The 461,373-nt window shown below is 53.2% G+C and carries 380 protein-coding genes, 17 tRNA genes, 12 rRNA genes, 11 pseudogenes and 2 riboswitches (1 of these 422 cut by a window edge); of the genes and pseudogenes, 166 read left to right on the top strand and 254 right to left on the bottom strand.

The genetic code is table 11. From position 1 onward, the window contains the following. Window positions 1–119: 119 nt before the first annotated feature. Window positions 120–1,466 carry a class-II fumarase/aspartase family protein gene (locus tag AC6I4B_RS21200; protein ID WP_497767965.1) on the top strand — a complete coding sequence of 449 codons (1,347 nt, stop codon included), beginning with the start codon at window positions 120–122 and terminating at the stop codon, window positions 1,464–1,466. 48 nt (window positions 1,467–1,514) lie between these two features. On the opposite strand, the gene AC6I4B_RS21205 is transcribed toward AC6I4B_RS21200, so the two are convergent. Next, window positions 1,515–2,429 (bottom strand): LysR family transcriptional regulator, encoded by a 915-nt coding sequence (locus AC6I4B_RS21205; RefSeq protein WP_497767966.1) that lies wholly within the window; start codon window positions 2,427–2,429, stop codon window positions 1,515–1,517. A gap of 495 nt (window positions 2,430–2,924) precedes the next feature. Here AC6I4B_RS21205 and AC6I4B_RS21210 point away from each other — a divergent pair, with 495 nt between their 5' ends. Continuing rightward, window positions 2,925–4,316 carry a sensor domain-containing diguanylate cyclase gene (locus AC6I4B_RS21210; RefSeq protein ID WP_497767968.1) on the top strand — a complete coding sequence of 464 codons (1,392 nt, stop codon included), beginning with the start codon at window positions 2,925–2,927 and terminating at the stop codon, window positions 4,314–4,316. Between the two features lie 70 nt (window positions 4,317–4,386). On the opposite strand, the gene AC6I4B_RS21215 is transcribed toward AC6I4B_RS21210, so the two are convergent. The 6 genes from AC6I4B_RS21215 to AC6I4B_RS21240 form a co-directional block, all read right to left on the bottom strand. Beyond that, window positions 4,387–5,766: an amidohydrolase family protein gene (locus tag AC6I4B_RS21215; RefSeq protein ID WP_497767969.1), complete on the bottom strand. Its 1,380-nt coding sequence runs from the start codon at window positions 5,764–5,766 to the stop codon at window positions 4,387–4,389. Continuing rightward, window positions 5,766–6,728: a carbamate kinase family protein gene (locus tag AC6I4B_RS21220; protein ID WP_497767971.1), complete on the bottom strand. Its 963-nt coding sequence runs from the start codon at window positions 6,726–6,728 to the stop codon at window positions 5,766–5,768. The genes AC6I4B_RS21215 and AC6I4B_RS21220 overlap by 1 nt, the downstream gene beginning before the upstream one ends. 126 nt (window positions 6,729–6,854) lie before the next feature. Beyond that, window positions 6,855–8,273 carry a YlbE family protein gene (locus AC6I4B_RS21225; protein ID WP_497767972.1) on the bottom strand — a complete coding sequence of 473 codons (1,419 nt, stop codon included), beginning with the start codon at window positions 8,271–8,273 and terminating at the stop codon, window positions 6,855–6,857. Beyond that, window positions 8,273–9,820 carry an acyl-CoA synthetase FdrA gene (gene fdrA, locus AC6I4B_RS21230; RefSeq protein WP_497767974.1) on the bottom strand — a complete coding sequence of 516 codons (1,548 nt, stop codon included), beginning with the start codon at window positions 9,818–9,820 and terminating at the stop codon, window positions 8,273–8,275. Before fdrA ends, AC6I4B_RS21225 begins: the two co-directional genes overlap by 1 nt. After that, entirely contained in the window at window positions 9,798–10,673 is an 876-nt protein-coding gene (locus tag AC6I4B_RS21235) for an oxamate carbamoyltransferase subunit AllH family protein (RefSeq protein WP_497767976.1), read from the bottom strand. Before AC6I4B_RS21235 ends, fdrA begins: the two co-directional genes overlap by 23 nt. Window positions 10,674–10,712: 39 nt before the next feature. Then, a complete protein-coding gene (locus AC6I4B_RS21240) occupies window positions 10,713–11,318 on the bottom strand; it encodes an ankyrin repeat domain-containing protein (RefSeq protein ID WP_497772277.1) in 606 nt (201 codons plus the stop codon). 258 nt (window positions 11,319–11,576) lie between these two features. Here AC6I4B_RS21240 and AC6I4B_RS21245 point away from each other — a divergent pair, with 258 nt between their 5' ends. Beyond that, entirely contained in the window at window positions 11,577–12,071 is a 495-nt protein-coding gene (locus tag AC6I4B_RS21245) for a DUF1097 domain-containing protein (RefSeq protein WP_497767978.1), read from the top strand. Window positions 12,072–12,185: 114 nt separating this feature from the next. Further along, window positions 12,186–13,118 carry a LysR substrate-binding domain-containing protein gene (locus tag AC6I4B_RS21250; RefSeq protein ID WP_497767979.1) on the top strand — a complete coding sequence of 311 codons (933 nt, stop codon included), beginning with the start codon at window positions 12,186–12,188 and terminating at the stop codon, window positions 13,116–13,118. On the opposite strand, the gene AC6I4B_RS21255 is transcribed toward AC6I4B_RS21250, so the two are convergent. After that, window positions 13,115–16,429, bottom strand: a complete 3,315-nt coding sequence (locus AC6I4B_RS21255) for a CapA family protein (RefSeq protein ID WP_497767981.1) — start codon at window positions 16,427–16,429, stop codon at window positions 13,115–13,117. The two genes, AC6I4B_RS21250 and AC6I4B_RS21255, sit on opposite strands and share 4 nt — an antisense overlap. 14 nt (window positions 16,430–16,443) lie before the next feature. After that, window positions 16,444–17,262, bottom strand: a complete 819-nt coding sequence (locus AC6I4B_RS21260) for an alpha/beta hydrolase family protein (RefSeq protein ID WP_497767983.1) — start codon at window positions 17,260–17,262, stop codon at window positions 16,444–16,446. Between the two features lie 200 nt (window positions 17,263–17,462). Here AC6I4B_RS21260 and AC6I4B_RS21265 point away from each other — a divergent pair. The 8 genes and pseudogenes from AC6I4B_RS21265 to AC6I4B_RS21300 form a co-directional block, all read left to right on the top strand. After that, window positions 17,463–19,097, top strand: a pseudogene (locus tag AC6I4B_RS21265) (Mur ligase); the annotation flags it as partial. A gap of 54 nt (window positions 19,098–19,151) precedes the next feature. Beyond that, window positions 19,152–19,838 (top strand): cysteine protease LapG, encoded by a 687-nt coding sequence (lapG, locus tag AC6I4B_RS21270; RefSeq protein WP_497767984.1) that lies wholly within the window; start codon window positions 19,152–19,154, stop codon window positions 19,836–19,838. Window positions 19,839–19,847: 9 nt separating this feature from the next. Beyond that, window positions 19,848–21,794 (top strand): bifunctional diguanylate cyclase/phosphodiesterase, encoded by a 1,947-nt coding sequence (locus AC6I4B_RS21275; RefSeq protein ID WP_497767986.1) that lies wholly within the window; start codon window positions 19,848–19,850, stop codon window positions 21,792–21,794. A gap of 84 nt (window positions 21,795–21,878) precedes the next feature. After that, entirely contained in the window at window positions 21,879–22,220 is a 342-nt protein-coding gene (locus AC6I4B_RS21280) for a tryptophan synthase subunit beta (RefSeq protein ID WP_497767987.1), read from the top strand. A 332-nt stretch (window positions 22,221–22,552) separates the two neighbouring features. Next, window positions 22,553–26,527, top strand: a complete 3,975-nt coding sequence (locus AC6I4B_RS21285) for a retention module-containing protein (RefSeq protein ID WP_497767989.1) — start codon at window positions 22,553–22,555, stop codon at window positions 26,525–26,527. Window positions 26,528–26,642: 115 nt separating this feature from the next. Next, the gene (locus AC6I4B_RS21290; protein ID WP_497767990.1) at window positions 26,643–27,995 is read left to right on the top strand and encodes a TolC family outer membrane protein; all 1,353 of its coding nucleotides are present in this window, start codon (window positions 26,643–26,645) and stop codon (window positions 27,993–27,995) included. Window positions 27,996–28,160: 165 nt separating this feature from the next. Next, window positions 28,161–30,347: a type I secretion system permease/ATPase gene (locus AC6I4B_RS21295; RefSeq protein WP_497767992.1), complete on the top strand. Its 2,187-nt coding sequence runs from the start codon at window positions 28,161–28,163 to the stop codon at window positions 30,345–30,347. After that, a complete protein-coding gene (locus AC6I4B_RS21300) occupies window positions 30,334–31,698 on the top strand; it encodes an HlyD family type I secretion periplasmic adaptor subunit (RefSeq protein WP_497767993.1) in 1,365 nt (454 codons plus the stop codon). Before AC6I4B_RS21295 ends, AC6I4B_RS21300 begins: the two co-directional genes overlap by 14 nt. Window positions 31,699–32,404: 706 nt before the next feature. Here AC6I4B_RS21300 and proP read toward each other — a convergent pair. Next, window positions 32,405–33,907, bottom strand: a complete 1,503-nt coding sequence (gene proP, locus AC6I4B_RS21305) for a glycine betaine/L-proline transporter ProP (RefSeq protein ID WP_497767995.1) — start codon at window positions 33,905–33,907, stop codon at window positions 32,405–32,407. Window positions 33,908–34,617: 710 nt separating this feature from the next. Between proP and kdgT the strand changes: the two genes are divergently transcribed. From kdgT to phnP, 17 genes are all read left to right on the top strand, one after another. Beyond that, entirely contained in the window at window positions 34,618–35,616 is a 999-nt protein-coding gene (gene kdgT / locus AC6I4B_RS21310) for a 2-keto-3-deoxygluconate transporter (RefSeq protein WP_497767996.1), read from the top strand. A 176-nt stretch (window positions 35,617–35,792) separates the two neighbouring features. After that, window positions 35,793–36,128, top strand: a complete 336-nt coding sequence (locus AC6I4B_RS21315; protein ID WP_497767998.1) for a zinc ribbon domain-containing protein YjdM — start codon at window positions 35,793–35,795, stop codon at window positions 36,126–36,128. A 152-nt stretch (window positions 36,129–36,280) separates the two neighbouring features. Further along, the gene (yjdN, locus tag AC6I4B_RS21320; protein ID WP_497768000.1) at window positions 36,281–36,727 is read left to right on the top strand and encodes a VOC family metalloprotein YjdN; all 447 of its coding nucleotides are present in this window, start codon (window positions 36,281–36,283) and stop codon (window positions 36,725–36,727) included. A gap of 132 nt (window positions 36,728–36,859) precedes the next feature. Then, complete coding sequence (gene phnC / locus AC6I4B_RS21325; protein WP_497768001.1) at window positions 36,860–37,648, top strand: phosphonate ABC transporter ATP-binding protein; 789 nt, start codon at window positions 36,860–36,862, stop codon at window positions 37,646–37,648. Window positions 37,649–37,671: 23 nt separating this feature from the next. Beyond that, the gene (gene phnD, locus AC6I4B_RS21330; protein ID WP_497768003.1) at window positions 37,672–38,688 is read left to right on the top strand and encodes a phosphonate ABC transporter substrate-binding protein; all 1,017 of its coding nucleotides are present in this window, start codon (window positions 37,672–37,674) and stop codon (window positions 38,686–38,688) included. 78 nt (window positions 38,689–38,766) lie between these two features. Beyond that, a complete protein-coding gene (gene phnE, locus AC6I4B_RS21335; RefSeq protein ID WP_497768005.1) occupies window positions 38,767–39,546 on the top strand; it encodes a phosphonate ABC transporter, permease protein PhnE in 780 nt (259 codons plus the stop codon). 20 nt (window positions 39,547–39,566) lie between these two features. Continuing rightward, the gene (phnF, locus tag AC6I4B_RS21340; protein WP_497768006.1) at window positions 39,567–40,292 is read left to right on the top strand and encodes a phosphonate metabolism transcriptional regulator PhnF; all 726 of its coding nucleotides are present in this window, start codon (window positions 39,567–39,569) and stop codon (window positions 40,290–40,292) included. Further along, a complete protein-coding gene (gene phnG, locus AC6I4B_RS21345; protein ID WP_497768008.1) occupies window positions 40,293–40,745 on the top strand; it encodes a phosphonate C-P lyase system protein PhnG in 453 nt (150 codons plus the stop codon). Then, complete coding sequence (phnH, locus tag AC6I4B_RS21350) at window positions 40,742–41,326, top strand: phosphonate C-P lyase system protein PhnH (RefSeq protein ID WP_497768009.1); 585 nt, start codon at window positions 40,742–40,744, stop codon at window positions 41,324–41,326. Before phnG ends, phnH begins: the two co-directional genes overlap by 4 nt. Next, window positions 41,326–42,390: a carbon-phosphorus lyase complex subunit gene (locus AC6I4B_RS21355; protein ID WP_497768011.1), complete on the top strand. Its 1,065-nt coding sequence runs from the start codon at window positions 41,326–41,328 to the stop codon at window positions 42,388–42,390. The genes phnH and AC6I4B_RS21355 overlap by 1 nt, the downstream gene beginning before the upstream one ends. Then, window positions 42,383–43,228, top strand: coding sequence for an alpha-D-ribose 1-methylphosphonate 5-phosphate C-P-lyase PhnJ (gene phnJ / locus AC6I4B_RS21360; RefSeq protein WP_497768012.1), 846 nt, complete (start codon window positions 42,383–42,385; stop codon window positions 43,226–43,228). Before AC6I4B_RS21355 ends, phnJ begins: the two co-directional genes overlap by 8 nt. After that, a complete protein-coding gene (gene phnK / locus AC6I4B_RS21365) occupies window positions 43,225–43,983 on the top strand; it encodes a phosphonate C-P lyase system protein PhnK (RefSeq protein WP_497768014.1) in 759 nt (252 codons plus the stop codon). Before phnJ ends, phnK begins: the two co-directional genes overlap by 4 nt. 103 nt (window positions 43,984–44,086) lie before the next feature. Beyond that, window positions 44,087–44,767 carry a phosphonate C-P lyase system protein PhnL gene (gene phnL / locus AC6I4B_RS21370; protein ID WP_497768015.1) on the top strand — a complete coding sequence of 227 codons (681 nt, stop codon included), beginning with the start codon at window positions 44,087–44,089 and terminating at the stop codon, window positions 44,765–44,767. After that, window positions 44,764–45,900 carry an alpha-D-ribose 1-methylphosphonate 5-triphosphate diphosphatase gene (gene phnM, locus AC6I4B_RS21375; protein ID WP_497768017.1) on the top strand — a complete coding sequence of 379 codons (1,137 nt, stop codon included), beginning with the start codon at window positions 44,764–44,766 and terminating at the stop codon, window positions 45,898–45,900. Before phnL ends, phnM begins: the two co-directional genes overlap by 4 nt. After that, window positions 45,900–46,457, top strand: a complete 558-nt coding sequence (phnN, locus tag AC6I4B_RS21380) for a ribose 1,5-bisphosphokinase (protein WP_497768018.1) — start codon at window positions 45,900–45,902, stop codon at window positions 46,455–46,457. The genes phnM and phnN overlap by 1 nt, the downstream gene beginning before the upstream one ends. Then, entirely contained in the window at window positions 46,444–46,878 is a 435-nt protein-coding gene (gene phnO / locus AC6I4B_RS21385; protein WP_497768020.1) for an aminoalkylphosphonate N-acetyltransferase, read from the top strand. The genes phnN and phnO overlap by 14 nt, the downstream gene beginning before the upstream one ends. A 9-nt stretch (window positions 46,879–46,887) precedes the next feature. After that, window positions 46,888–47,646: a phosphonate metabolism protein PhnP gene (gene phnP / locus AC6I4B_RS21390; RefSeq protein ID WP_497768021.1), complete on the top strand. Its 759-nt coding sequence runs from the start codon at window positions 46,888–46,890 to the stop codon at window positions 47,644–47,646. Here the strand turns inward: phnP and yjdP are convergent. Next, window positions 47,643–47,981, bottom strand: a complete 339-nt coding sequence (yjdP, locus tag AC6I4B_RS21395; protein WP_497768023.1) for a DDRRRQL repeat protein YjdP — start codon at window positions 47,979–47,981, stop codon at window positions 47,643–47,645. The genes phnP and yjdP overlap by 4 nt on opposite strands. 267 nt (window positions 47,982–48,248) lie before the next feature. Between yjdP and fdhF the strand changes: the two genes are divergently transcribed. Together fdhF and AC6I4B_RS21405 are read left to right on the top strand one after the other, a co-directional pair. Further along, the gene (gene fdhF / locus AC6I4B_RS21400; RefSeq protein ID WP_497768024.1) at window positions 48,249–50,396 is read left to right on the top strand and encodes a formate dehydrogenase subunit alpha; all 2,148 of its coding nucleotides are present in this window, start codon (window positions 48,249–48,251) and stop codon (window positions 50,394–50,396) included. A gap of 92 nt (window positions 50,397–50,488) precedes the next feature. After that, window positions 50,489–51,172: a tetratricopeptide repeat protein gene (locus tag AC6I4B_RS21405; RefSeq protein ID WP_497768026.1), complete on the top strand. Its 684-nt coding sequence runs from the start codon at window positions 50,489–50,491 to the stop codon at window positions 51,170–51,172. 127 nt (window positions 51,173–51,299) lie between these two features. Here the strand turns inward: AC6I4B_RS21405 and gltP are convergent, their stop codons facing one another. Continuing rightward, complete coding sequence (gltP, locus tag AC6I4B_RS21410) at window positions 51,300–52,613, bottom strand: glutamate/aspartate:proton symporter GltP (RefSeq protein ID WP_497768027.1); 1,314 nt, start codon at window positions 52,611–52,613, stop codon at window positions 51,300–51,302. Window positions 52,614–53,026: 413 nt separating this feature from the next. Here gltP and acs point away from each other — a divergent pair, with 413 nt between their 5' ends. The 5 genes from acs to AC6I4B_RS21435 all read left to right on the top strand — a co-directional run bounded on the left by acs (window position 53,027) and on the right by AC6I4B_RS21435 (window position 60,136). Continuing rightward, window positions 53,027–54,985 (top strand): acetate--CoA ligase, encoded by a 1,959-nt coding sequence (gene acs, locus AC6I4B_RS21415; RefSeq protein ID WP_497768029.1) that lies wholly within the window; start codon window positions 53,027–53,029, stop codon window positions 54,983–54,985. 192 nt (window positions 54,986–55,177) lie between these two features. Beyond that, the gene (locus AC6I4B_RS21420) at window positions 55,178–55,492 is read left to right on the top strand and encodes a DUF485 domain-containing protein (protein WP_497768031.1); all 315 of its coding nucleotides are present in this window, start codon (window positions 55,178–55,180) and stop codon (window positions 55,490–55,492) included. After that, window positions 55,489–57,138: a cation/acetate symporter ActP gene (actP, locus tag AC6I4B_RS21425; protein ID WP_497768033.1), complete on the top strand. Its 1,650-nt coding sequence runs from the start codon at window positions 55,489–55,491 to the stop codon at window positions 57,136–57,138. Before AC6I4B_RS21420 ends, actP begins: the two co-directional genes overlap by 4 nt. Window positions 57,139–57,425: 287 nt before the next feature. After that, window positions 57,426–58,724, top strand: coding sequence for an ABC transporter substrate-binding protein (locus tag AC6I4B_RS21430; protein WP_497768034.1), 1,299 nt, complete (start codon window positions 57,426–57,428; stop codon window positions 58,722–58,724). Between the two features lie 122 nt (window positions 58,725–58,846). Next, entirely contained in the window at window positions 58,847–60,136 is a 1,290-nt protein-coding gene (locus tag AC6I4B_RS21435; RefSeq protein ID WP_497768035.1) for an ABC transporter substrate-binding protein, read from the top strand. 188 nt (window positions 60,137–60,324) lie between these two features. Here AC6I4B_RS21435 and AC6I4B_RS21440 read toward each other — a convergent pair whose 3' ends face one another. Then, a complete protein-coding gene (locus tag AC6I4B_RS21440) occupies window positions 60,325–61,902 on the bottom strand; it encodes a hypothetical protein (protein ID WP_497768037.1) in 1,578 nt (525 codons plus the stop codon). A gap of 47 nt (window positions 61,903–61,949) precedes the next feature. Here AC6I4B_RS21440 and AC6I4B_RS21445 point away from each other — a divergent pair, with 47 nt between their 5' ends. From AC6I4B_RS21445 to AC6I4B_RS21455, 3 genes are all read left to right on the top strand, one after another. After that, complete coding sequence (locus tag AC6I4B_RS21445; RefSeq protein ID WP_497768038.1) at window positions 61,950–63,245, top strand: Gfo/Idh/MocA family protein; 1,296 nt, start codon at window positions 61,950–61,952, stop codon at window positions 63,243–63,245. Between the two features lie 85 nt (window positions 63,246–63,330). Further along, a complete protein-coding gene (locus AC6I4B_RS21450) occupies window positions 63,331–64,617 on the top strand; it encodes an ABC transporter substrate-binding protein (RefSeq protein WP_497768040.1) in 1,287 nt (428 codons plus the stop codon). A gap of 25 nt (window positions 64,618–64,642) precedes the next feature. Continuing rightward, window positions 64,643–65,929 carry an ABC transporter substrate-binding protein gene (locus AC6I4B_RS21455; RefSeq protein WP_497768041.1) on the top strand — a complete coding sequence of 429 codons (1,287 nt, stop codon included), beginning with the start codon at window positions 64,643–64,645 and terminating at the stop codon, window positions 65,927–65,929. Between the two features lie 47 nt (window positions 65,930–65,976). On the opposite strand, the gene AC6I4B_RS21460 is transcribed toward AC6I4B_RS21455, so the two are convergent. Then, a complete protein-coding gene (locus tag AC6I4B_RS21460) occupies window positions 65,977–66,666 on the bottom strand; it encodes an LrgB family protein (protein WP_497768043.1) in 690 nt (229 codons plus the stop codon). After that, window positions 66,659–67,069: a CidA/LrgA family protein gene (locus AC6I4B_RS21465; protein WP_497768044.1), complete on the bottom strand. Its 411-nt coding sequence runs from the start codon at window positions 67,067–67,069 to the stop codon at window positions 66,659–66,661. The genes AC6I4B_RS21460 and AC6I4B_RS21465 overlap by 8 nt, the downstream gene beginning before the upstream one ends. A gap of 102 nt (window positions 67,070–67,171) precedes the next feature. On the opposite strand from AC6I4B_RS21465, the gene AC6I4B_RS21470 reads away from it, so the two are divergent. Further along, entirely contained in the window at window positions 67,172–68,056 is an 885-nt protein-coding gene (locus AC6I4B_RS21470; RefSeq protein ID WP_497768046.1) for a LysR family transcriptional regulator, read from the top strand. 92 nt (window positions 68,057–68,148) lie between these two features. Continuing rightward, a pseudogene (locus tag AC6I4B_RS21475) lies at window positions 68,149–68,265 on the top strand (hypothetical protein); the annotation flags it as partial. Between the two features lie 11 nt (window positions 68,266–68,276). Here the strand turns inward: AC6I4B_RS21475 and AC6I4B_RS21480 are convergent. The 3 genes from AC6I4B_RS21480 to soxR form a co-directional block, all read right to left on the bottom strand. Next, window positions 68,277–69,923, bottom strand: a complete 1,647-nt coding sequence (locus AC6I4B_RS21480; protein WP_497768047.1) for a Na+/H+ antiporter — start codon at window positions 69,921–69,923, stop codon at window positions 68,277–68,279. Window positions 69,924–70,140: 217 nt separating this feature from the next. Next, a complete protein-coding gene (locus tag AC6I4B_RS21485; protein ID WP_497768048.1) occupies window positions 70,141–71,490 on the bottom strand; it encodes an NCS2 family permease in 1,350 nt (449 codons plus the stop codon). A gap of 395 nt (window positions 71,491–71,885) precedes the next feature. Beyond that, window positions 71,886–72,344 (bottom strand): redox-sensitive transcriptional activator SoxR, encoded by a 459-nt coding sequence (soxR, locus tag AC6I4B_RS21490; RefSeq protein WP_497768050.1) that lies wholly within the window; start codon window positions 72,342–72,344, stop codon window positions 71,886–71,888. A gap of 87 nt (window positions 72,345–72,431) precedes the next feature. Here soxR and soxS point away from each other — a divergent pair, with 87 nt between their 5' ends. Both soxS and AC6I4B_RS21500 read left to right on the top strand, forming a co-directional pair. Then, a complete protein-coding gene (gene soxS, locus AC6I4B_RS21495; protein ID WP_497768051.1) occupies window positions 72,432–72,761 on the top strand; it encodes a superoxide response transcriptional regulator SoxS in 330 nt (109 codons plus the stop codon). 256 nt (window positions 72,762–73,017) lie between these two features. Beyond that, complete coding sequence (locus AC6I4B_RS21500; RefSeq protein ID WP_497768053.1) at window positions 73,018–73,299, top strand: YjcB family protein; 282 nt, start codon at window positions 73,018–73,020, stop codon at window positions 73,297–73,299. A gap of 64 nt (window positions 73,300–73,363) precedes the next feature. On the opposite strand, the gene AC6I4B_RS21505 is transcribed toward AC6I4B_RS21500, so the two are convergent. Beyond that, window positions 73,364–74,110 carry an IclR family transcriptional regulator gene (locus AC6I4B_RS21505; RefSeq protein ID WP_497768055.1) on the bottom strand — a complete coding sequence of 249 codons (747 nt, stop codon included), beginning with the start codon at window positions 74,108–74,110 and terminating at the stop codon, window positions 73,364–73,366. Window positions 74,111–74,254: 144 nt separating this feature from the next. Beyond that, the gene (ssb1, locus tag AC6I4B_RS21510) at window positions 74,255–74,797 is read right to left on the bottom strand and encodes a single-stranded DNA-binding protein SSB1 (RefSeq protein ID WP_497768056.1); all 543 of its coding nucleotides are present in this window, start codon (window positions 74,795–74,797) and stop codon (window positions 74,255–74,257) included. Window positions 74,798–75,050: 253 nt separating this feature from the next. Here ssb1 and uvrA point away from each other — a divergent pair, with 253 nt between their 5' ends. Beyond that, complete coding sequence (uvrA, locus tag AC6I4B_RS21515; RefSeq protein WP_497768058.1) at window positions 75,051–77,876, top strand: excinuclease ABC subunit UvrA; 2,826 nt, start codon at window positions 75,051–75,053, stop codon at window positions 77,874–77,876. Here the strand turns inward: uvrA and AC6I4B_RS21520 are convergent, their stop codons facing one another. The 5 genes from AC6I4B_RS21520 to dnaB form a co-directional block, all read right to left on the bottom strand. Beyond that, on the bottom strand, window positions 77,877–78,230 hold the full coding sequence (locus tag AC6I4B_RS21520; RefSeq protein WP_497772279.1) for an MmcQ/YjbR family DNA-binding protein: 354 nt from the start codon (window positions 78,228–78,230) through the stop codon (window positions 77,877–77,879). A 130-nt stretch (window positions 78,231–78,360) separates the two neighbouring features. Beyond that, window positions 78,361–79,074: an acid phosphatase AphA gene (gene aphA, locus AC6I4B_RS21525; protein WP_497768059.1), complete on the bottom strand. Its 714-nt coding sequence runs from the start codon at window positions 79,072–79,074 to the stop codon at window positions 78,361–78,363. Window positions 79,075–79,273: 199 nt separating this feature from the next. Next, window positions 79,274–80,467: an aromatic amino acid transaminase gene (gene tyrB, locus AC6I4B_RS21530; RefSeq protein ID WP_497768061.1), complete on the bottom strand. Its 1,194-nt coding sequence runs from the start codon at window positions 80,465–80,467 to the stop codon at window positions 79,274–79,276. Between the two features lie 248 nt (window positions 80,468–80,715). Then, window positions 80,716–81,795: an alanine racemase gene (gene alr / locus AC6I4B_RS21535; protein ID WP_497768062.1), complete on the bottom strand. Its 1,080-nt coding sequence runs from the start codon at window positions 81,793–81,795 to the stop codon at window positions 80,716–80,718. Between the two features lie 47 nt (window positions 81,796–81,842). Beyond that, window positions 81,843–83,258, bottom strand: a complete 1,416-nt coding sequence (gene dnaB, locus AC6I4B_RS21540) for a replicative DNA helicase (protein ID WP_497768064.1) — start codon at window positions 83,256–83,258, stop codon at window positions 81,843–81,845. Between the two features lie 63 nt (window positions 83,259–83,321). Here dnaB and AC6I4B_RS21545 point away from each other — a divergent pair, with 63 nt between their 5' ends. Next, window positions 83,322–84,305 (top strand): quinone oxidoreductase, encoded by a 984-nt coding sequence (locus AC6I4B_RS21545; protein ID WP_497768066.1) that lies wholly within the window; start codon window positions 83,322–83,324, stop codon window positions 84,303–84,305. A 173-nt stretch (window positions 84,306–84,478) separates the two neighbouring features. Here AC6I4B_RS21545 and pspG read toward each other — a convergent pair whose 3' ends face one another. From pspG to AC6I4B_RS21565, 4 genes are all read right to left on the bottom strand, one after another. Continuing rightward, window positions 84,479–84,718 carry an envelope stress response protein PspG gene (gene pspG, locus AC6I4B_RS21550; RefSeq protein ID WP_497768068.1) on the bottom strand — a complete coding sequence of 80 codons (240 nt, stop codon included), beginning with the start codon at window positions 84,716–84,718 and terminating at the stop codon, window positions 84,479–84,481. A 139-nt stretch (window positions 84,719–84,857) separates the two neighbouring features. Then, complete coding sequence (dusA, locus tag AC6I4B_RS21555; protein WP_497768069.1) at window positions 84,858–85,856, bottom strand: tRNA dihydrouridine(20/20a) synthase DusA; 999 nt, start codon at window positions 85,854–85,856, stop codon at window positions 84,858–84,860. Between the two features lie 119 nt (window positions 85,857–85,975). After that, a complete protein-coding gene (locus AC6I4B_RS21560) occupies window positions 85,976–87,223 on the bottom strand; it encodes a conjugal transfer protein TraF (RefSeq protein WP_497768071.1) in 1,248 nt (415 codons plus the stop codon). Between the two features lie 170 nt (window positions 87,224–87,393). Further along, window positions 87,394–87,882, bottom strand: a complete 489-nt coding sequence (locus tag AC6I4B_RS21565; RefSeq protein ID WP_497768072.1) for a cupin domain-containing protein — start codon at window positions 87,880–87,882, stop codon at window positions 87,394–87,396. A gap of 116 nt (window positions 87,883–87,998) precedes the next feature. On the opposite strand from AC6I4B_RS21565, the gene zur reads away from it, so the two are divergent. Beyond that, entirely contained in the window at window positions 87,999–88,514 is a 516-nt protein-coding gene (zur, locus tag AC6I4B_RS21570; RefSeq protein WP_497768074.1) for a zinc uptake transcriptional repressor Zur, read from the top strand. Window positions 88,515–88,578: 64 nt separating this feature from the next. On the opposite strand, the gene AC6I4B_RS21575 is transcribed toward zur, so the two are convergent. The 4 genes from AC6I4B_RS21575 to AC6I4B_RS21590 all read right to left on the bottom strand — a co-directional run bounded on the left by AC6I4B_RS21575 (window position 88,579) and on the right by AC6I4B_RS21590 (window position 91,385). Further along, entirely contained in the window at window positions 88,579–88,788 is a 210-nt protein-coding gene (locus tag AC6I4B_RS21575; protein ID WP_497772280.1) for a CsbD family protein, read from the bottom strand. 135 nt (window positions 88,789–88,923) lie between these two features. Continuing rightward, a complete protein-coding gene (gene dinF, locus AC6I4B_RS21580) occupies window positions 88,924–90,243 on the bottom strand; it encodes an MATE family efflux transporter DinF (RefSeq protein ID WP_497768075.1) in 1,320 nt (439 codons plus the stop codon). A gap of 65 nt (window positions 90,244–90,308) precedes the next feature. Beyond that, window positions 90,309–90,917 carry a transcriptional repressor LexA gene (lexA, locus tag AC6I4B_RS21585; protein WP_497768077.1) on the bottom strand — a complete coding sequence of 203 codons (609 nt, stop codon included), beginning with the start codon at window positions 90,915–90,917 and terminating at the stop codon, window positions 90,309–90,311. A gap of 99 nt (window positions 90,918–91,016) precedes the next feature. After that, on the bottom strand, window positions 91,017–91,385 hold the full coding sequence (locus tag AC6I4B_RS21590; RefSeq protein ID WP_497768078.1) for a diacylglycerol kinase: 369 nt from the start codon (window positions 91,383–91,385) through the stop codon (window positions 91,017–91,019). 186 nt (window positions 91,386–91,571) lie between these two features. On the opposite strand from AC6I4B_RS21590, the gene plsB reads away from it, so the two are divergent. Further along, entirely contained in the window at window positions 91,572–93,992 is a 2,421-nt protein-coding gene (plsB, locus tag AC6I4B_RS21595) for a glycerol-3-phosphate 1-O-acyltransferase PlsB (RefSeq protein ID WP_497768080.1), read from the top strand. Between the two features lie 76 nt (window positions 93,993–94,068). Here plsB and AC6I4B_RS21600 read toward each other — a convergent pair whose 3' ends face one another. The 9 genes from AC6I4B_RS21600 to malK all read right to left on the bottom strand — a co-directional run bounded on the left by AC6I4B_RS21600 (window position 94,069) and on the right by malK (window position 104,803). Beyond that, window positions 94,069–95,100, bottom strand: a complete 1,032-nt coding sequence (locus AC6I4B_RS21600; RefSeq protein ID WP_497772282.1) for a pilus assembly protein — start codon at window positions 95,098–95,100, stop codon at window positions 94,069–94,071. Next, complete coding sequence (locus AC6I4B_RS21605) at window positions 95,100–95,837, bottom strand: fimbrial biogenesis chaperone (RefSeq protein WP_497772283.1); 738 nt, start codon at window positions 95,835–95,837, stop codon at window positions 95,100–95,102. Before AC6I4B_RS21605 ends, AC6I4B_RS21600 begins: the two co-directional genes overlap by 1 nt. A gap of 15 nt (window positions 95,838–95,852) precedes the next feature. Beyond that, a complete protein-coding gene (locus AC6I4B_RS21610) occupies window positions 95,853–98,384 on the bottom strand; it encodes a fimbria/pilus outer membrane usher protein (RefSeq protein ID WP_497768081.1) in 2,532 nt (843 codons plus the stop codon). A gap of 84 nt (window positions 98,385–98,468) precedes the next feature. Next, the gene (locus AC6I4B_RS21615) at window positions 98,469–99,038 is read right to left on the bottom strand and encodes a fimbrial-like protein (protein WP_497768083.1); all 570 of its coding nucleotides are present in this window, start codon (window positions 99,036–99,038) and stop codon (window positions 98,469–98,471) included. 562 nt (window positions 99,039–99,600) lie between these two features. Then, window positions 99,601–100,473, bottom strand: coding sequence for a 4-hydroxybenzoate octaprenyltransferase (ubiA, locus tag AC6I4B_RS21620; protein ID WP_497768084.1), 873 nt, complete (start codon window positions 100,471–100,473; stop codon window positions 99,601–99,603). Between the two features lie 14 nt (window positions 100,474–100,487). After that, complete coding sequence (ubiC, locus tag AC6I4B_RS21625; protein WP_497768085.1) at window positions 100,488–100,985, bottom strand: chorismate lyase; 498 nt, start codon at window positions 100,983–100,985, stop codon at window positions 100,488–100,490. 217 nt (window positions 100,986–101,202) lie between these two features. Next, on the bottom strand, window positions 101,203–102,150 hold the full coding sequence (gene malM, locus AC6I4B_RS21630; protein ID WP_497768087.1) for a maltose operon protein MalM: 948 nt from the start codon (window positions 102,148–102,150) through the stop codon (window positions 101,203–101,205). A 115-nt stretch (window positions 102,151–102,265) separates the two neighbouring features. Next, window positions 102,266–103,591, bottom strand: a complete 1,326-nt coding sequence (locus tag AC6I4B_RS21635) for a maltoporin (protein WP_497768088.1) — start codon at window positions 103,589–103,591, stop codon at window positions 102,266–102,268. 102 nt (window positions 103,592–103,693) lie between these two features. Then, a complete protein-coding gene (malK, locus tag AC6I4B_RS21640; protein ID WP_497768090.1) occupies window positions 103,694–104,803 on the bottom strand; it encodes a maltose/maltodextrin ABC transporter ATP-binding protein MalK in 1,110 nt (369 codons plus the stop codon). A 371-nt stretch (window positions 104,804–105,174) separates the two neighbouring features. On the opposite strand from malK, the gene malE reads away from it, so the two are divergent. The 3 genes from malE (at window position 105,175) to malG (ending at window position 108,964) form a co-directional block, all read left to right on the top strand. After that, window positions 105,175–106,365 carry a maltose/maltodextrin ABC transporter substrate-binding protein MalE gene (gene malE / locus AC6I4B_RS21645; RefSeq protein WP_497768091.1) on the top strand — a complete coding sequence of 397 codons (1,191 nt, stop codon included), beginning with the start codon at window positions 105,175–105,177 and terminating at the stop codon, window positions 106,363–106,365. 131 nt (window positions 106,366–106,496) lie between these two features. After that, window positions 106,497–108,041: a maltose ABC transporter permease MalF gene (gene malF / locus AC6I4B_RS21650; RefSeq protein ID WP_497768093.1), complete on the top strand. Its 1,545-nt coding sequence runs from the start codon at window positions 106,497–106,499 to the stop codon at window positions 108,039–108,041. 32 nt (window positions 108,042–108,073) lie between these two features. Further along, window positions 108,074–108,964: a maltose ABC transporter permease MalG gene (gene malG / locus AC6I4B_RS21655; RefSeq protein WP_497768094.1), complete on the top strand. Its 891-nt coding sequence runs from the start codon at window positions 108,074–108,076 to the stop codon at window positions 108,962–108,964. Window positions 108,965–109,582: 618 nt separating this feature from the next. Here malG and psiE read toward each other — a convergent pair. From psiE to yjbE, 5 genes are all read right to left on the bottom strand, one after another. Continuing rightward, window positions 109,583–109,993 (bottom strand): phosphate-starvation-inducible protein PsiE, encoded by a 411-nt coding sequence (gene psiE / locus AC6I4B_RS21660; RefSeq protein ID WP_497768096.1) that lies wholly within the window; start codon window positions 109,991–109,993, stop codon window positions 109,583–109,585. Window positions 109,994–110,672: 679 nt separating this feature from the next. Continuing rightward, window positions 110,673–112,769, bottom strand: coding sequence for a YjbH domain-containing protein (locus AC6I4B_RS21665; protein ID WP_497768097.1), 2,097 nt, complete (start codon window positions 112,767–112,769; stop codon window positions 110,673–110,675). A 1-nt stretch (window position 112,770) separates the two neighbouring features. After that, entirely contained in the window at window positions 112,771–113,508 is a 738-nt protein-coding gene (locus AC6I4B_RS21670) for a capsule biosynthesis GfcC family protein (RefSeq protein WP_497768099.1), read from the bottom strand. Further along, window positions 113,505–114,143 carry a YjbF family lipoprotein gene (locus AC6I4B_RS21675; RefSeq protein ID WP_497768100.1) on the bottom strand — a complete coding sequence of 213 codons (639 nt, stop codon included), beginning with the start codon at window positions 114,141–114,143 and terminating at the stop codon, window positions 113,505–113,507. The genes AC6I4B_RS21670 and AC6I4B_RS21675 overlap by 4 nt, the downstream gene beginning before the upstream one ends. Before the next feature lie 61 nt (window positions 114,144–114,204). Next, complete coding sequence (gene yjbE / locus AC6I4B_RS21680) at window positions 114,205–114,456, bottom strand: exopolysaccharide production protein YjbE (RefSeq protein WP_497768102.1); 252 nt, start codon at window positions 114,454–114,456, stop codon at window positions 114,205–114,207. 505 nt (window positions 114,457–114,961) lie between these two features. Here yjbE and AC6I4B_RS21685 point away from each other — a divergent pair. Both AC6I4B_RS21685 and AC6I4B_RS21690 read left to right on the top strand, forming a co-directional pair. Continuing rightward, entirely contained in the window at window positions 114,962–116,386 is a 1,425-nt protein-coding gene (locus AC6I4B_RS21685) for an arabinose isomerase (RefSeq protein WP_497768103.1), read from the top strand. A 9-nt stretch (window positions 116,387–116,395) separates the two neighbouring features. Further along, window positions 116,396–117,415, top strand: a complete 1,020-nt coding sequence (locus AC6I4B_RS21690; protein ID WP_497768105.1) for an L-rhamnose/proton symporter RhaT — start codon at window positions 116,396–116,398, stop codon at window positions 117,413–117,415. A 36-nt stretch (window positions 117,416–117,451) separates the two neighbouring features. Here AC6I4B_RS21690 and pgi read toward each other — a convergent pair whose 3' ends face one another. Then, complete coding sequence (gene pgi, locus AC6I4B_RS21695; protein ID WP_497768107.1) at window positions 117,452–119,101, bottom strand: glucose-6-phosphate isomerase; 1,650 nt, start codon at window positions 119,099–119,101, stop codon at window positions 117,452–117,454. A gap of 303 nt (window positions 119,102–119,404) precedes the next feature. On the opposite strand from pgi, the gene lysC reads away from it, so the two are divergent. Continuing rightward, complete coding sequence (gene lysC / locus AC6I4B_RS21700; RefSeq protein ID WP_497768108.1) at window positions 119,405–120,754, top strand: lysine-sensitive aspartokinase 3; 1,350 nt, start codon at window positions 119,405–119,407, stop codon at window positions 120,752–120,754. Window positions 120,755–120,891: 137 nt separating this feature from the next. Then, window positions 120,892–121,164 carry a YjbD family protein gene (locus AC6I4B_RS21705; RefSeq protein WP_497768110.1) on the top strand — a complete coding sequence of 91 codons (273 nt, stop codon included), beginning with the start codon at window positions 120,892–120,894 and terminating at the stop codon, window positions 121,162–121,164. Here AC6I4B_RS21705 and rluF read toward each other — a convergent pair. Then, window positions 121,161–122,033, bottom strand: coding sequence for a 23S rRNA pseudouridine(2604) synthase RluF (rluF, locus tag AC6I4B_RS21710; RefSeq protein ID WP_497768111.1), 873 nt, complete (start codon window positions 122,031–122,033; stop codon window positions 121,161–121,163). The two genes, AC6I4B_RS21705 and rluF, sit on opposite strands and share 4 nt — an antisense overlap. 187 nt (window positions 122,034–122,220) lie before the next feature. Here rluF and pepE point away from each other — a divergent pair, with 187 nt between their 5' ends. Continuing rightward, window positions 122,221–122,910, top strand: coding sequence for a dipeptidase PepE (gene pepE, locus AC6I4B_RS21715; protein WP_497772285.1), 690 nt, complete (start codon window positions 122,221–122,223; stop codon window positions 122,908–122,910). Between the two features lie 104 nt (window positions 122,911–123,014). Here the strand turns inward: pepE and AC6I4B_RS21720 are convergent, their stop codons facing one another. Together AC6I4B_RS21720 and metH are read right to left on the bottom strand one after the other, a co-directional pair. Next, window positions 123,015–124,646 carry a Na/Pi cotransporter family protein gene (locus AC6I4B_RS21720; RefSeq protein ID WP_497768113.1) on the bottom strand — a complete coding sequence of 544 codons (1,632 nt, stop codon included), beginning with the start codon at window positions 124,644–124,646 and terminating at the stop codon, window positions 123,015–123,017. 191 nt (window positions 124,647–124,837) lie between these two features. Next, entirely contained in the window at window positions 124,838–128,521 is a 3,684-nt protein-coding gene (gene metH, locus AC6I4B_RS21725; RefSeq protein WP_497768114.1) for a methionine synthase, read from the bottom strand. Window positions 128,522–128,716: 195 nt separating this feature from the next. On the opposite strand from metH, the gene iclR reads away from it, so the two are divergent. Then, window positions 128,717–129,538 (top strand): glyoxylate bypass operon transcriptional repressor IclR, encoded by an 822-nt coding sequence (gene iclR / locus AC6I4B_RS21730; protein WP_497768116.1) that lies wholly within the window; start codon window positions 128,717–128,719, stop codon window positions 129,536–129,538. 55 nt (window positions 129,539–129,593) lie between these two features. On the opposite strand, the gene aceK is transcribed toward iclR, so the two are convergent. The 4 genes from aceK to metA form a co-directional block, all read right to left on the bottom strand. Further along, entirely contained in the window at window positions 129,594–131,366 is a 1,773-nt protein-coding gene (gene aceK / locus AC6I4B_RS21735; protein ID WP_497768117.1) for a bifunctional isocitrate dehydrogenase kinase/phosphatase, read from the bottom strand. Window positions 131,367–131,468: 102 nt separating this feature from the next. Then, window positions 131,469–132,773 carry an isocitrate lyase gene (gene aceA, locus AC6I4B_RS21740; protein WP_497768119.1) on the bottom strand — a complete coding sequence of 435 codons (1,305 nt, stop codon included), beginning with the start codon at window positions 132,771–132,773 and terminating at the stop codon, window positions 131,469–131,471. A gap of 70 nt (window positions 132,774–132,843) precedes the next feature. Continuing rightward, the gene (gene aceB, locus AC6I4B_RS21745; protein WP_497768120.1) at window positions 132,844–134,445 is read right to left on the bottom strand and encodes a malate synthase A; all 1,602 of its coding nucleotides are present in this window, start codon (window positions 134,443–134,445) and stop codon (window positions 132,844–132,846) included. A gap of 269 nt (window positions 134,446–134,714) precedes the next feature. Next, the gene (gene metA / locus AC6I4B_RS21750; RefSeq protein ID WP_497768122.1) at window positions 134,715–135,644 is read right to left on the bottom strand and encodes a homoserine O-succinyltransferase MetA; all 930 of its coding nucleotides are present in this window, start codon (window positions 135,642–135,644) and stop codon (window positions 134,715–134,717) included. Between the two features lie 158 nt (window positions 135,645–135,802). On the opposite strand from metA, the gene AC6I4B_RS21755 reads away from it, so the two are divergent. Continuing rightward, a complete protein-coding gene (locus AC6I4B_RS21755; protein WP_497772286.1) occupies window positions 135,803–136,240 on the top strand; it encodes an acetyltransferase in 438 nt (145 codons plus the stop codon). Between the two features lie 155 nt (window positions 136,241–136,395). Here AC6I4B_RS21755 and rrf (AC6I4B_RS21760) read toward each other — a convergent pair. From rrf (AC6I4B_RS21760) to AC6I4B_RS21780, 5 genes are all read right to left on the bottom strand, one after another. Next, window positions 136,396–136,511: ribosomal RNA gene (rrf, locus tag AC6I4B_RS21760) — 5S ribosomal RNA — on the bottom strand. Between the two features lie 94 nt (window positions 136,512–136,605). Continuing rightward, window positions 136,606–139,511 (bottom strand): 23S ribosomal RNA (locus AC6I4B_RS21765). A gap of 210 nt (window positions 139,512–139,721) precedes the next feature. Then, window positions 139,722–139,797, bottom strand: a tRNA-Ala gene (locus AC6I4B_RS21770). Window positions 139,798–139,907: 110 nt separating this feature from the next. Further along, window positions 139,908–139,984: transfer RNA gene (locus AC6I4B_RS21775), tRNA-Ile, on the bottom strand. Window positions 139,985–140,053: 69 nt separating this feature from the next. After that, window positions 140,054–141,593 (bottom strand): 16S ribosomal RNA (locus AC6I4B_RS21780). Together the 16S, 23S and 5S rRNA genes with 2 tRNA genes alongside form the textbook arrangement of a ribosomal RNA operon. 624 nt (window positions 141,594–142,217) lie before the next feature. Here AC6I4B_RS21780 and purH point away from each other — a divergent pair. Together purH and purD are read left to right on the top strand one after the other, a co-directional pair. Then, a complete protein-coding gene (gene purH, locus AC6I4B_RS21785; protein WP_497768123.1) occupies window positions 142,218–143,807 on the top strand; it encodes a bifunctional phosphoribosylaminoimidazolecarboxamide formyltransferase/IMP cyclohydrolase in 1,590 nt (529 codons plus the stop codon). A 15-nt stretch (window positions 143,808–143,822) separates the two neighbouring features. After that, the gene (gene purD, locus AC6I4B_RS21790; RefSeq protein ID WP_497768125.1) at window positions 143,823–145,112 is read left to right on the top strand and encodes a phosphoribosylamine--glycine ligase; all 1,290 of its coding nucleotides are present in this window, start codon (window positions 143,823–143,825) and stop codon (window positions 145,110–145,112) included. Here purD and zraR read toward each other — a convergent pair. Beyond that, window positions 145,109–146,440 carry a sigma-54-dependent response regulator transcription factor ZraR gene (gene zraR / locus AC6I4B_RS21795; RefSeq protein ID WP_497768126.1) on the bottom strand — a complete coding sequence of 444 codons (1,332 nt, stop codon included), beginning with the start codon at window positions 146,438–146,440 and terminating at the stop codon, window positions 145,109–145,111. The two genes, purD and zraR, sit on opposite strands and share 4 nt — an antisense overlap. Then, window positions 146,437–147,828: a two-component system sensor histidine kinase ZraS gene (zraS, locus tag AC6I4B_RS21800; protein ID WP_497768128.1), complete on the bottom strand. Its 1,392-nt coding sequence runs from the start codon at window positions 147,826–147,828 to the stop codon at window positions 146,437–146,439. Before zraS ends, zraR begins: the two co-directional genes overlap by 4 nt. 250 nt (window positions 147,829–148,078) lie before the next feature. Here zraS and zraP point away from each other — a divergent pair, with 250 nt between their 5' ends. Beyond that, a complete protein-coding gene (zraP, locus tag AC6I4B_RS21805) occupies window positions 148,079–148,519 on the top strand; it encodes a zinc resistance sensor/chaperone ZraP (RefSeq protein ID WP_497768129.1) in 441 nt (146 codons plus the stop codon). A 7-nt stretch (window positions 148,520–148,526) separates the two neighbouring features. On the opposite strand, the gene AC6I4B_RS21810 is transcribed toward zraP, so the two are convergent. From AC6I4B_RS21810 to nudC, 6 genes are all read right to left on the bottom strand, one after another. Then, on the bottom strand, window positions 148,527–149,219 hold the full coding sequence (locus AC6I4B_RS21810; RefSeq protein ID WP_497768130.1) for a DUF1481 domain-containing protein: 693 nt from the start codon (window positions 149,217–149,219) through the stop codon (window positions 148,527–148,529). A 12-nt stretch (window positions 149,220–149,231) separates the two neighbouring features. Then, window positions 149,232–149,504, bottom strand: coding sequence for a nucleoid-associated protein HU-alpha (gene hupA, locus AC6I4B_RS21815; RefSeq protein WP_001044509.1), 273 nt, complete (start codon window positions 149,502–149,504; stop codon window positions 149,232–149,234). 186 nt (window positions 149,505–149,690) lie between these two features. Continuing rightward, on the bottom strand, window positions 149,691–150,281 hold the full coding sequence (locus AC6I4B_RS21820; protein ID WP_497768146.1) for a YjaG family protein: 591 nt from the start codon (window positions 150,279–150,281) through the stop codon (window positions 149,691–149,693). A gap of 48 nt (window positions 150,282–150,329) precedes the next feature. Next, window positions 150,330–150,995, bottom strand: coding sequence for a deoxyribonuclease V (gene nfi / locus AC6I4B_RS21825; protein WP_497768148.1), 666 nt, complete (start codon window positions 150,993–150,995; stop codon window positions 150,330–150,332). A 10-nt stretch (window positions 150,996–151,005) separates the two neighbouring features. Then, window positions 151,006–152,070 carry a uroporphyrinogen decarboxylase gene (gene hemE / locus AC6I4B_RS21830; protein ID WP_497768149.1) on the bottom strand — a complete coding sequence of 355 codons (1,065 nt, stop codon included), beginning with the start codon at window positions 152,068–152,070 and terminating at the stop codon, window positions 151,006–151,008. Window positions 152,071–152,113: 43 nt separating this feature from the next. Beyond that, window positions 152,114–152,887, bottom strand: a complete 774-nt coding sequence (nudC, locus tag AC6I4B_RS21835) for an NAD(+) diphosphatase (protein WP_497768151.1) — start codon at window positions 152,885–152,887, stop codon at window positions 152,114–152,116. Window positions 152,888–152,985: 98 nt separating this feature from the next. Between nudC and rsd the strand changes: the two genes are divergently transcribed. The 10 genes from rsd to AC6I4B_RS21885 all read left to right on the top strand — a co-directional run bounded on the left by rsd (window position 152,986) and on the right by AC6I4B_RS21885 (window position 161,803). Next, window positions 152,986–153,471 (top strand): sigma D regulator, encoded by a 486-nt coding sequence (rsd, locus tag AC6I4B_RS21840; protein ID WP_497768153.1) that lies wholly within the window; start codon window positions 152,986–152,988, stop codon window positions 153,469–153,471. 53 nt (window positions 153,472–153,524) lie between these two features. Continuing rightward, window positions 153,525–153,634, top strand: a riboswitch (TPP riboswitch). Between the two features lie 87 nt (window positions 153,635–153,721). Continuing rightward, window positions 153,722–155,620, top strand: a complete 1,899-nt coding sequence (thiC, locus tag AC6I4B_RS21845) for a phosphomethylpyrimidine synthase ThiC (RefSeq protein WP_497768154.1) — start codon at window positions 153,722–153,724, stop codon at window positions 155,618–155,620. Next, entirely contained in the window at window positions 155,620–156,255 is a 636-nt protein-coding gene (gene thiE, locus AC6I4B_RS21850; RefSeq protein ID WP_497768156.1) for a thiamine phosphate synthase, read from the top strand. The genes thiC and thiE overlap by 1 nt, the downstream gene beginning before the upstream one ends. Further along, window positions 156,248–157,006 (top strand): HesA/MoeB/ThiF family protein, encoded by a 759-nt coding sequence (locus AC6I4B_RS21855; RefSeq protein WP_497768157.1) that lies wholly within the window; start codon window positions 156,248–156,250, stop codon window positions 157,004–157,006. The genes thiE and AC6I4B_RS21855 overlap by 8 nt, the downstream gene beginning before the upstream one ends. After that, window positions 156,987–157,187: a sulfur carrier protein ThiS gene (thiS, locus tag AC6I4B_RS21860; protein WP_497768159.1), complete on the top strand. Its 201-nt coding sequence runs from the start codon at window positions 156,987–156,989 to the stop codon at window positions 157,185–157,187. The genes AC6I4B_RS21855 and thiS overlap by 20 nt, the downstream gene beginning before the upstream one ends. A 1-nt stretch (window position 157,188) precedes the next feature. After that, window positions 157,189–157,959 carry a thiazole synthase gene (thiG, locus tag AC6I4B_RS21865; RefSeq protein ID WP_497768161.1) on the top strand — a complete coding sequence of 257 codons (771 nt, stop codon included), beginning with the start codon at window positions 157,189–157,191 and terminating at the stop codon, window positions 157,957–157,959. Then, window positions 157,956–159,086 carry a 2-iminoacetate synthase ThiH gene (gene thiH / locus AC6I4B_RS21870; RefSeq protein WP_497768162.1) on the top strand — a complete coding sequence of 377 codons (1,131 nt, stop codon included), beginning with the start codon at window positions 157,956–157,958 and terminating at the stop codon, window positions 159,084–159,086. Before thiG ends, thiH begins: the two co-directional genes overlap by 4 nt. A gap of 327 nt (window positions 159,087–159,413) precedes the next feature. Continuing rightward, entirely contained in the window at window positions 159,414–160,955 is a 1,542-nt protein-coding gene (locus AC6I4B_RS21875) for a sensor domain-containing diguanylate cyclase (RefSeq protein ID WP_497772288.1), read from the top strand. Window positions 160,956–161,172: 217 nt separating this feature from the next. Next, window positions 161,173–161,478 (top strand): PTS sugar transporter subunit IIB, encoded by a 306-nt coding sequence (locus AC6I4B_RS21880; protein ID WP_497768164.1) that lies wholly within the window; start codon window positions 161,173–161,175, stop codon window positions 161,476–161,478. Between the two features lie 7 nt (window positions 161,479–161,485). Further along, window positions 161,486–161,803, top strand: a complete 318-nt coding sequence (locus AC6I4B_RS21885) for a PTS lactose/cellobiose transporter subunit IIA (protein WP_497768165.1) — start codon at window positions 161,486–161,488, stop codon at window positions 161,801–161,803. A 51-nt stretch (window positions 161,804–161,854) separates the two neighbouring features. Here the strand turns inward: AC6I4B_RS21885 and AC6I4B_RS21890 are convergent, their stop codons facing one another. The 17 genes and pseudogenes from AC6I4B_RS21890 to AC6I4B_RS21970 form a co-directional block, all read right to left on the bottom strand. Then, window positions 161,855–162,829: an ABC transporter permease gene (locus AC6I4B_RS21890; protein ID WP_497768167.1), complete on the bottom strand. Its 975-nt coding sequence runs from the start codon at window positions 162,827–162,829 to the stop codon at window positions 161,855–161,857. Next, window positions 162,822–164,351: a sugar ABC transporter ATP-binding protein gene (locus tag AC6I4B_RS21895; RefSeq protein WP_497768168.1), complete on the bottom strand. Its 1,530-nt coding sequence runs from the start codon at window positions 164,349–164,351 to the stop codon at window positions 162,822–162,824. Before AC6I4B_RS21895 ends, AC6I4B_RS21890 begins: the two co-directional genes overlap by 8 nt. Window positions 164,352–164,429: 78 nt before the next feature. Next, window positions 164,430–165,392 carry a sugar ABC transporter substrate-binding protein gene (locus tag AC6I4B_RS21900; protein WP_497768170.1) on the bottom strand — a complete coding sequence of 321 codons (963 nt, stop codon included), beginning with the start codon at window positions 165,390–165,392 and terminating at the stop codon, window positions 164,430–164,432. Window positions 165,393–165,585: 193 nt separating this feature from the next. Then, window positions 165,586–169,809, bottom strand: coding sequence for a DNA-directed RNA polymerase subunit beta' (gene rpoC, locus AC6I4B_RS21905; RefSeq protein WP_497768171.1), 4,224 nt, complete (start codon window positions 169,807–169,809; stop codon window positions 165,586–165,588). A gap of 76 nt (window positions 169,810–169,885) precedes the next feature. Continuing rightward, window positions 169,886–173,914, bottom strand: a complete 4,029-nt coding sequence (gene rpoB / locus AC6I4B_RS21910) for a DNA-directed RNA polymerase subunit beta (protein ID WP_497768172.1) — start codon at window positions 173,912–173,914, stop codon at window positions 169,886–169,888. A gap of 318 nt (window positions 173,915–174,232) precedes the next feature. After that, window positions 174,233–174,598: a 50S ribosomal protein L7/L12 gene (rplL, locus tag AC6I4B_RS21915; protein ID WP_000028882.1), complete on the bottom strand. Its 366-nt coding sequence runs from the start codon at window positions 174,596–174,598 to the stop codon at window positions 174,233–174,235. Window positions 174,599–174,664: 66 nt separating this feature from the next. Then, window positions 174,665–175,162: a 50S ribosomal protein L10 gene (gene rplJ, locus AC6I4B_RS21920; protein WP_001207203.1), complete on the bottom strand. Its 498-nt coding sequence runs from the start codon at window positions 175,160–175,162 to the stop codon at window positions 174,665–174,667. Window positions 175,163–175,456: 294 nt separating this feature from the next. Further along, window positions 175,457–176,161: a 50S ribosomal protein L1 gene (gene rplA, locus AC6I4B_RS21925; protein WP_497768178.1), complete on the bottom strand. Its 705-nt coding sequence runs from the start codon at window positions 176,159–176,161 to the stop codon at window positions 175,457–175,459. A gap of 3 nt (window positions 176,162–176,164) precedes the next feature. Then, window positions 176,165–176,593 (bottom strand): 50S ribosomal protein L11, encoded by a 429-nt coding sequence (gene rplK / locus AC6I4B_RS21930; RefSeq protein WP_015966392.1) that lies wholly within the window; start codon window positions 176,591–176,593, stop codon window positions 176,165–176,167. Between the two features lie 155 nt (window positions 176,594–176,748). After that, window positions 176,749–177,294: a transcription termination/antitermination protein NusG gene (gene nusG, locus AC6I4B_RS21935; protein ID WP_497768180.1), complete on the bottom strand. Its 546-nt coding sequence runs from the start codon at window positions 177,292–177,294 to the stop codon at window positions 176,749–176,751. A gap of 1 nt (window position 177,295) precedes the next feature. After that, entirely contained in the window at window positions 177,296–177,679 is a 384-nt protein-coding gene (secE, locus tag AC6I4B_RS21940) for a preprotein translocase subunit SecE (RefSeq protein ID WP_166517301.1), read from the bottom strand. A gap of 229 nt (window positions 177,680–177,908) precedes the next feature. Next, window positions 177,909–179,087: pseudogene (tuf, locus tag AC6I4B_RS21945) on the bottom strand (elongation factor Tu). 114 nt (window positions 179,088–179,201) lie between these two features. Beyond that, window positions 179,202–179,276 (bottom strand) — tRNA-Thr (locus AC6I4B_RS21950). 5 nt (window positions 179,277–179,281) lie between these two features. Then, window positions 179,282–179,356: transfer RNA gene (locus tag AC6I4B_RS21955), tRNA-Gly, on the bottom strand. Between the two features lie 119 nt (window positions 179,357–179,475). Next, a tRNA-Tyr gene (locus tag AC6I4B_RS21960) sits at window positions 179,476–179,559 on the bottom strand. A 3-nt stretch (window positions 179,560–179,562) separates the two neighbouring features. Beyond that, window positions 179,563–179,638 (bottom strand) — tRNA-Thr (locus tag AC6I4B_RS21965). Window positions 179,639–179,830: 192 nt separating this feature from the next. Further along, window positions 179,831–180,040 (bottom strand): hypothetical protein, encoded by a 210-nt coding sequence (locus tag AC6I4B_RS21970; protein ID WP_497768181.1) that lies wholly within the window; start codon window positions 180,038–180,040, stop codon window positions 179,831–179,833. 34 nt (window positions 180,041–180,074) lie between these two features. Between AC6I4B_RS21970 and coaA the strand changes: the two are divergent. Continuing rightward, window positions 180,075–180,992 (top strand): annotated as a pseudogene (gene coaA, locus AC6I4B_RS21975) (type I pantothenate kinase). A 31-nt stretch (window positions 180,993–181,023) separates the two neighbouring features. Here the strand turns inward: coaA and AC6I4B_RS21980 are convergent. From AC6I4B_RS21980 to pepQ, 12 genes and pseudogenes are all read right to left on the bottom strand, one after another. Next, window positions 181,024–181,161 carry a hypothetical protein gene (locus AC6I4B_RS21980; RefSeq protein ID WP_497772289.1) on the bottom strand — a complete coding sequence of 46 codons (138 nt, stop codon included), beginning with the start codon at window positions 181,159–181,161 and terminating at the stop codon, window positions 181,024–181,026. Continuing rightward, window positions 181,152–181,283, bottom strand: a complete 132-nt coding sequence (locus AC6I4B_RS21985) for a hypothetical protein (RefSeq protein ID WP_497768183.1) — start codon at window positions 181,281–181,283, stop codon at window positions 181,152–181,154. The genes AC6I4B_RS21980 and AC6I4B_RS21985 overlap by 10 nt, the downstream gene beginning before the upstream one ends. 69 nt (window positions 181,284–181,352) lie before the next feature. Next, complete coding sequence (locus tag AC6I4B_RS21990) at window positions 181,353–181,964, bottom strand: biotin operon repressor (RefSeq protein ID WP_497768184.1); 612 nt, start codon at window positions 181,962–181,964, stop codon at window positions 181,353–181,355. Window positions 181,965–181,974: 10 nt separating this feature from the next. After that, window positions 181,975–183,001: pseudogene (murB, locus tag AC6I4B_RS21995) on the bottom strand (UDP-N-acetylmuramate dehydrogenase). Window positions 183,002–183,235: 234 nt separating this feature from the next. Continuing rightward, window positions 183,236–183,351, bottom strand: a 5S ribosomal RNA gene (gene rrf, locus AC6I4B_RS22000). A gap of 96 nt (window positions 183,352–183,447) precedes the next feature. After that, a 23S ribosomal RNA gene (locus AC6I4B_RS22005) occupies window positions 183,448–186,328 on the bottom strand. 213 nt (window positions 186,329–186,541) lie between these two features. After that, a tRNA-Glu gene (locus tag AC6I4B_RS22010) sits at window positions 186,542–186,616 on the bottom strand. 85 nt (window positions 186,617–186,701) lie between these two features. Beyond that, a 16S ribosomal RNA gene (locus tag AC6I4B_RS22015) occupies window positions 186,702–188,222 on the bottom strand. A 389-nt stretch (window positions 188,223–188,611) separates the two neighbouring features. Next, complete coding sequence (gene hemG / locus AC6I4B_RS22020; protein WP_497768186.1) at window positions 188,612–189,145, bottom strand: menaquinone-dependent protoporphyrinogen IX dehydrogenase; 534 nt, start codon at window positions 189,143–189,145, stop codon at window positions 188,612–188,614. 12 nt (window positions 189,146–189,157) lie between these two features. Continuing rightward, the gene (gene trkH / locus AC6I4B_RS22025; protein ID WP_497768187.1) at window positions 189,158–190,609 is read right to left on the bottom strand and encodes a Trk system potassium transporter TrkH; all 1,452 of its coding nucleotides are present in this window, start codon (window positions 190,607–190,609) and stop codon (window positions 189,158–189,160) included. 42 nt (window positions 190,610–190,651) lie between these two features. Further along, window positions 190,652–191,266 carry an IMPACT family protein gene (locus AC6I4B_RS22030; protein WP_497768189.1) on the bottom strand — a complete coding sequence of 205 codons (615 nt, stop codon included), beginning with the start codon at window positions 191,264–191,266 and terminating at the stop codon, window positions 190,652–190,654. Continuing rightward, entirely contained in the window at window positions 191,266–192,597 is a 1,332-nt protein-coding gene (pepQ, locus tag AC6I4B_RS22035) for a Xaa-Pro dipeptidase (protein WP_497772290.1), read from the bottom strand. Before pepQ ends, AC6I4B_RS22030 begins: the two co-directional genes overlap by 1 nt. Before the next feature lie 191 nt (window positions 192,598–192,788). Here pepQ and fadB point away from each other — a divergent pair, with 191 nt between their 5' ends. Both fadB and fadA read left to right on the top strand, forming a co-directional pair. Beyond that, window positions 192,789–194,978, top strand: a complete 2,190-nt coding sequence (gene fadB, locus AC6I4B_RS22040) for a fatty acid oxidation complex subunit alpha FadB (RefSeq protein WP_497768190.1) — start codon at window positions 192,789–192,791, stop codon at window positions 194,976–194,978. Window positions 194,979–194,987: 9 nt separating this feature from the next. Further along, window positions 194,988–196,151, top strand: a complete 1,164-nt coding sequence (gene fadA, locus AC6I4B_RS22045) for an acetyl-CoA C-acyltransferase FadA (protein ID WP_497768191.1) — start codon at window positions 194,988–194,990, stop codon at window positions 196,149–196,151. Window positions 196,152–196,299: 148 nt separating this feature from the next. Here the strand turns inward: fadA and fre are convergent, their stop codons facing one another. Both fre and ubiD read right to left on the bottom strand, forming a co-directional pair. Next, window positions 196,300–197,001 (bottom strand): NAD(P)H-flavin reductase, encoded by a 702-nt coding sequence (gene fre / locus AC6I4B_RS22050; RefSeq protein ID WP_497768193.1) that lies wholly within the window; start codon window positions 196,999–197,001, stop codon window positions 196,300–196,302. Between the two features lie 94 nt (window positions 197,002–197,095). After that, window positions 197,096–198,574 carry a 4-hydroxy-3-polyprenylbenzoate decarboxylase gene (gene ubiD, locus AC6I4B_RS22055; protein WP_497768194.1) on the bottom strand — a complete coding sequence of 493 codons (1,479 nt, stop codon included), beginning with the start codon at window positions 198,572–198,574 and terminating at the stop codon, window positions 197,096–197,098. 163 nt (window positions 198,575–198,737) lie between these two features. Between ubiD and rfaH the strand changes: the two genes are divergently transcribed. Continuing rightward, window positions 198,738–199,226 (top strand): transcription/translation regulatory transformer protein RfaH, encoded by a 489-nt coding sequence (gene rfaH / locus AC6I4B_RS22060; RefSeq protein WP_497768196.1) that lies wholly within the window; start codon window positions 198,738–198,740, stop codon window positions 199,224–199,226. Window position 199,227: 1 nt separating this feature from the next. Here rfaH and tatD read toward each other — a convergent pair whose 3' ends face one another. The 9 genes from tatD to udp all read right to left on the bottom strand — a co-directional run bounded on the left by tatD (window position 199,228) and on the right by udp (window position 207,093). Continuing rightward, window positions 199,228–200,010: a 3'-5' ssDNA/RNA exonuclease TatD gene (tatD, locus tag AC6I4B_RS22065; protein WP_497768197.1), complete on the bottom strand. Its 783-nt coding sequence runs from the start codon at window positions 200,008–200,010 to the stop codon at window positions 199,228–199,230. Window positions 200,011–200,050: 40 nt separating this feature from the next. After that, window positions 200,051–200,815 carry a Sec-independent protein translocase subunit TatC gene (gene tatC, locus AC6I4B_RS22070; RefSeq protein WP_497768199.1) on the bottom strand — a complete coding sequence of 255 codons (765 nt, stop codon included), beginning with the start codon at window positions 200,813–200,815 and terminating at the stop codon, window positions 200,051–200,053. A 2-nt stretch (window positions 200,816–200,817) separates the two neighbouring features. Further along, window positions 200,818–201,348: a Sec-independent protein translocase protein TatB gene (gene tatB, locus AC6I4B_RS22075; protein WP_497768200.1), complete on the bottom strand. Its 531-nt coding sequence runs from the start codon at window positions 201,346–201,348 to the stop codon at window positions 200,818–200,820. Window positions 201,349–201,351: 3 nt separating this feature from the next. Continuing rightward, the gene (gene tatA, locus AC6I4B_RS22080) at window positions 201,352–201,606 is read right to left on the bottom strand and encodes a Sec-independent protein translocase subunit TatA (RefSeq protein ID WP_497768201.1); all 255 of its coding nucleotides are present in this window, start codon (window positions 201,604–201,606) and stop codon (window positions 201,352–201,354) included. Window positions 201,607–201,682: 76 nt separating this feature from the next. Then, on the bottom strand, window positions 201,683–203,323 hold the full coding sequence (gene ubiB / locus AC6I4B_RS22085; RefSeq protein ID WP_497768203.1) for a ubiquinone biosynthesis regulatory protein kinase UbiB: 1,641 nt from the start codon (window positions 203,321–203,323) through the stop codon (window positions 201,683–201,685). Beyond that, entirely contained in the window at window positions 203,320–203,925 is a 606-nt protein-coding gene (gene ubiJ, locus AC6I4B_RS22090) for a ubiquinone biosynthesis protein UbiJ (protein WP_497768205.1), read from the bottom strand. The genes ubiB and ubiJ overlap by 4 nt, the downstream gene beginning before the upstream one ends. A 14-nt stretch (window positions 203,926–203,939) precedes the next feature. Beyond that, window positions 203,940–204,695, bottom strand: coding sequence for a bifunctional demethylmenaquinone methyltransferase/2-methoxy-6-polyprenyl-1,4-benzoquinol methylase UbiE (gene ubiE / locus AC6I4B_RS22095; protein ID WP_497768207.1), 756 nt, complete (start codon window positions 204,693–204,695; stop codon window positions 203,940–203,942). An 86-nt stretch (window positions 204,696–204,781) separates the two neighbouring features. Next, the gene (gene rmuC, locus AC6I4B_RS22100) at window positions 204,782–206,191 is read right to left on the bottom strand and encodes a DNA recombination protein RmuC (protein ID WP_497768208.1); all 1,410 of its coding nucleotides are present in this window, start codon (window positions 206,189–206,191) and stop codon (window positions 204,782–204,784) included. Between the two features lie 140 nt (window positions 206,192–206,331). Continuing rightward, window positions 206,332–207,093 (bottom strand): uridine phosphorylase, encoded by a 762-nt coding sequence (gene udp, locus AC6I4B_RS22105; protein ID WP_497768210.1) that lies wholly within the window; start codon window positions 207,091–207,093, stop codon window positions 206,332–206,334. A gap of 237 nt (window positions 207,094–207,330) precedes the next feature. On the opposite strand from udp, the gene AC6I4B_RS22110 reads away from it, so the two are divergent. After that, window positions 207,331–208,143: a dienelactone hydrolase family protein gene (locus AC6I4B_RS22110; RefSeq protein WP_497768211.1), complete on the top strand. Its 813-nt coding sequence runs from the start codon at window positions 207,331–207,333 to the stop codon at window positions 208,141–208,143. A 38-nt stretch (window positions 208,144–208,181) separates the two neighbouring features. On the opposite strand, the gene AC6I4B_RS22115 is transcribed toward AC6I4B_RS22110, so the two are convergent. The 10 genes and pseudogenes from AC6I4B_RS22115 to metE all read right to left on the bottom strand — a co-directional run bounded on the left by AC6I4B_RS22115 (window position 208,182) and on the right by metE (window position 221,543). Continuing rightward, entirely contained in the window at window positions 208,182–209,477 is a 1,296-nt protein-coding gene (locus AC6I4B_RS22115; RefSeq protein WP_497768212.1) for an anaerobic sulfatase maturase, read from the bottom strand. Between the two features lie 36 nt (window positions 209,478–209,513). After that, a complete protein-coding gene (locus tag AC6I4B_RS22120; RefSeq protein ID WP_497768214.1) occupies window positions 209,514–210,239 on the bottom strand; it encodes a GntR family transcriptional regulator in 726 nt (241 codons plus the stop codon). A 43-nt stretch (window positions 210,240–210,282) separates the two neighbouring features. After that, window positions 210,283–212,028 (bottom strand): sulfatase, encoded by a 1,746-nt coding sequence (locus tag AC6I4B_RS22125; protein ID WP_497768215.1) that lies wholly within the window; start codon window positions 212,026–212,028, stop codon window positions 210,283–210,285. A 20-nt stretch (window positions 212,029–212,048) separates the two neighbouring features. Then, window positions 212,049–213,464, bottom strand: a complete 1,416-nt coding sequence (locus AC6I4B_RS22130; protein ID WP_497768217.1) for a PTS transporter subunit EIIC — start codon at window positions 213,462–213,464, stop codon at window positions 212,049–212,051. 389 nt (window positions 213,465–213,853) lie between these two features. Continuing rightward, window positions 213,854–214,042 carry a hypothetical protein gene (locus tag AC6I4B_RS22135; protein WP_497768218.1) on the bottom strand — a complete coding sequence of 63 codons (189 nt, stop codon included), beginning with the start codon at window positions 214,040–214,042 and terminating at the stop codon, window positions 213,854–213,856. Beyond that, the gene (locus AC6I4B_RS22140) at window positions 214,030–214,659 is read right to left on the bottom strand and encodes a hypothetical protein (RefSeq protein WP_497768219.1); all 630 of its coding nucleotides are present in this window, start codon (window positions 214,657–214,659) and stop codon (window positions 214,030–214,032) included. The genes AC6I4B_RS22135 and AC6I4B_RS22140 overlap by 13 nt, the downstream gene beginning before the upstream one ends. A 67-nt stretch (window positions 214,660–214,726) precedes the next feature. Then, window positions 214,727–215,605, bottom strand: coding sequence for a hypothetical protein (locus AC6I4B_RS22145; RefSeq protein ID WP_497768221.1), 879 nt, complete (start codon window positions 215,603–215,605; stop codon window positions 214,727–214,729). A gap of 40 nt (window positions 215,606–215,645) precedes the next feature. After that, on the bottom strand, window positions 215,646–216,368 hold the full coding sequence (locus AC6I4B_RS22150) for a M35 family metalloendopeptidase (protein ID WP_497768222.1): 723 nt from the start codon (window positions 216,366–216,368) through the stop codon (window positions 215,646–215,648). Then, window positions 216,361–218,672 (bottom strand): annotated as a pseudogene (tssI, locus tag AC6I4B_RS22155) (type VI secretion system tip protein TssI/VgrG). The gene AC6I4B_RS22150 and the pseudogene tssI overlap by 8 nt, the downstream one beginning before the upstream one ends. Window positions 218,673–219,281: 609 nt before the next feature. Further along, window positions 219,282–221,543, bottom strand: coding sequence for a 5-methyltetrahydropteroyltriglutamate--homocysteine S-methyltransferase (gene metE / locus AC6I4B_RS22160; protein WP_497768224.1), 2,262 nt, complete (start codon window positions 221,541–221,543; stop codon window positions 219,282–219,284). 235 nt (window positions 221,544–221,778) lie between these two features. Here metE and metR point away from each other — a divergent pair, with 235 nt between their 5' ends. Further along, window positions 221,779–222,732: an HTH-type transcriptional regulator MetR gene (gene metR, locus AC6I4B_RS22165; protein WP_497768225.1), complete on the top strand. Its 954-nt coding sequence runs from the start codon at window positions 221,779–221,781 to the stop codon at window positions 222,730–222,732. On the opposite strand, the gene AC6I4B_RS22170 is transcribed toward metR, so the two are convergent. The 3 genes from AC6I4B_RS22170 to pldB form a co-directional block, all read right to left on the bottom strand. Next, complete coding sequence (locus AC6I4B_RS22170) at window positions 222,620–223,519, bottom strand: carboxylate/amino acid/amine transporter (RefSeq protein WP_497768226.1); 900 nt, start codon at window positions 223,517–223,519, stop codon at window positions 222,620–222,622. The genes metR and AC6I4B_RS22170 overlap by 113 nt on opposite strands. A gap of 85 nt (window positions 223,520–223,604) precedes the next feature. Next, complete coding sequence (gene yigL, locus AC6I4B_RS22175) at window positions 223,605–224,405, bottom strand: sugar/pyridoxal phosphate phosphatase YigL (RefSeq protein ID WP_497768228.1); 801 nt, start codon at window positions 224,403–224,405, stop codon at window positions 223,605–223,607. A 41-nt stretch (window positions 224,406–224,446) separates the two neighbouring features. Continuing rightward, window positions 224,447–225,439: a lysophospholipase L2 gene (pldB, locus tag AC6I4B_RS22180; protein ID WP_497768229.1), complete on the bottom strand. Its 993-nt coding sequence runs from the start codon at window positions 225,437–225,439 to the stop codon at window positions 224,447–224,449. 109 nt (window positions 225,440–225,548) lie between these two features. Here pldB and rhtB point away from each other — a divergent pair, with 109 nt between their 5' ends. Together rhtB and AC6I4B_RS22190 are read left to right on the top strand one after the other, a co-directional pair. Continuing rightward, window positions 225,549–226,169 (top strand): homoserine/homoserine lactone efflux protein, encoded by a 621-nt coding sequence (gene rhtB, locus AC6I4B_RS22185; RefSeq protein ID WP_497768231.1) that lies wholly within the window; start codon window positions 225,549–225,551, stop codon window positions 226,167–226,169. Between the two features lie 158 nt (window positions 226,170–226,327). Further along, window positions 226,328–227,201, top strand: a pseudogene (locus tag AC6I4B_RS22190) (Rpn family recombination-promoting nuclease/putative transposase). A gap of 42 nt (window positions 227,202–227,243) precedes the next feature. On the opposite strand, the gene rhtC reads toward AC6I4B_RS22190, so the two are convergent. From rhtC to pldA, 3 genes are all read right to left on the bottom strand, one after another. Next, window positions 227,244–227,867 carry a threonine export protein RhtC gene (gene rhtC, locus AC6I4B_RS22195; protein ID WP_497768233.1) on the bottom strand — a complete coding sequence of 208 codons (624 nt, stop codon included), beginning with the start codon at window positions 227,865–227,867 and terminating at the stop codon, window positions 227,244–227,246. Between the two features lie 60 nt (window positions 227,868–227,927). After that, window positions 227,928–229,754, bottom strand: coding sequence for an ATP-dependent DNA helicase RecQ (gene recQ / locus AC6I4B_RS22200; protein ID WP_497768235.1), 1,827 nt, complete (start codon window positions 229,752–229,754; stop codon window positions 227,928–227,930). A 117-nt stretch (window positions 229,755–229,871) separates the two neighbouring features. Beyond that, window positions 229,872–230,738 (bottom strand): phospholipase A, encoded by an 867-nt coding sequence (gene pldA / locus AC6I4B_RS22205; RefSeq protein WP_497768236.1) that lies wholly within the window; start codon window positions 230,736–230,738, stop codon window positions 229,872–229,874. Window positions 230,739–230,896: 158 nt separating this feature from the next. On the opposite strand from pldA, the gene yigI reads away from it, so the two are divergent. Further along, window positions 230,897–231,364, top strand: a complete 468-nt coding sequence (yigI, locus tag AC6I4B_RS22210; protein ID WP_497768238.1) for an acyl-CoA thioesterase YigI — start codon at window positions 230,897–230,899, stop codon at window positions 231,362–231,364. A gap of 50 nt (window positions 231,365–231,414) precedes the next feature. Beyond that, on the top strand, window positions 231,415–232,308 hold the full coding sequence (gene rarD, locus AC6I4B_RS22215; RefSeq protein ID WP_497768239.1) for an EamA family transporter RarD: 894 nt from the start codon (window positions 231,415–231,417) through the stop codon (window positions 232,306–232,308). An 81-nt stretch (window positions 232,309–232,389) separates the two neighbouring features. On the opposite strand, the gene corA is transcribed toward rarD, so the two are convergent. The 8 genes from corA to lptM form a co-directional block, all read right to left on the bottom strand. Then, complete coding sequence (gene corA, locus AC6I4B_RS22220; protein WP_497768241.1) at window positions 232,390–233,340, bottom strand: magnesium/cobalt transporter CorA; 951 nt, start codon at window positions 233,338–233,340, stop codon at window positions 232,390–232,392. A gap of 150 nt (window positions 233,341–233,490) precedes the next feature. Next, window positions 233,491–233,547, bottom strand: coding sequence for a YsgD/CorL family protein (ysgD, locus tag AC6I4B_RS22225; protein WP_218007475.1), 57 nt, complete (start codon window positions 233,545–233,547; stop codon window positions 233,491–233,493). A gap of 147 nt (window positions 233,548–233,694) precedes the next feature. Further along, window positions 233,695–235,857: a DNA helicase II gene (gene uvrD, locus AC6I4B_RS22230; RefSeq protein ID WP_497768242.1), complete on the bottom strand. Its 2,163-nt coding sequence runs from the start codon at window positions 235,855–235,857 to the stop codon at window positions 233,695–233,697. Between the two features lie 123 nt (window positions 235,858–235,980). Continuing rightward, complete coding sequence (gene yigB / locus AC6I4B_RS22235) at window positions 235,981–236,697, bottom strand: 5-amino-6-(5-phospho-D-ribitylamino)uracil phosphatase YigB (protein ID WP_497768244.1); 717 nt, start codon at window positions 236,695–236,697, stop codon at window positions 235,981–235,983. Further along, window positions 236,697–237,599, bottom strand: a complete 903-nt coding sequence (xerC, locus tag AC6I4B_RS22240; RefSeq protein ID WP_497768245.1) for a tyrosine recombinase XerC — start codon at window positions 237,597–237,599, stop codon at window positions 236,697–236,699. The genes yigB and xerC overlap by 1 nt, the downstream gene beginning before the upstream one ends. Further along, a complete protein-coding gene (locus tag AC6I4B_RS22245; RefSeq protein WP_497768247.1) occupies window positions 237,596–238,303 on the bottom strand; it encodes a DUF484 domain-containing protein in 708 nt (235 codons plus the stop codon). Before AC6I4B_RS22245 ends, xerC begins: the two co-directional genes overlap by 4 nt. Further along, window positions 238,300–239,124, bottom strand: a complete 825-nt coding sequence (gene dapF, locus AC6I4B_RS22250; RefSeq protein WP_497768248.1) for a diaminopimelate epimerase — start codon at window positions 239,122–239,124, stop codon at window positions 238,300–238,302. The genes AC6I4B_RS22245 and dapF overlap by 4 nt, the downstream gene beginning before the upstream one ends. A 33-nt stretch (window positions 239,125–239,157) precedes the next feature. After that, window positions 239,158–239,361 carry an LPS translocon maturation chaperone LptM gene (gene lptM / locus AC6I4B_RS22255; RefSeq protein WP_497768250.1) on the bottom strand — a complete coding sequence of 68 codons (204 nt, stop codon included), beginning with the start codon at window positions 239,359–239,361 and terminating at the stop codon, window positions 239,158–239,160. Window positions 239,362–239,501: 140 nt separating this feature from the next. On the opposite strand from lptM, the gene cyaY reads away from it, so the two are divergent. Then, the gene (gene cyaY / locus AC6I4B_RS22260; protein WP_497768251.1) at window positions 239,502–239,822 is read left to right on the top strand and encodes an iron donor protein CyaY; all 321 of its coding nucleotides are present in this window, start codon (window positions 239,502–239,504) and stop codon (window positions 239,820–239,822) included. Window positions 239,823–239,899: 77 nt separating this feature from the next. Here the strand turns inward: cyaY and cyaA are convergent, their stop codons facing one another. Beyond that, the gene (gene cyaA / locus AC6I4B_RS22265) at window positions 239,900–242,446 is read right to left on the bottom strand and encodes a class I adenylate cyclase (protein ID WP_497768253.1); all 2,547 of its coding nucleotides are present in this window, start codon (window positions 242,444–242,446) and stop codon (window positions 239,900–239,902) included. Window positions 242,447–242,807: 361 nt separating this feature from the next. Here cyaA and hemC point away from each other — a divergent pair, with 361 nt between their 5' ends. Genes hemC through hemY form a run of 4 tightly spaced genes read left to right on the top strand, consistent with a single transcriptional unit; the run spans window position 242,808 to window position 246,886 of the window. Next, window positions 242,808–243,749: a hydroxymethylbilane synthase gene (gene hemC / locus AC6I4B_RS22270; protein WP_497768255.1), complete on the top strand. Its 942-nt coding sequence runs from the start codon at window positions 242,808–242,810 to the stop codon at window positions 243,747–243,749. Further along, entirely contained in the window at window positions 243,746–244,486 is a 741-nt protein-coding gene (hemD, locus tag AC6I4B_RS22275) for a uroporphyrinogen-III synthase (protein ID WP_497768256.1), read from the top strand. Before hemC ends, hemD begins: the two co-directional genes overlap by 4 nt. A gap of 21 nt (window positions 244,487–244,507) precedes the next feature. Beyond that, window positions 244,508–245,686: a uroporphyrinogen-III C-methyltransferase gene (hemX, locus tag AC6I4B_RS22280; protein ID WP_497768258.1), complete on the top strand. Its 1,179-nt coding sequence runs from the start codon at window positions 244,508–244,510 to the stop codon at window positions 245,684–245,686. A 3-nt stretch (window positions 245,687–245,689) separates the two neighbouring features. Further along, on the top strand, window positions 245,690–246,886 hold the full coding sequence (hemY, locus tag AC6I4B_RS22285) for a protoheme IX biogenesis protein HemY (protein ID WP_497768260.1): 1,197 nt from the start codon (window positions 245,690–245,692) through the stop codon (window positions 246,884–246,886). Between the two features lie 412 nt (window positions 246,887–247,298). Here hemY and AC6I4B_RS22290 read toward each other — a convergent pair. The 21 genes from AC6I4B_RS22290 to trxA form a co-directional block, all read right to left on the bottom strand. Beyond that, window positions 247,299–247,375, bottom strand: a tRNA-Pro gene (locus tag AC6I4B_RS22290). 92 nt (window positions 247,376–247,467) lie between these two features. Next, window positions 247,468–247,544: transfer RNA gene (locus AC6I4B_RS22295), tRNA-Pro, on the bottom strand. A gap of 42 nt (window positions 247,545–247,586) precedes the next feature. Further along, window positions 247,587–247,673 (bottom strand) — tRNA-Leu (locus AC6I4B_RS22300). 23 nt (window positions 247,674–247,696) lie between these two features. Then, window positions 247,697–247,772, bottom strand: a tRNA-His gene (locus AC6I4B_RS22305). Window positions 247,773–247,829: 57 nt separating this feature from the next. Continuing rightward, a tRNA-Arg gene (locus AC6I4B_RS22310) sits at window positions 247,830–247,906 on the bottom strand. Window positions 247,907–248,008: 102 nt separating this feature from the next. After that, the gene (thrP, locus tag AC6I4B_RS22315; protein ID WP_497768261.1) at window positions 248,009–249,394 is read right to left on the bottom strand and encodes a bifunctional threonine/serine APC transporter ThrP; all 1,386 of its coding nucleotides are present in this window, start codon (window positions 249,392–249,394) and stop codon (window positions 248,009–248,011) included. 228 nt (window positions 249,395–249,622) lie between these two features. Further along, entirely contained in the window at window positions 249,623–250,363 is a 741-nt protein-coding gene (gene wecG, locus AC6I4B_RS22320; RefSeq protein WP_497768263.1) for a lipopolysaccharide N-acetylmannosaminouronosyltransferase, read from the bottom strand. A 1-nt stretch (window position 250,364) separates the two neighbouring features. After that, the gene (wzyE, locus tag AC6I4B_RS22325) at window positions 250,365–251,714 is read right to left on the bottom strand and encodes an ECA oligosaccharide polymerase (RefSeq protein WP_497768264.1); all 1,350 of its coding nucleotides are present in this window, start codon (window positions 251,712–251,714) and stop codon (window positions 250,365–250,367) included. Further along, window positions 251,711–252,790, bottom strand: coding sequence for a TDP-N-acetylfucosamine:lipid II N-acetylfucosaminyltransferase (locus AC6I4B_RS22330; RefSeq protein ID WP_497768266.1), 1,080 nt, complete (start codon window positions 252,788–252,790; stop codon window positions 251,711–251,713). Before AC6I4B_RS22330 ends, wzyE begins: the two co-directional genes overlap by 4 nt. Then, entirely contained in the window at window positions 252,787–254,037 is a 1,251-nt protein-coding gene (wzxE, locus tag AC6I4B_RS22335) for a lipid III flippase WzxE (protein WP_497768267.1), read from the bottom strand. The genes AC6I4B_RS22330 and wzxE overlap by 4 nt, the downstream gene beginning before the upstream one ends. Window position 254,038: 1 nt before the next feature. Next, window positions 254,039–255,169: a dTDP-4-amino-4,6-dideoxygalactose transaminase gene (rffA, locus tag AC6I4B_RS22340; RefSeq protein WP_497768269.1), complete on the bottom strand. Its 1,131-nt coding sequence runs from the start codon at window positions 255,167–255,169 to the stop codon at window positions 254,039–254,041. A 4-nt stretch (window positions 255,170–255,173) separates the two neighbouring features. Next, window positions 255,174–255,848 carry a dTDP-4-amino-4,6-dideoxy-D-galactose acyltransferase gene (gene rffC, locus AC6I4B_RS22345; RefSeq protein WP_497768270.1) on the bottom strand — a complete coding sequence of 225 codons (675 nt, stop codon included), beginning with the start codon at window positions 255,846–255,848 and terminating at the stop codon, window positions 255,174–255,176. Continuing rightward, entirely contained in the window at window positions 255,826–256,707 is an 882-nt protein-coding gene (gene rfbA / locus AC6I4B_RS22350; RefSeq protein ID WP_497768272.1) for a glucose-1-phosphate thymidylyltransferase RfbA, read from the bottom strand. The genes rffC and rfbA overlap by 23 nt, the downstream gene beginning before the upstream one ends. A 21-nt stretch (window positions 256,708–256,728) precedes the next feature. Continuing rightward, window positions 256,729–257,796 (bottom strand): dTDP-glucose 4,6-dehydratase, encoded by a 1,068-nt coding sequence (gene rffG / locus AC6I4B_RS22355; protein WP_497768273.1) that lies wholly within the window; start codon window positions 257,794–257,796, stop codon window positions 256,729–256,731. Continuing rightward, window positions 257,793–259,055 (bottom strand): UDP-N-acetyl-D-mannosamine dehydrogenase, encoded by a 1,263-nt coding sequence (gene wecC / locus AC6I4B_RS22360; protein WP_497768275.1) that lies wholly within the window; start codon window positions 259,053–259,055, stop codon window positions 257,793–257,795. Before wecC ends, rffG begins: the two co-directional genes overlap by 4 nt. After that, window positions 259,052–260,182 carry a non-hydrolyzing UDP-N-acetylglucosamine 2-epimerase gene (gene wecB, locus AC6I4B_RS22365; RefSeq protein WP_497768276.1) on the bottom strand — a complete coding sequence of 377 codons (1,131 nt, stop codon included), beginning with the start codon at window positions 260,180–260,182 and terminating at the stop codon, window positions 259,052–259,054. The genes wecC and wecB overlap by 4 nt, the downstream gene beginning before the upstream one ends. A 57-nt stretch (window positions 260,183–260,239) precedes the next feature. Further along, window positions 260,240–261,286, bottom strand: a complete 1,047-nt coding sequence (gene wzzE / locus AC6I4B_RS22370) for an ECA polysaccharide chain length modulation protein (RefSeq protein WP_497768278.1) — start codon at window positions 261,284–261,286, stop codon at window positions 260,240–260,242. Between the two features lie 13 nt (window positions 261,287–261,299). After that, window positions 261,300–262,403 (bottom strand): UDP-N-acetylglucosamine--undecaprenyl-phosphate N-acetylglucosaminephosphotransferase, encoded by a 1,104-nt coding sequence (gene wecA, locus AC6I4B_RS22375; protein ID WP_497768279.1) that lies wholly within the window; start codon window positions 262,401–262,403, stop codon window positions 261,300–261,302. 239 nt (window positions 262,404–262,642) lie between these two features. After that, window positions 262,643–263,902 carry a transcription termination factor Rho gene (gene rho, locus AC6I4B_RS22380; protein ID WP_035895778.1) on the bottom strand — a complete coding sequence of 420 codons (1,260 nt, stop codon included), beginning with the start codon at window positions 263,900–263,902 and terminating at the stop codon, window positions 262,643–262,645. An 86-nt stretch (window positions 263,903–263,988) separates the two neighbouring features. Beyond that, complete coding sequence (locus AC6I4B_RS22385; RefSeq protein WP_497768281.1) at window positions 263,989–264,093, bottom strand: rho operon leader peptide; 105 nt, start codon at window positions 264,091–264,093, stop codon at window positions 263,989–263,991. A 197-nt stretch (window positions 264,094–264,290) separates the two neighbouring features. Continuing rightward, window positions 264,291–264,620, bottom strand: coding sequence for a thioredoxin TrxA (gene trxA, locus AC6I4B_RS22390; RefSeq protein ID WP_002883224.1), 330 nt, complete (start codon window positions 264,618–264,620; stop codon window positions 264,291–264,293). A gap of 143 nt (window positions 264,621–264,763) precedes the next feature. On the opposite strand from trxA, the gene rhlB reads away from it, so the two are divergent. Together rhlB and gppA are read left to right on the top strand one after the other, a co-directional pair. Continuing rightward, the gene (gene rhlB / locus AC6I4B_RS22395) at window positions 264,764–266,029 is read left to right on the top strand and encodes an ATP-dependent RNA helicase RhlB (protein ID WP_497768283.1); all 1,266 of its coding nucleotides are present in this window, start codon (window positions 264,764–264,766) and stop codon (window positions 266,027–266,029) included. Between the two features lie 5 nt (window positions 266,030–266,034). Continuing rightward, entirely contained in the window at window positions 266,035–267,519 is a 1,485-nt protein-coding gene (gene gppA, locus AC6I4B_RS22400) for a guanosine-5'-triphosphate,3'-diphosphate diphosphatase (protein WP_497768284.1), read from the top strand. A gap of 63 nt (window positions 267,520–267,582) precedes the next feature. Here gppA and rep read toward each other — a convergent pair whose 3' ends face one another. Further along, entirely contained in the window at window positions 267,583–269,604 is a 2,022-nt protein-coding gene (rep, locus tag AC6I4B_RS22405; protein WP_497768286.1) for a DNA helicase Rep, read from the bottom strand. Window positions 269,605–269,751: 147 nt separating this feature from the next. Between rep and ppiC the strand changes: the two genes are divergently transcribed. Beyond that, the gene (gene ppiC / locus AC6I4B_RS22410) at window positions 269,752–270,033 is read left to right on the top strand and encodes a peptidylprolyl isomerase PpiC (RefSeq protein WP_003017999.1); all 282 of its coding nucleotides are present in this window, start codon (window positions 269,752–269,754) and stop codon (window positions 270,031–270,033) included. 115 nt (window positions 270,034–270,148) lie between these two features. Here ppiC and ilvC read toward each other — a convergent pair whose 3' ends face one another. After that, window positions 270,149–271,624 carry a ketol-acid reductoisomerase gene (ilvC, locus tag AC6I4B_RS22415; RefSeq protein WP_497768288.1) on the bottom strand — a complete coding sequence of 492 codons (1,476 nt, stop codon included), beginning with the start codon at window positions 271,622–271,624 and terminating at the stop codon, window positions 270,149–270,151. A 152-nt stretch (window positions 271,625–271,776) separates the two neighbouring features. Between ilvC and ilvY the strand changes: the two genes are divergently transcribed. From ilvY to fabV, 4 genes are all read left to right on the top strand, one after another. Continuing rightward, window positions 271,777–272,679 (top strand): HTH-type transcriptional activator IlvY, encoded by a 903-nt coding sequence (gene ilvY / locus AC6I4B_RS22420; RefSeq protein ID WP_497768290.1) that lies wholly within the window; start codon window positions 271,777–271,779, stop codon window positions 272,677–272,679. A 131-nt stretch (window positions 272,680–272,810) separates the two neighbouring features. Beyond that, complete coding sequence (locus tag AC6I4B_RS22425; protein ID WP_497768291.1) at window positions 272,811–273,815, top strand: dihydroxyacetone kinase subunit DhaK; 1,005 nt, start codon at window positions 272,811–272,813, stop codon at window positions 273,813–273,815. A 1-nt stretch (window position 273,816) separates the two neighbouring features. Continuing rightward, window positions 273,817–274,446 (top strand): dihydroxyacetone kinase subunit DhaL, encoded by a 630-nt coding sequence (dhaL, locus tag AC6I4B_RS22430; protein ID WP_497768293.1) that lies wholly within the window; start codon window positions 273,817–273,819, stop codon window positions 274,444–274,446. Window positions 274,447–274,680: 234 nt separating this feature from the next. Next, complete coding sequence (gene fabV, locus AC6I4B_RS22435; protein ID WP_497768294.1) at window positions 274,681–275,874, top strand: enoyl-ACP reductase FabV; 1,194 nt, start codon at window positions 274,681–274,683, stop codon at window positions 275,872–275,874. Window positions 275,875–276,019: 145 nt separating this feature from the next. Here the strand turns inward: fabV and AC6I4B_RS22440 are convergent, their stop codons facing one another. From AC6I4B_RS22440 to ilvL, 14 genes are all read right to left on the bottom strand, one after another. Further along, the gene (locus AC6I4B_RS22440; RefSeq protein ID WP_035896560.1) at window positions 276,020–276,286 is read right to left on the bottom strand and encodes an HPr family phosphocarrier protein; all 267 of its coding nucleotides are present in this window, start codon (window positions 276,284–276,286) and stop codon (window positions 276,020–276,022) included. A 16-nt stretch (window positions 276,287–276,302) separates the two neighbouring features. Beyond that, window positions 276,303–276,944, bottom strand: coding sequence for a DAK2 domain-containing protein (locus tag AC6I4B_RS22445; protein WP_497768296.1), 642 nt, complete (start codon window positions 276,942–276,944; stop codon window positions 276,303–276,305). Next, complete coding sequence (locus tag AC6I4B_RS22450; RefSeq protein ID WP_497768297.1) at window positions 276,941–277,963, bottom strand: dihydroxyacetone kinase subunit DhaK; 1,023 nt, start codon at window positions 277,961–277,963, stop codon at window positions 276,941–276,943. Before AC6I4B_RS22450 ends, AC6I4B_RS22445 begins: the two co-directional genes overlap by 4 nt. Window positions 277,964–278,008: 45 nt before the next feature. Continuing rightward, window positions 278,009–278,671, bottom strand: coding sequence for a class II aldolase/adducin family protein (locus AC6I4B_RS22455; RefSeq protein WP_497768299.1), 663 nt, complete (start codon window positions 278,669–278,671; stop codon window positions 278,009–278,011). Between the two features lie 103 nt (window positions 278,672–278,774). Then, window positions 278,775–280,838 (bottom strand): BglG family transcription antiterminator, encoded by a 2,064-nt coding sequence (locus AC6I4B_RS22460; protein ID WP_497768300.1) that lies wholly within the window; start codon window positions 280,836–280,838, stop codon window positions 278,775–278,777. 68 nt (window positions 280,839–280,906) lie between these two features. Next, on the bottom strand, window positions 280,907–282,298 hold the full coding sequence (locus AC6I4B_RS22465; RefSeq protein ID WP_497768302.1) for a PTS galactitol transporter subunit IIC: 1,392 nt from the start codon (window positions 282,296–282,298) through the stop codon (window positions 280,907–280,909). A 45-nt stretch (window positions 282,299–282,343) separates the two neighbouring features. After that, window positions 282,344–282,622, bottom strand: a complete 279-nt coding sequence (locus AC6I4B_RS22470; RefSeq protein ID WP_035896401.1) for a PTS sugar transporter subunit IIB — start codon at window positions 282,620–282,622, stop codon at window positions 282,344–282,346. Between the two features lies 1 nt (window position 282,623). Then, window positions 282,624–283,133 carry a PTS sugar transporter subunit IIA gene (locus tag AC6I4B_RS22475; RefSeq protein WP_497768304.1) on the bottom strand — a complete coding sequence of 170 codons (510 nt, stop codon included), beginning with the start codon at window positions 283,131–283,133 and terminating at the stop codon, window positions 282,624–282,626. A 253-nt stretch (window positions 283,134–283,386) separates the two neighbouring features. Beyond that, a complete protein-coding gene (gene ilvA / locus AC6I4B_RS22480; RefSeq protein WP_497768305.1) occupies window positions 283,387–284,931 on the bottom strand; it encodes a threonine ammonia-lyase, biosynthetic in 1,545 nt (514 codons plus the stop codon). Between the two features lie 5 nt (window positions 284,932–284,936). Beyond that, a complete protein-coding gene (gene ilvD / locus AC6I4B_RS22485; RefSeq protein ID WP_497768307.1) occupies window positions 284,937–286,787 on the bottom strand; it encodes a dihydroxy-acid dehydratase in 1,851 nt (616 codons plus the stop codon). 61 nt (window positions 286,788–286,848) lie between these two features. Then, window positions 286,849–287,778: a branched-chain-amino-acid transaminase gene (gene ilvE / locus AC6I4B_RS22490; protein ID WP_497768308.1), complete on the bottom strand. Its 930-nt coding sequence runs from the start codon at window positions 287,776–287,778 to the stop codon at window positions 286,849–286,851. Between the two features lie 16 nt (window positions 287,779–287,794). After that, window positions 287,795–288,061 (bottom strand): acetolactate synthase 2 small subunit, encoded by a 267-nt coding sequence (gene ilvM / locus AC6I4B_RS22495; protein WP_497768310.1) that lies wholly within the window; start codon window positions 288,059–288,061, stop codon window positions 287,795–287,797. After that, window positions 288,058–289,704 (bottom strand): acetolactate synthase 2 catalytic subunit, encoded by a 1,647-nt coding sequence (gene ilvG, locus AC6I4B_RS22500; protein WP_497768311.1) that lies wholly within the window; start codon window positions 289,702–289,704, stop codon window positions 288,058–288,060. The genes ilvM and ilvG overlap by 4 nt, the downstream gene beginning before the upstream one ends. A 139-nt stretch (window positions 289,705–289,843) precedes the next feature. Further along, window positions 289,844–289,942: an ilv operon leader peptide gene (gene ilvL, locus AC6I4B_RS22505; RefSeq protein WP_001311244.1), complete on the bottom strand. Its 99-nt coding sequence runs from the start codon at window positions 289,940–289,942 to the stop codon at window positions 289,844–289,846. A gap of 353 nt (window positions 289,943–290,295) precedes the next feature. On the opposite strand from ilvL, the pseudogene AC6I4B_RS22510 reads away from it, so the two are divergent. Further along, window positions 290,296–291,815, top strand: a pseudogene (locus tag AC6I4B_RS22510) (YifB family Mg chelatase-like AAA ATPase). Between the two features lie 25 nt (window positions 291,816–291,840). Here the strand turns inward: AC6I4B_RS22510 and AC6I4B_RS22515 are convergent. Then, window positions 291,841–292,179, bottom strand: a complete 339-nt coding sequence (locus tag AC6I4B_RS22515) for a MaoP family protein (protein ID WP_497768312.1) — start codon at window positions 292,177–292,179, stop codon at window positions 291,841–291,843. 118 nt (window positions 292,180–292,297) lie between these two features. On the opposite strand from AC6I4B_RS22515, the gene hdfR reads away from it, so the two are divergent. Beyond that, window positions 292,298–293,116 carry an HTH-type transcriptional regulator HdfR gene (hdfR, locus tag AC6I4B_RS22520; RefSeq protein ID WP_497768313.1) on the top strand — a complete coding sequence of 273 codons (819 nt, stop codon included), beginning with the start codon at window positions 292,298–292,300 and terminating at the stop codon, window positions 293,114–293,116. 100 nt (window positions 293,117–293,216) lie between these two features. On the opposite strand, the gene AC6I4B_RS22525 is transcribed toward hdfR, so the two are convergent. The 9 genes from AC6I4B_RS22525 to btuB form a co-directional block, all read right to left on the bottom strand. Further along, window positions 293,217–293,292: transfer RNA gene (locus tag AC6I4B_RS22525), tRNA-Trp, on the bottom strand. 53 nt (window positions 293,293–293,345) lie between these two features. After that, window positions 293,346–293,422: transfer RNA gene (locus AC6I4B_RS22530), tRNA-Asp, on the bottom strand. Window positions 293,423–293,476: 54 nt separating this feature from the next. Further along, window positions 293,477–293,592 (bottom strand): 5S ribosomal RNA (gene rrf / locus AC6I4B_RS22535). 94 nt (window positions 293,593–293,686) lie between these two features. Next, window positions 293,687–296,581, bottom strand: a 23S ribosomal RNA gene (locus tag AC6I4B_RS22540). Between the two features lie 208 nt (window positions 296,582–296,789). After that, window positions 296,790–296,865: transfer RNA gene (locus AC6I4B_RS22545), tRNA-Ala, on the bottom strand. A gap of 40 nt (window positions 296,866–296,905) precedes the next feature. Further along, window positions 296,906–296,982, bottom strand: a tRNA-Ile gene (locus AC6I4B_RS22550). 69 nt (window positions 296,983–297,051) lie between these two features. Continuing rightward, window positions 297,052–298,581 (bottom strand): 16S ribosomal RNA (locus AC6I4B_RS22555). A 370-nt stretch (window positions 298,582–298,951) separates the two neighbouring features. Then, complete coding sequence (gene murI, locus AC6I4B_RS22560; RefSeq protein WP_497768315.1) at window positions 298,952–299,809, bottom strand: glutamate racemase; 858 nt, start codon at window positions 299,807–299,809, stop codon at window positions 298,952–298,954. Next, complete coding sequence (gene btuB / locus AC6I4B_RS22565; protein WP_497768316.1) at window positions 299,754–301,622, bottom strand: TonB-dependent vitamin B12 receptor BtuB; 1,869 nt, start codon at window positions 301,620–301,622, stop codon at window positions 299,754–299,756. The genes murI and btuB overlap by 56 nt, the downstream gene beginning before the upstream one ends. 67 nt (window positions 301,623–301,689) lie before the next feature. After that, a riboswitch (cobalamin riboswitch) is annotated at window positions 301,690–301,876 on the bottom strand. 114 nt (window positions 301,877–301,990) lie between these two features. Here btuB and trmA point away from each other — a divergent pair. Continuing rightward, the gene (gene trmA, locus AC6I4B_RS22570; RefSeq protein ID WP_497768318.1) at window positions 301,991–303,091 is read left to right on the top strand and encodes a tRNA (uridine(54)-C5)-methyltransferase TrmA; all 1,101 of its coding nucleotides are present in this window, start codon (window positions 301,991–301,993) and stop codon (window positions 303,089–303,091) included. 30 nt (window positions 303,092–303,121) lie between these two features. On the opposite strand, the pseudogene AC6I4B_RS22575 reads toward trmA, so the two are convergent. The 3 genes and pseudogenes from AC6I4B_RS22575 to fabR all read right to left on the bottom strand — a co-directional run. Next, window positions 303,122–303,253: pseudogene (locus AC6I4B_RS22575) on the bottom strand (hypothetical protein); the annotation flags it as partial. Window positions 303,254–303,281: 28 nt separating this feature from the next. Then, complete coding sequence (locus tag AC6I4B_RS22580; RefSeq protein ID WP_497768319.1) at window positions 303,282–303,641, bottom strand: YijD family membrane protein; 360 nt, start codon at window positions 303,639–303,641, stop codon at window positions 303,282–303,284. A 15-nt stretch (window positions 303,642–303,656) separates the two neighbouring features. Continuing rightward, window positions 303,657–304,291: pseudogene (fabR, locus tag AC6I4B_RS22585) on the bottom strand (HTH-type transcriptional repressor FabR). Window positions 304,292–304,488: 197 nt separating this feature from the next. On the opposite strand from fabR, the gene sthA reads away from it, so the two are divergent. After that, a complete protein-coding gene (gene sthA, locus AC6I4B_RS22590; protein WP_497768321.1) occupies window positions 304,489–305,889 on the top strand; it encodes a Si-specific NAD(P)(+) transhydrogenase in 1,401 nt (466 codons plus the stop codon). On the opposite strand, the gene oxyR is transcribed toward sthA, so the two are convergent. The 4 genes from oxyR to argC all read right to left on the bottom strand — a co-directional run bounded on the left by oxyR (window position 305,872) and on the right by argC (window position 310,254). Further along, on the bottom strand, window positions 305,872–306,789 hold the full coding sequence (oxyR, locus tag AC6I4B_RS22595; protein ID WP_497768322.1) for a DNA-binding transcriptional regulator OxyR: 918 nt from the start codon (window positions 306,787–306,789) through the stop codon (window positions 305,872–305,874). The genes sthA and oxyR overlap by 18 nt on opposite strands. Before the next feature lie 233 nt (window positions 306,790–307,022). Next, entirely contained in the window at window positions 307,023–308,396 is a 1,374-nt protein-coding gene (gene argH, locus AC6I4B_RS22600) for an argininosuccinate lyase (protein ID WP_497768324.1), read from the bottom strand. 67 nt (window positions 308,397–308,463) lie between these two features. After that, complete coding sequence (gene argB, locus AC6I4B_RS22605) at window positions 308,464–309,237, bottom strand: acetylglutamate kinase (protein WP_497768325.1); 774 nt, start codon at window positions 309,235–309,237, stop codon at window positions 308,464–308,466. Between the two features lie 12 nt (window positions 309,238–309,249). After that, window positions 309,250–310,254 carry an N-acetyl-gamma-glutamyl-phosphate reductase gene (gene argC, locus AC6I4B_RS22610; protein ID WP_497768326.1) on the bottom strand — a complete coding sequence of 335 codons (1,005 nt, stop codon included), beginning with the start codon at window positions 310,252–310,254 and terminating at the stop codon, window positions 309,250–309,252. Between the two features lie 153 nt (window positions 310,255–310,407). Between argC and argE the strand changes: the two genes are divergently transcribed. The 3 genes from argE to AC6I4B_RS22625 all read left to right on the top strand — a co-directional run bounded on the left by argE (window position 310,408) and on the right by AC6I4B_RS22625 (window position 315,475). Continuing rightward, a complete protein-coding gene (gene argE, locus AC6I4B_RS22615; protein WP_497768328.1) occupies window positions 310,408–311,559 on the top strand; it encodes an acetylornithine deacetylase in 1,152 nt (383 codons plus the stop codon). 297 nt (window positions 311,560–311,856) lie between these two features. After that, window positions 311,857–314,508 carry a phosphoenolpyruvate carboxylase gene (gene ppc, locus AC6I4B_RS22620; protein ID WP_497768329.1) on the top strand — a complete coding sequence of 884 codons (2,652 nt, stop codon included), beginning with the start codon at window positions 311,857–311,859 and terminating at the stop codon, window positions 314,506–314,508. A gap of 118 nt (window positions 314,509–314,626) precedes the next feature. Further along, a complete protein-coding gene (locus AC6I4B_RS22625; RefSeq protein ID WP_497768331.1) occupies window positions 314,627–315,475 on the top strand; it encodes a helix-turn-helix transcriptional regulator in 849 nt (282 codons plus the stop codon). Here the strand turns inward: AC6I4B_RS22625 and AC6I4B_RS22630 are convergent. From AC6I4B_RS22630 to AC6I4B_RS22640, 3 genes are all read right to left on the bottom strand, one after another. After that, window positions 315,462–315,818 (bottom strand): PTS fructose-like transporter subunit IIB, encoded by a 357-nt coding sequence (locus AC6I4B_RS22630; protein WP_497768332.1) that lies wholly within the window; start codon window positions 315,816–315,818, stop codon window positions 315,462–315,464. The two genes, AC6I4B_RS22625 and AC6I4B_RS22630, sit on opposite strands and share 14 nt — an antisense overlap. Window positions 315,819–315,910: 92 nt before the next feature. After that, the gene (locus AC6I4B_RS22635) at window positions 315,911–316,231 is read right to left on the bottom strand and encodes a PTS fructose-like transporter subunit IIB (RefSeq protein WP_497768334.1); all 321 of its coding nucleotides are present in this window, start codon (window positions 316,229–316,231) and stop codon (window positions 315,911–315,913) included. Window positions 316,232–316,248: 17 nt separating this feature from the next. Next, window positions 316,249–317,328, bottom strand: a complete 1,080-nt coding sequence (locus AC6I4B_RS22640; protein ID WP_497768335.1) for a PTS fructose transporter subunit EIIC — start codon at window positions 317,326–317,328, stop codon at window positions 316,249–316,251. Between the two features lie 310 nt (window positions 317,329–317,638). Here AC6I4B_RS22640 and ptsP (AC6I4B_RS22645) point away from each other — a divergent pair, with 310 nt between their 5' ends. Genes ptsP (AC6I4B_RS22645) through gldA form a run of 3 tightly spaced genes read left to right on the top strand, consistent with a single transcriptional unit; the run spans window position 317,639 to window position 321,929 of the window. Then, complete coding sequence (gene ptsP, locus AC6I4B_RS22645; protein ID WP_497768337.1) at window positions 317,639–320,140, top strand: phosphoenolpyruvate--protein phosphotransferase; 2,502 nt, start codon at window positions 317,639–317,641, stop codon at window positions 320,138–320,140. Window positions 320,141–320,151: 11 nt separating this feature from the next. Further along, window positions 320,152–320,814 carry a fructose-6-phosphate aldolase gene (gene fsa / locus AC6I4B_RS22650; protein WP_497768338.1) on the top strand — a complete coding sequence of 221 codons (663 nt, stop codon included), beginning with the start codon at window positions 320,152–320,154 and terminating at the stop codon, window positions 320,812–320,814. Window positions 320,815–320,825: 11 nt separating this feature from the next. Further along, a complete protein-coding gene (gene gldA / locus AC6I4B_RS22655; RefSeq protein WP_497768340.1) occupies window positions 320,826–321,929 on the top strand; it encodes a bifunctional L-1,2-propanediol dehydrogenase/glycerol dehydrogenase in 1,104 nt (367 codons plus the stop codon). Window positions 321,930–322,372: 443 nt separating this feature from the next. Here gldA and katG read toward each other — a convergent pair whose 3' ends face one another. The 3 genes from katG to metF form a co-directional block, all read right to left on the bottom strand. Next, on the bottom strand, window positions 322,373–324,547 hold the full coding sequence (gene katG, locus AC6I4B_RS22660) for a catalase/peroxidase HPI (RefSeq protein WP_497768341.1): 2,175 nt from the start codon (window positions 324,545–324,547) through the stop codon (window positions 322,373–322,375). A 226-nt stretch (window positions 324,548–324,773) separates the two neighbouring features. Further along, window positions 324,774–325,679 (bottom strand): DMT family transporter, encoded by a 906-nt coding sequence (locus tag AC6I4B_RS22665; RefSeq protein WP_497768343.1) that lies wholly within the window; start codon window positions 325,677–325,679, stop codon window positions 324,774–324,776. Between the two features lie 112 nt (window positions 325,680–325,791). Then, window positions 325,792–326,679 carry a methylenetetrahydrofolate reductase gene (metF, locus tag AC6I4B_RS22670; protein ID WP_497768344.1) on the bottom strand — a complete coding sequence of 296 codons (888 nt, stop codon included), beginning with the start codon at window positions 326,677–326,679 and terminating at the stop codon, window positions 325,792–325,794. 240 nt (window positions 326,680–326,919) lie between these two features. Here metF and AC6I4B_RS22675 point away from each other — a divergent pair, with 240 nt between their 5' ends. Continuing rightward, the gene (locus AC6I4B_RS22675) at window positions 326,920–327,102 is read left to right on the top strand and encodes a hypothetical protein (RefSeq protein WP_497768346.1); all 183 of its coding nucleotides are present in this window, start codon (window positions 326,920–326,922) and stop codon (window positions 327,100–327,102) included. Here AC6I4B_RS22675 and AC6I4B_RS22680 read toward each other — a convergent pair. After that, on the bottom strand, window positions 327,099–327,983 hold the full coding sequence (locus tag AC6I4B_RS22680; RefSeq protein WP_497768347.1) for a LysR family transcriptional regulator: 885 nt from the start codon (window positions 327,981–327,983) through the stop codon (window positions 327,099–327,101). The two genes, AC6I4B_RS22675 and AC6I4B_RS22680, sit on opposite strands and share 4 nt — an antisense overlap. A gap of 89 nt (window positions 327,984–328,072) precedes the next feature. On the opposite strand from AC6I4B_RS22680, the gene AC6I4B_RS22685 reads away from it, so the two are divergent. Next, entirely contained in the window at window positions 328,073–328,444 is a 372-nt protein-coding gene (locus AC6I4B_RS22685; RefSeq protein WP_497768349.1) for a carboxymuconolactone decarboxylase family protein, read from the top strand. Between the two features lie 92 nt (window positions 328,445–328,536). Here AC6I4B_RS22685 and metL read toward each other — a convergent pair whose 3' ends face one another. Further along, window positions 328,537–330,969 carry a bifunctional aspartate kinase/homoserine dehydrogenase II gene (metL, locus tag AC6I4B_RS22690; RefSeq protein WP_497768350.1) on the bottom strand — a complete coding sequence of 811 codons (2,433 nt, stop codon included), beginning with the start codon at window positions 330,967–330,969 and terminating at the stop codon, window positions 328,537–328,539. Window positions 330,970–330,971: 2 nt separating this feature from the next. Beyond that, the gene (gene metB, locus AC6I4B_RS22695) at window positions 330,972–332,132 is read right to left on the bottom strand and encodes a cystathionine gamma-synthase (protein WP_497768352.1); all 1,161 of its coding nucleotides are present in this window, start codon (window positions 332,130–332,132) and stop codon (window positions 330,972–330,974) included. Window positions 332,133–332,391: 259 nt separating this feature from the next. Here metB and metJ point away from each other — a divergent pair, with 259 nt between their 5' ends. Next, window positions 332,392–332,709 carry a met regulon transcriptional regulator MetJ gene (gene metJ / locus AC6I4B_RS22700; protein WP_012907792.1) on the top strand — a complete coding sequence of 106 codons (318 nt, stop codon included), beginning with the start codon at window positions 332,392–332,394 and terminating at the stop codon, window positions 332,707–332,709. Window positions 332,710–333,182: 473 nt separating this feature from the next. Here the strand turns inward: metJ and AC6I4B_RS22705 are convergent, their stop codons facing one another. The 3 genes and pseudogenes from AC6I4B_RS22705 to rpmE form a co-directional block, all read right to left on the bottom strand. Continuing rightward, complete coding sequence (locus AC6I4B_RS22705; RefSeq protein ID WP_497768353.1) at window positions 333,183–334,607, bottom strand: MFS transporter; 1,425 nt, start codon at window positions 334,605–334,607, stop codon at window positions 333,183–333,185. A 78-nt stretch (window positions 334,608–334,685) separates the two neighbouring features. Beyond that, a pseudogene (locus AC6I4B_RS22710) lies at window positions 334,686–335,366 on the bottom strand (oligogalacturonate-specific porin KdgM family protein). 430 nt (window positions 335,367–335,796) lie between these two features. Further along, the gene (rpmE, locus tag AC6I4B_RS22715; RefSeq protein WP_497768355.1) at window positions 335,797–336,009 is read right to left on the bottom strand and encodes a 50S ribosomal protein L31; all 213 of its coding nucleotides are present in this window, start codon (window positions 336,007–336,009) and stop codon (window positions 335,797–335,799) included. Between the two features lie 200 nt (window positions 336,010–336,209). On the opposite strand from rpmE, the gene priA reads away from it, so the two are divergent. The 7 genes from priA to rraA all read left to right on the top strand — a co-directional run bounded on the left by priA (window position 336,210) and on the right by rraA (window position 344,167). Then, on the top strand, window positions 336,210–338,405 hold the full coding sequence (gene priA / locus AC6I4B_RS22720; protein WP_497768356.1) for a primosomal protein N': 2,196 nt from the start codon (window positions 336,210–336,212) through the stop codon (window positions 338,403–338,405). Between the two features lie 149 nt (window positions 338,406–338,554). Further along, window positions 338,555–339,577: a DNA-binding transcriptional regulator CytR gene (gene cytR, locus AC6I4B_RS22725; RefSeq protein ID WP_497768358.1), complete on the top strand. Its 1,023-nt coding sequence runs from the start codon at window positions 338,555–338,557 to the stop codon at window positions 339,575–339,577. A gap of 98 nt (window positions 339,578–339,675) precedes the next feature. Further along, a complete protein-coding gene (gene ftsN, locus AC6I4B_RS22730) occupies window positions 339,676–340,629 on the top strand; it encodes a cell division protein FtsN (RefSeq protein WP_497768359.1) in 954 nt (317 codons plus the stop codon). A gap of 92 nt (window positions 340,630–340,721) precedes the next feature. Further along, the gene (gene hslV / locus AC6I4B_RS22735; protein WP_035892358.1) at window positions 340,722–341,252 is read left to right on the top strand and encodes an ATP-dependent protease subunit HslV; all 531 of its coding nucleotides are present in this window, start codon (window positions 340,722–340,724) and stop codon (window positions 341,250–341,252) included. 9 nt (window positions 341,253–341,261) lie between these two features. Further along, complete coding sequence (hslU, locus tag AC6I4B_RS22740) at window positions 341,262–342,593, top strand: ATP-dependent protease ATPase subunit HslU (RefSeq protein WP_497768361.1); 1,332 nt, start codon at window positions 341,262–341,264, stop codon at window positions 342,591–342,593. A gap of 69 nt (window positions 342,594–342,662) precedes the next feature. Beyond that, on the top strand, window positions 342,663–343,589 hold the full coding sequence (gene menA, locus AC6I4B_RS22745; RefSeq protein WP_497768362.1) for a 1,4-dihydroxy-2-naphthoate polyprenyltransferase: 927 nt from the start codon (window positions 342,663–342,665) through the stop codon (window positions 343,587–343,589). Between the two features lie 92 nt (window positions 343,590–343,681). Then, entirely contained in the window at window positions 343,682–344,167 is a 486-nt protein-coding gene (gene rraA / locus AC6I4B_RS22750) for a ribonuclease E activity regulator RraA (protein WP_497768364.1), read from the top strand. A gap of 52 nt (window positions 344,168–344,219) precedes the next feature. Here rraA and AC6I4B_RS22755 read toward each other — a convergent pair whose 3' ends face one another. The 6 genes from AC6I4B_RS22755 to cpxP form a co-directional block, all read right to left on the bottom strand. After that, window positions 344,220–345,206, bottom strand: a complete 987-nt coding sequence (locus AC6I4B_RS22755) for an alpha/beta hydrolase fold domain-containing protein (RefSeq protein WP_497768365.1) — start codon at window positions 345,204–345,206, stop codon at window positions 344,220–344,222. Continuing rightward, on the bottom strand, window positions 345,199–346,374 hold the full coding sequence (locus AC6I4B_RS22760; RefSeq protein ID WP_497768367.1) for an MFS transporter: 1,176 nt from the start codon (window positions 346,372–346,374) through the stop codon (window positions 345,199–345,201). The genes AC6I4B_RS22755 and AC6I4B_RS22760 overlap by 8 nt, the downstream gene beginning before the upstream one ends. 124 nt (window positions 346,375–346,498) lie before the next feature. Beyond that, window positions 346,499–347,356, bottom strand: coding sequence for a helix-turn-helix domain-containing protein (locus tag AC6I4B_RS22765; protein WP_497768369.1), 858 nt, complete (start codon window positions 347,354–347,356; stop codon window positions 346,499–346,501). Window positions 347,357–347,421: 65 nt separating this feature from the next. Beyond that, window positions 347,422–348,384, bottom strand: coding sequence for a 6-phosphofructokinase (gene pfkA / locus AC6I4B_RS22770; protein WP_497768370.1), 963 nt, complete (start codon window positions 348,382–348,384; stop codon window positions 347,422–347,424). 200 nt (window positions 348,385–348,584) lie between these two features. After that, window positions 348,585–349,478, bottom strand: a complete 894-nt coding sequence (fieF, locus tag AC6I4B_RS22775; RefSeq protein WP_497768372.1) for a CDF family cation-efflux transporter FieF — start codon at window positions 349,476–349,478, stop codon at window positions 348,585–348,587. Window positions 349,479–349,619: 141 nt separating this feature from the next. After that, window positions 349,620–350,120 (bottom strand): cell-envelope stress modulator CpxP, encoded by a 501-nt coding sequence (gene cpxP / locus AC6I4B_RS22780; protein WP_497768373.1) that lies wholly within the window; start codon window positions 350,118–350,120, stop codon window positions 349,620–349,622. Window positions 350,121–350,269: 149 nt separating this feature from the next. On the opposite strand from cpxP, the gene cpxR reads away from it, so the two are divergent. Further along, the gene (gene cpxR / locus AC6I4B_RS22785; protein ID WP_497768375.1) at window positions 350,270–350,968 is read left to right on the top strand and encodes an envelope stress response regulator transcription factor CpxR; all 699 of its coding nucleotides are present in this window, start codon (window positions 350,270–350,272) and stop codon (window positions 350,966–350,968) included. Continuing rightward, window positions 350,965–352,338, top strand: coding sequence for an envelope stress sensor histidine kinase CpxA (gene cpxA, locus AC6I4B_RS22790; protein ID WP_497768376.1), 1,374 nt, complete (start codon window positions 350,965–350,967; stop codon window positions 352,336–352,338). Before cpxR ends, cpxA begins: the two co-directional genes overlap by 4 nt. A 37-nt stretch (window positions 352,339–352,375) precedes the next feature. Here cpxA and yiiM read toward each other — a convergent pair whose 3' ends face one another. Both yiiM and sodA read right to left on the bottom strand, forming a co-directional pair. Continuing rightward, window positions 352,376–353,125, bottom strand: coding sequence for a 6-hydroxyaminopurine reductase (yiiM, locus tag AC6I4B_RS22795; protein ID WP_497768378.1), 750 nt, complete (start codon window positions 353,123–353,125; stop codon window positions 352,376–352,378). Between the two features lie 7 nt (window positions 353,126–353,132). Continuing rightward, entirely contained in the window at window positions 353,133–353,753 is a 621-nt protein-coding gene (sodA, locus tag AC6I4B_RS22800; protein ID WP_052284210.1) for a superoxide dismutase [Mn], read from the bottom strand. A gap of 369 nt (window positions 353,754–354,122) precedes the next feature. On the opposite strand from sodA, the gene rhaT reads away from it, so the two are divergent. Continuing rightward, window positions 354,123–355,157 carry an L-rhamnose/proton symporter RhaT gene (rhaT, locus tag AC6I4B_RS22805; protein WP_497768379.1) on the top strand — a complete coding sequence of 345 codons (1,035 nt, stop codon included), beginning with the start codon at window positions 354,123–354,125 and terminating at the stop codon, window positions 355,155–355,157. Window positions 355,158–355,249: 92 nt separating this feature from the next. Here rhaT and AC6I4B_RS22810 read toward each other — a convergent pair whose 3' ends face one another. From AC6I4B_RS22810 to AC6I4B_RS22830, 5 genes are all read right to left on the bottom strand, one after another. Next, window positions 355,250–356,413 (bottom strand): MFS transporter, encoded by a 1,164-nt coding sequence (locus AC6I4B_RS22810; RefSeq protein ID WP_497768381.1) that lies wholly within the window; start codon window positions 356,411–356,413, stop codon window positions 355,250–355,252. Between the two features lie 3 nt (window positions 356,414–356,416). Beyond that, the gene (gene ptsP / locus AC6I4B_RS22815; RefSeq protein ID WP_497768382.1) at window positions 356,417–358,906 is read right to left on the bottom strand and encodes a phosphoenolpyruvate--protein phosphotransferase; all 2,490 of its coding nucleotides are present in this window, start codon (window positions 358,904–358,906) and stop codon (window positions 356,417–356,419) included. Window positions 358,907–358,910: 4 nt separating this feature from the next. After that, complete coding sequence (locus AC6I4B_RS22820) at window positions 358,911–361,502, bottom strand: glycoside hydrolase family 38 N-terminal domain-containing protein (protein WP_497768384.1); 2,592 nt, start codon at window positions 361,500–361,502, stop codon at window positions 358,911–358,913. A gap of 84 nt (window positions 361,503–361,586) precedes the next feature. After that, window positions 361,587–362,702 (bottom strand): PTS fructose transporter subunit IIC, encoded by a 1,116-nt coding sequence (locus tag AC6I4B_RS22825; RefSeq protein WP_497768385.1) that lies wholly within the window; start codon window positions 362,700–362,702, stop codon window positions 361,587–361,589. Further along, window positions 362,695–363,009 carry a PTS fructose transporter subunit IIB gene (locus AC6I4B_RS22830; protein ID WP_497768387.1) on the bottom strand — a complete coding sequence of 105 codons (315 nt, stop codon included), beginning with the start codon at window positions 363,007–363,009 and terminating at the stop codon, window positions 362,695–362,697. The genes AC6I4B_RS22825 and AC6I4B_RS22830 overlap by 8 nt, the downstream gene beginning before the upstream one ends. Before the next feature lie 136 nt (window positions 363,010–363,145). On the opposite strand from AC6I4B_RS22830, the gene AC6I4B_RS22835 reads away from it, so the two are divergent. Continuing rightward, complete coding sequence (locus AC6I4B_RS22835; RefSeq protein WP_497768388.1) at window positions 363,146–363,427, top strand: hypothetical protein; 282 nt, start codon at window positions 363,146–363,148, stop codon at window positions 363,425–363,427. A 195-nt stretch (window positions 363,428–363,622) separates the two neighbouring features. Here the strand turns inward: AC6I4B_RS22835 and rhaR are convergent, their stop codons facing one another. Then, window positions 363,623–364,471, bottom strand: a complete 849-nt coding sequence (gene rhaR / locus AC6I4B_RS22840) for an HTH-type transcriptional activator RhaR (RefSeq protein ID WP_497768390.1) — start codon at window positions 364,469–364,471, stop codon at window positions 363,623–363,625. Between the two features lie 72 nt (window positions 364,472–364,543). Beyond that, the gene (rhaS, locus tag AC6I4B_RS22845; RefSeq protein ID WP_497768391.1) at window positions 364,544–365,380 is read right to left on the bottom strand and encodes an HTH-type transcriptional activator RhaS; all 837 of its coding nucleotides are present in this window, start codon (window positions 365,378–365,380) and stop codon (window positions 364,544–364,546) included. A gap of 302 nt (window positions 365,381–365,682) precedes the next feature. On the opposite strand from rhaS, the gene rhaB reads away from it, so the two are divergent. The 8 genes from rhaB (at window position 365,683) to AC6I4B_RS22885 (ending at window position 374,566) form a co-directional block, all read left to right on the top strand. Beyond that, entirely contained in the window at window positions 365,683–367,152 is a 1,470-nt protein-coding gene (gene rhaB, locus AC6I4B_RS22850) for a rhamnulokinase (RefSeq protein WP_497768393.1), read from the top strand. Continuing rightward, the gene (gene rhaA, locus AC6I4B_RS22855; protein ID WP_497768394.1) at window positions 367,149–368,408 is read left to right on the top strand and encodes an L-rhamnose isomerase; all 1,260 of its coding nucleotides are present in this window, start codon (window positions 367,149–367,151) and stop codon (window positions 368,406–368,408) included. The genes rhaB and rhaA overlap by 4 nt, the downstream gene beginning before the upstream one ends. Window positions 368,409–368,551: 143 nt before the next feature. Continuing rightward, window positions 368,552–369,376, top strand: a complete 825-nt coding sequence (rhaD, locus tag AC6I4B_RS22860; RefSeq protein ID WP_497768396.1) for a rhamnulose-1-phosphate aldolase — start codon at window positions 368,552–368,554, stop codon at window positions 369,374–369,376. Between the two features lie 69 nt (window positions 369,377–369,445). Further along, complete coding sequence (gene fucO / locus AC6I4B_RS22865) at window positions 369,446–370,594, top strand: lactaldehyde reductase (RefSeq protein WP_497768397.1); 1,149 nt, start codon at window positions 369,446–369,448, stop codon at window positions 370,592–370,594. Then, a complete protein-coding gene (gene rhaM / locus AC6I4B_RS22870) occupies window positions 370,591–370,905 on the top strand; it encodes an L-rhamnose mutarotase (RefSeq protein WP_497768399.1) in 315 nt (104 codons plus the stop codon). The genes fucO and rhaM overlap by 4 nt, the downstream gene beginning before the upstream one ends. A 224-nt stretch (window positions 370,906–371,129) precedes the next feature. Beyond that, window positions 371,130–372,437: a 6-phospho-beta-glucosidase gene (locus AC6I4B_RS22875; protein ID WP_497768401.1), complete on the top strand. Its 1,308-nt coding sequence runs from the start codon at window positions 371,130–371,132 to the stop codon at window positions 372,435–372,437. Between the two features lie 33 nt (window positions 372,438–372,470). Beyond that, a complete protein-coding gene (locus AC6I4B_RS22880) occupies window positions 372,471–373,721 on the top strand; it encodes a PTS sugar transporter subunit IIC (RefSeq protein ID WP_497768402.1) in 1,251 nt (416 codons plus the stop codon). Between the two features lie 116 nt (window positions 373,722–373,837). Continuing rightward, entirely contained in the window at window positions 373,838–374,566 is a 729-nt protein-coding gene (locus tag AC6I4B_RS22885; protein WP_497768404.1) for a GntR family transcriptional regulator, read from the top strand. A 37-nt stretch (window positions 374,567–374,603) separates the two neighbouring features. Here the strand turns inward: AC6I4B_RS22885 and AC6I4B_RS22890 are convergent, their stop codons facing one another. Together AC6I4B_RS22890 and AC6I4B_RS22895 are read right to left on the bottom strand one after the other, a co-directional pair. After that, entirely contained in the window at window positions 374,604–376,001 is a 1,398-nt protein-coding gene (locus AC6I4B_RS22890) for a carbohydrate porin (protein ID WP_497768406.1), read from the bottom strand. A 344-nt stretch (window positions 376,002–376,345) separates the two neighbouring features. Further along, a complete protein-coding gene (locus AC6I4B_RS22895; protein ID WP_497768408.1) occupies window positions 376,346–376,894 on the bottom strand; it encodes a helix-turn-helix domain-containing protein in 549 nt (182 codons plus the stop codon). Between the two features lie 114 nt (window positions 376,895–377,008). Between AC6I4B_RS22895 and AC6I4B_RS22900 the strand changes: the two genes are divergently transcribed. Beyond that, window positions 377,009–377,659, top strand: coding sequence for an AzlC family ABC transporter permease (locus AC6I4B_RS22900; RefSeq protein WP_497772292.1), 651 nt, complete (start codon window positions 377,009–377,011; stop codon window positions 377,657–377,659). Next, window positions 377,659–377,982, top strand: a complete 324-nt coding sequence (locus tag AC6I4B_RS22905; protein ID WP_497768409.1) for an AzlD domain-containing protein — start codon at window positions 377,659–377,661, stop codon at window positions 377,980–377,982. Before AC6I4B_RS22900 ends, AC6I4B_RS22905 begins: the two co-directional genes overlap by 1 nt. Window positions 377,983–378,023: 41 nt before the next feature. Here AC6I4B_RS22905 and AC6I4B_RS22910 read toward each other — a convergent pair whose 3' ends face one another. Further along, window positions 378,024–378,236 (bottom strand): YdgH/BhsA/McbA family protein, encoded by a 213-nt coding sequence (locus AC6I4B_RS22910; protein ID WP_497768411.1) that lies wholly within the window; start codon window positions 378,234–378,236, stop codon window positions 378,024–378,026. Between the two features lie 297 nt (window positions 378,237–378,533). Here AC6I4B_RS22910 and AC6I4B_RS22915 point away from each other — a divergent pair, with 297 nt between their 5' ends. The 4 genes from AC6I4B_RS22915 to AC6I4B_RS22930 are packed head-to-tail and all read left to right on the top strand — an operon-like array spanning window position 378,534 to window position 383,241. Next, window positions 378,534–378,980 (top strand): PTS fructose transporter subunit IIA, encoded by a 447-nt coding sequence (locus tag AC6I4B_RS22915; RefSeq protein ID WP_497768413.1) that lies wholly within the window; start codon window positions 378,534–378,536, stop codon window positions 378,978–378,980. A gap of 10 nt (window positions 378,981–378,990) precedes the next feature. Beyond that, entirely contained in the window at window positions 378,991–380,436 is a 1,446-nt protein-coding gene (locus AC6I4B_RS22920; RefSeq protein WP_497768415.1) for a PTS fructose-like transporter subunit IIBC, read from the top strand. After that, entirely contained in the window at window positions 380,426–381,496 is a 1,071-nt protein-coding gene (locus AC6I4B_RS22925; protein ID WP_497768416.1) for an aminopeptidase, read from the top strand. The genes AC6I4B_RS22920 and AC6I4B_RS22925 overlap by 11 nt, the downstream gene beginning before the upstream one ends. Continuing rightward, window positions 381,496–383,241: a putative frv operon regulatory protein gene (locus AC6I4B_RS22930; protein WP_497768418.1), complete on the top strand. Its 1,746-nt coding sequence runs from the start codon at window positions 381,496–381,498 to the stop codon at window positions 383,239–383,241. Before AC6I4B_RS22925 ends, AC6I4B_RS22930 begins: the two co-directional genes overlap by 1 nt. 19 nt (window positions 383,242–383,260) lie before the next feature. Here the strand turns inward: AC6I4B_RS22930 and AC6I4B_RS22935 are convergent, their stop codons facing one another. From AC6I4B_RS22935 to fdhD, 8 genes are all read right to left on the bottom strand, one after another. Further along, window positions 383,261–383,815 carry a P-loop nucleotide/nucleoside kinase family protein gene (locus AC6I4B_RS22935; protein ID WP_497768419.1) on the bottom strand — a complete coding sequence of 185 codons (555 nt, stop codon included), beginning with the start codon at window positions 383,813–383,815 and terminating at the stop codon, window positions 383,261–383,263. After that, the gene (locus AC6I4B_RS22940) at window positions 383,812–384,249 is read right to left on the bottom strand and encodes a PTS sugar transporter subunit IIA (RefSeq protein ID WP_497768421.1); all 438 of its coding nucleotides are present in this window, start codon (window positions 384,247–384,249) and stop codon (window positions 383,812–383,814) included. The genes AC6I4B_RS22935 and AC6I4B_RS22940 overlap by 4 nt, the downstream gene beginning before the upstream one ends. A gap of 9 nt (window positions 384,250–384,258) precedes the next feature. Further along, entirely contained in the window at window positions 384,259–384,528 is a 270-nt protein-coding gene (locus AC6I4B_RS22945; protein ID WP_497768422.1) for a hypothetical protein, read from the bottom strand. Window positions 384,529–384,583: 55 nt separating this feature from the next. Next, window positions 384,584–385,426, bottom strand: coding sequence for a class II fructose-bisphosphate aldolase (locus tag AC6I4B_RS22950; RefSeq protein ID WP_497768424.1), 843 nt, complete (start codon window positions 385,424–385,426; stop codon window positions 384,584–384,586). After that, window positions 385,413–386,780 (bottom strand): PTS sugar transporter subunit IIC, encoded by a 1,368-nt coding sequence (locus AC6I4B_RS22955; protein ID WP_497768425.1) that lies wholly within the window; start codon window positions 386,778–386,780, stop codon window positions 385,413–385,415. Before AC6I4B_RS22955 ends, AC6I4B_RS22950 begins: the two co-directional genes overlap by 14 nt. Then, window positions 386,773–387,087, bottom strand: coding sequence for a PTS sugar transporter subunit IIB (locus AC6I4B_RS22960; protein ID WP_497768427.1), 315 nt, complete (start codon window positions 387,085–387,087; stop codon window positions 386,773–386,775). Before AC6I4B_RS22960 ends, AC6I4B_RS22955 begins: the two co-directional genes overlap by 8 nt. An 11-nt stretch (window positions 387,088–387,098) precedes the next feature. Beyond that, window positions 387,099–388,079 (bottom strand): 6-phosphofructokinase, encoded by a 981-nt coding sequence (locus AC6I4B_RS22965; RefSeq protein WP_497768428.1) that lies wholly within the window; start codon window positions 388,077–388,079, stop codon window positions 387,099–387,101. Between the two features lie 447 nt (window positions 388,080–388,526). Then, window positions 388,527–389,339 carry a formate dehydrogenase accessory sulfurtransferase FdhD gene (gene fdhD, locus AC6I4B_RS22970; RefSeq protein WP_497772293.1) on the bottom strand — a complete coding sequence of 271 codons (813 nt, stop codon included), beginning with the start codon at window positions 389,337–389,339 and terminating at the stop codon, window positions 388,527–388,529. 461 nt (window positions 389,340–389,800) lie between these two features. On the opposite strand from fdhD, the gene fdnG reads away from it, so the two are divergent. The 5 genes from fdnG to AC6I4B_RS22995 all read left to right on the top strand — a co-directional run bounded on the left by fdnG (window position 389,801) and on the right by AC6I4B_RS22995 (window position 396,453). After that, window positions 389,801–392,851, top strand: a complete 3,051-nt coding sequence (gene fdnG / locus AC6I4B_RS22975) for a formate dehydrogenase-N subunit alpha (RefSeq protein WP_497768430.1) — start codon at window positions 389,801–389,803, stop codon at window positions 392,849–392,851. 12 nt (window positions 392,852–392,863) lie between these two features. Then, window positions 392,864–393,766, top strand: coding sequence for a formate dehydrogenase subunit beta (fdxH, locus tag AC6I4B_RS22980; protein WP_497768431.1), 903 nt, complete (start codon window positions 392,864–392,866; stop codon window positions 393,764–393,766). Then, entirely contained in the window at window positions 393,763–394,398 is a 636-nt protein-coding gene (gene fdoI, locus AC6I4B_RS22985; protein WP_497768432.1) for a formate dehydrogenase cytochrome b556 subunit, read from the top strand. Before fdxH ends, fdoI begins: the two co-directional genes overlap by 4 nt. Next, on the top strand, window positions 394,395–395,324 hold the full coding sequence (gene fdhE / locus AC6I4B_RS22990) for a formate dehydrogenase accessory protein FdhE (protein WP_497768434.1): 930 nt from the start codon (window positions 394,395–394,397) through the stop codon (window positions 395,322–395,324). Before fdoI ends, fdhE begins: the two co-directional genes overlap by 4 nt. 208 nt (window positions 395,325–395,532) lie before the next feature. Then, the gene (locus tag AC6I4B_RS22995; RefSeq protein WP_497768435.1) at window positions 395,533–396,453 is read left to right on the top strand and encodes an alpha/beta hydrolase; all 921 of its coding nucleotides are present in this window, start codon (window positions 395,533–395,535) and stop codon (window positions 396,451–396,453) included. An 11-nt stretch (window positions 396,454–396,464) separates the two neighbouring features. Here the strand turns inward: AC6I4B_RS22995 and fabY are convergent, their stop codons facing one another. The 6 genes from fabY to AC6I4B_RS23025 all read right to left on the bottom strand — a co-directional run bounded on the left by fabY (window position 396,465) and on the right by AC6I4B_RS23025 (window position 401,178). Further along, on the bottom strand, window positions 396,465–397,406 hold the full coding sequence (gene fabY, locus AC6I4B_RS23000; RefSeq protein WP_497772295.1) for a fatty acid biosynthesis protein FabY: 942 nt from the start codon (window positions 397,404–397,406) through the stop codon (window positions 396,465–396,467). 44 nt (window positions 397,407–397,450) lie between these two features. Continuing rightward, a complete protein-coding gene (dtd, locus tag AC6I4B_RS23005; protein ID WP_497768437.1) occupies window positions 397,451–397,888 on the bottom strand; it encodes a D-aminoacyl-tRNA deacylase in 438 nt (145 codons plus the stop codon). After that, on the bottom strand, window positions 397,885–398,751 hold the full coding sequence (locus AC6I4B_RS23010; RefSeq protein ID WP_497768438.1) for a virulence factor BrkB family protein: 867 nt from the start codon (window positions 398,749–398,751) through the stop codon (window positions 397,885–397,887). Before AC6I4B_RS23010 ends, dtd begins: the two co-directional genes overlap by 4 nt. Further along, the gene (gene yihX, locus AC6I4B_RS23015; protein WP_497768440.1) at window positions 398,745–399,344 is read right to left on the bottom strand and encodes a glucose-1-phosphatase; all 600 of its coding nucleotides are present in this window, start codon (window positions 399,342–399,344) and stop codon (window positions 398,745–398,747) included. Before yihX ends, AC6I4B_RS23010 begins: the two co-directional genes overlap by 7 nt. Before the next feature lie 118 nt (window positions 399,345–399,462). Then, a complete protein-coding gene (locus AC6I4B_RS23020; RefSeq protein ID WP_497768441.1) occupies window positions 399,463–400,248 on the bottom strand; it encodes a DeoR/GlpR family DNA-binding transcription regulator in 786 nt (261 codons plus the stop codon). Between the two features lie 33 nt (window positions 400,249–400,281). Beyond that, window positions 400,282–401,178, bottom strand: a complete 897-nt coding sequence (locus AC6I4B_RS23025; protein WP_497768443.1) for a sugar kinase — start codon at window positions 401,176–401,178, stop codon at window positions 400,282–400,284. Between the two features lie 166 nt (window positions 401,179–401,344). Between AC6I4B_RS23025 and yihU the strand changes: the two genes are divergently transcribed. From yihU to AC6I4B_RS23065, 8 genes are read left to right on the top strand one after another with little or no spacing between them, the layout of a single operon-like run. Beyond that, window positions 401,345–402,241, top strand: a complete 897-nt coding sequence (gene yihU, locus AC6I4B_RS23030) for a sulfolactaldehyde 3-reductase (RefSeq protein ID WP_497768445.1) — start codon at window positions 401,345–401,347, stop codon at window positions 402,239–402,241. Between the two features lie 22 nt (window positions 402,242–402,263). Beyond that, window positions 402,264–403,142: a sulfofructosephosphate aldolase gene (gene yihT, locus AC6I4B_RS23035; RefSeq protein WP_497768446.1), complete on the top strand. Its 879-nt coding sequence runs from the start codon at window positions 402,264–402,266 to the stop codon at window positions 403,140–403,142. A 16-nt stretch (window positions 403,143–403,158) separates the two neighbouring features. After that, the gene (yihS, locus tag AC6I4B_RS23040) at window positions 403,159–404,400 is read left to right on the top strand and encodes a sulfoquinovose isomerase (protein ID WP_497768448.1); all 1,242 of its coding nucleotides are present in this window, start codon (window positions 403,159–403,161) and stop codon (window positions 404,398–404,400) included. Between the two features lie 18 nt (window positions 404,401–404,418). Then, window positions 404,419–405,294: an aldose-1-epimerase gene (locus tag AC6I4B_RS23045; protein ID WP_497768449.1), complete on the top strand. Its 876-nt coding sequence runs from the start codon at window positions 404,419–404,421 to the stop codon at window positions 405,292–405,294. Window positions 405,295–405,346: 52 nt separating this feature from the next. Then, complete coding sequence (locus AC6I4B_RS23050; RefSeq protein WP_497768451.1) at window positions 405,347–407,383, top strand: alpha-glucosidase; 2,037 nt, start codon at window positions 405,347–405,349, stop codon at window positions 407,381–407,383. 14 nt (window positions 407,384–407,397) lie between these two features. Beyond that, window positions 407,398–408,270: a sulfite exporter TauE/SafE family protein gene (locus AC6I4B_RS23055; protein WP_497768452.1), complete on the top strand. Its 873-nt coding sequence runs from the start codon at window positions 407,398–407,400 to the stop codon at window positions 408,268–408,270. A 13-nt stretch (window positions 408,271–408,283) separates the two neighbouring features. Further along, window positions 408,284–409,675 (top strand): MFS transporter, encoded by a 1,392-nt coding sequence (locus AC6I4B_RS23060; protein ID WP_497768454.1) that lies wholly within the window; start codon window positions 408,284–408,286, stop codon window positions 409,673–409,675. A gap of 46 nt (window positions 409,676–409,721) precedes the next feature. Further along, window positions 409,722–411,143 (top strand): MFS transporter, encoded by a 1,422-nt coding sequence (locus AC6I4B_RS23065; RefSeq protein ID WP_497768455.1) that lies wholly within the window; start codon window positions 409,722–409,724, stop codon window positions 411,141–411,143. 93 nt (window positions 411,144–411,236) lie between these two features. Here AC6I4B_RS23065 and AC6I4B_RS23070 read toward each other — a convergent pair whose 3' ends face one another. The 4 genes from AC6I4B_RS23070 to typA all read right to left on the bottom strand — a co-directional run bounded on the left by AC6I4B_RS23070 (window position 411,237) and on the right by typA (window position 416,367). Further along, window positions 411,237–412,502 carry an MFS transporter gene (locus tag AC6I4B_RS23070; RefSeq protein ID WP_497768457.1) on the bottom strand — a complete coding sequence of 422 codons (1,266 nt, stop codon included), beginning with the start codon at window positions 412,500–412,502 and terminating at the stop codon, window positions 411,237–411,239. Window positions 412,503–412,606: 104 nt separating this feature from the next. Next, window positions 412,607–413,587, bottom strand: a complete 981-nt coding sequence (locus AC6I4B_RS23075) for a sugar phosphate isomerase/epimerase family protein (protein ID WP_497768458.1) — start codon at window positions 413,585–413,587, stop codon at window positions 412,607–412,609. A gap of 7 nt (window positions 413,588–413,594) precedes the next feature. Beyond that, window positions 413,595–414,305: a GntR family transcriptional regulator gene (locus tag AC6I4B_RS23080; protein WP_497768460.1), complete on the bottom strand. Its 711-nt coding sequence runs from the start codon at window positions 414,303–414,305 to the stop codon at window positions 413,595–413,597. A 238-nt stretch (window positions 414,306–414,543) separates the two neighbouring features. Next, complete coding sequence (gene typA / locus AC6I4B_RS23085) at window positions 414,544–416,367, bottom strand: ribosome-dependent GTPase TypA (RefSeq protein WP_497768462.1); 1,824 nt, start codon at window positions 416,365–416,367, stop codon at window positions 414,544–414,546. 380 nt (window positions 416,368–416,747) lie between these two features. Between typA and glnA the strand changes: the two genes are divergently transcribed. The 4 genes from glnA (at window position 416,748) to AC6I4B_RS23105 (ending at window position 421,037) form a co-directional block, all read left to right on the top strand. After that, entirely contained in the window at window positions 416,748–418,157 is a 1,410-nt protein-coding gene (gene glnA / locus AC6I4B_RS23090; protein ID WP_497768463.1) for a glutamate--ammonia ligase, read from the top strand. 190 nt (window positions 418,158–418,347) lie between these two features. Beyond that, window positions 418,348–419,397, top strand: coding sequence for a nitrogen regulation protein NR(II) (glnL, locus tag AC6I4B_RS23095; protein WP_497768465.1), 1,050 nt, complete (start codon window positions 418,348–418,350; stop codon window positions 419,395–419,397). A 9-nt stretch (window positions 419,398–419,406) separates the two neighbouring features. Next, complete coding sequence (glnG, locus tag AC6I4B_RS23100) at window positions 419,407–420,819, top strand: nitrogen regulation protein NR(I) (RefSeq protein ID WP_497768466.1); 1,413 nt, start codon at window positions 419,407–419,409, stop codon at window positions 420,817–420,819. A 110-nt stretch (window positions 420,820–420,929) separates the two neighbouring features. Next, window positions 420,930–421,037: a YshB family small membrane protein gene (locus tag AC6I4B_RS23105; protein ID WP_497768468.1), complete on the top strand. Its 108-nt coding sequence runs from the start codon at window positions 420,930–420,932 to the stop codon at window positions 421,035–421,037. A gap of 87 nt (window positions 421,038–421,124) precedes the next feature. Here the strand turns inward: AC6I4B_RS23105 and hemN are convergent, their stop codons facing one another. Further along, entirely contained in the window at window positions 421,125–422,498 is a 1,374-nt protein-coding gene (hemN, locus tag AC6I4B_RS23110; protein WP_497768469.1) for an oxygen-independent coproporphyrinogen III oxidase, read from the bottom strand. Between the two features lie 188 nt (window positions 422,499–422,686). Further along, the gene (yihI, locus tag AC6I4B_RS23115) at window positions 422,687–423,202 is read right to left on the bottom strand and encodes a Der GTPase-activating protein YihI (RefSeq protein ID WP_497768471.1); all 516 of its coding nucleotides are present in this window, start codon (window positions 423,200–423,202) and stop codon (window positions 422,687–422,689) included. A gap of 592 nt (window positions 423,203–423,794) precedes the next feature. On the opposite strand from yihI, the gene yihA reads away from it, so the two are divergent. Continuing rightward, window positions 423,795–424,430: a ribosome biogenesis GTP-binding protein YihA/YsxC gene (gene yihA, locus AC6I4B_RS23120; protein WP_497768473.1), complete on the top strand. Its 636-nt coding sequence runs from the start codon at window positions 423,795–423,797 to the stop codon at window positions 424,428–424,430. Window positions 424,431–424,598: 168 nt separating this feature from the next. On the opposite strand, the gene spfP is transcribed toward yihA, so the two are convergent. Both spfP and polA read right to left on the bottom strand, forming a co-directional pair. After that, window positions 424,599–424,646 carry a small protein SpfP gene (gene spfP, locus AC6I4B_RS23125; RefSeq protein WP_071892919.1) on the bottom strand — a complete coding sequence of 16 codons (48 nt, stop codon included), beginning with the start codon at window positions 424,644–424,646 and terminating at the stop codon, window positions 424,599–424,601. Between the two features lie 165 nt (window positions 424,647–424,811). Next, window positions 424,812–427,598: a DNA polymerase I gene (gene polA / locus AC6I4B_RS23130; RefSeq protein ID WP_497768474.1), complete on the bottom strand. Its 2,787-nt coding sequence runs from the start codon at window positions 427,596–427,598 to the stop codon at window positions 424,812–424,814. Between the two features lie 396 nt (window positions 427,599–427,994). On the opposite strand from polA, the gene yihG reads away from it, so the two are divergent. Next, window positions 427,995–428,903, top strand: coding sequence for a 1-acylglycerol-3-phosphate O-acyltransferase, YihG family (yihG, locus tag AC6I4B_RS23135; protein ID WP_497768475.1), 909 nt, complete (start codon window positions 427,995–427,997; stop codon window positions 428,901–428,903). Between the two features lie 16 nt (window positions 428,904–428,919). On the opposite strand, the gene dsbA is transcribed toward yihG, so the two are convergent. From dsbA to AC6I4B_RS23150, 3 genes are all read right to left on the bottom strand, one after another. Continuing rightward, the gene (gene dsbA, locus AC6I4B_RS23140) at window positions 428,920–429,543 is read right to left on the bottom strand and encodes a thiol:disulfide interchange protein DsbA (RefSeq protein ID WP_497768477.1); all 624 of its coding nucleotides are present in this window, start codon (window positions 429,541–429,543) and stop codon (window positions 428,920–428,922) included. 27 nt (window positions 429,544–429,570) lie between these two features. Next, the gene (locus AC6I4B_RS23145) at window positions 429,571–430,557 is read right to left on the bottom strand and encodes a serine/threonine protein kinase (RefSeq protein WP_497768478.1); all 987 of its coding nucleotides are present in this window, start codon (window positions 430,555–430,557) and stop codon (window positions 429,571–429,573) included. 75 nt (window positions 430,558–430,632) lie between these two features. Beyond that, the gene (locus AC6I4B_RS23150) at window positions 430,633–430,902 is read right to left on the bottom strand and encodes a YihD family protein (protein ID WP_035892297.1); all 270 of its coding nucleotides are present in this window, start codon (window positions 430,900–430,902) and stop codon (window positions 430,633–430,635) included. Between the two features lie 69 nt (window positions 430,903–430,971). On the opposite strand from AC6I4B_RS23150, the gene mobA reads away from it, so the two are divergent. Together mobA and mobB are read left to right on the top strand one after the other, a co-directional pair. Next, entirely contained in the window at window positions 430,972–431,556 is a 585-nt protein-coding gene (gene mobA / locus AC6I4B_RS23155) for a molybdenum cofactor guanylyltransferase MobA (RefSeq protein ID WP_497768479.1), read from the top strand. Further along, window positions 431,553–432,056, top strand: coding sequence for a molybdopterin-guanine dinucleotide biosynthesis protein MobB (gene mobB / locus AC6I4B_RS23160; RefSeq protein ID WP_497768481.1), 504 nt, complete (start codon window positions 431,553–431,555; stop codon window positions 432,054–432,056). The genes mobA and mobB overlap by 4 nt, the downstream gene beginning before the upstream one ends. 175 nt (window positions 432,057–432,231) lie before the next feature. On the opposite strand, the gene rrf (AC6I4B_RS23165) is transcribed toward mobB, so the two are convergent. The 4 genes from rrf (AC6I4B_RS23165) to AC6I4B_RS23180 all read right to left on the bottom strand — a co-directional run bounded on the left by rrf (AC6I4B_RS23165) (window position 432,232) and on the right by AC6I4B_RS23180 (window position 437,267). After that, window positions 432,232–432,347 (bottom strand): 5S ribosomal RNA (gene rrf, locus AC6I4B_RS23165). Window positions 432,348–432,441: 94 nt separating this feature from the next. Then, a 23S ribosomal RNA gene (locus AC6I4B_RS23170) occupies window positions 432,442–435,347 on the bottom strand. 219 nt (window positions 435,348–435,566) lie between these two features. Further along, a tRNA-Glu gene (locus tag AC6I4B_RS23175) sits at window positions 435,567–435,642 on the bottom strand. An 85-nt stretch (window positions 435,643–435,727) separates the two neighbouring features. Continuing rightward, window positions 435,728–437,267, bottom strand: a 16S ribosomal RNA gene (locus AC6I4B_RS23180). A gap of 475 nt (window positions 437,268–437,742) precedes the next feature. On the opposite strand from AC6I4B_RS23180, the gene AC6I4B_RS23185 reads away from it, so the two are divergent. Continuing rightward, window positions 437,743–438,447, top strand: a complete 705-nt coding sequence (locus AC6I4B_RS23185) for a FadR/GntR family transcriptional regulator (RefSeq protein WP_497768482.1) — start codon at window positions 437,743–437,745, stop codon at window positions 438,445–438,447. 10 nt (window positions 438,448–438,457) lie between these two features. Continuing rightward, window positions 438,458–439,849 (top strand): multidrug transporter subunit MdtD, encoded by a 1,392-nt coding sequence (gene mdtD / locus AC6I4B_RS23190; RefSeq protein WP_497768483.1) that lies wholly within the window; start codon window positions 438,458–438,460, stop codon window positions 439,847–439,849. 2 nt (window positions 439,850–439,851) lie between these two features. On the opposite strand, the gene rbsR is transcribed toward mdtD, so the two are convergent. The 7 genes from rbsR to kup all read right to left on the bottom strand — a co-directional run bounded on the left by rbsR (window position 439,852) and on the right by kup (window position 447,752). Next, on the bottom strand, window positions 439,852–440,844 hold the full coding sequence (rbsR, locus tag AC6I4B_RS23195; protein WP_497768485.1) for a ribose operon transcriptional repressor RbsR: 993 nt from the start codon (window positions 440,842–440,844) through the stop codon (window positions 439,852–439,854). 3 nt (window positions 440,845–440,847) lie between these two features. Next, window positions 440,848–441,777: a ribokinase gene (rbsK, locus tag AC6I4B_RS23200; protein WP_497768486.1), complete on the bottom strand. Its 930-nt coding sequence runs from the start codon at window positions 441,775–441,777 to the stop codon at window positions 440,848–440,850. A 110-nt stretch (window positions 441,778–441,887) separates the two neighbouring features. Continuing rightward, on the bottom strand, window positions 441,888–442,778 hold the full coding sequence (gene rbsB, locus AC6I4B_RS23205; RefSeq protein WP_497768487.1) for a ribose ABC transporter substrate-binding protein RbsB: 891 nt from the start codon (window positions 442,776–442,778) through the stop codon (window positions 441,888–441,890). Between the two features lie 27 nt (window positions 442,779–442,805). After that, window positions 442,806–443,771 (bottom strand): ribose ABC transporter permease, encoded by a 966-nt coding sequence (gene rbsC, locus AC6I4B_RS23210; RefSeq protein WP_065357329.1) that lies wholly within the window; start codon window positions 443,769–443,771, stop codon window positions 442,806–442,808. Window positions 443,772–443,776: 5 nt separating this feature from the next. After that, window positions 443,777–445,282, bottom strand: a complete 1,506-nt coding sequence (gene rbsA / locus AC6I4B_RS23215) for a ribose ABC transporter ATP-binding protein RbsA (RefSeq protein WP_497768489.1) — start codon at window positions 445,280–445,282, stop codon at window positions 443,777–443,779. 7 nt (window positions 445,283–445,289) lie between these two features. After that, a complete protein-coding gene (gene rbsD / locus AC6I4B_RS23220; protein ID WP_497772296.1) occupies window positions 445,290–445,709 on the bottom strand; it encodes a D-ribose pyranase in 420 nt (139 codons plus the stop codon). 174 nt (window positions 445,710–445,883) lie between these two features. Next, the gene (kup, locus tag AC6I4B_RS23225; RefSeq protein WP_497768491.1) at window positions 445,884–447,752 is read right to left on the bottom strand and encodes a low affinity potassium transporter Kup; all 1,869 of its coding nucleotides are present in this window, start codon (window positions 447,750–447,752) and stop codon (window positions 445,884–445,886) included. A 218-nt stretch (window positions 447,753–447,970) separates the two neighbouring features. Here kup and ravA point away from each other — a divergent pair, with 218 nt between their 5' ends. Further along, window positions 447,971–449,470, top strand: a complete 1,500-nt coding sequence (gene ravA, locus AC6I4B_RS23230) for an ATPase RavA (RefSeq protein WP_497768492.1) — start codon at window positions 447,971–447,973, stop codon at window positions 449,468–449,470. Continuing rightward, window positions 449,464–450,915 carry an ATPase RavA stimulator ViaA gene (gene viaA / locus AC6I4B_RS23235; protein ID WP_497768494.1) on the top strand — a complete coding sequence of 484 codons (1,452 nt, stop codon included), beginning with the start codon at window positions 449,464–449,466 and terminating at the stop codon, window positions 450,913–450,915. The genes ravA and viaA overlap by 7 nt, the downstream gene beginning before the upstream one ends. A gap of 2 nt (window positions 450,916–450,917) precedes the next feature. Here viaA and asnA read toward each other — a convergent pair whose 3' ends face one another. Continuing rightward, window positions 450,918–451,910 carry an aspartate--ammonia ligase gene (gene asnA / locus AC6I4B_RS23240; protein ID WP_497768495.1) on the bottom strand — a complete coding sequence of 331 codons (993 nt, stop codon included), beginning with the start codon at window positions 451,908–451,910 and terminating at the stop codon, window positions 450,918–450,920. 151 nt (window positions 451,911–452,061) lie between these two features. On the opposite strand from asnA, the gene asnC reads away from it, so the two are divergent. The 11 genes from asnC to atpG all read left to right on the top strand — a co-directional run. Beyond that, complete coding sequence (asnC, locus tag AC6I4B_RS23245) at window positions 452,062–452,520, top strand: transcriptional regulator AsnC (protein ID WP_497768497.1); 459 nt, start codon at window positions 452,062–452,064, stop codon at window positions 452,518–452,520. Window positions 452,521–452,607: 87 nt separating this feature from the next. Further along, window positions 452,608–453,057 (top strand): FMN-binding protein MioC, encoded by a 450-nt coding sequence (gene mioC / locus AC6I4B_RS23250; RefSeq protein ID WP_497768498.1) that lies wholly within the window; start codon window positions 452,608–452,610, stop codon window positions 453,055–453,057. 373 nt (window positions 453,058–453,430) lie between these two features. Beyond that, window positions 453,431–455,320 carry a tRNA uridine-5-carboxymethylaminomethyl(34) synthesis enzyme MnmG gene (gene mnmG, locus AC6I4B_RS23255; RefSeq protein ID WP_497768500.1) on the top strand — a complete coding sequence of 630 codons (1,890 nt, stop codon included), beginning with the start codon at window positions 453,431–453,433 and terminating at the stop codon, window positions 455,318–455,320. 109 nt (window positions 455,321–455,429) lie between these two features. Then, the gene (gene rsmG / locus AC6I4B_RS23260; RefSeq protein WP_497768502.1) at window positions 455,430–456,053 is read left to right on the top strand and encodes a 16S rRNA (guanine(527)-N(7))-methyltransferase RsmG; all 624 of its coding nucleotides are present in this window, start codon (window positions 455,430–455,432) and stop codon (window positions 456,051–456,053) included. 614 nt (window positions 456,054–456,667) lie between these two features. After that, complete coding sequence (atpI, locus tag AC6I4B_RS23265) at window positions 456,668–457,048, top strand: F0F1 ATP synthase subunit I (protein ID WP_497768504.1); 381 nt, start codon at window positions 456,668–456,670, stop codon at window positions 457,046–457,048. Between the two features lie 7 nt (window positions 457,049–457,055). Next, window positions 457,056–457,871 (top strand): F0F1 ATP synthase subunit A, encoded by an 816-nt coding sequence (gene atpB / locus AC6I4B_RS23270; protein ID WP_497768505.1) that lies wholly within the window; start codon window positions 457,056–457,058, stop codon window positions 457,869–457,871. 46 nt (window positions 457,872–457,917) lie between these two features. Beyond that, window positions 457,918–458,157, top strand: coding sequence for a F0F1 ATP synthase subunit C (atpE, locus tag AC6I4B_RS23275; protein WP_497768507.1), 240 nt, complete (start codon window positions 457,918–457,920; stop codon window positions 458,155–458,157). Window positions 458,158–458,222: 65 nt separating this feature from the next. Beyond that, a complete protein-coding gene (atpF, locus tag AC6I4B_RS23280) occupies window positions 458,223–458,693 on the top strand; it encodes a F0F1 ATP synthase subunit B (RefSeq protein ID WP_064540589.1) in 471 nt (156 codons plus the stop codon). Window positions 458,694–458,707: 14 nt separating this feature from the next. Continuing rightward, window positions 458,708–459,241, top strand: coding sequence for a F0F1 ATP synthase subunit delta (gene atpH, locus AC6I4B_RS23285; RefSeq protein WP_497768509.1), 534 nt, complete (start codon window positions 458,708–458,710; stop codon window positions 459,239–459,241). Between the two features lie 12 nt (window positions 459,242–459,253). After that, window positions 459,254–460,795 carry a F0F1 ATP synthase subunit alpha gene (gene atpA, locus AC6I4B_RS23290; protein ID WP_497768511.1) on the top strand — a complete coding sequence of 514 codons (1,542 nt, stop codon included), beginning with the start codon at window positions 459,254–459,256 and terminating at the stop codon, window positions 460,793–460,795. Between the two features lie 49 nt (window positions 460,796–460,844). Continuing rightward, window positions 460,845–461,373 carry the 5' portion of a F0F1 ATP synthase subunit gamma gene (atpG, locus tag AC6I4B_RS23295; protein ID WP_497768513.1) on the top strand. It continues 335 nt past the right edge of the window, so the window shows 529 of its 864 coding nt (coding positions 1–529); it begins with the start codon at window positions 460,845–460,847; its stop codon lies beyond the right edge, outside the window.

Consider the following 461,373-nt stretch of genomic DNA (forward strand, 5'->3'; position numbering starts at 1 on the left):
ACATGTGAAGCTAATCAAAAAATAAAAAAAGAGTAATAAATAGCCAAAAACCACATTTTCACTTTCTATTTTGTGTATATCATTAAAGAAATGAAGCTATAACCAATGAGGAACTATCAATGAGTACAGGTATGTTTGAATCGTGCATCACCGGACACTGGTTTAATGCCGATGCTAAAGCGCTGTGGTCAGATACTGCAACGATACAGTCATGGCTTGACGTTGAAGCCGCACTGGCTCAGGCGCAGGCAAAACTGGATATGATCCCGCAGGATAGCGCGGACTGTATTTCACGGTCAGCGAACGTAGAATCCCTCGATATTGAAGCTATCAAGAATGGGATACGGCAGACTTGCCATCCCTTCGTTCCCGTCCTTAAAGAGTTTGAGCGTATCTGCGGTAAAGAGGCCGCGAAATATATTCATTGGGGAGCCACGACGCAGAATATTTTCGATACGGGTGCAGTATTACAGCTTCGTGCTAGCCATCGCATGATTTCTGACTTTCTTAATAAGACATTGGCGTCACTTAAGGCGCTGGCATCGGACTCAAAAGAGTATGTCCAGGCCGGACGAACTCATGGCCAGCACGCACTCCCCATTACATTTGGCTTTAAAGTTGCAGGCTGGTATGCCGAACTACATCGTATTGAAAACAGACTTTCCGATGCGGCAAAAGAGGCGTTTATGGTCAGCATGGGCGGCGCAGTCGGCACATTTTCGGCAATGGAAGGGAAAGGCCGAGAAGTGCAGGAAGGGATGGCTAATTTACTCGGACTGGCCTCTAATCCCGTACCGGTAAGAACATCTTATGACACCATTGCGCATTATGTTTCTGTTCTTGGTCAGTTAGCGGCCTTCGCAGAAAAAGTGGCGGAAGAGTTTATTTTCCTGCAACGCACTGAAATTGCAGAACTGGAGGAAAGCTTCCACCACGGTAAAGTGGGTAGCTCAACAATGGCCCAAAAGAGGAACCCACAGAATGCTCAAAACCTGGTTGGGCTTGCTCAGCTAATGCGTATACGCGTTCCCGCTGCTCTGCTTTCGATGATTAGAATGAATGAAGGGGATGCAGCTGAAAGTAACGTGATGGATGTCACCCTCCCGGAGGCTGCAATTATCTCGGTATCCATTAGCGAGAATTTGCTGAACCTGATTTCAGGTGTAAATATTTACCCAGAGAAAATGCTGGAAAATATTCGCCTGACCAAAGGGCTTATTCTTTCTGAATCAATTATGATGGCGCTAGCTCAGACTACCGGTCGTTCAGAGGCCCACCATATACTTTATGAAGCGGCAATGTCGTCTGTTGAAAATAAATTACCATTCTCCGACTGCATTCGCCATCAGCTGAATAAAGACAATCTTAATATATCTGTCGATATCGACAAACTCCTCGATGAAACCAGCTATATTGGAGAGGCAGTCAGATGCGTAGATTATGTGCTGGAAAAGTATAAACATTAATCGCTATAAAGCTCGATAATATTATCGAGCTTTATTATTCCCGGTAAGTCAGGCTCTAAACTCTTTAGCCTGCGCCGTAATAAATTCGATATAATCCATGCAGTAAGGATTAACACCATTCATCAATGAGAAAAACATCATTTCATCATAAATGTCGATATCTATATCTTTAACGATAACATGCTCTGGAATGTATTTCTTTAGAGGAAAATCTGGCGTCAGGCACAGCCCAAGGTTTTCACTCACAAAACTCATCGCAATAAGAGAATCAGAAACTTCAGCAACCACTTGTGTCTCTATCCCTGCTGCTGAAAATGCCTTCTTAATCTTCGAGGAAAGAATATTTCTCGGCGTATACATAATCACATTTCTGTAATTGAAATCTTCCAGCTTAAGACTTTCTTTTTTGGCCAGCTCATTATTTTTATGCATCAGACAAACAATTTTCGCCTTTATGATAGGATGCACTGACAGCTCTGAAACTCGGTTATTTATATCGGCATTACCCAGAGCAATGTCTGCTCGCCCTTCTCTAATTTCATTAAGCATATCCACCGAGTTTACGACAGAAAAACTTACCTTCACGCCATTTTTTTCTTTGAGATAACGCGCAGTTAGTGGCGCAAGAAAAGAATATGCAATGGTCGGCGTGGTGATCACTCTAATGGTTTGAGCTGCATGATGTGTCCAGTTATTCTCATCAATTCTTTGCAATGAGGAGAAAATATTTAATATCTCTTCATAGAAAAAGAGCGCTTCCTTGGTCGGCGTAATGCGCCCTTTCTCCCTGATGAACAGGACTTTCCCAGATTTCTCTTCAACACTGGCAATCGCTTTACTGACAGCCGGTTGACTGATCCCCAGATGCTCTGCCGCCTGGGTAGCAGACCCCTTCTCTATCAATGCCTTAATAATTTCAAAGTCCCTGAACGATGCCCAGCGAACCGATAAATTTTTTTTCATGCATTATTCCTACAGCGCAGAGCATTTGTCGAATCCCGGCCACGGTTCATAAGCCTGGCTGGATAAAGTCGTAATACTCATCATCTCTATTTACGTCATACCTGACTTCACCATTATGTGAGAGTCTACCAGAGATGCATAAGCGCGTTGAGATTTTCAGCAATGCGTCCATCCCGCCACTGGGTGCTTTCACTCTTCAGGCTCTGATAAATCCCGCTGTTAACCCTTCTAACACCTAACCAGAGGCGGCTGTACATTTTTGACATAGATCAACCAATCTATACCTATCATACCCACACCGCTTAATTTTTGCTTTTTTTGGTCGCTTTTGTTCTTTCCAATATTTCTATGGAAAGAAATTGAATAATGAAACGCTACAACACCAACAGAATAACCATTATTGCCTTTTCAGCAATACTTCTCCCATTCTTATTAATATGTGTATTTACATATGCATACACCAATAAGTATATTGAAAATTCGTTTGTTAAAACAATGGTTCGCTTCACCGAGAATGAATCGACTAACAGCATTGAATATTCCAGAGATAATATTGCGATGTTGTTCCTGCCGATCTTAAAAAACGTTAATAAGGAAAATCTCAACGCCTATCTCAACGGCGAGAACCAAGAGCTGGAAAGAATCGCCAACACCATTGTCAATTCCACTCCGGCGTTCCGCAATATCACTATCTCAGACGCATCTGGTAAATCAGTTACCTATCCGTTTAGAGTCAGACCAGAAGGCTACAACGTCTTAACTCGCCCGTGGTATCCGAAGGAAACAGAGAAAAATAATGTCATTTTCTCTACACCTTACGTCACTAACGAGAAAAATAAAAAGGATAAAAAAGCCGTTACCGTCAGCATGGGCATCCTGAGCGAAGAGCTGGAGATTATCGGCAATATCGCCTTTGACCTTGATTTAAACGCGATGTCTTCGATGCTGGAAAACATCAATGCACCGTATGCCGGGCGGTTTCGCATCGTATCGCATGATGGCCTCGTGCTCTTAAGCAACAATAAAAGTGAAATTTTAACCCGCCAAATCCCTGACTCATGGCTGAAAGAAATCGAGAATAACAACGAAAACTTCTACGATGAAGCCACCGAAACCTATGTGTTCTACAAAAAATTCAATAACCCAGACTGGGTTGCTATCTCTTATGTGAAAAAAAGCGACGTTGAGAGTGAAATAAATAGTTTCCTTCAAAGCTTTATTATCGTTCTCTTTATTTGTCTAAGCCTGTACCTCACCTTTGTTGTTCTGTTCAGACTGTATCTTGGTCAAATGCTTTCCGTATTTTTGATGGAAGTCAAAGGTATTAATGTCGATGAAACCAAACCTAATTTTGAAGTGCTGTATAAAAACATCAAAGACAATAATACTGAACTCCAGACAGTCAAGCATGATTCAGAAACCGACGCCTTAACGCAGGTCTATAACCGTAAAAAACTGAATGAAGATCTTGCCGCGCTGATAGAAATGAACGATCCGTTCTCATTTACCATTATTGATATTGATAACTTCAAAGTCATCAACGATACCTTTGGTCATGATGCTGGAGATGGCGTGCTGAAATTTGTCAGTAAAGCCGGTAGCCAGGTGATGGGCGATGACTATCACCTCTACCGTTTTGGCGGTGAAGAGTTGGTGGTTCTGTTCCCCGGCAATGATTATGAGGAACATTTCCAGTTAGTGGAGACATGGCGCAAAATCGTCAGCCACAGAACCTGGCGCGAAAGCCCGATGCGGGTGACATTCAGCGCCGGTATCACTATCTGGCAGCCTGGCGACACCGCCGAACATATCCTGAAAACCGCCGATATGCTGCTGTATAAAGCCAAACACGCGGGCAAGAATCAGGTGATGGGAAGCTCGAACTAACCCACACGCTGGCCCATAACAGAAAGGCTCCTCATGCAAACGCCGAGGAGCCTTTATTATTTTTCGGGGCTTAGATAGCCACGCTTCCCCACACCAGCTTGCCTTTATGGAACGTGGCGCTGCGCGGCGAAATACGTGCGACCGCTTGTGCAGAGCACGAGGCGTCCACCAGCACAAAACTGGCGTCATCCTGCGCTTTCGGCCAAACCCGCTCACCTTTGCCGTTCAGCGGTAGGACATTGCCCGTCGCGAGGAATAACGAGCGCGAGAGATTTTGCTCGTTAGGGCGGATATAAAGCTGTGCATACAGATTGGCTTTCTCCAGCATGTCGCCGAGGCCGTACGGCGACCAGTGGTCGATAACGCTGTCAGTCCCCGTCATCACCACCACGCCCTTATCATGTAGCTGTTTTAGTGGCATATGCAGCGTGCCAATCGGTACCGTCGAGGCAATAGAAATTTGCTGCGCCACCATCCTTGTTGCTATCTCATCCACCTGCTGTTCATTGAGCGTCGCCAGCGCAAAAGCATGGCTGATGGTCAGTTTGCCCTTCAGCGCGGGCGTTTTCTCCACCGTCTCAACCATATAATTCACCGCAGCCACGCCCGCTGGGCTGGTTTCATGCAGGTGAATATCCACGCCTTTGTTGTAGTCCAGCGCTATCTGGAACATGGTATCGAGCGATTTTTCCATCGCCCCATCAACGTTGGTAGGGTCAAGCCCGCCAACATAGTGCGCTCCGGCCTGCATCGCTTCACGCATCAGCGGTTCAGATTTCGATAACAGCAGACCATGCTGTGGGAAGGCGACGATTTCACAGTCGAAACCTGGCTTGCGGCGCGCCAGCACCGCCTGCAAGTTTTCGAGGTTTTTCAGTCCAGAAACCGGCTCAATATTGCAGTGGCTACGCGCCGTGGTCGTCCCTTTCGACTGCAACAGGTCAATCAGTTTTTCGGCGCGTTCCTGGGTATACGGTTGCAGTTCCGGCAACATCTTCTGCTCTAGCCGAATCATATCCTGGATGGTGGTTCCCGCAGGGCGATTGAGCGAGCGCCACGGGCCACCGTAAAAAGTTTTATCCAGGTGGATATGCATATCGCGCGTGGCTGGCAGCATCAGTTTACCGCCCGCATCGTAGTGCGGCAGAGTCGCATCCGGGTGGCTCTTATTATCACGCAGGGCGACAATTTTGCCATTGGCTATCTCTACGGTTTGCAGCGCCGTACGGGTATGCACGACCACCGCACCGTCGTAGTCAAAGCCCGCTTCAAGCAGCACGTTATCGAGGTAATAATGGGTGTCGTTAATGGTCATAGCCCCTTTCGCTTCGCAGGTTTGCGTCCCGGAAGCAGCATACGCGACCGGCGCGGCTGCGCCAAACAGCGCGGCAGCGGTCGCGATTTTGCCGCTCTGGCTGAGAAACTCACGGCGGCTTTTGTTTTCCTTCATCACGCTTTCCTTTCTGAATGGATGATATGAGTGCCTGTTTCCCCCCGCAGCGCGGCGGATAAGCATTCCGGGGTAGTGATAATCACCCGTTTGCCGCCGTGTTGCAGAAACGCCAGGCTGGCGACAATTTTTGGCAGCATACTGCCCGGCGGGAAGTGCCCTTCCTGCATGTAACGCGTCATCGTCGGGATATCAACGCAGTCCAGCGCCTGCTGTTGTGGTTTGCCAAAGTGGATACAAACTTTTTCAACGCCAGTGGTGATAACCAAAATGTCGGCGTGAATCTCACGCGCCAGCAGCGCGGTGGAGAGGTCTTTATCGATAACCGCATCCACACTCTGATAATCGCCCTGCTCGCTGCGCACCACCGGAATGCCGCCACCGCCTGCGCCAATCACCACAAAGCCTTGCTGCGTCAACGCTTTAATCGCCTCCGCTTCCACAATACGCTGCGGTTCCGGCGAGGCTACCACGCGGCGATAACCGCGCCCGGAGTCTTCAACAAAGCGCCAGCCAGGGTTTAGCCGTTGCAGTTCATCACGCTCGGCGGCGCTGAAAAAAGCGCCGATAGGTTTACTGGGATGGGCAAAACCGGGGTCGTTTTTATCCACTTCCACCTGCGTCACCACGGTGACTGCTTTTTTCTGGCCATACTTCGCCAGCCGGTTATTTAATGCCTGTTGGATCAGATAACCGATGCCACCCTGAGTGTCAGCCACGCAGTTTGCCAGCGGCGTTAGCGGCAGCCCTTCGCGTTCATGGGCAATCTCCGCCCGCCGTAAATCCAGCCCGACCTGCGGCCCATTGCCGTGAGTCAGCACAATATCGTAGTCCGATGCCAGCATTTCCAGCACCGTTTCCGCCACGGCTTTTACCGCCTCCGTCTGATGTTCAATCGACTGGCTGGCGTTGTCTTTAATAATGCTATTGCCACCAATGGCAACGACCACAAGTTCTTTCATCGCGTTGGTATCCGGTACAGGAGGTGATGAGGTTATTGTTGTTTTTTAACGTGATTGCCTGCTGGCGGCGAACGCCTTATCCGGCGAGATAAGGCGTTGCCATCTTGCGGCATTAGGGGATTGAAATTACACCCCGTAGCGCTCGCACCAGCTCAAAATGGCTTTTTCAAAACAGATGAACGGCGGATGAACAATCCCCGCGCCAATCATGCCGACGCCCGCATCTTTATGCGCAATCGCGGTGTTGATAACCGGCACAATGCCGCTGCTGCCTACGCGCGTGATGTCGATAGCCGTTGGGATCCCCATAAAACCAAGCAGTGGGATGGTAACGTTCGGGTTTTCCCCCAGCGTGATTTCACGCATCTGGCGGGAGAAATCGATAGCTTCTTCGACCGTGCCGCCCACCAGCGCCACAATGGCTGGCGCCGTCGCCATCGCAAAACCGCCAATACCGTAGGTTTCGGTGATCGCGCTATCGCCGATATCCAGCCCAGAGTCCTCAGGCTTGTAACCGGCAAACATCGGGCCAATCACCTGCTGAGCGGGGCCGGTAAACCATTGCCCCGGCAGGCCGCTCACCCGCAGGCCAAACTCGACGCCGTTACGCGCCATCGTGGTCACCACAGTGCTGTATTCAATACCGTGCGCGGCGTCCATCGCGGCTTTACACATTGCCATCCACGTTGGGCCGGAGAAGTAATCACTGCTGGCGACAAACTCAAACACTTCACGCTGTTGTTCTACGGAGTAACCGGCCTGAATAATGCCCGGCGTCAGCGCCTGAATCAGCAGCGTCGTCCCGGCGTTATTACGGTTATGGCACTCATCGCCCATGTGCAGCGCCTGTGCCAGCATTAAACGCAGGTCGATTTCGCCAATAATCTTCATGGCGTCACGCAGCATCGGCCCCTGCACATCGCGCATCCATATCAGGCGGTCGATAACGCTCTGATCGTTAGCCCCCATGCGCAGAATTTTCGCCATCTGCTCACTCATGTTGGTGTATGCGATATTGCCGTAGGTTTTGTTCTCAACAATGTGCATAAACATCGATGCGGAAGTCACCCCCGCCATCGAGCCAACGCAGTCATGTTCGTGGCATGGCGAGAAGGTGATTTCACCTGAGGCTGCCAGTTCGGCGGCTTCATCGATATCTTTTGCCAGCCCTTCAAACACCAGCGCACCGGTCACAGCGCCTTTCATCGCGCCGCACATGTTTTTCCATTCCACCGGTGGCCCAGCGTGAAGGATGGTTTTGGCGGTCATGCCCGGCACAACGTTAATTGCCTGGTCAAAGCCCACCAACACCGGATGCGACTGAATAATACGCTCCAGCGCCTGCTGGTTAGCGGCGGCGATTTTCTCCGCCAGAGGGGAATCAGCAATGCTGTCCAGCGCATTCACCACCTGCATATTGCCTTGTCCTGGCGGCGTCCAGTCCAGTTGCGTCACCTCGACGTGCTGCTTTTTCAGGTCATCGCTGAACATGGCAATCCCCACGTTCACAACATTTAACGGTTGGGTAAACAGTGACTGGCTCATCAGGCTTCCTCCCCTTTGCAAATAAATTCACGCGCCAGCAAACCGGTATTGGTGCTGCTGCTTGCCAGAATGACTCCAGCATCGCTCAGCATCTGGCGCTGTTTTTCCAGCGACGGCGCATCCAGGTCTGTGCCCAGCACATAGCCAAGGATCACCAGTTCGCGCCCTTCGGCGGCGGCAATGGCCTTCGCTTCTTTGATGGCATCAAGGGTGGAACCCACCGGATCTTCGTGTGATCCAAAGCCGAGCACGAAATCCATCACGATCACGCCCACTTCAGGATCGCGCGCTTCCTGCAACAGGCGGCTGATCCGGTTAGTGGGATCGATCATCGGGTGCGGCTTGCCGTTGGTGAAATCGTCATCGCCAAAATCCAGGAAAGTGTGTTTCATACTGCGGTTGATATCCGCCAGGCGGAAAGCGGGATCAGGCTGAATATTGCTGTACACGTCGCCGTGTTTTTCCATCACCGCGAACATCGTTTCATCGCACAGCGTACCGCCGCAGAACAGGCCGCGAATGTACTTCTGCTGTGGCGTCAGGCGGGCGCGCACTTCGTTAATCAGTGCCTGATTCAGCGGGTGAAGGTCAAGATTTTCTCTCTTCGCACCGGTTAACAGCACCGCTTTCAGCGCCGCTTCTTTTGTACCGCGCGCAAATTGCAGGCCGTTTTCATCGCCAGGCGTCACGCCACGGCCGAGGAAGCAAACCACCACCGGCTTACGGCAAGCGCGAGCGCGTTCCAGCACTTTGTTCGCCACCGTCGGGGCCGGCGGTTTTGAAATCAGGGCAATGATTTCGGTTCCTGGATCGTTTTCCAGCATCTGGAGAGCATCCAGCATCATCAGGCCGCCGATCTTCTCGTTAAGATCCCGCCCGCCCGTACCGATAAGCTGTGAAATACCGCCGCCAAATTCATGAATCCGCACGCTCAGTTCCTGGCTCCCCGTACCAGACGCCCCGATAATGCCGATGTTGCCGCGACGCACCGCGTTACCAAAGCACAGCGCCGCGCCGTTAATGATCGCCGTACCGCAGTCCGGCCCCATCATCAACAACCCTTTTTCATGCGCCAACTGTTTCAGCGCCAGCTCATCTTCAATAGAAACGTTGTCAGAAAACAGCATCACGTTAAGGTCATTTTGCAGTGCCTGACGCGCCTCGCGAGCGGCAAACAACCCATTAACCGAGATAACCGCCAGGTTGCTTTCCGGCAGATGTTTTTTCGCACTGGCAAGCGTCGCATAGCGCGCTTCATGCTGGCCGCTTTGCGCCTTATGGCTGAACAACTCCTCAATGGCCGCCAGCGTTTGATCGTTATCCGCGCCCGCAGTGCCGTTAATCACAATCATCAGGTCGCCGTTTTTAGCCTCCTCAAGCTCTGGCGTCAGCAGCCCCAGGTTCTTCAGCACACCTTTGTTCATCTCGGTGGCCATCGCGACAAACGCCTGCTCTACACCGTCGAGCTTATTCGCGCGGGTAGAAATCGACATAAGCGATACAGAATCAAAATACGTATTCTTTTTAATGACTATTTTGACTGACATAATTCCCTCCATACGTTTGGCTCAGCGCGCAGCCATCGGCCATGCCATACAGCATGTCACAGCCGGAACTTGAGCCAATATTTTTAATATTGGCAATAGCCTGGATAGAACAGTGATGTGGTTCATTAATAATGCCGTTAATAAACCGATAAATACTTTCACGGTAACGCTGATTTAATGCTGCCTCGAATGTCACCGCACTTAATAGGGTGGTATTTTCTCTGGCACAGCGTAACGTCGATAAAAATTCCTCTTTGTATTTTTCTGCGGGATGTCCGGCAATAAATAAAATAATGCTCAGCCCCACTAAATAATCATCTGACGAAGGCGTTAAACCAATACCCAAACCCATCATCTGGGCGACCGTGGCGCTAATATTTTTATGTTGCGTTAACGCATTAATCACGTTGTGACGCCGTTGCTGTAATTGTCGGGCCATTTCCTGATAAAACGGATTATCGCCGCGATAAAGAAATAAAGTGTCGTGCTCCCCAAGCTGCTGCAAAATTGTCTTGCGCCAGCGCTGCCAGGGTATTTGCCGGAACTGTCCGGGTGCAAATGTGAGTAATGGCGGTGACCAATCCAGGCTGTACGTCGTGTCTATCCACTTATCCGTACCGATATTTAGCCCACCTGCGTAAAACTGAACCGGCTCACCGGGCCGGAACAGGCCATCAAAGTGAGTGAGTGCTAACCGGCAGCTATTGGGGGCGTTATCGTAGTCTTGACACAGCAGCGTCAATAGCCGCTGTTGCGCCGGGAGATAAAGGTTTACCGCCCGCGAAAAGACCTGCTCAACCCGCCCATTACCGCGTTGTAAGAGAAAATCTCTATCCGCAGTTAGCGCTTGCACACACCGCCGTAATGGGGTGTCGATAGCGGTTCTCCTTGCTTAGGCTCCGGCGCTAATCAGCCGTTGGGCAATCTCGTTGAATCCCTTTTCACGCGCCAGCTCAAGCGGCGTTTTGCCGTATTTATCGGTCATGTGCGGGCTGGCGCCATGTTCCAGCAGTAGCGCGACGATAGTCTGCTGCGTTGGGCCGCCGTCGTTCAACACGATGGCTTCCAGCAGCGGTGTCCAGCCGACAAAATTGGTATGGTTGACGTTAATATCTGTCTCAGCCAATAATATTTTTACAATATCCAGATGGCCTTTTTCACAGGCTGGCGTCAGACCCACACCGCCAAAACGCGTTAATCGATTCAAGTCTGGGTTAGCCGGTAAAATTAAACGCAACAGCGTCACGTCATTATTCAGGCAACTCAGTAAAAAAGGGTTGGCACAAATTTGGTTTTGTTTATTGATATCTGCTCCGGCGGCAATTAATCGCGCCACGCAGTTATATTGTTGATGCTGGCTTGCCAGCGTAATGGCGGTTGTGCCCTGGCGATTGCAGGCATTAATATCGACACCCTGGCTCAGGCATTCATTTAATTTTTCTAAATTGCCCTGTTCCGCAGCCAATAAATATTCAGTGATTAAAGGATTTATCGTCATCATCATTCCCCTGATGTTTGTGGCGGATTTATGATGACTTGAGAATAGCAACGAAATTTGCAGAAAAGAACCCGCTTAAAATTTATTCGCCATAACGCGGTTCATTATTGAATATTATTTAATAATCGATACAGACTGTGCGGTAGTGCAATGTTTGTTTCTTTGTGGCTATTCCCCTTAACTCAATCGGGTTTTATTTCTCTATAGTTGCCGAACGAAACCATCGTATCCGCTTATTTCTTATCAGAGGAGAGAGACATGAACGGACTCACCGCAACAGGCATCACTGTCGGAATTTGTGCTGGCATCTGGCAAATGGTGTCCTCGAAGGTTGGGCTTGATTCCGGCTGGGAATTGCTGGGAACCATAGGGTTTGTCGCCTTTTGCAGTTTTTATGCCGCAGGCGGCGGGAAAGAAGGGTTTGTGAAGAGTCTTTTCGTGAACTATTCCGGCGCAGTCTGGGCATTTCTTGCCGCACTGGCGTCGGGCTGGCTGGCCTCTGTCAGCGGTTTATCTGACTTTTGGGCCACCGTTTGCACCACCGTGCCCTTCTCTGCCGTTATTGTCTGGCAGGGGCGTTTTTGGCTGACCTCGTTTATTCCTGGCGGATTCCTGGGCATGACGCTGTTTTTTGCCAGCGGACTGAACTGGTCAGTTACGCTGCTGGGTTTTCTCGCGGGCAACTGCGTGGGCATTATTTCGGAATACACCGGGCGCAAATTAAGCGAGGCGACCAGCCGAGGCGATGCCTAGCCCCACGCTGGGTATTAAAAGTTATTCAAAAATGATTGCTCACGGATAACGACAACCAATACATTCAACTCTGGGTTAACGCAGATGCGCGGCTGACAATAAACAGGGGGGTGAATGAACTCCATTTTTACCGAAGAGAATTTACTGGCATTCACCACAGCCGCGCGTTTTGGCAACTTCAGCAAAGCGGCGGAGGAGTTAGGCTTAACCACCTCCGCCATCAGCTACACCATCAAACGTATGGAAACCGGGCTAGACGTGGTGCTGTTTACCCGCAATACCCGCAGCATTGAGCTTACCGAATCTGGCCGCTATTTTTTCCGCAAAGCCACTGATTTGCTCAATGACTTCCACGCCATCAAGCGCAGTATCGACACCATTTCTCAGGGGATTGAAGCGCGAGTGCGCATCTGTATTAACCAACTGCTTTACACCCCGAAGCATACCGCGCGCCTGTTGCAGGTGCTGAAAAAGCGCTTTCCCACCTGCCAGATAACCGTCACCACCGAGGTCTACAACGGCGTTTGGGATTCAATCATTAATAACCAGGTCAGTATTGCGATTGGCGCGCCGGATACGCTACTGGACGGCGGCGGCATCGATTACACCGAAATTGGCGCGATCCGCTGGGCGTTTGCCATCGCCCCGAATCATCCGCTGGCGTTTATGCCAGAGCCGATTGCCGAAAGCCAGCTCCGGCTGTATCCCAATATCATGGTCGAAGACACCGCGCAGACGATTAATAAAAAAGTGGGCTGGCTGCTGCACGGGCAGGAATCGATTCTGGTGCCGGATTTCAACACCAAATGCCAGTGCCAGATTCTTGGCGAAGGCATCGGCTTCCTGCCGGATTACATGGTGCGTAAAGCCGAAGCGCGCTCGCAGTTGGTCACACGCAAAATTAGCAACCCGCGCCAGGACTCACGCATGTTGCTGGCAACGCAGCACTCTGCCAATGGGCAGGTGACGCAGTGGATCAAACGTGAATTTGCCCCAGCCGGGATACTCACCGGCATTTATCAGGATCTTCTGCACCGTGACGGCTAAGCGCCAAACGGCGCCGGTAACGGCAGAACAATCGCGCGACGCCCGTCTTGCAGCGTGGAAACCTGTGCGCCATCCGCCGCAAAGGCCACGCCCTGCGCGGTCAATGCGGTGATAACCTGCTCAAATTCAGCGTCGGTTACCGGTCTGGGCTGCCAGAAAGTCTGTTGGTTTTGGGTATAAATGGGCAACAGTTGCAGTTGAGGTTGCGCGCCACCCAGCAGCAAACGGGCGATAAATCCGAACGGCGGCACGCCACGGCGCTGATATTCCCCATTGCTGTTAAACACACCATTGCCGAGGCTATAAACCACCCAGCTATCGCCAAACGGCTCGATTTCGCCCAGCATATGCGGCCCACAGCCAATAATCAGGTCAGCTCCGGCCTGGGTTAAGCGCTTCGCTAACCGTTTTTGCAGCGGCTGCGTCCAACGGTAATCCTGCCCCCAGTGCGCCATCACAATGCTCGTCACCGGTGAGTGGCCCGATTTATCCTGCTTTAACTGCTCTATTAACCCGCCGCTCAAACAGGCCGCCCCCGCCCGACGTGGCTGGGCGTAGAAGGCGCAATCCTGCTCCATATAACGGCGATACCAGTACGCGCTGTAGAACTTAAATGTTCGCCCGCCGATCGATAAAACCAGCGGCGTTTCGGCCTGTTGGGCATTTAACCCTGCGCCAAAGTGGGCAATACCGCCCTGTTGCAGCGCTTTTAGCGTACTTTGAACACCGCTTATCCCGGCGTCCATCACATGATTATTCCCCAGCGCCACCGCATGAATACCGGCCTTTTTCAGCGCCGCCACCGAGCGCAACGGGTCGCCCGTAAGGCAAAACGGTTTGCGCCCCTGAAGGCCGTGCTCGTTCTCTGCCGACAATGCCGCCTCGAAGTTGGCAATGGTGTAATCGCTGCCCTCCAGCAGTGGCGCAATCCCCTGGAACGAGTAATCGTAGCCGTAGCGTTGCAGGGCATCATCAATGCCGCGCGTGGCGCGCTGCGCGCTGTACCACTCGCCAAAATAGGTGTCCCCCACCAGCGTCACCGTCGCCGGGGCGGGTATCGCGATAGCGGCGGTTTCCGGTACTACGGAGTGTGCCGCTTCAGGGTTTAGCAGCCCATCTAACAGATAATCCAGATGGAAGGCATCTTTCGCCCCTGCCGCACAGGCGAGCCATAAGTCGTCGCCCTGGCGCTGGATCGCAAATCCCCAGCACGGCGAGCCGCCGGACGAATAGCTGTAGCTGGCGCGCCCGTCGGCCTGAATATTGTGCATTTTGCTGTACACCACGCCGCCGATATCGGCCTCAACCTCAGAGAACCAGTGCATAAAATGCGGGAACTGACGATAAAACCACGTCACTAACGCGGCAACATCATCAAGATTAGTGCGCTGCCCCTGCCGCGTTCTGCCGCTCACATTATTAAGCGCGGTTTTCTCCATCCCCGCCTGTGCCATCAAAGGCGGTAAGGACGCCAGCAGGTTCGCCGCACTGCCGGAAAGGTATTGTGCGAGGTTGATTGCCGCGTCACGCGCGTTGGCAATCAGCATCCCCTGAAGCAGTGACTTCACGCTGGCTGACTGGCCGTTTTTCAGCCCCAGCGCGGGGCCTTGTTGCAGCACCTGATCCGAAATGGCTTTCGTCGATACCCTATCGCTAAGGCGGTGTTTTTTAGCCACCACATCCGCCGCCAGCGCCGCCGTCATCAGCAAGTGGCTGAGGTGGCGCGGGTTAAACGAGCAGTGGCTGTTGCGGGTATACCGCGTTTCACCCTGCGTTAAATTCACCCGCAGCGTGGCGATGTCGTTGCCTAAAGGGAAGTCGGACGACGCCGCCCGTTGCTTCATTTTGTTGATAACCTGGTGGAAGTCAGAATCACGCGTGCTGCCTTTGACCAGCACCACGTCGCCATCGTGCAGGCCATCCAGAACACTGGCCGCCAGCGCATCGACATCGGTAAAATAGCCGCCCAGCACCTGCTCAGGAAGCCGGTCTTTCAGCGCCAGCATCTCCTCGCCGTGCAAATACACTTTGTCGAACCCCGCCTGCAATATCGGCTCGGCCAGCGCGGCGTGGCTTTCCAGCGCCAGCTCGCCCAGTGAGACAATCCGCCCCAGAATCACCACCCGCTGCTGATTTCCCGCCAGCGGATAGAGCGCCGCCGCCTCCAGCCCATTTTTTACCGACAACAATTCAGCGTTGTAGCTGTCATCAATTAACGTAGCTTTCCCACCGCCTGGCAGGCGCAGCGTTTGGCTTTGCAGTTTGCGTGAGGCATTGTGGAAATAGGCCAGCCGTCTCGCGGCTTGTTCCACATCGCCCCCCAAAAGAGACAACGCCGCCAGCGCGGCCACGGAGTTGCTCGCCATACCACGGCTGGGCGCATTCAGCCGATACGTGATGCGCTGCGAGTTGATCGCAATAGTGATATCCGATCCCTGCGGATCGGCCTGATAATCGGTAATTGGGATCGTGGCATCGGGATGAAAACCGTAGCTGATAATCTTCGCACCGTAGTCGATCGCGGCCTGATGCACATAGTCGTAATCGTCCATATCGCGGTTCAACAGCGCATAGCCGCCGGGCTTAATGCCACGACACAGGCGGGATTTATAGCGCGCAACATCGCGAAGATGGCTGATCTGTGACGTCACCTGAGTCAGGCCAATAGCGGTGATAATCGCCACGTCAGGCTGAATGCGCGTGCCTACGCCGCCAGATTTCATCCACAGCGCCGAAATCGCCACCTCCAGCACGGCGTAATCCGGGTCAACGGCGCAACGTGCTAACGTCACCGACGTACCGGTGCGGGTGTTGTGGTTGCCACGCGTCGCAATCACCGAGCCTTCTTCGCTCAGCAGCATTTCCAGTAAATCTTTGGTGGATGATTTACCGACCGTGCCAGTCACCGCCACCACTTTGCCGCGCATACGCCGACGCGCCTCATCGGCCAACGTGTTCAGCACTGCGTAGGAGTTATCCACCACCAGCTGCGGGAAATCGGCTGGCAGTTCCGGCATAAACCGCTGCACTATCGCGCCGCAAAACTGCGCGTGATGGCGCTTGAGCGTGTCATGGGTATCGTGCCATCCGGCGTAAATCCCCTGATTACCGGAACCTTGATGCCAAGTATCGGCATCTATCGCCACCAGCAGATAGCGCCGGTTTGCTTGCTGCCGATCCTGCGTTCGTAGCGCAATATCATCGGCAAACCAGCCGTCTGGCGGCGTGGTGCTCCAGCGCCCATTTAGCAGGCGGGCAAGCGTAGGGGCATCCCACCCCAGCGCGTGTTCTCGTTGCATCTCAACGCCCATTCAGCGCTCCCTGCTTATTCGCATTGATGTAAATTCTGGATCAACGGATTACCCCGCAGACGATGAAACTGTGGCGCAACGGCGGGCCATTCAATTAATGAAACCCGATGCCCTCTGGCGCGTAATGCGCTGGCATATTTCACCTGTAAATCAAACGGCGTCACGCGGTCTTGCAAATTACCGATGACGATAATATGGCGCGAAGGATCATCCGCCATTGCCGGGAGATGCTCAAGTGGATCGTAAGGATGAGCTAAACCGGTAATATCTTTTTGGCTGTCGCTGGCCTCACCGCGAATAACACGCAGCCGTTCCGCTCTTTCTAATAGGCCATATGCCCCAGAGGTCAAAATAGCGCAGCGAATATCCTGGCGGCCAAATGTCATTACCGCTGCGGCAGCGGTTGCGCCGCCGCTATGGCCCGACAAAATAAATTGTTGAATAGCATAGCGTTCACGCAAGCGAGTTAACGCCGCGTCAATCGCCAAAAATTCGGCACGCTGGCGGCGCTGAGCATGGTTGCCGCTAGAGCCATAAGTACCGGGTCTGGCGAGGATAATCACCGGCAGACGGGTCTTTTCAGACAGTTTTTGCGCGCGTAAATCCTGCGCGTCTTCGGTGTTATTCGGTATTTTCGCTGGGTCGCGCCGCATCACGGAATCACGATCGCCAGACAGAACAATCAGAACAGTTTTCGCCGAGGCAATATTTTTCGAGGCAAAATAGCGTATACAGGCTTCACCACCGGCATAATTTACCCATACCGCCTGCTGCTGAGTTGGGCATTTTCCCTGTTCCGCCGGTTGGTTCCAAAGCAGAGATCGCGACGCCAATGCAGATAAGGAAATACTGAGAGATAATATAAATATCGTTATCCATCTGCACACGTTCCGCTTCCTAATTAAGGCCGAATAAACATGCCCTACAGAATACACAAATCGCCAAACATAATGTTATTCTCTCTAAGGAATATTAAGAGCCGCTCCCATTAGGTTCTAAGCACAGGGATTTACTGGCGCAGCAAGGAGTATAAATGCCACTGAGTCATTTAATGGCACGTGTCCGGCCTCAGATTGAAGGGCTGGACATCGCAGCACAACCCGCGCCTTTTCCGGGATATATCCTTTTTTTAAGCGCCAGTAACGGGCAACAACGCGCCTACACCACCTATGCCTGCGGGCAAACGCTGGATCAAGCCTGGCAAACCGCCGCCGAGGCGCTACAGCGCTGGGAACGCCAACAAACGCAGCCGATCATCTGGCTACGAGCCGACCTGGTTAATAAAATTCAAACCCTGCGCTGGGACGCCCTTCAGGAAAAGTTAGGCAAAACTAAACGTAACTATTTTCGCTTTGGCCTGAGCTTCAGCCCTGATTTTAAACACGCCATTCTGGAACAAGAGATCAACGCCAACGCCCTGCTGTATCACGGCACGGAAGGTGTGGCGACGCCTAACGCCCCCAACCTGGCGCACTACTCACGCTGGCGGTTTAACCACGTGCTACGCTGGCCGGAAAACCCAGCGCAGTTAATCTGGCGCTTCAATACCCGCAGCGTGTTCTGCGACGGTGAGCAGGTTTATCCCATTGAATACAATGGCCGAAACGCGGGCTATCGCCAGTTACCAGACTGGCAAGAGAACGCGCTCGACCCGATGATTTTCTCTGCCACCGACTATCTTGCCCGCCAGGTGCAGGCTTCAGGCCGCTACGACTACGGCTGGTTTCCGTGCTTCGACCGCGCGATCCCCACCTACAACGCTCTGCGCCATGCCAGCTCAACCTACGCCTTGCTGGAAGGCTGGGAAGTCACACAAGGGAAATCCCAGTTTGACGCGATTGAACGCGCGCTGGCCGATCTCTCAAATCAGCTTATCGAAACCCGCCAACTGCCCGACGGCAGCGAGGCCGATTTCCTGATTGATACCGGCGGCGAAATTAAGCTCGGCGGCAATGCGGTGTGTATTCTGGCGATGACCAAATACAGCGAGCTGACCGGCGATATGCGTTACCTGTCGCAAATGCAGCGCCTCGCTAACGGCATCGGCTTTATGCAAAAACCGGAAACCGGCGGCTTTAATCACGTGCTGCACGCCGCCGATTTATCGCTCAAAGCGGAACACCGCATTATCTATTATGACGGCGAAGCCGCATTTGCCTTAATGCGCCTGTACGGCTTAACCCAGGAAGCACGCTGGTTGTCGATGGTTGAGCGCGCCATGGACTACTTTATCGCGCAAAAGCACTGGCAGGCGCACGATCACTGGCTAAGCTACTGTGTTAACGAGCTTACGTTGTATCGCCCGCTGGAGCGCTACTACCAGTTTGGGCTGGATAACGTTCGCGACCACCTGGATTTTGTCCTCAATCGGGTGACTACCTACCCTACACTGCTGGAGCTGATGATGGCGGCATCGCGCATGTTGGCACGCATGGCGGATTCTGAACATCGCCACCTGCTGGATGATTTCGACCTTGAGAAGTTTAATCTGGCACTCGAAACGCGCGCGCGTTACCTCGCTAACGGCTTTTTCTGGCCTGAACTGGCTATGTTTTTCAAAAACCCACCGCGCATCACGGGCAGCTTTTTTATTCGTCACCACAGCTTTCGGGTACGAATAGATGATGTCGAACATTACCTCTCAGGCTATGTTGCTTACCGAAAACACTGGCGTCGTTTGCATGGCTATTCGGCTTAATTCTTTGCTAGCGAGCGCCGCATAATGAACCGGCGTCAGGGGCTTTTTCACCGGAACCGATGGCTGCCATTGGTTCTGGCGCTACTGTTTGTACCGCCAGATTTGGGTGCGGGATGGGACTTTAACACCATCAATACCCGCACTCAGAAACTGTATGGCCCGGCAACCCCCACCGCACAACGCAATATCGACGCCTGGGAGACATTGCTTAAACAACCGCCACAAGGCAATATCCAGACCACCTTAAACCGCGTTAACCAATTTTTTAATTCACGAATACGCTTTGTGGACGATATGACGGTATGGGGACAAGAAGATTACTGGGCGACTCCCGTTGAGGCGCTTCGCAAAGGTGCGGGGGATTGTGAAGACTACGCGCTGGCGAAATATTTTACCCTGCGCGAACTCGGCGTTCCCGCCAGCCAGTTAAGAATTACCTATGTTAAGGCATTACAGTTAAACCAGGCACATATGGTCGTCACTTGGTATTCCACACCAGATGCCATTCCGCTGGTGCTGGATAATCTAAAAACCGCCATATTACCCGCCACCGCGCGCAGCGATCTGCTCCCCGTTTATTCTTTTAACGGTGAAGGTTTATGGATACCACAGGCCAGTGGTAGCAAACGCGTTGGCGACAGTAAAAAACTCTCACGTTGGCAAGATCTTCTCACCAGGATGCGTGCGGAAGGGTTTGTAATTAATGAATAGGAAGCAGTCATGTCTCTTTATAAACAGCTACTGATTGGCATCTGTCTGTTTACGTTCACTATCTTCTGCGGCAACTTTTTTGCCACGCTGGAAAGCTCGCGCGAGCAATATCATAACCAGCTCAGCGCACACGCACAGGATACCGCCACCGCGCTGGGGCTATCGCTGACCTCGTATATTGACGATCCGGTGATGACTGAGCTGATGGTGAACTCGATTTTCGATAGCGGCTATTTCTATCGCATCCAGGTCATTGATATCAAAACCGGCAAACCGATTATCGCACGGCAAAACGTGCCGCCTGGCGCCAACGTACCGGACTGGTTTGCCAACATCGTGCACCTGAACCCAGGCCAGGGTGAAGCGATGGTGATGCGCGGCTGGACGCAGGCCGCGCGCGTTGAAGTGGTGAGCCATCCAATGTTTGCACTGGCGCGCCTGTGGGAGAGCCTGGTCGCCAGCTTCATGTGGCTGACCGGCTGTAGCGTGCTGTGTATCCTGGGCACGACATTCTTGCTGCGTAACCGCCTGCGCCCGCTGAACTATATCGTTGAGCAAGCGATGGCTATCAGCCGCCGCGAATTTCTCAGCCTGCCCGCACTGCCTAAAACACCGGAACTGCGCCGGGTAGTCGAAGCCACCAACATGATGGTGACTCAGCTTAAAGCGCTGTTTAGCGAACAGGCGATGCGCACCGAAGCGCTGCGCCAGGAAGCCTACAACGACAGCCTGACAGGCCTGAACAACCGCCGGGCATTCGACATTAAATTCCAGACCCGCCTGAGCGATGAAGAACACGCCGACGGCAACCTGATTTTACTGCGCGTACAGGACTTGATCGGCCTCAACCAGCGTCTTGGCGGCGCGAACACCGACAAACTGCTGCAAGCCATTGCTGACATACTCGGTGTTCTCCAGCAGCGTTTCTTCCACAGTGAAAGTTTTATCGCTCGCGTGCGCGGCGGTGAATTTGCCATCATCACCTCTCCGGTACTGCCTCAGGAGATGGAAAGTTTTGCCAACTCCCTCAGCACAAAACTGAACGCGCTGAACGAAACCGGCCTGAGCGACGTGAAGCCTGTCGCCTACTTTGCTAATGTCGCGTTCCATTATGGTGACACCCCGCAAAACCTGCTACGCCAGGCCGACCAGATACTGGTCGCAGCGGAAGCCGAGATGCGCAGCTTTGCCGACCCAGGCGCAGCGGCACAGCAAGAGCCGGATGAAGACCATCACCATTGGCATCAGCGCCTGACCGCGATACTGGATAAAGAAGCGTTCGAGCTTTTCTCCCAGCCGGTGTATCAGTGCAACACGCAACATATTGTTTTGCACCGCAAAATTCTGGCTCGCATTCAAACCGAAGACGGTGAAATCATCCCCGCCGGGCGCTTTATCCCGTGGGTACGCCGACTGTCGCTGGGCCGCCGTATGGACGTGGTGATGCTAAAACAGACGCTCCGCGCGATGGAAGACACCGCCGAGGCGTTCGCCCTTAGCATCAGCGGTGAAAGCGTGGCCGATGACGAGAGCCTGAACGCCCTGCTACAGCCGTTAAAAACCGCGCGCCACCTCGCGCCACGGCTTACGCTGGAGCTAGACGAGAACGAACTGCCTGACCCAGAACGCGTTAGTGTGCTGGTGAAAAAGTTACAGGAACTCGGCTGCGGCCTGGGTATTCAGCACTTTGGTGGTCGCTTCCACCTGATAGGCAACCTGCCGCAGTGGGGGCTGGCGTGGATAAAAGTGGATGGCAGCTACATTCACCACATCAACGAAGAAGAAGATAAAAAACTGTTTATCGAAGCCATTTACTGGGCTACACGGCAGATAAACCTGCCACTCATCGCCGAGCGTGTCGAAACAGAAGGTGAGCTGGCGGTGCTGGAGAAAATAGGCCTGTATGGCGCAATGGGGCGTTATTTTAGCGACGCCAGCACACTGTCCGCGAAATAATTCAAGTTGCAGCGGGGCCGAGGCAAGCCCCGCCCAGGCAACGAGAAGTATGGCGGGAATACAATCAATCTCAGGAGAGCAGCCATGCATTTTATCGAACGCGATGAAGAAGGCCGGATTGTGCGGGTGGAAACCGCCGCATTTAGCGGCATGACCGACCAAAGCGCAGAGCTAACGGCTGAAATCAGTGAATGGCTTAAGGTTAATCACCTTCGTGAAGCCACCATCCAACAGCTCCAGCAAAGCGACCTTAATATGGTGCGTGTGCTGGAAGACCTTATCGAAGTGCTGATGAGCAAAGGCGTTATCAGTATTACCGACCTGCCGCCAGCGGCGCAGCATAAGCTGCTCAACCGTGCGCAAGCACGTCAAACGCTGAGCGGCCTGGAAGGCCTAATCGGCGATGACGATGATAGACTCATCTAATTCATTATTTTTAATTATTTCAGGCACGTTACTATGTGCCTGAATGACTATTAGCCGCAAAATCATCAACAAGTTAATCCTTACTACACCGTATTTTTCACAAGACATTCAGATTAAAAACACATTAAAATCAATGAATATTTTTCCCCTCCGCAATAACCTCGGAAGAGACTTAAACATATTGCACTGCACAGGTGTATTACCACGAGATAAACATAAGAGAATTTACTTATCTCACTGAAATACATTTGTTCTATAAGCAATAATTCCTATGTTTAATACCTGTTCCTGCGGCAAAGGAAAAGCCCGTAAAAAATGAAGGGGAGCGCTAAATGGATAGTATAGCCGGAACAATAAAGACCATAATCGGGCAGGTTTTCGCTATTTCAGCCGATGGCAGCCGACGTCTCCTGGTCGAAGGTGACAAGATCCTGGCCGGAGAGCAAATTGAAACAGGTGCCAACGGTGCCGTTACGCTCACTCTTCCAGATGGAAAATCGCTCGATCTCGGACGAGACAGTCACTGGGACGGAAGCCACGGTCTTTCGACCGCCACAGCGAGCGCTGAACAGACCGATATCGCCGCCATCCAGCAAGCCATTGCAGACGGGCAAGACCCGACCCAAATTCTGGAAGCCACTGCCGCAGGCCCGCAAGCGCCAGCCATCAGCGGCCAGCCTGGCGCCGGTGGTGCACACACCCACGTTATTCTCGACCTGACGGGCGAACAAATCGACCCTACCGCCGGTTATCCCACCGAAGGCATCGACTTCCCCAATACCCCCATAGAAGAAGAACTCACGGTACTGGATCGCAGCGAAGAAGAAGCCGCGCGAGATGATGCTGACTCAGATGCCGATGCCGATTCGGACGCAGATGCCGATGCGGACGCCGATGCAGACGCAGATGCGGACGCCGATTCGGACGCAGACGCCGATGCGGACGCCGATGCTGACTCAGATGCGGACGCCGATTCTGACTCTGACGCCGATGCCGATGCGGATGCGGATTCTGACTCAGATGCAGATGCCGACGCCGACTCCGATTCGGACGCAGACGCCGATGCGGATGCCGATGCGGATGCCGATGCCGATGCCGATGCCGATTCTGACTCGGATGCTGATGCCGACGCCGACGCCGACTCCGATGCGGACGCTGACTCAGATGCTGACTCTGATGCCGATGCCGATTCTGACTCGGATGCTGATGCTGATGCTGATGCTGATGCCGATGCTGACTCAGACGCTGATGCGGACGCCGATTCTGATGCTGACGCCGATGCCGATGCGGATGCGGATTCTGACTCAGATGCAGATGCCGACTCAGACGCCGATGCTGATGCTGATGCTGATGCAGATGCCGATGCGGATGCCGATGCGGATGCCGATGCCGATGCGGATTCTGACTCAGATGCAGATGCCGACGCCGACTCCGATGCGGACGCTGACTCAGATGCTGACTCTGATGCCGATGCCGATGCCGATGCGGATTCTGACTCAGATGCAGATGCCGACTCAGACGCCGATGCTGATGCAGATGCCGATGCGGACGCCGATGCTGACTCAGACGCGGATGCCGATTCGGACGCAGACGCCGACGCGGACGCTGACTCAGATGCTGACTCTGATGCCGACTCAGACGCGGATGCTGATTCGGACGCAGACGCTGATGCAGACGCGGATGCTGATGCCGACTCAGACGCAGACGCCGACTCCGATGCGGACGCTGACTCAGATGCTGATGCCGACTCTGATGCAGACGCCGACGCGGATGCTGACGCTGATGCTGATGCGGACGCTGATGCTGACTCAGACGCGGATGCCGACGCCGATTCTGATGCTGACGCCGATGCTGACTCAGACGCGGATGCCGACGCAGATGCCGACTCTGATGCTGATGCGGATGCGGATGCGGACACCGATGCCGACTCAGATGCAGACTCAGACGCAGATGCGGATGCAGACTCAGACGCTGATGCCGACGCTGACGCTGACGCCGATGCTGATGCGGACGCCGATGCAGACTCAGACGCCGATGCGGATTCTGACTCAGATGCAGATGCCGACGCTGACGCCGATGCAGACGCGGATGCTGACTCTGATGCCGATTCTGACTCGGATGCCGATGCGGACGCTGACTCAGACGCCGATGCTGATGCGGACGCGGATGCCGACGCCGATGCCGATTCTGACTCGGATGCCGATGCGGATGCTGATGCGGACGCCGATTCGGACGCAGACGCCGATGCGGATGCTGATGCCGACGCCGATTCTGACGCAGACGCGGACGCCGATGCGGATGCCGATTCTGACTCGGATGCTGATGCTGATGCTGATGCTGATGCCGATGCCGATGCTGACTCAGATGCTGATGCTGATGCCGATGCCGATGCCGATGCCGATGCCGATGCAGACTCAGACGCGGATGCCGATTCGGACGCAGACGCTGATTCAGATGCAGACTCAGACGCAGATGCGGACTCTGATGCCGATGCGGACTCAGATGCAGACGCAGATGCCGATGCTGACGCCGACGCCGACGCAGATGCCGATGCCGATGCCGATAAATCGCTAACCGTTGATTTTACCGCTTCAGGCTCGTCGAAAACGACGGAGGTTAACGGTGGGAGTGATGATCCTAGCGGCAACGGTTTTGACGTTGACGAAAACGGGATGATCACAAGCGTAGGTAAAAACGTGGTGCTGTGGGTGTCTGCGGATGATATCGGCAAGTACGTTTCCAGCGATATTCCGTCGTCGCAAATTCATGTTTACGATCAGGGCAACGCCAACGGTAACAGCGGTAAGACGGATGTCTTTGTGCTGCACGATGGCAGTTCTTACACTCAGGGCGACGGGACTCAGCACCCGATGAATGCGGTTAACGGTAACCGTGATCCGGGTGATAGCAGCGCACACGATTACATCTTTGTGCCGGGTTCATCAAACTGGAATTCGTCCGCCGGTTCCGCCAACGTTAACGGCAACATCAACTACTACGAGAGTGTGAATGTCACGGTTAACGGCACCACTTTCGGCGGCAATAACCGTATTACAGACGTTATCTCCGGCGATGGTAAGGAAGGGTTGGATCCAACACATCCAGATTCACACACCTCCTGGCAGTACGATCTGAATATCGATGCCACTTTGGATGGCAGCGGTAGCGACCATATTACGTCGATTAAACTGACCGGGCTGCCGCCGGGATCGACGCTGAGCTATCAGGGCGTGGACTACACCGTTGATGCGCACGGGAATGTTGAAATCCAGTTCAATGGTGACAGCAATCTGGACGCACACCTGACGCTAAACTCGTCGTCAGAAGTGGATTTAGGGTCGGTCAAAGTGGAGGTCACGGCGGATGTCGATGGTTCGTCGCACTCATCTGGTGAAGTGGGCGCGAATACCGGCGATCACACAACGACGATTCCAGGTAGCGATGAGCACCATACGGCAGATGCGACAGACTCGCTGGCGTCCAGCGATGAAGCGCACCATACATCAGACGATCACGCGGCGGAGAATAACGCCAACGATCACGCAGACGAGAATACATCGGCTAACCACGATGCTGATGCCGGTTCCACTGACCAGAGCGAAGGCCCTGCTGATAACAGCCAGACGGGGTCTACTGACCATCACGACGGTTCTGTTGATAACGGCCAGGCCGGTTCCACTGACCAGAGCGAAGACGCTGCTGAAAACAGCCAGACAGGTTCCGCTGCTGACGCTAACAACGCGGCAAACGAGAACGCGAGCGATGCCAACTCGGCTGAACACGCAGGCGACAACACCGGCAACAATGCGCTTAACGAGAGCGATACCACGGCATCTGCTGGCGATAATGCGCAAGAGAATCAGGACGGCAATAACCTGTTGGTTGACCATGACACGCTGGATTTGAGCCGTGTCGGGGATGACAACTCGGCAGCGCACACCGCCGAAGCGAGTCAGGGCGAGTCGTTAAATCTGTTGCTGGACGATATCGATAGCCAGCTTCATGCCGCCGATACCGCGCAGTCTGAGGCATCGCTGGAGAATCAGCCATCATCAACCGATACCGCAGCAAGCCACGAGCAGAGTCAGCCGACGACCCTCGACCTGAGCGATATCATTCATGATGATGATGGGAAAGATCTCAGCGCGCTGATTCAGGTGGCCGACTCAACGGAAAATAGCGAAAACGTAGGCCACGTTCAGGACGTTCCGGCAGAAAGCACGGGCGATACCGGAAGCGATGCCTGGAGCGCGCACGATGCCGCCCAGCTAGATTCCCTGATTGCTCAACCGGATACTGATGCCTAAAACAGATAGGTCGGCGCAAGCCGGCCCTTTTTATTTTTGTCCAAAGATATAACCTCTGGTGGCGCGGTTCTTACCCCACTAGTCAGGGAAATAAACGTAAGGAAAGGACGACGTAATGAACAAACATATTCGGGTATTAACAGGTATCGCGCTGCCATTATTATTCGCCAACTCTGCCAGCGCGGCGACGCTCGAACAAGCGGTCAAAGACAGTTTGCTGTGGCATCCGCAGGTCAGTGCTTCAGTCAACAGCCGCTACTCTGCCGACCAGGACTTACGTGCCGCTAAAGGGGGATATTTACCCACTTTAGACCTCTCCGCCGGAACCGGCTGGGAACAAACGGATAACGCCACCACGCGTGCCGCAGACGATCACTACCGTAATCTGCATCGGAGCGAATCCAGCATTAACCTGCGCCAAAACGTCTTTAACGGTTTTGCCACTACCAGCGAAGTGGCGCGTCAAAAAGCCACCGTCAACTCGCGCGCCTATACGGTGATGAACACCAGCGAAGTGACGGCATTAAGCGCCATTCAGAGCTATCTGGACGTGCTGATGCGCCAGAAAATGGTCAAACTGGCGGAAGATAACCTGAAAAACCACGAGCGCATTTTTGACCAAATCCGTCTGCGCACCGAACAGGGCGTTGGCCGTTCCGCTGACTTTGAACAGGCGCAAGCGCGTCTGGCACAGGCGAAAAATAACCTGCTGACCGAGCAAACCAACCTGGAAGATTCACGCGCCAACTATTACAGCGTGGTGGGTAAAGAGGCGGACAGCCTGGCCATGCCGCTGGCCACCAAAGTGCCTGCATCACAGGCTCAAGCCCGCCAGCTCATGCTCGATAACAGCCCGTTGCTGAAACAAGCGGATGCCGACGTAGAAGCCACTCGCCAGCAATATGAAGCGGCGAAATCGCGCTTTTACCCAAGCGTTGACCTTGATGTTGGCCGTCGCATGGATAACAACACCGACGGCACGCGCGGTCACGATCAGGAATGGCAGGCGATGGTTCGCATGAACTATAACCTGTTCAACGGCGGCAGCGATCAAGCACAACTGTCATCTTATGCCTACAAAATGCAGGAAGCGCAGGATGTAAAACGCAACGCCCTTCGCCAACTGGATGAAGAACTGCGTCTGTCGTGGAACGCCTGGCAGAACACCAAACAGCAAGTGCCGATTGCCAAAGACTATGCCGATCGCAGTGCCGTGGTGCGTACCGCGTATCAGGAGCAGTTCAGCATTGGCGAGCGTAGCCTGCTGGATATGCTGGACAGCGAAAACGAAGTGTTCAACGCCCAGCGCCGCTACGTTGAGTTGCAGTTCGTGGAGATGTTCACCTCGTATCGCATCAACGCGCGCATTGGCGACCTGTTAAAACAGCTTAATATTCAAGCGCCGTCAGCCGCACAGCCGGCAGAGGAGCAGCAAACTGCCCATGCCAATCTGCCTGATTTGAAGTAAGCGTTTTAGGCCTGGGGGCTGCCTCATCCCGCGATGAGGCAGCCCCTCCTTCTACTCGCCATCCTTCACGTCACCAGTGCGTTGGCCGCGCTCATTCACCCATGTTATTTAGAGTATATATTCATTAGCCTGTGCGATTTTTTCGCTGGTATATAAGGTCTGACTATGGCGTCTAATACTGATTCACTTGAGCAAGCCTCTGCGCAAACTGATGACTCCATCAGGCTCGATCCGCGTCAAAACCATGACGATCCCCTGCTCGATTCATTGATGATTATCTGCAAGCTGCACAATATCATCACCAGCCGCAATGTCCTGACCGCCGGATTGCCCCTTCAGGCGAATCAACTGACATTGAGCGCCTTCCCGCGCGCCGCGCAGCGTGCCGGGCTGAAAGCGCGTGTACTCCAGCGCCCGCTGGAAAAGATTTCCGCGCTGTCGCTGCCCGCCGTGGTGCTGCTCAAAAACGACCAGGCCGCAGTACTGATAGGCTGGGATGAGCAGCAGCGCGCGCGTTTGCTGCCAACCGAAACCGAAGGCGGCGAGATAGTGCTGGAGCGAGAGGTTCTGGCCGAAAACTACAGCGGTAAAACCATTTTCATTCAGCCAGGACACGAGTTTGATAGCCAGCCTACGGCGACTATCCCACGCACCAAATCCTGGTTTAAAGACACCTTAAAACTGTCGAAATTTCTCTATCTGGATGCCGTTGTCGCCAGCTTTATCATCAACGTTATCGCCATTGCCACGCCGCTGTTCGTGATGAACGTCTACGACCGCGTAGTGCCAAACCAGGCGACGGCCACCCTGTGGGTGTTGGCTATCGGTATCACCATTGCGTTTATCTTTGACCTGATTTTGAAAGTATTACGCGGGATTTGCCTCGATTTAGCGGGGAAAAAGACCGATCTTATCGTGTCGGCGGCGCTGTTCGAGCGGCTGCTGGGTATGAAAATGAAGGCGCGCCCGAATCGGGTCGGCGGCTTCACTCAGCATTTTCAGGAATACCAGTCGGTACGTGATTTTCTCTCATCCCTGACCCTAACCGCGCTGATTGATTTCCCCTTCACCTTGTTGATTCTGTTAGTGATTGCGATTATCGGCGGCCCACTCACCTTTATTCCATTGCTCTGTTACCCGATTGCCTTAGCCGCCAACTGGATGATGCAGAAACCGCTACTGGCACAGGTAGAAAAAACATATCGCTTATCGAGCGAGCGCCAGGCGATGCTGGTTGAAACCCTGACGGGGCTGGATGCCATTAAGGTCAATAACGCGCAAAGCGAGCGTCAGTATCAGTGGGAGCAGATTATCGGCCAGCTCAGCAGGCTTGAGCTAAAGGTGAAATCGCTGTCTTACATCGCGGTGAATTTTACCGCCTGGATCCAGCAAATTAGCGGCGTTTTGCTGATTGTCGCCGGGGTTTACAGCATTATCGCCGGAAACCTCAGTATGGGCGGCCTGATTGCCTGCTACCTGCTAAACCGCCGCGCGATGATGCCTATCGGCCAGCTCTGTAGCCTGATTACCCGCTACCAGCGCGCCAAAATGACCAAAGCCTCCATTGACCGGATGATGGATCTGGAGCAAGAAGTGCAGGAAGGCGAAGTGCCACTGAAACGCGAGACGCTCTCCGGGGCTATCGAGTTCCGCGATGTGTCATTCCACTATCCGCAAAATCAGTACATGTCGCTAAACGGTATCTCGTTGAAAATTGAACCGGGCGAAAAAGTCGGGATTATTGGCCGAAGCGGCTCCGGCAAAAGCTCGCTGGCGAAGCTGCTGGTCGGTTTTTATCAGCCGGATAACGGTACGATTTTGGTGGACGGTATCGACGCTCGTCAGCTCGACGTCAACGATATTCGCCACAACATCGGCTATGCGCCACAGGATATTCACCTGTTCAGCGGTACGCTGCGCGACAACCTGCTGAGCGGTGCGGGCTACATTGATGATGAAACCATGATCCGCGCCGCGACGCTGGCAGGGGTGCATGAGTTCGCCCGCCGCCATCCTTCCGGCTATAACATGCAGGTTGGCGAGCGTGGGATGAACCTTTCCGGCGGCCAGCGTCAGGCGGTCGCCCTTGCCCGCTCGCTGCTGCTCGACCCGCCGATTCTGCTGATGGACGAGCCGACCAGTTCGATGGATAACACTAGCGAAGATTTAATCAAGAAAGCGCTGACGCCAATGGTAAGCAATAAAACGCTGCTGCTGGTCACTCATCGGGCCTCGCTGCTCACGCTGGTTGACCGTTTGATAATCCTCGATAACGGCAAAATTATTGCCGATGGTCCGAAAGAAAGCGTGATGAACGCACTGAAGAAAGGACAAATTCATGCGCAACGCTAATCGACTTAACCGCCTGATGACGTGGCTTTTCGGTGATAAAAACGCCGTCACGATAACCTCTAACGAGGTCAATAAAGCGCTGCTTGATGACTCGCCACGCGTGGTTCGCATCACCCTGTGGGCGATTCTGGGCTTCTTTATCATCATGATAGCCTGGGCTTCACTGGCGGATATTGACGAAGTGACGCGCGGCGACGGCAAGGCGATCCCATCCTCACGGCTGCAAAAAATCCAGAACCTTGAGGGCGGTATCGTTGCGGAAGTGTTTGTCCACGAAGGCGAAGTGGTGAAAGCTGGCGCGCCGCTGCTGCGCCTGGACGACACCCGTTTTCGTTCTAATGCCGGAGAGTCTGAGGCTGACCGCCTGGCGCTCGAAGCGCGTATTCAGCGTCTGACCGCGCAACTGGACAATAAAGACACCTTGACCCTGTCGCCGGAAATCAGCCAGAAATCGCCGGATATCGCCAATGGCGAACTGGAACTGTTTGCCAGCGTGAACAAGCGCATTGAGAGCGAGCTATCGGGGCTTGACGAGCAACTGGTGCAGAAGAAACAGGAACTGTTGGACTACCAAGCAAAAAGCGCGCAGTACCGCCGTAGCCTGGGGCTGTTGCAGCAGGAAATCAGCATGTCCGAGCCGCTGGTCGCCAAAGGCGCTATCTCGAAGGTCGAAGTGCTGCGTCTGCGCCGTTCTGAGGTGGAGACGCGTGGACAGCTCGAATCGGTAAATCTGGCGGTTCCCAGAGCGCAGGCGGCGATTAAAGAGATTGAGAGCAAGATAAGCGAAACGCGGGGCCGCTATCGCAGCGACGCGCTTTCACAGCTCAACGAAGCGCGTACCGATCTCAGTAAAATCGAGGCCTCAGGCAAAGCCATTGAAGACCGAGTGAACCGTACGCTGGTCACATCGCCGGTGCGCGGTATCGTGCAGCAGTTAATGGTGAACACCATCGGTGGCGTCATTCAGCCAGGTAATGATCTGGTGGAGATTGTACCGCTGGACGACACCCTGCTGGTTGAGGCGCGTATCCGCCCGCAGGACATCGCATTCCTGCGTCCAGGCCAGGAAGCAATTGTGAAGTTCACCGCCTACGATTACACCATCTACGGCGGCCTGAAGGCCAAACTGGAACAGATAAGCCCGGATACGGTGACCGATAAAGACGGCAAGAGCTTCTACGTTATCCGTTTGCGTACCGATAAAAATCACCTCGGCAGCGATGAAAAACCGCTGATTATTATTCCGGGGATGGTAGCGTCGGTGGATATCATTACCGGTAAGAAAACGATTCTGGCGTATCTGCTCAAACCGATTCTGCGCGCCAAAGCAGAAGCATTCCGCGAGCGCTAAAAACAAAAAAACCGGCAACGCCGGAATACTTGTCAGTTAAGCGCCACATTCCGTTCACCTGATGTTTTGTAGAACATGAAGCCGCTGTACCTGTGAACGGGTCTAGGGGGACTGCCGAGTCCCCCTTAACAATCCCCGCGGCCCCGCAGGGAAATCGGTGCTTCGCACTGCGCTCGCCTGCGAAATCCAGCCTGCGGCACGGCGAAACTCGACTTCCTGTCTCGGTTCGCCTCAGCCCGCCATCCCTGGCGGTCTGACCTTGTCTTCCTTTCTCCGGCTCGCCGATTTCCATCGGGGACTCATCGGTTTCAGTAACTCTGGTTCTGGATGTTCATTCAAAGACCGCACTGACGTGGGTGGCGTCTAAATCGCCGAAGCGTTCTCTGGAGGCCGGGGCAGCCCACAGGGATGTGGGCTGAGGGCGCGGCTTTACAGGGATGTTGCCTCGCGCCCGACCCGAAAGCCGGAAGAGATAAGCAGAGGGAATCGCGAAGCGACGATTTTGCCGCCGGAGACTGGGGGTGCAGGGGGCGGCGGCGACTGGCCGCCCCTTGCGCGCTCTTTGCGCCCGAGCATGTTTAGGGCATGGCGTAAAAAAGAGCGCAACTGGCGGCGATACTAAACTTAACTGACCAGCATTACAGCATTCAGCAAGGATAACGGAGGCCGGATAGCATGACGCTTATCTGGCCTACCGCATTATCCCTTAGTCGTTAATCTTCGGATGCTGCATCACCAGCCGCGAACGTTTTTCCTGAAGCTCGGCAATCTCTGCATCAAGATCTTCAATTTTATGTTCGATATGGTCATGGTGTTCCTGAAGGATCTCTCGCGCTTCTTCGATGTCCGATGCCGCTGGCGTCGCACCTTTCAGTGGACGGTTAGCCGTCTCTTTCATCGTGATCCCCGTCAACAGACCGATAACCGCAATCACCATCAAGTAATACGCTGGCATCATCAGGTTTTGCGACGTTTCCACCAACCAGGCCGCCAGGGTCGGCGTCAGGCCAGCAATCAGCACCGAGATGTTAAAGGCGCTTGCCAGTGCACTGTAACGGATATGCGTTGGGAACATCGCCGGTAACGACGACGCCATCACCCCGATAAAGCAGTTGAGGATCACCGCCAGCAACAGCAGGCCGGAGAAAATCAGGCCAATCGAATTGCTGTTAATCAGCATAAAGGCCGGAATCGAACACACCAGCAGCGCCAGACTACCAATCAGGATAAACGGACGGCGACCAAAGCGGTCACTCAGCAGACCCATAATCGGCTGTACGAACAGCATACCAATCATAATCGCGATAATAATCAGCACCCCGTGGTCTTCGGAGTAGTGCAGGTTATGCGACAGATAGCTCGGCATGTAGGTCAGCAGCATGTAGTAAGTGACGTTGGTAGAAATCACCAGGCCAATACAGGTCAGCAGGCTACGCCAGTGCTGGGTAGCAATCTCTCTGAACGAGACTTTCGGCCCGTCCTGAAGACCCTGACGGTCGCCGTGTTCGAGTTTCTCGACGTGTTGCTGGAACGCTGGCGTTTCTTCCAACGCATGACGCAGGTACAGACCGATAATCCCTAATGGCAGTGCGACGAAGAACGGAATACGCCAGCCCCACTCAAGGAAGTTCTCTTCACCGACCATCGAGGAGAGCAGAACCACCAGCCCCGCACCCAGTACGAACCCGGCAATAGAACCGAAGTCCAACCAGCTACCCATAAACCCACGCTTACGGTCAGGCGAGTATTCGGCGACAAATATCGACGCCCCGGTATATTCACCACCCACCGAGAAGCCCTGCGCCATTTTACACAGCAGCAGCAAGATAGGAGCCCAAATACCAATGGTGTCGTACGATGGAATAAGACCAATACAGAATGTACTGATCGACATTATCACAATGGTTATTGCCAGTATTTTCTGGCGACCGTATTTATCCCCCAGCATCCCGAAAAACAGACCGCCCAAAGGACGAATCAGGAAGGGAACGGAGAATGTCCCCAGCGCAGCAATCATCTGCACGCTAGGATCGGCATCCGGGAAAAAGACTTTACCCAGCGCATAGGCCACGAACCCGTAGACCCCGAAATCGAACCACTCCATTGCGTTGCCCAACGAGGCAGCGGTAATCGCCTTACGCAATTTAGCGTCGTCGATAATAGTGACGTCACGAAGCGTGATCGGTTTTACTTTTTTCCTTCTAAGCATGGTTTTCCTCGTTCAAATTCGCCTTGAACGCACACCCAGTGGCTGCAAACGGCAGGGCGTTTGCGAGGGCGCGTAAAAAAGAACCGTGGAGATTCTGGTTCCGTTTATCCAAGCGTAGCAGGTTTGCTTGTCTCCGTTAGATGATGTGTGTTTTCACCGGGAGCCTGTACAACCAAACCTGTTGAGCCTGATGGCGAGTCAGTTAAAAAGATGACCCTCTAAAAAGCGTAACACGGAGAGCCAAGCCTATTTACCCTAACAGCGATTATTATCGTGATCAACTTAACAAAAAAAATCACCTCCGCTGCCACGCCGAAATATATCGCTCACATCCCTTTTTTTTTCGCCCATTTTTGCGCCTGAAGAATTGTACAAATATTCATCAAAAATCTCTATTTTATCTACCAATTAAGATAAAAAAGATTTCTAAACATTTCACAATGTCGTCACAGCAATTTTATCTTCCACCCAATTCGTTATTCCTAATTTGAAATATGTGATCCACATAACTAAAACGATGTTTTATTTTCATTGAATCAATATTCCATCAACTGCATTATAGCGTCATAAACAGCGTTAAACATGCCAGAAAACGCCGCTGTCATCGGGTGAAATTTGGATACAACACCAGAAAACATCAAGCTAACAAGCTGAAATTATTATACTTAACCTCTTCTACCTTCCTGGAAGGTAAGAAGCGAGGATGCCACATGAAAATTAAAGCAACTATGGAACGAATCCCTGGCGGGATGATGCTTATCCCGTTACTGTTAGGCGCCGTATTAAATACGTTTGCGCCTAATACCGGTGAATATTTCGGGTCTTTCACCAAAGGAATGATCGGCGGAACAGTGCCTATTTTGGCGGTCTGGTTCTTCTGTATTGGGGCATCCATTGATTTACGCGCTACCGGCACGGTTTTACGCAAGTCCGGCACACTGGTATTGACCAAAATCGCCGTGGCCTGGGTGGTCGCAATGATTGCCGCAATGTTTATTCCTGATAGCGGAATTCAGACCGGTTTCTTCGCCGGTTTATCGGTACTGGCTATCGTTTCTGCTATGGATATGACCAACGGCGGCCTGTATGCCAGCCTGATGAATCAGTACGGTTCTAAAGAAGAATCGGGGGCATTTGTCCTGATGTCGCTCGAATCTGGCCCGCTGATGACGATGGTTATCCTTGGTTCCGCTGGCCTGGCGACCTTTGAACCTCACCACTTTATCGGTGCGGTACTGCCGTTCCTGATTGGCTTTGCGCTCGGTAATCTCGACCACGACCTGCGCGCGTTCTTCAGCAAAGCGACGCCGGTGTTGATTCCGTTCTTCGGCTTCGCGCTGGGTAACACCATTAACCTGAGCGTTATCCTCGACACCGGCCTGCTGGGTATCGTACTGGGCGTGGCGGTTATCATCATCACCGGTATTCCGCTGATTATCGCTGACCGCGTGCTCGGCGGCGGTAACGGTACGGCTGGTGTGGCAGCATCTTCTGCGGCAGGGGCAGCGGTAGCAAACCCGGTCATTATTGCCCAGATTAACCCGTCATTCGCACCGGTTGCCGCTTCTGCCACGGCGTTGGTGGCGGCCAGTGTGATTGTTACCGCGATTCTGGTACCGATTATTACCGCGCTGTACGCCAAACGTTATGGCAAACCACAGCCAGTTGAAAACAAAGCAAAAACGATACCAGAAGCCGCTCACCACTAATCTCCCGCCCCCCTCATTCGAGGGGGGTTTTACCCTTTCAGCCCCGTCTTTCTACCCTCGTCTTCTGGGATAACACCGACAAATGCAGGGTTTTGTTGTATCATTAAGCCTATTTTCGGCGTGTTGCCGTTTCACAGGCCTTTGCCTTTCGCACTGCACTTTTGAGGATATCCCCCATGTCATTACCCCACTGCCCACAATGTAATTCCGAATATACCTACGAAGACAACGGCATGTTTATCTGCCCGGAATGCGCCCACGAGTGGAACGATGCCGAACCGGCACAAGACAGCGATGAGCTGATTGTTAAAGACGCAAACGGCAACCTGCTGGCCAACGGCGACAGCGTAACCGTGGTGAAAGATCTGAAGGTCAAAGGTAGTTCTTCTATGCTGAAAATCGGCACCAAAGTGAAGAACATCCGTCTGGTCGAAGGCGACCACAATATCGATTGCAAAATCGATGGTTTCGGCCCAATGAAGCTGAAATCTGAGTTCGTTAAAAAGAACTGATCCTGCCCGGCATCGCCAAAATAGCGATGCTGATGCTGGACTTATCCGGCCTACCTCGTAGGCCAGATAAGTTGCCCCCTCCCGCCACGCTTCGCTCCCTGAATCGACACGCACTACACTTAATAGGCTCTTCTTTACCTGAGGTAACGATTATGCCCTTAAGCCCCTATCTCGCATTTTCCGGCAACTGCGCCGATGCTATCGCCTACTACCAGCAGGCGCTGGGTGCGGAACTGCGCTACAAAATCAGCTTTGGCGAAATGCCCCCTTCCGCGATGGATGACGAAGGCGGCTGCCCCTCCGGGCTTCACTTCCCCGACAGTGCCATTGCCCATGCCAACGTTCATATCGCGGGCAGCGATATCATGATGAGCGACGCCGTTCCTGCTGAGAGTCTCCACTATTCGGGCTTTACGCTAGTGCTCGACACCGAGGATGTACGCGAAGGTAAACGCTGGTTCGATAATCTGGCAGCCAACGGCAAAGTCGAAATGCCGTGGCAAGAAACCTTTTGGGCTCATGGCTTTGGTCGCGTGATCGACCGTTACGGCGTACCGTGGATGATTAACGTCATTAAACAGCAGCAGCCCACGCTCTGAAACGGCGGGAGGCGCACCCTCCCGCTCTGTCATGAAATCCCCGCCAATTGTTCATCATCAAGTAACCATCCGTTAACCCATCTGTCACATTAGTTCGCCACGATGGAGCCACTTTTATACGGGGGCTTCAGTATGCAAACGATTATTCGCGTTGAGAAACTCAACAAAACGTTTCATCAGCACCAGGTTCTGCACGCCATTGACTTAACCCTCCACACCGGTGAGATGGTGGCTCTGCTGGGGCCGTCCGGTTCCGGCAAATCCACCCTTTTACGTCATTTAAGCGGCCTGATTGTCGGCGACAAAACGCCGGGAGGCCGCGTTGAATTGCTGGGCAAAACCGTGCAACAGAGCGGGCGTCTGGCGCGCGATATCCGCAAAATCCGCGCGCACACCGGCTACATCTTCCAGCAGTTCAACCTTGTAAACCGCCTGAGCGTGCTGGAAAACGTGCTGATTGGCGCGCTCGGCAGCACCCCATTCTGGCGTACCTGCCTGCGCTGGTTCAGCCGTGAGCAAAAGCAGCGCGCCCTGCAAGCGTTGACCCGCGTCGGAATGGCACATTTTGCCCATCAGCGCGTTTCAACGCTCTCCGGCGGCCAGCAGCAGCGCGTCGCCATCGCCAGAGCGCTTATGCAGCAGGCAAAAGTAATTCTGGCCGACGAGCCTATCGCCTCGCTGGATCCAGAATCCGCACGCATCGTAATGGATACCCTACGCGACATTAACCAGACCGATGGCATCACCGTAGTGGTGACGCTGCATCAGGTCGATTACGCCCTGCGCTACTGCGAACGCATTGTTGCGCTACGTCAGGGGCATGTGTTCTACGACGGTAGCAGCCAACTGTTTGATAACGAACGTTTTGACCATCTCTACCGCAGCATGAATCGCGTCGAACAGAACGCGCAGGCTGCCTGACATCCCCTCAATAAGGAATGGAAATGAGCGCTAAAATTATTGCCTCGCTGGCCTTCACCAGCCTGTTCAGCCTCAGCACCCTGTTCACCCCGGCTCACGCCGAAGAGCAGGAAAAAGCGCTGAATTTCGGCATTATTTCAACGGAATCACAGCAAAACCTGAAGCCGCAGTGGACACCCTTTCTGCAAGATATGGAGAAAAAACTGGGGGTGAAAGTGAACGCATTCTTCGCCCCAGACTACGCCGGGATTATCCAGGGAATGCGCTTTAACAAAGTGGATATCGCCTGGTACGGCAACCTCTCGGCGATGGAAGCGGTGGATCGCGCCAACGGCCAGGTATTCGCTCAAACCGTGGCGGCAGACGGATCGCCAGGCTACTGGAGCGTGCTGATCGTTAACAAAGACAGCCCGATCAACAACCTCAACGATCTGCTGGCAAAGCGTAAAGATCTCACCTTTGGCAACGGCGATCCTAACTCAACGTCCGGCTTCCTCGTCCCTGGCTATTACGTCTTCGCCAAAAACAATATCTCCGCCAACGACTTTAAGCGCACGGTCAACGCCGGACATGAAACCAACGCCCTCGCCGTCGCCAACAAGCAGGTGGATGTCGCCACCAACAATACCGAAAACCTCGACAAGCTGAAGGTTTCCGCGCCGGACAAGCTAAAAGAGCTGAAGGTTATCTGGAAATCTCCGCTGATCCCGGGCGATCCGATCGTGTGGCGTAAAAACCTGTCTGAAACCACCAAAGACAAGATCTACGACTTCTTTATGAATTACGGCAAGACGGCGGAAGAAAAAGCGGTGTTAGCGCGTTTGGGCTGGGCGCCGTTCCGCGCCTCCAGCGACCTGCAACTGGTTCCCATTCGCCAACTGGCGCTGTTTAAAGAGATGCAGGGCGTGAAGGACAACAAAGGATTAAGCGACCAGGACAAAGCCGAGAAAACCACGGCGATCAAAGCCAGGCTGGACGATCTCGACCGCCTGACCGCCGCGCTGAGCGCGATGAGTTCGGTAAACAAAGCAGTGCAATGATGACCCCCTCTCCCCAAACACAGCTGTAGGCCGGATAGGGCGAAACCGCCCTCCGGCAAAAAACATCACGGAGCCTCTATGCAAACCATCACCGTTCCCCCGCCGAAGCGCAGTTGGTTCTCGCTGATGAGTTGGGCCGTTGTGCTCGCGGTACTGGCCGTGTCGTGGAAAGGCGCGGAAATGGCCCCGCTCACGCTGATTAAAGACGCGGGCAACATGGCGACCTTCGCCGCAGACTTCTTCCCGCCGGATTTCAGCCAATGGCAAGACTACCTCAGCGAAATGGCCATCACCCTGCAAATTGCCGTATGGGGTACGGCGCTGGCGGTGGTTTTGTCCATTCCGTTTGGCCTGATGAGCGCTGAAAACCTTGTGCCCTGGTGGGTTTACCAGCCGGTGCGAAGGGCGATGGACGCCTGCCGCGCCATCAATGAAATGGTCTTTGCCATGCTGTTTGTCGTCGCCGTTGGCCTTGGCCCCTTTGCTGGCGTGATGGCGCTGTTTATCCACACCACCGGCGTGCTCTCCAAACTGCTTTCCGAAGCGGTCGAAGCGATTGAACCCGGCCCGGTGGAAGGCATCCGCGCCACTGGCGCTAACAAACTCGAAGAGATCCTCTACGGCGTGCTGCCGCAGGTAATGCCGCTGCTCATTTCCTATTCGCTGTATCGCTTTGAGTCTAACGTCCGTTCCGCCACCGTCGTCGGTATGGTCGGCGCAGGCGGAATTGGCGTCACGCTGTGGGAGGCGATTCGCGGCTTCCAGTTCCAGCAAACCTGCGCATTGATGGTGCTCATCATCGTCACGGTCAGCCTGCTGGATTTCCTCTCTCAACGCTTGCGTAAGCACTTTATCTGATTAGCGAGGCATTGATTACTATGCACTTGTCTACACATCCGACCAGTTATCCGACGCGTTATCAAGAGATAGCCGCACGGCTTGAACAGGAACTTCGCCAGCATTATCGCTGCGGCGACTACTTGCCTGCCGAGCACCAACTGGCGGCGCGTTTCGACGTCAACCGCCACACGCTGCGCCGCGCTATTGACCAGCTCGTGGAAAAAGGCTGGGTACAGCGCCGCCAGGGCATTGGCGTGCTGGTGCTGATGCGCCCGTTCGACTATCCGCTCAACGCCCAGGCGCGCTTTAGCCAAAACTTGCTAGATCAAGGCAGCCACCCCACCAGCGAAAAATTGCTGTCGGTGCTGCGACCAGCTTCCGGCCACGTGGCGGATGCGCTGGGCATTGGCGAAGGCGATAACGTCATTCACCTGCGCACCCTGCGTCGGGTCAACGGCGTGGCGCTGTGCCTGATTGACCACTACTTTGCCGACCTTTCCCTGTGGCCAACGCTGCAACGCTTCGACAGCGGCTCGCTGCACGACTTTCTGCGCGAGCAAACGGGGATGGCGCTCACACGCAGCCAGACGCGCATCAGCGCCCGTCGCGCACAGGCCAAAGAGAGCCAACGCCTTGAAATTCCTAACCTGTCGCCGCTGATGTGCGTACGCACGCTTAACCATCATGAAGACGCCAAAAGCCCGGTGGAATACTCCGTCAGCCTGACACGCGCCGACATGATTGAATTTATTATGGAGCACTGAATGCACACCGATACCGCTACCCGCCAGCACTGGATGTCCGTGCTGGCGCACAGCCAACCGGCAGAACTGGCAGCCCGCATCAACGCGCTGAATATTACCGCCGACTACGACATCATCCGCGCCGCCGAAACGGGGCTGGTACAAATCCAGGCGCGAATGGGCGGCACGGGCGCGCGTTTTTTTGCCGGTGACGCCACCCTCACTCGCGCCGCCGTGCGTTTGAGCAACGGCACACTCGGCTATAGCTGGGTGTTGGGGCGCGATAAACAGCACGCTGAGCGCTGCGCCATGCTTGATGCACTGCTTCAGCAACCCGTTCATTTTCAAACATTAATCGAAACCTTAATCACCCCACTGGACGCTAACCGGATGGCGCGCATCGCGGCACGTCAGGCAGAAGTGAACGCCAGTCGGGTTGATTTCTTTACGTTGGTTCGCGGAGATAACGCATGACCCTGGAAACCGCTTTTATGCTTCCCGTGCAGGATGCCCAGCACAGTTTTCGTCGCCTGTTGAAGGCCATGAGCGAGCCGGGCGTTATCGTTGCCCTGCATCAGCTCAAATACGGCTGGCAGCCGTTAAATATTGCCACCACCAGCGTGCTGTTAACGCTGGCGGATAACGACACGCCGGTGTGGCTTTCCGCTCCGCTCAGTCACGATATCGTCAATCAGAGCCTGCGTTTTCACACCAATGCGCCGCTGGTTGACGCGCCGCAGGAGGCGACATTTGCCGTCTCTAATGGCGCAATCAGCAGCGAACAGCTCAATGCGCTGTCCAGCGGCAGCGCGGTGACGCCAGAGTCCGGCGCGACGCTGATTGTGCAAGTCGCCAGCCTCAGCGGCGGACGTATGCTACGCCTGACCGGCGCGGGTATCGCCGAAGAACGCATGATTGCCCCGCAGTTGCCCGAATGCATTATTCACGAACTCACCGAACGCCCACACCCGTTCCCGCTTGGTATCGACTTAATTCTGACCTGTGGCGAACGTCTGCTGGCTATTCCGCGAACCACACATGTTGAGGTGTGCTGATGTACGTAGCCGTTAAAGGGGGCGAAAAGGCGATTGACGCCGCCCATGCGCTTCAGGAAAACCGCCGCCGGGGCGACACTCGCCTGCCCGAACTCAGCGTCACGCAAATAGAACAGCAGCTTAATCTCGCCGTTGACCGAGTGATGACTGAAGGCGGCATTGCCGATCGCGAACTGGCAGCGTTGGCGCTAAAACAGGCCAGCGGCGATAACGTCGAGGCTATTTTTCTGCTGCGCGCGTACCGCACTACGCTTGCCAGGCTGGCGGTCAGCGAGCCGATAGACAGCGCCAAAATGCGCCTGGAGCGACGGATTTCCGCCGTTTACAAAGACATTCCTGGCGGGCAACTGCTCGGCCCAACCTACGATTACACCCATCGCCTGCTGGATTTTACCCTGCTGGCGAATGGCGAAACGCCAGCCCTCAGCGCCTGCGAAAGCGGGCAACAGCCAGCAGCGCACGTTTTCAACCTGTTAACGCAGCAGGGGCTGGCCAGAGCGGAAGCCGACAACGGCGAGCCGCCTGATGACATTACCCGCACACCGCCGGTTTATCCGTGTTCGCGCGCCTCGCGTTTGCAGCAACTGATGCGCGGCGACGAAGGCTATTTATTGGCGCTAGCCTACTCTACGCAGCGCGGCTACGGGCGTAATCACCCGTTCGCGGGCGAAATTCGCAGTGGTTACATTGACGTTGAAATCATGGCGGAAGAGGTAGGTTTTACGGTGAACGTCGGCGAACTGCTGATAACCGAGTGCGAAATGGTGAATGGTTTTATCGACCCGCCGGACGACGCGCCGCACTTCACCCGTGGCTATGGCCTGGCATTCGGCATGAGCGAGCGCAAAGCCATGGCGATGGCACTGGTCGATCGCGCTCTGCAAGCGCCGGAATACGGCGAGCACGCGGTCGGCCCGGCGCAAGATGAAGAATTTGTGCTGGCGCACGCCGATAACGTCGAAGCCGCAGGCTTTGTCTCGCACCTCAAACTGCCGCACTACGTCGATTTCCAGGCCGAACTGGAGCTACTGAAACGCCTGCAACGGGAGCGCGAAAATGGCTAATTTGAGTGGGTATAACTTTGCTTATCTCGATGAGCAAACCAAACGCATGATTCGCCGCGCCATTCTGAAAGCGGTGGCGATCCCTGGTTATCAAGTGCCGTTCGGCGGGCGCGAAATGCCGATGCCCTACGGCTGGGGAACCGGCGGCATTCAGCTTACCGCCAGCATAATTGGCGAAGCCGACGTGCTGAAAGTGATTGATCAGGGCGCGGATGACACCACCAACGCCGTGTCGATTCGTCATTTCTTTAAGCGCGTAACCGGGGTTAACACCACCGAGCGCACGGAAGATGCGACGCTGATTCAGACCCGTCACCGCATTCCAGAAACGCCGCTGACGGAGGATCAGATCCTGATTTTCCAGGTGCCGATTCCTGAGCCGCTGCGCTTTATCGAGCCGCGCGAAACCGAAACCCGCACCATGCACGCGCTGGAGGAGTACGGCGTGATGCAGGTGAAACTGTATGAAGACATCGCCCGTTTCGGCCATATCGCCACCACCTACGCCTATCCGGTGAAGGTCAACCACCGCTATGTGATGGATCCGTCGCCGATTCCTAAATTCGATAATCCGAAAATGGACAGAATGCCCGCGCTGCAACTGTTCGGCGCGGGGCGTGAGAAGCGGATTTACGCCGTGCCGCCGTTTACCCGCGTTGAAAGTCTCGATTTCGACGATCACCCGTTCACCGTCCAGCAGTGGGATGCGCCCTGCGCCATTTGTGGCTCAACGCAGAGCTACCTCGACGAAGTGGTGTTGGATGACGCCGGAAACCGCATGTTTGTCTGCTCCGATACCGATTATTGCCGCCAACAGAGCGAGGCGAAAAGCCAATGAATCAACCGTTACTTTCGGTCAATAACCTGACCCATCTCTACGCGCCGGGAAAAGGCTTTAGCGAGGTTTCTTTTGATCTGTGGCCAGGCGAAGTGCTGGGGATTGTCGGGGAATCTGGCTCCGGGAAAACCACGCTGTTGAAGTCGATTTCCGCCCGTTTGACGCCGCAGCAAGGCGAGATTCGTTACCAAAATCATTCCCTTTACGCCATGAGCGAAGCCGAAAGGCGTCGGCTGCTGCGCACCGAATGGGGCGTGGTGCATCAACATCCGTTGGACGGCCTGCGCCGCCAGGTGTCGGCGGGCGGCAATATCGGTGAACGCCTGATGGCGACCGGTGCACGCCACTACGGGGAGATTCGCGCCACCGCGCAAAAGTGGCTGGAGGAGGTGGAGATTCCGGCGAACCGCATCGACGACTTGCCGACGACCTTTTCCGGCGGGATGCAACAGCGTTTGCAAATTGCCCGCAACCTGGTCACTCATCCCAGATTGGTGTTTATGGATGAGCCAACCGGCGGGCTGGATGTCTCGGTACAGGCGCGTTTGCTTGACCTGCTACGCGGTCTGGTGGTGGAGCTGAACCTGGCAGTGGTGATTGTCACCCATGATCTCGGCGTTGCACGTCTGCTGGCTGACCGTTTGCTGGTGATGAAGCAGAGTCAGGTGGTGGAAAGTGGGTTGACCGACCGCGTGCTCGACGACCCGCACCATCCGTATACCCAGTTGTTGGTGTCGTCAGTATTGCAGAATTGATTTTTGCCGGATGGCGGCTAACGCCTTATCCGGCCTACAAACACAAACCCGCGTAGGCCTGATAAGCGTAGCGCCATCAGGCAACCAGGATTAAGAGGCCCAGATGATCCGCGTAGAAAATGTCAGTAAAACTTTTGTTCTGCACCAGCAAAACGGCGTGCAACTGCCGGTGCTGCGCCATGCTTCGCTCACCGTCAACGCCGGTGAATGCGTGGTGCTGCACGGCCATTCCGGCAGCGGTAAATCCACGCTGCTGCGCTCTCTTTACGCCAACTATCTGCCAGACGAAGGACAAATTCAGATTAAACACGGCGACGAATGGGTGAATCTGGTCACGGCTCCGGCGCGTAAAGTGGTGGAAATTCGTAAAACCACTATCGGCTGGGTAAGCCAATTTCTGCGGGTGATCCCGCGTATTTCCACCCTCGATGTGGTCATGCAGCCACTGTTGAATCTCGGCGTGCCGCGCGAGGAGTGCGCCACCAAAGCCGCCCGCTTACTCACCCGCCTGAACGTGCCAGAACGCCTGTGGCATTTGGCGCCCTCCACCTTTTCCGGCGGCGAACAGCAGCGCGTCAACATCGCCCGTGGGTTTATCGTCGATTACCCCATTTTACTGCTTGATGAACCCACCGCATCGCTCGACGCCAAAAACAGCGCCGCCGTGGTGGCACTGATTACCGAGGCCAAAGCGCGCGGCGCAGCTATTGTGGGGATTTTCCACGATGACACCGTGCGCCAACAGGTTGCCGACCGACTCCACCCAATGGGAGCCACTGCATGATTATCAACAACGTCAAACTGGTGCTGGAAAATGAAGTCGTCAACGGCTCACTGGAGGTGCTGGATGGCGAAATTCGCGCCTTTGCCGAAAGCCAAAGCCGCCTGCCGGAAGCGATGGACGGCGACGGCGGCTGGCTACTGCCAGGGATGATTGAGCTGCATACCGATAACCTGGACAAATTCTTCATGCCGCGCCCGAAGGTGGATTGGCCCGCCCACTCGGCCATGAGCAGCCATGACGCTTTAATGGTCGCCAGCGGCATTACCACCGTGCTGGACGCGGTGGCGATTGGCGATGTACGCGACGGCGGCGACCGGCTGGAGAATCTGGAAAAGATGATCAACGCCATCGAAGAAACACAAAAACGCGGAGTGAACCGCGCCGAGCATCGCTTGCATCTGCGCTGTGAGCTGCCGCATCACACCACGCTGCCGTTGTTTGAAAAACTGGTCGGGCGCGAGCCGGTCACACTGGTGTCGCTAATGGATCATTCGCCAGGGCAGCGTCAGTTCGCCAATCGCGAAAAATACCGTGAATACTACCAGGGGAAATACTCGCTTACCGACGCGCAAATGCAGCAGTACGAAGAAGACCAACTGGCGCTGGCAGCGCGTTGGTCGCAGCCAAACCGCATGGCCATCGCGGATTTGTGCCGCCAGCGTAGCATTGCGCTCGCCAGCCACGACGATGCCACCCACGAGCACGTGGTGGAATCTCATCAGTTGGGCAGCGTGATTGCGGAATTTCCCACCACTTTTGAAGCGGCGGAATCTTCTCGCCGCCACGGCATGAACGTGCTGATGGGCGCACCCAATATTGTGCGCGGCGGCTCGCACTCCGGCAACGTTGCGGCAAGCGAGCTGGCGCAGCGTGGCTTGCTGGATATTCTCTCCTCTGACTACTATCCGGCAAGCCTGCTGGACGCCGCGTTTCGCGTGGCGGACGACGCGAACAATCCCTTTAGCCTACCGCAGGCTATCGCGCTGGTGACTAAAAACCCAGCGCGGGCGTTAAACCTACATGACCGTGGCGTGATTGGCGAAGGCAAACGCGCCGACCTGCTCTTAGCGCATCGCAAAGGCGATCATATTCATATCGACCACGTCTGGCGTCAGGGAAAAAGGGTGTTCTGATGATGGGAAAACTCATTTGGTTAATGGGGCCATCCGGCTCAGGTAAAGACAGCCTGCTGGCGGTGATGCGCCAGCAAGAACATGCACAGCTACTGGTGGCGCACCGCTATATCACCCGCCCTGCCAACGCGGGCTGTGAGAACCACATCGCCCTCAGCGAAGCGGAGTTTTTTACCCGCGCCGGGCATAACCTGCTGGCGCTAAGCTGGCACGCCAACGGCCTGTACTACGGCGTGGGCGTCGAAATTGACCTCTGGCTACACGCCGGATTTGACGTGGTGGTTAACGGCTCACGCGCCCATCTGCCGCAGGCCAAAACGCGCTACGCCGCCGCGCTGTTGCCGGTTTGCCTACAGGTGTCACCGGAGATCCTGCGCCAGCGCTTACAGGCGCGCGGGCGTGAGAACGGCGTTGAAATTGCCGCCCGACTGGAACGCGCCGCCCGCTATGCGCCCGCCGATTGCCATATGCTCAACAACGACGGAAGTCTGCTACAGTCAGTGGAAAAACTACTGACCCTGATGGGGCGCAAGGAGAAAAGCGATGCCTGTCTGTGAGCTTCGCCAGGCTACGGAAGAGGACTGCGACGCGGTATATGCGCTGATGTGTGAGCTAAAACAGGCCAAGTTCGACCGCGATGCCTTTTACACCGGCTACACCGCCAATCTTCAGGATAATAATTTGCACTACCAGCTTGCGCTGCTGAACGGCAAAGCGGTGGGGATCGTGAGTCTGCATCTGCAATTTCACCTGCACCACGCCAACTGGATTGGTGAAATTCAGGAGCTGGTGGTGATGCCTGAGGTGCGTGGCTTAAAAATCGGCCACCGGCTTTTGGCATGGGCAGAGGAGAAAGCCCGTGAAGCGGGCGCGGAGATGACCGAGCTTTCAACCAGCACGCTGCGCCATCATGCGCACCGTTTTTATCAGCGCGAAGGTTACACCCAGAGCCATTTCCGTTTTACCAAAGCGTTATGAGGAGCCGGTATGAGTTTAACCCTCACCCTCTGTGGGACGGGCGGTGCGCAGGGCGTTCCCGCCTGGGGCTGTGAGTGCCGCGCCTGCCAACGCGCGAGGCTTACGCCGTCATCGCGGCGCAAACCGTGCAGCGGTGCGGCAAAGTTTAACGACGCGATAACGTTGATCGACGCCGGTCTGCCCGATCTCGGCGATCGCTGGCCGATGGGATCTTTTCAGCAGTTTTTACTCACCCATTATCATATGGATCACGTCCAGGGGCTGTTCCCTCTGCGTTGGGGCGTGGGCGCCAGCGTGCCGGTATACGGCCCGCCGGATGATCTGGGTTGCGACGATCTGTTTAAACATCCCGGAATTCTTGATTTTAGCCACACCGTGGAACCCTTCGTGGTATTTGAGCTTCAGGGGCTACAGGTCACGCCGCTGCCGCTGGCTCATTCAAAGCTGACTTTCGGTTATTTACTGGAAACGCCCCACAGCCGCATCGCCTGGCTTTCCGATACCGCTGGTCTGCCGGACAAAACACTCACCTTTTTAAGCAATAATCAGCCGCAGGTGATGGTGATTGATTGCAGCCATCCGCCGCGCGAGGAGCCTGCGCGCAACCACGGCGATTTAAACACCGTGCTGGCGCTGAATGCTGATATCGGCTGCCCGCGCGTCATCCTGACGCATATCAGCCATCAGTTTGATGAATGGCTAATGAGCAACCCGCTGCCGGAAGGCGTCGAAGCGGGCTATGACGGCATGGAAATAGCGCTGGATTAGCGCTCAAACTCATCGTCAAGGCGACGTTCGTCGTCGGACAACTGGCGGCGTTCCTGGTCAAGCTGGCGCTGCCTGTCATCAAGCTGGCGGCGGCGATCGTCGAGTTGACGCCGCCGATCATTATACTGCTGGCTGCTTTGCGAATGGCTGCGACGATCGTCCCACGAACGATCGTCATCATCACTTTCGCGGCTGGCACGATCGCTGCTCGGGTTATAGGCATCATTGATGGCACTCTGAATGTTGCCAATGGCATCATCAATAATATCAGCGCGCGCTAGTTGGCTGGTCAGCGACAGTGCACAACAGAAAATGGCGGTCAGGTAGCGGTTCATAGAGCCAATCTCGTGATGGAAACTGGCTGTAGGTTATGTACGCCGCCACATCCGGTGTAGTAGAGGAATCTCAATCTACAATCTGAGAAATGTCACCCAGCGTTTTCTTTCGACACGTCAAATATGACGACAGCCTGTTTTTCGTCAGCGTTTCGCCCCGTATTCGCCCGTAACATCAAGGAATAGCCACAACAAAAAAGTGGCATAAAAGATGCATACTGAAGGCGACAGCGCGTATGCGCGATTTGATTAACTGGAGCGAGACCGATGAAAAAAGTCGTCACGGTTTGCCCGTATTGTGCATCAGGTTGCAAAATCAACCTGGTGGTCGATAACGGCAAAATCGTCCGGGCGGAGGCGGCTCAGGGGAAAACCAACCAGGGTACCCTGTGTCTGAAAGGCTATTACGGCTGGGATTTTATTAACGATACCCAGATCCTGACGCCACGTCTGAAAACCCCAATGATCCGTCGCCAGCGTGGCGGCAAGCTGGAGTCCGTCTCCTGGGACGAGGCTCTGAATTACGTTGCCGATCGCCTGAGTGCTATCAAAGCGAAATACGGCCCTGACGCTATTCAGACTACCGGTTCCTCACGCGGGACGGGTAACGAAACCAACTATGTAATGCAAAAATTTGCGCGCGCGGCGATTGGTACTAACAACGTCGATTGCTGCGCTCGCGTCTGACACGGCCCTTCGGTTGCAGGTCTGCACCAATCGGTCGGTAACGGCGCTATGAGTAACGCCATCAATGAAATTGATGACACTGATTTAGTCTTTATCTTCGGCTACAACCCAGCGGATTCCCACCCTATCGTGGCGAATCACGTGATTAATGCCAAACGTAAAGGCGCGAAAATCATCGTTTGCGATCCGCGTAAAATTGAAACCGCGCGTATTGCCGATATGCATATTGCGTTGAGAAACGGCTCGAATATCGCGCTGCTCAATGCGATGGGGCATGTCATTATCGAAGAAAATCTGTACGACCAGGCGTTTGTCGCTTCTCGCACGGAAGGCTTTGAAGAGTATCGTAAAATTGTCGAAGGCTATACGCCGGAGTCCGTTGAAGAAATTACCGGCGTTAGCGCGCAGGAAATTCGTCAGGCGGCGCGGATGTATGCCGCAGCGAAAAGTGCGGCGATTCTGTGGGGCATGGGCGTAACCCAGTTCTATCAGGGCGTGGAAACCGTACGTTCACTGACGAGCCTCGCCATGCTGACCGGTAACCTCGGTAAGCCACACGCAGGCGTGAACCCAGTTCGCGGTCAGAACAACGTTCAGGGCGCATGTGACATGGGCGCACTGCCGGATACTTATCCTGGCTATCAGTACATTAACAACCCAGCTAACCGCGAGAAATTCGCCAAAGCGTGGGGCGTAGAAAGCCTGCCTGCGCATACCGGCTATCGCATCAGCGAGCTGCCGCACCGTGCGGCGCATGGCGAAGTGCGCGCTGCGTACATCATGGGTGAAGATCCATTACAGACCGATGCCGAGCTGTCTGCGGTACGTAAAGGCTTCGAAGATCTGGAATTGGTTATCGTCCAGGATATCTTCATGACCAAAACGGCGGCGGCGGCAGACGTCATTCTGCCGTCTACATCGTGGGGCGAACATGAAGGTGTGTTCTCGGCGGCTGACCGTGGCTTCCAGCGCTTCTTTAAAGCGGTGGAACCGAAGTGGGATCTGAAAACGGACTGGCAGATTATCAGTGAAATCTCCACCCGTATGGGCTACCCGATGCACTACAACAACACCCAGGAAATCTGGGATGAGTTGCGTCATCTGTGCCCAGATTTCTACGGCGCAACCTACGAGAAAATGGGCGAACTGGGCTTTATTCAGTGGCCTTGCCGCGATACCTCAGATGCCGACCAGGGGACTTCTTACCTCTTTAAAGAGAAGTTCGACACCCCGAACGGCATGGCGCAGTTCTTTACCTGCGACTGGGTAGCGCCTATCGACAAACTGACCGAACAGTACCCAATGGTGCTCTCAACGGTGCGTGAAGTCGGCCACTACTCTTGCCGTTCAATGACCGGTAACTGTGCGGCGCTGGCCGCGCTGGCGGATGAACCGGGCTATGCCCAGATCAACACCGCCGATGCCGCGCGTTTGGGGATTGAAGATGAAGCGCTGGTGTGGGTTAACTCCCGCAAAGGCCGCGTTATCACCCGTGCGGCGGTTAGCGATCGTCCGAACAAAGGGGCCATTTACATGACCTACCAGTGGTGGATTGGGGCATGTAATGAGCTGGTAACCGAGAACTTAAGCCCGATTACCAAAACGCCTGAGTACAAGTACTGCGCAGTAAACGTTGAACGCATTGCCGATCAACAGGCCGCTGAGCAGTATGTTATTGATGAGTACAATAAGCTGAAGGCCAGTCTGCGCGAAAGCGCGATGGGCTAAGCGGACTCGTTTCAACGCCCCCAGCCGGGGGCGTTTTTTTATCCTCGCATTCTCTTTATACTGCTCCCATCCTCGACTACCCACACAATAAAATGAAACTACTTTTTGCATTGCTATGGATGGTAGCACTGTCCGTATACGCTGAAGATCCGGGCAGCCAGTATCAAAAAGCCGCCGAGGCCGGAGACGCGCGCGCGCAGTATTATCTTGCCGATACCTGGTTTAGCTCCGGCGATTTAAGTAAAGCCGAGTTCTGGGCACAAAAGTCTGCCGACAGCGGTGATGCAGATGCCAGTGCGTTGTTGGCACAGATTAAAATTACCAATCCCGTCAGCCTTGATTACCCTGGGGCAAAAAAGCTGGCAGAGAAAGCCGCCAGCGCGGGCAGTAAGGCCGGTGAGGTTATCCTGGCGCGAATTTTGACCAATAGCCAATCTGGGCAGACCGATTATCCGCGCGCCATTACCCTGCTCCAGCAAGCATCGATAAATGCCGAAAGTGATTTCGCCGTCGATGCACAAATGCTGTTGGGGATGATTTACGCCAACGGCGTCGGGGTGGCGGAAGATGATGAAAAGGCAGCGAGTTATTTTAAAAATAGCTCTGCGTTATCGCGCACCGGCTATGCCGAATATTGGGCCGGAATGATGTTCCTCGGCGGGGAAAAGGGGTTTATCACCGGTAACAAACAGAAGGCGTTGCAGTGGTTGAACCTGAGCTGTACCGAAGGGTTTGATACCGGCTGCGAAGAGTTTGAAAAGCTGAGTAACAAATAACCGCCATCGCCTGATGGCGCTGCGCTTATCAGGCCTACGCGGGTTATGTTCATGCCATCAAACAAACCGCACAATACCGTAGGCCGGATAAGGCGTTTACGCCGCCATCCGGCAATCAACGTCTAGCTTATTGGTCGGCGGTTTTATCAAACTTGCCCAACACTTCGCGCTCATACGCCAGCGCTTTTTTGCGGTCAAATTTGTGTTCCCACTTGGCGATCACCAGCACCGCCAGCGCATTCCCCACGACGTTCAACGCGGTACGCGCCATATCAAGAATACGGTCAACACCGGCAATAAACGCCAGACCTTCCAGCGGAATACCCACGCTACCCAACGTCGCCAGCAGCACCACAAAGGAGACACCCGGAACCCCGGCAATCCCTTTCGATGTCACCATTAGCGTCAGCACCAGCACGATTTCCTGCCAGATAGACAGGTCAATTCCGTACAACTGGGCGATAAAGATAGCGGCAATACTCTGGTACAGCGTCGAGCCATCAAGATTAAAGGAGTAACCGGTCGGCACGACAAAACTCGTAATCGATGCCGGAGCGCCATAGGCCTCCATCTTCTCAATAATACGCGGCAGCACGCTTTCAGAGCTGGCGGTGGAATAAGCCAGAATCAGCTCATCTTTGAGGATGCGGATCAAAATCCAGATGCTTAGCCCGCAGATGCGCGCCACAATCCCCAGCACCACCAGCGCGAAGAACAGAATCGCGAAGTGCACCAGGATAACCAGTTTCGCCAGCGGCCACAAAGAAGCAAAACCAAAGTTCGCCACGGTAACAGCAATCAGCGCAAACACCCCGACTGGCGCGTAACGCATCACCATATGGGTGACTTTAAACATGGTTTCGGAAATAGAACGGAACACCGTGACCAGCGGTTCGCGGTGCGCGGCGGGCAGTGATGAAAGGCCCAGACCAAACAGAACCGAGAAGAAGATAATCGGCAGCATGTCGCCTTTCGCCATTGAGGCCACAATATTGGTCGGCACAAGGGAAAGTATCGTCCCCATCAAACCATGAGCGTGGCTCTGCACTTCAGCGGTGGTGCTTTGGTATTTCGATATGTCAGCCGTCGCCAGTTGTGACATGTCGATTCCCGCCCCTGGCTGGAAAACATTCGCCATAGTGATACCCACAATAATCGCTATCGTGGTGATCACTTCGAAATAAATGATGGTTTTTGCGCCAATTCGCCCTAACTGTTTGGCATCGCCAACACCGGCAATTCCCACGACAAGCGTAGAAATAACAATCGGCACGACGATCATTTTAATCAGATGGATGAAAATATCGCCAGCGGGCGACAGAAGATTCATAACCAGCCATTCGCGGCTATCGCTATGATAATGCAGATAACTACCCAGAATAATACCCAGCACGAGGGCAATCAGAATTTGCCATGCCAGGCTGATTCGTGTTTTTTTCATAACAGCAGACTTCCTCAATGAAAAACACCATGCCAAACAGGAATGGTATCCATTTGAAAGGGGGTGATTTGTGTTGCGTTTACTTTTAGAGGTTTTTAACGCGCAATATCAGTATCACTTGCACGCCATCTCGCGCAACCATTTCATAACAGAGCTATTCACTACTTAAATCTATATTACTACTTATTTCTACCAGAAATTATTTATAAGTTTTTGTTATAAAAACAAAAAAATTCACCATTTTCTATCCATTCTCTTCCGCAATTATTTTCGTTCAAAGAATCAAATGAACGTTATTTGAACAATTCCAATAATGCGTGATCTGCCGCGCAAATAATAAACAAAGCGTCCCCTTCCTCTTTTATTAACTTTTATGAGACATATTATTAACATCTTACAAGGAGAAAAAAAGCATGAGCCAAATTCACAAACACCCTATTCCTGCAAATATTGCAGACCGCTGCCTGATAAACCCAGAACAATACCTGACCAAATATCACCAATCAGTAACCAACCCAGATGCCTTCTGGGGCGAAGAGGGGAAAATCCTTGACTGGATGCGGCCCTATACCAAAGTTAAAAACACCTCCTTTGCCCCTGGCAATGTCTCGATCAAATGGTACGAAGACGGCACGCTGAACCTGGCGGCTAACTGCCTTGACCGCCATCTGCAACAACGCGGCGACCAAACCGCCATCATCTGGGAAGGCGACGACGCCAGCCAGAGCAAACACATTAGTTATCGCGAACTGCATCGCGATGTCTGCCGTTTCGCCAACACCCTGCTGTCGCTCGGCGTTAAAAAAGGCGATGTGGTGGCTATCTATATGCCAATGGTGCCAGAAGCCGCCGTCGCGATGCTGGCCTGTGCCCGTATCGGCGCTATCCACTCGGTTATCTTTGGCGGCTTCTCGCCAGAGGCCGTTGCAGGGCGAATCATCGACTCCAGTTCCCGCCTGGTTATCACCTCTGATGAAGGCGTTCGCGCCGGGCGTAATATTCCTCTGAAGAAAAACGTCGATGACGCACTGAAAAACCCGAACGTCAAAACCATCGAAAACGTGGTAGTGCTGCAACGTACCGGTGGGAAAATTGACTGGCAGGAAGGCCGCGACCTGTGGTGGCATGATTTGATGAGCCAGGCCAGCGACCAACACCAGCCGGAAGAGATGAACGCAGAAGATCCGCTGTTTATCCTTTATACCTCCGGTTCTACCGGCAAGCCAAAAGGCGTGCTGCACACTACCGGCGGCTATCTGGTGTATGCCGCAACCACCTTTAAATATGTTTTCGACTATCATCCTGGCGACATTTATTGGTGCACCGCCGATGTGGGTTGGGTGACTGGCCACAGCTATTTGCTGTATGGCCCGCTGGCCTGCGGAGCCACCACGCTGATGTTTGAAGGCGTGCCTAACTGGCCGACCCCGGCGCGTATGTGCCAGGTTGTTGATAAGCATAAAGTGAATATTCTCTACACCGCCCCAACCGCTATCCGCGCGTTGATGGCAGAAGGCGACAAAGCCACTGCCGGAACCGACCGCTCATCGCTGCGCATTTTGGGTTCCGTTGGTGAGCCTATCAACCCCGAGGCCTGGGAGTGGTACTGGCGTCATATCGGCAACGAGAAATGTCCGGTGATGGATACCTGGTGGCAGACTGAAACCGGCGGTTTCATGATTACCCCACTGCCGGGGGCTATCGAGCTGAAAGCCGGTTCCGCCAGCCGTCCGTTCTTTGGCGTGCAACCTGCGCTGGTCGATAACGAAGGCCATCCGCAGGAAGGCGCGACCGAGGGCAACCTGGTGATCACCGACTCCTGGCCTGGGCAAGCGCGTACGCTGTTTGGCGACCACGATCGCTTCGAGCAAACCTACTTCTCCACTTTCAAAAATATGTACTTCAGCGGCGACGGCGCGCGCCGTGATGAAGATGGCTATTACTGGATCACTGGCCGCGTCGACGACGTGCTGAACGTTTCCGGCCACCGCCTGGGTACGGCGGAAATCGAGTCGGCGCTGGTGTCGCACCCGAAAATTGCCGAAGCCGCAGTGGTGGGCATTCCGCACAATATTAAAGGCCAGGCTATCTACGCTTACGTCACCCTGAACCACGGCGAAGAACCGACCCCGGCGCTGTATACCGAAGTACGTAACTGGGTACGTAAAGAGATTGGCCCGCTGGCAACGCCGGATGTGCTGCACTGGACGGATTCACTGCCGAAAACGCGCTCCGGTAAAATTATGCGCCGCATTCTGCGCAAAATTGCCGCTGGCGATACCAGTAACCTCGGCGATACCTCAACGCTCGCCGATCCGGGTGTGGTGGAAAAACTGCTCGAAGAGAAGCAGTCCATCGCGATGCCTTCATAACTCTACTTTTGCCCGGTAACGCTACGGTTGCCGGGCAACTGACCCCTCGATACCCATCATATTTCAGGTTGCTTGAGGGTTGGCTGCCTTCACTCGCCCCGCTGGGGTTTCGCTCAGTTGCCGCCGACAAGCAGCTCAAATTATTTTGGGTATATAACAAAAAACCCTACCTTTACCTCTGGAGACTCTGTGATGAATGAGAATATTTGTCAGCAGATAGAAGACAGTGCGCATTTCAGGGAGTTGGTCGAAAAACGGCAACGGTTTGCCACCATTTTGTCACTGATTATGTTAGTGGTTTACGTCGGTTTCATTCTTCTCATCGCTTTTGCGCCGGGCTGGCTTGGCACACCGCTGCATCCGGGCACTAGCGTCACGCGCGGCATTCCTATTGGGATAGGCATTATCGTTATCTCTTTCCTCCTGACTGGCGTGTACGTCTGGCGGGCTAACAACGAATTCGATCGCCTGAACAAGGCAGTCCTGCGCGAGGTGAAAGCATCATGAAGAAGGTCCTGACGGCGCTCGCCGCCACACTTCCTTTTGCCGCCAACGCGGCAGACGCCATCAGCGGGCACGTGGAACGCCAGCCGACCAACTGGCAGGCGATTATCATGTTCCTGATTTTCGTCGCCCTGACGCTCTACATTACCTATTGGGCCTCTAAACGGGTGCGCTCACGCAGCGACTATTACACCGCAGGCGGCAACATTACTGGGTTCCAGAATGGTCTGGCGATTGCCGGTGACTTTATGTCGGCGGCCTCGTTCCTCGGTATTTCGGCGCTGGTTTACACCTCCGGTTACGATGGGCTTATCTACTCGCTGGGCTTCCTCGTAGGTTGGCCGATAATTCTGTTCCTGATTGCCGAACGCCTGCGCAATCTGGGCCGCTACACCTTTGCCGATGTCGCATCCTATCGCTTAAAGCAAGGGCCGATTCGGATGCTCTCCGCCTGCGGTTCTCTGGTGGTCGTGGCGCTGTATCTGATTGCTCAGATGGTCGGCGCGGGTAAACTTATCGAGCTGCTGTTTGGCCTTAACTATCACGTCGCCGTGGTGCTGGTGGGCGTGTTGATGGTGCTGTACGTCCTGTTTGGCGGGATGCTCGCCACCACATGGGTACAGATTATCAAAGCGGTACTGCTGCTGTTCGGCGCCAGTTTTATGGCCTTTATGGTGATGAAGCACGTCGGTTTCAGCTTCAATAACCTGTTCACCGAAGCGATGGCGGTACACCCGAAAGGGGCGGCAATCATGAGCCCTGGCGGGTTGGTTAAAGACCCAATATCTGCGCTGTCGTTAGGCCTCGGCCTGATGTTTGGTACGGCGGGCTTGCCGCACATTCTGATGCGTTTCTTCACCGTCAGCGATGCCAGCGAAGCGCGTAAAAGCGTGTTCTACGCCACCGGCTTTATGGGCTATTTCTACATCCTGACCTTTATCATCGGCTTCGGCGCTATCATGCTGGTTGGCGCGAATCCGCAGTTTAAAGACGCGGCGGGCGCACTCATCGGCGGCAATAACATGGCGGCGGTACACCTGGCGGATGCGGTGGGCGGCAACCTGTTCCTCGGCTTTATCTCTGCGGTGGCCTTCGCCACTATTCTGGCGGTGGTCGCGGGTCTGACGCTGGCGGGGGCTTCGGCGGTATCGCATGACCTGTACGCCAACGTGTTTAAGAAAGGCGCAACCGAGCGTGAGGAGCTGAAGGTATCGAAAATTACGGTGCTGATTCTGGGTGTGGTGGCGATTCTGCTGGGCATTTTGTTCGAGAATCAAAACATCGCCTTTATGGTGGGCCTGGCGTTCTCCATCGCTGCAAGCTGTAACTTCCCGATTATTCTGCTGTCGATGTACTGGTCAAAACTGACCACGCGCGGCGCGATGATCGGCGGCTGGCTAGGGCTGCTGACGGCGGTGATCCTGATGATCCTCGGGCCAACCATTTGGGTGCAGATCCTCGGTCACGAAAAAGCCATCTTCCCGTACGAATATCCGGCGCTGTTCTCGATTGCTGTCGCCTTTATCGGGATCTGGTTCTTCTCTGCTACCGATAATTCCGCAGAAGGCAGCCGTGAACGCGAACAGTTCCGCGCGCAGTTTATTCGCTCGCAAACCGGTCTGGGTATCGATCAGGGCCGCGCACATTAATCCCCCCTTCCCCGGCTGCAAAGCCGGGGATCACATCTTATTTCCCCGCAGGTGAAGACCGTCACATTCGCTACGCGAAAATAGTGACTCGCCGTCACACTAATTATTTTCAAGTTGTGAAGAACCTTCCATCTCTCATTTTTAATGGCTGTTCTGAGTAAACCCGCATTTATTGGATGCGGCGGCTTTTAAAAATACTCCTATGCTCCACTGGCAAATATTATTCATGCATCACAACAACTGCTTTTTATTAATATATTTTGCCTATTTTACAGGAGCAATCATTCATGAAACGTTTATTATGCGCCAGCATAATTTGTACCTGTGGCCTGATGGCGGCAGCCTCCAGTTTTGCCCAGCAGGATGTGACGCTCAGAATGTCATGGTGGGGCGGAAAATCACGGCACGAAGTGATGCTGAATGTGCTGAACGTTTTTGAAGCCCGCAACCCGGGCATTAAGGTAAATGCGGAATACATGGGCTGGGACGGTTATCTCGAGCGCATGACGACGCAAATTTCCGGTGGCAAAGCGCCTGATATTATGCAGATAAACTGGCCGTGGTTTCCTATATTTTCCCGCAATGGCGATGGTTTTTACGATATTAATCAATTAAAAGAGACGTTCGATTTAAGCCAATACCCCGCGAAAGATTTGCAGTCCACCACCATTAACGGCAAGCTCAATGCGATTCCTATTTCCCTTAATGTCCCTGGTTTTTATTACAACACGGAAACCTGGAAAAAAGCCGGATTAGCCTTCCCTAAAAACTGGGATGAGTTATTTGCCGCCGGTAAAGTTTTTAAAGAAAAACTCGGCAACGATTATTATCCGCTGATCTTTAACGATCAGGACACGTTCCTGATGATGAACTGCTATATGTCGCAAAAATACAATACGCCGATGTTTACCGCCGACGGTAAACAATTTGCCTGGAGCAAAGCGCAGTGGTACGAAGCCTTTGGCTTTATTCAGCGGTTGGTCGACGACCACGTCATGCCCAGCCCGAAATTCCTCGCCTCATTCGGGAAATTCGACTTTACCGACAGCAAATATTGGCAACAGGGTAAATGGGCGGGAACCTATACGTGGAACGTGGTTATTCAGTACTACGCGCAAAAAGTATTACCACCAGCAAAACTGGTGCTGGGCGATTACATCATGGAACCTGGCGCAACTAACGCCAGCGCTTATTTTAAAGTCTCGCTAACCTACGCGATGAGTAAAAATACCCAGCACCCGAAAGAAGCGGCGAAGCTGCTCAATTTCTTGCTGAATGACCCCGAAGCTATCGCCATCCTCAGGCTAGAAAACGGCATTCCGTTAAGCCAAATCGCGGTGAAAACCTTAACCGACAGCGGTGTACTCACCGATGAAAATCCTTCCGTTGCCGGATTTAAAAGCGCCCTAAAACTGGTGTCAAACTCCACCGCAACGCCGTGGATGGAAGACCAGAAAATACAGTCGTGGTTCCAGGAAGCGCGGCAGAATATCGACTACGGCAGAATGACCGTCGAAGAGGCTGCCGACAATTTTATCGCCAACGCCGAACGGGTAATGAAACGCTCCGCCACTCGTCGCCAGTAATCAGATTTCCGGCCTAATGGGGCGGAAATTCCCCCTTCACTTTGACTCAGCAACCGTTTTTATATCCACCAAATAAATATAAAAGCCTCATTTGATTAATTTCACATTCGGAGATAACGAGAATGAAAAAGTGGTTATTGTGCGCGTGTTTCGTATTTTTGGGGCTGAGCTTCACCGCCGCCGCTTACGCCCAGGACAATGTAGTGTTGCGTATGTCATGGTGGGGCGGCAAAGCGCGCCAGCAGCAAACTAATGCGGCGATTAAGACGTTTGAACAGCGCTACCCGTGGATTACGGTAAAAGCGGAAAACACCGGCTGGGATGGGCATTTGGCCAGGATGTCGGCACAAATGTCCGGCGGCACAGAACCCGATGTGATGCAAACCAACTGGCCGTGGTTGTCGCTGTTTTCCCGCGATGGCGGCGGCTACTACGACCTGAATACCCTGAAAGAGGTTATCGATCTCAGCCAGTTTTCCGCCCAGGATTTGATGTCAACCACCGTCAACGGCAAATTAAACGGCCTGCCTATCTCGTTGAATGCCCCAGTTTTTTACTACAACACCGAAACCTGGCGCAAAGCCGGGCTGAGCTATCCCACCACCTGGGACGAACTCTTTGCCGCCGGTAAGCTGTTTCAACAACGTCTTGGTGACCAATACTACCCGCTGGTGTTGGTCGATCAGGATGTGATGTTGATGATCAACAGCTACATGACGCAAAAATACAACACCCCGATGTTTACCGCTGACGGATACCATTTTGCGTGGAGCCAGGCGCAGTGGCGTGAAGCCTTTCAGTTTGTTCAGAAGCTGGTCGATGAGCATGTCATCCCCGGGCCTAAATATGTCGCCTCTTTTGGCAAAGGCACATTCCACGAAATGAAGCCGTGGATCACCGGAGAATGGGGCGGAGCCTATACCTGGAACATTGTGATTCGCGCCTACGTCAGCAACCTGACGCCACCCGCGACGCTGGAGCTTGGCCCACACCTGATGTTGCCTGGCGCCACCAACGCGGGCATCTACTTTAAGGTGTCGCAGATGTTCACGATCAGCCGCCATACCCAGCATCCGAAAGAAGCCGCCATGCTGCTCAACTATCTGCTGAATGACCCGCAGGCAATCAACACTCTGGCGCTGGAGCGTGGTATTCCGCTGAGCAAAATCGCGGTCAAAACGCTCACCGACAACAACACGATTAACCCGCAAGACCCGATTGTCGCGGGGCTAAACCAGGCGCTGGCGTTAGGCAGTACACAGATAGCCACGCCAATGATGGAGGATTTCCAAATTCTCGCCCTGTTTATCGCCGCGCGCGAAAACATGGATTACGGCCACCAGACGCCGGAACAGGCGGCGGATGAGTTTGCCCAGCGTGCGGCGCGTATTCTGAAGAAAGCGAACCGCTGATTGAGTTCACATAATTTCGCGGCGCTGGTGATATCAGTCACGATTTATAAATGGAAAAAGGGGATGCTGATCACCTTAAATTTTTACCTATCGTGATCGACCGCTCATTTTCAACGGGAGTACGTTCGAACGGCGTGAGTGTGCTCCTGCATCGCGCGACTTTTTAGGCCTCACTTTTTATGCTTATCTCAATCCGGCTCCGTCAGGCTACGCGCAAAATTAGCCAGACGCTGAGGGTTTAATAACAGCGGCAAAAACAACGGGCTACCCGCAGGCGGCGATGCCAGCCAGCGATCCAGCGTATCGACATAGTGCAGCAGTTGGTTTTGATGCTGAAGCAGCGCATCCGCCGGTAACGCGTGATCGCCGTAGTGGTCGCGCCACAGCAGATCAACGGTGGCGGCGGTCACTCGCGAGAACATCTGGCCGTAAATTTCGGCGTTGCGCCAGGCGGCAGAGAGCATCTCCAGCGAATCGTTGGGGCAGGTAATTCGCGGCAGCAGTTCACGCAACGTTTGCACCGCATTGGCAGCAAGGAAACCGGCGGCCTCTTTTTCCAGGCGGATAAGCTGGCGTTGCTCCTGGCCTAGCGCCAGGTCATCGGCGGGGATTAACGGCTGCCACGCCTGAAGCCAGTTGGCGCTACGGGTATCCATGTGCAGCACCTGTTGCGCTTGCGACACGCTTTCCGGCACCTGGCTTTGGTAGTGCAGGCGGCGGCCTAGCAAGTTAGGCGTTTTGCACAGCCAGTCATAGCTTGAGTGGTACAACGCAGCCAGCCGCTGGCGGTCTTGTAGCGAGCGAAAACGCAGTTGCTGTTGTTCAGCCCAGCGGTCGAAAACCGACAGCGCCTCGCCGTCTGAGGTCTGATTCGCCGCCATCAGGCCAATCAGGTTGATGCTGTTCGCTGAGTCCATCACCCGGCTGTCCGGCATCCACTGCCAGCTCACGCGGGAGGTGATGGCTTCAATTTCGTTGCCGGTGGCGCTAATCGCCCAGCTCAGGCGGCCACTGATTTCATCGGCCAGATAACAGGGAAGCGCTGTCCAGCCGTAGCCCGTGCCGACCAGGTCGTATTCGATCCACTTTTTGTGGCCGGGCAACGCGACGATATGCGGGTGGTTGGCAAAGCCTGGATGGTAGTCAATTTCAGTGGCTTTAATCGCGGCGCGCACGTCGTCCGGCAGCGCCGAGAGCACCACTGAAAGCTGCTGGCGCGGCCAACTGTCATCGATGAAATCGCGCAGCACCAGTTTTTTACCGTGGCTGCGCAACTGGCTCCAGACGCTGTAAAGCCCCTGCTGCCAACCGGCGGTTTGAAAGGCAGGTGTCGCCAGGCCGAGCACCACACCGCTTAAATGCGGCAGTGCCGAAAGCAGCGGTGAAAATATCGCAGCATAAAAATGCTGCCAAAAATCTGGCGAGCTTTTTTCGTCAAAGGTTAATTCGGGAAATTTACGCTTAATGATGTCGTCAGTAGGCGCGGCTTCACCTTGTAGCCAAAACGATAAATTATTTTCAGCGAGGTAGCGATCGACACGTTTTAAATACTGCAACGCGTAATTTTGCTGGTGAATTAAATTCTCGACATTCAGTTTCTGACTTAATGGCGAGGGTGTCGCAAGAATAGAAAGCAGTTCCTGTTGGTGCAGGATGATGCCGGTGAAACCATGCTGTTTCGCACTTTTAACGCCCTGAATAAACCAGGGCCAATGCCAAATAAAAGTGCTATTCAGTTCCATCAATTGATGTGGAATACGTTTCATAACATCACCCTGCTGATATTTATGTTCTTATCTTAATCGAGGATGTCATGAAAAAATATGCGCTGGTCGGTACTGGTGGTCGTGCAGGGCTATATATTTCCGCCATTGGTGGAAAATGGCGTGAAAATGCCAAAATGGTTGCCTTCTGCGACACGAACCAGACGCGAATGGACTACGCCAATCGGCTGCTGCAAAACGAAGGGGCGGAGCCGGTTTCTACCTGGAAAGCGGCGCAGTTTGAAGAGATGATCCGCGAAACGCGGCCAGATATCGTGATTGTCACGACGATGGATCGCACCCACGATGATTATATCGTCCGCGCCCTGCACGCGGGTTGCGACGTGATAACCGAGAAACCGATGACCATCGATGAAAAACGCGCGCTGCGCATTCTCGATGCCATCGAAGAAACCGGACACACCGTGCGCGTGGCCTTTAACTATCGCTATGCGCCGCACCACAGCAAAGTGCGCGAGCTACTGATGCAGGGGGTGATTGGCAACGTCACGTCGGTGCACTTTGAATGGCTGCTTAACACCGAGCACGGCGCAGACTATTTCCGTCGCTGGCACCGTGAAAAACGCAACAGCGGCGGCCTGCTGGTACACAAATCCACGCACCACTTCGACCTGATGAACTTCTGGCTGGCAAGCTACCCAGAACGCGTTTACGCCGAAGGCAGCCTACAGTTTTACGGCAAAGAGAATGCCGAAAAACGCGGCGTGACGCAGTTTTACCCGCGCGCCCACGGGTTTGCCGAAGCGAAAGATGACCCGTTTGCCCTGCACATGGAAGATAACGCTCAGCTTAAAGCGCTGTATCTCAACGCTGAACATGAAGATAACTACTTCCGCGACCAGAGCGTATTCAGCGATGGCATTACCATTGAGGACACCATGTCGGTGCTGGTGAAATACCAGAATCAGGTACAGCTCACTTACTCGCTCAACGCCTATCTGCCGTGGGAAGGACTGAACGTGGTGTTTAACGGTACTGAAGGCCGTCTGGAGATGAAAATCGTCGAGAAATCCTACGTTAACGCCGGTGGCAAGCGCGAAAACGAAGGCAGCCTGGAGCAGTGCGATATCACGGTATTCCCGATGTTTGCCGAGCCGTGGAAAGCCGAGTTCAACTTGGGTGAAGGCGGCCACGGCGGCGGTGATAACGCGATGCTGGCGGACCTGTTCGGCGAGCCGGGCAACGACCCGCTGCAACGCGCAGCCGATCACCGCGCGGGGGCGATGTCGATTCTCACCGGGATCGCGGGCAATATTTCCATGCAGCAGCAGCGTCCCGTGCATTTCAAAGAGTTCGAATTGGTTTCCCGTCTGACAAAACGTTAAGCATTACCCGGGCGCAGTAATCATGCTGCGCCCGTTCCCGGTCAGTATTCAGCCGTTACTCGCCGTTTCGCTACCGGAGTTTGTAATGAAAAAAATAACATGGGCTGTTGCAGGGATATTTTTACTCAGTTTTTCTACGGTGACGCTGGCAACGGAAGACGTTGAATTACGGATGTCATGGTGGGGCGGAAATAGCCGCCATCAGGCCACCTTAAAAGCTCTCGAACTCTTTAAGCAAAAATATCCGAATATAAAGGTTAAAGCCGAATATACCGGCTGGGAAGGTCATCAATCACGACTCAGTACACAAATAGCCAGCGGCACAGAACCGGATCTGATGCAAACTAACTGGCCGTGGCTGGCTATTTTTTCGAAGAAAGGTACAGGCTATTACGATCTAAACCAACAAAAAGATATTATCGACCTGAGTCAATTCACCGCACATGATTTAGCCTCAGTAACGGTCAATAACAGGCTCAATGGTTTACCGATATCGATTAATACACCTTTATTTTACTATAACCCCGTCACCTGGCAGCAGGCCGGTATTGCTTATCCTGAAAACTGGGACGATCTCTTTAACGCCGGAATTTTATTTAAAGAAAAACTCGGCGATGAATATTATCCATTAGTCATGGGCGATCAGGACATACTCTTGATGCTCAATAGCTATATGATGCAAAAATATAATCTGCCGATGTTTGACGTGCAAACACAAACAATGCCGTGGAGCGATGCGCAATGGGCAGAGGCGTTTCATTTTCTGAAAAGGCTCACTAACGATCATGTCCTGCCAGGGCCACGGACGCTGGCGTCATACGGGAAAACTGACGTTTATGAGATGAAACCCTGGCGCGCCAATAAATGGGGCGGTGTTTATACGTGGAATATTTCCATCCGCGTTTACATTAACAACCTTACGCCACCGGCAACATTAATTACCGGTGAATATCCTGTTTTACCTCAGGCAAAAGATGCCGGTATTTATTTCAGGGTAGGACAGATGTTTTCTATCGCCAAATCCACAAAGCATCCGCGAGAAGCGGCAATATTACTTAATTTCCTACTCAATGATAAAGACGCCGTTACTCAGTTAGGCCTCGAACGAGGGGTTCCGCTCAGCAAAATTGCAGAAAAAACATTAATGGATAACGGCATGATTGATGAGCAGGATCCGATCATCGCGGGGTTAAAAAAAGCACAGACATTAACCAGCAACATGACCGCAACGCCGTTGATGGATGATAACCAGGTCAATGAACTGTTTGTCGCTGCCAGGGCAAATATGGATTATGGCAAACAAACGCCAGAACAAGCTGCCGCAGAGTTCCGCCAACAAGTAGAACGTATTTTGCGCAAACTTACACAATAATCTGATTACGGTGAAACAGATGATAATGAAAAAAAAGATTTCAGGAACAGTATTCTTTTCATTACTAGCCCTTACATCAACATCCGTACTGGCCCAGGATAATATTGAATTACGTATGTCGTGGTGGGGCGGAAATAGCCGTCACCAGGCAACATTAAAGGCGCTGGATGCCTTTGAGAAAAAGTACCCCGATATTAAAGTAAAGGCTGAATATACTGGCTGGGACGAGCATCTTTCGCGCCTGACCACCCAAATGGCCAGCGGTACAGAACCCGATGTAATGCAGACCAACTGGCCGTGGTTGATTATTTTTTCCAAAAATGGCGAAGGTTATTACGACCTGAACAAGCTGAAAGACACGCTGGATTTAAACCAGTATCAGGCCAAAGATTTGCTCTCCACCACCCTCAAAGGCAAGCTCAACGGCCTGCCAATTTCGGTCAATGCGCCGGTGTTTTACTACAACGATGTCACCTGGAAAAAAGCGGGCCTGGCATACCCGAAAACCTGGGATGAGTTTTTTGCCAGCGGCAAAGTCTTTCAGGAGAAGCTCGGTAAAAACTACTATCCGTACGTGATGGTTGACCAGGATGTGATCCTGCTGCTTAACGCCTACATGATGCAGATGCATCAAAAACCGATGTTCGCCAGCGACGGAAAATTTACCTGGAGCGACGAACAATGGGTTGAAGCCTTTAGCTTTGTGAAGCGCCTCAGCGACGATCATATTGTGCCCTCACCCAAAACCTACTCGTCCTACGGCAAAGGCAATAACTACGAAATGAAGCCGTGGATTAACGGCGAATGGGGCGGAACGTTTACGTGGAACATTTCGATTCGCATGTACATCAACAATCTCACGCCACCCGCGAAACTGGAGCTGGGAGATTACGTGATGCAGCCTGGCGTGACGGAGTCCGGCGTGTACTTTAAAACGGCGCAGATGTTCTCGGTGGCGAAGTCAACCAAACATCCGAAAGAGGCGGCGATGCTGGTCAACTTCCTGCTTAATGATCCGCAGTCTATCGAGGCGCTGGGGCTGGAGCGCGGTATTCCATTGAGTAAAACGGCGGAAACGCTGCTGACTGAGAAAGGGGTTATTGACCCGAACGACCCGGTTGTTGCGGGTTTAAGACAGGCGCAGTCGCTGCCGACCACGGTAGTCGCCACGCCGTATATTGAAGATTTACAGGTTGTTGACCAATTCATGTCGGCACGCGAAAAACTGGATCAGGGCAAGCTCACACCGGCTCAGGTTGCCGCAGAGTTCCGCCAACAGGTCGAGCGCATCGTGCGTCGTTTGAACCGTTAGAGGGTTTAATGCCGGGCGGCGTTTGCGCCCCCGGCAATACTAATGATTTAAAACATTAGCCAGCCGACGAGCGGTGCGACCAGCACCATCACCACGCCAGAGAGCATCATCACCAGGCTTGCCACGACGCCTTCCTGTGGGCCTAATTCGTAAGAGCGCGCCGTACCAGCACCGTGAGACGCGGCGCCAAAGCCCGCGCCTTTTGCCATTCCTTCACGAATCGACAAGCGTAAAAACAGCACATCGCCAATCGCCATACCAAATACGCCCGTCACCACCACGAACAGCGCCACCAGCTCAGGTTGCCCGCCCAGCGATTTCGCCGCCGCCAGCGCAAACGGCGTGGTAATGGAACGCACCGCCAGACTGCGCTGTATTTCATCCGACAGGGTAAATAACCGCGCCAGCCAAACGGAACTGGTCACTGCCACCACCGTTGCCGTGATAACCCCCGCCGACAGCGACATCCAGTGGCGCTTGATAATCGCCATGTTGTCATACACCGGTACGGCAAATGCAATGGTCGCCGGGCCTAACAGCCACAGCAGCCAATGCGCTTCACCCATATAGTTTTGATACGAGATATGGCCGAATACCAGCATCAACACCAACAGAATGGGCGTCAGCACCAGCGGCATGAGCGGCAGTTTACGAAAGCGGCGATACAGCCGTTTGTTGGCAAAATAGAGCGCCAGAGTAATGACCAGACACGCAACGCTCAGTTGAAAATTACTCATTGCGCATCCGTTTTAGCTCGTAGCGATACACTTTATCGACCACCCATGCGGTAGCGCCCAACACCATCATCGTGCTTAGCGCAATAACCAGAAAAATACGCCAGCCGTCAACCATCAGTAGTTGCGCGTAGTTCACTACCGCCACCACCGCCGGGACAAAAAACAGCAGCATTTCTGCCAGCAACCAGCGCGAACCAGCGCGTACCCATTTCAGCGGCACGACGTGGCAAACAATCAGAGCCAACAGTAGGATCATGCCCACCAGATTCGCAGGCAGCGGTAGATGCCACCAGCTCACCAAATATTCAGCAAAAACAAACAGTCCGGCGTACAGAAGCACCTGCACTGGAACTTGAAGACGATTTAACACGGAGGGCACAACGCGCCCTAAGGCCTCAGCCATGGAGGGATGTCCAGAAAAAATCACAGACGCACAGTATAGTGAGGCAACGATGATGACAAAAATGAATTAAACTCATCGATAGCATAGTTTAGAGGCATGATCATGGACATAAGAACGCTGCGCTATTTTGTGGAAGTCGTTCGTCAGCAAAGCTTTACCCGCGCGGCGGAGAAACTTTTTGTGACACAGCCGACCATCAGCAAAATGCTTAAAAATCTGGAAGATGAGCTGAACTGCACGCTACTGATTCGCGATGGTCGCAAACTGTTAATGACCGATACCGGTCAGGTGGTGTATGAGCGTGGGCTGGCGATTCTCGATGAGTTTCGCCAGCTAGAAGCTGAGCTGAGTGATATCAATCATCTCAATAAAGGCGTGCTGCGGTTGGGCATTCCGCCTATGGTCGGGATGCTGATGGCAGGGCCAATTGGCCTGTTTCGCCAGCGTTACCCGGGTGTTGAGCTAAAAATCGCTGAATTTGGCGGCCTGACCGTGCAACAGGCGGTGATGAACGGCGAGCTGGATCTGGCGATGACCGCGCTGCCGGTAGAGGAAGAGAGCGGCCTCACCACCCTGCCGCTGTTTAGCCACCCGTTGTGCGTGCTGGTTCCGCGTACCGGTGATTGGCTGGAGCAAACATCGGTGTCGCCGCAGCAACTGGCCGCCCATCCATTGTTGATTTACAACGAAGAATTTGCCCTTAACCGCCAGTTAATGCAGTTGTTTAACAGCCATAACGTGAAGCCACGTATTGCTGTACGCAGCGGGCAGTGGGATTTTATTGCAGCGATGGTGCAAGCTGGCGTGGGGGTGGCGATTCTGCCGGAGCCGATTTGTCGGCGGTTAGATGAGAAAACCCTGCGCTGGCTGCCGCTGGAAAGCAAGCTAAGTTGGCAGTTAGGGATGATTTGGCGGGAAGGGGTTTATTTGTCTCACAGCGCCCAGGCATGGCTGAAGTGCTGTGAGGGATTTAAGCTGCCGGAGTAGGCTGGTTGCCTGATGGCGCTGCGCTTATCAGGCCTACGCGGGTTATGTTCATACCATCAAACAAACCGCACAATACCGTAGGCCGGATAAGGCGTTTACGCCGCCATCCGGCAGGGGTTGGCGCATTGCCTGATGGCGCTGCGCTTATCAGGCCTACAGAACCACAAGCATCATGTAGGCCGGATAAGGCGTTTACGCCGCCATCCGGCATTCAGCGCCGCTACGCGTCTTCAATCAGCAAAGCTTCCAGCAGGTCGAGGTCATGCAGCAGTTTCTGCAAAGTCTCGTTGCTGATTTGCCGTGTCGCGCGCAGATGGTACAACTCGCCGCGTTCTGAACGTAGCGCCGCAAGGCGGAAACGGCGTTCAAGCTGCTCTTCCAGCATCGACGTTTCAACATCGTTACGCCCATCCACACGGCGACGCAAGTTACCAATAACGCGCGAACTCACCTCGGTTAGCAGCTGGTTATCAATGTTTTCGGTGGTATCTGCCGCCAGTCGTTCTTCCATTTTCTGGATAGCGACAATCGCCACATCCGCCGTCGCGGCTCGCGCCAGGCGCTCCTCTTTGCGTTGCTGCACATGGTCGCTGGACTCGATGTGACGCAGCAAAATCGGCAGCAAAATCACGCCCACAAACAGTGAGAACAAGATAACGCCCGCCGCCAGGAACACCAGCTCATAACGCGCCGGGAAGGCATCGCCAGACGGCAGCAGCAACGGAATAGACAGCACACCGGCGAGCGTAATCGCCCCGCGCACCCCAGCAACTGAGGAGATCAACAGCTCACGCGTCGTCCAGGAAGCAAACTCCATCGGCTTTTTACGCAAGAAGCGCTGGCTTAGCTTTTTCATCGTCCACAGCCAGCCAAAACGCACCAGCATCAGCGCCGCGTAAATCAGGATGATATCGGTAAACAGCATCCAGGTTTCCACGTTCGGGTCAGCCTCTGCCGCCACCAACGAGCTTTCGAGGATTTCCGGTAGCTGTAGACCTAACAGCAGGAAGACCATGCCGTTAAACACAAATTCCAGCATCGCCCAAGTACTGTTGGCGCGCAGGCGCATTGCCAACGGTGCAGTACGCATCACGCCGGAGCGGGTGATGGTCATCCCCGCCGCCACCGCCGCCAGGATACCGGAGAAACCGATATGTTCAGCAATCAGGTACGACGCAAACGGCAGCAGGAACAGCAGCACAATTTGGGTCGCGGGTTCATCACCACCCCAGCGGCTGAGAAAACGCATTGAGCGACCATACAGCCAGCTCACCACGAAACCCGCCAGGATGCCGCCGACCGCGACTTTGAAGAATTCAACCGTTGCGCCGCCGACGGTAAAGACCATCGTGCCCATCGCAACCGCCACCGCAAATTTCAACGATACCAGGCCCGACGCGTCGTTCATCAACGCCTCGCCCTGCAAAATTCCCATGATCTTTTTCGGGATGCGCCCTTCACCAACAATGCCGGAGAGCGCAACTGCATCGGTCGGGGATAACACAGCAGCCAGCGCGAACGCCGGAATCAGCGGGATACCCGGCACAATCCAGTAGATCAGGAAACCAATCCCAACCACCGTCACCAGCACTAACGCCAGCGCCAGGCCGAGGATTTCCCTGCCGTGTTCAATAAATTCGCGCGTTGGCGTCTTCCAACCGTCGGCAAACAGCAGCGGCGGGATAAACAGCACGAGGAAAAGTTCGGGGTCGAATTCAACGTGCAAACCAAACGTTGGCCAGGCCAACAGCGCACCAATCGCAATTTGTATTAAAGGTAGTGGAACTTGAAAGGGCAGTACGCGTGTAACCACCCCGGAGAGCGAGACCACAAGGGTCATGATAAGTATGGTAAAGAATATTTCCATGCGTTCCCTGTTTACAGCGTTGTCTTATTATTCAAAACATGAAGCGTCGTGCTTCTTAGCATACGCATACCAGAGTAACGCAAAAGGAAACGGGGCGCGGCTGAAAATCGAAAAAAAGTGCTACACGCCCCTGATACTCGCCTTATCGCGTGATTTAGCCTGGTTTTAGACACGAAACCCGCCATTTGGCGGGTTTCTTATTACGACGAAAGCGGGCTTAAATCGCCCAGCCTCCGGCGTAGAAGATAACCAGTGCCGCCGCAATCACGACAGTACCGATGTTCAACTTACGCCATTCGCCAGAAACAATGCGGCCAATCACCAGGGTCGCAAAGCCAATCATGATGCCGGTAACGATATTACAGGTCAGTACAATCATCACCGCCGTGATCAGGCCAGACATCGCATCGACAAAATCGTTAAAGTCGATACGCGCCACGTTGCTCAGCATCAGCAGGCCGACGTACATCAGCGCAGGCGCGGTAGCGTAGCCTGGAACCAGATAAGACAATGGCGACAAGAACAGAATCAGCAGGAACAAGACACCGACGGTAATTGCCGTTAAACCGGTTTTACCCCCTGCCGCCGTACCCGCCGCAGATTCGATATACACCGCCGCCGGGGACGCGCCCACAACCGCCGAGAACACGCTGCTCAGGGAGTCGGTGGTCAGCGCTTTGCCGCCGTTGATGATTTGCCCGTCTTTATCCAGCAGATTTGCCTGCCCGGCTACCGCACGGATAGTCCCGGTGGCATCGAAAACAGCGGTCATCACCAGCGCCAGTACGCTTGGCAGCACCACGGGATTCAGCGCGCCCATGATATCCAGGCTGCCAATCAGTGAGTTGCCGTTACCATCGCTCAGCGACGGCATGGCGAAAATGCCAGAGAAGTGAACGTTCGGGTCGAAAATCAGGCCGACAATCGACACGCCGATAATCGTCAGCAGAATGCCGCCGGGCACTTTCATTTTTTCCAGGCCAATAATCATCGCCAGGCCGACCAGCGTCATGATAACCGGGAAGCTGTCGAACTGCCCCAGCGCTACCGGCAAGCCGTCGATCGGGTTTTTCACGACCAGACCCACGCCGTTAGCGGCAATGAGCAGCAGGAACAGGCCGATACCAATACCCGTGCCGTGCGCAATCCCTTGCGGTAAATTGCGCAAGATCCAGCTACGAATGCCGGAAGCAGAGATAACGGTAAACAGCACGCCCATCAGGAATACCGCGCCCAGAGCCACCGGAATGCTGATGTGCTGGCCCAGCACCAGGCTGAAGGCGGTAAAAGCGGTCAGTGAAATGGCGCAGCCAATGGCTAAAGGCAGGTTGGCCCACAGCCCCATCACGATAGACCCCACGCCCGCCACGAGGCAGGTCGCGACAAACACGGCCGCAGGTGGGAAACCTGCTTTACCCAGCATCCCCGGAACGACGATCACCGAGTAGACCATCGCCAGGAAGGTCGTAAGGCCGGCGACAATCTCCTGACGAACGGAGCTACCACGAGCAGAAATTTTAAACCAAGCGTCTAATGAACCGCCGGTACGCGCTGAAGGCGTAGACATAGAAAACATCCCCTGAGAATTTTTATCATTCGTTTGTCTGCGTGGTTGACCCTCCACAGCCAGCTAAGCGTCATCTCCATGTGCTACGTTGCGGCAAAGGGGAGCCGCAAAAAAGCAAACGATTAACTCCGCGCAGACAAAACGCGATTCAGAATTCCTCATCGCCGCGAGTGCGTGATGAGGTTGAGCCGTTCATTTTTGGGCGCAGAAAGCGTCCAGAAATTGAAGGCAAACGATTATCTGGCTTTTATGCCCTCTTTTTCAACAGAAGTTTGCCCTTGTTTATGAAAATTACCGACCAGCGATGAAGAATTCATCAACCCATGCGCAAACGTTATCGTTTGTGCGCAATCCAGCAACAAATTTATGGCAAATATGTCGCAATCCGTGGGGCGTTATTCCTCTTCCAGCAACCGCGCACCAGTACCTTCCTGGCCCAATTTATCGCCGGGGTTACGCAACGGGCAGTCGCGCAACGACATACAACCGCAACCGATACAACCATCGAGCTGATCGCGTAGCGCTTGCATTGCGTGGATGCGTTTATCCAACTCCTCTCGCCACTGGGTGGTGAGATGTTTCCAGTCTTTTGGCCCCAGCGAGTGGTTTTCTGGCAGCACGCTGAACGAGTCGCCAATCGTTGCCAGCGGAATTCCCAGCCGCTGGGCGATTTTAATGATCGCCACATAGCGCAACACATCGCGCTTATAGCGCCGCTGATTACCGGCGTTGCGTGTGCTGTGAATCAGCCCTTTGCTTTCATAAAAATGCAGCGCGGATACCGCAACCCCAGTTCGTTTCGCTACTTCACCGGGTGTAAGCAACGATTTTATGCGTGTCGATTTTTTTTCCATAATCCGCTTTACCTCAAGTTAACTTGAGGAATTATACTCGCCAGCAGAACAGAAATCGACGCAAAAATAGACAACGGGGAGAGCCTTATGTCCCATCGGGAAATTATTCAGACGCTAATTGAATGGATAGATGAACATATCGATCAACCGCTTAATATCGATATGGTGGCGCGGAAATCCGGCTACTCGAAGTGGTATCTTCAGCGAATGTTCCGTACCGTGATGCATCAAACGTTAGGCGATTATATTCGCCAGCGACGCCTGCTGATGGCGGCGGAAGCGCTACGAACCACGCAGCGGCCTATTTTTGATATCGCGATGGACCTGGGATATGTCTCGCAGCAGACCTTCTCTCGCGTGTTCCGTCGTGAGTTTGACCGAACGCCGACGGATTATCGTCACCAAATCTCCGCCTAACCTTCTCTTTTGCTGCCGGGACATTGCGCCCGGCAGCGCCATATTCATGCCACAAATAGGGTTATGTCGTTGACAAAAATCCTGCGTTTGCCTCTGGTGAATAAAACAGCAAATGTGATATAGTTCACACAACAAGATGAAACAGAAACGGTGTTTCATCTAACTTGTGATTGCCTTCAGATAGCCAGAGCGCCTTGTGCCTCGATGAACAACGCGCTGTCAGGGCAACGTTGTTTATTTTTGAGGATGAAGTCTCATGCTTTCGATTACCGCAGGCTTTACGCTGCTACGCTGGCCGTTAGCCAGCGCGGTACTGATGTTTGTTGCCAGTACCCTGAAAATCCAACTTCGTAAATCTGACTACGCGGGCCTTGCGGTCATCAGTAGCCTTCTTGGCGTGGCGGCAGCCTGTTGGTTTGCCACCGGCTTGCTGGGCATTACGATGGTCGATATCGCTACCATCTTTGATAATATTAAAGATGTGATGGTCGAAGTAATGAGCCAGGCGCCACCTGAGTGGCCGGTTGCGCTGTACTAATTATTCCCCATTCTGCCGGGTGGCATAATGATGTTTACCCGGCGTGACGTTGTGTTTCTCCCCGCTAATTGCCGCTCATTTCCCGACAAATATGCTCTGCGGCCTGGGTTATCAGACGCTGCAATTTATCGATATCGTTACGCGCGAAGCGCTGTGTTGATGACACCAGCGATAGCGCGGCACAATTTTCTTTTGCCGAAAAACGTAACGGCACGGATAGCGACGATATTCCGGCTTCCAGTTCTTCATCAGCACGATAAAAACCGGCTTTGCGAATCTGATGCATCCGTTTGAGGAATGCCTCCTCATCATCACCCAACCCCAATGCGGCAATCTCGTCGTGAAACCGCTTATACAGCGCGCGCTGTTGTTTTGGCGTTTGCTGCGCAATCACCACTTTTGGCCCGCCGCCCGCCAGCATAGGCCGTGGACGCCCACGCCCGTAAGCTAGCTGTAATTCCTGAGCCATTCTTTCGTGGTGCAGATCAAGGAACACGTCGCCATCAAGACGCGAGAGCACGCAGTGGCACTCCGTTTGCGCCACCAGTTCACGCATTAGTGGAATGCTCGCCGCCAGCAGTGGGTCGGTGGTGCGAATAACGTAATCCAGCAGGCTGATCCGTGGGCCAAGCGCGTAATAGCCGCCGTTAAAACGCTGGAGCAGGCCGACATGCATCAGCTCTTTTAAATAACGATAGCCCGTCGGAGTCGAGCAACCTAACGCTTCAACAATATGGTCGGCTTCCCAGACTGGCCGCTCAGTGGTGAACAGGTCGAGTACCGACAGCATACGATTCAGGCTGGTCATCATGTCTCTCCGTGGCAAAACGCTCGTTGTAGCGGCGGCATATACCGCGACAAATTATTCACTTTTTCTCGACGCCGCGCGGGCGCCGTATACAACAAAGCCCCGACAAGTCGGGGCTTTGTGACGAACACTATTGCTAAGCGGGGCTTAGAACGGGATATCGTCGTCGAAGTCCATCGGTGGTTCGTTAGATGGCGCTGGCGCTGCCTGCTGTTGCTGCTGCGGGCGAGACTGTGCGCCGCCGCTGAACTGGCTGCCGCCCTGTGGCTGCTGAGGCTGACCCCAACCGCCCTGCTGCTGGCCGCCGCCCATGTTGCCGCCTGCCGGTGCGCCGCCACCCTGACGGCCACCCAGCATCTGCATGGTGCCGCCGACGTTAACAACCACTTCAGTGGTGTATTTTTCAGCGCCGGACTGATCGGTCCATTTGCGGGTACGCAACTGACCTTCGATATAAACCTGAGAGCCTTTACGCAGGTATTCACCCGCCACTTCCGCTAGTTTGCCGAACAGCACAACACGGTGCCACTCGGTCTGCTCTTTCATTTCACCGGTCGCTTTATCACGCCAGGATTCGGAAGTTGCCAGCGTAATGTTGGCTACTGCGCCACCATTCGGCATGTAGCGTACTTCCGGGTCCTGGCCCAGATTACCGACGAGAATCACCTTGTTTACGCCTCTGCTGGCCATGATTGTCTCTCCTGAATACGATTCTTGATTAAGTGTAAACGCGCGAGTGTACCATTTCCAGACGGTATTTTGATAGCCGCGAGGAAGATTCCAGTAAACATCTCACCATGCTGTAATTTTTCACTGACGACAGCGTTTGGCATTCCAATACTGTATATTCATTCAGGTTAAGTTGTGTCATAATTAGCCGTTTCTGCCGTTTGTCGTTCGCACAAACCAGGCAATCCGTGTATCTACCTACCGGGAAAGGTGAATGGATAAGATCGAAGTTCGGGGCGCCCGCACCCATAATCTCAAAAACATCAACCTCGTCATCCCTCGCGACAAACTGATCGTCGTGACCGGGCTGTCCGGGTCTGGCAAATCCTCATTGGCTTTCGACACGCTCTACGCCGAGGGGCAGCGTCGCTATGTAGAGTCGCTTTCTGCTTACGCGCGCCAGTTCCTGTCGCTGATGGAGAAGCCGGACGTCGATCATATTGAAGGGCTGTCGCCTGCGATTTCTATTGAGCAGAAGTCAACCTCGCATAATCCGCGTTCAACGGTAGGCACTATTACCGAAATTCACGACTATCTGCGTCTGCTGTACGCTCGCGTTGGCGAGCCACGCTGCCCGGATCACGACGTGCCGCTGGCGGCGCAAACCGTCAGCCAGATGGTCGATAACGTGTTGTCGCAGCCGGAAGGCAAACGCCTGATGCTGCTTGCGCCTATCATTAAAGAACGTAAAGGCGAGCACACCAAAACGCTGGAAAACCTGGCAAGCCAGGGCTATATCCGCGCGCGCATTGACGGCGAAGTCTGCGACCTGTCCGATCCTCCAAAGCTGGAACTGCAAAAGAAACACACCATTGAAGTGGTTATCGACCGCTTTAAAGTGCGTGACGATCTGGCGCAGCGCCTGGCGGAATCGTTCGAAACCGCGCTGGAACTGTACGGCGGTACGGCGGTGGTGGCCGATATGGACAACCCGAAAGCAGAAGAATTGCTGTTCTCTGCCAACTTCGCCTGCCCGATTTGCGGCTACAGTATGCGTGAGCTAGAACCGCGTCTGTTCTCGTTCAACAACCCGGCTGGCGCGTGCCCAACCTGTGATGGCCTGGGCGTACAGCAGTATTTTGATCCTGACCGCGTAATTCAGAACCCAGAGCTGTCGCTGGCGGGTGGCGCAATTCGCGGCTGGGATCGCCGCAACTTCTACTATTTCCAGATGCTGAAGTCGCTGGCAGAGCATTATCAATTTGATGTCGAAGCGCCGTGGGAAAGCCTGGACGCCTCCGCGCAGAAAGCGATTCTTTACGGGTCTGGCAAAGAGTCGATTGAATTTAAATACATCAATGACCGTGGCGATACCTCCGTGCGCCGCCATCCGTTCGAAGGCGTGCTGCACAATATGGAGCGCCGCTATAAAGAGACGGAATCCAGCGCGGTGCGCGAGGAGCTGGCGAAGTTTATCAGCAACCGCCCATGCACCAGTTGTGAAGGCACTCGTCTGCGTCGTGAAGCGCGCCACGTGTATGTTGAAAACACGCCGCTGCCGACCATTTCCGACATGAGCATCGGCCATGCGATGGAGTTCTTCAATAATCTGAAGCTGTCCGGGCAGCGCGCGCAAATTGCGGAAAAAGTGCTGAAAGAGATTGGCGATCGCCTGAAGTTCCTCGTTAACGTTGGCCTGAACTACCTGACGCTTTCCCGCTCTGCGGAAACGCTCTCCGGCGGCGAAGCGCAGCGTATCCGTCTGGCAAGCCAGATTGGCGCGGGGCTGGTCGGCGTGATGTACGTGCTGGATGAACCGTCTATCGGCCTGCACCAGCGCGACAACGAACGCCTGTTAGGCACGCTGATTCACCTGCGTAATCTGGGTAACACGGTGATCGTCGTTGAGCACGATGAAGACGCGATTCGCGCCGCTGACCACGTTATCGATATCGGCCCAGGCGCGGGCGTACACGGTGGCCAGGTTGTTGCCGAAGGGCCGCTGGAAGCCATTATGGCCGTGCCGGAATCGCTAACCGGCCAGTTCATGAGCGGTAAGCGCAAAATTGAAGTGCCGAAAAATCGCGTTCCGGCAGACCCGGAAAAAGTGCTCAAGCTGACCGGCGCATCGGGTAACAACCTCAAAGATGTGACGTTGACGCTGCCTGTCGGGCTGTTTACCTGCATCACCGGCGTGTCCGGTTCGGGTAAATCGACGCTGATCAACGATACTCTGTTCCCGATTGCTCAACGCCAGCTTAACGGTGCGACTATCGCTGAACCTGCGCCGTACCGCGATGTTCAGGGGCTGGAGCATTTCGATAAAGTTATCGATATCGACCAAAGCCCAATTGGCCGTACCCCGCGTTCCAACCCAGCGACCTATACTGGCGTCTTTACGCCTGTGCGCGAGCTGTTTGCCGGTGTGCCAGAATCGCGCTCGCGCGGCTACACGCCGGGGCGTTTTAGCTTTAACGTGCGCGGCGGGCGCTGCGAAGCCTGTCAGGGCGATGGCGTGATTAAAGTCGAAATGCACTTCTTGCCGGATATTTACGTGCCGTGCGACCAGTGCAAAGGCAAACGCTATAACCGCGAAACGCTGGAGATTAAGTACAAGGGCAAAACCATCCACGAAGTGCTGGATATGACCATTGAAGAGGCGCGTGAGTTCTTTGATGCCGTACCAGCGCTGGCGCGTAAGCTGCAAACGTTGATGGATGTCGGCTTAACCTACATTCGCCTCGGTCAGTCGGCGACGACGCTCTCCGGCGGTGAAGCGCAGCGCGTTAAGCTGGCGCGCGAGCTGTCCAAGCGTGGTACGGGACAAACACTGTACATCCTGGATGAGCCGACCACCGGTCTGCACTTTGCTGATATCCAGCAATTACTGGAAGTGCTGCATCAGTTACGTGACCAGGGCAATACGATTGTGGTGATTGAGCACAACCTGGACGTCATTAAAACGGCGGACTGGATTGTCGATCTCGGCCCGGAAGGCGGCAGCGGCGGCGGGGAAATTCTCGTTTCCGGCACACCGGAAACGGTGGCAAACTGCGAAGCCTCACACACCGCGCGCTTCCTCAAGCCGCTGTTGAAGTAGCTACGAGTACATCTGCTGTCGGAGCGCTTCCGGCAGCAGATCAACCGCCAATTGGTAAGACGCATCCACCAGGTAGTAAATCTGTGAATTTGGCAACGAACCGTCAAGATATACGGTGCTCCAGTGCGCTTTATTCAGATGGCGGCTTGGGCGAACGTCTTTATGCTGCTGACGCAGTAGTTCTGCCAGTTCTGGGCTGGTTTTCAGCGAAACCGCAGGGCGGTCTTCAACCTCTTTCACCATCGCGAAAAGCACATCAGCCACTTTAATCTGCGTGGCTTTCCAGTCGCTGTGTACGCTCTGTTCTGCCCCACGTTTAGCCATGCAATACAGCAAAAGATCCGAACTGGTCATCATCATACCCCTTAGTCATGCGAGCCACGGTGTGCAAAAAATCATCACTTCAGTGTGCAACAAGATGCCGAAAGGTTAAACCTCTCGGCGCTTGTTTTTGACTAAAAAAGCATCATTTATTAGTCGATGCTTAATACTCGGAGTTAACGATCACTTCTTCGTTAAATGCGCCAGCCTGCGGCAATGGGCGATAGGTCGAGTTGGATGCGCGCAGAACGCGGATTGCACGGGCGCCCACTTCACGCGCGGCGGTGATGTCGTTGTCGGAATCACCGTAGAACACCTTGATGCCTTTCTCTTTCAGCCACTGCGTTTTAGTGTTTTGGTCTGGCTTATCGCCCGCGAAAATAACCGGATTCATGTTTGCCGCTGGGATCAGGAAATCATCCTGCAACGTTTTCGACACGGTTTCGGTTTTGGTCTGGCTGCGGCCCGTCACAAAGTAGATGCTGTCGCCACGTTTCACGTGCATCACAATCAGCGACCGCGCAACTTCTTTTGGAATGCTGAACTCATCCCAACCGTTGTTCATTTTCTCCCAAAACTCGGCGTTTTTCAGATAGTCATTGCTGTCTGGGGAGTAGGTTTTCTGCCCGCGCCAGAAGCCAGGGCTTGAAAACAGTACGGTATCGTCGATATCAAAACCGACCGCCATCGGCGGATGACCGAGCAGGCTATTTTCAATTTGAGCCACGGAAACCCAGTGGATTGGAGCCTGTTCAGCCAGCTTTGCGACATCCGTGCCTGGATACAGCGGAGACGGTGACGACGCATGAGCCATCACCGTAGAATTCAGTGTAAATAACAAGCAGACGGCACTGAGAGCTTGCGTGATCTTGCGCATATATTCCCCTAAATCGTCGAGTCGTTATTGTAATAAAGTGGGTGGGTCGTCAAATAAAAGCACTGCGACCTTACCGTTTGAGGTGTACGAATGAAAGGCTTTTCTGTATTAAAACCTGGAAAAAGTAGGGAGATCACATTTTAATTCTTTGGCAAGACTCTGGCGCAGAACAGTATTCCACGCCAGAGTAAGCACTTGCTTACATCACTGCCGCAAAGGCTTTTGCTACGCGATGGACGTTACGAGAGTTAAGCCCAGCCACGCACATCCGGCCACTGGCAATCAGGTAAACGCCGAACTCTTCACGCAGGCGATCGACCTGTGCGGCGCTTAGCCCGGTGTAGCTAAACATGCCACGCTGTTTGAGCAGATAATCAAAGTTGCCGTTCGGCATCTCGTCTTTCAGGACGTTCACCAGCGCCTGGCGCATTTCCAGAATGCGTGTGCGCATGGATTCTACTTCCGCAAGCCAGGTGGCTTTGAGTTGGGCATCGCCGAGGACGGCGGCCACTACTTGCGCGCCAAAGTTTGGCGGGCTGGAGTAGATACGGCGTACCGTCGCTTTGAGCTGTCCAAGAACGCGCAGTGCCGTTTCGCTGTCTTCACAAATAACCGACAGCCCGCCGACGCGCTCACCGTACAGCGAGAAAATCTTCGAGAATGAGTTGCTGACCAGCGCGGGCAGGCCCGCATCAGCAATGGCGCGAATGGCGTAAGCGTCATCATCCATACCTGCGCCAAAGCCCTGATAGGCGATATCGAGGAAGGAGATCAGCTCACGCGCTTTTAGCACTTCGACAACCGCATCCCACTGTTTTGGCGTGAGATCTGCGCCAGTTGGGTTATGGCAGCACGGGTGCAGCAGTACGATACTGCGCGCAGGCAGCGTGTTCAGCGTTTCCAGCAGGGCGTCAAAACGTACGCCGTTAGTTTCGCTGTCGAACCACGGATAAGTGTTAACGGTAAAGCCCGCGCCTTCAAAAATGGCGATGTGGTTTTCCCACGTTGGGTCGCTGACCCACACGCCAGATTCAGGGAAATAGCGCTTGAGGAAATCCGCCCCAACCTTCAGCGCGCCGGAGCCGCCCAATGTCTGGATAGTGGCAATACGCTGCTGCTGGAGAACCGGGTGGTTTTCGCCAAACAACAGAGGCGCAACGGTGTGACGGTAGCTATTCAGCCCTTCCATCGGCAGGTACAGCGACGCACCGTGCGGCTGGGCATTCAGCCGCGCTTCGGCCTCGGCGACAGCTTGCAGCTGCGGGATGATCCCGTCTTCGTTGTAATACAAGCCGATGCTGAGGTTCACTTTGTCGCTACGGGGATCTTCTTTAAAGCGTTCCATTAAAGAAAGAATGGGGTCGCCAGCATAGGCGTCAACTTTTTGAAACACGCGATGGTTCTCCAGGTTTACACGGGGGCAGGAAATAACACAATAAACCGGAAGCGGGATAAGGTCGAGAGGATGTTGATTACGCATTGCCAGATGCGAATGTTGGCGTACAAACCTGTGTAGGCCGGATAAGCGCTAGCGCCATCCGGCAGCATCGTGCAGATTGCCGGATGGCGGCGTGAACGCCTTATCCGGCCTACACGTGAATGTTGGCATACAAACCGGCGTAGTCAGGGCACATCGTATGCTTAGTCGATATACTTCATCGCGACCCGCGACGTCAGACGCGTAATAAGTTCGTAAGCACTCACTTTCGTAATTTCGGCAATACGTTCAACCGGCAGGCCATCGCCCCACAGAATAACTGAATCGCCGGTTTTATCCTGCGCATCAGGCCCTAAATCAACGCAGATCATATCCATCGCCACGCGACCGACAATTGGCACTTCGCGGCCATTCACCAGCACTGGCGTACCGGATGGTGCTGCGCGCGGGTAACCGTCGCCATAACCCATCGCCACTACGCCCAGGCGGGTATCGCACTCGCTCACCCACGTACCGCCATAACCCACCGGCTCGCCCGCTTTATGCTCGCGCACCGCAATCAAGCTGGAGGTTAACGACATCACCGGCTGCATACCAAAGTCCGGCCCCCACGGTTTTTGCTCCAGCGGCGACACGCCGTACAGGATAATGCCAGGACGCGCCCAGTCGAAGTGCGACTGCGGCCACAGCAAAATACCGCCGGATGCCGCAATAGAGCGCAGCCCCGGTTTACCTTCGGTAAAGGTGGTGAAAATATCCAGTTGCTTCTCCGTCGCCCCGCACTCCGGCTCATCGGCGCGGGCAAAGTGGCTGACGATATTCACCGGCTGGCGCACGTTTTTACACTGGCTCAGGCGCTGATAAAACGCGTCGGCCTGCTCCGGGCGCACGCCCAAACGGTGCATACCGGTGTCGAGTTTCATCCACACCGTTACCGGCTCGCCCAGCTCCGCCGTTTCTAATGCCTCAAGCTGTTCCACGTTATGCACGGCGGTATGCAGATTCTGCGCCGAGATAGTCGGCAAATCTGACGCATTGAAGAAGCCTTCCAGCAGCAGGATCGGCTGCGTAATCCCACCCTCGCGCAGGCGCAGCGCTTCTTCAAGACGTGCCACGCCAAAGGCATCGGCGTCGGGGAGCGTTCGCGCGGTCTCTAGAAGACCGTGTCCGTATGCGTTCGCTTTCACCACCGCAACCAGCTTACTGGCGGGTGCCAGTTCACGCAGACGTTGCAGGTTGTGTCGCAGAGCGCGGCGGTTAATGACTACAGTTGCCGCTTGCATTTGTGTTCCTTGATAAGTGTTTGCTTGAGTGACCTGATTCAATCTTGTTATTCGTCGTCGTACTGCGGCCCGGCGTAGTTATCGAAGCGCGACCACTGACCGTTAAAGGTCAAGCGCACCGTACCGATCGGGCCGTTACGCTGTTTACCGATAATAATCTCAGCGATGCCTTTTAAGTCACTGTTTTCGTGATAAACCTCATCACGATAGATAAACATGATTAAGTCGGCATCCTGTTCGATAGAGCCTGATTCACGCAGATCGGAGTTGACCGGACGTTTATCCGCACGTTGTTCCAACGAGCGGTTAAGCTGCGACAGCGCCACCACCGGCACGTGCAGTTCTTTGGCTAACGCTTTGAGCGAGCGGGAGATTTCAGCGATTTCCAGCGTACGGTTGTCGGAAAGCGACGGCACGCGCATCAGCTGAAGGTAGTCAATCATGATGAGGCCGATACCGCCGTGTTCGCGGGCGATACGGCGCGCGCGGGAGCGCACTTCCGTCGGAGTCAGGCCAGAGGAGTCATCAATGTAGATGTTACGTTTTTCCAGCAGGATACCCATCGTGCCGGAGATGCGCGCCCAGTCCTCGTCATCGAGTTGACCGGTACGAATTTTGGTCTGGTCTACGCGAGACAGCGACGCCAGAGAACGCATCATAATCTGTTCCGATGGCATCTCAAGACTGAAGATTAGCACCGGTTTATCCTGCAACATCGCCGCGTTTTCGACGAGGTTCATCGCAAATGTCGTTTTACCCATCGACGGACGCGCCGCCACGATGATGAGGTCAGACGGCTGCAAGCCTGCGGTTTTTTTGTTGAGGTCGTCATAACCGGTGTTAACCCCGGTGACGCCATCATGCGGCTGCTGGAATAACTGCTCGATACGCGCGACGGTGGCGTCGAGCACTTCGGTAATGTTCTTTGGGCCTTCGTCTTTATTGGCACGGCTTTCGGCGATTTTAAACACCCGCGATTCCGCGAGATCCAGCAGGTCTTCGCTGGTACGCCCCTGCGGGTCGAAACCGGCTTCGGCGATTTCATTCGCCACCGAGATCATCTCACGGACAACAGCACGTTCACGGACGATGTCGGCATAAGCGCTGATGTTCGCCGCACTTGGCGTATTTTTGGAGAGTTCTGCTAAATACGCGAATCCCCCAACGCTGTCCAGTTGCCCCTGACGCTCCAGTGATTCCGCGAGCGTTATCAGGTCAATCGGGCTGCCGCCTTCTTGTAAACGGCCCATTTCGGTAAAGATATGGCGGTGCGGGCGGGTATAAAAATCCTCTGCAACAACGCGCTCGGCAACATCGTCCCAGCGTTCGTTATCCAGCATTAAACCGCCCAACACTGACTGTTCCGCTTCAATTGAGTGCGGAGGTACTTTCAGCCCAGCCACCTGCGGATCGCGGTCGCGAGCTTCGGTTTGAGGTTTGTTGAAGGGTTTATTTGCTGCCATAGTGAATGGTATTACCGAGATAAAGAGTGGGTCGAAAGATTATCACATTGTTCAGGAGGAAGCATGGCAACCCGTATTGAATTTAGCAAACATGGCGGCCCAGAAGTGCTTAACGTCGTCGAGTTTACCCCGACGGCTCCCGCCGACAACGACGTTCAGGTGGAAAATAAAGCCATCGGCATTAACTATATCGACACCTATATTCGCAGCGGCCTGTATCCGCCGCCTTCGCTGCCCAGCGGGCTGGGAACCGAAGCCGCAGGCGTGGTCAGCCAGGTGGGGCGCAACGTCAAACACCTGAAAGCGGGCGACCGCGTGGTGTATGCACAAGCCCCACTCGGCGCGTACAGCTCGGTGCATAACGTCGCCGCCGATAAAGTCGCCCTGCTTCCTGCCGCTATCTCTTATGAACAGGCTGCCGCTTCATACCTGAAAGGCTTAACAGTCTTTTATCTGCTGCGTAAAACCTATGAAATTAAACCGGGCGAACCGTTCCTGTTCCATGCGGCGGCGGGCGGTGTGGGGCTGATTGCCTGCCAATGGGCCAAAGCGCTGGGCGCGAAGCTTATCGGCACAGTCGGCAGCGCGGAAAAAGCCCAGCGCGCGCTACAGGCCGGCGCCTGGCAGGTGATTAACTATCAGCAGGAAAACATTGTCGAGCGCGTAAAAGAGATTACCGGCGGCAAAAAATTGCCGGTGGTGTACGACTCCGTTGGTAAAGATACCTGGGAAGATTCCCTCGACTGCCTGCAACGCCGTGGCCTGATGGTCAGTTTCGGCAACGCCTCTGGCCCCGTCACCGGAGTTAACCTCGGCATTCTCAATCAAAAAGGGTCACTGTTTGTGACTCGCCCATCGCTGAACGGCTACATCACTCATTATGACGAGCTGAAAGAAGCCAGCCACGAGCTGTTTTCCCTGATTGCCAGCGGCATTATTAAAGTCGATGTGGCGCAGAGCCAGAAGTTTGCGCTGAAAGATGCACGACGTGCGCATGAGGTGCTGGAAAGCCGCGTCACACAAGGCTCCAGCCTGCTTATTCCGTAATTGGGGTTCGGCACAAAAGACTAGGGCTTCCCGCAGGAAGCCCTAGTCTTTTTTTAGTTCGGCTGTATGTAGGGTACAGCTCGATGAATTCATTAACGGCGGCAATAGTGACAGATTTATTACGCAAATCCTACGCCGTTTTATGCAAAATTATTGAGGTTGTGACGAACGCCTCAATACCTCCGATAGTTGCCGCGATACGGTGTGTTTTTTGGTGTTTTTATCGCCCGGATGATCCAGACCACTACGACCGCCAACAGCAGCCACGGCAGTAACTTAATCATTATCGCGAACAGACCACCGACAAACATCAGCACCGTCGCCACGACCAGCGCCGCAATAATGCCCAGCAGCGAAATGCCCGTCACCAACAGCATCACGAAAAAACCTATCACAAATAACAGTTCCAGCATGGTCGTTCTCCCAGAATCACACTTTTTCTCTCAGGAGTATTACAAGAATCGTGCCAAAACTAACTTATTGAATAATAACAAAAACGCCCAGCAACGATGTGCCAGGCGTAGTGAATTTGACTAAGTTTTAGCGTAAAAATTAACGCTTATCGGCAACCAGCTTCAGCGCATGTTCCAGTACGTTGATATCCGCCCCCGCTTTGTGCGCATTTTCGCTCAGGTAACGACGCCACTGGCGCGCGCCAGGGATCCCCTGAAACAGCCCCAGCATATGGCGAGTTATGTGGCCGAGGTAAGTGCCATTACTCAGCTCGCGCTCAATGTACGGATACATCGCACGCACGACGGCAACGGGGTCTGCATCGATGTCGCCTGCGCCAAAAATCTCGCGGTCAACCGAGGCCAAAATCCCTGGGTTCTGATAGGCTTCGCGCCCCACCATCACGCCGTCCATATGCGCAAGATGCGCTTTCGCCTCTTCCAGTGACTTAATGCCACCATTAAGGGACATCGTCAGGTGCGGGAAATCGCGCTTGAGCTGGTAAACGCGCGGGTAGTCCAGCGGCGGGATTTCGCGGTTTTCTTTCGGGCTGAGGCCGGAAAGCCAGGCTTTACGCGCGTGGATAATAAACATTTCGCACTCGCCGCGCCCGGAAACCGTTTCAATGAAATCGCAGAGAAATTCGTAGCTGTCCTGATCATCGATGCCGATACGGGTTTTTACCGTCACCGGAATCGACACCACGTCGCGCATCGCTTTGACACAATCCGCCACCAACTGAGCATTGCCCATCAGGCACGCGCCAAACATGCCATTTTGGACGCGGTCAGACGGGCAGCCTACGTTGAGGTTAATCTCGTCGTAGCCACGCTCTTGCGCCAGTTTTGCGCAGTGCGCCAGCGCAGCCGGATCGCTGCCGCCAAGCTGCAAGGCAATCGGATGTTCTTCTTCGCTGTAGGCCAGATAGTCGCCCTTACCGTGAATAATCGCCCCGGTAGTCACCATTTCGGTATACAGCAATGTGTGCTGTGACAGTTGGCGCAAGAAGTAGCGGCAATGTCTGTCCGTCCAGTCGAGCATCGGCGCGATGGAGAAACGATGAGCGGCAAAAGCAGGAGACGAAGATTCTGACAGCATGGCGATTATTTAAGCATCTGGAAAAAGGGGCGCTACTATAGCACAAAGCAAAACCGGCGGCGCAAGATGCTGGCATTGCGTTTGCCGGATAGCACAGCGCCATCCGGCAAAGCGGGCTGTTAGAACGTGACGCTCAACTGCGCGCCCGCGCCCCAGGTTTGCTCTTCGCCGTAAAGCCCCATCAGGTCAAGATGTACGCTTTCGAATGGCGCAAAACCGACACCGCCGGTGAAGACGTTGCTGTCGTTGTTTTTCACGTCCGCGCGATACCCCGCGCGCAGCGCCAGCCAGTCCAGCGGTCGCACTTCCGCCCCTACGCCCACGTACTGCGAGCTGTCTTCGCTTTTGAAGCCTTTGGTTTCGGTCAAGTCGCCATCGGCGCTCAGCGTCAGCAGGTCGTTATGCCAGGCTGCGCCTGCGGTGACTAACGGGCGGATTTGGTAGGTATCGCGCACGCCGCTCACCTCTTTAGTGTCGATATCGCGTGAGAACAGGTTTTGCCCACTCAGCCCGATAGTCCAGCTATCGCCAATATCCGCCGCCATCCCGGCATCGACGTTAAAACCGGTATCGTCGTTGCGGTAACGGCTGCTATTGATATCGTCACTGCTGAAGTTGTAAATCGATACGGTGTAGTTGTAGAGCCAGGTTTTTTGCAGTTTTGGCGTAATACCGAGAGAAACTGGAACGCCACCGAGGTCAAACTGCCGCGCCACCGCGACGCCATAATCGGAAACAATCGCCGCACGGCCAAAACCTTTCGATTTTAAATTCTTGGTGTTAATCCCCAAAATGCTGGCAGGCGTTTTCTGAACCGTGCGCAACAGGTCGATATCGCCTTGATCAATATAGGAACTGATCCGCGCTCGCGCATTGGCTTTCGCCACGAATGCTACCGCCAGTACGTCATTCGGGATAGTGACCGCAATCCCTGCCCCCACTTTAGCGCTGGATGTTTTGCCTTTCAGCGATGCAAGTTCGCCCGCCAAATCGCCTGCCGCCGTTGAAACCTGTCGATAACCCGTGCTGCCAGGAATAAACAGATCTATTGGGTTGAGGTGGGCGATAGCATGACGGTAGTTTTTTACGTCATCGCTGATGTCGTCGATTTTGTTGCGCAGATTGTCTTTGTCAGAAAGCTGAGCGCCGATGGTCGGCAGGATCAGCGTGATATCATCATCGGGCTGCGCTTTTGCCAGAAGCGCGGGGTTAATCAACACCCCGCAGCCATAATTGGCGGATGCCACGCCCGTTCCGCCCATCGCATCGTTACGAGCCTCAGTCCAACCATTTGCCGCCCCTGCTTGTCCAGAGAGTAAAAAAGAGACAGCGATCCCTATTAGCGAAAATTTCTCGTTTTTATTCACAGTATGCCCGTCTTATTGTCTGTTATGAGATACCCCCCTCCATTATGGCTTAGGTGGGGACGAACTATTGCTGTGAATAACAGGATGAAAAGTGGTCAATTCCCTTCACTAAAATTTTCGAGAGGCCTGCTGTTATTAGTAAGTGCCCTAATCATTTATAGAAGATGATATTAATTTCGCCCAGGTTTTCCGTTGTGTGGGCCAAAAAACTGCGGCGGATGATCAACCCAGCGATCTTCGCGCGTCACCGCGTACGAGGCGTTTAACGGGTAGTAAATACGGTTATGCTTTTTGTTCGCTTCGCCGACCACCAACAAACGCACCTCTTCTGAAGTGTTGTTGATAAAGGTATGGCACACGCCCGTTCCGGCGGGAAAACCAACGCTATCGCCGGGCTGTAGCTTCCACATATAACCGTTAATCCACGCCTGTGGGTAGCCTTCCAGCACGTAGATAAACTCCTCTTCGTCGCTCTCGGCGTGCGGATATGAGGTGCGACGCCCCGGCGGCAGGCGTTCGTGGTGGATGCCGAGATGCCGCAGCCCCAGCGCCCTGGCAAGCGGCGCGCCAATCGAAAAACGTTCGTCGCTGTCGGGGTAGGTGGAGTCATCCGTCCCTTCAATATCATGCCAATGGCGAATGCAATCGGGTCTTTTCATCGTGTTTTCATCCTGAGTGTGAGATACGCCAGCTATAACACATCGGTGGAAACTCGGTGTTTCTGCCATATCATGATAAAGTAGGGGTTTGTTTCACCCGTAACCCGAGGACGCCAATGGATAAGACCACTACGCAAGACCTGTTAGCGCAGGCTGAAAAGCTCTGTGCGCAACGCGGTGTGCGCCTGACCCCGCAACGTCTGGAAGTGTTACGTCTGATGAGCCTTCAACAAGGGGCAATCAGCGCTTACGATCTGCTCGATTTGCTGCGCGTAAAAGAGCCGCAGGCCAAGCCGCCAACCGTATATCGCGCGCTGGAGTTTTTGCTGGAACAAGGCTTTGTGCATAAGGTGGAATCGACCAACAGCTACGTGCTGTGCCATTTGTTCGACCAGCCAACCCATACGTCTGCGATGTTTATCTGCGATCGCTGCGGAGTGGTGAAAGAGGAGTGTGCGGAAGGTGTTGAAGACATCATGCATGCGCTGGCGGCGAAAATGGGGTTTGCCCTGCGCCACAATGTGATTGAAGCGCACGGCTTGTGCTCTGCTTGTGTTGAGGTGGAAGCATGTCGGTCGCATGAACATTGCCATCACGACCACACCATCCAAATTAAAAAGAAATCACGCTAGCAGAGTAAAGGATGGGGAGTGTACTTCCCTGTACTCTCGGGTAGGAAATCATTACCGTCGATACTTACCAGCGATAGTGGTGGTGTTTTTCCCAGCTATCGACCTCTTTTTCGGCCTGATCCTTCGCGTAACCGTAACGTTCCTGAATTTTACCGACCAATTGGTCGCGCTTCCCTTCAATGACGGTCACGTCATCATCGGTCAGTTTGCCCCATTGCTCTTTCACTTTGCCTTTAACCTGCTTCCAGTTACCGCCGACTTCGTCTTTATTCATCATCAAATCCTCATCGTCAGTGAATCAGTAGCGAGTGTCTTCGTTGCTGAACACACTCGTTTTCGCTAAGCGTGAGATTAATTGTAGTCAGTCATTCCGCCGTTGATTTATTATTCGGAATCTTTAACCATTTGGTCAGGAAAACCAGGTGTTATTGCGCCAGTGGCGTCGCCAGATAAAAGCCAGCGACAGGCCGCGCAGCGCCAGGAAAACAGCCAGTGACAGCCACAACCCGTGGTTGCCCAACACAGGCAGCGCCAGCAACGTAAGCGCAAAGCCGACAGCCGCTACCGCCATACTGTTACGCATCTCTGCGCCGCGCGTTGCGCCAATAAACATGCCGTCCAGCAGGTAACACCACACGCCGATAACCGGCAGCACCACTTGCCACAGTACGTAGTGATCTGCGAGCAGTTGAAGTTCAGGTAGGGATGTCAGCAACGCCACGATAGACTCGCCGAAAATGGCGTATACCAGCGCAAAAGCCAGCGCCACGATGCCAGCCTGACGACATGCCGCTCGCCAGACTTCCAGCAGTTGGCTGCCATCGCGCGCGCCGTAAGCCTGCCCTGAATGGGCTTCCACAGCATAGGCAAAACCATCCAGCGCGTAAGCGGTAAAGGTCAGCATAGTCATCAGCACCGCGTTAACCGCCACGACATCGCTACCCAGGCGCGCGCCAAAGACCGTCACCGCGCCAAAGCAAAGCTGGAGCAACAGCGAGCGCAGCATGATATCGCGGTTGAGCGCCAGCAGGCGGCGCAGGTTGCCGCGCCAGGCGTTTTTCAGCATCGCCCATGAGATACCACGCAATACCAATACTTTACGCACCATACCCAGGCCGACTAACAGCGTGGCGTATTCAGCAATGACCGTTGCCAGTGCCGCGCCCTGCACATTCATGTGCAGCCCCATCACCAGCCACAGGTCGAGCACGATATTCAGCACGTTGCCCACCACCAGCAAAATCACCGGCGCACGGGCATACTGAACGCCCAACAGCCAGCCCAGCAGCACCAGGTTCGCCAGCGATGCCGGGGCGCTCAGCCAACGAATGGAGAGAAAACGCTGCGCCTGTTCTAACACTTCGCCGCTGCCGCCCACGATAGAGAGCGTCAGATGAATTAGCGGAGTTTGTAATACGATAATTAAAAGCCCCGCCCCTAGCGCCAACGCCAGCGGTTGCACCAACGCGCGAGCCAGCGCCAGCGGGTCTTTCGCGCCAAAAGCCTGGGCAGTAAGCCCTGTGGTGCTCATGCGTAAAAACAACAACAGCATAAACAGGAAGCTGGTTGCGGTGGCGCCAATAGCCACGCCGCCCAGGTAAACGGGGCTGTCTAAATGACCAATCACGGCGGTATCGACCAGCCCAAGCAAAGGGACGGTGATATTGGAGAAAATCATCGGTAGCGCCAGACGCCACAGAGCTTTATCGGCTGGAGTTAATAGCGACATTGAGATCAACCAGAAAGGAAAAAGGCTGCGATAGCAGAAGTATCGCAGCCATTAGAGAATGGGGGTTACAGCCACTCGCCGTTGCGAATAACGCCAACGGCCAGCCCTTCGATGGAGAAATTATGCTGGCGCAGATCAACCACGATAGGTGAAAACTCGCTGTTTTCCGGCAGAAGTTCGACGACGTTACCCTGTTTTTTCAGGCGTTTTACCGTCACTTCTTCGTCGATACGCGCGACGACAACCTGGCCGTTACGCACATCTTGAGTTTTATGTACTGCCAGCAGGTCGCCGTCCATAATGCCGATATCTTTCATCGACATACCGCTAACGCGTAGCAGGAAGTCGGCGCTAGGTTTGAACAGTGACGGGTCAACCTGATAGTGACCTTCGATATGCTGTTGCGCCAACAGCGGTTCACCCGCCGCGACGCGGCCCACCAGCGGCAGGCCCTCTTCTTCTTCCACCAGCAGACGGATACCGCGAGAAGCACCAGATACAATCTCGATGACGCCTTTACGCGCCAGTGCTTTCAGATGTTCTTCAGCGGCGTTTGGGGAACGAAACCCCAAGCGCTGAGCAATTTCCGCACGCGTTGGCGGCATACCCGTTTGGCTGATGTGATCTCGAATGAGATCAAACACCTCTTGCTGCCTGGCCGTTAACGCTTTCATTCCGCCCCCTGGGTGTATATACAGTTATGCTGTGAGTATATACAGCTAGTGTCTATTTTGGAACCATAAAACACACAAAATCAGGCAGTTTTCACAGCTTTAGTGGAAATGAGCCCACAGTAGCGTGCCCCAGGTGAACAGCGCGACAAAAATAGCCAGCAGCACCGCCGCCGACCCCATATCTTTCGCCCGCCCGGACAGCTCGTGATATTCAGAGCCAATGCGGTCAACGACCGCTTCCAGTGCACTATTGAGAATTTCCACTATCATCACCAACAGGACGGAACCGATGAGCAGCACGCGGGTGATGGCGTCAACATCCAGCCAGCAGGCGATAATAATTGCGACAACCGAGGCCACACCTTCCTGGCGGAACGCCGCTTCGTTGATCCATGCCGCGCGAAATCCCTTCCAGGAATAGCCAGCGGCTTTGATGATTCGGGTAAGCCCAGTGGTATTATTAGCCATCTCAAGAACCTTTATATTATTACGTCAATGACAATACGTCTTTTTACGGCGTAATCCGAGCGGCGGCTACGTTGGCCGTGCCTCGAATTACTTCGTGTATTATGAGGCGGCAGAACAGAAATCTTGCAAACTTTCTGCTATTCTTGCCGCGCATTTGCATGATTAACCAGAGGCTTTACATCGTTTATGTCCGGCTGGCCACGAATTTACTATAAATTACTGAATTTACCATTAAGTGTCTTGGTAAAAAGCAAGTCTATCCCGGCAGAACCTGCTCAGGAGCTGGGGCTGGATACGTCACGTCCAATTATGTACGTCCTGCCTTATAATTCTAAGGCCGACCTGCTGACGTTGCGCGCCCAGTGTCTTGCACACGATCTTCCCGACCCGCTTGAGCCGTTAGAAATCGACGGCACTCTACTGCCGCGCTATGTGTTCATCCACGGCGGCCCCCGCGTGTTCACCTATTACACGCCGAAAGAAGAGTCGATCAAACTGTTCCACGACTATCTCGACTTGCACCGCAGCAATCCAGACCTGGATGTGCAAATGGTGCCGGTATCGGTGATGTTTGGTCGCGCGCCGGGTCGCGAAAAAGGCGAGGTGAACCCGCCGCTGCGGATGCTGAACGGCTTCCAAAAGTTCTTCGCAGTCTCCTGGCTTGGACGCGACAGCTTTGTGCGTTTCTCGCCTTCAGTCTCTTTGCGCCGTATGGCCGACGAGCACGGTACGGATAAAACCATCGCCCAGAAACTGGCGCGCGTTGCCCGTATGCACTTTGCTCGCCAGCGTCTGGCGGCGGTAGGCCCACGCCTGCCTGCACGTCACGACCTGTTCAAGAAACTGCTGGCGTCAAAAGCGATTGCGAAAGCGGTAGAAGACGAAGCGCGCAGCAAAAAAATCTCCCACGAAAAAGCGCAGCAAAACGCAATTGCGCTGATGGAAGAGATTGCCGCAAACTTCTCCTACGAGATGATTCGTCTGACCGACCGTATCCTCAGTTTTACCTGGAACCGTCTGTATCAGGGGATTAACGTCCATAACGCCGAGCGTGTACGCCAATTAGCGCACGACGGGCACGAGATTGTGTATGTGCCTTGTCACCGTAGCCACATGGACTACATGCTGCTCTCTTACGTGCTGTATCACCAGGGGCTAGTGCCGCCGCATATCGCTGCTGGTATTAACCTGAATTTCTGGCCAGCAGGGCCGATTTTCCGCCGTCTGGGCGCGTTCTTTATTCGCCGTACCTTTAAGGGCAACAAACTCTATTCCACCGTGTTCCGCGAATATCTTGGCGAACTGTTCAGCCGTGGTTATTCCGTTGAATACTTCGTGGAAGGCGGGCGTTCTCGTACTGGCCGTTTGCTTGACCCGAAAACCGGCACGCTGTCGATGACCATCCAGGCCATGCTGCGCGGCGGTTCCCGTCCAATCACCTTAGTGCCGATTTATATCGGTTACGAGCACGTGATGGAAGTGGGCACTTACGCCAAAGAGCTGCGTGGGGCGACGAAAGAGAAAGAGAGCTTACCGCAGATGCTGAAGGGCTTGAGCAAGCTGCGTAATCTCGGCCAGGGCTACGTCAACTTTGGCGAACCAATGCCGCTGATGACCTATCTGAACCACCATGTTCCAGATTGGCGCGAGTCTATTGATCCTATCGAAGCCGTGCGTCCGGCGTGGCTGACGCCAACCGTCAACAAGATGGCAAACGAGTTGATGGTGCGTATCAACAACGCGGGTGCGGCGAACGCCATGAACCTGTGCTGTACCGCACTGCTGGCGTCGCGTCAGCGTTCACTCACGCGCGAGCAGCTTACGCAGCAGTTGGAGTGCTATCTGGCTCTGATGCGCAACGCGCCGTATTCCTCGGATGCGACTGCGCCGACCGCTTCCGCCAGCGAGCTTATCGACCACGCGCTACAGATGAACAAGTTCGAGGTCGAGAAAGATACCATTGGCGATATCATCATTCTGCCGCGCGAGCAGGCGGTGCTGATGACTTACTATCGCAACAACATCGCACATATGTTGATCATGCCGTCGCTGCTGGCGTCAATCATGACCCAACATCGCCAGATCTCCCGCGAGCAGGTACTGGATTATATCAACACCCTCTATCCAATGCTGAAGGCTGAGCTGTTCCTGCGCTGGGAACACAATGAGCTGCCAGCGGTTATCGATACGTTGTTGGCTGAAATGGTGCGTCAGGAGCTGATTACTGACAGCGATGGCGAGCTGCTCATCAACGCGTCGCACTCCCGCACGCTGCAACTGCTGGCCGCTGGGGCGCGCGAAACGTTGCAGCGCTACGCGATCACCTTCTGGCTGCTGAGCGGCAACCCGTCGATGAACCGTAGCACGCTGGAAAAAGAGAGCCGTACGCTGGCTCAGCGTCTGTCGGTGCTGCACGGTATCAACTCGCCGGAGTTCTTTGATAAAGCGGTATTCTCGTCGCTGGTGTTAACGCTGCGCGATGAAGGCTATATCAGCGACAGCGGCGACGCCGAACCGGAGCAAACGATGAAGGTTTATCAGATGCTTGCAGCGTTGATTACGTCGGATGTACGCCTGACGATTGAGAGCGCGGCTCAGGATGAATAAAATTCGCAGGCCTAGCCTGAGACTTTTATAGACAAAAAAGCGGGCCACCTCTGTGACCCGCTTTTTTTAACTCTGGCTACTCATAGTTGAACTTGAGGATCAGATCCTTGCTGAAAGGCCCCTCTTCAATCTCTCTCTGCGGGTTTTTCGTTAGCTTCGCTTTATAGTTACGGGTCACCGTACTTTCATCCGTCGGACGATAGGTCGCAAACGGATAATAGGTATTCATCAGAAGGTCTTCTCCTGACGTTTCATCCCTGATTTGCATCAATAAACCATTGCCCATATCAACGTGAGCCGTACCGTAGAGATCGTCGGAATTAAAACTCACGGTGACATCAAACTGATCTGTGCATTCTGCGTTCACATCTCTGATAGTTGAAATCGAAAATGGCGCTTCTGCGGCAAAGTTGCCACTCATCGCCATCGTGCCGAAATCGACAATTTGGTTTTCCGGGAAGACTTTGATATTGACGCCGCAGTCAAGGAAATGAACGTGATCCAATCCATCAATATTAAAACGCAGGTTGTACGCATTACTCATTAAATTCGCCCCGCCTTCACCATCAAACTGCAACACGTTAATACTGCCGAAGCTATAGACAGCATCAGGGTCAGCGGGAAACGCTTTTAGCTTTACATATAAACGAAAGCGAGCGGGAAAAGTCACATCTTTTTGTAATGTGACGCCATTACAAACCGGCTCATGATATTTGATGGTATCACTTTTATCCAGACAAGCACCGGTTGGAACCTGCCCATCAATATCTTCATAATCGATGCCGTTATAGGTAACGCCGAAGGTAAAAAAGGGGTTATCTAATACATCGGAGCTATTTTTTGCGGATAACTTAATCCAGGCGTACAGCTCTTCCGTTTGATTCGATGTCTTGTAATCCACCGCATGATCGCAATATACGATGATGTTGATATCCGAGCTTTCCCATATTTTATTGCCCGGCATCGCATTTGAAGGCACGCTAAAGCTCGGTAACGTCGCCGTGATGGCTGTCTGTCCACCGTGCTGATTCTGATAGCAGTCGACCGCCCATGTTGACGATGAAGCCAGGAAAAGTAATGAACACAACAGCATAACAATTGTTTTCATCATTTTCTCTTCTGCGCGGGTTCGCTATGACAAATAGGCTGAACCGTTGTGCAACTCACGCTAAACATATTTATACCGCCATAATCACCGATATAACCAATCTGGAATTTAGCCGGTAGTTTTTTGAGCGCTGAAGTAGCCTGCGCAAAGGGGCTAACCATAAAACCATTTGATCCTGGCAAAAGCGTTTTACCATCAATACCGATATAGCCAACGGTAATATGGTAAGGCGTGCCATTTTTCAGGGTAATTCCCGATACGGTACGAGAGACTTCCACTTTTTCCATCGGTACTGCCTGCCCTTCTTTCAGAACAATGGCTTTAGGACGCCAGAATAATTTCAGCCGGCTCTGCATCGCCATTTGCATGACGTTTTTTTGTTCTGCACGCGGCGGAATTTCACGTATATTGTAATAAAAGAGGGATTCTCTATCGGTCGGTAGCTGCTTTAACGCAGGCTGCCCCATCAGGCGAACCTGGCTCTGTTCGCCAGCCTCAATGCGCAGCAAGGGTGGCAAAGGAGTGATAAATTCCCGCGTTTTTTTACTCTCTTTGTCCTCAATCCATGACTGTGCCAGATAAGGTAATGTTTTGCTCTGGTTAGTTAATTTCACAGAGACACTTTTATCTGTCTCATTAAAAATAATGCGCGTTCTGTCCGGCGAGACGGTGGCATTTGCCGCAGAGCAGACGCTTAATAAGCCGATGAGTCCTTTCACAATCTGTGTTGGTTTCATTTCATTCATCCTGAATTAGTTTACCTTTTTGCACGGTAATATAATGGTCTGGCTGCCAGTATTACTTTGGTTAGGAGGGGTGATTTCGCAGGTATTACTTCCCCACTGAATACGCAATCGACTATCTTCCTGAAGTCCACTGAGATAGGCATATCCCTCATCAGCAACCAGACCAACATCCTTGCCGCTTTCCATATCCACAACGTTAACGCCCAGCGGTGGATAATGGCCATTTTCCAGCCGAATAACGCCGAATATCTGATAACCTTTTGTCGCATTCAGCTTCGCATAACCAATTGCACCTTCGGTGAGCGTAGTGCTGACTATCGAGTTATTAATATCGACCCCATCGGGCAATTTATTACTGTCCACACGTACAAAGGAGGTCATGTAATTACTGACTGAGTTGGTGACGGCAATCCCCATCATATTTGTCACAGTGTGTTTATCATTAAGCGGAACATCCGCAATACCATCGCTATCGACCATCATGCGAGCATTGTTGCCGAAACTACTATCATGGAGCGCCATTCCATAACGCGTAGAAGTAAACGAACCGTTCCAGCCAGCCATAATGGAGTTATAAGCGTTGGGTTGTACGCTACCGTTTATATTCAAATGCCCATAAGACGAGTTGTGCTGGTAGCCCGCGCGAAGAGTCGGCTCTGTATTGCGGAAATCACTTTCGTCGCCCGCTGCCGAAATGTTCCATGTGTTATCGTGGTCTGAGGTGTCATAATAAGAGGCCGTTTGGGACATGCTATCGCTACCATTTTTCTGCATGCTCCAGGAGAGCCGTCTATTTTGCGCCAGTGGGATTGAAAACGTCAGATAATACTGAGTCTCCTCGCGATCCTCCCATTGAGAACGACTAACCGACATTGACGAAGAGATCCCTTTGACGCTGCCAATATCAAAATCTCGGCTGACAGACAGCGTATAGTTAGTATTAGCAGACTCATCCCAATAAGTATTACGCGCCAGGTTGAGGTATGTGTTAACCGCCAATGCCTCAATATACTGATTAAAAGAAAGGACATAGCTCTCTTTCTGGCTATCAACCGAGTCATCACCGCTACGCGCGGTGAGATATTCACTCATGGTGATATATTCTTTGTCTGAGAAACGATAGCCCGAAAATGTCACCTGAGTACCGGTGGATTCAAACCGCTTGGCATAATTCATACGATAGCTATCGCCGCGCTGTTTCTCGTTATCCTTCCTGTTCTCTGTGCGCAAAGTTGCCTGCGCCCGCGTCACATCAAATGAGAGAGAGCCAAAGCTATTAAGGTTAAAACCGACACCCGTGGTTGCCGCCTGGTAATCATCAGCCGTCAGTAGTGCGCCACCGTAAAGTGAGGTATTCCCTCCCCAGCCCCAGGAAAACTCGCCGGTCCAGAACAGAGGGTTATTCACATCGCTATACCCCACGGAGGTGGGTTTACCCACAGAGGATTTGTAACGAACCTGTCCTTTGCGGGTCAGGAAAGGGATTGAGGAGGCGCCAACCTGGAACGTATTTTTACGTCCATCCTCCTCTTCCACTGTCACATCAAGTTGCCCCTGAAAAGTATCGCCGATATCGGTGATATTAAACGGCCCAGGGGCAACCGTGGTTTGGTAAACCATGCGTCCGTTCTGGGTGACGGAAATTTTGGCGTTAGTCTGCGCGATACCGGTAATTTGCGGCGCATATCCCTGTAAGTCGGGCGGCAGCATGTTGTCATCGCTCTCCAGCGAAGCTCCGGTAAAATGGAACGTATCATATAAATCGGAATTTAAATCGTACTGACCTACGGTCAGTTTCGAGGTAATCGACGGGATAGGGCGAAACAGATAGGTACGATCCATCCCACCAGTGCTGCTCGTTAAATGACTATCTACATACGATTTGTCGTACTGATAATCCGATCGCAAACGCCATGCGCCAAGGTTAAATCCCAGCGTTCCATAGGAGCTAACGCTCTGGTTCTTATCCCCCTCATCAGGATCATACTGGCTGGCATAAACGTTGTAATCCAACATCACCCCGGCAATGCCATCATCCCAAAACTCCGGCGGCGTCCAGTTTTTTGCCTGATATTTCATCCATGCCTGGGGCGCAACGAGGGTGACGACCATATCGGCTTTGTCTAACCTGACAACAAATTCAGATTTATTGACAATATCTAAGCAACCCTGTGGGTTGATGGGATGTAGTTGTTGGATGAATTCATCCGCAAACCCAAACGCCGTTAAGTCTTCATCGGTCAGACAAAGAAGCGAGCCACTTTCGTTATCGGCTTTGATCCACTCAAATGACCATGCATTGGGTAATCTTCTTTTGTTGATATCAACACGGGCAATATATTGTCCAACCGGAATAAAACCTTTCTTTTCAAACTGGCTAATATCGATATTTTCTTTATCGTCAATATCGATCATACTGGTGTTGAACTGAACCGCCCATGCGGGGGTAAGTCCTGTCGTAGTCATCATCACCAGGCACAGAGACTGTTTTATTAAAAAAAATATTTTCCTTAAAGTAATCCTTTCTTTATTTTCCATAAGATACTTTTCTTTTAATAAAACTTTAAAAAGTCGGTGGTTCCCTCACCGACTTTGGTCACAGAAAAATTAAGTAAAAATAGATTAGTTATAAGCCAGAACGTAGCGTACGTCAGTTTTAACATTACCTGCGGTTGCAGGTGCTGTTTCTTTACCCAGGCCTACATATTCCATACGTGCTTTAAAGTTCAGAACCTGATAAGAATTATCAGCAACCAGATTTACCTCCTGTGGAACATCCATTACCACGTTCGTGCCACTAGTGGTCAGCAGACGAACCCCTACGTTTGTAGCCCCGCCGGAGTTACCCTCTTCCATATTTTTCAGTATGTTAGTTTCAGAGTCTGCATTCGCAGATGAGAAAGTAACCTGAGCTTTGGAGATAGGTGTACCACCCGTACTTAAAGTACAATCTTGCAGGCGAATATTGACATCAACTGGCTCTGAGCTTTTATCACCATTCAGGGCGCTATCAGCGACTTCACCCAGTTCAATCGTCTGATTTTCATCGCCCGGGACGATAGAGCAAGGAGAGGTAATAACGACGCCCTGGAACGTAATTTGTCCATGGCCCGCATCAGCAGCAAATACATTGCAAGCTGCGCCCGAAAGAAAGGAAGTTGCTATTACGGCTAATAGTGTCTTTTTAAACATTCGATATAATCCTTTATAATAAAAAATAACACCTAGTATTGCCTCTAATTTATTCCTATTAGAGGTAGTTCATGGATAGAAGTGAATATAGCCATTTGAGAAGATCATTTTCTCGCCGACCTTTATTGCAGAATGGATATTGCCACGCAGATTTATATTTATTACTTTAAATAAATTAAATAATAAATTTAGCCAAACTACTTGCATTCATACATAAAATGAAGCAAATAGAAATACCAGTAAACGCTTAACTCTCGATGAGAAACAGACTAATCTTCTTCGCATCGAAGCGTTGGAAAAATACTACAATTGAACTATTCAACAAGATAAAATTAACTCATTTGTATATATTCAAAACGCACATTTAAAAAATATATGAATTTAACGAATGATCAGTTTTTAAGCCTCTTGTGCTGATTGGCAAGAATTTGCGTTTTAGCGTGTGTAAAAAATCGCCATAACAAGAAAGGCATCATCACAATAAAAAAGAGCCAAAGTTTCTTTACAACTTTGACTCTTTTCTACTGCTTTTTGCCGCATAAACGATGATTCGTACCAGCGATTAAGGCTGCCAGTAACTCATAGCCAGGCCGATAAACAACACCAAACCAACGTAGTTATTGTTCATAAATGCCTGGAAGCACGGGCCGCGTTCGCGGTTGCGAATGAGCTTTTGCTGATACACAAACAGCGCGCCAGCCACCAGGATTGACCAATAGAACTCCCAATGTAAGCCGTTCAGCCAGCCAATTGCCGCCATCAGCGCCAACACGCCAACCTGTAAAATGCCGATAATTAAACGGTCGTATTGCCCGAACAGAATTGCCGTCGATTTCACGCCAATTTTCACATCGTCGTCACGGTCAACCATTGCGTACTGGGTGTCGTAGGCCACCGCCCACAGAATATTCGCCAGCAGCATCAACCAGCAGCTCAACGGCAGCGTTTCACTCACGGCGGCAAACGCCATCGGAATCGACCAACCAAACGCCGCGCCTAATACCACCTGCGGCAGATGGGTGTAGCGTTTCATAAACGGATAAACCCACGCCAGCGCCAGCCCTGCGACCGACAGCAAAATGGTCATGGTATTGAGCGTCAGCACCAGCAGGAACGACAGCAGCACCAGCACCGCAAACAGAATGCGCGCTTCTTTTTCACTAACCGCTCCGCTCGGCAGCGGGCGGTTAGCAGTGCGCTTTACGTGACCATCAAATTTACGGTCGGCATAATCATTCACCACACAACCTGCGGCGCGCATCAGCCAAACGCCTGCGACGAAAACCGCCAGAATCCACAGCGGCGGTACGCCCGGCGCGGCAACCCACAGCGCCCACAGCGTCGGCCAGAGTAACAGCAGCGCACCAATCGGTTTATCCGTACGCATCAGCCGATGGTAAGCCAGCAGCTTACTCGGCCCCATACTCCTCTCCATTTTTCTTCTTCCTCTTAGTACAGCGGTGATGCCGGTAAAAACAGCTCTGTCAGCAGCAGCGGTTTACCACTCAGGCGAAGGCGGGAACGACGCCCCCACAGCGCATCATGACGGCCTATCTCAATAAAATCTCGGGTCAGCATGGATGACGTAAACAAATAACGGCCAAGGGGGGTATCCCCAAGCTGTTGCAGCGCCAGCTCCGGCCCGCAAAGGGTAGACTCCGGCACGACGGTGCGCCCGGCAAGCCACGGTTCGCCCCCCACGCACAATAATATTTCTCGCAGCCAATAGCGAGGTTCATCAGCTAGCAGATGTTGCTCCGACACCAGCGCGTCGCGGCTGACGAACGCTTCGTTCAGCAGCGTCACGCTCACGGGTTTCCCATACTGTTCAAACCGTTTGGTCATCGAATCTTCCAGCATCAGCCAATCACGCTGTGCCGGTTCGAGCGGGGGAACGACATCAAAATAGTGCAACGCACGCAGTTGCGTCAGCGCAGGGTGCGACATGCCTGTCTCTCCAATACATTACGTTGGGCTATTGTATCGCAGAACAAAGCAAGAGGGGGTGCATGAATGGTCAAATACGATCATTAGCGCAACAGCCGTGCAACAGTTAGCGTGGCGCTATACTTCACGCAGTTTGAGGGATGACACAGACAAAAAAGGTGTGCCCGTATGGGCACACCGAAAGGCTTCGCCTAAACATCGGCGCTGCGGGGAAAAATTACCCCTTGCCTTTTACAGCGCTGATAAAGGTGGAACGAGCAGATTTGGAGCCCAGGCGTTCAGCTTCATTCATCAATTTGAGCGCTTTGTCGATATCGCCTTTTGCTACGGCCTGTTTGATGCCGTTGTTAAAGTAGCTTTCGGTATCGTCCAGCATCGGTTCAGTTTTTGCGGCCGGAGCCGGGGCAGGTGCGGCAACCGGAGCTGCCGCTGCTGGCGCGCTGTAGGCCGGTGCGGCGGTATTGCCAACGGTAACCGGCGCAGGGCCAGAGGAGCCAAACAGTGGGCCGACCAGCACGCTAGAGCTGCTGCTGGTTTTCACTTTCAGCTTCACCAGGCCATCGGTAGTGTGTTTCGCCACTGGGTCCGGGATATCCGGCACAGCGTTGCCCGTACCTTTGGCATAGGCTTTTGCCGGGTCGAGCAGCGTGGTGGTCTGCTGGAGATCTTTTTCCGTAGTAAAGACCAGCACATACAGTTTTTGCTGGCCCAGCGCAGGCGTCAGGCGCATCACCCCTTCCAGACGATCGGCGCTCATCACGCCCGGAGCCTGATAGGTAAAGTAGCTGCTCGGGAAAAAGGCAGAAGGCGTCATGTTCTGATCAAGAATCAGCACATTCGGCGCGAAAACGTCAGTTTGTTTGTTAACTTCACTGGTCAGCGTTAGCGTCAGCTCACCAATGTTAGCGGGGACGCTGTAGGCCACGACGTTGCCGGTAATTCCCGCAACATTCAGGCTCTGACCGCCCGTGGAAAGCTGGGTAGACTGCACGTTAGAGGGATCAACCGGCGTCCAGGTTAACTGTTGCAGAGCCGATGTCGGGATGGTCGGTGCGGCGCTGGTGTTTTGCGGCACATAGTTGACGTCAGCGAGGCTAATCGCCGGGACGCTCGCCACTAATCCAGCGGTTAAGCACAGCGCTACGAGACTTTTTTTGATTTTCATTATGATGACCTCTGAAAGCGTAGATCTAGCGGTAGCCAGGCAATAGCGCGCTAAACCTCAAGGAATAGAGGGGCTTACGCCCCTCGCTTGGTTATTACGTCAGCTTAATGCTGGATTACCACCAGATTTCCATCTGTGCACCGAAGGACCACTCATCGTTGTCGCCACGGCTGTAGGTTTTCGCGCTGGTATCTTTGTAAGCGATACCGTTGTCATAGCCCCATTTCTCATCCCACTTGGCGTAGGTTGCGAAGACACGGATTGCCGGGCGGGACCAGATGCTGTCGCCTGCCTGCCATTGTTGTGCCAGGGTGATTTTGTACTGGTTGTTGGTGTCGCCAGTGCGCTGAGATTTAACGTTGTCGTAGCCCACTTCCATCAGGGTGCTCATGATAGGCGTCCATTTGTACATAGGACGAACGCCGACAGTCCACCACTTGGTACCGTTGCCATCATCACGGTCGATATTCTGGTACATACCGACGTACATCAGGTCAACGCTCTCACCCAGAGAGATTGCACCGTGGTCAAGCACACGCCACAGGTCGCCGTTGTTATTGATTCTGTTATCTACAGCACCAATTTCAGCGTCTTTGTCGTAGTCGTTGCCGGTGAAGGAGCCCTGAGACAGGCCTTTACCCTGAGTGGTCATGGCATCAGTGGCGTACTGAACAACAAACTTGTTGTAGCCCTTCAGCATGCTCTGGGTGTGTTCAGCGGTGAACATCCAGCCATCTTTAGATGCGCCATCTGCAAAGCTATAGCCGTCAGTTTTGTTCGCACGACCGTAGTCAACACCCAGCTCCAACACGCCGTCTGGGTTAGTTTCCAGACCCGCTAAACGGACGTCGAAGACGTCGTTCGCCGTGTCTTTGTATTTGCTATAGATATCGTTGCTGGTGAAGATGTAAGAACCGCCAGCTTCCTGAGAACGGGTCGCAGCCAGAGACAGTTTACCGAAGCCCAGATCCACGTTTTCGATACCCGCACCAGGACCAGAAATATCCCAGTAGTAGAAGTCGATCATGTGAACGTCGTGACGTTGGTAGAAGCGCTTACCGGCCCAGATGGTGGAGCCTGGCAGCCACTCGATCAGGTTTTTACCCTGAACGTTCGCTTCACGGAAGGCTGGGTCAGTGGCTTCCCAGTCATTCTGTTGTGCCACGGAGTAAGCCACGTTAGTGTCGAAATAGAAGCTCTTATCGCCCTCTTTCCACACTTCCTGGCCTAATTTAATTTCAGCGTAGGTTTCACATTCGTTACCGAGACGGTATTTACTTTGAGCACCGGTTGCCTGGAAGCATTGCTGCTCGCCGCCGCTGCCTGTCCAGCCGATACCGGAACGTGCGTAACCATGAAAATCAACGGCCATTGCCTGAGCAGACATAATGCCTGCTGCAACGGCAACCGCCACGGGAAGTTTGCGCAGAGTAATCATCATTAGATCTCCTGAGATCATTGCTTTTCTTTAAACATTCCGCCCTTTGTGCCGCCTTATCGCTGGCGGCGTGAGAGTTTCCTGCTTTGTTTTGTTATGGGACTCTTAAACGCCTGGCTCTTTATGCAACCGACGACATGCCGTGCCATCCTCACGGAACAGATGGCAACGCTCTGGCGGCAAACCGATAGCGAATGTGGCACCCTCTTCTACCAACACCACGTCGTTCTGGCGGTACACCAGGTTTTGACGGATGGCGGGGATCTGGATATGAATTTGCGTTTCATGGCCAAGCTGCTCGACAACATGCACCTCGCCTTCCAGCGTCACATCAGCGATGTGGCTAGGCAGCAGGTGTTCCGGGCGAATGCCCAGCGACATGTTGGCACCAACCTGTACGTTGTTACTTTCAACCGGTAGCCAGATTTGCTGGCGGTTAGGCAGCTCAACCTGTACCTGATCGATGGCGGTCGCCGTCACTTTTATCGGCAGGAAATTCATCTTCGGCGAACCAATAAAGCCCGCCACAAAGCGGTCAGCCGGATAGTGATACAGCTCCAGAGGTTTACCCACCTGCGCCACGCGACCGGCGTCCAGCACCACGATTTTGTCAGCCAGCGTCATGGCTTCGACCTGGTCGTGAGTGACGTAAATCATCGTGCGACCCAGACGTTTGTGCAGGCGGGAAATTTCAATACGCATCTGGACGCGCAGTGCGGCGTCCAGGTTAGAAAGGGGTTCATCCAGCAGGAATACGCGCGGCTCCGCCACCAGCGTGCGCCCAATCGCCACGCGTTGGCGTTGGCCACCGGAAAGCGCTTTCGGCTTACGTTCCAACAGATGCGCCAGTTGTAAAACCTCTGCAACCTGGTTGACGCGCTGATTAATCAGCTCTTTTTTCGCGCCCGCCAGCTTCAAACCGAACGACATGTTCTCGGCAACCGAGAGGTGTGGGTACAGCGCGTAAGACTGGAAGACCATCCCGACGCCACGTTCGGCGGGCGGAATATCGTTCATGCGGGTGTCACCAATCATCAGGTCACCGCTGGTGATGGTTTCAAGGCCAGCTATCATGCGCAGCAACGTGGATTTACCGCAGCCAGATGGCCCGACAAACACCACGAACTCCCCTTCCTGGATATCGAGGTTGATATCTTTTGATACCACCACATCGCCCCAGGCTTTCGTTACATTGCGCAGCTGTACGTTTGCCATGCCCTTCTCCCTCGTTACAACCCGTCACCAACAGAAACATTCAAGATGGCCTGACTATGCAACATCCATAACTGTGGCGAATCCTCCACCCCCCTTGTTTTTTATGGGGGAGGAGACGGGAGGATGAGAAAGTAAGCTCTGCCCCCGCTCGCAGGAGGGCGGGACTAAAATCGTGATGTGAGCGACAAAAAACGCCTCATTATTGTGTGCTTAAGCCCCCATAACGGCATTTTTTGTTATGGAGATCACACTAATAGCCTATAGGGCGTAGACCTCAGGAGGATGGAAAGGGGTTGCTAAAAAAGGAAACTCATCAACGTTAAACCACCTCTGTGTATCCACGAGTACATCACCAAGAAAGGACGGGATATATGAAAATCAAAACTGGCGCTCGCATCCTCGCGCTGTCCGCATTGACCACGATGATGTTTTCCGCCTCTGCGCTGGCAAAAATCGAAGAGGGAAAGCTGGTTATCTGGATTAACGGCGACAAGGGCTATAACGGCCTGGCCGAGGTAGGTAAGAAATTCGAGAAAGATACCGGCATTAAAGTCACCATCGAGCATCCGGACAAACTGGAAGAAAAATTCCCGCAGGTTGCAGCCACTGGCGACGGCCCGGACATCATCTTCTGGGCGCATGACCGTTTTGGCGGCTACGCACAGTCTGGCCTGCTGGCGGAAGTCACCCCGGATAAAGCGTTCCAGGACAAACTTTACCCGTTCACCTGGGATGCCGTGCGTTACAACGGCAAGCTGATTGCATACCCGATCGCGGTTGAAGCGCTGTCGCTGATTTACAACAAAGACCTCGTCCCTAACCCGCCAAAAACCTGGGAAGAAATTCCGGCGCTGGATAAAGAACTGAAAGCGAAAGGTAAATCGGCGCTGATGTTCAACCTGCAAGAGCCGTACTTCACCTGGCCGCTGATTGCTGCCGACGGTGGTTATGCCTTCAAGTTTGAAAACGGCAAGTATGACGTTAAAGACGTTGGCGTAGATAACGCAGGCGCGAAAGCGGGTCTGACCTTCCTGGTTGACCTTATCAAAAACAAACACATGAACGCGGATACCGATTATTCCATCGCCGAAGCGGCCTTTAACAAAGGCGACACCGCGATGACCATCAACGGTCCGTGGGCGTGGAGCAACATCGATAAGAGCAAAGTGAACTACGGCGTCGCGCTGCTGCCAACCTTCAAAGGCAAGCCGTCTAAACCGTTCGTTGGCGTGCTGAGCGCGGGTATCAACGCCGCCAGCCCGAACAAAGAGCTGGCGAAAGAGTTCCTCGAAAACTACCTGCTGACCGATCAGGGTCTGGATGACGTCAACAAGGACAAGCCGCTGGGCGCCGTGGCACTGAAATCCTTCCAGGACAAGTTAGCGAAAGATCCACGCATCGCTGCCACGATGGATAACGCCCAGAAAGGCGAAATCATGCCGAACATCCCGCAGATGGCCGCATTCTGGTACGCCACCCGTACCGCCGTCATCAACGCGGCTAACGGCCGTCAAACCGTTGATGCCGCGCTGAAAGATGCACAGGGCCGTATCACCAAGTAATGCTGTAGCACACGTGCCGGATGGCGGCATAAATGCCTTATCCGGCCTACAACTCACCGTAGGCCGGACAAGCGCAGCGCCATCAGGCACGCTGACCAACAGGTTTTCATTGTTGTTGAGGATTGAACCCCATGGATGTCATTAAAAAGAAACACTGGTGGCAAAGCGACCGACTTAAATGGTCAGTGATAGGTCTGCTTGGGCTGCTGGTCGGTTACCTTGTTGTTTTAATGTACGCACAAGGGGAGTATCTGTTCGCCATCATGACGCTGATTTTAAGCTCGGCTGGCCTCTATATTTTCGCCAATCGTAAAGCCTACGCCTGGCGCTATGTTTATCCTGGCATGGCTGGAATGGGGCTGTTTGTCCTGTTCCCGCTGGTGTGTACCATCGCCATTGCCTTTACCAACTACAGCAGCACCAACCAGCTCACCTTCGAACGCGCCCAGCAAGTGCTGATGGACCGCTCCTACCAGGCGGGTAAAACCTATAACTTCAGCCTGTTCCCGGCGGGTACGGAGTGGCAACTGGCCCTCACCGACGGCGAAAACGGTAAAAATTATCTCTCGGAAGCGTTTAACATCGGCGGCGAGCAGAAGCTCATGCTGAAAGAGGCCGACGCCCTGCCAACCGGCGAGCGCGCGGCTTTGCGAGTCATCACCCAAAATCGCCAGGCGCTTAACCAACTGACCGCCGTTTTGCCGGATGAAAGTAAAGTCACCATGAGCTCGCTGCGCCAGTTCTCCGGCACGCAGCCACTGTATGCGCTGGCGGAAGACGGCACGCTGACCAACAATCAAAGCGGCGTGAAATACCGCCCGAACAGCGAGATTGGCTACTATCAGGCGATCAACGCCGATGGGCATTGGGGCGATGAAAAGCTCAGCCCAGGCTATACCGTTAGCATCGGCTGGGACAACTTCACCCGCGTCTTTACCGACGAAGGCATCCAGAAACCGTTCTTCGCTATCTTCGTCTGGACGGTGGTGTTCTCGGTACTCACCGTTATCTTAACCGTGGCAGTCGGGATGGTTTTGGCCTGCCTGGTGCAGTGGGAATCCCTGAAAGGCAAAGCGATTTACCGCGTGCTGCTGATTCTGCCGTACGCCGTGCCGTCGTTTATCTCGATTCTGATTTTCAAAGGCTTGTTCAACCAAAGCTTTGGTGAAATCAACATGATGCTGAGCGCGCTGTTCGGTATCAAACCTGCGTGGTTCAGCGACCCGCTCACCGCCCGTTCGATGATTATCATCGTCAACACCTGGCTCGGTTATCCGTACATGATGATCCTGTGCATGGGGCTGCTAAAAGCCATTCCTGATGACCTGTACGAAGCCTCGGCAATGGACGGCGCAGGCCCGTTCCAGAACTTCTTCAAGATTACCCTGCCGCTGCTGATTAAGCCGCTAACGCCGCTGATGATTGCCAGCTTCGCCTTTAACTTTAACAACTTTGTGCTGATTCAGTTATTGACCAACGGCGGCCCAGACCGGCTTGGAACCACCACGCCTGCCGGTTATACCGACCTGCTCGTTAGCTACACCTACCGTATCGCCTTTGAAGGCGGCGGCGGGCAGGACTTTGGCCTGGCGGCGGCAATTGCCACGCTGATCTTCCTGCTGGTGGGCGCACTGGCTATCGTAAACCTGAAAGCCACGCGCATGAAGTTTGATTAAGCCTGGGGCAGAGCTAAGGAGCAAAGAAAAATATGGCTATGGTACAACCCAAATCACAGAAGGTGCGCCTCTTTACCACGCACCTTCTGCTGCTGATTTTTATTGCGGCGATTATGTTCCCGCTGCTGATGGTTATCGCTATTTCACTGCGTGAAGGTAACTTCGCAACCGGTAGTTTAATCCCGGAAAATATCTCCTGGGAGCACTGGAAGCTGGCACTGGGCTTTAGCGTCGAACACGCCGATGGTCGCGTGACGCCGCCGCCGTTCCCGGTGCTACTGTGGCTGTGGAACTCGATAAAAATCGCAGGAATTACGGCTATCGGTATCGTCACTCTTTCAACAACCTGTGCCTACGCCTTTGCCCGTATGCGTTTCCCCGGCAAAGCCACACTGCTAAAAGGGATGCTGATTTTCCAGATGTTCCCGGCGGTTCTGTCGCTGGTGGCGCTGTACGCGTTGTTTGACCGTCTTGGTCAGTACATTCCGTTTATCGGCCTGAACACTCATGGCGGGGTTATCTTCGCCTACCTCGGCGGGATTGCGCTGCACGTCTGGACGATTAAAGGCTATTTTGAAACGATCGACAGTTCGCTGGAAGAAGCGGCCGCGCTGGATGGCGCTACGCCTTGGCAGGCGTTCCGCCTGGTGTTGTTACCGCTCTCCGTACCGATTCTGGCGGTGGTCTTTATCCTGTCGTTTATCGCCGCTATTACCGAAGTCCCGGTTGCGTCGTTGCTGTTGCGCGACGTTAACAGCTACACCCTGGCCGTGGGTATGCAGCAATACCTCAACCCGCAAAACTATCTGTGGGGCGACTTTGCCGCAGCAGCCGTTCTTTCCGCAATCCCTATTACCGTGGTCTTCCTGCTTGCGCAGCGTTGGCTGGTAAACGGCCTCACCGCCGGCGGAGTGAAAGGCTAAGTTTCATCATTAATGCCACTGTTATCATCCTCAACTTGTACGACCCTAACTTATGACTGTTTGGCGCTCTACGGAGCGCCTTTTTTTGCCTGGGATCTGGGATGGCATGGGTGTAACCCGCTATTGCCGGATGGCGGCGTAAACGCCTTATCCGGCCTACAAACCCACGCAAATGTTGGCGCACAAACTTGTGTGGTGCGCATTGCCGGATGGCGGCGTAAACGCCTTATCCGGCCTACAAATCCACGCAAATGTTGGCGTACAAACCTGTGTGGTGCGCATTGCCGGATGGCGGCGTAAACGCCTTATCCGGCCTACAAATCCACGCAAATGTTGGCGTACAAACTTGTGTGGTGCGCATTGCCGGATGGCGGCGTAAACGCCTTATCCGGCCTACAAATCCACGCAAATGTTGGCGTACAAACTTGTGTGGTGCGCATTGCCGGATGGCGGCATAAATGCCTTATCCGGCCTACAAATCCACGCAAATGTTGGCGTACAAACTTGTGTGGTGCGCATTGCCGGATGGCGGCGTAAACGCCTTATCCGGCCTACATTGGCGTACAAAACTGTGTAGGCCTGATAAGCGCAGCGCCATCAGGCTTTGTGGTGGCGTTGCTACTCGCGCTTCAGCCGTTGGGAGTTGCACAACCACAGCGTAATCACCAGCAGCAAAATGGCGGCAGAATAAATCAGCACATCCATCGGCGATTTATGGTCGATGATTATCAGGCGCACAATCGCGGTGATACCGATATAAACAAAATAGCGCAGCGGGAAGTGAAACCCTGACTGAAAATACTTCACAATCAGCGCGATAAACTCGAAATAGAGGAAATAAACCACCAGCCCTTCAACCAGCTCATACTTGCTGGTGCGTTCCGGCGCGAACAGCACATCCGCCAGATGCAGCGTCTCTTTGCCGAGGAAAACAATCAGAATCACGCCCAGGCAAAGCAGCCCCAGATTGAGCACGGCCTGTAAAATGGTGGCGATAAACTCCACGCGTGGGCGGGATGATGGCGTCATGGTTGGTACCTTTTTCTGCGAGGCGGGATCCTTGTATAGCGTAAAAACGTGATCTGTATCTAGTTTTTTCTTCCCTCTTGCCCCCTGAATATCTGCGCCCGCTTCGGCTGGCCTGCACCCTGCCTCCGGTAAAAACCTGATAGTTCATACGTGTTAATAAGTTGTTTACATTTTGTTGAAGTTGTTAGCATGGATATATGTGATAATTCTTGCCGAAATAGAGGAAAATGTTTCTCTGATGCAGAAAATTAGAGCAGTAACCGTAAATTTGGAGGTTATCATGAAACTAAAAATTGCAGGTCTACTGGTTTTTCTTTCAATAAGCTACCCGGCATTTGCGTGCTTTCATCAGGGCGAGTCATGTTTTGTACATTGTGACCAGGCTCCAGCATGGCAGATTCCGTTCTGTGATTTAGGCAGCGTAATCCATAAGACACCTTCCGACAGTTCGGCAAATAAAAATCCGCCCCAATCGCATGACGTGAAACACGTATCACACTAAGGCGATCCTAACTCAGCCGTATTCGCCTCAGGCTATAAGATAATATGCTGTTACAGCCTTTCTTCCTGCGAAGGGGTAAATAACGAACTGATTAAGAATGACAACGCATTCTGGCTGTCTTTTATTCCAGACCATTTTTACGGCATGGAATCAGGAGAAGCCAGAATGCGTTGGCGGCTAGCGGAAGTTCAGGTTTTTATCGCCCGTCATGCTGTAAAGCTCAAATTTACGCCCCAGCATCTGCCCACCGTCGCGCGTCAGCGGCGTCCAGCCAACCACCGCACGGCTACGAGTTGGGCCGGATGAGAAGAGATCCATCGGGATATTCACATAAACGCCTTTGGTAAATTCCCCTTCCCCATATTCATCCGCTGACACGTTGGTAATAGTCGCGTAAGCACCAACCACAATGCCGCTGTCGAAATGTTTTGAGATATCCAGCGTGCCGCCTTTATCCCCCGCCAGATACTGCCCGACGCTAGCTTTTACCAGCACATCTTCGGCAAACGGCGGCGTCCAGTAGGCGGTGAGATGGCCGGTTTTCACGCTGTAATCGGTAAATTTCATCATGTCCTGCGCGCTGCGCCAGTCACGCTGTTTCACGTAGTTGGCGTTCACCCCCACCGCCCAGTGGCTATCAACCGGCCGATAAAGCACCTCGGCTCCCGCGCCGCCGTACATGGTTTCAAGATAGCCGCCGTAAACCTGGCCGTAGAAATCATTGCCAAGATACTGGAAGTAGTTGGCCTGTAGGTTATTCACATAGATGTCGTTTTCCACATATTCGCGAATATGGGTACGCACGCGCGGCAGCGCGGAGTCTTTGGGGGGATTGGTGTAATTAAAATTGCCGTAGTTATTTGCGATATTGGCAAACAGGCCACCGCTGGTCAGCAGATGGTCGGTGACCCTCCAATCGGCGGTTGCCATCAGGCCAACCTGATACATGTAGAAACTTTCCGGGCCGCCGATGGACTGGCTCAACACCGGGTCGAGGTGGAAATCATACCGCGATTTATCGATATACCAGCCCTGCTCGGCTTTATCTGGGGTAACCGGCGCAATACGTTTTTGCGCTAACGGCGTTTCTTGCCCCAGCGGTTCGCCTTGCAGATGACGTTGTAGGCTGGCGACGTCTGTTTCGGTGGTCACTTCCGGCAAGTTAAGGCGCGTTTCGGTGATACGGATCGTGCGGATCCCATCGGGAAGATCGTTGGCAATGATCCGGTTGGCGCGTTCGATCCCTTCGCGCGAGTCGCGATATTTTACCTGCTCGCCCGTGACGTACAGCGTGTCACCTTTCACCTGGATATTCGGCGCGGCAAAACCGGCGTTGTATTTCAGTTGAGTCAGTTGATTCGCCACCACGGAATGCTGGAGGATGGCGTCCTGCGGCTGTGGCCGATAAGCCGGGCGCGCGTTGTCGTTATAAGATGGGCGCAGGTCGTTAAAGTTGGTGCGTAAGGTAAAGCCGAACATCACGGTATTACCGCGCTCATAGCTCAGGTTCACGTCGGCCCAGTCGGTGACGCGATAGATAGCGCCAACGTTAAACTGGCTTTTCTGATTAAGTTTACCGGCGAAATCTTGCTGATAGTTGTTGCCTTCGTACTCCAGTTTCAGGCGCAGCGGCTGCCACGGCGTTTGGTATTCAATGCCGCCAAAATACGCCGCCGGGCCGTGAAACATCTGGCTGCCGTCGATAGAACCGGCCTTGCGATAGCTGTTGTCGCGATAGCAATATTTGTCGCTGTACGAACAAAACGGGTTGGTGGCGTTGCCGCTGGTTCCCAGGTATCCCCAGCCTAATCCCAGAGTAAAATCGAACGGCCCCCACGCTTTGCTCGCCACAATATATTCAGAATCAAACAGCCCAGTACCGCCGATATCGCGCGCGCCCACGGCCACCTGTGGCAGCCAGTAGCCCTCTTGCCACAGCCGTAGCTTCACGTCGAAGGCTTTATCTTTATAGCTTTGCGAGCCGGAAAACGCGTCTACGCTGCTGTATTGTTTGGTGCGCACGTCGGTATAGCGCAGCGTCGTTTCCAGCCACGGGAACAACTGCGCCGAAGCGGAGTAGTAGCGATACTGGTCATTATCCCGATAGTTGAGGCTAAATTCCCCTTCGCGCGCCATGCGTGCCGTTGGCGTTTGCAGCAGGCCGACGCCGCCAAAATCCGACTGTGAAGGGCCAATTGGCGCAGGATATGTTTGTGCATGGCAGGCGGAACTTACCGCCAGAGCCAGCAGGCTATACAGACAATTTTTCTTCATATTATTCAGGTCTCCGCTGCGACAAAGAGCGAAGAATCGCGGCGTTTAGCGCGTCGTACTGATTCGTCCACAGGGCATCGGCAAAACCAACAAACAGGATGCTACCGGGCATCGGCTCAATGTGGCGCTGGTTCCAGTACGCCACCGGCGCTCTTTGGGTGCGCCCGTTTGGGTAAATCACCCATGCGTAGCTGCGGTCTGCCCCCGCTAAACGGTTAACATCGTCCAGATAGTTGGCGACATCACGCCCCGGTGTGAACGTGCGGCTGCCGGGTTTATCCACCAGCCCCAGCAGCGTAATGGTTGACGGTTCATGCCCCAGCCACAGGGTATATTTCCCCTCTAATGGCGGGTTATCTTCATCGTGAGTACGCACCGTATCGGGGTCGAGCGGGACTAATAGCCGCCCGGTAACCGGCATCGCCTGTAGCTGGTTACGCAGTGCATTGATCGCCGCCGCCGTGCTGCCGCTCTCCTCTGTCGCCAGCGCGGCAAGTTGCCCCAGTAGCGCTTGATGTTCACGTTCAGCCTTCGCCGTAGTTTGCGCTGAAGAAATCACCGCCCCAGGCCACCAGAATCCCGCCAGTCTGGGCTGCGCCACTAAATCAGCCAGCCGTTCGGCATCGGTAAGAATGAGCGGTTTGGCCTCGCCCGCCAGATGCACATCCACCGTCCCTGCGGCCAGTGCGGCGGTCGTTATCAGGCTGGCCAGGGCTGCGGCGATAAGCATTTTCTTCATGATTTAGCCGCCTTGATAAGCGTGGTATTGACCAGGAAAGTCCCCGCGCCAAGATATTGCTCAGAGCGACGGATTTGCCCGTCGCTATCGACCCAAAAACGGTTACGCCAGCGGGCTTCATCGGTGCTTACCGACTCTTCCAGCACACGGACGGGGGTGTTGGCGCCCGCCATGGTTAGCGTGTCGCTACCGTCCCAGCGGAAGGTTGAGGTGGCAGTGGCGTAGCGCACCTGCTGGTGCTCCGTCCAGCCCATCGTTCGCGTCCACGTCGCGCCATCGAGAATTTGCAGCGGGTGAGCCAGAGGGTCGTTATCGAGGTTATTCAACGTCAGCAGGTTGTCGCCCGTCATCTGCGTTTTCACCAGCCGCCCGTGCTGGGTGACCAGCATCGCCCGGTCTTGCGTTAGCCATTTCTGCTGACCGTTTTCTGAGAACGCCAGCACCACAAAAATCTGCGGGCCGCCGTTGAGCTGCATATATTGGCTGGCATACGGCATGGTCTGCACTTCGTCGTCGGTAAGCTGCACACCCGACTCGCCGAACATGCTGTGCCAGAATGATTGCCCCAGCCCCTTTGTGCTGGGTGAACACGCCTGAAGCAACAGGCAAAAACAAGGAATGACGAGTCGCTTCACCACGTTCTCCTGGGGGCGAAATAACCACACCGAAGTGTGGTTAGAATTAACGTACCGTGGATTACTGGGTACGGGTGCTCGTTGTCGTGCTGGTTGTGGTGGTGGTTCCGGTGTTGGAGCCATCGCCGCCAGCCGCTGCCAGCGCCATACCGACCGCAGAACCTACGGTGCTGGTACTGGTCGCGGTTGAACTTCCGGCTGACACGGAGGTTGCCGCAGCGCCAGCCGCCTCACCCGTTTCAATGGGCGCGGCACTGACATTTGCCGCAGCAAACGCCGATATGGCAAAAATGCCATAGAGGATTTTCTTCATAAACATTCCCTTTGTGAGGTGAATGGAGAGATACCCGAAATACTCAGGCGCTATCGAGTATACATAATTAAAATAGATAGATTACGGCAGCCGATAATATCAACGCCGTTTTAGGAACATCACTTATCCGCGTTAATTACGCTCAAGCATGAAAATAAAAAACAATAAATATCAACACATTGCACAAAAGCTCAATAACACAATGGTGAGGATATTCTTAAAAAATTCATTTCATCCATGTTTTCACAATAAAAATTCAGATAAACCTGATGAATTTTAAACAGGATTTTTTTGAGACTATTCCCGATGAAATGTAAACATAGATATTAGTTATCCCTCTAATCAGCTTTTAGAAAAATATCAATTTGCGATCGCGATAGTGAAAAGCACGACGAATTTGCCAGCAAATTAAAACACTGGCAATGCTATACAGGTTTTATTACCACTGGAAAGGTAGAGTGGCAAAGCCGTTTAAAATAACACTCTCTTACCCGGAAATTTTATTATGAAAAAAACAACCATTGGCCTATTTGGTATCGGGCTGGAAACATACTGGCCACAATTTGATGGGCTAAAACACCAGCTTGAAGGCTATTTGCTATGCGTAGAGAAAAAACTGCATCAACAGAATGACATCAAACTTATTAATGCGGGACTAGTCGATAATAATACACAGGCTGATACCGTCGCTGAATGTTTTGCTGATAACAAAATCGACGCGCTGATCTTATATATTACAACCTATGCGTTAAGCTCTACGGTACTGCCGCTGGTACAACGCCTGAATGTTCCGGTCCTGATTCTGGCGTTACAGCCAGAAAGTCAGTTGCCCTGTGCCGCTATTAATCAGCTTGCCGATCGCGGTCACCGCACGGGGCAATGGCTGGCGCATTGCCAGGCGTGCAGCGCACCGGAGTTGGTGAATGTCTTTCAACGTGCTGAGATTCACTACCATCTGGTCGTCGGATATCTGGAAGATGACATTGCCTGGCGGCAAATTGATAGCTGGATAAACTCCGTACACGTCGCCAGCCGCCTAAAATCTACCAATGTAGGGGTTCTGGGGCATTATTATAATGGCATGTATGATGTCTATTCTGACATGACCCATTTGTCGGCCAAATTTGGCGTGCGTTTTAAACTGCTGGAGATCTGCGAATTAGTCAATTCCCTCCCCAACACGACCGAAGATGAGCAAAAGAATAAATGTCAGGAGGTTTATTCTTTACTTAACGTCGATGATGCCTGTGAAGAATATGAATTACAGCGCGCAATTAACACGGCGGTCGTGCTGGAAAAAATGGTTAAACAACACCAGTTGGGAGCACTGGCTTATTACTATGAGGGCGCGCCGGGATCGGCGCATGAAAATATCGTAACCTCGGTGATCCTGGGAAATACGCTGCTCACCCATAACGGCATTCCCGTCGCTGGCGAGTGCGAGATTAAAAACGTGCTGGCGATGAAAATACTAAGCCTGCTCGGCGCTGGCGGCTCCTTTTCAGAACCGTATGGCATCAACTTCCAGAACGACACCGTACTGTGGGGGCACGATGGCCCGGCGCATCCGTCGATGTCAGCAGAAAAAGTCAGGCTGGTTCCCCTGCCGGTTTATCACGGTAAACCCGGTAAAGGTGTCTCTATCCAAATGGCTGTTGCCCCAGGCCCCGTCACATTTCTGTCGGTGGTCGAACATCGCGACGGAGCTATCACCCTGCAATACGCCGAAGGTGAAGCTGTAGACGGTGAAATTCTCGATATTGGCAATACCAACAGCTATTACCGTTTCCCGCTGGGCGCGCGTGATTTCACCCAGCAATGGTGCGAAGGCGGCCCGGCGCATCACTGCGCCATCGGTCGTGGTCATCAGGGCGATACCCTGAAAAAGCTGGCTGAATTGCTGAATATTGGCGCCACACGGATTTGCTAGGGAGCGGTCATGGACGCATCAATTACGTTAGGTATTTTCTATCACCTGCTCGGCGCACTAGCGGCCGCCTCGTTTTACATCCCCATCAATAGGGTGAAAAACTGGCAATGGGAAGCATCATGGTTGGTGAACGGTATCGCGTCATGGCTGGTGATGCCCCTGCTGGTTTCCTCACTGCTGCTGCCTGACGTCGGTGCATTTTTCGCGACAATTCCTACGGCTATCGTCCTGAAAACGTTTATTTTCGGCGCGTTGTGGGGCTTGGGCGGGCTGACCTTTGGCATGACATTGCGCTATCTGGGTCTGTCGGTGGGCTATGGCGTGGCGATTGGCATCACGCTGGTCGTCGGCACGCTGATGCCGCCGCTGCTTGATGGCCAGTTATTCAACCTGTTGAGCAGTACAAAAGGCGGATTGGCGCTGGCAGGCGTTGCCGTTGCGATTATCGGTATTGCCGTCACTTCGCTTGCCGGACATCTCAAAGAGCAAGCATCAGGGAGCGGCAACAGCGGCAGGAACGTCAAAAAAGGCATCGCGATTGCGCTGTTTTGCGGCGTCACCAGCGCCTTTATGGCGTTTGCCATTAATGCCGCCGAACCCATACAGCAGTTGGCATTAGCGCAGGGCGTCGACCCGCTTTATCAGGTCATGCCGGGCTATGTGATCATCATGGCAGGCGGGTTTGTCACCAATCTGGCCTATTGCCTGTACAAAGCCAGACAGAATCATACTTTCGCCCGCATCCGGCAAGACCCGACGCATTTATGGCGCAATCTGGCGCTTTCCGCGCTCGGCGGCGTGATTTGGTATCTCCAGTTTTTCTTTTACGGCTGGGGGCATGTGCAGATGGTCGCCCTGGATCTTGGCCTTATCAGCTGGACGTTTCATATGTCGATGCTGGTATTGTGCGGCGGGATTTGGGGATTTTTACTGAAAGAATGGCGTAATTGCGGGGCAAAACCGCTGCGCTACCAGTTGGCGGGGATGCTGATAATCGTTGTCTCGACCCTGATTATTGGTCTGAGCTGATAAGAATGGCGCCGCCCGAAGGCGACGCCAGCGTCATTATGCGCGCCAGGATTTATAACGGTTAATCAGACCGTTGGTCGAGCTATCGTGGCTGTCGATCTCTTTATCATCGTTCAGTTCTGGCAGAATGCGGTTTGCCAACTGTTTGCCCAGCTCAACGCCCCACTGGTCAAAAGTGAAGATGTTAAGGATTGCGCCCTGAGTAAAGATTTTGTGCTCATACATCGCAATCAACGCGCCCAGGCTGTACGGCGTGATTTCGCGCAACAGGATGGAGTTAGTTGGGCGGTTACCTTCGAACACTTTGAACGGTACTACGTAGTCCAGGGTTGCCGGATCTTTACCCTGGTCACGGTATTCCTGCTCAACCACTTCGCGGGATTTACCAAACGCCAGCGCTTCGGTCTGAGCGAAGAAGTTAGACAGCAGCTTCGGATGGTGATCGGATAGCGGGTTGTGGGTGATAGCCGGAGCGATGAAATCGCACGGTACGATTTTAGTGCCCTGGTGAATCAACTGATAAAACGCGTGCTGGCCGTTCGTGCCAGGCTCGCCCCAAATGATTGGGCCAGTCTGGTGCGCCACTTTGTTGCCGTTACGGTCAACGTACTTCCCGTTGGATTCCATGTTGCCCTGCTGGAAGTACGCCGCAAAACGGTGCATGTACTGATCGTATGGCAGAATCGCTTCAGTTTCAGTGCCGAAGAAATTGTTGTACCAGATGCCAATCAGCGCCAGCAGCACAGGCAGGTTTTTCTCTGCTGGTGTGGTGGAGAAGTGTTTGTCCATCGCATGTGCGCCAGACAGCAGCTCAACAAAGTTGTCGAAGCCTACGGACAAGATGATCGACAGGCCAATCGCAGACCACAGAGAGTAACGACCGCCCACCCAGTCCCAGAATTCGAACATGTTCGCGGTATCAATACCGAATTCACCCACCGCTTTGCCGTTGGTAGACAGCGCCGCGAAGTGCTTCGCCACGTGCTTCTGGTCGCCCGCGCTTGCCAGGAACCAATCACGCGCGCTGTGGGCGTTGGTCATGGTTTCCTGAGTGGTGAAGGTTTTAGAAGCCACGAGGAACAGCGTGGTTTCTGGGTTCAGCGTCTTCAGCGTTTCGGCGATGTGCGTACCGTCAACGTTGGAAACGAAATGCATATTCAGATGGTTTTTATATGGACGCAGCGCTTCGGTCACCATGAATGGGCCGAGGTCAGAACCACCGATACCGATGTTCACCACGTCGGTGATCGCTTTACCGGTATAACCTTTCCATTGACCAGAAATAATCGCTTCGGAGAAGGTTTTCATCTTCTCCAGTACCGCGTTCACTTCCGGCATAACATCTTTGCCATCAACCACAATTGGGGTATTGCTGCGGTTACGCAGTGCAACGTGCAGCACAGCGCGATCTTCAGTACGGTTGATTTTTTCGCCGGAGAACATGGACTGAATCGCCCCGCTCAGATCCGTCTCTTTCGCCAGATCCAACAGCTTTGCCAGCGTCTCTTCCGTGATGCGGTTTTTAGAGAAATCCACCAGCATCTGATCATCGAACGTCGCGGAAAACTTGCTAAAACGGTCGCCATCTTTGGCAAACAGCTCCGCAATAGTGACGTCTTTCATTTCATCGAAGTGTTTCTGTAGTGCCTGCCACGCAGCAGTCTGCGTTGGGTTGATGTTTTTCATTAGCAATACCCTTCTGATTTAAGAATTATACCTGCCCCGATTGTAGCGCCTGTCACAAAAAATTGTGATGGTTTTAATGTCATCCCCCCCTCACCACGGCAAAATCGTGCATAAAACAGACAAAAATATCACCTTCATAAGCCACATTACTGAGGGGCCTGGCTGGATGAAAAAAGCGCATAATCCCAGCGTTGACACACCCCGTCATACCTTTTATTTATAAATACGGTATTGCGCCTGCACCGGTTCTCGTCCTGCCTTTGTGCCATGGTCGCTTTTTTCACTCCCTGACACGAGGTTGTTATGACTAATGTTGTTGTCGCCAAATTTGGCGGAACCAGCGTCGCCGATTTTGAGGCCATGAATCGCAGCGCCGATGTCGTCCTTGCGGATGCCAATGTTCGTCTTGTCGTGCTGTCGGCATCGGCAGGCATCACCAACCTGTTGGTTGCTCTGGCCGAAGGGTTAGAACCGGCAGAACGTACTGAAAAGCTGGATGCTATCCGTGCCATTCAATATTCCGTGCTGGAGCATCTGGCGAAGCCGACGGTTATCCGCGAGGAAATCGACCGTCTGCTGGATAATCTTGCCACCCTGGCAGAAGCCGCCGCGCTGGCGTCCTCCACCGCGCTGACTGACGAACTGGTTAGCCACGGCGAGTTGATGTCTACGCTGCTGTTCGTCGAAATTTTACGTGAGCGTCAGGTTCAGGCGCAGTGGTTTGACGTGCGTAAAGTGATGCGCACCAGCGATCGCTTTGGCCGTGCCGAACCAGACGTTGCCGCGCTGGCGGAACTCGCCACCCAACAATTAAAGCCACGCCTGAGCGAAGGTTTGGTCATCACTCAGGGCTTTATCGGCAGCGAAGCGAAAGGCCGCACCACCACGCTTGGCCGTGGCGGCAGTGATTACACCGCCGCTCTGCTTGCCGAAGCGCTACACGCCAGCCGTGTTGATATCTGGACAGACGTACCAGGCATCTACACCACCGACCCACGCGTCGTTCCGGCAGCGCAACGCATTGATGAAATCGCCTTTGAAGAAGCGGCTGAACTGGCGACTTTCGGCGCAAAAGTGCTGCACCCGGCAACGCTGTTACCTGCCGTGCGTAGCGATATTCCGGTGTTTGTTGGCTCCAGCAAGAACCCGCAGGCTGGCGGCACGCTGGTGTGTAACGAAACCGCCGATCCACCGCTGTTCCGCGCGCTGGCGCTGCGTCGTAAACAGACGCTGCTGACCCTGCACAGCCTGAATATGCTGCACTCGCGCGGTTTCCTCGCCGAAGTGTTTGGAATTTTGGCGCGCCACAATATCTCGGTAGATTTGATCACCACTTCCGAAGTAAGCGTGGCGCTAACGCTCGACACCACCGGCTCGACCTCTACTGGTGACACGCTGCTGACGCAATCGCTGCTGATGGAGCTTTCAGCGCTGTGCCGCGTAGAAGTCGAAGAAAATCTGGCGCTGGTCGCGCTGATTGGCAACAATCTGTCAAAAGCCTGCGGCGTGGGCAAAGAGGTGTTCGGTGTGCTGGAGCCGTTCAACATCCGCATGATTTGCTATGGCGCTTCTAGCCATAACCTGTGCTTCCTGGTGCCAGGCGCGGAAGCCGAGCAGGTGGTGCAAAAACTGCATCATAATTTGTTCGAGTAATATGCCACCACGCGATAACGATAGCCGAGCTTGAACTCGGCTTTTTCCTTGCTGCCACTCGCGGTGGTGCATTTTATAGATGAGGCTCCCGCCCCTTTGCCGTACACTGGTTTCACCATCCGACAGAGGGCACCACTATGGCACTCCCCCGTATTACGCAAAAAGAGATGACCGAGCGCGAACAGCGTGAGCTAAAAACCCTGCTCGACCGCGCGCGCATCGCGCATGGGCGTCCGTTAACCAACGCGGAAACCAACGGCGTGAAAAAGGAGTACATCGATAAGTTGATGGTTCAGCGTGAGGCTGATGCAAAAAAAGCCCGCCAATTAAAGAAAAAGCAGGCTTATAAACCGGATACCGAAAGTTCATTTTCATGGTCGGCGAATACGCCGACGCGCGGCAGGCGTTAACGCCCTTTCTTTTTACGCCCCGGTGAGGCGAAGCGTTTGCCGTTCGCTGCCGGGCGCGATGTTTTCTCGCTGGTTTTTTCCATTTTCACCACTGGGCGCTTGATGCCTGCGGTTTTCGGCTTGGCTTTCGCCTTTGGCTTGGCCTCTGAAGACGAGTTCTCAATCAACTTAAAGAGATCGATAAGCTCATCGTCGGTCAAATCACGCCACTCACCTAACGGAATGCCGCTTAGGCTAACGTTCATAATTCGCGTACGCTCAAGTTTGGTCACTTCGTAGCCGAAATGCTCGCACATGCGGCGAATCTGGCGGTTTAAGCCCTGCACCAGAGTGATGCGAAACACAAACGGCGCTTCTTTCTTCACTTTGCATTTCTTGGTGACCGTACCCAGAATCGGCACGCCCGCGCCCATACCGCGAATAAATTCGTCAGTAACGGGTTTATCCACCGTGACCAGATACTCTTTTTCGTGATCGTTACCGGCGCGCAGTATTTTGTTCACCAGGTCGCCGTGGTTGGTGAGGAAAATCAGCCCCTGCGAGTCTTTATCCAGACGGCCAATGGGGAACACACGTTTGCTGTGGTTGACGAAATCGACAATGTTATCGCGCTCGCCGTCTTCGGTGGTGCTGACAATGCCAACCGGTTTATTCAGCGCAATCAGCACCAAATCATCCGCTTCGCGCGGCTCAATCAACCGACCGTTCACTTTCACAACGTCGCCCGGCTTAACCTGATCGCCAATGGTGGCGCGCTTGCCGTTGATAAAAACGTTGCCTTGTTCGATAAAGCGATCCGCTTCGCGACGCGAGCAGATTCCGCTCTCGCTGATGTATTTATTTAATCGGGTTGATGAGTCTGGCAGCATAAATTCTCCTGTAAAAGCGAAATATACCTCACCTTCGCGGTGAGGAAAAAGAATCCGCTGTAAATCGTTGCCAACATCACGCTGAGATGATCATTGTGAGACATCGTGAACCCCGTCAGTGAGCCGTTTAGCATACGGTGGTAACATCCTGCTGTGATTGATAATTTTCTGATGAATGGGAGAAATGATGGAACTGCTTCTGCTGAGTAACTCAACGCTGCCGGGCAAAGCCTGGTTGGAACACGCGCTGCCGCTGATTGCCGGGCAGTTAAATGGCCGCCGCTCTGCGGTGTTTATTCCTTTTGCTGGCGTTACGCAAACCTGGGATGACTATACGGCGAAGACGGCTGCCGTTCTGGCGCCGCTCGGCGTGACGGTAACCGGTATTCACAGCGTTGCCGACCCCGTGGCGGCGATTGAGAATGCGGAAGTGGTGATTGTCGGCGGCGGCAATACTTTCCAGTTGCTCAAAGAGAGCCGCACGCGCGGGCTGTTAGCGCCGATTGTCGATGTCGTTAAACGCGGGGCGCTGTATATCGGCTGGAGCGCGGGCGCTAACCTCGCTTGCCCAACCATCCGTACCACCAACGATATGCCGATTGTTGACCCGCAGGGCTTTGACGCGCTGGGGCTGTTTCCGCTGCAAATTAACCCACATTTCACCAACGCGCTGCCGGAAGGGCACAAAGGCGAAACCCGTGAGCAGCGTATCCGCGAATTGCTGGTCGTTGCGCCTGAGTTGACGGTGATTGGTCTGCCGGAAGGTAACTGGATTCACGTCGCGCAGGGCCACGCCACGCTCGGCGGGCCGAATACGACATATGTATTTAGAGCGGGAGAGGACGCGGTTCCGCTGGAGGCGGGACACCGTTTTTAATCCTGTCGCTTAGTGCCTGATGGCGCTGCGCTTATCAGGCCTACAGAACAACGAGCATCTTGTAGGCCGGATAAGGCGAAGCCGCCATCCGGCATTGCTGTTGATTAATAATCGTCGCGCTCGTCGTCTTCATCTGGTTGCTCCAGCACGCTGTAAGCGACCGAACAAAACAGCGAGTTCAAACGCTGCATATCTCCCAGCAGCGCCAGATGCAGGGTACTGGTTTCAATGCTCTGCACGTTTTGCTGGTGCAAACGGTCTACGTGCGCGTGCGCGTAGCGGCGATTCAAAATACGGAAACGGTGCTTGCTGCGGCGCAAGCGACGGGCGCTGGTGACATCACCGGAGAAGAACACCGACATTGCCAATTGCAGGTTGCTGAGCAACAATTCATACAGCGCATCCAGCTCCTTCAACCCTTCCACCGAGAACGCCCGGCGAGCCGCCAGCGATTTATCCGCAATTTCACTGCCCATCCGCTCGACAATATCCGACGCCTGCTCAAGGTTGAGCGACATTTCGATAATCTCTGCCCAGCGGCGCGACTCCTCCTCCGCCAGCTCATCTTTCGGCATCCGCGCTAAATAAAGTTTAATCGCGGTGTACAGCACGTTGATATCATCCGCCTGTTTACGCAGGTTTTTCTCTTCGCGCGGCTCACCATTCATCACCTTTTTCAGCCCTTCCAGCATCTGCTCGGTGGCATCGCCAATGCGCAGCGTCTCACGCGCAGCGTTGGCAAGCGCCAGCGTTGGCGTGTCCAGCGCGCTAGGGTCGAGATGCTTAGGCTTCAAATGCCCGTCCAGCTCTGGCTCATCGCGAATCAGCCGTTTACAGAACCGCGCCATCGGCTCGGCGAACGGTACCATCGCCAAACAACGGAACAGGTTGTAGAAGACGTGGAAGTAGATAACCAACTCCGCCTCTGGCAACGGCAGTTTGTGCAATGTCGTCGCCAACACATGCACGAACGGCAGGATTATCAGGCTGCCCACCAGCTTGAACAATAAACTGCCCAGCGCCACACGACGCGCGGCGGCGTTGGCGGCGCTGTTGTTGAGCATCGCCAGCAGGCCAGAGCCTAAGTTCGCGCCAATCACCAGACACAGTGCTACCGGGAAAGAGATTACCCCAGCGGTGGTTAGCGTGGCGGTTAACAACACCGCCGCCAGGCTGGAGTAGCTGATAATCGCAAACACTGCGCCAATCAACGCATCCAGCAGGATATCACCGGTCAGCGAGGCAAAAATGACCTGTACGCCATTGGCCTGGGTGATAGGCGTCACCGCCTGCACAATCAACTCCAGCGCCAGCAGAATCAGCCCAAGGCCAATCCCCACGCGCCCTAACTGCCCTTCGCGGCTCTGTTTGCGGCCCAGGAAGAAAGTCACGCCGATAAAAATCAGCAGCGGCGACAGCCACGATAAATCGAAGGTGAGAATACGCGCCATCAGCGCAGTACCGACGTCTGCGCCCAATACAATCACCAGCGCCGGGGTGAGCGCGACCAGATCCTGCGCCACAAATGAGGTGACCAGCATGGTGGTGGCGTTGCTGCTTTGTACCAGCGCGGTAACGCCAATACCGGCGCAGAAGGCGAGTGGCTTTTTCTCAACGCTACGGCTGAGTACGGTACGCAAGCGTGCGCCAAACACGCGCATGACGCCAGTTCGTACAATGTGAGTGCCCCATACCAGTAATGCAACGGCAGAGAGCAGGTGTAACAGCGTTAACACGGAATCGGGTTCTCCTTATTGTTATAGGTTCCTGAGGCTCGGCATGAGTGGCCTGATGGCCGACAAAGTCAGTGCCAGACCGCAAAAGGTGCAGTGAGCCTTCATTCAGTATAAGGCTTTACGCTTAATAAAGAGACAGGGCACTCATTGAGTGCCCTGTTTGTTGTAAGAAAAGATAACAGTCTTGTGAATTAGTCAGCGTCGTAGCCGAGGTTTGGCGCTAACCAGCGCTCCACTTCGGCAACCGGCATTCCTTTACGCTGCGCATAGTCTTCCACCTGATCGCGCTGAATTTGCGCCACGGCATAATACTTGCTGTCCGGGTGGCTGAAGTACCAACCGGACACCGATGCACCAGGCCACATAGCGAAGGATTCGGTGAGCTTCATGCCGGTATGTTTTTCAACGTCCAGCAGTTCCCAGATTGTGCCTTTTTCCGTATGTTCCGGGCAGGCCGGATAGCCTGGCGCAGGGCGAATCCCCTGGTAATTTTCGCGGATCAATTCTTGATTGCTGAGGTTTTCATTCGGCGCGTAGCCCCAGTAAACTTTGCGTACACGCTCATGCAGATATTCCGCGAAGGCTTCCGCCAGACGGTCGGCAATCGCTTTGACCATGATTTTGTTGTAATCATCGTGCTGCGCTTCGAATGCCTCGGCTAACGCATCTTCTTCCAGCCCGCCGGTCACCGCAAACGCACCGATATAGTCGGCTTTGCCGGACGTTTTCGGCGCAACGAAGTCAGATAAACAGTAGTTGGCGAAGCCCACTTTTTCCGTTTGCTGGCGCAGGTGGCGGCTCACGTTCAGTACCTGTGCGCGCGTTTCATCAGTGTAAATTTCAACATCGTCGCCCACGCGGTTGGCGGGGAACAGACCAACCACGCCACGCGGATTCAGCGATTTCTCGGCGCTGAGTTTATCCAGCATGTCGTTAGCATCTTTGAACAGGCGCTGTGCTTCTTCGCCAACCACTTCATCTTCGAGGATGCGCGGATATTTACCCGCCAGCGACCAGGTCATGAAGAACGGCGTCCAGTCGATGTAGTTACGCAGCGTTTCGATGCTGGCTTCAACTTCTTGTACACCCAGGCGATGCGCGACCGGCGGCGTGTAGCTTTCCCAATCAAAGGCTAAATCGTTGTCGCGCGCGGCCTGTAACGTTACCGGCGGGGTGCGCGGTTTTTTACGCCCGTGCTGGATGCGCACGGTTTCGTATTCTTTGCGGGTGCGAGCCACGAAATCGTCGCGTTGAGTATCAGAGAGCAATGCCGCCACCACGCCAACGGTACGCGAGGCGTTTTGCACATAGACCGTCGGCCCGCTGTAGTTCTGTTCGATTTTCACCGCCGTGTGCGCTTTCGAGGTGGTCGCGCCGCCAATCAACAGCGGAATGGTAAAGCCCTGGCGCTCCATCTCTTTCGCCACGTTGACCATTTCGTCGAGCGACGGCGTGATCAGGCCTGAAAGGCCAATCAGGTCGGCGTTCACTTCTTTGGCGGTTTTGAGAATTTTATCGGCAGGTACCATCACGCCGAGGTCGATAATTTCGTAGTTGTTGCATTGCAGCACCACGCCAACGATGTTTTTGCCGATGTCATGCACATCGCCCTTCACGGTGGCGATGACCATTTTGCCGTTGCTGGAGCCTTTTTCTTTGCTGGCTTCGATAAACGGTTCGAGATATGCCACCGCCTGTTTCATCACGCGGGCAGATTTCACCACCTGCGGCAGGAACATTTTGCCTTCGCCAAACAGGTCGCCAACCACGTTCATGCCGTCCATCAGCGGCCCTTCAATTACCTGAATGGGGCGTTCAGCCTGCTGGCGCGCTTCTTCGGTGTCTTGCTCGATAAACTCGGTGATGCCTTTCACCAGCGAGTATTCGAGGCGTTTTTTTACTTCCCAACTGCGCCATTCCGCCTGTTGGGCGTTGGCGGTATCGTCGGTTTTGCTGCCGCGATATTTTTCCGCCAGATCCAGCAGCCGCTCTGTGCCGTCGTCGCGGCGGTTGAGGATCACATCTTCAACCGCATCGCGTAATTCTGCCGGAAGGTCGTCATAAATTGCCAGTTGTCCGGCGTTGACGATCCCCATGTCCATGCCGTTACGGATGGCGTAGTAGAGGAATACCGCGTGAATCGCTTCGCGCACGGGGTCGTTACCCCGAAACGAGAACGACACGTTGGAGACACCGCCTGAGATCAGCGCATGTGGCAGCTCGCGTTTAATGTCCTCGCAAGCACCGATAAAATCCTGCGCATAGTTGTTGTGCTCCTCAATCCCCGTCGCGACAGCGAAAATATTCGGGTCGAAGATGATATCTTCCGGCGGGAAGCCAACCTCTTCGGTGAGGATTTTGTACGCCCGGCGGCAAATGTCGATTTTACGTTCGCGAGTATCGGCCTGGCCGACCTCATCAAAGGCCATCACCACCACCGCCGCACCGTAGCGGCGCACTTTTTTCGCGTGGTGGATAAACGGTTCGACGCCCTCTTTCATCGAGATAGAGTTGACGATGCCTTTGCCCTGAATGCACTTCAGCCCTTTTTCGATAACATCCCATTTCGAGGAGTCGATCATAATCGGCACACGGGCGATATCTGGCTCACCGGCAATCAGGTTCAGGAAACGCACCATCGCCGCTTCGGCGTCGAGCATCCCTTCATCCATGTTGATGTCGATAATCTGCGCGCCGCTTTCAACCTGTTGGCGAGCGACATCCAGCGCTTCGTTGTATTTTTCTTCTTTGATCAGGCGCTTAAATTTAGCCGAGCCGGTGACGTTGGTTCGTTCGCCGACGTTAACGAACAAGCTATCGTCGCCGATATTCAGCGGCTCCAGGCCAGACAGGCGACAAGCGACGGGGATTTCCGGCAGCCTGCGCGGTGGCAGGCCGCTCACCGCACGGCTCATCGCCGCAATGTGTTCCGGTGTCGTGCCACAGCAGCCGCCGACAATGTTCAGGAAGCCCGCTTCGGCCCATTCGCGAATTTGCGCCGCCATCGTATCAGCGTCGAGATCGTATTCACCAAAGGCGTTCGGCAGCCCGGCGTTCGGGTGGGCGGTCACGTAACATTCGGCAATACGCGACAGTTCCTGTACGTACTGGCGCAGTTCGTCCGGCCCCAACGCGCAGTTGAGGCCGAAAGTTAACGCATCGGCATGACGCAACGAGTTATAAAATGCTTCGGTAGTTTGCCCGGAAAGCGTGCGCCCGGAGGCATCGGTGATAGTGCCGGAAATCATGATCGGCAGGTCAACGCCCAGCGCTTCAAATTCTTCTTTTACCGCAAATATTGCGGCTTTGGCATTCAGCGTATCAAAAACGGTTTCAATCAGAATAAGGTCTGAGCCGCCTTCCACCAGCGCTTTGGTGGATTCACGGTAGGCCGCCACCAGCCCATCAAAGGTGATGTTACGAAACGCCGGATCATTAACATCCGGTGAAATGGACGCAGTGCGGTTAGTTGGGCCAAGCACGCCTGCCACGTAGCGTGGTTTTTCCGGCGTGCGCGCTGTCCATTCGTCGGCGCAGGCGCGGGCCAGTTTCGCCGCCGTAAAGTTGATTTCCGCCGACAGGGATTCCATCTGGTAATCCGCCATAGCGATGGTCGTGGAGTTGAAGGTGTTGGTTTCGATGATATCCGCACCGGCTTCAAAATAGGCGCTGTGGATGGCGGAAATCACCTCTGGTTTGCTGAGCACCAGCAGGTCGTTGTTGCCTTTGAGGTCACACGGCCAGTCGGCAAAACGTGCGCCACGAAAATCTTCTTCACTAAGACGGTAGCTCTGAATCATCGTGCCCATACCGCCGTCCAGAACCAAAATTCTGTCATTCAACTGCTGACGTAACTGCTCAACTTTGCTGCTCACACGCACTCCCGACAACGCTCAACCCAGACCAAAAAAAGGCCAACAATCCATACTGGCATAAACCACTGAGGTGGAAAAGAGAACAACGCGCTACATGAGACATGTTCAGCATGACTCATCGGAGCAGTAAGTTGAACGGTTGTATTATAATCAATAAAAACGAAAACAATTTCCACGATACAGAAAGGAGTCACGATGGTTGCCAATGTTCCCGCGAAACGCGGTAGAAAACCTACCGCCGCCGCTCCACAGGGTGGGCAAGTCCAATCATTAACGCGCGGCTTGAAATTACTGGAATGGATAGCTGAATCTAACGGTAGCGTCGCGCTGACCGAGCTGGCACAGCAGGCGGGGCTGCCAAATTCCACCACTCACCGTTTACTGACCACCATGCAGCAGCAAGGGTTTGTACGCCAGGTCGGCGATCTTGGGCATTGGGCCGTGGGGGCGCACGCTTTTATCGTCGGCAGTAGCTTTTTGCAAAGCCGCAACCTGCTGGCGATTGTCCATCCGATTTTGCGCAAGCTGATGGAAGATTCCGGCGAGACGGTGAATCTGGCAGTGCTGGACCAGAGCGATCACCAGGCGATTATTATCGACCAGGTGCAATGTACGCAGCTGATGCGCATGTCGGCTCCCATTGGCGGCAAACTGCCGATGCACGCCTCCGGCGCGGGTAAGGCGTTTTTATCACAGCTCAGCGAGGAGCAAGTAACCGGTCTGCTGCACCGCAAAGGGCTACATGCTTATACCCATGCCACGCTGGTGTCGCCGGTGCACCTGAAAGATGACCTCGCGCAAACGCGTAAACGCGGTTACTCCTTTGATGATGAAGAACACGCACTGGGCCTGCGCTGCGTGGCGTCGTGCATTTACGACGAACACCGCGAACCGTTCGCCGCGATCTCCATTTCCGGGCCGATTTCCCGCATTACCGACGACCGAGTGACCGAGTTTGGCGCAATGGCCATTAAGGCGGCGAAAGAGGTGACGCTGGCGTACGGTGGGATTCGTTAGTCTATTGCGATGCCTTGTCCGGCCTACCCGTGTAGGCCCGATAAGAGCGGCGCCGTCAGGCAATTCGATGCCTATGGTGAGGGGATGAAGCAAACGCCTCGTCAGCCGCGTAACGCACGCAAAAACGCTGTTTGCGGCGGTAAGCGTAAACATCTTCCACATGCCCGTTGCGAATGCGCGTTTGCAAGGCTCGCCAGTAGTCGGCGCTAAACAGCTCGCGATGCATCTCCTCAAATAGCGGCCCGATGCGCGGGTCGGCGCACAGCCAGTGGCGAAACTCTTGTGGGAAAACATCCCCCGGTGAGACGCTGTACCACGGTTCGCTGGCCAGTTCATCTTCCGGGTAACGCGCCTGGGGGATATCGCGGAAATTCACTTCCGTCATGTAGCAAATTTCATCGTAATCGTAGAACACCACCCGCCCGTGGCGCGTGACGCCGAAGTTTTTAAACAGCATGTCGCCAGGAAAGATGTTGGCGGCTGCAAGCTGGCGAATCGCGTTGCCGTACTCTTCAATCGCATCTCGTAATGGCTGGCCTTCGACCTGCTCCAGCCAGATATTCAGCGGAACCATTCGCCGTTCGATATAGAGATGGCTAATCGCGATTTTATCCCCCATGTCGGTGATTTTCCCCGACACTTCCTGTAATAACAGCGCCATTAATGCAGGCGAGATTTGCCGCTTGTCCAACACAAAATTCTCAAACTCTTGCGTATCGGCCATGCGCCCGACGCGATCGTGCTCCTTCACCAGTTGGTAGCAAGCGCGAACGTGAGCCGCAGACATCTCTTTTTGCGGCGCAAATTTATCTTTGATGATTTTGAATACCCGATCGAACCCCGGCAGGGTAAATACCAGCATCACCATGCCACGGATACCCGGCGCTTCAATAAACGCTTCATTGGCGCTGGAAATGTAGTTGAGATATTCACGGTAGCTTTCGGTTTTGGCGTGCTTCTGGCAGCCAATCGCCATATATAACTCGGCGGTCGTTTTGCCCGGCAGAATCTCACGCAGCCATTCAACCAGCGCCGCTGGCAGCGGGGCATACACCATAAAATAGGAGCGAGCGAAACCAAACACGATACTGGCTTCCGCCGTAGTGGTCAGGCAAGCGTCAACAAACAGTTCGCCTTCATCTGTACGGTGAATGGGGAGTAACAACGGCAAGATGCCGGACGGCGTTATCAATTTGCCAACCAGCCACGCAGCTTTATTACGATAAAACAGTTCGTTAGCCATTTGCAGGTGGCTGTGACGCAGCGTTTCCGCGTCCAGCGTTTCGCTAAGATGCGCCATGATATAGCCGACATCGCGAAATTTATTCTGCCACGGCAGGCGCAGCGGCAGGTCGCTAAGCATTTTGAAGATTACCGCTTCCCAGCCGTGTTCCGGGAAAAAATCTTTCGCCAGGGGGCGTGGGATCGCGCGGAAACGGCGCTCTGGCTGTGAGCTAAATATAAATAGCCGCTCAGGACTCAGCGCGCGGTGGTCGAATAAACGGCAATAGACGGAGTTGAAAAAGCTCTCCGCTATCTCGAATCGCGGGTAATCCGGCAGCAGGAGGGTGTACTGCGCTTTAACACGCAGCAGAAAATCTGCATCCGTACTTTTACCATCGGTAATGCAGCGCAGTTGCTCAGCAACCAAGCCCACATGATGGTCATACAGATGAATACGACTTTTCATCGCCTGTTGTACGGCGTGCCAGTCGGCCTGTTCGAAGCGCTGTTGCGCACCGGAAGTCACTTCCAGAAAACGCCCGTACTGGGCGTCAAATCCTTGCAAAATCGTCTGAGCAATCAGTAATTCCAGGCCACGCGTCATCGATTTCTCCCATCCGGCACAATGTCATGCCGGATGGCGCGTTCGCTTATCCGGCCTACATCCCTTCGTAGGCCCGGTAAGCGCAACGCCACCGGGCATTGATCAAAACTGTGATTCCTCGGTAGAGCCAGTCAGCGCGGTAACGGATGACGCACCGCCCTGAATGATAGTGGTTACTTTGTCGAAGTAGCCCGTGCCCACTTCCTGCTGGTGAGATACGAAGGTGTAGCCCTGCGGTGCACAAGCAAACTCCGGCTGCTGGACTTTCTCAACGTAGTGTTTCATGCCTTCACCCTGAGCGTAGGCGTGCGCCAGGTCAAACATGTTGAACCACATGCTGTGAATGCCCGCGAGGGTGATGAACTGGTATTTATAGCCCATATCCGACAGCTGTTGCTGGAAGCTGGCGATGGTTTTGTCGTCCAGGTTTTTCTGCCAGTTGAATGACGGCGAGCAGTTGTAGGCCAGCAGTTTGCCCGGATATTTTGCGTGAATGGCATCGGCAAAGCGTTTTGCCAGCTCCAGATCTGGCGTGGACGTTTCGCACCACACCAGGTCGGCGTACGGCGCGTATGCCAGGCCACGGCTGATCGCTTGTTCAATGCCCGCGTGAGTGCGGTAGAAGCCTTCGCTGGTGCGCTCACCGGTGATGAAGCTGCTGTCGTAGGGGTCACAGTCGGAGGTGATCAGATCCGCAGCATCAGCATCAGTACGGGCAATCAGCAGAGTTGGGACACCCATCACGTCAGCCGCCAGGCGCGCCGCAACCAGTTTCTGAATCGCTTCCTGAGTAGGAACCAGCACTTTGCCGCCCATGTGGCCGCATTTTTTCACCGACGCCAGTTGATCCTCGAAGTGTACCGCCGCTGCACCGGCTGCAATCATCGATTTCATCAGTTCAAAAGCGTTCAGCACGCCGCCAAAACCGGCTTCGGCATCAGCAACGATCGGCAGGAAATAGTCCACATAACGCGGATCGTTAGGCTCAATGCCGCTGGACCATTGGATCTGATCCGCACGGCGGAAAGTGTTGTTGATCCGATCCACCACCGCAGGCACTGAGTTCGCCGGGTACAGGGATTGATCTGGATACATACTGGCAGCCAGGTTGGCATCCGCCGCCACCTGCCAGCCGGAAAGATACACCGCTTCAATACCCGCTTTCGCCTGTTGCAATGCCTGCCCGCCGGTCAGCGCGCCGAGGCTATTCACATAGCCTTTTTTCGCTTCGCCGTGCAGCAGACGCCACATTCTGGCAGCACCCAGTTGTGCCAGCGTGCATTCTGGATTCACCGAACCACGCAGTTTCACCACTTCCTCTGCGCTGTAGGGGCGACGAATGCCTTCCCAGCGTGGTTGAGTCCATTCTTTTTGTAATTCTTCAATCTGTTGGGTACGAGTTTTCATGTGCAGATGCTCCATATTATTTTCCTGGTTTCCCAGGTGTTATTGGTGAAAGCAATGAGGTAACAAGCCGCTACGCCAGCAGGCGATAGCCCGGCAGAGTCAAGAAGTCGATAAGTTCGTCGGAGGTGGTGATTTGCTCCATCAGCCGCGCGGCATCGTCGAAACGGCCACCGTCAAAACGCGCCTCGCCCAACTCGCCTTTAATCACCTGTAGTTCTTCAGCCAGCATTTGACGGAACAGCGGTTTGGTCACCGGTTTGCCGTTGCTGAGCGTTTTTTGGTGGTGGATCCACTGCCAGATAGAAGTACGAGAGATTTCTGCCGTTGCGGCATCTTCCATCAGGCCGTAAATCGGTACGCAGCCGTTACCGGAGATCCACGCTTCGATGTACTGCACCGCCACGCGAATATTGGCGCGCATCCCCTCTTCGGTGCGTTCCCCTTCGCAAGGCGCCAGCAGTTGCTCAGCGGTAATCGGCGCATCATCCGCGCGAGTCACCGTCAGTTGATTCGGACGGTCGCCCAGTACGTCGTTAAACACCGCCATTGCCGTATCGGCGAGGCCCGGATGCGCCACCCAAGTACCATCGTGGCCGTTATTGGCTTCCAGCGATTTATCCGCTTTCACTTTGTTGAGCACCTGATTATTACGCTCGGCATCTTTGCTCGGGATAAACGCCGCCATGCCGCCCATCGCGAAAGCCCCGCGTTTATGGCAAGTTTTAATCAGCAAACGTGAGTAGGCGCTAAGGAACGGTTTATCCATCGTCACCACTTGTCTGTCCGGCAGGACGCGATCCGGGTGATTTTTCAATGTTTTGATATAGCTGAAAATGTAATCCCAGCGGCCACAGTTAAGACCGACGATATGGTCACGCAGCGCATGTAGAATTTCGTCCATCTGGAACACCGCTGGCAGTGTCTCAATCAGCAGCGTGGCTTTGATCGTGCCGCGCGGCAGGTTAAAACGGTCTTCGGCATAGCAGAAAACATCACTCCACCAGGCCGCTTCTTGCCAGGCCTGAGTTTTCGGCAGATAGAAATAAGGGCCACTGCCTTTTTCCAGCAGCGCTTGGTAGTTGTGGAAAAAATACAGTGCGAAATCAAACAGACTGCCCGGAATCGCCTCACCGCGCCAGGTAACGTGTTTTTCCGGCAGATGCAGGCCGCGCACTCGGCAAATCAATACCGCAGGATCAGGCTGGAGCTGATAGATTTTGCCCGCTTCATTGGTGTAGCTGATGGTGCCATTCACCGCGTCGCGCAGGTTAATTTGCCCTTCAACGACTTTGTTCCAGTCCGGCGCTAAGGAATCTTCAAAATCGGCCATAAAGACTTTGACGTTGGCATTCAACGCATTGATAACCATTTTGCGTTCAACAGGCCCGGTAATCTCAACCCGACGGTCTTGCAGATCCGCAGGGATGCCGCGCACTTTCCAGTCACCATCACGAATGGAAGCAGTTTCCGAAATAAAGTCAGGCAGTTTTCCGTCGTCAATATCCTGCTGCTGCTGGAGACGTGCGGCCAGCAGTTTGTTGCGTTTAGGCGTAAAACGGGTCACTAGTTCGGTCAAAAATTCCACCGCTTCCGCAGTCAGAACCAGCTTCTCCTGTTCGCCAAAAGAGTTGAGAAAAGCCAATTCATCGGTTGTTGTGGCCTGTTGTGTCATGGTGCTGCTCCTCATTAGTGATCCGAATAGGTCCCCGCAAGGTGAGCGAACGATCGTTGTGTTATTTTCGCTCAACGTTTTTAAGCCTAATTCATAAAAACAAAAAATCAAAAACGATTTCCATTTTTAATTTAAAATACACACAACACATTGAATTTAATGAAATTAAAGATTTGTTTTTAACTGGAGGTATTTTCGGAAACAAAAAAGCACCCGAAGGTGCCTGATTAAAGATGCTGAAACGCTTTAGGATCGCTAGCGGTAGCGGATCAATCCAGAGTTGGGTTCATATTCCGCAGATCGTATGGCGTAATCTGGTAGACGTAATAGTTGAGCCAGTTAGCAAACAGCAGATTTCCATGACTGCGCCAGGTCGCCTGTGGTTTGTTTTGCGGGTCATCTTTCGGGAAATAGTTGTACGGCACTTCCGGGCTAAGACCAGCATCAACATCACGGAAAAACTCGCTCGCTAAAGTATGTGCATCATATTCTGGATGGCCGGTCACAAAGGCAATTCGTTTGTCTTTGCTGGCAAACAGGTATGCATCTCCGCTCGCCGTTTCAGCGAGGATTTCGAGATCGGTGTAATCACGAATCAACTGCGCGGGGAAATCAGCGTAACGGGAGTGTGGCGCGAGGAAATTATCGTCAAAACCGCGTGTCAGTAGGGCATGTGGGTGAAGGATGTGGTGCTCGTAAACGCCGGAGAGTTTGTCAGTACGAGTTTGCTTAGGAATGCCGTAGAGAATATTGAGCGCGGCCTGTACCGCCCAACAGACAAATAACGTGGAGGTCACGTGATCTTTCGACCACTCCAGTACCTGTTGGATTTGCGGCCAGTAGGCAACGTCATTGAATTCAACCAAGCCCAGCGGCGCGCCGGTGACGATCAATCCATCAAAATTCTCGTTGCGGATATCCTCAAAATTACAGTAAAAGTTATTGAGGTGTTCCACTGGCGTGTTACGGGATTCGCGTGCGTCAATCCGCAGCAGTTGGATATCCACCTGTAGCGGTGAGTTCGACAGAAGGCGTAAGAACTGGTTTTCAGTCTCAATCTTCTTCGGCATCAGGTTAAGAATAAGCACCTTTAACGGGCGAATTTCCTGACCTGTAGCACGTGATGCGGTCATGACGAAGACGTTTTCATCACGCAAGAAATTGACGGCTGGCAGCTCGTCTTGCACCCGAATCGGCATAACTTCATTACCTCATAGCATACGTATAAACGTTTAGACATCCAGACAGCTAACAATAACCAGAAATATACAAAATGTCGAGTCTGCATGTGGAAGGTGAGAAAGTTTCAATTACGTTTTTGATAGAATGCGGCAACGATTTGAAAGGGAATGGAGTGATGATAATTAGACGTTCGCAAGACCATGAAAGTGAAAGATTAATTGATATCTGGTGTCGTTCAGTTGATGCCACGCATGATTTTCTTTCCGCCCTGGATAGAGCCGAGATAGAGCAGCAGGTGCGATCATTTCTACCCGAAGCGCCGCTGTGGGTAGCGACCAATAGCGATGATCTGCCTGTAGCCTTTATGTTGTTATCGGAACATCATCTGGAAGCGTTATTTGTCGATCCGGATGCGCGCGGATGTGGCGTTGGACGTGAGTTGGTAGCCCATGCGCTTGCGCTTATTCCGAATTTGACGACAGATGTGAATGAGCAGAACTCGCAGGCGGTAGGGTTTTATCAGAAGATAGAGTTTGTGGTTACCGGGCGTTCAGACACTGACGATCACGGACGGCCTTATCCGTTATTGCATTTGCGTTATGCCAGTAAATAAAACCTAAAAAGATAAAATTATTGTGCTTGATGGCCCTGCGCTCTGTAGGCCGGATAAGGTATTCACACCGCCATCCGGCAACGCTGTGCTTTCTGACCTGTTCCGCACACGCAAAAAAAGCCCATCCGTCAGGATGGGCTTCTTCACTAATTGATGCCTGGCAGTTCCCTACTCTCGCATGGGGAGACCCCACACTACCATCGGCGCTACGGCGTTTCACTTCTGAGTTCGGCATGGGGTCAGGTGGGACCACCGCGCTACTGCCGCCAGGCAAATTCTGTTATCAGACCGTTTTTCACGTTCTGATGTTATCTGTATCAAGCTGAATTTCGATGTCTCTTTCGCCAAAACATCTTCGGCGTTGTAAGGTTAAGCCTCACGGTTCATTAGTATCGGTTAGCTCAATGTATCGCTACACTTACACACCCGACCTATCAACGTCGTAGTCTTCAACGTTCCTTCAGGACTCTCAAGGAGTCAGGGAGAACTCATCTCGGGGCAAGTTTCGTGCTTAGATGCTTTCAGCACTTATCTCTTCCGCATTTAGCTACCGGGCAATGCCATTGGCATGACAACCCGAACACCAGTGATGCGTCCACTCCGGTCCTCTCGTACTAGGAGCAGCCCCCCTCAATTCTCCAGCGCCCACGGCAGATAGGGACCGAACTGTCTCACGACGTTCTAAACCCAGCTCGCGTACCACTTTAAATGGCGAACAGCCATACCCTTGGGACCTACTTCAGCCCCAGGATGTGATGAGCCGACATCGAGGTGCCAAACACCGCCGTCGATATGAACTCTTGGGCGGTATCAGCCTGTTATCCCCGGAGTACCTTTTATCCGTTGAGCGATGGCCCTTCCATTCAGAACCACCGGATCACTAAGACCTGCTTTCGCACCTGCTCGAGCCGTCACTCTCGCAGTCAAGCTAGCTTATGCCTTTGCACTAACCTCCTGATGTCCGACCAGGATTAGCTAACCTTCGTGCTCCTCCGTTACTCTTTAGGAGGAGACCGCCCCAGTCAAACTACCCACCAGACACTGTCCGCAACCCGGATTACGGGTCTACGTTAGAACACCAGCCATTAAAGGGTGGTATTTCAAGGTTGGCTCCACGCAGACTGGCGTCCACGCTTCAAAGCCTCCCACCTATCCTACACATCAAGGACCAGTGTTCAGTGTCAAGCTATAGTAAAGGTTCACGGGGTCTTTCCGTCTTGCCGCGGGTACACTGCATCTTCACAGCGAGTTCAATTTCACTGAGTCTCGGGTGGAGACAGCCTGGCCATCATTACGCCATTCGTGCAGGTCGGAACTTACCCGACAAGGAATTTCGCTACCTTAGGACCGTTATAGTTACGGCCGCCGTTTACCGGGGCTTCGATCAAGAGCTTCGCGTTACCGCTAACCCCATCAATTAACCTTCCGGCACCGGGCAGGCGTCACACCGTATACGTCCACTTTCGTGTTTGCACAGTGCTGTGTTTTTAATAAACAGTTGCAGCCAGCTGGTATCTTCGACTGAGTTCAGCTCCACGAGCAAGTCGCTTCACCTACCATCAGCGTGCCTTCTCCCGAAGTTACGGCACCATTTTGCCTAGTTCCTTCACCCGAGTTCTCTCAAGCGCCTTGGTATTCTCTACCTGACCACCTGTGTCGGTTTGGGGTACGATTTGATGTTACCTGATGCTTAGAGGCTTTTCCTGGAAGCAGGGCATTTGTTACTTCAGCACCGTAGTGCCTCGTCATCACACCTCAGCGTTAATAAGGTTCCGGATTTACCTGGAACCTCCGCCTACATGCTTAAACCGGGACAACCGTCGCCCGGCTAACATAGCCTTCTCCGTCCCCCCTTCGCAGTAACACCAAGTACAGGAATATTAACCTGTTTCCCATCGACTACGCCTTTCGGCCTCGCCTTAGGGGTCGACTCACCCTGCCCCGATTAACGTTGGACAGGAACCCTTGGTCTTCCGGCGTGCGGGTTTTTCACCCGCATTATCGTTACTTATGTCAGCATTCGCACTTCTGATACCTCCAGCAAACCTCACAGTTCACCTTCAACGGCTTACAGAACGCTCCCCTACCCAACAACACATAGTGTCGCTGCCGCAGCTTCGGTGCACAGTTTAGCCCCGTTACATCTTCCGCGCAGGCCGACTCGACCAGTGAGCTATTACGCTTTCTTTAAATGATGGCTGCTTCTAAGCCAACATCCTGGCTGTCTGAGCCTTCCCACATCGTTTCCCACTTAACTGTGACTTTGGGACCTTAGCTGGCGGTCTGGGTTGTTTCCCTCTTCACGACGGACGTTAGCACCCGCCGTGTGTCTCCCGTGATAACATTCTTCGGTATTCGTAGTTTGCATCGGGTTGGTAAGTCGGGATGACCCCCTAGCCGAAACAGTGCTCTACCCCCGAAGATGAGTTCACGAGGCGCTACCTAAATAGCTTTCGGGGAGAACCAGCTATCTCCCGGTTTGATTGGCCTTTCACCCCCAGCCACAAGTCATCCGCTAATTTTTCAACATTAGTCGGTTCGGTCCTCCAGTTAGTGTTACCCAACCTTCAACCTGCCCATGGCTAGATCACCGGGTTTCGGGTCTATACCCTGCAACTTAACGCCCAGTTAAGACTCGGTTTCCCTTCGGCTCCCCTATTCGGTTAACCTTGCTACAGAATATAAGTCGCTGACCCATTATACAAAAGGTACGCAGTCACCCCATAAAGAGGCTCCCACTGCTTGTACGTACACGGTTTCAGGTTCTGTTTCACTCCCCTCGCCGGGGTTCTTTTCGCCTTTCCCTCACGGTACTGGTTCACTATCGGTCAGTCAGGAGTATTTAGCCTTGGAGGATGGTCCCCCCATATTCAGACAGGATACCACGTGTCCCGCCCTACTCTTCGAGTTCACAACCTGTGCATTTTGGTGTACGGGACTATCACCCTGTACCGTCGGACTTTCCAGACCGTTCCACTAACACACAAGCTGATTCAGACTCTGGGCTGCTCCCCGTTCGCTCGCCGCTACTGGGGGAATCTCGGTTGATTTCTTTTCCTCGGGGTACTTAGATGTTTCAGTTCCCCCGGTTCGCCTCGTTAACCTATGTATTCAGTTAACGATAGTGCAACGAATTGCACTGGGTTTCCCCATTCGGACATCGCCGGCTATAACGGTTCATATCACCTTACCGACGCTTTTCGCAGATTAGCACGTCCTTCATCGCCTCTGACTGCCAGGGCATCCACCGTGTACGCTTAGTCGCTTAACCTCACAACCCGAAGATGTTTCGTAAAACACCATCAGTGTTGCGAAAATTTGAGAGACTCGAACACACCGCTTATCTGTTCTTATTACGGAGAACAGACACAGTGTGTCGTTTCAATTTTCAGCTTGATCCAGATTTTTAAAGAGCAAAACTTCGCAGTGAACCTTTTCAGGTACACTCTGAAGTTTTCTTGTGTTTTTCGCAGTAAAAGGATGGTGGAGCTATGCGGGATCGAACCGCAGACCTCCTGCGTGCAAGGCAGGCGCTCTCCCAGCTGAGCTATAACCCCATCGCAAAAACTTAATCTCTGTTACCCTAATTCGTTTCCGGGCAAGGCGTGGTGATGCGAAGCATACTTATGTATGTGAGCATCGCCATAACGCAGAACGGAGGCGAATTTGGTAGGCCTGAGTGGACTTGAACCACCGACCTCACCCTTATCAGGGGTGCGCTCTAACCACCTGAGCTACAAGCCTGCAGAGATTCTTACTGCTATTTTTCATCAGACAATCTGTGTGGACACTTCAACAAACGTTTCTTTAAGGTAAGGAGGTGATCCAACCGCAGGTTCCCCTACGGTTACCTTGTTACGACTTCACCCCAGTCATGAATCACAAAGTGGTAAGCGCCCTCCCGAAGGTTAAGCTACCTACTTCTTTTGCAACCCACTCCCATGGTGTGACGGGCGGTGTGTACAAGGCCCGGGAACGTATTCACCGTAGCATTCTGATCTACGATTACTAGCGATTCCGACTTCATGGAGTCGAGTTGCAGACTCCAATCCGGACTACGACATACTTTATGAGGTCCGCTTGCTCTCGCGAGGTCGCTTCTCTTTGTATATGCCATTGTAGCACGTGTGTAGCCCTACTCGTAAGGGCCATGATGACTTGACGTCATCCCCACCTTCCTCCAGTTTATCACTGGCAGTCTCCTTTGAGTTCCCGGCCGAACCGCTGGCAACAAAGGATAAGGGTTGCGCTCGTTGCGGGACTTAACCCAACATTTCACAACACGAGCTGACGACAGCCATGCAGCACCTGTCTCACGGTTCCCGAAGGCACTAAAGCATCTCTGCTAAATTCCGTGGATGTCAAGAGTAGGTAAGGTTCTTCGCGTTGCATCGAATTAAACCACATGCTCCACCGCTTGTGCGGGCCCCCGTCAATTCATTTGAGTTTTAACCTTGCGGCCGTACTCCCCAGGCGGTCGACTTAACGCGTTAGCTCCGGAAGCCACGCCTCAAGGGCACAACCTCCAAGTCGACATCGTTTACAGCGTGGACTACCAGGGTATCTAATCCTGTTTGCTCCCCACGCTTTCGCACCTGAGCGTCAGTCTTCGTCCAGGGGGCCGCCTTCGCCACCGGTATTCCTCCAGATCTCTACGCATTTCACCGCTACACCTGGAATTCTACCCCCCTCTACGAGACTCAAGCTTGCCAGTTTCAAATGCAGTTCCCAGGTTGAGCCCGGGGATTTCACATCTGACTTAACAAACCGCCTGCGTGCGCTTTACGCCCAGTAATTCCGATTAACGCTTGCACCCTCCGTATTACCGCGGCTGCTGGCACGGAGTTAGCCGGTGCTTCTTCTGCGAGTAACGTCAATTGCTGCGGTTATTAACCACAACACCTTCCTCCTCGCTGAAAGTACTTTACAACCCGAAGGCCTTCTTCATACACGCGGCATGGCTGCATCAGGCTTGCGCCCATTGTGCAATATTCCCCACTGCTGCCTCCCGTAGGAGTCTGGACCGTGTCTCAGTTCCAGTGTGGCTGGTCATCCTCTCAGACCAGCTAGGGATCGTCGCCTAGGTGAGCCATTACCCCACCTACTAGCTAATCCCATCTGGGCACATCCGATGGTGTGAGGCCCGAAGGTCCCCCACTTTGGTCTTGCGACGTTATGCGGTATTAGCTACCGTTTCCAGTAGTTATCCCCCTCCATCGGGCAGTTTCCCAGACATTACTCACCCGTCCGCCACTCGTCACCCGAGAGCAAGCTCTCTGTGCTACCGTTCGACTTGCATGTGTTAGGCCTGCCGCCAGCGTTCAATCTGAGCCATGATCAAACTCTTCAATTTAAGTTTGATGCTCGTGAATTAAACTTCGTAATGAATTACGTGTTCACTCAGAGACTTGGTATTCATTTTTCGTCTTGCGACGTTAAGAATCCGTATCATTGAGTGCCCACACAGATTGTCTGATAAATTGTTAAAGAGCAGTGCAACGCGGCGTTAAGCTCACCGTTGCGAGGTGGCGTATAATACGCTTTCCTCTTTCAGAGTCAACCCTGAATTTCAGGATTTTTTTCTCTTCAACCGAACCGGCTATCTGGTGTGAAGTGATTCACATCCGCCGTGTCGATGGAGGCGCATTATAGGGAGTTCCCGAGAGTCCGCAACCCCTAAATTGCAGAAAAATGACTGACTGCTGCAATCCCCAGCAGAAACCCGCTTTATACCCATTTACACACAGAGTTATCCACAAATCGATGCCCTCACCGCCCTCTATCGCGCTCTCTTAGCCTTTATACGTAGGGTAAAAAAGAGGAACAAAAGGAAAGAGAAAAATTCGCGAGCGTTGCGCAAACGTTTTCGTTACAATGCCACCGCAAAACAAGGATGCCCCGTAAGGGGCGTTAGCTGAGTTTTTATCCAAGAATTCACCTAACGCTCTCTGTAATAGTCAAATCCAGGGGATTTACCATGCAACAACGTCGTCCAGTCCGCCGCGCTCTGCTCAGTGTTTCTGACAAGGCCGGTATCATCGAATTCGCTCAGGCACTTTCTGCACGTGGAGTGGAGCTGCTGTCTACAGGTGGCACTGCGCGCCTGTTAGCAGAGAAAGGCCTGCCAGTGACCGAAGTTTCCGATTACACCGGCTTCCCGGAAATGATGGATGGACGCGTGAAGACCCTGCATCCAAAAGTACACGGCGGCATTCTCGGTCGTCGCGGCCAGGATGATGCGATTATGGAACAGCACCACATCCAGCCTATCGATATGGTAGTCGTTAACCTGTATCCGTTCGCCGAGACCGTCGCCCGCGAAGGCTGCTCGCTGGAAGATGCCGTAGAGAATATTGATATCGGCGGCCCAACTATGGTGCGCTCCGCTGCCAAGAACCATAAAGATGTTGCGATCGTGGTGAAGAGCAGCGACTACGACGCCATTATTAAAGAGATGGACGCCAACGAAGGTTCCCTGACGCTGGAAACCCGTTTCGACCTCGCCATCAAAGCCTTCGAACACACCGCCGCTTACGACAGCATGATTGCCAACTACTTCGGCAGTATGGTTCCGGCCTATCACGGTGAAAGCCAGGAAGCCGCAGGTCGCTTCCCACGTACGCTGAACCTGAACTTCATTAAGAAGCAGGATATGCGCTACGGCGAAAACAGCCACCAGCAGGCTGCCTTCTATATAGAAGAGAATGTAAAAGAGGCTTCGGTTGCTACCGCAACGCAGGTGCAGGGTAAAGCGCTCTCTTACAACAATATCGCCGACACCGACGCAGCGCTGGAGTGTGTGAAAGAGTTCTCCGAGCCAGCGTGTGTCATCGTCAAGCACGCTAACCCGTGCGGCGTGGCGGTCAGCACCTCTATTCTTGACGCCTATGATCGCGCGTACAAAACCGACCCTACCTCCGCATTCGGCGGCATCATCGCGTTTAACCGCGAACTGGATGCCGAAACCGCACAAGCGATTATCTCTCGCCAGTTTGTTGAGGTGATCATTGCCCCTTCAGCCACGGACGAAGCGCTGAAAATCACCGCAGCCAAGCAGAACGTTCGCGTTCTGACCTGCGGCCAGTGGGCGCAGCGCGTTGCGGGCCTGGATTTCAAACGCGTTAATGGCGGTCTGCTGGTTCAGGACCGCGACCTGGGTATGGTGGGCGAAAGCGAACTGCGCGTCGTCACCAAACGTCAGCCGACCGAGCAAGAGCTGCGCGATGCGCTGTTCTGCTGGAAAGTGGCGAAGTTCGTGAAATCCAACGCCATTGTTTATGCCAAAGAAAACATGACTATCGGGATAGGCGCAGGCCAGATGAGCCGCGTTTATTCTGCCAAAATCGCCGGTATCAAAGCCGCTGACGAAGGTCTGGAAGTAAAAGGTTCCGCGATGGCGTCCGATGCTTTCTTCCCGTTCCGCGATGGGATTGATGCTGCCGCTGCGGCAGGCGTGAGCTGCGTTATCCAGCCTGGCGGTTCTATCCGCGATGATGAAGTGATTGCCGCCGCCGATGAGCACGGTATCGCGATGGTCTTCACCGATATGCGCCACTTCCGCCATTAATCTACGGAGCAGACGATGAAAGTATTAGTGATTGGCAATGGCGGGCGCGAACACGCGCTGGCCTGGAAAGCGGCGCAGTCGCCTTTGGTTGATACCGTATTTGTTGCGCCGGGTAATGCGGGCACGGCACTGGAGCCAACCCTGCAAAACGTCGCCATCGGTGTAACCGACATTCCCGCGCTGTTGAGCTTTGCCCAAAACGAGAAGATCGATCTGACTATCGTTGGCCCGGAAGCGCCGCTGGTGATTGGCGTCGTCGATGCGTTTCGTGCTGCAGGGCTGAAAATCTTCGGCCCAACCGAAGGCGCGGCACAACTGGAAGGCTCTAAAGCCTTCACCAAAGATTTTCTTGCTCGCCATAAAATTCCTACAGCGGAATATCAGAACTTTACCGAAGTGGAGCCTGCGCTGGTTTACCTGCGTGAGAAAGGCGCACCAATCGTCATTAAAGCCGACGGCCTCGCCGCCGGTAAAGGTGTTATCGTGGCGATGACGCTTGAAGAAGCAGAAGCCGCCGTTCACGACATGCTGGCGGGGAACGCGTTTGGCGACGCGGGGCATCGTATCGTTATCGAGGAGTTCCTCGACGGCGAAGAAGCGAGTTTTATCGTGATGGTGGACGGCGAGCATGTCCTGCCAATGGCCACCAGCCAAGATCATAAGCGTGTCGGTGATAAAGACACTGGGCCAAATACTGGCGGCATGGGTGCTTACTCACCCGCACCGGTGGTGACGGATGAAGTGCATCAGCGCACGATGGAACGGATCATTTGGCCAACCGTGAAAGGTATGGCAGCAGAAGGCAACACCTACACCGGTTTCCTGTATGCGGGTTTGATGATCGATAAACAGGGCAATCCGAAGGTTATCGAGTTCAACTGCCGCTTTGGCGATCCCGAAACTCAGCCGATCATGCTGCGTATGAAATCGGATCTGGTGGATCTGTGTCTCGCCGCTTGCGACGGTAAGCTCAATGAGAAAACCTCCGAGTGGGATGAGCGTGCGTCGCTCGGTGTGGTCATGGCGGCGGGCGGTTATCCTGGTGATTACCGCACAGGCGATGTTATCCACGGCTTACCACTGGAAGACGTCGAAGGCGGTAAAGTGTTCCAGGCTGGGACTAAGCTCTCTGCGGATGAACAGGTGCTGACCAGCGGTGGTCGCGTACTGTGCGTCACCGCGCTGGGCCATACCGTTGCTGAAGCGCAGAAACGTGCCTACGCCTTAATGACCGATATCCACTGGGACGATTGCTTCTGCCGTAAAGATATCGGCTGGCGCGCCATTGAACGCGAGCAGAACTAACGCAACAGTTTTGCCAGCAACGTTTTGCGCGTAATCCCTAATTGGCGGGCGGCTTCCGTTTTGTTGCCGCCCGTTTTTTCCAACGCTGCCAGAATCACCTCTTTCTCCACTTCCACCAACGGTTGAATAGCCTCTTCGCACGACGATGACGTTTGAATTGGCGTTCCGGCGATTGCCAGCGGTAGCTCACGTTCAGAAATATATTCTCCGGTCAGCAAGACCACCGAGCGCTCGATGGCGTTCTCCAGCTCACGGATATTGCCCGGCCATGCGTAGTGGATCAGCAAATCCATCGCCTGTGGCGTAAAGCCTTTCACCACTTTGCGGTTGCGCTCGGCAAACCGTTGGAGGAAATACTCCGCCAGTTGCGGAATATCTTCCCGACGCTGGCGCAACGGCGGCATGTCGATAGCCACAACGTTCAGGCGATAGTAGAGATCCTGGCGAAAATGCCCTGCCGCCACCTCTTCGGCGAGATTGCGATGTGTCGCGGCAATCAACCGGACATCGACCGCAAGGGTCTGATTACTGCCAACACGCTGCACTTCTCGCTCCTGAATCGCTCGCAGCAGGCGCACCTGCATCAACGGTGAGATATCGCCAATCTCATCAAGGAACAACGTGCCACCGTCGGCTTCAACAAAGCGCCCTTCTCGCCGTTTATCAGCACCGGTAAACGCGCCTTTCTCATGACCGAACAACTCAGACTCCAGCAGAGATTCATTAAGCGCCGCGCAGTTCAGCGTGACCAGCGGTTTATCGCGGCGCGCGCTGCTGGTATGCAACGCTTTCGCCACCAGCTCTTTACCCGTGCCGGATTCACCGTGAATCAGTACTGTGGCGTCTGACGGCGCCACCAGCGCGATGTTATTTAACAGCGTTTGCATCGCCGGGCTGCTGCCTACCATGCCAAATCGCGCCGCCGGGCTGGACGATGCCGCGCCTTCCGCCTGGCGAGTATGCTCCAGCGCCTGAGCCAACGTTTGCTGTAGCCGGTCAAAATCCAGTGGTTTAATCAGGTAATCCAGCGCACCAGACTTAATCGCCTCCACGGCGGTGTCCACGCTGGAGTAAGCGGTCATAATCAGTACCGGAATGGCGGGGTTATGCGCTTTAATCTCTTTTAGCGTTTCGATACCGTCCATTTCCGCCATCCGAATATCGCAAAGCACCAAATCAAATACCCGCTGGCGCACCTGTTCCAGCGCCTGTAGGCCGTTATAGGCCAGCGCCGTTTGGTATCCCCATCCTCTCAGCAGCGCCTGTAAGATGGTGCAATGGCTAATATCATCATCCACCAGCAGAATATTGACCTTTTCCTCCATCATGCTTGCTCATCCTTTTGTTGCCGATTAACCGGCAGGTAGAGGGTAAATACCGCTCCCTTGCCAGGCGTGCTGTTCACGTGGATTGTCCCACCGTGTTGTTCAACAATGTTCTGCACCACCGCTAAACCCAACCCTGTACCATCGGCTTTGGTAGTAAAATAAGGGGTGAAAATGGCCTGCTGCTCGTCCGGCGTTATCCCTTTACCATCATCCGCCACGCTCAGCTTCACGCGACCATCAGCGCATTCACTCACCGCCACGGTAATCGTGCCTTCGCGGCCAATGGCCTGAATAGCGTTGAGATAGAGGTTCAGCAGCACCTGGTTGATCCTGTCAGGGTCAGCCTGAATACGGCACAGCCCAGGCGGCGCGGTAAATTTCAACGTAATCGCGCGGCTTAATGCATCCTGGCTCACCAACTGAAGCGAATGGCCAATCACTTCGTTGAGATCAACCGGCTGCCATTTTAAATGGGCAGGGCGCACCAGCTCCAGCAGTTCACTGACCACACGGTTCAGGCGGTCGGCCTCTTTCGCCATCACCTGCGCCAGCTCATAGGCTTCGCCCCCCGGCGGCGTACGCTCGGTAAAATATTTCGCTAACCCTTTGATAGACGACAGCGGGTTGCGGATTTCATGCGCCACCCCAGCAGCCAAGTGCCCCAGCGCCATCAGCTTTTCTTTGCGATGCATCGCTTCCTGGAGCAACTTACGCGAGCGCTGGTAACGGCGGAACCAGAACTGCGCAAGAACGGTCGCCATCATCACGACTCCGGCGGCGCACAGCATCACAATCATGTTTCTCTGCCCGCGCGCCAGCTCAGCGTCCATCTCGCGAACGTCAAAGGCGATAAAAATAACCTGCGGGGTATCCGCGCGTGAAGCCGTTGGATTACGGCGCATCATCATACGCATGTGATGGCTCCCGGGGGCGTCCTGAGGGCGGAACTGGCGATAAATCTCCAGCGCGGGTTCCGGCGTCTCAATTCGCCGCCAGCGTTCTTTATCACTCACCTGAAGGCTGCGCAGGGTGTTCACGTCGTAGAGCATGCTGCCCACCTGCTGTGGGTCGCTATGGGCGATAACCTTTCCCTGCTCGTCGGTCACGGCGAACCACTGCACACCGGGCTGCCAGGCCATATCTTCTAGCATCGCCTGTAGTTGAGCATGATGCATCCGCATACCCATGCCAACACGTGTACCAGACTCCAGCGCGCGAATCAGCACACCGCCCTTCTCCTGGATAGCCTGCTGCGCCGCCGCGCTCTCGCGACTATAGTCACGCACGATCAGCGCCGAAAACAGGCTTACCAACAGCACCACGATACCGGTCAGTAGCCAACTGAGGCCGGTCGCTACTGAGTCCTTCTGTAATCGTATGAGGTTCATGGAACGTCCTTCTCTTTTCCCTTTGCTATCCCTCAGCAGGAATCATGCCATCTTTCGCCCACGCCAACCCAGCCTGCGAGCACAAACCGCCAGAATCGACGGGTAAAAATGACTCACCCGGATACCCCTCGCGGGTCATTTTTACTCACTATGCGCGAGTCCACAGGCGAAACCCCGCGATTTTCGCGGTGCGACAAACTGGCACAGAAGATGCAAAAGCCGTAGTAACTACACTACAGGAGAACTCATCATGAAACGGAACAAAAATCTGCCTCTGGCTCTGTTTGCCCTCGCGGCCCTGACACTCACCAGCGACGTGGTGCTAGCCGGACCACATCACGGGAACGGAAACATCAACAACGACGGCTATAGCCAGCTCTCCGATACACAGCAGGCCACGGCGAAGAAATTGCATAACGACTTCTACACGCAAACCAGCGCATTGCGTCAACAGTTGACCTCAAAGCGCTATGAGTACAATGCGCTGTTAACGGCGGATAAACCCGATAGCGCCAAAATTGAGGCTGTCGCACAAGAGATGGAGGGGTTAAGCCAGAAGCTTGACCAGCAGCAGGTCAAATTAGACGTCGCAATGGCGCAAGCGGGAATACCACGCCACAGCGGTATGGGCTATGGTTGCCAGGGCGGCGGGCATATGAGCGGTGGACACATGGGCGGCATGAACCGCTAGTCGGCGTTTAGAAGGTTTTTTCTTTCGGCTGCCAGGTACAGTAGTCCTGGTTTGCCACCAGCAAGAGCTGGAGGCCCTCTGGCGCTTCCAGCCAGGCGATACTGACATCTGCCGCAGAACGGCTTTGACGGCTGGCAATATGCTCCAGTGCGCGGGCGTCAAAATCAGGTTTTAGTGTCTCGCCTTCACAGGTCGTCACGGTTTTATCCGCATGCCAACGCCCCTGACGTAACACCACTTTCCCTAAACGCAGCGCATCGCTGGTCTGGCGAATTTGCTCTGCACGGTAGCGATAGAGCGCCACCTGGTCGCTGGAGAGCTGCTGTTTCTGCCCATCAATCTCACGCTGCATAAAGCTCAGCTCGCCGCTACTGTCGAAGCGGGCGCGAATGTGTTCAGAAGGTTTACCGTAGATATTCAGTTCTATCAGCAACAGTTTGTCATCCTGCCAGCGATATTCACTGGTCGAGGTGCTGCCACTGTGCCACGGGCTAAAAGTGGCAAGGAGGTGCGTTTCGCCGCCGTCATCTTTACGCCAGATGCGTACAGCACCCTGCGTGTCGGCATAACCGCTGGCGGTAAAAGGGGGAAGCGTGCTGTTGTGGCTACAAGCGGTGAGCAAAAACAGACCCGCCAGCCCAAACAACCGTCGCCAAATAGACGAAAGGGGCGAAACCGCCCCTTCTTTAAAACTGTTCACTGCCACGCAATCTTACTTAACAGCGTCTTTCAGTGCTTTGCCAGAAACAAATGCCGGCACGTTAGCTGCGGCGATTTTGATTTCTTTACCGGTCTGCGGGTTGCGGCCAGTACGCTCAGCGCGGTGGTTCACTTTGAAGGTACCGAAACCAACCAGTTGTACAGCATCACCTTCTTTCAGAGACTCAGTAATAGCAGCCAGGGTGGATTCCAGTGCAGCTTTAGCCTGGGTTTTAGACAGTTCAGCCTTGTCCGCAATTACATCAATCAGTTGAGTCTTGTTCATAAGTTATCCTTACAATGTGTTTATCGCTTGCTAAGCATCGAGTGCGACGAAAATGCCAGAAAAGCACTCTCCTGCATACACGCACCGATAGCCACTTTTTTTCGCCCTCCAAATGTAGACCAGACGGGGGGCAGATGTGAAGCCTTCAGGCGCGACAATTCAGGCGGTAAATCACGTTTTATTGTCTCATTGCTGAAAATTTATACCAATATTGCTTTCAGCGGCTTCGCGAAGGTCTGCGCGCAGTCCTTTTATCAGTTCAATATCGCGTTCTTCACACTCGGCCAAAAGACGGAAAATCTCCCATTGGATGTCCCATTCCTGCTCTACGGCGGGGTTCAAACGCAGCTCTTCATCGGTCATTTCTCGACCAGCCTGGGTCATTTCCAGCATCGCCACGGTGGTGATAGAACTCTTGCTGACTTCAATCGCGTGCTCGAGCGTTTCGCCGCTCAGGCGAGAATGTATTAATTCGCTCAATGCAACGCAGGCATCGATCGCCGGATACACACCGTACATATCAAAATCGTCAGCCGCCGGAATCGCCTCTTCGAGCTTTTCGAGCTGGCTGTCAAAGTTCACTTTGGCATCTTTTACCGTCAGCGTTTCCCAGATGAGATCCAGAATGCGGCGATAAATATGCGGGTCGCCGAATTCGGACTCTTTGCAGAACATGCCGTAGTTCGGGTACATACGCTCGCACAGACAGGCCATGAAAGTGACGTGCTGCCAGCTTTCCAGCTTCTCCAGGCGCAGATGAATCGGGTTTTGTAACATGATGAATTCTCAAATACGGAAATTAGCCGCAGTTTACCTGAATTATGCCTATTTTGCTGTAAGACGCACAAAAGCTGGGCGCTCCGATGCCACCGCATCAGCCCATCGCGTTGGCTCCGGTAAACGGTAGCCTTTCAGGCAGCGTTCTACCCACATCAGCGCGCTATCAAGGCCAACGCGGTGGCCGGTCGAGATAAACAGCGGGTTACAACGCGCTTTGCTGCGCAAGACCCACGCCAGCGGCTCGCCTTTGTCACTCAACGCAGACAACGCGCCAGGCTCATCACCCAGCGGTTCAAACTTGCCGCACAGCCGTTTTTTCGCCACGCCAAGGGTCGGCACATCCACCAGCAGGCCAAAATGGCTGGCAACGCCAAGACGGCGTGGATGGGAGATGCCATGTCCATCGACAAACAGCAGATCAGGTTTGTGCGAAAGCAGCTGCCACGCCGCCATCAGCGCGGGCGTTTCACGAAACGAGAGGAAGCCGGGAATATACGGCATGGTGGTGGCGATGCGCGCCACCTTGTACTCCAAAAGCTCCAGCGACGGATATTTTAACAATACGATCGCCGCCCGCGTCACTTCGCCGCCCTGCTCAAAGCCCACATCCGCCCCGCCGATCAGACTCGGCGGATCGCTATCAAAACGATCCTCGCGGATAACCGACGAAGCCAGTTCAAGCTGCTGCGCGCGTAGCGATGCGAGATCCATTCCCGTTGCCCTAGCGATGATACTGCGCCGACAGGCGGTGTACCGCTTCAACAAAGACGCCCGCGTGCTCTGGCGGTACATCCTGATGAATACCGTGACCGAGGTTAAAGACATGGCCTTCGCCCTGACCAAAGCCCGCCAGAATGGTTGCCACTTCATCTTCGATGCGTGCTGCCGGCGCGTAGAGCATTGAAGGATCCATATTGCCCTGTAGCGCCACTTTATGGCCTACGCGGCGGCGCGCATCAGCAATATCAGTTGTCCAGTCAAGACCCAGCGCATCACAGCCGGTTTCTGCCATCGCTTCCAGCCACTGACCACCGCCTTTGGTGAACAGCGTCACCGGCACACGACGACCGTCGTTTTCGCGCAGCAGACCATCGACGATTTTATGCATGTAATACAAAGAGAACTGCTGATAGTCGCGGCCAGTCAGCACACCGCCCCAAGTGTCGAAAATCATCACCGACTGCGCGCCCGCTTTAATCTGTGCGTTCAGATACAACGTGACGCTTTGCGCCAGCTTATCAAGCAGCAGATGCAGCGCCTGAGGGTCGGCATACATCATCTTTTTAATCATGGTGAAGGCTTTGCTGCTGCCGCCTTCGACCATGTAAGTTGCCAGCGTCCACGGGCTGCCAGAAAAACCAATCAGCGGCACTTCGCCTTTCAGCTCGCGGCGGATGGTGCGCACTGCGTTCATCACATAGCCCAATTCCCCTTCCGGGTCAGGAATTGGCAGCTTTTCAACATCCGCTTTGCTGGTGATAGGCGAGGTAAAGCACGGGCCTTCCCCGGCTTCAAAATACAGCCCCAGCCCCATGGCATCGGGAATGGTCAGGATATCCGAGAACAGAATCGCGGCATCAAGCGGGTAGCGGCGCAGCGGCTGTAATGTCACTTCACAGGCCAGCTCGGCATTTTTGCACAGCGACATAAAATCCCCCGCCTGAGCGCGGGTGGCTTTGTACTCCGGCAAATAGCGGCCCGCCTGGCGCATCATCCATACCGGGGTGACATCAACAGGCTGGCGCAGCAGCGCGCGCAGATAACGATCGTTTTTCAGTTCGGTCATTTTTCCATTCCTTGAGCTATTTCACGCCAGTGTAACATGTCTGTCATTCGTACTCTGCCCGACAGATTGCCACGGTGTCTTCAATCAACCGGCGCGCCACTGTGCCCGGCGGCGGCAGGAGCGGCAAGTTGTCGTAGCGATACCAGTTCGCTTCCAGCAATTCTTTCGGGTCGATAACTATCTCGCCGCTGTCGTATTCCGCCATAAACGCCGTCATCAACGATTGCGGGAACGGCCACGGCTGCGAAGTGACATAGCGCAGGTTTTTCACCTTAATGCCGCTCTCTTCCATCACTTCGCGCGCCACCGCCTGTTCTAAGGTTTCGCCCACTTCAACAAAGCCCGCCAGCACGGTGTGAACACCGTTGCGGTGGCGAACATGCTGCGCAAGAAGAATCGCGTCGTTACGGCGAATGGCGACAATAATGCAGGGCGCAATTTGCGGGTAATAGCGTTCACGGCAGTGGCTGCACAGCATCGCCCATTCGGTTTTGCTCGGGTGCATAGTGTGCCCGCAGTAGCCACAGTATTTATGCGAACGGTAAAACTCCGCTAGCTGCACGCCGCGCCCAGCCAGTTGAAACAGGCCAACGTCCAGGTCAAGCACCTGGCGTACCGAGCCCATGTCGTGGCGGCGCTGTTGCTGTACCAGCCATACCGGAGCACCATCCCATTCGCCAATCTGGAGTGCGCGCTGACCCACAAGATCGAAATTTACCGCTTCGCCATATGGCAATTCACCAGCGGGCAACCATAATTTTTGTTCGTGGCTGACTATCCACCAGCCGCGATCCGATTTTTCAATTATACGATCCATATCTCTTGCGCTACCTTTGCTTCACAGGCATGTTATTAACATAATATTTACATATTGATGTGAGCAGATTAAAACCACACTGATGCGGGGGTCAACCTATGTTAAACCAGTTAGAGAGCCTGACAGAGCGCGTTAAAGGACACCATCGACTGGTAGACCGCTGGCTGAACATTCGTAAGCACCTGCTCGTGGCTTACTACAATTTGGTTGGCCTTAAGCCTGGCAAAGAATCGTTTATGCGTCTTAATGAGAAAGCGCTTGATGACTTTTGTCAGCGTCTGGTTGACTACCTTTCTGCCGGTCATTTCAGTATTTATGAACGCATTATCCATAAAATGGAAGGCAACAGCCCGCTTTTAAACGCCAGCAAAATCTGGCCGCAGTTGGATGCCAATACCCAGTTGATTATGGATTACTACGATTCCACTCTGGAAAATGCTATCGACCAGGATAATGGTTTCGATTTCCAACAGGCGCTGTCTGATATCGGTGAAGCGCTGGAAGCGCGCTTCCTCTTAGAAGACCAACTGATCATGCTGGCCTTCGAGGCACTCGATCAGGGCGAGATGAAAAGCACGGCTTGAGATTTGCTGCGTTAACGAGTAGTTTACATTCATTACCTCTAATCATCAGAGGTTGCTTCTTGTCGGAGTGCCTTACGTGAAAGCGTAGGCTGAGACCGTTAATTCGGGATCCGCGGAACCTGATCAGGCTAATACCTGCGAAGGGAACAAGAGTAATTCAGCTTTATGCTGCTGCCTTTACGGGCGGCGCACATCCATTACTCAATCCGTCGTCTGACAAGCCATATCCTTACTTTTTTTGGAATGAGCTATGTCTGCCACCACTAAACCATCTCGTCGCGAACAGCGCGCCCAGGCCCAACATTTTATCGACACGCTGGAAGGGACTGCCTTTCCCAACTCCAAACGCATTTACATTAGCGGTTCACAGCCAGATATCCGTATTCCAATGCGCGAAATCCAGCTTAGCCCGACGCTGATTGGCGGCACGAAAGACGAACCGCAGTATGAAGAAAACGAGGCCGTGCCGGTGTACGACACCTCTGGACCTTACGGTGACGCCGAGGTGGCAATTAACGTCCAGCAGGGTCTGGAAAAACTGCGCCAGCCGTGGATTATCGCGCGTAACGACAGCGAAGAGTTAGACGACCGTAGCTCCGCCTATACCAGAGAGCGCCTGGCCGACGATGGGCTGGACGAGCTGCGCTTCACCGGCCTGTTAACGCCAAAGCGCGCCAAAGCAGGCAAGCGCGTAACGCAGTTGCACTATGCCCGTCAGGGGATAGTGACGCCGGAAATGGAGTTCATCGCCATTCGCGAAAACATGGGCCGCGAACGCATCCGCAGCGAAGTGTTGCGCCACCAGCATCCGGGCGTTGGCTTTGGCGCTCGTCTGCCGGAAAACATCACGCCAGAATTTGTGCGCAATGAAGTCGCCGCCGGACGCGCGATTATCCCGGCCAACATCAACCACCCGGAATCAGAACCGATGATCATCGGGCGCAACTTCCTGGTGAAGGTCAACGCCAACATTGGTAACTCGGCGGTGACGTCCTCCATCGAAGAAGAGGTGGAAAAACTGGTGTGGTCTACCCGCTGGGGAGCGGATACGGTGATGGATCTCTCCACCGGTCGCTATATTCACGAAACCCGCGAGTGGATTTTGCGTAACAGCCCAGTGCCTATCGGCACAGTTCCCATCTACCAGGCGCTGGAGAAGGTTAACGGAATAGCCGAAAACCTTACCTGGGAAGCCTTTCGCGACACATTGCTGGAGCAGGCCGAACAGGGCGTGGACTACTTTACTATCCACGCGGGCGTCCTGTTGCGCTACGTGCCAATGACCGCCAAACGCCTGACGGGCATTGTCTCGCGCGGCGGGTCGATTATGGCGAAGTGGTGCCTTTCTCATCATCAAGAGAATTTCCTCTACCAGCACTTCCGCGAAATCTGCGAAATTTGCGCGGCCTACGACGTGTCACTGTCACTGGGCGATGGTCTGCGCCCTGGCTCTATTCAAGATGCCAACGACGAAGCGCAGTTCTCCGAGCTGCATACTCTGGGCGAGCTGACCAAAATTGCCTGGGAATATGACGTGCAGGTGATGATTGAAGGCCCAGGCCACGTGCCGATGCATATGATCCAGCGCAACATGACTGAAGAGCTGGAACACTGCCACGAAGCGCCGTTTTACACCTTAGGGCCGTTGACTACGGATATCGCCCCGGGCTATGACCACTTCACTTCCGGGATTGGCGCGGCGATGATCGGCTGGTTTGGCTGTGCGATGCTGTGCTACGTCACGCCGAAAGAGCACCTTGGTCTGCCGAACAAAGAAGATGTGAAACAAGGGCTGATTACCTACAAAATCGCGGCACACGCGGCTGATTTAGCCAAAGGCCACCCTGGCGCGCAAATTCGCGATAACGCGATGTCGAAAGCGCGCTTCGAATTCCGCTGGGAAGACCAGTTTAATCTGGCGCTTGATCCGTTCACCGCCCGCGCTTACCACGATGAAACCCTGCCGCAAGAGTCCGGCAAAGTCGCCCATTTCTGTTCCATGTGCGGGCCAAAATTCTGCTCGATGAAAATCAGCCAGGAAGTGCGCGACTACGCCGCCGCACAGACCATCGAAATCGGCATGGCCGATATGTCAGAGAACTTCCGCGCTAAAGGCGGCGAAATCTACCTCAAAAAAGAGGAGGCGTAATGTACCAGCCTGATTTCCCGACCGTGCCGTTCCGCCTCGGACTTTACCCGGTAGTAGACAGCGTACAGTGGATTGAGCGCCTGCTGGAGGCGGGCGTGCGCACCCTTCAACTGCGCATTAAAGACAAGCGCGACGAAGAGGTCGAGGCCGACGTTATCGCGGCCATTGCATTAGGACGCCGCTTCAATGCCCGCCTGTTTATCAACGACTACTGGCGACTGGCTATCAAACACCACGCATACGGCGTGCATCTGGGTCAGGAAGATCTTGAAACCACTGATTTGAAAGCGATTCAGACCGCAGGTTTGCGCCTTGGCGTTTCGACACACGATGATATGGAAATCGACGTGGCGCTGGCTGCCCGCCCTTCATACATCGCGTTGGGCCACGTATTCCCGACACAAACCAAACAGATGCCGTCTGCGCCGCAGGGGTTGCGACAACTGGCGAACCATATTGAACGCCTGGCGGATTACCCTACCGTCGCCATTGGCGGCATCAGCCTTGAGCGCGCGCCAGCGGTACTGGCGACCGGCGTTGGCAGCATTGCGGTGGTCAGCGCGATTACTCAGGCGGCAGACTGGCGCGCCGCCACCACACAATTGCTGGAAATGGCAGGAGTTGGCGATGAATGATCGCGATTTTATGCGCTATAGCCGGCAAATTTTACTCGGCGATATCGCCATTGAAGGCCAACAAACGTTGCTCTCCAGCCGGGTGCTGATTGTCGGGTTAGGTGGGCTAGGCTCTCCCGCCGCGCTGTATCTGGCGGGCGCGGGAGTTGGCACGCTGGTACTGGCGGACGATGACGACGTGCACCTCAGCAACCTGCAACGGCAGATCCTGTTCACGACAGACGATATTTCCCGCTCAAAGTCGCAGGCGGCACAACAACGGCTGGCGCGTCTTAACCCCGATATCGAACTGGTGGTATTACAACAACGGCTAACGGGCGACGCGCTCCGCCACGCCGTTGCCCAGTCTGACGTGGTGCTCGATTGTACCGATAACATGGCGACTCGCCAGGCGCTCAACGCCGCCTGCGTCACGCAAAATACGCCGCTAGTCACCGCCAGCGCGGTGGGGTTTGGCGGCCAGTTAATGGTGCTGACACCACCCTGGGAACACGGGTGTTATCGCTGCCTGTGGCCGGATGATCTCGAACCGGAACGCAACTGCCGCACCGCCGGGATCGTCGGCCCTGTGGTGGGCGTTATGGGGACTTTGCAGGCGCTGGAAGCCATCAAATTACTTAGCGGTATCGAAACACCTTGCGGTGAATTGCGCCTTTTCGACGGTAAAACCAGCCACTGGCGCAGCCTGGCGCTACGCCGAGCTAGCGGCTGCCCGGTATGCGGAGGGCAACATGCAGATTCAGTTCAATGACGAGCCGATGCAATGTGCCGAAGGGCAAACCGTGAGTGAGCTGCTCACCGCGCTAAATCAGCTGCAACCAGGTGCGGCGCTGGCGTTAAATCAGCAAATTTTGCCGCGTGAACAGTGGCCACAGCAAATCGTGCAGGAAGGCGACCAAATCCTGCTGTTTCAGGTTATCGCAGGGGGTTGATATGTTACGTATTGCAGACAAAACGTTTGATTCACATCTGTTCACCGGAACCGGGAAGTTTGCCTCGTCGCAACTGATGGTTGACGCCATCCGCGCCTCTGGCAGCCAATTGGTCACACTGGCGATGAAACGGGTGGATTTACGTCAGCACAATGATGCCATTCTGGCTCCGCTCATCGAAGCGGGCGTCACGCTGTTGCCCAACACCTCTGGGGCAAAAACCGCCGAAGAGGCTATTTTCGCCGCCCAACTGGCGCGTGAGGCGCTGGGGACAAACTGGCTGAAGCTGGAAATTCATCCCGACGCACGCTGGTTATTACCCGATCCTATCGAAACGCTGAAAGCCGCCGAAGCGCTGGTGAAGCAAGGATTCATCGTCCTGCCCTACTGCGGTGCGGATCCGGTGCTGTGCAAACGGTTGGAAGCCGTAGGCTGCGCGGCAGTGATGCCGCTCGGCGCGCCCATTGGTTCAAATCAGGGGCTGGAAACCAAAGCAATGCTGGAAATCATCATTCAGCAGGCGACCGTTCCGGTAGTGGTCGATGCTGGCATCGGTGTGCCCAGCCACGCCACACAGGCACTGGAGATGGGCGCTGACGCGGTGCTGGTCAACACGGCGATTGCCGTCGCCGACAATCCGGTGATGATGGCAACCGCCTTCCGTCTGGCGGTTGAAGCCGGCTTGCTGGCGCGCCAGGCCGTACCGGGAAGCAAACGTTCGCAGGCCAGCGCCACCAGCCCGTTAACCGGATTCCTGGAGGCACTGGCATGAAAACGTTCACCGACCGCTGGCGACAGCTTGAGTGGGACGATATCCGCCTGCGCATCCACAGCAAAACGCCCGCCGACGTCGAGCGGGCGCTCAACGCCTCAATGCTCAGTCGTGACGACATGATGGCGCTGCTTTCACCCGCCGCCGCCGACTATCTGGAACCGCTGGCACAGCGGGCGCAGACACTCACCCGCCAGCGTTTTGGCAACACGGTCAGTTTCTACGTTCCGTTGTATCTTTCCAATCTGTGCGCCAACGACTGCACCTACTGCGGTTTTTCCATGAGCAATCGCATTAAGCGCAAAACGCTGGATGAAGAGGAAATTAAACGGGAGTGCGCCGCCATTCGGGCAATGAATTTCGAGCACTTGTTGCTGGTGACCGGCGAACATCAGGGAAAAGTGGGGATGGATTATTTTCGCCGCCATATTCCTGATATTCGCCGCCAGTTTGCCTCGTTACAGATGGAAGTTCAGCCACTGGCAACCGAGGAGTACGCCGAGCTTAAAACCCTGGGTCTCGACGGCGTGATGGTTTATCAAGAAACCTATCATGAGGCGATGTACGCGCAGCATCACCTGAAAGGCAAAAAACAGGACTTTTTCTGGCGGCTCGATACTCCCGACAGGCTAGGACAGGCGGGTATCGACAAAATTGGCCTCGGTGCGCTAATCGGTCTTTCTGATAGCTGGCGGGTAGACTGCTTTATGGTCGCCGAACACCTGCTATGGCTTCAGCAGCACTACTGGCAGAGCCGTTATTCTATCTCTTTCCCGCGCCTGCGCCCGTGTGCTGGCGGTATTGAGCCTGCGTCTATCATGGATGAACGCCAGTTAGTGCAAACCATTTGCGCTTTCCGGCTGTTTTCGCCGGATACTGAACTGTCGCTCTCTACCCGCGAGTCGCCGTGGTTCCGTGATCATATGATCCCACTGGCTATCAACAACGTCAGCGCCTTCTCGAAAACACAGCCGGGGGGTTACGCCGATAATCACCCAGAGCTGGAACAGTTCTCCCCGCACGATGCCCGCACGCCGATTGAGGTCGCGCAGGCATTAGCGGCGCAAGGGCTACAACCGGTATGGAAAGACTGGGACAGCTATTTGGGGCGCGCTTCGCAACGCTAAAGCAAACTCGGTAATAACCCAAAACAGGCTGGATAACACCTCGCAAAGATAAGCAACGGACATTGTTGGTATATGACATGTCCGTTACGCTGCTTTGGTCGACCGCTGAGGTTGACCAGGGCAGCTCAATATCCCCGCTGCCCTGCCCACCACATGCAGGCGAATATCACGTAAATCAAATTTATAATAGAAATCTAATCTCCGAATGTAGATTAAATACTCCCCCTATCATGAATAAAGTATAATTACGGATAATAAATAGATAAGAATAATTGCAGTAATCGTATTGCTAAGCTTCTGCAATTTACCTCTGGATTAGAACTAATGATCAGCCCTTATAGCAGAAGACTATCGTTTACCGCGCCTATACTTATTAGCTTCGCGGGAATTATCCTTACCTTTGTGATTATCGCCTCGCTAGTCACTTTTGTTCAGCGTAACAATATTATTCGCGAATACCACGGCGTTAATCGTAATTTCACCCATAATCTGGCGGTCAATTATACCGAGTCGATTCTACGTAAAAACGAGTATATTTTGGGGCGGGCAGTAACCTATTTATCGCGCAACGATAAGCTGAACAAAGTTGTTAATCTCTCGCCAGAGCAAGGTTTGCAAGCCATGATGCAGTTGCTGTCGATGATGCCTACCGTTTCATCGATCTCCCTTGCCGATGCGGAGGGGCGTTATCTGCACGCACCGCAAGCGACTAGCCGCGCTAACCCGGTTCCGTTCAATGCCACCAAGCGACCGTGGTTTATTGATCAGAGCGATGTGGGCATTTTCAGCCGTTATACCGAGCCCTATAGCAATTTCTTTACCCACCAGCAGACGGTCGCGCTCGCAAAACCGGTTATTTCTTCCGAGGGGAAATTAAAGGGTACGCTGGCGTTCCACTTCGATTTATCCGCGATGAGCCATACGTTGCGCCAGATGAAGCCGCCAGTACAGGGTGAGTTTTTTGTGGTTAACCGTAGTGGTCAGACGCTATTGCACTCGGATGACAACAAGCTATTTCAGAGCATCGTCAGCGATAAGTTGCTGGTCAGAATGACTGCGGGTGAAGGCGAAGTATTCGATAAAGAAACCCGCACCTGGTACTACTATTATGCGTTCACTAAACCCGGCTGGTTTGCCATTTATAAAGTTTCAGGCAATACCCTAAATATGCTGGCTCAGCGTGAGAGCGTGACCGTCGCCTGGGGTTTTGCGCTGGCGGGGGTTATCATCATCATCTTCGGTTTGTACCTGCGCCAGGCATCACGATCTATCCTGATGAACATCATCCATGCGATTAAAACGGGTGATATGAAATATGCACCAGGCCTGGAAGCGATGATGCATAAAGCAATTGAAACCAACAAGGCCCGCGAACAGGTATCTGTCCGGCAGGCGACGGTGGATTCGCTAACGGGCTGTAAAAACCGCTGGGCTTTTGATACTGATATCGCCGCATTGATGAAAGACCGTCAGCCGTTCGCGCTTGCATTGGTGGATATTGATAACTTCAAATCGATCAACGATACCTGGGGCCACCTGAGCGGCGATATCGTGCTGCGTAACGTCGCTCGCGAAGGGCTGCGTATCCTACAGGCACACGACCTTTCGCTATATCGCTACGGCGGAGAGGAGTTCGCCATTCTCTTTACGTCGGAACGTATTGAGGAAGCGGGCGTGCTGCTGGAGCTATGGCGTATGAGCGTCGCAAAACGAACGTGGCGCGAAAAAGGCCTCAGCGTCACCTTTAGTGCGGGCGTGGGCGAATGGCATATGGGAACGCTGGAACAGTTGGTGACTAACGTCGATAAGGCGCTATATGACGCCAAACGCCAGGGGAAAAACCGGATTTTGCGTGCCACAATCACCTAACCTCTGCCCTCTCTTGTGCCGGATAACCCTTACGCTTATCCGGCCTCTTATCTCCCCTTCAATCTCACATCGCCCCCTTCTAATGTATGAAAAATGTAACCGGTTTCAGTTTTTTGCGGCGATCTTTGTGATGCCTTACACACAATCGTCGTAAAGCAGTTGTTGATCGTTTCAGCTCGCGATAAACATGGTTAATCACGGGTCATGAGGGAGCATTATGAAGAATATCGTTTTATGCTGTGCTGCGGGAATGTCCACCAGCATGCTGGTACAACGCATGCAGGATGCAGCTCAGAAAAAAGGCATTGAAGTCTCGATTAAAGCCGTACCAGTGGCCGAATTCAAAGCGAACATCAACGAGGCAGATATCGTCCTGCTAGGCCCACAGGTCAAGTATGAGCAAGCTAAATTGCAGGCTCTGGCTGACCCACTGGGTAAGAAAGTCACCGTCATCGATATGATGGACTACGGCATGATGAAAGGCGATGTCGTGCTTGAGAAAGCCCTTAAGTTAATGGAGTGAGGCAGACGTGGAAGATTTAGAATCAATCATTATGGAACTGCTGGTGAATGCCGGTGCAGCACGTAGCTCTGCGTTAACCGCATTACAGCTTGCCCGTAAAGGTGACTTTGAAGGCGCAGAAAAAGCGATGGAAGAGTCTCGCGAGTTTGTAAAACAGGCCCATGGTATCCAGACCCAGCTTATCGGTATTGATGAAGGCACGGGTAAACTGCCGGTTAACCTGATTACCGTTCACTCTCAGGATCACCTGATGAACGCGATGGTTATCCAGGATCTGGCAACCGACATGATTGAGCTGTATCGCCGTATTCCACTGGTTAGCTAACCGCACACCACTGAATACAAAGAGCACCCAAATGGGTGCTCTTTGCGTTAGTTACGCTTTTCGCCGATGGCTACGGTAAGTATCTAACACCACCGCGACCACAATCACTGCACCGGTAATGACACGTTTTGTGGGTTCACTCGCACCAATTTGCGCAAGCCCCGCCGCCAACACGGAAATAATCAGCGCCCCCAGAAACGTACAGACCACAGAACCACGCCCGCCCATCAGGCTCGTGCCGCCAATCACTACCGCTGCAATCACCTGAAGTTCCATCCCGACCCCGCCATTAGGGTCAGCCGCTTCAAGACGCGCCACCTGGAACAGCGAGGCCAATCCGGCAAGCGCCCCCATCAGCGCAAAGACCACCACTTTATACGGCGCAGGATTAATACCCGACAACCGCACCGCTTCTTCATTAGTACCGATACCAATTAAATGGCGGCCAAAAATCGTCCTCGTCAGCACCAGTTGGCCTATCACAATCACCAATACGGCAATCACAAACGACGGTGAAATACCCAGCATTATCGGGTCTGCGAGAAAATCGAAGCTGGAACCAATATAGGCCGTGCGGGAATCCGTTAACTGGTACGCGCTGCCGCGCGCCATCTCTAACATACCCAGCGAGACAATAAACGTTGGAATGCGCCAGATGACCGAGATAAGCCCAGTAAGCGCCCCCACCAGCATGGCAACCACGATACCGGATAGCGCCGCCAGCCACGGTGACCAGTGCAGATTTAAATAGGTGACGCTAACAACCGCCGCCGACAGCGCCAGCACCGAACCAACCGAAAGGTCAATCCCGGCGATAATCAGCACAAAAGTCATGCCGACCGACATCACCATCAGGTCAGGGATCTGGTTCGCAATGGTGCTAAAGGTATTCAGGCTTAGAAAGTGATCGCTGAGAAACGAAAACAGGATAATCATCGCCAGCAGCGCGCCAATTAATCCCAGGTAACTGCTCAATCCGCGCCACGAAGCCGTGGACGTTTTGGCAGACTGTGAGATGTTACTCATGATGTAAACTCCCTGTGGCGTGCTGATAGCCAGAAAAGGCGGCGGCCAGAATGGCGTCCTGCGACCAGGCATCGCGGGTGAAAGTCTCCACCAGCTTGCCCGCAGACAGCACCGCAATGCGGTCGCAAATAAGCATTAATTCGCGGAGATCGCTTGAGACAACAATCAGCCCCTTGCCACTCTGCGTCAGTTCGTTAAGCAGTAGATAAATGTCCCGTTTGGCGCCCACGTCAATGCCGCGTGTCGGTTCATCGAAAAGAATGACGTCGCAGTTCCGCTCCAGCCAGCGGCTAATCAACACTTTTTGCTGGTTGCCGCCAGAGAGGTTATCCACTGAAAGGCCGCTGCCTGAGGTACGAATACCTAATCGGGTAATATACTTCTGCGCCAGCCGATGCTCCTGGAGTGAATTAAGCCATGACAAACGGCTGACTTTATCGCTATTACCAAGCGAGGTATTCGCCGCCACCGAATGCGGTAACAGCAGCCCCTCGCCTTTGCGATCTTCCGTCACCAGCGCAATGCGATGCGCAATAGCCTCCGACGGTGAGCGAATAGTTACCCGCTCCAGCGGATCGCCAACCCATAACTGCCCGCTATCGATACGATCTGCGCCGAAGATGGCGCGCATCAACTCAGTGCGCCCCGCCCCGACCAGGCCGCTAACGCCCAGCACTTCTCCCCGATGCAGCGTCAGCGAGATATCCTGTAGCACGCTGCCACGGGTAAAGTTCTCAACTTTCAGGATAGGGTTTCCCTGCCGACGGGCGCTGACATCAAAGTGGCTATCGAGGTCGCGCCCAACCATCAGTGACACCAGTTGGTCACTGCTATAACGTTTAATGTCGTCGGTACACACCATGTTGCCGTCGCGCAGCACCATGATGTCGTCAGCCACTTGTGCCAACTCATCAAGACGATGGGAGATATAAATCAGCGAGACACCGCGCTGTTTAAACTGCTGAATCTGCTCAAACAGCAGCGCCACCTCACGGCTGGTTAGCATAGCCGTCGGCTCATCAAGAATTAACACCCGGCTGTCGCCAATCAGGTTGCGGGCAATTTCAATCATCTGTTGATGACCAATACCCAGCTCCCCCACCAGCATATCGGGGTCGAGCGTCTGTAGCCCGACCATCGACATCACCGGATAGGCCATCTCTCGCAGACGTTTGCGGTTAATCCAGCCTCCCCAGTTCGGCAACTGGTCGATAAACAGGTTTTCCGCCACGGTGAGCGTCGGCAATAAGTTCAGCTCCTGCATCACCATACGGATACCGAGCTTTTCCGCTTCTTTACGGCTAGCGGGCGTATAAGGCTGCCCCAGGTAGGTCATCGTGCCGGTTGTCGGCGCAGTCAGGCCGCCGATAATTTTAGACAGTGTGCTTTTTCCCGCGCCATTTTCCCCTGTTAGCGCCAGCACTTTGCCGGAATATAAGGTGAGGTTGATATTGCTCAGTACCGGTTCATTGTACGTTTTGCCAATGCCGGACATTGACAGGATCTCATGATAATCAGCCATTTTGCGCACGTTACCTGCACGGTCGATTCCCTATGAAAAACCGGAGCCGCTCACGCGGCCCCGGAAGTCAGATACACGTTACTGTTTCACAATCAGTTTGACCGGCGTTTCCACGCTCCCGGACAGCTCGCTCTGTTTTTTCCCGGCTTTTAGGGCATCCAGCGCGGTGTTAATACCGAATACGGCTTGCTGAGAAGCAAACTGATCGGCGGTTGCCAGTACGCGACCATCCTGGAGCATTGGTTTAATCGCTTCGATGTTGTCATAGCCGACAACCTGAACCTGCCCACGCTTGCCAGCGGCACGAATGGCGGAAACCGCCCCCAGCGCCATGTTGTCGTTATCAGCCAACAGCGCTTTGATATTGGGGTATTCGCTCAGCATGGCTGCCGCAATGGTGTTGGCGTTGTTCATTTCCCATTGGCCGGACTGCACAGAAACCACTTTCATGCCGCCTTGCGCCATCGCATCCTGGAAGCCCTGCGTACGCTGCTGGGAGTTAGTCGAGGTTGGAATACCTTCGATAATGCCAACTTCATCACCGGCTTTTAGATGTTTCGCCAAATAGTCGCCGATGTCTTTCGCCCCTTTACGGTTATTTGGCCCAACGAACGGCACGTTCAGACCTTTATCTTTCAGCACCGCGTCATCGAATTTATTGTCAATATTGATAACCAGGATCCCGGCATCAATGGCTTTTTTCACCACCGGAACCAGCGCTTTGGAATCTGACGGCGCGATAATAATGGCGTCGGTTTTTGAGACAATCATCTGCTCAACGATTTGGATTTGGCTCGACGTATCAGTTTCATTCTTAATCCCGTTCGAGATCAGATCGAATTTGTCAGCATTTTGCTTTTGATACTCTTTCGCGCCGTTTTCCATGGTCAGGAAAAACTCATTCGCTAGTGATTTCATAACCAGCGCGACTTTAGGTTTATGCGGTTGGCTCTCTGCGGCAGTAACAGGTGTCACGATAGCCGCCGAAAGCGCCATGGCAGCAGCGGCACCGATGAAATAAGAAAATGCTTTTCTATTCATAATATTATCCATTTTTTAGGGTAGGGTACGACGCAATACTGGATGCAGTATAGTCAAGCAAATTTGAGGTCAGAGTGAGGCACTGCACATTATTTCCGCACAGCATCAGGCAAGAGAGAAACTGCAAGAAAGGAATAAAAAAAGGCCAGTCATAAAGACTGGCCTTTTCAACTTATCGCACTAGCGTGAACGATTAGTCGTTATCGGAACCACCCAGACCTGCGTTCAGCAGTTCTGCCAGGCTCGCGGTCGCTTCTTCAGCGCTAACCTGCGGCGCAACAGAAACGTCACCCGCTGCACGGCGACGGATGCGGTCCTGATGGTACGCATAACCGGTACCGGCAGGGATCAGACGACCCACGATAACGTTCTCTTTCAGGCCGCGCAGTTCGTCGCGTTTACCCGCAACGGCTGCTTCGGTCAGGACACGAGTTGTCTCCTGGAACGATGCCGCAGAGATGAAGGACTCGGTTGCCAGAGACGCTTTGGTGATACCCAGCAGATCGCGGGAGAAGGTTGCACCCACTTTGCCGTTCGCTTCCAGTTCGCGGTTAGCGATCTTGACGCGAGAGTATTCAACCTGTTCGCCTTCCAGGAAGTCGGAGCTACCTGCATTCTCGATGGTCGCTTTACGCAGCATCTGACGAACGATAACTTCGATGTGTTTATCGTTAATCTTAACGCCTTGCAGACGGTATACGTCCTGAACTTCGTTAACGATGTAACGAGTCACAGCATGAACACCACGCAGACGCAGAATGTCGTGCGGCGCTTCTGGACCATCGGAAACTACGTCACCACGTTCTACACGTTCACCTTCGAACACGTTGAGCTGACGCCATTTCGGAATCATCTCTTCGTACGGCTCGCTACCGTCTACTGGAGTGATAACCAGACGACGTTTCCCTTTGGTTTCTTTACCGAAGGAAATGATGCCGCTGATTTCTGCCAGGATTGCCGGCTCTTTCGGACGACGTGCTTCGAACAGATCCGCAACGCGTGGCAGACCACCGGTAATATCCTTGGTACCGCCGGATTCCTGAGGAACACGCGCCAGGGTGTCACCAGAACTGATCTGTACGCCATCTTCCAGCTGAACAATCGCTTTACCCGGCAGGAAGTACTGAGCAGGCATATCGGTGCCTGGGATCAGAACGTCGTTGCCTTGAGCATCAACAATTTTCAGTGCTGGACGCAGGTCTTTACCACCCGCAGTACGTTCAGCAGAATCCAGAACCACCAGAGAAGACAGACCGGTCAGCTCGTCGGTCTGACGAGTAATGGTCTGGCCGTCAATCATGTCAGTGAAGCGGACGAAGCCACTTACTTCGGTGATAACCGGCATGGTGTGCGGATCCCAGTTTGCAACGGTTTCGCCGCCAGCAACCTGTTCGCCATCACCTTTCGCCATAACGGAGCCGTAAGGCACTTTATAGCTTTCTTTGGTACGACCGAATTCGTCGATCAGTTTCAGCTCGGTGTTACGAGAAGTGATAACCAGTTTACCGCTGGAGTTCACAACCGATTTCGCGTTGCTGAGCTTGATGCTACCTTTGTTTTTCACCTGGATGCTGGATTCAGCAGCCGCACGAGATGCCGCACCACCGATGTGGAACGTACGCATCGTCAGCTGTGTACCCGGCTCACCGATGGACTGTGCCGCGATAACGCCGATAGCCTCACCTTTGTTGATGATGTGGCCACGCGCCAGGTCACGACCGTAGCAGTGCGCACATACACCAAAGTCGGTGTCACAGGATACAACGGAACGGACTTTGACGGAGTCAACGGAGTTCTCTTCCAGCAGGTCACACCACTGTTCGTTCAGCAGCGTGTTGCGTGGAACCAGAATGTCCGCCGTACCCGGCTTCAGAACGTCTTCTGCGGTTACACGACCCAGTACGCGATCGCGCAGTGGCTCTTTAACGTCACCACCCTCGATTACCGGGGTCATGGTGATGCCTTCCAGCGTGCCACAGTCGTCTTCGGTAACAACCAGGTCCTGTGCGACGTCAACCAGACGACGAGTCAGATAACCGGAGTTCGCCGTTTTCAGTGCGGTATCCGCCAGACCTTTACGAGCACCGTGAGTAGAGATGAAGTACTGGAGTACGTTCAGACCTTCACGGAAGTTCGCGGTGATTGGCGTTTCGATGATGGAGCCATCTGGCTTCGCCATCAGACCACGCATACCAGCAAGCTGACGAATCTGTGCCGCAGAACCACGCGCACCGGAGTCGGCCATCATGTAGATGCTGTTGAAGGAAACCTGCTGCTCTTCGACGCCGTCACGGTTAATCACGGTTTCAGTTTGCAGGTTATCCATCATCGCTTTGGATACACGATCGTTCGCCGCAGCCCAGATATCGATAACTTTGTTATAGCGTTCGCCCGCGGTAACCAGACCGGACTGGAACTGTTCCTGAATCTCAGCAACTTCGGCTTCCGCCTCAGAGATGATTTCGTATTTTTTCTCCGGGATGACCATGTCATCGATACCAACGGATGCACCTGAACGCGCTGCATAAGCAAAGCCGGTGTACATCGTCTGGTCCGCGAAAATAACGGTAGGTTTCAGACCCAGAATACGGTAACAGGTGTTCAGCATCTTAGAGATTGCTTTCTTACCCAGTGCCTGGTTGACGATGGAGAAAGGCAGACCTTTCGGTACGATCATCCACAGAATCGCACGACCAACGGTCGTGTCTTTCAGGCTGGTGTGCGCAACGAATTCGCCATTTTCATCTTTTTCATACTCGGTGATACGCACTTTTACACGCGCATGCAGAGAGGCCAGACCTGCGCGATAAATACGCTCAGCTTCTTTAGGGCCAGTCAGCACCATGCCTTCGCCTTTGGCGTTAACACAGTCACGGGTCATGTAATACAGACCCAATACAACGTCCTGAGAAGGAACGATGATTGGCTCGCCGTTCGCAGGTGACAGGATGTTGTTGGTAGACATCATCAGCGCACGCGCTTCGAGCTGGGCTTCCAGCGTCAGCGGTACGTGAACAGCCATCTGGTCACCATCGAAGTCGGCGTTATATGCCGCACAAACCAGCGGGTGCAGCTGGATAGCTTTACCTTCGATCAGTACCGGTTCAAATGCCTGGATACCCAAACGGTGCAGTGTTGGTGCACGGTTCAGCATAACCGGGTGTTCGCGGATAACTTCGTCCAGGATATCCCAAACGACAGCTTCTTCGCGCTCAACCATTTTCTTCGCGGCTTTAATGGTGGTGGCCAGGCCACGCAGTTCCAGTTTGCCGTAGATGAACGGTTTGAACAGCTCCAGTGCCATTTTCTTCGGCAGACCGCACTGATGCAGACGCAGGTATGGACCTACGGTGATTACAGAACGACCGGAGTAGTCAACACGCTTACCGAGCAGGTTCTGACGGAAACGACCCTGTTTACCTTTGATCATATCGGCCAAAGATTTCAGAGGACGTTTGTTAGAACCGGTGATAGCACGACCGCGACGACCGTTATCCAGCAGGGCGTCAACCGCTTCCTGAAGCATACGTTTTTCGTTGCGTACGATGATATCTGGCGCAGCCAAGTCCAGCAGGCGTTTCAGACGGTTGTTACGGTTAATGACGCGACGATACAGATCGTTCAAGTCAGAAGTCGCGAAACGACCACCATCCAGTGGAACCAGCGGACGCAGATCTGGCGGCAGAACCGGCAGAACCGTCAGGATCATCCACTCTGGTTTGTTACCAGACTGAACAAACGCTTCCAGCAGTTTGATACGCTTGGTCAGCTTTTTACGCTTGGTTTCGGAGTTGGTTTCGTTCAGCTCTTCGCGCAGAGTTTCACACTCTTGCTCCAGATCCATGCTCTTCAGCAGGGCCTGGATAGCTTCCGCACCCATCTTCGCGTCGAATTCGTCACCGAACTCTTCCAGCGCATCCAGATACTGCTCTTCAGTCAGGATCTGTTGGCGTTCCAGGTTAGTCATACCGCCTTCGATAACGACATAAGATTCGAAGTACAGTACGCGTTCGATATCACGCAGTGGCATATCGAGCAGCAGACCGATACGGGACGGCAGCGATTTCAGGAACCAGATGTGCGCAGTCGGACAAGCCAGTTCGATGTGGCCCATACGCTCACGGCGTACTTTAGTCTGGGTCACTTCAACGCCGCACTTCTCACAGATAACACCGCGGTGTTTCAGGCGCTTGTACTTACCGCACAGGCACTCGTAGTCTTTTACCGGCCCAAAGATACGGGCGCAGAAAAGGCCGTCACGCTCTGGTTTGAACGTACGGTAGTTAATGGTTTCCGGCTTTTTAACTTCACCGAAAGACCATGAACGGATCATGTCTGGCGAGGCCAGAGCAATTTTGATCGCATCAAACTCTTCGGTTTTAGTTTGCGCTTTCAGAAACTTTAATAAGTCTTTCACGGATTTGCTCCCGTCGGAGTTAGCACATTCCACTGCCGGGTATTACCCCGGCAGCAGTGACCTGTTTGAGCGAGAATTACTCGTCTTCCAGTTCGATGTTGATGCCCAGCGAGCGGATTTCTTTCAACAGTACGTTGAAGGATTCCGGCATGCCCGGTTCCATCTGATGGTTACCGTCTACGATGTTTTTATACATCTTAGTACGGCCATTCACGTCATCAGACTTAACGGTGAGCATTTCTTGCAGGGTGTATGCCGCGCCATAAGCTTCCAGCGCCCACACTTCCATCTCCCCGAAGCGCTGGCCACCGAACTGCGCCTTACCACCCAGCGGCTGCTGAGTAACCAGGCTGTAAGAACCGGTAGAACGCGCGTGCATCTTGTCATCGACCAGGTGGTTCAGTTTCAGCATGTACATGTAACCTACGGTTACCTGACGCTCAAACTGTTCACCGGTACGACCATCGAACAGCGTAATCTGACCGGAAGACGGCAGACCACCCAGTTGCAGCAGTTCTTTAATCTCGGACTCTTTCGCACCGTCGAATACCGGCGTTGCGATCGGCATACCTTTACGCAGGTTCTCAGCCAGACGCAGAACTTCTTCATCACTGAAGGTATTCAGGTCAACTTTCTGACGAACGTCTGCGCCCAGATCGTAGGCACGCTGGATGAATTCGCGCAGTTTCGCGACTTCTTGCTGCTGTTTCAGCATGGCGTTGATCTTATCGCCGATACCTTTCGCAGCCATACCCAGGTGGGTTTCCAGAATCTGACCGATGTTCATACGAGACGGTACGCCCAGCGGGTTCAGTACGATATCTACCGGCGTACCGTTAGCATCGTGCGGCATATCTTCGATCGGGTTGATCTTAGAAATTACACCCTTGTTACCGTGACGACCTGCCATTTTGTCACCAGGCTGGATACGGCGTTTAACGGCCAGGTATACCTTAACAATCTTCAGCACACCCGGTGCCAGATCGTCGCCTTGAGTGATTTTGCGGCGTTTCGCTTCGAGTTTTTTCTCGAACTCGTGTTTCAGTTCGTCGTACTGCTCAGCCAGTTGTTCCAGCTGATTTTGTTTCTCTTCGTCGGTCAGACCGAGTTCCAGCCAGCGATCGCGAGGCAGTTTGTCGAGCTTCTCAGCTTCAACGCCACCGGCAACCAGCACAGCGTAGATACGGCTGAACAGACCAGCTTCGAGGATTTGCAGTTCTTCAGACAGGTCTTTTTTGGCCTGCTTCAGCTGCATTTCTTCGATTTCCAGCGCACGTTTGTCTTTTTCTACGCCATCGCGAGTAAAGACCTGAACGTCGATAACCGTACCAGACACGCTGTTCGGCACACGCAGAGAAGAGTCTTTAACGTCAGACGCTTTCTCACCGAAGATAGCACGCAGCAGTTTCTCTTCTGGCGTCAGCTGGGTTTCACCTTTCGGCGTTACCTTACCAACCAGAATGTCGCCACCGGTCACTTCTGCGCCGATATAAACGATACCGGACTCATCCAGTTTGGAGAGCGCAGCTTCACCCACGTTAGGGATGTCAGCGGTGATCTCTTCTGGCCCCAGCTTGGTGTCACGGGACACACATGCCAGTTCCTGAATGTGGATGGTAGTGAAACGGTCTTCCTGGACAACACGCTCAGATACGAGGATGGAGTCTTCGAAGTTGTAACCATTCCATGGCATGAATGCCACGCGCATGTTCTGACCCAGAGCCAGTTCACCGAGGTCGGTAGACGGACCATCTGCCAGGACATCACCACGATCGACCGGCTCACCCAGAGATACGCATGGCATCTGGTTGATACAGGTGTTCTGGTTAGAACGGGTGTATTTGGTCAGGTTATAAATGTCGATACCTGCTTCGCCCGGGTACATCTCGTCTTCGTTAACTTTGATAACGATACGGGAAGCATCCACGTACTGAACAGTACCGCCACGTTTAGCCACCGCAGTTACACCGGAGTCAACGGCAACAGCACGTTCCATACCGGTACCAACCAGCGGCTTATCAGCGCGCAGAGTTGGAACGGCCTGACGTTGCATGTTCGCACCCATCAATGCACGGTTGGCGTCATCGTGTTCCAGGAACGGGATCAGGGACGCACCGACGGATACCACCTGTTGGGTGGATACGTCCATGTAGTCAACCTGGTCACGGCTGAACAAGCTGGATTCGCCTTTGCTACGGCAAGTTACCAGGTCTTCTACAAAGTGTCCTTCGTCATCCAGGTTGGAGTTCGCCTGAGCGATAACGTAGTTGCCTTCTTCGATAGCAGACAGGTAATGAATTTCGTCGGTTACAACACCGTCAGTCACTTTACGATACGGAGTCTCAAGGAAGCCGTATTCGTTAGTCTGTGCGTACACGGACAGGGAGTTGATCAGACCGATGTTCGGACCTTCAGGCGTTTCGATTGGACATACGCGACCGTAGTGAGTCGGGTGTACGTCTCGAACTTCGAAGCCTGCGCGTTCACGAGTCAGACCGCCTGGGCCGAGTGCAGAGATACGACGTTTGTGCGTAATCTCAGACAGCGGGTTGTTCTGGTCCATAAACTGAGACAGCTGGCTGGAACCGAAGAACTCTTTCACTGCTGCGGAAATCGGTTTGGCGTTGATCATATCCTGAGGCATCAGGGTATCCAGATCGCCCAGAGACAGTCGCTCTTTCACCGCACGCTCAACACGTACCAAGCCAACGCGGAATTGGTTTTCCGCCATTTCGCCTACGGAACGGATACGACGGTTGCCGAGGTGGTCGATATCATCGACTTCGCCTTTACCGTTACGGATATCGATGAGCTTCTTCATCACTTCGATGATGTCGTCTTTGCTCAGGATACCGGAACCTTCGATTTCGTCGCGCAGCAGAGAACGGTTGAACTTCATACGACCAACCGCAGACAAGTCATAGCGGTCTTCGGAGAAGAACAGGTTCTCGAACAGGCTTTCAGCTGCTTCACGAGTCGGTGGCTCACCAGGGCGCATCATGCGGTAAATTTCTACCAGTGCGCTCAGACGATCGGTCGTTGGGTCAACGCGTATAGTTTCAGAAATATATGCGCCGTGATCCAGATCGTTGGTGAACAGCGTTTCGATACGCTTGTGGCCAGACTGGCTCAGCTTAGCCAGCAGATCCAGGCTCAGCTCCATGTTAGCTGGGCAGATCAGCTCACCAGTGGACTCGTCAACGTAGTCTTTAGACGCGACTTTGCCAGCGATGTACTCAACCGGAACTTCGATATGTTTGATATCGTCTTTTTCCAGTTGGCGAATGTGGCGCGCAGTAATACGGCGGCCTTTTTCAACGTACACTTTGCCGTTAGCTTCGATGTCGAAAGATGCCGTTTCGCCACGCAGACGTTCCGGGATCAGCTCCATCTGAAGCTTGTTGTCACGAATTTCGAAAACAACTTTCTCAAAGAACAGGTCAAGGATCTGCTCAGTGGTGTAGTTCAGGGCACGCAGAATGATGGTCGCAGGCAGTTTACGGCGACGGTCAATACGTACGAACAGGTTGTCCTTCGGATCGAATTCGAAGTCCAGCCAGGAACCACGGTAAGGAATGATGCGCGCGTTATACAGCACTTTACCCGAAGAGTGGGTTTTGCCTTTATCGGAGTCAAAGAAGACGCCTGGGCTACGGTGCAGCTGAGAAACGATAACACGCTCAGTACCGTTGATAACAAAGGTACCGTTGTCGGTCATGAGCGGAATTTCGCCCATGTAGACTTCTTGTTCTTTAATGTCTTTAACGGTGCCTTCCGGCGCTTCGCGCTCGTAGATCACCAGACGCAGTTTTACGCGCAGCGGTGCAGAATAGGTCACGCCACGGATCTGACATTCCTGAACGTCAAACACCGGTTCGCCCAGACGGTAGCTGACGTATTGCAGCTCGGAATTACCGCTGTAGCTTTTAATCGGGAATACGGAACGGAAAGCAGCTTCCAGACCATACTGTCCTTCAGGATCTTGCTCGATAAACTTCTGGAACGAGTCAAGCTGGATAGAAAGGAGATAAGGTACATCCAGTACTTGCGGACGTTTACCAAAATCCTTACGAATACGTTTTTTCTCGGTATAGGAGTAAACCATAGGGTTCCTCAGCTCGCTGACAAGTCGACGCATCTGTCCATTGGCAGACAGTTTGTGCAACACCATTTTGTTGACCGGAAAATGGAACACTTTCCGCAATACCTGTTGCTATCACGCTTAAACCATTTCATTGCGATTTACACAGAGCGAGCACCCTGTCGCAATATATTAAGTCGTCGATAGAAACAAGCATTGTTAGGACAACCAGTAGTCAAACAGTGTGAAATGCTACTGGCGCCTTACAGCGCAAAATGGCTGGTGACTAAAAAGTCACCAGCCATCGGCCTGATTTCTCAGGCTTCAACTAGAAAAGTTGGCTTATTTAACTTCAACTTCAGCGCCAGCTTCTTCCAGAGATTTTTTCAGTGCTTCAGCGTCATCTTTGCTCACGCCTTCTTTCAGAGCGGCTGGAGCAGATTCTACCAGGTCTTTAGCTTCTTTCAGACCCAGGCCAGTTGCGCCACGTACTGCTTTGATTACAGCAACTTTGTTAGCGCCAGCAGCTTTCAGAATTACGTCGAATTCAGTTTTTTCTTCAGCAGCTTCAGCCGGGCCAGCAGCTACAGCTACAGCAGCAGCAGCGGAAACACCGAATTTTTCTTCCATTGCAGAGATCAGTTCTACAACGTCCATTACGGACATAGCGGATACTGCTTCAATGATTTGATCTTTAGTGATAGACATTTAAATTGTTCCTGAATATCAGAATAAGTTTATACGTAAGCGAGTGCTTTACAAAGATAACTGCGATTAAGCAGCTTCTTTCGCATCGCGTACAGCAGCCAGAGTACGAACCAGTTTGCCAGCCGAAGCTTCTTTCATGGTTGCCATCAGGCGTGCAATTGCTTCTTCGTAGGTCGGCAGAGTTGCCAGGCGGTCGATTTGCGACGCCGGGATCAGCTCACCTTCAAAGGCAGCGGCTTTGACCTCAAATTTTGCATTCGCTTTCGCGAACTCTTTGAACAGACGAGCAGCAGCGCCCGGGTGTTCCATAGAGTATGCAATCAGGGTCGGACCAACAAACGTGTCTTTCAGGCACTCGAACTGAGTACCTTCAACGACGCGGCGCAGCAGGGTGTTACGAACAACACGCATGTATACGCCAGCTTCACGACCTGCTTTACGCAGTTCAGTCATTTTATCTACAGTTACGCCACGGGAATCCGCAACTACTGCAGACAGCGCACCTTTGGCTACTTCGCTGACTTCAGCAACAATCGCTTGTTTGTCTTGAAGATTTAAAGCCATTAGCTTTGCTCCTGGATGTTTGCCAGAGCTTATGCTCTGGAACTCACTTCACTCTTCCAAACGGAAAGAGCGTCTTAATACGGTGAGCAGAAACAAGCCGAAGAGTACTTTAAAAAATAATCTTAGCGTTCTGTCACCGTCTACGCAGGGGATTAAGTTTCTTGCGAAACACCTGCGGTCTTCGACGGAGGCCTGGATAGGCCAGGCTCCAACGAACAAATCTTTTAGCCGCTAACTTTTGTTAGCAAACGTGGGGGTAAGATTGTAGACAAAATCACCGCCCACGTAAAGGCATTAGTTTGCAACAGCGCTCAGGCCAGCCTGATCAACTGCAACACCTGCACCCATGGTGGTGGAGATGCTAACTTTCTTGATGTACACGCCTTTCGCCTGAGTTGGTTTTGCTTTTTTCAGCGCAACCAGCAGAGATTCCAGGTTTTCTTTCAGTTTGTCAGCGTCAAAGTCCACTTTACCGATGGTGGTGTGGATGATGCCGTTTTTGTCGTTACGATAACGAACCTGACCTGCTTTAGCGTTCTTAACCGCTTCAGCAACGTTAGGAGTTACAGTACCAACTTTCGGGTTTGGCATCAGGCCGCGTGGGCCCAGAACCTGACCCAGCTGGCCAACAACGCGCATTGCATCTGGGGATGCGATAACAACGTCGAAGTTCATTTCGCCTTTCTTGATCTGGTCAGCCAGATCTTCCATACCTACCAGCTCAGCGCCAGCAGCTTTAGCTGCTTCAGCGTTAGGGCCTTGGGCAAATACGGCAACGCGAACGGAACGGCCAGTACCGTGTGGCAGTACAGTTGCACCACGTACGTTCTGGTCAGATTTACGAGCGTCGATGCCGAGGTTAACAGCAACGTCAACGCTTTCGTTGAATTTAGCAGTGGCCAGCTCTTTCAGCAGAGCAATGGCTTCGTTGATGTCGTACTGTTTAGTTGCATCAACTTTCTCACGGATCACGCGCATACGCTTGGTCAGTTTAGCCATTTCTTAATCCTCCACTACCAGGCCCATGGAACGTGCAGTACCTTCGATTGAGCGAGTCATCGCTTCAATGTCAGCACCAGTCATGTCCGCGGCTTTAGTCTGCGCGATTTCCTGCAGCTGAGCGCGAGAAATTTTACCAACTTTCTCTTTGTTCGGCTTACCGGAACCAGACTTAATACCAGCAGCTTTCTTCAGCAGAACGGCTGCTGGAGGAGTCTTGGTGATGAAGGTGAAAGAACGGTCAGCGTAAACGGTGATAACAACCGGAATTGGCAGACCTTTTTCGATGGAATCAGTTTTTGCGTTGAACGCTTTGCAGAATTCCATGATGTTCACACCCTGCTGACCCAGTGCTGGACCAACCGGTGGACTTGGGTTCGCCATACCAGCTGCAACCTGCAGCTTAACGTAGGCTTGGACTTTCTTAGCCATTGCAATTTCCTCTGATTGGGTAATAGCGCCTCAACGAGGCTCCCCGTGATAAATATCGTTTTACGGGCAGTGCCCATAAAAACAAAAGGCGCGAAATTGTATGTCAATTTCGCGCCCTATGCAACGATTAAATCGATGCTTTTTTGATCGCAGCCTTACGCTTTCTCAACCTGACTGAAGTCCAGCTCTACCGGGGTCGCACGGCCGAAGATAGAAACGGAAACTTTCAGGCGAGACTTCTCGTAATCGACTTCTTCAACTACGCCGTTGAAGTCAGCGAACGGACCATCGCTAACGCGTACCATTTCACCCGGCTCAAACAGCGTTTTCGGACGCGGCTTATCACCCACCTGCTGCAGGCGGTTCATAATCGCATCAACTTCTTTGTCGCTGATTGGCGCAGGACGGTCAGACGTACCGCCGATAAAGCCCATGACGCGCGGAACGCTACGTACCAGGTGCCAGCTGGCGTCGTTCATCACCATCTGAACCAAAACGTAGCCTGGGAAGAATTTGCGTTCGCTCTTGCGACGCTGGCCACCACGGATTTCGACCACTTCTTCGGTCGGCACCATCACGTCGCCAAATAACTCTTCCATATTGTGTAATTTGATATGCTCACGCAGCGATGTTGCTACGCGGCCTTCAAAACCGGAAAACGCCTGAACGACGTACCAGCGCTTTTTAGGGGCTTCAGACATCTTAGAACCTCAGGCCAGTGATAAAGGATACCAGGCGAACCAGAATACCATCCAGTCCCCACAGGATCAGTGACATTACCGCAGTGACCGCAGCAACGATCAGCGTGGTGTGCAGCGTTTCCTGGCGAGTCGGCCAAATCACCTTACGTACTTCAGTTCTCGCTTCACGAGCAAAAGCAACGGTTGCTTTGCCTTTCGTCGTCAACAGCGCGACACCACCCGCTGCAGCAATAATAATTACCACGGCCAGCGCGCGCAGTGGCAGCATCATGTCACGATAGAGATAGTTGCCGACGATAGCCGCAATCAGCAGCACCGCTACAACAACCCACTTCATCGCTTCCAGGCCGCGCCCGCTCCCTTGAGCTTCGGTATTCGCACTCATAAACCAACCTGTCAGAAGTATTCTACAAACATTTTCACCCCGCGGGTGCGAGGCGATCCAAACCGAAAGGCTCTGATGAGTTTCGGACTAAACGCCCTCTTCAGAGCCTGTCTCAGCAATGATTATGACAGAGAAAATCACTGATGAGCCAGGTTCTGGATCGAAAGCGTACAAAAAGGGCATCAAATGATGCCCTTTTATTGCGCATTGCGTCAAATGTTATCAGCAATTAGCTCATTACTTTAGCAACAACGCCCGCGCCAACGGTACGGCCGCCTTCACGGATTGCGAAACGCAGACCGTCATCCATCGCGATTGGGTGGATCAGGGTAACAACCATTTTGATGTTGTCGCCCGGCATTACCATCTCTACGCCTTCTGGCAGTTCGATGGTACCAGTCACGTAGTCGTACGGAAGTAGAACTGTGGACGGTAGCCTTTGAAGACGGAGTATGACGGCCGCCTTCGTCTTTGGACAGAATGTACACTTCAGATTCGAACTTGGTGTGCGGCTTGATAAGCCTGGCTTAGCCAGTACCTGACCACGTTCGATTTCTCACGTTTGATACCACGCAGCAGAACACCTACGTTCTCACCAGCACGGCCTTCGTCCAGCAGTTTGCGGAACATTTCAACGCCAGTACAGGTGAGCTTAGCAGTCTCTTTGATACCAACGATTTCAACTTCTTCGCCAACTTTGATGATACCGCGCTCTACACGACCGGTAACAACGGTACACGACCGGAGATGGAGAATACGTCTTCGATTGGCAGCAGGAACGGCTTGTCGATAGCACGTTCTGGTTCTGGGATGTAAGAATTCAGGAAGCCAGCCAGTTCGATGATTTTTGCTTCCCACTCAGCTTCGCCTTCCAGCGCTTTCAGCGCGGAACCACGAACGATAGGAGTGTCGTCGCCCGGGAAATCGTACTGAGACAGAAGTTCACGAACTTCCATTTCTACCAGTTCCAGCAGCTCTTCGTCATCAACCATGTCACATTTGTTCAGGAACACGATGATGTACGGAACGCCTACCTGACGACCCAGCAGGATGTGCTCGCGAGTCTGTGGCATAGGGCCATCAGTCGCAGCAACAACCAGGATAGCGCCATCCATCTGCGCAGCACCGGTGATCATGTTTTAACATAGTGGGCGTGCCCTGGGCAGTCTACGTGCGCGTAGTGGCGAGTCGGGGTGTCATATTCAACGTGGGAAGTGTTGATGGTGATACCACGAGCTTTTTCTTCTGGTGCGTTATCGATCTGGTCGAATGCACGAGCAGCACCGCCGTAGGGTTTAGCCAGTACGGTAGTGATTGCAGCGGTCAGGGTAGTTTTACCATGGTCAACGTGGCCGATAGTACCGACGTTGACGTGCGGTTTGGTACGTTCAAATTTTTCTTTAGACATCGATAGTCCCTCTAATACACGGATAAATCGGTGATATCACCACATCAACCAGACGATACGCCTGAACTGTTGAATGCTTTAATTTAAACGAGAGAAACGGAGGGATAAGTGAAGTGGTGCTGATACCCAGAGTCGAACTGGGACCTCACCCTTACCAAGGGTGCGCTCTACCAACTGAGCCATATCAGCACGTCTGGAGCGGGCAGCGGGAATCGAACCCGCATCATCAGCTTGGAAGGCTGAGGTAATAGCCATTATACGATGCCCGCATCCTGAAACTCGGCTACCCAGTTCTTTCTGTGCCAAAAAAAAGAGATTTCTCTCTTTCTTTGTTTGAGCTTAGTTATATTACCAACCAGCTCTGGCTTCGCAATGCTTAGCCTGAAAGTGGTGGTGGGGAAGGATTCGAACCTTCGAAGTCTGTGACGGCAGATTTACAGTCTGCTCCCTTTGGCCGCTCGGGAACCCCACCTGATGGTGCCGACTACCGGAATCGAACTGGTGACCTACTGATTACAAGTCAGTTGCTCTACCTACTGAGCTAAGTCGGCATCAAGTAGCGCGCATTCTATGGAGACCTGCGCCTTCATGCAACTAAAAAATTGCAGAAAATGTTCTATCGCTCATGTTTTGTGCACTTGCGCGTAAAAATTCAGCATAATGCTATTTTAATGAGCAAAAATAGCGTGTTCATCTACCTCACTTCCTGCTTCCACCTCTTTACCTCGTAGCCGGAGAGTGTTTCACTCTCTATAAGCAGGCTTCAGTTCCGTTTTAGTTACTTCATTCTTACTCCAGCGGGCAGAGTCGATAACAAAGAACCGCGTTTTCTCACGAAAGCGCCACTCATTTGGATTTTTTCTTCTTTTTATATTCCATCTGGTGTTAACCTCCTGCCCATTGTCCTGATTAACTGAATGTGAAGCGTCGTGCACAATCAGCGCGATAGCCATAACATGCTTATCGAGAAAACAAGAGCAAACGTTAATGACTCCTTATCTACAGTTCAATCGTAGCCAGTGGGCGGCGCTGCGTGATTCCGTGCCAATGACCCTGACTGAAGGGGAAATTACACGCTTAAAAGGTATCAACGAAGATTTATCGCTAGAAAGAAGTGGCGGAGATCTATTTGCCTTTGTCACGTTTACTGAACTTCTATATTAGTTCTAACCTCCGTCGCCAGGCGGTGCTGGAACAATTCCTCGGTACAACGGCCAGCGTATTCCTTATATCATCAGTATTGCCGGTAGCGTGGCTGTAGGTAAAAAGTACGACCGCACGTGTGCTACAGGCGCTGCTCAGCCGTTGGCCGAGCATCGCCGCGTTGAGCTCATTACAACCGATGGCTTTTGCACCCTAATGAGGTGTTAAAAGAGCGCGGATTGATGAAGAAAGGATTTCCCAGTCTTATGATATGCATCGACTGGTGAAATTCGTTTCTGATCTGAAATCAGGTGTTCCCGATGTCACTGCACCTGTTTATTCCCATCTTATTTATGATGTTATTCCTGATGGCGATAAAACAGTGACACATCCAGATATATTAATTCTGGAAGGGCTAAATGTTCTGCAAAGCGGCATGGATTATCCACATGATCCGCATCATGTATTCGTATCCGACTTTGTTGATTTCTCAATTTATGTTGATGCCCCAGAAGAGTTATTAAAGTCCGTATATCAATCGTTTCTTGAAATTCCGTGAAGGGGCATTCACCAATCCGGACTTCTTATTTCCACTACGCACAGCTTTCTAAAGAGGAAGCAATCAATGTGGCAACATCATTGTGGAATGAGATTAACCTACTGAATCTAAACGAAAATATTCTACCAACACGCGAGCGCGCTAGCTTAATTCTGACCAAAAGCGCGAATCACTCTGTTGAACAGGTTAGGCTGCGGAAATAATTGATACAAAAAAGAGCCGAGGCTCCCTTTCTTATTCTGCGCTACGCAATGAAATCTCACCGCCAACCCAAGGCTTGATGATTCCATCTTGCTCAAGTAATAATGCCCCTTGAGCATCAATGCCACGAGAAATACCGAAGATTTCTTTATCCCCAATAATTAACTTAATAGGCGGTTAATAAAGTTGTCCAATTTATCCCAGCGAGAAAGATAAGGCGCTAACCCCTCTTGTTCAAACAGATGTAATGCATCATGCAGCTCGTTAATTAACCGCGCAGCCAGAATATTCAATTGATAATGATCCAGCTTCTTGCAGGTTGATCCAACCTTGATTAATCACATCGTTTTCAACACGACGCATCACCAGATTAATGCCTGCGCCAATAACGATTTGCGCCGCATCCCCTGTTTTACCCGTAAGCTCAACCAGAATACCCGCCAATTTGCAATCGTTAAGATACAATCGTTAGGCCATTTCACGCGGACTTTATCAGCCCCAGGCTTTGCAACACTTCTGCCATCACAATCCCGATAACCAGGCTTAGGCCAATTGCCGCCGCCGGGCCTTGTTCTAAGCGCCAATACTGGAGAGATACAGGTTTGCGCCAAATGGGAAAACCATTTACGTCCGCGACGGCCACGTCCTGCCTGCTGGTACTCCGCGACACACGCATCACCAGATTGCAGTTCGCCAATTTTGTCGAGCAAATACTGGTTGGTCGAATCGATAACCGACAACACGGCAACGTTGCCATAACCCACCGCCTGACGAATACGCTCAGCTTCCAGCAAATGAATCGGCTCGGGCAGGCTGTAACCTTTGCCCGGCACGGTCAAAACATCAACACCCCAGTCTCGCAGAGTCTGGATATGCTTGTTGATAGCCGCGCGACTCATACCTAACTGTTCACCCAGCTGCTCGCCGGAATGAAAATCACCATCAGCAAGCAGGGAAATAAGCGTTAATGGCACGTGTTGTCTTTCATTTAATTACCTCAACCGCATTCACTTCACCTGTACTGCCGATAAAGCGCACTTCAGCTCCAGCCAAACGTTAAATTTCTCGCCAACCTGCTGACGAACATGATGGGCTAATTTCACGACATCACTGCTTTGTGCATTTTCGACGTTGACCAATACCAATGCTTGTTGCTGATGAACTGTAGCCCCCCCTTCGACGTGACCTTTCAACTCGCATTGGTCGATAAGCCAACCGGCTGCCAGTTGACGCTACCGTCAGGCTGTGGATAGTGCGGTGCTTTTGGGAAACTCGCTATCATAGCGTTTCTGCATATTCAGCGCTGACTACTGGGTTTTTAAAGAAACTACCCGCGTTACCATTCACTTTCGGATCCGGTAATTTGGTCATACGCATATGACATACAGAGTCAAATACATCGCGCGGAGTCACCGTTTCTGGGTCAAGACGGGTGAGATCGCCATAAGTCAGCACCGGCTGCCATATTTTTGCCAGACGGAAACCAACGGCAACAATGACGAAGCGATTCTGATAAGCATGTTTAAAGATGCTATCGCGATAGCCAAACTGGCATTCTGCGGCCGAAAGGCGCTGATGCTCACCCGTTGCCAGTTCGATGCAGTCAACATATTCGCAAACATGCTGTAGTTCGACGCCATAGGCACCGATATTTTGGATCGGAGAAGAACCCGCACAACCGGGAATCAATGCAAGATTCTCCAGACCGGCATGTTGTTATCCAGCGCAAAGCGTACCAATTGATGCCAGTTCTCCCCTGCACCAACATGTAAATGCCAGGCATCTGGCGTTTCGCTAACCGTAATCCCTTTCAGTCGGTTCAGAATAACGGTGCCGGATAGTCTTCCAGAACAGTACATTGCTGCCTTCACCTAAGATCAAAACCGGCAGCCCTTCACAGAGTAGATTGCTGCCAGGCGCTCAGTAATTGTTGTTCATTTTCAGCGCATACGATGTGTTTTGCACAATGGTCAATGCCGAAGGTATTCCAGGCTTTTAAGGAGTGGGTCATAGCTGCTTTCCTGATGCTAAATCGCCGATAGTTTACGTATCTGCTAGGGAAGGCTTGCGGTTATGTTGAGGGAAAGAAGGCTGTCGGATAGAGTAATTGCAGGCCGGATAAGGCGTTCACGCCGCCTTCCGGCGACGCTGCGCACCGCCCGTCACCGCTGATGCCACGCTTTCTGACCCGTTCCGCACACGCAAAAAAGCCCATCCGTCAGGATGGGCTTCTTCACTAATTGATGCCTGGCAGTTCCCTACTCTCGCATCGGGGAACCCACACTACCATCGGCGCTACGGCGTTTCACTTCTGAGTTCGGCATGGGGTCAGGTGGGGACCACCGCGCTACTGCCGCCAGGCAAATTCTGTTTATTAACCCGCTTTTCGCTGGTTAATTTAATCTGTAATCAAGCTGAATTTCGATGTCTCTTTCGCCAAAACATCTTCGGCGTTGTAAGGTTAAGCCTCACGGTTCATTAGTATCGGTTAGCTCAATGTATCGCTACACTTACACACCCCGACCTATCAACGTCGTAGTCTTCAACGTTCCTTCAGGACTCTCGAGGAGTCAGGGAGAACTCATCTCGGGGCAAGTTTCGTGCTTAGATGCTTTCAGCACTTATCTCTTCCGCATTTAGCTACCGGGCAATGCCATTGGCATGACAACCCGAACACCGGTGATGCGTCCACTCCGGTCCTCTCGTACTCAGCAGCCCCCTCAATTCTCCAGCGCCCACGGCAGATCAGGGACCGAACTGTCTCACGACGTTCTAAACCCAGCTCGCGTACCACTTTAAATGGCGAACAGCCATACCCTTGGGACCTACTTCAGCCCCAGGATGGTGATGAGCCGACATCGAGGTGCCAAACACCGCCGTCGATATGAACTCTTGGGCGGTATCAGCCTGTTATCCCGGAGTACCTTTATCCGTTGAGCGATGGCCCTTCCATTCAGAACCACGATCACTAAGACCTGCTTTCGCACCTGCTCGAGCCGTCACTCTCGCAGTCAAGCTAGCTTATGCCTTTGCACTAACCTCCTGATGTCCGACAGGATTAGCTAACCTTCGTGCTCCTCCGTTACTCTTCTAGGAGGAGACCGCCCCAGTCAAACTACCCACCAGACACTGTCCGCAACCCGGATTACGGGTCTACGTTAGAACACCAGCCATTAAAGGGTGGTATTTCAAGGTTGGCTCCACGCAGACTGGCGTCCACGCTTCAAAGCCTCCCACCTATCCTACACATCAAGGACCAGTGTTCGGTGTCAAGCTATAGTAAAGGTTCACGGGGTCTTCCGTCTTGCCGCGGGTACACTGCATCTTCACAGCGAGTTCAATTTCACTGAGTCTCGGTGGAGACAGCCTGGCCATCATTACGCCATTCGTGCAGGTCGGAACTTACCCGACAAGGAATTTCGCTACCTTAGGACCGTTATAGTTACGGCCGCCGTTTACCGGGGCTTCAATCACAGAGCTTCGCGTTGCCGCTAACCCCATCAATTAACCTTCCGGCACCGGGCAGGCGTCACACCGTATACGTCCACTTTCGTGTTTGCACAGTGCTGTGTTTTTAATAAACAGTTGCAGCCAGCTGGTATCTTCGACTGAGTTCAGCTCCACGAGCAAGTCGCTTCACCTACCATCAGCGTGCCTTCCCCGAAGTTACGGCACCATTTTGCCTAGTTCCTTCACCCGAGTTCTCTCAAGCGCCTTGGTATTCTCTACCTGACCACCTGTGTCGGTTTGGGGTACGATTTGATGTTACCTGATACCTACAGGCTTTTCCTGGAAGCAGGGCATTTGTTACTTCAGCACCGTAGTGCCTCGTCATCACACCTCAGCGTTAATAAGATTCCGGATTGACCTGGAACCTCCGCCTACATGCTTAAACCGGACAACCGTCGCCCGGCTAACATAGCCTTCTCCGTCCCCCTTCGCAGTAACACCAAGTACAGGAATATTAACCTGTTTCCCATCGACTACGCCTTCGGCCTCGCCTTAGGGGTCGACTCGCCTTGCCGATTAACGTTGGACAGGAACCCTTGGTCTTCCGGCGTGCGGGTTTTTCACCCGCATTATCGTTACTTATGTCAGCATTCGCACTTCTGATACCTCCAGCAAACCTCACAGTTCACCTTCAACGGCTTACAGAACGCCCCCTACCCAACAACACATAGTGTCGCTGCCGCAGCTTCGGTGCACAGTTTAGCCCCGTTACATCTTCCGCGCAGGCCGACTCGACCAGTGAGCTATTACGCTTTCTTTAAATGATGGCTGCTTCTAAGCCAACATCCTGGCTGTCTGAGCCTTCCCACATCGTTTCCCACTTAACTGTGACTTTGGGACCTCAGCTGGCGGTCGGGGTTGTTTCCCTCTTCACGACGGACGTAAGCCGCCGTGTGTCTCCCGTGATAACATTCTTCGGTATTCGTAGTTTGCATCGGGTTGGTAAGTCGGGATGACCCCCTAGCCGAAACAGTGCTCTACCCCGAAGATGAGTTCACGAGGCGCTACCTAAATAGCTTTGGGAGAACCAGCTATCTCCGGTTTGATTGGCCTTTCACCCCCAGCCACAAGTCATCCGCTAATTTTTCAACATTTAGTCGGTTGCGGTCCTCCAGTTAGTGTTACCCAACCTTCAACCTGCCCATGGCTGAATCACCGGGTTTCGGTCTATACCCTGCAACTTAACGCCCAGTTAAGACTCGGTTTCCCTCGGCTCCCCTATTCGGTTAACCTTGCTACAGAATATAAGTCGCTGACCCATTATACAAAAGGTACGCAGTCACCCCATAAAGAGGCTCCACTGCTTGTACGTACACGGTTTCAGGTTCTGTTTCACTCCCCTCGCCGGGTTCTTTTCGCCTTTCCCTCACGGTACTGGTTCACTATCGGTCAGTCAGGAGTATTTAGCCTTGGAGGATTGTCCCCCATATTCAGACAGGATACCACGTGTCCCGCCCTACTCTTCGAGTTCACAACCTGTGCATTTTGGTGTACAGGACTATCACCCTGTACATCGGTTTTTCCAGACCGTTCCACTAACACACAAGCTGATTGAGACTCTGGGCTGCTCCCCGTTCGCTCGCCGCTACTGGGGAATCTCGGTTGATTTCTTTTCCTCGGGGTACTTCAGATGTTTCAGTTCCCCGGTTCGCCTCGTTAACCTATGTATTCAGTTAACGATAGTGCAACGAATTGCACTGGGTTTCCCATTCGGACATCGCCGGCTATAACGGTTCATATCACCTTACCGACGCTTTTCGCAGATTAGCACGTCCTTCATCGCCTCTGACTGCCAGGGCATCCACCGTGTACGCTTAGTCGCTTAACCTCACAACCCGAAGATGTTCGTAAACATCATCAGTGTTGCGAAAATTTGAGAGACGAACACACCGCTATCTGTTCTTATTACGGAGAACAGACACAGTGTGTCGTTTCAATTTTCAGCTTGATCCAGATTTTTAAAGAGCAAATATCTCAAACAAGACTCGTGAGTCTGTTTTAATATGACGGTCAGCGACTTTCACTCACACATACCAGCAAGTGGCGTCCCCTAGGGGATTCGAACCCCTGTTACCGCCGTGAAAGGGCGGTGTCCTGGGCCTCTAGACGAAGGGACACTGAAGTCTCAATCGCAAGACGCCTTGCTATTTACTTTTCATCGAACAATCTGTGTGGACACTTCAACAAACGTTTCTTTAAGGTAAAGAGGTGATCCAACCGCAGGTTCCCCTACGGTTACCTGTTACCACTTCACCCCAGTCATGAATCACAAAGTGGTAAGCGCCCTCCGAAGGTTAAGCTACCTACTTCTTTTGCAACCCACTCCCATGGTGTGACGGGCGGTGTGTACAAGGCCCGGGAACGTCTTTCACCGTAGCATTCTGATCTACGATTACTAGCGATTCCGACTTCATGGAGTCGAGTTGCAGACTCCAATCCGGACTACGACATACTTTATGAGGTCCGCTTGCTCTAGCGAGGTCGCTTCTCTTTGTATATGCCATTGTAGCACGTGTGTAGCCCTACTCGTAAGGGCCATGATGACTTGACGTCATCCCCACCTTCCTCCAGTTTATCACTGGCAGTCTCCTTTGAGTTCCCGGCCGAACCGCTGGCAACAAAGGATAAGGGTTGCGCTCATTGCGGGACTTAACCCAACATTTCACAACACGAGCTGACGACAGCCATGCAGCACCTGTCTCAGAGTTCCCGAAGGCACCAAAGCATCTCTGCTAAGTTCTCTGGATGTCAAGAGCAGGAAGGTCTTCGCGTTGCATCGAATTAAACCACATGCTCCACCGCTTGTGCGGGCTCCCGTCAATTCATTTGAGTTTTAACCTTGCGGCCGTACTCCCAGGCGGTCGACTTAACGCGTTAGCTCCGGAAGCCACGCCTCAAGGGCACAACCTCCAAGTCGACATCGTTTACAGCGTGGACTCCAGGGTATCTAATCCTGTTGCTCCCCACGCTTTCGCACCTGAGCGTCAGTCTTCGTCCAGGGGGCCGCCTTCGCCACCGGTATTCCTCCAAATCTCTACGCATTTCACCGCTACACCTGAATTTACCCCTCTACGAGACTCAAGCTTGCCAGTTTCAAATGCAGTTCCCAGGTTAAGCCGGGATTTCACATCTGACTTAACAAACCGCCTGCGTGCGCTTTACGCCCAGTAATTCCGATAACGCTTGCACCCTCCGTATTACCGCGGCTGCTGGACGGAGTTAGCCGGTGCTTCTTCTGCGAGTAACGTCAATCGCTAAGGTTATTAACCTTAACGCCTTCCTCCTCGCTGAAAGTACTTTACAACCCGAAGGCCTTCTTCATACACGCGGCATGGCTGCATCAGGCTTGCGCCCGTTGTGCAATCTTCCACTGCTGCCTCCCGTAGGAGTCTGGACCGTGTCTCAGTTCCAGTGTGGCTGGTCATCCTCTCAGACCAGCTAGGGATCATCGCCTCAGGTCAGCCATTACCCACCTACTGGCTAATCCCATCTGGGCACATCCGATGGTGTGAGGCCCGAAGGTCCCCCACTTGGTCTTGCGACGTTATGCGGTATTAGCTTACCGTTTCCAGTAGTTATCCCCTCCATCGGGCAGTTCCAGACATTACTCACCCGTCCGCCACTCGTCACCCGAGAGCAAGCTCTCTGTGCTACCGTTTGACTTGCATGTGTTAGGCCTGCCGCCAGCGTTCAATCTGAGCCATGATCAAACTCTTCAATTTAAGTTTGATGCTCGTGAATTAAACTTCGTAATGAATTACGTGTTCACTCAGATACTTGGTATTCATTTTTCGTCTTGCGACGTTTAAGAATCCGTATCATTAAGTGCCCAGCACAGATTGTCTGATAAATTGTTAAAGAGCAGTGCAACGCGGCGTTAGCTCACCGTTGCGAGGTGGCGTATATTACGCTTTCCTCCTTCAGAGTCAAGCGTTTATTTTCGCTTTTCTCTGGCGGCGTTCCCGAAGGAGGCCTTCTGACCCGGCGGCTTGTTTGCCGTTGTTCCGTGTCAGTGGGAGCGCATTATAGGGAGTAATTGAGATCTCGCAAGCACAAATTATAAAAAACTTTTCGTTCGCTCACTTTCCAGGCAATACGCCGAATACATGCACTATTTGCGTGAAATACGCGCAATTTCCTGGGCAAATGCGGCTACTTGCTGCCAGTCGGTATACACCACTTCTTTACTGGTATCCGTTTCGCCGCCGGTCATCTTCATTATTAGACGAATCATCATGCGGTCGAACCAACGGTAATGCGGATACCGCAACGCGCCCGCGAATACCGCACAGGCATCCGGCTGCCAGGGAGAACGCAGCAAAAACTTACGGGTGTAGCTGTTTGTCTGTGGCGAGCGCTTCTCTGGTTTACGTGCCACCAGGTTTACCGCAAAGAACGCGCTCGGAATCGCCTGTAACGCTGCCGTGTGTTTTTTCACAAACCGGTCAAGTGCCGGATGGAAATGTCCATAACGAATCGAAGCCCCAATCACCACCCGGTCGTACAACGGCCATTCGATATCATCCGTACGATTCAAGTTCACCATCGCAGTATCGACGCCCTGCTCACTGAGCTGCGAGCAGAGATAGGCCGCTATCTCACGCGTTTGCCCATCACGGGTAGAGAAGAGAATTAATGTTTTCAACGCCAACTCCTATTACTCACGCCAGAATGTTGGGGTAAACAACACCAGCAGCGTAAAGACTTCCAAACGACCAAACAGCATATTCGCAATCAAGATCCACTTCGCCACGGGGTTCATGCTGGCAAAGTTATCCGCCACAACACCCAGACCAGGGCCAAGGTTGTTGAGTGTCGCCACCACGGAGGCGAACGCAGAGAAATCATCAACGCCAGTCGCAATGATTGCCAACATGCTAATAATGAAGACCAGCGCGTAAGCGGAGAAGAAGCCCCACACCGCCTCAAGAATACGTTCCGGCAGCGCACGGCTACCCAACTTGATACTGTAGACTGCATTCGGATGGACAAGGCGCTTCAACTCACGGTTGCCTTGCTTAAACAGCAGCAGAATACGGATGACTTTCAGACCACCGCCCGTTGAACCGGCGCAACCCCCGATAAACGCCGAGCACAGCAACAGCACAGGCAGGAACAGCGGCCAGCGGGCGATGCTGTCGGTGGTGAAACCTGCGGTAGTCGCCATCGACACCACCTGGAAAAACGCCTGGTTGAGCGTCGTCAGCGCCGAGCTATAGATGTCGTGGAACCACAGCACCAACGTACACACCACCACCAGCGTCAATTGCACACCGATAAACATGCGAAACTCAGGGTCACGCCAGTAGACCTTCAGGCTACGTCCACTCAGCAGCGAGAAGTGCAGGCCGTAGTTACACCCAGAGATAAGCAGGAAGATAGCAATAATGGTGTTAATGGTTGGGCTATCAAAAAAACCAACGCTGGCATCATGCGTTGAGAAGCCACCGATAGCGATAGTCGCGAAGCTGTGCCCAATGGCGTCAAACGCAGGCATCCCCGCAAACCAGAGCGCCAGCGCGCAGGCGACCGTCAGTAGCACATAGATAAGCCACAGGGTTTTCGCCGTTTCCGCAATACGCGGGCGCATTTTGTTGTCTTTGAGCGGCCCGGGCATTTCCGCCCGATAGAGCTGCATCCCACCGACGCCGAGGATAGGCAGAATAGCGACCGCCAACACGATTATCCCCATCCCGCCAAACCACTGAAGCATCTGGCGGTAAAAGAGAATCGCATGAGGTAGCGAGTCTAATCCCACAAGCGTCGTCGCCCCGGTGGTCGTTAAGCCAGAAAATGACTCAAAGAAAGCATCGGTGACCGTTAAGTTCGGCTGCTCGGAGAAGATAAATGGTAGCGCACCCACGCTGCCCAGTACCGTCCAGAACAGGACGACAATCAGAAAGCCTTCGCGCGATTTAAGCTCGCCCTTCTCCCGACGGTTAGGCCACCACAGCAGGGAGCCTATCGCCAGTGCCACAAAAAAGGTCTGGGTAAATGCACGCCCGGCCCCATCGCGGTAAATCAGAGCCACCAAGCCCGGGAGGATCATTGTCCCCGAAAATAAGATGACCAACAGGCCAACGATTCGAGTAATGGCACGAAAATGCATTTCCGGCGCGTCCTTTGATATTCAAAAAAGTCAGGAGGGGGATTATTCGTCAATCGCTAACAATTGCAATGAACCACGGCTAAAATCCGCCAGTCTTGCGGAAAAATCAGCCACTTTTGCCTGAGGAAGCGCCACGCGAAGCTGCACCGATGCCTGATAATCACTGGCAACTATCTGCCCTGCATATTGCCCGACTAGCGTTTCAATACCCGCTAACTGCCCGTATTCACATAACAGAGTATATTCGGTTAACGGCGTCTTGGTTTGTGTCACGAGCAGGTTGAGCGCTTGCTGCACGCCGCCACCGTACGCCTTCACCAGCCCGCCGGTCCCCAATAAGATACCGCCGTAGTAGCGCACCACTACGGCGGTGATTTCGCCAATGCCGCTGCCCATAAGCTGAGCTAGCATCGGTTTTCCGGCCGTTCCCGCAGGTTCACCATCATCCGAGAAACCAAGCTGCTGTGAATCGTTCGGCCTGCCCGCGACCCACGCCACGCAGTGGTGGCGGGCATCGGGATGTTCGGCCCTAACCGACTCGACAAACGCTTTCGCCGCATCCACCCCGTTGGTGTGCGCCAACAGGGTGATAAAACGGCTTTTCTTAATCTCTTCAACGAAGGTGACCGGCTCGGCCGGTATTCGCCAGCTGTCCATTACGCCAGTTTCAGATCACGCGTCATATTTTCGATATTGTTCTCGTGAATCACCACGTTATCTTCAATACGAATACCGCCAAACGGCTTGAGCGCTTCAATTTTCTTCCAGTTGAAGTGCTTGCTGTATTGGCCATCACGCCACGGCGCGAGCAGAGACTCGATAAAGTAGATGCCCGGTTCGATGGTCAACACCATTCCAGGCTCCAGCACACGAGTGCAGCGCAGGTACGGGTATTTAGACGGTGCGGCCAGATGCGTACCGGTATCATCCTGCATAAAGCCAGCGACATCATGAACTTGCAGGCCCAGCGGGTGACCAATACCGTGCGGCATAAATGGCCCGGTCAGGTTGTTTTCCACCATCGCCTCTTCGCTCATGTCGGTCACTATCTGATGCTTACGCAGCAGTTTAGCAATCCGCTGATGGAACTGGATGTGATATTCCACATAGCTGACGCCCGCCTTCATGGTGGAAATCAGCGCCAGTTGCTCGGCATTCACATCTTTAACCAGGTGCGCATAGTCGTTATCGCTGTGTGCCGACCAGGTACGCGTCAGGTCAGCCGCATAGCCATTATATTCAGCCCCAGCATCCAGCAAGAAGCTGCGCATTTCCGACGGAGCGCGATGATCCAGCTTGGTATAGTGCAGCACAGCGGCATGTTCATTCAGCGCCACAATGTTGCTGTACGGTACATCGGTGTCGCGGTGGCCGGTCGCTGTCAGGTAGGCAAGATTGATATCAAACTCGCTCATCCCAGAACGGAACGCCTCTTCCGCCGCATGGTGGCCATTAACGGCCATTTTCTGCGCCTCACGCATACACGCCAGTTCATAATCCGTTTTATAGGCGCGATAGTAGTGCAGGTAGTCAATCACCCCTTTCGGGTTGATGTTGTTTGCCGCGATGTCTAAGCCCAGCGCACGTTCCGGTACTGGGCCGATATAACCGATATTGCCGCGCTCCGCAGGCAGTTGGCTGCCAATGCCATCGGCTTTTGGCAACGCAATAACGTCAATTTCTTCTGTCCAGAACGACGTCGGCAGCGGCTCAACGTTGTGCCAGTAATCTACCGGCAGGTAGAACCACAGCTTCGGTTTGTTGACGCCATCCACCAGCAGCCAGCAGTTCGGTACTTGGGTTACCGGAACCCAGGCTTTAAATTGTGGGTTGACCTTGAATGGGTACGGGTGGTCATCCAGAAAAACATTAATCAACTCGCCGGAGTGGATAAGCAGCGCATCAAGCTTAAAACGCTCAAGTGCGTTACGCGCCCGCTCTTGTAAGGTAACAATATGATTTTTATATAGTGCGGCCAGAGATTCCATCATTTACCCTTCTGATTTTTTTGCTCTCAAGTCCCCGCATATTAGCACACCTCTTACACCCTGCGTGATTTCCACCGGGCGTGATCCGACCAGCAAATATTTAAAGTCTCATTTGCATTTATTTAACACAAAATACACACTCCATCTTATCTGGTAAGACCAGATCACTTTGCTGGATTCAGGAGACTGACATGCTCTACAAAGGCGACACCCTGTACCTCAACTGGCTGGAAGATGGCATTGCCGAACTGGTGTTCGATGCTCCAGGCTCAGTTAACAAGCTCGATACCGCAACCGTAGCCAGCCTCGGCCAGGCTCTCGACGTCCTCGAAAAACAAAAAGATCTGAAAGGCCTGCTACTGCGATCTGAAAAGGCAGCTTTTATTGTCGGCGCGGATATCACCGAATTCCTTTCGCTGTTCCTGGTGCCTGAAGAGCAGTTCAGCCAGTGGCTGCATTTTGCCAACAGCGTATTTAACCGACTGGAAGATTTACCCGTCCCGACCCTTTCCGCTATCAACGGTTACGCACTGGGCGGCGGCTGCGAATGCGTACTGGCGACCGACTATCGCTTAGCCACGCCGGATTTACGCATCGGCCTGCCGGAAACCAAGCTGGGCATCATGCCGGGCTTTGGTGGCTCTGTCCGTATGCCACGCCTGCTGGGTGCTGACAGCGCACTGGAAATCATCGCCGCCGGTAAAGATGTTGGCGCGGAATACGCGCTGAAAATCGGCCTGGTCGATGGCGTAGTCAAACCAGAGAAACTGGTTGCAGGCGCGCTGGCGGTACTGCGTCAGGCGATTAACGGCGACCTCGACTGGAAAGCCAAGCGTCAGCCAAAACTTGAGCCGCTCAAGCTCAGCAAGATTGAAGCCACCATGAGCTTCACCATCGCGAAAGGCATGGTAATGCAGACGGCAGGTAAACACTATCCCGCCCCTATCACTGCCGTAAAAACCATTGAAGCGGCGGCGCGTTTTGGCCGTGAAGAAGCGCTAAATCTGGAAAATAAAAGTTTTGTCCCACTGGCTCATTCTAATGAGGCCCGTGCGCTGGTTGGTATTTTCCTCAACGACCAATACGTCAAAGGTCAGGCGAAGAAACTGACCAAAAACACTGAACCACCAAAATATGCCGCCGTGCTGGGCGCGGGCATCATGGGTGGCGGGATTGCTTACCAGTCAGCCTGGAAGGGCGTGCCGGTTATCATGAAGGATATCAGCGAAAAATCGCTAACTCTCGGCATGACAGAAGCCAGCAAGCTGCTCAACAAACAGTTAGAGCGCGGCAAGATTGACGGCCTGAAGATGGCAGGCGTCATTTCCACCATTCAGCCAACGCTAGATTACGTCGGTTTCGAACGCGTTGATGTGGTGGTTGAAGCGGTAGTGGAAAACCCGAAAGTGAAAAAAGCGGTGCTGGCGGAAACCGAGCAGAAAGTACGCCCGGATACCGTACTGGCCTCTAACACGTCAACCATTCCAATTGGCGAGCTGGCGGATGCCCTTGAGCGCCCGGAAAACTTCTGCGGGATGCACTTCTTCAACCCCGTACACCGTATGCCACTGGTTGAGATTATTCGCGGCAAGAAAACCTCGGAAAGCACTATCGCCAAAGTGGTCGCCTGGGCGAGCAAAATGGGTAAAACCCCCATCGTCGTTAACGACTGCCCAGGTTTCTTCGTTAACCGCGTGCTGTTCCCTTACTTTGCCGGTTTCAGCCAGTTGCTGCGCGACGGCGCAGACTTCCGCAAAGTCGATAAAGTGATGGAGAAACAGTTCGGCTGGCCGATGGGCCCGGCTTACCTGCTCGACGTTGTAGGGATTGATACCGCGCATCACGCCCAGGCCGTTATGGCGGCAGGTTTCCCACAGCGGATGCAGAAAGATTACCGTGATGCCATCGACGCGCTGTTTGACGCCAGCCGTTACGGGCAGAAAAACGGCCTCGGTTTCTGGCGCTATAAAGAAGACAGCAAAGGCAAACCGAAGAAAGAAGAAGATCCGGCGGTGGATGGCCTGCTGGCTGATGTCAGCCAGCCCAAGCACGACTTCAGCGATGACGAGATTATTGCCCGCATGATGATCCCAATGGTCAACGAAGTGGTGCGTTGCCTTGAAGAAGGCATTATCGCAAGCCCTGCTGAAGCCGATATGGCGCTGGTTTATGGCCTCGGTTTCCCTCCGTTCCACGGCGGCGCATTCCGCTGGCTGGATACGCTCGGCAGCGCGAAGTATCTCGATATGGCGCAGCAGTATGAGCACCTCGGCCCGCTGTATCACGTTCCGGCGGGTCTGCGCGACAAAGCGCGTCATAACGAAGCGTATTATCCCCCGGTTGAGCCAGCCCGCCCGGCTGGTGAGCTGAAAACGGCTTAAGGAGTCACGATGGAACAGGTAGTGATTGTTGATGCAATTCGTACCCCAATGGGCCGCTCCAAAGGGGGCGCATTCCGTAATGTGCGTGCAGAAGATCTCTCCGCGCACCTGATGCGCAGCCTGCTGGCGCGCAATCCGGCGCTGGATGCGGCGTCTATCGACGACATTTACTGGGGCTGTGTGCAGCAAACGCTGGAGCAGGGCTTTAACATCGCCCGCAACGCCGCGCTGCTGGCGGAAATCCCTCATTCCGTTCCGGCGGTAACCGTCAACCGTCTGTGTGGTTCTTCCATGCAGGCGCTGCACGATGCCGCGCGCATGATAATGACCGGCGACGCGCAGGTGTGCCTGGTCGGCGGCGTAGAGCACATGGGCCACGTGCCGATGAGCCACGGTGTGGATTTCCATCCAGGAATGAGCCGCAATGTCGCCAAAGCCGCAGGCATGATGGGGCTGACGGCGGAAATGCTCTCCCGTATGCACGGTATCAGCCGCGAAATGCAGGACGCTTTTGCCGCACGCTCCCACGCTCGTGCCTGGGCGGCGACGCAATCGGGCGCCTTCAAAAATGAAATAATTCCAACCGGCGGCCACGATGCAGACGGCGTGCTGAAACAGTTTAATTACGATGAAGTTATCCGCCCGGAAACAACCGTAGAAGCGCTCTCGACGCTGCGACCCGCTTTCGACCCTGTAACGGGGACAGTGACTGCCGGAACCTCGTCGGCGCTGTCCGATGGTGCTTCCGCCATGTTAATCATGAGTGAAAGCCGCGCCCGCGCGCTGGGGTTAACGCCTCGCGCTCGTATTCGTTCAATGGCGGTTGTTGGCTGTGACCCTTCCATCATGGGATACGGCCCGGTTCCGGCTTCAAAACTGGCGCTGAAAAAAGCCGGGCTGACGACCAGCGATATCGATTTGTTTGAAATGAACGAAGCGTTTGCCGCGCAGATCCTGCCATGTATTAAAGATCTGGGGCTGATGGAGCAGATTGACGAGAAGATCAACCTCAACGGCGGGGCGATCGCGCTGGGCCACCCGTTAGGGTGTTCCGGTACGCGTATCAGTACCACTCTGTTGAACCTGATGGAACGCAAAGACGCCCAGTTTGGCCTGGCGACAATGTGTATCGGTTTAGGTCAGGGGATCGCGACGGTTATCGAGCGCGTATAAAAATACGCCCCGACAATGCAAACGCAGCGTCGGGGCTGGTATATCTCTAGGCCGGATAAGACGCGTTAGTGTCGCCATCCGGCATAACAACAAAGTTTAGTTGCCGTTCTTCCCGCCTGTCAGGGGCGGGTTTTTTACACACTATCTATCAGATAAACGCAAACGCATCGCCGAACAGGCGGTCTTCACGCGCCTGACGTTCATTACAGAACAGGTCGCGAGCGATTTTCGCCATCTCAAAACGACCGGCGATATAAATATCGTGATTCGCCAGCGTGCCGTAATCCTGCAATACCGCCGTTAACACCGTACCAGAGCGCCCACGCCAATCGTCTTCCGGCTGCTCAACCACGGGCACTACGCGCAGATTCGGGTGATTCACCGACAGCGCTTCCAGCTCGGAAAGGTCGTAAAGGTGTTTCTCTTCACGGCCACCCCAGTAAATCGCCACATCGCGATTCGGGTTGCGCGCCAGCGCAGTCAGCAGAATAGAACGCACGTAGGAGAAGCCCGTACCACCGGCAATCAGCACCAGTGGGCGATCGTCTTCTTCACGTAGCCAGGCTTCACCGTGGGGAATATCCACCACCACTTCGCGCTCTTTCAGGATTCTGTCCATCACGGCCATAGCGTACAGATTCAGCTCAGACGCACCAATATGCAGCTCGATAAACGCCTGTTCATCTGGCGTAGAGGCCATCGAGAACGGACGCTTGTCGCGCTCGTCCATCACCACCATCAGATACTGCCCGGCACGAAATGAGAAGGCCGCTTCGGGCACTAAACGAACGCGATATACCGTATCGGTAATGGCGTCCACCGAGGTCACTTTACAGCTTAAGGTTGTCATGCGCTCCCTCTGTCGGGTCTTATCCCCCTCCGAATCCGCGTTGCAGAAGCGTAGACCGCGTCTCTGCTGACCGATTATTCAGGGGATGTCTTTATTATTTATCGTCGGAAAAAATGGCCAGCTCGTCCCAGATTTCATCGATACGCGCCGTAACAGCGGGATCTTTCTTGATAGGACGGCCCCATTCGCGCTGGGTTTCCCCAGGCCATTTGTTGGTGGCATCCAGCCCCATTTTCGACCCCAGGCCAGAAACCGGCGAGGCGAAGTCCAGATAATCAATCGGCGTGTTCTCCACCAGTACCGTATCCCGCGCGGGATCCATACGAGTGGTAATCGCCCATATCACATCGTTCCAGTCACGAGCGTTCACGTCATCATCGCAGACAATCACGAATTTTGTGTACATGAATTGCCGCAAAAACGACCATACGCCCATCATTACGCGTTTTGCATGTCCGGCATACTGTTTTTTGATGGTGACTACCGCGAGGCGGTACGAGCACCCTTCCGGCGGCAGATAGAAATCCACAATTTCCGGGAATTGTTTTTGTAAGATTGGCACAAAGACTTCATTCAACGCCACCCCCAGTACTGCCGGTTCATCCGGTGGGCGACCAGTGTAAGTGGAGTGATAAATTGCGTCTTCGCGCTGAGTAATATGCGTGACGGTAAATACCGGGAAGTTGTCCACTTCATTGTAGTAACCGGTATGGTCACCGTATGGGCCTTCCGCCGCCATTTCACCCGGCTCAATGTAACCTTCGAGCACAATCTCTGCGCTGGCGGGCACTTCGAGATCGTTGGAGACGCACTTCACCACTTCGGTTTTCGTGCCGCGCAACAGGCCTGCGAAAGCGTATTCGGAGAGCGTATCCGGCACTGGCGTGACCGCGCCAAGAATAGTGGCAGGATCTGCCCCAAGCGCCACCGCAACCGGAAAACGTTCGCCCGGATGTGCCGCGCACCACTCCTGGAAATCCAGCGCACCGCCACGGTGCGACAGCCAGCGCATAATCAGTTTATTTTTGCCAATCACCTGCTGGCGATAAATGCCCAGATTCTGCCGCTCTTTATGCGGGCCACGAGTGACCGTCAGCCCCCAAGTGATTAGCGGTGCGGCGTCTTCTGGCCAACAGGTCATCACCGGAATACGAGACAAATCGACGTCATCACCCGAGATAATTTTTTGCTGGCAAGGCGCACCGCGCAGGCGTTTGGTCGGCATGTTCAACACCTGCTTAAACTGCGGCAGTTTATCGAACAGATCGCGGAATCCTTTTGGCGGCTCAGGCTCTTTCAAAAAGGCTAAAAGTTTACCCACTTCACGCAACGCACTGACATCTTCCTGCCCCATGCCAAGCGCCACGCGCTTAGGCGTGCCAAACAGGTTACACAGCACCGGCATCGAATAGCCTTTGGGGTTTTCAAACAACAGCGCCGGGCCGCCAGCACGCAGGGTGCGAGCGGCAATTTCGGTAATTTCCAGATGGGGATCAACCGGGAGGCTAATACGTTTTAGTTCGCCCTGCTGTTCGAGTAATGTCAGAAAGTCACGTAAGTCATGGTATTTCATGGGGTAATTATCGGCCTCCTGGTAAGCGCCTCATTATACGGCGAATGGTTCCGCGATGCTGTCTTTTTGTTAAATTTGCGTAAATTAAAGCAGTAATAATCAACATCGCGATTTGGTCGTACTTTTGCTATGCTTTCGCGCTAAACAGCGGAAATAGGTCATTATGCAAGCTTGGTATTTACTGTACTGCAAACGCGGGCAACTTCAGCGTGCTCGGGAACATCTTGAACGGCAGGCGGTTAATTGTCTGACGCCGATGATCACCCTGGAGAAAATGGTGCGCGGTAAGCGTACTTCAGTCAGTGAGCCATTGTTCCCAAACTATCTGTTTGTGGAATTTGACCCCGAAGTTATCCATACCACCACTATCAATGCAACCCGTGGTGTTAGCCATTTTGTCCGTTTTGGTATGCATCCGGCAACGGTTCCTTCATCGGTTATCCATCAGCTTTCTATCTATAAGCCGCAAGATGTGACCGACCCAGAAACGCCATATCCTGGCGACAGCGTGGTTATCACCGAAGGCGCATTTGAAGGGCTGAAAGCCATCTTTGCAGAGCCAGACGGCGAAGCACGCTCTATGCTGCTGCTTAACCTGCTGAATAAACAGATTAAGCAGAGTGTCAAAAACACCGACTTCCGTAAAGCCTAATCTAAAAGTCGATACTAAACATCCGCTTAACGTTGTTGTCGGTCACGGTTTCCAGCCATTGGGCCTCTTCGCCACGCCATTGTGCGACGCGCGCCAAAATATGTGCGACATACGCCGGTTCATTACGTCGCGACGCCGGTTTTGGCGTCATATCGCGCGGTAACAGGTACGGTGCGTCCGTTTCCAACAACAGGCGGTCGGCTGGAATCATCGGTAACAGCTCACGCAATTCCAACCCGCGACGCTCGTCGCAAACCCAACCGGTAATACCGATAGACAGCCCACGATCAAGACACGCCTGCGCTTCATCGCGTGTACCGGTAAAACAGTGCAGCACCGCACCCGGCAGGTGATCCAGCCACGGTTCCAGCAATGCCAGGAAACGGTCATGCGCATCCCGACAGTGTAAAAATACCGGCATTCCCAGTTCTGCCGCCATCGCCAACTGCGCGCTGAACGCAGTCTCCTGCTCGTCTGGGGTTGAGAAGTTACGGTTAAAATCGAGGCCGCATTCACCAATCGCCACCACCTCGGATTTATTCGCCAACGCATAAATGGCCTCTGCCACCGTTGGCGACCAGCTACTGCTGTCGTGCGGGTGAACGCCAGCGGTAGACCAGCATCCAGCAAAGCGCGCGGCCAGCTGCTGCGCCTCTTCGCTTTCATGGCGGTTAGTTCCGGTCAGTAACATGCCGTGTACGCCCGCAGCCTGTGCTCTGACGACAACATCATCGCGATCGCGGGAAAACTGCGAACTGGTCAGGTTGACTCCGATATCAAACATCCTACCCCCCCATATGAAAACCGCCCTAACGGGCGGTTGGTTATTCTTCTGTTTCTTCGGCTTGCGCGTCTTCATCACGCGTCGATCGTTTCCCGGCGTAGAAGCGAGAGAAGAAGACCCCCACTTCAAACAAACAATACATCGGGATAGCCAACAGCGTTTGCGAGAACACATCCGGCGGCGTCAACAACATACCGACCACGAATGCGCCAACCAGCACATACGGGCGCTTTTTACGTAGGTCATCCGGCGTGGTCACACCCACCCAGCAGAGCAGGACGATAGCGACCGGCACTTCGAACGAGACACCAAAAGCGATAAACAGCGACATGACAAAGTCGAGGTAACTCTTGATATCCGTAGACACCAGCACCCCTTCCGGCGCGGTGTGCGTCAGGAAGCCAAACGCCAGTGGGAACACCACAAAGTAGGCGAACGCCATGCCGATATAAAACAGCAAGGTGCTGGACACCAACAATGGTACTACCAGCCGGCGCTCATGCCTGTACAGTGCGGGTGCCACAAAAGCCCAAACCTGGTACAAAATGACCGGCGCGGACAGGATCAGCGAAACCATAAAGGTCAGCTTGATTGGCGTGAAAAACGGCGATGCAACGTCGGTGGCGATCATCGTCGCGCCCAACGGCATCTGTTTTATCAGTGGCGCTGATACCAGTTGGTAGATATCATTGGCGAAATAGACCAATGCCAGAAAAATAACGATGACCGCAATAATGCAGTTGAGCAGGCGCTTACGCAGCTCAATCAAATGAGCGATCAGCGGTTGGGTATCTTCTACGCTCATGGTTACGGTTTATCACTCGATGCGGGGGATGAATCAGTCACGGTGGCCGCAGACGCATTGGCTTTCTCTACGGGTTTAACCACCTCAGCTTCCTGCGCCGGAGATTCAGCGGATTGCGCCACCGGCTCATCGGTATACGCCGTCTGCGGTTTTTCCGTTGCCGGTTGCACAGCCTCTTTGTCCTTAGCCGCAGGGTTATGGATAGTATTGGCCTCGTCACTCGCCTTTTCAGGGTCATGCATTGAGTAGGAACGCTTCATTGACTCGGCTGCTTCGCGCAGTTCGTCCATCGAAGCCTTCAACTCCGGCGTTAGGGTATCCAGACTCGCTTTCTCCACTTTTTTCAGGCTGTCCTGAAATTCCTGGAGTTTAAGCTCCTGCGTCAGCTCATTTTGCACGGTTGTTGCCAGAGAGCGCAGCGCACGAATCCAGCCCACAACCGTTTTCACCGCCACCGGTAGGCGTTTTGGCCCTAATACAATAAGGCCAATCACGAATACCAGCAGTAGTTCACTGAAACCAATATCAAACACGAATTACACCTGCTCGTTGTCGTGGCGTTTCGCTTCGTCTTTCTTCGCACTTTCCTGCTTATCAGTAATTGATTTTGCAGTGAAATCTGCATCCTGGTTGGCTTTATCTTTTGACTCGTCTTCATCACCCATGGCTTTTTTAAAGCCTTTGATGGACGCGCCTAAATCCGATCCCAGCGAGCTCAGCTTTTTAGTCCCGAAAAGCAGAACCACGATAACGACGATAATCAGCAACTGCCAAATACTAATACCACCCATACAAGTTCCTCTGATAGATGATGAAATAATCAGCGCGCATTATACGTTATGCAGCGCCATGTTAGCGATGCATAATTCACCGCGTCTTCCGCCACCCTGCGAACCATACCACCAGCCCTCCGGCCATAAGCCATGCGGGTGTCAGCCCCCACTCAGGGCGATTAATCAGTAATACCGTACCGCTCAGGAGTAAAACCGCACCTATACCAAAGAGATATCGTGACTGCCCCTGACGAGTGCGATGCGTGACCATCTCCTGCGAAAGCTTCTCAAGACTGCTCTGCACCTGCTTACTCTGACGTAAGCTGTCGTACACCAGTTCCGGTAATTCCGGCATTTTCTCAATCCAGAACGGCGCTTTGTCTTTCAACGCCCGGAACAGCGCAGGCAGGCCCATCTGATCTTTCAACCATGATTCCAGGAAAGGCTTCGCCGTCTTCCATAAATCTAACTGAGGATAGAGCTGGCGTCCCACCCCTTCTACGTAAAGTAATGTCTTTTGTAACAACACCAACTGCGGCTGCACTTCCATATTGAAGCGGCGCGCGGTGTTAAACAGGTTCAGCAGCACGTGACCAAAGGAGATTTCAGCCAGTGGTTTTTCAAAAATCGGCTCACACACGGTGCGGATAGCAAACTCAAACTCTTCTACGTTGGTATCCGGCGGAACCCAGCCAGAATCGACGTGCAGCTCTGCAACCTTGCGATAATCTCGGTTAAAGAAGGCGATAAAGTTTTCCGCCAGATAGCGTTTATCGTCCTTGTTCAACGAGCCGACAATCCCGCAGTCAATGCCGATATACTGTGGGTCTTCCGGGTGCTCATAGCTAACAAAAATATTGCCAGGGTGCATGTCGGCATGGAAGAAGCTGTCGCGGAATACCTGGGTGAAAAACACCTGCACGCCACGTTCAGCCAGCAGTTGCATATTGGTATTTTGCTTTTTCAGCGTCTCGATGTCCGACACCGGAATACCGTAAATACGCTCCATCACCAGCATATCAACGCGGCAATAGTCGGAGTAAATCTCCGGCACATACAGCATCGGGCTGTCTTCAAAGTTGCGACGCAGTTGAATGGCGTTAGCCGCTTCGCGCAGCAGATTCAGCTCGTCGAGCAGCGTTTTCTCGTAGTCGCGCACCACTTCAACCGGGCGCAGACGACGACCATCCGGCAGCAGGCGAGGAACCCAACGCGCCAGACGGTAAATCAGTTTCATGTCGGCTTTGATAATAGGCAAAATATCGGGGCGGATAACTTTGATCACCACCTCTTTGCCGTTCTCTTTCAGGCGCGCCGTGTGCACCTGCGCAATCGACGCCGATGCCAGCGGTTCAATATCAAAATCATCAAACCAGCTTTCAACCGGAATATCGCCCATCGACTTTTCGATTTGCTGCTTCGCCAGTTTGCCGTCAAATGGAGCGACTCTGTCCTGCAACATAATCAGTTGATCGGCGATTTGTGGCGGGAAGAGGTCACGACGCGTAGAGAGCATCTGGCCGAATTTGATCCACACAGGGCCAAGCTCTTGCAACGCTAAACGCAGACGTTCGCCCAGCAATTTATCCTTATGGCGGTTCGGCATCCAGAACAACAGCCGACGGCCAAAACGCAGCGGCAGCGTAATACGCATTTTGGGAATAAGCTCATCAAGCCCGTAACTCAAAAAGGTGCGGATGATAAAATACAGTCGCCGTAATTCTCCTGGCGTCATTTGCCCTCCAGGTTTTCCAGCCGTTTAGTCAGTGCCGCCAGCTCGCGCTCAACTGCCGTTGTCTCTTCTGCAAACCACGCCACTTCCAGCGCGCCGGGAGCTAAACGCCACTCTTCGGTCAGGGTTTCTGCCACGTAGCGCTGCTGGCGCGCCAGTCCATGCTGTATAAATGCCGCGCCGCCGCGCAACACTTTACTGATGCCTTCTGCGGCGATATCGCCGGTGTAGGGAGCCAATAGCTCGGCGGGATCAAACTCGGCGAGATCGGCAAGCGACACCAGGTTTTGCACGACCTGGAGATCACCTTGCACTTCAAGATCGTTATTGCGGATAAGCGCCGTAAGCTGCTGGCGATTGCGCAGTTGTGGCAATACGCTCGCGCGGGTAATAACGGTGCAGTCTGCCTCGCCTTCCCATGCGCCCAGCACGTCAACCTGGCGCTCACTAAAGACCAGCACCAGCGGTGAGGAAAACTCTTTCAGCTCAACGCGTAATACTTTTCCGATAAGGCGCTGACGCGCAGGCTTTAATGCCTTTTCACGCCACAAAAGCGTATTAATGGCAGTCTCAATGCTGCCAGTCACTAAGGGTTTTAAAGGCATAGCGGCCCCTCTAATCAGAATTTATAGCCGCGGTGCAGCGCGACAATCCCTGCCGTCAGGTTGAAGTACTCAACGTTTTCCAGCCCGGCGTTCTGCATCATCTCTTTCAGCGTGTCTTGATCCGGGTGCATACGTATAGACTCTGCCAAATAGCGGTAGCTTTCGGCGTCATTCGCTACCAGTTCGCCAATGCGCGGCAGAATGTGGAATGAGTATGCGTCGTAGGCTTTGCTCAGCGGGTCGATAACCGGTTTGGAAAATTCGAGCACCAGCAGGCGTCCACCTGGTTTCAGCACGCGATACATAGAGCGCAGCGCTTTGTCTTTGTCGGTCACATTACGCAGGCCGAACGAGATGGTGATGCAGTCAAAAGTGTTATCCGGGAACGGCAGCGCTTCGGCATTGGCCTGCACATATTCCACGTTACCGACTACCCCGATATTGCGCAGCTTTTCGCGGCCCATTTTCAGCATCGAGTCGTTAATGTCAGCCAGCACCACGCGCCCGGTTTCACCGACCATACGCGAGAATTTCGCCGTCAGGTCGCCCGTGCCACCCGCCAGATCGAGAATGGTCTGTCCACGGCGCACGCCGCTGCAATCAATGGTAAAACGCTTCCATAGACGATGGATCCCGAATGACATGAGATCATTCATTACATCGTATTTTGCGGCTACAGAATGGAATACATGCGCCACCATGTCTGCTTTCTGTGATTTGGCAATTGTTTGAAAGCCAAAGTGCGTCGTTTCTTGTGAATCCTCAACCATCTCAATGCCTGCTTGCTTATCAAGAAAATGTTCATGGAGTGTAACAGATTGGGCGCAATTGCCCTACGATTCCACCCCGTTACGGATTATCCGCGCTCGGCGGCTAGCGGATTATCATCGTGGGTATCGCTGTCGTCACGCAGACGAAAATCATCATCCTGCGCTGTCGCTTGCTCGACGAGATCTGGGTTAATCTCGCGCTTAACTTCCACCCCTAAGTGGCGGAATGCCTCGGCTTGCACCAGCAAATTACCGCGCCCGGAGGTGAGTTTTTTCATCGCCTGGCGGTAGTTATCCTGCGCTTTGTCCAGGCTTTGGCCTATTGCCGACATGTCATCAACGAACAGGCGCATTTTGTCATATAAGCGGCTGGCACGCTCTGCGATATGTTGCGCATTACGGCTTTGATGCTCATAGCGCCAGAGGTTTGCAATGGTGCGCAGCGCAACCAGTAGCGTGGTAGGGCTAACCAGCATAATGTTATTTTTTAGCGCTTCGCTAATCAGCTCAGGCTGCCTGTCCAGCGCCAGCAAAAAGGCGGGTTCAACGGGGATAAACATCAGGACATAGTCCAGAGAACGCAGCCCGGGTAGCTGATGGTAGTCTTTCCGCCCCAGTAGACGAATATGGTTGCGCACCGCCGCAATATGCTCCTGCAATGCCGCTTCGCGGGTGTAGTCGTCTTCTGCGTTAAAGTAGCGCTCGTAGGCCACCAGCGTCATTTTGGCGTCCACTACCACATCTTTGCGATGCGGTAAGCGCACGATGACATCGGGCTGCATCCGGGAGTTGCCGTCGGTAGTAATACTAACCTGGGTTTCGTACTCGTGGCCTTCCCGCAGCCCAGACGCTTCCAGCACGCGGGTGAGTACCACCTCGCCCCAGTTGCCCTGAGTTTTGTTATCGCCTTTCAACGCCCGCGTTAAGTTGACCGCTTCCTGCGCCATTTGCGCGTTCAGTTGCTGAAGATTACGAATCTCATGCGCCAGCGTGTGGCGTTCGCGCGCTTCCTGACCAAAACTCTCCTGAACTTGGCGGCGAAAACCGTCTAGCTGCTCGCGCAGCGGCGTCAGCAGGCCATGCAGGCTCTGCCGGTTTTGCTCATCAACGCGCCGGTTGCTCTGCTCAAAAATACGGTTGGCGAGGTTTTCGAACTGTTCGCTCAGGCGCTGCTCGCTATTGAGCATCAGACGGTATTTTTCATCGCCGTGCTGCCGTGTCGTCTCCAGAAGCGTTGTGACTTCACGCAAGTCAACTTCCAGCGAGGAGTTAATCTCCCGCAGGTTACGCAGCTCGTTATTAAGCAGCTCACACTCTTCACGCCAGTGCGCGTTCTGGGCGATTTGCTGCTTTGCGGCGCTCAGTTCGCCATAGATATCACGCTCTTCCGCCAGTTGTTCGGCCCGCTGCTGCGCCACGCGATAGCTCGCCGCCAGCCAGCCAATCGCCACGCCTGCCAGCGCCACCAACGCATAAATCACCACGGCAATATCCACAATGCCTCCTGCTTAAACCTACTATCAGCACAAAATAGAATTGTGCTGTATAAACGTCCAGTTTTAAAGCAGTTTCCTGCGAGCATCTACGCAAAAAGAAAAAGGCCGAACAAGTCGGCCTTTTTTGATGAAAAGCAGAATTACAGCAGGCGGCGCGCTGCTTCCACCACGATTTTCACCGCGTGGCTTTCCGTTTTCTTCATCGTCTCAGCGTTAGGAATTTCCTGCTGGGTACGGTTCACGATAACACCGGCAACCATCCCGGCGCGCAGGCCCTGGCTGGAGCACATGGTCAGCAGCGTTGCTGATTCCATTTCGTAGTTCATCACGCCCATCGACTGCCACTCTTCCATGGAGCCTTTAAAGCGGTTAACCACGCGACCAGAGAAGGTGTCGTAGCGTTCCTGGCCTGGATAGAAGGTGTCTGAAGACGCAGTTACGCCCACGTGAGTGGTCGCGCCAACGGATTTCGCCGCTTCAACCAGTGCGGTAGTACACGCGAAGTCTGCTACCGCTGGGTATTCCATTGGTGCAAAGTGCAGGCTCGCGCCATCAAGACGGACGGATGCCGTCGTGACCAGCACATCACCCACATTAATGTTCGGCTGAATAGCGCCGGTCGTGCCAACACGCAGGAAGGTGCGGATGCCGAGCTGAGCCAGTTCTTCAACCGCGATAGACGTCGATGGGCCGCCGATACCGGTAGAACAAACAATCACTGGCTTGCCATCAAGCTCTGCACGCCAGGAGGTGAATTCACGATGAGATGCCAGTTTTACCGGCTTTTCCATCAGCGCGGCGATCTTTTCCACACGCTCCGGGTCACCGGGGACGATTGCCAGCGTAGCCCCTTGTAAATCGTTTTTAGTGAGGCCGAGATGAAAAACATCAGACTTGGACATAAAGAACTCCTCTGTGGTTCAGTTTTGTCAGAAGAAGCAAAAATGTACTTTATAGAAGACCACAACTCTTTTTCGTGATTACCATCACTAAGAATTAAAAATGTTACATTAAATTTCGCGCAATTAGTGAGTTACATCACATTAACAAGTTATTGTTATTACCTGCTGCACAAAAATACGCCGCATTCAGGCACTGTGATTCGGCTATGAGTTCATTAAAAGGGTACGGAGAATGCCATGACAATCAACAAACAACCCGGATTTGCACCTGCTGCTTCGCCTCATGCCACGACCGCCGTTCATACGCCCGACGAGACCATCGCGGCGGGAGAAACGTCGATTCCTTCTCAAGGTGAGATGCTCCCAGCCTTTTACGCACAGCCAAAACATCGCGATGCGCCTCTACCGGTAATCATCGTAGTGCAGGAGATTTTTGGCGTCCATGAGCACATTCGTGATATTTGCCGTCGTTTAGCGCTGGAGGGGTATCTGGCGGTCGCGCCGGAGCTGTATTTCCGCGAGGGCGATCCAAATGATTATGCCGATATTCCTTCACTTTTCAGCGGGCTGGTCACAAAAGTGCCCGATGCCCAGGTGCTGGCCGATCTCGATCACGTGGCAAATTGGGCCGCGCGCAACGGCGGTGATGCCAGCCGTTTGTCGATAACCGGTTTTTGCTGGGGCGGGCGAATTGCATGGCTGTACGCCGCACACAACCCGCAGTTAAAAGCGGCGGTGGCCTGGTATGGACGTCTGCTGGGTGACAAAACGTTAAATAACCCGAAGCATCCGGTCGATGTCGCAGTCGATCTCAGCGCGCCAGTGCTGGGTTTATACGGTGGGCAAGATACCGGTATTCCGCTTGAGTCAGTAGAAACCATGCGCCAGGCGCTGCGAGCCGCCAATGCGACAGCGGAAATCGTAGTATACCCGGACGCTGGTCATGCGTTTAATGCCGATTACCGCGCGAGCTATCACCAGGAGTCGGCGCAAGATGGCTGGCAGAGGATGCTGGCGTGGTTCGCGCAATACGCTGGGAAAAAAGCCTAACTTCGCAACGCCGCTTTTATCATGGCGGCGTTTTCCCCTCATGCTGCGCCGCAGCATTTCTTATATTTTTTGCCGCTACCGCACGGGCAAGGATCGTTACGAGAGATATCCACCGGCGCTTTTCGCGCCTCTTGCGCCAGCCATGACATAATCGCCGAGGCCGGATAGCCATTCTCCAGTAATTGCTGGCAAACATTCATATACGGCGCAATATGCTGGAAAAAATGCTTATAGCCCGCGCATAAATAGTTATGCCCCGGCAGGCCACCTGGCGAAACGGAAAAGCGGTGTTTGGGGCAGCCGCCGTGGCAGGCAAAGCGGAAGTCACAGCGCTGGCAATCCGTCGTCAGCCGCTCTTTTTTCGCCAGCCCAAATGCGATGGCCTGTTCGCTATTGTTGAGCGTTTGAATACTTGTTTGGTGGATATTGCCCAGTTTGTGCTCGGGATAAACATAGTGATCGCAGTTATACAAATCACCGTTCGACTCTAGCGCAAAGGCATGTCCACAGGTTTCAGAATGGACACACAGCACCGGAGGCTGCCCAGCCCAGGCCGCCAGCGCGACGTCAAACATTTGCACATAAACGCTATCGACATCGCGGCGTACCCAAATGTCGAAAATTTGGCACAGAAACTCGCCAAACTGCCACGAAGGCACTGTCCACGGAGCCAGTTTTGCCGCGCTCTCGCCCGGCAGCACCAGTTGCAGGACAGAAGATTCATTGTTGCTGATGCGCTCGACCAGCGGGATAAATTGGATATACCGCGAGCCTGCCGCGAGCAAGAAATCGTACACTTCACGCGCATGTCCCACGTTGTGCTTACCCACGACGGTTAGCGTGTTGAATGCCACATCGTGCGCCTTCAGCGTGGCGATGGCAGCCATCACTTTCTCGTGAGTGCCTTTACCGGCGCGGTTAACGCGGTATTGGTTATGCAGATGCGCGGGGCCATCAATCGAGATGCCCACCAGGAAATGATGTTGAGCAAAAAAGCGCGCCCATTCATCATCAATCAGGATGCCGTTGGTCTGGAGCGCATGTTCTATCTTTTTGCCGTTGGCGTACTTCGCGCTTAATTCGACCACTCGCTGAAAAAAGGGCAGCCCCATCATGGTCGGTTCGCCACCTTGCCAGGCGAAAGTCACCGTATCGCCGGACTGAGCCTCTATATGCTGGCGGATGTAGCATTCCAGGGTGTCGTCCGACATCCGCCAGTTTTTATTCCGCTCAGGGTACAACGCTTCTTTTTCGAGATAAAAACAGTACGAACAATCAATATTGCACACCGAACCGGTGGGCTTTGCCATGACGTGGCAACCTGCTAGCGCCATCTCGGGTTGATCCTTTTTGTCACTGACTCACCGTCATCATCGGCTGTTCTCAACAATATACTGGTAGCAACTGGCGATATGCTTAGCGACGCTAAACTCCACCAGTTCACCATTCTCGTTATAGCCTTTACGGGTTTTCACCAGTAGTGGCTCGGTGGGTTGAATACGTAAAATCTGGCAATCCTCTGGCGTAGGCATCTCCGCCGTGATCACATCCTGGAAACTTTCGATATTTTCATCGTTCTCCTCCAGCATGCTGTAGAGGCCACCGCTCAGCGACTCTAACGAAAGGTTTTGCAGGCGCGCCGTCAGCCAGATGTAGTTAACCTGCGCGGGCTGTTCGTTTTGCCGGTAGATAGTTCGCGTCAGCAGATGCAGCGCAGTTTTGTTGTCGAGGCCAAATGCCTCGGCGACCGTATCGGGCGGCAGTTGCTGTTCCAGCTTCAGGTTATTACGCTCGATTGGGTGCTGTTGATGACCGTCAATCAGGCGTACGCGGGTCTTCACTTCCTGCTTTTCAGAAGTGCTGATAACCATCGTGCCGATGCCCGCCTGGCGTTTTACCAGCCCTTTGGCGGCAAGCTCTGCCAACGCGCGGCGCGCGGTGATGCGGCTAACGCCAAAAATTTCCTCAAACTCGGCCTCGGTGGGCAGCACATCATGCTTTTTGTATTCGCCGGTTTTCAGCTTTTCTAGCAGGATATCGTATAGCTGAGCATACAAAGGCTTAGCGCCGCGCGAATAATCTAATTCTTCTTTCATTAACTCCGTACTCCTTTTCCCCGGCTTTCGCCGGGGAGACTACTTAATCCAGTCGCATTTCTAACGCCATCTTATAGTACACGCTCTGATGCTGCTCCTCCGGTACGTCGTTCTGTACGAAAGCCCACAAATTTTCTCGCGTCCAACTGGGTTTACACTCCGCCTGAAGTTTCTCGACCAATGAGTGCTGCCCGCTCCCTTCCAGATGCTGCAATAGCGCAAACAGGCCGTAGCGAATCTGCGGCGCAAAATCGGCCAGCTCCGGCAGTAAATGCGGATCAAATCCCAGCAGCGGGCTTTGCGCATCATCCAGACCGTAGCGCGGGTACAGCTCTGTTGGCGCATCACTTTGTTGCATCATTTCAACAAGATGGTCGCATAACCGCCGCGCCGTTGACTGGCTGGCGCACTGCGTTTGCTGCGATGGGTCGGTGTGCAAGTCATACAAGCGGTGGCCAAAACGATCGGCATCGCGCGTCATGACAGACTCCGCAGGCACTTTCATCACCTGACAGCCTTTGGTGAAGCTAAACGGCGGATGCAGCGTCATGCCCTGCAACTCTCCGGGCGTAAAACGTCGGTTAATGCGGGTTGGCATCAGCGTGTATTCATACAGGCCGTCGATACCTTGCTCAATCGGCGAGCGCATATAAACATAGCGGCCATCGGTAATGTTGATATGGCAACCGTGATAGCCAAACAGCGCGTAGTCGCGCACGGGGGTGTCGTCACGCAATACCGGCAACAGCGACTTCCCTTGCATATCCGCCGGTTTATCCAGGCCGAAGCAGTCCAGCAGTGTTGCCGGGATATCGATAGTTTGCGCCAGCGCCTGCCGCGATTCACCCGCCCCGCCACACTGCGGATGCCAAATGAAGCAAGGCGTATTCGCCACTTCGTTATACAGCGGCATAATATTTTTGCCCCACCACTCGTGCTCTCCAAGCAAGAAACCGTGGTCGGTATTGACGATAAGCATCGTGTCTTTCCACAGGTCGTAGCGGTCCATGTAGTCGAGGACTTTACCGACATAAGCATCCACCATGGTCAGCAACGCCATGTAATACTTCTGAATCACGCTCTTGCGCTCGTCACTTTCGGTGACGAAATAGTACGGCGGCCAACCGTCGAACTGCGAAGGATCGTCGATACCGTACATCTTCAGATATTTTTCCGGCACGAAGAACGGCTCGTGCGGGTCAAAACACTCCAACTGCAAGAACCAGTTGTCGCTGGCATGGTTGGTATCGATGAACTCCAGCCCTTTATTAATAGTGCGCGCCAGATGGTGATCGTCCTCATTTTGCATAAACTGCACGTTAATCTGGTGCTGCACTCGGCTGGTCACGCGCCGCTGTTTGATTTCCTCCGGCTCGCCGGATTCATAACGATATTCCGGCTTATCCACTACGCCCTTCCAAGCGTCGCCTTCCTGACCGCGAATAAATTCATACGTGCTATATCGCGAGTGGTAGGTTGCGCCGCCATCTCGCCAATAGTGCTTATGGTCAGTGACCAGATGGGTATGAATGCCCTTTTTCTTGAGCATTTCCGGCACGGAATCATCGAACGGCTCCAGCGGCGACCAGCCGCGATGGAGGAAGTTATAGCGCCCGGTATGCAACTCCCGACGCGCGGGCATACACGGCATACTGCCGACGTAGAAATTGTCGAAGCGTACGGTACGTTCCTTTAACCGCTGGAAATTCGGTGTGATCGCCCGATCGCTGCCATAAGCCGACAACAGACGTTTATTGAGCGAATCAAACATCAACATAATGGCTTTCATGAGTTATACCTTTCCTCTCTTCACGCCGTTTCTTTATCGTAACCACGGACTTTGCCGACGACATACGTCAGCGCAAACGCCGCTGCACAGCCCACTAACCATGACAAGATGTATTGCAGATATTTGCCATCGGCGATAAGCGGCAGCGCCGAAAGCCCCGCAGCACCAACACCGTTAGTAGAGACGCCAAGCAACACCACCATCACACCGCCAAAACCAGCACCAATCGAACCGGTAATAAAGGCAAAACCGGCGGGAATATTGACGCCAAAAATGGTCGGCTCGCCCACGGCCAGAATGGAGGTTGGAATCGCCCCTTTAGCAATTTTCTTCATCACTGGGTCGCGCGTTAGCAAGAGAACGGCGGTAGCCGCGCCGACCATCCCCGCATTAGACATAATCTGGATAGCAAACAGCGGCGCGTGTCCGGTGGCGTTAATCATCTCAATATGAATCGGGAACAGGCCGTGATGCAGGCCGAGTGAAATCAGGAATGGGAACAGCGCCGAAAGCACGAACCCTGCGGCAATGCCGCCATGTTCCAGCAAGCCGTTCAGGCCATGCAAAATACCGTCAGAAACAATACCGGCAGCGGGCATGATGACCAAAAGCAGTGCCGCCGCCATCACCAGCAGCACAATTGTTGGCGTCACCACCACATCCACAATATCCGGCACAAACCGCCGCACCTGTTTTTCCAGCAGGCACATCAACCAGACGGCAAAGATAACGCCAATCAGGCCGCCCTGGCCGGGAATCAGCCCTAAAGCCGTCACCTGCGGCATAATCGTAATTGCACCCAGCAGGCCACCCAGAATCAAGTTGCCTTCAAATTCACGCGCCGCCGTAATGCCAGCGTAAATAGCCAGAAAGCCAAACAACGCTTTCGAAACAATATCGAGGAACTGGCTAACGCCGAGCAAATGGCGCTGATCCAACACAACCTGCGTGGGCGACAGATCGCCGAGCGCCGAAATATGATGGCTCAACGCCCAGGATGCCGCCGAGTTGACCACTACGTTGTTAATGCCCATCAGGATACCGGCGGCAATCAGCGCAGGCAGAATAGGAACAAAGATATTCGCGATATGCTTGAGGATGACCTTCGTGCGCGTCTGCTTTCTGGCGCGTGCCCGCGCCAGCTTGGCTTTTTGCTCAACGTCGCTTAACGGCGCGTCATCCACTGGCGCACCTTTCAATGAGGCATTGATAACGTCAGCGACTTTTGAGGATTTCCCCGGCCCGACAATCACCTGGAGCGTGTCATCTTCCACCACGCCCAGCACACCCTCGATACCTTTCAGCGCAGCGATATCAACAAGCGAAGGATCGCCAATCGTCATGCGCACCCGCGTCATACAGTTAGTGACATGCAGCAAATTCGACAGGCCGCCACAATGCTTCACAATTGCGTTTCCCACCAGCTTGTAGTCCATACAGAGGTTCCTTTGTTATTTTTGGTGGCAATTGTTATAACAATATAATGATATTATATTTGTGAGAAATGTCATAAAGTCAACAACAGTGACGATCAACGGGCTTTATGCATGAAGTACCAAGGGGGAAAGGGATCGGGAAACGAGCAAATATTGCCGACAGGCAAGCAGGCGCACCCAACACCGTTACACTCTTGTAAGACCCTGTTTAGCGCAGGGGGTACAGCATGGCTTGACCGACCAGACAGGGATTAACACCCCGTAGTGTCAGTAATGCCTTTATTTAATCAGATAAATGCATGTATCTTTTGTGCGCTTTATTTACTCATTATTAACAGAAAATATTTACCGATAATCACATCGCTACAAGTACTGGCGTCTCCTCTATCTTATTTATCCGTAACTTTATCGCCATCAATCTCAACCATGACTTGATTCGTCCTTATTTTAAATGAATTGTCTCCCCCTAAATGATTGCCAAAACTGTAAAGACCAAATACTTCTAGCTGGTTCATCAATGCCCGTCCTGCTTCATGATTGTTTTGTTCACATATCACATTATTCTTTAAAAGATACATCGTATTTTTTTGGTAATACACGTTGTCTTTTTTGGCATAACTATTGAGATAAAACTCTTATATATAGAATTATATATAAACCATTTATTATTGGCGATAGTATATTCGACTGAATTAATCCTGTATATCCTCCTACCAGGCAGAAAATTATAATTTTTATTTAACCCCTGTGTGAGTACAATTGATGTTTTCGGAGGGACTTCAATCCAATCATCTTTTTCAAAATCGCCACCATAATTAAACTTGCCACCCAAATATTCTAAAATCATATTGTCGGTAGTTATTATAAAGTTCATTTTCCACTCAGAAAATGATAACTCAGGAATAAAAACAGACTCATCACCATTATTCTTAAAAATAATGGAAGATGATATGGCATTGTCTTTCTTATTTATCAAAAGTCTGAAATCAACATTAATGAGTTTCTTTGTCTTTATACTTTCAATATCTGAAACAGAATAGTATTGACGATATGAATATAGTGGGCGCACATTGGCAGGTTCATATTCAACACCATTCCACCCTCTCTTTCCATATGCATACTTTATAACATATATATCATTAGCATTTGCTTTACCTAAAGTAACAAGAGAACATAAAAAATATGCAAACGGCATATAAAAACCTACTGCACATTCTCTCTGAAAGACTATTAATATACATGTAAATATCAACCCTCTATAATTACTGTCTTTTGTATAGAGATTTTATCTCATCACCATTTAGTTTAACATTAACTTGATTTGAACTAACAATAAACATATTGCCATAGTCATTTCCATCAAAACCAAACTTCTGAACAAAATCACTAAAGGAAATTTTTTTGCAATAAAAATCACCTTTAAATGGCAATAAATAATCGAGAGAATAAATACCCAACCATTCACATACATCCAAGATGTTGAGCAAATTTTTGTTAGTATTATTCTCAATAATCCATTGTTTCCTTACGAAAGTGAAGCTTGCGCTCTTTATACTGTATACATTAACCCCTTTCATAAACTCATAATCATCATTAAGTTTAATTTTAAATTCCATTCTCTTGCCTGGAGGAAATTCTATCCAATCTTCTTCATAAAAAGAGGAGCGGAGATCACATTGATCACCAAGGTAATCTAAAAGAACATTATCAGTAGCGATAAAAAAAAGCATCCTACACGGTTTATTGTCGTCAGAGAAATCATCGCGAATATTATATTTCTCTGGAGAGTATGGTAATGATGCGTCCCGAATAAAGTATGAGCTAGTGCTTTTATTTTGAAATGAAAGAATGGCTATCACATCACCAGAACTATGTTCCGCTGTTAGTGCAGTAGTGATCCCATACAACTGCCGTTCTCTAAATATATTATCCTCTGCTAATTTAAAACGAACGTTAAGCTCATTTCCTTGATACCATAGTTTAGGATGTATACGTGCATCTATACATTTATCTCCATCACATTCCCGTATACCATAGCCATATTTTATTACAGACAACTCATTTGCAAAAACACCGAAAGAAAATACATAACAACCGATTAGGTTTATTATAAAAATGAATAGAAACGTTATTTTTCTCATACAAACAGCCTAATATTTATTAGCCTACTAAAAAGAATGTTCAAATATCAATCTCGAAATATCTTTCAAGATTATAAGCATTATCAAAAACACACTCGCTTTTATTAAAAATTAATAAATTAGCACCCGCAACATGTTGTTCATAACTTTCCATGTCGTCTTTATAAGGTGATTTTTTTATTCCTTTCGAGTCATAATCAGATGCACCGATCCCACCGTCTTTAGGAGAGGCATATTGTTTGGGAATATGGCTTAATTCATGGCAAAGAGTGGAAACTCTGGAATCACGACCGGTAATACTCATGCATATACGGTCTTTCCCATTATTTCTGTTACGCCTTCCAACAAAGTTTATCCCAATCTCGACTTCATAATTATCCTGAGGCTCTCCCTTTACGCTTGCACAGACTTCTCTTGCACTATCTATTCTATTAAGAAAACTAGAGACTGTCATTGTTCCTCTGACATAAAAAATACGTTTAACACAATCAAAAATAACTTCCTTTGCAGTCATCTCAACCAAGTTAGATACACCTCTTACAGGCATATCTACATGAACAACCTCATTCCCCTCCCATCCAAATATATTAAGAAAATCACGCTGTTCCTTTTCGCCCCACAAGTTTAAATCTTTAGTTCTCTGTTCTAATACTTTATCCAGAGCACCTAAGGTTTCTGCTATCATAGCCTCGAAATCATTTATCTTACATTGCTTAAAAACTTTCTTCTCTTTAGATGGAAAACTTGTTGTTGTATCACTCATTTTTACCCCAGCATGTGTCAAAATCCGGATTAAATAGTTTTACAGAGATCTTACTATCATCTTCCCTAACAAAAACCTCTGTATATCCATTAACATCTGTTATGCCTCGAATCTGCGTATTATCAGAAAAAAAAGCCGTATAATTTATATTTGAGTAAGGCTTTTCATTTACATCAACAAAGCAAAACTGGAGATAATATTTATCATAACCATCGTCATCTGATTCATCACTCCTATCTGTCAGTCCTACGACTTGCAGCGTCTCCACCAGCATCCCCGGGCTCCCCCCGCCATTCAGATTGATCACCGGCCCCATGATGTCCACGCCACCCGCGTGTATCACCACGAACGAGCCGCCCACTTTCAGGCTTATCCGGCTGCGGCTCTCCAGCACAATATCGTCGTTAACAAGAATACCCAGCGCACCGCTCACTTTTTCCGCCCGATCGCCTTTCACCTCGAGGCTGCATTTGCCTTCCACCCGGCTGATATGGTTCCCGGTGGTTCTGTGCTCCTGCTTTCCCTCCACCGTTATCCGGCGGTTGTTCGCCACGTACAGGTTGTCGTCATGGTCGATGTTCACCCGCCGGTCTTTCACCACCTTCAGCGTCTGATCGTTGCCTACCGTGATGCTTCGATCATGCGCCACCGTCACGCTCTGATCGTGCCCGCCGGCATTCTCCTTACCGACCCGCACCGTCTGCCCCAGACCGACGGTAATATTCTGGTTGTTGCCGATAGTTTCCGATCGATCCACTTTCACATTCGTGGTGCGGGTCGTTCATATCCTCCGTATCCATATTTTTCTGCGCATGGATATACACCTGTTCTTTCCCGGTCGCGTCGTCAAATTCAGCTCGTTAAACCCGCTGCCTTTATAGGTTTTTGAGCGTATCGTCATCTGCGTTTTTGTCGGCCGGCAGCCTTCCCGGCGGGCGGTTATCCTGATGGTAAGTTCTGCCCATGATGATCGGCTGATCCGGATCGCCATTCAGAAAATCGCGATCACTTCCTGCCCACGCGTGGAATGGCGAGATGGCCAGAAACCCGCGCCCGCCCACGCCTGTGATACCCGTCACCAGCACGAGCTGTCTTCATTCCCCGGGCTGTAGCAATCCCAGTGAAAACGTACCCGCACCCGACCGTACGCATCGCAGAAGATTTCCTCGCCCGCCGGGCCGGTGACAATGGCGCTCTGCGGGCCATCCACCTGCGGTTTTTGCAGCGCGGCGGGCCGCAGGTGCGGTCTGCCGGAATGACTTCAAACTGATTATTGAGGGTGGTTCCCCGGCCCTGGCTGCCGTGCAGCACCTGCGGCTGCTCACCCGTCGGCAACTGCTCACCACCTGCCACTCCCGGTTCAGCGACGCCGACGGATGTTCCGTAGGATGGAAACCGCACGCCCGGCGACAGCGTCGGGGAGTTGCTGCTGCCTCCGGCCATTTCAGCATCGCAGCGCAGGCTGTCTGTCCGGTAACGGACAAATGCCTGCCCCGTGCTGCTCATCCTGAACCGCCCCGGATAATCAAAAATTTCATACTCGGTCAGTTGCCCGTTCAGAAACCGTCCGGTACGGTTGTAATACGCCGCCCAGCGCGGAGATTTGAAGGTATAGTCCTGGATTTCCACCGACGACGGGCGTATCTGTGCCTGGTAGCGGAAGGTGCTGATGTTCGTTTCCGTAGGGTGTATCGGTTGAAACGTTCGGGTTAAACAGCACTTCCGGCCATGACGCCAGCGCCGGACACCTCGTCGCTCAGCACCAGTTTTTGCTCCGCCCCGTCTTTCGCGCATCCATCATAGAAGAAATGCCCTGCTCCGCCCACAGCCGCGCCAGAACATTGAGGTCGGTTTCGCCGTACTGAAACACAAATTCCCGCGCCGGATGCGGCTCGTAAACACCGGCGTCCAGGCCGTGACGCCGTTTCCGGCCAGCAGCGTGGCGGTGATGGTCTGAATATCCTGCTGCTGAAAGATACGGAAGTTCTGCCGCAGGCCGCAGCGCCAGAGCGGCGGCGAGATCGCCAGCCGGTATTTTGTCTGCCAGTGATTGTTCTCCCCCCGCACCATGCGGGTGATGTGATGCCGGTGACGCGTTCGCAGGGGCGACCGACCCCTGCCAGAGAGTCAGCACGGCGCGTTTTTCCAGAAAATCCGTGGCCTCCGGCTCGGGAAGGGAGCTGGCGATCGACGTCGGCGAGAGGAGCCGAGTAGCGCTGCTCGAGGGAAAAACTTCACCACCGCAGTGGCCGTCTCCGGCAGCCCGTCCACTGCCAGCGTAAATCGCAGTCCTTTTAATGACATATTTACCTCATGGATATATCAGCCCACATTTACCGAACTGCTACCGATAACCACGCCATTCTCCCCATAAACTGATGGCGGAATATCATTATCAGTGTCAATATATCGAAATTTGATTTATTTTGAATTTCAAAATAACATTGGCGGCTATAATCGTTCACCCACATTATATTGAGAGATATATATTAGGTTGTTTTCCCTACTCTAATATTAAGGGCATAGTGGTTATCATACTGACATCAATGGTAAATCATTTCTCATCGGGCATTGTGACGCATTACTCAAATATTATAAACATTGTGTTATATAGGTTTTCCTGAGGAAATAATTTTTCAAACATCAGGAATTTAATAGAATTTATCTAGCATTGATACTTCTCATAAATAAATTCACGAGCACGATATAAATAGTAATGCTAATTAGTCGGTTATTTTGGGGAACAGAGTCCAGATGATGTAGCCTGAGCGATGGTCAAATATCTGAGATCACGACTCGACTGAAGGATTAGCAGGGGAGACAACATCAGTACGGTGGGCAGAATACTTTGCTACGCCCGCTATCAGGTAAAAATGTTAAACGCCAGCAATATTGCTGGCGTTTGTGCTGCCATTACGCCTGACGCAGGTTCTGCGCGGCTTGTACCATGTTCGCCAGCGCGGCACGGGTTTCCGGCCAGCCGCGCGTTTTCAGGCCGCAGTCTGGGTTCACCCACAGGCGTTCTGCCGGAATACGCAGGGCGGCTTTCTTCAGCAGCGCCTCAATCCATTCGACGCTTGGTACGTTTGGCGAGTGAATGTCGTACACGCCAGGCCCAATGTCATTCGGGTAGTCAAACTCTTCGAACGATTCCAGCAGTTCCATATCAGAGCGCGAAGTCTCGATGGTTATCACATCGGCATCCAGCGCGGCGATGGAATCCATGATGTCATTGAACTCGCAATAACACATGTGAGTGTGGATCTGGGTGTCATCGCGCGCCACGGCGGCGTTGATGCGGAAGGCTTCCACGCCCCATTCCAGATAGGCCGCCCAGTCGCTGCGGCGCAGCGGTAAACCTTCGCGCAGCGCCGGTTCATCAATCTGAATAATACCGATACCTGCCGCTTCCAGATCCGCCACTTCGTCACGCAACGCCAGCGCAATTTGTTTAGCGATGGTTTCACGAGTCACATCTTCACGCGGGAACGACCAGCACAGAATCGTCACCGGGCCGGTCAGCATACCTTTCACCGGTTTATCGGTCAGAGACTGTGCATATTTTGCCCACTCAACGGTGATCGCTTCTGGGCGGCTAACGTCGCCAATCACCACCGGCGGCTTCACGCAGCGGGAGCCGTAACTCTGCACCCAACCGTTTTGGGTGAAAACAAAACCGTCCAGATGCTCGCCAAAATATTCCACCATGTCGTTACGCTCGGCTTCGCCGTGTACCAGCACATCCAGACCTAAACGCTCCTGCTCAATAATCGCCTGCTTGATATGTTCGGCAATGCCAGTGCGATAGTGGTTGGCATCCAGATTGCCCTTTTTAAAGTCCAGACGCAGGCCACGAATTTCGGTGGTTTGCGGGAATGAGCCAATCGTGGTGGTCGGCCAGGCTGGCAGGTTAAAACGCGCTCTCTGCGCCTGCGCACGCACTTCATAAGGATTGGCGCGCTGGCTGTCCTGGGCGCTAATCGCCGCCAGACGTTTTTCAACGCCAGCATTATGTACCCGCGTGGAGTGGCGGCGCGCCTGAATCGGGGCGCTCCATTCCGCCAGCGCACGGGTGTCGCCGCTGTTGAGCGCATCGCGCAGCAGCGCCAGCTCTGCACATTTTTGCAGGGCGAAGGCAAACCAACTCTTCACTTCCGCATCCAGACGGGTTTCAACGCTGAGATCGATAGGGCTGTGCAGCAGGGAGCACGAAGAAGCCACCCACAGCGCACGTTTGCCGACGATCGCTTTAATTTGTGCGTATTTTTCGCTGAGATCGGCACGCCAGACGTTACGCCCGTTCACCAGTCCGGCAGACAGCAGCCAGTCGGCAGGCAGACGCTGATGCAGTTCCGCAACATCATCTTTACCGTGTACCAAATCAACGTGTAGCCCCTGCACCGGCAGCGCGGCGATGGTATCGAGGTTCGGCGTGACACCTTCAAAATAGGTGGTCAGCAGCAGCTTCACCCGACCTGCCAGCGCATCGTAAGCCGGTTTAAAGGCATTCAGCCATTCTTGCGGCAGCTCCAACACCAGCGCCGGTTCGTCGATTTGTACCCATTCGATGCCACGTTTTGCCAACTCTGCCAGCACCTGTTGGTAAACCGGTAGAATATCGTTGAGCAGGCTCAGCCGGTCAAACGGTTCGCCCTTCACTTTACCCAGCCACAGGTAAGTCACCGGCCCCAAGAGCACAGGTTTCACTTTGTGCCCCAGCGCCAGCGCCTCATCAACCTCATCCAGCAGTTGCGTCCAGGTCAGTTTGAACTGCTGGCCTTTCACAAACTCAGGCACCATATAGTGATAGTTGGTGTTAAACCATTTGGTCATTTCCGCCGCTGCCGCAGGTTCGCCGGTCGGTGCACGGCCACGGCCAATACGGAAAAGCGTGTCGATATCCACAGAGCCGTCTTTGTTCTGATGACGAGCTGGCACGTTACCCAGCAGCAGGCTGGTCGTCAGAACATGATCGTACCAGGCGAAATCGCCCACGGGCAGCAGGTCAATGCCCGCGTGCTTTTGCTGATCCCAGTGGCGGGCGCGCAGCTCGCGCCCCACCGCCAGCAGTTCTTCACGGGAGGCATGACCCGCCCAGTAGCTTTCTTGCGCTTTTTTCAACTCGCGACGCAGGCCAACGCGAGGAAAACCGAGGGTATGGTTCAATATTGTCATTTTTCTTCCTCTAATAAATTGTAAATCCTTTGGATTTTGAATTTAGGGAAGGCGGCAAGTTTGCTCATCCCAGGGAGCTTACAACAGTAAGTGACCAGGGTGAGCCGACGCCGCCAACGCGCCATAAATTTAAAAGACGAAGGATTTTAGCCATCCAGATGTTTACACATCCATAATTGACAGTTACTGTATATTCCTCAAGCGCAAATTGTTCATGCCGAAGTGAAGGACTTTCATGATCGAAATTAAACATCTGAAAACGCTCCAGGCGTTGCGGAACTGCGGCTCGCTCGCCGCTGCAGCGGCAACGCTGCACCAGACACAATCCGCCCTTTCTCACCAGTTTAGCGATCTGGAGCAGCGCCTCGGCTTTCGACTATTTGTCCGCAAGAGCCAGCCGTTGCGCTTTACCCCGCAAGGCGAGATTTTGCTTCAGTTAGCAAGCCAAGTGCTGCCGCAAATTAGCCAGGCGCTACAGGCCTGCAATGAGCCGCAGCAAGCCACGCTGCGCATTGCCATTGAGTGCCATAGCTGTATTCAGTGGCTGACGCCAGCGCTGGAGAACTTCCACAAACAGTGGCCGCAGGTGGAAATGGACTTTAAGTCTGGAGTCACCTTCGACCCGCAGCCTGCGCTACAGCAGAGCGAGCTGGATATCGTGTTGACCTCCGATATTCTGCCGCGTAGCGGGCTGCACTATTCACCGATGTTTGATTACGAAGTACGCCTGGTACTGTCGCCAGAAAGCACGCTGGCGAGCAAAGCGCGCATCACACCGGAAGATTTAGCATCGGAAACGCTGCTGATTTATCCGGTGCAGCGTCAACGCCTGGATATCTGGCGTCATTTCCTTCAGCCAGCCGGAATTAGCCCGCAGTTGAAAAGCGTGGATAACACGCTGCTGCTGATTCAGATGGTTGCCGCACGAATGGGCATTGCCGCGCTGCCGCACTGGGTCGTGGAGAGTTTTGAGCGCCAGGGTCTGATTGTGACCAAAACCCTGGGCGAAGGGCTGTGGAGCAGGCTGTACGCCGCCGTACGTGATGGCGAGCAGCGTCAGCCAGTTATGGAGGCGTTTATTCGCTCAGCGCGGAACCACGCTTGCGATCACCTGCCGTTTGTGAAGAACGCGGAGCGACCCACTTACGATGCACCCACAGTGACGCCAGGATCACCGCAGCACCTGTAAGGAAGCTCGGCCAGTGGGGCTGTTGATGCCAGATTGCCAGGTTAACCAGCAGCCCCGCAGGCACATGCATGTTATTCATAATGCCCAACGTTCCCGCATCGACCTGCGTCGCACCGTAGTTCCACATAAAGTAGCCAATCCCCGATGCCACCACGCCAAGAAACACCAGAATGCCCCACTGTAAGTGGGTTTCCGGTATTTTCTGCGCATTGCCGAGCAGTGACCAGGCAACTGCCGCCACCACAAACGCGCCAAGATAGAACCAGGCAAAAGCGTTATGCTGCGGCATTGGGCGGGTTTCCATCAGCCGTTTATAGCCCACCATGCCAATCGCAAAGCTGATATTCGATAGCTGTACCAGGAGCAGGCCAGTCCAGAAATGGTCAGTCACCTGGTCATAACGAATAATCCCTGCACCAACCACTGCCAGCAGCGCACTGAATGCGTAGCCCCAACGCAGACGGCGGCCACTCATTAAGTCATAAATCAGCGTGATATAGAGCGGTGTCAGCACAGTAAACAGCAGCAGCTCCGATACGGTGAGGTACAGATAGGCGTGGAAACTCAGCATATACATAATGCCCAGTTGCATTGCGCCCACCAGCATATACAGGCCAACGGTTTTTAGGCTGTGCCCACGGGTACGCAGAAACGGTAAAAACACCAGCGCCGCCAGGCCAACACGCACCAACACCGCGAAATAGCTATCCACATGCCCGGCAAGATATTCGCCGTAGAAGCTAAAAGAGAAGGCCCACAGAATAGTGGTGATAATAAGTAGCGCCACAATGAATGTCTCATAAGAAGATGAGCACTCATTGTAGCGGAGATGCAGGTTGACAACTGACCACTTAATAGCCAGATATCATTTTTTAATCGAGATACAACTTACGCAAATAGTGCGGAACCGCATCATCGGCGTTAGAGCCAATCACTTCCAGATTCGGATGCAAATCTTTCAGGCGCTGATGCGCTCCTTCCATGATGCAACCTTTACCTGCCATCGACAGCATTTCGGCGTCGTTCATGCCGTCACCAAAAGCGATGCAATCTTTCAGCGTATAGCCCATCGCTTTCGCGACCGCATCCAGCGCGTGGCCTTTCGAGACACCGCCCGCCATCACTTCGAGGCAGGTCAGCGTGGAGAAGCTGACGTTAACGCGATCGCCCCAACGGGCGTTAATCGCCTGCTCCAAGGGCAGCAGCGTTTGGTGGTCATTACAGGTAAAGAACACTTTGCTGACGCCTTCTGGCTCCAGCAGTCCCGGCTCATACAGCGTGTAGTTGAACACCGCTTCTTTGAAAAAACGCATCTCTTCCGGGCGGTGGCGGTTCATGAACCACTCATCGTCGCGGTAGACGTTAGTGATGATATCCGGGTTTGAGGCCACCATCCCGAAGAGGTCAGCCGCAATGTCGCGGTCAAGGTTGTGAGCGAAAACCTGTTTGCCATCAGCGTCGTGCACGCGCGCGCCGTTAGAGGTGATCATGTAGGATTTGATTCCGAGATTGTCGCGGATTTGGCCTACGTCGATGTAGTGACGCCCGGTAGCAAAAACGAAATTCAGGCCGCGTTCGGTCAGCAACTTTAACGTCTCTTTCGCATACGGCGTTAAGTGGTGGTCAGGGGAGAGCAATGTGCCATCTAAGTCAGACGCAACAACCTGGTACATAAACGAATTTAACCTCTAAACAGTGCGGCGCGAGCGCCGAATTAAGGGTGTCGATTGAAAAAATCGACGATGGCATTGAGTGCAACTGAGCGCATAACGTCCTTTTCAAAAAGGATCTCATGGTACGCACCCTGTATGACAAGCGGCTTACCGCCATCGCAAGGATGGCCCGCTTCGGCGCGAAGTTCGCAATAGCGATCGTGCATACGGTTATCAACAACGCGCTCTTCTTCCGCTTGAATCAGCAGGACGGGGAACGTGTCTTGCGCGGCATTAGCGAGGATGTTCTCCCCCGCGAGAATGCCTTCTCTGACCCAGTGATACGTCGGCCCGCCCACGCGCAGCCGAGGTTCATCGGCATAAAAACGCACATTACGCCGATAACGTTCGCGGCTATGGGTCAGCACATTAAGGCTGAATGGCAATGCGTGCCAACGCCCGGTTCCCATCGCATACCCTTCCCGAAGACGCTGATGGCCCTCAGCCCAATCGAGAAGTGGCCGCACAACCCATTCAGGCAGACGCATGATAATACCGAACATCGGCGCACAAAGCGCGATGGCATCACAGCCCTGTGGATGGCGTTGTAAAAACTGCGTGGCAATCGCCCCGCCCATTGAATGCGCGAGGATAAACCGCTGACGCCAGTGACCGGGCGCGACTTCCTGCTGCCAGAAAGCGGCTAAATCATCGACATAGTCGCTAAATTTCGCCACATGCCCACGATGCGGGTCAGAGAGCATTCGCCCGGAACGCCCTTGCCCACGATGGTCGATAATCAGAACATCGAAGCCGCTGTGGAACAGGTCAAACGCCAGCTCAGCATATTTAACGTAACTTTCGATTCGCCCAGGGCAGACCACGATAACGCGGTCGTGAGCCGTCGAACTGAACCGAACAAACCGAACAGGAATGCCATCAACACCGGTAAACGCTGCTTCTTCCCGCTGCCGCCAAAAATCCATGAGCGCCCCAGTGGTGAATGCAGCAAACGTGCTTTCTCTGGTATTCCAATCCTTTTGCTGTTGAAACATCGGGCTTCCACCCCCGTTAACCGCTGAAAATCGTTTTTTTGTGACGCATAACACAGCGCCCTTACAATAGCGTATTGTGGCATAAAAACAGACAATCAGGGAGATTCTCATGACCTTCGAATGGTGGTTCGCCTACCTGCTCACATCCATAATTCTCAGTCTGTCGCCAGGTTCAGGGGCCATCAATACCATGACCACCTCAATTAACCACGGTTATCGTGGCGCGGTGGCGTCCATTGCCGGGCTACAAACCGGGCTGGCGATTCATATTGTGCTGGTTGGCGTTGGCCTCGGCACTCTGTTTTCTCGCTCGGTGCTGGCCTTCGAAGTGTTGAAATGGGCGGGTGCGGCGTATCTTATCTGGCTGGGCATTCAACAGTGGCGCGCCGCCGGTTCACTTGACCTGAAAACGCTGGCGAAAACACAAACTCGCGGCAAACTGTTCCAGCGTGCGGTTTTCGTTAATCTGACCAACCCGAAAAGCATCGTGTTTCTTGCCGCGCTGTTTCCGCAGTTTATCTCCCCCGATCAGCCGCAAATCATGCAGTATCTGGTGCTGGGCGTTACCACCGTCGTGGTCGATATTATCGTGATGATTGGCTATGCCACGCTGGCGCAGCGCATTTCGGCGTGGATCAAAGGGCCGAAGCAAATGAAAGCACTGAACAAAGTGTTCGGTTCGCTGTTTATGTTGGTTGGCGCGCTGCTGGCCTCGGCGCGACATGCGTAAAATGGAAGGCCGATCGCAGCAGAATGGTTAAATGCATAATGGTGTTCTCACGCGTTCCGAGCCAGCTCGCAACGCGTGAGAACGTTTGAGTGATCCGCTGTTGCCTTTCGATTCGTCGTGCCAGAATGCCGCCAGATGTCACTCACGGATGATGCACAATGGCGGAGTCAACCACACCTCATGACGCAGTATTCAAAATATTTCTCTCTCAACCCGAGATAGCACGAGACTTTATTGAAATTCACCTCCCGCCATCTTTAAAGCAAATCTGTAACCTCGATACGCTGCATCTGGAATCCGGCAGTTTTATTGAAGACCGATTGCGCCAGTATTACAGCGATATCCTCTATTCGCTGGAGACGACGAAAGGGCACGGTTACGTCCACGTCCTGATTGAGCATCAAAGCTCACCGGATGAACATATGGCATTCCGCCTGTTGCGGTACGCGGTAGCCGCCATGCAGCGACATTTGGATGCGGGGCATAAAACGCTGCCGCTGGGTGATTCCCGTGCTGTTCTATCAGGGCAAACGCAGCCCTTATCCCTGGCCAATGAATTGGTTAAGCGACTTTCCAGATTCGGACATCGCACAGCAGTTGTATACCCATGACTTTCCGTTGGTTGATATCACCTTGATTCCCGATGACGAAATCATGCAACACCGTAGCATGGCAGCCCTGACGCTAATTCAGAAGCATATCCGCCAGCGGGACATGGCAACACTGCTGGATAAACTCAGCCATCTGCTGATACGGGCGCGGATGAGCAGACAGCAAATCCGCGTGTTGGTAAACTACATGGTGCAGGCGGGAGAAGCACAGGATGTTCAAACATTACTGTATGGGCTGGCACAACGTGTGCCGCAGCATGGAGAAGAACTGATGACGCTGGCGGAAAAGTTACGCAATGATGGAAGGCAATCTGCCCTGATCGACGTGGCGAAAGCCATGCTACAGCGGGGTTTTGAGCTTCAGGCGATTATGGAAATGACCGGTCTGTCGCAAGAAGAACTCAAACAACTGCAACACTAACAGCATAACCCACCCCAGCACACGCCGGAGTGGGGCAAGTATTTAGCGCGAAATAATCAGGTGGATACCGAAACCGGCAAACAGCGTCCCGGCGATGCCGTCAATCCACTTCGCCATACGCTGGTAGCCACGGCGCATGGTAGGCAAAGCGAACAGACTTGCGACGACGGTGAACCAGGCCAGCGTTTCAATGATAATCAGCAGGAAGATCCCCCAACGCTCGCCCGCGCCGACGTTGTCGCCAACAAACAGCGAGAACACCGAGCCAAAATAGATAATTGCCTTCGGGTTTGCCAGGTTGGTCAGTAACCCTTTCATAAAGCTACGCCCACCCTGCGCCAGCTCAACCTGGGGTTCAGCGGCTGCCGACGCTGTCTCTTTTTTCAGTGCGCCGCGCAGCATCTGGTAGCCCATCCAGCACAGATACAGACCACCGCCGACCATAATGATGGTATGCAGCCACGCCATTTTTTCGATAATCAGATGCAGGCCCAGCAGAGCGATACCTGCCCAAACCATCACGCCACAGGAAATACCCAGCACGCCCATCATCGCTTCTTTGCGCGAACGGCTGACGGCTGTTTGGGAAACAAAGAAGAAGTCCGGCCCAGGGCTCATCAACGCAATGATGTGCACCAGCGCCACTGTCAGAAACAGAGTTAACATAACGTACCCACGGGAAATAATTCAGCGAGCAACTATATTGGCACTTTTTAAAGCTAATGACTACTCATCATCGCCATCAACGTGGGCGCGAATCAGCGCCATAAACTCACGGCCAAAGCGTTCGAGTTTGCGCGTTCCCACGCCGTTAACGCTGAGCATATCGCTTGGTGAAATCGGCATTTGTTCTGCCATTTCGATAAGCGTCGCATCGTTAAAGACGACATACGGCGGGATATTTTCTTCATCCGCAATCGCTTTACGCAGCTTACGCAGCTTCGAGAACAACTGCCTGTCGTAGTTGCCGACGGCGGCTTTCTGCATCACGCGCGGTTTCAGTGCCACGATACGCGGAACGGCAAGCTGTAGTGGCGTTTCACCACGCAGCACAGGGCGAGCCGCGTCGGTAAGCTGTAATGCCGAGTGCTGGGCGATATTTTGGGTAACAAAGCCAAGATGGATCAGCTGACGAATCACGCTCACCCAGTGCTCATGGCTCTTCTCGCGCCCCATACCGTACACTTTGAGTTTGTCGTGACCAAACTCGCGGATACGCTGATTATTCGCCCCGCGAATCACTTCCACGACATAGCCCATCCCAAAACGTTGGTTAACCCGGCCGATGGTGGAAAGCGCGATTTGCGCATCCTGTACGCCATCGTACTGTTTAGGTGGGTCGAGGCAGATATCGCAGTTACCGCACGGCTCCTGACGTCCTTCGCCAAAATAGTTGAGCAACACCAGGCGGCGGCAGGTTTGCGCTTCGGCAAACGCGCCCATCGCGTTGAGTTTGTGGCGCTCAATATCTAATAGCATCCCCGCCGGTTTTTCTTCGAGGCAACGTCTTAGCCACGCCATATCGGCCGGATCGTAAAACAGCATCGCTTCCGCAGGCAGGCCATCACGCCCTGCGCGACCCGTTTCCTGGTAGTAGGATTCAATATTGCGCGGAATGTCGAAGTGCACCACAAAACGCACATTGGGCTTGTTGATGCCCATACCAAACGCCACGGTGGCGACCACGATTTGCAGGTCATCACGTTGGAATTTTTCCTGCACCTCGGCGCGCACGCTGTTTTCCAGCCCGGCATGATACGCCGCCGCACTAATACCACGGCTTTGCAGACGCGCAGCGGTGTCCTCCACTTTTGCGCGACTGTTGCAGTAAATAATGCCGGACTTCCCGCGTTGTTCCTGCACATAGCGCATCAGTTGATCGAGCGGTTTAAACTTCTCCATCAGCATGTAGCGAATATTGGGCCGGTCAAAGCTGCTGATTTGAATCAGCGGGTCATTCAGCCCTAACAGACGCACAATATCGGTGCGGGTGGTGTCGTCGGCGGTGGCGGTCAGCGCCATAAACGGCAGCGAAGGGAAGCGCTGACGCAGTTGTCCAAGAGCGGCATATTCCGGGCGGAAGTCGTGCCCCCACTGGGAAATACAGTGCGCTTCATCAACCGCCAGCATCACGGGATTCCAGTGCGCCAGATGCTCAAGGAAATTATCCAGCATCAGGCGTTCCGGCGCGATATAGAGCAGGCGAATCTGCCCGCTACGGCAACCCGCCATCACCTCTTGCTGCTGTTCGCGGGTCTGCGTGGAGTTAATACAGGCCGCCGCAACGCCGTTCGCCAGCAGTTGGTCAACCTGGTCTTTCATCAGCGAGATAAGCGGTGAAACCACCACCGTCAGGCCATTCAACACCAACGCAGGGATCTGATAACACAGGGATTTACCGCCACCGGTAGGCATGACAACCAGACAGTCACGGCCTTCCAGCACGGTATCAATGATGGTTTCCTGGCCTGGGCGGAATTGCTGATAGCCAAAGGTCTCCTGCAAAACCTGTTTAGCCAGCAATGCCTGATTTAAAACTTCCGCCTGTGCCACATTGACCCCATTAACCAAAAATAAAAACAGGCGCTATTTTCAGCGCCTAAAGAGCAAACTGCAATGTTTTAGACGAAATCCTTCGCTCAGTCTCGCAACAAACCGCAGGATAACCCGTTAAAACAGATCGTTAAGCATGACACCAACCCCAACGCGGGTTTGGTTAAAGTTATAGTCGATAAGCGACTCGCCGTACCCGCTGTAGACTTGGGTATACAGACGCACATGTTTGCTCATCGGGTAACTCACGCCCAGCTCCGCGCCGCCATAACCGCTATTCCAGTTATATTGCCCCTGCGCGCTCAACACCGCATCACCCAGTTGATAGCCGATTTTCAGCCGGTAATAGCCCATATATTTGGTGATATCGGGGTTGTCGTTGGTGCTGCCCACCACATACCAGGGTTTAACCTCTACCAGCCAGTTACCGTTTTGCGCCATCAGGCGAGTGTAGAGGCGGTTCCAGCTACGGGAAGTTGGGTCTGCGCGGCCATTGGAGTCATGATTGTAGCCCACCTCGATATCTCGCAGCGTCCAGCCAGCAAACCGGTAGTCGGTCGCAAAACCCAGGAATAACTGCGGCTCATAGTTCGTTTCACGGAACGGTGCGGATTCATCGCTGTTAGAAAGCTGCCACCACGAACGTTGCGTATAAGAGGCCGCCAGTACCGAGTTATCTCCCAGGATGCCGCGCCACAGCGGGAAAGCCAGGCTTAACTGGAACTTCACTTCGTCCTTACGCGCGTTTTGCGCCCAATCGTAGGAACGAATCGCCTCTTTGTTGAGATCGCTCGTCCAGGTATACAGCAGATAATTGCTTTCATAAGGGTAGAGCGTGAACGGATTATCATGCTCTTGCAGCAGGTTGGCGATAATACTGCCGCGTACTGCCGGTACATCGTGCACTTCTTTGATCGTTGCTTCCTGCGCAAATGCTGAGACAGGCAGCAGCAGCGCCAGTAACCCACTCCGTGAGAGCAGCATCAGTCACCTTCCCCTGAAATAAATAAATTGAATGATAAAATGACACACATTCTACATTTTTATGCAGTTCTTGCTCAGCAAACCTGACTTAAAGTAGAAATCAACATTCAATGGGCATAAAATCAACATTTCATTAACACACCAAGATAAGGCTATGTATGTCTGCTGAACTCACTGCCGAAGCCGCCCTCAAGCTGGTTGGGGAAATCTTCGTTTACCACATGCCGTTTAACCGCGCGCTGAATCTTGAGCTGGAGGTGTACGAAAAAGCCTTTGCTCAGCTGAGTTTTAATAATCAGCCCATGATGGTTGGCAACTGGGCGCAAAGTATTCTGCATGGCGGGGTGATTGCTTCTGCATTGGACGTTGCCGCAGGGCTGGTGTGTGTGGGCAGCACATTAGCGCGCCACAACACCATCAACGAAGATGAGCTGCGCCAGCGGTTGTCTAAGATGGGCACTATCGACCTGCGCGTTGACTATTTACGCCCAGGCCGTGGTTCGCGGTTTACCGCCAGCAGTACGCTGCTGCGCGCCGGAAACAAAGTCGCCGTGGCTCGTGTCGAACTGCACAACGAAGAGAAAACACATATTGCCAGCGCCACAGCGACTTATATGGTGGGATAACCAGCATAATCGCGTAAAATCGCGTTACTTTTTCGTAATGGATGTTTCTCATGGATCCCAAACAGACGCGTCAGGGCGTGCTTCTCGCCCTCGCCGCCTATTTTATCTGGGGCATCGCTCCCGCCTACTTTAAGCTGATTTACTACGTTCCTGCCGATGAGATCCTGACCCACCGTGTCATTTGGTCATTTTTCTTTATGGTGGCGCTGATTAGCATCAGCCGCCAATGGCCACAGGTTAAAACGCTGTTCAAAACGCCGAAGAAGATCTTCATGCTGGCGCTGTCGGCGGTGCTGATTGGTGGTAACTGGCTGCTGTTTATCTGGTCGGTGAATAACCACCACATGCTGGAGGCCAGCCTGGGGTACTTTATTAACCCGCTGGTGAACATTTTGCTGGGGATGATTTTCCTCGGCGAGCGTTTCCGCCGGATGCAATGGCTGGCGGTCGCGCTGGCGATTTGCGGCGTACTGGTGCAGCTGTGGACATTTGGCTCGCTGCCTATCATCGCGCTGGGGCTGGCATTCAGCTTTGCGTTCTATGGGCTGGTACGCAAAAAAATTGCCGTCGATGCGCAAACCGGGATGTTGTTCGAGACTCTGTGGCTGCTGCCAGTAGCGGCAATTTACCTGTTTGGTATTGCCGATAGCGCCACCAGCCATATGGGGCAAAACCCGTGGTCGTTGAACCTGCTGCTGATTGCTGCGGGCGTTGTCACCACGATTCCGCTGCTGTGCTTTACCGGCGCGGCAACACGCCTACGCCTGTCAACGCTGGGTTTTTTCCAGTATATCGGCCCAACGCTGATGTTCCTGCTGGCGGTCACGTTCTACGGTGAAGTGCCGGGGGCAGACAAAATGGTCACCTTCGCGTTTATCTGGGTCGCGCTGGCGATTTTTGTGATGGATGCCATTTATACCCAACGGCGGGGACGTCGCGGGTAGTTGTAGACCTGATGGCGGCTTCGACTTATCCGGCCTACGTTCCGGTAGGCCTGATAAGCGTCGCGCCATCTGGCAATACTGCTACAGCCAGTTCTTACGCTTGAAGTAAAGATACGGCGCAAGCCCCGCGAGGATCATAAAGATAATCGCGCCAGGGTAACCAAAGCTCCACTTCAGCTCCGGCATAAACTCAAAGTTCATACCGTAGCTGGACGCCACCAGCGTAGGCGGCAGGAACACCACCGAAACCACCGAGAAGATCTTGATGATACGGTTCTGTTCGATGTTGATAAAGCCCATCGCCGCCTGCATCAAAAAGTTCACTTTCTGGAATAGCGATTCGTTATGCGGCAGCAGAGATTCGATATCTCGCAGGATTTCTCGCGCCTGTTCTAGCTGACTTGCCGGTAAACGCGCCTTGCGCACCAGGAAGTTCAGTGCGCGCTGGGTATCCATCAGACACAGGCGAACTTTCCAGCCGATATCTTCCAGCTCCGCCAACGTAGACAACGCTTCGTCGTACTCGTCGCCCTGGCGCCCTTCCATAATGACACGGCTGAGTTTTTCCAGGTCGCTGTAGATGTTTTCAATTTCATCTGCCAGTTGTTCGATTTTAGTTTCGAACAGATCCAGCAGCAGTTCATACGCGTTACCATCCACCATTAATTGGCTGCGCGCGCGCATACGGTACAGACGAAACGCAGGAAGCTCGCGTTCACGCAGCGTGAACAGGCGGCCTTCGCGGATAGTAAATGCAACCGTAGAGTTACCTGCGTGATCGTCCGCGTCTTCATAAAAGAAGAAGGAGTGAATGTGCAGGCCATCTTCGTCTTCAAAAAAACGCGCAGATGCTTCGATGTCTTCCAGTTCAGGGCGCGTGGCCAGGTTCTGGCCCAAATCCTTTTGCACACGGTTTCGTTCTTCGTCGTCCGGTTCGACTAAATCGACCCATACGGAACTCGCCAGGTGCTCGATTTCGTCTGCTTCAAGACGCGTTAAACGATTGTTTTCCAGTTGAAATGCGCTCAGCATGACCGGGACTCCCAATGCAAAAAATTATCGGACAGCCGGTGGGCACACAGAAACTACAGGGGTTTCAGACCATTAAACAGCCTGACTCAATGCGACGGGAAAATACGAGTCGCTGACAACCGCTAAGGCTATCAGCATAAGAGGATAGCCTTAGGAGTTGTTCCTGGATGACAGGAAGGTGAGCCAGCATCTACTGGGTGTGTCCAAGGCTTTGTCCTCTTAGCGTAATCGTGCGCGCATGTTACGCCAGCAAAAAAACGGCGTCAACACGCAACGAAACGCTAACCGGCATTAATTGCCTTCTGTTCAGTAAGGCTAGCAGATCGTTACAAAATAATTATATTTTTCTGAAAGTTATACTGTTTCCAGCCTGGCGTAAGCTGCCACCAGCCATTTGATCCCCTGCCCCTGGAATGCAACTTGTAGACGACTATGCTCGCCACTACCTTCCAGGTTGACGATAGTACCTTCACCAAATTTGGCATGGCGAACACGCTGGCCAAGTTTATAACCGGTATCATTTTCAGACATCGGCGTCCCCATCCGCTGATGGCTAACCGGGCGGCTCACCGTCGCGCGCAGGCGCACCTCTTCCACACAGTTTTCCGGCAGCTCGCCAATAAAGCGTGATGGGCGGTGATAAACCTCTTTGCCGTACAGGCGGCGGGTTTCCGCGTAGGTCAGCGTCAGTTTCTGCATCGCACGGGTCACGCCAACGTAGGCCAGACGGCGTTCTTCTTCCAGACGGCCACCTTCATCCAGCGACATCTGGCTTGGGAACATCCCTTCTTCCATGCCGACGATAAATACCTGCGGGAACTCCAGCCCTTTTGCCGAGTGCAGGGTCATTAATTGCACCGCGTCCTGCCAGGTATCCGCCTGGCCTTCCCCGGCTTCCAGCGCCGCATGGGAAAGAAACGCCTGCAACGGCATTAAATCTTCGTCTTCATCGTTGTAGCTGAACTGGCGCGTTGCCGTGACCAGTTCGTCTAAGTTTTCAATTCGCGTTTGGCCCTTCTCGCCTTTTTCCTGCTCATACATCATGCGCAGGCCAGAATCTTTAACCACGCGGTCAGTCTGTACGTGCAGCGGCATGTCGGCGGTTTCCTGCGCCAACGCGTCGATAAGCTCCATAAAGCGCTGTAATGCGCTGGCGGCGCGGCCCGCAAGTGCTTTTTCCTGCAATAACTCACGGCAGGCCTGCCACAGCGTCAACTGGCGGTCACGCGAGGTCTGGCGCACCACGTCCAGCGTCCGGTCGCCAATGCCACGCGTCGGCGTATTCACCACGCGCTCAAATGCGGCATCGTCATTACGGTTAGAGATCAAACGCAGATAAGAGAGTGCATCTTTGATTTCCTGGCGTTCGAAGAAGCGCATGCCCCCATAAATACGGTACGGCATACTGGCCTGTAGCAGTGCCTCTTCCAGCACGCGCGATTGGGCGTTGCTGCGGTAGAGAATGGCGCATTGATCCAGCGCACCACCGTTGTCCTGCCAGGTTTTGATGCGGTTAACCACAAAGCGCGCTTCGTCCAATTCATTGAACGCGCAGTACAGTGAAATCGGCTCACCGTCAGCGCCATCAGTCCACAGTTTTTTGCCCAGACGCCCGTTGTTGTTTTCGATCAAGGCGTTGGCGGCACTGAGGATATTGCTGGTCGAGCGATAGTTTTGCTCCAGGCGGATAGTTTCCGCACCGGGGAAATCGTTGAGGAAGCGCTGGATGTTCTCCACCTGCGCCCCGCGCCAGCCGTAGATTGACTGGTCATCGTCGCCCACAATCATCACTTTGCCGGTGTCGCCCGCCAGCAGGCGAATCCAGGCGTACTGAATATTGTTGGTATCCTGGAACTCGTCGACCAGGATGTTGTTAAAACGTTCGCGATAGTGTTGCAGGATATGCGGCTTGTTGAGCCACAGCTCGTGCGCGCGCAGCAGCAGCTCGGCGAAATCCACCAGACCAGCGCGGTCACAGGCTTCCTGATAGGCCTGGTAGACTTTCTGCCAGGTCTGTTCAACCGGGTTACCGTAGCTTTGAATATGGTGCGGGCGCAGGCCTTCGTCTTTCTGGCTATTGATGTACCACATCGCCTGGCGCGGTGGCCATTGCTTCTCATCAAGGTTCATCGCCTTGATCAAGCGCTTCAGCAGGCGCAGTTGGTCTTCGCTGTCGAGGATTTGGAAATCCTGCGGCAGGTTGGCGTCCAGATGGTGCGCGCGCAGCAAACGGTGCGCCAGCCCGTGGAACGTCCCTACCCACATGCCACCCTGCGACGTGCCCATCAGTTGGCCAATACGGTGGCGCATTTCCGCCGCCGCTTTGTTGGTGAAGGTCACCGCCATGATGGAGTAAGGCGAGCAGTTTTCTACGCTCAGCAGCCAGGCGATGCGGTGCACCAGCACACGCGTCTTGCCGCTGCCAGCCCCGGCGAGTACCAGCATATTGGTACGCTCTGCCGCGACGGCTTCGCGCTGTTTATCGTTGAGGCTGTCGAGTAGGTAAGAAACGTCCATTAGCACCGCCGGGTCAGAAATAAAGAAGCACCGAAACGCCCGGTGGCGCTCCGTTTGCCGGGCCTACAGTCGTAGAGCGGATAACCGCCAAAACCCTGGAATTTTATACAGAACTATGGGGAATTATATCAGCGAGGTCAGAGATGCCAACCGCGAAATCTCAATATGTGGCAACAAACGGCTATCCGTGGCCCTCATCAAATCCGCGCCTTCCGGTTTAATCCAGCAGGCTTGCATCCCACAGCGCACGGCTCCCGCGACATCGGTGGTGAGGTCATCGCCGACGTGGAGGATCTCGGCGAGCGGGACACTGAGCTTTTCTGCCGCCCGTTGATACATGTCAGCAAACGGTTTTGAGCGCCCGTCTGGCCCCGCGCGCAGCACAAACTGGAAGTAGCCGTTCAGGCCGAATAATTCCGGCTGGGCGTTACCGTTGGTGATAGCCACCAGCGGCCATTTTTTCGCGAGCTGCGCCAGCGTGTCGTGCGTCTCCTGCGGCACGTCAATCTGGCTACGCCAGTGCGCGAAGTTGGCCATTGCTGCATCAGCACCGGCTGCCGCCTCTTGCGCCGTTAAGCCCGCCTCACGCATCCCCAACTCCAGCGCGCGCCAGCGCCATTCGGTTACGTCGTGGTAAATTTCCGGCTCGGTCAGCAGCAGCGTATCGCGCCAGTGCTGAAGCATTCGGGCGTCAAAATTCGCCAGCGCCGGGTGGTAAGCGCGCACAAAAGCCAGCGATTCGTGCATCGTCCGGTCAATCACCGGGCGGTTATCATAAAGGGTGTCATCAAGGTCAAACGTCAACGCGGCAATCGCGCCCAACGGCCGATAAAAACGCATTATTTCTCCCGTTTGGCGCGTGGATGCGCCGCATCGTACACCGAAGCAAGGTGTTGAAAATCAAGGTGGGTATAGATTTGGGTGGTCGATAGATTCGCGTGGCCCAGCAGTTCCTGTACGCCGCGCAAATCGCCGCTCGACTCAAGCATATGGGTCGCAAATGAGTGGCGCAATTTGTGTGGATGCACGTGGCTGTTAAGCCCCTGTTTCACGCCCCATTCGGCAAACCGTTTTTGCACGTTACGCGCTGAAATGCGTTTACCCAGTTTGGAGAGAAACAGCGCATCGTCATCGCCGCCGAACAGGCCGCGTAGATCGAGCCAGTGTTCAATCCAGGCAACCGCGTTGCGGCCAATCGGCAAGCGGCGCTCTTTGCTGCCTTTGCCCATCACCCACACTTCGCCGGTGTCGAGATCCAGATGTTTGATATCCAGCCCCACTAATTCCGACAAACGCAGCCCGGCCCCGTACATCACCTCCAGCATTGCGCGATCGCGCACTGCCAGCGGGTCGTTCAGGTCGATATCCAGCAGCCGATTAACGTCATCGACGTCGATATTTTTCGGTAGATGGCGCGGTGCTTTCGGTGCGGCAATCCCTTTCGCGGGGTTTGCCGGAAGCTCGCCCTGGCTGACCATCCAGTCAAAGAAGCTACGCAACGCCGACAAGCGGAGCGCCAGGCTGGCGGCTCCCAAGCCTTTACGGCGGCTGCGGGTAGCGAAGCTGCGCACCATCGCAGCATCACATTGTTGCCAATTCTGTAGGCCCATACCGCTGGCCAGTTCAATAATGGCATCAAGCTGACGCTGATAGTTCAATAAGGTGATTGGGCTAAGCTGACGCTCTACGCCCAGATAGCGCAGAAAGCGGGTGACAGCCTGCGCCAAAGTGGTGTCGGTCATATGCGCTCAATCCATCGTTCCAGCAAGCCGGGTAACATCAGCGCAATCTCCTGCAATAGCTGCGTGCCTTGTCCCGCTTGATAATGATGCGGGTCACGGCTGCTGAACAGGATCACGCCAAGAGAACCGTCGCTGCCCATCATCGACATCGCCACCGACCCTACCGCTTTCGCCTCGGGCAACACCAATAACAGCTCCGGCCCGTTCAACGTGCCCAGATAGTGATTGGCCTGGCCTAAGCGCTGAATGCGTAGCGGTTCAAACGCCTGACGCGAGAGCACAAGATCGGTGTATTTCGAGGGAGCGCCAAGACGCCAGCGGTCAGAGAACAGGCGTATCGATGCCCCCGCCAGCCCCAGCTCGCGCGCCCAGCGGTGAAAGCGCAGCAGGAGGTCGTCCAGGCTTTCAGCGCAGGCCAGCCGGTTTTGCAGGTTCAGCAGGCGGTAAAACAGCCCTTCGTTGGCCGTCGCCTGCTCCATCAGTTGGCCTACGTTCTCTTCCAACATGGCGATATAGTTGCGCGAGCGCGCCATGTGCCACTCAACCAGCGACACCATTCCCCGCACCGGGTGGGGAACGCGCATTTGCTCGACAACGGCAGCATTACGAATAAAGAATTCAGGATGTTGCAGCAGATATTCCACCACCGCGCTGTCGTCCAGCGTGGTCATAGCATCCTGCTGTTCTTCCCCGATGTGTTTCATAGGTGCATAAATCCGTCATAGACATGTGCCGCCGGGCCAGTCATAAACAACGGTTGGCCCGGTCCTTTCCAGGCGATATCAAGACGCCCGCCCGGCAACTCCACGCGCACTTCTTCTGCCAGTAAACCTTGCAGAATACCAACAGCAACCGCCGCGCACGCGCCACTGCCGCAGGCCTGCGTTTCACCCGCGCCGCGCTCATAAACACGCAGACGGATGTGATCGCGTTTTACAACCTGCATAAAACCAATGTTAGCGCGTTCCGGGAAACGTTCATGGCTTTCCATCACCGGCCCGAGGGTTTCTACCGCCGCCGTGTCTATATCATCAACCTGGATAACGCAGTGCGGGTTTCCCATCGACACCACGCCGCACAATATTGTCTGTTCAGACACGCGCATGATATAGGTCTTTTCCGCTTTGTTAGCGCGGAACGGTACCTGCGACGGCTCAAAGTTCGGCTCGCCCATATTCACGCACACCAGTTCATCGTCGGTTACGCTTAAGACCATGCGACCGTTCGCGGTACTGACACGGATGTCACGTTTATTGGTCAGGCCTTTCAGACGCACGAAGCGCGCAAAACAGCGCGCGCCGTTACCGCACTGGGACACTTCACTGCCATCGGCGTTGAAGATGCGATAGTGAAAATCCAGGTCGGGATCGTATGGCGGCTCAACAACCAGGAGCTGATCGAACCCCACGCCCAAATGCCTGTCCGCCAGACGGCGTATCAGCTCCGGGGAGAAAAAAACATTCTGCGTTACCGCGTCGACAACCATGAAATCGTTGCCGAGGCCATGCATTTTAGAGAACTGCATTATCTACTCCAGTTGCGCGGAACAGAACGTGTATTAGTAGTTAACCTGCGTCGGGCCACCGTTATCACCACGGTCATTACGATCCGGAGTCTCGTTCTGAACAGGGTTGGTCACGGGTTTGGTCGGCGGAGCCGCCGTTTTATCTGCCGGAGGAAAATATAGTGGGCCTTTCAGGCCGCAGCCAGCAAGGCTAAACAATGCAAGCAACAGCGCCAGCGGTCGAAAAATCTTATTCATTATTAAGATGCCTGTAGTTCAATGCTTTCTATATTTCTATCATCGCAGGAGAAGGCGCAAAAGCAAGCGTTAAGCGCCTGACTGCAACGTGATTTGTTTCACGCTATACTGCCGTCATCACTAAATAGCGGGATAAAACAATGAACGACAGTGAATTTCATCGCCTGGCAGACACCCTGTGGCTGGCCATCGAAGAACGTTTGGACGACTGGGACGGCGACAGCGATATCGACTGCGAAATCAACGGCGGCGTACTGACCATTAGCTTTGAGAACGGCAGCAAAATCATCATCAACCGCCAGGAACCGCTGCACCAGGTGTGGCTGGCGACCAAACAGGGCGGCTACCACTTTGATCTGAAAGGCGACGAGTGGGTTTGCGATCGCAGCGGCGAAACGTTCTGGGATTTGCTGGAACAAGCGGCAACGCAGCAAGCGGGTGAAACAGTTAGTTTCCGCTAAGACGTTTGCCGGATGGCGGTGTAAACACTATCCGGCCTACCAATGGCGCCAAACACGTAGGCCAGCCGGCATTATGGCTAAGAGAAATACTGCTGCAACAGCGGCGCGTTATTGTCGTGATTAGACGGCGGCGGTGTGCTAATTGCCTGGCTACGGAACGGAATCACCTGTGAGCGACCATCAACCGTCACAATTTGGTAAAACTGCGGCAGGTTAAAGTTGATAAAACTGGAGCCGTAGGTGAAGCGGTCGTGCGACGATGAGTAGAAACGGCTGACGTCACGCACCAGTTCCTCTTTGCTGCCCTCGCAGTGGTGATACACCTCCGCGCGGTTGCTCTCATCGAGAATGTAGATATTAAAGCCCTGATCTTCGCCCGACTCTTCAAAGAAGAATTGAATAATCCCTTCGCTGGCAAAACCATCGACCACCTGCGGCAGCTCGACGTGGTTAGTCTCAACCTGCACCGACAAGCCATGCAGTTTGTTGTGCGAAATCGCGCCGTAGAATTCGATGGCGTTTTCTAGCTTTTGCACCGACACATTCAAGCGTTCAAAGAACAGGCCCCAGGTTTGCCCGGAGACACGCAGCGCTTTAAAGCGCCCGGTTTCCTGGCGAGTGCTGGAAAGGCGCAGCTCAATGCACTCTGACACCAGTTGCTGTACGCGAGTACGAATCAGCCCGCGCAAATGCTGGCTATAGCAGAACACTTCGACGCTATCCGGCGGTGCGGCGTCCTGGTGCATTTTGCCCAGAATCGTTTTCAGCGCTTCAATCATTGCCTGCTCGCCGTTAAAGTGCAGCGTACGCACTTCGTTCCACGAGTTGCGATACAGCAGGTCAACGCTGCCCACCAGGCATTTTTGATCTTCACCGAAGCTAAAGATATCAAGCTTACGGAAATCGAAATGCACCACCTGGTTGCGGAACGCCGCCGTTGGGTCATATTCCAGATTGACGATAATCGCCAGATGGCGAATTTCGCACGGGCTGTACAACGCTTTCGGCGTCGGCGCAGGCAGGCGCAGCGGGAAGTGATGCGAGACATCAGCCACCATCTCTTGCAGCTTGGCTAAATCGACAATGCCGTTGCCTTTAATAAACAGATGTGTGCGCGATGTCAGCAGACCGTTAAACCACGCCCAGGCCACCAGCTTATTAAGATAGCGGTTATATTCCAGCGGCTGATGGCTGATTATCGACTCCATGTTCGGCGCACGGTTGTAAAGATACCAACCCGTACGGTTGGCGCGCCCAGGCGGAACATAGATAAAGGTCAGATTCGGCTCGGAAAGATCCGGCGAAATTTGCGGGTTAACCAGCGTGACTTTACCCGGCAGTGCTTCGAATGCCGCGTACAGTTTACGCGTCAGCACGCCGATATCCTGCGGGCTAGCCGAAACACTCAGGTTGTTGCGACGGGCAAAACGAATCAGGTTACGGTAGCTCTGCATCATCGCATCGAGCAGTTCGTTATGCGCTTCGCGCACCTGGTCGATTTTCCAGTTGGCGCGGTTGTCGAGCATTGCCAGGCGCTCTTCGCTCCAGCCCCACTCTTTCACCAGTTGCCCAACGATTTCACGACGCCAGCCAACGCAGGCGCGTTCACGACTGAGCTTTTCGCACACTTTGAGGTAGAAACAGCGGCGCACGAGGTCAAGACGCGTTTCGTCTTCAATCGCTTTGAGATATTCGGTCACGCGTTCGAGCATCATGCAGTAAGCATCAAGCCCGAAAGAGACTATTTCACCATCGTGCAGGCGTTGTTTGATGTCTTTCGCCAGCAGATGGGTGTTGGGATATTCCCACGAGTAGGCTTCCAGCAGCAGCGTTTTGAGCACGGCTTTATACGGCGAGTCGATGCTTTTATAGAGCTGCCACAGGCTTGCGCCAAAGTATTCTTCGGCGGAGAGCGAGCTCAATCCACCGAGGTCGAGCCATTCGTTCGGCGTCAGCACGCCCTGCGCGTAAAGCGTCATCACGTAATCGTCGTAATGATCTTCTTCCTCGCACGGCACCATATTCCACAGAATACGTTTGCCCGCCAGACGCACCGCCGAACGGTAAAATTCATCAAGCAGTAAAATATGTTGCGTTGAACCGCAATCTTCCCCGCCTAAACTACCACTCTCATTATGGCGGAAACGGTTTTCGTCAATCAGGAAGAAGCTTACTTCAACGCCCAGCGACGCCGCCCAGCTTTCCAGCAGGCTACATTTGCGCTGTAACAATTGGCGTTCGTCATTGTCGAGCCACGACTGGTGGCACACCCAGATATCGAGATCGGAAGAACAGCTTTGGCCGACGGACGAGGTACTGCCCATCGTGTAAAGGCCGGTAATCGGCAGCTCGCCCTTCGCTGTAGGCTGCGGCGGCATTCCACGGTGCAGCTCAAGCTCATCAAGGTAATGACGTTGGGTTTCATCAGGCGTGTAGAGGCAGATGCCCTTGGGAACGTTACCGTCGAGGTAACCCGGCATCAGCGGATGATGATAATGTAATAATGTCGGTAGTAGACTGTAAACCTGCTGGAAAGCAGGCCCCATGGCTGCAAGCGCGCGATCGACACGCAGTTGGTTTATGGCATCCAGTCTCTGTTTAAGCGTCTCAATATAGAGGTACAAGACATATCGCCTGATGTTCAAAACCGCGACGTATCATAGTGATGCAGATACGGTGGCTTTTAATATTTCAACAAGAAGAACCGTTACCGTTCACCGTCCGCCATTGTGATAGTGAAAATATCGGACGAGAAATGGTCTAAAACGTGATCAATTTAACACCTTGCCGGTTGACCGTAAAGAATGTTGCACTACAACAAGTGTAGCATCGATTGTTCCTGTAAATCCCAGCATACGATCAAGACAGTGCCAGTAATGAACGGCAAACACAACTCATTTGCACATCTTGTGAACACGGTGAAAACTAACATCATGAAGTCAACAATGTTAGGATGGTCAACGGACGATAATGACGGTAACAAGCATGTTAGACAAAGTTTTGAGAATTGCCACACGCCAAAGCCCGCTCGCACTCTGGCAAGCACACTATGTAAAAGAACGGTTGATGGCCTGCCATCCGGGGCTTACGGTGACACTTGTCCCGATGGTGACCCGAGGCGACGTTATCCTTGATACCCCGCTGGCGAAAGTGGGTGGTAAGGGGTTGTTTGTCAAAGAGCTTGAGCTTGCGTTGCTTGAAAACCGCGCGGATATCGCCGTGCATTCAATGAAAGATGTGCCGGTTGAGTTCCCGGAAGGTTTGGGGCTAGTGACCATTTGCGAGCGCGAAGATCCGCGCGACGCCTTCGTTTCTAATCATTATGCCTGCATGGATGACCTTCCGGCAGGTAGCATCGTGGGCACTTCCAGCCTGCGCCGCCAGTGCCAAATTGCCCAGCGCCGCCCGGATCTGGTCATTCGCTCGCTGCGCGGTAACGTTGGCACACGCCTGAGCAAACTTGATAACGGTGACTATGACGCCATTATCCTGGCGGTTGCGGGCTTGAAACGCCTTGAGCTGGACGCCCGTATTCGCCAGCCAATGTCGCCAGAAGAATCGCTCCCAGCCGTAGGCCAGGGTGCGGTGGGCATTGAGTGTCGTCTCGACGACGAACAAACCCGCGCGCTGCTTGCCCCGCTGAATCACGACCACACCGCCACACGCGTTCGCGCCGAGCGCGCCATGAACACGCGCCTGGAAGGCGGTTGCCAGGTGCCAATCGGCAGTTATGCCGAGCTGAACAACGGCGAGCTATGGTTACGCGCGCTGGTCGGCGCACCGGACGGCAGCGAAATGGTTCGCGGCGAGCGTCGCGGCAAGCCGGAAGATGCCGAGCGCATGGGCATTGAGCTGGCCGATGAGCTGCTCGACAACGGTGCGCGCGCCATTCTGGCTGCCGTTTATAATGGAGATGCCAACGTATGACCATTCTGGTTACCCGCCCCTCCCCGCAAGGTGAAGAGTTAGTCAGCCGTTTGCGCGCGCTGGGGCGAGTAGCCTGGAGCTTTCCACTGATTGAATTTACCCCAGGCCGCGAGCTGAACACGCTCGGTAACGCGCTTCATACGTTGGGTGAAGGAGATTTAGTTTTCGCACTTTCGCAACACGCGGTCAGTTTCAGCCATGCGCAGCTACAGCAGCAGCGCCTGAGCTGGCCTACCCTCCCCCGTTATTTTGCCATTGGCCGTACCACGGCATTAGCCTTGCATCAGGTCAGCGGTGTGGATGTTCGCTATCCTTTAGATCGGGAAATTAGCGAAGTGTTGCTACAATTACCTGAATTGCAAACTATTGCCGGCAAGAAGGCGCTGATTCTCCGGGGTAACGGCGGGCGCGAATTACTCGCCGAAACGCTCACCGCGCGTGGTGCTGACGTTACGCTATGTGAATGTTATCAACGCTGTGCCATTCACTATGACGGCGCTGAAGAGGCCATGCGCTGGCAGTCTCGCGGGGTAACCACTGTAGTGGTGACCAGCGGTGAAATGCTGCAACAGTTATGGGCACTTATTCCCCTCTGGTATCGGGAACGCTGGCTGCTCAACTGCCGTCTACTGGTAGTGAGTGAGCGCATTGCACGTTTAGCCCAGGAAATGGGCTGGCAGGATATTCAGGTTGCCGATAGCGCAGACAACGATGCGCTGCTGCGCGCATTACAATAACTCTCAAAATTGGAAGCCATAATGACGGAACAAAAAGAAAACTCCGCCGTGGTTGAAGAGTCCAGGGATGCCGTGGACACCACGCCGCAACCCAAAGCTCGTAAGCCAGAAAATGCTGAGAAAAAGAATAACGGCGGAAAAACCAGTCTGGTGCTGAGCGCCGTCGCCATAGCCATTGCATTAGCGGCAGGCGTGGGCCTGTACGGCTGGGGCAAACAACAGGCCGTCAACCAAACTACCGCCAGCGACACCCTCGCCAACCAGCTTATTGCGCTGCAAAAAGCGCAGGATGCGCAAAAAGAGGCGCTGGAAACCACCATCAAGCAGCAGGCAAGCGAGCTGGAAGCCGCGAAAGCCCAGCAGAGCGAGATGGCAAAACAACTGGATGAAGTACAGCAGAAAGTCGCCGCTATCTCTGGCAGCGATGCCAAAACCTGGCTGCTGGCACAATCTGATTTCCTCGTGAAGCTCGCTGGACGCAAGCTGTGGAGCGATCAAGACGTGACCACTGCGGCTGCACTGCTGAAAAGCGCGGATGCAAGCCTGGCCGACATGAATGACCCAAGTTTAATCGCCGCGCGCCGCGCCATCACCGATGATATTGCCAGCCTTTCGGCTGTCGCGCAGGTGGACTACGACGGCATCATCCTGAAGGTGAACCAACTGGCAAACCAGGTCGATAACCTGCGTCTGGCGGATAATAACAACGACGATTCGCCGATGGACTCCGACGACAGTGAGCTGTCAACGTCGGTACGCGAATGGCGTGTTAACCTGCAAAAAAGCTGGCAGAGCTTTATGGATAGCTTTATCACCATTCGTCGTCGTGATGAAACCGCCGTGCCGCTGCTGGCCCCAAACCAGGATATTTACCTGCGTGAAAACATCCGTTCTCGCCTGTTAGTCACGGCGCAAGCGGTTCCTCGTCACCAGGAAGAAACCTACAAACAGGCGCTGGATAACGTATCAACCTGGGTTCGCGCTTACTACGATACCGAGGATGCCACCACCAAAGCATTCCTGGATGATGTGGATAAGCTCAGCCAGCAGACCATCACCATGAACGTGCCGGAAACGCTACAGAGCCAGCCGATTCTGGAAAAACTGATGCAGACCCGCGTGCGTAATCTGATGGCGCAGCCTGCCGTGGCGCAACCTGCACCACAGCAACCGGCTGCCGCCGCACCGCAGGGAGAGTAAACGATGCTAAAAGTCTTATTACTCTTCGCACTGCTGATTGCCGGTATCGTGGTTGGCCCGATGATCGCCGGGCACCAAGGATATGTGTTAATTCAGACGGATAACTACAACATCGAAACCAGCGTCACCGGTTTAGTGATTATCCTGATTCTGGTGATGGTCGTACTGTTCTTGCTGGAGTGGATTTTGCGCCGCATTTTCCGTACCGGCGCCAACACTCGCGGCTGGTTCGTTGGCCGTAAGCGCCGTCGTGCACGCAAACAGACCGAGCAAGCGCTGCTGAAACTGGCGGAAGGCGATTATCAGCAGGTTGAGAAGCTGATGTCGAAAAATGCCGACCACGCAGAACAACCGGTGGTGAACTACCTGCTGGCAGCCGAAGCGGCGCAACAGCGTGGCGACGAGGCGCGCGCTAATCAGCATCTTCAGCGCGCAGAAGAAAACGCCGGTAATGATCTGATCCCTGTTGAAATTACGCGTGTTCGTCTGCAACTAGCGCGTAACGAAAACCATGCGGCTCGCCACGGGGTCGATAAACTGCTGGAAATCGCCCCACGTCACCCGGAAGTGCTACGTCTGGCTGAGCAGGCTTATATCCAGACTGGCGCGTGGAGTTCACTGCTGGATATCATCCCATCAATGGCGAAAGCGCACGTGGGCGATGACGCTCACCGAGCGGCGCTGGAACAGCAAGCGTGGATTGGTCTGATGGATCAAGCACGTGCCGACCAGGGCAGTGAAGGGTTGCGTAATTGGTGGAAAAATCAAAGCCGTAAAACGCGTCATCAGGTCGCGCTTCAGGTGGCGATGGCGGATCACCTGATTGAATGTGACGATCATGACACCGCCCAGCAGATCATCATCGATGGCCTGAAGCGCCAATATGACGATCGTCTGGTGATGCTGATTCCACGTCTGCGTACCAACAATCCAGAACAGATGGAAAAACTGCTACGCCAGCAGATCAAAACGGTTGGCGATCGTCCGCTGTTGTGGAGCACGTTGGGGCAATCGCTGATGAAGCACGGCGAATGGCAAGAAGCGAGCCTGGCGTTCCGTGCAGCGCTCAAACAGCGCCCTGACGCCTATGACTACGCGTGGCTTGCCGATACGCTTGACCGCCTGAAGCAGCCAGAAGAAGCCGCAGCAATGCGCCGTGATGGCCTGATGCTGACGCTACAGAACAACCCGCCAGCGTAATTCTGCGGGGTATTTGAAAAGGGGCCATTCGGCCCCTTTTTTTGTCTCCTTCGCCCATAAAAAAACGCCTGCTCTTTTAAGGAGCAGGCGTTAAACAGGTTTAATTCGACAACATAATGGGTGCTTCACTCAACGTTATGCCCATGGTGTCTGATGAGGCTTAAGCGACATCTGTCAGTGGACGATAAGCACCGTAAACGGCTCTGCATCATTCCTGAGTTTATGAGGCCAAAGGCGAGCATAAGAGATGGAATGAGCATCTACGCGGCGCATTATGGCACAGGATTCTGGAGGATGACACCTCCGGTTACAGACAAATGATCTATTTATTAAATCTTTAAGAAGAAGGGCATCAACGCGAGGTAGATAAACGGCAGAAAACAAAAAACCCCGCCGAAGCGGGGTTCAAAATTGGTCGGCGAGAGAGGATTCGAACCTCCGACCCACTGGTCCCAAACCAGTTGCGCTACCAAGCTGCGCTACTCGCCGTTTTACTGCTTTTTTGAATTTTTAGTTCAATTCTTTTTTCTGTTAACACCATCGGTGTGAACAAAAAAACCCGCCTTAGCAGGGTTCAAAATTGGTCGGCGAGAGAGGATTCGAACCTCCGACCCACTGGTCCCAAACCAGTTGCGCTACCAAGCTGCGCTACTCGCCGATGTACTGCTTTTTGAACACTTCGTTCAATTCGTTAAAGTCGTGGTGCGAGGGGGGGGACTTGAACCCCCACGTCCGTAAGAACACTAACACCTGAAGCTAGCGCGTCTACCAATTCCGCCACCTTCGCAAATTCACAACTCTATCAAATAATGGGGTGGCTAATGGGATTCGAACCCACGACAACTGGAATCACAATCCAGGGCTCTACCAACTGAGCTATAGCCACCACTGTTAAATCTGTTACGCGGTTTCAAAAACCACCGCAGCTCCAGCACCGGGTAAATGGTGCGCCCGACAGGATTCGAACCTGAGACCTCTGCCTCCGGAGGGCAGCGCTCTATCCAGCTGAGCTACGGGCGCTTAGCGCCGTTGCGGGGTCGGATAATACGGACTTCCCCCCCCGCTGTCTAGTGCCTTTTTAAATAAAATTACTGTTTGCTCATGCTTTGTGCATTTCGTCGCTTATTTACGCAAATCCTGGGATTGCGTCGCGCGATGCATCCCAAAAACACGGTAAATCAGCGTGACAAGCGCCAAAAACAGAATACCCACAAACAACGACAAACGGGTGTCATCATTGATGCCCATACCAATCAGCACACAAACCAGGAATGCCATAGTCAAATAGTTAGCCCACGGGAACATGATCGAGCGGAATGGATGGCTGGCAATCGCTTCCTGGTGTTCACGACGAAAACGCAGTTGGCTAATCAGAATCACAAACCACGGCACCATGCCCGGTAACACGCTGGCGCTATAAACGTACACAAAGACACGCTGCGGATTAGGAATAATGTAGTTCAGACACGAGCCAATCAGCAAAATAACAATGGACAGCGTAACACCCGCCGCCGGTACACCGCTTTTCGTCACCTTCGCCATCGCTGCCGGTAACTGACGGTTTTTCGCCAGCGCGTAGAGCATACGCCCGCAGCTATACATACCACTGTTACAGCCAGACAACGCTGCCGTCAGCACCACGAAGTTAATCACCCCCGCCGCCGCAGTAATACCGATTTTGGCAAAGGTCAGAACAAACGGGCTGCCATTCGTGCCAATTTCATTCCACGGGAAGATAGTGACGATAACGAAAATCGCGCCCACATAGAAAATCAGGATACGCCACAGCACTTTACCCACGGCGCTGCGCAGCGTGACCTGTGGGTTTTTCGCTTCACCGGCGGTCATGCCGATAAGCTCAACGCCCTGGTAAGATGCCACAACGATACACAACGCCGTCAGGAAGCCTTTCCAGCCACCAGCAAAGAAGCCGCCGTGCTCGGTCAGGTTACTAAACCCTATCGATTGGCCGCCGTTACCAAAGCCAAAGAAAATTACACCGAGGCCAATCACAATCATCACGATAATCGTGGTGACTTTGATCATCGCAAACCAGAATTCGATTTCACCGTACAGGCGCACTGCCGCCAGGTTTGCCAGCGCAACCAGCCCAACGGCAATCAGCGCGGGTATCCACTGCGCCATATCCGGGAACCAGAACTGGACGTACACCCCTATTGCGGTTATTTCGGAAATGCCCACGGCCATCCACATAAACCAATATGACCAGGCGGTGAGATAGCCAAAGAATGGGCTAATATAACGGTGCGCATAAACAGCGAACGAACCGGTTACTGGCTCGATAAACAGCATTTCGCCCATTGAGCGCATAATAAAGAAGACAAAAACCCCCGCCAGGATATAGGCCAATAGCACCGATGGCCCCGCCCATTTAAGGGTGCTTGCTGCCCCCATAAACAGGCCTACGCCGATGGTGCCCCCGAGGGCAATTAATTCAATGTGACGGGCTTCCAGACCGCGCTGAAGCTCCGGTTTCTTCTCTGCCATAAATCCTCTTGTGTTTGCATATGTCCGGTCAATGCCGGTTTTATTTTTATAAATAATGGATATTTTCGGATGTGGACGCATCAGCCAAATTACGGATACGCCATCAGGGTATGCGAATGGTTTAACAATTTTTAATAAATGGCAAATATAAATGAGAATGAAAAAAACGAATTTGTGAATGTATCTCGCAGAAAATGCGCGATACATTCACCTTATTACGCGGGAAATTTAGAGTTGGTTAGTGTAATGCCAACGTAAATAGCGCAGCAGACGCAGTTGGCGTTTAATGCGGCTTGGCTGGGATAACAGACGGTAAAGCCACTCCAGGCCTAAGTTCTGCCACACCTTTGGCGCGCGTTTAACATGGCCGGTGAAGACATCGTAAGTGCCGCCAACGCCCATATACAGCGCGTCTGGGTGCACCAAACGGCAATCGCGCATCAGAATCTCTTGCTTTGGCGAGCCCATCGCGACCGTCACAATCTGCGCCCCGCTGTCGCGGATACGTTCAAACAGCGCCGGGCGCTGCTCTGGCGTGAAGTAGCCATCCTGAGTGCCCACCAGGTTCACATTCCACTGCTGACGCAGCTTTTCACGGGTTTGCGCCAACACGTCCGGTTTGCCGCCGATCAAAAACACTGGCGTACCTTCAGCTCCAGCGCGCGCCATCAGCGCTTCCCACAGGTCAGCCCCAGCCACGCGCGAAACGTCGGCTTCGGGGTACTTTTTGCGTATCGAACGCACCACGCTGATACCGTCGGCGTATTTAAACTCCGCCGCGTTGATCAGCGTTCTAACCTCGGCGTTATCTTCCAGCGTCAGCATTTTCTCGGCGTTAATCGCCACCAATGTGCCCTGTTTTAAGTGGCCGCCCGCGTACAGATAGTCCAGCGCGTGCTCCATGTTACGCCAGCCAATAAGCTTCAACCCACGCAAGGTGTAGGTCGGCGCGGTCAGTAAATCAGCCATTTTATCCTTCTCCAACATGCGAGGGACGTTTTATCCGCTGATGTATCAGCCCCGCGCGCTCAAACAACCAATACAACAGTTTTGCCACCAGCAAACATGCCCCAAAGACAACCATAAAAAAGACCACGCGAGATCCGAAGGAGTCCAGCCCTTCGCGCGCGAGCACGATCATATTGAAGATCGCACCAAAGCAGAAACTGTGCAAAATCGCCGATTTATAACGGTTAGTCTCCTGATTCCCCAGGCTATACAACCAGTCAAACCATTTGATGATAAGCCCCACCACCACGGCGCCCAGCGGCACAAACCATACGCCGCCCATCACCACCAGCGAGCCAATCAGCGTCGGTGAAATCGCAAGCCCAGAGTGGTTGTTCAGTACTTCCCAGGTGAAGTAGTTCGCGGTGTTAAGCACCACGCTTGGCCGCGATGGCCACAGCCAGCCAGGGATAAAGACATAGAAGTCACGCACCATCGGCGCTAAGCCCTGGAACTCGATTTTGTCGTAGTTTTGCAGCAGTAGCGCCAGGTTTTCCCACGGCGAGAAGGTATCGCGCGTCAGGTACAAGAAGGAGTAAAACGCTTCATCGCCGCTAACGCTCATCCCGTAGCGCTTTAATGCCAGCCAGAACATGCCGACAATCCCCAGAACGCCCGCTGCCGCCAGCATCCACAGCGAAATCCAGCCGCGAATAATGCCGATAAACAAGAAGATAGCGAACGCGATAATAATGTTGGCGCGCGTGCCGCCAACAATCGCGTAGGTCAGTAAGCCGAATGCGGTGGTGGCAATCAGGAAGCCAATCCACGCATTCCAACTGGGCTTGAGGAAGTAAACCACCAGCATCGCCGGAATAAAGAAGTAGAAGAAGCGCTTAAGCGCCACGCCGGAGACTTCGCTGGAGAATATCTGGCTGTAAGAGTGCAACTTAAACAGCAGGAAGCCGTTATGCAGGAAGAACGTGCCCACCGTTAACAGCGCAATCCCCATCATCAACACCCACGCGATGTTGGTTTCCACCCGATTCATGGTAAACAACGGGCGGCGCGGCGCACTGGCATTCGCCGTGCGCAGGCGTGTTTTATAGGTGACGTAATACACCGCGTAGAAACAGACCGAAACCAACAGCGTTTGCAGCAGTGTCTCAGGCGGCGAAACGCCCACATCGAAACGGAACACCAGCGTGCAAGTCAGCGGGAAGCCGAAGAAGAAGGTCAGCAGGAACAGCAGCGAGAAAAAGACGTTAAAGTTAAAGCGCACCCGACGGAATTCGAACCACGTCAGCGTGCCGATAAACAGCGTAGACAACAGCCAGACGACCAACAGCCCAGTAAACTGCATTTCGCTCATACCGCTTCCCCCGCAGCCAACTGTAGCGCCCGATACCAGGGTTCCAGATAGTTTGGTTTGAAAAAGGCGATCGTGTTTTTATCCACCAGCGAAAGCTGACGCTGTGCTTCACGCACCACCGGAACCGTCAGCGCATCGTCGGTAAACAGTACCGGGATATTCTGCTCGGCCATATCCAGCCAAAACGGATTCTGCCGATTCAGTACGCACGGAATCCCCGCCTGAATCAACAAACACAGCGTGCCAATACCCTGCTGGCGGGCAAAAATGAAATAGCCCAAATCGCAGCGGCGTAATAGCGCGAGATAGTCATCAAACTCTAGCTTTTCACGGAGAATTTGCACATTTTCGCCGCTAAATAGCGCCTGTGCGGCGTCACTCACTTCCGTGATATACGCTTCATTATTCGCGGGGTAGCCCATTGGCACTATCACATTCACCGTGTCGCCAAACTGCTGATGAATCGCCTTCAGCGCCGTCATGTGTTCATTGCTGCGATCGCCGGAGTTACCCACCAGAATCGTCAGTTTACCTTCGCGCGGCGTCGTATCCGCCAGCGAGTTCAGCGCCGGATCCATTCGCGTCGGGAAATAGAGCAGCTCGCCCGGCACTTTCGGATGCCGATGCGACAAATAGCTGAGATCGCCACGCGTGGCGAACGCACGCCCGACTCGCCCCTGCGCCATGCGGCGTAGCGGGTAGAACAGGCGAAATTTCAGGCCGCGCGAGACTTCATACAGATCCGCGCCCCAGATATGCCAGCTCACCTGCGATGGCTTCAGGCCACCGCTTAGCAGCGCCAGCCAAATGCCGGTATTAAACTGGCCATGAAAGAAGAATCGCTGCTGGCGGTCAGCTTTAGCTTTCGCCACCACCGCTTTCGCCAGCGTCGATTTATCGGCATAGCGCTCAATTGCCAGCGCCGGAAACGCCGCCGGGAGGCTATCGTCACGGCTTACTACCATAAACCGACGGGCGTGCGCGTGCTCTACGGCCAGCTCATCGGCAAAAAACCGTAGCACCGTCTGGTTATGGTGAGGGATATCCGATCCCAGAATATGTATCAGTTCGGTCATTGCCGTTTACGCCAAATTAAAAATACGCCGCTACACAGCGTGAAATAAACAATATAGGTGGCCATGTAGGCCTGTGCCGCCCCCAGCGCGCCGTGCGCCGGAATCAGCCAGTGAGAGAACGCCGTCAGCAACGTAAACTGGCTCAGTTCGGCCAGAATATAAAAACGCAGCGACGCTTTTGCTATCACTAAATAACCAAAGACGTAAGCGCCTACTTTCAGCACATCGCCCACTAACTGCCACGCAAACAGGTCGCGCATGGCGGAAAACTTCGCCGAGAACAGCAGCCAGATGGCGAAATCACGCAGCAGCCAGACGCTGAGGCTGGCAGCGGCCACCGCAGGCAAAACAAACTTAAGCGAGCGGCCAATTTCGCGCGCGATCTCTTTTTTCGCCGTCAAACGCGAAAGCGTCGGCAGCAGGTAAACGCTAAACGAAGCGGTAATAAACTGGAGGTAGGCGTCTGAAATACTGCTGACACCTTGCCAAATTCCCACTTCATCCCAGCTGTAATGCGCTGCCATCAGGTTTCGCATCATCACGTAGGCCACCGGCATCGTGACGGAGGTAATCAGCGCCATCAGGGTGAATTTGCCCAGTTGGCCCGCCAGCGCCTTGTCCCACTGCGGTTTCAGGTATCCCCACGGGATAAGCCCACGTCGGGAAAGCATCACCGCCGCCGGGATCACAATCAGCGCCGGAACCAACGCCAGCCCAAGCAGCGCGCCCTGATAGCCGCCCAGCCGATAACAGGCGTAATACGCTACGGCGCCCATCAGGCTACCGGCAATCAGCGACAGCGCGTTGCCCGCCGCATCGCGGAAGCCCTTCATCAACGCCAGCAGCAAGTTCGCCCACGCGATACCCATTTGTACCAGCGCGACCAGCCGCACCAAGCCTTGATAGTCGGTATGGCCGAATAACCCCTGGCTTATCGGCGCTGCCGCCAGCAGGAAAATCACCGCCAACAGCGTGGAAAACCCCAACACCATCGCCGACGATGTTCCCACTACCTGGCGCAAACGCGTCGGGTCATCGTGATGCTGAGCGACGAATTTCGTCACCCCGTTAAAAATCCCCGCCCCAGCCAATACGCCGAGCACAGTCACTAGCTGGCGGAAGTTTCCCGCCTGGCCAACGCCCGAGGGGCCAAAAGAGACAGCCAGCAGTTTTACCACTAACAGCCCAACGCCAATTTTTACCAGTGTGGACGCGGCGGTCCACACCGAAGCTTTTGCCAGTGACATATCAGGCGAAATAGCTCAATAGCGAATTGATAACCGTGCGCTGGTCAACCACCGGCAGGTTGTAGAACAGCGGCAGGCGTAGTAAACGCTCACTTTCTTGCGTGGTGAAACGGTCTTCGCCGTGGAACTCGCCAAACTTCTCACCCGCCGGGCAAGAGTGCAGCGGAATGTAGTGGAACACCGCCATAATTTCGGCTTCTTTCAGCCAGTTGATCAGCGCAGTGCGGTCTTCAACGTCACGCATTTTGATGTAAAACATGTGCGCATTGTGCCCACAATCGGCTGGCACAACTGGCAGGTCGATACGCCCCGCTTCCGCCAGCGGCAGCAGCGCGTCGTAGTAGTTCTGCCACAGCGCAAGACGCTGTTTGTTGATGCGGTCGGCAGCTTCCAGTTGCGCCCACAGATAGGCGGCCTGGAGATCAGACATCAAATAGCTGGAGCCAATATCACGCCAGGTATATTTGTCCACCAGCCCACGGAAGAACTGGCTGCGGTTGGTGCCTTTTTCACGGATGATTTCCGCACGCTCAACCAGCGCACGGTCGTTAATCAGCGTCGCCCCACCTTCACCGCCCGCAGTGTAGTTTTTGGTTTCATGGAAGCTAAAGCAGCCGATATGACCAATAGATCCCAGCGCCTGGCCTTTGTAGGTGGACATCACACCCTGCGCGGCGTCTTCAACCACGAACAGATGATATTTTTTCGCCAACGCCATAATGGTGTCCATTTCACAGGCCACGCCTGCGTAATGCACCGGCACAATGGCGCGGGTTTTATCGGTGATCGCCGCTTCAATCAGCGTCTCATCGATATTCATCGTCTCTTTGTGAACGTCCACAAACACAATTTTCGCACCACGCAGCACAAAGGCATTGGCGGTGGAAACGAAGGTGTAGCTCGGCATGATGACTTCATCGCCCGGCTGAATATCCAGCAGGATAGCCGCCATCTCTAGCGAGGCGGTGCAGGACGGGGTCAGCAGCACTTTGGCGCTCGCGAAGCGATGTTCCATCCATTGCTGGCAACGACGGGTAAAACCACCATCGCCGCACAGCTTGCCGCTGCCCATCGCGGATTGCATATAATCGAGTTCAGTACCCACAACCGGTGGGGCGTTAAATGGAATCATGGTGTCACCTGTATAGCCAGTACGCGGTGCTGACAACGTTAGCCCCGCTGTGAATATAGCGTTTAAGTGCTGCGGTATTGCCGGCTTGCGTCGCCACCCGTAGCGTCGAAAGGCCGCGAGTATACGCCCAGCGCACCGCCGCCTGCATCAATTCGCCACCCGCGCCGCGCCCAGCCAGCAGGCCGATTCGCGCGTCAGAGGCGTTCAATTCTCGTAGGGATACAAACGCGCGGATAGCACCGTCTGCATCGCGAAAAACCAGACACTGGTTATCGAATGTGCCTTTTACTGCGTTCTCAATCCATTGAGCATAAAAGCGCCCACTGGCATCGGCGGCGTACCACGGCGCGCGGAATCGGCTTTGTGAAAACGCATGAGCGGCAAGAAGGCGCAGTGCGGGAATATCATCGTCAGTGGCTATTTCTGCCTGTGGGCAGGCAACTTCCGTGACTGGCAACGCCAAGTCCACTTCGCCTTCTACCAGCCGAAAACCCAGCTGTTGTAGCGCATCGAGCTGTTCAACCTGATGCGCGGCAATTTTAGCCTGCACCCGCGACCACCCCGCCAGCCGCGCGGCGGTTAGCGGGGCAGCATCGTGCGCGAAGCGGACGATCGCGCTATGAATACCAAAAAACTGGTTTTCCCACGTCAGTGGCTCAATATTGGCGAGGACGGGCACGGAGTAGCTCCAGCAAATATTGACCGTAGCCGGTTTTCGCTAACTGGCTGGCGGCGCGCTTCACGCCTTCATCGTCCAGCCAGCCGTTACGCCAGGCAATCTCTTCCAGACAGGCGATTTTAAAGCCCTGGCGCTTTTCTACCGTCTGCACAAACATGCTCGCTTCAATCAAGCTGTCATGCGTGCCGGTATCAAGCCAGGCAAAACCACGGCCCAGCAGTTCAACGGTCAGATGCCCGTCGTCGAGATACATCTGGTTAATCGAGGTGATTTCCAGCTCGCCGCGCGCGGAAGGCTTCACGCGTTTGGCGTACTCCACCACTTTACTGTCGTAGAAGTAAAGGCCGGTTACAGCCCAGTTTGATTTCGGCTGCGCAGGTTTCTCTTCCAGCGAGATAGCGCGGAAGTTATCGTCAAACTCCACCACGCCAAAACGTTCCGGGTCCATCACCTGGTAACCAAATACCGTTGCCCCTTCGCTGCGCGCTGCCACGTGGCGCAGTTTAGGGCTAAAGCCCTGACCGAAGAAGATATTGTCGCCGAGCACCAGGCATGACGGCTCGCCGTTGAGGAACGTTTCACCGATGATAAACGCCTGTGCCAGGCCATCAGGGCTTGGCTGTTCAGCGTATTGCAGTGAAATGCCAAACTCGCTGCCATCGCCCAGCAGACGTTGGAAGTAGCTTTTATCTTCAGGGGTGGTGATGATAAGAATTTCACGAATCCCCGCCAGCATCAGTACCGACAGCGGGTAGTAAATCATCGGTTTGTCGTAAATCGGCAGTAGCTGTTTGGACACGCCACGAGTGATCGGATACAGACGCGAGCCTGAGCCGCCAGCCAGAATAATACCTTTCATTGCTTACACTCCTCCGGGAGATTAGCCCTTCAGGCCCAGACGTTCACCCTGGTAGCTGCCGTCTTGTACCTGTTTCCACCAGCTTTCGTTGGCGAGATACCACTGCACGGTTTTGCGCATCCCACTTTCGAAAGTCTCGGCTGGCGTCCAGCCGAGATCGCGGGCGATTTTCGCCGCATCAATCGCGTAACGTAAATCGTGGCCAGGTCGGTCAGCGACAAAGGTTATCAGGTCGTGATAGTGCGCTACACCCTGTGGTTTTTGCGGCACTAACTCTTCCAGCAGCGCGCAAATAGTCTCTACCACGTCGAGGTTTTTACGCTCGTTATGGCCGCCAATGTTGTACGTTTCGCCAATGCCGCCAGCGGTGGCAACAAGGTACAGCGCGCGCGCATGGTCATCGACATACAGCCAGTCACGAATCTGCTGCCCGTTTCCGTATACCGGCAGCGGTTTCCCCGCCAGCGCGTTGAGGATAGTCAGCGGGATCAGCTTTTCCGGGAAGTGGTAAGGGCCGTAGTTGTTCGAGCAGTTGGTGATAAGCGTGGGCAGGCCGTAAGTGCGCAGCCAGGCGCGCACTAAATGGTCACTGCTGGCCTTCGAGGCCGAATACGGGCTGCTTGGCGCATACGGCGTGGTTTCGGTAAAGAAATCCTCCGCCGAGTGCAGGTCGCCGTACACTTCATCGGTCGAAATATGGTGGAAGCGGAACGCCGCTTTGGCGTCGCTTTCCAGCGCAGACCAATAGGCTCGCGCGGCCTCCAGTAGCGTGTAAGTGCCGACGATATTGGTTTCAATAAACGCCGCCGGCCCGTCGATGGAGCGGTCAACGTGGCTTTCCGCCGCCAGATGCATGACGATATCCGGTTGATACTGGTCGAATACGCAGTTCAGCGCCGCGCGATCGCAAATATCCACCTGTTCGAAGGCAAAGCGGGCATCGCTCGCCACCGGAGCCAGTGATGCCAGGTTACCTGCGTAGGTGAGCTTATCAACCACCACCACGCTATCTGGCGTGTGGTTGATGATATGGCGCACTACCGCCGAGCCGATAAAGCCCGCGCCGCCGGTGACCAGAATCCGTTTCAACGCCAGACTCCTTTGGTATCCACCACGTACTGCTGGGTAATGACGTCGCCGTGAATCGCTTTAAACTGGGCGTGATCGACCAGCATAACTATCACATCGGCGCTGGCGAGCGCGGTATCTACCGATACCAGCGAGCACAGCCCATCGAGTTTTTTCGGCAACTGATGAATATTCGGTTCAACGACCAGCGTTTCGCCACTGTGCCATTGGGCAATCAGCTCCGCGATTTCCATCGCTGGGCTTTCGCGCAGATCATCAATATTAGGTTTAAACGCCAGGCCAAAGCAGGCAATTTTCAGTTCGCTGGCGCGCTTGTTGCTGGCAGCGAGGCAGTCGGCAACGTTCGCTTTCACTTTATCGATGACCCACAACGGTTTGTAGTCGTTGACTTCACGGGCCGTGCGAATCAGGCGCGCCTGCTCTGGGTTTTGCGCCACGATAAACCAGGGATCGACGGCGATGCAGTGCCCGCCAACGCCAGGACCAGGCTGGAGAATGTTGACGCGCGGGTGGCGGTTCGCCAGGCGAATCAGTTCCCAGACGTTAATTCCCTGTTCGGCACAGATAAGCGACAGTTCGTTAGCAAACGCGATGTTTACATCGCGGAAGCTGTTTTCGGTCAGCTTGCACATTTCCGCCGTGCGCGCGTTGGTTACCACGCATTCGCCTTCGAGGAAAATGTTGTACAGCTCGCTGGCGCGTGCGGAGCACACCGGCGTCATACCGCCAATCACGCGGTCATTCTTGATAAGCTCAACCATCACCTGACCCGGCAGTACGCGCTCTGGGCAGTAGGCAATATTAATATCCGCCTGTTCACCCACCTGCTGCGGGAAGGTTAAGTCTGGGCGCATCTCCGCCAGCCACCCCGCCATCAGCTCGGTTGCGCCAACCGGAGAAGTCGATTCAAGAATCACCAGCGCGCCTTTTTTCAGCACTGGCGCAATCGAGCGGGCCGCCGCTTCGACGTAAACCATATCCGGCTCGTGATCGCCTTTAAACGGCGTCGGCACGGCAATCAGGTAGGCATCAGCCTCTTCCGGCGTAGTGGTGGCGCGTAAGAATCCGTCCGCCACCGCCGTTTTTACCACCCTGTCGAGATCGGGTTCAACAATATGAATTTCACCACGGTTGATGGTATCTACCGCGTGTTGATTGATATCCACACCCACTACCTGCTTTTGCCGTGAGGCAAACGCTGCCGCTGTGGGAAGGCCGATATAGCCCAGGCCGATCACCGAGAGGGTTGAAAAACTCATAACGTTACCTGATTATTTTTTAATGCTGATAAAATTCGTTCACATGCCTGACCGTCCCCGTAAGGGTTATGGGCTCGGCTCATTCGTTGATATTCTTCGTCATCGCGCAGTAAGCGCGTCACCTCATCCACAATGCGTTGGCGATTAGTGCCCACCAACCGCACCGTGCCAGCGTCTACCGCTTCCGGGCGCTCTGTGGTTTCACGCATCACCAGCACCGGTTTACCCAGCGACGGCGCCTCTTCCTGAATGCCGCCAGAGTCGGTCAGAATCAGCCACGCGTGGTTCATCAGCCAGACAAACGGCAGGTAATCCTGCGGGTCAATCAGTATGACGTTCTCGACATGGCCGAGAATACGCTTCACCGGCTCGCTGACATTGGGATTCAGGTGCACCGGATAGACAATCTGGAGGCTCGGGTTGCTCGCCGCGATTTCCGCCAGCGCATGACAAATCTGCTCAAACCCTTGACCGAAGCTCTCACGGCGATGCCCAGTCACCAGGATCATCTTTTTGCCGTTACTCAAAAACGGGTAACGCTGGTTCAGCTCTGCGCTCAACGTTTCGTCGTTTACGACTCGGTCGCGCACCCACAGTAAGGCATCAATCACCGTGTTGCCGGTGACGAAAATACGGGTATCCGGCAGGTTTTCGCGCAGCAGATTTTGCCGGGAATTTTCAGTTGGCGCGAAATGGTACATCGCCAGATGCCCCGTTAATGTACGGTTCGCTTCTTCCGGCCACGGCGAGTAGAGGTCGCCAGTGCGCAGCCCCGCTTCAACGTGCCCAACGGGAATGCGCTGATAAAATGCCGCCAGGCTTGCGGCGGCAGTGGTCGTCGTGTCGCCATGAACTAACACAACATCCGGTTTGAAAGACTCCAGAATCGGTTTTAACCCCTGCAAAATACGGCAGGTTATTTCAGTTAACCCCTGTCCTGGGCTCATGATATTGAGATCATAATCCGGAACGATGGAGAAGAGGTTTAGCACCTGATCAAGCATTTCCCTATGCTGCGCCGTGACGCAGACTCTTGCCTCAAAATGAGGGTCCTTTGCTAGCTCATGCACCAGAGGGGCCATTTTGATAGCCTCCGGGCGAGTGCCAAATACAGTCAGAACTTTCACATCGATTCTCTTCTTAAGATGAAACTGGCCCATCGCCCATTCATCATTGATGGGTTTCTACTGCGGGCGACGACGCGCCAGCGCCCCCCCTGCACCCACTAATCCACCGACAATACCCCACATCACCATCAGAAATGCACGGCGTGGGCTGGTGCGCGTTACCGGCTCCTCCGGTGTGCGTAAATAGCGATAGGTTTGAAAACTAGGTGCCAACGTAGGCCCGACGTTAAGCGTCGTCAGCATTGCGCGAGCCTGATCGTAATCCAGGTCGAAGGTCGGCCCGACGGCCTGGAGATTTTCCAGACGCGCTTGCAGCATTGGACGGCCCAGCAGGGATAGCTCGGAGTCCGGTAATTCATCGGCCGGAACATCCGTCACGCTGCGGTTAATATTGTGCTGCTGCGCAATCTTCAGCGCGGCTTCAATGCTGTGCATCCGGCGGCTGAAAATCGCCTGCGCGACCTCCTCCTGGCGCTTCACCTGCGCTTTAACCTGAATGGTACGCGCGGCCCATGCGCCTTTCAGTTCATCGTTCAGATGCCCTGCGGCACGCTGGCTGGCGAAAGCCACATATTGGCGCAGCAGATTATTCGCATCCTGCGCAGTTTCCGCTGTCAGTTTCACGCTGTCGCTAACGTTTTTCTGCACATCACCGGGGATAAACTGAATATTGTTAATCAAATCATCCAACTGCGCGGCATCGGCGCGCGAGTTGCCCACCATCCGCTGTTTGTAATAGTCCGTTTGCAGCCAGAAATCACGGCGGGTGTCCCAGGAGGACAGTTGCATCACGAACTCTTTGTACACTTCGTCCATCACCGATGGCGGTGTCACCGTCGTTGGATTGACCTTAACGTCCAGGTTGCGCAGGAACTGCTGCTGCGAATAGTACCCATCCAACATATTGACGGTTGGGCGATCAGTAATCGCCGTGGTGCTCCATTCCTGTCGGGCAAAAAAGGTATAAATCAGCACTAGCGCGGCGAATAACACCGCAAAGCCAATAATCCAATGTTTTCCCGACCACAACGCGCGAAACAGGCCACGAATATCCAGTTCATTCTCCGCACTTGCTAACCGTGCTTCCGGTAATGGTTGTGTCATTACTACCCCAGTTTTACTTGGTTAATTTTGGATTGTTTCCGCTGTTGCGACGTATTCTGCGCTTCATGCGTTTAATAAAACGCGCCACTTTCCAGGCTCGCTTGATGCAGTAACCGTAGAAACAAAAAGCCAGCAGGAATAGTAGCAGCATCACCCACTCAGGCACTACGCGAGTGTATTCAGCCGCAACGCCGATAGCCGCAAGCAGCGCGGCGGCGGCGGTGATCAGTACCAGCGCCTGACGGGAGGTAAAACCGGCGCGCATAATCAGATGGTGGATATGCTGGCGATCGGGAGAGAACGGGCTCATGCCCTTACGCAGACGGCGATACATAATCGCGACCATATCCATCAGCGGAATAGCCACAATCCACAGCGCCGTTACTGGGCTAATCGGGTGATGAGTTCCTTGCGTTGTTTCCAGCAGGATCCAGATAACGGTGAAGCCAATCAGCGTGCTGCCAGCGTCGCCCATAAAGACTTTATAGCGGCGGCCCAGCACGCCCAGGTTCAGCATGATATACGGCAGGATGGCGGCGATCATGGCAAAACACCACATCGCCAGGCTCGTCTGCCCATCGAACCACAGAATCAGGCCAATCGCGCCAAAACTGACGCTTGATAAACCGCCCAACAGCCCATCAATGCCATCAACCATATTGAAGGCATTAATCACCGCCCACACGGCAAACAAGGTGAGGAAGAAACCAAATGGGCCGAGAACAAGCTCCCACGAACCAAAGATATAACCGAGGCTACGCAGATACAGGTTTCCCGCCGTCATCATCACAATACCAATCAGCGCCTGAATGGTTGCACGGATTTTAACGCTGATGTCATAGCGGTCGTCCAGGGCGCCCACAAACACTAAAACGCCTGCACAGGCGAGATAAAGGGATGCGTGAGGAATGTAGTAATCTGCAATAGCGAAAGTTAAGCAGATCCCAGCGTAAACCGAGATACCGCCCACGAGCGGTATAAGCCCCTGGTGACGTTTACGGAAATTTGGTCTGTCCACCAAACCGACCTTTTTAGCCGCTCTGCGGGCGAAAAAAAGGAATACGGTCGTGAACAAAAAAATACTGATCAAATCAGTACCGACGGTCAGTAAACTCACAATTTATACTCGCTGCGAATATTAATAGCGAAAGTATACCCACGATAGCAACTCATCAGAAGAGGAAGCCTGATGATTATTGGGGAAACTCGCCTGATTTATAACCGGTTTTACAAACTAATTATATTGTAGCCGCAAACCACAATTGTCCGTGAAAAAAATGAGAGCCCCTATCGCCGGAAGTCCTAAAAACAAAAACGCCACACAAAAGTGTGGCGTTCATCGGCAAAAATCGAATTTTACGAACGTTTCATCATGTCGAAGAAGTCGTCGTTAGTTTTGGTCATTGCCAGTTTATTGATGAGGAACTCCATCGCGTCAATTTCGCCCATTGGGTGAATGATTTTGCGCAGGATCCACATTTTTTGCAGCTCTTCAGGAGTCGTGAGCAGCTCTTCTTTACGGGTACCGGAACGGTTGTAGTCGATAGCCGGGAAGACGCGTTTTTCAGCGATTTTACGCGAAAGGTGCAGTTCCATGTTGCCGGTACCTTTGAACTCTTCATAGATAACTTCATCCATTTTAGAGCCGGTATCGATAAGCGCGGTTGCGATGATAGTCAGGCTACCACCCTCTTCAACGTTACGAGCCGCACCGAAGAAGCGCTTCGGACGGTGCAGGGCGTTGGCGTCCACACCACCGGTCAACACTTTGCCGGAAGCCGGAACCACGGTGTTGTAAGCACGTGCCAGACGGGTAATGGAGTCGAGCAGAATGATAACGTCTTTTTTATGTTCAACCAGACGTTTCGCTTTCTCGATAACCATTTCCGCGACCTGAACGTGGCGGGATGCAGGTTCGTCAAAGGTAGAAGCAACCACTTCACCTTTCACCAGACGCTGCATCTCGGTCACTTCTTCTGGACGTTCGTCAATCAGCAGTACCATCAGTACGCAGTCTGGGTGATTGTAGGCAATGCTCTGTGCAATGTTTTGCAGCAGCATGGTTTTACCGGCTTTCGGCGGTGCCACAATCAGACCACGCTGACCACGACCAATTGGCGAGGCCAGGTCAAGGACGCGAGCAGTTAAGTCTTCGGTAGAACCGTTACCACGTTCCATACGCAGACGAGAGTTTGCGTGCAGCGGGGTTAAGTTCTCAAACAGGATCTTGTTGCGCGAGTTTTCCGGCTTATCGTAGTTAACTTCGTTAACTTTCAACAGCGCAAAGTAACGCTCACCCTCTTTCGGAGGACGAATCTTACCAGATATGGTGTCACCAGTGCGGAGGTTGAAACGACGGATTTGGCTAGGGGAAACGTAGATATCATCGGGGCCGGCGAGGTAGGAGCTGTCTGCGGAACGGAGGAAACCAAATCCATCCTGCAAAATCTCCAGCACACCGTCGCCAAAGATATCTTCGCCACTCTTTGCGTGCTGCTTCAGGATGGCAAAAATGATGTCCTGCTTGCGCATACGAGCCTGGTTTTCCAGGCCCATATTTTCGCCGAGAGTGATCAGCTCAGAAACCGGCGTATTCTTTAATTCGGTAAGATTCATAATGGTGTGGGTTCTTAAACTCGGGGTAAATCTCGAACTTAATTTGTGAATGGTATGGCAGGGTCATCCGTGCCTGTTTACGGCCATCAACTCATGTCTGTTCGCTGTCTGGTCACAGGAGAGTACGCAGAACTGAAACGACAAGACGGAAAGAGTGACAAGCCTGGAATTTTTTCAACCTCTGACGCCATACAACACAACGGGAGGTTTGGATAAAACAAGATTCAAACAAGGTATGTTTAAAACGAAGTCAAACTTAACTTAGCACGACTGAAGCCGGGCGTCCAGAGTTCTGCCTAAATAATACACTTCATCCTTCAAGCCGCCAAAGCATGGGCTGCCTGAAGGATAAAGAGCATTCGAACACGGGACGCCGACCTCGAATTTCTTACGCCAGGTTAGCGTCGAGGAACTCTTTCAGCTGGCCTTTAGACAGTGCGCCAACTTTAGTTGCTGCAACTTCGCCGTTCTTGAACAGCAGCAGCGTCGGGATACCACGGATGCCATACTTCGGTGCAGTGCCTGGGTTCTGATCGATGTTCAGTTTAGCAACGGTCAGTTTACCCTGATACTCCTCGGCGATTTCATCCAGAATCGGGGCGATCATTTTGCACGGACCACACCACTCTGCCCAGAAATCGACGAGTGTCAGCCCGTCAGCCTTGAGTACGTCCGTGTCAAAACTGTCGTCAGTCAGGTGAATAATTTTATCGCTCATATTTAACTCCACAGGAATAAGCCTGGTGTGTTGGTGTAGCATTAACCAACGAGGTGTTGATGTTGACTTCGCCAACAAAGGTTGACGTTATTTCACCGGATACGCTTTCTTAATGCAATAGTAAGCTGATATTCTACCACACTATGAGCAAAACACATTTAACTGAACAGAAGTTTTCCGACTTCGCCCTGCACCCTAAAGTGGTTGAAGCCCTTGAAAAAAAAGGGTTTTATAATTGCACGCCCATTCAGGCGCTGGCTTTGCCGCTGACGCTTGCTGGTCGTGATGTGGCTGGACAGGCGCAAACCGGTACCGGGAAAACGATGGCGTTTCTGACGTCAACGTTTCATTATCTTCTTTCTCATCCGGCAATTGCTGAACGCCAGGTGAACCAACCGCGTGCCTTAATTATGGCACCGACCCGTGAGCTGGCAGTACAGATTCACGCCGACGCCGAGCCGCTGGCTCAGGCCACAGGCCTGAAGCTGGGCTTGGCTTACGGCGGCGACGGCTATGACAAACAGCTGAAAGTGCTGGAAAGCGGCGTCGATATTCTTATCGGCACCACTGGCCGTCTTATTGATTATGCAAAACAGAACCACATCAACCTGGGCGCGATTCAGGTGGTGGTACTGGACGAAGCCGATCGCATGTACGATCTGGGCTTTATTAAAGATATCCGTTGGCTGTTCCGCCGTATGCCGCCGACCAACCAGCGCCTGAACATGCTGTTCTCCGCAACCCTCTCTTACCGCGTTCGTGAACTGGCGTTCGAACAAATGAACAATGCCGAGTACGTGGAAGTCGAGCCGGAGCAGAAAACTGGCCACCGTATTAAAGAAGAGCTGTTCTACCCTTCTAATGAAGAGAAGATGCGTTTGCTGCAAACGCTGCTGGAAGAAGAATGGCCAGACCGTGCGATTATTTTCGCGAATACTAAACACCGTTGTGAAGATATCTGGGGCCACCTGGCGGCCGACGGCCATCGCGTAGGCCTGCTGACCGGCGACGTGGCGCAGAAAAAACGTCTGCGTATCCTCGAAGATTTCACCAGCGGCGACATTGATATTCTGGTCGCAACGGACGTTGCAGCCCGTGGCCTGCATATTCCTGCGGTTACGCACGTCTTTAACTATGACCTGCCGGATGACTGCGAAGACTACGTTCACCGTATTGGTCGTACGGGTCGCGCGGGCGCAAGCGGTCACTCGATCAGCCTGGCTTGTGAAGAATACGCACTGAATTTACCGGCGATTGAGGCCTACACGGGTCACTCTATTCCGGTCAGCAAGTATAACCCGGATGCGCTGTTAACCGACCTGCCGAAACCGTTACGTCTGACGCGCGTTCGTCAGGGCAACGGGCCACGTCGCTCGGGTGCGCCACGTAATCGTCGTCGTTCAGGTTAAAAAATATGCCCAGCTCCACCTCGCTTTATGCAGCTATAGACCTTGGTTCCAATAGTTTTCATATGCTGGTCGTCCGCGAGGTGGCTGGAAGTATTCAGACACTGACGCGCATCAAGCGCAAAGTTCGTCTGGCTGCTGGCCTCAGCAGCGATAATATTCTGTCGGCAGAAGCAATGGAGCGCGGGTGGCAATGCCTGCGCCTGTTTGCTGAGCGCTTGCAGGATATCCCTCAGGCACAAATCCGCGTCGTTGCGACCGCCACATTGCGTCTCGCCGTCAACGCACAGGACTTTCTCGATAAGGCGCAGGAAATCCTCGGCTGCCCGGTGCAGGTGATTCGCGGTGAAGAAGAAGCGCGCCTGATTTATCAGGGTGTTGCGCATACGACCGGCGGCGACGATCGTCGCCTGGTGGTTGATATCGGCGGAGCGAGTACCGAACTGGTCACAGGTATCGGTGCGCAAACGACCTCGCTGTTTAGCCTTTCGATGGGCTGTGTCACATGGCTTGAACGCTACTTTGCCGATCGCAATCTGGCGCAGGAAAATTTCGACGAGGCTGAACGTGCCGCGCGCGAAGTATTGCAGCCCGTTGCCGATGAACTACGCCATCACGGTTGGCGGGTATGCGTTGGCGCTTCCGGCACGGTTCAGGCGCTGCAAGAAATCATGATGGCGCAGGGGATGGATGAACGCATTACCCTCGCCAAACTTCAGCAACTGAAACAACGCGCGATTCAATGCGGGCGTCTGGAAGAGCTGGAGATTGAAGGCCTGACGCTTGAACGAGCGCTGGTTTTCCCAAGCGGGTTGGCTATCCTGATTGCTATCTTCACCGAACTCAACATTCAGAGTATGACCTTAGCCGGTGGCGCACTGCGCGAAGGGCTGGTATACGGGATGTTGCATCTGGCGGTCGATGAAGACATTCGCAGCCGTACGCTGCGCAATATTCAGCGCCGCTTTATGGTTGATATTGAGCAGGCCAACCGCGTCGCGCAGTTGGCGGCAAACTTTATCGATCAGGTGAGTGATAGCTGGGAACTGGAGTCATTAAGCTGCGAACTGCTGCTCAGCGCCTGTGCGCTGCACGAAATTGGCCTGAGCGTCGATTTCAAGCAAGCACCGCAACATGCGGCTTATCTGGTGCGTAATCTCGATTTGCCAGGCTTTACGCCTGCGCAGAAAAAGCTGCTCGCCACCCTGCTACTTAACCAGACCAACACCATCAATCTGCCGTCATTGCACCAGCAAAATGCTGTACCAGCGCGCGTGGCGGCGCATCTTTGTCGGCTACTGCGTTTGGCGATTCTGTTTGCCAGCCGCCGCCGTGACGATTTACTGCCTGCCATCACTCTGGTTGTCGATGGTGAAAATATGACACTAACGCTGCCAGAAGGCTGGCTTGAGCGGCATCCGCTGGGCAGAGAGATGGTTCAGCAAGAGTGCCAGTGGCAAAGTTATATCCACTGGCCGCTAACCATACAGTAACGAGCTAAATGCCGGATGGCGGCGCATCGCGTCCGATCCGGCTGACTACCACACACCGCTCGGTTATGATTTCTTCGCCTTCGCCAGCATTTCACGAATGTTCGCGACGTTGGCCTGCCCTTTGTGCATCCGCTCCTCCGGCGTCACCACTTTGCGCTCCTGCTCCCAAATCAGATCATCTTGCGGTAATTCCAGCAGGAAGCGGCTCGGCTCCGGGCGCACCAGTTCGCCGTACTGACGGCGCTCTTTACAGAGAGTAAAAATCAGCTCTTTCTGCGCACGAGTGATCCCCACGTAAGCCAGGCGACGCTCTTCATCGACGTTGTCTTCATCAATACTGCTTTGGTGCGGCAGCAGTCCCTCTTCCATCCCCACGAGGAAAACATACGGGAACTCCAGCCCTTTTGACGCATGTAGCGTCATCAGTTGCACTTGATCCAGCTCTTCCTCACTCTCTCCGCGTTCCATCATGTCGCGCAGCGTAAAGCGGGTCACCACCTGAGTCAGCGTCATCGGCTCTTCTAGCTCACTGCCTTCGAGCATTTCCGTCATCCAGCCAAACAGCGTGTTGACGTTTTTCATGCGCATTTCAGCGGCTTTCGGGCTAGGCGAAGTTTCAAACAGCCAGGACTCGTAATCAATGCCGTGAATCAGGTCACGCACGGCAGCAATCGGCTCACGCTCCGCCAGGCGCTGAACTTCACCCAACCAGTGGGTAAAGCGCGTTAGCGACTCATAGCCACGCCCGGTGAGCGTTTGGGTCAGCCCCATATCAAAACTGGCGGCGAACATGCTTTTGTTACGCGTCATCGCCCACTCGCCCAGTTTTTGCAGCGTCGCGGCGCCAATCTCGCGCTTCGGCGTATTCACGATACGCAGGAAAGCGCTGTCGTCATCCGGGTTGGTTAGCACACGCAAATACGCCAGCAGGTCTTTGATCTCTGGGCGTGAGAAGAATGACGTGCCGCCAGAGATTTTGTACGGGATGCGGTTCTGCATCAGGAATTTTTCAAATACCCGCGACTGGTGGTTACCGCGATAGAGGATTGCGTAATCCTTATACTGGGTCTTATTCACGAAGTGATGGGCAATCAGTTCGCCCGTCACGCGCTCCGCTTCATGCTCTTCATTATTGGCGCTCAGCACTTTGAGTTCAGTGCCGTAGCCCAGTTCGGAGAACAGGCGTTTTTCAAACACATGCGGGTTATTGGCGATAAGAATGTTTGCCGCTTTCAGGATACGCCCCGATGAGCGGTAGTTCTGCTCCAGCTTAATCACCTGTAACGCCGGGAAATCCTGGCTCAGCAATACCAGGTTCTGCGGGCGCGCACCACGCCAGGAGTAGATCGACTGGTCGTCGTCGCCAACCACGGTAAAACGCGCACGTTGCCCTACCAGCAGTTTTACCAGCTCATACTGGCTGGTGTTGGTGTCCTGATATTCATCCACCAGCAGGTAGCGGATTTTGTTCTGCCAGCGCTCGCGCACCCCTTCATTACGCTGCAACAGCAGCGTCGGCAGCAGAATCAGGTCGTCAAAGTCCAACACGTTGCACGCTTTCATATGCGCATCGTACAGGCCATAGCAGTGGGCAAAAATTCTGTCACGCTCGCCCTTCGCCATAGCGGCCGCCTGCGCCGGTGTTTTGAGATCGTTTTTCCAGTTGGAGATCGTCGAGATCAGCTGTTGCAACACCACTTTATCGTCTTCGATAAGCCCTTCGGTCAGATCTTTAAGCAACGCAACCTGATCGGTATCGTCGAACAACGAGAAGTTAGATTTCATCCCCAGCGCAGCATATTCGCGTTTGATGATATCCAGCCCCAACGTGTGGAATGTGGAGATCATCAGCCCGCGCGCTTCTTTACGCCCCAGCGTTTGCCCGACACGCTCTTTCATTTCACGCGCCGCTTTATTGGTAAACGTCACCGCCGCGATGTGGCGCGCCTGATAACCACAAACGCGAATCAGGTGAGCGATTTTGTTGGTTATCACGCGTGTTTTGCCGGAGCCAGCGCCCGCCAGCACCAGGCAGGGGCCGGTAACGAATTCGACAGCATGTTGTTGGCCGGGGTTTAAACGCATAGGAATATTGCTCAATCTGTAAACACGGGGGCTGTGGATTGTAGCAGAAAGTCGCGCCAGGAGGATCGGTCATAGCCCATCGCCGAAGACCGTGGATAACATGCTACTATTGCGCCCTGATTTATCACTCAACTCAGAGCACAAACCATGGCAAAAACAGCAGCAGCAGTCCATATCCTTGTTAAAGAAGAAAAACTGGCTCTCGATCTTCTGGAACAAATCAAAAACGGTGCCGATTTCGGCAAGCTGGCGAAGAAGCATTCTATTTGCCCATCAGGCAAACGCGGCGGTGATTTAGGCGAATTCCGTCAGGGCCAGATGGTTCCGGCGTTTGATAAAGTGGTGTTCTCCTGCCCAGTGCTGGAGCCAACCGGCCCGCTGCACACTCAGTTCGGTTACCACATTATTAAAGTGCTGTACCGTAACTAAGAAAAAGCCCGGAGTATAAACCTCCGGGCTTTTTTGCCTGATGGCGCTTCGCTTATCAGGCCTACGTTGCAACATTTGTAGGTTGGGTAAGCGAAGCGCCACCCGACAAAGTTTATTAACCCGCTACGGCAATACGCTTCATATCAGTCATATAGCCACGCAGTTTCTGCCCGACTTTCTCGATAGCATGGTTGCGAATCGCTTCGTTCACGTCACGCAGTTGCGCGTTATCAACCGCGCCTTCAGCAATCGCTTTGCCTAAATCACCCGGCTGAACTTCAGCCATAAACGATTTCAGCAGCGGCACACACGCATAAGAGAACAGATAGTTACCGTATTCTGCGGTATCGGAGATAACCACGTTCATTTCGTACAGGCGCTTACGGGCGATAGTGTTGGCGATAAGCGGCAGCTCGTGCAGTGATTCGTAGTACGCAGACTCTTCGATGATGCCAGAATCCACCATGGTTTCGAATGCCAGCTCAACGCCCGCTTTTACCATCGCAATCATCAGCACGCCTTTATCAAAGTACTCCTGCTCGCCAATTTTACCGTCAAACTGTGGGGCTGTTTCAAACGCGGTTTTACCGGTTTCTTCACGCCAGGTCAGCAGTTTCTTATCGTCGTTGGCCCAGTCCGCCATCATGCCGGAGGAGAATTCACCAGAGATGATGTCGTCCATATGTTTCTGGAACAGCGGTGCCATAATTTCTTTCAACTGTTCGGACAGCGCGTAAGCACGCAGTTTCGCTGGGTTAGACAGCCTGTCCATCATCAGGGTGATACCGCCCTGCTTCAGCGCTTCGGTGATGGTTTCCCAGCCGAACTGAATCAGTTTTTCGGCGTATGCCGGGTCAGTACCTTCTTCCACCAGCTTGTCGAAGCACAGCAGAGAACCGGCCTGCAACATGCCGCACAGGATGGTCTGCTCGCCCATCAGGTCAGATTTCACTTCCGCAACGAAAGAGGATTCCAGCACACCCGCACGGTGACCACCGGTGGCTGCCGCCCAGGCTTTGGCGATCGCCATGCCTTCGCCTTTCGGATCGTTTTCTGGGTGAACCGCAATCAGGGTTGGAACGCCAAAACCACGTTTGTACTCTTCGCGCACTTCAGTACCTGGGCATTTCGGTGCCACCATCACCACGGTAATGTCTTTACGGATCTGCTCGCCCACTTCCACGATGTTGAAACCGTGAGAGTAGCCCAGCGCTGCGCCATCTTTCATCAGCGGTTGTACAGAACGCACAACATCAGAGTGCTGCTTGTCCGGCGTCAAGTTAACGACCAGATCCGCCTGTGGGATCAGCTCTTCGTAAGTCCCAACTTTGAAACCATTTTCGGTCGCTTTTCGCCATGAAGCGCGCTTCTCGGCAATCGCTTCTTTACGCAGTGCATAGGAGATATCCAGACCGGAGTCACGCATGTTCAGGCCCTGGTTCAGACCCTGAGCGCCACAGCCGACGATGACCACTTTTTTACCCTGAAGGTAGCTCGCGCCATCGGCGAATTCGTCGCGGCCCATAAAGCGACATTTACCCAGTTGCGCCAGCTGTTGGCGCAGATTCAGTGTATTAAAGTAGTTAGCCATGATGGTGTACTCCGTGATGTTGTGTGTCTTATTGTTCGGTTCGCGTTTTGCGAGAATGAAACCACCTTACAACAGGAAATTTATTGCGGAAATTGATATATTCACAACGTTACGTTGCAATTTATGCAACGTAGAAAACCGGAGACTCAGCTGTGGATTTACGCGATCTGAAAACCTTCCTGCATCTGGCGGAAAGCCGTCACTTTGGCCGTAGCGCGCGGGCGATGCACGTCAGTCCTTCTACGCTTTCACGGCAGATTCAGCGGCTGGAAGAAGATCTCGGCCAGGCGCTGTTTGTGCGCGATAACCGTACGGTAACGCTGACCGAAGCGGGCGAAGAACTGCGGGTATTTGCCCAGCAGACGCTGTTGCAGTATCAGCAACTGCGCCACACTATCGATCAACAAGGGCCGTCGCTTTCCGGCGAGCTACATATTTTCTGCTCGGTGACCGCCGCCTACAGCCATCTGCCGCCGATCCTCGATCGCTTTCGCGCTGAGCATCCGTCGGTTGAAATTAAACTCACCACCGGCGACGCCGCTGATGCGATGGACAAGGTGGTTACAGGAGAAGCCGATCTGGCGATTGCCGGTAAGCCAGAAACGTTGCCGGGCGCGGTCGCCTTTTCTATGCTGGAGAATCTGGCGGTGGTGTTAATCGCCCCTGCGTTGCCTTGCCCGGTACGCAACCAGATTTCCGTCGAGCAGCCGGACTGGTCAACAGTGCCGTTTATCATGGCGGATCAGGGGCCAGTGCGTCGTCGCATTGAGCTGTGGTTCCGCCGCAATAAAATCAGTAATCCCTCGATTTATGCGACAGTCGGCGGGCATGAGGCGATGGTTTCAATGGTCGCGCTCGGCTGCGGCGTCGCGCTGCTGCCGGAAGTGGTGTTGGAAAACAGTCCTGAACCGGTACGTAATCGCGTAATGATATTAGAGCGCAGCGATGAGAAGACTCCGTTCGAGCTAGGCGTCTGCGTGCAGAAAAAGCGGCTGCATGAACCGTTGGTGGATGCATTCTGGAAGATTGTGCTGGAACGCAAAATCACCGAATAGCGTTAACGCATTCAGCCCCCAGTCATGCCCCTGGTTCGGGAGATAAATTGGTATCAAAGGTGCCAGGTGTAAATGGGCTCCGCAGGTAAAATCGTCACTAAAGAAACAGGACCTTACGAGAGGGAGTGACGATGCAGAAACCCAAAAAGATCTTCAACAACACCGATAATATTCGTAGCGAAATTATGGAAGGACTGGTGTACGCCGGGCGCGGTAAGATCCACGCCCTGCCGGAGTATTGCGCGGTTTATCATACGATGGCGCAAAACGGCCAGACCGTTATCGTCAGCGGCGGTGGCAGCGGTCATGAGCCGACATTTGCCGGGTTCGTCGGCGAAGGCGGCATCAATGCCTGCGCGCTGGGCGAAGTCTTCACCTCCCCCTCTCCCGACCAAATCATTGAAGCCAGCCGGGCCGTTCATCAGGGCAACGGCGTGCTGTTCCTCTACGGCAACTACTCCGGCGACGGCATGAACTTTGATATCGCTGCTGAAATCCTTGCTGAAGAAGGGATTGAATGCCGCACCGTACGCGCCGCGGATGATATTGCCTCGGCGCCGCCGGAAAGAATGTCCGACCGCCGTGGCGTGGGCGGGCTAGCGTTTTTGTACAAGCTGACCGGCGCCGCAGCCCAGTTTGAGCACTACGCTCTGCCGGAGCTGGAAGCGCTGGCGAACAAAGCCAACCATAACACCCGCACCATTGGCGTCGCACTCAGCGGTTGCGCGCTGCCACAGGCCGATGCCTTTAACTTCACGCTGGCCGATAACGAAATCGAGCTGGGCATTGGCATCCACGGCGAACCGGGACTGTGCCGTATTCCTATGCCGCAAAGCGATGAGCTGGTCGAGATGATGATTGAACGCCTGTGCAACGACCTGCCTTTCGCGAAGAGCGACAGCGTGTGCGTGAGCGTCAACAACCTCGGTGCACTAAGCAACACCGAGCTGATGGTGGTCACCCGCAAAGTCGGCATGGCACTGACGGCGCGCGGTATCAAAACCTACGACGTGCAGGTTGGTCATTTCTGTACCTCGCTGGAAATGTCCGGTTTTTCACTGAGTATGCTGCGGCTGGACGACGAGATGCAGCGCCTGTACGACTACCCAATCCGCACCCTCGGCTGGAGAAACTAAGATGGACACCACACAATTTATCGCCTGCCTGCGGTACGTTTCTGAGGGGATGATCGCCAGTGAACCACGGTTGACCGCACTCGATCAGGTTATTGGCGATGGCGACCACGGTATAGGCATTAAACGCGGCTTTACCGCGCTTTCCGCACTGCTCGCCGCACCAGAATTTACCGCCACGGATATTGGCGACGCTCTGCTGCAAAGCGGTACTCGCCTGATGACCAGCATGGGCGGCGCCTCCGGAGCCATTTTCGGTACCCTTTTCCGCGCTGGGGGTAAAGGTCTTGCTGGGCGCACTGAGCTGGATACCGCTACCCTCGCCGAGTGGTTGACGATCGGCATGCAGGCCATCCACCAGCGCGGCGGGGCCGAGCCGGGTGACAAAACAATGGTCGATGCGCTGGCCGCCGCTGCCGAGTGCGCCAAAGCGGACGTTGCGCTAGCGCTGCCGGAAGCGCTTACCCACTGCGCGCAGGCGGCAATGGCTGGTGCAGAGAGCACCAGCGCGATGGTTGCGCGCTTCGGGCGCGCGAAAAATCTGGGTGAGCGGGCTATTGGCCACTGCGACCCTGGCGCGGTGTCAATGGCGCTAATCCTGCAGTTTATGGCGGAATTTGCCCATCAGAACTAACCTGCAATAGCGCTCAACATCCACAGGGCCATATTTACGCTGGCCCTTTTCTGTCCTGCGGCCCAGCGTCTGACGGCTAAAATCAGTGGTAGATTCAGTATTGGCGCTCCTTTTCTGTATAATGTTGCGATCCGTTGTAGTGGGGGGTTTGTTAACCATGTCGTTAAACAAGCCAGAGCAGACGGTGTCATTGCACACTTGACAGCGAAAATACAAACTTAATTAGCCATCATTATGATAATCAAACCAAAGATTCGTGGATTCATCTGTACAACGACCCATCCGACTGGCTGTAAAGCCAATGTGGAAAAACAGATCGAGTACGTTAAGCAAAACGGGAAAATCGAGAACGGCCCTTCCCGCGTGCTGGTGATCGGTGCTTCCACCGGTTACGGCCTTGCATCCAGAATTTCCGCCGCCTTTGGCAGCGGAGCCGCCACTATCGGCGTATTTTTCGAAAAACCAGGCACGGAGTCCAAACCAGGTTCCGCAGGCTGGTATAACTCTGCCGCCTTCGACGAAGCGGCCAAACGTGAAGGTCTGTATTCCAAAAGCATCAACGGCGACGCGTTCTCTGACGAATGCCGCGATGAAGTGATCAAGCTCATCAAAGAAGACCTGGGCCAGATTGACCTGGTGGTTTACTCACTGGCATCTCCGGTACGTAAAATGCCGAAAACCGGTGAAATCGTCCGTTCTGCGCTGAAACCAATCGGTGAGGTTTACACCTCTAAAGCGATTGATACCAACAAAGATCAGATCATCACCGCCAGCATTGAGCCAGCAACCGAAGAAGAAGTTCAGAACACCGTCACCGTCATGGGCGGCGAAGACTGGGAACTGTGGATGGGCGCGCTGAGCGAAGCAGGCGTGCTGGCTGACGGAGTGAAAACCGTTGCCTACTCCTACATCGGTACCGACCTGACCTGGCCAATCTACTGGCACGGCGCGCTGGGCAAAGCAAAAGAAGACCTCGACCGTGCGGCGGGTGAACTGCGTAACCAACTGGCTCCGCTGAACGGTTCCGCGAACGTTGCCGTACTGAAGTCCGTTATCACTCAGGCGTCTTCCGCCATTCCAGTGATGCCGCTGTACATCTCTATGGTCTTCAAGCTGATGAAAGCACAGGGGATTCACGAAGGTTGTATCGAGCAGATCAATCGTCTGATGACCACCAGCCTGTACGGCGATAAAGTGGCGCTTGATGACAACCAGCGTATCCGTATGGATGACTGGGAACTGCGCGAAGACATTCAGCAGGCATGTCGCGACCTGTGGCCGCTGATCACCACTGAAAACCTGGCGCAAGAAACCGATTATGCAGGCTACAAGCAGGAATTCCTGAACCTGTTTGGTTTTGGCCTCGACGGCGTGGATTACGACGCTGACGTGAACACCGAAGTCGAATTCGACGTGATCACGCTGTAATTTGTCGTTACCGTATTGATGCCGGGTGGCGGCTAACCCTTACCCGGCCTACATATCAATTTGTAGGCCTGATAAGCGAAGCGCCATCAGGCATCCCACTCAGGGTTCATGTTTTACATGAACCTTTTTAATAGCCAAATAGCCCTTAATCGAAACCAAAGCCTTCGGCGAACAGCACCTTCAGCTTCGCCATCGCCTCTTGCTCGTCGCTGCCGCTGCAGATGATCTCAAGCGATCCACGGCCTTTGATCCCGGCCCCCAAAATGCTCATGATGCTTTTTCCCTTGATGGTTTTGCCATCGTAGATCATCTCGATCCGCGACTGGTACTGCGCGCACGCCTTTGCCAGTACGCCCGCCGGGCGGGCATGAATACCGTGCAGGTTGCTGATTTTCACTACTTCTTTCAACATAATTGCGGTTCCTTACTTACTGTCCGTTTGCCGGGTACATCGCCTGAACGACGTTAAAATAGCCCTGGATCAAAAGCTGGGCGACCATCGCGCCCGGGTCGACGAACGCACGGGATCGTTCGCCGTGGATAGCCGCACGCCCGTGTTTCGCTACCATCGTGGTGGTCTGCTGCACGCCATGCTGTGCTGCTAACAACGCTTCCCGCGCCACGTTCAGCGGCTCACCCTGACCACGCAGCGCCACCAGCGCCGGAGCCATGCCATCAAGAAAGGTTTTTTCGCCCAGCTGTGCTTTGCCGCGCTGCTGCACACCGTCGTACCAGGCCTGGAAAAAATCGCCCGCTTCTTGCAGCGTCATCGTCTCTCGCCCCTTAAAGACTTTTCCCGCCTGCATCAGGCCGGAAGCCATCAGCGTCCCCATCGTTGAAGGCACTGCCGAGGCCATCGCTTTTCCCGTCAGATAGAAAAACCGTCCCAAGTCTGGTTCATCGCTGTGCTGTGCATAGTCCGAGGCCGCAGCAAAACCATCGCTCATGGTAAGTCCCAGATCGCCGTCACCTACCACGCTGTCCAGTTCCGTTAGCACAGTCTTGTTGCCCTGCATCACCCGCCCCCACTCGGCAAAGAGCGGGCGTAAGCTCTCGCTGTTTAACGTCATAGCGCCTCCTTAGGCGGGAACTGCCGGAACATCGGCGTGTCGGCCTGCGCGCTCAGCAGCGTCTTAAGCTCATCGTCTACCGGCATCAGGCTGATGGACATGCCGGTCATCTCCATCGCCGTGGCGAATTCCCCCACCCACACGCGAAAGACTCGGATATTGCTCTGCGCCAGAATCTGGTGCACGTGGCGATACATCAGGTACAGTTCTTCCAGCGGCGTCGCACCGAGGCCGTTAATCAGCACCGCCACTTCATCGCCCTGCTGGCAGGGAGAGTCGGCAATCAGCCAGGACATCATCTCTTCAGCAATATTTTCAGCACTCAGTTGCGACCCGCGACGGATGCCACTTTCGCCATGGATACCCATGCCGATTTCCATCTCGTTGTCGCCAATATGAAAGCCCGGCTTACCGATACGCGGCACGATGCACGGCGACAGCGCCACCCCCAGCGTCCGTACGCGATCTCCGGCCTTCTGCGCGATACGCTGGACGGTATCGAGGTCGTCCATTCTGGCGGCCGATGCGCCAGCACATTTGTAGACGAAGAAAATCCCCGCCACGCCGCGTCGCGTGGTGGCACCATTGCCCGGCAGGGCACCGGCGGAATCATCGGCGGCAACGACCGTGCAAATTCGGATGTCGTTCTCCATGTCGGCCATTTCCGCCGCCATGTCAAAATTGAAGATATCGCCGTTGTAATTGCCGTACAGGTAGAGCACGCCCGCACCGCTGTCTACCGCCTGCGTGACGGCCAGAATTTGCTCCGGCGACGGTGACTGGAACACATCACCAATGGCGCAGCCGTCCAGCATCCCCTGCCCCACGTAGCCGAGGAACAGCGGCAGGTGTCCGGAGCCGCCGCCGGTAACAATCCCCACTTTGCCGGGCGCCGGTCGCGCCGTGGCAAGGCAGTGCAGATCCTCATTCACAAAGCGGAATTTATCGGGGTGCGCCAGATAGATGCCTTCCAGCATCTCCGGGATAAAGTCCTCCGCCTGATTCAGAAATTTTTTCATGCGTTCTCTCCATGAATATCCCGCCCGTACGGGCGGGCGCGTCAATTAGCGGGCAAATTTGATCTGTGACGGATAGGCCCAGCGCTGAAGCTCTTCCGGGGCGAAGGATTCAGGTTCCTTACCGCCGTTAATCACCAGCGCGTGGTAGTAAATCTGCGCCATCTCCTCCAGATAAGCGGATTTCAGCACCGCTTCGTACGGGTCTTTATCCACGCCGATCGCGCCATGTTTTTCCATCAGGATGGCATCGGCACGCTTGATAGGTTTGATCACGCTCTCGGAAAGTGCTGGCGTACCGGGGCGACCGTACGGCGCGACTGGGATCACCCCGTCTTTCAGGTTAAGAATGGCGCACTCGTACACCACCGCCGGGATGGGCTTATTCAGCACGGCAAAAGAGGTCGCGTAGAGGGAGTGCGTGTGAGAAATCGCGAACACGTCCGGGCGCGCTTTATAAATCTCGATATGCATCAGGCATTCGCTGGTTGGGCGCAATCCCGCCTCGCTTTCAATCACGTTGGCTTCAATGTCCATCACCACGATATCGCGCGGCGTTAAATGCATTTTGTCGATAGTGGTTGGGGTCACCAGAATAAGCCCCGTCTCTTTATCCCGTACGCTGGAATTACCCGCTTTATGCTTACAGAGTCCCCATTGCTGAGCGGTTCTGGCCATTTCAACGACGTGTTTTTTCTGAATGTCTAACATAATATTTATCCTGTATACGGTTATAGGGACGAGCGATGTCGCGACAATGATTGCCGGGAAATAACGTTGCAGCTTTTAATCTGCAACGGCGTTTAATTAATGATTACGAATGACGGACAAATTCATTTATCAGTGCATATTCATCCTGTGCGCGGCGAATAACATTGCCGCCATCATAGAATTCGAGAAATTCATTTAATTGCGCGAGCGCCTTAAGATGCTTTTGCGGATTATTCGTCGCCAGAACGATAATAATATCGGCCTGCATATAACCGGCGAAATCAATCTTTGAAGGCAGGCGTAATAGCGTCATCCCCGTTTCCAGCGCACCATCATCGACGCCCGCATGGGCGATAATCACACCATCAGCCAGCATGATATAGGGCTGCTCATCGGCGATCTTATTCAGCATAATTTGCAGGTAGCGCGGTTCTATCACCCCGCGTTCCAGTAGCGATGCTGAAGCCTCGGTAATAGCCTGCTGCCAGTCACCGGGCAGCAAAGTGGCAAACTGAACGTGTTCGCGCTGCAGCAAGTCCGTCAGCGACGGCGTCGGCGGTTCAATGTTGCCCGCCGCGCTCGCGGCGCTGTTCTCATCATAGATGTAGCTGGCGAGCGCGCGCTGTAGCCCTTTGTGATCGATGATATTGCCGAAGCGCTCGAAGATAAGCAGCAACTGTTCTATCTGAATGATATTCGGGTCCACGCCCTGTAGCGCACTGATCACATGATTGCGGAACGCGCTTTTGTGAATGCTGCTGATGGACGGATTCACCACAAACACCATCTTGCTGGTGTTCAAATGCGTGGTCGAGAAGACCACGTCGTAATGTCCGGTATAGCGCTCAAACTCGCGCCGTGATATCACTTCGGTAAAGTGCAGCTCCGGGAACAGCACCTGAAGCGTCAGGAACAGATAGGTAGAAATCGTGGCGCTGTTTTCGCACACCACTACCGCCGTTTTCTGTAGCTTAATTTGATGGATAACCCCTTCACGGGTCAGCCAGCCACCAAAGAGCACCGTCAGAAACGCCATCTCCTCATCGGGGATTTCGCAGTGCAGCACCGTCTCGAACGGCACCGCCGCACGGCGAACCATCTCGTGCAGATGGCTGAACTCTTTCACTACCAGATCGTAAACGCTGCTGGTATTGGTCAGGTGATAGCGAATACGGTAATAGGCCGGTTTCCAGTGCTGATAGATTTTTTCAATCAGCTCATTTTTTTCTTTGATGGTGACACAGCTTATTTTTTCAAAGTTGTCGACTACCACCACTACGCTTTCAAGCAACAGCGTATCCAGGTGAAAATATTTATCAGCAATTCTTTGAATATTGGAGCTTTGGATCAGCGCGGTCAGGAAAACCAGTTCATTTTCGCTATTGATATTGATTTTACTGATAACGCTCTGCATCAGGGTAAATTCTCTGCTGCCAATAATATCGGCATAGCTGCTCGGTATATTGACCAGACCTTTTCCTGAATCAATACGGTGCAGGACAAAGCAGATAAAATAAATAAGCTCCTGAAGCTGACGATCGGTAAACTGAATTTTAAAGCGTTTTTCAATTTCGCTGAAAACGTTGCCGACCTTTTCCAGATAGTCGCTCATCACGTTGTTGTAGTGGGCGAGAATATTTTTTGCGACTGGAATTTCCAGCACCCGACGTAAGCAGTTCAGCAACAGATAGCGTTTTTCCATCTCCTCACCAAGAATATGGTAGCCGTTGCCCCGGTCGTAGCTTATCTCTAGCCCGTGCTCAATAACCTCAGCTCGTACCTTTTTCAGGTCATTGATAATCGTATTCTGGCTAACGCCCAGCGAAGAGGAGAGATGTAGCAATGACAGTCGTTCGTTACGGGTCAGCAGCAAAAAGATAATCATCTGTCCACGCTCTTCTTCCGAGTAGAGATAGCGGTGCTCGGTTTCAGAGGTCTGATTCTGGCGAAAATGTTCAATCACATGGCGCGGGATATGCAGCTTCCCGGTTTTCAGCCGGTTGATCCGGTCGAAGTGGTTCGACTCCAGATAGTCATTCACCTTTTTCAGCGTATAGCTCAACTGTTTGCGCGTCAGGCAAAACTGCTCTTCAAGCTTCGTCCCTGTGATGCCGGGGTCGTTCACAATGGCATCCAGCACTGCAACTACGCGTTTATCCATAGCCATGCCAACTCTCCTGCAATGAAAAGCCTGGCGGCGACGCCTGCCGCCAGACATGAACATAAACCCCAGAATTACGCCTGCTGCTGCTCGGCTTCCTGCTGTGCCAGATTGCTTTCACGACGCAGTTCGCGGGAATAGAAGAAGTAGCCACAGCCCCACCACAGCGCGAAGACCAGCGGGATAACGTTGCCTTCCAGGAATTTGAAAAGGAAGGAGAAGGCATAGGTGAAGACTGGCGCATCAATCGAGCTGTTCGAAATTAGCTGCCCTGCTGGGATGGTGATCGCTTTAGTGGCCAGACCGAGGTCGGTAATCATTGGCGCAAACTGCGTACCCACGAACAGGAAGAACGGCACGCCAATAATGCTCAGGATAACCATGCGCAGCGTGTTACCGCGCGTCACCAGATAGGCCGGAACAATCAGCGCAATATTGATGATGCCGGCAAACGGCAGGATCTTATTTCCCGGCAGAATCAGTGCCCACAGCAGGGTGAACGGGATGGCGACGATAATGGCAAACCAGATCTCGCTCGCACCGCCCATAAACGGCCAGTCGATACCTACGAACAGCTTACGCCCGGAGAATTTCTTGTTCATATAGTCGCTGATAGCTTCAGAGATCGGCGACAGCGCCTGCATAAAGAGTTTGGAGATCATCGGGAATAGCACCAGCGCCGTTGAGGCCTGCACACCCAACATCAACGTTTTCGCGACGCTGTAGCCTGCAATCACCCCAAACAGGATCCCTAGAATAAAACCAATGATGTGGTTTTCGGCAAAGACACCGACTTTGGCACGCAGCGCGCTGGCATCCATCGGCTTATTGCAGACCGGAATTTTGCGCAGCAGCAGATCGAACGGGTAATAGATGGCACCAAAGAAGACCATACGGTGCGTACAGGTCACCCCTGGGATCCCCGTGAGCTTCTCGATACGATGCTGATGAATATCCCCCGCATTCAGTTCCATAATGATCTGGAAAGCGGCAACGAAGAACGCCAGTACTAAACTCCAGACTGGACCAAACAATGGGGTGGTGACGCTCACCACGATAAATGCGGTAAAGATTTTCCCCCACACGTTCCAGAGGTCGGCGTTGAAGGTATTGGTCTTGTTCAGCATCAACATCACAATGTTGACGCCAACCTGAAGCGGGAACATGGCAAATGCGTAAGGCCAGGCCCAGGAGATATTCGCCATTGTGGTCCAGCCACCGTCGACGATACTTAACTCCATGCCGGTACGGTTCATCATGGTCTGCGCGGCAACACCGATGGCATCAACCATAAAGCCAATCAACATGCTCATTCCGACGAAGGCGACGCCCAGCGTGATGGCCGCCGAGGCCGCATCGCGGAATTTCATCCGCACCACCAGCCCAGCTAATAACATAATAAAGGGCACAAAAACCGGCGCGCCTAAATTCAGAATATAATTTATGACTACACCAAGAAAGTCCATAGCACTTCTCCACTAAAATAATTATACGGATTAAAGAGCTACACCTTATTTACAGGCATCAATAACCTTTTGTAATTCCTGCTCCATTCCCATGCCGGTCAGAAAGGCAATTCCATTAATTACCGGGATAGGATATTGCTTATCAACTTTGGTAATGGCGATATAAGCCGCGCTGTCTTTTATATGACTATCAAGCGATTTCAGGTCGATGACTTCAACTTTGATATGCGACTGCTGACGTTCATTCAATAAGCGGGTCACTTTACTGGCAACCGTTTGTGAGGTAGCAACGCCGCTTCCACATGCAACAATGACTTTTTTCATCTTATAAATCCTTATCTAATTGCAGTCTTGATGTGAGAGTACAGAGAAAGGTTTCTACATCGTCTATTTCGCGTAGGGCCTGGACAACCTCTTCATCCGCAAGGCAGTCCATGAGCTTTTGCAGCGCTGTCAGGTGGCTACTGTGGTCAACAAAACCAAGTAAAACAATGAAGTGAACATAAAGCGTGTTGTCATCATTGCCCATTTCCTGCCAGGCAATGGGCGTAGACAGCCGCGTTACGGAGATAAAGGGGCGAATAACGTGCTGAGGGTCGGTATGAGGAAGCGCGATGGCCACCGGCAGCGTTGGCAGCGCGGTAGGGTAGGCCTTTTCACGGGCGATGATGGCGTCAAGAAAAGAGTCCCAGACATAGCCTTGCTCTTTCAGCAGCAAAAATATCGAAGAAAAAAAGTCCGTAGAATTATTATAATGTTTATCCAGAAATGTGAGCTGAGGCGTAAAATATTCACATCCTTGCGCACTTTCATTCGGGGCATCAACTATATCCATTCTCATCCGAATATCCTCTCTAACCGCTAAGAATTAACTAGAGACAATATTAATTCACGAGCAGAAAGCGGGCGACAAATATTGCCCCCAAAAGATGTGCGCAGACTGGCGCAACGCGGTGAGCGTTTTATTATGAATTACGTCACATTTTTATCGTTGAGATTCGTTGGCAGCGAAATAATTTGGCGGGTTACGACAAATAAAAAGGAGAACGGGAGATAACCCGGACAGGTCATCTCCCGTTAAGCGGCAATTAGCCCGCGAGGAAAAAGCGGAACGCGGGGTTATTGGTTTCGTTATGACAATCGTAACCCAGTTCGTGGAGCCGGGTTTCAAAGTCCGGCTCATTCTCGCCCAACTCAAACGCCGCCAGTACGCGCCCGTAGTCAGTTCCGTGACTACGATAGTGGAACAATGAAATGTTCCAGTGCGTTCCCAGCGTGTGCAGGAATTTGAGCAACGCCCCCGGCGATTCAGGAAACTCGAAACTGTACAGCCGCTCCTGCAAAGGTTTCGACGGACGCCCGCCGACCATATAGCGCACATGCAGCTTCGCCATTTCGTCGTCGGAAAGATCCACCACACTGTAGCCGCCGTCCTGGAGCAGATTGAGGATCTCTTGGCGCTCTTCCAGCCCACGGCTCAGGCGCACACCGACAAAAATGCAGGCATCTTTGGCACTGGCAAAGCGGTAGTTAAACTCCGTTACCGAACGCCCACCCAGCAGTTGGCAGAATTTCAGGAAACTGCCCTTCTCTTCTGGAATGGTCACCGCCAGCAGCGCTTCGCGCTGTTCGCCCAGCTCACAGCGTTCAGACACATAGCGCAGGCCGTGGAAATTAACGTTCGCACCGGAAAGCACGTGCGCCAGGCGTTCACCACGAATGTTATGCTGGGCGATATATTTTTTCATTCCCGCCAGCGCCAACGCGCCTGACGGTTCCGCCACCGCACGCACGTCCTCAAACAGATCCTTCATCGCCGCGCAAATCGCATCGCTATCAACGGTGATAATGTCATCAAGATATTCCTGACACAGGCGGAAAGTCTCATCACCAATACGCTTGACCGCCACGCCCTCAGCAAACAGCCCGACGCGCGGGAGATCCACCGGCTGGCCAGCTTCCAGCGCAGCTTTCAGACAAGCAGAATCTTCGGCTTCAACGGCAATCACTTTGATTTGCGGCATCAGTTGCTTGATTAATACCGCTACACCTGCCGCTAAACCCCCACCGCCCACCGGCACAAATACGCGGTCGAGGTGCGCATCCTGCTGGAGCAGTTCCAGCGCCAGTGTGCCTTGTCCGGCAATCACCATCGGGTGATCGAACGGTGGAACCCAGGTGAAACCCTGCTGGCGCGAAAGCTCAATCGCTTTGGCTTTGGCCTCATCAAAGTTCGCGCCGTACAGCAGCACTTCGCCGCCAAAACCGCGCACCGCATCCACTTTGATGTCGGCTGTTGCCGTCGGCATCACGATCAACGCTTTCACCCCAAGACGCGCGGACGAGAAGGCCACGCCCTGCGCGTGGTTGCCCGCCGAAGCGGTGATCACGCCGTGCGCTTTTTGTTCTTCCGTTAGCCCCGCCATCATCGCGTAAGCGCCGCGCAGCTTGAAGCTATGCACCGGCTGTCGGTCTTCGCGCTTCACCAGGATAACGTTGTCGAGGCGAGACGAGAGTTTTTCCATTTTTTGAAGCGGCGTCACCTGTGCCGCTTCGTAGACCGGTGCGCGCAGCACCGCTCTGAGATATTCGGCTCCCTCAGGAGTGCCGGACAGGGGTTGTGAATCCGCCATAATGGTTATCCCCCCAGCTTCGATTTATCACGTACCGCACCTTTGTCGGCGCTGGTCGCCAGGCTTGCGTAAGCGCGCAATGCAAAGGAGACCTGACGCTGACGATCTTTTGGTGTCCAGGCTTTGTCACCACGGGCTTCCTGAGCTTCGCGACGGGCAGCGATCTCCTGCTCACTCAGTTGCAGTTGAATGCCACGATTTGGAATATCAATTTCAATCAAATCGCCGTCTTCGATGATCGCAATATTGCCGCCGCTTGCCGCTTCCGGTGAAACGTGGCCGATAGAGAGGCCAGATGTACCGCCAGAGAAACGACCGTCGGTAATCAGCGCGCAGGCTTTGCCAAGACCCATTGATTTCAGGAAAGTGGTCGGATAGAGCATTTCCTGCATCCCTGGCCCGCCTTTCGGCCCTTCGTAGCGAATCACCACCACGTCGCCAGCCACCACTTTGCCGCCGAGAATAGCGTCTACCGCGTCGTCCTGGCTTTCGTACACTTTCGCCGGGCCGGTAAATTTGAGGATGCTGTCATCGACGCCAGCAGTTTTTACGATACATCCGTTTTCAGCAAAGTTGCCGTACAGCACTGCCAGACCGCCGTCTTTGCTATAGGCGTGTTCCAGCGAGCGGATACAGCCTTCCGCGCGATCGTCATCCAGAGAGTCCCAGCGGCAATCCTGCGAGAAAGCCTGCGTCGTACGAATCCCAGCCGGGCCGGCGCGGAACATATTTTTTACCGCGTCGTCTTTAGTCAGCATAATGTCATAACGATCGAGCGTTTGTGGCAGCGTCAGACCCAGTACGTTTTTCACATCACGGTTAAGCAACCCCGCTCTGTCCAGTTCGCCCAGAATCCCCAGCACACCGCCCGCACGGTGGACGTCTTCCATATGGTATTTTTGCGTACTCGGCGCGACTTTACACAGCTGCGGCACTTTGCGGGACAGCTTATCGATATCACTCATGGTGAAGTCGATTTCCGCTTCCTGCGCGGCAGCCAGCAGGTGCAGAACGGTGTTGGTGGAGCCGCCCATCGCAATATCCAGCGTCATGGCGTTTTCAAACGCCGCCTTGCTGGCGATATTACGCGGCAGTGCCGAAGCGTCATCCTGTTCGTAGTAGCGTTTGGTCAGCTCAACGATGCGCGCACCAGCATTGAGGAACAGTTGTTTACGGTCGGCGTGGGTCGCCAGCAGCGAGCCGTTACCCGGCTGCGACAGACCCAGCGCTTCGGTCAGGCAGTTCATCGAGTTGGCGGTAAACATCCCAGAACAAGAACCGCAGGTCGGGCAGGCAGAACGTTCAACCTGCTCGCTCTGCTCGTCGGACACTTTCGGGTCAGCGCCCTGAATCATTGCATCGACCAGGTCGAGTTTGATGATTTTGTCGGACAGCTTGGTTTTGCCCGCTTCCATCGGGCCGCCGGAAACAAAAATCACCGGAATATTCAGGCGCAGGGAGGCCATCAGCATCCCTGGGGTGATTTTGTCGCAGTTGGAGATACAGACCATCGCATCGGCGCAGTGGGCGTTCACCATATACTCCACTGAATCGGCGATCAGTTCGCGAGACGGCAGTGAATAAAGCATCCCCCCGTGGCCCATCGCGATACCATCATCCACCGCAATGGTGTTGAACTCTTTGGCAACGCCGCCTGAGGCTTCAATTTGCTCGGCAACCAGTTTACCGAGATCGCGCAGGTGCACGTGGCCCGGCACGAACTGGGTAAACGAGTTTACAACAGCAATAATCGGCTTACCGAAATCGGCGTCGGTCATCCCGGTGGCGCGCCACAATGCGCGGGCCCCGGCCATATTGCGGCCATGAGTGGTGGTGGCGGAACGATACTTAGGCATGCTTTATTTACTCCCGTCTGACTATTTAAATGGGACGGTGCGTGCCGCCCCATATTTATATTTATTGATTAACCTGATCCAACCAGCCGTATTTATCTTCTGTTTCACCGGTAAAGAGGCCAAAGAATGCTTGCTGAATACGTTTGGTGACTGGGCCACAGCGGCCTTCGCCCACCTGAATACCGTCAACGCTACGCACTGGCGTAATTTCTGCGGCAGTACCGGACATAAACACTTCATCAGCCAGATACAGAGATTCACGGGACAGCACCTGCTCGCGAACTTCAATATTGAGGTCTTTCGCCAGCTTGATGATCGCGTCACGCGTGATGCCCGGCAGCGCGGAAGAGGTGAACGGCGGGGTAAACAGTACGCCGTCTTTTACTTCAAACAGGTTTTCACCTGCGCCTTCAGAGATATAGCCATTCACATCCAGCGCGATGCCTTCCTGATAACCATGACGACGCGCTTCGCTACCAACCAGCAGCGAAGACAGATAGTTACCGCCCGCTTTGGCAGCGGTAGGGATGGTGTTCGGCGCAACGCGGTTCCAGGAAGACACCATCGCATCAATCCCTTGATCCAACGCTTCTGCGCCCAGATATGCGCCCCACGGGAAGGCGGCGATAATAACGTCAGTGGTGTAACCCGCTGGCGGGTTCACGCCCATGCCGACATCACCAACAAATACCAGTGGTCGGATATACGCGCTAGTCAGGTTGTTTTTGCGCAGCACTTCACGGCAGGCTTCCATCAGTTCATCAACGCTCTGCGACACCGGGAAGCGATAAATTTTGGCGGAATCATGCAGACGCTGCATGTGTTCGCGGTGGCGGAAGACCACTGGGCCTTTGTGAGAGTCGTAGCAACGGATGCCTTCAAACACGGAAGTACCGTAGTGCAGTGCGTGAGACATTACGTGTACTTTGGCATCTTCCCAACGAACCATCTCACCGTTGAACCAGATGTAATCCGCTTTTTTCGTCGTCATTTCTCTTCCTTTGCGCTCAGGCGCGAATTTGTTGTTGTGATGTGCTGGAACACTGCTGGACGGCAACCGAAGCCACGTCCACCAGTTTATTTAACTGACTAAACAGTAAGTCTACTGACCGAGGACTGGCAACGGTTAGCTCGATATTTATATTCTGCGCATCGCTGGCAGTCTCCATATTCATCGAGCAAATCTGAAAACCGCGATGGCGCACCACACGTAAAACGCGTTCTAAGGTTTCTGGGTTGAAGCGAGCCTGCACGTTGACCTGATGTTGCATCATGATAATTTCTCCAGCATTTGTGAGTTACTGGCACCGGGCGGTACCAACGGCCAGACGTTCTCAAGCTCGTCGATTGAGACATGAAGCAGGTACGGCCCTTCGCTGGACAGCATTGCGTCGAGTGCCGCTTCAACCTGGTCTTTACGGGTGATGTGTTGGCCAGGAATGCCGAAGGCACTGGCCAGGGTCAGAAAATCGGGGTTATCGGTCAGGGTGGTTTCGCTATAACGTTCCTGGAAAAACAGTTGTTGCCACTGGCGAACCATACCTAAACGCTGATTGTCGAGTAAGACGATTTTCAGCGGTAACTGCTTACGTTTTACGGTGCCCAGCTCTTGTACATTCATCATGAAAGAGCCGTCACCGGAGATACAGATAACCGTATCATTCGGGCGCGCCACCTGTGCGCCAACGGCGGCGGGCAGGCCAAACCCCATCGTGCCCAATCCACTGGAAGTGATGAAGTTTTCCGGGCGGGTGTACGTCATATGCTGCGCTGACCACATCTGATGTTGACCAACGTCGGTGGTCACTACGCTATCGGCCGCTTTCTTATCGGACAACTGTTTTAACAACAGCGGCGCGTAGATAGCTTCACCCGGATGATCATAACGCCAGGCGTGTTCCGCCCGCAGCGTTGCGTTATATTCACGCCATGTATCAACCGCCAGCGGCTGCTGCAACGCAGGCAGCAATACATTTAAATCGCCCTGCAATGCCACATGCACCTGACGCAGTTTGTTCATTTCTGCCGGGTCGATATCCATGTGGATCACGCTGGCATGGGGCGCGAAGGTATTCAGTTTGCCTGTCACACGGTCGTCAAAACGCGCGCCCACCGCAATCAACAGGTCACATTCCTGCACCGCCAGGTTGGCGGCTTTCGTGCCGTGCATCCCTAACATACCGAGATAGTACGGATAATCAGCATCAACCGCGCCTAAGCCTTTCAATGTGCAGGTCGCAGGCATTTGCGTAACGGCGATGAACTCACGCAGTGCCGGAACCGCCTGCGCCATCCCCACACCGCCGCCCACGTAGAGCATGGGCTTTTGCGCCTGCGCCAGCATCTGGCGAGCCTGTTCAACTTCAGCATGAGGGAAAGCATTATCGCTGGCGACGGTGGAAAAATGCGGTTCGAACTCGCCTTGTGCCACTTGGATATCTTTCGGGATATCCACTAATACTGGGCCTGGGCGGCCTGAGTTTGCCACCTGGAAGGCTTCTGCCAACACGCGCGGCAACTCTTCCAGAGACTGCACCAGGAAGCTGTGCTTGGTGCAGGCCAGCGACAAACCGAGAACGTCCACCTCCTGGAATGCATCAGTACCGATAAGCGGTGCGGCAACCTGCCCAGTAATGGCAACCACCGGAACGGAGTCCAGCAAGGCGTCAGCCAGGCCAGTTATCAGGTTGGTTGCGCCCGGCCCAGAAGTAGCGATGCAAACGCCGGTTTTACCCGTAGCGCGGACGTAGCCTATCGCCGCCATCACCGCGCCCTGCTCGTGTCGGCACAGCAGATGTTCTACGCCGCCGTCATACAGAGCGTCGTAAACCGGCATAATGGCACCACCCGGATAGCCAAATACCGTTTCAACGCCCTGCGTTCGCAACGCATGTACCACCCACTGTGCGCCATTCATAGTTAGTTCCCCGCCGTAGATCGTGAGAAACAGAATTTTATGCTGCGTGACATTCTCTGCTCCTCGTTATTGTTTTTAGGTCATAAAAAAACCCCCGAACCTTTCGGTGCGGGGGTCTTAGTTCGTTAAGGCTTGATTTCTAAGCCTTTCCTCGTCCAAGTGCAGCCCCGCACGGTGGGATAATAATCACCACCACGCTAATCACGACTAGGCTAATCACTCGTAGAAGGGCTGTCATTTTTGTCTATTCTTGCATCTTGTTCGAAGGAATACCTACAGAGTTACCACAGACATCACAAAAATCACAAGTTTTTTTTCTGCACTTGTTGCTTATCAGGCTAATGATTTATGAAAAACAAATTGTTTTATATACAAAATTTATGAAATGAAAATATTTCACTTTTTCAATGTGCTTATCGCATTGATGCGCAATTAACCAGCCATGTCATCAGTTTCTGCGCTCCTCATACCAAAAATAATGAAATGCAAAGAACATTGGCGAAAAGTCATGAATACGCGCCGTAAATTCAGTAATTGCGCAGTTAACGTCACTATCGTGCTATGCATAATGTCGCCATTCAGGGAGGCATTATGTCACTTTCGGTTGTCTACACCCGCGCAGCGTTAGGGGTTAATGCCCCACTTATCACTATTGAAGTCCACATCAGCCAGGGGCTACCGGGATTGATTATGGTTGGGTTGCCGGAAACCGCCGTTAAGGAGTCTCGCGACCGTGTGCGTAGTGCAATCATTAACAGCGGATATACTTTTCCGGCCAAGAAGATAACGATCAATCTTGCGCCAGCCGACCTCCCCAAAGAGGGAGGGCGATATGATTTACCTATCGCTATTGCGCTTCTGGCGGCTTCTGAGCAGCTTAGCACCCAGAAACTGGGTCAGTATGAGTTTGTTGGAGAATTAGCGCTTACAGGCGCTTTGCGCGGGATTCCTGGGGCTATATCCGCAGCAATGGAAGCCATTAGCGCCGGGCGGCAAATTATTCTGGCAGAGGAGAATGCTCCTCTTGTCGGCCTATTGGGCGGCAGTGACTGTCTGATTGCCAGCCATCTTTTGGAAGTCTGCGCATTTCTGGAAGGGAAACAGGACCTGCGTCTGCCGCCAGCGGAAAATATCGTCGTGCCGGAAAATATCGAAGACCTGAGCGATATTATTGGGCAACAGCAGGGTAAACGTGCGCTAGAGATAACCGCCTCTGGTGGGCATAACTTATTGCTGATTGGCCCACCGGGAACCGGAAAAACGATGCTGGCGACCCGACTGCGTGGCTTGCTACCACCGCTGAACGATCGCGAGGCGCAGGAAAGTGCGGCTATTATCAGCCTCGAAAATACTCATAGCGTACAAACCCAGTGGCGCTGCCGCCCCTTTCGCGCACCGCACCATAGTGCATCACTCACCGCGATGGTAGGAGGTGGCGCAATCCCAGCACCAGGGGAAATCTCACTGGCCCATAACGGCATTCTATTTTTAGATGAACTACCGGAATTTGAACGTCGGGTGCTCGATGCGCTGCGAGAGCCTATCGAGTCCGGCAAGATTCATATCTCCCGCACACGCGCGAAAATCACCTATCCGGCGCGCTTTCAGTTGGTGGCCGCCATGAATCCCAGCCCTACCGGTCATTACGAAGGGCAACATAATCGCTGCACGCCAGAGCAGACACTGCGCTATCTCAACCGTCTGTCAGGGCCGTTCCTCGACCGTTTTGATCTTTCGCTAGAAATACCACTACCACCGCCAGGGTTGCTCAGCCAGCCCATCCGTCAAGGAGAAAGCAGTTTAATCGTTCAGGAACGGGTCGTTGCGGTGCAGAAACAGCAATACGCCAGACAGGGTAAACTGAATGCCCAACTGAGCAGCAGTGAAATTCGTCAATTCTGTACGCTGATAGATGAAGATGCCGTATGGCTGGAACAGACGTTAACGCGACTGGGGCTTTCTATTCGTGCCTGGCAGAGGCTGTTAAGGTATCACGCACGCTGGCGGATATGGAGGGGAGTGAGTCTATTACGCGCCATCATTTGCAGGAAGCACTGAGCTATCGCGGGATCGACAGAATGCTCATCCATCTGCAAACCTTACTACAATAAAAAAGGGGCCAAAGCCCCTTTTTTATTAATCGTCGCTGTCAGTATAGTCTTCAGCGCCTTCTACCTGCGGCTTACCGCCGGACAGCGTATGGAAACGCTTAGGACGCTTAATGCGGGTCACATACTTGTGCCACACACGTTCAGCTTCCGTCGCTGGCTCACGCTCACCACGGCAGGCTGCCACAAACAGCTGCTCCTCTTCGGTAGCTGGTTCACGTTTGCCGAGATCGAGTTCGTTAAAGGCAAAGCCATAACGTTCAAGCAGCTGCGCCTCTTTGATGGTGAAATCACCATGACGAGAGAACCCGCGCGGATAATTTTTATTGTCGAAAAAACGATTAGTCGTCGTAAAGCTTTCCGCCATCCTACACGCTCCTAATTCTTTGGCCGAGCTATTTATGGCGCGGAGTATTAGATACGCTTGACAGAGTGTAAAACAAAAGATTTAAATCATTACGACAAAAAATTTTGCGGAGAAAGCTGTGGATACCGAATTGCTGAAAACTTTCCTCGAAGTGAGTAGAACTCGCCACTTCGGGCGCGCCGCAGAAGCGCTCTATCTGACACAATCTGCGGTAAGCTTTCGCATCCGTCAGCTAGAGAACCAGCTTGGCGTTAACCTGTTTACCCGTCATCGCAACAATATCCGCCTAACCGCCGCAGGCGAGAAACTCCTCCCCTACGCTGAAACACTGATGAATACATGGCAGGCAGCGCGAAAAGAGGTGGCGAATACCTCACGGCACAACGAGTTTTCGATTGGTGCCAGCGCTTCGCTGTGGGAGTGCATGCTTAACGAGTGGCTCGCCAGACTGTATCAGGCTGACGACACGCTTCAGTTTGAAGCACGAATTGCCCAGCGCCAGTCGCTGGTAAAGCAACTGCATGAACGCCAGCTCGATCTGCTATTGACCACTGAAACGCCGAAAATGGATGAATTTAGCAGCCAGTTGTTAGGGCATTTTACTCTTGAGCTTTACTGCGCCTCACCGGCAACGAGCAAATCGGAGTTGAACTACCTTCGACTGGAATGGGGTGCTGATTTCCAGCAGCATGAAGCGGGGCTCATCGCCTGTGATGATGTGCCATTACTCACCACCAGTTCAGCCAGTTTGGCTCGCCGTCAGTTAGTGTCGTTAAAAGGTTGCACCTGGTTGCCTACAGCATGGGCGCAAGATCAGGACGAACTTTATCCTGTAACCGATGGCGCGGCTATATCGCGTCCTTTATATGCTATTTGGCTGCAAAATAGCGACAAACAGATGCAGATTCGCGACATATTGAAAAATAACGTTTTCTGAGTTGAAGTGTATATGGCCCTGGAAGGGAATGAATGGGCCTTTTCGGAGGTAAATTTTAGGCAAAAAAAAATCCTTTGCTAAAAAGCAAAGGATCATTATATGGCAGGGGCGGAGAGACTCGAACTCGCGACACCCGGTTTTGGAGACCGGTGCTCTACCAACTGAGCTACGCCCCTAAAGTTTCTTATCATTAAGCCTGCTAATTTAGCAGGCTTAATTTTTTAATAAGTGGCGGAACGGACGGGACTCGAACCCGCGACCCCCTGCGTGACAGGCAGGTATTCTAACCAACTGAACTACCGCTCCACCGAATTTCTTTGTCACTACCCGGATTTTTATCCCGGTTTACTGCAATTTGATGCCTGGCAGTTCCCTACTCTCGCATGGGGAGACCCCACACTACCATCGGCGCTACGGCGTTTCACTTCTGAGTTCGGCATGGGGTCAGGTGGGACCACCGCGCTACTGCCGCCAGGCAAATTCTGTTATCAGACCGTTTTTCACGTTCTGATGTTATCTGTATCAAGCTGAATTTCGATGTCTCTTTCGCCAAAACATCTTCGGCGTTGTAAGGTTAAGCCTCACGGTTCATTAGTATCGGTTAGCTCAACGTATCGCTACGCTTACACACCCGACCTATCAACGTCGTAGTCTTCAACGTTCCTTCAGGACTCTCAAGGAGTCAGGGAGAACTCATCTCGGGGCAAGTTTCGTGCTTAGATGCTTTCAGCACTTATCTCTTCCGCATTTAGCTACCGGGCAATGCCATTGGCATGACAACCCGAACACCAGTGATGCGTCCACTCCGGTCCTCTCGTACTAGGAGCAGCCCCCTCAATTCTCCAGCGCCCACGGCAGATAGGGACCGAACTGTCTCACGACGTTCTAAACCCAGCTCGCGTACCACTTTAAATGGCGAACAGCCATACCCTTGGGACCTACTTCAGCCCCAGGATGTGATGAGCCGACATCGAGGTGCCAAACACCGCCGTCGATATGAACTCTTGGGCGGTATCAGCCTGTTATCCCCGGAGTACCTTTTATCCGTTGAGCGATGGCCCTTCCATTCAGAACCACCGGATCACTAAGACCTGCTTTCGCACCTGCTCGAGCCGTCACTCTCGCAGTCAAGCTAGCTTATGCCTTTGCACTAACCTCCTGATGTCCGACAGGATTAGCTAACCTTCGTGCTCCTCCGTTACTCTTTAGGAGGAGACCGCCCCAGTCAAACTACCCACCAGACACTGTCCGCAACCCGGATTACGGGTCTACGTTAGAACACCAGCCATTAAAGGGTGGTATTTCAAGGTTGGCTCCACGCAGACTGGCGTCCACGCTTCAAAGCCTCCCACCTATCCTACACATCAAGGACCAGTGTTCAGTGTCAAGCTATAGTAAAGGTTCACGGGGTCTTTCCGTCTTGCCGCGGGTACACTGCATCTTCACAGCGAGTTCAATTTCACTGAGTCTCGGGTGGAGACAGCCTGGCCATCATTACGCCATTCGTGCAGGTCGGAACTTACCCGACAAGGAATTTCGCTACCTTAGGACCGTTATAGTTACGGCCGCCGTTTACCGGGGCTTCGATCAAGAGCTTCGCGTTACCGCTAACCCCATCAATTAACCTTCCGGCACCGGGCAGGCGTCACACCGTATACGTCCACTTTCGTGTTTGCACAGTGCTGTGTTTTTAATAAACAGTTGCAGCCAGCTGGTATCTTCGACTGAGTTCAGCTCCACGAGCAAGTCGCTTCACCTACCATCAGCGTGCCTTCTCCCGAAGTTACGGCACCATTTTGCCTAGTTCCTTCACCCGAGTTCTCTCAAGCGCCTTGGTATTCTCTACCTGACCACCTGTGTCGGTTTGGGGTACGATTTGATGTTACCTGATGCTTAGAGGCTTTTCCTGGAAGCAGGGCATTTGTTACTTCAGCACCGTAGTGCCTCGTCATCACACCTCAGCGTTAATAAGGTTCCGGATTTACCTGGAACCTCCGCCTACATGCTTAAACCGGGACAACCGTCGCCCGGCTAACATAGCCTTCTCCGTCCCCCCTTCGCAGTAACACCAAGTACAGGAATATTAACCTGTTTCCCATCGACTACGCCTTTCGGCCTCGCCTTAGGGGTCGACTCACCCTGCCCCGATTAACGTTGGACAGGAACCCTTGGTCTTCCGGCGTGCGGGTTTTTCACCCGCATTATCGTTACTTATGTCAGCATTCGCACTTCTGATACCTCCAGCAAACCTCACAGTTCACCTTCAACGGCTTACAGAACGCTCCCCTACCCAACAACACATAGTGTCGCTGCCGCAGCTTCGGTGCACAGTTTAGCCCCGTTACATCTTCCGCGCAGGCCGACTCGACCAGTGAGCTATTACGCTTTCTTTAAATGATGGCTGCTTCTAAGCCAACATCCTGGCTGTCTGAGCCTTCCCACATCGTTTCCCACTTAACTGTGACTTTGGGACCTTAGCTGGCGGTCTGGGTTGTTTCCCTCTTCACGACGGACGTTAGCACCCGCCGTGTGTCTCCCGTGATAACATTCTTCGGTATTCGTAGTTTGCATCGGGTTGGTAAGTCGGGATGACCCCCTAGCCGAAACAGTGCTCTACCCCGAAGATGAGTTCACGAGGCGCTACCTAAATAGCTTTCGGGAGAACCAGCTATCTCCCGGTTTGATTGGCCTTTCACCCCCAGCCACAAGTCATCCGCTAATTTTTCAACATTAGTCGGTTCGGTCCTCCAGTTAGTGTTACCCAACCTTCAACCTGCCCATGGCTAGATCACCGGGTTTCGGGTCTATACCCTGCAACTTAACGCCCAGTTAAGACTCGGTTTCCCTTCGGCTCCCCTATTCGGTTAACCTTGCTACAGAATATAAGTCGCTGACCCATTATACAAAAGGTACGCAGTCACCCATAAAGAGGCTCCCACTGCTTGTACGTACACGGTTTCAGGTTCTGTTTCACTCCCCTCGCCGGGGTTCTTTTCGCCTTTCCTCACGGTACTGGTTCACTATCGGTCAGTCAGGAGTATTTAGCCTTGGAGGATGGTCCCCCCATATTCAGACAGGATACCACGTGTCCCGCCCTACTCTTCGAGTTCACAACCTGTGCATTTTGGTGTACGGGACTATCACCCTGTACCGTCGGACTTTCCAGACCGTTCCACTAACACACAAGCTGATTCAGACTCTGGGCTGCTCCCGTTCGCTCGCCGCTACTGGGGAATCTCGGTTGATTTCTTTTCCTCGGGTACTTAGATGTTTCAGTTCCCCGGTTCGCCTCGTTAACCTATGTATTCAGTTAACGATAGTGCAACGAATTGCACTGGGTTTCCCCATTCGGACATCGCCGGCTATAACGGTTCATATCACCTTACCGACGCTTTTCGCAGATTAGCACGTCCTTCATCGCCTCTGACTGCAGGGCATCCACCGTGTACGCTTAGTCGCTTAACCTCACAACCCGAAGATGTTTCGTAAAACATCATCAGTGTTGCGAAAATTTGAGAGACTCGAACACACCGCTTATCTGTTCTTATTACGGAGAACAGACACAGTGTGTCGTTTCAATTTTCAGCTTGATCCAGATTTTTAAAGAGCAAAACTTCGCAGTGAACCTTTTCAGGTACACTCTGAAGTTTTCTTGTGTTTCGCAGTAAAAAGATGGTGGAGCTATGCGGGATCGAACCGCAGACCTCCTGCGTGCAAAGCAGGCGCTCTCCCAGCTGAGCTATAGCCCCATCGCTTTTCAGAATCTCCCTCAAATTTGCTTTGCAAATTTGGTAGGCCTGAGTGGACTTGAACCACCGACCTCACCCTTATCAGGGGTGCGCTCTAACCACCTGAGCTACAAGCCTGCAGAGATTCTTACTGCTATTTTTCATCAAACAATCTGTGTGGACACTTCAACGAACGCTTCTTTAAGGTAAGGAGGTGATCCAACCGCAGGTTCCCCTACGGTTACCTTGTTACGACTTCACCCCAGTCATGAATCACAAAGTGGTAAGCGCCCTCCCGAAGGTTAAGCTACCTACTTCTTTTGCAACCCACTCCCATGGTGTGACGGGCGGTGTGTACAAGGCCCGGGAACGTATTCACCGTAGCATTCTGATCTACGATTACTAGCGATTCCGACTTCATGGAGTCGAGTTGCAGACTCCAATCCGGACTACGACATACTTTATGAGGTCCGCTTGCTCTCGCGAGGTCGCTTCTCTTTGTATATGCCATTGTAGCACGTGTGTAGCCCTACTCGTAAGGGCCATGATGACTTGACGTCATCCCCACCTTCCTCCAGTTTATCACTGGCAGTCTCCTTTGAGTTCCCGGCCGAACCGCTGGCAACAAAGGATAAGGGTTGCGCTCGTTGCGGGACTTAACCCAACATTTCACAACACGAGCTGACGACAGCCATGCAGCACCTGTCTCACGGTTCCCGAAGGCACTAAAGCATCTCTGCTAAATTCCGTGGATGTCAAGAGTAGGTAAGGTTCTTCGCGTTGCATCGAATTAAACCACATGCTCCACCGCTTGTGCGGCCCGTCAATTCATTTGAGTTTTAACCTTGCGGCCGTACTCCCAGGCGGTCGACTTAACGCGTTAGCTCCGGAAGCCACGCCTCAAGGGCACAACCTCCAAGTCGACATCGTTTACAGCGTGGACTACCAGGGTATCTAATCCTGTTTGCTCCCCACGCTTTCGCACCTGAGCGTCAGTCTTCGTCCAGGGGGCCGCCTTCGCCACCGGTATTCCTCCAGATCTCTACGCATTTCACCGCTACACCTGAATCTACCCCCTCTACGAGACTCAAGCTTGCCAGTTTCAAATGCAGTTCCCAGGTTCACCGGGGATTCACATCTGACTTAACAAACCGCCTGCGTGCGCTTTACGCCCAGTAATTCCGATTAACGCTTGCACCCTCCGTATTACCGCGGCTGCTGGCACGGAGTTAGCCGGTGCTTCTTCTGCGAGTAACGTCAATTGCTGCGGTTATTAACCACAACACCTTCCTCCTCGCTGAAAGTACTTTACAACCCGAAGGCCTTCTTCATACACGCGGCATGGCTGCATCAGGCTTGCGCCCATTGTGCAATATTCCCCACTGCTGCCTCCCGTAGGAGTCTGGACCGTGTCTCAGTTCCAGTGTGGCTGGTCATCCTCTCAGACCAGCTAGGGATCGTCGCCTAGGTGAGCCATTACCCCACCTACTAGCTAATCCCATCTGGGCACATCCGATGGTGTGAGGCCCGAAGGTCCCCCACTTTGGTCTTGCGACGTTATGCGGTATTAGCTACCGTTTCCAGTAGTTATCCCCCTCCATCGGGCAGTTTCCCAGACATTACTCACCCGTCCGCCACTCGTCACCCGAGAGCAAGCTCTCTGTGCTACCGTTCGACTTGCATGTGTTAGGCCTGCCGCCAGCGTTCAATCTGAGCCATGATCAAACTCTTCAATTTAAGTTTGATGCTCGTGAATTAAACTTCGTAATGAATTACGTGTTCACTCAGAGACTTGGTATTCATTTTTCGTCCGAGGACGTTAAGAATCCGTATCATTGAGTGCCCACACAGATTGTCTGATAAATTGTTAAAGAGCAGTGCCGCTTCGCTTTTTCTCAGCGGCGCGGGATGTGCATAATACGCTTTCCCGCTTCAGAGTCAAGCGTTTATTTCCGCTTTTCTCCGTCGAGATTCTCAGGAGAACCTCGCTGACCCGGTGGCTTGTTTGCCGTTGTTCCGTGTCAGTGGAGGCGCATTATAGGGAGTTCTGAGACGTTGACAAGCCTTGTTTTAAAAAAACTTTTCAACCGTCTCTTTTTTGAACGAATCAGGCTGAAACAGGCAGTTTTTCGAGCGTTTCAAAGCCATAACGCTGTAAAACGGGTAAAAGTTGCTCAGTTTCTGGGGTTAACGCCATACAGTAAGCCACGTTAGCCTCACATGATTTCGCATCCGGCGCTTCATGTTCTAACAACCAGGCTGTTCTACGCGCGATCGCCGCGCCGGAATCCACTAACCGAGTTCCTTCTGGAAGCACCTGTAGAAGTTCTTCCTGTAATAGAGGGAAGTGGGTGCAGCCGAGCACGACGGTATCTGGCGGCTCCTGCATACGTAACCACGGGCGCAGAATGCGACGCAGCTCTTCCAGCGGTACAGGTTCGCCGTGCAGCTTCGCTTCAGCCAATACCACCAGCTCCGCCGATCCCAGCATTTCTATCTGGCACTCATTGGCAAAGCGTGCAATCAGCTCATGGGTATAAGGACGTTTCACCGTTCCTCGGGTTGCCAGTAATCCGATAATACGGTTAGCAGACAGCCGCGCCGCCGGCTTAATCGCAGGCACTACGCCCACCACCGGGAATTCGAATTTGTCACGCAGCGCTGGCAGCGACACGGTGCTCGCCGTATTACAGGCGATAACGGCCAGCGCGAGCGGATAGCGTTGCTGTACAGCAGTGACAATTTCAACGACGCGCTCCACGATAAACTCTTCGCTCTTTTCCCCGTATGGGAAAGCCACGTTATCGAAAGCGTAGATGTAATGAAGATTCGGCAGAAGGTGCCGAATCTCATCGTAGACCGACAGCCCACCTACCCCAGAATCAAAGACCAGGACGGTGGGACGTGGTTCAGAAGGTGTAGCTGCCAGACAAGGTGTATTCCCGTCCTGCAGTTTGGTAGCCATAAACTGTCTCGTAATCTTTATCGAACAGGTTGGCTATTTTACCACGAACTGTCAGGTGTGAGGTGATCGGATATGAAGCCGATACATCAACGGTGCTGTAACTCGGTAAAACCTGCTGCGTTGGATTGTACTGCGACGTGTTGTTATCGTAGCGCTTACCGTAGTATTGCCACGACACATCCATATCAACATTAAACATTGACCAATCGAGCTGATATTTCGCCTGACGTTTTGAACGGCGCGCCAGCACTTCACCGTTATCATCATTGCGTGGGTCGATATACTGCAACGTCACACGATGGCTGAAGATGCCAGTATCCACACTCCCTGTCCATTCCACACCTTTAATCGTGGCGGAGTTGATGTTGTCATACTCACCCGCCCAGGTTACCGGATCAGAATAGTAGGTAATAAGGTTGCTTATCTTGTAATGGTAAGCCGACAGACGCCAGTCCAGCGGGCCCGTTAATCCTTCAAGCCCAGCTTCCCACTGCTTTGACTCTTCCGGTTTCAGGTTCGGGTTAGAATTGATGCCGAAGCGGGTTGAGCCGAACTGCTGACCCAGAGACGGAGCCAGGAAGCCCGTGCCGTAGGAGAGCGTCGCGCGATAGTTTTCGACAAACGCCCAGCCTGCGGTTGTCTGCCAGGTGCCATGCCAGCCAAACTGCTCATCGTGGTCTTCACGGCCAGATGCTTCGAGCGTAACAGTACCGAACTGCTGCTGCCCAGTTAAATACAGCCCAGTGTTGTCACGTTTATAGCTATCCGACATCGTCGTACTGGATGACGTTAAACGCTGTTGCTGCCAGTCCACACCCGCGCTAATAGACCCCTGCCCAACCTGAACGTTGTTACCCCATTGCAGGTTACGCTGCGTCATATTATCCAGCGTAGTGCCATCGTTATAGCGGCCGTAGATACTGCTGTAGTTGTAGTCCTTTACCTTCTGGTAGCTTGCAATTAGCTGCGAAGAGTAAATTCCTGAATTAAATTGCAGCCCGGTATCCCAGGATTGGTTATAGAGTTGTTCTTCGTCAGCGCTATAGTTTTTAGACGTCGGCGGGCTGCCCAGATCATAATCAGAGTTGTTGGTATAGCTATGCCCACGGAAAAAGCCGGACAAGCTGTCATTAAATTTATGCTCCAGGCTACCCCAGAAGGTCTTATTGCGAAAACCGTCACGATCGCTGTCGTGATCCCAGCTTGAACCCGGCTGGACGTTAAAACCTTTAGTGCTTTCATAGGAGCCTGCAACGGTTGCTACCGTGTCGCCAAAACGCTGACGCAGCGTACCATCATAATGCTGGTAGCCTTTCGACCCCATTCCGGCATCAATTTTTGACTCGTCGTTGTCGGAGCGCGTAATAACGTTAATGACCCCGCCCATCGCACCAGAGCCATAAATTGCCGAGCGAGGCCCGCGGATATATTCCACGCGCTGCACTAAAGAAAGCGGAATTTGATTCAAGTCTGGCGTATTGGAAATGCCAGGACGGCTCATCGGGATACCGTCAACCAGTACCAGCACCTGGCGCGTTTCCGTGCCACGAATAAAGAGAGAAGAAGACTGCCCCATACCGCCATATTGCGCGATATCGACGCCAGGTAAACGACGCATAACGTCGTTCAGATTCTTCGCCTGCCAGCGATTGATCTCCTCGCGCGTAACCACATCCGTTGGCGCTAATACAGTATCAACCGGTTGTTGAAAACGGTTGGCGGTCACCACCAGCGTGTCTAAATTGCTATTTTGCGCCCAGCCGGAAAATGCTGTGACGGATAACGCCGTCATCAGCGAAGCTTTTTTAATCATTTTTCAAAGCATCCGAAACATAAAAAAGGATGCCGCAGGTTTTATCCGTAGTTCGCGACGATAAAACCTTAAGCGACGTAATCCGGCAGGTCTTCGGGCTTGGAGGCTGTTTAAAATCATGATGACTTCCCACGGCACGCCGCAGTGTCTGCACCAGGTGCGCTCATGATTTACCTTCCTTACCGCTGCGCGTCAGCCCCAGATTTACACTGGGTTCCCTTTTAACTCACAGGACCGGGGCACAAATGCTACATTTAGTTACATATAGATGTCCAGACTGCTATTTATCATTTTCGCTGACATCGACACTGGACATCCCCTGAGCAAGCCCTACAATCCTCGCGTACTTTTATTATTCAGGATGCATAATGACCCCCGAACACCTCCCAACCGAACAGTACGACGCTCAGCTCGCCGAGAAAGTCACTCGCCTGCAAACGATGATGACGCCGTTTAGCGCACCCGCGCCGGAGGTGTTTCGCTCACCGATCAGCCACTACCGGATGCGCGCAGAATTCCGCATCTGGCATGACGGCGATGACCTGTACCACATCATGTTCGACCAGCAGACCAAGAGCCGCATTCGCGTTGACACATTCCCGGCTGCCAGCGAACTTATCAACGCGCTGATGACCGCCATGCTCGACGGAGTGCGCGACAATCATAGCCTGCGCCATAAGCTGTTCCAGATTGACTACCTCACCACCTTGAGCAACCAGGCGGTGGTATCGCTGCTGTACCATAAAAAGCTGGATGACGCCTGGCGCGAGCAGGCCGAAGCCTTGCGTGACGCTCTGCGCGCGCAGGGTTTCAACGTGCACCTGATTGGCCGCGCAACCAAAACGAAAATCGCGCTGGACCAGGACTATATCGACGAGTGTCTGCCGGTTGCGGGTACAGAGATGATTTACCGCCAGGTTGAAAACAGCTTCACCCAGCCAAACGCGGCGATGAACATCCAGATGCTCGAATGGGCGCTCAACGTCACGCAGAACTCACGCGGCGACCTGCTGGAGCTGTACTGCGGTAACGGCAACTTCTCACTGGCGCTGGCGCGTAACTTCGAGCGCGTACTGGCGACCGAAATTGCCAAACCGTCGGTGGCAGCGGCGCAATACAACATTGCGGCTAACCACATCGACAACGTGCAGATAATCCGCATGGCGGCGGAAGAGTTTACTCAGGCAATGAACGGGGTGCGGGAATTTAACCGCTTGCAGGGAATTGATTTGAAAAGCTATCAGTGTAAGACAATTTTTGTCGATCCACCGCGTAGTGGGCTGGATAGCGAAACGGAGAAGATGGTGCAGGCGTATCCGAATATTCTGTACATCTCCTGCAACCCAGAGACGCTGTGTCAGAACCTCGAAACCCTCAGCCAGACGCATAACATCAGCCGACTGGCGCTGTTTGATCAGTTCCCATATACACACCATATGGAATGCGGCGTACTGCTCACCAGCAAATAATCCCCCGTAGGCCTGATAAGCGCAGTGCCATCAGGCATTGCGCCAATCCTTGCCGGATGGCGGCGTAAACGCCTTATCCGGCCTACAAATAACCCCCGTAGGTCTGATAAGCGAAGCGCCATCAGGCATTGCGCCAATCCTTGCCGGATGGCGGCGTAGACGCCTTATCCGGCCTACGGTGTGCGGAAGATTATTCGGTCACCTGGTGTTTACGATGACGCATTTTAAAGCCAATCCAGAACACCAGAATCACCGACAGCACCGCCGGGAAGAAGTTAGAACCGATATCCGGGTATTCCGCCCGCACCACGGTGCTATACAACAGCACACCTAAAATAAAGCAGGCGGCAGCCAACCCCGGTAAACCGACCGGCATCGTGCGGTTTTGATAACGTTGATGCAGACAGTACACCGTCAGCACCAGCGAAATAATCGGGAACACAGAGAATGGCACGACAGAGCTAAACAGTGCCGCAAACGTCCCGTTAATCGATAAGCCAGCTAACAGCGCCAGCAACAGCGTACCTCTATCTTGACCTAACTGTTTCATTGCTCGTCTACCACCTTATTCGGAATAATGTGACACTTTTCTTGTTCGCGGCGATACCAATAGTACGCGCCTTTGGAAATCATCCGCAGTTGTAACACCAGCCGTTCTTCTAAATGACGGCGTTGCTCAGGGCTGACGTCCAGCGCTTCGGCCCCCGCGCTAAACACAATAGTCACCATCGCTTCGGCCTGCGCTTCAGTAAACGCACGCGGCATATGGTTTTCGATTTCCAGATAGTCAGCAAGTTCCGCAATGAAGTGTTGAATTTCACGGGCAACCGCAGCACGAAATGCCGCAGACGTTCCTGAACGTTCCCGCAGTAACAGGCGGAAGGCGTTCGGGTTGTTGCCGATAAACTCCATAAAGGTTGAAACGGAGGTGCGGATAACGCTGCCGCCTTTAGCGATACGCTGGCGCGCCTGGCGCATCAACTGACGGAGCATCAAACCGCTCTCATCAACCATGGTCAGCCCAAGCTCATCCACATCACGGAAATGACGATAAAAGGAGGTTGGCGCAATTCCCGCCTCGCGTGCAACCTCACGTAGGCTCAGGCTGGCAAAGCTACGCTCGGCGCTTAGTTGACTAAATGCCGCTTCTACCAGCGAACGCCGGGTTTTCTCTTTTTGTTGCGCTCTAACACCCATCACGATGACTGAATCCTTCCACATGCCATGTTGGCACTATACCAGAGATTAAAACGAATCCGCTTACGTCGCTTTGTTAATGATTATTTACACGCTATTTATGCTATTTCGCTGGAAAAAAGCCCAACGATAATTGGGTTATTCTTTCGATGATGTTATGATTCTGTTGCTTTTATGTATAAGAACAGGTAAGCCTTACCATGCCACATTCCTACGATTATGATGCAATAGTAATTGGTTCCGGCCCCGGCGGCGAAGGCGCTGCTATGGGACTGGTGAAGCAAGGAGCCCGTATCGCCGTGATAGAGCGTTATCATAATGTCGGCGGCGGTTGTACCCACTGGGGCACTATCCCCTCCAAAGCCCTTCGCCATGCCGTCAGCCGTATTATCGAATTCAACCAGAACCCTCTCTACAGCGACCACAGCCGACTTCTCCGTTCCTCATTTGCCGACATCCTGAATCATGCTGATAGCGTTATCAATCAGCAAACCCGTATGCGTCAGGGCTTTTATGAGCGCAACCACTGCGAAATGTTGCAAGGCGACGCCCGATTCGTCGATGAGCACACCATCGCCCTGGAATGCCCGGACGGCTCGGTTGAAACGCTAACCGCCGATAAGTTCGTCATCGCCTGTGGTTCGCGCCCGTATCGCCCCGCAGACGTCGACTTTAGCCACCCGCGCATTTACGACAGCGACTCTATCCTCAGCCTGCACCACGAACCTCGCCACGTCATTATCTACGGCGCGGGGGTTATCGGCTGCGAATATGCGTCTATCTTCCGTGGAATGGACGTCAAAGTTGACTTGATCAACACCCGCGATCGCCTGCTGGCATTCCTCGACCAGGAAATGTCAGACTCACTGTCGTATCACTTCTGGAACAGCGGCGTAGTGATTCGCCACAACGAAGAGTACGAGAAAATTGAAGGCGTGGACGACGGTGTGATCATGCATCTGAAGTCCGGGAAAAAACTCAAAGCCGATTGCCTGCTGTTTGCCAACGGTCGTACCGGCAACACCGACTCCCTGGCGCTGGAAAACATAGGCTTACAGGCTGATGGCCGTGGTCAGTTGAAAGTCAACAGCATGTACCAAACCGCATTGCCGCACGTCTATGCCGTAGGCGATGTCATTGGCTATCCGAGCCTGGCCTCTGCCGCTTACGATCAGGGCCGCATCGCCGCACAAGCGTTAATGCGAGGCGAAGCCACCGCGCACCTGATTGAAGATATCCCAACGGGTATCTACACCATTCCAGAAATCAGTTCTGTCGGCAAAACTGAGCAACAGCTAACTTCAATGAAAGTGCCTTACGAAGTGGGCCGTGCGCAGTTTAAACATCTGGCGCGGGCGCAAATCGTCGGCATGAGCGTGGGCAGTCTGAAAATCTTGTTCCATCGTGAAACCAAAGAAATTCTAGGCATTCACTGCTTTGGGGAGCGCGCAGCCGAAATTATTCATATCGGCCAGGCCATCATGGAGCAGAAAGGCGGCGGTAATACCATTGAGTACTTCGTTAACACCACCTTTAACTACCCCACGATGGCAGAGGCCTATCGAGTTGCAGCGTTGAACGGCTTAAACCGCCTTTTTTAACGTCTTCTCGAAATGGCCATCCATCGTGCTGCGGATAGCCTCTGCGAGCTGCTCATAGCGGCTACGCAGGGGCGATCCTGGTCGATAGACCAGACCGACGGTGCGGCGAGGTTCCGGCTTAATGCACGGCAGATAGATAACGCCATCACGTTTGCGTTCCTGCGGCACAGACAGCGCAGGCAGTAGCGTAATACCGCTTCCCGCCGCCACCATATTGCGCAGCGTTTCCAGGCTGGTCGCGCGGAAATGGGTATCTTCATCCGCGCCCGCTTCAAAACAGAAACCCATCGCCTGGTCACGCAGACAGTGACCGTCTTCCAGCATCAGCAGTTTTTCACCCGCCAGATCGGACATCGGCACGCGATCGCGCTCTGCCCACGGATGATTTTCATAGATCGCCAGCATCATCGGCTCGTCATACAGCGGCACTTCGATAAATGCTTCGCTTTCCTTCACTAAAGCCAGAATGGCGCAGTCCAGCTTACCGCTATCAAGCTGAGCAAGCAGCTGATGGGTTTGCGCTTCATGCAGATACATTTCCAGTTTTGGGAAGGTTTGATGCAGCATCGGGATAATATGAGGCAGCAGATACGGGCCAACAGTCGGAATCAAGCCGATATGCAACGGGCCAGACATCGCCTCCCCTTGCTGGCTTGCCATCTCCTTAAGCACTTTGACCTCGCGTAGCACTGTACGCGCCTGGTCCACCAGCAACAGCCCGGCCTGGGTAAACAGAACCTTGCGGCTGGTGCGTTCCAGCAGCATGACGCCCAGTTCATCTTCCAGTTTGCGAATTTGTCCGCTGAGAGTCGGCTGACTGACATGGCACGAGTCTGCCGCCCGGCGGAAGTGTCGGTGTTCGGCAAGCGCCACCAGGTATTCAAGATCACGAATATTCATTATTCATCCTCCATCGCCATGATAGCCCATGGCGATAGATAGAATAGCAACGAATGATTATCCCTATCAAGTTTTCTGTTTAATAATACAGCACAGAAACAGGTGGCCTCGTTTAACCCTTGAAGTCGCCACACTGATTTCAGAGTTTCTCTCAAACTCGACTAAATAAAGCTAAAATGAACGTTTTGCGGGCCCCGTGGCCCGCTTTTTTTGTCTTTATTCCGCCGACACACTCACCCCAAACGCGCCTGCGCGTCGCTAATCGCTTGCGCAACTTGCTTCGGCGAGACGCCGCCTTTTGCCGCGCGTTTATCAAGGCATGATTGCAGCGACAGAATTGGGTACACATCCTCACCAATCACCGCACTGAATTTTTGCAGGTCAGCCAGCGCCAAATCTTCCAGCGGTTTGCCCTGGGCAATGGCTTCGACCACCGCTTCACCAACAATATGGTGCGCTTCACGGAACGGCACACCTTTGGCAACCAGATAATCCGCCAGCTCGGTCGCATTAGCATAGCCTTGCTGCGCAGCTTCCTGGCAACGTGGGCGTTTCACTTGAATGCCATCGAGCACCAGCGCCGCCATATGCAAGCAGTCAAGCCAAGTATCCAGCGCGTCAAAGACCCCTTCTTTGTCTTCCTGCATATCTTTGTTATACGCCAGCGGCAGGCCTTTCAGGGTCATCATCATGCCAGTCAGCGCCCCCTGCACACGGCCACATTTACCGCGAATCAGCTCCAGCGCATCGGGGTTTTTCTTCTGCGGCATCAGCGAGGAACCTGAAGTCACACGGTCAGAAAGCTCGACAAAACCGGCTTCACCGGTATTAAAGAAGATTAAGTCTTCGGCAAAGCGCGATAAATGCACCATCCCGATAGAAGCATCAGAAAGCAGTTCCAGCACGTGGTCACGGTCAGAAACGCTGTCCAGGCTGTTGCGTGTTGCTGAAGCAAAGCCCAACCAACCCGCCAGTTGTTCACGGTCGATTTCATAGGCGGTTCCCGCCAGCGCACCGCAGCCCAGCGGGCTGACATCAAGGCGCTTTAACGTATCCTGAAGGCGGCTTTCATCACGCGCCAGCATCTCAACGTATGCCAGACACCAGTGAGCAAAAGTGACCGGCTGCGCGCGTTGCAGGTGGGTATAACCCGGCATTACTGCATCCTGATTCGCCTTTGCGGTCGCGACCAGCGCGCTTTGCAACTGATGGTTTGCCGCCAGCAGTTCTGCCACGGTGTCTTTGCACCACAGCTTGAGGTCAGTGGCGACCTGGTCGTTACGGCTACGTCCGGTGTGCAGTTTCTTGCCCAGTTGGCCAACTTTATCGATAAGTTTGCCTTCAACCCAGCTATGAATGTCTTCAGCATCGCTGTCGAGAATTTGCTGCGGATTAGCGCGAACCTCTTCCAGCAACACGCTCAGCGCCTGTTCGAGCTGAATCTGTTCTTCTGCGGTCAGTACGCCAACGGTTACCAGCGCTTTAGACCAGGCGACCGAGCCAATGATATCCTGCTCCGCCAAGCGATAGTCAAAACGTAAAGAGTCGTTGAACTGTTTGAACCGCTGATCCGCTGCCTGAGTAAAACGCCCGCCCCAAAGTGCCATAACATGCTTCCTTAAATTCTTCGATTTCACTGCCGGATAGCGCTGCGCTTATCCGGCACATAAAAAGTTAAGCCAGAATACGTGTGCCAATCGGCGTGCCATTAAACAGCGCCGGTAACTGCTCGGCATGACGCCAGGAGGCGATATCGACCGGGCGTCCGAGTGCGCGCGCGGCATCCAGCGCAGCATTCACTTTCACAATCATGCCATCGGTAATAATGCCCTGGTCAATCAGTTGCTCGGCTTTCGCCGCCGTCATTTCAGCAATGCGCTGGCCTTTACCATCCAGAATACCGCTCACGTCAGAGAGCAGAATTAAATCCGCGCCCAGCGTTGCCGCCAGCGCCGTCGCCGCCTGGTCGGCGTTGACGTTCATCAGTTGCCCTTCAGCGGTCACACCAATCGAGCTAACAACAGGCAGGAAACCGCCTTCCAGCAGCAGATTAATCAGTTTCGGCGAACCTGGCTGCGCCAGCCCCACGTGTCCGAGATCTTCATCAAGCTGAGTAATGCTCACGCTGTCGCCATCACCGAGGTACAGGCCAACAGACGCAATATCATGTTTTTTCGCCCACGCCAGCAGGGTTTTGTTAGCCGTACCCGCCAGCGCGCCGGTAATAATGTCGATTTGGTCAGCAGGCGTGACCCGCAGGCCTTCTTTCTTTTTCACCGGCAGGTTGAGCTTCTTCATCAGCTCATCAACCACGCAACCGCCGCCGTGGACAATCACCAGCGGGCGTTGATGCGACTCGCGGTAATTTACCAGCGCGGTAAACAGGCGCTCCAACGCTTCTTCGCTATCGAGTAACACGCCGCCCAATTTGATAATTAATGGATTCATCGTCACCACACCTTAAATAAGAGACTGCGTCTCAGCGAAGCCGAAACGGATATTGGCGCACTGCACAGCCTGCGCGGCGGCGCCTTTCAATAAATTGTCTTCAGTTGCCACCACAATCAGGTGCTCGCCCTGAACAGCAAAACCGATATCGCAAAATGGCAACCCAACCACATTTTTCAGCGCCGGAACGCCTTTGTCGTATAAACGCACCAGCGGTTTATTGCCGTAGGCCTGTTGCAGCGTCTGCGACACTTGCTCATGGCTCACACCCGGTTTCAGGCGGCAGGTGATGGTTTCCAGAATACCGCGCGGGAAGTTGCCCAAATGCGGGGTAAAGATAACGTCTGCGCCCAGATGGCTGGCGATTTCCGGCTGATGGCGATGCGTGAACACACCGTAAGGTTGCAGGCTCACTTCGCAAAAACTATTGGAAATAGCCGCTTTACGCCCCGCGCCGCTCACGCCACTGGTGGCGTTGATCACCGGCCACTGGCTGAGATCCAAGAGATCGGCCTCAATCAGCGGTTTTAACGACAACTGCGCCGCCGTTGGGTAGCACCCCGGAACAGCAATCAGATTCGCCTCTTTCAGCACATCCGCGCTCCACTCGGCAAGGCCGTACACCGCCTGCGCCAGTAGATCAGGATGCTGATGAGTAAAACCGTAGTATTTTTCGTAGAACGCGCCGTCATTAACACGGAACGCCCCGGAAAGATCGAACACCACGCAGCCCGCCGCGAGGAATTGCGGGGCCAGATCGTGACTCACTTCATGGGCGGTGGCGAGAAACACCACATCAACGCCCGCACTGAATTCGCTGATATCGGACATCGGTTGCAGCGGCAAATCGACGATGCCTTTTAGCTGCGGATGTAAATCGGAGATAAGCTTACCCGCATCATTGCTTTGCGCTGAGACGGTCAAAGCGGTTATGTTCATATGAGGATGGCGATTTACATAGGTCACAAGCTCTGCGCCAGCGTAACCGCTCGCGCCCACAATCAGCGTATTCAACATCGGGGCTGCTCACCTTCTTATGTCTGTTTTCCTGGCTAAGCGTCGTGACATAACCCTACCATTTGTGGGTTTTATTACGCCTAACGATAATGTATTTTTATTCACAAATACTGCATGAATATTGATACTATCATGACCCGAGGTGTGTCAACAATGAAAAACAATTTACCCCCATTTATCGAGATTTATCGCGCATTGATCGCCACACCGTCCATCAGCGCAACCGAAGAAGCGCTCGATCAAAGTAATGCGTCTTTAATCACTCTGCTGTCTGACTGGTTCGCCTCTTTGGGCTTTAATGTTGAGGTTCAACCCGTCCCCGGAACCCGCAATAAATTCAACCTGCTGGCCAGCATCGGCCAGGGTGCGGGCGGCCTACTGTTAGCCGGGCATACTGACACCGTCCCCTTCGACGACGGACGTTGGACGCGCGACCCTTTCACCCTCACCGAACACGACAACAAGCTGTACGGCCTGGGCACTGCCGACATGAAAGGTTTCTTCGCCTTTATTCTTGATGCTCTGCGTGATGTCGATGTGACGCAGTTGAAAAAGCCGCTCTACATTCTGGCGACGGCAGACGAAGAAACCAGCATGGCTGGCGCACGCTATTTTGCCGAGTCCACCGAGCTACGACCGAACTGCGCCATCATCGGCGAGCCAACCTCGCTGCAACCGGTGCGCGCCCACAAAGGCCATATGTCCAACGCCATCCGCGTACTGGGCCAGTCGGGCCACTCCAGCGATCCGGCGCGCGGGGTGAACGCAATAGAAATCATGCACGATGCGATTGGCCGCGTAATGCAACTGCGCGACTCGCTTAAAGAGCGCTACCACTACGAGGCGTTTACCGTGCCGTATCCCACGCTCAATCTGGGTAGCCTTCACGGCGGCGATGCCTCAAACCGCATCTGCGCCTGCTGCGAACTGCATATGGATATTCGCCCGCTACCGGGCATGACGCTAAACGATCTCAACGGTCTGCTGAATGAAGCACTGGAGCCGGTTAGCGCCCAATGGCCTGGACGCCTGACGATAAGCGAACTGCATCCGCCGATTCCAGGCTACGAATGCCCGCCGGATCACCCCCTGGTGGAAGTGGTCGAGAAATTGCTTGGCGCGCAAACCGAAGTCGTCAACTACTGTACCGAAGCGCCGTTTATTCAAACGCTCTGCCCGACACTGGTGCTTGGCCCCGGTTCTATCAATCAGGCCCACCAGCCGGATGAATATCTGGAAACCCGCTTTATTAAACCTACCCGCGAGCTAATCACCCAGGTTGTACATCATTTCTGCTGGCATTAACGCCAGCGGCGTTGCGTTTATTGAGCCAATACCTGGACAAATAAACGCAGCGCCACCCCGCGATTAATCCTCTTAATTCCCGTGCGCTTGCTCACATTTTCATAAGCATTACTTATCTGGGTGGATGCGAATTAACTTTCGTAAATTGCTGGCATTTATTCGTTTGCTGAAGCGATTTCGCAGCAATTGACGTCAGGTGTTTTACGTGGCTTTATAAAAGAGGTGTCTTTTATCCCTGCCCTTTCGTTCCAAAGGACGGGATATAACAAAATAAAATGAGATGGGGTATCTGGGTTAATGAACGAACAATATTCCGCGTTGCGTAGTAATGTCAGTATGCTCGGTAAAGTGCTAGGCGATACCATCAAGGATGCGCTTGGTGAAAACATTCTTGACCGTGTAGAAACAATCCGCAAATTGTCCAAATCGTCCCGTGCTGGCAATGAGGCTAATCGTCAGGAACTGCTGAGCACCTTGCAGAACCTCTCCAACGATGAATTGCTGCCCGTTGCCCGCGCATTCAGCCAATTTCTGAACCTGGCCAACACCGCCGAGCAGTACCACAGCATCTCGCCAAAAGGCGAAGCGGCGAGCAACCCAGAAGTGATTGCCCGCACCCTGCGCAAGCTCAAAAACCAACCCAATCTCAATGAAGCCACCATTAAACAGGCTGTTGAATCCCTGTCGCTGGAGCTGGTGCTGACCGCGCACCCGACCGAGATCACCCGTCGTACGCTTATCCACAAAATGGGTGAAATCAACAACTGCCTGAAACAGCTCGATAACTCTGATATTGCCGACTACGAACGCAACCAGGTGATGCGCCGTTTGCGCCAGTTGATTGCGCAGTCCTGGCATACCGATGAAATTCGTAAGCACCGCCCAAGCCCGGTTGATGAAGCCAAATGGGGCTTTGCGGTGGTAGAAAATAGCCTGTGGGAAGGCGTGCCGAACTATCTGCGCGAACTGAACGAACAGCTAGAAGAAAACCTCGGCTACAAACTGCCGGTAGATTTCGTCCCCGTGCGCTTCACCTCCTGGATGGGCGGCGACCGCGACGGCAACCCCAATGTCACCGCCGAAATCACCCGCCACGTGCTGCTATTAAGCCGCTGGAAAGCCACCGACCTGTTCCTGAAAGATATTCAGGTTCTGATCTCTGAACTGTCGATGGTTGAGTGCACCGACGAGTTGCGTGAGTACGTGGGCGAAGCGGGCGCGGCCGAACCGTACCGTTTCTTGCTGAAAAATCTGCGTAGCCAACTGGTCTCCACTCAGGCCTGGCTGGAAGCGCGCCTGAAAGGCCAGCGTCTGCCGAAACCGGCAGGCCTGATTAGCCAGAACGAACAACTTTGGGAACCGCTGTACGCCTGCTATAAATCGCTACAGGCCTGCGGCATGAGCATTATCGCCAACGGTGAGCTGCTCGACACCCTGCGCCGCGTGAAATGTTTCGGCGTACCGCTGGTGCGTATCGACGTACGCCAGGAAAGCACTCGCCACACCGAAGCGCTGGGCGAACTGACCCGTTATCTGGGTATCGGCGACTACGAAAGCTGGTCGGAAGCCGACAAACAAGCGTTTCTGATTCGCGAACTGAACTCTAAACGCCCACTGTTGCCACGTAGCTGGGAGCCAAGCAACGAAACTCGCGAAGTGCTCAACACCTGCAAAGCGATTGTTGATGCGCCGCAAGGCTCGGTGGCTGCCTATGTTATCTCAATGGCAAAAACGCCGTCCGACGTGCTGGCGGTTCACCTGCTGCTGAAAGAAGCCGGTATCACCTTCGCGCTGCCAGTCGCACCGCTGTTCGAAACGCTGGACGACCTGAACAATGCCAACGATGTCATGACGCAGTTGCTGAGCATCGACTGGTATCGCGGCTTTATTCAGGGCAAACAGATGGTCATGATTGGCTATTCCGACTCCGCAAAAGATGCGGGCGTGATGGCTGCCTCCTGGGCGCAATACCAGGCGCAAGATGCCTTGATCAAAACCTGCGAAAAAGCTGGCATTGAGCTGACGCTATTCCACGGTCGCGGTGGTTCCATCGGTCGCGGCGGCGCACCAGCCCACGCTGCACTGCTCTCGCAACCGCCGGGAAGCCTGAAAGGCGGCCTGCGTGTCACCGAGCAAGGCGAGATGATCCGCTTCAAATACGGCCTGCCGGAAGTCACCGTCAGCAGCCTGTCGCTGTACACCAGCGCAATTCTGGAAGCAAACCTGCTGCCGCCGCCAGAACCGAAAGATGAATGGCGTCGCATCATGGACGAGCTGTCGGATATCTCCTGCGAGATGTACCGTGGCTACGTGCGCGAAAACAAAGATTTCGTGCCTTACTTCCGTTCCGCCACGCCAGAGCAAGAGCTGGGCAAACTGCCGCTTGGCTCACGTCCGGCAAAACGTCGCCCAACCGGCGGCGTCGAATCGCTGCGCGCGATTCCGTGGATCTTCGCCTGGACACAGAACCGCCTGATGCTGCCAGCCTGGCTGGGTGCGGGCGCGGCGCTGCAAAAAGTGGTCGAAGATGGCAAGCAGAGCAAGCTGGAAGCCATGTGCCGTGACTGGCCGTTCTTCTCTACCCGCTTAGGTATGCTGGAGATGGTTTACTCGAAAGCTGACCTGTGGCTGGCGGAGTACTACGATCAGCGCCTGGTAAAACCAGAGCTGTGGGCGCTGGGTGCGGAGCTGCGCGAGTTGCTGGAAGCGGACATTAAAGTGGTGCTCGACATCGCCAACGATGCGCACCTGATGGCTGACCTGCCGTGGATTGCCGAGTCTATCCAGCTGCGTAACATCTATACTGACCCGCTGAACGTCCTGCAAGCCGAGCTGCTGCACCGTTCGCGCAAAGCAGAAGAAGAAGGGCTGGAACCGGATCATAACGTCGAACAGGCGCTGATGGTCACTATCGCGGGCGTCGCCGCCGGTATGCGTAACACCGGTTAAGCCGACGTTTATTCGCATTCACTGCCACCCGGCGCACATAAAAGGGCCACATTCTTTGTGGCCTTTTTTTATGCCAGAGGTTAAGGTTTCCCTGTTGTACACCGCGACAGGGAGTCCCATGCTTCTCGACATCAACCCACTGCTCTACCACATCGCCTCCGGCGTGACCCCACTGCAAAAAATCTGGTTTGCCGGAAGCCACGCGCCCGCACCAGAGATGGCATTTCGTGTCGATTTCCCACGTCTGGAAATTCTGCTCAGCGGGCAACTCAGCGATGCCGGATTGCATGAAGATGGCGTCCAAATGCAGGAATTTGATGCGCTATACGTCCCCGCTGGGGGCTGGAACTTCCCGCAGTGGCAGCAACCCGCCACCACCCTGAGCGTACTGTTTGGCAAACAACAGCTCGGTTTCAGCGTACAGCAGTGGGATGGTTATCAGTTGGAAAATGTCGCCAAACAGCACGTAGCTCGCCGTGGGCCACGTGTGGGATCGCTACTGTTGCAAACCCTGAGCGAAATTCAAATGCAGCCCAGAGAGCAACAAACCGCCAGGCTAATTGCCACTAGTCTCATCAGCCACTGCGGCGACCTTCTCAGCAGCCAAATTCAAACTGCATCGCGCAGTCAGGCGTTGTTTGATGCCATTCGTGAACATATTGATAGCCACTTTGCCGAGCCGCTGACCCGAGAATCGGTAGCGCAGGCGTTCTACATTTCGCCCAATTATCTGTCGCATCTGTTCCAAAAAAGCGGCGTAATGGGGTTTAACGAATATCTCAACCATACTCGGTTGGAACACGCCAGACGGCTGTTGAAAGGGTATGACCTGAAGGTCAAAGAGATTGCCCACGCCTGTGGTTTCATCGACAGCAACTATTTCTGCCGCCTGTTTCGTAAGAAAACGGCGCGCTCGCCGTCAGAATATCGCCGCCAGTATCACAGCCAGATCACTACGTTAGAATAATATGCGTGTGCTGTGGAGCTGAAAGCAGCTTGCGCACCGCACTCATCGTTTTTTGCGGCTCACGTAGAAAAGCGTTAATGCCCGACTGCACATACCGGCTCTGAGTAAAACGGTCTGCGCCATTAAGCTCAATATCGGTAATCAGCAATACCGCATCCGCCCGGCGGATGTCCTCCTCGGTGAGCGCATTTTCAATGCCCAGCGCCCCTTGAGTTTCAATTTTAATCGTCCACTTTTCCTGCTGGCAGAGCTTTTCCAGACGTTCAGCCGCCATATAAGTATGGGCAACCCCGCTTACGCAGGCGGTGACCGCCACTAACATTCGTCCGCTCGTTACTGTCATCGTCCCCTCCTTGCAGAAAATACACACTGGCGGGCGCAAAAAAAGGTTTTCGCACCCGCCAGTAGCTGAGTTTCAATGGTATCGAAATCGCCTTACGCGCTCTGCGCTAAGTGTGCCTCAATTTTATTCATAATAGCGTCAGCGCGTTTAACCGCATCGCTAATATTAACGCGCACGATGGTTTTCCCCGCGAAACGCTCCTCAAACTTGATGCCGATATCTTTGGTCAGAATGACCATATCCGCCGCCGCCACATCGCTCGCCGTCAGCTCATTTTCCTGACCAATCGAGCCCTGCGTTTCTACTTTCACGTTCCAGCCTTTTGCTTTCGCCGCACTCTCCAGCGCTTCCGCTGCCATATAAGTGTGTGCTACGCCGGAAGGACAAGCCGTTACCGCAATAATACTGGTCATAATCTCTACCTTCTCAATTAGTTAATTTCAAAATCTAAATCTAAGTCGTCTTCTTTTTCGACAACCGCTTTTTTGTTCTTACGCGCCAGGCTTTTCAGCACGTTAACGCTGACGGCAGTCACCACCGCACCGACCACAATCGCCAGCAAGTAACCTAATTTGCCTTCAACCACCGGCAGCACAATCAGCCCGCCCCACCCGGCGTAGCACTGTGCCCCCATCAGCGCGGCGATAACCGCACCACAAACGGAACCCAACATAATGGACGGGATAACGCGCAGCGGGTCAGCGGCAGCAAACGGAATCGCCCCTTCGGTAACGCCCACACAGCCCATTACCAGCGCCGCTTTACCGGTTTCACGCTCTTCGTTATTAAAGTTTTTACGATTAATCAGCGTCGCCAGCCCCAACCCCAGCGGCGGTACGCAAATCCCGACGGCGGCAATCGCCACCACGGTATATACGCCCTGCGAGACACAAATCAGCATGAACGCATAGGCCACTTTGTTCACCGGGCCGCCCATATCAAACGCCAGCATCAGGCCCATAATCACCGCCAGCACCACGATGCTGCCCTGCTGCATCCCTTGCAGCCACTGCGTCAGGCTCGTTGTCAGCAGGCCGACCGGCTCACCCAGCCCCCACATCATGATTCCCGCCGTAATAAGCGTGCCGATAATCGGAATGACGAAGATAGGCATGACCGAGCGCAACACCTTATGCACTGGGATTTTCTTCAGGTAGTAAACGACGATACCGCCGATAATCCCGGCGATTAGCGCACCAAAGAACCCCGCGCCGAAGCTGTTACCCACCCATGCGCCAATGGCGCAAGGAGCCAGCGCAGAACGTTCTGCAATCGAATAACCAATGTAAGCCGCCAGAAACGGCACCATCAGCGTCAGGCCCGCGACGCCAATATCAAATAGCTTTTTGAGGTTAGGGTCGGTTGCCGCATCCGGCACTGCACCCTTGCCATACAACATGACGGAAACCGCCAGTAAAATACCGCCCGCAACCACAAACGGGATCATGTGAGACACACCGGTCATTAAATGCTGACGGGTGTTTTTGAGTATTTGCACCAATTCTTTCATCAGTTGCTCCTGGGCTTATGCGGCCCATGTCCATTAAGGTGTCGAGGCAACAATAGGCAATTGAGTGCGGGACAGACAGTGGATAAAAAGTGCATTTACTGGATATTTGTAATGTCAGGAGAAAAATGCGATCAGATTCAAAAGTTGGTGTTAACACAACCTTTATAAGCAAAGTCGCAACCTGTGAGGCCGCTCTCACTTTCCGGCAGATAATACATTTGTCCAGTTTTTGACATAATTGTCAGATAGCGAGGCCGCCAGCAACCCTCCTATTCTGTTACCCATATCGAATGATTTGGGAGATAAGGTTATGGCGTTGGTTATTGAATTTGTCTGCGAGCTACCGAACGGCGTGCACGCCCGCCCGGCCAGCCATGTCGAAACGCTGTGCAATACATTTAGCTGCGCTATCGAATGGCATAACCTGCGTACCGACCGGAAAGGCAATGCCAAAAGCGCATTGGCGCTTATCGGCACCGATACCCTGGTGGGCGATCGCTGTCGGTTGCTGCTTGATGGCGCTGACGAACAGGCCGCGCACGAGCGCCTTGCCGTGTGGCTGAAAGAGGAATTTCCACTGTGCGACGCACCGCTGGCGCAGGTTGCTCACATCGAACAAGAAGCGCTGCCAGAATCCTTAACCCGCCTCAACCCGACGCTGTTCCGCGCGCTGCCGGTGTGTAACGGTAGCGCGGGCGGCGTTTTAACCCAGCTTGCCGCGCTGGATCTCGACAAACTGGGCGACCTGCCTGCCGCACAAAGTGCGGAACAAGAACAGTCTGCGCTGGATAACGGTTTAACCATGCTGGTCAAAACCCTGGAACTGCGCCTGCTGGATAGCGACAGCACCGCCAGCGCTATTCTGGAGGCTCACCGTTCGCTTGCCACCGACTCCTCATTGCGCCAGCACCTACTGGCGGGCGTGAACAACGGGCTAAGCTGCGCCGAAGCTATTATTGAAAGCACCCGCCATTTCTGCGCCGAGTTTTCGCGATCCAGCAGCACGTATTTACAGGAACGCGCGCTGGATATGCGCGACGTTGGCTTCCAGCTATTGCAGCATATTTATGGCGAGCAGCGCTTCCCCGCACCGGGACAACTGACGCAACCGACCATTTGCATGGCGGAAGAACTGACGCCGAGCCAATTTCTGGAGCTGGACAAAACGCTGCTCAAAGGGCTGTTACTGCAAAGCGGTGGCACGACGTCACATACGGTTATCCTCGCGCGTTCATTCAATATTCCCACCCTCGTTGGCGTCGAAACGGCAGCGTTAACGCCGTGGCAGAACCAGTTGGTGTATCTCGATGGCAACGCCGGAGCGGTGATTGTCGCGCCAGACGAGGCGATTACGCGTTACTACCAGCAGGAAGCGCGAGTACAGGATGCCATTCGCGAGCAGCAAAGCGTGTGGCTGCATAAAGAAGCGCGTAGCGCCGACGGGATTCGCCTGGAAGTGGCGGCCAATATCGCCCACTCGGTAGAAGCACAGGCGGCGTTTGGCAACGGCGCGGAAGCCGTAGGGCTGTTCCGCACCGAGATGCTTTATATGGATCGCGCCTGCGAGCCAGGGGAAAGCGAGCTGTACAATATTTTCTGCCAGGCGCTGGAACATGCCGATGGGCGCAGCATTATCATCCGCACAATGGATATCGGCGGCGATAAGCCGGTGGATTACCTCAACATTCCGGCGGAGAACAACCCATTCCTCGGCTATCGCGCGGTGCGCATCTATGAAGAATACGCCACGCTATTCACCACTCAACTGCGCGCCATTCTGCGCGCCTCGGCGCACGGCAGCCTGAAAATTATGATTCCGATGATCTCCTCAATGGAAGAGATCCTGTGGGTCAAAGAGAAAGTGGCCGAAGCCAAACAGCAGTTACGTAGCGAACATATTCCGTTTGATGAACGTATTCCGCTGGGCATCATGCTGGAAGTGCCGTCGGTGATGTTCATCATTGACCAGTGCTGTGAAGAGATTGATTTCTTTAGCATCGGCAGTAACGACCTGACGCAATACCTGCTGGCGGTCGATCGCGATAACGCCAAAGTGACCCGCCACTATAACAGTCTGAATCCGGCTTTCTTACGCGCTCTCGACTTCGCCGTACAGGCGGTACATCGTCAGGGCAAATGGATTGGCCTGTGCGGTGAACTGGGGGCGAAAGGCTCGGTACTGCCGCTTTTAGTTGGGCTGGGGCTGGATGAAATCAGCATGAGCGCACCGTCAATTCCGGCAACCAAAGCGCGCCTGGCGCAGCTCGACAGCCGCGCATGCCGCCAGTTGCTCAATCAGGCCATGGCTTGCCGCACCTCGCTGGAAGTGGAACATTTGTTGGCGCAATTCCGCATGAGCCAACAGGACGCACCGTTGATTACGCCGCGCTGCATTTCGCTGGATAACGACTGGCGCAGCAAAGAAGAAGTGATCAAAGGCATGACCGATAACCTGCTGCTCGCAGGGCGCTGCCGCTATCCGCGCAAACTGGAGGCCGACCTGTGGGCGCGTGAGGCCGTTTTCTCTACCGGATTAGGCTTCAGTTTCGCCATTCCGCATAGCAAATCCGAACATATCGAGCAGTCAACAATTAGCGTCGCGCGCCTGCCCGCCCCTGTGCAATGGGGTGATGAAGAAGCGCAGTTCATCATTATGCTGACGCTCAATAAACATGCGGCGGGCGACCAGCATATGCGTATTTTCTCGCGTCTGGCCCGCCGCATTATGCATGAAGAATTCCGCAACTCACTGGTGAACGCCGCCTCTGCCGACGCGATTGCCAGCCTGCTGCAACACGAACTGGAACTTTAAGAGGAAATAGCATGGAACTGTATCTGGATACCGCCAATGTGAAGGAAGTTGAACGTCTGGCGCGCATTTTCCCGATAGCGGGCGTGACCACCAACCCGAGCATTGTCGCCGCCAGCAAAGAATCAATCTGGGACGTGCTGCCACGTTTGCAAGCAGTGATTGGCGAAAATGAGACGCTATTTGCCCAAACCATGAGCCGCGATGCCGAAGGCATGGTGGCAGAAGCGCGCCGCTTAAGTAACGCCGTACCCGGTATTGTGGTCAAAATACCGGTAGCAGCCGAAGGACTGGCCGCGATTAAACAACTGAAAAAAGAAGGGATCCCGACGCTGGGAACGGCAGTATACAGCGCCTCACAAGGGCTGCTGGCCGCGCTGGCGGGCGCTGAATACGTCGCGCCATACGTCAACCGCGTAGACGCCCAGGGCGGCGATGGCATCCGCATGGTGCAAGAACTGCAATCGCTGCTGGAGCTACACGCGCCGGGTAGCAAAGTGTTGGCCGCCAGTTTTAAAACACCACGTCAGGCTCTGGATTGCCTGTTAGCAGGATGTGAGGCTATCACCTTGCCTTTAGATGTAGCGCAACAAATGATCGGTACGCCCGCGGTAGAGTCAGCGATAGAGAAGTTCGAGCAAGACTGGAAAAACGCATTTGGTCATCTGAACCTGTAAGGGAGATATGTATGGATCGCATTATTCAATCACCAGGTAAATATATTCAAGGTGCTGACGTTATCACTCGGTTGGGCGATTATTTAAAACCAATGGCTGATAGCTGGCTGGTCGTTGGCGATAAGTTCGTGTTGGGCTTCGCCGAAGAGACACTGCGCAACAGCGTGACTTCCGCTGGTTTGTCGGTAGAAATCGCGCCGTTTGGCGGCGAGTGCTCGCAAAATGAAGTTAACCGTCTGCGCGATGTCGCCACTCGCGCCAAATGCAGCGCGATTTTAGGTATCGGCGGCGGGAAAACGCTGGATACCGCTAAAGCGCTGGCTCACTTTATGAACCTGCCGGTGGCGATTGTGCCAACTATCGCCTCCACCGATGCGCCATGCAGCGCGCTGTCTGTGCTGTACACCGATGATGGCGAGTTTGACCGTTACCTGATGCTGCCGCATAACCCAAACATGGTTATTGTCGATACCAAAATTGTCGCAGGTGCACCGGCTCGTCTGCTGGCAGCGGGTATTGGCGATGCGCTGGCAACCTGGTTTGAGGCTCGTGCATGCTCACGCAGCGGCGCAACCACGATGGCTGGCGGCAAGTGCACTCAGGCAGCGTTAGCGCTGGCAGAGTTGTGCTACAACACGCTAATTGAAGAAGGCGAAAAAGCGATGCTGGCGGCAGAACAACATGTCGTCACTCCGGCACTGGAGCGCGTGATTGAAGCCAACACCTATTTAAGCGGTGTCGGCTTTGAAAGCGGCGGCCTGGCGGCGGCTCACGCCATTCACAACGGCCTGACGGCGATTCCTGACGCGCACCATTACTATCACGGTGAGAAAGTGGCATTCGGCACACTGACTCAGTTAGTGCTGGAAAACGCCTCGGTCGAAGAAATTGAAACCGTTGCGGCGCTGTGCCACTCCGTTGGCCTGCCAATCACGCTGGCGCAGTTGGATATTAAAGAGGATATCCCAGCGAAAATGCGCAAAGTAGCCGAAGCAGCCTGTGCAGAAGGTGAAACCATCCACAACATGCCTGGCGGTGCGGATGCTGACCGTGTTTACGCAGCGCTGCTGGTTGCCGACCAGTACGGGCAGCGTTTCCTGAACGAGTGGGAATAATCCTCCTACCCAATAAAACAAAAATCCCCGCCAAAGCGTAATGCTTGTCAGTAAAGGGGATTTCTACTTTTAGTATCGCCGCCAGTTGCGCTCATTGAATGAACAGCCAGAACCAGAGTGGCTGAAACCGATGAGTCCCCGATGGAAATCGGCGAGCCGGAGAAAGGAAGACAAGGTCAGACCGCCAGGGATGGCGGGCTGAGGCGAACCGAGACAGGATGTCGAGTTTCGCCGTGCCGCAGGCTGGAGTTCGCAGGCGAGCGTAGTGCGAAGCACCTCATTTCCCTGCGGGGCCGCAGGGATTGTCAAGGGGACTCGGCAGTCCCCTTGACCCGTTCACAGGAACAGAGGCTTCATGTTCTACAAAACATCAGGTGAACGGAATGTGGCGCTTAACTAACAAAAATCCCCGCCAAAGCGGGGATTTTTTATTCCGTCAAACCTTACAGCAGGTCAAAACGGTCAAGGTTCATCACTTTCACCCATGCGGCAACGAAGTCTTTTACGAACTTCTCTTTCGCATCGCTGGAGGCATACACTTCAGCCAGTGCGCGCAGTACCGCGTTGGAACCAAATACCAGGTCGGCACGCGTTGCCGTGTATTTCACTTCACCGCTCACACGATCACGCCCCTCGAACAGCTCGCTAGTGGCATCGGTGGCTTTCCACTCGGTGCGCATATCCAGCAGGTTGACGAAGAAGTCAGTGCTGAGCGCGCCAACGTTGTCGGTAAAGACACCGTGCTGGCTGCCGTCGAAGTTTGCGCCCAGCACACGCATACCGCCTACCAACACCGTCAGTTCCGGTGCCGTCAGCGTCAGCAGTTGTGCTTTATCAATCAGCAGGGATTCCGTGCTCGCCTCGCTCGCTTCGCCGCGATAGTTACGGAAACCATCGGCAACCGGTTTGAGCAGCTCGAACATCTCGATATCCGTCTGATCCTGGCGCGCATCAACGCGGCCTGGAGTGAACGGAACCTGAATGCTAACGCCCGCCGCTTTCGCCGCTTGCTCTACGCCCACTACACCTGCCAGCACGATAATATCGGCCAGCGATGCTTTGTGTGCCGACTTATAAATGCCTTCCAGCACCGGCAGAACTCGTGCCGCCGTGGCGTTCACCGCCCAGCTACGCTGCGGAGCCAGCGCCAGACGCGCACCGTTCGCCCCACCGCGTTTGTCACCGCCACGGAAGGTCGAAGCCGAAGCCCATGCCACCGAAACCAGCTCACTGACCGAGAGGCCAGAGGCCGCGATCTCCGCCTTCAGGCTTTCGATATCTTCAGCCGTCGGATGGAAGAACGGATGCGGTAGCGGATCTTGCCAAATCAGATCTTCTTTCGGAACTTCTGGGCCGATGTAACGCGCTTTTGGCCCCATATCACGGTGGGTCAGTTTGAACCACGCACGGGCAAAGGCTTCGTTAAAGGCCTGCGGATCGTTCAGGAAACGACGAGAAATTTTCTCGAATTCTGGGTCAAAACGCAGCGTCAGGTCAGTGACCAGCATGGTTGGTTTGCGCTTTTTCGACGGGTCGAACGGGTCTGGAATCAGATCCGGTGCGTCTACCGCTTCAAACTGAATAGCGCCAGCCGGGCTGCGGGTCTGTACCCATTCATATTTGAACAGGTTCTCGAAGAAATAGTTGCTCCACTGAGTTGGCGTCTGCGTCCACACGACTTCCAGACCGGAAGTGATGGCATCAGCCCCCACGCCAGTACCAAAATCGCTTTTCCAGCCCAGGCCTTGATTTTCAATCGGCGCAGCTTCTGGATCTGGGCCAACGTGAGTTGCCGGACCAGCACCGTGGGTTTTACCCAGCGTGTGACCACCAGCAATCAGGGCGACGGTTTCTTCATCGTTCATCCCCATGTTGCCGAAGGTTGCGCGAATCGCTGCCGCTGCTGACAGCGGTTCACCGCTGGCGTTCGGCCCTTCTGGGTTGACGTAGATCAGACCCATTTCGGTTGCCGCCAGCGGACGTTCTGCCAACGCTTCTGGATCACGGTGCGCCAACCAGGCTTTCTCATCACCCCAGTTCACGTCTAAGTCCGGTTCCCAGACATCTTCACGACCGGCACCAAAGCCAAAGGTACGGAAGCCGGAGTTTTCCAGCGCGACGTTCCCCGCAAGGATATACAGATCGGCCCAGGAAATTTTCTGGCCGTATTTTTGTTTGATTGGCCACAGCAGGCGGCGCGCCTTATCAAGGCTTACGTTATCCGGCCAGGAGTTCAGCGGTGCGAAGCGCTGTTGACCACGCCCTGCGCCACCACGGCCATCCATTGAACGGTAGGTTCCCGCGCCGTGCCATGCCATGCGGATAAACAGCCCCACATAGCTACCCCAGTCGGCAGGCCACCAGGATTGCGAATCTGTTAACAACGCGCGGATATCTCCCTTCAGCGCGGAGTAATCTAATTTGCTGAATTCTTTGCGATAATCGAAGTCTTCACCCAGCGGGTTGGAGCGATTGGAGTGCTGATTAAGAAGATCGACGCGAAGCTGCTTCGGCCACCAATCTTTATTGCTGGTGCCCGCGCCAGCGCTCTGGTCGTGGCTGCCACCGTGGTGGAAAGGACATTTACCTGAATTTTGGATGTCGTCTGGTGTGCTCATTCACAATGCTCCCTTACAGTATTTATCATTAAGATATACACCCCTGCTGATAAGTTATAGCTGAAATGACCCACGGATTTGATAGTTAATTCCTCTCGTTTTTCCCTTGTCAGAGAGGAATTTCTGCACAGGTCAACATTATCCTTACATTAAACAGGGTTGAATGACTGTGATCGGGCGAGGGAATTGGTAAGAAAACCCTTAAAAATAAGGGCTTTCTTAGCGATTAGCGGGTGCTCTGTACCTGAGGCGCGCGTTTTTTAAGGCTAACGATCGCCAGCGCAAAAATAATCAACACGATGCCGATACCTTCCAGCACGCCAGGGTTTTCGCCCAATAGCCACCACGAAAACAGCACGCCGAACACCGGCACAGCTAAAGTGCTCAGACTAGCAATACTGGCGGGTAAGTTACGCAGTACGTACAGCCACAGGCTCCACGCCAGCGCGGTGGCGAGAATCGCGCTGTAGCCTAGCGCCCAAAACACGCCCGGTTGCCAGTCAATCGGGCGCTGGGGAACCAGCACCGCGACCACACTCATCACCCCTGCGGCGTACAACATCTGCCAACTGGTCAGCGCCAGCAAATCAAGGCCGGGATGCCGCTGATACATCCGTTTGGCGACAATCGCGCTGGCTCCCCAGCTAACCCCGGAGAGGATCGCCAGCAGTGCGCTTTTCATCGAGGAAAGGTCGAGCTGCCACGGTTGCAACACCAGACACAGGCCGCCCGCCGCCACGGCGATAGCCGCGTACTGCAACCGCCGCATCCGTTCGCCTAAAAACAGCGCCGCCATAATCACCACCCAAAACGGCATGGTGTAAGTGAGGATAGCGACTTTACCTGCCCCGCCGCTCACCAGCGCCCACTGCGCCAGGCCAATCATGCCGCAGGTTTGCAGCAGCGCAATCGCCAACGTGTAACCCAGCGGCGTTGGCCGCATACCACGGCCTCGCAGCAGCAGAACGATAAACAGTAACAGTGCGCCCGCAATACAGCGCAGCGCGGTGAAATCAAATGCGCCGATATAAAGCGTCACCTGTTTCATCGCAATCCAGCTATAGCTCCAGATAATGGTCAACGCGAATAGGCCGACCAAAGCCAGCGGGTTGCTTTTCCCTTGAGTGGTCATGAGAAGTCCGTAACGGTAGTGTGATAGCCGTTACTATACTGCGCAGAAGCCCTGCATAAACAGGGCTTTTATGGGGATGGCCCGCCAATCGAGCCGGTAAAACCGCGCCGCGTTACGCCGGGCGCACGCCCAGCGTGTGGCAAATCGCGTAGCTCATTTCCGCACGGTTCAGGGTGTAGAAGTGGAAATCTTTCACCCCTTCGCGGCTGAGAATTTTCACCATGTCCATCGCGATATTCGCGCCCACCAGCTTGCGGGTTTCGGCGTCATCGTCCAGACCATTAAACATTTGCGACATCCAGGCAGGAATGCGCACGTTGGTCATGTCAGCAAATTTCTTCGCCTGTTTGAAGTTCGATACCGGCAGGATGCCGGGAATAATTTCCACATCAATGCCCGCAGAGACGCAGCGGTCACGAAAACGCAGGTAACTTTCGACATCAAAGAAGAACTGTGTGATGGCGCGGTTGGCCCCGGCATCGACTTTGCGTTTCAGGTTGAGCAGGTCTGCCTGGGCGCTTTTCGCTTCTGGATGCACTTCCGGGTAAGCCGCGACAGAGATGTCAAAATCCGCCACGTCTTTCAGTAATGCCACCAGATCAGAGGCGTACATATCCGGCTTGCCGCTCCCCGGCGGCAGGTCACCGCGCAGCGCCACAATATGGCGAATACCGTTATCCCAGTAATCCTGAGCGATAGCGCGCAGTTCATCACGGCTGGCGTCGATGCAGGTCAAGTGCGGTACAGCTTCCAGACCGGTACGATCTTTAATGCCTTTGATAATGCTGTGTGTGCGGTCGCGTTCACCGGAGTTAGCCCCGTAAGTGACCGAGACGAATTTCGGTTTCAGGATGCTCAGGCGATCGATAGAGTTCCATAGGGTTTGCTCCATTTCACTGGTGCGCGGCGGGAAAAATTCGAACGAAACGTTAATCTGCCCCTGCACTTCGGCCAGACTCTGATTCAGGGCTTCCCGCTGGTTGGCGTGAAAAAAGCTCATACCTTACCTCTTCAATCGCATGTCATTATTTATTATGTTGTGAACATCTATCCATTTAGACGTCTAGATGTAAAAATGCCGCAAAAGGCGACGGGCGTCAATAGAAAGATCGGCATAAAAAGTGAGTAATCTTCAGCGAAGATGAAAAAAGTTCATATTGCTTTATAGCGTAAGGTTTACCGCAGTAAAGACTCCGTTTTCGAACTTCAGAAGACTATCATTGCACCCGTATTTTTCCGCGTGATGGTGTATAGCCCAAAATTTGTTGCGGGTATCATTTATCTGGCTTCGGACGTCAACCGCGACACCTTACCGGCGCAAATTAACCAGTGTCCACTGCCGTTGGGGGGGGTCACAATCACCGGTAAAAGAAGAGTGCTGCGTGATAACCAGCAGCGGCTGGTCGCCCGCGAGTCGGCTTAAACAGCCTCAGCCAGCCAGCGCAACCGCGCTTCATTTTCCGCCAGCATCACCAATCCGGACTGAACGTTTAATGTCACGTCGCTCAGGGGGCGGAAAACCACGCCCTGCCGCTGAATGGCGGCAAACGAGGCCGGAAACAGACTCACTCCTTCGCCGCGAGCGATGCGCGCCAACAGCACGTCATGCTCCAACGGTTCTTCAATGCACAGAGGCGCATAGCCAGCACGGCGAAAAAGCCCATGCGTGTAGTCGAAAAATGCCGGACTTCGCTCGCGCTTAAACCAGAACAGCGGCCGCTCACAGAGTAAATTTAATGTTAGCGCCTCTTCTTGCGCCTCCGGCCATTGCGCCGGAAGCGCGGCAATCAGCGGTTCCTGCCAGGCCAGAGGGATAACGATAAGACCGTTAGTCTCCAGCGGTAGCGCCACCAGCGCCGCATCCAGCTTACCGCGCCGCACCTGACGAGCCAGATCCGGCGAGCCGTGACGTACAATGTGCAGGGTATCAACTTGCGCACTAAGCCGCGTTTCCAGCGCGGCAAAAACCCCCTGCTCAAACGCCGTTGTCAGCCCCAGGCGCAACACGCGCTCGTCGGAATTCGCCAGTTGGCTCAACGCCGTGTAGGTTTGATCCTGCAACGCCAGCAGTGGACGAACGATCTCCAGCACCCGTTGCCCCTCATCGGTCAACGTTAAGCCTTTGGTATGGCGGACAAAAAGCGTGGCTCCCAGCCGTTCTTCAAGCTGGTGGATATGGCGGCTCAGCGGCGGCTGCGACATATACAGTCGCTGTGCCGCACGGCGCATATTGTTCTCTTCCGCCACCACGGAAAAATAGCGTAGCAGGCGGATATCCAGAGAGTGTAACGGTGATGTACTCATACCGAAAAGGTATCACAGAATCGGTATTATCCAGGCCACTCTGCGTGCTCTATTCTCGCGGCATATACCACACCAACGAGGAATAGATAATGCATTCAGAACGTTTTATTACCGGTCAAAAAATGCTGCAACAGGTAGATGGCAAAAGCGGCGACGCCGTTCTTGAGAGTCTGAAAGATATCGCGCCGGACTTCGCCCGTTACCTGCTCGAGTTTCCGTTTGGCGATATCTACGCCCGCCCAGGGTTGGATCTTCGCAGCCGTGAAATTGCGACCGTCGCCGCCTTAACCGCGCTGGGCAACGCCACACCACAGCTAAAGGTGCATATTTCCGCCGCGCTGCACGTGGGTTTAAAGCAAGAGGAAATTATTGAGGTAATAATGCAAATGGCTGTTTACGCTGGGTTCCCAGCCGCCTTGAACGGGATATTCGCCGCCAAAGAAGTTTTTGCCGGGCGATAAATATACCGGATGCGATGCTCTCGCATCCGGCCTACAAAACCAGGCACTAACGGTAGGCCGGATAAGCGCACAGCGCCATCCGGCAATAAAAACTACAGCAGTTGCGCCAGGCGATTGATATCAGACTGAATCGCCCCGGCGGTCACGTCACGACCCGCCCCCGGCCCACGAATAACCAGCGGGTTATCGCGATACCAGCGGCTTTCGATAGCAAACACGTTGTCGCACGGCAACAGTGACGCCAGCGGGTGTTCCGGCCGTACGGCTTCCACGCCGACGCGCGCTTTACCGTTGGCATCGAAACGCGCCACGTAGCGCAGCACCAGGCCCATCTCCCGCGCCGCTTCCAGGCGCTGGATCATCTGCTCGTTCAGCTCATCGCCATTTTCAAAGAAGTGGTCGATAGAGCCAGCTTCACAATGGGCAGGAACCAGAGATTCAACGCGTACCTGATCCGGTTCGATGTCGTAGCCCGCTTCACGCGCCAGAATCACCAGTTTACGCATCACATCTTTACCGGAAAGATCTACGCGTGGGTCAGGTTCCGTCAGCCCTTGTTGCCAGGCTTGATCCACCAGTTCGGTGAACGGCACACTGCCGTCGAACTGCAAAAACAGCCAGGAGAGCGTGCCAGAGAAAATACCGCTGATAGCCAAAATGCTGTCACCGCTGTCAATCAGGTCACGCACAGTGTGGTTAACCGGCAGGCCCGCGCCCACAGTGGCGTTGTACAGCCAATGGCGGCCCGTTTTTTCAAACGCATCATGAATTTGGCGATATTTATCGCTGCTGCTCGCCCCGGCTAATTTGTTCGCGCTGATGACGTGGAAACCGTGGCTGGCAAAATCGAGATACTGGTCAGCCAACTGTTCGCTGGCGGTCACGTCCAGCACCACTAAATCATCATACGGATGCGCGCGCATCCACAGGAACAGTGACTCTTCATCTTGCTCGATAGCTTCATCGTCGAAGAATGCCAGCGCGCGGCTCGCGTCCAGCCCTTCATAGCTCAGCAGGCTGCGGCGGCTATCGACAACGCCCGCCAGCACAAACTCAAAGCCGGTACGGGCAGAGAGCGTGCTTTGCTCGCGCGCAAACAGCTCCAGCCAGCGAGAACCAATGTTGCCTTTCCCGAACAGCACCAGGCCTATGCGTTTTTCAGCGCGGAATACCGACTGATGCAGCCCCTGAATCAGGCTTTCGGTTGGGCCAGTGCGCAATACCGCCACCAGGCTGATGCCCTCCTCCGACTGCCAGGTGAACTCTACCGGCTGGCCTTTGAGCTGTTGCCAGAAACGGTGGCAGTGCAGCGGGTTACGGGTGACGCCCGCACCGACCATCGCCACCAGCGCTAGCCCCTGGCGCAGGCGCAGTTCGCCGGGTAAACCGGCTTCATCAAGCACTTTCAGGGCACTGTCGGCAACTTCAGAGGTGTAGCAGAATTGCAGCAGTTGGCGGTCGTTATGCACACCCACCGCCAGCGGGCGAATTTGCGCGCGCTTGAGCAGTTGATCAATGTCTTTATACGCCAGTTTGAAATCCTGGCTTGCCGGAACCTGAAACTCAATCAGGCACACGTCGTCATGGCTGGTGACAATGCGCGCGCCAGTACCAGAAGCCAGCACGCGCTCAATGCGTGTGGAGCCTTGATCCGGCGTGTAGCTACAGCGCAGTTGCAGGTCAATATCGCTGCCAGAAACCGGCTGTAAAGTACGCGCGTGCAGTACCGGAGCCGCCAGACGCGCCAGTTCGCTGGCTTCATCAAGGCGCAGCAACGGCAGCAGGCAAGCATCTTTCACTTTACGCGGGTCTGCGCTGTAAACCCCCGCGACATCGCTCCAGATAGTGACACGAGACACACCTGCCAGCGCGCCAATTTGGGTGGCAGAGTAGTCAGAACCGTTACGCCCCAGCAGCACCGTTTCACCGGCGTTATTGCGGCTAATAAACCCAGTCACCACCAGGCGTTTACCCGGATGCTGTGCCAGCAGTTGTTGCAACAGAGGGTAAGAAAGGCCTTCGTCAACCTGCGGCTGCGCCGCGCGCTCGGCGCGTAAGAAAGCGCGCGCATCGAGCCAGGCTGCATCCAGACCTTGCAGCTTCAGGACTTCTGCCATTAAACGCGCCGACCACACTTCACCGTGGCCGACCACTTCGGCATACACCGCATCGTCAACGCCTGCGTCCAGAAGCCCCGCCAAACGCTCCAGGTCATGAATAAACTCGGCAATCATGCCATCGGCAATATCTGCCGGTAGCAAACCGCCAATCAGATCCGATTGGTAGCGGCGTAGCGCCTGCTGAACCTGATGCGCAGAGAGCCTGTCGGTCTGGCTGAGCTTCAGCCAGTTGATCAGCTGGTTGGTGGTGCTACCGGCAGCGGAAACGACCATCATGTCGCCTGGCTGAGAGTACTCCGCCATAATACCGGCGACACGCAGGTAACACTTCACATCTGCCAGACTACTCCCACCAAATTTATGCAGCTGGCGCTCGTTCGCCCCTGCCTGCGCAATCACACTCATGTTTACCCCTCGGCTGCGATTCGGAATCCATTTTCCAGATCGGCAATTAAGTCTTCGCTATCTTCAATACCGGTTGAGATGCGCAATAGCGTCTCAGAAATACCTGCGGCGGCGCGCGCTTCTGGCGCCATACCCGCGTGCGTCATGGTTGCCGCGTGAGAAATCAGGCTCTCTACCCCGCCGAGCGATTCCGCCAGCGTGAACAGCTCCAGCCCGCTCAGGAAACGGCGCAACGTTTGTTCGTCGCCGTCAAGCTCAAAGCTCAGCATCGCCCCAAACCCTTTCTGCTGACGGGCGGCGATTTCATGCCCCTGATTTTCCGGCAGGGAAGGATGATACAGCTTTTTCACCAGCGGCTGTGTTTTCAGGAAATCAACAACCGCTTGCGCATTACGCTGCGCCACTTCCATACGCGGGGAAAGCGTACGCAGGCCGCGCAATAGCAGGTAACTGTCAAATGCGCTGCCAGTCACGCCAATATTATTCGCCCACCATGCCAGTTCGGTGACCGTTTCTGGATCTTTAGCAATCACCACGCCAGCGACCACGTCAGAGTGGCCGTTCAGGTATTTAGTGCAGGAATGCAACACCAGATCCGCCCCCAGCGCCAGCGGATTTTGCAGCGCCGGGCTGAGGAAGGTGTTATCCACCACGCTCACCGCGCCCGCTTCACGCGCCAGTTGGCAGATTTTCGCAATATCGACCACCCGTAACAATGGATTACTTGGGCTTTCTACCAGCACCAGCTTCGGTTTTTCTGCCAGCGCGGCTTTTAGCGCCGCTTCATTGCCCTGATCGACAAACAGAACGCGATAGCATCCGCGCTTTGCCAGGCTGTCGAACAGCCGGTAGCTGCCGCCGTAGCAGTCGTGCGGCGCAACCAGCAAATCGCCAGGCTTCAGGAAAACGGTCGTGACCAGGTGGATCGCTGACATGCCCGTATTGGTCATCACCGCGCCTGCGCCCCCTTCCAGTTCCGCCAGCGCGCGCTGCACGACATCACGCGTCGGGTTACCGCGACGAGAGTAGTCATGGGCACGAGGCTCGTTAAAACCAGTGAAGTTATAGGTGCTGGAAAGGTGAATCGGCGGGACAACACAACCATACTGCTCGTCGTCATTTAAACCGCTACGCACTGCTATGGTGGCCTGTTTACGGGTCATGAGGATTCGTTCCTGGCAAGGTCTGTGAAAAGTCAGACCCCAGAGTAAACATTGTTGCAATAGCCGTCAATACATCTAGACTTCTAAACTTCTTTGTGTATAGATTGAGCTATCGGCAAATAGCCGTTAAAATTATATGCATTAGCGCACATCTGTGATGGCTTACTTCGTGTCAGGCCCTCGCCACTACGGTAAACTACGCGCGATCATGGCCGTGATTCGGCCTGTTAACTAATGAATAGAGGATTAAAGGTATCTCATGGCTGAATGGAGCGGCGAATATATCAGCCCATACGCTGAGCACGGTAAGAAGAGTGAGCAAGTAAAAAAAATTACGGTTTCCATTCCTCTGAAGGTGTTGAAGATCCTCACTGATGAACGCACGCGTCGTCAGGTGAACAACCTGCGTCACGCCACGAACAGCGAGTTGCTGTGTGAAGCGTTCCTTCATGCATTTACTGGTCAACCGTTACCTAACGATGAAGATCTGCGTAAAGAACGCAGCGATGAAATCCCGGAAGCGGCAAAAGAGATTATGCGTGAACTGGGGATCGACCCGGAGACGTGGGAGTACTGATGCACTGATGGCGGTTCATGGAAAGAGAACCGCTTTTACCTGCCGTTTAACAGGGATATATGGCTAAACAGTATCGCTCGATTCTCGGGCGATCGTTTTTCGTTCCTCATTCGCCTCTCTGCCACAAGCTGGCAATATCCTTTTGCTGATACCCCGCGCTTCTCACGTTTTAAACGGGTATAAAAAAACCGCCTTATGAGGCGGCGGTTTTCTGGAATTTTTTCGGCGTCTTAGAAGCGAGTCACTTCAGGATGCAGCTCAGACATAGAAATCAGGTAAGACACAAAAATATTTTTGATTGCATTCAGCATGATAATACCTTTACCCGTAGTAAGTTTGAGGTCATTTGTTGGGCAAATAATAATCTTATCCTGAATGTAATGCAATATTTTTGTGATCAACATCACAAAAATTATCTGCAGCTAAAGTGCAAAGGGCGAACAGAAGGCGGGATTGCTCCCGCCGTCCCCCGATTACTTGCTGATCCCATTGAATTTATTCAGCGTTTCTTCCATTTTGAGCGTCTGTTGACGGTTCAACGGATAGAAATAAATCAAAATTACTGCCGCCAAAAACAGGCATAACGCCGGTAACAGATTCGCCATCATGTAAATATTGTCCTGCACAGCGCTGGTTTGCACCGCGCCGCCCGTTGATGACGATTGATAACCGATAATGGCCAGCATAAAACCGCCAATCGCCCCTGCACACGCCTGACCGACTTTACGGGCAAAGAAGTTCACGCCATAAACCGTGCCATCCTCACGCTCGCCAGTGACATATTGGTGGTAGTCACACACATCGGTCATAAAGGCCCAAATCATCAGGTTGAATAGACCTGCGCCCAACGTGGCCAGGAAAAGGAACACCAGATAAGTTTTCGCATCGGTGATGTGGATGAAGAACATAATCAGATACATGAGCACCGCAAAGAGCAACGCTCCTACGCTCGCTTCTTTTTTACCAAAGCGCCTGGTGAGCCAGGACGCCGATGGCGCCAGCAAAACCAAAGAACCGAAGGTAAACAGGAGTGCGACCGACATGGCTTCTTTATTGTGGAAATAGTCATTAAACAGGTAGGTCATATTGGTGCCGGACAACCCCTGGTTAATCACAATAAGCAGATCCACCACGACCAAAACAATCAGCGCCTTGTTACGTAATAGCCCCTTCAATAGCACAGAAACGGGCATACTGGCTTTTTTCTCCACACGCACGCGTTCTGTCGTTAACCGGCAGGTCAATGTTAAAAAGATAAAACCCAATATTGCGCAGCCAATCGAAATCCAGAAGAAGTGCTGCCCGGAAATCACCTGGCTTCCATCAACGAGCGTGGTGTACATCAGGATAGGAATGAAAAAACCGGTTGTCCCGCCACCGATAGCTGAGCCAATGCTGCGGTAGGTTGAGAGGGAAACACGGTCGTCCGGATTAGAGCTAATCGCTGCCGACATTGCACCGTAAGGAATGCTGACGGTCGATAACAGTGAGCCATAAATAAAATAGGAGCAGCAGATATAAATAATTTTCGCCGTGTACGAGAAATCATGTACGAACGGTAAAAACAGCACCACAGAAATAATGCAGAACGGATATTTCATGCGGCGTATCCAGGGGTTAAAACGCCCGGTAGCCGTCAACTTTGAGGTATCACATAAGCGCCCTACGGTTACATCCACAAAGGCGTCAAAGAGTTTTGTCACAAAATAGAGTGAACCAACAATAGCGCCAGAAACACCGAGCACGTTAGTGTAATAGATCATTAAGAAACTGTTCACTAATCCAAGAATAAAACAGGTCCCCAGATCACCACATAAATAACCGATTTTATCTCTGAAACCGAATGGCCTGATGGCAATATTCTTATTGCTTCCTGTAATAACTTCATCACTAGACATGATGTCAACTCCTTAGACATATTATTCAAGCGAGTTATGCGAGCACCCTGATAACCAGGGGGGAATAAAAATCAATTATCAGAAGTTATAGCCCAGGCCAACACGGTAACGCGTTTGTCTGTCTTCAGTTGTGGTAGTGTTATATCCAGAAGAAACGTTACCCACTTCGACAAATGGCACCCAAGAGCCGACTTTATAGGCTACGCGGAAGTTATATTCATAATCTTCTTTTGTATTATTATATATATCTTCACAGTCAGCGACTTTATAAATGCCGTTAAGCTCGAACATCCAATCATTTATGTTGTAACCCAGCCAGGCTTCTGGGCGATAAATGGTACGATCATCGCGGCCATCGGCGTTTCTACGCATGTACTCGGTACGGTAGCGGAATGCCGTCCACCAATTGCTGCTGATGTTATATTGTACGCGGAGGTAAGGCTTATAAATGGCCATGTCGTCGCCCATTTCAACAGCAACCCCAGGTTGCCAAATAAAACCTTCCCATTCAAATTGATAACTTGCAGTGTACTCTACGCCGTTGGACTCCATGTTATTCAAAACATGCTCAGACTCTTTATTATCAGAACGCGATATGCCTTCTACTGCAACACCAAAACCAGAAGCAAAGCGGTTCGACATATAAACACGATCGTAGTTACGACCATCGTCATAATATTCATGCCGATAATCAACGTATCCCGCCTAGGCCGCACCTGATAATAAAGGAAGAAGAAGTAAAGCGTATTTGGTTTTCATGGTTATCGCTCTCAATTTTTATGCCACCGTACTAATCGGCGGTCTGCTTTATCAAGCAAACGCTAATTAGCATTCTTTGAATAATAGTCAACTACGGTGGGATTTTATTTGAGCCAGAACGAGAACACCTTTTGTTCACTGCCATTCAGAAAATAAAAATGGCAAAGAGAAGAAGATAGGGAAGCTTGAGATCACCAATACTTACACATTTAGAGCAACGATTAGATAAAGCCAAAAACATGTATTAATTAAATATATGAGATGTTTTAGATAACTATATTTGTATATTTTAAAGGATAATATAAAGACCATAATATCTGAAAAACATATTCAAATATTATATTTACTGAATGGCTGATATACGTCTGTGAGTAATGGTGAATTTCAGGTACAAAAAAAGCGCCCTGAGGCGCTTTTTTCGCTTGGCAACTTACTTGCTGCCTGGGATGCTGAAACGCTTGTTGAAGCGGTCAACACGGCCACCGGTAGCCACATCACGTTGCTTACCAGTAAAGAACGGGTGGCATTTACCGCACACGTCCAGGTTCAGATCGTGACCTACGGTAGAGCGGATTTTCATGATGTTACCGCAAGAACAAGTTGCAGTAATTTCTTCGTATTTCGGGTGAATATCTTTTTTCATGGGAAAACCTCGGTTAAGGCCGCGTCGCTCTTCCAGCCCTAACGCCAGACACCACGCGATGTTGATAGTATAGTTCCTGGTGCCAAAATGCACCAAAGGCGGCGAATCATACAGAATTTGACCAGCAGATGCAAACTGATCCGCGTTCCCTTATCACAATGTGTATACTGTCTCGCCAGATTTCAAGTCAGGAAGAAAACATGCCCGTTGCCCACGTTGCCCTGCCTGTTCCGCTGCCTCGTACCTTTGACTACCTGCTGCCTGAAAACCTCAGCGCTCAAGCGGGCTGTCGCGTGCGCGTGCCGTTTGGCAAACAAGAGCGCGTCGGCATTGTGGTGTCGGTTAGCGAGCACAGCGAGTTACCGCTGAACGAGCTTAAAGCCGTCGTGGAAGTGCTTGATAACGAACCGGTGTTTTCCTCTGCCGTCTGGCGTCTGCTGCTGTGGGCTGCAGAGTATTACCATCACCCTATCGGTGATGTGCTATTCCACGCACTGCCAATTATGCTGCGCCAGGGGAAACCCGCCAGCGCCGCGCCGCAGTGGTTTTGGTTTGCCACCGAGCAGGGACAAGCGGTGGATATCAACAGCCTGAAGCGTTCCCCAAAACAGCAACAGGCGTTGGCGGCATTGCGCCAGAGGAAAATCTGGCGCCACCAGGTGGCGGAACTTGAATTTAACGAAAGCGCCATGCAGGCGCTGCGCACCAAAGGGCTGAGCGAACTGGGCAGCATCGCGCCAGAAACGGTCGATTGGCGCAGCACCTACTCCGTACCGGGCGAACGGCTGCGGCTGAATACTGAACAGGCAACCGCCGTTGGCGCGATTCATAGCGCGTCTGATGATTTCTCTGCATGGTTGCTGGAAGGCGTGACCGGCTCCGGTAAAACGGAAGTGTATCTCAGCGTGCTGGAAAACGTGCTGGCGAAGGGCAAGCAAGCGCTGGTGATGGTGCCGGAAATCGGCCTGACGCCGCAAACTATTGCCCGTTTTCGCGAGCGTTTTAACGCGCCGGTGGAAGTGCTGCATTCAGGGCTTAACGACAGTGAGCGCCTTGCCGCCTGGCTGAAAGCCAAAAGCGGCGAAGCGGCCATTGTGATTGGCACGCGATCGTCGCTGTTTACGCCGTTTAAAAATCTGGGCGTCATCGTCATCGATGAAGAACACGATAGCTCCTACAAGCAGCAGGAAGGCTGGCGCTATCACGCCCGCGACCTTGCCGTGTGGCGCGCCCATAGTGAACAAATCCCGATTATTCTTGGTTCCGCTACGCCAGCGCTGGAAACCCTGCTTAACGTCCGCCAGCATAAATATCGCCTGTTACGCCTAACTCGCCGCGCGGGCAACGCGCGCCCAGCCACGCAGCACGTGCTTGATTTGAAAGGCCAGCATCTACAGGCAGGGTTATCCCCGGCGCTGATTAACCGTATGCGCCAACATCTCCAGGCGGATAATCAGGTCATTTTGTTTCTCAACCGCCGTGGCTTTGCACCTACGCTACTGTGCCACGACTGCGGTTGGATTGCCGAATGTCCACGCTGCGATAGCTACTACACGTTGCATCAGGCGCAGCACCATTTGCGCTGCCACCATTGCGACAGCCAGCGGCCCATTCCGCGCCAGTGCCCCTCCTGCGGCTCTACGCACCTGGTGCCGGTCGGCTTGGGGACAGAGCAGCTCGAACACGCGCTAGCGCCAATGTTCCCTGGCGTGCCGTTATCGCGTATCGACCGTGATACCACCAGCCGCAAAGGGGCGCTGGAACAGCACCTGGCCGAGGTTCACCGTGGCGGCGCGCGTATACTTATCGGCACTCAAATGCTGGCGAAGGGACACCATTTCCCGGACGTCACCCTCGTCGCCCTACTGGATGTCGATGGCGCGCTGTTCTCCGCCGATTTCCGTTCCGCCGAGCGTTTCGCCCAGCTCTACACGCAGGTGTCCGGGCGTGCCGGACGAGCGGGTAAACAGGGCGAAGTGGTTCTGCAAACGCACCACCCGGATCATCCGCTGCTGCAAACGCTGCTGTATAAAGGCTATAACGCCTTTGCGGAACAGGCGCTGGCAGAACGCCAAACCATGCAATTGCCGCCGTGGACGAGCCATGTGTTGATTCGCGCGGAAGACCACAATAACCAGCAGGCGCCGGTCTTCTTGCAGCAACTACGCAATCTGATTCAGGCAAGCCCTTTGGCAGACGATAAGCTGTGGGTCATTGGCCCCGTTCCAGCGCTAGCGCCGAAGCGCGGTGGCCGCTATCGCTGGCAAATTTTGCTGCAACATCCGTCACGTATTCGCCTGCAACATATCGTCACCGCCTCGCTAGCGCTGATTAACACGCTGCCAGAGTCCCGTAAGGTGAAGTGGGTTCTCGACGTTGACCCTATCGAAGGTTAACGCAGAGTTGAGAGCGGGATCGTGAAATCAAACTATCATCACATTTTTGATGAAAATTCTGTAACGGATCCCCCTAACTATCTGATAAAAGTGTGTCAGATGTCAGGTCATAAGGAATGTGCCTGCGCCAGAGAGTGAGGAGAGATCAGGTGAAGGCTAAAAAACCGGTTGTTGCCGCAACCATGAAAGATGTTGCCCTACAAGCGAATGTCTCTACGGCAACCGTATCCCGTGCATTGATGAACCCAGAGAAAGTTTCGCAAGCGACGCGCAATCGCGTTGAGCAGGCCGCTCTGGAAGTGGGTTATCTCCCACAAATGCAGGGGCGTAATATGAAGCGCAATGAATCGCGCACCATTCTGGTCATTGTCCCGGATATTTGCGATCCCTTTTTCAGTGAAGTGATCCGTGGGATCGAGGTGACGGCGGCAGCACAGGGCTATTTGGTGCTGATTGGCGACTGTGCACACCAGAACCAGCAAGAAAAAACCTTCATTGATTTAATCATTACCAAGCAAATCGACGGCATGTTGCTGCTCGGTTCGCGCCTGCCGTTTGACGCCAGCATTGAAGAGCAGCGTAATCTGCCACCAATGGTTATGGCCAACGAGTTTGCCCCTGAGCTGGGCTTACCGACGGTACATATCGACAACCTCACGGCTTCGTTCGATGCGGTGAGCTATCTGCACGAGCTAGGCCATCAGCGCATCGGCTGTATTGCTGGCCCAGAAGAGATGCCGCTGTGCCACTATCGCCTACAAGGATACGTTCAGGCGCTGCGTCGTAGCGGGATAACCGTAGACCCTCACTATATCGCCCGTGGTAACTTCACCTTCGAAGCCGGTGCAAACGCACTAGAACAACTGCTGGCGCTGCCGAAACCGCCAACAGCGGTATTCTGCCATAGCGATATTATGGCGCTGGGCGCGCTTTCTTACGCAAAACGCCAGGGGCTGAAGGTTCCCGAAGATTTGTCGATTATCGGCTTCGATAATATTTCTCTGGCCGAGTTTTGTGACCCACCGCTGACGACGGTTTCTCAACCACGTTTTGATATCGGTCGCGAAGCCATGTTGCTATTGTTAAACCAGCTTAGCGGGCAGTTTGTTGATAGTGGTTCGCGTCTGCTCGATTGCGAACTGATAGTTCGCGGCAGCACAAGCAAAATTTGACATAAAGCGACCCGCTTTAGGACTAGCTTGTCTGGTCAAAGCCCCGTCGCTTAAGTAACATATCGGGCTAACAAACGGAAAAATACAGCGAAACGATAGTGGCACAACGAGACTATGTACGCCGCGGCCAGCAGGCACCTTCGCGGCGCAAGAACAGCGCTTCACGGAATACACGGAAAAAGCAAAATAACTTTCCGGCAGTCTCTCCTGCCATGGTGGCAATTGCTGCTGCGGTAGTGGTTGCTTTTATCGGCGGTCTATACTTCCTTACGCATCACAAGAAAGAAGAGTCAGAGTCGCTACAGAGCCACCAGATAGCGGGGAATGGCCTGCCACCGAAACCGGAAGAGCGCTGGCGTTATATTAAAGAGCTGGAAAGCCGCCAGCCGGGTGTTCGTGCGCCAACAGAACCGTCTGCGGGCGGGGAAGTGATTAACCCAAACCAGTTGACCGACGAACAGCGCCAACTGTTGGCTCAAATGCAGGCAGATATGCGCCAGCAGCCAACGCAGCTAGCGGAAGTGCCGTGGAACGAGCAAACGCCAGCACAGCGCCAACAAACGTTGCAGCGCCAGCGTCTGGCTCAGCAGCAGGCGCAGCAACAGCAATGGACGCAGACGCAGCCGGTACAACAGCCGCAAACACGTGCATCGCAGCCCGTTCAGCAACCGCGTCAGACTCAGCAGCCTAGAGCCACGGCGTCTAATTCGCCGTATCAGGACTTAATGCAAACGCCTGCGCATACGACATCACAGCCGAAAACACCGGCTGCTGCGCCCATCACTCGCGAAACGACGCCGCCAAAAGCGACGGAGAAAAAAGATGAGCGCCGCTGGATGGTTCAGTGCGGTTCCTTTAAAGGCGCAGAGCAGGCGGAAACCGTCCGCGCACAGCTGGCTTTTGAAGGCTTTGACTCGAAGATTACCACCAATAACGGCTGGAATCGTGTGGTCATCGGCCCAGTCAAAGGCAAAGAGAATGCCGACAACACCATCACCCGTTTGAAAATGGCTGGCCACGGAAACTGCATTAGGCTCGCTACCGGGGGTTGAAACCCCTAAAATCTCCCCCATCTATACTTACATTCTGCCCCGTACACGGTACGGGGCCTTTATATCCGTATTTGCAACAAAGGGGTCTGCTCGTGACAACAATAGTAAGTGTTCGCCGTAACGGCCACGTCGTAATTGCCGGTGATGGTCAGGCCACGCTGGGCAATACCGTCATGAAAGGCAACGTGAAAAAAGTACGCCGTCTGTATAACGACAAAGTGATCGCGGGCTTCGCCGGCGGTACTGCGGACGCCTTCACGCTGTTCGAACTGTTTGAACGTAAACTGGAAATGCACCAGGGGCATCTGGTCAAAGCCGCCGTTGAGCTGGCGAAAGACTGGCGTACCGACCGTATGTTGCGCAAGCTGGAAGCCCTGCTGGCGGTCGCGGATGAAACCGCCTCGCTTATCATCACCGGTAATGGTGACGTTGTGCAGCCAGAAAACGACCTGATTGCTATCGGCTCTGGTGGCCCATACGCTCAGGCCGCTGCTCGCGCAATGCTGGAAAACACCGAACTTAGCGCGCGCGAAATTGCTGAAAAAGCGTTGGATATTGCAGGTGACATCTGCATTTACACCAACCATTTCCACACCATTGAAGAATTACCGTCTAAGGCGTAAGGATCTCCCATGTCTGAAATGACCCCACGCGAAATTGTCAGCGAACTGAACAAACACATCATCGGACAAGACGCAGCTAAGCGCTCCGTGGCTATCGCCTTACGTAACCGCTGGCGTCGTATGCAGCTTGACGAAGAACTGCGCCACGAAGTCACCCCGAAAAACATTCTGATGATCGGCCCAACCGGTGTCGGTAAAACCGAAATCGCCCGTCGTCTGGCGAAACTGGCTAACGCACCGTTCATCAAAGTCGAAGCGACCAAGTTCACCGAAGTGGGCTATGTCGGTAAAGAAGTGGACTCTATCATCCGCGATTTGACCGACTCCGCGATTAAAATGGTTCGCGTGCAGTCGATCGAGAAAAACCGTTTCCGCGCCGAAGAAATGGCCGAAGAACGTATTCTGGATGTGCTGATCCCACCGGCGAAAAACAACTGGGGCCAGGCTGAACAACAGGCTGAGCCGTCCGCAGCGCGCCAGGCGTTCCGCAAGAAACTGCGTGAAGGCCAACTGGACGATAAAGAGATTGAAATTGATCTCGCCGCCGCACCAATGGGCGTTGAAATTATGGCTCCTCCAGGAATGGAAGAGATGACCAGCCAGTTGCAGTCCATGTTCCAGAACCTGGGCGGCCAAAAGCAGAAACCGCGTAAGCTGAAAATCAAAGATGCGATGAAGCTGTTGATTGAAGAAGAAGCGGCGAAGCTGGTCAACCCGGAAGAGCTGAAGCAAGACGCTATCGACGCCGTTGAGCAGCACGGTATCGTGTTCATCGACGAAATCGATAAAATCTGTAAGCGCGGCGAATCGTCTGGCCCAGACGTCTCCCGTGAAGGCGTACAGCGTGACCTGCTGCCGCTGGTTGAAGGCTGCACCGTTTCCACCAAACACGGCATGGTCAAAACTGACCATATCCTGTTTATCGCTTCTGGCGCATTCCAGGTGGCTAAACCGTCTGACCTGATCCCAGAACTGCAAGGCCGTCTGCCTATTCGCGTTGAATTGCAGGCGCTGACCACCAGCGACTTCGAACGCATTCTGACCGAGCCAAACGCCTCGATTACCGTGCAGTACAAAGCGCTGATGGCGACCGAAGGCGTGAACATCGAGTTCACCGAATCCGGTATCAAACGCATCGCCGAAGCGGCATGGCAGGTTAACGAAACCACCGAGAACATCGGTGCGCGCCGCCTGCACACCGTTCTGGAGCGTCTGATGGAAGATATCTCCTATGACGCCAGCGACCTGAATGGCCAGAGCATCACAATTGATGCTGAATACGTGAGTAAACATCTGGATGCATTAGTCGCAGATGAAGATCTGAGCCGTTTTATCCTATAATCGCGGTCACTGCATTTTCATCTTTAATTGATGGGGCTGAGAAGCCCCATTTTTATTGGCTGATTACTAATGACAAATACACCTGTGAGCCGCACCCAGGCCTGGCTGGAAAGCCTGCGCCCGAAAACGTTACCTTTAGCCTGTGCGGCGATTATCGTCGGCACGACTCTTGCCTGGTGGAAGGGGCACTTTGATGCTGGCGTCGCCGTGCTGGCGCTGATTACCGCAAGCCTGCTGCAAATTCTCTCCAACCTTGCTAACGACTATGGCGATGCAGTGAAAGGCAGCGACAAACCGGATCGTATCGGCCCACTGCGCGGTATGCAAAAAGGGGTGATTACCCAGGCACAGATGAAACGCGCGCTGATGATAACCGTCGGGCTGATTTGCCTGTTCGGGCTGGCGTTGCTGTTTACCGCTTATCAAACGCTGGGCGATTTTATCGGTTTTATGGTGCTGGGGCTGCTGGCGATTATTGCCGCCATCACCTACACCGTCGGCACACGGCCTTACGGTTATATCGGTCTTGGCGATATCTCGGTACTGATTTTCTTCGGCTGGCTGAGCGTTATCGGTAGCTGGTATTTACAGGCGCACAGCCTGAGCAGCGCGATAATTCTGCCCGCGACCGCCTGCGGCCTGCTGGCAACGGCGGTGCTCAATATCAATAACCTGCGCGATATCGACAGCGACAGGGAAAACGGTAAGAACACGCTGGCAGTGCGTCTGGGGCCGGTTAACGCCCGTCGCTACCACGTCTGCCTGCTGATGGGCACGCTGGTCTGCCTGGCGCTGTTTAACCTGATTTCACTGCACAGCCCGTGGGGCTGGCTGTTTGTACTGAGTGCACCGCTGCTGGTCAAACAGGCACGCTACGTGATGCGTGAACGTTCTCCGCAGGCCATGCCGCCAATGCTGGAACGGACGGTAAAAGGGGCGTTATTAACTAACCTGCTATTCGTCATTGGGATTGTGTTAAGCAAAGCGTTGGCATAACTGACAAATATCAATTAACAATTGATGATTTTGCCAACAATGCATAGAGCGCGATATACTGAAATTACTCGCAGCAACTGAGCGTTAATCCGATGAAATACGATACTTCCGAGCTTTGCGACATCTACCAGGAAGATGTCAATGTCGTGGAACCCCTGTTCTCCAACTTTGGTGGACGGCTGTCGTTTGGTGGACAAATTATCACCGTAAAATGTTTCGAGGATAACGGGTTGCTGTACGATCTGCTCGAACAGAACGGCCGCGGCCGCATTCTGCTGGTTGACGGCGGAGGTTCTGTCCGTCGCGCCCTGATCGATGCCGACCTCGCCCGCCTGGCGACTCAAAATGAGTGGGAAGGCATTGTGGTATACGGCGCGGTCCGCCAGGTCGATGATTTAGAAGAGCTGGATATCGGCATTCAGGCGATTGCCGCGATTCCGGTAGGTGCGGCAGGCGAAGGCATCGGTGAAAGCGACATCCGCGTTAATTTTGGCGGCGTCACCTTCTTCTCCGGCGACCATCTCTATGCCGATAACACCGGCATTATCTTGTCAGAAGATCCGCTAGATATCGAATAATGTCAGTCACCTCGGGGAAGCCTTACGCTCCCCCGAATTTTTTGGCCTGACACTACGCCAGCGGCTCGCCGCGAATAAACGCCACCGTATCCCTCAGCAGTGTTTCCGTTTGCGCCAGTACTCCAACTTTATCCATAAACGCATGAACCATGCCGCAATAGCGTACATAGGTCACCTCTGCGCCCGCCTGTCGCGCTTTATCGACAAAAGCGTCCACCTGTAGACGGAGCGGGTCAAATTCCCCGCAGCACATCAGCAGTGGCGGCAGCGCTGCCAGCAGCGTTGGGTCAGCATAGAGCGGTGAAATAAACGGATTACGGCAGTCCGTTGCACCCGCGTACCACTGAGCCACCTGCCCTATCGAACCGTAAAAACCATTGAGGTAGCCGTCGATTAGCGCCTTATGCTGCCGAGCAGAGTACTGCGCGGTATCGGTCAGCGCGTCATCATCGACAAGCGCCGTCGCTGGGTAGTAGCTCACCACGGCGGAGAGATAGTGCGTACCCAGTGTCGTATCCAGCAGTGCGGTCGTCAGACTCAAGTTACCGCCTGCGGAGTCACCTGCCACCACAATCCGCTGTTTATCGATGTTATACGCGTCGGCATGAAGATAGAGCCAGCACAGAGCTGCATAGCAGTCCATAAGACCGGCCGGGTAGGGTTTCTCCGGCGCTAGCGAATAGTCCACAGAGACTACCGTCAGCCCGCCGATATCCGCCAGCGCCCGGCAGGGAAACTCTACGTTATCCAACGAGCCGCCGAAGAAGCCGCCGCCGTGAAGAAACAGGATAGCGGGCGTGGGTGCTGCCGTATCGTCGTCGCAGCGGTAGATCCGCACATTGACGTGTCCCTCAATAATCTGGTTGTGGATGGTCATCTTGCGGGTATGAATATCCCGCGCTGGCCAGCCCATAGCATCACGCAGGCTCAGCAGGTCTGGCGCTTGGGCGGATGCATTCTGCGCCATCGCCTGAAGTTCATCCACCACCTGTGGGTCAAGCGCCCCCGCCAGCTCGGTGTATTGCACGTAATCATTCATTTTCTGTCGCTCCTCGCATTATCCGGCCCCCGAGCAAATAGCCACCATGAATTATTGCGGTGACAATAAACAGCACGCCGTAAGTTGTAATAGGGAAAAAGATATCGCTGCGCCCCCCCGCCACCTGAATCATACGGATGACCCACGGGTGTAAAAAGACGCCGAAGTTGATGCCAATCAGCAGGATCGACGAGGTCACGGTTTGCATGTTCGGTGAACTGACCGCCGCCGCGCAGCTAAAGAAGTAGGGGATCACGAAAGCGAACACAAAGCCCGCTGCCAACACGCTGACCGCCGTCGCCGCCAGGCTATCGGAACATACCAGCAGCAACAGCGCCGCACCGATAATCAGCAGCGAGAGCGGCAGGAGCGCGTGGCCGAACATTCTGCTCGCCCGGCCAAACAAAATACCGCCGGGAAAAGAGATCACCGTCGTCAGGGTAATCAGCAGGCTAGCCCACACGGCATCACCGTAGCCAACAGTCGTCACCACCGTCGCCAGCTTGAAGATCAGAATCATGTAACCGGCGAAAATAAAGAATAAATACAGCGCGTAGCCCGGCACACGCCAGTCAATGCGCCAACTTCTGGACACCGTGGTAACAGCAACGGTGCGGGTTTGCGGAATATTCAATCCAAACAGCAGGATAGGAACCAGGGTAATGGCGTAGATCAGAAATACGCTGTGCCAGCCGTGGGCGATAAGCTGGCTTATCAGCAACGTCATCAACGCACTGCCTATCGCGGAAACCGCGTTCTGGTAGCCCAGCAGAGTTGCCCGCTCATCACCGTCAAAATATTGGCAGATCAGGCTATAAGAGAGCGAATTAAATAAGCCGATACCGCAGCCAAGCATAAAGCGAGAAAAGAGAACAGTGGCATAGCTATTGCTGAATATCGGCACACAGCCGGCGACCAGCGCCAATATCAGCCCCGCCATCACCGTTTTCCTATCACCAAGCAGGCGGACAAAAAAGGGCGCGAGGATCACCAGCAGCAAAATGCCAAAGTTAGTAACCGACACCGTCAGTTCGATATCCGCCAACGAGCGCAGCGGAAACGCGGTAGCCATCAGCGGGATTGCCGCCGCCACCGCTGGGCCGGACATATTGATGAGCGAAATCGACAACAGCGATATTTTAAAGAGACTGCGTTTTTCCCGCTCCATAGCGGCTCCCGCCTCTAATAAGTTGGACAGGCAGCAGAATAAGGCGGCTATTGTTCTGGCAATAGGCGATTTTTTGACGAAAAAAAGGTCAAATCATACTTTTTAAATCTGGCTCACAAAACGCTCAGCGCCGGGATTTTCGGTACTGAAACGGCGTCATACCGTGCGCCTGGCGAAAGTAATAGACGAAGGATTTGAAGTTGGGAAAACCGCAGCGTTCGGCAATGTTCTGGACTCGCAAATCGCTATCAAACAGGAGCGCCATCGCCGCATTGAGGCGCACGGAGACTAGATATTCATGAAAGGTACGCCCGACGCTCTGCCTGAAGCGGTGCGCAAGCCAGGTTTCGGAGAGATAAAAACGGCTCGCCACGTCGGACATCGTGATTTTCTCGTGGAAGTGGCCGTCTATCCACTCGGTCACTCTACTCATTTTCTCTGTAGGATTAACATTCTGGTACAGATAGCGGTTTTTGTTCTGTGCAAAGGCGCGTAACAGCCAGTAAATCAGTTGATACGCCAGAGCATTGAACATCAGGATATCGCCAGCCTCGGGTTTATTCCGACGGGTCAACACCGCGCTCTGGCTCAGCAGATGCTGTAGCTTGCGGTAGGCCTTACGCTGTAGCGGGCTAAAAGCGGCAGGGTCGTGAAGATCGAACAGCTGCGTATCCAGATGGGGAATAATATTCAGCAGCCGTTGATGAGGATAAATCACGGTCAGGGCTTCCGTCGGCCTCGGCGAACTGGACACGACTGAATGTACTTCGTTGGGGTTGACCAACAAAATCTGCCCGGCGGCGGTCGCATAGGTTTTACCGTTAATGGTAAATCCGGAGATAGAACCGCAGAGCGTATAGCTGAGCTCAAGCGATTTATGCCAGTGAGGTGCAACTTCGGCGGCGCAGTCGGTGTGCAAAATAAACAGAGCCAACGTTCCGTTATCCGCCGCAATAATCTCGTGACGATAGGGTGCGGGCATAGGCGAATCCTTACAGCAGATAGCAAAATGGGCGCATCAGCGCCCATTTTGCTCATCAGATGCGGTTAGTACAGCATCTTAGCGCAGTCCAGCCAGTCACCTTTGAATGGACGCTTCATGTTTTCAATGGCGTCGATGATGTCATGGTGAACCAGTTTTTCGTTCTGAATACCCACGCAACGACCGCCAAAGCCTTGCTGTAGCAGTTCAATCGCGTATGCGCCCATACGGGACGCCAGAATACGGTCGTAAGGAACCGGAGAGCCGCCGCGCTGAATGTGGCCCAGAACGGTTGCACGAGTTTCACGGCCCGTTTCAGCTTCGATAAAGTGCGCCAGTTCATCGACATCGCACATGTGCTCGGTAATCGCCACGATGGCGTGTTTCTTACCTTTGGCGATACCCGCTTTGATTTCGTTCACCAGGTCGTCGCGTTTAAATTCAACTTCAGGCACCACGATAAATTCGCAGCCGCCAGCGATAGCCGCTGCCAGGGTCAGGTCACCGCAGTAGCGGCCCATTACTTCAACAACGGAGATACGCTGGTGAGAAGAAGAGGTGTCACGCAGGCGGTCAATCGCCTCAACAACGGTGCTCAGAGCAGTAAAGAAACCGATGGTGTAGTCGGTGCCTTTGATATCGTTATCGATAGTGCCTGGCAGGCCAATGCAAGGGAAGCCCATTTCAGTCAGGCGCATCGCACCCATGTAGGAACCGTCGCCGCCGATAACGACCAGCGCATCGATACCGCGTTTTTTCAGGTTTTCGATAGCCACTGCACGGATGTTTTCATCACGGAATTCCGGGAAACGCGCAGAGCCGAGGAAAGTGCCGCCACGATTGATCATGTCGGACACGCTATAGCGGTCAAGCTGAACCATACGATCTTCGTACAGGCCCAGATAGCCGTCGTAAATGCCCATCACTTCCAGGCCTTCTGCCAACGCAGAGCGCACAACACCGCGAATAGCGGCGTTCATACCCGGCGCATCACCGCCGCTTGTCAACACACCGATTTTCTTAATCATGACTACCTCTGAACTTAGGAATGCTAAAAATAAATTCTTCTGCCCGAAGCGCTCCCGTAAAACGGAGGGGAGAGAACGACTCTATGTAGAGATAGTATATCAAGCGCTTCTTGCTGAATTGATTCAGGTCAGTCTAAACGGCGGTTATTTATACAAATAATGCCGATTTAGCTCACACTTTGTACAACCACTGCGAAAGTTCAAATTCCTCTGTTTTCTTGTGGAATAACAGAGCATGGATCCTGGTGAATAATCACGTCGGAACCTGGAAAACGATGCAAAATCGCTTGCTCTACCTGGTCGGCAATGTGGTGCGCCTGAACCAGAGGTAGGTTATCTTCCATTTCCAGATGGATCTGAATAAAGCGGGTCGGCCCTGACTGCCGCGTTCGGAGATCGTGCGCGCCGCTAACGCCCGGCCAGGTGCTCACGATATCGATAATTTCCTGACGTTCTTCATCGGGCAGCGCACGATCCAACAAAGACTGAACCGCCTCGTAGCCCATACGTAACGCGCTATATAGAATATAGATGCCAATTCCTAATGCAAACAGCGCATCGGCGCGATGCCAGCCGTACCAGGAGAGGCCAAGTGCGATAAGAATCGCACCGTTCATCATAACATCAGACTGATAATGAAGCATATCTGCGCGAACAGCCTGACTTTGCGTTTTTCTCACCACCCAACGCTGAAACGTTACCAATACTAATGTACTGATCAACGCAATCACTGTCACCACAACACCAATACCTGGCTGGCTCATCGGCGTGGGTTGCGCCAAATGCTGAATCCCGGTCAAAAACAGGAACAGCGCAGAGCCGGAAATAAACATACTTTGCGCCAGCGCCGCCAACGACTCCGCCTTGCCGTGACCAAAAGTATGTTCTTCATCCGCCGGTTGTAGCGAGTAGCGCACCACCAGCAGGTTGGTTAACGAGGCAGCGATATCCACTAACGAGTCCACCAGCGCCGCCAAAATACTGACCGACCCGGTAAACCACCATGCAAAAATTTTAATCACTAGCAATACAGATGCCATCACCGTTGCCGCTATCGCTGCGCGGCTGACCAATCGGCCATAAGATTGATTCATAAACACTCCTGCTTACAGATCTGCGTAGTATAGCGGGAATGCATGAACGCTGCGTCAACGTCGAATTTTGGGCAAAAAAAACCCCCACATCATGTGGGGGAAGACAGGGATGGTGTCTATGGCAAGGAAAAACAGGGTTTGTTACTGGTTGCTACGGGTATTGCTACTAAACAGACTCACATTCGAACCGTGCTGCATCCGTGCAACGTCACGCAACTGCTCCATACGCTGCTGGTGATTTTCATTTAAAGCCGCTTGCTGCTCTGGTGTTAACAGGCGGTACATCTGGTGGCGCACCTTCGCCATTTCTACCTGGCGGTTAATCTGCTCCTCGGCCATTTTTTCGGCCTGAGCGCGCACAGCGGCTTCATCAAATTTTTCTGCGGTGACAAGGCGATGCATTGTCTCCGCTTCGCTAACATTAACGGGTGGACGATCGTGTCGTGCCCGTTGCATCAGATCGCGCATTTGCTGGCGTTGATGTTCGGTTAAACTAATACCGTCGAACATATGGCCCTGGCCGTTTCGCAGCGTGTTACTTTCCGCTGGGTGCCAGTTAACGCTGGTGACGACTTCATCGGCCTGGCTATATGCACTGAATGCCAGCGTTGAGGCCATGACGGCAGCGATAACATTGCGCATCACATGCTCCCAAAAACTTTTGTGTCGCGATTCAACGATAGACAGTTTACGATTCAGGCTGCAAACATGCGTCAGGGGGTGTAAAACAACGTAAAGTCATGGATTAGCGGGCCTCGATGACGTAATTTCTGCCTCGGAGGGATTAAAATATGAATAAAATTTTGCTAGTTGATGATGACCGAGAGCTGACTTCCTTGTTAAAGGAACTGCTTGATATGGAAGGCTTTAATGTTCTGGTTGCCCACGATGGCGAGCAGGCATTGGCACTGATTGATGACAGCATCGACTTACTTTTACTCGACGTGATGATGCCGAAGAAAAACGGAATCGACACGCTTAAAGAGTTACGCCAAACACACCAGACTCCCGTCATTATGTTAACCGCTCGCGGTAGCGAACTGGATCGCGTTCTGGGCCTCGAACTGGGCGCAGATGACTATTTACCTAAGCCGTTTAACGACCGCGAACTGGTCGCGCGTATTCGCGCTATTTTGCGCCGTTCACACTGGAGCGAGCAGCAGCAAAGTAGCGATGCGGGTTCGCCAACGGTCGAAGTGGATGCCCTGAGCCTGAATCCAGGCCGCCAGGAAGCGAGCTTCGATGGGCAAACGCTGGAACTGACGGGTACGGAATTTACCCTGCTTTATTTGCTGGCTCAGCACCTGGGTCAGGTGGTTTCGCGCGAGCATTTAAGCCAGGAAGTGCTGGGTAAACGCTTAACGCCGTTCGACCGCGCTATCGATATGCATATTTCCAACCTGCGCCGTAAGCTGCCAGAGCGCAAAGACGGCCACCCGTGGTTTAAAACCCTGCGTGGACGCGGCTATTTGATGGTTTCCGCTTCATGATTGGAAGTTTAACCGCTCGCATCTTCGCCATTTTTTGGTTAACCCTGGCGTTGGTGCTTATGCTGGTTTTGATGCTCCCTAAGCTCGACTCACGCCAGATGACGGAATTGCTGGAAAGTGAGCAGCGCCAGGGGCTTATGATTGAGCAGCACGTTGAAGAAGAGCTGGCCAACGATCCCCCCAACGATTTGATGTGGTGGCGTCGGCTGTTCCGCGCGATTGATAAATGGGCTCCACCGGGCCAGCGCCTGTTGCTGGTCACCAGTGAAGGCCGCGTAATCGGTGCTGAACGCAACGAGATGCAGATTATCCGTAACTTTATCGGGCAGTCGGACAACGCCGATCACCCGCAAAAGAAAAAATACGGGCGCGTCGAATTAGTCGGGCCATTTTCGATTCGTGACGGTGAAGATAACTACCAGTTATACCTGATCCGTCCAGCCAGCAGCTCGCAGTCCGACTTTATCAACCTGCTGTTCGATAGGCCGCTATTGTTGTTGATAGTGACCATGCTAGTGAGTGCGCCGTTGCTGTTATGGCTGGCGTGGAGCCTGGCGAAACCGGCGCGTAAGCTGAAAAACGCGGCGGATGAAGTGGCACAGGGGAACCTGCGCCAGCACCCAGAACTGGAAGCCGGGCCGCAGGAATTTTTAGCCGCAGGAGCCAGCTTTAACCAGATGGTAATGGCGCTGGAGCGCATGATGTCCTCGCAGCAGCGTCTGCTCTCGGATATCTCTCACGAACTGCGCACACCGCTCACGCGTTTGCAGCTCGGAACCGCCCTGCTGCGTCGTCGTAGTGGTGAAAGCAAAGAACTGGAGCGCATCGAAACCGAAGCGCAGCGTCTGGATAGCATGATCAACGACATGCTGGTGATGTCGAGAAATCAGCAAAAAAGTGCGCTGGTTAGCGAAACGTTGAAGGCCAACCAACTGTGGGGCGAGGTGCTGGATAACGCCGCATTCGAAGCCGAGCAGATGGGTAAATCGTTCAGCGTAGACTACCCGCCTGGGCCGTGGCCGCTTTACGGTAACCCGAACGCGTTAGAAAGCGCGCTGGAAAACATCGTGCGTAACGCCCTGCGCTACTCGCACACCAAAATTGCCGTTAGTTTCTCCGTTGATAAAGACGGCGTCACCGTGCACGTTGACGACGATGGCCCAGGCGTTAGCCCAGAAGACAGAGAGCAGATTTTCCGTCCGTTCTATCGTACCGATGAGGCGCGCGACCGCGAATCAGGCGGCACGGGATTGGGGCTGGCCATTGTCGAAAGCGCCATGCAACAGCACCGTGGTTGGGTGAAAGCCGACGACAGCCCGCTCGGCGGTCTACGCCTGACGCTGTGGCTACCACTGTACAAGCGAACCTAAAACACATCGGCCTGCATCAGCAGGCCGATTTTTTATCTTATTTCGGCGCTTTATCGCCCCATAGCCGTCGGCGGTTATCTTCGATTTTGCCGCTCAGACGGCGTTTTTGCATCGTCCGACTCCAGCTCACCGACAACCCAGCCGCACTCAGCAGCCGGTGATACTGGTCGTCATCAAACGGCGTATGCCAGGCAATCGCCGCCGCGTCATACACCGACACATCGCTCAGGCGCGACGCTAATTCCAGCGGCGCATCGCTGGACACTTTGCCCGGCGCAATCACGCGGTACAACCAACCGACCTTGCCGCTTTCCTGCATCAACGACGCCATATCACTGATAGCAAAGTGAAAATTTAGCTTAAAGCACGGGGAGCGTGGCTGAGTCACCTGAATAAGCGTCTCACCCCAACGGTAAATATCGCCGATAAACACCGTGTGCTCGGTCATACCTTCCGTCGATAGGTTTTCACCAAACGCCGGGGGATAAAATAGCGACGCTTGCTCGGGGAAATCTCGAATTAATTCAGCGTAATGTTCGCGAGGAAAATGGCAGAGCGCGCGGTCTGGGCCGCCGTGGATTTTTTTCTCTGCCTGTTCATCGCCCAGCAGCCCCAGCTCGGTAAGCTCCAGCTCACCGTCTATCTGTATTTTGCCGATAGCGCTTGGGCGACTGCCGTCATAGTCGCGAATTTTGCCAATAAACACGTCAACCGGATAATGCATCTGCTGCTCCTTACGCGGATACAAAAAAAGCGAGTCATCAGACTCGCTTCTCAGGACGTGCAATGCAACTTTATTTTTTAGCGGCGAAACGCGCTGCGGCTTCGTCCCAGTTCACCACGTTCCAGAACTCTTTGATGTAGTCTGGGCGGCGGTTTTGGAATTTCAGGTAGTAGGCGTGTTCCCAGACGTCCAGACCGACGATTGGGAAACCGGACGCGCCAGAAACGGCTTCACCCATCAGCGGGGAGTCCTGGTTAGCGGTAGAAACAACCGCCAGTTTGTCGCCTTTCAGCACCAGCCACGCCCAGCCGGAGCCAAAGCGGGTTGCTGCTGCTTTTTCGAATTCAGCTTTGAAGTTATCAACGGAACCGAAATCACGCTCGATAGCCGCTTTCAGGTCGCCCTGAAGAGTCGTGCCTTTTTTCAGGCCTTTCCAGAAGAAGCTGTGGTTTGCGTGACCCCCTGCGTTGTTACGCAGAACGGTTTTTTTGTCAGCCGGTAGTTGATCCAGTTTAGCGATCAGCTCTTCTGCAGACAGAGAAGCGAACTCCGGCAGGCTTTCCAGCGCTGCATTTGCGTTGTTCACGTAAGCCTGGTGGTGTTTGCTGTGATGGATTTCCATCGTTTGTTTGTCGAAGTGCGGTTCCAGGGCATCGTACGCATAAGGCAGGGATGGCAGGGTATAGCTCATAATCATCTCCATTATTGTCGGGCGGCAAACCTGTTAACGCCGCGTAATCAGTTGGTTCATTATAGTTAATTAAATGATATTGAAAATGATTATCAATGCCGTAGTTTTTATAAGGTTATAACTCCTGGTTATGTATCTGATATCACGGCGTTAATTCGCCAAAATGGTCTGCCTATTGCTGCAACAGGCAAAACCGTCGCTTTACATCCGCATGTCCTCAAAATGTGAAGCCCCTCGTAAAGATATCCCTCTGATGGTCAGCGCTTAATTCGTCGTGGCAATTAACGGAAGGTTATTGAATCGCATACTTTTTAAGCTGCACGGGTTGGCGAACAGCATTGCCGACAATAAACCGTTAAGGGAAATATAATGAATAATGCGATTACGATGGGTATTTTCTGGCATTTGATAGGCGCGGCCAGTGCAGCCTGTTTCTATGCCCCGTTCAAGAAAGTGAAACATTGGTCCTGGGAAACGATGTGGTCCGTTGGGGGCACGGTTTCCTGGCTTATCCTCCCCTGGACTATCAGCGCCCTGCTGCTTCCCAATTTTTGGGGCTATTACAGCGCTTTTAGCGCTTCCACGCTGATGCCCGTCTTTCTGTTTGGCGCCATGTGGGGGATTGGCAATATCAACTACGGGCTGACGATGCGCTATCTCGGCATGTCGATGGGCATTGGGATTGCCATCGGGATTACGCTCATTGTCGGCACATTGATGACGCCAGTTCTGAACGGCAGTTTTGATGTGCTCATCAATACCGAAGGCGGTCGCATGACGCTGCTGGGGGTTCTGGTGGCGCTGATTGGCGTTGGCATTGTGACCCGCGCTGGGCAGCTTAAAGAACGCAGTATGGGCATCAAAGCCGAGGACTTTAATCTTAAAAAAGGGTTAGTGCTCGCCGTGATGTGCGGCATTTTTTCGGCAGGTATGTCTTTTGCCATGAGCGCCGCCAAACCGATGCATGAAGCGGCGGCTGCCCTCGGCGTCGATCCACTTTATGTCGCGCTACCAAGCTATGTAGTTATCATGGGCGGCGGGGCGTTGATCAACCTCGGCTTCTGTTTTTTCCGCCTGGCAAAAATCAAAACTTTGTCGGTAAAAGCTGACTTCTCGCTGGCAAAACCGCTCATCATCAGCAATATTCTGCTTTCCGCATTAGGCGGGTTAATGTGGTATCTCCAGTTCTTTTTCTACGCCTGGGGTCACGCTAAAATTCCGGCGCAGTATGACTACATCAGTTGGATGCTGCACATGAGTTTCTATGTCCTGTGCGGTGGGCTGGTTGGGCTGGTACTGAAAGAGTGGAAAAACGCAGGCCGCCGCCCGGTTAATACGCTGATTCTGGGCTGCGTTGTGATTATCATCGCTGCCAATATTGTTGGCCTCGGCATGGCAAGCTAACGACACAACCCCCGACGACGATGACGCCATTGTGCTGGCGTCATCCCGACTTCGCAGTTAAATACCCCCGAAGATTAAATTAATGGCGTTACTCACGTTCGAGCGTATGGCTTAAGCCCATTCAGCAATAAAAACAGATAGCCGATAACCAACACCCAAAAGCTTAAACGCAGACCCACAGCATCGATAACCATCCCCTGGATAAAGGGCAGCACTCCGCCGCCAATGCCCGCCATAATCAAGCAAGCAGAAATGGATGCCGCATAGCGATCAAGGCCGCAGAGCGTGCGAGAGAAAATAATGGGGTACATCACCGAATTCATGAGCCCCGTAGCCAGCAGGCAATAGCCGCCAAAACGGTTAGCGAAAACTATCGCGGCAACTGTGAGTAGTACCGCTCCCGAAGAACACAGGCAAAACAACAACGGAGGTCGGCAACAGTGAGCCAGCAAGCCATACAAAAACCGACCAGCTAATGCACCGCCCCAGTACAACGCAATAAAGGAGGTCGCTTGTGCAAGCGTAAACCCGCCCAAAGACGGGTCGTGAAGATAGCTGAGAGCCGTCGTCCCCATGCTGACTTCAACACCAACGTAAACAAGAATGCCACTCACCCCAGTACGAAACTGCGCATAGCCCCTGAGCACACGAATCGCAGAGAAAATATTCTCGTGCACGTCACGAAAATCAGCCATAGCAACACGGTATAACGCGGCAAGCAGCACGCTCCCCACCAGCATCAAACCGAGGTACATCCCGGGAACTGAGATGACAGAGCCAGCCAGAACAACCGCCAAAACGATAGGCGCTAGCGCCGCCCCGAAGGAGTTGATGGACGACGCCAGACTGAGGCGCCCTGCCGCACTTTGCGCCTCGCCAAGCCGATTGACATAAGGGTTTGCGACCACCTGCATCGCCGCAACCCCCATTGCCACAATGAAAATCCCCACCAGGCAACCCGCAAATGACACCAGCCAGAGCGATACGGCAATCACCACCGCCCCACTTGCGGCGAGTATCAACGCCAGTAAGAGCGCACGGCGATACCCGAAACGCACCATCCAGCTCGAACACGGTAAACAAACCACAAACGGTGCGAGATAAAACGCCACATTGACCAACATCGAGTCTCGCCATGAAAGCGAAAAAACTTGCCGGAAAAAGGGGATAGTGGCGCTATTAATGGCCGTCAGAACGCCCCAGTAAAAAAAGACAGCCGACAGCAAAATGAACGCCCGGCGAGGATTCTGTACCATAATTTATCCCGCCATTTCCTGCGCCAGATGTGCGGCGACATCCTGCGGCGACGTACTGCCGAGCAACTGCTCACGGAACGCCACATGCATCAACTTACGCGCCAGGCGGGAGAAGATTTTCATATGATCGCCCTTCTCCTGCTCACTCACCGTCAGCATGATAACCAGCGAGACATCCACCTCGTCGCTCCACGCCAGCGGCTCACTCAAACGCATCACCGACACGCAGCTATGCGCGACCGCCGCTGATTTGCAGTGCGGGAGGGCAATCGCAAATCCTAATGCGGTAGAAAAAATCGCCTCACGCTGCCAAATCGCCTCCTCAACGGCTGAGCCGGACAAGACCCGCTGCTCAACCTCCAGATTATCGGTGAGTACCTTAATCGCCTCCGCTTTACTGGTAACAGTCCGATCGAGCAGGATCAGGGCGGGATCAAATACGGGTTTTGCTTGCGCTGCCACCTGTTGCGAAAGTAGTACAGCCACGTCCTGACCACTTTCGCAGGCTAATGCCCGTTCCAGCATCTGCTCACTGCGCGCGAGGGTTAAGGTCATTAAGCGCGCCTTTGCTGGCGCAATACGGCTTGAGGACATGCTGATCTGTCGTAAACCAACGCCCAACAGTAGCGCCAGCGCCGACGGGTCGCCGCCCATCTCACCGCACAGGCTGATCTCAATACCGGCCCGCTGCGCGCGTGCCGTCATCTCTTTCAGCAGCTGTAAAAATGCGGGGTCAAAATAGTTGTAGAGATGTCGCACCTGCGCGTTGCCCCGGTCACAGGCCAGGAAGTATTGCGTCAGGTCGTTGCTGCCAATCGAAACAAAGTCGATATACGCGGCGGCTTTCTCCAGCAGATAAAGCACCGATGGCACTTCCGCCATAATACCCAGCGACCACTGCCCAACCGCCGCCCCCTCGACCAGCAGTTGCGCCGCCGTCTGCTGGAACTGTTCACGTAGCCACTTCACCTCAGCAAGCGTAGTCACCATCGGCGCCATAATCTGCAACGGCCCGGCGGCGCTGGCGCGCAGTAGCGCACGCATCTGAGGACGGAAAATCGACATAAATTCGGGATACAGGCGGATGCCGCGCCAGCCAAGAAAGGGGTTTTCCTCCGGCGGCATCGCCAGATAGTCACAGGGTTTATCGCCACCAATATCCAGCGTACGGATCACCACTTTACGCCCCCGCGCCTGTTCCAGCACATGACGATAGGCCTGGTACTGCTCCTCCTCGTCAGGCGGCGCGGCACGTTCGCAGAACAGCATTTCAGTGCGGAACAGACCAATCCCCTCCGCCCCGGCGGCAAATGCCGACTCCGCTTCTGCCGCCAGCGCGATATTCGCCAGCACTGCCACCCGCTCGCCCTCTTGCGTCGCCCCAGGGCGTTGAATAAGCGGTTGTAAACGCGCCTCAAGGCGCTGACGTTTGTCCTCTTCCAGTTGATACCAGCGCAGTGCCTGCTCATCCGGCGACACCACCGCCGCTCCGTAGCGGGTATCGAGCAGCAGCGCTTCACCGCCGCGAATACGCCCCGTTTCCGCCACCTCAACGCTCAGCAGCGGAATCCCGAACGATCGCGCCAGAATAACGGTATGCGACGTTTCCCCGCCCGCGCCCATCACCACACCTTTCAGATGTGGGCCGCGCAGCGCCAGAAACTGGCCTGGCGTTATTGGAACCGGGCTGATAACAATGGTGTCTTGCGGCAATGCCGTTTGTGGCATCAGCGGTTGCGCGGTGAGATGCGCCGCCAGACGCAGACCCAAATCCTGTAAATCCAGCACCCGCTGTTGTAGGTAGACACTGCGACTTTCGCGCAGCGGCGCGCTCAGTTCATCCAGCGCCAGTGCCAGCGCGGCCAGCGCATTGCGCGCGGTACGGTCGGCAAGCAGCGCGGTTTCAAAGAGCGCGTCGTCCAGCAGTTTGACATGAGCCTGTAGTACCGACGCGGCTTCTCCCTGCGTATGCGGTAATGCTTCGTGCAGCTCGCGGCGTACTTGCTCAAGTGCCGCCGCCAGCGCGGTTCGCTGTACCGCTGGAGCAGCCATCGCCTCGAGCTCCGCCAACGGGTGCAGATCCGGCACGCCCAGATGCATTGCCACCCCTTGCGCCAGCCCAGCGCTTACGCCGTTGCCGCGCACAATCTCCGCGCGGGTCTGTGCCAGAAAAACCGGCAGAGGTTGTTCCGCCCTTTCCGGCGTCTGGGCCACGGGTTCGTCACACGCGGCAAACTCTTGCATCACAAACTGCGCCAGCGCCTGATGCGCGGCAGATTCATCCTCGCCCTCAATCACCAGTTCACACGAGTCCTGATACAAAATATCGGTCCCAATCATCGCCAGCACACTACGGGCATCGGCCTGACGCTGGTTACGCAGATTGACTATCTGAACGCGAGCCTGAAATGCGCTGACGCGCTGCTCTAACGCACTGGCCGGGCGGGCATGTAGACCGTTTGGCAACGGGCAGGTAAAACGAATGTTTAACACAATATTATCCTCTGGCTGCGGGCGTAATACGCCATGAGATCGGCGTGCAGGCCGGTATCGTTTCATGCGACAGGTTCAGCGTTTTTTCCGCCAGCGTGACTTCGCACACTGTCGCCTCAGCGACCGGCGTTGAGCTTATCTGCGGCTGCGAGCCGGGGTTCCAGCCGCGTAAAATCAGCGCGTCTTCGCGTTGTGCTTTTTTCAGGGTGCTGAAATGCAGTGGTGTCTCCCAGTGCAGCAGGCTGTAGGCCGTCGGGAATGTCAGCGCGTGGGGATTGGTTTTAAAACGCGCCCAGCCGGAATCCAGCCAGCCGACTGGCGGTGTTCGCCAGGCTTCGACTTCACGCCAGAAGTTCGGGCTTTCACCATCGCACAACGGGATGAGCGCGAAGCGGGCGTTAAATTCGCCTGGAATCTGTGAGTCTGGGGAAGGCAGCGCCATACCGGATGCGCGTCCCGGACGCCACGGCATACCGGCACGTCCCAGCCAGCCCACGCTACGCAGCAGCGTAATGGCGATAACCGATGGGCGTTCTGCGGGAATTTCATATTCGCGCAGCCCGTCCGTTACCACGCCGATCCCCTGCTTACCATCGTGCATCATCACCAGGCTTTGCATTGGCCACAGCGATGCCGGTGCTTCCCCCCATTTTTCCTGCTGCCAGACATCCAGCGTGGCTGGGCGGTTGGCGCGGCGAATGAGACCAAACGGTTGATCGGCAAAATGGACATCGGTAAAGACATCGCCAGGAATTTCCACCTGTAAACGGTGATCCTGCAAGGTGTTGTTGACGCTAACCTGGAGGTCAAGTGTCGGGCGCTGGTGATCCAGCGTGACCACCATGCTGACATCCAACTGCGCATTACGACGGTGCTGTTGCCTGTCGGCCAGCGTGTGCGGTGCGGCGATAGACCAGCTTAGCGACAACGTGTCCACCAGCGCGCCGCGCTGCCAGTCGGCGCGAAGCAGTGCCCCTGTGCCGGTGACGCGCCAGTCATCCTCCGGTGGAGAATAGTTATAGGTGTCACCGGCATCGCCGCCGTCCACCAGTTGAATCAGATTTTCCCAGCGCTTACCGCTGCGTTTATCGACCAGAACGACCTGTTCACCTTCCAGCGTCAGGCGCAACCACGGGTTCTCCAGCGCCTCTTCTGTCGAGGACGGCACAGCAAATCCGGGGGCGCACTCATCTTGCAGATACAGGGTGGTATAGCCGCAGGCGGGGAGCGAGGTGGCTTCCAGTAAAATATCGCACTTGCGATAAAAGACGGGATCGGGGCTGTTGGACAGCTCCTGAACAATGACGGACATATCCTGCGATGTCTCACGCATAATCTGCCAGCGGCAGGGTTGCCCCTGCTCGTCAACAATGCGGAACGCCTCGCTGGGTAAGTAGAGTGTCAGCGCCACCAGGCCATCACGCACCGACGGCAGCGCGTTGAAGACGATGATTTTTTTTCCCTGTTGCTGTGCCGTAATGCCGTTCGCCAACATCTGCATATTCAGCTCATACAACTGCTCAGCTTTTTCCTGGCCCGAGAGCAAACGCGCCTTCACCATCGCATTCACGCGATCGGCATTACACCCCCCGATGCTATCGTGGGCGTGGGATTTCATCGCCTCGCGCCATATTGTCTCAATGGCGCGCTGCGGATAGGGCAAACCCAGCTTCCAGGCCACGCTCAGCAGCGGTTCTAGCTGACGGCTGACGAAGTTCTCCAGCCGGACGTTGGCCTGTTTAATATCCATGCGGGTAGAAAAAATGCCGCGATGGATACGCATATATTTTGGGCTTAGCATTTCGCCTTCAAAGGTCTCCAGCGGCGTATCCGCCAGCGCGGCAAAATAGCGGCTAAAGTCGCTGCGAATAAAGCGGTACGCCGTTTGTTCTTGATTCAGCGTGTCGAGCATGGCCGGAACGCCGTACTCAAACGGTGACTGATCGTTGCCGTTCGGCAGTAATAGCTGCGTACTGCGGCTAAATGCCGCCTGTTTTTCCATAACCGCAGAGAGGCGCGGCCACGCCTGGTTGGCATCCGTCGGCAGCCACTTAGCGCACCCATAACCCTGCGGCAACACCGCCGTCGTCACAACGCTCCCCCCCTGGCTTTGCCAGCGGAACTCGGTAAACGGCGTGTCGTACTCGCTCCAGCCGCGCCAGATAACCGCGTGGTCAATGGCAAACTGATTCAGGAACATGGGCAACTGTGCACTCTGACCAAAGGAGTCCGGCACATAACCAACCGCCATTCTCGGCCCTATTTCGTCACAGTCTGCCTGCCCCAGCAGCAGATTGCGGGTGATGGACTCAGCGCCAACCACTAAAAAATCGGTCTGTGTATACCAGGGGCCGATTAACAAACGTCCGGCTTGCACCAGCGCCTGCACGCGTTCGCGGTTTTTTGGTTCCAGTTGGAAATAATCCTCCAGCACCACCGTTTGGCCATCAAGCATAAATGGGCCTAATGATTCATCCACTTCAAGACGTTGGATAAGATCCGCCATAAAATAATAAAGCAGAGCCTGGGAATCGTTTTCCGTAAAATACCATTCACGATCCCAGTGCGTATGCTGAATTAAATGAACCGTTTTCATTTCGTTTATTCCTGTTTTAAGGCGTAGGTAACCCGTACGGATATTTACCCGCACTAAATATAAAGATATTAATTCCGTGGAACGTTAACGACTGGCTTTAAATTTCGGTACCGCCGTCTCTTTTTTCACCTCTGGCGTGGCGGTCGGACCACGGAAAATCAGCAGTGAGCCGCAGGCGATAATCGCCGAGCCGCAGACAATCGAGAGCACGTAAATCGGCCATTTTTCTACCGCCAGCCAGCCGTAAAAACCAGAGATCGGCGCATGGTTTACCGCCCCTAATCCTACCGCCATCGCCGCCGCCACCGCCGAGCCAATCACGTTGACGACAATGATTCTTGGGTTTGACAGCGCAAACGGAATCGCTCCTTCAGAAACACCAATCAGCCCCATCAACGTAGAGGCTTTACCCGCCTCACGCAGGGATTCCGGGAAGCGTGACGACCACAGCAGCGTAGCGACACCCAGACCAATTGGCGGCACGATAATCGCCACCTGCGCGGCGGTGTTCGGGTCATAAATACCGGAGGCCAGTAACGCCATTGCCGTCGTCACCGCTGCCTTGTTAATCGGGCCGCCGAGGTCAAACCCGACCATGCCGCCAATGACCGCCGCCAGCAGCACTTTGTTCGTGCCGGACATGGATAACAGCCAGCTTTCCATGCCGTGATTCAACGCCGCCAGCGGCGTACCGATAACAAATGCCATCACCACGCAGGTCAGCAGCGTACCGCCGACCGGCAGAATGAAAATAGGCACAGCAGAGGAGAGCGCCTTCGGCAATTTGATGTAGCGGTTCAGGGCGCGAACGATATAGCCCGCAACAAAACCGGCCGCCAGCGCGCCGAGAAAACCGGTTCCCAGGTTACTCGCCAGCAGGCCGCCAATCATCCCCGGCGCAAGGCCCGGTTTGTTCGCCAGCGCAAAGCTGATATAGCCCGCCACCACCGGCAACATCAGGGACAGCGCCAGCCCGCCGAAGCCATCAAATTTGTGCAGCAACTGCACCACCATGCCAGCCTGCTCGTAGCTGGCATCCCAGATGTTATCGATGCCGTAGAGAGAAGCGCCGATACGGGCGATCCCCATCAGCACCGCTCCAGCAATGACGAACGGCAGCATCCATGAGACGCCGGTCATAATGGCGTTCTTGACCTCTATCCCGGTAGACGGTTTGTCTCCCCCCTGAAACTTAGCCATTTGCGACCTCCTGCTCTACGGCTTCAAACACCGCATCGCCAAATTTGATGGGATCGGAGACGCTGCATTCGAGCTTCACCATGCCGTCGAAACGCTCTTTGCCGCTAATCGCAACGTCGGCAGCAATGATGACCGCATCGGCGCGCGCCAGATCCTCTGGCGTAATTTCATTCTCAGCGCCCATGCTCCCCTGCGTTTCCACTTTGACTTCATGCCCACGGTTTTTTCCCGTGATTTCAAGCGATTCCGCAGCCATGTAGGTATGAGCAACGCCGGTCGGACAAGCAGCAACACAAACAATGTACATAATGATTCCTCGTAGATTCAGGCAATAAAAAAAGCACAATGGCGAAAGTGCGCATTGTGCTTTGTGTAGGACTAACAAATTGATAAGCCTGGCTTTCACCGTCAGCACCGCTGGCATGGCGGCAAACTAACAGTTGATGCAGGCTGGAGTTACGGAAACTGAAGGCCAGCTCGTCACGTTTGCGACGGCACAGCAGCGCCTGCGGGAAATGCAGGCCAAAACGGGCAGGACGATGGCAGCTCTGACGTACGCTCGCGCCGATAGCCTCGCTGGCGCAGCCCCACAGACAGGACCATTCGCGCGCCATTTGCGTATCCATACACTCCTGCTCGGCGATATCATTTTCAGCCAGATCGTTAACGGAATTAAACCAGCAAAAATAATCAAGCATACTTTTAATTTTGCGATCGCAAGATAGCAAAATTAAAAGCAGACTTTTGATGATTATAGAATTGGTCAACACAAACGTTACTCCGACAAATAAGTTTGTTGAGAATAAAGTAAAAATAAAAGAGCAACTGTGATTTATTGCACAGAGCATTCACTAAATATGTCTGATTTAGTCTGAATATGTATCAAAATGCCACTGCAATATATAAACCATATTTATATATTATGCTATAACCCGACTACGATGGCGCCATTGCCCTGGCGTCATCCCAACTTCGCGGTTAAAGACCACTGAAAAATAGTTACTGTCTTCAAAACCGCACTGCATGGCCACTTCACCAATCAGCTTTTCGGTATGCGATAACAGGTACTGAGCATGACAAATGCGCAGTTGTCGCAGGTAATGGTTGATAGTCATACCGGTCTGGCTGCGAAATTGTTGGCGTAGCGCACGCTCGCTACAGGCTTGCTGCTCGCAAAATTCGTCGAGCGCAAACGGGCGATTAAGGCTACCCGCCAACGCCGTTAACAGCTTATCCAGCAGCGCTTCGCTCTGCGTTGCCGCCTGGTTATCCGTGGCGTAACGATGCCGCTTGAGGCACACCACCAACTGAGCAAACAGCAGTTCCGACATCTCATTTGCCAGCTCGTCCTCTTTGCGGCACTCGTTCTCCAGTTGATTCATAATATTCCGCGCCTGAGTCATACCAGTGCTGCCAATTCGCCAGTGCGAAGCCCAGTGCGAACCGTGCAGCCCCGGAATATGAGCCACCCAATCCAGGTTAAGCTTTAAGCGCTCGGGGCAGTAGATAATATTCTGTAAAACCAGATCGTTAACGGATGCATAAGAGTGTTTATCTTCCGCGCGGATGTAAAACAAATCGCCACGGGTGATGCGGTAAGGACGGTCGTTGAGGATGTGCAAGCCGTTGCCGCGCCAAACCAGCACCAGCTCGCAAAATTCATGGGTATGTTCAGCGAAAACGTTCTGCGGATAGCGATCGGCCACGGTCACGGCCTGCGCCGTATTCACAAAAAAATCGGCCTTACGAAGAATTAACTGATCTGACACGCGGATACCTCACGACGAACAACTCTCTATTTTTAGCCGTTTTGAGGTAAAAAAACGGTGATTCCCTTCGCGTTACTGAAGCATGGTGTCGCGCCCCTGGCGAATATCGCGTGGCGACCAGTCGAATTCTCGGCGAAACAGCGTTGAAAAGTGATTACTGTCGCCAAAGCCACAATGGTAGGCAATGTCCGTCACGCTTTCATCGCTATGGCGCAGCAAGTGCCGTGCTTTAATCAGGCGCAGGCGGTTGAGGTAGCGCTGCGGCGTCAGGCCGGTGCAGTGTTTCAGTTGGCGATGCAACGTGCGCAGCGACAGTGAAAACCGCGCGGCCAACGCTTCCCAGCACACGTCTTCTGCAAAGTGTTCTTCCAGCCAGGCCATCAGCAAATTCAGGCGCGCATCGTTATCCATCACGCCCTGCTCCTGGCTGCCTTTACGCAGCGCCACCAGCAACTGCATAAACAGAATTTCGCGGTTCGCCAGCGCCATCATATCGGTGCTGTCGTTGGCCTCTTCCATCTGGCTGACGATAGCCCTAACCTGCTGCAACGTGTTTTGGTTCACGCGCCAGTGCGAAGGGTAGTGACCATCTTGTTCCTGCGGCAGCAACTTATTCAAACCTGACAAGAACTGGAAAGCATCCGCCGCGCGGTACAGCACGTTGGTCAAACACAGGTTATCGGTGTGCTCGTAAAGGTGTCTATCAACGTCCCGCACAAAGCAAACCGTACCTCCGCAAATAGTATATGGCTGGCCATTCAGCACATGAATGCCCGTACCGTACTCAACGATAACAATCTCATTAAAATCATGATGATGTTCAGGAAATGCCGCTTGCGGTAGCCGTGGTTCGATAGCAACGGGCATCTTACCTGATGAAAAGAAATCCACGCTGTGTAGTACGGTCATAACGACTCCCGCCAAATGAGAAATATTATCAGGATAGTAATATTAGACGGCCCATCTCACCTTAACGTTTTGACAGCAAAGCGCGCAAAACTGGTCATTTTTTCAAGAAACAGCCGGAAAGATCGGGAAATGCGGACGCCATCACACCCACTCCGCGCAGTGCCATCGCAGGAATTTGTGAACTCCCTCACGTTCATCTTTGCTTTCTTGCCAGCGCCCTATTTGGCCTGTCAGTAACGAGAAGGTTGTGTCTGAGTCCTTTTTTTAGACTGTCTGCAATGACTCTTAGAAGGACTCTTGCCATGACTTTTCGCCATTGTGTGGCCGTCGATTTAGGTGCCTCAAGCGGGCGTGTAATGCTGGCGTGTTACGACGCCGAACGGCGTTCACTTTCACTGCGCGAAATCCACCGTTTCGTTAACAACCTGCATAAACAGGCGGGTTTTGACACCTGGGATATCGATAGCCTGGAAGCAGAAATCCGCACCGGCCTGAACAAAGTGTGTGATGAAGGTATCCGCATTGACAGCATCGGCATCGACACCTGGGGCGTGGACTACGTCCTGCTGGACAAAAACGGCCAGCGAGTGGGGCTGCCCGTCGCCTATCGCGATAGCCGCACCGACGGCATGATGGCCAGAGCGATGGAACAGCTTGGCAAAGGCAACATTTATCGCCGCAGCGGCATTCAGTTTCTGCCATTCAACACCCTGTATCAGCTACGCGCGCTGGTTGAGCAACAGCCGGAGCTGGTTGCACAGGCTGCCCACGCACTGCTGATCCCTGACTATTTCAGCTACCGCCTGACCGGCAAGATGAACTGGGAATACACCAACGCGACCACCACGCAATTGGTGAATATCGAAAGCGATAACTGGGATGAAGACCTGCTCAACTGGACGGGCGCACCGGCGTCCTGGTTTGGCACGCCGACGCATCCGGGCAATGTTATCGGCCAGTGGGTTTGCCCGCAGGGGAATGATATTCCGGTCGTCGCGGTGGCAAGCCACGATACCGCCAGCGCGGTGATCGCCTCGCCGCTTGCCAGCGCCGATGCGGCTTATCTCTCTTCCGGCACCTGGTCGCTGATGGGGTTTGAAAGTAAAACGCCGTACACCAGCGAGCAAGCGCAGCGCGCCAACATCACCAATGAAGGCGGTGCAGAAGGGCGTTATCGGGTGCTGAAAAACATTATGGGGCTGTGGCTGCTGCAACGCGTGTTGAAAGAACAGGAAGTGCGCGACCTGCCCACGCTGATTGCGAAAACCGAGGCACTGCCAGCCTGCCGCTGCCTGATTAACCCGAACGACGATCGCTTTATTAATCCAGAACATATGAGCGCTGAAATTCAGGCCGCTTGTCGCGAAACGGGCCAGCCGATCCCGACCAGAGCCGCTGAACTGGCGCGCTGCATTTTCGATAGCCTGGCGCTGTTGTACGCCGAAGTTTTACGTGAGCTAACGGCGCTTCGCGGCAAGCCATTCAGCCAACTGCACATTGTGGGCGGCGGCTGCCAGAACCAACTGCTCAATCAACTGTGCGCCGATGCCTGTGGCATTACGGTAGTCGCTGGCCCGATAGAAGCCTCTACCCTCGGCAATATCGGTATTCAGCTTATGACGCTGGATGAGCTGGCCAACGTTGACGAATTCCGCAAGGTGGTGACCCACAACTATGGTCTTACCACCTTCACCCCTAACCCAGACCATGAAATTGCCCGCTACGTTGCGCAGTTTCAGGCACCACGACAGACAAAGGAGCTTTGCGCATGACCACTCAAATTGAACAAGCCTGGGAACTCGCGAAACAACGCTATTCCGCCGTCGGCATCGACGTCGAAAAGGCGTTGCAGCAGTTGAATCGCTTACCGGTATCCATGCACTGCTGGCAGGGCGATGATGTCGCGGGTTTTGAAAATCCAGAAGGCAATTTGACAGGTGGGATTCAGGCGACCGGCAACTATCCGGGCAAAGCGCGTAATGCCACCGAGCTGCGTGCCGACCTGGAACAGGCACTAAGCCTGATTCCTGGGCCAAAACGCCTGAACCTGCACGCGATTTATCTGGAGTCTGAAACCCCAGTTGCGCGTAACGAAATCAAACCAGAGCACTTCAAAAACTGGGTTGAGTGGGCGAAGGAACATCATCTCGGCCTCGACTTTAACCCGTCTTGCTTCTCGCATCCGCTGAGTGCCGATGGCTTTACGCTGTCTCACGCAAATCCAGAAATCCGCCAGTTCTGGATTGACCACTGCAAAGCCAGCCGTCGCATTTCGGCCTACTTTGGCGAGCAGTTGGGCACGCCGTCAGTGATGAACATCTGGATCCCAGATGGCATGAAAGACGTGACCGTTGACCGTTTAGCGCCGCGCCAGCGTCTGGCTGCCGCGCTGGATGAAGTGATCAGCGAAAAACTGGACCCGGCACACCACATTGATGCCGTAGAGAGCAAGCTGTTCGGCATTGGTGCAGAAAGCTACACCGTGGGTTCCAACGAATTTTATATGGGTTACGCCACCAGCCGCCAAACCGCACTGTGCCTGGATGCGGGCCACTTCCACCCAACGGAAGTTATCTCCGACAAGATCTCCGCCGCCATGCTGTACGTGCCGCGTCTGCTGCTGCACGTCAGCCGCCCGGTGCGCTGGGATAGCGACCACGTTGTCCTGCTGGACGACGAAACACAGGCGATTGCGAGCGAAATCATTCGCCACGACCTGTTCGACCGCGTGCATATCGGCCTCGATTTCTTCGATGCCTCTATCAACCGTATCGCGGCATGGGTTATCGGAACCCGCAACATGAAAAAAGCGCTGCTGCGCGCACTGCTGGAGCCAACCGCTCAACTGCGTGAACTGGAAGAATCCGGCGACTACACCGCACGTCTGGCGCTGCTGGAAGAACAGAAATGCCTGCCGTGGCAAGCGGTGTGGGAAATGTACTGCCAGCGCAATGACACTCCAGCGGGTAGCCAGTGGCTGGAAAACGTGCGCGCGTATGAAAAAGAGATTTTGAGCAAACGTAGCTAACCGTGGCGCCAGCCTTGTAGGCCGGATAAGACGCCTCGCGTCGCCATCCGGCAATGAATGAAACACGATTGCCGGATGGCGCTTCGCTTATCCGGCCTACGTAAGACCCGATAACGTTCGGGCAATAAACAGGAACACCGAACATGCAAAACATTACTGATTCCTGGTTTGTCCAGGGGATGATCAAAGCCACTTCCGATGCGTGGCTGAAAGGCTGGGACGAACGTAACGGCGGCAACCTGACGCTGCGCCTTGATGATGCAGATATTGCGCCATACACCGCTGATTTCCACGCGAAACCGCGCTATATCGCCCTGAGCCAACCGATGCCAATGCTGGCAAACACGCCGTTTATCGTGACCGGTTCCGGCAAATTCTTCCGCAACGTGCAGATTGAGCCTTCCGCCAACCTCGGCGTAGTGAAAATCGATAGCGACGGTGCGGGTTATCATATCCTGTGGGGCCTGACCGACGAAGCCGTCCCAACCTCCGAGCTGCCAGCGCACTTCTTATCACACTGCGAGCGTATCAAAGCCACTAACGGCAAAGACCGCGTGATCATGCACTGCCACGCGACCAACCTGATTGCCCTGACCTACGTTCTGGAAAACAACACCGCGCTGATTACCCGCAAACTGTGGGAAGGCAGCACCGAGTGCCTGGTGGTGTTCCCGGACGGTGTTGGCATTCTGCCGTGGATGGTTCCGGGAACCGACGGAATCGGCGAGGCGACCGCCGTTGAAATGCAGAAACACGCGCTGGTGCTATGGCCGTTCCACGGCGTTTTCGGCAGCGGCCCTACGCTTGACGAAGCTTTCGGCCTGATTGATACCGCCGAAAAATCCGCAGAAATCCTGGTCAAAGTCTACTCGATGGGCGGCATGAAGCAGACCATCTCTCGCGACGAGTTGATTGCGCTTGGCAAACGCTTCGGCGTCACCCCACTCGCCAGCGCCCTCGCGCTGTAATCTATCCGCTCACGCCCGGCGACACAGCCTGTCGCCGGACATAGAGCTTTCATTTTAAGGAGAAATATCATGAGCTTTATGTTGGCGCTTCCCAAAATCAGCCTGCACGGCGCGGGCGCGATTACCGATATGGTCAATCTGGTAGCCAATAAGCAGTGGGGCAAAGCCCTGGTGGTGACGGACGGGCAACTGGTGAAGCTGGGCCTGCTGGATAGCCTGTTTACTGCGCTGGACGCGCATAAAATGCCTTATCACCTGTTCGATGAGGTATTCCCGAACCCAACCGAAGAGCTGGTGCAAAAAGGCTTTGCCGCGTATCAGGCGGAAAAATGCGACTACATCATCGCCTTCGGTGGCGGTAGCCCAATCGACACCGCAAAAGCGATTAAAATTCTGACCGCCAACCCTGGCCCGTCTACCGCCTATTCCGGCGTCGGCAAAGTGGTTAACGCGGGCGTGCATCTGGTGGCAATCAACACCACCGCAGGCACAGCCGCTGAAATGACCAGCAACGCCGTCATCATTGATACCGCGCGCCAGGTAAAAGAAGTGATTATCGATGCCAATATCATCCCGGATATCGCCGTGGACGATGCCAGCGTCATGCTGGATATCCCCGCTTCTGTGACCGCTGCAACCGGTATGGACGCCTTAACTCACGCCGTTGAAGCGTATGTTTCCGTGGGCGCGCACCCATTAACCGACGCCAACGCGCTGGAAGCGATTCGCCTGATAAACCTGTGGCTACCAGAAGCTGTGGACAATGGGCACAACCTGGAAGCGCGCGAGCAAATGGCATTTGGTCAGTATCTGGCGGGCATGGCGTTCAACAGCGCGGGCCTGGGTTTGGTACACGCATTAGCCCATCAGCCGGGTGCTACGCATAACCTGCCGCACGGCGTCTGTAATGCAATTTTGCTGCCCGTGATTGAAAACTTTAACCGCCCGAATGCGGTTGCGCGTTTTGCACGTATCGCGCAGGCGATGGGCGTCGATACACGTAATATGAGCGATGAAGCCGCAAGCGTCGAAGCGATTAACGCTATCCGTAAGCTCAGCGCTCGCGTTGGGATCCCTGAAGGTTTCGCAAAACTGGGCATCACCAAAGACGATATCGAAGGATGGCTGGATAAAGCGCTGGCTGACCCTTGCGCCCCTTGCAACCCACGTACAGCCAGCCGTGATGAAGTTCGAGCGCTGTACCTGGAGGCGTTATGATCCGCAAAGCCTTTGTGATGCAGGTGAACCCTGATGCACACGAAGAGTATCAGCGTCGTCATAACCCAATCTGGCCAGAACTGGAGGCGGTACTGAAATCTCATGGCGCGCACCATTACGCTATTTATCTCGATAAAGAACGTAACCTGCTGTTCGCAACCGTTGAGATTGAGTCAGAAGAACGCTGGAACGCAGTAGCCAATACGGAAGTGTGCCAGCGTTGGTGGAAACACATGGCGGATGTCATGCCTGCAAACCCCGACAATAGCCCGGTAAGCACCGAGTTAAAAGCCGTGTTTTATCTGGACTAAACCCCGTAAACCCCCGGCGGATATGCGCTGGGGGTTTACAGCATCATGCTCCGCCCCCTTTTGTCTCGAATGCGTTTTCACCTTCTTTCTCTCATTTTTAGACCTTTCTCCCATTTTCCAAAAAACTCACCATAAACGTTCCCTCGGTCATTGAAACCCTATCCCTTTGTGCTAACGTCGCTCGAACTGGCATATGCCAGTTATAACAATGGAGCACGGACAGCATGAAGACACTAAAAGTAGTGACCCTGGGCGGGGGTTCTGGCTATACCCCTGAGCTTATTGATGGTTTTATTCGCCGTCACGGAGAGTTACCGGTTAGCGAATATTGGCTCGTCGATATTGAGGCAGGCAAAGAGAAACTCGACGTTGTCGGCGCGCTGGCTCAGCGAATGGTCAAAAAAGCCGGTATTGATATGGTTGTCCATCTCACTACCGACCTGGATAAGGCGCTGGATGGCGCTGATTTTGTCACGACGCAAATTCGTGTGGGCCAGTTGGCGGCTCGTATTCAGGATGAAAAAATCCCCCTGCGCTACGGGGTGCTCGGCCAGGAAACGACCGGCCCAGGCGGCTTTATGAAAGCACAGCGCACTATCCCCGCATTGCTGGAGGTGTGCAAAAAAATGGAACGCCTGTGCCCGGACGCCTGGCTTATCAACTTTACCAATCCCGCTGGGATCGTAACGGAAGCTATCGCAAAATATAGCCCTATAAAATCATTGGGTATTTGCAGCGGTGCTAACAGCATGATGCGCGATATTGCCGGTGCTTACGGTGTGGAACGAGACGATGTATACGCGCGCATCATGGGGCTAAACCATCTTATTTTTGCCGACCAAATTGCGGTTAATGGTCAGGATCTCACTGACGATTTTATTGAGAAGCTCGCGCAAGGCGTCGGCGCGAATAAGCTGAAAAATATCCCCGATCTCGGTTTACCCGCTGACTTTATTCGCTCGCTAAAACTTTACCCCCTCTCCTATCTGAAATACTTCTACCTGAACCGAGAAATGGTAGAGCATGAAATCGCTGAACTTCAGCATGGCGGAACGCGAGGTGAGCAGTCACTGGTCATTGAAAAATCGCTTTTTGAGCTTTATCGCGACCCTTCGCTGTGCGAAAAACCTGCGGCGCTTTCCGCGCGCGGCGGCGCTCTTTATTCCGATACAGCCTGTTCAATTATCAGTTCGATTTACAATAATAAGCAGGAAATACATGTAGTAAACATTCCAAACCGGGGAACGACACCTGACCTACCTGATGAGGCCGTTATTGAAACCAATGCGGTAATTGATAGCCGTGGCGCGCACCCATTGGCATATGGCCGCCTGCCCGTGGCGGTTAGAGGGCTAATTCAGAGCGTAAAAGCCTTTGAGGAATTAACGGTTGAAGCCGCTATCACAGGGAATAAACAGACGGCGCTGCTCGCGCTGGCATCACATCCATTAGTCCCTTCCGTCGATATCGCAGAAAAGATTCTTAATGATTATCTGGCCGCTAATCGCGACTATTTACCACAATATCGGTAATCCCTCTCTGAATTGCAGACTAAGGATAGTGCCATGATAAAGTTCTTAGAACGTCAAGTTGTCCCTATTTTAATTAAAGTAGGTGAGAATACGATTCTGGTTGCAGTACGTAATGGGATTACCTACACATTACCTTTTATTATTGCTGGCAGTATTTTTCTTATTATCGCCAACCTGCCTATTCCAGGATGGAGTGAGTTTTTAGGTGATTTCAGTCATACCCTCAGCGTCCCGGTCAGCGTGACTTTTGGCGCTATCGGGCTTATCTCAGCCATTGGTATCAGCTATAGCCTGGCAAAACAGTTATCGCTGGATGGTTTAAGCTGTACTTGTATCACCGTTGCTGTGTTCTTAATGGCGCAACTCGATAGCCAATGGAAAATCAACGTGGATAACTTTGGTGCTTCCGGCCTGTTTTCCGCCATCATTCTTTCTATCGCGACGGTCTATATTGTCCGGTTTTTTATCGTTCATAAGATTTACATAAAATTGCCTGAAAGCGTTCCGCCTGCGGTACTGCAATCGTTTATCAGCCTGATTCCCGCCGTTGTATGCCTGGTATTGATTTGGTTTATCCGCGTGATTTTGGATTTTGATATCAATGCTTTTTTTACGCTGATCCTCAGCCCGTTGGTCACAGGGCTTGATACCCTTCCGGGCATGTTGCTACTGGTTTTTTTAATCTCACTATTGTGGTGCTGCGGTATTCATGGAACCAACGTTCTCTCCGGTATCACAAGCCCGATTTTTTTGAAGTTTATTGCTGAAAACACCGAGGCTTTTTTAGCTCATCAACCCATTCCCCATATAACGGCTGAAGGGTTTTATAACTTCTTTATCTGCTCTGGCGGTTCTGGGGCGACGATGGGGCTTGTACTGGCGATGATGATATCTAAAAGTCGTTATTATAAATCGTTGGGTCGGATGTCTATCACACCGGCAATTTTTTGCATCAATGAACCCGTTATTTTTGGCGTTCCTATGGTGCTCAACCCACTAATGATGTTGCCGTTAATTATCACCCCGATGGTGCTTTGCACCTGCTCTTATTTGCTGATGGACTTTAATATTATTGCTCGCCCGGTGTTCCAGATCCCGTGGACAATGCCGCCGATTCTGAACGCCTATTTCGCAACGGCAGGTAACATTCCTGCGGCGATATGGTCTGGTTGCATGGTCATTATCTCAACGATTATCTACTTCCCGTTCTTTAAAATGATGGAAAGGAACCAACTAGCGACGGAAGCAGCGGAAGACACTCAGTTGAAGGCGGCGAACGCATAATGCCCGTAGGCATGTAGCCAGCCATGCTACACTAGGCGCGGCTTCACTGTTGGCGATGGAAACACGCCGTAGTGGAGGCGCGCCTTGATCTCTGGATGCCTACGGAAAAACAGAAAATGACTGCCCGCTATATTGAGATTAAAAACAGTATAAAAAACGCCATTCAGGAAAAGAAATACGCCATCGGGGAAAAAATCCCTTCTGAGCGGGATCTCGCAGTGCAATATGGTGTGACCCGAGTCACTTTGCAGAAGGCGATGCATATTCTTGAGCAGGAAGGATTTATTGAGCGGATACACGGCAAGGGAATGTTTGTTTCTCGCAGTCTCCAGGATAATGTTTTTATGCTCAACAATGGAGCCAGTGATTCCATTCTTGGCTTCTCCCGCGAATTTCAACAGCAGGCAAAGGTGACGAGCCGGCTTGTCACTGCGCAAATCGTTCCAGCCCCCGCTTTCGTCTCCCAACACTTAGATCTCACCGCCGAACAGCCGGTGCATTATATTCGCCGCGTTCGTATGATTGATGGCGTTCCGGCGCTGGTCGAAGACTCATGGATTGTGTGTAACGTTATTGATGTCATTGATCGTGTGGTGCTAGAAAATGGCTCGCTCTATGAATACATCGAGCAAAAAACGGGGAAGAAAATTAAATTTTATAATTCGGTAATAGAAGCCGATCTCTTTAATGAAACCCTAGCCGCATTGCTGAATATTTCGCCAGGGAAACCGATGTTAAAAGTGACTGGCGTGACAAAACTCGAAGACGGCACGGCGTTTAACTACTCATGCAGCTACAACCGCGCCGATAAATTTAAAGTTAAAAATAGCTGGGTGGGTAAGTAAAAAACGCCCGTTTACGGGCGTTTTGTAGCGAGCATGATTAGAAGAAATATTTAAAGCGGAGACGAGCGCCGTAGCGGTCATCATCAGAGGAGATTTCCTCATCACTCTGAATTTTAGAGTAATAGGTTCCCAGATAAATATTGAAGTTCTGCATATTCATTACATTCGGGATTAAGTAAGAAGCATGAATGGTATGAATATCGTAAGTCCCTTCGTCCTCGATAATACAACTGTTCTCGCACACTACGCCGCTAAAATCGGTAATCTTGTTACGCGCGAAAATATAGCCAAGTTCGATATTTTTCCACAAAATATTAGTGGCCGCAGTAAAATCTTCTTCGTTAGTGGCATCTAAATAAGCGGTATTCAGGTTAAAGACCACGCCGTTATCCGGGTCGGTTTTTAAACCGTTCCAGGTCATGGTTAAACCGTAGCCCGTACGGTCGGATTGATCGACAAATTCGCCTTTGCTGTTGGTGTAGCCGTAGGCATTGTTAACAACGTTGGATTCCATCGCCGCAGAGAACGAGAGTTCAGTGGCTGGCGACCAGGTAACGACCGGGCGCAGATAAACAACGTTTTTCTCTTTCTCCATCTCACGTCCGTGGTAAGTGCGGCCATCGGTGTTGATGGTGTCACCATCGGCATACATGGTAGTACCGTCTTCAATCAATGAGTTAAGTTCGAAATACCAGTTATCGATATTCTTACTCATTAAGAAGTTACCGCCTGAGTCGGAACGACCACGGCCTTCTTTCATCATATAGATGTAACCCTGGCCATCGGTATAGAGATCGTTGGCGGTATTACCGGAATGCTCTACGAAAGTATCCTGGTTAAGCGGGAACATATCGGCGGCTTCAAAACGACCGACTTTAATTTTCCAGTCATTTTCCTGACCAAAGTTGAACCAGGCATCATCAAGATTCATTTTGCCGTACAGATCGGCCAACGGCTGGATAGAAAAGCCAGCAAACTGGCCGTTATCCATTTTACGTATGCCATCAAAGCCAATCAGAATACGACCATCCATATCCCACTGCTCGGTGGTATTGTCTTCGTTGAGTTTGCTCAGTGTGCCGCGACGACTTTCCGCATCCATGTTAATTTCGACGTCGCCGTAGATTTTCAGGTCACCGTAGCCGCTAAGCTGGAGGTTAGGCGTAGAGATATTTTTCTTCGTCTCATCCGCTGATACCTGACCATTTACCGGTGTATTACCCTGAGCGTCCTTAATTTCTTTAATTTCGGATGCCTGTTGTACTTGTAAAAATTGTACTTGCTGTTCAGCGGTTGTTGCCCGATTTTCTGCTGCTTCCAGACGTGATTCTAACTGTTCCAGGCGTTGCTCCAACGTCAATTTTGTTGTTTTAGCAAAACCTGTATTAGCCACCAACAATAATCCAATTGCTATAGATAATGTCGATTTCTTCATTATTCACTTTCCTTGAAATAAAGAATAACCCGGAACCCCCCTGAGAGATTTCGTGCGCATTTATATAATCGCGATGAATCTTTTTTATAATCAAATCACTAAGAGAAATGCTTAATTAGAGAAAGTACATTCCATAGCAGGCTTCAGAAGATTAGCTAATAAACATTAGTGCGTAAATAAGCACATATTGATAATCGTGAGCGAGGTAACACTGAAAAGAGATAATATCTAAGGAAATAAATATTTTATATAATAATGAATTTAAAATAATAAAATTATATTAGTTAATGAGTATGATTAACATAAATGAGCGCAGTTATTTATATAACTTCGCCCATTGACCTTTAATTCTGTTCGGCAACAAGGATAGCGAATGTATCCGGTTCCAGCGCTTTAAACAGATGTTCTTCATCGGCGGGATAGCAGATGTAATCTCCGGCGTTAAGCTCCTCGGGAGCCGACGTCAACCCCACCAGCGCCCTACCCTGCGTTATCATAATGTGCTCGACCGCTCCGGTAGAATGCGGCTGAGAAACTCTATCTGCGCCCGGTTGGGTCGTCAGCAGATAGATGTCGCGCCGCGCCCCCGGCGGGCAGGTCGCCAGTAGCGTCGCCTGGTAGTTTGCCTGCTCAGAAATCACCTTTGTGCCTTCACCGCGCCGAATCACCTGCGTTTTTTGCGGCTGTGGCTCCAGCAAACGGGCAAAGGGGATATCCAGCGCCACACACAGCGCCCACAGCGTTTCCAGGCTAGGATTACCGTTGCCGGCCTCAAGCTGTGAAAGTGTCGATTTCGCAATACCCGCTCGGCGGGCAACCTCAGTTAAAGAAAGCCCCGTTCTCGTCCGTTCACGCACCAGGCTTTTGGCAATCACGTTGATTGGCTGTGTCATACACAACTCCATCGTTTTATATACCGAACGAAGCGTTCGGCTTGAACTGCTATAATGATTCGTTCATTATAATGGAAATATCGTTCGATATGGCAAATTTACATGTCACTAAAAATGTTCTCCTGCCTGAGTGGCAGCACCGTTAAGGCGATTTTCCTCGTCTGCCTGGCCGTCGGCGTGGTGGGCGTCTCCTATGGTTCGCTGGCAATGGCTTATGGCTTCCCGCTGTGGGTTCCACTGCTGCTTTCCGTCTCCGTACTGGCGGGCGCGTCTGAATTTATGTTTATCGGCATTGTCGCCAGCGGCGGTAATCCTCTGGCGGCAGCGGCTGCCGGTTTATTGGTTAACGCGCGGCACATTCCGTTTGGCGTCACGGTGCGAGACCTGGTGGGTCGCCGCGCCGCGAGTTTTATCGGCTGCCATATTATGAATGATGAAAGCGTGGTGTTTGGGTTGTCGCAACCAACGCCAGAGCAACGCAAAGCCGCATTTTGGCTATGTGGAATGGGCGTGGCTCTCTTCTGGCCGCTGGGCACGCTGTTCGGCGCGGCGGTGGGTAAACTGTTGCCAGCCCCGGAAACCATTGGTCTGGACGCGGTTTTCCCCGCCATTTTATTGGCGCTGGTGATCCCGGCCTTTAAAAAACGTACCACGTTGATTCGCGCCTGTAGCGGTGCGGCGCTGTCGCTCGCCACCGTACCGTTTGCCCCTGTCGGCCTACCGGTACTGCTGTCGCTGTTCGGCCTGCTGGCGAGGAAAAAATAATGGCTGATATCACGCTGATTATTGTGGGCATCGCCATTCTGTCGGTCGGGACGTATCTGATGCGTTTAGGCGGGGCAAAACTGGGGAGCCGTTTAGCCTTCTCCGAGCGCTCTCAGGCGCTGTTGTCGGATGCCGCCACGGTGCTGTTATTTTCCGTCGCATTAGCAACCACCTTCTATGAAGGCGAACATTTTGCTGGCATGGCGCGCGTGCTGGGCGTGGGTTTTGCCCTTTTCCTTGCCTGGCGGAAAGCGCCGTTGATTGTGGTGATTATCGCTGCGGCGATCGCCACCGCACTGCTTCGTCTGGCCGGTATAAACTAAAAAAGCGCCCCTGGGGCGCTCTTTCGACAGTGACTCGCGAGTTATTTATTCAGCTCTGCGGTCATGTGTACGCGGTTACCGCTGTAAGCCTGGGTAATTTTGTAAGAACTTGCGCCAGCCTGTTCTGCCTGTGCAGCAATTTTGGCTTCTGCACCATCAATAGTTGAGGCCGTTGCGGTAACGGTTTGTGCGGCGAAAGAACCAAAAGAAGCGGAGAGAGCGATAACTGCGACAAAAGTTTTGATGTTGTTCATGATATAAACCCTTTAAGTTAGTTGTTTAGATAAGGCGCTTTGCCTTGATGAGATAAATAATAGCCCTCATCTCGCACAACAAAAAGCGGAAGGATTTGCTCCAGTTATTCAAAATAATTGATTCATATCTCCGGCGTTATATTTCACTTTATCTCCCGATAGCAAAATGAGGCTTTCGCCACAAAGCGCGCATATGCTTAGCGCGCAAAATGTCACTAAACGCTGACATATTGCCGCTCATCTCTTCACCGCCTCGCCGTTAAACTCGATCCAACGCGTTTTTAACGGAGTGTCACCATGACGGCCCTTACAGCAAGCTGCATTGATCTGGCTATTTCGGGAAATAGCCCTTATTCCATCCTCAAACAACTCTCGGAGATGGCGTTTCAAAACGGCTATATCACCGACAAACATCAATTCCTGCAAACCCTGCTGATGCGCGAGAAATTGCACTCCACCGGCTTTGGCTCTGGCGTCGCCGTTCCCCACGGCAAGAGCGACTGTGTCAAACAGCCGTTTGTGTTATTTGCGCGAAAAAGCCAGCTCGTGGACTGGAAAGCCAGCGATGGCGAAGCCGTTAACTGCTGGATTTGCCTCGGCGTTCCGCAAGCGGGAGAAGATTCACAGGTCAAAATCATCGGCACGCTGTGTCGCAAAATTATTCACCAGGAATTTATTCAGCAGCTAAAACAAGGCGATGCCGACCAGGTGCTCGCTTTACTAAATCAGACTCTCACCTCATAAGGAGGCGATCATGGAGTCATCCTTACGTTTAGTGGCAATCACCAACTGTCCGGCGGGTATTGCTCACACCTACATGGTGGCAGAAGCGCTGGAGCAAAAAGCACGCTCGCTTGGTCACAGCATTAAAGTAGAAACTCAAGGTTCAAGCGGCGTCGAAAACCGCCTGAGTAACGAGGAAATAGCCGCCGCCGATTACGTCATTCTGGCGACCGGGCGAGGGTTAAGCGCGGAAGACCGGGCGCGGTTTGCAGGCAAAAAAGTGTATGAGATAGCCATTTCGCAAGCCCTGAAAAATATCGACCAGATCTTCACGCAATTACCTTCACATTCACAGCTTTTTGCCGCCGATAGCGGCGTTAAGCTGGGCCAGCAAGAGGTACAACAGGGTAGCGTGATGAGCCACCTGATGGCGGGTGTCTCGGCAGCGCTGCCCTTTGTTATCGGCGGCGGTATTCTGGTCGCCCTGGCCAATATGTTGGTGCAATTCGGTTTACCTTATACCGACATGTCGAAAGGTGCGCCGTCGTTTACGTGGGTTATCGAGTCCATCGGGTATCTGGGCTTCACCTTTATGATCCCGATTATGGGCGGCTATATCGCCTGGTCTATCGGCGATAAACCGGCATTCGCACCCGCTTTTTTGGTGTGTTATCTGGCGAACGATAAAGGGCTACTGGGCACGCAGTCTGGCGCGGGTTTTCTCGGCGCGGTCATTCTGGGGCTGGCGATCGGTTATTTTGTTCTGCATTTTCGCAAAGTGAAACTCGGCAAAGCGCTGCAACCGCTGTTAGGCTCGATGCTGATCCCGTTTGTGACACTGCTGGTCTTTGGCGTACTGACCTATTACGTCATCGGCCCTGTAATGTCCGACATTATGGGCGGGCTGCTGCACTTCCTGAATACCATTCCACCGTCAATGAAAATGGGCGCGGCGTTTCTTGTCGGCGCAATGTTGGCGTTCGATATGGGCGGGCCTATCAATAAAACCGCCTGGTTCTTCTGCTTCTCACTACTGGAAAAACATATCTATGACTGGTACGCCATCGTCGGCGTAGTGGCGCTGATGCCGCCTGTCGCAGCCGGTATCGCTACTTATCTAGCGCCTAAGCTGTTCACCCAGCAGGAAAAATCTGCCGCCAGCAGCGCGATTGTGGTTGGTGCTACGGTGGCGACGGAACCCGCCATTCCCTATGCGTTAGCCGCGCCGCTGCCAATGATTACCGCTAATACGCTGTCAGGCGGCGTCACCGGTATGTTGGTTATCGCTTTTGGAATCAAACGGCTCGCGCCAGGTTTAGGTATCTTTGACCCGCTGATTGGCCTGATGTCTCCGGTAGGCTCATTTTATCTGGTGCTGGCGATAGGTCTGGCGCTCAACATTTCGTTAATCATCATTCTGAAAGGATTGTGGCTCAAACGTAAAGCCGCACAGCAGGAGCTTGCCCATGAACATTAAGTTACTTCAACAGTTATGCGAAGCCAGCGCCGTCAGTGGCGATGAACAGGAAGTGCGCACTCTTCTCATCAATACGCTGGAGCCATGCGTTGATGAAATCACCTTTGACGGCCTGGGCAGTTTTGTTGCCCGTAAAGGCCATCAGGGGCCAAAAGTTGCAGTGGTTGGGCATATGGATGAAGTCGGCTTTATGGTTACGCATATCGACGAGAGCGGTTTTCTGCGCTTCACAACCATTGGCAGTTGGTGGAGCCAGTCGATGCTCAACCATCGGGTCACCGTCCGTACTCGCAAGGGAGAGAAAATTCCAGGGGTAATCGGCTCCGTAGCGCCTCATGCTTTAACGGAAAAACAGAAGCAGCAGCCGCTGACGTTTGACGAAATGTTCATTGATATTGGCGCGAGCAGCCGCCAGGAGGTGAAAACTCGCGGTATTGAGATTGGCGATTTCATCAGCCCGGAAGCGAACTTTGCCCGCTGGGGGGAAGATAAAATCATCGGCAAAGCGTTGGATAACCGTGTCGGCTGCGCCCTGATGGCAGAGCTTTTACAAACGGTCGATAACCCTAACATCACCCTGTACGGCGTCGGCAGCGTGGAAGAAGAGGTTGGGCTACGCGGGGCGCAAACCTCAGCGGAGCATATCAAACCCGACGTGGTTATCGTGCTGGATACCGCCGTCGCGGGCGATGTGCCGGGTATCGATAATATAAAATATCCGCTGAAACTGGGCGATGGGCCGGGGCTAATGCTGTTTGATAAGCGCTATTTCCCCAATCAGCCGCTGGTTGCCGCACTGAGAAAAATAGCTGAAAACCAGCACCTGCCGTTGCAGTTCAGCACCATGAAAACCGGCGCAACGGACGGCGGGCGCTACAACGTAATGGGCGGCGGGCGGCCTGTGGTCGCGCTATGCCTGCCAACCCGCTACCTGCACGCCAACAGCGGCATGATCTCCAAAACGGATTACGACACCTTATTTGCGCTGATACGCGAGTTATTAAACTCACTGACCGCAGAGCATGTCGGCGCATTAACTGATTTTCGCCAGGTGTCCTGATGCTGAATGAACGCCAGTTAAAACTTGTCGATATTCTGGAACAGCAGCCCAGCCCGCTGAGCGAGCTGGCGCGGCAAACTGGCGTTTCGAGCCGTACCATTCTGCGTGATATTGATTATCTCAATTTCACGCTGAGCGGTAAGGCACGTATTCATCCCACGGGTAACGCGGGTTATCAGCTAAAAATTATCGACCGGCGCAGCTATTTCCAGCTTTTACAGCGCCATGATAATGATGATCGGTTGCTGGCGTTGTTGTTACTCAACGCCTTTACCCCACGCGTGCAGCTCGCGTCGGCGTTAAACTTGCCCGAAGTCTGGGTAACGGAGAGGCTGGCGCGGCTAAAACAGCGCTATGAACGGGCGTTTTGTATTGCGAGCCGCCCTGGCGTCGGCCATTTTATTGACGAGCCGGAGCAAAAACGCATTATCCTGCTGGCAAATCTGCTAAAAAAAGATCCGTACCTGCTCCCCCTGCCCGGTATTTCGCGAGATAACATTCAGCAACTGCACACCGCATGTGGCGCTATCGACACGTTTTCGCCGATGCCCGGCGAATATCTGGCGAGCCTGGTGTTAGCCGTTTATGCCCTGCGAAACCAGCTCACCGTTCAATGGCCGGAGTGCCCGCTGGCAACGCTAAAAAACGCCGTAGAACAGGCGGGGATTTATTTAGCGGATAGCGCATTCAGAACCCTTCTCGGGTTAATCGAAAAACAGCAGCAGCAAACCAAAGCGATATCCAGCAAGGTGGTGGTTTCATTACTGCAAAATATCCCCAGCGTCACCTCGCTAAACATTATTGACGCGCAATTGGTCGAAAATATCACCGGGCATTTACTCCGCTGCGTCGCCGCGCCCATTTGGTTGCCGGAACACCGGCAAAACAGCATGAATAACCTGAAAGCCGCCTGGCCTGCGGCTTTTGATATGAGCCTGCGCTTTATTGCCCTACTGCGCGAAAAACTCGATATTCCGCTCTTTGATAGTGACCTTATCGGGCTGTATTTCGCCTGCGCGCTGGAGCGGCATCAAAATGAACGCCAACCGATCATCTTATTGTCAGACCAAAATGCCATCGCCACGATTAACCAACTGGCCATCGAGCGAGATGTCTTAAATTGCCGGGTGATGATTGCGCGCAGTCCAAAAGAGGTGGCGGCAATTAGTCAGGAAGTCGAGCCGCTATTAATCATCAACAACAGCCACTATTTACTCGATGAGTCGGTGAAAAATATTCTCACCATCAAAAATATCATAACCACGGCAGGCACGGAGCAAATCAAAAGTTTTCTGGCGACGGCATTTATTCGTCATCAGCCGGAACGTTTCTTTTCCAGGCCCGGTAGCTTTCACTACCAAAATACGCCGGGGGAAGCGTGGCAACACATCACGGAAAATATCTGCGCACAGCTTGTAGCGCAGAATCATCTCACTCAGGATGAAGCGCAGCGTATTTGTGCGCGCGAGAACGAAGGTGAGAATCTCATCGTCAACCGGCTGGCTATTCCCCATTGCTGGAGCGAACAAGAGCACCGTTTTCGCGGCTTTTTGATCACCCTGTCTCTCGCCGTACAGGTAAATAACGAAACCGTCAGCCATATTCTGGTCGCCTGTGCCGCCGCTGATGCCCGCCATGAATTAAAAGTATTCAGTTATTTAGCCGACGTGCTGTGCCGCCAGTCTGCTGAAACAATAAGTGGCCTGACGGGATATGACGCCTTTATCACGCTCCTCAAGCAATAATAAAGCACCTGACGGTGCTTTACTGTACTTGCATGGCTATCCATGTATTTAGCGCTTCAAGGTCTAACGGTTTTTGCTGATCAACCCTGAACACCTCGCCTAGCTGCATAGGCTCAGCTTGTTCAGCCAGCAGCGCCAGCTCCGGTAAATACTCCTCTCCGGGATGCCCAGGCCGACGCTGTGCTAAGCGCTGCGCATAACGAAAGACCGCCATTTCTGGAGTGATCTGGTTCCAGACTTCGATAACCTTCTCCACGCCCGCCCGTTGTACTAAAGACTGCAAAGTCTCTTTTGGCTGAAAACCAAACCAGGCATCCAGTAACCAAACACAACTGGCGGGAGATTGACCCACAATTGACCACATAACCTCATAAGCCGCACAGCCTAACTGGCGATTCAACGCGCGGTCTATTTCTGTAAAACGCGCCATAAAAGGTTCCTTGATACCGTCAATTGTCAGCAGCGGCAGGTTAAAAGTCTCCGAGAGTTGCTGTGTTATCGTGCTCTTTCCCGATGCAGGTATACCGTTAATTAAAATGACCGTTTTACACTCTGGCGTAAGGTGTCTTTTCATAGCAATGCAACCACCTCCTCTCTGGAACTCGCCGTTCTCAATTTCGCCATCCGCTCGTTGTTATCAAGCAGTGCGACAATGGCGCGAATCCCCTCTTCAATGTGTGAATTACTGTCCTCGGCGCCAAACATAATCACAATATCGGCGGCTTCGCTATCCGCAAACTGAATAGGTTTATCCAATAACACCAGGCTGAAGCAGTTGCGTATCACGCCACATTCTGGGCGAGCATGAGGAATAGCGATACCCTCATCAAAAACGTAATACGCGCCGTGGCTGAGCGTATTATCAATAACCGCCTGGCCGTATTCTGCGGATATATACCCCTTTGCGATCAGTGGGCTGGCAGCCAACTGAATCACTTTTTGCCAGTCAGATTCCTTAACGCCGACCTGAATTGCATCGGCTTCAATGAGAAGATCTTTTATCGTCATTATCCCTCCCTAAATATTACGACGAATAATATTGCGTAACTCATCAATGCGAATAAATAGAGAATCAATTTTGTGTCGATGCGTTTGGCTTTTGGCATAAACCGGCAACGCTCGATTATAGGTCAACATTAATGCTTTCTGGATTCCACTATTTCCCGGATTGCCCTGTAATTCAACTTCCTGCCTGGCTATTTCTTCCGCCAACAGATGGGACTGTTCATCATAATTCTGTGACGGTTCGTCATCTTTTTTCCACAACGTTTTTAAAGATTTAAACATAGCAACCCCTCCTGATGAACTACAGGACAACGGATATTTATTAAGAGAATAAAAGTTATTTAAATAGCGCTATTTTTTCCATTAATACATGCGCAACGGCATTATTTGCCGGAATTAAAAACTTCCGCACACTGTCATTCACTTTCCCCTTTTCAAAGGTGGTCTTACACTGGTCAACCCACTGTACGTTCATTTCAGTACCAACATTCACTTTGTTAATACCTTCAGTGACCGCTTGTCGCATATCTTCGTCGCTAACCCCCGTACCACCATGCAGGACTAAAGGTACACCGGTTGCATCACTAATCTCTTTTAGCCGCTGATGCTGTATTCTGGCTTTACCGGTATACAGACCATGCACCGTGCCCACAGAAACGGCCAACATATCGACCTGAGTTTCATCAACAAAACGTTTCGCATCTTCAACCGTCGTAAAACAGATATCCTCTGCCGCTACGGCCTTGCCATCCTCTGAGCCGCCAATGGCCCCAAGTTCACCTTCAACGGTGATATTTCTCGGCCTTGCCATTTCAACGACAATTCTCGTGTTGCCAATATTCTCATCCAGTTCCAGATGAGAACCATCGTACATTACAGACGAAAACCCAGCGTCCATTGCCGTTTTAATGGCGTTAATATCAGAGCAGTGATCCAGGTGCAGGCATGTTGGTACATTTTCACTTTCTGCCAATGAGCAAACTGCATCAACCAATAAGCGATATCCTAAATATTCAGCCGTGCCCGTTGAGATCTGAATCATTAATGGGCTATGACTCTCTTTTGCTGCTTTAAAAAAGGCAGGAAGCATTTCAATACAGTGTAAATTGAATGACCCAATGGCCTTAAAATTTCTTTCCTGAGCAATTTTCAAGATATCGTTGAAATTATACAGACTCATGAATATTTTCCCCTTGCGGCTTAGTTGATTTTGCGTTGACGAACCATGTCAGTGCGGCGACAAAAACAATAAATAATGCGACGAATAACCAGTTATTTTGGAAGGCATGACCTAATACAAGCCCAGAGCTAATAACGTCCGAATCGCTAAAGGTGACTCCTGTAAATCCATAGCTTTCGAGCATCGGTACCAGGATAGCCGGAAGAAAGGTAATAAAGAGGCCATGCACGACACCACCAATTACCGCCCCACGACGCCCACCTAGCGCATTGCCAAATACCCCCGCAGTACCGCCCGCAAAAAAGTTAGTGAGCAGGCCAGGAAGAATCATCGCCAATCCAAACATCGGGAAGACCAACATGCCAATAATGGAGCCAACGGTGGTGGCGAGGAATCCCACAATCACCGCGTTAGGGGCATAAGGAAATAATACGGGGCAGTCCAGCGCAGGTTTTGCGTCCGGTACAATACGCATTGCAATTCCCCGAAACGCGGGAACAAGTTCATTGAGCAGTAAACGCACACCACTATAAAGCACGAAGACACCCGCCACGAACTGAATAGATTGCATAAACGCGTACATCAGGTAGTTCACACCATTTGAAAACTGGCCGATATATTCAGGCCCTGCCGCCAGCGCAGGAATGAGATACATCGGCACCATCACCACCGCCATCGCGAGGTAGGTGTCTTGTAGGAATTTAAAATTATCCGGTAATTCGAGATCTTCCGTGGAGCGCGAACCTTTACCCACTACTTTGGCGACTGCCGCTTGTACCAGATAACCGATGGTACAAAAGTGCCCTAGCGCGACATCATCAGAACCGGTAATACGCCTTACCACCGGCTGGGCCAAAGCAGGCATCAGCACCGCCATGACACCGCCAAAAATACCCCCGGTTAAGATCAGCGGTAAACCTGTTAACCCGGCTTTATAGCCAATAACAGCGCCAATGGTTGCCATCCACAGCAGTGCCTGGCCGGTCAGGAAGATATATTTCAGTGGTGTCAGCCGTGCAATAATGATGTTAACGGCAAAAATAACCAGCAACGTTAGCGCGACTTCCGATCCCAATTCACGGTTGGCTAATCCGGCAATAGCAGCCACATCGGTAATGTAGCCCTTCATACCGAATCCCTGAGTAAATATGTCATTCAGGAACGTAAGTGTGGCAACAATAATGTTAATGCCTGCCATCATAATCAAAAAACCAAGCAGGGTTTTAAATGTCCCTTCAACCGTTTTGCCCAGTGATTTTTTCTGTAAAATCAGCCCCAGCATCGCAATAAATGCAACAAGAATAGAGGCCTGGCCAAGCAAATCTTTCACGATAAACTCAACGAAACTATTCATGGTCGGCTACCTGTAGATTACGTTCATTCAAGAATGCGACAATCTTTTTCTCTATTTCGTCTTTGTCCGTGAGTTTATTTAATATCACCACTCGCTTAATTTCTTCTTCACTTGCATCGGCTGTTAATATGTCAGCAAATGTTTTCTGAGTCAGAATCATATCGGATTTAAAAGCTCCGGCTTCAGATACCGTGGTATGTTCGATATGAGCAGGAATCTCTAATTTTTTTAAAACAGCCTTTGCCGTCATTTCAATAGCAAAGCTAGAACCAAGGCCGCAGCCACATACGCAAAGAATTTTCAGCATGTAAGGTCTCCTCAAATAATATTGAGTTGTTTGGCAAGTTTGTAATAGTGTCCTTCAGTATCTACCAGACGTTTTTTCATACTTACTAAATCTATCGGAATAGGTTTGTTACTTGAATTTATAATAATGGCTTTATTTCTCATCCCTGATTGAATGCAGCGAACCACTTCATTAGCCATAATGGTTCCTTGATAAATCTCTTCACAAGTTGGATCGCCATTACGTAATCCGTAGCCAATAATGGTCTTACGAATGCGCACACCAATGCGCGGCTCTAGCTGTTTGATCATCGTATCAATAGCACCCTGGAAACCGGGTGAATATTCTCTGGTGTAGCCTTCAGAGCAAAGAATGACAACACTATTCTGATTTGCCAGTTTTTGCTTAACTCGGCTAGCCAGTTCCTCCAGAGGTATCTGAGACTCCGGGATTAACGCAATATCAGCATTACACTTAATCGCCGACTGTAACGTTAATTCACCGCAGTAGCCGCCCAACATCTCAACCATAAAAACTCGACCCGGTAGCGCTCTACCGGTATTCCTTAGACGAGACACCTCCTTAATAATCTGCTCACAAGCTGTCGAAAAACCGATGGTATAATCACTACCATAGACATCATTATCGATGGTCATCCCGACACCAAAGCAATTTATATCAAACTCGCTCAGGGTATTCAGGAACTGCAAACTACCATCACCCCCCGCCATAATTAAAACATCAATCCGCAATGATTTTATTTTTCTGGCAATAACTTCATACTCACTGCGCTGTAGTTTACGACTGGTACGCCCTGACGTAATCATGGGAATCGATGCAATGGAATAATCGACCAGATCACGCCATGCGGCTTCATGATGATTTTTATCCAACAGCCCCGAAATACCGCCATTGAATAATGTTATGTCAGCATTAGCGAGTTTTGCTATCTGGAAAATAAAGTTATTAATTCCTGACACGTCTCCGCCACTAATAACAATCCCGATTTTCATTTCATGCCCTCGCCGATTCCCGTGTAAATATTTTTCCCTGACTTCAAGCCTCTTATTTGCAACGAAGATCACACAATTGTTATAATTAACGCTCAGTCAAATATTGACGATATCGTTTCAAGGCTATTTTTTGTGATCTGTCACGCATTTTAAAAATGAGATCGAAATAACATTTATTATCAAAACATCTTTATTATCATGGCGTTAATAAACGAAGAAATAACGGTCGTGATTGCGGTAATTTCGCGGAGAAATGTCGATAAGGTGATTGTATGAAAATGCGAGAAATATCACGTTTTTTTAAGCTGGAGAGGAAACAAAGGCGAGAAAAACAGGGAAAATGCTAACTACAGCTATAGCCAAAATAATTAAAGCTGCATATATACTGACCGCAGGCCGGATAAGCGTAGCGCCATCCGGCAATACCACTGCAACGCCTTATCAGGCCTACAGCACCTCACCCGTATCTAGAGCACTGATTAACCGCTGTGGATGGGTATAAATCGTCGCTCTGCCGGGTTTGCAAAAACCGACCAGCGTCAGGTTGCAGCGTTCAGCCACCTCCACCGCTAGCGTAGTGGCCGCAGAGACAGCGAACAGAATCTCAACGCCACACATGGCGGATTTCTGCACCATTTCATAACTGGCACGGCTGGAAACTAACGCCGCGCCTTCCTGCCAGAGTGCGCCCTCTTTGGCTCGGTGGCCGAGTAATTTATCTAACGCAACGTGGCGGCCAACATCTTCATGCCCGCCCACCAGCTCACCCGATGGCATTATCCATGCCGCCGCGTGGGTACAGCCCGTTTCACGTCCCACCGGCTGGACATCATTTAAATGCCGCAGCGCGTTATCAAGATGAGCGAGATTAAAGGTCTGGGTGAAAGGCAGCGGCCTGATGGGCTTGCCGATGTCGTTAAGCTGTTCGACGCCACACACGCCGCAGCCGGTTCGCCCGGCTAGCGCGCGGCGGCGCTCTTTAAGCCCCATAAAACGGCGGCTGGAGAGGTCGATTTGTACTTCAAGGCCGTTGCAGGCTTGCGTGACTTCAATACCGTAAATTTCGCGCGGATGTTCAATAATCCCTTCCGACAGCGAAAAACCGATCGCGAAAGCCTCTAAATCTTTTGGCGTCGCCATCATCACAACGTGAGAGATGCCGTTGTAGACCAACGCAACGGGAATTTCTTCAGCAAGAATATCCGGTGTGGGTTGCATGATTTGTGGCCTTCTGAAGACGGAACGCTCGGCGGAACCAATAAGCTGCGACGATGGTTTGACTTCATCTTTTACATTAAACACGGCAATTACTCTGAACAACAACGGAAAAGGAGAGACGCCTATTCCATCACATTCGGAAGGAATCAGTGCTTATTATGGATCAAGTTTCCGGTCTAATAACACACAATCTTAATCCCCTCAAATTGACTTGTACAAAATTACTGATGAAAATACCCATACTCCCTATGGATTAATCGAATTAACCGCCGCGCCACGACCGTCTTTGTTATGCGCAAAATGCGATCAAAATCACAATTCAATGTTAATACAAAGAAGCTCCATTCACCCATCGTTAACCGCATTAGAACAAGCCTACCGAACTTGTGGTATTCTGAGTCAAAGCCCTTTTGGAACTAAGGGCATCGTGTTATTCAGAATCTTTGTCGTGTTAGCGGCAAAGGAAACTACAAGCAATGACAATGTCGAAACAAGGAGCACCCATGCAGGTCAGCAGAAGGCAGTTCTTTAAGATCTGCGCTGGCGGTATGGCAGGAACCACGGCTGCGGCGCTGGGCTTTGCCCCAAGCATCGCACTGGCGGAGACACGGCAGTATAAGCTGCTGCGCACCCGTGAAACCCGTAACACCTGCACATATTGTTCTGTCGGCTGCGGGCTGTTGATGTACAGCCTCGGCGACGGCGCGAAAAACGCTAAAGCGTCCATTTTCCATATCGAAGGTGACCCGGACCATCCGGTAAACCGTGGCGCTCTGTGCCCGAAAGGTGCAGGTCTGGTGGATTTCATTCACTCCGAAAGCCGCCTGAAATACCCAGAATATCGCGCACCAGGCTCCAATAAATGGCAACAAATCAGTTGGGATGAGGCATTTGACCGCATCGCCAAACTGATGAAAGAAGACCGTGACGCTAACTACGTCGCGCAGAACGCCGAAGGCGTTACCGTTAACCGCTGGCTCTCCACCGGGATGCTGTGTGCATCCGCGTCGAGCAACGAAACCGGCTATTTAACACAAAAATTCTCCCGCGCGCTGGGTATGCTCGCGGTCGATAACCAGGCGCGCGTCTGACACGGACCAACGGTAGCAAGTCTTGCTCCAACATTTGGTCGCGGTGCGATGACCAACCACTGGGTTGATATCAAGAACGCCAACCTTATCGTGGTGATGGGCGGTAATGCCGCTGAAGCTCACCCCGTCGGGTTCCGCTGGGCGATGGAAGCTAAGATACACAACGGCGCGAAGCTGATTGTTATCGATCCTCGTTTCACGCGTACGGCGTCGGTCGCCGATTTCTATGCACCGATTCGTTCCGGTACTGACATTACTTTCCTGTCAGGCGTTATGCTGTACCTGCTGAACAATGAAAAATTCAACCGCGAATACACCGAGGCCTATACCAACGCCAGCTTGATCGTGCGTGAAGATTTTGGCTTTGAAGATGGCCTGTTCACCGGCTATGACGCGGATAAACGCAAGTACGACAAAACCAGCTGGAACTATGAGCTGGATGAAAACGGCTTCGCCAAACGCGATACCACGCTGCAACATCCACGTTGTGTATGGAATCTGCTGAAGCAGCACATTTCCCGTTACACGCCAGATGTTGTCGAAAACATTTGTGGTACGCCGCAAGCTGATTTCCTGAAAGTATGTGAATACATCGCAGAAACAAGCGCTCACGATAAAACGGCGTCGTTCCTGTATGCCCTCGGCTGGACACAGCACTCCATTGGCGCACAAAACATCCGCACCATGGCGATGATCCAGTTGCTGCTCGGCAACATGGGGATGGCGGGCGGCGGCGTGAACGCCCTGCGCGGTCACTCCAACATTCAGGGGCTGACTGACCTGGGCCTGCTGTCACAAAGCCTGCCAGGCTATATGACGCTGCCAAGCGAGAAGCAAACCGACCTGCAAACGTATCTCGCCGCCAACACGCCAAAACCGCTGCTGGATGGCCAGGTGAACTACTGGGGCAACTACCCGAAATTCTTCGTTTCGATGATGAAAGCCTTCTTTGGCGACAAAGCGACGAAAGAAAACGATTGGGGCTTTGATCTGCTGCCGAAGTGGGACAAAGGCTACGACGTTCTGCAATATTTCGAGATGATGAACCAGGGCAAGGTCAACGGCTATATCTGCCAGGGCTTTAACCCGGTTGCGTCGTTCCCGAATAAAAACAAAGTGGTCGCGTCACTGTCGAAACTGAAATTCCTCGTGACCATTGACCCGCTCAATACCGAGACATCAACGTTCTGGCAGAACCACGGCGAGTCGAACGATGTTGACCCATCGCAGATTCAGACTGAAGTTTTCCGTCTGCCATCAACCTGTTTCGCAGAAGAGAACGGTTCTATCGTCAACTCCGGTCGCTGGTTGCAGTGGCACTGGAAAGGCGCGGATGGCCCAGGCGATGCAGTTACCGATGGCGAAATCCTGGCCGGTATCTTCCTGCGCTTGCGCAAGATGTACGCCGAACAGGGCGGCGCAAACCCAGAGCAGGTGTTGAGCATGACGTGGAACTACTCCACGCCGCATGAGCCTGCGTCGGAAGAAGTCGCGATGGAGAGCAACGGTAAAGCGCTGGCCGATATTATCGACCCGGCAACCGGTGCGGTGTTGGTGAAAAAAGGCCAACAGCTCAGCACATTTGCACACCTGCGCGACGACGGTACGACGTCTAGCGGTTGCTGGATTTTCGCCGGTAGCTGGACGCCGGAAGGCAACCAGATGGCACGTCGTGATAACGCCGATCCGTCAGGACTGGGCAATACATTGGGCTGGGCATGGGCGTGGCCGCTGAACCGCCGCATTCTGTATAACCGTGCTTCCGCTGACCCACAGGGCAACCCGTGGGATCCAAAACGCCAACTGCTGAAATGGGATGGCGCGAAATGGGGCGGTGTGGATATACCGGACTACAGCGCCGCCGCGCCAGGCAGCAATGTGGGGCCGTTTATCATGCAGCCGGAAGGGATGGGCCGCCTGTTTGCCCTCGACAAGATGGCAGAAGGGCCGTTCCCGGAACACTACGAGCCGTTTGAAACGCCGCTGGGCACTAACCCGCTGCACCCGAACGTTATCTCCAACCCTGCCGCCCGTATCTTTAAAGGCGACGAAGAAGCGCTGGGTAAAGCCGACAAGTTCCCGTACGTCGGGACAACGTATCGTCTGACCGAGCACTTCCACTACTGGACCAAACATGCGCTGCTTAACGCTATCGCACAGCCGGAACAGTTTGTGGAGATTGGAGAGAAGCTGGCGAATAAACTCGGCATCGCTCATGGCGACACCGTGAAAGTGTCCTCTAACCGTGGCTATATCAAGGCCAAAGCGGTGGTCACCAAACGTATTCGCACGCTGAAAGCCGACGGCAAAGATATCGATACCATCGGTATTCCTATCCACTGGGGCTACGAAGGTGTGGCGAAAAAAGGCTTTATTGCCAACACGTTAACGCCATTCGTCGGTGATGCGAACACGCAAACGCCGGAGTTTAAAGCCTTCCTCGTGAACGTGGAAAAGGTGTAACGGAGACGACCTATGGCTTATCAATCGCAAGACATTATCCGTCGTTCCGCGACTAACGGTTTCACCCCCGCGCCTCAGGCGCGGGATCACCAGCAGGAAGTGGCGAAACTTATCGACGTCACCACCTGTATCGGCTGTAAAGCCTGTCAGGTGGCGTGTTCGGAATGGAACGACATTCGTGATGAAATCGGCAGTAACGTCGGCGTGTACGACAACCCGGCTGATTTAACCGCGAAGTCCTGGACGGTGATGCGCTTCTCGGAAGTGGAGCAAAACGACAAGCTGGAATGGCTTATCCGCAAAGACGGCTGTATGCACTGTGCAGACCCTGGCTGCCTGAAAGCATGTCCGTCAGAAGGGGCTATTATTCAGTATGCCAACGGCATCGTCGATTTCCAGTCTGAGCAGTGCATCGGCTGTGGCTACTGCATCGCGGGCTGCCCGTTCAACGTGCCGCGCCTGAACCCGGAAGACAACCGCGTCTATAAATGTACGCTGTGCGTTGACCGTGTGACGGTGGGACAGGAACCGGCCTGCGTGAAAACGTGCCCGACCGGCGCTATCCACTTTGGTTCGAAAGAGGATATGAAAGTGCTGGCAGGCGAGCGCGTGGCAGAACTGAAAACGCGCGGTTACGATAACGCGGGCTTGTACGATCCGGCGGGCGTTGGCGGTACTCACGTCATGTACGTGTTGCACCACGCCGATAAACCGAATCTGTACCACGGCTTGCCAGAGAACCCAGAAATCAGCGCTACGGTGAAATTCTGGAAAGGTATCTGGAAACCGCTGGCGGCAGTCGGTTTTGCCGCAACGTTTGCAGCAAGTATCTTCCACTACGTCGGTGTCGGCCCGAACCGCGCGGAAGAGGAAGAAGACAACCTGCATGAAGAAAATGACGAGGTGCGCAAATGAAACGACGTGACACCATCGTGCGCTACACCGCGCCGGAACGTATCAACCACTGGATCACCGCCTTCTGCTTTATACTCGCGGCGGTGAGCGGGCTGGGGTTCTTCTTCCCCTCCTTCAACTGGCTGATGCAAATTATGGGCACTCCACAACTGGCGCGTATTCTGCACCCGTTCGTTGGCGTAATCATGTTTGCCTCGTTCATCATCATGTTTTTCCGCTATTGGCATCACAATCTAATCAATCGGGATGATATCTTTTGGGCTAAGAATATTCATAAGATCGTCGTCAACGAGGAAGTAGGTGACACCGGGCGTTATAACTTCGGCCAGAAATGCGTATTCTGGGCGGCGATTATCTTCCTGGTCCTGCTGCTGGCGAGCGGTGTGATTATCTGGCGTCCGTACTTTGCGCCTGCTTTCTCAATCCCGGTGATCCGATTTGCGCTAATGCTGCATTCATTTGCCGCAGTGGCGTTAATTGTGGTTATCATGGTGCATATCTACGCCGCCCTTTGGGTGAAAGGCACCATTACCGCGATGGTGGAAGGATGGGTTACTAAAACGTGGGCGAAGAAACACCACCCGCGCTGGTACCGTGAAGTCCGCCAGAAACAGGAAAAGTCATCTGAATGAGTATCCGCATAATCCCGCAAGATGAGCTGGGTTCGAGCGAGAAACGCACGGCGGAGTATATTCCGCCGTTATTGTTCCCCAGACTCAAAAATCTGTACAACCGCCGTGCCGAGCGTCTGCGCGAGCTGGCTGAGAACAACCCGCTGGGTGATTACCTGCGCTTTGCCGCGCTGATTGCCCATGCACAGGAAGTGGTGCTGTACGACCATCCGTTAGAGATGGATCTGACCGCGCGCATCAAAGAAGCGAATGACCAGGGCAAGCCGCCGCTGGATATTCACGTTTTGCCGCGTGATAAGCACTGGCATACCCTGCTGCAATCGATGATTGCCGAGCTGAAGCCTGAAATGAGCGGCCCAGCATTGGCGGTTATTGAGAATCTGGAAAAAGCGTCCGGGCAAGAGCTTGAAGCTATGGCGAGCGCGTTGTTTGAATCCGACTTTGCCTCAGTCAGTAGCGACAAAGCCCCGTTTATCTGGGCTGCGCTGTCGCTGTACTGGGCGCAAATGGCGACCCTGATTCCAGGTAAAGCGCGCGCCGAATACGGTGAACAGCGTCAATACTGCCCGGTGTGCGGTTCAATGCCCGTTTCCAGCATGGTGCAAATTGGCACCACGCAGGGGCTGCGTTACCTGCACTGCAACCTGTGCGAAACCGAGTGGCACGTTGTGCGCGTGAAGTGCAGCAACTGCGAGCAGAGCCGCGACCTGCACTATTGGTCTATCGATAACGAGCAGGCGGCGGTGAAAGCAGAAAGCTGCGGCGACTGCGGCACTTACCTGAAGATTCTGTATCAGGAAAAAGACCCGAAAGTGGAAGCCGTTGCCGACGACCTCGCCTCACTGGTGCTGGACGCACGGATGGAGCAAGAAGGGTTCGCCCGTAGCTCTATCAACCCGTTCCTGTTCCCGGGTGAAGGGGAGTAAGTCCCTTGTCATTCAGGCGGCATTCGTCGCCTGAATGACAGTTCGTAAGGCGTTATCACGCACGAACAACGAAAGACAGCGAGATAGCTCCGCTATTTCTATTTTTGCGAGCCGCTTTCCAGAATCAGACTTCATTAAAATTCACCGTTTTCTTTCGCCAAAATCCAGGTTATAAAGCTGTATATCCATACAGCAAAAAGGATTTGTCATGGCTCTGGAAAAAGGTATTGCGGAGTTGGTTGAGGCATTTATTGCGGCGGGTCGTCCTTCTTCACGCCAGCAGAATATTGATGACCGGCGGGCGGGGTATGTCGCCAGCACAGTTCTGGCAGGGGAAACAGAACCCCGCGTACAGATCGAAGATATTGAACTTGATGCCGTGGTATTTCGCGTCATTTCGCCACTTAACGCATCTGAATCACTCCCCTGCATCATCTATTATCACGGTGGCTGCTTTATCAGCGGCGGATTTGCCACGCATGATAACCAGCTACGCCAGCTCGCGTATTACGGCCAGTGCCGAGTCATTGCCGTCCAGTATCGGTTAGCCCCTGAAAACACCTTTCCCGCCGCGCATGATGACGCAGAAAGAGGCGCTAACCTTGTCTGGCAACAGGCGGAGATTTTTGGTGTGGATAAGCGCCGCATCACGCTTGCTGGCGACAGTGCAGGTGGGCATCTGGCGTTAGTGACCGCCTTGCGGTTGAAGGCCGCCGGAGTATGGCAACCCGCCCAACTCGTGTTGATTTACCCCATGCTCGACGCTACCACTCACTTTGAGAGCTATACCCGTAACGGGCGGGATTACATCATCACCCGCGATACGCTGTTAAGCGGCTATGAGATGTACTTGCCGGACATTGACCTTCGTCACCCGGAGGCCAGCCCGCTATGGCGAGAGGATTTCAACGGTCTGCCTCCAGTGCATATCATTACCGCCGAATTCGACCCGCTTTGTGACGAAGGGGAAGCGCTATATCAACGGATGACAGAGCAAGGCGTTGAATGCACCGGCCAGCGCTATCTGGGGGTCATTCACGGTTTCTTTCAGTTAGGTGGGGTGAGCCAGGCCGCCAAAAATGTGATTAGAGACGTGGCCTGGCGGGCGGCGCTGCATCGGCCTGAATAGGGGCGTAGCCCCTATTCTTCCTCGTTGCCGCCTTCTTCGTATGCGCCGAACGGTTTCGCGGGCAGCACAATGTAAGTGCCTTCAAACACCACGCCAGGGGTATCGCCGCCGAACAGTTCAACCTGCATTTGCACACGCGCTTTGCGGCCTCTTGCCAGACGGTCAAGGTCACCGCTCAACGAGCCTAAATCTGCAATGGCGGTCGGTTTGCCGGTAATCGGTTTGCTGTAGCGGATATGGGCATCGGCAAGAATAATCGTGCCGCCAAGATGGCGCTCGCGCAGCATCAGCCAGATAAGCCCCCAGCCGGTGAGCGTCGCCAGCGAAAACAGGCTACCTGCAAACAGCGTATGGTGCGGGTTCTGATTGCCAGTTTCCGGCATCGTGGTGATAAATTTCTGCCCGGTGTACTGCTGAATACGTACACCCATTTTTTCACTAAGCGGGATGTGATCGTACCAGGCCTGCTGGAGCTGAGCGCACCAGTCGCCGCGATGAAGAATATCGTCCAACGTCGCGACCGGCTTAATCATCAAGAAGTGGCGTACTGGCGTACTTTGTGGAGTGGTGATTTCGCCCTGGTTGACGAACCCGAGCTTAGAGAAGAACGGCACAGCATCTTCACGGGCGCTACAGGTGACGCGTTTCACGCCTTCCTGGCGCGCGACGGACTCCAGCGTTATCGCAATTAGCGTCCCCAGGCCTTTATCCTGCACGTCAGGATGTACCGCCATAAAGCGAATAGAGGCTTCATTATCGGCGTTGATATACAAACGCCCGACGGCGACCAGCCGCCCTTCTTCATCCACCACCATCTGGTGATGCGCCATCGCATCCCAGGCATCGCGCTCGGAGCCTTTAGGTTGATGAAGCGGTTTACGCAGCATTTCCCAGCGGAACTGGTAATACTGTTCTAACTCTTCTGCCGTTTGCGGTACTCGGAGATGGTACATAATGGCGCTCTCTTTTGCCTCCCGCGTTCTAACGGGAAGTGGGTTCATACCTGTAGCCAGAATGTCACCGGGCCATCGTTGACCAGCGACACTTGCATATCAGCGGCGAATTGGCCGGTTTGGGTGTTGATGTCCTGTTGGCGGCAGCGCTGCACAAAGTATTCGTATAGCTCTTCGGCGCGCTTTGGTTCAGCCCCTTTAGAGAAGCTCGGGCGCATACCGCGCTCCGTATCCGCAGCCAGCGTAAACTGCGACACCACCAGCACACTTCCCCCAGCTTGCTGTACGTTAAGGTTCATTTTGCCATCGGCATCGCTAAAAATTCGATAGCCGAGCACTCGCTCGCACAGACGGTTAGCCTTTTGTTCGTCGTCGTCTTTTTCGACACCTAACAGCACTAAAAGTCCTGGCCCGATTTCGCCGGTCACGTCATCCGCCACGGTGACGCTGGCTCGGGTTACGCGTTGAATTAATGCAATCATGATTTTTCTGCTTCTTGTTGTTCTGTTTTAAATTTTCGGTATTCCCCGAGAGTGACAGTAATTTCTGCCCCAAGCAAGACGATACACCACGTCCAGTAGACCCAGACAAACAAAATGGGAATCACCGCCAATACGCCGTAAATCAGCTGGTAGGAAGGGAATGCGGTGATGTAGAGGGTGAAGCCTTTTTTGCCAAGCTCATGCAACAGCGCGGCAATCAGCGCGCCCGTTACCGCATCGCGATTAGGTACTTGCGTGGTCGGCACGATGCTGTACAGCATCCAGAACGAGAGCCAGGAGAGCAGCAACGGGAAAACGCGCAGCACGTTATCAATAACCCCGTGCAATTCACTCGCCCAGCGCAACGAGAGCAAATAAGAGCTAATCGCCAGGCTTGCCCCTGCCAGCAGCGGCCCAAGAGTCAGGATCATCCAGTAGACCGCAAAGGAGTAAATTCTGGGGCGCACTCGCTTACTGCGCCAGATTGTGTTCAGCGCGCTATCAATGGAATACATCAACAGCAGCGACGTAATAATCAGGCCGCAAGCCCCTAATGCGGTCATCCTGCTGGAGTTAGCCACGAACTGCTCGATATAGCGCTGAATGACATCTCCAGTCGCCGGTAGAAAGTTAGCAAAAACAAAGTGACGAATTTGCAGACTGACTTCCGAAAACATCGGAAAAGCCGCGAACAGGGCAAAAATCACCGCCACAAGCGGCACAAGTGACAACAACGACACATAGGCCAGGTTGCCCGCCAGTGTCGTCATATTGTCTTCGTTGATACGCCGCCAGAGGAATTGACTCCACGCCACCAGCGGCCGGGTATGATGAATATATTTTTGATGAACGGTTTTTAACATAACGACTTCATAAAATAGTCAGGGAGGGTTTCTCGCCCCGTGACCAGCACACTGGTAATCCCCAACTGGTTAGCTCCTGCTATATTATCGGCGTTATCGTCAAAAAAGACCGCATCGGCGGGAGAAAAACCTTCTAACTCCAGAACACGTTGATAAATTCTGGCTTCCGGTTTGCGCATTCCCATTTCCTGAGAGAGGTAAACGTGGTCAGCCGCAGCATAGATTTGCGGGTATTCATCAGGCCAGAAGGTGGTATGTAGCGCATTGGTATTAGACAGGACAACGACTCGATGGCCCTGTTCACGCAGGGTATTCATGATATCGATAACTTCCGGGCGTAACGCGACAAATATCGCCAGCCAGCCGTGGGCAAACTGCTCGTAGCTCAGCGGCAGCTCCATGTCATGGCACATTGCTTTCGCAAACTCCTGGTCTGATATTTCACCTCGCTCGTGCTGGTGAAACACCTCGCCCATAGTGAAACTTTGCTTCAGCCGAGCCAGCGGCACACGGGCAAGATCGCTCCATGTCCCCAAAACACGGTTAAAATCGATATCGACAATCACATTACCTAAATCAAAGATATAGAGCATTTGTGCCTCCGTTCGCGCCGTGGAAATTTCACTGTAGCGGGAAAGGAGAGATTTGACTATTCAAGAGTTCGAGATGAAGACTCCCCAGCGCACCAGGCGCTGAGGAATCAAGGCGGGGCTAGATATCTTCCTGAGCAAGAATAATTTCAGTCTGATTTTCATCTAACCATGATTTTAGCCCCCCCGAGGGATACTCATCGGTAAACAGGGCGGTAACCTGCGCGACGTTACCAATCTCAACGGCCGCCGACGCATGATATTTGGTGTGATCGGCCGCCAGAAGAATTTGTCGTGAGTGAACCATCATCGTTTTCACTACGCTAGCTTCGTTGACATCAAACTCCAGCAGCGCGCCATCGTTTTCAATCGCCCCAACGCTCGTCACCAGATAATCAGCCCGAAAACCAGCCACAAAGGCCGTTGCGGAAGGGCCGATAATACCGCTGTTGTGCGGGCGCAGCGTACCGCCAGGTACCATGACTTCAAAACGAGGATTGTTATAAAGAATGTGCGCAACGCGCAGGCTGTTCGTGATGATCCGTAAATGGTTATGGTTTAACAGCGCCCGCGCAACCTGCTCAACGGTAGTACCAATGGTAATAAACACCGTTGAGCCGTCCGGGATATAGTCAGCCACCGCCTCTGCGATGGCTTTTTTCTCTTCCGTTAAGGAGACTTCACGCTGTTCGAACGCCGTATTGACCACGCTAGACGCCCTACCCGCTCCACCGTGGTGGCGGGTGATTAATCCCTGCTCGCTAAGTTTACGAATATCACGCCGTACCGTCTGCGTGGAAACGTCCAGCAGATTGGCCAGTTCATCAATATTCATATAACCACGCTCGCTAATCAGCATCAGCAGCTGATCGTGTCGCGGGTTACCGGTCAGTTCGGTAAGACTCATGAAATTTCCTCGAAATACCATCGCTCTGGCATTTTATACAAAAAGTGACAGAAAAGATCGGGTTTGATCACAGTCGGGGATGCCAGCACGCCCTCCCGGGCGCGTACATTTCAGCGCAGCGACCCCGCTGGCAAATCTGACGGCCTCTTGTGCTGCCTTCCCGGAAGCCAGGCTGAAGGCCAACGCGCCGTGGAAAACATCCCCAGCCCCAGTGGTATCAACGACATCGACTGAGAATCCAGGCTGATGTTGCAAAGCGCCATTCTGTATCCAGTCGCAGCCTTCACTCCCCCGCGTGACATAAACGTGACCATTTGTGAGCGTTTGCGCTTGCCTTAGCCCAGCTTCGGGATCTTTTAGCCCCGTAAGACGTGCCAGGCCTGGTTCAGAGAAGGCGGCATGATCGCTCAGAGCCACCAGCTCGCTGATATCTTGCGGTGTGACATCGCCATCCAGCACCGTCATGACTCCTGCCCGACGCGCCAGCATGAACGCCTGTTTCGCCCCTTCATGCCAGCGAACATCCGCCAGCACCACATCCCACTGGGAAAAATCAATCTCGTTCAGCCAGCTTGCGTCATGCAGTAAGTCCGGGCTGGGATAGTTGACGATAATTCGCTCCCCTTTCGCATCAACCATCACCGCCGACTGCGAGGAGTTCGCCTTCGCGTAGCGACGGGTGTAGCGGGTATTTACCCCCAGGGACTCCAGCTCCGCCAACAGGCGGTTTCCAGTACCGTCATCGCCAACGCGGCCAATAAAGTCCACCTGTGCACCCAACTTTGCTGCGGCGACTGCGGCAGTTGCCGCTGGCCCGCCGCCCACTTCGGTATAGCGTTTCGCCACATATTTTCCCCCTTCTGTCGGCAAACTTTCGACGTAATAAATGCTGTCCATCACGGTAATACCCACACAAGCAACACGAATCATGGTCATTCCTTAAGCGTTTCAAGATGGGATCATTTTAATTTCACGAAATGTTTAAAAAGTGATGGCTGTCAATTTTTTGACCATAAATTACAAATACGATCAAAAACAGACAGAAACAAGCGAAGTGAAATGACAAAAATTGACATCCACGTCTCAGGAGAACGTTATGGCGGTAATAGCATTTATCGGATTAGGTCAGATGGGGGCGCCGATGGCGAGCAACCTGCTAAAGCAAGGCCATCAACTCAGCGTTTTTGACGTTAACCCGAATGCCGTTCAGCAGTTGGTAGAAAAAGGCGCGCAGCCCGCCAATAACCCCGCTCAGGCAGCAAGAAACGCTGAATTTGTCATCACGATGCTGCCAAACGGCGATCTGGTGCGCAGCGTATTGTTCGGCGAACAGGGCATTTGCGAAAGCCTCTCGCCACAGGCGCTGGTGATTGATATGTCCACGATTCATCCGCTGCAAACCGACAAACTGATTGCCGAGATGCAGGCTAAAGGCTTCAGCATGATGGACGTTCCGGTCGGGCGCACCTCGGATCACGCGATTGCGGGTACGCTGCTGTTGCTGGCGGGCGGAACCGCAGAACAGGTAGAGCGTGCCACATCAGTGTTAATGGCGATGGGTCATGAACTGGTCAATGCTGGCGGGCCTGGTATGGGCATCCGCGTGAAGCTGATTAATAACTATATGAGCATCGCGCTGAATGCGCTCTCCGCCGAAGCGGCCGTATTGTGCGAAGCGCTCGGCCTCTCCTTCGATGTGGCCTTAAAAGTGATGAGCGGTACACCTGCCGGAAAAGGCCATTTCACCACCTCCTGGCCAAACAAAGTGCTGAAAGGCGATCTCTCCCCCGCCTTCATGATCGATTTGGCTCACAAAGATCTTGGCATCGCGCTGGATGTCGCTAACCAACTGCACGTCCCAATGCCGCTCGGCGCGGCCTCTCGCGAAGTTTATAACCAGGCTCGGGCGGCAGGTCGCGGTCGGGAAGACTGGACCGCCATTCTGGAGCAGGTACGTAACAGCGCCGGACTCCCTGCCAAAGTAAAAATGTAACGACTGTATAAAGGAAAATTGAATGAACAACTACACCATCAAAGACATTACGCGCGCATCCGGCGGTTTTGCCATGCTGGCGGTCGATCAGCGTGAAGCGATGCGCCTGATGTTTGCAGCGGCTGGTGCAGCATTACCGGTTACCGACAACGTGCTGACGGATTTCAAAGTCAATGCGGCAAAAATCCTTTCGCCTTATGCCTCCGCCATTCTGGTGGACAAGCAGTTCTGCTACCGCCAGATAGTGGAACAAAATGCCGTGGCTAAAAGCTGCGCCATGATTGTTGCTGCCGATGAGTTCATTCCTGGCAACGGTATCCCCGTAGATAGCGTAGTGATTGATAAAAAAATCAATCCGCAGGCTGTGAAGCAGGATGGCGCTAAAGCCCTCAAGCTACTGGTGTTGTGGCGCAGCGATGAAGATGCCCAGCAGCGTCTTGATATGGTTAAAGAATTTAATGAGATGTGCCACAGCAACGGCCTGGTGAGCATTATCGAACCGGTCGTTCGCCCACCGCGTCGCGGCGATAAATTCTGTCGTGAACAGGCCATTATCGAGGCGGCAAAAGAGCTGGGTGACAGCGGTGCTGATCTCTACAAAGTCGAAATGCCGCTCTACGGCAAAGGCTCCCAGCAGGAGCTACTCACCGCCTCCCAGCGCCTGAATGAAAATATCAACATGCCGTGGGTCATTCTCTCCTCCGGCGTCGATGAAAAACTATTCCCTCGCGCAGTCAGCATTGCCATGACGGCTGGCGCATCGGGGTTCCTGGCAGGACGCGCGGTCTGGTCATCGGTTATTGGTCTGCCGGATACCGAGCTGATGCTGCGCGACATCTCTGCGCCGAAGTTACAGCGTTTGGGCGATATCGTTGATGAAATGATGGCCCGTCGCCATTAATACAAGGAGCAAAAAAATGAAATGGTTTAACACCTTGAGCCACAACCGTTGGCTGGAGCAGGAAACTGACCGCATCTTTAACTTTGGTAAAAACGCAGCGGTGGCAACTGGGTTTGGCTGGCTGGGAAATAATGGCCAGGTCAAAGCCGATATGGGAACCCATTTGTGGATCACCGCGCGTATGTTGCACGTCTATTCTGTTGCCGCATCGATGGGCCGCCCTGGCGCATATCAGTTAGTCGATCACGGAATTAAGGCGCTCAACGGCGCATTGCGCGACACACGCTACGGCGGCTGGTACGCCTGTGTGAACGATAACGGCGTAATGGATGCCACCAAGCAGGGCTATCAGCATTTCTTCGTATTACTTGGCGCAGCCAGCGCCGTCACGACCGGCCATCCGCAGGCCAGACCATTACTGGATGACGCCATCGAAGTGATTGAAAAGTACTTCTGGAGCGAAGGCGAGCAGATGTGTCTGGAGTCCTGGGACGAAGCCTTCAGCCAGACGGAAGATTATCGCGGCGGCAACGCCAACATGCACGCGGTTGAGGCTTTCCTGATTGTTTATGACGTCACCCATGACCGGAAATGGCTCGATCGCGCGCTGCGTATCGCCTCGGTGATTATTCACGACGTGGCCCGCAACGGCGAGTATCGCGTTAACGAGCACTTCGATTCGCAGTGGAACCCTATCCGCGATTACAACAAAGATAACCCCGCTCACCGCTTTCGCGCCTATGGCGGCACACCGGGCCACTGGATCGAGTGGGGCCGCCTGATGCTGCACCTGCACGCCGCGCTGGAAGCGCGCTTTGAAACCGCTCCCGCCTGGCTGCTGGAAGATGCCAAAGGTTTGTTCCATGCCACGATTCGCGACGCCTGGGCGCCGGACGGCGCAGATGGCTTTGTCTACTCGGTGGACTGGGACGGTAAACCTATCGTCAGTGAAAGGGTGCGCTGGCCAATTGTTGAAGCCATGGGCACGGCCTACGCGCTGTATACCCTCACCGGCGATAGCCAATACGAAGCCTGGTATCAGAAATGGTGGGATTACTGCATCACTTACCTGATGGACTACGAAACCGGTTCATGGTGGCAGGAGCTGGACACCAATAACAAGGTGACCACCAAAGTCTGGGACGGCAAGCAGGACATTTATCACCTGTTGCACTGCCTGGTGATCCCGCGTCTGCCGCTAGCGCCAGGGCTGGCTCCGGCGGTTGCCGCTGGTCTTCTGGATATCAACGCCAAATAAGTCACAAGGATAGCAGCCATGCACAGCAGCGGAAAAACCATTCAACTTCAGGCCGGACACTACCAGGCAAAAATCGTGACGGTTGGCGCGGGGCTGGCGGAACTGACGCACGATGGGCGCCATGTCGTCATTCCACACAAGCCTGAGGAGATGCCGCAGGCGCATCTGGGGAAGGTCTTAATTCCCTGGCCAAATCGTGTCGTGAACGGCTGCTATCAACATAACGGTAAGACCTTCCAGCTTGCCGTTAACGACCCCATTTCGCATACCGCCATTCATGGGCTTCTGGCCTGGCGGGACTGGCAGATTAACCAGCAGTCGGCATCGGAAGTGTCGCTGATGATTTTTCTGCCGCCGTCTTACGGTTATCCCTTTTCGTTACTGGTCGAAGTGACCTATCGCCTGGATGCGCTACAAGGCCTGGATGTATTTATCACGACCCTGAATATCGGTTCCCAATCCGCGCCTTACGGTGCTGGCGCGCATCCTTATTTAACCTGCGATCTTGAGAATATAGAGAGCTGTACGCTAACCCTGCCAGCAGATGAAGTATTTAACCTCGATACCCAGGAGATAAATCGCGTTGAGCACACGGCACTAGATTTCACCACGCCGCGTCTTATCGCCGCCACGCAGATCGATAACACCTTCAAACCCTCAGCTTTCGGGGATGAATGGGAAGTTAGCGTTTTCAGCGCATCAAAAAAAATGACGACGTACTTACGTTGCGACCAGCCGTGGCTACAGGTTTACAGCGGCGAGAAATTACATCGTCTGGGGCTTGCCGTAGAACCCATGACCTGCCCGCCAGATGCCTTTAATTCAGGAATCAGCCTTATCTCTCTGGCCCCCGGCGAGATGCATCGGCTGCATTTTTTAATCGGTGCCGAATAACCCTATCCCAAAACAAAAATTACCGAATGACCCTACACCTACGGAGACGAAAATGAATTCGTTACAACAACGGTCAAGAGCAGTAGAACTCACTGCGTTAGCGGATGGATTTACCTTAACCTATCAACAACGCCTGATTTTACGCCATAGCACTGAAAACCCTTGCCTGTGGATAGGTGCTGGCGTTGCCGATATTGATATGTTTCGTGGCAATTTCAGCATTAAAGATAAGCTCAATGAAAAAATCGCCCTGACTCATGCCGTGGTCAGCGAGTTGCCTGACGGCTGGCGGGTACAATTCAGCCGTGGAACGACCCTCAACGCAACGCTACATATCTCTACCGATGAACAGGGCCGCCTGAAGCTGGATCTGCAAAACGGCGACCTCAGCCACAATCGCATCTGGCTACGACTGGCCGCCAACCCGAACGATCACATCTACGGCTGCGGCGAACAATTTTCTTACTTCGACCTGCGCGGCAAACCGTTCCCACTGTGGACTAGCGAGCAGGGCGTGGGGCGTAACAAAAATAGCTATGTCACCTGGCAGGCCGACTGCAAAGAGAACGCTGGCGGCGACTATTACTGGACCTTCTTCCCGCAACCCACCTTCGTCAGCACGCAAAAGTACTACTGCCACGTTGATAACAGTTGCTATATGAATTTTGATTTCAGCGCCCCGGAGTACCACGAGCTGGCGCTGTGGGAAGGCAACACCACCTTGCGTTTTGAGTGCGCTGATACCTATATCTCGCTGCTGGAAAAACTGACCGCGCTGCTAGGCCGCCAGCCGGAGTTGCCGGACTGGATTTACGATGGCGTCACGCTGGGTATTCAGGGCGGGACCGACGTTTGCCAGCAAAAGCTGGACGTGATGCGTAACGCGGGCGTGAAAGTGAACGGTATCTGGGCGCAAGACTGGTCTGGGGTGCGCATCACTTCATTTGGCAAGCGTGTGATGTGGAACTGGCAGTGGGACGCCGACAACTACCCGCAACTGGATTCCCGCATTCAGCAATGGCAACAAGAAGGTGTGCGCTTCCTCTCTTATATCAACCCGTATGTCGCCAGCGATAAAGCGCTCTGCGCCGAAGCGGCAAAACGCGGCTATCTGGCGAAAGATGTCTCTGGCAATGACTATCTCGTTGAGTTTGGTGAGTTCTATGGCGGTGTGGTCGATCTGACCAATCCCGAGGCCTACGACTGGTTTAAGGCGGTTATCAAAAAGAACATGATTGAACTGGGCTGTGGCGGTTGGATGGCAGATTTTGGCGAATACCTGCCAACCGATACCGTCCTGCACAACGGCGTCAGCGCTGAAATCATGCATAACGCCTGGCCCGCGCTGTGGGCGAAATGCAACTACGAAGCGTTACAGGAAACCGGCAAGCTCGGCGAGATCCTGTTTTTTATGCGCGCGGGTTACACCGGCAGCCAGAAATACTCCACCATGATGTGGGCAGGCGACCAGAACGTTGACTGGAGCCTGGACGACGGCCTGGCTTCGGTAGTGCCTGCGGCGCTGTCGCTGGCGATGACCGGTCACGGCCTGCACCATAGCGATATCGGCGGTTACACCACCCTGTTTGAGATGAAACGCAGTAAAGAGCTACTGCTACGCTGGTGTGATTTCAGCGCCTTTACCCCGATGATGCGTACCCACGAAGGCAACCGCCCTGGCGATAACTGGCAGTTCGACGGCGACGCAGAAACGATCAATCACTTTGCCCGCATGACCACCGTCTTCACCACCCTGAAACCGTATCTCAAACAGGCCGTCGCACAAAACGCGGCAAGCGGCCTGCCGGTCATGCGCCCGCTGTTCCTGCACTACGAGGACGATGCGGCGACCTACAGCCTGAAATACCAGTATCTGCTGGGGCAAGATCTGCTGGTTGCGCCGGTTCACGAGCAAGGACGCAGCGACTGGACGCTCTACCTGCCAGAAGACAACTGGGTTCATGCCTGGACCGGCGATGTGTACACCGGCGGAGAGGTGACGGTGAAAGCCCCTGTGGGACAACCACCGGTCTTTTATCGGGCTAACAGTGAGTGGCAACACCTGTTTAATCAGCTTAGCGCTTTGTAATTCAAGGAAAGAATATGGACTTCTTTACTCTGTTTACTCCAGAGGGTGTTCCTCTGGATTACGGCGTGATGGCTGTCGTGATTGCCATTATGTTTATGTATACCTTTGTCGGGATCTGCGCAGGCTTTGGCGGCGCGCTCACCACGATGCCATTGATAACACTGCTTTTACCGCTAAAAATGGCCGCCCCCATGTCGGTGATTGTTGGTACGGCAACGGCGCTGTATGCCACCTGGCTTTCGCGCAAAGAGACGCAGTGGAAATCGGCGTTAGTGCTGATTCTGTTTTCCTTTGCCGGTATCCCTGTGGGCATTTACGCGCTCTCTTATTTGCCCGATCACATCATGAAAATCGGCCTCGGCGGCTTTCTGATCCTCTACTCCTTCTACAGTTTGTTTATTCCTCGTCTGCCGGTCTATGACAAAAACTGGATAGCCATGCCGATTGGCGTGATTGCCGGTGCGTTGGGTTCAGCCTTCTCAACCAATGGGCCGCCTGTGGTTATCTACGGCATGTTGCGAAATCTCGCGCCAGCGGCTTTTCGCGGCACGTTGAACGCGTTCTTTACGGCCAACAATATCGCCATTATTGGCGGGCTGACCACCAGCGGCATTTTGACGATTTCGACCATTAAACTGGTGCTGTTTTGCGTGCCCACCATGATTCTTGGCTCACTGGTGGGCCAGTACGTGCATAAACGAATTTCCGTCAATGTCTTTCGAATCATGGTCTTTTTGCTGCTGATAGCCTCGGGCGCAATGTTGATCAAAGGCGCTACGGGTATCTCCACGCTGGCTGCGTTACTCCCAGTATTTGCGCTGCTGTTGGTGCTCCAGATTCTTTTTGGCAAAAAAGTGGCGGCTATTCGCGCCGCGAGCCAGATTTAGCGGGGAAGAGACGATGAGTCAGCCAGTCACCGAATGCGGTAATCCGGCCAGTCTGCGGTTGCCGTTTAAAGAGAAACTTGCCTACGGAATGGGCGATCTGGGTTCTAATATCCTGCTGGATATTGGCACGCTGTATTTGCTGAAGTTTTACACCGACGTGCTGGGTTTACCTGGCACGTATGGCGGGATTATCTTTTTGATCGCCAAGTTCTTTACCGCGTTTACCGATATGGGCACTGGCATCATGCTCGACTCGCGGCGCAAGATTGGCCCTGGCGGAAAATTCCGTCCGTTTGTGCTGTACGCCGCTTTTCCGGTCACGCTGTTAGCCATCGCCAATTTTGTCGGCACGCCTTTTGAGATCACGGGTAAAACGGTGATGGCGACGGTGCTGTTCATGCTTTATGGCCTGTTCTTCAGCATGATGAACTGCTCCTACGGCGCGATGGTCCCAGCCATCACCAAGAACCCGGACGAACGTGCGTCACTCGCCGCATGGCGTCAGGGTGGAGCAACGCTCGGCTTGCTGCTGTGCACGGTCGGGTTTGTTCCGGTGATGAACGTGATTGAGGGCTGCTCTCAGCTCGGCTATCTCTTCGCCGCCACGCTGTTTTCCCTCTGTGGGCTGTTCTGCATGTGGTGTTGCTATCGGGGCGTGAAAGAGCGCTATGTCGCGACGCAACCGGCGCATACGCCCCAGAAAGTGGGGTTACTGGCATCGTTTCGGGCCATCGCGGGTAACAGGCCGCTGTTTATTCTCTGTATCGCCAATCTGTGCACGCTCGGTGCATTCAACGTCAAACTCGCCATTCAGGTTTACTACACCCAGTACGTACTCAACGACCCGCTTTTACTGTCGTATATGGGGTTCTTTAGCATGGGCTGCATTTTTGTCGGCGTATTTATGATGCCCGGCGCGGTACGCCGCTTTGGCAAAAAGAAAGTCTATATCGGCGGGCTGCTGATCTGGGTGGCGAGCGATCTGCTCAATTACTTCTTTGGCGGCGGGCCGTTCAGCTTCGTGGCGTTCTCCTGCCTGGCCTTTTTCGGTTCGGCCTTCGTCAACAGCCTGAACTGGGCGCTGGTATCGGACACAGTGGAATACGGCGAGTGGCGCACCGGCGTGCGCTCGGAAGGGACGGTCTACACCGGATTCACCTTCTTTCGAAAAGTGTCGCAGGCGCTGGCGGGTTTCTTCCCCGGCTGGATGCTGACTCAAATCGGCTACATCCCTAATGTCGTCCAGTCTGCTGGTACGGTTGAAGGATTGCGTCAGCTGATTTTTCTTTATCCGTGTGCGCTGGCAGTGGTCACCATTGTGGCGATGGGCTGTTTCTACAACCTCAATGAGAAGATGTACGTGCGCATTGTGGAAGAGATAGAAGCCCGTAAACAAACGGTATAACAACAATAATCAACAGCGCCCTGCGGGGCGTTACTGAGGGGCGATTATGTCTGACCATGATCCGCTAACGCTAAAATTGAGCCTACGGGAAAAATGCGCCTATGGCGTAGGTGACTTTGGCTCAAACCTGATGCTGAGCATCGGCACGCTGTATCTGCTTAAATTTTATACCGATGAACTGGGGATGCCCGCCTATTACGGTGGCATTATCTTTCTGGTGGCAAAGTTCTTCACCGCCTTCACCGATATGTTGACCGGTGTTCTGCTCGACTCACGGCGCAATATTGGCGCAAAAGGCAAATTCAGATCGTTTATTTTGTATGCCTCATTTCCTGTTGCGCTGGTTGGGACAGCGCAGTTTTTAGCCACCGATTTTACGCTCACGGTTAAAACCGCGCTGGCAACCGCGCTGTTTATGCTATTCGGCCTGTTTTATAGCCTGATGAACTGCTCCTACGGGGCGATGGTTCCCGCCATCACTAAAAACCCGCACGAGCGCGCCCAGCTTGCTGCCTGGCGTCAGGGTGGCGCAACGTTGGGCTTACTGCTGTGTACCGTTGGCTTTATGCCGATTCAAGGGCTTTTTACTGCTTCGTCTGCCCTGGGGTATCTGAGCACCGCGCTGATTTTCTCCACCTGCGGGTTGTTCAGTATGTGGTGGTGCTTTCGCGGGGTGAAGGAGCGCTATATCGAAAACGTGCCGGATCATCACAAGCCCAGCATTTACAAGTCGTTCTGTGCCATTTTCCGTAATCCTCCTCTGCTGGTGCTGTGCATCGCCAACCTGTGTACGCTGGCGGCGTTTAACATCAAGCTGGCAATTCAGGTCTATTACACCCAGTACGTGCTCAACGATATCCATTTGTTGTCGTGGATGGGTTTTTTCAGCATGGGATGTATTTTGCTCGGCGTGCTGCTGGTTCCGCTAACCGTGAAACGCTTTGGTAAAAAACGGGTTTATCTCAGCGGCCTGGCGTTATGGGCCATCGGCGATGTGCTGAACTTTATCTGGGGCGAGACGTCGTTTTCATTTGTAGCCTTCTCGTGCATGGCCTTTTTCGGCACGGCGTTTGTTAACAGCCTGAACTGGGCGCTGGTCCCGGATACGGTTGATTACGGAGAGTGGAAAACGGGGATTCGCGCTGAAGGTTCGGTCTATACCGGCTACACTTTTTCACGAAAAATTTCCGCCGCGCTTGCCGGGCTTCTGCCTGGCATTATGCTGACGCAAATCGGTTATATCCCTAATATCGTCCAAAGCGACGCCACCCTGCTCGGTTTACGCCAGCTCATTTTCCTCTGGCCGTGCTCTCTTGCCATTATTGCCGCTCTGACTATGGGCTTCTTTTATAAGCTCAATGAAACGCGCTTTGCTTTGATTATTGAGGAAATAACCCAACGAAAGAATCGCGTTTTTCAACCCGACAATGTGAGTACTGAAGAAAAAACAACGGCGATGAGCATATAACTGCAATGGCCGCTATTTTCTGAAACCACTTTTGATATAAAAAAACCGCTGAGATAGTCAGCGGTTTTCTTCATATACAGGGATAGCGCGATATCAAGCCTCAGCCGCTAATCTCTCTTGCTTAAGCTGACTAATGCGCTTAACCAACATCACAGAGACTATCGCACCACAGAACGCGAAGCCGGCCATAATACCGAATACAATTTTATAGCCCACAATACCTGGATTTAAATCCAGAATGTAGCCGTAAAGGCTAAAGCAGAACATTGCTGGTGCATAACCGATAAAACTTCCCAAAGCCATCGCCGCCCCAGTCTGATTTTCGGCAATGTTCGCTTCACCAATCGGTGCAAAGAATACGGCGCGTTGCGTAAAAACAATAGCGCCAAAGCCCAGGGTACACATCATGCCTAAATAAACTGGCATACTTTCATGGGGCAACATAATCAACAGAACCAACGCCACGGTACTGATAACAAAGGTGTAGCACAGGTATTTACTAGGTGATTTCAGTATTTTATCTGAAATCATTCCACCAATTGGCCCACCAATCATTTTCAGGCAGTACTGGTTAATAATGCCATATGCCCCCACCAGCGCAACTGGCAGCATATAAACATTTTTTAAGAACGGAATAAAGAATGTCAGACCGCAGTAAACGGCATAAACAAAGAAGACATTGAAAGCGATGAGCCAGATCGTTTTGTCCTTCAGTACCGATGACATACTGGTACTTTTAGATGCATCATTATCCTTTTTCACTTCAACTGCGGGTTCTGTTTCTTTATCATTCAAAACAAAGAAGATAATCACACCCACCACCATCACGATAATGGAATAGAACCAGATACCCGCTTTGAAGCCTAATAAACCGCTGCCAAACCAAGTAAACACGGCCAGAGCGGTGAAAGCGACCACGGTGTCAACAATCCCACGGCCCGTTTCGAAGAAGCCAAACAGGCGCCCCTGTTGTTCGCTATTACCCAACCGGCTTACCGATTTCAGTAGCACTGGCCAGTTCATCATGTCACAGGTGACACCAAACAATGCCCAGACAAAGAGGATCCCCCAATATCCCGGCATAGTGGTCAAATAAACCCCCAGTAACCCGGTGGCAATCAGTGACAATGACATGGAGTATTTACGCGGCAGTTTATCGGCAAAGTAAATCGATAGAAAAAAACCAACCGTCGTGACAAATGAGTTTACCGACATCGCGTTGCCAATTTGCCCATTGGTCAAATGGAAATATTCCTGCATCGGTATATAAAACGCATCTTTCAGTGAGGGTAATTTATAGATAGTACCACCACATAGCGTTAATAGACTAAATAACGCCCATTTCTTTTTTGTGAGCATAACATTCCCTAAATGATTATTAAAATCACTTATTTAAAGAAAATAGAGACCTGACCATTCACTTATGAATGGTTTTTATTAATCGGATTTAAATTAGAAAGTTATTATTTATTTAAAAGGTGAGCTGCCTCTTGTTTAATCTGTTGCAATACATCCCTGACAAATTTTATCTGATTTATAGCATCCTCTTTTTCCTTGAGTAGCCGCATGTCCAGCTCATGAGCTTCCGGCAGCGGTGTTTCGCTCAGTTGACGATAAGGGATCCACGGATTGTCATCTTCATTTGTAAAACGAAACGCTGGTGCATAATAATCAACTTCCTCTTCCAGCCCATAAGCCATTACCTGTGGTTTCTCGTCACCCAGGCAAATAAGTTCCGTTAACAACGCTTTAAAGGGCATATCTCCCTGGCCAGAAATACAGGCTTTATGCCCCAATCCACCGTCTTCCTTGATGATCAGCGCATCTTTAATATGAACCTGCGTAATATGTGGGGCCATCGTTTTCAGAGCGTCAAGCGGATGCTCATTAGCATTGATCATGTTCGCAAAATCAAATAATAAGGAGAGTGAGTCCATTTCACCTTCCTGAACTAATGACACCAGCTCATCACTTTTCAGATCTTCATGCTGTTCAAGTGTAAAAGTTAAGCCGCTGCTTTGATAAGTATCTCGTATGTAAGCAATATCCTTAGCGATAATCGACATTACTTCCTGCAAATGACCTTCATAGCGTGGATAAAAGCGAACAGATGATGCCCCTGTTTTTAGCGCAATTTCCGCCGCCTGATCGATAGATTTTCTATCCGAAGCGCTTGTTTCAATATGCACGTCAAGATTAAGACGGCGAGCTTTATCACCAAAAGCAGATAACTCATCGTTATTCATGTTCTCAAGCGAGAAACGCTCACCATCCAAAACGTGAACTTTTACACCACACAATTTATTTTCATGAGCAATATCCAGCAAATCATTCGGTAATATTCTTTCAAGCCGCATGTTTAAATGATAAGCATAAGCATGAAGATAAAGAGGAAGTGTATCGACACGTTGCAGAATTTTTATCGCATTATTTGTTGTGAGCATAAAACACCTACAGGTTAATGATGAGGTCAACAGCCTCAAATCGCCAATATTCAATATCTATTTGCACGATGTTGCCATCCTGATCGGCTCGATGCTTTTCAATTAAAATTGCAGGCATACCCGCAGAGCCGCCAATAAATTTACTGATATCCCCCGGCATTCGGACTGGCTTAAAAATCAGTTTTTTTACAACCGTCTCTTTTTGATAGCACTTTTCCCATACAGTAGAAAAAGATCGGTTCTCTAGCTGATCAATAAAACCCGGAGCAACTTCGGGATTAATAAACGTTTCATGATAGAAAACTTTATGCCCTTCCAGCGCTCCCCAGCCTGTCACTCGATACAATTCAGCCGATGGTATCGCCGCCATCAGTGGAAGCACCGTCTCCGGTAGCTCGGCGATACGGCTTTTCTCCATAAAACCCCAGGAAGGCTCTCTGCCCTGCTCAATGGCTGCGCGCTGGAAGCTCGCGGATAGTTCTGGGCTGTAATTGAAACGCGGCTGCGTGACAAACCACCCTTTACGATCCTTACGGAATATTTTTGATTCCGCCTCCAGGTTAAGTAGCGCCTGGCGTAGCGTCATGCGCTTAATACCCAGCAGCTCTCCAAGCTCTCTTTCTGAAGGAAGTTTTCCACCTGGCGTCGTAATGCCATCTTTTAACCAGCGGTCTAATTTCTCTTTCGCATTTTCAACGGTAGATTGATTACCCGTCATTGTTTAACCCTTTTGGTTTAAACCAGATGAGGTATCTTACGCTCACGACGAAAAAGAAAGCAAACAGCGCCGAAAGTCTTTGCAGATAATTGTGACAAAGCTCTCTTAAGGGGGGTGGGGACATAATTCTGGCGAAAAAGTAGCGCTGAGAAGCGGCATATTGCGACATTCCGCCGACTCATCAGGTAAAAAAAAACCTGCCATCGTAGGCAGGTTTTTGCTGTCATTAAAAAAGAAATTAATCTTCTTTTGGACCACGCATCGCGCGTTTACGATCGTTCTCGGTCAGGTGACGTTTACGAATACGGATAGAAGTTGGAGTTACTTCTACCAGTTCGTCGTCATCGATGAATTCCAGAGCTTGCTCCAGAGTCATTTTCTGTGCCGGAACCAAGGTCGTAGCTTCGTCAGTACCGGAAGCACGCATGTTGGTCAGTTTCTTACCGGTCAGGCAGTTTACAGTCAGGTCGTTAGAACGACTGTGAATACCGATGATCTGGCCTTCGTAAACTTCTGCGCCGTGGCCCAGGAACAGTTTACCACGGTCTTGCAGGCTGAACAGTGCGAAGGCAACTGCTTTACCCTGACCGTTGGAGATCAGTACGCCGTTCTGACGCTGGCCCACTTCACCCGGACGAACGTCGTCGTAGTGGCTGAAGGTGGAGTACAGCAGACCCGTACCGGAAGTCATGGTCATGAATTCTGAACGGAAGCCGATCAGACCACGGCTAGGAATCACGTAGTCAAGACGTACGCGGCCTTTACCGTCTGGATTCATGTTTTTCAGGTCGCCTTTACGCTCGCCCAGTGCCTGCATAACAGAACCCTGGTGCTGCTCTTCGACGTCCAGCGTTACGTTTTCGAATGGCTCTTGTTTACGGCCATCGATTTCGCGGAAGATAACTTTCGGACGGGAAACCGCCATCTCGAAACCTTCACGACGCATGTTTTCAATCAGTACGGACAGGTGCAGTTCACCACGACCGGAAACGCGGAATGCATCAGCATCCGGGGTTTCTTCAACACGCAGTGCCACGTTGTGCACCAGCTCTTTCTTCAGGCGGTCAAGAATCTGACGAGAGGTAACGTATTTACCTTCTTTACCACAGAATGGAGAGGTGTTGACGTTGAAGAACATGGTTACCGTTGGTTCATCAACGGACAGCGCTGGCAGCGCTTCGACGTTCTGCGGGTCGCAGATGGTGTCGGAGATGTTCAGTTCACCCAGACCAGTGATTGCGATGATATCGCCCGCTTCCGCCAGGTCGCTATCGATACGCTCCAGACCCAGGTGAGTCAGTACTTTACCGACTTTACCGTTACGGGTTTTGCCTTCGCTATCAATGATAGTGATCTGCTGGTTTGGTTTCACTTTACCGCGTTTGATACGGCCGATACCGATAACACCAACGTAGTTGTTGTAGTCCAGCTGGGAGATTTGCATCTGCAGCGGGCCATCCAGGTCTACGTCTGGAGCAGGTACATGGTCAACAATCGCCTGATACAGCGGGGTCATGTCTTCCGCCATATTTTCGTGATCAACACCAGCAATACCATTCAGCGCAGAAGCGTAAATGATAGGGAAGTCCAGCTGCTCGTCGGTCGCGTCGAGGTTAACGAACAGGTCGAATACCTGGTCAACAACCCAATCAGGACGTGCGCCTGGACGGTCAACTTTGTTGATAACAACAATTGGCTTCAGGCCGTGAGCAAATGCTTTTTTGGTCACGAAGCGCGTCTGCGGCATCGGGCCATCCATTGCATCAACAACCAGCAGCACGGAGTCTACCATGGACATTACACGTTCAACTTCACCACCGAAGTCGGCGTGCCCTGGGGTATCAACGATGTTGATACGGTAGTCATTCCATTTGATAGCGGTGTTTTTCGCGAGGATGGTAATCCCACGCTCTTTCTCCAAATCGTTGGAGTCCATCACACGCTCTTGTGTTTCAGCACGCGCATCAAACGTACCGGATTGCTGGAGCAGCTTATCAACCAGGGTAGTTTTACCATGGTCAACGTGCGCGATGATGGCGATGTTACGCAAATTTTCGATCACAACTTTGCCTCGGGCATTAGAAATAGCGCGTTATTGTACACGGATTAATCGCACTACAAAACAGGATCACAGAGATCCTCCGCAAACAAGTATTGCAGAGTTTCTTTGTGATCGCTTTCACGGAGCATAAAAAGGGCACCTAATCACAATTTGCACCAATATGGTGCTCAACTCAATGGGATAAGCACTATAATGGTGCAAAGACGCTATCGTGGTGCAGCCCTTTTGCACTATGGTGCGCATGATAACGCCTTTTGGGGGTGATTTAAAAGTTGGCACAGATTTCGCTTTATATTTTTCAGGGCAACAACGCCACTTTTAAGCAGTGATTTAAGACCTCGTTACCACGACGACAATGACAAATCCGGGAGATGTAAAGTATGTCCGCTGAACACGTTTTGACGATGCTGAATGAGCATGAAGTGAAGTTTGTCGATTTGCGCTTCACCGATACCAAAGGTAAAGAACAGCACGTCACTATCCCTGCTCATCAGGTAAATGCCGAATTCTTCGAAGAAGGCAAAATGTTTGACGGCTCCTCCATCGGCGGCTGGAAAGGCATTAACGAATCTGACATGGTTCTGATGCCGGACGCATCTACTGCGCTCATCGACCCGTTCTTTGAAGAATCTACCCTGATCATCCGTTGTGACATCCTGGAACCAGGCACACTGCAAGGCTACGACCGCGACCCGCGCTCCATTGCTAAACGCGCTGAAGAATACCTGCGCGCTACCGGCATCGCAGACACCGTTCTGTTTGGGCCAGAGCCAGAGTTCTTCCTGTTTGATGACATCCGTTTCGGTGCATCCATCTCCGGTTCTCACGTGGCTATCGATGATATCGAAGGCGCATGGAACTCCTCCACCAAATACGAAGGTGGTAACAAAGGTCACCGTCCAGGCGTGAAAGGCGGTTACTTCCCGGTTCCTCCGGTCGATTCCTCTCAGGACATCCGTTCTACCATGTGCCTTATCATGGAAGAGATGGGTCTGGTCGTTGAAGCGCACCACCACGAAGTGGCGACCGCTGGCCAGAACGAAATCGCGACCCGCTTTAACACCATGACCAAAAAAGCGGACGAAATTCAGATCTATAAATATGTCGTTCACAACGTCGCTCACCGTTTCGGTAAAACTGCGACCTTTATGCCAAAACCTATGTTTGGCGATAACGGCTCCGGTATGCACTGCCACATGTCTTTGTCCAAGAACGGCGTAAACCTGTTCTCCGGTGACAAATACGCGGGTCTGTCTGAGCAAGCGCTGTACTACATCGGCGGCGTTATCAAACACGCTAAAGCTATCAACGCCCTGGCGAACCCAACCACCAACTCCTACAAGCGTTTGGTTCCGGGTTACGAAGCACCGGTGATGCTGGCTTACTCTGCTCGTAACCGTTCCGCATCCATCCGTATTCCGGTGGTGGCGTCTCCGAAAGCACGTCGTATCGAAGTGCGTTTCCCAGACCCAGCGGCTAACCCGTACCTGTGCTTCGCCGCGCTGCTGATGGCTGGCCTCGACGGTATCAAAAACAAAATCCATCCAGGCGAAGCCATGGATAAAAACCTGTATGACCTGCCACCAGAAGAAGCAAAAGAGATCCCACAGGTTGCAGGCTCTCTGGAAGAAGCACTGAACGCGCTGGACGCTGACCGTGAGTTCCTGACTGCCGGTGGCGTATTCACCAACGAAGCTATCGATGCTTACATTGGCCTGCGTACTGAAGAAAACGACCGCGTACGCATGACGCCGCACCCGGTAGAGTTCGAACTGTACTACAGCGTGTAATAACGTTTTAAGTTGTACTTTCTGGATGATGCCGTGTGATGCGGCCATCTGGAATTGAGTTGCCGTGGAAACTTTCAGCCCATCTCAGGATGGGCTTTTTTCTCCACCAACAACCTGATATTTCGCGCTTTTCATCAATTAAAAGCTATACTGCACTAAAACAGTGCAAGCCTTTTCAGGAGACTGCTAAATGGCAACAGGCGCACTGCCCGATGCTGGGCAGATCCTCAACTCGTTAATCAACAGTATCTTATTGGTTGATGACGATTTAGCCGTTCACTACGCGAACCCTGCGGCGCAGCAACTGCTGGCGCAAAGCGCACGCAAACTTTTTGGCACTCCACTACCTGAACTCCTGAGCTATTTTTCGCTGAATATCGGCCTGATGCAGGAAAGTCTCCTGGCGGGGCAAGGGTTTACCGATAATGAAGTGACGCTGGTCATTGATGGTCGATCGCATATTCTCTCGCTTACGGCGCAGCGTTTGCCGGACGGTTTTATCCTGCTGGAAATGGCGCCGATGGATAACCAGCGCCGTCTGAGCCAGGAACAGCTACAGCACGCCCAGCAAATCGCTGCACGCGATCTGGTGCGCGGGCTAGCCCATGAGATAAAAAACCCGCTAGGCGGCCTACGTGGCGCAGCACAACTGCTGAGCAAAGCACTGCCAGACCCAGCGCTAATGGAATATACCAACGTCATTATTGAACAGGCCGACCGCCTGCGTAATCTGGTTGACCGTTTACTTGGCCCGCAGCATCCCGGCACACATATCACCGAAAGCATTCACAAAGTGGCAGAGCGAGTGGTGAAACTGGTTTCGATGGAATTACCGGATAACGTCACGCTGGTGCGTGATTACGATCCAAGTTTGCCGGAGTTACCGCACGATCCCGACCAAATAGAACAAGTTCTCTTAAATATTGTGCGTAATGCGCTTCAGGCCTTAGGCCCCGAAGGGGGCGAAATCATCCTGCGCACTCGCACGGCTTTCCAGTTAACGCTGCACGGAGTGCGCTACCGTCTGGCGGCCCGAATCGATATCGACGATAACGGCCCAGGCATTCCATCACATTTACAGGATACGCTGTTTTACCCGATGGTCAGCGGGCGCGAAGGCGGCACCGGGCTGGGTCTGTCGATTGCGCGCAGCCTTATCGATCAGCACTCCGGCAAAATTGAATTTACCAGTTGGCCGGGTCATACCGAGTTTTCGGTTTACCTGCCAATTAAAAAATAAGGTGTGTTTATGCAACGAGGGATAGTCTGGGTCGTTGATGACGATAGCTCCATCCGTTGGGTGCTTGAACGCGCACTCACCGGCGCAGGGTTAACCTGCACGACCTTTGAAGGCGGGAAAGAGGTGCTTGAGGCACTGACCACCAAAACGCCCGACGTGCTGATGTCCGACATCCGTATGCCTGGCATGGACGGTCTGGCGCTGTTAACGCAAATCAAACAGCGCCACCCGATGCTTCCGGTCATCATAATGACGGCGCATTCCGACCTGGATGCGGCGGTCAGCGCTTATCAGCAAGGGGCGTTTGATTACCTGCCAAAACCGTTCGATATCGACGAAGCGGTGGCGCTGGTTGAACGCGCCATTAGCCATTATCAGGAACAGCAGCAGCCGCGCAATGTGCAGGTTAACGACCCAACCACCGATATTATCGGTGAAGCGCCCGCCATGCAGGACGTGTTCCGCATTATTGGCCGCCTCTCGCGCTCATCAATCAGCGTACTGATTAACGGCGAGTCTGGCACGGGTAAAGAGCTGGTCGCTCATGCGCTGCATCGCCACAGCCCACGCGTCAAAGCGCCGTTTATCGCACTGAATATGGCGGCGATACCGAAAGATTTGATTGAGTCTGAGCTGTTTGGTCATGAAAAAGGAGCGTTTACCGGCGCGAATACCGTGCGCCAGGGACGTTTTGAACAGGCCGATGGTGGCACGTTATTTCTTGATGAAATTGGCGATATGCCAATGGATGTACAAACGCGTCTGTTGCGCGTGCTCGCTGACGGGCAGTTTTACCGCGTCGGCGGCTATGCGCCGGTGAAAGTCGATGTGCGCATTATCGCAGCAACGCACCAAAACCTGGAACAGCGGGTGCAGGAAGGCAAATTCCGTGAAGACTTATTCCACCGTCTGAACGTGATTCGCGTCCACCTGCCGCCGCTGCGCGAGCGTCGGGAAGATATCCCTCGTCTGGCACATCATTTCTTGCAGGTGGCGGCGCGTGAATTAGGCGTGGAAGCCAAACTGCTGCACCCTGAAACGGAAGCGGCATTAACGCGCCTCGCCTGGCCAGGGAACGTGCGTCAGTTGGAAAACACCTGCCGCTGGTTGACGGTGATGGCCGCCGGGCAAGAAGTGCTGATTCAAGACCTGCCCGGCGAGCTGTTTGAAGCCAGCGTCCCGGATAGCACAGCGTCGGCGTCACTGCCGGATAGCTGGGCGACGCTACTGGCACAGTGGGCTGACAAAGCGCTCCGTTCCGGTCATCAAAACCTGCTTTCAGAGGCGCAGCCAGAGATGGAACGCACGCTGTTAACCACCGCACTGCGGCACACTCAGGGGCACAAGCAAGAGGCCGCTCGCCTGCTTGGCTGGGGGCGAAATACGCTGACGCGCAAGCTGAAAGAGTTAGGAATGGAGTAACGCCAGGAAAAGTGTAAATAGTGCTCGATTAGCGCAAATTGCTGCAATTTCGTACTTTACTGTTCCGATGAGTTGAGTATTATTCTGCCCGGCAATACGGGGGGACGAAAATGCTTGAATCATTAATTAATCTGGCGTCGAGTGGCGCGGCTAACCACTCACCACAAACCGCAATAGCCGCGGTGTTATGCGCCGCGCTGGTCGGGCTGTTCAGCTAGCGGGTTTGTCGGGTGGCGCTTCGCTTACCCGACCTACTTATTGAGATTTCGTAGGCCCGGTAAGCGAAGCGCCACCGGGCAACCCGGCTAAATAACGCGCGAGAACTGCTGCATCCGCGCTTTCTGACGCAAGTAAGCATCGAAGCACATACAGATATTGCGAATCAACAGCCGGCCTTTCGCGGTCACCTGAATCCCTTTCTCATCGATGTCCACCAGCCCATCCGCAGCCAGCGGAGCCAGCAAGGCCATGTCTTGCGCAAAGTAATCGCTAAATTTAAGGTTCCACTGCGTTTCAATCGCCGCAAAGTCGAGGGCAAAGTTACAGATAAGCGACTTAATCACATCACGGCGAATACAGTCATCGCGGGTTAAGGCGATACCGCGCCACAGGGCATTTCCTTGCTCAGCCACCTGCTGGTAGTAGAGTTTCAGCTCTTTTTGGTTCTGCGCGTAGCAATCGCCAATCATGCTGATTGCAGAGACACCCATACCTAACAAGTCGGTATCACCTTGCGTGGTATACCCCTGGAAGTTGCGGTGTAGCACGCCTTCGCGCTGGGCGATAGCCAGTTCGTTATCCGGGCGCGCAAAGTGATCCATCCCGATAAACTGGTAACCCGCCTGCGTCAGCGAGGCAATTGTTTCTTGCAGGATATCCAGTTTCTGTTGTGCAGATGGCAGGTCGGCATCTTTAATCTTGCGCTGCGCGGCAAAAAGCGTTGGCAGGTGCGCATAGTTAAATACGCTCAGACGGTCAGGATTCAGTTCAGCAACGCGCTGTAGCGTAAATGCAAAACTCTCCGGCGTCTGCTTTGGCAGGCCGTAGATCAGGTCAATATTGGTAGACGTAAAGCCAATCTCACGGGCGTGGTTAAGTAGCGCAAAGATGAAATCTTCGTCCTGCTCACGGTTAACCAGGCGCTGCACTTCTTTGTTGAAGTCCTGTACGCCCATGCTCAGGCGGTTAAAGCCCTCGGCGCGCAGGTGGTCAACAATATCCAGTTCAATTTCACGCGGATCGACCTCAATGGAGATCTCGGCATCCGCATCAAAATGAAAGTTTTCGCGCAACAGCGTCATCAGACGGCTAATTTGCGCCTTATTGAGATAGGTTGGCGTACCGCCGCCCCAGTGCAGTTGGCTAACATGACGGCCCGAAAACAGCGGCGCACGCTGGCGAATTTCTTGTTCTAGCACATCGAGGTATTGATCGGCTTTATGCTGTTGGCGGGTGACAATTTTATTGCAGCCGCAGAAGTAGCAGAGCTTGTGGCAAAACGGGATGTGGACATACAGCGACAATGGTCGCTCAGGGTAACGCGCAACGGCGTTGAGAAACTCAGATTCGCCAAAGGCGTCGGAAAATTCCAGTGCGGTGGGATACGAGGTATAGCGCGGCCCAGAATAGTTATATTTTTGGATCAGGGCCAGATCCCAGTCGATTAACTGCACAGACATGCTCACTCCTTCCGGTGGTGTCGAGAACGACGACGGCTTGCCGGCGTGACCGCAGAGCGGTGCAACAGCCGGTTGCGCAGCCACTTTTGACGCCGCGACAACCGTCGTAGTTTAACGAATAACCACACCAGATAACATACAACCAAAAGGGTTATAAGCAGGACTGGCAAGCCAATCGAGTGCAAACGTTAGTTTCCACCTTTCAGCAGGCGCATCATGTCTTCTTTGCCCTCGTCTTCCTCTTCTTCTTCGTCATCATCATAAGAGAGGCCGAGTTGTTGCATCAGCTCGTCAATTCTATCCAGTTTGGCGTCAACCCAGCTTTGCTCTTCAGCATTCAGGGTTTCGCCCTTTTCCAGACGTTCCAGCAGCGCGTCCAGGCGCTCATCGTTCTCCAGCAAATCAAGCTCAGCCTGCGGTGAAAGCATAGGTTTCTCGCTCTTTGGTTTATGCTGCTTCACGACTGGGGTATCAGTAACACCCAGCGCGATAGGTTTTTTACTGCCAATACGTGGATCTTTTTGCTGTTTCTGATTGTTAGAACCGGATGCGCCCTGACCACCGCTCGCGCGGCTGCCCGCCGAGTGACCACGGTGCTTTTTGTCGCGTTTACGATCGCGGGCTTCCTGGTTTAACTCTTCACGTGTTTTACGACGCTGTTTACCCGGTGCTTTGCTGCGTGGTGCAGAGGTTGGTTTTTTCATGATGTAATGTCTTTAAGCCGTTTTATTCAGTATAGAATTGAGCCGGAATCTAGCAGAAAGCAAACAAAGAAAAAAGGCGACAGAGTAATCTGTCGCCTTTTTTCCTGACTCACAACCCGTTACGGGTTCTACATTCCGTGTTTGCCTACAACGCGCCCTGTTTGTCCGTTAGCTTAATAACAGTCCCTGTTATTGTTCCCTTTCCCTGTTAAACGTCTCCAAGACGCTTGTCTTCCTGACTGATTCCGTTGGTCCTCGCCTCCTGGCGCTCCCGACCCCTCATCCTGAGTCATCATCCTTCTGGCATCCTGCCGATGAGCGTTACTTTACCGCATTCCATTAAACTCACAAGCAGCGAAGCGGTAGACGTTCTGCATGTGAGACACGCCGGATAAAATTAACAACATGATTTAAAAGGAATTCAATAGTATTCACTCCAAATTATCACGTGGATTTCGCAAAGAAACTATGGCAAATGTCTTACAAACGAAAGGGCATTGGCTTACAACCAATGGGTACTGAGGAAAACCAGCCTTTTTTTACCGTTAGGGTATAATCGCCCCCATTGCCTGATTTCACGGAGACGACCGCTTTGACTAACTGGAACTATCAACTGACGCACTTTGTGACCAGCGCGCCAGATATCCGCCACTTACCTTCCGATACCGGAATCGAAGTTGCATTCGCCGGCCGCTCCAACGCGGGGAAATCCAGCGCCCTGAATACACTCACCAACCAGAAAGGCCTGGCGCGTACTTCAAAAACGCCAGGACGAACCCAGCTCATCAACCTGTTTGAGGTCGCTGAGGGTAAACGTCTGGTGGACTTGCCAGGCTACGGCTACGCGCAAGTTCCCGAAGAGATGAAAATCAAATGGCAGCGAGCGCTGGGTGAATACCTGGAAAAACGTCTGTGCCTGAAAGGATTAGTCGTGCTGATGGATATTCGCCATCCGCTGAAGGATCTCGACCAACAAATGATCGAGTGGGCCGTCGCCAGCGAAATCCCTGTTTTAGTGCTGCTGACCAAGGCAGACAAGCTGGCAAGCGGCGCGCGTAAAGCCCAGTTGAACCTGGTGCGGGAAGCGGCATTAGCCTTTAACGGCGACGTTCAGGTTGAGGCATTTTCGTCACTGAAAAAGCAGGGCGTGGATAAACTACGTCAGAAACTGGATAGCTGGTTTAACGATATTCCGCCACAGGAAGAACCTGAAGCAGCAGAAGAGTAAGCATCTCGCCTATGTAGCCTGATGGTACAACGCTTATCAGGCCTACATATCAACTTACTGATATAAAACAGATTAATTGGCTAAGTTTAGCAAGACTCCGGCTTGGCTAATTTTCTTTCGCCCAATAAAAAACGCCCCAGTCATTACTGACTGGGGCGGCTAAAATATTCAGCCAAATCCGATTACGTGAAGTAAAAGGTCTGAAAGATAGAACATCTTACCTCTGTACCCTACGCGATTAACTCTACTCTTTTTTACTTCTGACAGAAAGCACTTTTTGTAGTTTTTTTTCACTCGTTACATAACAAATTCTAATATTCATCACAAAATTAGATAAGTTATGTTGCTTACTTACATAAAAGGACATTTATAACTGGTTCCTTAATGCGCTTGATCCCAGTTTTCGCCGCTGCCCACTTCCACCAGCAACGGTACGTCCAGCGTGGTACTGTTTTCCATCAGCTCATGGACTTTTTTCGCGACCGCATCCACGTCATCTTTATGCACTTCAAACACTAATTCATCGTGCACCTGCATGATCATTCGTACACGCGGCTTCTCACCTTCCAGCCACTTATCGACGGCTATCATCGCGCGCTTGATAATGTCTGCCGCCGTCCCCTGCATCGGGGCGTTAATTGCCGCACGTTCCGCCCCAGCGCGGCGCGCACCATTGCTGGATTTGATGTCTGGCAGGTATAAGCGACGGCCATCAAGCGTGGAAACATAACCCTGATCTTTCGCCTGCGCACGGGTGCGCTCCATGTATTCCAGCACGCCAGGGTAACGCTCGAAGTACAAATCCATATACTTCTGCGCTTCTTTACGCGGAATGTTCAACTGACGCGCAAGGCCAAAGGCGCTCATGCCGTAAATCAGGCCAAAGTTAATCGCTTTCGCGCTGCGGCGCTGTTCGTTGGTGACACTCTCCAGCGGCAGGCCAAACACTTCCGCCGCCGTTGCGCGGTGGATGTCCTTACCTTCGGCAAACGCCTTCAGCAGACCTTCATCACGTGACAGGTGCGCCATAATACGCAGTTCGATTTGCGAATAGTCCGCAGAAACAATGACATAATCTTGCGGTGCAATAAACGCCTGACGAATACGACGCCCTTCCTCATTACGCACTGGGATGTTTTGCAGATTTGGATCGGTAGATGACAGACGCCCGGTCGCCGTCACCGCCTGATGATACGAGGTGTGTACACGCCCCGTTTTCGGGTTAATCATCAGCGGCAGTTTATCGGTATACGTCGATTTAAGCTTTGCCAGCCCGCGATACTCAAGAATGACTTTCGGCAGTGGGTAGTCCAGCGCCAGCTCTTCCAGCACCTCTTCCGACGTCGATGGCGCACCGCCTGGCGTTTTTTTCAGGGGTTTAATGCCCTGTTTTTCAAACAGAATCGTTTGCAGCTGTTTCGGCGAGGAGAGGTTGAACTCTTCACCCGCGATTTCATACGCCTTCTGCTCCAACTCAACCAGACGTTTGGCAATTTCCTGTGAGTGAGCATGTAGCACCGCCGGATCAATCTTCACGCCGTTGCGCTCAACACGCGACAGCACTGGCACCAGCGGCATTTCAATCTCGTTGAAGATACGCAGCGGCCCTTCATGTTTCTGCAATTTTGGCCACATTTTCAGGTGCAGTTGAAGAGTGACATCGGCATCTTCTGCCGCATAACGGCCAGCTTCTTCCAGCGCAATCTGGTTAAAAGTAAGCTGGTTTTTGCCCTTACCGGCAATCTCTTCAAAAGTGATGGTTTTATGCTTCAACCAGCGGTCAGACAGGCTATCCATATCATGACGCCCGGCGACGCTATCCAGCGTGTAGGATTCCAGCATAGTATCAAACGCGATACCGCGCAGCTCAATGCCATAGTTGGCGAGAATACCGCGATCGTACTTGAGATTTTGCCCCACTTTCAGCAGGCTTTCGTCTTCCAGTAGCGGTTTGAGCAGTTCCAGTACACGCTCACGGGCGATTTGCTCCGGCGCATCGAGATAATCATGGGCAACCGGAACGTACGCCGCTACACCGGGTTCGATAGCAAACGATAGGCCAACCATATTGGCAGAGATATTATCGAGGCTGTCCGTTTCCGTATCAAATGCAAACAACGGCGCTTTCTTCAGCTTTTCGATCCACGTCATCAGCGTTGCTTCATCCAGAATGGTGACGTAGTTTTCTGCCGATAGCGTAGCGGCCGCGTCTTCCTCTTCAGGCTCAACGGCTGCGGCTTGCTTTGGTTTCGCCGAAGGCTTGCTGCCCTTCGCCTGCATCCAGGTGCCAGACTCCACATCGGTGATCCAGCGCTTAAATTCGTACTGTTTAAACAGTGCTAACAGTTGATCCGCTGCCGGTGGCTCCACGGTAAGCTGATCGCAGGTTAGCTCCAGCTCAACGTCCGTTTTGATAGTTGCCAGCTTATAAGAGAGGTAGGCCAGGTCTTTGTTCTGCTCAAGCTTCGCCGCCATGGTTTTTGCGCCACGGAAGGTTAACCCGGCAATTTTTTCCGGCTCACCATACAGCGTATCCAGGCCGCCAAGACCTTGCAGCAGCGCCTGCGCCGTTTTCTCACCCACGCCCGGCACGCCAGGAATGTTATCCGATGAGTCACCCATCAGCGCGAGGAAATCGATTATCAGCTCCGGCGGAACGCCATACTTCGTCACCACTTCATCAGGGCCAAGGATGGTGTTGGTCATGGTATTGATAAGCGTAATACCTGGCGTAACCAGCTGCGCCATGTCTTTATCACCGGTACTGATAAGCACCGCTCGACCCGCTTTTTCAGCTTCACGCGCCAGCGTACCGATAACGTCATCCGCCTCAACGCCGGAAACCGCAAGCAGCGGTAAGCCCATCGCCTTCACCATGGTATGCAAAGGTTCAATTTGCGCGCGCAGGTCGTCCGGCATTGGCGGCCGGTGAGATTTGTAATCCTCAAACAGTTCATCACGGAAGGTTTTCCCTTTCGCATCAAATACCACCGCAGCGTGGGTGGGCTGATACTGGAGGATCAGGCTGCGCAGCATATTCAGCACGCCATACATCGCGCCTGTTGGCTCTCCTGCGCGATTAGTCAGCGGAGGGAACGCGTGATATGCCCGATAGAGATAAGAGGAGCCATCTACGAGGATAAGTGGATTTTCAGGGATCTGAACCATAATTTCCGTGCCTGTTTATCAGATTATGGATAAAGGATGCCACAGACAGCATGAAAACATGAATTTTTCGCCAAAATAACGCGAAAAGATTTAGAGATCCGCGCGATCGCACGCAAAACAAATTGTGGATAAGTTTGTGAATAGTTTTATTTTACTGATAACAATGAATATGTAACGTACAATTAAATGAAAAATAGTCATTTACTTTCAATTGGTTACTTGAAGATCACATTAAGAAAAAACGATCTGGTGATAATTCACACTATGTGGATAGACATAACGGCATTTTTTCTATTCTGCTAAGACCCATCATTTGGCGCGTTTTCTGGTAAAATCCGTTTCTTGTGCCCTTTTATATGCGCACGTTAAATAACTAACTATCTGAATAAAAAAACTATGTCGAGATTGCTCGCTGCGATAACGCTGCCCATAAGTATCGCACTCACCATTTTACTGACCATTTTATGCTCCGTACCGATTATTCTCGCCGGTCTTATTAAACTCATTTTACCGGTTCCGGTCATCTGGCGTTCTGTCTCGGTATTTTGCAATTTCATGATGTACTGCTGGTGCGAAGGGCTGGCCGCACTTCTGCATCTCAACCCCTGGCTGAAATGGGATATTCAGGGGCTGGAAACGCTAAGTAAGAAGAACTGGTATCTGCTTATCTGCAACCATCATAGCTGGGCGGATATCGTAGTACTGTGCGTTATTTTCCGTAAGCACATCCCCATGAATAAGTATTTCCTCAAGCAGCAGTTGGCTTGGGTGCCATTTATGGGGCTGGCCTGCTGGGCGCTGGATATGCCATTTATGCGCCGCTATTCCCGTAGTTATCTGATACGCCATCCAGAAAGACGCGGAAAAGATGTCGAAACAACCCGCCGTTCTTGTGAGAAATTCCGCGCACATCCCACCACTATTGTGAATTTTGTCGAGGGCTCGCGTTTTACCCCAGAGAAACGGCTACAAACGCGTTCACCGTATAAGAACTTGCTGCCACCAAAGGCCGCTGGCATTGCAATGGCGCTGAATGTGCTGGGGGCGCAGTTTGATAAGTTGCTGGATGTCACGCTGTGCTATCCAGAAAACGACAGTACGCCGTTCTACGATATGCTGAGTGGGAAGTTGACGCGTATTGTGGTGAAAATCAATCTGCGCCCTATTGAGCCAGATTTGCACGGGGATTATGTCGGTGATAAAAACTTTAAGCGCCGTTTCCAGCTCTGGTTAAATACGCTGTGGGAAGAGAAAGACCAACAAATTGAAGCAACGAAAGCAGAATACAAAAACGCCGGTCAATGACCGGCGTTTTCCTTTTTTATTTCTTCTCAATGAGCTGTTTAACAGTATCAGCATACTGAGCCACAAAGACATCCATATTGCTGGTGTCCATACCCTGTGGGTTCAGTTGGTATTTACCGTTAACAAACATCGCTGGCACGCCTTGCAGTTGCATATCCGCAGCCGCTTTTTCTTGCTGAACAACCAGTGATTTCACGACAAAGCTGTTCCAGGCCGCATCGTAATCTTCACCCTTCACGCCAGCGTCAACGAAGACCTTACGGATATCAGCAACGCTTTGAACGGACTGAGTTCTCTGTACGGCTTCAAACATCGGTGCCGTAATCTTGTCTTCAACGCCCAGTGCGATTGCTACAGCCCACGCCTGAGTCAGATCTTTGCCCAATGGGCCAAGGAACTCTACGTGGTACTTAATCATTTTGGTGCCTTCAGGAAGTTTTTTCTTCACGCTGTCAGAAACGTGCAGTACTTCCTCGAACTGATAGCAATGCGGGCAGTAGAAGGAGAAAAACTCCAATACCTGCGGCTCACCAGCAATCGGTTTATCAATAGTAACGTACTGTTTGCCTTCGGTAATCTGAGCAGCAGATGCGCTGAATGCCAGAATCATACCTGCCAGCGCAAGCCAAACCTTTTTCATAACTCACTCTCTCCTGACTGTGTCGAATTAATACATTGGCGTTAGCTGAAGAGGGGGTTCATGTAGAACCTTTACCTGCTCAACAAAAGTAGCAATCTGCCGATGCCAGAAATCTTCCCCAGTTAACCAGGGAAAATTTTTCGGAAATGCAGGGTCATCCCAACGCCTGATAATCCAGGCAAGATAATAAACCAACCGCATCGCACGTAAAGGCTCTATCAGTGCCAATTCGTCTGAATTAAAGCGACTGAACTCTTCATAGGCCTCAACGATCATTTCAAGCTGCATACGTCTCTCGGCAAGAGAACCATTCAGCAACATCCATAAGTCCTGAATCGCGGGGCCGTTACGCGCGTCGTCGAGATCGACAAACAGCGGGCCATCGCGCCAAAGGATATTCCCTGCATGGCAGTCGCCGTGTAAACGCAGCGAGTCAAAACGCCCGTGCCACAGCCCCATCACCGCGTCAATCAGGTCATCAGTAGCTTGCAGGTACTTGTCTTTTAAACCGGCAGGGAGCAGCGCTGAGCGCTCAAATACGGCTCGCGGTTCAATAAGATACTCTTTAACGCCAATATCAGGACGAGCAGTAAAGTGAGATTTTCGCCCTGTCTGGTGCAGACGGCCAAGGTAACGCCCGACCCATTCCATTTGATCCAGGTTATCGGACTCAAACTGGCGGCCACCGAGGCTTGGGAATACGGCAAAGTAGAAACCGTCATGAATCAGCAGCGTTTGGTCATTAAATACGATAGGCGCGGCAACAGGAACATCGTCCTGTACCAACTCAAGCGCGAACTGGTGCTCTTCAAGAATCTGGGCAGCAGACCAGCGCTCAGGGCGATAAAACTTCACCACCATGCGGCGACGGTCTTCATCCTGAAACTGGTAAACCCGGTTCTCGTAGCTATTTAGTGGGGTGAGACCAGAATCAACCCGGATACCCTGTTCGAATAGGGCATCGATAATGGTATCCGGGTGGAGAGTCTGGAAAGTGAAAGCCTTGTCGTTCATCCTGACATCCGATAACGATACGAATGGTGCAGGATATCATTTCACAGTGGGTTGAGCGGTAGTGCTTACAACCTTTTACTCTTTTATTACGCCACGCGCACGCAGCAATGCAGTTTTGAAGTCTTCTTCATAATCTTTCTGAATACCAGGAATTACCGCGTCTTTCGCGGAGTCGCGCATTTTCAGATGGTAGATCAGAATATCGTCCGTTAGATCGGCCAATTCACCGTCATAACCTGACTCCTTGGCCAATTTCTGCAAAAATTGCAGTAAATTCAGCTCTGGCTCTTTCTGCCAGGCTGGCTGGAGGAGTTCAATAACTTCGTTCAGACGTTTACATTTCATGGTCGTGCTCCTTACGCTTGATAGGGATACGTTAGCAGGGTAAACCACACAATAAAAGAGGCGATATTGGTGAATATAGAGGGCCAGGTAACCGGCGTTGTGTTGGCAGGTGGCAAAGCGTCCAGAATGGGCGGGCAGGATAAAGGATTAATGCCGCTGAACGGCAGCCCCTTGTGGCTGCACGTGGCTGATTGTTTGCGCCCGCAAGTTGATAGCTTAGTAATTAGCGCAAATCGCAATCTGCAAACCTATCAAGCAAGTGGATTACCCGTGATAGCCGATACGTTACCGGGCTTTCCTGGGCCGCTGGCGGGTATTTTATCCGTGATGCGTCAAGCACCTGGAGAATGGTTTCTCTTTTGCCCTTGCGATACACCGTTTATTCCCAACACATTATTTACTCGTTTAGAGGCAAAGCGTAAAGACGCGCCGGTGGTGTGGGTGCACGATGGGGAACGCGATCACCCCGCAGTCGTGCTGGCTCATCGCAGCCTGGCAGCACAAATCGAGGATTATTTGGCTCGAGGAGAGCGCCGAGTCATGGTCTTTATGCGCGAAGCTGGCGGCCATTCGGTAGATTTTAGCGACATAAAAACGGCTTTTCGCAACATCAATACTCTGGATGATTTACAGCGAAATCAGGAGAAGCAATGATCCCGCTATTAGCGATTGCCGCATGGAGTGGTACGGGAAAAACCACGCTACTCAAAAGGTTGATCCCTGAATTATGCCGCCGGGGTATTCGTCCAGGCTTGATAAAGCATACACACCACGATATGGATGTCGATAAACCGGGAAAGGATAGCTATGAATTACGTAAAGCCGGTGCGGCACAAACCCTGGTCGCCAGCCAGCAACGCTGGGCATTGATGACCGAGACGCCGGATGAAGATGAATTAGATCTCGCTTTCCTGGCCAGCAGAATGGATACATCAAAGTTAGATTTAATTCTGGTTGAAGGGTTCAAGCATGAAGAGACAGCCAAAATTGTACTGTTTCGCCAGGATGCGGGGCATAGTCAGGAAGAGCTGGAGATCGATTCCCATGTAATAGCGGTGGCCAGTGATACACCAGTGGATGTTGATGTTCCGCTGCTAGGTATTAATGATATCAATCAGATAGCAGATTTTATCGAGCGGTGGATGCTAGCGTAACGCTAGCGGGCAAATTTGAACACCGTGACGCTGCGCTCTGCAGGCCGGATAAGGCGTTCACGCCGCCTTCCGGCAACGCTGCGCACCGCCCGTCACCGCTGATGCCACGCTTTCTGACCCGTTCCGCACACGCAAAAAAGCCCATCCGGCAGGATGGGCTTCTTCACTAATTGATGCCTGGCAGTTCCCTACTCTCGCATGGGGAGACCCCACACTACCATCGGCGCTACGGCGTTTCACTTCTGAGTTCGGCATGGGGTCAGGTGGGACCACCGCGCTACTGCCGCCAGGCAAATTCTGTTATCAGACCGTTTTTCACGTTCTGATGTTATCTGTATCAAGCTGAATTTCGATGTCTCTTTCGCCAAAACATCTTCGGCGTTGTAAGGTTAAGCCTCACGGTTCATTAGTATCGGTTAGCTCAATGTATCGCTACACTTACACACCCGACCTATCAACGTCGTAGTCTTCAACGTTCCTTCAGGACTCTCAAGGAGTCAGGGAGAACTCATCTCGGGGCAAGTTTCGTGCTTAGATGCTTTCAGCACTTATCTCTTCCGCATTTAGCTACCGGGCAATGCCATTGGCATGACAACCCGAACACCAGTGATGCGTCCACTCCGGTCCTCTCGTACTAGGAGCAGCCCCCCTCAATTCTCCAGCGCCCACGGCAGATAGGGACCGAACTGTCTCACGACGTTCTAAACCCAGCTCGCGTACCACTTTAAATGGCGAACAGCCATACCCTTGGGACCTACTTCAGCCCCAGGATGTGATGAGCCGACATCGAGGTGCCAAACACCGCCGTCGATATGAACTCTTGGGCGGTATCAGCCTGTTATCCCCGGAGTACCTTTTATCCGTTGAGCGATGGCCCTTCCATTCAGAACCACCGGATCACTAAGACCTGCTTTCGCACCTGCTCGAGCCGTCACTCTCGCAGTCAAGCTAGCTTATGCCTTTGCACTAACCTCCTGATGTCCGACCAGGATTAGCTAACCTTCGTGCTCCTCCGTTACTCTTTAGGAGGAGACCGCCCCAGTCAAACTACCCACCAGACACTGTCCGCAACCCGGATTACGGGTCTACGTTAGAACACCAGCCATTAAAGGGTGGTATTTCAAGGTTGGCTCCACGCAGACTGGCGTCCACGCTTCAAAGCCTCCCACCTATCCTACACATCAAGGACCAGTGTTCAGTGTCAAGCTATAGTAAAGGTTCACGGGGTCTTTCCGTCTTGCCGCGGGTACACTGCATCTTCACAGCGAGTTCAATTTCACTGAGTCTCGGGTGGAGACAGCCTGGCCATCATTACGCCATTCGTGCAGGTCGGAACTTACCCGACAAGGAATTTCGCTACCTTAGGACCGTTATAGTTACGGCCGCCGTTTACCGGGGCTTCGATCAAGAGCTTCGCGTTACCGCTAACCCCATCAATTAACCTTCCGGCACCGGGCAGGCGTCACACCGTATACGTCCACTTTCGTGTTTGCACAGTGCTGTGTTTTTAATAAACAGTTGCAGCCAGCTGGTATCTTCGACTGAGTTCAGCTCCACGAGCAAGTCGCTTCACCTACCATCAGCGTGCCTTCTCCCGAAGTTACGGCACCATTTTGCCTAGTTCCTTCACCCGAGTTCTCTCAAGCGCCTTGGTATTCTCTACCTGACCACCTGTGTCGGTTTGGGGTACGATTTGATGTTACCTGATGCTTAGAGGCTTTTCCTGGAAGCAGGGCATTTGTTACTTCAGCACCGTAGTGCCTCGTCATCACACCTCAGCGTTAATAAGGTTCCGGATTTACCTGGAACCTCCGCCTACATGCTTAAACCGGGACAACCGTCGCCCGGCTAACATAGCCTTCTCCGTCCCCCCTTCGCAGTAACACCAAGTACAGGAATATTAACCTGTTTCCCATCGACTACGCCTTTCGGCCTCGCCTTAGGGGTCGACTCACCCTGCCCCGATTAACGTTGGACAGGAACCCTTGGTCTTCCGGCGTGCGGGTTTTTCACCCGCATTATCGTTACTTATGTCAGCATTCGCACTTCTGATACCTCCAGCAAACCTCACAGTTCACCTTCAACGGCTTACAGAACGCTCCCCTACCCAACAACACATAGTGTCGCTGCCGCAGCTTCGGTGCACAGTTTAGCCCCGTTACATCTTCCGCGCAGGCCGACTCGACCAGTGAGCTATTACGCTTTCTTTAAATGATGGCTGCTTCTAAGCCAACATCCTGGCTGTCTGAGCCTTCCCACATCGTTTCCCACTTAACTGTGACTTTGGGACCTTAGCTGGCGGTCTGGGTTGTTTCCCTCTTCACGACGGACGTTAGCACCCGCCGTGTGTCTCCCGTGATAACATTCTTCGGTATTCGTAGTTTGCATCGGGTTGGTAAGTCGGGATGACCCCCTAGCCGAAACAGTGCTCTACCCCCGAAGATGAGTTCACGAGGCGCTACCTAAATAGCTTTCGGGGAGAACCAGCTATCTCCCGGTTTGATTGGCCTTTCACCCCCAGCCACAAGTCATCCGCTAATTTTTCAACATTAGTCGGTTCGGTCCTCCAGTTAGTGTTACCCAACCTTCAACCTGCCCATGGCTAGATCACCGGGTTTCGGGTCTATACCCTGCAACTTAACGCCCAGTTAAGACTCGGTTTCCCTTCGGCTCCCCTATTCGGTTAACCTTGCTACAGAATATAAGTCGCTGACCCATTATACAAAAGGTACGCAGTCACCCCATAAAGAGGCTCCCACTGCTTGTACGTACACGGTTTCAGGTTCTGTTTCACTCCCCTCGCCGGGGTTCTTTTCGCCTTTCCCTCACGGTACTGGTTCACTATCGGTCAGTCAGGAGTATTTAGCCTTGGAGGATGGTCCCCCCATATTCAGACAGGATACCACGTGTCCCGCCCTACTCTTCGAGTTCACAACCTGTGCATTTTGGTGTACGGGACTATCACCCTGTACCGTCGGACTTTCCAGACCGTTCCACTAACACACAAGCTGATTCAGACTCTGGGCTGCTCCCCGTTCGCTCGCCGCTACTGGGGGAATCTCGGTTGATTTCTTTTCCTCGGGGTACTTAGATGTTTCAGTTCCCCCGGTTCGCCTCGTTAACCTATGTATTCAGTTAACGATAGTGCAACGAATTGCACTGGGTTTCCCCATTCGGACATCGCCGGCTATAACGGTTCATATCACCTTACCGACGCTTTTCGCAGATTAGCACGTCCTTCATCGCCTCTGACTGCCAGGGCATCCACCGTGTACGCTTAGTCGCTTAACCTCACAACCCGAAGATGTTTCGTAAAACACCATCGTGTTGCGAAAATTTGAGAGACTCGAACACACCGCTTATCTGTTCTTATTACGGAGAACAGACACAGTGTGTCGTTTCAATTTTCAGCTTGATCCAGATTTTTAAAGAGCAAATATCTCAAACAAGACTCGTGAGTCTGTTTTGAGATATGACGGTCGGCGACTTTCACTCACACATACCAGCAAGTGGCGTCCCCTAGGGGATTCGAACCCCTGTTACCGCCGTGAAAGGGCGGTGTCCTGGGCCTCTAGACGAAGGGGACACTGAAGTCTCAATCGCAAGACGCCTTGCTATTTACTTTTCATCAGACAATCTGTGTGGACACTTCAACAAACGTTTCTTTAAGGTAAGGAGGTGATCCAACCGCAGGTTCCCCTACGGTTACCTTGTTACGACTTCACCCCAGTCATGAATCACAAAGTGGTAAGCGCCCTCCCGAAGGTTAAGCTACCTACTTCTTTTGCAACCCACTCCCATGGTGTGACGGGCGGTGTGTACAAGGCCCGGGAACGTATTCACCGTAGCATTCTGATCTACGATTACTAGCGATTCCGACTTCATGGAGTCGAGTTGCAGACTCCAATCCGGACTACGACATACTTTATGAGGTCCGCTTGCTCTCGCGAGGTCGCTTCTCTTTGTATATGCCATTGTAGCACGTGTGTAGCCCTACTCGTAAGGGCCATGATGACTTGACGTCATCCCCACCTTCCTCCAGTTTATCACTGGCAGTCTCCTTTGAGTTCCCGGCCGAACCGCTGGCAACAAAGGATAAGGGTTGCGCTCGTTGCGGGACTTAACCCAACATTTCACAACACGAGCTGACGACAGCCATGCAGCACCTGTCTCACGGTTCCCGAAGGCACTAAAGCATCTCTGCTAAATTCCGTGGATGTCAAGAGTAGGTAAGGTTCTTCGCGTTGCATCGAATTAAACCACATGCTCCACCGCTTGTGCGGGCCCCCGTCAATTCATTTGAGTTTTAACCTTGCGGCCGTACTCCCCAGGCGGTCGACTTAACGCGTTAGCTCCGGAAGCCACGCCTCAAGGGCACAACCTCCAAGTCGACATCGTTTACAGCGTGGACTACCAGGGTATCTAATCCTGTTTGCTCCCCACGCTTTCGCACCTGAGCGTCAGTCTTCGTCCAGGGGGCCGCCTTCGCCACCGGTATTCCTCCAGATCTCTACGCATTTCACCGCTACACCTGGAATTCTACCCCCCTCTACGAGACTCAAGCTTGCCAGTTTCAAATGCAGTTCCCAGGTTGAGCCCGGGGATTTCACATCTGACTTAACAAACCGCCTGCGTGCGCTTTACGCCCAGTAATTCCGATTAACGCTTGCACCCTCCGTATTACCGCGGCTGCTGGCACGGAGTTAGCCGGTGCTTCTTCTGCGAGTAACGTCAATTGCTGCGGTTATTAACCACAACACCTTCCTCCTCGCTGAAAGTACTTTACAACCCGAAGGCCTTCTTCATACACGCGGCATGGCTGCATCAGGCTTGCGCCCATTGTGCAATATTCCCCACTGCTGCCTCCCGTAGGAGTCTGGACCGTGTCTCAGTTCCAGTGTGGCTGGTCATCCTCTCAGACCAGCTAGGGATCGTCGCCTAGGTGAGCCATTACCCCACCTACTAGCTAATCCCATCTGGGCACATCCGATGGTGTGAGGCCCGAAGGTCCCCCACTTTGGTCTTGCGACGTTATGCGGTATTAGCTACCGTTTCCAGTAGTTATCCCCCTCCATCGGGCAGTTTCCCAGACATTACTCACCCGTCCGCCACTCGTCACCCGAGAGCAAGCTCTCTGTGCTACCGTTCGACTTGCATGTGTTAGGCCTGCCGCCAGCGTTCAATCTGAGCCATGATCAAACTCTTCAATTTAAGTTTGATGCTCGTGAATTAAACTTCGTAATGAATTACGTGTTCACTCAGAGACTTGGTATTCATTTTTCGTCTTGCGACGTTAAGAATCCGTATCATTGAGTGCCCACACAGATTGTCTGATAAATTGTTAAAGAGCAGTGCAACGCGGCGTTAAGCTCACCGTTGCGAGGTGGCGTACATTACGCTTTCCTCCTTCAGAGTCAAGCGTTTATTTTCGCTTTTCTCTGGCGGCGTTCCCGAAGGAAGCCTTCTGACCCAGCGGCTTGTTTGCCGTTGTTCCGTGTCAGTGGGAGCGCATTATAGGGAGTTATTTCATCCTGACAAGGGTAAATTTAAAATATTTTATCGCTCGCTCTCTTTTTCACCAATTTGTGCATCAATACGCCGTAAAAAGCCTGAACTGCTGTTTTTAACACCGATTCAGCACATCAAATGGCATACTAAAGAAAGATAAATAATAGGAATGGCATTTATGTCTCTAAGCGCACAGCAACTAGCTGCTCAAAAAAACATCTCATGGGTCCTGGCTGAGAAAATAGCTCAGAAGATATTAACCGGCGAGTATCCGCCGGAAAGCATCCTCCCCGGAGAAATGGAGCTGGGTGAGATCTTCGGCGTTAGCCGAACAGCCGTCCGTGAGGCGGTGAAAACCCTCTCAGCGAAAGGGATGCTACTTCCTCGCCCGCGCATTGGCACTCGCGTAATGCCGCAGGCACACTGGAACTTCCTTGATACCGAGCTACTCTCGTGGTGGTTGACCGCTGATAACTTCCAGGAGGTCATGCGGTATTTCCTGGTTTTACGTCGCAGTCTTGAACCCCAGGCTTGTCTGTTAGCAGCAACACTGGGCACAGCCGAACAGAAAGCGCATCTCAATACATTAATGGAAGAGATGGCTACGCTGGAAAACGAGTTCGACCGCGAGCGTTGGATTGATATCGACACCTCCTGGCATGAGCACATCTATGAAATGAGTGCCAACCCGTTCCTGACCTCGTTCGCCAAACTCTTCCATTCGGTGTATCACACCTACTTTACCTCTATTACAGAGGATGAAGTTATTGAACTGGCAAACCACCAGGCCATTGTCGATGCCATTCAGGAAGGTGATGCTCAGCAAGCGTTGATTGCCTGCCAGGCTTTATTGAATGCTCCACATATTCGGGCTGCTGAATAAAGGACAGCGAATGACAGAGATTAAAGCGCGCAGCATGGCGGGGCTACCGTGGATAGCCGCCATGGCCTTCTTTATGCAGGCGCTGGACGCCACCATACTGAATACCGCCCTTCCGGCGATTGCACACAGCCTTAATCGTTCCCCGCTAGCGATGCAGTCCGCCATTATTAGCTACACCCTCACGGTGGCGATGCTGATTCCGGTAAGCGGTTGGTTGGCTGACCGCTTCGGGACTCGGCGTGTCTTTATGTTGGCGGTGAGCTTGTTCACGCTAGGCTCATTGGCCTGCGCGCTATCGACCTCGTTAGGCGAGTTGGTTGTCTTTCGTATTATTCAGGGGGTTGGCGGCGCGATGATGATGCCCGTCGCCCGTTTGGCGTTACTGCGCGCCTACCCGCGCAGTGAGCTACTGCCGGTGCTTAACTTCGTCACCATGCCTGGGCTGATAGGGCCCATTCTTGGCCCAGTATTAGGCGGTGTTTTCGTTACCTGGGCCAGTTGGCACTGGATTTTCCTGATTAACATTCCGATTGGCGTGGTGGGTATGCTGTACGCCCGCAAATATATGCCAAATTTTACCACTCCGCGTCGGCGCTTCGATTTAGCTGGATTCTTTCTGTTTGGTTTAAGCCTGGTGCTGTTCTCTATTGGTATGGAGCTGCTCGGCGAGCAAATTGTCTCTGGCTGGGTAGCGTTAATGGTGGTGTTGTTCAGCATTATCCTGCTGCTTGCTTATATTCGCCATGCGCGCAAACATCCTACCCCGCTGATCTCACTCTCATTATTTAAGACCCGCACGTTTTCGGTGGGGATCGCCGGCAATCTGGCGACGCGTCTGGGCACTGGCTGTGTGCCGTTTTTAATGCCACTGATGCTCCAGATTGGCTTTGGCTACCCAGCGTTGATCGCCGGATGCATGATGGCTCCCACCGCAATAGGTTCGATAGTGGCGAAATCTACCGTCACCCAAGTGCTACGCCGTTTTGGCTATCGAAAAACATTAGTGGGTATCACGCTGTTTATTGGTTTGATGATTGCACAGTTTTCAATGCAGTCCCCGGCCATGCCGGTATGGATGCTGATTCTGCCGCTGTTTGTGCTGGGGATGGCGATGTCTACACAGTTCACCTCGATGAACACCATTACGCTGGCAGACCTGACTGACGACAACGCCAGCGGCGGCAATAGCCTGCTCGCCGTTACGCAGCAATTGTCGATAAGCCTTGGGGTGGCTATCAGCGCTGCGGTGCTTCGCTCGTATCAGAGCCTACAAGGGGCGACGACTATCGATCAATTCCACTACACCTTTATCACCATGGGCGTTATCACGGTGATATCGGCGTTAGTGTTTATGCTATTAAAAGCAAAAGATGGCCGAAACCTGATTAAAGAAAAGCACTAGCCTTAAACGGAACCGCGAACCACCAGCTCGGGCGTCAACTGCATACGCTGCTGTTTTTGTCCGGGCTGGGCGATACGATGGATCAATACATCAATAGCCAGTTCACCCAGTTCATCTTTCGGTTGATGGATTGTCGTTAGCGGCGGCGTCATATAGCGCGCCAGTTCAATATCATCGTAACCAATCACCGCCATATCCTGCGGGATACGCAGCCCCGCCTGATATAACGCCTGGTAGACACCAACCGCCATCGCGTCATTGCCGACGAATACCGCGTCTGGACGCACCGGATGCGCCAACAGTTGTTGCATCGCCTCCAGGCCACCGCCGAATTCAAAGTTACTGGTGATTTCGTAGCCATCAGGAATAGGTAGCCGTGCGTGTTGCATCGCCTCTCGATACCCTTCCAGACGCAGGCGCGCAGGGGTTTTATCCAGTGGCCCGGCAATACACGCAATGCGCGTATAACCTTTCTCAATTAAATAACGCGTCGCCATATCGCCGCCCAGCAGCGAATTGTCCTGAATCAGATCGCTGTCGCCGTCGAACGGCGCCCAGTCCATCATCACTGAAGGTATAGAAGGATAGCGCTGCATAATCTCCAGTGACGGCTGGTGCGTTTCCGTACACAGCAGGAGCAGCCCATCGACGCGTTTTTGCATCAGCGTCTCCAGGTTGCGGTTCATTCGCTGTTCGTCGCCTTCGGTATTGCATAACACCAGGCTGTAACCGCGCTCAAAGCAGCTACGTTCCACACCGCGCACCAGCTCAGAGTAAAACGGGTTGGTACTGGCGGTGATCAGCATTCCAATGGTATGGGTCTGATTAAGTTTGAGGCTACGCGCCAATGCAGATGGCGCGTAGTTGAGGCTTTTGATTGCCGCGTCAACTTTCTCGGTAATGGCATCACTGACATACCGGTCTTTATTAATGACGTGAGATACCGTGGAGGTGGAAACGCCCGCCAGGCGAGCAACATCCTTCATCGTGGCCAAGCATTACCCCTGTTGACGTAAAAAATCGTCTATCTCTTCACGCCAGGGAACAGAAGGCTGTGCCCCTTTGCGTGTTACAGCGATAGCCGCAGCCGCATGAGCAAAACGCAGCGCATCGGCCAGTGGGGTCTCTTCCAGCAGCGCGGTCATCAGCGCGCCATTAAAGGTATCCCCGGCGGCAATAGTGTCGATAGCCGGCACTCTAAAACCCGCGACGCGGCGGCCTTCGCCTTTAACGCTGGCCCATACGCCACGGCTACCGAGAGTAATAATGACAGTATCAATGCCCTTATCATGCAGCACTTGCGCCGCTTTCGCTGCGTCATCGTCATTTTCAACCCGCACGCCGGTCAGCTTCTCTGCTTCCGTTTCGTTCGGAGTGATGATATCCACCAGCGCCAGCAGTTCATCCGATAGTTCGCGCGCCGGTGCTGGGTTTAACACGACAGTAGTGTGATTCTGGTGAGCGATTTGCGCAGCCAGCAGGACGCTGTCTAACGGCGATTCCAACTGCATCAGCAGTGCACTGGCTTGAGCAATTCTCTCACGCTGAGCTTCAACCAATGTTGTCGAGAGCGCCGCGTTCGCACCCGCGTGGATACCAATGACGTTTTCGCCTTCGCCATTAACAAAAATCAGCGCGACGCCCGTGGATTCACCGGCAACGGCGCTCACTGGCGCAATGTCAATGTGGTCGGTTTCTAGCTGTTTACGGATACGTTCGCCAATATCATCATCGCCAGTACAGGCAATAAACGCGATATCCGCGCCGCTACGCCCAGCGGCGACCGCCTGGTTAGCGCCTTTGCCGCCAAAAGCAACTTGATAATGGTTACCGGTGACGGTTTCGCCAGGCGTTGGGAAAGATTCAAGATTGAGAATGTGATCGGCATTAATGCTGCCCAGGACGACGAGTTTACCTGCGGTTTTCATTTTCAGAGTGTCCATTAAGATGCGCCACCGATAAACCGGTGGCGCGTGCCCTGCTTTATCTTATAGATGTTGTCCCTCAGGCTGTGAGAGCCTGAATCGCATTCGCGTTATTACTGCTTGATAACCAGCTTCAGGTCAACAGGATATTTAGCCTGTACTTTTTCGCCTTTCAGAACTTTGTCTGCGGTTTCAACACCTTTCGCGCCGATCTGGTCCGGTAACTGAGCGATGGTCGCCGCCAGCTTGCCGTCCTTAACCGCTTTTTCGCCATCTGGCGTACCGTCAAAGCCCACCACCATCACGTCAGATTTACCGGCAGTTTGCAGCGCACGCAGTGCGCCCAGCGCCATTTCATCGTTCTGTGCGAATACGGCTTTCACATCTGGGTGCGCGGTCAGCAGGTTCTGCATCACGTTCAAGCCTTTAGTACGGTCAAAGTCTGCTGGCTGGCTAGCCAGTACATTGAATTTGTGTGCGGCAACCGCCTGCTGGAAGCCTTCACCACGCTCACGGGCGGCAGATGTCCCGGCAATCCCCTGCAATTCAATAACTTTAGCGCCTTCACCTTCTTTCTTAGCAATGTAGTCGCCAGCGATTTTGCCGCCAAGTACGTTATCGGACGCGATATGGCTGACTACTTCACCTTTAGACGCGACACGGTCAAGGGTAATAACCGGAATTTTCGCCTGGTTAGCCATCTTGATAGCGTTACCCACAGCGTCGGAATCCGTTGGGTTGATCAGCAGAATTTTAGTGCCACGAACGGTTAAATCCTGAACGTTAGCCAGCTCCTTCGCCGGGTTGTTCTGTGAATCCAGAACCACCAGGTTGTAACCCAGTTTATCGGCTTCTTTCTGTGCGCCGTCTTTCAGGGAAACAAAGAACGGGTTATTGAGCGTTGAGATAACCAGCGCAATAGTATCTTTCGCCATTGCGTTCGCACTTACGGTGGCGCTCAGCGCAACCGCAGAAACCAGGGTAGCCAGTTTTTTCATGTTCATATCTAAGATGTCCTGTAGTGTCGTTAGTTACTGCTTTTTGTTGTCCACCAGCACCGCCAGCAAAATCACCACTGCTTTCACGATCATCTGGTAATAAGAAGAAACACCTAACAAATTCAAGCCATTGTTCAGAAAACCAAGAATCAGCGCACCGATAAGCGTACCGACGATACGCCCCTTACCGCCCGCGAGGCTAGTACCGCCCAGCACGACCGCCGCAATGGCATCCAGCTCGTAGCCCGTCCCCGCCGTTGGTTGTGCCGAGGAGAGACGCGCCACTTCAATAATGCCCGCCAGTGCCGACAATAACCCGCACAAAGAGTAGACGATAATTTTAACTTTATTCACGCTAATGCCGGAAAGACGCGTTGCCGCCTCGTTACCGCCCAGCGCATAAATATAACGGCCCAGACGCGTGTGGTGCAGCATGTACCAGGCAGCCAGGAAGACAATCGCCATGATCCACACCGGCGTAGGAATCCCCAGTGGGCGGCCAATACCGAACCAGCCAAAGACATCGGCGTTATCCGTAAACCCGGTGTTGACCGGGCTACCGTTGGTGTACACCATCGTTACGCCACGCAGCAGCAGCATCATCACCAGAGTGGCGATAAATGCCTGTACGCGCCCTTTGGCAACAATAACGCCAGTAACGGCCCCGATTGCGGCACCTAATGCGAGTGCGGCAGCAACCGCCACCAGCGCATTGACTTCGATGCCGACAATCGACGCGGCGACCGCGCCGGTCAACGCCAGCAAGGAACCGACGGACAGATCGATCCCCGACGTTAAAATGACCAGCGTCATCCCAACCGCCATGATCGCATTCACGGAGGTTTGCTGAAGGATGTTGAACAGGTTATTGACGGTAAAAAAGTTCGGGCTCATGGTCGATACAATCGCTATCAGCACCAGCAGGGCAATCAGCGATTTTTGCTCCAGCAGCCATGCTTTAGTGAAATAGCGGCGACCCGCCACAGACTGGGTTGTCATCTTTTTTACTCCTGGTTCACGCGGTTAAGCTTGCCCACAGCGGCAGCCATTAATACTTCCTGGGTGGCCTGCTCGCGTGAAAACTCACCGCCGAGATGCCCTTCATGCATCACAATAATGCGATCGCTCATCCCCAATACTTCCGGCATCTCAGACGAAACCAGAATAATACTCAGGCCATCGGCCTTAAATTGGTTGATCAACTGATAAATCTCTTTCTTTGCCCCTACATCAACGCCGCGCGTTGGCTCATCGAGGATCAACACCTTCGGGCGCGTCATCAGGCCACGCGCGATGGCAACTTTCTGTTGGTTACCGCCGGACAACAGCCCGATGGCTTGCTCCATAGATGGCGTCTTAACGTTAAACAAGCGGATAAAATCACCCACCGCCTGCTGTTCATCTTTGTGTTTCAGGCTACCGCCGGTACGGCTGAAATAGCGCAACGCGGTCAGCGACATGTTCTCTTTCACCGACATGCCGAGCACCAGTCCATCGCGTTTACGGTCTTCGGAGATATACACAATGCCGTTCGCCAGGCCGTCCTGCGGTGAGCGCGTCACCACTTCATGACCATCGAGCGTGACGTAACCGCTGCTGCGCGGTAACGCACCGTACAGCACTTTCATTAACTCGGTACGCCCGGCCCCCATCAGCCCAGCGACACCAAGAATTTCGCCTTTACGCAGGGTAAAGGTGACGTTTTCAACGCCCGGCCCGCACAGCGCATCAACTTTCAGACGTACGTCACCCGGTTCTTTATCCAGATGCGGGTACTGATCTTCCAGCTTACGGCCCACCATCATTTCGATCAGCCGATCTTCATCAAGGCTTGCCACTTCGCGCTCAGCAATAAACTGCCCATCACGGAACACCGTCACGTCATCGCAAATCTCGAAGATCTCTTTCATACGGTGAGAAATATAGACAATGCCGCGCCCCTGCGATTTCAGTTCGCGAATAACGCGGAACAGGGATTCCGTTTCGGTATCGGTCAGCGCATCGGTCGGTTCATCCATAATGATGACCTTCGACTCAAAGCTCAGTACCTTGGCGATTTCCACCATTTGCTGGTCGCCGATGGAGAGGTCGCCCACCAGGCGGTCGCTGCTAAAGCGCAGGTTCAGTTTCGCCAGCAGCACGTTCGCTTCGGCGTACATCTTTTTCCAGTCGATTTTGCCAAAGCGATTCACAAACTCACGGCCAAGGAAAATGTTCTCGGCAATTGTCAGTTGGGGAATCAGGTTCAGCTCCTGGTGGATGATGCCGATACCGGCTTCCTGGGAGGATTTCGGACCGTTGAAGGTCGTCTCTTTGCCCAACCACAGCAATGAACCGGCATCACGTTGATAGATACCGGTCAGCACTTTCATCATGGTGGATTTGCCGGCGCCGTTCTCACCTACCAGCGCCATCACGCGCCCGGAGTAAACGTTCAGCGCCGCACCGGAGAGGGCTTTTACGCCAGGGAACGATTTATCGATCCCTTTTAATTGTAAGAGTGCGTCCATGATGGCCTCAGAAGGTGACGCCAGCACAGAGAATAATATTCGCATACGGGGAACACTCCCCGCTGCGAATCACCGCCTGACTGTCTGCGGTTTGTTGTTTGAACTGCTCATGTGAGACGTAACGAATATCAATGGTGTTTCCCTGGTGTTGTTGCAGCTGCTCAATATGCTTGAGCAACGTTTCGTGGAACTGCGGATTATGCTGTTGAATTTCCGTCGCGAGAATGGCGGCCTCGACCTGCATCTCCTGAGTGACCACGCCCAGCACCTGCATAAAGGTAGGGACGCCCTGGGTTAACGCCATATCAATGCGCGAAGTGCTACGTGGAATGGGGAGACCCGCATCACACACGACCAGGGTATCGGTATGGCCCAGACGGGAAATGACCGATGAGATTTCAGAATTGAGTACCGTGCCTTTCTTCATTTTGTTTTCTTGCTCCACTAGCGAAACGTTTCGCTGTTATAAGTGTAGCCGTAAGAATGCACCGATAACCATTGGCAGGTTATAGAAATGTGATCGCCATCGAAACGTTTCGCAAGATGAGAGGAAAGAGAGAAAAAACGCCCTCCGTCAAAACGAGGGAGGGCGTGATAAGCATTAGATTTCGACCTGAGTACCCAGCTCGATAACCCGATTCGGCGGGATTTCGAACTGATCCGGCGCGCGCAGGGCGTTGCGTTGCAGCAGTAGATACAACTTACCGCGCAGGCGCAGATACCACGGACGTTTACCGACAATCAGCGACTCGTGCGACATAAAGAACGAGGTTTCCATCATTCGGCAGCTCAGCCCTTCCAGGCCACAGCGGTGGAACACCTCTTCAACGTTTGGCGTTTCACGCCAGCCGTAGCTCGCAACCACACGCCAGAAAGTCGGCGATAGCTGTTCTATCTGTACACGACGCACATTGTGAACGTACGGCGCATCTTCCGTGCGCAGCGTCAGCAGGATAACGCGCTCATGCAACACCTTATTGTGTTTAAGGTTGTGCAACATGGCGAACGGAATAACGTTCAGCGCGCGCGACATATACACCGCAGTGCCTGGAACGCGTACCGGCGGCGATTTCTCTAAAGAGGCAATCATCGCTTCCAAAGAGTTACCGTGCTCATGCATACGGCGCAGCAGACGGAAACGCTCGCTTTTCCAGGTGGTCATGATGGTGAACATGATAAGACCGAGCGTTAGCGGCAGCCAACCACCGGAGACAATTTTATCAAGGTTCGCCGAGAACAGCGGGATATCCACACACAGGAACGCCACCAGAATCAGCGCGACAAAATACTTGTTCCAGTGCCAGTTTTTACGCGCCACGGTGGTGGAGAGAATAGAAGTCAGCACCATAGTGCCAGTTACCGCGATACCGTACGCCGCCGCCAGGTTGCTGGAGTGCTCGAAGCTGACAATCACCACCACAACCGAGAAGTACAGCAGCCAGTTGATAAACGGAATGTAAATCTGGCCGGACTCCATTTCTGAGGTGTGAATGATGCGCATCGGTGACAAATAGCCCAAACGCACCGCCTGACGCGTCAACGAGAAGACCCCAGAGATAACCGCCTGTGACGCGATAACGGTCGCCAGCGCGGCAATAATCAGCAGCGGAATCAGCGCCCAGTCAGGAGCCAGCAGGAAGAACGGGTTTTTAATCGCTTCTGGGTGTTTCAACAGCAGCGCGCCCTGGCCGAAGTAGTTCAGCACCAGAGACGGCAATACCACCGAGAACCACGCGAGGCGAATCGGCAACTTACCGAAGTGGCCCATATCGGCATACAGCGCCTCTACCCCAGTAATCGACAGCACCACGGCGCCTAGCGCCACAAAGGAGACCGTTTTGTACTCAAGGAAGAAGTGCACCGCCCACATAGGGTTTAGCGCCTGTAGCACTTCAGGGTTGGTGATAATACTGCGTAGCCCCAGCACAGCGAGGATCAGGAACCAAATCAGCATAATCGGCGCAAAGAGTTTGCCGACCATTCCCGTGCCGTGCTTTTGAATCATAAACAGCAGCGTCAGTACCATAATGGAAAGCGGCACAATCCAGCTATCGAGCTGCGGCGCGACAATTTCCAGACCTTCAATCGCCGACATCACCGAGATGGCCGGGGTTATCACCACTTCGCCATAGAAGAAGCTGCCGCCGATTAGCCCCATAATCACCAGCACTGAGGTCATCCGCGCCGAGGTATTACGCCCGGCAAGTGACATCAGCGTCAGGATACCGCCTTCACCCGCGTTATCTGCACGCATGACGAAAGTCAGGTACTTAATGGAGACAACAAAAACCAGCAGCCAGAAGATTAATGACAAAAAGCCAAAAACCGCGTCACGTTCGACACCAAAACCAAACTGACCGGACAAACATTCACGAAGCGTGTAGAGAGGGCTGGTACCAATGTCGCCGTATACCACGCCGATTGCAGCGAGTGTTATCGCTGATAGAGATTGTTTCTTATCAGTGCTCATAGACTAGTCTTTCGTTTATGAAACAAATGTGTGCCTAGTCCCTTGGCCCACTAAAAGCGCACAGTATGCACGATTAACAGTAAAATCGTACCCCTTAATTACCTCATCTTAATCTGGCTCAAGCAATTGCGAGTTCTATTCAAGCTATTCACCTCGAGACTTAAACGACTATACTCAGCCAGTTAGCCGGACAAACGGCGAAAGGACGCATGTTAATTATGGCCCAACCACATTTATTAGCCGAAAGAATTTCGCGGTTAAGTAGCGCGCTGGAAAAAGGTCTTTTCGAACGCAGTCATGCGATTCGTCTATGCCTGTTAGCGGCGCTGAGCGGCGAAAGCGTGTTTTTACTTGGCCCGCCAGGTATCGCCAAAAGTTTGATAGCCCGCCGTCTGAAATACGCGTTTCAGCACGCCCGCGCGTTCGAATATCTGATGACGCGCTTCTCCACGCCGGAAGAGGTGTTTGGGCCGCTGTCTATTCAAGCGTTGAAAGATGAAGGCCGTTACGAGCGCCTGACCGCAGGCTATTTACCGGAAGCCGAGATAGTCTTTCTGGATGAAATCTGGAAAGCAGGCCCGGCCATCCTCAACACCTTACTGACGGCGATTAACGAACGCCACTTCCGCAACGGCGCAAGCGTCGAGAAGATCCCTATGCGTCTACTGGTGGCTGCCTCGAACGAACTACCGGAAGCCGAAAGCAGCCTCGAAGCGCTATACGACCGTATGCTGATTCGTCTGTGGCTCGATAAAGTGCAGGATAAAGGGAATTTTCGCTCAATGCTGATTAGCCAGCAAGATGAGAGCGGCGACCTGATTCCCGCCAGTTTACAGGTGACGGATGAAGAGTATTTCAAATGGCAGCAAGACATCGGTAACGTCAAATTACCGGATGCCGTCTTTGAGCTGATTTTCACCCTGCGTCAGCAGTTAGATAATCTGCCCAGCGCGCCGTACGTTTCCGACCGACGCTGGAAAAAAGCCATTCGTCTGCTGCAAGCCTGCGCCTTTTTCAGCGGCCGCGATGCGATCGCACCTATCGATCTGATCCTGCTTCAGGAGTGCCTGTGGCACGACGCAGAAAGCCGGAATTTGCTGCAACAACAGATAGATATTTTGATGACCGGACATGCGTGGCAGCAACAGGCTATGCTGAATAAGTTGGGCGCAATCACGCAACAGCGCCTTCAGCTACAACAGCAGCAAAGCGACAAAACCGCGCTGAAAGTCATCCGCCTGGGAGGCATGTTCAGCCGTAAACCGCATTACGAACTACCGCCAGAAATCCAGTCGCCGACGGTGACACTGTTATTGCAAAAGCCGCTAAAACTGCACGATATCGAGGTGATTCATATCACTTTCGAACGCCAGGCATTAGCAAACTGGCTGGAAAAGGGCGGGGAGATTCGCGGCAAGCTCAACGGTATCGGCTTTGCGTTAACGTTGAATATGGAAGTCGATGGCGCTCAGCATCTGGTGGTGCGCGACGTGAGCCTGCAAGGATCGCGCTTGTCACTACCAGGCTCTGAAACACCGGAAAATATGCCTGCCGAGATTCGCCAACAGCTGGATGCCCTGAACGAAGAGTGGCACCAGCAGCACAACCGCTTTAGCGAGCAGCAAAAATGCCTGTTTATTAATGAAGAGTGGTTGGGGCGTATTGAGGCCAGCCTGCAAGATGTCGCCGCGCAAATCAAACAGGCACAGCAATGCTGACCGTTGATACGCTCAACGTCATGTTAGCGGTCAGCGAGGAGGGGATGATCGAAGAGATGATCATCGCCCTGCTGGCTTCGCCACAGTTAGCGATTTTCTTTGAGAAATTCCCACGTTTAAAAAGCGCTATCACCGATGATCTGCCTCGTTTGCAAGAAACGTTCAAGAACCGGCTGAAAAGCGTGCAGATTTCGCCAGAACTGGAAGAAGAGGTGATTTGCTATCAGCAAAGCCAGCTCTTATCCACGCCACAATTTATTGTGCAGTTACCGCAAATTCAGGCGCTGCTAACACGCGTACAGTCACCTTATGCCGCGCAGGCACAGCACTTGGTCGCCAACAACAGCACGTTTACCCCAGCGCTGCATACGCTGTTTCTTCAGCGCTGGCGCTTAAGCCTGGTGGTGCAGGTCACGTCGATTAACCAGCAACTGCTGGAAGAAGAGCGTGAACAACTGCTCAGCGAAGTGCAGGAACGGATGACCCTCAGTGGCCAGCTTGAGCCGGTGCTGGTGGAAAACGACAACGCTGGTGGGCGGCTGTGGGATATGAGCGCAGGCCAGCTTAAACGCGGTGACTATCAGCTTATCGTCAAATACGGTGATTTTCTTAGCCAGCAGCCGGAGCTTATGCGCCTGGCCGAACAGCTAGGGCGCTCCCGACAGGCCAAATTAGTGCCCAAGAAAGATGCACCGATGGAAACGTTCCGCACGTTAGTGCGCGAGCCTTCTATTGTTCCTGAGCAGGTTGACGGTATCCAGCAAAGCGATGATATCTTGCGTTTGCTGCCGACGGAGCTGGCGACACTGGGCATTACCGAGCTGGAATATGAATTTTACCGTCGGCTGGTGGAAAAACAGCTACTGACCTACCGCCTGCACGGCGAAACCTGGCGGGAAAAAATTACCGAGCGTCCGGTCATTCGTCAGGATGAAGACCAACAACCGCGCGGGCCGTTTATCGTCTGCGTCGATACATCCGGTTCGATGGGCGGCTTCAATGAACAGTGTGCAAAAGCCTTCTGTCTGGCCTTGATGCGCGTCGCGCTGGCGGATAACCGCCGTTGCTACATCATGCTGTTTTCTAACGAAGTGGTGCGCTACGAGCTAACCCACACTCAGGGGCTGGAGCAGGCGATTCGCTTTTTAAGCCAGCGTTTTCGCGGCGGCACAGACATGGCGAGCTGTTTTCGCGCGATCCTTGAACATCTACAAAACCCACAGTGGCAGGATGCCGACGCGGTAGTGATTTCCGACTTTATCGCTCAAAGGCTGCCGGATGAGGTAGTGAAAACGGTGGCGGATTTACAGCACAAGCATCAGCACCGATTTCATGCGGTGGCGATGTCTGCACATGGCAAACCCGGCATCATGCGCATCTTTGATCATATCTGGCGCTTCGATACCGGGTTGCGTAGCCGCCTGCTGAGACGCTGGCGGCGTTAATATTAAAGAAGAGAAGTGATGCTTTCGCGCACCTGGGTAGGCCACACACCGCACTGCACCTGGCCGATATGCGAGAGTTGCAGCAACAGCATGGTCAAGCGTGACTGACCAATACCACCGCCGATAGTCTGCGGCATCTCGCCGCGCAACAGCGCCTGGTGCCATTCAAGCTGGAGACGATCCTCATCGCTGGTCAGCGCTAACTGGTGTTTCAGCGCTTTTGCGTCAACGCGAATCCCCATTGAAGAAAGCTCAAACGCATCTTCAAGAATAGGGTTCCACACCAGAATGTCACCGTTCAGACCGGCAAAGCCGGACGCGCTCTGGGTACTCCAGTCGTCGTAGTCTGGCGCTCGCACATCGTGGCGATGGCCATCAGATAATTTACCGCCGATCCCAATCAGGAAGACCGCGCCCAGCTCTTTGGCGATGGCGCGTTCGCGCCCTTTGGCGTCCAGCCCCGGATAGCGGCTCAGCAGTGTTTCGCTGTGAACGAAGTGAATCTGTTCTGGCAGGAACGGTGTCAGACCAAATTCTTTACTCACAGCGGCTTCCGTTTCTTTGATTCCCGCCCAGATAGCCTGCACGGTGCTTTCCAGCGTACCGATATGGCGCTCATCATCACCCATCACGCGTTCCCAGTCCCACTGGTCAACGTAAACGGAGTGAATCGGAGAGAGTCGGTCTTCATCGGGGCGAAGGGCTTTCATGTGCGTGTACAGCCCTTCGCCCGCGCTGAAGTCGTGTTGTCCCAGGGTTTGACGCTTCCATTTCGCAAGTGAATGAACCACTTCGAACTGGGCGTCTGGCAGTGCTTTCACTTTCACCTGAACCGCCTTCTCGCAACCAGACAGGTTATCCTGCGTCCCATCCCCCACGCGGCTTAAGATAGGAGCCTGAACTTCAATAAGCCCCAGCTTCTCTTCCAGCTGACGGGAAAAATAGGATTTAACGAAACTAATCTGGCGTTGTTTTGCGATGTATGCGGTTTTCATTATTTTTACTCCTGCGTCCTGTTGCCATTGATTAAGCAACAAAAAGGGGCATCAATTCAATAATCAAACAATAAAAAGCCTTACTCACTTTTGATTCGATAAAATAAACAGCTAAAATAGAGTGAATCATCAATCAGCATAAGAAAAACCTATGGAAAATTATCAGATCGACAATCTGGATCGCGGCATCCTTGAAGCATTGATGGAAAATGCCCGCACCGCCTACGCCGAATTAGCCAAACAATTCGCCGTTAGCCCTGGAACTATTCACGTTCGCGTAGAGAAAATGAAGCAGGCGGGGATCATTACCGGCGCGCACGTCGATGTTAGCCCTAAACAGTTGGGCTACGACGTCGGCTGCTTTATTGGCATTATTTTGAAGAGCGCCAAAGACTACCCTTCCGCACTCGCACGCCTGGAAAGCCTGGACGAGGTAACTGAGGCGTACTACACCACCGGCCACTACAGCATCTTTATAAAGGTGATGTGTAAGTCGATCGACGCCCTTCAGCAGGTACTTATCAACAAGATCCAAACAATTGATGAAATTCAGTCCACTGAAACATTGATCGTGCTGCAAAACCCGATTATGCGTACCATCAAGCCGTGATCGGTTTTTTTAATCCCATACTTTTCCACAGGTAGATCCCAGCCCCTTCACAGCGTACAATACGCCTTCTTTATAAAGGTGGGCAGCATGGCAGATATCACGCTTATCAGTGGCAGTACGCTTGGCAGTGCGGAATATGTAGCAGAACATCTGGCTGAAAAGCTGGACGAGGCTGGTTTTTCCAGTGAAATGCTGCACGGCCCGATGCTGGATGAACTTCCGAGTGAAGGAATTTGGCTGGTGGTTAGCTCCACGCACGGTGCAGGTGACATTCCTGACAACCTGCAACCTTTATATGATGCATTGCGTGAGCAAAAACCGGATCTCTCAGGGGTTCGCTATGGTGCGATAGGTATCGGTAGCCGCGAATACGACACTTTCTGTGGCGCAATCGACAAATTAGACGCCGAACTGAAAGCCTGTGGAGCCAAACAGATTGGCGAGACGCTCAAAATAAACGTGCTGGAACATGAAATTCCCGAAGATCCGGCCGAAATTTGGTTGGGATCCTGGCATCTTTTGCTCAGAGATTTGTAAAGATCGACATTTATTGTGTGGATAACTATGGGTAAAAGCTTGGATCAACCGGTAGTTATCCAAAGAATAACCGTTGGCTAGTTTTTGCCCTGTGCATAACCCTCCATTTTGATCCCAGCTTATACTGACCAGGATCACCGATCATTCACAGATAACGATCCGCCTTAAACAGTTGATCTTAAAATGCGGATCGCACTTATCCACAGACATTAGCGATCCTAATAAGAGATCACAATAAAACAGATCTCTAAATAAAAAGATCTTCTTTTTAATACTCAAGATCCGGACTCTTTCTCCATCGACTAAAGTTGAGTAGAATCCACGGCCCGGGCTTCAATCCATTTTCAAACCGCTTTACGCGAGGCAAACCACCATGTTTTATCAGGATCCTTTTGACGTCATCATCATTGGCGGGGGTCATGCAGGCACTGAGGCCGCGATGGCCGCAGCGCGTATGGGTCAACAGACCCTGCTTTTGACACACAATATCGACACGCTAGGGCAGATGAGCTGCAACCCGGCGATTGGCGGCATTGGGAAAGGACACCTGGTAAAAGAAGTGGATGCGCTTGGCGGCCTGATGGCAACAGCAATTGACCATGCGGGTATCCAGTTTAGGATACTAAACGCCAGCAAAGGCCCAGCCGTTCGGGCAACCCGAGCGCAGGCGGATCGTGTGCTCTACAGACAAGCCGTGCGCACTGCGCTTGAGAATCAACCGAACCTGATGATTTTCCAGCAGGCGGTGGAAGATCTGATCGTCGAAAACGATCGTGTGGTTGGTGCGGTAACCCAGATGGGGCTTAAATTCCGCGCTAAAGCGGTTGTACTGACCGTCGGGACGTTCCTCGATGGCAAAATTCATATCGGTTTGGATAACTACAGCGGTGGCCGTGCTGGCGATCCGCCATCTATCCCGCTGTCTCGTCGTCTGCGTGAACTGCCGCTGCGCGTAAGCCGTCTGAAAACTGGGACGCCACCGCGTATCGACGCGCGTACTATCGATTTCAGCGTTCTCGCTCAGCAGCACGGCGATAACCCAATGCCTGTTTTCTCATTCCTCGGCGAGGCATCTCAGCATCCGCGTCAGGTTCCGTGCTACGTCACCTATACCAATGAGAAAACACACGACGTTATTCGCAATAACCTCGATCGCAGCCCGATGTATGCTGGTGTGATTGAAGGGATCGGCCCACGTTATTGCCCGTCTATCGAAGACAAAGTGATGCGTTTTGCCGATCGTAATCAGCATCAGATCTTCCTTGAGCCGGAAGGGCTGACCTCTAACGAAATTTATCCGAACGGGATCTCCACCAGCCTGCCGTTCGATGTGCAAATGCAAATTGTCCGCTCCATGCAGGGAATGGAAAACGCGAAGATCGTTCGTCCTGGTTATGCCATTGAGTATGACTTCTTCGATCCACGTGATCTGAAACCAACGCTGGAGAGCAAATTCATCCACGGCCTGTTCTTTGCTGGCCAAATCAACGGTACAACCGGTTACGAAGAGGCTGCTGCGCAAGGTCTGCTCGCCGGTCTGAATGCTGCTCGTTTCTCTGCTGAGAAAGAGGGCTGGGCGCCACGTCGTGATCAGGCTTACCTTGGCGTACTGGTAGACGATCTGTGTACTCTGGGGACTAAAGAACCGTACCGTATGTTCACCTCACGTGCGGAATACCGCCTGATGTTGCGTGAAGACAACGCCGATCTGCGTCTGACCGAAGCGGGTCGTGAACTGGGTCTGGTGGATGATGTTCGCTGGGCGCGTTTCAATGAGAAGCTGGAAAATATCGAACGTGAGCGCCAACGTCTGAAATCAACGTGGGTTGCGCCATCTTCTGAATCTGCGGGCGAAGTGAATACTCACCTGAGCGCGCCGTTATCGCGCGAAGCCAGCGGTGAAGATCTGCTGCGCCGCCCGGAAATGACCTACCAACAGCTGACGGCATTAACGCCGTTCTCCCCTGCACTAGAAGACTCGCAGGCGGCAGAGCAGGTTGAGATTCAGGTTAAATACGAAGGCTATATCGCGCGTCAGCAAGACGAGATTGAAAAGCAGCAGCGCAATGAAAATACCCTGCTGCCAGCGACGCTGGATTATCGTCAGGTGAACGGCTTGTCTAACGAAGTGATTGCTAAACTCAACGATCACAAACCCGTTTCGATAGGCCAGGCATCGCGTATCTCCGGGATTACTCCAGCCGCTATCTCCATTCTGCTGGTATGGCTGAAGAAGCAAGGTTTGCTGCGCCGTAGCGCATAATCAATCGAATAATGCCCGGTGGCGCTACGCTTACCGGGCCTACAACTACAACGTCGGCTGGATAAGGCGAAGCCCACATCCTCTAAATCATCGTTAACAGGTAACCTCCGTGCTAAACAAACTTTCTCGTCTGCTGGATGAAGCAGGAATTTCGCTCACCGATCACCAGAAAAACCAGCTTGTGGCGTACGTAGATATGCTGCACAAATGGAATAAGGCATACAACCTGACCTCCGTTCGTGACCCTAATGAGATGTTGGTGCGCCACATTCTCGACAGCATCGTGGTTGCGCCGTCTCTGAAAGGCGAACGCTTTATCGATGTCGGTACAGGCCCTGGTCTACCGGGGATTCCGCTGTCCATCGTGCGTCCAGATGCGCATTTTACGCTGCTGGATAGTCTGGGTAAGCGCGTACGCTTCCTGCGTCAGGTGCAGCATGAGCTTGCGCTGACAAACGTTACGCCGGTGCAGAGTCGTGTTGAGGATTTCCCCGCCGAGCCGCCGTTTGACGGGGTTATCAGCCGTGCATTTGCTTCACTGACCGATATGGTCAACTGGTGTCACCATCTGCCGGGCAAAGAAGGGCGTTTTTATGCACTTAAGGGCCAACTGCCTGAAGATGAAATTACGCAGCTTCCAGTAGCGTTCAGCGTTGAATCCGTTGTTGAACTACGGGTTCCTCAGTTGGAAGGGGAGCGTCATTTGGTGATAATTACACCAAATAAAATTTAATTTTTATCAAAAAAAATGGAAAAAAAATGCGGTTTCAGGTGTTAACAAATGCGTTATTCGCAGTACCTGTGAACCGTTTAATTTAACGATAGCTTAACTTGTTTTTATCTTGATAGTAACGGAGCTTTTTTTGTTAACGATAAAAATAGTAAACATGGAAAATATCAGCCTGCTATAAGTCAGGTTTGAGGCTATTTAGCTATGTTAATAAGTTATTATAAATGTCAATGAATGGTTTTTGTTCTGTATCGATGTGTTTTTAAAAGAATATGGAAATTTATTCTTACATATCAAAACGATGAGAAGTAATATTTTGCGACGTTTAATCAAAGGCTTAACTCGTAAATGTTTAATATGTGATCGTGAGCACGCTTTGTGATTGCTGTTTTCGCGGTATTTGCATTTTTGTACGATGGTTCACACTTTGACAAAATGTAGAAAAATAGCGCGAATGAAAAATATTTAAATATTTATTCACCTTTTGGCTACTTATTGTTTGAAATCACGAAGCGTCACCGTATAATTTGTCCGCTTTTTGAGGCTTGACTCCGAGCTTTAAAGAACGTTTTATACGACACGCGGCATACCTCGAAGGGAGCAGGAGTTCAAACGTGATGTCTATGTCGCTCGTGAGTCGAAACGTTGCTCGTAAGCTTCTGTCTATTCAGCTTCTGGCAGTGGTAGCAAGTGGATTGCTGTTCAGCCTTAAAGACCCCTTCTGGGGCATCTCCGCTGTTTGTGGAGGCCTGGCAGTGTTACTGCCTAATATGTTGTTTATGATTTTTGCCTGGCGTCACCAGGTACATACTCCCGCTAAAGGCCTGGTGGCCTGGACGTTCGCTTTTGGTGAAGCGTTTAAGGTGCTGGCGATGTTAGTGTTGCTGATAGTGGCGCTGGCGGTATTGAAGGCGGTATTTACACCGCTAATAGTGACATGGATTTTGGTGCTAGTGGTTCAGATACTGGCACCTGCTGTAATTAACAACAAAGGGTAAAGGCATCATGGCTTCAGAAAATATGACGCCGCAGGATTACATAGGGCACCACCTGAATAACCTTCAGCTGGACCTGCGTACATTCTCGCTGGTAGATCCGCATAACCCCCCAGCCACCTTCTGGACGCTCAATATTGACTCCATGTTCTTCTCGGTGGTTCTGGGTCTGTTGTTCCTGCTTACGTTCCGTAGCGTTGCCAAAAAAGCAACCAGCGGCGTACCAGGCAAATTTCAGACCGCGATTGAGCTGGTAATCGGCTTTGTTCATGGCAGTGTCAAAGACATGTACCATGGCAAAAGCAAGGTTATCGCTCCGCTAGCCCTGACGATTTTCGTCTGGGTATTCCTGATGAACTTGATGGACTTACTGCCTATCGACCTGCTGCCGTACATTGGCGAGCATATCCTTGGTCTGCCTGCACTGCGTGTGGTTCCGTCTGCTGACGTGAACATCACTCTGTCGATGGCTCTGGGCGTGTTTATCCTGATTTTGTTCTACAGCATCAAAATGAAAGGCATCGGTGGCTTCACGAAAGAGTTGACGCTTCAGCCGTTCAATCACTGGGCATTTATTCCTGTCAACTTAATCCTTGAAGGGGTAAGCCTGCTGTCCAAACCAGTTTCTCTTGGTCTGCGACTGTTCGGTAATATGTATGCCGGTGAGCTGATTTTCATTCTGATTGCTGGTCTGTTGCCGTGGTGGTCACAGTGGATTCTGAATGTGCCGTGGGCCATTTTCCACATCCTGATTATTACGCTGCAAGCCTTCATCTTCATGGTTCTGACGATCGTCTATCTGTCGATGGCGTCTGAAGAGCATTAATTTACCAATACTACTACGTTTTAACTGAAACAAACTGGAGATTGTCATGGAAAACCTGAATGTTGATCTGCTGTACATGGCTGCCGCTTTGATGATGGGTCTGGCGGCAATCGGTGCTGCGATCGGTATCGGCATCCTCGGGGGCAAATTCCTGGAAGGCGCAGCGCGTCAACCGGATCTGATTCCACTGCTGCGTACTCAGTTCTTTATCGTTATGGGTCTGGTGGATGCTATCCCAATGATCGCTGTTGGTCTGGGTCTGTACGTGATGTTTGCTGTCGCGTAGTAAGCGTTGCTTTGAATTAAGTAAGAGCAATATCAGAACGTTAACTAGATAAGAGGCATTGTGCTGTGAATCTTAACGCAACAATCCTCGGCCAGGCCATCGCGTTTGTCCTGTTCGTTCTGTTCTGCATGAAATACGTATGGCCGCCGTTAATGGCTGCCATCGAAAAACGTCAAAAAGAAATTGCTGACGGTCTTTCTTCTGCAGAACGAGCTAAAAAGGATTTGGACCTTGCACAGGCCAATGCGACCGACCAGCTGAAAAAAGCGAAAGCGGAAGCCCAGGTAATCATCGAGCAGGCGAACAAACGTCGCTCTCAGATTCTGGACGAAGCTAAAGCTGAAGCAGAACAGGAACGTACTAAAATCGTGGCACAAGCTCAGGCTGAAATCGACGCTGAGCGTAAACGTGCTCGTGAAGAGCTGCGTAAGCAAGTCGCTATCCTGGCTGTTGCTGGCGCCGAGAAGATCATCGAACGTTCCGTGGATGAAGCTGCTAACAGCGACATCGTGGATAAACTTGTCGCTGAACTGTAAGGAGGGAGGGGCTGATGTCTGAATTTGTTACGGTAGCTCGCCCCTACGCCAAAGCAGCTTTTGACTTTGCCGTCGAACACAACTGTGTAGAACACTGGCAGGACATGCTGGCGTTTGCCGCCGAAGTGACGAAGAACGAACAAATGACAGAGCTTTTGTCTGGTGCACTGGCACCGGAAACGCTCTCAACGTCGTTTATCGCTGTTTGTGGTGAGCAACTGGACGAAAATGGTCAGAACCTGATTAAGGTTATGGCTGAAAATGGTCGTCTGAAAGTGCTCCCTGATGTTCTTGAGCAGTTTGTTCACCTGCGCGCCGCGAGTGAGGCTACCTCTGAGGTAGAAGTCACTTCCGCCACCGCATTGAGTGAAGAACAGCTTGCGAAAATCAGCGCCGCGATGGAAAAGCGTCTGTCACGCAAAGTTAAGCTGAATTGCAAAATCGATAAGTCTGTAATGGCAGGTGTTATCATCCGTGCGGGTGATATGGTCATTGATGGTAGCGTACGCAGCCGTCTTGATCGCCTTGCAGACGTCTTGCAGTCTTAAGGGGACTGGAGCATGCAACTGAATTCCACCGAAATCAGCGAACTGATCAAGCAGCGCATTGCTCAGTTCAATGTGGTGAGCGAAGCTCACAACGAAGGTACTATTGTTTCTGTAAGTGACGGTGTTATCCGCATTCACGGCCTTGCCGATTGTATGCAGGGTGAGATGATTTCCCTGCCGGGTAACCGTTACGCTATCGCACTGAACCTGGAGCGCGACTCCGTAGGTGCAGTTGTGATGGGTCCATACTCTGACCTCGCCGAAGGCATGACGGTTAAGTGTACGGGTCGTATCCTGGAAGTTCCGGTTGGCCGTGGCCTGCTGGGCCGTGTGGTTAACACCCTGGGTGCGCCAATCGATGGTAAAGGTGCGCTGGATAACGACGGCTTCTCTGCTGTTGAAGCAATCGCACCGGGCGTAATCGAACGTCAATCCGTAGATCAGCCGGTTCAGACCGGTTATAAATCTGTTGATGCCATGATCCCAATCGGTCGTGGTCAGCGTGAATTGATCATCGGTGACCGTCAGACCGGTAAAACCGCGCTGGCAATCGACGCCATCATCAACCAACGTGATTCCGGCATCAAGTGTGTCTACGTGGCTATCGGCCAGAAAGCGTCCACCATTTCTAACGTGGTACGTAAACTGGAAGAACACGGCGCGCTGGCTAACACCATCGTTGTTGTGGCAACCGCGTCTGAATCCGCTGCACTGCAATATCTGGCGCCATATGCCGGTTGTGCAATGGGCGAATACTTCCGCGACCGTGGGGAAGATGCGCTGATCATTTACGATGACCTGTCTAAACAGGCTGTCGCATACCGTCAGATTTCCCTGCTGCTCCGTCGTCCACCAGGACGTGAAGCATTCCCAGGCGACGTATTCTACCTCCACTCCCGTCTGTTGGAGCGTGCTGCGCGTGTTAACGCCGACTACGTCGAAGCCTTCACTAAAGGTGAAGTGAAAGGGAAAACCGGCTCTCTGACCGCTCTGCCGATTATCGAAACCCAAGCGGGTGACGTTTCTGCGTTCGTTCCGACCAACGTAATCTCCATTACCGATGGTCAGATCTTCCTGGAAACCAACCTGTTTAACGCCGGTATTCGTCCTGCGGTTAACCCTGGTATCTCCGTATCCCGTGTGGGTGGTGCTGCTCAGACCAAGATCATGAAGAAACTGTCCGGTGGTATCCGTACCGCTCTGGCACAGTATCGTGAACTGGCAGCGTTCTCCCAGTTTGCATCTGACCTTGACGATGCAACCCGTAAGCAGCTGGACCACGGTCAGAAAGTAACTGAACTGCTGAAACAGAAACAGTACGCGCCGATGTCTGTCGCGCAACAAGCTCTGGTTCTGTATGCAGCAGAACGTGGTTATCTGGCGGATGTTGAACTGGCGAAAATCGGTAGCTTCGAAGCCGCTCTGCTGGCTTACGTTGACCGTGATCACGCTCCGTTGATGCAAGAGATCAACCAGTCCGGTGGCTATAACGACGAAATCGAAGGCAAGCTGAAAGGCATCCTCGATTCCTTCAAAGCAACCCAGTCCTGGTAAAGTCTGACGGCCTGTCTTAGGGCAGGCCGTAGGCATTGAGGAGAAGCTCATGGCCGGCGCAAAAGAGATACGTAGTAAGATCGCAAGCGTCCAGAACACGCAAAAGATCACTAAAGCGATGGAGATGGTCGCCGCTTCCAAAATGCGTAAATCGCAGGATCGCATGGCGGCCAGCCGTCCTTATGCAGAAACCATGCGCAAAGTGATTGGTCACCTTGCGAACGGTAATCTGGAATATAAGCACCCGTACCTGGAAGAACGCGACGTTAAACGCGTGGGCTACCTGGTGGTGTCTACCGACCGTGGTCTGTGCGGTGGTTTGAACATTAACCTGTTCAAGAAACTGCTGGCGGATATGAAGGCATGGTCCGAAAAAGGCGTTCAGTGCGACCTCGCAATGATCGGCTCTAAAGGTGTGTCCTTCTTTAATACCGTAGGTGGCAATGTTGTCGCTCAGGTTACTGGTATGGGCGATAAACCTGCCCTGTCCGAACTGATCGGTCCGGTAAAAGTGATGTTGCAGGCCTACGACGAAGGTCGTCTGGACAAGCTTTATATTGTCAGCAACAAATTTATTA

This window comes from Kluyvera fluvialis (assembly GCF_059725275.1).

Bases quoted from the DNA above. Each gene is read 5' to 3' on its own strand.
- AC6I4B_RS22625 (WP_497768331.1), top strand. From the start codon at position 314,627: ATGCTTCTCGACATCAACCCACTGCTCTACCACATCGCCTCCGGCGTG.
- dtd (WP_497768437.1), bottom strand. From the start codon at position 397,888: ATGATTGCATTAATTCAACGCGTAACCCGAGCCAGCGTCACCGTGGCG.
- hemE (WP_497768149.1), bottom strand. From the start codon at position 152,070: ATGACCGAACTGAAAAACGATCGTTATCTGCGCGCGCTGCTGCGCCAG.
- yihT (WP_497768446.1), top strand. From the start codon at position 402,264: ATGAACAACTACACCATCAAAGACATTACGCGCGCATCCGGCGGTTTT.
- AC6I4B_RS21430 (WP_497768034.1), top strand. From the start codon at position 57,426: ATGAAACGTTTATTATGCGCCAGCATAATTTGTACCTGTGGCCTGATG.
- AC6I4B_RS22385 (WP_497768281.1), bottom strand. From the start codon at position 264,093: ATGGCGTCAGAGGTTGAAAAAATTCCAGGCTTGTCACTCTTTCCGTCT.
- nfi (WP_497768148.1), bottom strand. From the start codon at position 150,995: ATGGATCTCGCATCGCTACGCGCGCAGCAGCTTGAACTGGCTTCGTCG.
- plsB (WP_497768080.1), top strand. From the start codon at position 91,572: ATGTCCGGCTGGCCACGAATTTACTATAAATTACTGAATTTACCATTA.
- AC6I4B_RS22885 (WP_497768404.1), top strand. From the start codon at position 373,838: ATGACTGCCCGCTATATTGAGATTAAAAACAGTATAAAAAACGCCATT.
- AC6I4B_RS23080 (WP_497768460.1), bottom strand. From the start codon at position 414,305: ATGACGGGTAATCAATCTACCGTTGAAAATGCGAAAGAGAAATTAGAC.
- menA (WP_497768362.1), top strand. From the start codon at position 342,663: ATGACAAATACACCTGTGAGCCGCACCCAGGCCTGGCTGGAAAGCCTG.
- polA (WP_497768474.1), bottom strand. From the start codon at position 427,598: ATGGTTCAGATCCCTGAAAATCCACTTATCCTCGTAGATGGCTCCTCT.
- phnK (WP_497768014.1), top strand. From the start codon at position 43,225: ATGAATCAACCGTTACTTTCGGTCAATAACCTGACCCATCTCTACGCG.
- argE (WP_497768328.1), top strand. From the start codon at position 310,408: ATGAAAAACAATTTACCCCCATTTATCGAGATTTATCGCGCATTGATC.
- pgi (WP_497768107.1), bottom strand. From the start codon at position 119,101: ATGAAAAACATCAACCCAACGCAGACTGCTGCGTGGCAGGCACTACAG.
- fdxH (WP_497768431.1), top strand. From the start codon at position 392,864: ATGGCTTATCAATCGCAAGACATTATCCGTCGTTCCGCGACTAACGGT.
- AC6I4B_RS21685 (WP_497768103.1), top strand. From the start codon at position 114,962: ATGAAAAAAACAACCATTGGCCTATTTGGTATCGGGCTGGAAACATAC.
- AC6I4B_RS21970 (WP_497768181.1), bottom strand. From the start codon at position 180,040: ATGGCTATCGCGCTGATTGTGCACGACGCTTCACATTCAGTTAATCAG.
- fdrA (WP_497767974.1), bottom strand. From the start codon at position 9,820: ATGTCAGTCAAAATAGTCATTAAAAAGAATACGTATTTTGATTCTGTA.
- rbsC (WP_065357329.1), bottom strand. From the start codon at position 443,771: ATGACAACCCAGTCTGTGGCGGGTCGCCGCTATTTCACTAAAGCATGG.
- rbsK (WP_497768486.1), bottom strand. From the start codon at position 441,777: ATGAAAACCGCAGGTAAACTCGTCGTCCTGGGCAGCATTAATGCCGAT.
- AC6I4B_RS22475 (WP_497768304.1), bottom strand. From the start codon at position 283,133: ATGGATATAGTTGATGCCCCGAATGAAAGTGCGCAAGGATGTGAATAT.
- atpA (WP_497768511.1), top strand. From the start codon at position 459,254: ATGCAACTGAATTCCACCGAAATCAGCGAACTGATCAAGCAGCGCATT.
- phnC (WP_497768001.1), top strand. From the start codon at position 36,860: ATGCAAACGATTATTCGCGTTGAGAAACTCAACAAAACGTTTCATCAG.
- AC6I4B_RS22630 (WP_497768332.1), bottom strand. From the start codon at position 315,818: ATGACAGTAACGAGCGGACGAATGTTAGTGGCGGTCACCGCCTGCGTA.
- cpxA (WP_497768376.1), top strand. From the start codon at position 350,965: ATGATTGGAAGTTTAACCGCTCGCATCTTCGCCATTTTTTGGTTAACC.
- uvrD (WP_497768242.1), bottom strand. From the start codon at position 235,857: ATGGACGTTTCTTACCTACTCGACAGCCTCAACGATAAACAGCGCGAA.
- actP (WP_497768033.1), top strand. From the start codon at position 55,489: ATGAAGAAGGTCCTGACGGCGCTCGCCGCCACACTTCCTTTTGCCGCC.
- ubiJ (WP_497768205.1), bottom strand. From the start codon at position 203,925: ATGCCTTTAAAACCCTTAGTGACTGGCAGCATTGAGACTGCCATTAAT.
- pepE (WP_497772285.1), top strand. From the start codon at position 122,221: ATGGAACTGCTTCTGCTGAGTAACTCAACGCTGCCGGGCAAAGCCTGG.
- thiS (WP_497768159.1), top strand. From the start codon at position 156,987: ATGCAGATTCAGTTCAATGACGAGCCGATGCAATGTGCCGAAGGGCAA.
- AC6I4B_RS21315 (WP_497767998.1), top strand. From the start codon at position 35,793: ATGTCATTACCCCACTGCCCACAATGTAATTCCGAATATACCTACGAA.
- ppc (WP_497768329.1), top strand. From the start codon at position 311,857: ATGAACGAACAATATTCCGCGTTGCGTAGTAATGTCAGTATGCTCGGT.
- AC6I4B_RS22515 (WP_497768312.1), bottom strand. From the start codon at position 292,179: ATGGCGGAAAGCTTTACGACGACTAATCGTTTTTTCGACAATAAAAAT.
- AC6I4B_RS22995 (WP_497768435.1), top strand. From the start codon at position 395,533: ATGGCTCTGGAAAAAGGTATTGCGGAGTTGGTTGAGGCATTTATTGCG.
- rhlB (WP_497768283.1), top strand. From the start codon at position 264,764: ATGAGCAAAACACATTTAACTGAACAGAAGTTTTCCGACTTCGCCCTG.
- AC6I4B_RS21590 (WP_497768078.1), bottom strand. From the start codon at position 91,385: ATGGCTAATAATACCACTGGGCTTACCCGAATCATCAAAGCCGCTGGC.
- metF (WP_497768344.1), bottom strand. From the start codon at position 326,679: ATGAGCTTTTTTCACGCCAACCAGCGGGAAGCCCTGAATCAGAGTCTG.
- AC6I4B_RS22830 (WP_497768387.1), bottom strand. From the start codon at position 363,009: ATGTACATTGTTTGTGTTGCTGCTTGTCCGACCGGCGTTGCTCATACC.
- rhtC (WP_497768233.1), bottom strand. From the start codon at position 227,867: ATGTTAACTCTGTTTCTGACAGTGGCGCTGGTGCACATCATTGCGTTG.
- metB (WP_497768352.1), bottom strand. From the start codon at position 332,132: ATGACCCGTAAACAGGCCACCATAGCAGTGCGTAGCGGTTTAAATGAC.
- AC6I4B_RS22455 (WP_497768299.1), bottom strand. From the start codon at position 278,671: ATGTTAGACATTCAGAAAAAACACGTCGTTGAAATGGCCAGAACCGCT.
- malF (WP_497768093.1), top strand. From the start codon at position 106,497: ATGGATGTCATTAAAAAGAAACACTGGTGGCAAAGCGACCGACTTAAA.
- AC6I4B_RS21600 (WP_497772282.1), bottom strand. From the start codon at position 95,100: ATGAAAACAATTGTTATGCTGTTGTGTTCATTACTTTTCCTGGCTTCA.
- cpxP (WP_497768373.1), bottom strand. From the start codon at position 350,120: ATGCGCAATGTTATCGCTGCCGTCATGGCCTCAACGCTGGCATTCAGT.
- tatD (WP_497768197.1), bottom strand. From the start codon at position 200,010: ATGTTTGATATCGGAGTCAACCTGACCAGTTCGCAGTTTTCCCGCGAT.
- aceA (WP_497768119.1), bottom strand. From the start codon at position 132,773: ATGAAAACTCGTACCCAACAGATTGAAGAATTACAAAAAGAATGGACT.
- AC6I4B_RS22140 (WP_497768219.1), bottom strand. From the start codon at position 214,659: ATGCCGTTTGCATATTTTTTATGTTCTCTTGTTACTTTAGGTAAAGCA.
- AC6I4B_RS22425 (WP_497768291.1), top strand. From the start codon at position 272,811: ATGCAGAAACCCAAAAAGATCTTCAACAACACCGATAATATTCGTAGC.
- ptsP (WP_497768337.1), top strand. From the start codon at position 317,639: ATGGCGTTGGTTATTGAATTTGTCTGCGAGCTACCGAACGGCGTGCAC.
- fabV (WP_497768294.1), top strand. From the start codon at position 274,681: ATGATAATCAAACCAAAGATTCGTGGATTCATCTGTACAACGACCCAT.
- proP (WP_497767995.1), bottom strand. From the start codon at position 33,907: ATGCTTAGAAGGAAAAAAGTAAAACCGATCACGCTTCGTGACGTCACT.
- iclR (WP_497768116.1), top strand. From the start codon at position 128,717: ATGGTTGCCAATGTTCCCGCGAAACGCGGTAGAAAACCTACCGCCGCC.
- AC6I4B_RS23145 (WP_497768478.1), bottom strand. From the start codon at position 430,557: ATGAACGACAAGGCTTTCACTTTCCAGACTCTCCACCCGGATACCATT.
- viaA (WP_497768494.1), top strand. From the start codon at position 449,464: ATGCTGACCGTTGATACGCTCAACGTCATGTTAGCGGTCAGCGAGGAG.
- AC6I4B_RS22765 (WP_497768369.1), bottom strand. From the start codon at position 347,356: ATGCCCGCACCCTATCGTCACGAGATTATTGCGGCGGATAACGGAACG.
- dapF (WP_497768248.1), bottom strand. From the start codon at position 239,124: ATGCAGTTCTCTAAAATGCATGGCCTCGGCAACGATTTCATGGTTGTC.
- AC6I4B_RS22900 (WP_497772292.1), top strand. From the start codon at position 377,009: ATGTTCTCCTGCCTGAGTGGCAGCACCGTTAAGGCGATTTTCCTCGTC.
- metJ (WP_012907792.1), top strand. From the start codon at position 332,392: ATGGCTGAATGGAGCGGCGAATATATCAGCCCATACGCTGAGCACGGT.
- thiH (WP_497768162.1), top strand. From the start codon at position 157,956: ATGAAAACGTTCACCGACCGCTGGCGACAGCTTGAGTGGGACGATATC.
- AC6I4B_RS22965 (WP_497768428.1), bottom strand. From the start codon at position 388,079: ATGAAAATCGGGATTGTTATTAGTGGCGGAGACGTGTCAGGAATTAAT.
- rluF (WP_497768111.1), bottom strand. From the start codon at position 122,033: ATGCTGCCAGACTCATCAACCCGATTAAATAAATACATCAGCGAGAGC.
- pepQ (WP_497772290.1), bottom strand. From the start codon at position 192,597: ATGGAATCTCTGGCCGCACTATATAAAAATCATATTGTTACCTTACAA.
- ubiC (WP_497768085.1), bottom strand. From the start codon at position 100,985: ATGTCGCACCCTGCGCTGACGCAACTGCGTGCGTTGCACTATTTTGAT.
- fsa (WP_497768338.1), top strand. From the start codon at position 320,152: ATGGAACTGTATCTGGATACCGCCAATGTGAAGGAAGTTGAACGTCTG.
- phnN (WP_497768018.1), top strand. From the start codon at position 45,900: ATGATGGGAAAACTCATTTGGTTAATGGGGCCATCCGGCTCAGGTAAA.
- metA (WP_497768122.1), bottom strand. From the start codon at position 135,644: ATGCCGATTCGGGTGCAAGACGAGCTGCCAGCCGTCAATTTCTTGCGT.
- AC6I4B_RS21615 (WP_497768083.1), bottom strand. From the start codon at position 99,038: ATGTTTAAAAAGACACTATTAGCCGTAATAGCAACTTCCTTTCTTTCG.
- AC6I4B_RS21820 (WP_497768146.1), bottom strand. From the start codon at position 150,281: ATGTTACAAAACCCGATTCATCTGCGCCTGGAGAAGCTGGAAAGCTGG.
- wecC (WP_497768275.1), bottom strand. From the start codon at position 259,055: ATGAGTTTTTCAACCCTCTCGGTGATCGGCCTGGGCTATATCGGCCTT.
- AC6I4B_RS21755 (WP_497772286.1), top strand. From the start codon at position 135,803: ATGATAATTAGACGTTCGCAAGACCATGAAAGTGAAAGATTAATTGAT.
- hemX (WP_497768258.1), top strand. From the start codon at position 244,508: ATGACGGAACAAAAAGAAAACTCCGCCGTGGTTGAAGAGTCCAGGGAT.
- pldA (WP_497768236.1), bottom strand. From the start codon at position 230,738: ATGCTGCTCTCACGGAGTGGGTTACTGGCGCTGCTGCTGCCTGTCTCA.
- malM (WP_497768087.1), bottom strand. From the start codon at position 102,150: ATGAAAATCAAAAAAAGTCTCGTAGCGCTGTGCTTAACCGCTGGATTA.
- gltP (WP_497768027.1), bottom strand. From the start codon at position 52,613: ATGAAAAAAACACGAATCAGCCTGGCATGGCAAATTCTGATTGCCCTC.
- rhaD (WP_497768396.1), top strand. From the start codon at position 368,552: ATGCAAAACATTACTGATTCCTGGTTTGTCCAGGGGATGATCAAAGCC.
- sthA (WP_497768321.1), top strand. From the start codon at position 304,489: ATGCCACATTCCTACGATTATGATGCAATAGTAATTGGTTCCGGCCCC.
- AC6I4B_RS21480 (WP_497768047.1), bottom strand. From the start codon at position 69,923: ATGGAAATATTCTTTACCATACTTATCATGACCCTTGTGGTCTCGCTC.
- fucO (WP_497768397.1), top strand. From the start codon at position 369,446: ATGAGCTTTATGTTGGCGCTTCCCAAAATCAGCCTGCACGGCGCGGGC.
- AC6I4B_RS21200 (WP_497767965.1), top strand. From the start codon at position 120: ATGAGTACAGGTATGTTTGAATCGTGCATCACCGGACACTGGTTTAAT.
- AC6I4B_RS21405 (WP_497768026.1), top strand. From the start codon at position 50,489: ATGAAACTACTTTTTGCATTGCTATGGATGGTAGCACTGTCCGTATAC.
- AC6I4B_RS22125 (WP_497768215.1), bottom strand. From the start codon at position 212,028: ATGAAAGCCATTATGTTGATGTTTGATTCGCTCAATAAACGTCTGTTG.
- AC6I4B_RS23070 (WP_497768457.1), bottom strand. From the start codon at position 412,502: ATGCTCACAAAAAAGAAATGGGCGTTATTTAGTCTATTAACGCTATGT.
- AC6I4B_RS22680 (WP_497768347.1), bottom strand. From the start codon at position 327,983: ATGAGTACATCACCGTTACACTCTCTGGATATCCGCCTGCTACGCTAT.
- AC6I4B_RS21470 (WP_497768046.1), top strand. From the start codon at position 67,172: ATGGACATAAGAACGCTGCGCTATTTTGTGGAAGTCGTTCGTCAGCAA.
- ubiB (WP_497768203.1), bottom strand. From the start codon at position 203,323: ATGACGCCAGGAGAATTACGGCGACTGTATTTTATCATCCGCACCTTT.
- acs (WP_497768029.1), top strand. From the start codon at position 53,027: ATGAGCCAAATTCACAAACACCCTATTCCTGCAAATATTGCAGACCGC.
- dnaB (WP_497768064.1), bottom strand. From the start codon at position 83,258: ATGGCAGCAAATAAACCCTTCAACAAACCTCAAACCGAAGCTCGCGAC.
- AC6I4B_RS23060 (WP_497768454.1), top strand. From the start codon at position 408,284: ATGAGTCAGCCAGTCACCGAATGCGGTAATCCGGCCAGTCTGCGGTTG.
- thiE (WP_497768156.1), top strand. From the start codon at position 155,620: ATGTACCAGCCTGATTTCCCGACCGTGCCGTTCCGCCTCGGACTTTAC.
- rarD (WP_497768239.1), top strand. From the start codon at position 231,415: ATGGATCCCAAACAGACGCGTCAGGGCGTGCTTCTCGCCCTCGCCGCC.
- mnmG (WP_497768500.1), top strand. From the start codon at position 453,431: ATGTTTTATCAGGATCCTTTTGACGTCATCATCATTGGCGGGGGTCAT.
- argH (WP_497768324.1), bottom strand. From the start codon at position 308,396: ATGGCACTTTGGGGCGGGCGTTTTACTCAGGCAGCGGATCAGCGGTTC.
- zraS (WP_497768128.1), bottom strand. From the start codon at position 147,828: ATGAACCTCATACGATTACAGAAGGACTCAGTAGCGACCGGCCTCAGT.
- AC6I4B_RS21455 (WP_497768041.1), top strand. From the start codon at position 64,643: ATGAAAAAAAAGATTTCAGGAACAGTATTCTTTTCATTACTAGCCCTT.
- rffA (WP_497768269.1), bottom strand. From the start codon at position 255,169: ATGATTCCATTTAACGCCCCACCGGTTGTGGGTACTGAACTCGATTAT.
- atpH (WP_497768509.1), top strand. From the start codon at position 458,708: ATGTCTGAATTTGTTACGGTAGCTCGCCCCTACGCCAAAGCAGCTTTT.
- murI (WP_497768315.1), bottom strand. From the start codon at position 299,809: ATGGCTACCAAACTGCAGGACGGGAATACACCTTGTCTGGCAGCTACA.
- rhaS (WP_497768391.1), bottom strand. From the start codon at position 365,380: ATGACCGTACTACACAGCGTGGATTTCTTTTCATCAGGTAAGATGCCC.
- lapG (WP_497767984.1), top strand. From the start codon at position 19,152: ATGAACCGGCGTCAGGGGCTTTTTCACCGGAACCGATGGCTGCCATTG.
- fre (WP_497768193.1), bottom strand. From the start codon at position 197,001: ATGACAACCTTAAGCTGTAAAGTGACCTCGGTGGACGCCATTACCGAT.
- rhaB (WP_497768393.1), top strand. From the start codon at position 365,683: ATGACTTTTCGCCATTGTGTGGCCGTCGATTTAGGTGCCTCAAGCGGG.
- AC6I4B_RS21610 (WP_497768081.1), bottom strand. From the start codon at position 98,384: ATGGAAAATAAAGAAAGGATTACTTTAAGGAAAATATTTTTTTTAATA.
- AC6I4B_RS21505 (WP_497768055.1), bottom strand. From the start codon at position 74,110: ATGATGACCAGCCTGAATCGTATGCTGTCGGTACTCGACCTGTTCACC.
- AC6I4B_RS21855 (WP_497768157.1), top strand. From the start codon at position 156,248: ATGAATGATCGCGATTTTATGCGCTATAGCCGGCAAATTTTACTCGGC.
- aceK (WP_497768117.1), bottom strand. From the start codon at position 131,366: ATGACGCGTGGCCTGGAATTACTGATTGCTCAGACGATTTTGCAAGGA.
- AC6I4B_RS21635 (WP_497768088.1), bottom strand. From the start codon at position 103,591: ATGATGATTACTCTGCGCAAACTTCCCGTGGCGGTTGCCGTTGCAGCA.
- ilvG (WP_497768311.1), bottom strand. From the start codon at position 289,704: ATGAATGGCGCACAGTGGGTGGTACATGCGTTGCGAACGCAGGGCGTT.
- fdhE (WP_497768434.1), top strand. From the start codon at position 394,395: ATGAGTATCCGCATAATCCCGCAAGATGAGCTGGGTTCGAGCGAGAAA.
- AC6I4B_RS22825 (WP_497768385.1), bottom strand. From the start codon at position 362,702: ATGGCTAAGTTTCAGGGGGGAGACAAACCGTCTACCGGGATAGAGGTC.
- atpB (WP_497768505.1), top strand. From the start codon at position 457,056: ATGGCTTCAGAAAATATGACGCCGCAGGATTACATAGGGCACCACCTG.
- rbsA (WP_497768489.1), bottom strand. From the start codon at position 445,282: ATGGACGCACTCTTACAATTAAAAGGGATCGATAAATCGTTCCCTGGC.
- AC6I4B_RS21245 (WP_497767978.1), top strand. From the start codon at position 11,577: ATGAACGGACTCACCGCAACAGGCATCACTGTCGGAATTTGTGCTGGC.
- ilvE (WP_497768308.1), bottom strand. From the start codon at position 287,778: ATGACGACGAAAAAAGCGGATTACATCTGGTTCAACGGTGAGATGGTT.
- metR (WP_497768225.1), top strand. From the start codon at position 221,779: ATGATCGAAATTAAACATCTGAAAACGCTCCAGGCGTTGCGGAACTGC.
- mobB (WP_497768481.1), top strand. From the start codon at position 431,553: ATGATCCCGCTATTAGCGATTGCCGCATGGAGTGGTACGGGAAAAACC.
- fieF (WP_497768372.1), bottom strand. From the start codon at position 349,478: ATGAATCAATCTTATGGCCGATTGGTCAGCCGCGCAGCGATAGCGGCA.
- AC6I4B_RS22760 (WP_497768367.1), bottom strand. From the start codon at position 346,374: ATGGAGCGGGAAAAACGCAGTCTCTTTAAAATATCGCTGTTGTCGATT.
- wecG (WP_497768263.1), bottom strand. From the start codon at position 250,363: ATGGCTGATTTACTGACCGCGCCGACCTACACCTTGCGTGGGTTGAAG.
- rpmE (WP_497768355.1), bottom strand. From the start codon at position 336,009: ATGAAAAAAGATATTCACCCGAAATACGAAGAAATTACTGCAACTTGT.
- trmA (WP_497768318.1), top strand. From the start codon at position 301,991: ATGACCCCCGAACACCTCCCAACCGAACAGTACGACGCTCAGCTCGCC.
- AC6I4B_RS23055 (WP_497768452.1), top strand. From the start codon at position 407,398: ATGGACTTCTTTACTCTGTTTACTCCAGAGGGTGTTCCTCTGGATTAC.
- phnE (WP_497768005.1), top strand. From the start codon at position 38,767: ATGCAAACCATCACCGTTCCCCCGCCGAAGCGCAGTTGGTTCTCGCTG.
- AC6I4B_RS22330 (WP_497768266.1), bottom strand. From the start codon at position 252,790: ATGACCGAACTGATACATATTCTGGGATCGGATATCCCTCACCATAAC.
- atpE (WP_497768507.1), top strand. From the start codon at position 457,918: ATGGAAAACCTGAATGTTGATCTGCTGTACATGGCTGCCGCTTTGATG.
- ilvM (WP_497768310.1), bottom strand. From the start codon at position 288,061: ATGATGCAACATCAGGTCAACGTGCAGGCTCGCTTCAACCCAGAAACC.
- AC6I4B_RS21545 (WP_497768066.1), top strand. From the start codon at position 83,322: ATGGCAACCCGTATTGAATTTAGCAAACATGGCGGCCCAGAAGTGCTT.
- priA (WP_497768356.1), top strand. From the start codon at position 336,210: ATGCCCGTTGCCCACGTTGCCCTGCCTGTTCCGCTGCCTCGTACCTTT.
- AC6I4B_RS22880 (WP_497768402.1), top strand. From the start codon at position 372,471: ATGATAAAGTTCTTAGAACGTCAAGTTGTCCCTATTTTAATTAAAGTA.
- AC6I4B_RS21205 (WP_497767966.1), bottom strand. From the start codon at position 2,429: ATGAAAAAAAATTTATCGGTTCGCTGGGCATCGTTCAGGGACTTTGAA.
- AC6I4B_RS21670 (WP_497768099.1), bottom strand. From the start codon at position 113,508: ATGAAGAAAATGCTTATCGCCGCAGCCCTGGCCAGCCTGATAACGACC.
- AC6I4B_RS22910 (WP_497768411.1), bottom strand. From the start codon at position 378,236: ATGAACAACATCAAAACTTTTGTCGCAGTTATCGCTCTCTCCGCTTCT.
- AC6I4B_RS22135 (WP_497768218.1), bottom strand. From the start codon at position 214,042: ATGTATCTTTTAAAGAATAATGTGATATGTGAACAAAACAATCATGAA.
- fadA (WP_497768191.1), top strand. From the start codon at position 194,988: ATGGAACAGGTAGTGATTGTTGATGCAATTCGTACCCCAATGGGCCGC.
- dhaL (WP_497768293.1), top strand. From the start codon at position 273,817: ATGGACACCACACAATTTATCGCCTGCCTGCGGTACGTTTCTGAGGGG.
- AC6I4B_RS22110 (WP_497768211.1), top strand. From the start codon at position 207,331: ATGACAATCAACAAACAACCCGGATTTGCACCTGCTGCTTCGCCTCAT.
- AC6I4B_RS23045 (WP_497768449.1), top strand. From the start codon at position 404,419: ATGCACAGCAGCGGAAAAACCATTCAACTTCAGGCCGGACACTACCAG.
- asnA (WP_497768495.1), bottom strand. From the start codon at position 451,910: ATGAAAACCGCATACATCGCAAAACAACGCCAGATTAGTTTCGTTAAA.
- yigL (WP_497768228.1), bottom strand. From the start codon at position 224,405: ATGTACCAGGTTGTTGCGTCTGACTTAGATGGCACATTGCTCTCCCCT.
- AC6I4B_RS22130 (WP_497768217.1), bottom strand. From the start codon at position 213,464: ATGGACTACAAGCTGGTGGGAAACGCAATTGTGAAGCATTGTGGCGGC.
- ilvA (WP_497768305.1), bottom strand. From the start codon at position 284,931: ATGGCGGATTCACAACCCCTGTCCGGCACTCCTGAGGGAGCCGAATAT.
- yjdP (WP_497768023.1), bottom strand. From the start codon at position 47,981: ATGAACCGCTACCTGACCGCCATTTTCTGTTGTGCACTGTCGCTGACC.
- yihS (WP_497768448.1), top strand. From the start codon at position 403,159: ATGAAATGGTTTAACACCTTGAGCCACAACCGTTGGCTGGAGCAGGAA.
- dsbA (WP_497768477.1), bottom strand. From the start codon at position 429,543: ATGAAAAAGGTTTGGCTTGCGCTGGCAGGTATGATTCTGGCATTCAGC.
- AC6I4B_RS22895 (WP_497768408.1), bottom strand. From the start codon at position 376,894: ATGACACAGCCAATCAACGTGATTGCCAAAAGCCTGGTGCGTGAACGG.
- rfbA (WP_497768272.1), bottom strand. From the start codon at position 256,707: ATGAAAGGTATTATTCTGGCTGGCGGCTCAGGCTCGCGTCTGTATCCG.
- AC6I4B_RS21355 (WP_497768011.1), top strand. From the start codon at position 41,326: ATGTACGTAGCCGTTAAAGGGGGCGAAAAGGCGATTGACGCCGCCCAT.
- AC6I4B_RS22705 (WP_497768353.1), bottom strand. From the start codon at position 334,607: ATGTCTAGTGATGAAGTTATTACAGGAAGCAATAAGAATATTGCCATC.
- yjbE (WP_497768102.1), bottom strand. From the start codon at position 114,456: ATGAAGAAAATCCTCTATGGCATTTTTGCCATATCGGCGTTTGCTGCG.
- AC6I4B_RS21485 (WP_497768048.1), bottom strand. From the start codon at position 71,490: ATGTCTACGCCTTCAGCGCGTACCGGCGGTTCATTAGACGCTTGGTTT.
- metE (WP_497768224.1), bottom strand. From the start codon at position 221,543: ATGACAATATTGAACCATACCCTCGGTTTTCCTCGCGTTGGCCTGCGT.
- rplA (WP_497768178.1), bottom strand. From the start codon at position 176,161: ATGGCTAAACTGACCAAGCGTATGCGCGTGATCCGTGAGAAAGTTGAT.
- AC6I4B_RS22245 (WP_497768247.1), bottom strand. From the start codon at position 238,303: ATGAAACACATCGGGGAAGAACAGCAGGATGCTATGACCACGCTGGAC.
- lysC (WP_497768108.1), top strand. From the start codon at position 119,405: ATGACTAATGTTGTTGTCGCCAAATTTGGCGGAACCAGCGTCGCCGAT.
- AC6I4B_RS22810 (WP_497768381.1), bottom strand. From the start codon at position 356,413: ATGGTACAGAATCCTCGCCGGGCGTTCATTTTGCTGTCGGCTGTCTTT.
- glnG (WP_497768466.1), top strand. From the start codon at position 419,407: ATGCAACGAGGGATAGTCTGGGTCGTTGATGACGATAGCTCCATCCGT.
- AC6I4B_RS23105 (WP_497768468.1), top strand. From the start codon at position 420,930: ATGCTTGAATCATTAATTAATCTGGCGTCGAGTGGCGCGGCTAACCAC.
- hemN (WP_497768469.1), bottom strand. From the start codon at position 422,498: ATGTCTGTGCAGTTAATCGACTGGGATCTGGCCCTGATCCAAAAATAT.
- AC6I4B_RS21295 (WP_497767992.1), top strand. From the start codon at position 28,161: ATGGCGTCTAATACTGATTCACTTGAGCAAGCCTCTGCGCAAACTGAT.
- rhtB (WP_497768231.1), top strand. From the start codon at position 225,549: ATGACCTTCGAATGGTGGTTCGCCTACCTGCTCACATCCATAATTCTC.
- wzyE (WP_497768264.1), bottom strand. From the start codon at position 251,714: ATGAGCGAAATGCAGTTTACTGGGCTGTTGGTCGTCTGGCTGTTGTCT.
- AC6I4B_RS23065 (WP_497768455.1), top strand. From the start codon at position 409,722: ATGTCTGACCATGATCCGCTAACGCTAAAATTGAGCCTACGGGAAAAA.
- wzzE (WP_497768278.1), bottom strand. From the start codon at position 261,286: ATGACACAACCATTACCGGAAGCACGGTTAGCAAGTGCGGAGAATGAA.
- hemC (WP_497768255.1), top strand. From the start codon at position 242,808: ATGTTAGACAAAGTTTTGAGAATTGCCACACGCCAAAGCCCGCTCGCA.
- yigI (WP_497768238.1), top strand. From the start codon at position 230,897: ATGTCTGCTGAACTCACTGCCGAAGCCGCCCTCAAGCTGGTTGGGGAA.
- AC6I4B_RS21890 (WP_497768167.1), bottom strand. From the start codon at position 162,829: ATGAGTAACATCTCACAGTCTGCCAAAACGTCCACGGCTTCGTGGCGC.
- AC6I4B_RS23025 (WP_497768443.1), bottom strand. From the start codon at position 401,178: ATGATTCGTGTTGCTTGTGTGGGTATTACCGTGATGGACAGCATTTAT.
- AC6I4B_RS23185 (WP_497768482.1), top strand. From the start codon at position 437,743: ATGTCTCTAAGCGCACAGCAACTAGCTGCTCAAAAAAACATCTCATGG.
- fadB (WP_497768190.1), top strand. From the start codon at position 192,789: ATGCTCTACAAAGGCGACACCCTGTACCTCAACTGGCTGGAAGATGGC.
- rho (WP_035895778.1), bottom strand. From the start codon at position 263,902: ATGAATCTTACCGAATTAAAGAATACGCCGGTTTCTGAGCTGATCACT.
- AC6I4B_RS23050 (WP_497768451.1), top strand. From the start codon at position 405,347: ATGAATTCGTTACAACAACGGTCAAGAGCAGTAGAACTCACTGCGTTA.
- hemD (WP_497768256.1), top strand. From the start codon at position 243,746: ATGACCATTCTGGTTACCCGCCCCTCCCCGCAAGGTGAAGAGTTAGTC.
- AC6I4B_RS22635 (WP_497768334.1), bottom strand. From the start codon at position 316,231: ATGACCAGTATTATTGCGGTAACGGCTTGTCCTTCCGGCGTAGCACAC.
- phnJ (WP_497768012.1), top strand. From the start codon at position 42,383: ATGGCTAATTTGAGTGGGTATAACTTTGCTTATCTCGATGAGCAAACC.
- lptM (WP_497768250.1), bottom strand. From the start codon at position 239,361: ATGAATAAGATTTTTCGACCGCTGGCGCTGTTGCTTGCATTGTTTAGC.
- AC6I4B_RS21690 (WP_497768105.1), top strand. From the start codon at position 116,396: ATGGACGCATCAATTACGTTAGGTATTTTCTATCACCTGCTCGGCGCA.
- udp (WP_497768210.1), bottom strand. From the start codon at position 207,093: ATGTCCAAGTCTGATGTTTTTCATCTCGGCCTCACTAAAAACGATTTA.
- zraP (WP_497768129.1), top strand. From the start codon at position 148,079: ATGAAACGGAACAAAAATCTGCCTCTGGCTCTGTTTGCCCTCGCGGCC.
- AC6I4B_RS21255 (WP_497767981.1), bottom strand. From the start codon at position 16,429: ATGGGCGTTGAGATGCAACGAGAACACGCGCTGGGGTGGGATGCCCCT.
- AC6I4B_RS22930 (WP_497768418.1), top strand. From the start codon at position 381,496: ATGCTGAATGAACGCCAGTTAAAACTTGTCGATATTCTGGAACAGCAG.
- AC6I4B_RS22875 (WP_497768401.1), top strand. From the start codon at position 371,130: ATGAAGACACTAAAAGTAGTGACCCTGGGCGGGGGTTCTGGCTATACC.
- soxS (WP_497768051.1), top strand. From the start codon at position 72,432: ATGTCCCATCGGGAAATTATTCAGACGCTAATTGAATGGATAGATGAA.
- AC6I4B_RS23010 (WP_497768438.1), bottom strand. From the start codon at position 398,751: ATGTTAAAAACCGTTCATCAAAAATATATTCATCATACCCGGCCGCTG.
- mioC (WP_497768498.1), top strand. From the start codon at position 452,608: ATGGCAGATATCACGCTTATCAGTGGCAGTACGCTTGGCAGTGCGGAA.
- malE (WP_497768091.1), top strand. From the start codon at position 105,175: ATGAAAATCAAAACTGGCGCTCGCATCCTCGCGCTGTCCGCATTGACC.
- phnM (WP_497768017.1), top strand. From the start codon at position 44,764: ATGATTATCAACAACGTCAAACTGGTGCTGGAAAATGAAGTCGTCAAC.
- nusG (WP_497768180.1), bottom strand. From the start codon at position 177,294: ATGTCTGAAGCCCCTAAAAAGCGCTGGTACGTCGTTCAGGCGTTTTCC.
- ravA (WP_497768492.1), top strand. From the start codon at position 447,971: ATGGCCCAACCACATTTATTAGCCGAAAGAATTTCGCGGTTAAGTAGC.
- AC6I4B_RS22120 (WP_497768214.1), bottom strand. From the start codon at position 210,239: ATGAAAGAAGAATTAGATTATTCGCGCGGCGCTAAGCCTTTGTATGCT.
- fabY (WP_497772295.1), bottom strand. From the start codon at position 397,406: ATGTACCATCTCCGAGTACCGCAAACGGCAGAAGAGTTAGAACAGTAT.
- trxA (WP_002883224.1), bottom strand. From the start codon at position 264,620: ATGAGCGATAAAATTATTCACCTGACTGACGACAGTTTTGACACGGAC.
- corA (WP_497768241.1), bottom strand. From the start codon at position 233,340: ATGCTGAGCGCATTTCAACTGGAAAACAATCGTTTAACGCGTCTTGAA.
- rhaA (WP_497768394.1), top strand. From the start codon at position 367,149: ATGACCACTCAAATTGAACAAGCCTGGGAACTCGCGAAACAACGCTAT.
- AC6I4B_RS22465 (WP_497768302.1), bottom strand. From the start codon at position 282,298: ATGGACTTTCTTGGTGTAGTCATAAATTATATTCTGAATTTAGGCGCG.
- AC6I4B_RS22835 (WP_497768388.1), top strand. From the start codon at position 363,146: ATGCAGGCTGGAGTTACGGAAACTGAAGGCCAGCTCGTCACGTTTGCG.
- rplK (WP_015966392.1), bottom strand. From the start codon at position 176,593: ATGGCTAAGAAAGTCCAAGCCTACGTTAAGCTGCAGGTTGCAGCTGGT.
- AC6I4B_RS21435 (WP_497768035.1), top strand. From the start codon at position 58,847: ATGAAAAAGTGGTTATTGTGCGCGTGTTTCGTATTTTTGGGGCTGAGC.
- malK (WP_497768090.1), bottom strand. From the start codon at position 104,803: ATGGCAAACGTACAGCTGCGCAATGTAACGAAAGCCTGGGGCGATGTG.
- AC6I4B_RS22665 (WP_497768343.1), bottom strand. From the start codon at position 325,679: ATGACCACTCAAGGGAAAAGCAACCCGCTGGCTTTGGTCGGCCTATTC.
- argB (WP_497768325.1), bottom strand. From the start codon at position 309,237: ATGAATCCATTAATTATCAAATTGGGCGGCGTGTTACTCGATAGCGAA.
- uvrA (WP_497768058.1), top strand. From the start codon at position 75,051: ATGGATAAGATCGAAGTTCGGGGCGCCCGCACCCATAATCTCAAAAAC.
- aceB (WP_497768120.1), bottom strand. From the start codon at position 134,445: ATGACACAACAGGCCACAACAACCGATGAATTGGCTTTTCTCAACTCT.
- fdoI (WP_497768432.1), top strand. From the start codon at position 393,763: ATGAAACGACGTGACACCATCGTGCGCTACACCGCGCCGGAACGTATC.
- phnF (WP_497768006.1), top strand. From the start codon at position 39,567: ATGCACTTGTCTACACATCCGACCAGTTATCCGACGCGTTATCAAGAG.
- rfaH (WP_497768196.1), top strand. From the start codon at position 198,738: ATGCAAGCTTGGTATTTACTGTACTGCAAACGCGGGCAACTTCAGCGT.
- AC6I4B_RS22905 (WP_497768409.1), top strand. From the start codon at position 377,659: ATGGCTGATATCACGCTGATTATTGTGGGCATCGCCATTCTGTCGGTC.
- purH (WP_497768123.1), top strand. From the start codon at position 142,218: ATGCAACAACGTCGTCCAGTCCGCCGCGCTCTGCTCAGTGTTTCTGAC.
- AC6I4B_RS22935 (WP_497768419.1), bottom strand. From the start codon at position 383,815: ATGAAAAGACACCTTACGCCAGAGTGTAAAACGGTCATTTTAATTAAC.
- gppA (WP_497768284.1), top strand. From the start codon at position 266,035: ATGCCCAGCTCCACCTCGCTTTATGCAGCTATAGACCTTGGTTCCAAT.
- AC6I4B_RS22890 (WP_497768406.1), bottom strand. From the start codon at position 376,001: ATGAAGAAATCGACATTATCTATAGCAATTGGATTATTGTTGGTGGCT.
- pldB (WP_497768229.1), bottom strand. From the start codon at position 225,439: ATGTTTCAACAGCAAAAGGATTGGAATACCAGAGAAAGCACGTTTGCT.
- tatC (WP_497768199.1), bottom strand. From the start codon at position 200,815: ATGAGCGTAGAAGATACCCAACCGCTGATCGCTCATTTGATTGAGCTG.
- ilvC (WP_497768288.1), bottom strand. From the start codon at position 271,624: ATGGCTAACTACTTTAATACACTGAATCTGCGCCAACAGCTGGCGCAA.
- zur (WP_497768074.1), top strand. From the start codon at position 87,999: ATGGATAAGACCACTACGCAAGACCTGTTAGCGCAGGCTGAAAAGCTC.
- kup (WP_497768491.1), bottom strand. From the start codon at position 447,752: ATGAGCACTGATAAGAAACAATCTCTATCAGCGATAACACTCGCTGCA.
- pspG (WP_497768068.1), bottom strand. From the start codon at position 84,718: ATGCTGGAACTGTTATTTGTGATAGGTTTTTTCGTGATGCTGTTGGTG.
- AC6I4B_RS21440 (WP_497768037.1), bottom strand. From the start codon at position 61,902: ATGAAACGTATTCCACATCAATTGATGGAACTGAATAGCACTTTTATT.
- rhaM (WP_497768399.1), top strand. From the start codon at position 370,591: ATGATCCGCAAAGCCTTTGTGATGCAGGTGAACCCTGATGCACACGAA.
- AC6I4B_RS21450 (WP_497768040.1), top strand. From the start codon at position 63,331: ATGAAAAAAATAACATGGGCTGTTGCAGGGATATTTTTACTCAGTTTT.
- AC6I4B_RS21250 (WP_497767979.1), top strand. From the start codon at position 12,186: ATGAACTCCATTTTTACCGAAGAGAATTTACTGGCATTCACCACAGCC.
- thiC (WP_497768154.1), top strand. From the start codon at position 153,722: ATGTCTGCCACCACTAAACCATCTCGTCGCGAACAGCGCGCCCAGGCC.
- yigB (WP_497768244.1), bottom strand. From the start codon at position 236,697: ATGCGTTTTTATCGGCCGTTGGGCGCGATTGCCGCGTTGACGTTTGAC.
- AC6I4B_RS21520 (WP_497772279.1), bottom strand. From the start codon at position 78,230: ATGACCAGTTCGGATCTTTTGCTGTATTGCATGGCTAAACGTGGGGCA.
- rbsD (WP_497772296.1), bottom strand. From the start codon at position 445,709: ATGAAGAAAGGCACGGTACTCAATTCTGAAATCTCATCGGTCATTTCC.
- lexA (WP_497768077.1), bottom strand. From the start codon at position 90,917: ATGAAAGCGTTAACGGCCAGGCAGCAAGAGGTGTTTGATCTCATTCGA.
- oxyR (WP_497768322.1), bottom strand. From the start codon at position 306,789: ATGAATATTCGTGATCTTGAATACCTGGTGGCGCTTGCCGAACACCGA.
- AC6I4B_RS21240 (WP_497772277.1), bottom strand. From the start codon at position 11,318: ATGACGATAAATCCTTTAATCACTGAATATTTATTGGCTGCGGAACAG.
- purD (WP_497768125.1), top strand. From the start codon at position 143,823: ATGAAAGTATTAGTGATTGGCAATGGCGGGCGCGAACACGCGCTGGCC.
- glnA (WP_497768463.1), top strand. From the start codon at position 416,748: ATGTCCGCTGAACACGTTTTGACGATGCTGAATGAGCATGAAGTGAAG.
- AC6I4B_RS21500 (WP_497768053.1), top strand. From the start codon at position 73,018: ATGCTTTCGATTACCGCAGGCTTTACGCTGCTACGCTGGCCGTTAGCC.
- yjdN (WP_497768000.1), top strand. From the start codon at position 36,281: ATGCCCTTAAGCCCCTATCTCGCATTTTCCGGCAACTGCGCCGATGCT.
- AC6I4B_RS21460 (WP_497768043.1), bottom strand. From the start codon at position 66,666: ATGAGTAATTTTCAACTGAGCGTTGCGTGTCTGGTCATTACTCTGGCG.
- AC6I4B_RS22820 (WP_497768384.1), bottom strand. From the start codon at position 361,502: ATGAAAACGGTTCATTTAATTCAGCATACGCACTGGGATCGTGAATGG.
- AC6I4B_RS21575 (WP_497772280.1), bottom strand. From the start codon at position 88,788: ATGAATAAAGACGAAGTCGGCGGTAACTGGAAGCAGGTTAAAGGCAAA.
- kdgT (WP_497767996.1), top strand. From the start codon at position 34,618: ATGAAAATTAAAGCAACTATGGAACGAATCCCTGGCGGGATGATGCTT.
- AC6I4B_RS21895 (WP_497768168.1), bottom strand. From the start codon at position 164,351: ATGGCTGATTATCATGAGATCCTGTCAATGTCCGGCATTGGCAAAACG.
- AC6I4B_RS22145 (WP_497768221.1), bottom strand. From the start codon at position 215,605: ATGAGAAAAATAACGTTTCTATTCATTTTTATAATAAACCTAATCGGT.
- metL (WP_497768350.1), bottom strand. From the start codon at position 330,969: ATGAGTGTGATTGCGCAGGCAGGGGCGAACGAGCGCCAGCTGCATAAA.
- cpxR (WP_497768375.1), top strand. From the start codon at position 350,270: ATGAATAAAATTTTGCTAGTTGATGATGACCGAGAGCTGACTTCCTTG.
- AC6I4B_RS21285 (WP_497767989.1), top strand. From the start codon at position 22,553: ATGGATAGTATAGCCGGAACAATAAAGACCATAATCGGGCAGGTTTTC.
- aphA (WP_497768059.1), bottom strand. From the start codon at position 79,074: ATGCGCAAGATCACGCAAGCTCTCAGTGCCGTCTGCTTGTTATTTACA.
- ppiC (WP_003017999.1), top strand. From the start codon at position 269,752: ATGGCAAAAACAGCAGCAGCAGTCCATATCCTTGTTAAAGAAGAAAAA.
- malG (WP_497768094.1), top strand. From the start codon at position 108,074: ATGGCTATGGTACAACCCAAATCACAGAAGGTGCGCCTCTTTACCACG.
- AC6I4B_RS21220 (WP_497767971.1), bottom strand. From the start codon at position 6,728: ATGAAAGAACTTGTGGTCGTTGCCATTGGTGGCAATAGCATTATTAAA.
- phnP (WP_497768021.1), top strand. From the start codon at position 46,888: ATGAGTTTAACCCTCACCCTCTGTGGGACGGGCGGTGCGCAGGGCGTT.
- argC (WP_497768326.1), bottom strand. From the start codon at position 310,254: ATGTTGAATACGCTGATTGTGGGCGCGAGCGGTTACGCTGGCGCAGAG.
- AC6I4B_RS22150 (WP_497768222.1), bottom strand. From the start codon at position 216,368: ATGAGTGATACAACAACAAGTTTTCCATCTAAAGAGAAGAAAGTTTTT.
- AC6I4B_RS21210 (WP_497767968.1), top strand. From the start codon at position 2,925: ATGGTTCGCTTCACCGAGAATGAATCGACTAACAGCATTGAATATTCC.
- asnC (WP_497768497.1), top strand. From the start codon at position 452,062: ATGGAAAATTATCAGATCGACAATCTGGATCGCGGCATCCTTGAAGCA.
- AC6I4B_RS22445 (WP_497768296.1), bottom strand. From the start codon at position 276,944: ATGACGTTAAACAGCGAGAGCTTACGCCCGCTCTTTGCCGAGTGGGGG.
- rep (WP_497768286.1), bottom strand. From the start codon at position 269,604: ATGCGTTTAAACCCCGGCCAACAACATGCTGTCGAATTCGTTACCGGC.
- AC6I4B_RS21445 (WP_497768038.1), top strand. From the start codon at position 61,950: ATGAAAAAATATGCGCTGGTCGGTACTGGTGGTCGTGCAGGGCTATAT.
- sodA (WP_052284210.1), bottom strand. From the start codon at position 353,753: ATGAGCTATACCCTGCCATCCCTGCCTTATGCGTACGATGCCCTGGAA.
- AC6I4B_RS22580 (WP_497768319.1), bottom strand. From the start codon at position 303,641: ATGAAACAGTTAGGTCAAGATAGAGGTACGCTGTTGCTGGCGCTGTTA.
- nudC (WP_497768151.1), bottom strand. From the start codon at position 152,887: ATGGATCGTATAATTGAAAAATCGGATCGCGGCTGGTGGATAGTCAGC.
- phnL (WP_497768015.1), top strand. From the start codon at position 44,087: ATGATCCGCGTAGAAAATGTCAGTAAAACTTTTGTTCTGCACCAGCAA.
- AC6I4B_RS23150 (WP_035892297.1), bottom strand. From the start codon at position 430,902: ATGAAATGTAAACGTCTGAACGAAGTTATTGAACTCCTCCAGCCAGCC.
- AC6I4B_RS22440 (WP_035896560.1), bottom strand. From the start codon at position 276,286: ATGTTGAAAGAAGTAGTGAAAATCAGCAACCTGCACGGTATTCATGCC.
- AC6I4B_RS22030 (WP_497768189.1), bottom strand. From the start codon at position 191,266: ATGGACAGCTGGCGAATACCGGCCGAGCCGGTCACCTTCGTTGAAGAG.
- phnH (WP_497768009.1), top strand. From the start codon at position 40,742: ATGACCCTGGAAACCGCTTTTATGCTTCCCGTGCAGGATGCCCAGCAC.
- phnD (WP_497768003.1), top strand. From the start codon at position 37,672: ATGAGCGCTAAAATTATTGCCTCGCTGGCCTTCACCAGCCTGTTCAGC.
- rplJ (WP_001207203.1), bottom strand. From the start codon at position 175,162: ATGGCTTTAAATCTTCAAGACAAACAAGCGATTGTTGCTGAAGTCAGC.
- yihI (WP_497768471.1), bottom strand. From the start codon at position 423,202: ATGAAAAAACCAACCTCTGCACCACGCAGCAAAGCACCGGGTAAACAG.
- AC6I4B_RS21215 (WP_497767969.1), bottom strand. From the start codon at position 5,766: ATGAAGGAAAACAAAAGCCGCCGTGAGTTTCTCAGCCAGAGCGGCAAA.
- katG (WP_497768341.1), bottom strand. From the start codon at position 324,547: ATGAGCACACCAGACGACATCCAAAATTCAGGTAAATGTCCTTTCCAC.
- AC6I4B_RS22460 (WP_497768300.1), bottom strand. From the start codon at position 280,838: ATGGCTATGGATAAACGCGTAGTTGCAGTGCTGGATGCCATTGTGAAC.
- ubiE (WP_497768207.1), bottom strand. From the start codon at position 204,695: ATGGTTGAGGATTCACAAGAAACGACGCACTTTGGCTTTCAAACAATT.
- thiG (WP_497768161.1), top strand. From the start codon at position 157,189: ATGTTACGTATTGCAGACAAAACGTTTGATTCACATCTGTTCACCGGA.
- AC6I4B_RS22920 (WP_497768415.1), top strand. From the start codon at position 378,991: ATGGAGTCATCCTTACGTTTAGTGGCAATCACCAACTGTCCGGCGGGT.
- AC6I4B_RS22685 (WP_497768349.1), top strand. From the start codon at position 328,073: ATGCATTCAGAACGTTTTATTACCGGTCAAAAAATGCTGCAACAGGTA.
- AC6I4B_RS22955 (WP_497768425.1), bottom strand. From the start codon at position 386,780: ATGAATAGTTTCGTTGAGTTTATCGTGAAAGATTTGCTTGGCCAGGCC.
- ubiA (WP_497768084.1), bottom strand. From the start codon at position 100,473: ATGGAGAGGAGTATGGGGCCGAGTAAGCTGCTGGCTTACCATCGGCTG.
- ubiD (WP_497768194.1), bottom strand. From the start codon at position 198,574: ATGAAATACCATGACTTACGTGACTTTCTGACATTACTCGAACAGCAG.
- trkH (WP_497768187.1), bottom strand. From the start codon at position 190,609: ATGCATTTTCGTGCCATTACTCGAATCGTTGGCCTGTTGGTCATCTTA.
- phnG (WP_497768008.1), top strand. From the start codon at position 40,293: ATGCACACCGATACCGCTACCCGCCAGCACTGGATGTCCGTGCTGGCG.
- rsd (WP_497768153.1), top strand. From the start codon at position 152,986: ATGTTAAACCAGTTAGAGAGCCTGACAGAGCGCGTTAAAGGACACCAT.
- psiE (WP_497768096.1), bottom strand. From the start codon at position 109,993: ATGACGCCATCATCCCGCCCACGCGTGGAGTTTATCGCCACCATTTTA.
- AC6I4B_RS21290 (WP_497767990.1), top strand. From the start codon at position 26,643: ATGAACAAACATATTCGGGTATTAACAGGTATCGCGCTGCCATTATTA.
- secE (WP_166517301.1), bottom strand. From the start codon at position 177,679: ATGAGTGCGAATACCGAAGCTCAAGGGAGCGGGCGCGGCCTGGAAGCG.
- phnO (WP_497768020.1), top strand. From the start codon at position 46,444: ATGCCTGTCTGTGAGCTTCGCCAGGCTACGGAAGAGGACTGCGACGCG.
- AC6I4B_RS22940 (WP_497768421.1), bottom strand. From the start codon at position 384,249: ATGACGATAAAAGATCTTCTCATTGAAGCCGATGCAATTCAGGTCGGC.
- cyaY (WP_497768251.1), top strand. From the start codon at position 239,502: ATGAACGACAGTGAATTTCATCGCCTGGCAGACACCCTGTGGCTGGCC.
- ssb1 (WP_497768056.1), bottom strand. From the start codon at position 74,797: ATGGCCAGCAGAGGCGTAAACAAGGTGATTCTCGTCGGTAATCTGGGC.
- AC6I4B_RS21705 (WP_497768110.1), top strand. From the start codon at position 120,892: ATGGCACTCCCCCGTATTACGCAAAAAGAGATGACCGAGCGCGAACAG.
- pfkA (WP_497768370.1), bottom strand. From the start codon at position 348,384: ATGATTAAGAAAATCGGTGTGTTGACAAGCGGCGGTGATGCGCCGGGT.
- AC6I4B_RS22115 (WP_497768212.1), bottom strand. From the start codon at position 209,477: ATGGCGCTAGCAGGTTGCCACGTCATGGCAAAGCCCACCGGTTCGGTG.
- rbsB (WP_497768487.1), bottom strand. From the start codon at position 442,778: ATGAACATGAAAAAACTGGCTACCCTGGTTTCTGCGGTTGCGCTGAGC.
- rpoB (WP_497768172.1), bottom strand. From the start codon at position 173,914: ATGGTTTACTCCTATACCGAGAAAAAACGTATTCGTAAGGATTTTGGT.
- AC6I4B_RS22470 (WP_035896401.1), bottom strand. From the start codon at position 282,622: ATGAAAAAAGTCATTGTTGCATGTGGAAGCGGCGTTGCTACCTCACAA.
- AC6I4B_RS21565 (WP_497768072.1), bottom strand. From the start codon at position 87,882: ATGAAAAGACCCGATTGCATTCGCCATTGGCATGATATTGAAGGGACG.
- AC6I4B_RS21880 (WP_497768164.1), top strand. From the start codon at position 161,173: ATGAAGAATATCGTTTTATGCTGTGCTGCGGGAATGTCCACCAGCATG.
- AC6I4B_RS23020 (WP_497768441.1), bottom strand. From the start codon at position 400,248: ATGAGTCTTACCGAACTGACCGGTAACCCGCGACACGATCAGCTGCTG.
- glnL (WP_497768465.1), top strand. From the start codon at position 418,348: ATGGCAACAGGCGCACTGCCCGATGCTGGGCAGATCCTCAACTCGTTA.
- yihX (WP_497768440.1), bottom strand. From the start codon at position 399,344: ATGCTCTATATCTTTGATTTAGGTAATGTGATTGTCGATATCGATTTT.
- AC6I4B_RS21280 (WP_497767987.1), top strand. From the start codon at position 21,879: ATGCATTTTATCGAACGCGATGAAGAAGGCCGGATTGTGCGGGTGGAA.
- mdtD (WP_497768483.1), top strand. From the start codon at position 438,458: ATGACAGAGATTAAAGCGCGCAGCATGGCGGGGCTACCGTGGATAGCC.
- dinF (WP_497768075.1), bottom strand. From the start codon at position 90,243: ATGTCGCTATTAACTCCAGCCGATAAAGCTCTGTGGCGTCTGGCGCTA.
- yihU (WP_497768445.1), top strand. From the start codon at position 401,345: ATGGCGGTAATAGCATTTATCGGATTAGGTCAGATGGGGGCGCCGATG.
- AC6I4B_RS23075 (WP_497768458.1), bottom strand. From the start codon at position 413,587: ATGCTCACAACAAATAATGCGATAAAAATTCTGCAACGTGTCGATACA.
- AC6I4B_RS22915 (WP_497768413.1), top strand. From the start codon at position 378,534: ATGACGGCCCTTACAGCAAGCTGCATTGATCTGGCTATTTCGGGAAAT.
- ilvD (WP_497768307.1), bottom strand. From the start codon at position 286,787: ATGCCTAAGTATCGTTCCGCCACCACCACTCATGGCCGCAATATGGCC.
- thrP (WP_497768261.1), bottom strand. From the start codon at position 249,394: ATGGCAGAGAAGAAACCGGAGCTTCAGCGCGGTCTGGAAGCCCGTCAC.
- hslU (WP_497768361.1), top strand. From the start codon at position 341,262: ATGTCTGAAATGACCCCACGCGAAATTGTCAGCGAACTGAACAAACAC.
- AC6I4B_RS21605 (WP_497772283.1), bottom strand. From the start codon at position 95,837: ATGAAACCAACACAGATTGTGAAAGGACTCATCGGCTTATTAAGCGTC.
- AC6I4B_RS22950 (WP_497768424.1), bottom strand. From the start codon at position 385,426: ATGAGTCTGTATAATTTCAACGATATCTTGAAAATTGCTCAGGAAAGA.
- AC6I4B_RS22450 (WP_497768297.1), bottom strand. From the start codon at position 277,963: ATGAAAAAATTTCTGAATCAGGCGGAGGACTTTATCCCGGAGATGCTG.
- AC6I4B_RS22945 (WP_497768422.1), bottom strand. From the start codon at position 384,528: ATGTTTAAATCTTTAAAAACGTTGTGGAAAAAAGATGACGAACCGTCA.
- hupA (WP_001044509.1), bottom strand. From the start codon at position 149,504: ATGAACAAGACTCAACTGATTGATGTAATTGCGGACAAGGCTGAACTG.
- atpI (WP_497768504.1), top strand. From the start codon at position 456,668: ATGTCTATGTCGCTCGTGAGTCGAAACGTTGCTCGTAAGCTTCTGTCT.
- AC6I4B_RS21900 (WP_497768170.1), bottom strand. From the start codon at position 165,392: ATGAATAGAAAAGCATTTTCTTATTTCATCGGTGCCGCTGCTGCCATG.
- AC6I4B_RS22925 (WP_497768416.1), top strand. From the start codon at position 380,426: ATGAACATTAAGTTACTTCAACAGTTATGCGAAGCCAGCGCCGTCAGT.
- AC6I4B_RS21665 (WP_497768097.1), bottom strand. From the start codon at position 112,769: ATGAAGAAAAATTGTCTGTATAGCCTGCTGGCTCTGGCGGTAAGTTCC.
- rhaT (WP_497768379.1), top strand. From the start codon at position 354,123: ATGAATAATGCGATTACGATGGGTATTTTCTGGCATTTGATAGGCGCG.
- AC6I4B_RS21300 (WP_497767993.1), top strand. From the start codon at position 30,334: ATGCGCAACGCTAATCGACTTAACCGCCTGATGACGTGGCTTTTCGGT.
- soxR (WP_497768050.1), bottom strand. From the start codon at position 72,344: ATGGAAAAAAAATCGACACGCATAAAATCGTTGCTTACACCCGGTGAA.
- dusA (WP_497768069.1), bottom strand. From the start codon at position 85,856: ATGCTGTCAGAATCTTCGTCTCCTGCTTTTGCCGCTCATCGTTTCTCC.
- btuB (WP_497768316.1), bottom strand. From the start codon at position 301,622: ATGATTAAAAAAGCTTCGCTGATGACGGCGTTATCCGTCACAGCATTT.
- AC6I4B_RS21225 (WP_497767972.1), bottom strand. From the start codon at position 8,273: ATGAGCCAGTCACTGTTTACCCAACCGTTAAATGTTGTGAACGTGGGG.
- wzxE (WP_497768267.1), bottom strand. From the start codon at position 254,037: ATGTCACTGGCAAAAGCTTCGGTGTGGACCGCCGCGTCCACACTGGTA.
- AC6I4B_RS22640 (WP_497768335.1), bottom strand. From the start codon at position 317,328: ATGAAAGAATTGGTGCAAATACTCAAAAACACCCGTCAGCATTTAATG.
- ilvL (WP_001311244.1), bottom strand. From the start codon at position 289,942: ATGACAGCCCTTCTACGAGTGATTAGCCTAGTCGTGATTAGCGTGGTG.
- zraR (WP_497768126.1), bottom strand. From the start codon at position 146,440: ATGATGGAGGAAAAGGTCAATATTCTGCTGGTGGATGATGATATTAGC.
- xerC (WP_497768245.1), bottom strand. From the start codon at position 237,599: ATGACCGACACCACTTTGGCGCAGGCTGTCACCCGCTTTCTGCGCTAT.
- AC6I4B_RS21420 (WP_497768031.1), top strand. From the start codon at position 55,178: ATGAATGAGAATATTTGTCAGCAGATAGAAGACAGTGCGCATTTCAGG.
- tatA (WP_497768201.1), bottom strand. From the start codon at position 201,606: ATGGGTGGTATTAGTATTTGGCAGTTGCTGATTATCGTCGTTATCGTG.
- yihG (WP_497768475.1), top strand. From the start codon at position 427,995: ATGTCGAGATTGCTCGCTGCGATAACGCTGCCCATAAGTATCGCACTC.
- gldA (WP_497768340.1), top strand. From the start codon at position 320,826: ATGGATCGCATTATTCAATCACCAGGTAAATATATTCAAGGTGCTGAC.
- AC6I4B_RS21275 (WP_497767986.1), top strand. From the start codon at position 19,848: ATGTCTCTTTATAAACAGCTACTGATTGGCATCTGTCTGTTTACGTTC.
- AC6I4B_RS21465 (WP_497768044.1), bottom strand. From the start codon at position 67,069: ATGGCTGAGGCCTTAGGGCGCGTTGTGCCCTCCGTGTTAAATCGTCTT.
- AC6I4B_RS22960 (WP_497768427.1), bottom strand. From the start codon at position 387,087: ATGCTGAAAATTCTTTGCGTATGTGGCTGCGGCCTTGGTTCTAGCTTT.
- rraA (WP_497768364.1), top strand. From the start codon at position 343,682: ATGAAATACGATACTTCCGAGCTTTGCGACATCTACCAGGAAGATGTC.
- rplL (WP_000028882.1), bottom strand. From the start codon at position 174,598: ATGTCTATCACTAAAGATCAAATCATTGAAGCAGTATCCGCTATGTCC.
- hemY (WP_497768260.1), top strand. From the start codon at position 245,690: ATGCTAAAAGTCTTATTACTCTTCGCACTGCTGATTGCCGGTATCGTG.
- alr (WP_497768062.1), bottom strand. From the start codon at position 81,795: ATGCAAGCGGCAACTGTAGTCATTAACCGCCGCGCTCTGCGACACAAC.
- AC6I4B_RS22755 (WP_497768365.1), bottom strand. From the start codon at position 345,206: ATGAATGATTACGTGCAATACACCGAGCTGGCGGGGGCGCTTGACCCA.